Raw genomic sequence first — 449,411 nt, 5'->3', positions numbered from 1 at the left:
AGAAAGTAGCGGTGTCGCGGCCCTTGGCGGGTGCGCTGGCGCTTACTGGCTGGATTGCCTGTTCCCGCCGCGGGCGGATCAGCCGCTATTCGATCACCGCAGGCGGGCGCACAGCGCTGAACCGGATTATTGCTGATCAGGAAAACCGCGCCCGCGCCCGGCTGGAGGGCGGCTTTGCCGAAGCACAGGCGCCGTTTGAGGCAGCTGACGCGGGCGAGGCCGGGGGGATGGGCCGCAAATCCCGCTACAGCGGTGCCGAGACGCCGCTGGAGATGCTGGCCCGGCTGTCGGACAAGGACGGAAAATCCTTTCTGACCCAGCCGATGGTGCGGGCCGGCCGGCGGCTGCGCGAGGATTTTGAACTGGCCCAGATCAGCAGCCACCTGATGCAGGAAGAGCTGTACTTCGCACAAGGAAGCCACCCCATGCGCAGCACCAGCCATCAGGCGGCTGCGGCTGCGCAGCAGCGGATGACCGGCGCGCTTCAGAAACTGGGGGCCGGCCTCAGCGACATCGCCCTGCGCTGCTGCTGCCACCTGGAAGGGCTGGAAACCGCTGAGCGCAGCCTGGGCTGGCCGGCCAGATCCGGCAAGGTGGTGCTGCGCATCGCGCTGCAGCACCTCGCGGAATACTACGGCGAAGCCAGCCCGCAACAGGAAGAGATGATCGGCTGACGCGGGGCGTGCGGCAAAAGAAAACGGGCCCGCAAACTGCGGACCCGTTTCAAGGCCGGAACGGCAGCGCGCCTTAGGCGGGAACTTCTGCCTTGGCTTCTTTCAGGTGCTTCAGCACGGTCTCCGGGGAGGACACGCCATAGGGGTCTTCGCCGTGGTTGTCCGACAGGCCCGGCTCTTCAAACCATGCTTCCACCACGCCGTTGTTGACGATGGCGGCATAGCGCCAGGAACGGTTGCCGAAGCCCAGATTGTCCTTGGCGACCAGCATGCCCATCTTGCGGGTGAACTCGCCGGAGCCGTCCGGGATCACGTCCACATTTTCCAGCTCCTGCGCGCGCGCCCAGGCGTTCATCACAAAGCTGTCGTTCACCGACATGCAATAGATCGCATCGATGCCTTCGGCCTGGAAGTCGGCAAAGCCTTTTTCAAAGCCCGGCAGCTGGTAGGTCGAGCAGGTGGGGGTGAAGGCACCCGGCAGCGAGAACAGCACAACGCGCTTGCCTGCAAAGTAGTCAGCGGTGGTCTTGTCTTCCCAGCGGAACGGGTTCGGGCCTTCGATCGCTTCGTCGCGGACACGGGTGTGGAAGGTCACGTCGGGCAGCTTAACGCCAGCTTTCATCTCAGCTTGCTCCTGATTGAGGATGTTCATTCGGCGGGCAGGCTTAAAATGATTCTAAGCTGGCTTCAACACGTCCCCGTGAATTGCGCGCAGGTTTCCTGCGCCAGTCCGCGAACACGGCATGCCGGCGCCGGAAAACCTCGCAAATACGGCATCTTCGCCCCTTGCGGGACGTTACGCCGCAGCCTTCTTGATCGTGACAGTGGTGCCGCGGATCTTGCGTTCGGCAGCGGCGGTCAGGTCGTTGAACTTCTTGAGCGTCGCCAAAAGCTTCTTCTTGTCTTTGGAATCCTCAATGGCGCCGGGGAACTTCTTCTTGGCGGTCTGGTACTGGTCGTTGATCTTCTTCAGATCTTTGTACTTCGCCGCCGCCTCTTTCAGCTCCGGCGCGGCTGCCTTCAGATCCTCGCCCGCCTTATCGATGGCGGTCACGCAATGGGCGTTGATCGCCTTCACCAGCGCGCCGACCCTGTTGGTGTATTTCTTCAGGTTGCGGTCCACCAGCAGCTGCGGCAGCTCGGTTGCGTCCTTCTTCTTGTCGTGGCTGTCCGGCTTTTCCTTCAGGATCTTGTCCAGCGTCTTCTTGAAATTCGCCGCGTACAGTTTCTGCGCCGCGTTCAGCTTGCCCTCGTACTCAGAGGCTTTCTTGACCGCCGCGATCTCCTTTTCCAGTTCCCCCTGCAGCGCCTCGATATCCTTTTTCGACGCCGACGACTTGGCCCGTTTCTTCAGATCCTTTTGGATGTCCTTCAACAGCGCCTGCTGCTTGGCCGTATGCGCCTTGGCATCGGCGCAGAACCCCTTCATCGCGCCGACCTCCTCCTGGTGGATATCCACCGCCTTGTTCCAGGTGGTCAGCCCGTCCTTGAAGTTCTTGTCCTTCTGAAAATCTGCCAGCTTCTCAGACGTCACCCCGTTTTTGCGCGCCTTGGCCAGGCTCTCGCGGAAGTAATCCTCGCCCTCCCAGGCGTTGCCCAATGAAATCCCGATGCGCTTCTTCAGCTTGTCGCCCTCGGCGGTGGTGAATTTCTTGGTGCCGGCAGCCAGCTTCTTGTGCTCTGCCTTGAACTTCTCCAGTTCCTTGGCCATGGGTCCCTCCCTGAACGTAACAACGGCGCAATCCGGTACTTGGAGGGATTATGTGTTCCCCTGCGCCGCTTTGGCAAAGGAAAACGGCGCATTTCCGGAGTTTGAGCCATGACAAGGCTGCAGGGCAGGGTTGACGATATGCCCGTGCCAAGCCAGATCAGCTATGTTAAACCCGCTCAGAACGCCAAAGGCCGGAAGGGAAACCCACGTGAGAGACCTCAAGATCCCGGAGCAGCGCCACCCCGAAAAGGCGCATCGTCCCGACAACGCTCAGCCCAAAAAGCCAAGCTGGATCCGGGTCAAGGCCCCGGGTGGCAAAGGCTATGCCGAAACGCATAAAATCATGCGCGACAACAAGCTGACCACGGTCTGCGAGGAAGCGGGCTGCCCCAATGTCGGCGAATGCTGGAGCCAGGGCCACGCCACCATGATGATCATGGGCGAAATCTGCACCCGCGGCTGCACCTTCTGCAACATCGCCACCGGCCGCCCCGATGCGCTGGACGCGTTTGAACCGGGCCGGGTCGCCCATGCGGTGGAGAAACTGGGCCTCAACCACGTGGTGATCACCTCGGTGGACCGCGACGACCTGAAGGATGGCGGCGCCGAGCATTTCGCCCAGACCATCCGCGCCGTGCGCCATCGCAGCCCCAAGACCACCATCGAGATCCTGACCCCCGATTTCATCAAATGCGATGACAGTGCGCTGGAGGCGGTGGTCGAGGCCAAGCCGGACGTGTTCAACCACAACCTGGAAACCGTGCCGGGCCTCTATCCTGAGGTCCGCCCGGGCGCGCGGTATTTCCACTCCCTGCGCCTGTTGCAGCGGGTCAAGGAAATGGACCCTTCGATCTTCACCAAGTCCGGCATTATGGTCGGCCTGGGTGAAGACGGGCAGGCGGTGAAACAGGTGATGGATGACATGCGCGCCGCCGACATCGATTTCCTGACCATCGGCCAGTATCTGCAGCCGACGCCCAAGCACCACGCGGTGGACCGCTTTGTCACCCCGGAGGAGTTCAAGACCTACGAGAAAGCCGCCTATGGCAAGGGCTTCCTGATGGTCTCGGCAACACCGCTGACCCGCTCTTCCTATCACGCAGGCGACGACTTTGCCCGTCTGCGCGAGGCCCGCAACAAGAAGCTGGGCCTGGCATGACACCGCAGCGCGTGGCGCGGCTGACCCGGCTGCGCCACGCCCTGCATCAGATCCCCGAAGTTTCCGGCGCCGAGGAAAAGACCGCTGCCATGGTGGCGGATTACCTGCGGCTGCATGACCCCGATCAGCTGCTGACCGGTCTCGGCGGCCATGGCGTTGCCGCTGTGTATGAGGGCTGGGCAGACGGCCCCACGGTACTGATCCGCTGCGAACTCGACGGGCTGCCGATTGAGGAACTGACGGATCAGCCCTACCGCTCTACCCATGCAGGCCGCGGCCACCTCTGCGGCCACGACGGCCACATGGCGATGGTGGCGGCGCTGGCTGAGGACCTGGCCGGGCAACGTCCCGAAACAGGCCGCGCCGTGCTGCTGTTCCAGCCCGCCGAGGAAACCGGCAAGGGCGCTGCGGCAGTGATTGCCGACCCGGCTTTTGCTCAGATTGCCCCGGACTATGCCTTCTCGCTGCATAACCTGCCGGGGCTTCCGGTGGGGCAGGTTGCCTTATGCTCCGGCCCGGCCAATTGCGCCTCCCGTGGAATGCGCATCAAGCTGACCGGTAAGACCTCCCACGCCGCCGCGCCGCAGGACGGCGTGTCGCCTGCTGGTGCCATCGCTCAGCTGCTGCCGGGTCTTGTTGCCTTGGGCAGCGTTGGCGATCTGGGACCGGAGTTCGCGCTGGTGACGCTGACCCATGCCCGGCTGGGTGAGGCCGCATTCGGTATCGCGCCAGGCGAGGCTGAGGTTTGGGCAACTTTGCGCACCGTGACGGATGCCCGGATGGATCAGTTGATTGCAGATGCCACAGAACTTGTGGAACAGGTCAGCGCGTCGGAGGGGCTGGGGGTCTCAATCGAATTCGACGACATCTTCGACGCCTGCACCAATCACCCTCAGGCGGTGGAGGTGCTGCAGGCCGCCTGCACGCAGGCAGGCCATCCAGTGCAAATGCGGGACGATCCCCAGCGCTGGTCCGAGGATTTCGGCCAGTTCGGCAAACACGCCAAGGCGGCGATGTTCTGGCTGGGCTCAGGCGAGGCGCAGCCGCAGCTGCACAACCCGGATTTCGACTTCCCCGATGCAGCAATCCCGGCGGGGGCCGGGATCTTTCTGCTCGCTGTCAGAAACCTGCTGGGCTAACCGTCAGTTGGTCAGCGCATTAACAACGGCAACCGCGCCGATGATGGCCAGGGTGTCTTTGACGACCTCAAAAATCTTGTCACCCTGGCGCACATAGCGGTGCCCGTCGCGCGGCGGGTTCAGCCCCCAGCGGCGGTAGTCGTCCACATAGACCCAGTCGTCCCCGCGGATGCGGCCGTCGTAATGGTCGTGGTCATGGTTGTGGCTGTGTTTGCGGTGATGCCGTTTCTTGACCTGGCCCGGTGCATAATGGGCCGCGCTCTTGCTGTGCCCCGGCGCCCATTTCGGCGGCCCCGCGTGGCTGGCTGCGGGGGCAAGGGTAAGGGTCATGGCTGCCGCTGCTGCGGCGGCTGTCAGAAATTTCTGCATGGCGGATCTCCTGTGATCGCTGCGTTTGGAAATCACATGGGGCAGGCAGGCTGGAAAGGCAAACCTGCTGCGCCGGAAAGCGCCACCCGCTAGGCTGGAACCGGCGGAGGGCCGCCGGTTCCCGATTGAGCTGTGTTTATCGTGGTTTGTGGCAGTTTTGCACAAGCGCCGCCTCAGGCTGCACCAGGGGGTGCACGCATGTCACCCCCGGTCTTTGGCTGCTTCAGCCCTCGTCCGTGAACCGCACCTTGCCGATATGCGGCAGGTTCCGGTTGCGCTGCGCATAGTCGATGCCATAGCCGACAACAAATTCATCGGGGATCTCAAAGCCCACCCAGTCAGAGCGGAAATCCACCTCGCGCCGCGACGGCTTGTCCAAGAGCGCAATGGATTTCAGCCGCGCCGGATTGCGGCTTTGCAGCAGGTGGGTGACATGGTTCAGCGTATGGCCAGTGTCGACGATATCCTCCACGACCAGCACGTCTCGCCCTTCAATGGCGCCGCGCAAGTCTTTGAGAATACGCACTTCCCGGCTGCTCTCCATCGAGTCGCCGTATGAGGACGCCTCCAGGAAATCGACCTCGATCGGAAGGTCCAGCTCGCGCACCAGATCGGCGATGAACACGAAACTGCCGCGCAACAGGCCGACCACGACCAGCTTGTCGGTATCGCTGAATTCCTGCTGGATTTCCTCGCAAAGTTCCTCGATCCGTGCGGCGATTGCCTTGGCCGAGATCATCACATCAATGACATATGGACGCTGTGTCATGGCTGCCCCCTTGAATTTCCCGCGCGTACATAGGACATCACGCCCGGTAATTGTAGCAGAAAATCAGCGGACAGATGCCCACACACTCGGAAACCCGCCAGATGCCCTATTCGGCACAGCAGATGTACGATCTGGTCGCCGACGTCGCACAGTATCCCAAATTCCTGCCCTGGTGCGCCGCCGCCCGCATCCGCAGCCGTGCCCGAATGGGTGAGGCTGAGGTGATGGAGGCGGATCTGGTGATCTCCTTCAAGGTGTTCCGCGAACGCTTTGGCAGCCGGGTGACCCTTTTTCCCGGCGAAAGGAAGATCGACACCGAGTATCTGGATGGCCCATTCCGGTACATGAAATCCCACTGGAGCTTCGCCCCGCGCGAGGACAGCACATGCGATGTGTCCTTCTTTGTTGATTTCGAATTCAAGAATGCGGTTCTGCAGGGGATCATCGGCGTGGTTTTCAACGAGGCGATGCAGCGTATCGTGCGCGCGTTTGAGCGCCGCGCGGCGGAGCTGTATGGCTGAAGCCCTGCGGTGCACCAAGGGATTGACTTGAAGCGGGCTTGAAGTTGTATGGCCGTGGATCATGGCAATTTTTCTGATACAAGGAACCCCGCGATGGAGCAGGAATTCTGGCAGGCACGCTGGCGCGAGAACCGGATCGGGTTTCATGAGCAAGCGCCCAACGCGCTGTTGAAAAAGCATTTTCCCCGGCTTGGCGTGCAGTCCGGTCAATCCGTCTTCGTGCCGCTCTGCGGCAAGGCGCTGGACCTGGACTGGCTGCTGTCACAGGGGCTGCGAGTGACCGGCGTGGAATTCAACCAAGGCGCAGTGGAAGAGGTTTTTGCCCGCCACGGATTGACGCCGGAGATCACCTCTCTGAACGGTCTCACCCGCTTTGAGGCGGAAGAACTGACGCTCTTTTCAGGGGACTTCTTTGCCTTGGCGGCCGGTGATCTTGGGCCGGTTGATGCGGTGTACGACCGGGCGGCACTGGTTGCGGTGAAGCCGGAAGACCGGCAGGCCTATGCCGCGCATCTGAACCAGATCACGGGTACTGCGAAACAGCTGCTGATCGGGTTCGATTACGATCAGTCCCTGATGGACGGGCCGCCGTTTTCGGTGCCGGGATCAGCCGTGCAGGCGTTGTATCAGGAAAGCCATGAAATCATCCGGATCGAAGAACGGGCCGCAGATGGCCGGATCGGAGAACGCTGCAATGCGCTGGAACAGGCTTGGCTGCTAACCTCTTTGTCCTGAAGCAGAAAACGGGTCCCCGGAGGGACCCGCCCGGTGCGGAAATTGCACCGTCTGCCGTGAGTGGCGGCATCCGTCATAGCCGGGGGTTAGCTGTTCATGTCGTATGCGCGCTCACCGTGTATAGAGAGATCGAGGCCGTTGGTCTCACTTTCAAGATCCACGCGCAGGGATGTGATCAAAGCGGAGATCTTTACCAGCGCGATGGTCACAACTGCAGTGAAGATGCCGACAATAACCAGTGCGCCCAGCTGCGCGGCCCAAGCCCCGGCGCCAAAGACAGCGATCATGATGGTGCCGAAGATGCCGCCGACGCCGTGAACGGCAAAGACATCCAGCGTGTCGTCGATCTGCAACTTGTTGCGCACCAGGTTGACCATCTCCTGACACAGCACGCCTGCGATGGCACCGATGATCAGTGCTTCCACCGGGCCGACAAAGCCGGAGGCGGGGGTGATTGATGCAAGGCCCGCAATGGTGCCGGTCACCAGACCAACGAGGGAGGCCTTGCCGTATTTGATCTTTTCCCAAAACGCCCAGGAGAGGGAAGCCGTAGCGGCAGAAAGATGGGTCACGGTCAGGGCCATTGCAGCACCGCCGTCCGCGGCCAGCTGCGAGCCGCCGTTGAAGCCGAACCAGCCGACCCACAGCATTGCGGCACCGATCATCACATAGCCGGGGTTGTGCGGCGGGATGGTGCGGTTTTTGCGCGGGCCAAGGAAAAAGGCGATGATGAGTGCTGCCAGGCCTGCGGTCTCATGCACCACGATGCCGCCGGCAAAGTCCTTGACGCCCACTTCGCCGAAGATGCCGCCATCGGCCAGGAAACCGCCGCCCCAGATCCAATGCACCACTGGCGCATAGCACAACAGCATCCACAAGCCGGAGAACACCAGCACAAACCCGAAGCCCACCCGCTCCACATAGGCGCCGACGATCAGCGCGGGGGTGATGATGGCAAATGTCATCTGGAATGCAAAGAACAGAACCTCGGGCAGGGTGCCCGACAGGCTGTCAGCGGTCACACCATTCAGGAACATCTTGTCCAGCCCGCCCCAGATGCCGGAAGTGCCGCTGCCAAAGGCAATCGTGTAGCCGAAGGCCAGCCACAGAACGCTCATCAAACAGGCAATGGCGTAGCAATGCATGAAGACGCTGAGCACATTGCGGGCACGCACGAGGCCGCCGTAGAACAGGGCGAGCCCTGGCAGTGTCATGAAGAGGACCAGGGCCGTGGCCACAATGATCCATGCGGTATCCGCTCCGTTCATCCGATTGTTCCTTCCCCTCAAAACCAGTGGGATCAGGAGAAAGCGCAGACCGCCCGCAGAAAAAAGCGGCAGGGGTGCGGAGGGTGCACAAAAACGGGGCTTTTTTGCAAATGCTGAAAAATTGAGCGCCGTGCCGGGTCAGCTGCCCGTTTCGCGTTCGACTTGGGAAATGGCCTGCGCCAGCAGGTCCAGCGCATGGTCGCGGGTGGCGGTGCGGACATTGGCGCGGCCAATGGCGCCGAATTCCAGGGTTTCTGTCGTGGCGGGCCGGCCGGCGCGGGCCAGGCCAAAGCAGACGCGGCCCTCGGGCTTGAACTCTGATCCGCCGGGGCCTGCGATGCCGGTGACGGAGACGGCCAGTGTGACGCCCGCGTTCCGCACCGCGCCTGTCGCCATTTCCGCGGCGACCTCCTCGCTGACCGCACCGACGGCGTCCAGAGTGCCAGCCTTCACCCCCAGCATCTGCATCTTGGCGGCGTTGGAATAGGTGACAAAGCCCCGGTCCACCACAGCAGAGGAGCCGGGAATGTCCGTCAGCGCGGCGGCAATCATGCCGCCGGTGCAGCTTTCAGCCGTGGCGATGGTGATGCCTGCTTTCGTTGCGCGTCTGATCAGCTCGCCCGTGTCCATGCTCACATTCCCAACACACCATGCGACAGGAAGGCGAGTACGGCGACGCAGATGGCGGCCAGGATGCCCGCGATAATGTCATCCATCATCACACCGGTTGCACCCTTTTGGCGGTCGGCCCAGCCGACGGGACCGGGCTTCAGCACGTCGAACAGGCGGAACAGCACAAAGGCGGCGATCCAGCCCGGCCACAGCGCGGTGATCTCAATATCATGGGCCCAGGCCGGGTAGGACACGGCCCAAAGCGCGGTGAACTGGCCGGCGACTTCATCGAGGACAAATTCCGAGGGGTCCATGTTCTCGCGGTTGCGGGTCATCGCCTCTGCCGCCCAGACGCCGACGATCATGCAGATCACGGTTGCCAGCGCCAGCAGCAGAAAACCGCCCAGCTGGTGCAGCGCATAGGCCATAGGAAGCGCAGCGAGAGAGCCCCAGGTGCCGGGTGCCGGGCGCAGGTAGCCGATGCCGCCCACAGTGCCGATCAGGAAAGCCAGGCGCGATCTTTTCATGATTTCACCAGCGCTGCGGTGGCAATGGCGGCAATGCCCTCGCCGCGTCCGGTAAAGCCAAGACGTTCCGACGTGGTGGCTTTGATCGACACGCGGCCGGCATCAATGCCCAGGATTTCAGCCATCACCGCGCGCATCTTTGCCGCGTGGGGGCCAACCTTGGGGTATTCGCAGACCAGGGTGCAATCGACGTTCGACAGGGTGAACCCCATCTCGCGTGCCAGATTGGCGGCGTGGCGCAGGAAGATCTCGCTGGCGGCACCCTTCCATTGCGGGTCGGACGGGGGAAAGTGCTGGCCAATGTCGCCCTGCGCGAGCGCGCCATAGATGGCATCGGTGACGGCGTGCATGCCGACATCGGCGTCGGAATGGCCCTGCAGGGTTTTCTCGTGCGGGATTTCCACCCCACACAGGATCACGCTGTCGCCGGGGCCGAAGCGGTGCACGTCGTAGCCATTGCCAAGCCTGATATCCATGTCTGCTCCCAGAATGCGCTCCGCCCGGGTGAAATCCTCAGGGCGGGTGATTTTGATGTTGTCCGGCTCGCCCGGAACGATGCGGACGTCAAGTCCTGCAGTGCGGGCGACCTCCACATCATCGGCGGCCCCGCCCGGGTGGGCAAGATGCGCCGCCAGAATATCCCGGTAGCGGAAGCCCTGCGGCGTCTGTGCGGCATAGAGGCCGGTGCGGTCATGAGTGCCGGTGACAGAGGCATCCCCGCCGGTCCACAGCGCGTCGGTCACAGCAAGCGCAGGAGCGGCGGCAGATGTTTCGTCCAAGGCATTAAGAATGCTGCGGATCAGCGCCGGGCTGACACAGGGGCGGGCGGCGTCGTGGATCAGCACTTTGCTCACGCCATGCGGTTCCAGCGCCTTCAGCCCGTTCAGGACTGAACCTGCGCGTTCGGCACCGCCCTCGGCCAGGATCAGGCGGGGATTGTTGGAGAATTCCGCCCAGGCGGCGGTGTCACCTGCGGAAAGGACCAGCGCGATCTGGTCCACGCCTGTCTTTTCAAAGGCCTCGATGGTCCAGTCGATCACCCGGCGGCCCCGAAGCGGTCGCCATTGCTTGGGCATGCCGCCGCCTGCGCGGGTGCCGCGGCCGGCGGCGACGATCAGGGCGGCTGTGGTCATGCGGTCCTCGTCCGGTAGGTCCCGCATTGTTTATGAGGTGGCGCGCGAAGTGGCAATCACCCGGCGGAAAGTGATTAAAAAATAGGCAAATGAAGTGCGGGAGCCGCTTGCAGAGGCGCAATTCATTGCTGCATAGCAGAAGCTTCGGGTAAAAACCTCTCAGTTGCACAAGGATTAGGCAATTGTCCTTCACGCTTGGAACCACCTCCATGTCCCCGCCCATCGCATTGGCGCCGATGGCGGGAATCACCGACCGGCCGTTCCGGGATCTGGTCCGCTCCTTTGGTGTGGGTCTGATGGTGAGCGAGATGGTGGCGAGCCAGGAGATGGTGCAGGCCAAGCCCGGTGTGCGTGAGCGGGCTGAGCTGAGCGCAGATGTTGAGAACACCGCGGTGCAACTGGCGGGCCGCGACGAATACTGGATTGCCGAAGCCGCGAAACAGGTGGCCGGGCAGGGCGCCCGGATCATCGACATCAATATGGGCTGCCCCGCCAAGAAGGTGACCAATGGCTACTCCGGCTCTGCCCTGCTGAAGACTCCGGACCACGCGCTAAAGCTGATTGAGGCCGTGGTGGAGGCCGTCGACGTGCCAGTGACGCTGAAAACCCGGCTGGGCTGGGACGGCAACTGCCTGAATGCCCCGGATGTGGCGCGCCGCGCCAACGAGGCCGGGGTGCAGATGGTGACGATCCACGGCCGCACCCGCTGCCAGTTCTACAAAGGCTCTGCCGATTGGGCGGCAATCCGGGCCGTGAAAGACGCGGTGAAGGTGCCGCTGCTGGCAAATGGCGATATTGTGGACACAGAAACTGCGCGGCAGGCGCTGGAGCTTTCTGGCGCCGACGGCGTGATGATCGGGCGCGGCGCTGAGGGCAAGCCCTGGCTGCTGGCGGAGGTTGCCCATCACCTGTGGGGCACACCGGCGCCGGAGATTCCCGAAGGGGAAGCGTATATTGCAATGGTTTCAGATCATTACCGGGCAATGCTTGATTTCTACGGGGTGGATCTGGGCATTCGCGTCGCACGCAAGCATCTGGGCTGGTACATGGATGAGGCCGGAACCGGCCCTGCAATGCGCCGGGCGGTGCTGACCGAGAAGCACCCGGCCGAAGTGCTGGCCCTGCTGCCGGAAGCGTTGAGCGTCCAAGAGCCGGGGGCTGCCGCATGATGGACAGCACTGCTCTCTGGGCTTCTTTGCCGGTGCCGGCGTTCCTGATCGACGCCTGGGACAAGATTGCTGATGTGAACGCGGCCGGCGAAGGGTTCCTCAACACGTCACGCAAGGCACTGACGGGGCAGCCGGTCTGGGACACGCTGGCGATTGATGCGCCGATCGAGGAGGCTTTTGCCCGCGCCCGGGTGCAGGGCACGCCGCTGTTCGTGAATGACATCGACGTCGGCTCCGGCAGCCGGGCACCGCTGCAATGCGGCGTGCAGATTGCGCCGTTGCAAGGGCATCCTGGAGTGATGCTGCTGATGGTTGCCCCGCGGGAGCTGGCGGGGCGGATGACGCAAACCCATTCCGCCAAATCCGCGGCCGCCTCAGCCATTGGCATGGCGGAAATGCTGGCGCATGAGATCAAGAACCCGCTGGCCGGCATCACCGGTGCGGCGCAATTGCTGAGCATGGGGCTGGGACCCGAGGACCTGGAGTTGACCGACCTGATCGTCAGCGAAAGCCGCCGCATCGTGAAGCTGCTGGAACAGGTGGAGCAGTTCGGCAATCTGACCGAGCCGGATTTCAAGCCGGTGAACCTGCATGATGTGCTGGACCGGGCGCGGCGGTCGGCGCTGCTGGGTTTCGGTGCCCATATGACCATCACCGAGGAATACGACCCCTCCTTGCCGATGGCCTGGGGCGATGCGGACCAGTTGCTGCAGGTGGTGCTGAACCTGTTGAAAAACGCCTCGGAAGCGGCTGATAATAAGGGTGGAAATGTCCACATCCGCACCTATTACGAACATTCCTTCCGGCTGCGCCGCAGTGACGGAACCGGCAAGCTGCTGCCCCTTCAGATCGAGATTACCGACGATGGGCCGGGATTGCCGGAAAACATCAGGGATGACATCTTCGACCCGTTTGTCTCGGGCCGGGAGAACGGCACCGGGCTCGGCCTTGCTTTGGTGAGCAAGATTGTCTCGGAGCATAATGGCTGGATATCGGTAAGCTCGGTTCCCGGGCGCACGGTGTTCCGGCTGTCGCTGTCGCGCGTGCCGCGTGACGCAAAACCGCAGGAGAGCTGATCCATGGACGGCACCGTTCTGGTCGCTGACGACGACCGCACCATCCGCACTGTTCTGACCCAGGCGCTGACCCGCGCAGGCTGCAAGGTGCATGCAACGTCCTCGCTGACGACGCTGATGCGCTGGGTCGGCGAGGGCAAGGGCGATGTTGTGATTTCGGACGTGATGATGCCGGACGGGAACGGGCTGGAGATGCTGCCCAAGATCCAGGCGGACCGGCCCGGACTTCCGGTGATCGTGATCTCGGCGCAGAACACTATCATGACAGCAATCAAGGCAGAGGAAGCGGACGCCTATGATTACCTGCCCAAGCCCTTTGACCTGCCGGAGCTGATGAAACGCACCGCCAAGGCGCTGTCCGCCAAGCGGGTGGCGCCGGCCGCGGCCAAGGCGGAGTCCCGGGAGCGTCCGGAAGAGCTGCCGCTGGTCGGCCGCAGCGAGGTGATGCAGGCACTGTACCGGCTGATTGCACGGGTGATGAATACCGATCTTCCACTGTTGATTACAGGTGAAAGCGGCACCGGCAAATCACTGATTGCACAGGCAATTCACGATTTTTCCGACCGGCGGACCCTGCCGTTTGTGCATGCGGACGCCTCTGCGATGGCGGAACTGGAAGGCCCGGCGCGGCTGCTGGCCCAGGCCAGAGGCGGCACCTTGGTGATTGATGAGCTGGCCGACCTGCCAGAGGAGGCGCAGGCGCGGCTGGTGCGGATGATGGATGCGCCGGGGGATCATGCGCCGCGCTTCATTGCCTCCAGCCAGAAGGACCTGACCGCGGCGATGGAGGCCGGGGAGTTGCGCCAGGACCTGTACTACCGGATTTGCGGCACCGCATTGCATGTCCCGGCGTTGCGTGAGCGGGTGGAGGATATCCCGCTGCTGGCGGAGCATTTCCTGATCAAGTCAGAGAATGAAGGCGCGCCGCACCGGCAGCTGAGCGAGAGCGCGCGCGAGTTGCTGCGCCGGTTCGGCTGGCCCGGCAATGTGCGGCAGCTGGAAAACACCGTCTGGCGGCTGGCGCTGACAGCACGCAGCGAGGAAATCACCCGGGCCGATGCCGAAGCGGTGCTCGGGCCGCAGACGGCGGCGCAGCCTGCTGCGGCAGGTTTGGCGAACGAGAAGCTGTCGGAAGCGGTGGGCCGCCATCTGCAGAGGTATTTCGACCTGCACGGCGACCTGCTGCCGCCGCCGGGCCTGTACATGCGGCTGCTGCGCGAAGTGGAAACGCCGCTGATCGAAATCGCCCTGTCCGCCACTGGCGGCAACCAGGCTAAATGCGCGGATTTGCTGGGGATCAACCGGAATACGCTGCGCAAGAAGATCACTGATCTGGATATTGAGGTGACACGCCGCCGCAAACTGATGTAATATCGCCACAGAAATGTGGCCGTGCCGTGAATTTCCTAGGCAGAGCCACGAGATATGGCGGTGACTCGCAAAGAGTCGCACATCAGGATGAGGGCAGTCAGTGGCGCATAAGTCACATCTGAGGGCGGCGTACGGGCCGTTTGCCGCCTTGGACAGGTGGCGCAGAACCCGTCGGGCCCGCAATATCGGGACCATCGGGCTGGTGGTGCTGGGGCCGGTTCTGGCGCTGGCGACATTTTTGATCATCGGTCCGCTGGGGCAGGGCGCGTCGTCGCGGTCGCTGCGGCTCATCCTGCTGGCGGATCTGGTCTATATCCTGACCATCGCGGCACTGGTGATGGCCCAGATCGTCCGCCTGTTCGCCGCGCGGCGGTCGAAATCTGCGGGCTCGCGGCTGCATTTGCGGCTGATCGGGGCCTTCGGGTTTCTGGCACTGATCCCCACTGTCATCGTTGCGGTCTTTGCGGTGCTGACCGTGAACGTCGGGCTTGAAGGCTGGTTCTCGCAGCGGGTGCGTCAGGTGATCGGCAGCTCGCTGGCGGCAGCTGAGGCTTACCAGACACAGCAGAAGGACGACCTGAGAGAGGACGCCCGCGCGCTGGCGCGCTTCCTCGACAACAGCCGCGCGCGCAGCTTTTTCATTAACGACGCCGAACTGCGGCTGGTGTTGTCGCAGGGCCAGCTGCAGGTTCAGCGCGGGCTGCGCGAAGCCTATATCGTCGATGGCGCCGGGCAGATCCGGGCACGGGGGGAGCGGTCCTATGAGTTTGATTTCGAGGAGCCGAACGGCCGGCAGATTGGTGCCGCCCGCGAAGACGGCCTGCTGCTGATCAAGGATTGGGACAACAGCGAATTCCGTGCGCTGGTGCGGCTTGACGCCTTTGTTGACCGGTTCCTGTACATCAGCCGGGATGTGGATGGCGAGCTGCTTAACCTGCTGGATGACACTCAGGAAACGGCGCATCTTTACCAGCAGCTGGAGAGCGAACGCGGCCGGGTTCTGTTCGAATTTGCGCTGCTGTACATCGGCTTTGCAGTGATCCTGATCCTGGCGGCGATGTGGCTGGGCATGTGGTTTGCCGAGCGGCTGTCGCGGCCGGTTGGCCGGCTGACCGTTGCGGCGCAGCGGGTCGGGACCGGCAATCTGGACGTGCAGGTGCCGATCGACGATGGCGGTGACGAGATTTCCCAGCTGGGCGAGTATTTCAACCAGATGACCCGCGAGCTGAAGGCGCAGCACGGCCGCCTGCTGGATAACACCCGCCAGATCGAACAGCGCCGCCGCCTGTTCGACTCGGTGCTGTCGTCGGTGACCTCCGGTGTGGTCGGCCTGGACGCGGATGGCCGGGTGACCTTTGTGAACCGTTCTGCAGAACGCTTGCTGGACTGGCAGGAAGACCAGCAGTCGCTGGCGCTGGCCGTGGCGGTGCCTGAATTCGGGCCGCTGTTTGCCGAGCTGGCTGAGACCGGTGCCGAAGTGGTGCAGGAAGAGATCAAAGTGGCCCGTCAGGGGCGGCTGGAAAACCTGCTGGTCAGGATGTCGCAGCGCCGGTCCGGCGAGGGCGGCCTGGAAGGCTATGTGGTGGCCTTTGACGATGTGACCGACCTGGTCAGCGCCCAGCGGATGGCGGCCTGGGGCGATGTGGCGCGCCGCATCGCGCATGAGATCAAGAACCCGCTGACCCCGATCCAATTGAGCGCGGAGCGGATCAAGCGCAAGTTTGCGCCCAAGCTGGGCGAGGAGAACAGCGACCAGCTGCAAGCCATGACCGAAGTGATCGTGCGCCAGACCAACGACCTGCGCCGTATCGTCGACGAGTTTTCGAAATTCGCCCGCATGCCGGAACCGGAGCGGCGCGAAGAGGATCTGACCAAGCTGGTGCGGGACGCGGTGATCCTGCAGCAGCAGGGGCAGCCCGGTGTGCGGATCACTGCAACGCTGCCGGAGGCGGCAATGCCATCGGATCTGGACGCCACCATGATTGGCCAGGCCTTGACCAATCTGATCAAGAACGCAGGCGAGGCAATTGAAAGCCTGCAAAGCAAAGGCGCCCCCGAAGGTCTGGTCCCGGAAATCCGGGTATCGGCAGAGCAGGCGGGCAATGCCTATGAAATCCGGATTGCCGACAACGGCATCGGGCTGCCCGAAGACCGGGCGCGGCTGTTCGAACCTTATGTGACCACGCGCGACGCGGGCACCGGGCTGGGACTGCCGATCGTTAAAAAAATCATCGAGGAGCACGGGGGCACGCTGACGCTGGAAGACGCCCCGGTGTTTGAGGGACACGCGCATAACGGCGCAATGGCGGTGATCCGCCTGCCCGCCGCGGCCAAAGCGGCGGCGCCTAACAAGAGCACAGTGAAAGCAGGTCTGACATGAGTGACATTCTGATTGTAGATGATGAGCGCGACATCCGCGAGCTGATCTCGGACATTCTGGAGGACGAGGGCTATGCCACCCGCAAGGCAGGCAGTTCCGACGAATGCATGGCCCGGCTGGAAGAAGCCCAGCCGGCGCTGATGATCCTGGATATCTGGCTGAAGGACAGCCAGATGGACGGTATCGACATCCTGAAAACTGTCAAACGCGACACGCCGGATATTCCGGTGGTGATCATCTCCGGCCACGGCAATATCGAGATCGCGGTCGCGGCAATCAAGCAGGGTGCCTATGACTTCATCGAGAAGCCCTTCAACATCGATCAGCTGATGGTGGTAATCCGGCGCGCCATGGAAACTTCGCGCTTGCGCCGGGAAAATACAGATCTGAAGCGCAAAGATACCGGAGCGGCAGAGATGATCGGCACCTCCGCGGCCTTCCGCACCCTGGTCGGGCAGCTGGACAAGGTGACCAAGTCCAATGGCCGGGTGATGCTGACCGGCCCGGCCGGCAGCGGCAAGGAAATTGCGGCCCGCTACATCCACGCCAATTCGAACCGGGCGTCATCGCCGTTTATCACGGTGAATTGCGCCAGCATTGAACCCGACCGGATGGAGGAAGTGCTGTTCGGCCGCGAATCCGCGGAGCGCGGGGTGGAACCGGGGCTTTTGGAGCAGGCGCACGGCGGCGTGGTGTTCTTTGACGAGGTCGCCGACATGCCGCTGGGCACCCAGTCCAAGATCCTGCGGGTGCTGGTGGATCAGCAGTTTATGCGCGTCGGCGGCTCTGACAAGATCAAGGTCGACCTGCGGGTGGTCTCCTCCACTAACAAGGATCTGGACGCCGAGATCGAAGCAGGAACTTTCCGTCAGGAGCTGTATCACCGGCTGAATGTGGTGCCGGTGGCGGTGCCGTCGCTGGCGGACCGGCGCGAGGATATCCCGCTGCTGGCAGGCCATTTCATCGCCCAGTTTAACGAGGCCCAGGGCTTGCCGCTGCGCGAACTGACCGATGAGGCGGTGGCGCTGATGCAGACGATGCTGTGGCCGGGCAATGTGCGGCAGCTGAAGAACCTGGTGGAGCGGGTGCTGATTCTGGGCGACGGCAGCGGCCCGATTGAGGCCAAGGACCTGCCGCGTGAGGAAGAGAAGCCACAGGAGGAGGGCCGGGTGGTTCTGTCCGGCGCGCTGGCCACCCTGCCGCTGCGCGAAGCGCGGGAGGCATTCGAGCGCGAGTACCTGCTGACCCAGATCAACCGCTTTGGCGGCAATATCAGCCGGACCGCGTCTTTTGTCGGCATGGAGCGCTCGGCGCTGCACCGCAAGCTGAAGTCGCTGGGGGTGGTGACGTCAAACAAGGCGGGCGCCCGGGTGGCGCATGTCGAGAGCGAAGAAGAACAGGCCTGATCAGGCCGCCGCTGCGCCCGGCTGTACCCGGGCTCAGCAGCAATCAGAACAGGTCCTGGCGGATCGGGTTCAGCGCGAAGTGGACCTGGGCGGCCAGCTGCAGCTGGGAAATGGCGTCCTTGGGCGCAATGGCAGGCAGCCCTGCCTCGCGCGCCCAATTTTCCAGCTGCTTGCGCGATGCCGGGCCGAACTGGCCATCGACAGCGATATTGGATCCCAGCTGGCGCAGGATATACTGGGTGCCGGCCGCCACGTCCTTGTCAGCCATGCCGGACAGCAGATCCCGTGCCGCAGCGCGGGCGTCCGGATCATTCAGCGCCATCGCCTTGCCCGCCCGGGCCGCGGCAGCATGGGCCGGGACCCGGTCCGGCAGCCGGTTCAGTGCCACCCAGGCGCCATTGGCGCCGCCCCAGGCATCGCCGCGTGCAAGCCCCATGTCATACCATTCCAGCGCCTCGGCCGCATCGCTGCCGGGCAGGTCGCCGTTCATGATCATCCGGCCGATCTCGCCCGGGGCATGGGGGTGTCCCAGCTGCGCCGCTTCGGCAAACAGCGCCTTGGCTTTTGCCTTGTCCACCGGTTTGCTTGCGCCGCCGTCCCGGTAGACATAGCCGAGGTTGGCGGTGCCGTAGATGTCGCCGCGCCCGGCAGAGGCTTCCAGATAGGCCAGCCCGCGGTCCGGCTGCGCCAGCTCGTCGCCGCTCCACAGGAAGAACACGCCCAGCTCATTCAGCGCATATGTATGGCCCAGCTCCACCGCACGGCTGAGCAGGTCAAAGCCGCGCTGCTTTTGTTCTGGCGTGCTGCTTTTGCGCAGGAGCCGCTTGCCGCGCGCATGCATTGAGAAGGGATCGCCGGCCTCAATACCCTTGTCCCACAACGCAAGTGCCTTGTCCGGGTCATAGGGGATCGGTACGGTTTCGCGGTCCACATTCGGGGTGACATGCAGATAGGCCACCGCGTTGTAGGCGCGCACATGGCCAAGCTCCGCTGCCTTTTCAAAGGTTTCGTAGGCCTCCATCAGGCGGCCCTGGCCTTGCAGCGCGCGGCCGAGCTGATAATGCAGGCGGCCGATTTCCGGGGCGGCCTCCACCGCCTCGCGGCAAGCCGTTTCTGCTGCCTGGAGGTCGATTTCATTGGGGAAGCGGTAGAGGCCCACCCCTTGCAGATCCAGCAGGTCGCCGGCCTCCAGGTCGCATTGACGGGCAATCATTTCCAGATTGACCGTCACGTCGCGCACCGCATCCGCCTGCGCAAGCCGCAGCACCATCCGGTCCTTGCGGACTTGGCCGCCGTCTTTGCGGGCGGGCAGCTCAGTCAGTTTGGGTGCATAGCTGAGGCTGAGCGAGCGGCCGTCGCCTGATTGCAGCGAGGTGACGCCGGCAGACGGGGTTTCGACAATTGACACGGTGGTGCCCGGCTGGACATAGGGGCTGATCTCTGGTGCCAGTTCCAGCGCCCGGCCAAGCGGTATCTTCACCGACAGTTCAGCCGGAAGCTGGCCGAGGCTGGCAGGAACGGCTTCTGCGGCGGCGGTCTGCGATGCGGTGCCCGTATCTGCAGCGGCGATGTTCAGCGACCTTTCAGCGGGGCGCAGGTAGATTTTCTGCATCAGCGTCGAGCTTTCCCAAGGAACCTGGGTGTTGCCTGTGGCGCTGTAGACGTCACTGCGGATGGCGGACAGGACGGTCATCGCATCCTCGTCCGGGTGGTCCGGAAAATGCCGCACCACGGAGGCGGTATAGGGGCTGTTGCTGCCGGGCTCGCCGTCCAGTGCGGTGGCACCAGGGGAGGTGGAAAACGCCACCAATGTGTTCAGCGGAGGGCGGAACACATCGAAGCCCTCCCGCGCTTCGTAGAGCTGGGCGCCGACCTCGGCATTGAGCCTGGCATCCGGCACCGGATTATCGCGGCAGGAATCCAGCATCAGGATTTGGCTGCCTGCCTTGCCGCCGATGATGGCGGATACCCTGTCCAGTGTGACCGACTGGAAGGGCAGATCGTTGATGCCCGACAGCTTGGCGTCGCTGGTCAGCAGATAGTTGCGGCGCCCCAGCTGGATGCCGTGGCCCGCGTAGTAGAAGAACACCTGGCTGCCGTCGCGGATGTTGAGCGCCGCCTGGCGCAGCAGAGCCTCGAACCCGCGTTTGTCCAAGTCGTAGCCTTCATAGACGGTGTAGCCGAAGGACTTGAGCATCTCTGCCATCGCCTCGGCGTCCTTGCGGGTGTTGGTCAGGTCGGTGACATGGTCATAGTTCTGAATGCCGACCACAATCGCGGTTTCCGGGGCCGCGCCCTGTTCGCTGGTTTCATAGGCTGCCTGTGCTGCTGCGGGCGGCAGCAGCGGCCAGGCCAGGAGCAGGGTCGCAACAGCGGCACATTTGGGGGAATGGGGGGTCATGGTGTGATCCGGGGATTAGCCCCAGCCCCCGCCGCCGCCGCTTCCACCGCCGCCGCCGCCAGCACCACCACCGCCAGAACCTCCACCACCGCCGCCGGCACCAGCGCCGCCGCCGCCCGGCGGCCCGATGGTTTCAACCGCCGGAGCGGCTGGTGTGCGGGCTGGAGCAGCCGTGCTAGCCGGACGCGTGGCGGGTGCGCTGTAGGTCGAGGACGCTGAGGCCGGGGCCGGTGCTGCGGATGGTGGCGGAGCAATTGGCGCAGTGGGTTCGCAGGCCGTGGTGACGGCTGCCACCGGCAGCACGGCAAACAGGAAATGTATCCGCATCGGGTGCCTTTCTCTTTTGAGAATACTGGTCAATAACAATCGGTGCTCAGCTTACTTGAAACTAGGCCGCAAATCAAAATTGTCCCGCGCCCGGCCGGACCTCAACAGCCGCGGCGGGTCCGGGTCATCAGCCGCCGGGGCGGATGATGGTGCTGCCATCGCGGTTGCGCTGCGCGCAGGCGGATTCGGTCAGCGGCGCCAGACGCGGCCCGGGTGCCGCCGCTGCGCTGCGCTGGGTGCAGCGTTTCAGTGCGATTTGCTGATACCCCTTGGAAGCCATGCAGGATTTTTCCAGCCGCTGGCGCAGGGGTTTGTTCACGTCAACGGTGTATATGCTGCCCTGCGACCAGTATCCGGGGTAGTAGTAACAGCGGCCGCCGGAACAGACTTTGCGGCCGGGGTAATAGACCGGCGGATGCTGGCGGATCTCATTGGCGACAGGGGACTCCTTCAGCGCCTGTGCCGCGCAGGCCAGCTCATCCGATTGCAGGCGGGAAACTTCTGCCCCTTGCCTGTAATAAACCGGAAGGGGGCCGCAGGCGCTTGCAAAAAGCACCAGCGCCATGCCCGCCGTGATCCGTACGCTCCGTTGCATGGGGAAAGAATGGCCGCAAACTGAGGAAGTTACAAATAATTTGACCGTGATTGCGGCATCTGTCATTCACATCGGGCAAAACTCAGCCTGAAATTCCGCCTAGGAACACGCACATGAAGGTTATTATCTGCGGCGCGGGCCAAGTCGGCTGGCAGATCGCACGGCACCTGTCCGGTGAGCACAATGACGTCACCGTCGTAGACAGCAACGCGGAACTGGTGCGGCGGGCGACGGACACTCTGGACGTGCAAGGGATACACGGATTTGCGTCCTACCCGGACGTGCTGGACCGGGCCGGAGCGCGCGATGCCGACATGATTATCGCTGCCACCCACTCGGACGAGGTCAACATGGTGACCTGCCAGGTGGCGCATTCGGTGTTCAAGGTGCAGCGCAAGATTGCCCGGCTGCGGGCCAAAAGCTATCTCACCGCGATCTATTCCGATCTTTACCAGCGCGAGCATCTGCCGATCGACGTGGTGATCAGCCCTGAGCGGGAGGTGGCAGCGGCCGCCATGCAGCGGCTGGCGGCCCCGGCGGCGTTCGACACGGAAACCTTCATGGGCGGCAAGGCGCAGCTCTTGGGCATTCAGATTGACGAGGGCTGCCCGGTGGTGAACACGCCGCTGCGGCAGCTCACCGATCTCTTTTCGACGCTGCGGGCCATCGTGGTCGGTGTGCGCCGGGATGGAACCCTGTTCGCCCCGGAACCCGGGGACCAGCTGTTTGTCGGCGACAGCTGCTATGTCTTTTCCCACGTTGAGGACGTGCCGCGCACTATTGAGGTGTTCGGCAAGCAGGAGAAGCGCCAGGACCGCGTGGTTGTGGTGGGCGGCGGCAACGTTGGCCTGGAAGTGGCCAAGGCGCTGGAAAGCAGTGCCTACAGGATCCGCGCCAAGGTGATCGAACGGGACCGCAGGTGCGCCGAACGTGCGGCAGAGGAGCTGGAGCGCACCATCGTGCTGAACGGCGACGGCCTGGACCGGTCGCTGATGATCGAAGCGGGCATCGATAAGGCGGATGCAATGCTGGCGGTAACCGATGACGACAAGGTCAACTTGCTGGCTGCGGTGCGGGCCAAGGCCGAAGGCTGCCCGCTGGCGATTGCGCTGATCAACGACCCGACCCTTGTGCCGCTGCTGCCGCACCTTGGCATCGACGCTTACATCAATCCGCGCTCCACGACCGTCAGCTCGATCCTGCGGCACATCCGCTATGGCCGGGTGCGGCAGGTCTATTCCTTGGGCGATGCCGAAGCTGAGATGATTGAGGCGGAGGTGCTGTCGACCTCGCCGATTGCCGGGCAGATGATCCGCGATACTGACTTCCCCGAAGGGGTGCTGGTTGGCGGCATCCTGAAAGACGGCGAGATGCTTCGCCCCTCTGGCGGGACCCGGATTGAGGAGGGCGATGTGATCGCGCTGTTTGCGATGGCCGACGACGTGCCCGAGGTGGAGCGCCTCCTGCAGGTGTCGATCGACTACTTCTAAGATGCGCCGCGTTGTCCAAGCCCCCGTCGGCGTGCTGCGCCTGCCGTTGTTCCTACTGATCTGGGGCATCGCCTCGCTGGCGATGTGGCTGCCGGCCATCCACGCGCTGGTTCTGGATGACCATCACACATCGCAGAGCTTCTTTTATTCCGGCCTGGCGGGGCTGATCTTGATGGTGCTGATTGCCCTGTCAATGGGCAGCCGGGTGCCGCGCTACGGGATGCCGGGGCAGCTGTTGTCGCTGCTGGCTACGTTCACCGTGCTGCCGCTGTTTCTGGCGGTGCCGGTGCAGGATGCGCTGGTCAGCACCCGCTTTGTGAACGCCTATTTCGACATGGTGAGCGCGATCACCACCACCGGCGCCGATATCTGGGGCGATCCGGGGCGGCTGCCGCCCAGCGTGCATCTGTGGCGCGCAATGGTCGGCTGGCTGGGCGGGTTGCTGATGTGGGTCGCCGCCTCGGCGGTGCTGGCCCCGATGTCGCTGGGCGGGTTTGAGGTTACCGCCAAGGGGCAGCCGGGCGGCGGCGTCGCAGGCCCTGCGCAGATGGAAAGAGCCGACCCGCGCCGCCAGCTGGTGCTTGTCACCCGCACCCTGGCACCGGTCTATGCCGGGCTGACCATGGTGCTGTGGCTGCTGCTGATGATCACCGGCGAGCAGGCGCTGGCCGGGCTCAGCCACGCGATGTCGGTGATGGCGACCTCCGGTATATCCGCAACCGGCGGGGTGGAGAACGCCGCCAGCGGCATTGCCGGAGAGATGGTGATGTTCCTGTTCATGTTCTTTGCCCTGTCGCGGCTGACCTTCTCCAGCGATACGGTGACATCCGGGCAGGGGCGTCTGGATATGGATCCGGAGTTCCGGACCGGGCTGCTGATCGTCTTTGGCGTTCCGATGCTGCTGTTCCTGCGCCACTGGTTCGCCGCTTATGAGGTCGATGCGGGCGAGGATCTGCTGCAGGCGCTGCGGGCGCTGTGGGGGGCTGTGTTCACGGTGATGTCCTTCCTGTCGACAACGGGATTTGAAAGCGTGCATTGGCAGGCCGCCCGGACCTGGTCGGGGCTGGAAACACCGGGCATGATCCTCTTGGGGCTTGCGGTGTTCGGCGGCGGCGTCGCGACAACGGCCGGCGGCGTCAAGCTGCTGCGGGTCTATGCGCTGTACCTGAACGGGCTGCGAGAGATGGAGCGGCTGGTGCATCCCCATTCCGTCAGCGGCGAGGGCGACCGCACCAAGCGCCTGCAGAAAAACGGTGCCTTTGTGGCCTGGGTGTTCTTCATGCTGTTTGCGCTGTCGCTGGCGCTGGTCAGCACCGCGCTGGCCGCAGTCGGATCGAGCTTCGAGCAGTCGCTGGTGCTGGCAATTGCTGCGCTGTCGACCACCGGGCCGTTGACTGAAAGCGCTAGCAGCGCCCCGATTGTGCTGAATTTGCTGACCGAGCCGGCCAAGCTGATCCTGTGCATCGCGATGGTTCTGGGGCGGCTGGAAACCCTGGCTTTTATCGCGCTGCTGTCCCCGAACCTCTGGCGCAGCTGACTGCCCCCGCGGGTAAAAAGTGTTTTTCGGGTGGAAACTTATTTTTTCTTTCTCCATACTGATTTTTAACGTGCGTGCTGGTCCGCAGCGCGTAGCAAGAACAAAGGCGAGATAATAAAAAATGGCTTCGGACAGACAGAATCTTCAGGATGCCTTCCTGAATCACGTTCGCAAAACCAAGGTTCCGGTTACAATCTTTCTGATCAACGGGGTCAAACTGCAGGGTGTTATCACCTGGTTCGACAACTTCTGCGTGCTGCTGCGCCGCGACGGACAGTCGCAGCTGGTCTACAAACACGCGATTTCGACCATCATGCCGGCCCAGCCGATCAGTCTCTATGAGGGTGAAGACTCCAATTGATGGAGCATGAAAGGAAGCAGACCCGCGCCTGGGTGCTGCATCCGGAAATCAAATCTGACAGCGGACGCCGCGAGGCTGCTCCCGCGCTGGAGGAGGCCGTTGCGCTGGCAGCGGCCTTGCCTGATCTTGACGTGATCGGGTCAAACGTGGTGCGCCTGCCCAAGGCGCATCCGGGGATGCTGTTCGGCTCCGGCAAGATCGAAGAGCTGGCAGGCATCCTGAAGGCGAATGAGGTTGAACTGGTCCTGATCGACGGGCCGGTTTCCCCGGTTCAGCAGCGCAATCTGGAGAAGGCCTGGAAGGTCAAGATCCTCGACCGGACCGGGCTGATCCTGGAAATCTTCTCGGACCGTGCCGCGACCCGCGAGGGCGTGCTGCAGGTGGAGATGGCCGCGCTCAGCTATCAGCGGACGCGGCTGGTGCGGGCCTGGACCCACCTGGAGCGCCAGCGCGGCGGCCTGGGATTTGTCGGCGGACCTGGCGAAACCCAGATCGAAGCGGACCGGCGCGCCATCGACGACCAGCTGGTGCGGTTGCGCCGGCAGCTGGACAAGGTGGTGAAGACCCGGACACTGCACCGTGCCTCGCGCGCCAAGGTGCCGTATCCGATTGTCGCGCTGGTAGGCTATACCAATGCCGGCAAGTCGACGCTGTTCAACCGGCTGACGGGGGCAGAGGTGATGGCCAAGGACATGCTCTTTGCCACCCTGGACCCAACCATGCGGCGGGTGGAGCTGCCGGACGGGCCGGAGATCATCCTGTCCGATACCGTTGGCTTCATCTCGGACCTGCCGACAGAGCTGGTCGCCGCCTTCCGCGCCACGCTGGAAGAGGTGCTGGCTGCGGATGTGATCCTGCATGTGCGTGACATCAGCCATGATGAAAGCGAGCAGCAGGCAGAGGACGTGGAGGCGATCATGGTCTCGCTGGGCGTGGATGAAAACCGCGTCCGGATCGAGGTCTGGAACAAGCTGGACCAGCTGCCTGACGAAGAAGCCGAGGCCCGCCGCCAGCGTGCGGCGCGTGAGGAGGGGATCCATGCGATCTCGGCCCTGACCGGCGAGGGTCTGGACGGCCTCTTGGCAGACATCGCCGAAAAGCTGCAGGGGGTGCGGCATGAGGAGCTGCTGACTCTTACCTTCGGGCAGGGCAAGCAGCGCGCCTGGCTGTTCAAGGAGGACCTGGTGCAGCGCGAGGAGCAGACCGAAACCGGTTTCGACATCACTGTGCTGTGGACCGACCGGCAAAAGGCCAAGTTCGAGAGGCTGTGACCTGCCGATCCGAATAAAAAAAGAACGGGCGCTGATGCGCCCGTTTTTTATTGTCTCGGTGAAATCCGGGTTATGCCGACCGCAGCGGCGCGGGCGAGTTCCTCGTCCAAAGACATCGGGATGTATTCGCCGCGGCGCCACAGCTGGGCCATGTCGTCGTAGTAGCGCGACAGCGGGTGGCCGGACTGGCCGGTGGCGGTGATGAAGACGGAGCTGTCGGGGTCGGCAAAGTCATAGACCCCGCGGTAGCCGGCGGCGTGAATGTTCTGGAACGGGTCGGGATCCTTACCGGAGCTTTTGCCGCGCTGAAGGGTGTTGTCGCCGCCGCTGGTGGATTGGCGGATGTTCACAAAGTATCGCAGCAGCGGCACGTCGCCCAGAACGGCATGGTCCTGAACCGCCTGATGCGCGTCGCCCCAGCGCAGCGACTCCAGAGCGTCGCCATAGCGTTCTTCGATCCAGATCAACGCATCATCCAGCGCCAGCCGTGCCATGTCGGTGCAACTCTCTTCCGGCGCGCTCTGCCGCACATCGCACCAGGCGGAAGCCCCCTCGACATTGCGGAAGACACGCTCGATGAACAGCGGCTCCACATGGCGGAAAGACTTGGCGACCGGCCCCAATTCATCAGTGATCAGCCGCGTCTGCAGGGCGCGCAGCCAAGCAGCATAGATCAGCGGCTCCGGCAGGTGTTCGTTCATTTCGCCGTTCCACTCTGACAGAATGGTCAGCGCGATCTGGCGCTGGCGCTCGCGGGTGCCGGCAGGGGCGGCCTCGCCGGTGTACCACAGGTTGGCCCCGATCAGCGGCAGCAGGGTGCGCGCGGTATAGGACACAGTATCCAGCTGCGCCTCGATGAAGCTGTCGCGGGTATGAACCTCGCGGTTCTGCATCAGCTTTTCCCAGCGGTGAATGCGCTGGGTGTCACCCCAGTCAAAGGAGACATGCTTGGGGAACGGGCGGTCGAGGATCTTGTTGTTGGTGTTGCCCAGAATGCCGCCCGCGGGGCTGATGAATTCCGGGTTCTCCGCATAAGGCGCGCGGCCTTGCCAGCGGTTTTCCGGGTGCCAGCCCTGGCTGGGCATCCGGCCCTTGCTTTGATGGCCTGCGTCGCGCAGCGGGAAGGCGCCGACGGTCTTCATCGCGATCGTGTCTTTGTCCGCCAGTGTCAGGTTCTGCGCCGGGGCGACAAATTCCTCGCCTGCGATGATCGCTTCCTGCACAGAGGCGCTGCGCATCAGCCCGATGGCGGCGCTCATTGAGGTGTCCCTGGGGCTGAGTACAGTCCAGGCCAGCGAGACCACGTGGCCGGGCGGGGTGATTTCCGCCAGATTAAACATGGAACCGGGCAGCACCGGGCCGTTGTCGGTCCAGCGCAGGGTCAGGGTGACAGGCGCCTCGTCCTTGATCTTGATGATCGAGGGGCGGGTCACGAATTTCTTGTTGCCGTCGACGCTCAGGTATTCCTGCGGGTTTTCCGGATTGAGCCGCTCGATGAACAGGTCCTGGTCATCCATGAAGGAGGAGGTGACACCCCAGCCCAGGGCGTCGGAGCGTCCGGTGATCACCGCGGGGATGCCGGGGATGGTGCCGCCGATTACCCCGCCGGTGCCCAGCTCCAGCCGCGCCAGGTACCAGATGCCAGGGGCGCTGAGGCCCAGGTGAGGGTCATTTGCCAGCAGCGTGCCGCCTGCCGCCGAGCGGCTGGGCGCGGCGGCCCAGGCATTGGAGGCACCCGCCAGCCCGCGCGGGGCCACGGGGAACAGCAGGCTGTTCTCCTCTGCGGGCTCGGCACCGGCGTACTGCCGGGCACCCGGCACCAGCTCGGCGTATTCGGGCAGGGCGGTCACACCCTTGCCGGGGGCATCCGGCAGGATGTCCCTGATGCGGTCCGCATCATTCAGCGCCAGCGAGGTGCGGGCGCGCAGAATCTCTTCCTTCATGTGGCCGGAGAGCTGCAGCGCCATCAGCTTCATGATCGCAATACTGTCGGCGGGCTGCCAGGGCGCTACCGGCATGTTGAACAGAAACATTTCCGGCGCGCCGCGGCCCAATGCATCCTCGTTGATCTCCAGCAACCGGGCGTTCACACCGTCGGCATAGGCCTTGAGCGCAGTCATCGCTTCAGGTGATTGCACCTCTACCGACTGCCGTGCCAGATTGTAGAGGTCGAGGCGGCGCAGGTAAGTGTCGGTCTGCACGGTGCGGGTGCCAAAGATCTCCGACAGGCGGCCTTGCGCGGTGCGCCGCATCACCGCCATCTGCCACAGCCGGTCCTGGGCATGGGCATAGCCAAGGCCGAAATAGACATCCTCATCGCTGGCGCCGAAGCTGCCGAAAATATGCGGCACATTGGCGTTGTCACGCACGATTTCAATAGGCGAGGAGAGACCGGGCAGGGCCAGCTCCTTGTCGTATTCAGGCAGCGACTGCGAGGCGAGGTAATAGACCAGCGCGGCGGCCAGAATGCTCAGCAGAATCAGGCCCGCAGCAAGGCGCAGCAGCCAGCGGAAAAGATGTCCCATCAGCGGTTGTTTTCCCTTGGGTTTTTGTCATTTCCAGCCGCATGGCAGATTGCGCCCCGCGGCGGCGGTGTTAGGGTTGGCGCCAACATATGCGAAGACAGATCAGGGGAAAAGCAGATGGCAAAAATCGCGTTTCTTGGGCTTGGCGTCATGGGCTACCCGATGGCCGGGCACCTGCAGGCCGCGGGCCATGAGGTGACCGTCTACAACCGCACCGAAGCCAAGGCCAAGGCCTGGACCAAGGAGCATGGCGGCCATTTTGCCGCGACCCCGCGGGCAGCGGCCTCGGGCGCGGACTTTGTGATGGCCTGCGTCGGCAATGATGACGATCTGCGGTCTGTCTGCCTGGGGTCTGACGGGGCTTTTACGGGCATGGCCAAGGGCACGGTTTTCACCGATCACACCACGGTGTCGGCCAAAGTCACGCGCGAGCTGTACGGGGCGGCGGCGGAGCAGGGGATAGCCTTTGTCGATGCGCCGATCTCCGGCGGCCAGGCGGGGGCTGAGAATGGCGTGCTGTCGGTCATGTGCGGCGGCGATGAAGACGCCTATGGCCGTGTCGAGCCGGTGATTGATGCCTATGCCCGCATCTGCCGGCGCATCGGCGGCAGCGGTGCCGGCCAGATGACCAAGATGTGCAATCAAATCGCCATCGCGGGCTTGGTGCAAGGGTTGAGCGAAGCGCTGCATTTTGCCGAGAAGGCCGGGCTGGACGGGCGCGCGGTGGTTGAGGTGATCAGCCAGGGCGCTGCGGGCAGCTGGCAGATGGCAAACCGCTATGAAACCATGCTGGATGATCATTTCGAGCATGGCTTTGCGGTCGACTGGATGCGCAAGGACCTGGGGATTTGCCTGGATGCTGCGGATGAAACCGGTGCCAGCCTGCCGGTGACGGCGCTGGTCGATCAATTCTACAAGGATGTGCAGAAAATGGGCGGCGGGCGCTGGGACACTTCGTCGCTGTTCAAGCGGCTGCGCAAGCTGGACGGCTGACCAAAAAGGGAAATGGCCTTTCCAGATGGAAAGGCCATGCCTCCGGCGGGGATATTTCCAGCCAGAAGAAGAGGCGGATGCCGCCGCCGCTGCCGCGTTCTTTTAGGGAATGATGCGGGTGTATTTGGTGCCTTCGAGGGTGGCGCCAACACGCAGGCCAGCCTGGGCAAAGACCACGGCCAGCACCGGCGAAGTCAGAGTATTGGTATCGGCGCTGAGCGCGTTGCCTTCGTCCTTGATCACATATTCGACATCGGCGCCTGCCGCCCAGCCGGAGGAGCGGCGGAAGCCTGCCAGCGCATCCTGGGTCATGAAGAACAGCACGTGCGCGTACTGCTGTGCGCCGATCTGCAGTCCCGCGTTGCCTTTGTAGGTGGCATAGTAGTCGACGGTCACGCCGTTGATCCGCAGCGCGCCGCGGCCGTAGGCGCCGCCAAAGACAAAACCCGCCTCAGTCACCAGCGGCATCACCAGCATGCCGGTTGATTTCTCCGCCAGGGTGCGGGTGTTGGGGTATTGGCTGTACATCTGGTTCAGCGTGGCATCGACGCGGGCGTCGATGGTGGCGGCGTTGCTGTTGCCGACGCCATTGCCGCAGGCGGCGGTCGCGCCTGCACCGGCCAGCGCGGCCAGCGTGAAGCCGCGGCGGGTCATGCGGGTAGAGGAAATATCGCTCATTTTTCAGGTGCCTGTAATGAATTGCTCCGAGGCCGGTTTGGTCCGGCTCTGGGCAGGGTTATACGCGGAAAACCGCTGCCTGTCATCCGTTTGCAGGCCGGTATTGGCGGCTTCCCGCTGAAATGATCCGGCAGCGCAGGGCCTTGGAGGTCAGCCGTTCAGCAGGCGGGCAGCGGCGGGGGCGAAATAAGTGAGGATGCCGTTGCAGCCTGCGCGCTTGAAGGCCATCAGGCTTTCCATCATCACCTTTTCGCCATCCACCCAGCCGTTCTGGGCTGCGGCCTGGATCATCGCGTATTCGCCAGAGACCTGATAGGCATAGGTCGGCACGCCAAAGGCGGATTTCACCCGCTGGCAGATGTCCAGATAGGCGATGCCTGGCTTCACCATGACCATATCGGCGCCCTCCATCAGGTCGCGCTCGATCAGCCGCAACGCCTCGTCGCTGTTGGCCGGGTCCATCTGATAGGTTTTCTTGTCGCCCGTCAGCGCACCAGAGGCCCCGACCGCATCGCGGAACGGCCCGTAGTAGGCAGAGGCGTATTTGGCCGAGTAGGAAAGGATGGCCACATTGTGGTGGCCTGCCTGCTCCAATCCCGTCCGCATGGCGCCGATGCGGCCGTCCATCATATCGGACGGGCCGATGATGTCGGCACCGGCATCGGCCTGGGCCAGGGTCATTTTGACCAGCGCCTCGACCGTGGCGTCATTGACGATCTCGCCGTCCACCACATAGCCGTCATGGCCATTGATGTTGTAGGGGTCCAGTGCCACGTCGGTCATCACCGCAATATCCGGCGCCGCGTCCTTAATCGCGCGAATGGCGCGGTTGGTCAGGTTGTCCGGGTTCCATGCCTCGGCGCAGTCTTCGGTCTTGAGCGACGCATCCGTATAGGGAAACAGACAGATGGCTGGAATACCCAGCGCCTGCGCCTCAACTGCGGCTTCGGCAATCTTGTCCACCGAGCGGCGCACCACGCCGGGCATCGAGGCGACCGGCTCCTCCTGGCCTCCACCGTCGCGGACGAACGCCGGCCAGATGAAATCGGACGGCGTCAGGGTGTTTTCCTGCACCAGATTGCGGATCGCCTGGCTGGCACGGGTGCGGCGCAGGCGGGCGGCGGGAAAGGGCGCGACGGTGGGCTTCATAGCGGTCTCTCGTTTTGACTGGCCCATGGGTGGCATGGAGCAGTCCCGGGAACAAGAGGCACATTCGCCGCGCCGGAAAACTTGTGCGCCAAGCGGGCTTGCCTGCGCGCCTTTCCCGGTTGATATAGGGCCGGTTACATAAAACAGGCCTCAAGGGCCGGCAGCGGCAAGATGGGGGCTGGAGTGGATCTGCTTCACATTATCTATGAGATGATTGACCTGCGGTCGTTCTCCAACCTTTGGTACTGGATTGCGCTGGCTGTCATGTGGTCCTCTGCCAGCCACTGGATTCTGGGTGTTCCTTTCGACATGGTATACCGGGCGCGCCGGCGCGGCGGGCAGGCCGAACAGGATCTGGCGGACATCACCCGCGTCAACGTGAACCGGATGCTGTATATCGCCGATGTGTCCGGGCCCTGGCTGGTGGCGCTGGCGTGTTTTCTGCTCTCGGCACTGGCGACGCTTGGCTTTGTCTACCTGCTGGAAATCGCTCAGGCGGTGTTCCTGCTGGCCTTTCCGATGTCCGTCGTAGGTCTGATCAGCTATCTGACCGCGCGCCGGATCGCACAGGAGGGGGCAACGGGCGAAGCCCTGCGCAAGCGGCTGTCCTTCTGCCGGCTTTACATTCAGTTTGTCGGCACGGTCTCAATTCTGGTTACGGCGTTCTGGGGGATGTACCAGAACCTGACGATCGGGGCGTTGTGATCCAAAGCCAGGGTCAAACGGCGTCCCGGAAAGGATAACGCATGGCACAGCGTGCAATCACCATGGGCGGTGCGCCCGAAGGGTTCGATGCCCGCCTGATCCTGAAGGAAGTGCAGAAATCCGGCGCGCCGGTGCTGCATGTGGCGCGTGATGACAAGCGGATGGAGGCCATGCGGGCAGCACTTGCCTTCTTTGCGCCGGACATGCCGGTATTTGTGTTTCCGGGCTGGGACTGCCTGCCGTATGACCGGGTGTCGCCGAATGCCGATATTTCCGCGGCGCGGATGGCCGCGCTGGCAGCCCTGGTGCATCAGATGCCCAAGCAGTTTGTGCTGCTGACCACGCTCAATGCTGCCAGCCAAAGGGTGCCTGCGCGGGAGGTGCTGCGCGAGGCGGCCTTTACTGCCCGTGTCGATCAACGGCTTGATGAAAACGCGCTGCGCGACTTCCTGGTCCGCATGGGGTTTTCCCAAAGCCCGACGGTGATGGAACCAGGGGACTATGCCATCCGCGGCGGGATCATCGACATCTTCCCGCCGGGCGAAAGCGGCCCGGTGCGGCTGGATCTGTTCGGCGATGTGCTGGACGGCGCGCGCCGGTTTGACCCGGCCACCCAGCGCACCACCGAAAAGCTGGAGGTGGTGGAGCTGGCGCCGGTTTCCGAGGTGATCCTGGACGAGGCGGCCATCACCCGCTTCCGCCAGAACTACCGGATCGAGTTTGGCGCCGCTGGCACCGATGATCCGCTCTATGAGGCGGTCAGCGCCGGGCGCAAGCACCAGGGGATCGAGCACTGGCTGCCGTTCTTCCATGAGAAGCTGGAAACGCTGTTCGACTACCTGCCGCAGGCGACCGTCACGCTTGACGACCAGCTGACACCGGCCCGGCTGGCGCGTTGGGACAGCATTGAGGACCAGTACGGCACCCGCAAACACGCGCTGGAGCAGAAGGGGCGGATTGACACCGTCTATAAACCCACACCGCCGGAGCTGCTGTATCTGGACGATACCGCCTGGGAAGCGGCGGTTGCGGATATGCGCGTCGTGCAGTTCCATCCGCTGCCGCAGGCCTCCGGCCCCGGCGTGGCGGATGCAGGCGGGCGCATCGGGCGCAACTTCGCGCCGGAGCGCCAGCAGGAAAAAATCAGTCTTTTCGGTGCTTTGGCAGCGCATATTAAGGCGCGGATGCAGGCCGGGCCGGTCCTCATCGCCTCCTACTCTGAGGGCGCACGTGAACGTCTGACAGGGCTGATCGAGGATGAAGGGCTGGCCGAGGCCATCCCGGTGATGGACGGCACCCGCATCGGTAAATCCGGCCTGCATCTGGCGGTCTGGGCGCTGGAACACGGGTTCGAGGCGCCGGACATGACGGTGATCTCGGAGCAGGACGTGCTGGGCGACCGGCTGATCCGGGCGCCGAAGAAACGCCGCAAGGCAGAGAACTTCCTGACCGAGACCCAGTCGCTCAGCCCCGGCGATCTGGTGGTGCATGTGGACCACGGCATCGGCCGCTACAAGGGGCTGGAAGTGGTGACGGCGGCGGGTGCGGCGCATGAATGCATCCTGCTGGAATACGCCGAGCAGTCAAAGCTGTACCTGCCTGTTGAAAACATCGAACTTCTGTCCAAGTACGGCCACGAGGAGGGCCTCCTGGACCGGCTGGGCGGCGGCGCCTGGCAGGCCAAGAAGGCCAAGCTCAAGGAACGCATCCGCGAGATGGCGGACAAGCTGATCCGCATCGCCGCCGAACGTGCCCTGCGCAAGGCACCGGTGATGGACCCGCCGCCGCATGCATGGGAGGAATTCTCGGCCCGCTTCCCCTATCAGGAGACCGACGACCAGCTGCGTGCCATCGAGGATGTGATGGAGGATCTGCACTCCGGCCAGCCGATGGACCGGCTGATTTGCGGCGACGTCGGCTTTGGCAAAACCGAGGTGGCGATGCGCGCGGCCTTTGTCGCCGCCATGTCGGGGCTGCAGGTGGCGGTGGTGGCGCCCACCACTCTGCTGGCACGCCAGCATGCCGCGTCCTTTGCTGAGCGGTTCCGGGGCTTTCCTTTGCAGGTCAGACAGTTGTCGCGCTTTGTTAGCACCAAGGATGCCAGCCAGACCCGCGAAGGACTGGCCAAGGGCACCGTCGACATCGTGATCGGCACCCATGCCGTACTGGCCAAGAACATCAAGTTTCAGAACCTTGGCTTGCTGATCATTGACGAGGAACAGCATTTCGGCGTTGCCCACAAGGAACGGTTGAAGCAGCTGCGCAGCGACATCCATGTGCTGACTTTGACGGCTACGCCTATTCCGCGCACCTTGCAGCTCAGCCTGACCGGGGTGCGGGACCTGTCGATCATCGGCACGCCCCCAGTGGACCGCTTGGCGATCCGCACCTACGTCAGCGAGTTTGACAGCGTCACTATCCGCGAGGCGCTCTTGCGCGAGCATTACCGCGGCGGCCAAAGCTTCTATGTGGTGCCGCGGATCACCGATCTGCCGGACGTCGAGGCGTTCCTGAAGGCGCAACTGCCGGAGCTGTCCTATGTCGTGGCGCATGGCCAGATGGCGGCGGGCGAACTCGATGATCGGATGAACGCCTTTTATGACGGCAAATACGATGTGCTGCTGGCAACCACGATTGTGGAGAGCGGATTGGATATCCCGACCGCCAACACGATGGTGGTGCACCGTGCCGACATGTTCGGCCTGTCGCAGCTCTATCAGATCCGGGGGCGTGTGGGCCGCTCCAAGACCCGCGCCTATGCGTACCTCACCACCAAGCCGCGCCAGCGGCTGACTCCTGCGGCAGAGAAACGCCTGCGGGTGCTGGGGTCACTGGATACGCTCGGTGCGGGCTTTACCCTTGCCTCGCAAGACCTTGATATCCGGGGCGCCGGCAACCTGTTGGGTGAGGAACAGTCCGGCCAGATGCGCGATGTCGGCTATGAGCTCTACCAGTCGATGCTGGAGGAGGCGATTGCCAAGATCAAGGCGGGGGAAATGGAGGGACTCTCGGATGCCGACGAACAATGGGCACCGCAGATCAACCTGGGCGTTCCGGTGCTGATCCCGGAGGATTACGTGCCGGATCTGGACGTGCGCCTTGGCCTCTACCGCCGCCTGTCGTCGCTGTCGACCAAGGTGGAGCTGGAAGGTTTTGCCGCGGAGCTGATCGACCGCTTCGGCAAGCTGCCCAAGGAAGTGAACACGCTGATGCTGGTGGTGCGGATCAAGGCGATGTGCAAACGCGCAGGCATCGCCAAGATGGACGGCGGCCCCAAGGGCGCGACGATCCAGTTCCACAACGACAAATTCGCCTCTCCGCAGGGGCTGGTGGAGTTCATTCAGGGCCAGAACGGGCTTGCCAAGGTGAAGGACAACAAGATCGTCGTGCGCCGCGACTGGAAAAAGGACGCCGACAAGATCAAGGGTGCTTTTGCCATTGCCCGCGATCTGGCAGAGAAGGTGGTGGCCGAGAAGAAGAAGGCGAAAGCCGGATAAAAGACGCCAAGGAAATTCTAATTTCCTTGGCAAATTTCTTCGCAAGAAATTTGGTCAACCGCAGCATCCGTCTGGCGCCATCGCCGCCTGAGCACAAAAGCAGGACGCGCCAACGGCCCGGTCTGCACGTGCCAGGGCCCGGTCCAGTTGCTGCCTTATGTGTCTGATTTCAACGGTTTCGTGGCGGGCCTTCAGGCAGTCGTGCAGGCCCTTCAGGCTCCAGATATTGCCGGGATGCACAGAGGCGCGCGACAAAGTGTTGTCCAGTCCAAGGTCGGCGCGGTAAACGGCCTCTGCTTCCTCAACATGGCCTTGCTCAAACAGCAGCGCCCCTAGCGCGTGGCGGGTCGGCTGCATCCAGCCCCAAGGCTCATCATATGGCAGGTTGTCGTCCAGTTCTGCCGAGCGGCGCAGATGGGCAAAGGCCGCGTCAAAGTTTTCTTTGCGGTACTCAATCTCACCGCGCAGCATTTCCGTTGCGATTTCAAGCAGATCAACGACCTTGTTGTTGTGCAGCCGGCGGGTCTTCGGCACCCGCGCCTTGGCGGCCAGGAATTGCTGTTCCTCTGTCTCGGCTTCTGCCACGCGGCCCGTCGCGGCATAGGCGATGGCGCGGGCGTAATGGGTGTTGGCGGTCAGCGTGCAATAAAGGTCCTGATCCTCCGGCAGCTCCAGCGCCATCGCGTCCTCCCAGCGCCCGAACCGCACCAGGATATGCGGGTGCATTGCCATGTAGCTTTCAAAGAAGTCCGCTATGGGCGGGCTTTCGACCTGCAGCATCTCGGGCGGCGTAGTATCCAGGATGCCTTGGTTGGCCGCCAGCGCCGGTTCAATCTGGCCCAGGAACATCGCGCCGTAGATGACGAAGTGGTAGTTGTGCTGGCGGTAGCCGGTGTAGATGTTGAACGCGCCTTCGCGCTCGTAGAACTTCAGGTCCGCCTCGATCGCCTTTTGGTTCCAATAGACCACGCTGCGGTAATCACCGCACAAGACGTCGATATGGGTTGGCATGTGTACCAGGTGGCCCGCATCCGGGACCAGTGTTCGCAGGGCGTCCGCAGCTTTCAGCGCCTTTTCCGGCGTCGGTGACATCTCCATCAGATGCACATAAAGATGCAGCAGGCCCGGATGCTGCATGGCGCCCGGGTCATTCTCCATCGCCCATTCCAGCACCTCCTGCGCCTCCAGCGTGGCGGCGCCTTCGGCAGGCTGGCCCGTCTTCAGGTCCCACATTTTCCACGGAGTGAGGTTCAGAAGGCTTTCGGCGTAGACCGTGCGCAGGTCCAGATCATCCGGGCAGGCAGCAAAAGCCGCGCGCATGGCATCAGCAAAATCGTAGTCCCAGGCGTGCATGTCCTCATCCGGTTCGCGCTGGGGATAGCGGGTCTGGATGGCTCTGATCAGCAGCTTCTCAGCTTCGGTGCAGTCATCGATACTAGCCAGGGCGGTTTGCACAGCATCATAGGCCTCAGCCAGCGCCTCGGCGCGGCTTTTGGCATCGCGCAGGTCCCAGGGCAGGTTGTAGTTCGGCCCGGCGGCATAGGCCGCGCCCCAATGGGCCATGGCGCAGTCCGGGTCGTGCTCCAGCGCGCGGCGGAAGCAGGCGATGGCTTCTTCGTGGTTGTAGCCGTAGGTCCACACCAGGCCGCGGCCGAACCAGATCTGCGCATCTGGCGACAGCGTGGTCACCGGGCAGGAATAGCTGCCGAGATCGTAATCATAGCCCATGAAGAACCTCCCCCTTTGCAAGGGAAGGTTAGGGAGGGGGCGTTACCCGGGCAAGGCTGTTATTCGGCTGGCAGCCGCGCCTCCTCCTTGGCCATCTGCAGCATCAGAAGGAAAGCGATGCAGGCCATGATCAACAGCCCCGCTGCCAGCGGCATCAGCGAGCCGTCAAACAGCAAACCGACAGGGGCGGCAATGGCGGCGGCCAGCACTGTCGAGATTGCCCCGATGACTGAGGCCGCCATGCCGGCAATATGGCCCATCGGCTCCATCGCTATGGCATTGAGGTTGCCGACAGTGGTGCCCACCATGAAGAATACGCTGGCTTGCCAGGCGACAAAGAAGCCGAACATCCACGGGTCCGGCAGGCTCCAGCTGCTGATCAGCAGCATCGTGCCGGTGATCAGGATCTGCGCCGCCAGAGAAGCGGTAACAATCCGGCGCATGCCGATCCGGACCACGATGGCAGCGTTCAGCAGGCTGGCAGTGCCGGAAATCACGGCAACCAGTCCGAACCAGAATGGGAAGCTGTCCGCGCGGCCAAAGATGACGTCGTAAACCGGCTGTACCATGGTAAGCATGGTGAACAGCATGCCGAGGCAGAGCGTCTGAACCATGATCGACAACCGCACCGTTGGATGCGCCATCATCTCTTTGACCGCGGCCAACAGCAGGGGGGCACGAAAAGCGCGGCGGTCTTCTCTCGCCAGGGTCTCCGGCAGGCGGAATTGAACCCACAGAACAATGATCGCGGCAAACAGCGCAAACAGTAGGAAGATGGCGCGCCAGCTTGAAACCGCAATGATGCCGGCACCCATCAAGGGGGCAATGGCCGGTACAATCATGAAAATCATCATGGCAATTGACATCAGCCGGGCCATTTCACGGCCCGAGTAGAGATCCCGGACAATGGCAGCCCCCACGATGCGCGGGCCCGCGGCGCCGATCCCCATCAGTACCCGGGACGCCAGCAGCACCTCCAGCGACGGCGACAGCCATGCGGTCAAGGCGGCGAGAATATAAAGGGCGCACCCGGCAGCGGCGACCGGCTTGCGGCCGAAGGCATCCGACAGCGGGCCGGTGAAAAAGGTGCCAAGGCCCATGCCAAGAACAAAGGATGTCAGCACCAGCTGCGCCCGGTTGATGTTGTCCGGGCTGAGCGACTGGCCGATTTCCGGCAAAGCAGGCAGCATGGCGTCTATTGACAGCGCAATGGTGGCAAACATCATCGCAATCAGCGCGATGAACTCAGCCTTGGCCATGCCATGGGCGGGGGACTGTGACATCTGAAACCTCTTACAGCTCTTCAGATGCATCCGGGGAATAAGGCCGGTCTGGGAGCCGTCTGCGTCGGCTACCACAAACCTTTCAGCCCTGCCAGCGCCCGGCTGCACAGGGGGCTGTGCATAGTTGCGATGCTAAGTAATTTGCAGCGGCTTATCCGGCCTCGGCGGCCTTCAGCTGCTGCAGGATGTCTTCGATCACCTGCTTCCACAGCTCGGGCGGCTGGGCGCCGGGCACAGCATGCTGGTTGGCAACGATGAAGGTCGGTACCGAACTCACGCCCATCTTTCGGGAATGGGCGTCGCGGTCGCGGATCGTTTGCACATCGCTGTCGCCTTCCAGCAGACGCGCGGCAATATCCGCCTCCATGCCAGCTTCCTGTGCGATTTCCGCCAGCACCGCGTGGTCGCCAATATCCTTGGCTTCCACGAAATATGCCTTGAACAGGGCGTTCACGATCTTCGTTTGCTTGCCCTCAATCCCGGCCCAATGGATCAGCCGATGCGCATCCAGCGTATTGGGCGTGCGCTGCATCGCTTCGAAGTTGATGGTCAGCCCGGCCTTTTCCGCGTGTTCCACAACCGGCGCATAGGCTTTCACCGCGCCTTCCTTGCCGCCGAACTTGCGCTCCAGGTATTCGCGCCGGTCCATGCCCTCGCGCGGCATGTCCAGGTTCAGCTGGAACGGGTGCCACTCAATGACAAAGGGGTGGTCCGGCACTTCTGCCAGCGCCGTGTCCAGATGGGTCTTGCCGATATAGCACCAGGGGCAGATCGGGTCTGATAGGATGTCGAGCTTGACGGTGGCCATTTGGGTCATCCTTTGAACAGGGCAGGCAGGGCGCGGCGCAGCAGTTTTCCGTTGGCGCCGGCGGGCAGCGCGTCCAGATGGACGTATGCGCGGGGCTGCTTGTAACGGGCCAGGCGCCTGGATGCAAAGGCCTGCAGGTCTTCCGCCGTCAACTCTTCGGGACCGGTATAGAAGGCGGCGATGATAAAGGTGTCTTCCTTTACCTCCACCGCGGCGGCGCCGGCCTGGGTGATGCCGGGATGGGCGGCCAGAGCGGTCTCAACCTCAATCGGCGACACCCGGTAGCCGCCTGCGTTCATCATGTCGTCGTGGCGTCCCAGATATCGGATCTGGCCGTCTGCCGACATCGCCCCCTGATCGCCGGTCAGGAACCAGTCGCCCTGGTAGCGGGCCGCGGTTTCCTCTGGCGCGTTGAGGTAGCCCAGCATCAGGCCGGGGTCGGAGCGGTGGATGGCAATGGTGCCTTCCTCGCCCATTGGCACCGGCCCGTCTGTGCCGGCAATCGCGACCCTGCGGCCCGGCTGCGGACGGCCCAATGCGCCGTCCTGCGCCGGGTGCGCGGGCGAGGAGGAGATGAAGGTTGAGCATTCCGACATTCCGAAAGCCTCATAGAGCCCGCAGCCTGCGGCGGCCTTCCAGGCTTCGTGAAGGTGGCGTGAGAGCTTTTCACCTGCGCAAAGCCCGTGCCGCAGATCAGGCAGGTCCAAAACGCCATCACGCAGGAATTTCCGGTATACACCGGGGGCTGCAGCAAAGATCGTAGCGCGGTGGCGGCGCAGCAGTGCGGGCAGCTCTTCCGGCGGTGTGCCTGGGGCCGGGATCAGTGCGGTTGCGCCGGCCGCCCAAGGGTCCATCAGACCGGTTCCCAAGGTGTAGGTCCAATTGAAGGCACCGGCATGCAGCAGCCGGTCGTCCTCTGTCAGGCCGTACCATCCCTCCACCATCATCTGCCGCGCCCAGACCGCCCGGTGGGCGTGCGCCACGGCGCGCGGATTTCCGCTGGTGCCGGATGTATAGACCACATAGGCCAGCCCGTCAGGATCGCCAAAAGCGAAGTTGCAGGGCGGCAATTCGTGCATCGGCAGAAGATCTGCAGTGGTGATCTGCCGCGGGTGACTCGCGCAAGCCACCGCGGGGTCGCGCAGCACCGCAGCCGGCGCCAGATCCGCAATCGTCCGGGCGGTTTCCACTTCTGTCAGCTGGGCCGAGGTCGGGACCGGAACCAGCCCGGCGGCGATGGCGCCGAGATAGGCAACCGGAAACTCCACCGTGTTCCCCAGGCGCATCAGCACGATGTCTCCGGGCTTCAGCCCGGCCCGCAGCAGCCCGGTCCCGGTGCCGCGCACGGCGGCCTCCAGCCGGGCATAGCTCCAATCTTCGCGGCCACCGCCGTCAAGCACCGACAGCGCGGTCTTGTCCGCCAGCCGCGCCGCATGGCGCAGCACATGGGCTGCAAGATTGAATGGTGAAGGGCAGGGCGCAAACGGCCCCTGATCAAAAACCGACAGCATGGCAATTGGCTAGCCTGCACTGTCGTGCGTTGCAAGGCATGCAGGTGCGGCTTATAGAGTTCTTATGAAAAGCCGCGATCCGAAATCTCTGATCACCATCGCCCGCGCCAACGGCGGCGACGATCAAGCTGAACCCTTGGACCTGGGCGCTCGTGTGCGCGAGCTGCGCAAGGCGCGGGATTGGACGCTGGAACATGCGGCTAATCAGGCAGGACTGGCGCGTTCGACGCTTTCGAAGATCGAAAATGGCCAAATGTCACCGACTTATGAGGCATTGAAGAAGCTCGCGGAAGGCTTGCAGATATCCATCCCGCAGCTGTTTACCCAGCCGCAGCGGGATCAGGTGAATGGACGGATGACGGTGACCAAGTCCGGCGACGGCTCGGCGCATGCCACCGCGACATATGAGCACGAGTTGCTGGCGGACGGGCTGACGCGTAAGCAGATGCTGCCGTACCGCGCGCGGGTGCGGGCGCGGTCAATGGATGAATTCGATGGCTGGGTGCGCCATGACGGCGAGGAATTCCTCTATGTGCTGACCGGTGTGGTCAAGCTCTATACGGAATTCTACGAGCCGGTGGAGATGCGCCGCGGCGACAGCGCCTATTATGACGCGGCGATGGGCCACAATGTGATTTCCATCAGCCCCGAGGATGCAACCATCCTCTGGGTGACGTCGCTGGCCTGACGCAAGGGTTTAGTGCGGGCGGCTGTCCAGCTCGCGCAGCAGGCTTTCTATGTACAGGAAATCCTCCACCTCTTCCTTGGCTTCATTCAGGGTAAGATGGTGGGTTCGTGCCAGATAGGCGACGAATTTGTCCCGGTCGTCCAGTATCGACGGCGCATTGCTTGCTTTCAAATGCGGAAAGCGCTGTTTGATGCGGGGCATCCTGTCAATCCAGCTGGCAGCTGCTGCTTGTACAGGCATGGGGGGCACTCCCTGACAAACGGTTTATGTTGGTTGGACGCTCATCGTAACACTTTTCGTGACATTTTGTAACGGTGCCCCCCGGGGGCTTTCCCCGGGAAGCCTGGCTCAGCGGATTTCTGCCGCCGCTCAGTGGCGGGTGAACAGCCTCGGCAGCAGCAGATGGCCAAGGACGACGGCGATAAGCTGCATCAGGATGAACATCGGGATGTGGCCCGGGTAGATGCCGGCAAAGGTGTCGCTGAAGCCGCGTGCAATGGTTACTGCCGGGTTGGCAAAGCTGGTGGACGAGGTGAACCAGTAGGCGCCGGTGATGTAAAGGCCGACCAGAGCCGGGACCGCCTCGGGCCGTGAGCGCAAGCCGCCGAAGATCACGAACAGGAGGCCGAAAGTGGCCAGGATTTCGGAAAACCACTGGGCGGTTCCGGTGCGGTGCATGGTGGTTGAGCTTTGCAGAATTGCAAGGTCGAACATGACGTGACAGGCCCAGACCCCAAGAACGCCGCCGGCGATCTGAACCAGGACATAGGGGGGAACCGCGCGCCAGGAATGCTCGCCCCGCAGGGCAAAGGCCAGCGTCACCGCCGGGTTGAAATGGGCACCGGAAACCGGGCCAAGCGTGGTGATGATGGCATAGAGCATACAGCCGGTGGCCACCGCATTGGCCAGCAGCGCCAGGGCGGCGTTTCCATCCGCCAGCGTTTCCGCCATGATTCCTGACCCGACGACCCCGATCAGCAGCATGGCGCTGCCCAGCCCCTCAGCCAGCAGTTTCTGCGCGGTCATGCGATTTCTCCAATCCGCTTGAACTGCTGCGAGAGATCAGCTGGCGCCATGGTTTCAAACGGCAGCGACAGCAGCGCCTTGGCGCGCATTTCCAGCGTGGTGTAAGCGGTGCGGAAGGCCGCGTCCCAGTCCGGCTGACCCGCCGCTGCCGGATCCTCGACACCCCAGTGGGCGCGCACCGGCGCTCCGGGCCAGACCGGACAGGTTTCACCGGCGGCAGAGGCGCAGACGGTGATCACGATATCCATCTCCGGCGCATCGGTGCCGGCAAACTCATCCCAGCTCTTGGACCGCGCGCCGGACACGTCGTGGCCCAGTTCTTCCAGCAGCCGCAGCGACTGCGGATGCACCTTGCCGGTGGGATTGGAGCCTGCCGAATATGCCCGGACGCGGCCCGCGCCATGGGTGTTGAAAATTGACTCCAGCAGAATGGAGCGCGCGGAGTTGCCCGTGCATAGGACCAGAATGTTCATGTGATTTGTCCGTGCTTTCGTTTAGTCGGATGAATTCAAGCGGCTGATATTGTCGACCTGGTGCTGAAGCGTCATGCGGTCGAGGGTATCAAAGGGCAGCGCAGCAAAGGCTTTGATCCGGTTGTGCAAAAGCCCATAGGCCTGCTGGAAGGCAAGCCGGCGCTCCGCGTCGGTGCCGGTGGCCTTTGCCGGATCTGCCAGACCCCAGTGGGCGCTCATCGGCTGGCCAGGCCAGGCCGGGCATTCCTCGTTTGCGGCGTGGTCGCATACGGTGAAGATGAAATCCATCTGCGGCGCATCCGGGCCGGAAAAAGAGTCCAAGTCCTTGGAGTGCAGGCCGTCGGTATCCAGCCCTTTGGCTTGCAGCAGGGCCATCACCTCGGGCCGGGGGGCTTGCGAGGGCTGGGTTCCGGCGGAGAAGGCGCGGAACTTGCCGCCGCCTTCGTGATTCAGGATCGCCTCGGCCAGCAGCGACCGGGCAGAGTTGCCGGTACAGATGAACAGAACCTTCAAGGGACGGCCAGTCGAGGGCACGGGCATATCTGCGGTCGCCAGCGGGCTGCAGATATCAGGACGGTTCCGGCAGCATCCGGACAGCAACCCGTCAAACATACCCCGCAATCCCTGCAGGTCCGCGGCATACATCAGTGAGGTGCCGGTGCGGTGCTGGGTGATCAGGCCTGCCTTTTTCAGGGCGGACAGATACGCAGAGGCGGTGTTGGCTTTGAACGCCAGCGCCAGCGCGATTTCCCCGGCCGGCACGCCATCCGGATAACGCCGCATCAGCAGCCGGAACAGCGCCAGCCGGTTCGGGTGCGCCAGGGCGGCGAGTTTATCTGACAGCTTTATTTCCATAATTCGTGAAATATAGAAATAGGCCGCGGCTGTCAACGACACTCAGCGCGGCTGGAAGCGCAGCCTGGCCAGGTTAGTCGGCCTGATACCACCAGACGTCCGGCATGAACTCTGTCCGGTCGCCGTAGATCGGCAGTCTGTCAGGGAAACGCATTTCCTTGATATGGGCGATACGGCCGGTGTCGAAGCTCCAGAACGGAATGACATAGCGCCCGGCGGTCAGCACCCGGTCCAGCGCCCGCACCGCGGCGGTGAAATCCTCCGGCTCCGTTGCCGTCAGCATGGCATCGACCATCGCCTCAGCCGCCGGGCTGTCCATGCCCATCAGGTTGCGGCTGCCGGGCTGATTGACGCCGTCGCTGCCCCAGTAGTAGCGCTGCTCGTTGCCGGGGCTCAGCGACAGCTCCCGGCGGAAACGGATGAGGTCGAAGTCATAGGCGTTTTCCCGTTCGGTATATTGCGCATTGTCCACGGTCTCAGCCGTCAGGGTGATGCCCAGCCGTTCCAGGGCGCGGGCGTAGATCTCAGTGATAGTCTTCATCTCGCCATCGCCCTGGCGGATCAAAACGTTGAGGTCCAGCGCGGTGCCTTCTGCGTTACGCAGCACGCCGCCGGTGACTGTCCAACCAGCCTCATCCAGCAATTTCATAGCCGCGCGCAGGTTGCGGCGGTTGCGCTTGCTGCCGTCGCCCTCTGGCAGGGTGTAGCCCTCCAGCGTGCCGGGCATCAGGCTGTTTGCGAAAGGTTCCAGGAGGGCGCGGGTCTTGCCCTCTGCGGGGCCGGGCCGCATGCCCAGTACCGAGCCGGAGAAGTAAGAGGTGATGCGCTGCTGGGTGCCGCCGGTCACGGTGCCGTTGATGTACTCGAAGTTAAAGGCCAGCAGCAGCGCCTCGCGTACGCGCCAGTCATCCAGCGGCGCGCGGCGGGTGTTCATCACCAGCCCGGTCATGCCGGAGGGGCGCTGATGGGGGATCTCGCTTTTCACCACATCGCCGCGGGTGACAGCAGGGAAACTATAGGCGCTCTGCCACTTGTCGGCGTTGAATTCCCGCACCGCGCTGAGCTCGCCAGCCTTGAACGCTTCGAACAGGACGGTTGCATCGCCGAAAAAATCAATGCGCAGCTCGTCAAAGTTCCCGGTGCCGCGGCGCAGCGGCAGGTCTTTGCCCCAATAGTCAGGGTTGCGGGAAAGAGTGACAAACCGGCCTGGCTCATGAGCGCTGACCACGTAAGCGCCGGTGCCGATGGGCGCGCCCTGGATCTCATCCGCGCCGAATTCCTTGCCGTCCCACTGCGCCTTCTTGAGGATCGGACGCATGCCGGCAATCAGCGCCAGTTCGCGGTCCTCCACATTAAAGGTCAGGCGCAGGCTGCGCGGACCGGTCTGCTCAATTGTCTCAACCTTGGTCCAAAACCCGCGATAGCGCGGGTGGCCGCTGGTGCCCAATGTTTCGTATGACCAGATCACATCCTCGACCGTGACCGGGCTGCCATCAGAGAATCGGGCCTCTTCCCGCAGGGTGAATTCGACCCAGGAGCGGTCTTCAGGCACCTCAATCGATTCGGCCAGAAGACCGTATAGCGTGAACGGCTCGTCCCAGGACCGGCCCATCAGGCTCTCATATCCCCAGAACCTTAGCTGCCACGGAGCGGTCCCCTTAAGGATGAACGGGTTGAGGCTGTCAGAACCTCCGGTATTGCCGAACACAACCTTGCCGCCTTTGGGTGCGCCCGGGTTCGCATAGGGTAAAGACACAAAATCCGGTGGCAGTGCAGGGTCCCCGTACATAGCTATGCCATGGGCCGATTCTGCCTGCGCGAAATTCGCGGCAATTGCCAGGGTGATTCCAGCCAGCGCGGCGCCAAGTGTCCGGAAATTTTCTTTTTGCTGTTTCACAACAATCCCGCTCTGCCCTTATTTTCTTGCCTCCGCACGCTACGTGCGCTTTTTCGTCTTTTCAAACTTTTAGCTTGGACGAAAGCCGGAAATTGCTTATAAAGGGGTCACTGCTCGATAGGTTTCTTGCCTGTATGAAACCTGCCTCAATAACTAACGCCCGCCTTGTGCGGGCGTTTTTTTCTGCCCGTTTCTTTAACTTTTCCCGGCGCCGGAATGGCGGCAATCGCGGCCTCGGCATCCGTAGTCTTACGCGTTTCTTTTGCATCTGCAGCATGGCACAGTAGCGGCAGTTTAATCAGCCATGGGGCAGGAACCGATGACATTGCAAGGCAAGACCGCCGTTATCACCGGATCGAATTCAGGCATTGGCCTGGGAGTTGCGCGCGAGCTGGCGCGCGCTGGTGCCAATGTGGTGCTGAACTCCTTTACTGACCGGGAGGAGGATCACACGCTGGCAGCAGAACTCGCCCGTGAGTTCAGCGTTAAGGCCCGGTACGTCCAGGCCGATATGTCCAAGGGCACCGACTGCCGTGCGCTGATCGAAAAGGCCGGGGCCTGCGATATCCTGATCAACAATGCAGGCATCCAGCATGTGGCGCCGATTGACGCGTTTCCTCAGGAAAAATGGGATGCGATCATCGCAATCAACATGAACTCGAACTTTCACACGATGGCGGCGGCACTGCCCGGGATGCGCGCCGCGGGCTGGGGGCGGATCGTAAACATTGCGTCAGCGCACGGGCTGACTGCTTCACCGTATAAAGCCGCCTATGTGGCCGCCAAGCACGGGGTTGTGGGCATGACCAAGACCGTGGCGCTGGAAACCGCAGAGGAGCCGATCACCTGCAATGCGATCTGCCCGGGCTATGTGCTGACGCCGCTGGTCGAGGCGCAGATCCCCGACACCATGGAGAAATACGGTATGGGCCGGGAAGAGGTGATCAAGAAGGTCATGCTGGAGCGCCAGCCGAGCCGGGAGTTCGCCACGGTGGAGCAACTGGGCGGCACCGCGGTGTTCCTGTGCTCGGATGCAGCGGCGCAGATCACCGGCACCACCATCAGCGTCGACGGCGGCTGGACAGCGCTGTAAGCGAGTAAGGAGGTGGCGGGAGGGGGCCAGCCCCCTCTTGCCCCAGGGGGCAATTCACCCCCGGAGTATTTTAACAAAGGTGAAAGAGGCAGGTGGCGTTTGGTGACACGGATTAATCTGGCCCTGCAGGGCGGCGGCGCGCATGGCGCGTTTACCTGGGGGGTGCTTGACCGGCTGCTGGAAGAGGGCGGGATCGAGGTTGCGGGCATCACCGGAACCTCAGCCGGGGCCCTGAATGGGGCGGCGTTCAAGGCCGGGATGGTGCAGGGCGGGCGCATCGGCGCCAAGGCGGCGCTGGACGGGCTGTGGCAGCGGATGGGCGCGGTTGGCGACATGCGCTTTAACCATTGGCTGACGCGGTTTGACGCGGTTGCCTGGACTGGTGTGCTGGAGGCGGCAATGCCGTTTTCGCCGCTGGAGAGCTTGAGCCAGGTGATATCCCCGTACCATTACGGTCCGTTTTACAAGAATCCGCTGCGTGAAGTGGTGGAGCAATTCAACTTTGCCGAGGTATGTGCAGGCGACGGCCCGGAGCTGTTTATCTGCGCGACCTGCGTGCGCAGCGGTAAGATCCGCGTTTTCGAGGGAGAGGAAATCAGCACCGACGCAATCCTGGCATCCGCTTGCCTGCCGGACATGTTCCAAGCGGTGGAGATCGAGGACCCGGAAACCGGCCGCATGGAAGCCTACTGGGACGGCGGCTATACCGGTAATCCGGCGCTGTTTCCGCTGTACCGTGACGCGCTGCCCGGGGATGTGGTGATCGTCAACATTAACCCGCTTGAGCGCGATGAGATCCCGAAAACACCGCAGCAGATCCGCAACCGGGTGAATGAGATCAGCTTCAATTCGTCATTGCTGCGGGAGCTGCGCGCGATCAGCTTCGTGCAGCGGCTGCTGGCAGATGGCACCCTTCAGCAGGGCCGGATGAAACAGGTGCGGGTGCATATGATCGCTGATGATGATCTGATGACCCAGCTGTCGGTCACGACCAAACTGTTTCCGGTGCCGCAGATTTTGGCGCGGCTGAAACAGGCAGGACGGGATGCGGCGGAAGGCTTTCTGGCGCAAGACAGGGAAAACCTGGGCGTGCGCTCCTCTGCCGATTTGCCGGCGATGTTCGGTTAGGCGTCTTCTTTTTCAAGGACTTTCGGCTTCTTGCCGTTTTCCAGCGGTTTGCTGGGGTCCTTGGGGTTCGGGTAAACCAGGCCTGCGGAGATCACCAGTTTGGCGGAATCCTCTACCGACATATCCAGTTCGATCACATCTTCCTCTGGTACGAACAGCAGGAAGCCGGACGTGGGGTTTGGCGTAGTCGGAAGGAAGACGCTGACCAGCCCGCCGCTGGTTTCCGCACGCTGGGCGATCTCGCCCTTGGCATTGGTGGAAATAAAGCCGATCGCCCAGATGCCCTTGCGCGGGTATTGCACCAGACAGGCTTTTTCAAAGCTGCGCTCGGACTGGGCGAAAACGGTCTCCGAAATCTGCTTGATGCCGGAATAGACCGTGCGCACCACCGGCATCCGGTCTACCAGGCTTTCGGCGAAGGTGATCAGCGAGCGGCCGATCAGCCCTTTGGCGATCCAGCCGACGATGATGGTGAACAGCAGGAAGATGATCAGCCCGACGCCGCGCAGGTTGATGCCGATATACTGCTCGGGCCGGACGGTGTGCGGTACCAGCGGCAGCACAACGCTGTCGATCCAGCCCATCACCGACCACAACAGCCAGATGGTCAGCCCCACCGGGGCAATCACCACGATGCCGGTAAAGAATGAGGCGCGCAGGCTGGCAAACAAGCCGCGGCGGCGTTGGGGTTCTTCGTCGAATGGCGTTGTCATAGATCGGTTATCCAGGAATTCCGCTGGAACCTAGGCACTGTTTTGGGGCGGAGCAATGGTTTCCGCCCCAAAAATCAACTCATTGTGCGAGATTGTTGAGTTCCTGTGCGATCTTTGCCGCCAGCCGGGCATTGTTGCGCACCAAAGCGATATTCGCGGTAAGCGAACGGCCTTCGGTCAGCTCAAAGATACGGCTCAGCAGGAAGGGGGTCACGTCCTTGCCTGCAATACCCTGTGCATCGGCCTCGGACTGGGCTTGGGCAATCACCGGGGCCAGAACCTCTGCCGCGATCTGGGCGTCTGCCGGGATCGGGTTGGCAATCAGCTGGCCGCCCGGCAGGGCCATTGCCCGCCGGGTGGCATGGGCGCGGGCGATCTCGGCGGGTGTGTCCATGCGCAGCGGCGCTTTCAGCTCTGATTGGGCTGACCAGAAGGCGGGGAAGCTGTCCTGTCCGTAAGCGATTACCGGCACGCCATGGGTTTCCAGAACTTCCAGCGTCTTGGGCAGGTCGAGGATCGCCTTGGCGCCAGCGGCCACCACCGTCACCGGTGTCTGTGCCAGCTCCATCAGGTCGGCGGAAATGTCGAACGTGGTCTCAGCGCCTTTGTGGACACCGCCGATGCCGCCGGTGGCAAAGACGGAAATCCCTGCCAGTCGCGCCGCAATCATGGTGGCTGCCACGGTGGTCGCACCAGTGCCGCCGGTGGCGATGCAGGCGGGCATGTCGGCGCGGGAAATCTTGGCAACCCCCTTGGCCTGACCCAGCGCCTGCAGCTGATCGGGTTCCAGACCCACATGCAAAACACCCTCTATCACCGCCATGGTGGCGGGCACGGCACCGGCATCGCGGATGTCCTGCTCCACCTGCGCGGCGACCTCGACATTCTGCGGGTAGGGCATGCCGTGGGTGATGATGGTGCTTTCCAGCGCAACAATGGCGCGGCCCTCGGTCTTGGCGGCCTGGACTTCGGACGAATACTGAATGTCGATCAAAGCGGGGGTTCTCCTGAAACGTAGGTTGCCGCAGCCTTGAGGGCTGAGGCCAATGCGGTTTTGCGGTCTTCGCCCCGTGCCTCGGCAACGATATGGGCGGCCATGAAAGTATCGCCTGCGCCGGTCACCCGGGCGACAGTGACGCGTGGCGGCACAAGGGTGATGGTGCCTTCGGCATCGGCCACAGTGGCTGAGGAACCGCCATCGGTGACCAGCACCCGTGCGGCGCCGCGGTTCAGCATCGCCTGCGCCGCAGTTTCGCTGTCGGTGAATTCTGCCTGGCACAGGATGCCGGCCTCTTCCAGGTTTACATACAGCGTGCCGCGGGTGCGGGTCAGGAAGGGGCGCAGCCGTTCTGCCTTGCCCGGTGAGGCAGGGGCAACCCGCAGGTCGGCCTTGGCAAAGGCGGGGCTGGCGACGATGTCATCCAAAAGAGACAGAGTGAGATTTCCGTCCAGCGCCACCTGGCCCGTGTAAGGCGCGTCCACAGTGCCAAGGGAGCCGTCGGACAGCGGCCGCAGGATCTTGTCGCCCGCGGCCTCCAGCGAATGGGCGTCGGCAATGGCGGCAATCAGCCCGTTGGCGCCTTCCACGGCCATGTAGCGGTCGGTGGGCAAATCCTCGGAGCGGTAAATGTGGTCGGTGATCAGGCCGAAGTGGCCGCAGGCATGGATCAGCTCATCGCCTTCGGGGTCGCGGCCAACGGCGGTCAGCAGCGCGGGCTTCATGCCAAAACGCGACAGGGTCATGGCAATGTTCATGGCGACGCCACCGGGCAGGCGGGTGATGCGCCCGGGCATATCCGATCCGCGCTGCATTTCACTGGTGCAGCGGCCGATGATGTCCCACAGGACCGACCCGATGCACAGGATGGCGGGTGTCTGAGAGTTTGGGGCTTGTGTCATAGGGATCTATTGCCGCCTTTGCCGGGCCTCTGCAAGCGGCATCACCGGGCAGGCACTGCGAAAGTCAGGGCGGCCCAAAGGCTTTCCCAAACGTAATTCGTGCCATCCGGGGCAGGGCGCAGAACCACAGCGTCCAAAAGGTAGCTGTGCCCTGGGGCGACACTGACAACGGTCTCCCCCTTTTCATCCGTAGGCTGGGTGGTAATGGTGACGGTGCCATCCGGGGCTTTGGCAAAGACTTCAACCTGCGTCCTTGGCCGGGGATTGCCCTGATACAGCACCCGGACCGGAAGACCCGCTGTCAGGTCATCCGTGTAGGGATTGGCGAGAGAGACAATCTCTGTCTCCAGTCCGGTGGCCTTGTCCGCCCCTGTACCATCGCCAATCGCCACCAGTGCCTTGGCAAAACGTGTGTATTGCTCGGTAAAGCCAGCCTCTGGCAGTCCGCGCGCCAGGTGCCGGGTTCGGATATTTTGAAAAGCCTTGTGGTCAATAAAGGCCTGAAACGCATCCCAGCTGTCATAGGTGATTGTCTGGGGCCGGGTCTGGTGGACCAATACGGCCAGCCCGTCCTGCAACGCGCCGCCGCTAAAGGCAGGCATATCCCCCATCCGTCCAAGATAGGGAGAAGCCGTTTCCCCCTGTATCACCTCAAAGCGAGCGATACGGTGATCCAGATAGGGTTGCTCAGCCCCGTTGAATTCCTGCCCGTTACGCAGCTTTGCCACCACGGCACCTCCGGAAACCACTTGATATTCTTGCGGCTCAATCCAAAACTCGTGGGATAACAGCCGTGCGGCCCCAAAGGTCAGCCCGGCACAGAGAATTGAGCAGAACAGGCGGTATTGCATGAATTGGTTCCTGGGTTTCAGGCGTGGCGTCACTCGGCTGCAGATCCTATTTGCCCTGGTGGCGGGCCTGCTTGCAATAGCCGCCGCAGGCGCCCGCGCACATGAAGTAACCCCGGCCATCGCTGATTTCACCGTCACGGACCGGCAAATCACCGTCGAGCTGCGGATGAACATCGAGGCTTTTGTGGCCGGGATCAACCTTGATGGGCTGTCGGACACCAACCAGACCGCCCAGGCGGCGGATTATGATGAGCTGCGGGCGCTGGGCGCGGACGAACTGGAACCGATGGCCCGGCTTTTTGCGGAGGAATGGCTGGAGACGTTTGCCATCCGGGCTGCTGGCCCCGTTGAGCTGGATGTCACAGCGATCACCATTCCTGAGGTCGGCGATGCAAGCCTGCCGCGGGCGTCTTTTCTGAAACTCGCAGGTGAGATTCCGCCCGGAACCGGGAGCCTGCGCATTGCGTGGCCCGCAGGGTCCGGTGGCGTCGTGCTGCGGCAGAACGGGGTCAATGAGCCCTATACCGGCTACCTGCAGGGCGGGGAGATATCTCCCCCCATTCCGCTGGGGGGCGGTGCGGCCAAGGCGCCGGTTGAGGCTTTCATGGAATACATCCCTGTTGGCTTTACCCACATCCTGCCCAAGGGGCTGGACCATATCCTGTTTGTGCTGGGATTGTTCTTCCTCAGCCCGCGGGTAAAGCCGTTGCTCTTGCAAGTGAGCGTATTTACAGTGGCGCATACCATCACCCTGGCGCTTGGCGCGCTGGGCATGGTCACTGTGAACCCGGCCATTGTCGAGCCGCTGATTGCCCTGTCGATTGTCTTTGTCGCGGTGGAGAACATCTTTGCCCGCAAGCTGCACAGCTGGCGAACGTTTGTCATCTTCGGCTTTGGCCTGTTGCACGGGCTGGGCTTTGCCTCTGTGCTGGGAGAGTTCGGACTGCCCGCAAGCCAGTTTCTGCCTGCGCTGATCGGCTTCAACGTAGGGGTCGAGTTGGGCCAGCTGGCGGTGATTGCAGCCGCTTACCTCGGCGTGCGCCTGTGGTTCGGGCGGCATCCGAAGTACCGCGGCCGGGTGGCGATCCCGGCTTCTGTCACCATCGCGATGATCGGCGGCTACTGGTTTGTGGAACGGGTGTTTCTGTAAGCACCCGCCAAGGGCGTTGGCCGAGGCTGCGGGGCTGGTTAGCCCATCGCCCGCATCAGCACCTTGAGCGCTGCCAGCGGGTCCTCGGCGTGCCAGATTTCATCGCCGATGCCGAAGAAGTCGGTATGGGGCGCAATACCGCGCACCTGATCCTCGGTCAGGCCGCCCTCAGCCACAACCGGCACCTCGATCATCTTTGACCACCATTCGAACAAATCAGCCTCAGCCTGCGCGCCGTCGCCCAGGCCGGAAGTGCCCACGGGGCCAAAGCTCACATAATCCGCGCCCGCTTCGCCGGCCACCATGCCGTCATGCTGCGAGGCACCGCAGAAGCAGCCGACTATCGCATCCGGCCCCAGCGCCTTGCGCGCGGTGCGGATGGATTTGGATGCATCGGTCAGATGCACGCCGTCCAGACCCAGCCGTTCCGCCAGGACCTGATGATCGGAGATCACCAGCGCCACGTCGCGGGCCATGGTCACTTCGCGCAGCGCGTCCCCCGCACGGCTGAGGGTATCCTGATCGCGGCTGGCGAGGTCCAGGCGCACACAGGCCACGTCCACCTCATCCAGCACCCGCGCCAGCTGAGCGGGGAATTTGCCCAGCTCGAAACTCGGCGGGGAGATCAGGTAGATCTGCGGCTGCTCGGGTGCGTCAGCAGGGCTTCCCATGGCGGTGCTCCATTATTCAGGCGATTGGACGGTGTTTAGCCGATTTCCGGCAGGACGCAAGGATTTGCGGCGGTGAAGTCCCGGTAAATGCAGCCCAAACCCGTGCGGGACCTTGCCCCGCGCCCGCGCGGGCAGTACAGCAGGGCCGATTTTGCCGGAGAACACGATGCCCACCGATACGCCCCAGCCCGCCTTTGTCCTTGTCCGCCCGCAGATGGGCGAGAATATCGGTGCCGCGGCGCGGGCGATGTGGAACTTCGGCCTGGACCGGATGCGCATCGTCGCACCCCGCGACGGCTGGCCAAACCCCAAGGCGGTGGCGATGTCCTCGGGTGCCGGCCGCCTGCTGGATGAGGCGCAGCTGTGCGCCGACGTGCCGGAGGCGCTGGGCGATTGCACCTATGTGTTCGCCACCACCGCCCGCCAGCGCGGACTGACCAAACCGGTCTACAGCCCCGAGCGCGCCATGCAGATCGCGGCGGAGAAGATCGCGGCGGGGGAGAATGTCGCGGTAATGTTCGGCCCCGAGCGTGCGGGCCTGGAGAATGAGGATATCGCCAAGGCCAACGCCATCATTTCTGTGCCAGTGAACCCGCTTTACGCTTCCTTGAACCTGGGTCAATGCGTGCTGCTGACCGGCTATGAATGGATGCGCCAATCGGGCGAGGTGGTGCATGAAACCACCGATCTGGGCCGCAAGGGCGACTGGGCAAGCGGCGTTGAAGTCGAGAAGCTGGTGGAGCACTACGAGGAACGGCTGGACGAAGCCGGTTTCTTCTTCCCGCCGGAAAAGGCCGACAGCATGAAGACTAACCTGCGTAATCTGTGGAGCCGGATGCGGATGACCCGCTCCGACGTGCAGATGCTGCACGGCATCATGCGCCAGATGGTCCGCTGGAAAGAGCGCGGCGGCGAGTAAGCCGCTCTGGACCTTTGAATAACCCGCCCCTAGCTTGGCACCACAGACAAAGAGGCAAGCATGAGCAAGCGCAGCATTTTCGAAGAGGTTGAGGGCGAGAAGACGGACGCGCCCGCGGTGCAGCCGGGACTGATCGACCGCGGCCGCGGCGGCGCCCGCAAGGCGATCCGCGCCTGGCTGATGGTGCTGTTTGCCCTTGTCGTTGCAATGATCGTTGTGGGCGGGTTGACCCGCCTGACCGACAGCGGGTTGTCGATTACCGAATGGCGGCCCGTGACCGGTGCCATCCCGCCGATGTCGGAGGCCGAATGGCAGGCCGAGTTCGGCAAGTACAAGGAAATCGACCAGTGGCGCATCCAGAACCAATGGATGGAACTGGCTGATTTCAAATCGATTTACTGGTGGGAATGGGGCCACCGGCAGCTGGGCCGTTTCATCGGCGTGGTCTGGGCGCTCGGCTTTCTCGGTTTTCTGGCGGCGCGAAAGATCCCGGCGGGCTGGACCGGCCGGCTGCTGTTGCCCGGCATCCTCGGCGGCGTGCAGGGCGCCATCGGCTGGTGGATGGTGGCCTCTGGCGTGACCCAGGGCGAGGGGATGACTGCGGTTGCTTCCTACCGCCTTGCTTTGCATCTGGGGCTCGCGTTTGTGATCCTCGGCTTCATCGCCTGGTATGTGCTGATGCTGGGCCGCGAGGAGCGCGAGCTGATGCAGGCGCGCCGCGCCAAAGAGGCAAAGCTGTTCAGCCTGTCCACTGGCCTCATGCATTTCGCCTTCCTGCAGATCCTGCTGGGTGCGCTGGTGGCAGGGATTGACGCGGGCCGTTCCTATACCGACTGGCCGTTGATGGGCGGGCAGGTGATCCCGCCGAACCCATTGATGCTTGAGCCGGTCTGGAAGAACTTCTTTGAAAATCCCGGTCTGGTGCAATTCATCCACCGGGTGGCGGGCTATCTGCTGTTTGCCTTTGGCGTGGTGGCCTGGCTGCGCGGACGCGGTTCTGCCCATGCGCGCACCCGCTTTGCCTTCAACGCCGTTATTGCGGCGCTGTCCGTACAGGTGCTGCTGGGGATCATCACCGTGGTCTATGCCGCGCCGCTGCATGCGGCGATCACTCACCAGCTGGTGGCGATTGGCGTCTGGGTTCTGATCCTGCGCGCCCGCTTCCTGTCTGCCTATCCCATTGCAACCTCGATCAAGGATCATTGACCCATGAGCGCATTTGACGAACTGATGGCCTTCCAGCGCGAAACCCAGGCGCTGGGGCAGATTGCGGGCCGTCTGGGCTGGGATCAGGAAACCATGATGCCGCGCGGTGCGGCGCCGCAGCGGGGCGAGGAAATGGCCGCGATCGAGGCGGTGCTGCACGCCCGCCGCAGCGACCTGCGCGTGGCCGAGTGGCTGGAGCAGGCCGTTGCGCCGAATGAGGCTGGCGAAGCCCAGCTGCGCGAAATCCGCCGCAGCTATGAGCGCACCGTCAAGGTGCCCGCCGACCTGGCTAAGAAGATCGCGCAGGTGACTTCCGTGGCGCAGGGCCAGTGGGCCGCGGCGCGCGCGGATGAGGATGTGGCGGGTTTTGTGCCGGTGCTGGAGGAAGTCGTCGCGCTGAAGCGCGAGGAGGGCCTGGCGCTGGCGGCGGGCGGTGACGTTTATGACGCCATGGTCGAGGATTACGAGCACGGCATGACCGGGGCCGCGATTGCGGAGATCTTTGATGCCATGCGCCCCGGACTGGTGGAACTGCGCGCCAAGGTTCTGGAGAAACCCGCGCCGAAAGGGCTGACCGGCAGTTTTGACGAAGCCGCGCAGATGAAGCTGACCCGCAAGCTCGCCAAGCAGTTCGGTTATGACATGTCCCATGGCCGGGTTGACAAGGCGGTGCATCCGTTCTGCTCTGGTGCTGGCCTGGACGTGCGGATCACCACGCGGACCAGCGAAACCGATCCATTCAACTGCTTCTATTCCACCATTCATGAGGTCGGCCACGCCGCCTATGAGCAAAACATCAGCCGCGACTACCTGCTGACCCCGCTGGGAAGCGGCGTGTCGATGGGGGTGCATGAAAGCCAGAGCCGGATTTATGAAAACCAGATCGGCCGCAGCCGCGCCTTTACCGGCTGGCTGTTTGAGGAGATGAAAGCCGCCTTTGGCGATTTCGGTGTTGCGGATGCGGATGCCTTCTATGCGGCGGTGAACACCGTGCATAAGGGCTATATCCGGACAGAAGCGGATGAGCTGCAATACAACCTCCATATCATGATGCGGTTCGGCCTGGAGCGTGCGCTGATGAGCGGCGATCTGGCGGTGAAGGACCTGGAAGCGGCCTGGAATGACCGGTTCGAGGCGGATTTTGGCTATGCCGTCGACAAACCGTCCAACGGGTGTTTGCAGGACGTGCATTGGTCAGTGGGCCTGTTCGGCTATTTCCCGACCTACACGCTGGGCAATGTCTATGCCGGCTGCCTGTATCAGGCGCTGCGCCGGGATGTTCCGGGACTGGATGCAGAGCTGGCTGAGGGCAATACCGCAGGTGCAACCAGCTGGCTGAAAGAGAACCTGCAGCAGCACGGCGGTTTGCGCAGCCCGCGCGATACCATCGTGCATGCGTCCGGCATGGAGCCCGGCCACGCGCCGCTGCTGGCGTACCTTGAAGAGAAGTTCAGCCTGCTTTACGACCTCTGAGTCGCCGCCGCACAACGGCTAAGACCCTTTGGCGGCAGCGGAAATCCTGCTGCCCCGAAAATGCCGCAATTTAACAGTATTCTCTTAATCCTTGGGGGTGTGAGTAAGAGAGTAATCTGATGCATACAGCCGTCGCCTACCTTATCTTTGCCAGTTATGTGCTGGGGACCACCCTGGTCTGAGGCATATGCCCGTCAGATCAGCGCCATCCGTTCGGCCCGTTCCGGATCCGGGAAGGGCCGGTAGAGGCCGATGTCGGCCGTGGCAATCAGCGCACTGACATGGGAGTAGAGCTTCTCTACCTCCTCGTCATGTTCGCCCAGAACCCGGAAGGCCTGATCCAGCTGGGTCATGTCCCTGAATTCGATTTCCAAGAGGAAGTCGCGGCAGGTGTCGCTGGCCATGTCCAGCTTGCGCCGCAGCAGGCGCCAGCCCTGGACCACGCCGCGTTCCTGCAGATAGCCCATCCATTGATCGACCGCGCTGGCAAAACTCAGCGCCTTGGCCTCGTGATGCAGGTCGATGGAGCAGTGGTACAAGTTCATTGGGGTATTCCCTTCATGAGAAATCAGAACTTGTCCGTAACAATAGCTAAGATCCGTTAGGGGGCCGTTAACACTGCGAACGCCGCCCCGGCAACGGGACGGCGTTCAGTGTTTTCAAAGGAGTGGGGCTTGAGGGGTTATTCCTCGCCGCCGCCTTCCTCCTCGCCGTTTTCGGCGATCCAGGCGACAGAGACCACTTCCTCACCCTTGCCGGTGTTGAACACCCGCACACCGCCGGCAGAGCGCGAGCGGAAGGAGATGCCATCGACCGGCACCCGGATCGACTGGCCCTTGGAGGTTGCCAGCATGATCTGGTCGTCCAGCTCAACCGGGAAGGAGGCGACAATCTCGCCGCCGCGCATGGCCTTGTCCATCGCGGTCACACCCATGCCGCCGCGGCCGCGCACCGGGTAGTCGTGCGAGGACGACAGCTTGCCCGAGCCGCCGGTTGTAATGGTCAGGATCAGGTTCTCGGCTGCCGACATCTCTGCATAAAGCTCGGTTGAGAAGTTCGGATCTTCCGGTGCCTCCTCATCCGAAGTCTCGGCATCGTCCGTCAGGCCGGCCATAGCCCGGCGCATCTTGAGATAGGCCGTGCGCTGCTCTGGCGTGTATTTGGAGTGGCGGATCACAGACATCGAGACGACGCCGTCCCCGCCGGTCAGCTTGATACCGCGGACACCGGTGGATTCGCGCGAGTTGAACACCCGCACGTCGGTGGAGCGGAAGCGGATGGCGCGGCCGGAGTTGGTGAACAGCATCACGTCGTCGTCTTCCGAACAAATGCGCACATTCACCAGTTTGACAGATCCGTCCTCCGGCAGTTTCATCGCGATCTTGCCGTTGCGGCGGACGTTGGCGAAATCCGACAGCCGGTTGCGGCGCACGTCGCCGCCGGAGGTGGCAAAGACCACCTGCAGGTTTTCCCATTCCGCGTCCGGCACGTCGACCGGCATGATGGCGGCGATGGAAACACCGGTCGGGATCGGCAGGATATTGACGATCGCCTTGCCCTTGCCGGTGCGGCCGGACTGCGGCAGGCGCCAAGTCTTGAGCTTGTAGACCATACCGTCGGTGGTGAAGAACAACAGCTGGGTGTGGGTGTTGGCCACGAAGAGGGTGGTGATCACGTCCTCTTCCTTGGTTTGCATGCCCGATACACCTTTGCCGCCGCGCTTCTGAGCGCGGAAGTCGGCCAGCGGCGTGCGCTTGATGTAGCCGCCGGAGGTCACGGTCACCACCATGTCCTCGCGCTCGATCAGGTCCTCGTCCTCCATGTCGCCGGACCAGTCGACGATTTCGGTGCGGCGCGGCACGGCGAAGTTGTCGCGCACTTCGCGCAGCTCATCGCTGATGATGCCCATGATGCGTTCGCGCGAGGACAGGATTTCCAGGTATTCCTTGATCTTGCCTGCAAGTTCTTCCAGCTCGTCGGTGACTTCTTTCACGCCGATCTGGGTCAGGCGCTGCAGACGAAGTTCCAGAATCGCGCGGGCCTGGGTTTCCGACAGGTTGTAGGTGCCGTCGTCGTTGGCAGTATGGGTCGGATCGTCGATCAGCGCGATGTATTCGAGGATCGGCTGTGCCGGCCAGCGCCGGGTCATCAGCTTTTCCCGTGCTTCAGCCGCATCCGTGGACTGGCGGATGGTGGTGACGATTTCGTCGATATTGGTCACCGCCACGGCCAGGCCGCACAGGATATGGCTGCGTTCACGGGCTTTGCGCAGCAGATGCGCCGTGCGGCGCGCCACCACGTCTTCGCGGAAATCGATGAAAGAGGTGAGGAACCGGCGCAGGGTCAGCTGCTCCGGCCGGCCACCGTTCAGCGCCAGCATGTTGCAGCCGAAATAGGTCTGCATCGGGGTGAAGCGGAATAGCTGGTTCAGCACTACCTCAGGCGTGGCGTCGCGTTTCAGCTCGACCACCACCCGCACGCCGTTGCGGTCGGATTCGTCCTGCACATGAGCCACGCCCTCGATCCGCTTTTCGCGGACCTGCTCGGCGATCTTTTCGATCATCGCGGCCTTGTTCACCTGATAGGGAATCTCATCCACGACAATGGCATAGCGGTCCTTGCGGATCTCCTCGACGCGGGTCTTCGAGCGGATGATCACGCTGCCGCGGCCCTCAAGATAGGCTTTGCGGGCGCCGGAGCGGCCCAGCATCACGCCGCCGGTCGGGAAGTCGGGGCCGGGGATATAGTCGATCAGCTGTTCGCTGGTCAGGTCCGGGTCTTCGATCAGCGCCAGCGTTGCGTCGATGACTTCGCCAAGATTGTGCGGCGGGATGTTGGTGGCCATGCCGACCGCGATGCCGCCGGCGCCGTTGACCAGCATGTTCGGGAAGCGGGCCGGCAGCACGGTCGGCTCGCGGTCCTTGCCGTCGTAGTTGTCCTGGAAATCGACGGTCTCTTTCTCGATATCCGCCAGGATTGCCGCGGCGGGCTTGTCCATGCGGACCTCGGTATAGCGCATAGCCGCCGGGTTGTCGCCGTCCATCGAGCCGAAGTTGCCCTGGCCGTCGAGAAGCGGCAGCGACATCGAGAAGTCCTGCGCCATCCGCACCAGCGCGTCATAAATCGCGCTGTCGCCGTGGGGGTGGTATTTACCCATCACGTCGCCAACCGGGCGGGCCGACTTGCGGTAGGCCTTGTCATGCGTGTTGCCGGATTCGTGCATTGCATAGAGAATGCGGCGGTGAACCGGTTTCAGACCGTCCCGCAGGTCCGGAATTGCGCGGCTGACGATGACCGACATCGCATAGTCGAGATACGAGTTGCGCATCTCGGCTTCGATGGAAACGGTCGGCCCGTCATAGGCCGGGCGTTCCGGCAGGTTTTCGTCCATGTTTTCAGGAGTTTCCGGCGTATCGCTCACGTTGGCTGCCCGCTCTTTCTTCTGGGTCTATATATTGTGTTCGCACCCTATCAGAGACCGTATATGGGGCGCAAGCACGCAGCCCCCGAAAGCCGGAATCCAGCCGTTCACGCAATGGTAACGCACTGTTTTTGAGGAAATTAACCAATTGCAGCCTAGCATCAATCAGAGGGGGTAAGAATTGGAGGCTAGAGATGGAGACCAGCGAAACAGAGCTGATGCTTAAAGGATACGGGCTGACCACGGCGGAATTCACTTACCGCATGCCGGATCATATCCATGTTTTGAACACGTTCGTCTGGCAGCAGTACGACTTGGCGCCGGACCACCCGCGGCTGTTTGAGTTCATCGAGTTCTGGCATCGGGAAATCGAGGGGCCGCTGCATTCGGTGCGGTTCAATCACCGCAAGATGATCGGCCCCGGTGAGTGGCGCAATGTGGTCGGGGAGTTCCAGATCCACTGAGAGGAGGCAGCGCCAGGCACAGACCGCACGGCCGGTAGAGCCGGCGGTGAAACTGCACCCGTCCGCGGCTAGCCGGCCGCGCCAGGTGACTGTGATGCCGGGGCAATAGTCTGTTCCGCTGATCTGCATCCGTTCAAAAAGACCTCAGTGTTGGCATTCTGGCCCAGTGAAACGCTGAGCCGCCTGTGGTGTTTCTTGCCGCCTGCATGGGTGTAATGGACGTTCCCAGTGACCTTAACGGCCGGGGCGCATGTTGCCTTGTACTTTCAGGCGCCCGCCAGCGGCGCGGACGGGGCTGGTTCCGGCGCGGAGGCGGCGATGTTTGTGGGCAGCAGATAGTTCTCGCCGTCGATTTCCACCCCGTGACCGGCAAAGAAGACAAAGGCCGCATCGCCGGGTTCCAGCCCGGCGGTGAATTCGGAGATTTTATTGTTCAGCCCGCGGCGGTTTTGATCGAGCGCCGTTGTGACGACGAAGCCAAGTTCATTCAATTTCGTGCCGACTGCCTGCGCATCCGACCGGGCCTTGGCCAGCTCGGGAACGTCGGAATAGCTGTTGTTTCCGATGACCAGGGCCATCCGGTTTTCTGCGGAGGCTGCAATGGGAAGGAGGCAAAGCAGAAGAGCGATCAGCAAGCGCATGTCACAACACCCGGCAGGCAATATGGCCTATGGTACCATCCTGCGGATGTCAGTTGAAAGCTGCGCTTTTTCTCAGGCAGAGCAACTGGCACCGCCCAGAACGCAGAATTTGGCACAATGCGGGTGGTTCAGCTGCACCGGGCGCTCTGCCTCGGCCAGTGTTGCGCCCATCTCGAACTCCGGCGCGTAGGGCAGCAGGGTGCAGGTCAGCACAGCGGGGGAGTCTGCCCCCCTGCGCTTGACCACCATGCGGGAGGAGGCGCACATCACGCTGTCCGGCGATTTGTTCAGGATACCCCAGCACGCGGTGGTGATTTCAGGGACTTCCACGGTTTCGTCCATTTCGGGGAACAGAACGGTCTGGCCCGGGTCTTGCGCGTCGATGGCAAAGCCGTGGGTTTCGAACAATGCGGCATAGCCCGCGCGGGCCTCAGCCTCGCTCTCGCCCCAGACTGTGCGGCCTGCTATGGCCATGCGAAAGCCGTTGTCGCGCAGCCATTCCATGCCTTCGATGGTTTTTGCAAAGCTGCCTTCGCCGCGTTCCTCATCGTGCAATACGGCGCTGTGGTGATCGACTGAGATTCGCAGCGTCAGCTTGTCTCTGTACCTTTCCCGCAGGGCCAGCAAACCTGTCTTGACCGTTTTGCGCATCATCGGGCGCATGGCGTTGGTGAGGATCAGAACCTCGAACCCCCGTTCCAGCGCGGCGCGCGTCATAGGGATCATCTCCGGGTTCATGAAGGGCTCGCCGCCGGTGAAGCCGATTTCCCGGATGGGCCAGTTGCGGTCCGCGATCTGATCCAGATAGTCCTGCACTTCGGCGGCAGTCAGATAGACCAGCGCGTCATTCGTCGGGGAACTCAGAATGTAGCAATTGCTGCATTCGATGTTGCACAGGGTGCCGGTATTGAACCAAAGAGTTTCCGGATGGCTGAGCGGGACTGAAGCGCGCTGCTGACCGTCTGCCGTCACAAAGGCGTCTTGGAACTTGCCCAGGTTGGCGGCAGATTTTTGCAGGTCTTTCATGCGGATGTCCTTTGGGGCGGTTCCTTTCGCAGCAAGCTACCTTATACTGGGCAGGAAATGAAAGCAGCCGGGCAGGCACATGACAGGGATGTGAGCGGCGGTGTGCCGTGCCTGCACCGGCGGAGACAGGAAGAACAAGAATGGTTTCGCGTGTGATACCGGTCGACCCGTTTGACCTGGTGATTTTCGGCGGCACGGGCGATCTGGCGCAGCGCAAGATTCTGCCTGCGCTGTTCCGCCGCCATTGCGCGGGCCAACTGACCGGGGATGAGCGGATTATCGGGGCTGCACGTACAAGCCTGACCAGCGAAGAATACCGTACGGTTGTTGCCGAGGCAGTACGCGCCCATGCCGGGCCCAAGGCCTGCGGCGGCGGGGCGCTGGAGACGTTTTTGGAGCGGGTGAGCTATGTGGCGCTGGATGCTTTGGGCGAGGAGGGCTGGCAGGACCTGAGCCGCCAGCTGCGCCCGGAGGAGGATGTGCCGATCCGCATGTTCTATTTCTCGGTCGGCCCCGGGCTGTTCGGACCGCTGGCAGAGCGGCTGCACCGGCACGGGCTGGCCAATGCGGGCACGCGGATTGTGGTGGAGAAACCCTTTGGCCGCGACCTGGAAACAGCGCGGGAGCTGAACCGGACCCTGGCCAGCCATTTCGACGAAAGCCAGATTTACCGCATCGATCATTACCTGGGCAAGGAAACGGTTCAGAACCTGATGGCTGTCCGGTTCGGCAACATGCTGTTCGAGCCCCTGTGGAACAGCCAGTATGTTGACCACATCCAGATAACGGTTGCGGAAACCGTCGGTGTTGAGGGGCGCGAGGAGTATTACGAGCGCGCCGGGGCGATGCGTGACATGATGCAGAACCATCTGATGCAGCTCTTGTGCCTGATCGCGATGGAGCCGCCGGCCAAGTTCGACCCGGACGCTGTGCGCGACGAAAAGCTGAAGGTGATCCGCGCACTGGATCCGGTGGAGCCGCATCACATCGTGCGCGGCCAGTATCAGGCGTCGCTGGATCCGGAGGCGCCGCATCCGTCCTATCGCGGACTGGTTGGCAACCCGCGCAGCACAACCGAAAGCTATGTGGCGCTAAAGGCGCATATCAGCAATTGGCGGTGGGCCGGAACACCGTTTTATCTGCGCACCGGCAAGCGGCTGGTGAACCGCTCCTCGGTGATCAACGTGATGTTCAAGGACGCGCCGCATTCGATTTTCGGTGCCGAAGCCGGGCGTCACGCCAACCACCTGAAGATCCGCCTGCAGCCCAATGAGGGCATCACCCTCAGCGTGACCATCAAGGAGCCGGGGCAGGGCGGGATGCGCCTGATCGACGTGCCGCTGGACATGAGTTTTGCCGAGGCGCTGGGGCCGGAGGGCGGCGATCCGCCGGATGCTTATGAACGGCTGATCATGGATGTTGTGCGCGGCAACCAGACGTTGTTTATGCGGGGAGACGAGGTGGAGGCGGCCTGGGCCTGGACCGATCCTTTGATTGAGGGGTGGAAATCCCGCGGTGATGTGCCTAAACCCTATGTTAGCGGTACCGCCGGGCCGGAGGATGCCGATTTGCTGATGCGCCGCGACGGGCGGGAATGGAGAGGGATCAACCCATGAAGTTCAATGAGTACCCTGATCAGGACATGCTGGCGATCGAAGTCGCGAATGAAATTGCGGGTGATTTGAAAACCCACTTGCTGAACCACGATACCGTGTCCTTTGCGGTCGCGGGCGGGACCTCGCCCGGGCTGATTTTCGACGACTTATGCGCGGCTGACATCGAATGGGACCGGGTGCGCGTCATGGCGACGGATGAACGCTGGGTGCCTGCGGAACATGCCCGCTCCAACGCGTCGATGATCCGCGGCCGGCTGCTGCAGAATCGGGCGGCGGCGGCGCAATTCCTGCCGTTCCATGTGCCTGAGCGGGAGCCGGAGGAGGTGCTGGCTGAGCTGGAAACCCGGGTGGTGCCAGAGCTGCCTCTGTCGGTGCTGCTGCTGGGCATGGGGGAGGACATGCACACAGCCTCGCTGTTTCCCGGTGCTGCCGGGATCCAGGCGGCGCTGGCGCCGGACGCGCCGCCGCTGGCGGTGATGCGGCCCGACAGCCAGCCCGAAGCGCGGATCAGCCTGACGGCGCGCGTGCTCGACGCAGCGATTGCCAAGCATCTGGTGATCTTCGGGGACGCCAAGCGCAGGGCTTTGGAAAAGGCGATGTCGCTTCCGCCCGAAGACGCCCCGGTACAGGCTGTTTTGTCCGAAGTGTCTGTCCACTGGGCGCCTTGAATTCTGGAAAGGTAGAAATGTTCACTTCCTTGAAGACGCTGCATTCGGAAATTTGCAGTGAAGACATTGTTGATCTGTTTGAGAGAGATCCCAGCCGCGCTGAAAATTTCAGTGTGCGGTGCGAAACGCTTTTGTTCGACTATTCCAAGACCCGGATTACAGCCGGTGTGCGTGCGGCGCTGGTTGACCTGTGCGAAGCGCGGGATGTGGCCGGCAAGCGGGCGGCCATGTTCCAGGGCGAGCCGATAAATGAAACTGAGCAGCGCGCGGTGCTGCACACAGCCCTGCGCGATCCCGACGGGCAGGAGCTGCTGGTTGATGGCGATGACATCCGCGCACCGCTGCGCAAGACCCTGGAGCGGATGGAGAAATTGGCCGCGCGTGTCCGTTCTGGCGCGATGCAGGGGCCGGGCGGCGCCTTTACAGATGTAGTCAACATCGGCATTGGCGGTTCTGATCTGGGGCCGGTGATGGCGACGCTGGCGCTGGCGCCTTACCACGACGGGCCGCGCTGCCATTTTGTCTCCAATGTGGATGGTGCCCACATACATGATATCCTGCAGCGGATTGATCCCAAGACGACTTTGGTGATTGTGGCCTCCAAGACCTTCACCACGGTTGAGACCATGACCAATGCCCGGACCGCGCGGCGGTGGATTGAGGATGGCGGCGGTGATCCGGCAAGGCAGTTTCTGGCCCTGTCAACGTCTGAGGAAGAGACCGCAGCCTTTGGCATACCGCGCAAGCATGTGTTTGGCTTTGAGGACTGGGTTGGCGGACGCTATTCGGTCTGGGGGCCGATCGGGTTGAGCGTGATGCTGGCGGTGGGGCCGAAAAACTTCCGCGCCTTTCTGGCGGGCGGCAAGTCGATGGATGAGCATTTCCGCAGTGCCCCCTGGCCGCAGAACATGCCGGTGATGCTGGCGCTGACCGGCATTTGGCACAATCAGGTCTGCGGCTATCCGACCCGTGCCGTGCTGCCCTATGACCAGAGGCTGCGGAGGCTGCCGGCCTATCTGCAGCAGCTGGAAATGGAATCGAACGGCAAGTCGGTGGCGATGGATGGGTCTCCTTTGCCGTATCCGTCCGGCCCGGTGGTCTGGGGTGAGCCCGGCACCAATGGCCAGCATGCGTTCTATCAACTGCTGCATCAGGGCACATCGGTCATTCCGGCAGAGTTTCTGGTGGCGGCCAAGGGCCATGAGCCTGAGCTGGCGCAACATCACACGCTGCTGGTGGCAAATTGCCTGGCGCAGTCCGAGGCGCTGATGCGCGGCCGCAGCCTCGAGGAAGCCTGTACGCTGATGCGGGCCAAGGGCTATGAGGGGGCAGAACTGGAGCGGCAGGCGCGCCACCGGGTGTTTTCAGGCAACCGGCCGTCCACAACCCTGATCTATCCGAAGCTGACCCCTTATGTGCTGGGTCAAATCATCGCTCTTTATGAACACCGGGTGTTTGTCGAAGGCGTGATCCTGGGCATAAACTCGTTCGATCAGTGGGGCGTGGAGCTGGGCAAGGAGCTGGCGAACACGCTGGGGCCGCTGCTGACAGGTGAAAAAAGCGCTGAGGGCAAAGACGGCTCCACCCGCGCGCTGCTGGAGTTCGTGCGCGGCTCCTGGAGCTGACGGAGCTATCGAAAGCTGCGGGGCGTGACCGCCCCGCGGGTTTGATCAGGGCAGCGTTACGCTGCTGGTGATTGTGTTGACGAAGTTTCCGCTTGCCGGGTCGGTCAGGGAGGAGAATTTACCGCCGCCCTCTGCCTCGGCCCAGGGGCCTGTCCCGCCGCTCAGTTTCCAGCTGCCGGTCAGGGCGCCGGAGGCATCCATGCCCTCGGCGTGCCAATGCAGCACCACCTTGTCGCCGGCCTTGTCGGTAAAGGCGCAGATCCCGCCGCCAGTGACCCCGCCAGGCGCGGCTTCAACCGCGCCAAAACATGGCCCGGCGGCACCGTTCATCGGGTGCTCGGCGTCTTCCATCTCAACGTTTTCGTAGGAACTGCTGGTTTGCATCACCATATGGCCATCGGCGATCTCCGTGGGCGTATTGCTTGCGATGCCGGTTCCGGTGCCGCCCTGCTCCCAGGTTGTGCCTGCAGCTGCGGTTCCGGCGCCGAAGGCGCACAGGAGTGCGGCGGTGAAATAGTGACGTGTCATACTGGTACCCTCCCAAACTGGCGGCCCTTAACATGCGGGCCTGCCGGGCCAGTCTATCACAAACTGCGTGATTGCGCGCGGGCAGAGAGGTCAGGCAGCTTTAGCTAAAGCTGCGCGCTGGAAGGTCTTGAAAAATATGGAAGGTTGGAGCGGGTAGCGGGAATCGAACCCGCGCCTTAAGCTTGGGAAGCTCGCATGATACCATTTCACCATACCCGCTTGTGAGGGCAGGATTATGCCGCGGCGGCGCCAAGGTCAAGGGCGCCGCCGCGAAATTCTTGCCGGATCCTGCTTAGCCGCGCCGCCGGCGGCGGCGGCCGCCGCCAGCGCCTTCGCCGTCACCGCCGCCGGTGTTGAAATTCACCTGCGGCAGGGTCACCACGGTTTCCAGGATCGGGAAGGGCTCCGCCGAATTGGGGATCGCCGAGGCATTGACGAAATGCTCTTGGAAGCGGGGCTCAACGGCGGTTTCGATCTTCTCGATCCGGCGCACGGTCTCCTCGATCTCGCCGCGCGCCTCGGTGTTCAAGAGCGCAATACGGGCACCAGTGCCTGCGGCGTTGCCGGCCGAGGTCACCTTGTCCAGCACGCAGTCGGGGATCATGCCCAGCACCATCGCGTGCTTGGCAGAAATATGCGCGCCAAAGGCACCGGCCAGCACAACGCGGTCAACGTTCTGAACGCCGAATTTGTCCATCAGCAGACGCGCACCTGAGTACAGCGCGGCCTTGGCCATCTGGATGGCGCGGATGTCCGGGTTGGTGACAGTGATGGTCGGGCCGCCCTCGGCGGAGCCGTCCCACAGCATGTAAGCATTGGTGCGCCCATCCGCGATGCAGCGGGCAGTGCCGGTCTGTTCTGCCGAGCCGATCAGGCCAGAGGCGTCCAGCACGCCCGCCAGGCGCATTTCGGCAATCGCCTCGATGATGCCGGAGCCGCAGATGCCGGTGATGCCGGTTGTGGCGATGGATTCGGAGAAGCCGTCCTCATCCGACCAGGCGTCGGAGCCGATCACGCGGAAGCGGGGTTCCTTGGTTTCCGGATTGATCTCCACGCGTTCGATGGCGCCGGGGGCGGCGCGCTGGCCGCTGGAAATCTGCGCGCCCTCGAATGCGGGGCCAGTGGGGGAGGAGCAGGCCAGAACCTTTTCCTTGTTGCCCAGCAGGATTTCCGCATTGGTGCCGACGTCAACCACCAGCACCAGGTCTTCGGATTTGTCAGGCGCCTCGGACAGCGCCACCGCGGCGGCATCGGCACCGACGTGGCCGGCAATGCAGGGCAGCAGGTAGACGCGGGCGGCAGGGTGGATGTTCAGGTCGAGTTCCGCCGCTCGCAACGCCAGCGCGTTGGAGGTCGCCAGCGCAAAGGGGGCCTGGCCCAGCTCAAACGGGTCGATGCCAAGGAACAGGTGGTGCATCACCGGGTTGCAGACAAAGACCGCATCCACGATCAGCGCCTTGTCGATCTCCGCCTCAGCTGCGATCTGGGTGAACAGTGCGTTCATGCCCTCGCGCACCGCGCGGGTCATTTCCCGGTCGCCGCCCTTGTTCATCATCGAATAGGAGACACGGCTCATCAGGTCTTCGCCAAAACGGATCTGCGGGTTCATGATGCCGGAGGAGGCCACGACCTCGCCGGTTTTGAGATCGCAGAGGTGCGCGGCGATGGTGGTGGAGCCGAGGTCAACGGCAAGGCCGTAGATCGAGCCTTCATAGAAGCCGGGCCAGATGTGCATGATCTTGGGCGGGTGGTTTTCATCGCCCAGATGCACGGCGACGGTCACCTTCCAGCCGCCCTTGCGCAGCGCGGGTTGAAGCGCGCTCAGGATATGCAGGTCGGTTTTGACACCCTTCAGGTCCCACTGGGCATCCAGTGCCTCGATCAGCCGTTCCATATCGCCGGTGGGTTTGTGCATGTCGGGCTCTTCCACCTCGACATAGTACAGCCGGGTAGAGGGGTTCATGGTGATGTCCCGGGCTTCGGCGCGCTTGCGCACCACCTGGCGGTGGACCTGGCTTTCCGGCGGCACGTCGATCACGATGTCGCCCTGCACGGTGGCCTGGCAGCCCAGGCGGCGGCCGTCGATCAGGCCGCGCTTGTCCTTGTAGCGCTGCTCAACCTTGTTCCACTCGCTCAGCGCGCCCTCGGCCACGGTCACACCGTGTTTGGGAAACTCGCCGTAGGAGGGGGTGATCTGGCACTTGGAGCAGATCCCGCGGCCGCCGCAGACGGAGTCCAGATCGACACCCAGCTGCCGCGCGGCGGTCAGAATCGGTGTGCCCGCGGGGAAACGCCCGCGCTTGCCGGAGGGGGTAAACACAACGAGGGGTTCGTCAGTCATGCCTGTGGCCTTCTCATTCCGCAATTTAGGCGGAGCATATGGGCTTTTGCGGCAAGCGAAAGGCAATGGGCGGCATTTTCCTGTCTGCTGGCGGCATTTTCCGCGATTTGATGAATTTGGAATGCTGTTTTTTGGCAGGCTTGCGGTCAGCCGCCTGCCTTCGCCTCAACTTCTTCAAGCCACGCCAGAATCTCTGCGCGGTTGCCGTCGAGCCGCGGGGCGGGGCGGCGGGTGTCTGGGTCGGGCAGGCCGCTCATCTTGATCGGATTGCCAGCGGACAGATTTTCCGGACGTCCGTCCTCATCCAGCACATCGACCACCATATTACGGGCCAGGATCTGCGGATCGCGCAGCACCTGATCCACGGTCTGGATCGGACCGGTGGGGACACCGGCCCCGCTCAGCAAGGCGATCCAATGATCCGTGGGCTGACCCAGTGTCACCGCCTCGATCAAGCGTTTCAGAAGGCGGGCGTTTTCGCAGCGGGCCGGATTGGTGGCAAAGCGCCGGTCCGCAGCCAGCGGCAGCTGCAGGGCATCGCAAAGCCGGGCAAACAGCGCGTCATTGCCGGCTGCGATCACGAACAGCCCGTCGGAGGCGTGGAAGGTCTCAAACGGGGTGATCGACGGGTGCCGCGCGCCAGAAGGCTGCGGCGCTTCGCCGGTGACGGAGGTAATGGCGATGGCGTGTTCAAGCAGGGCCAGCTGACTGTCCAGCATAGCAACATCGATGAAGCGGCCCTGGCCCGTCTTCTGCACGTCCAGAAGGGCCGCGAGAATGCCATGGCCGAGGAACATGCCCGCCACGATGTCGCCAATGGAGGCGCCGACCCGTACTGGCTCGCGGTTCTTTTCGCCGGTGATCGACATCACCCCGCCGCGTGCCTGAACCACCATGTCATAGGCGGGTTTCTGGGCGTCGGGGCCGGTGTGGCCAAAGCCTGAGACCGCGCCGTAGATCAGACGCGGGAAGCGGGCGTGCAGGTCGTCCCAGCCGTAGCCAAGCCGCTGCATCACGCCGGGCCGGTAGTTTTCCAAGAGCACATCTGCCTGGCCCAGAAGGCGTTCAAAGATTTTGCGGTCCTCCGGCGCTTTCAGGTCCAGTGCAATGCTATGCTTGCCGTGGTTGATGGTGGCGAAATAGGCGCTGCTGCCATTATTAAAGGGAGGAAATGACCGGGTGTCGTCACCGGTCCCGGGCCGTTCCACTTTGATCACCCTCGCTCCGAGGTCAGACAGGATCATCGAGCAATAGGGGCCTGCCAGCACATGGGTCAGGTCCAGAATAATGATATCTTGCAAGGGGCCGGGCATGGTGAAATCCAGAGTCATTTCTGCAGATTTACAGAAATCCGGAGCGGGCCTGCGCGCCTTGACCCAGATCAGCCGCCCGCCAAAGAATTGCTGCGCTGCAGGAATTCTTGCCGCAGGCCTCTTTCCACCCGCAGGCTTCTGTGCCATAGGGTCACCGCCAAACGGGGTTATGCATGAGGACGACCAATGCAGATTCGTGAGGCTCTCACCTTTGATGATGTTCTACTGGTGCCAGGCGCGTCGAGCGTTCTGCCCAACACCGCGGATACGCGCACGCGGGTGACCCAGTCCATCGCCCTCAACATTCCGCTGTTGAGCTCGGCAATGGATACAGTGACCGAGTCGCGGATGGCGATTGCGATGGCGCAGGCCGGCGGCATGGGTGTGATCCACAAGAACCTGAATGCCGAGGAGCAGGCCAGAGAAGTGCGCCGGGTCAAGCGGTTTGTCTCCGGCATCGTTTACAACCCGATCACCCTGACCCCGGACCAGACCCTGGCAGATGCTCAGGCGCTGCAGGAACGTTACCGTGTCACAGGCTTCCCGGTGGTTGACGGCTCGGGCCGCGTCGTTGGCATCGTGACCAATCGCGACATGCGCTTTGCCACCGATGCCAGCACGCCTGTTTCCGTCATGATGACCTCTGACAACCTGGCGATGCTGCAGGAGCCGGCCGATCTGGAAGAGGCCAAGTCGCTGATGAAGGCGCGCCGGATTGAGAAGCTGCTGGTGTCTGACAAGGACGGCAAGCTGACCGGTCTTCTGACCCTCAAGGACACCGAACAGGCGGTTCTGAACCCCACCGCCTGCAAGGACGAGCTGGGCCGGCTGCGCGTTGCGGCTGCCAGTTCGGTTGGCGACAGCGGCTTTGAGCGCTCTGAGGCGCTGATCGATGCAGGCGTGGATATCGTGGTGGTGGACACCGCACATGGCCATTCCGCAGGTGTTATCGACGCGGTAAAACGCATCAAGGCGCAATACAGCAACGTGCAGGTGATTGCCGGCAACGTGGCAACAGCCGAAGCCACCCGCGCACTGATCGACGCAGGCGCGGACGCGGTTAAGGTCGGCATCGGCCCGGGCTCAATCTGCACCACCCGCATGGTGGCGGGCGTCGGCGTGCCGCAGCTGACCGCGATCATGGATTGTGCCGGCGCTGCTGGTGACGTGCCGGTGATTGCCGACGGTGGTATTAAGTTCTCCGGCGATTTCGCCAAGGCGATTGCGGCGGGCGCGTCCTGCGCCATGGTCGGCTCGATGATTGCCGGCACTGATGAAAGCCCGGGCGAGGTGATCTTGTACCAAGGCCGTTCCTTTAAATCCTACCGCGGCATGGGCTCCATGGGCGCGATGGCACGCGGCTCTGCCGACCGCTACTTCCAGAAAGATGCAGCCAGCGACAAGCTGGTGCCGGAAGGGATTGAGGGGCAGGTGCCTTATAAAGGCGGCGCGGGCGCGGTGATTCACCAGCTGGTGGGCGGTCTGCGCGCGGCGATGGGCTACACCGGCTGCGCGACTGTCGATGACATGCGCAAGAACTGCAACTTTGTCCGCATCACCGGCGCCGGGCTGAAGGAAAGCCACGTCCACGACGTGCAGATCACCCGCGAAGCACCGAACTACCGGGCGGGCTGAGACCATGATGGCTGCTTTTAAGAATGGGGCGGGGGCATGACCCCCGCCGCCCGCCTGCAGGCGGCCATCGAAATCCTGGACCAGGTGCTGGCGGGGGAGCCCGCGGAAAAGGCGCTGACCTCCTGGGGGCGGCGCAGCCGCTTTGCCGGTTCCAAAGACCGCGCGGCGGTGCGCGACCATGTGTTCGACGCGGTGCGCTGCCTGCGCTCTCATGCGGCGCTTGGCGGCAGCCGCAGCGGACGCGGCCTGATCCTGGGCGCTCTGAGGGAAGCGGGACTGAACCCGGATGAATTCTTCACCGGTCAAGGGCATGCGCCTGCGCCGCTGACGGATGCTGAACGTTCGCTGCTACCGGCACCCGCGGGGCCGGAAGCGCTGGATATCCCTGATTGGCTCTGGCCGGAGTTCAGTGCCAGCCTTGGCGCGGAGGCTGAAGCCGCGGCGCTGGCGCTGCGCAGCCGGGCGCCGGTGCATTTGCGGGTGAATACAGCGCGGGCAACCGTGGAACAGGCGCAGAATGTTTTGGCTGCCGAAGGCATTGCTGCCGAACTGCATTCAGCAGCGGAAACTGCGCTGGAGGTGAAAGAGGGGGCTCGCAAGCTGCGAAACGCCAAGGCGTACCAGGATGGTCTGGTAGAGCTTCAGGACGCGGCAAGCCAAGCCGTGACAGAGCGGCTGCCGCTGAAGGACGGCATGACGGTTCTGGACTATTGCGCCGGCGGCGGCGGCAAGACTCTAGCGATGGCGGCCCGGGCCAGAATCCAGAGTTTTGCACATGATGCCGACCCACGGCGGATGAAGGATCTTCCGGAGCGCGCCGCGCGTGCCGGGGCGGATGTAAAGCTGCTTGCGGCTGCAGATCTGGCCCGCTCCGGACCTTATGATCTGGTTCTATGCGATGTGCCCTGTTCCGGCTCCGGCTCCTGGCGGCGCGCGCCCGAAGGTAAATGGCGCCTTACATCCGAAGGGCTGGCTGAATTGCAGCGCATTCAGGGTGAAATCCTGCGCCAGGCCGCCGTGCTGACCGCAGCTGACGGCGTGCTGGCCTATGCGACATGCTCAATGCTTGACTGCGAAAATAGCGCGCAGGTTCAGAGGTTTATCAGCGAGAACCCGGAGTGGATGCTGGCCGGTCAGAAAGGCTGGCAGGTTCAGAACGGCACCGATGGGTTTTTTGTTGCTGTGTTGACGCGCGCGAATACCCGTTGTTAGGGTTCCGCTGAAAGTCCGTTGTTTCTTAACGTGGTTTTAACCTAAATCGCCGCGTTATGGCGGCAATCAGTACAGACCATGGAGCCGTAATGTCCGGTCGCCAAGACACTTCCGTTCCGGAACTGCGCGTTTATTCACCCGAGCAAACCAAGCTTGCGGCAACTCTGCTGCTGTCGCTGGCGCTGATGTCTGGCCCGTGGCTGCTGCCGTTGCCGGACTGGATGGGCCGCGGCTTCGTTCTGGTCGGGCTGACGCTGACTGCGGTTGCGGTGCTGATGGTGGTTCAGGCGCGGATGCGGCTGAACGCGCGTGCAATGGCCGCCGATCTGCTGACCGGCTTCATTGAAAAAGATGCGACGCCCAGTTTTGTCACCGATGATGACGGCATGATTCACGCCTGCAATGGGGCCGCGGTGAAGCGGTTTCAGGATGCCAGCCGTGACACCTTGGCAAGCACACTGCGGTCCATTCTGGCCAATCCGTCTGCGGTGCTTTACCGGCTGCAAAGCCGCGCCCGCGTCGATGGTGCGTCGCGCGAGGACATCGTTACCCGGCGCGGCCATGTTCGGCTGGCGGTACACCAGATGAACGGCGGCAGTTTCCTGTGGCGGGTGGAGGATATCCTCGACCGCGGCGGCAATGGCCGCGGCGCCGACACGCTGCCGGTTCCAATGATCACTGTGGGCCGCACCGGTGCCGTGCTGTTCATGAACGAAGCGGCCCGCAGCCTGATCGGGGAGCGGGTAAAGTCCACAGACCGGCTGTTCCCTGCGCTGCCGGTGGTGCCCGGGCAGATCAACACGCTCAGCACCAAAAAGGGGCCGGTTCAGGTCCTGGTCAGCGAAAAGAACCGCACCCAGGGCCGCAGTGAGCTGTTCCTGATGGAAGTGGATGAGGCAGGGTTTGCGTCGTCGCAGGCCGGGTTCGAGGCGCTGCCGGTCCCGTTCCTCAAGGTGGCCCCGACCGGGGAAATCCTGAGCAGCAACCGCATGGCTTTGCGTTTGCTTGGTGTCGAAAGCTGCGCCAGCCTCAAGCTTGGCCAGCTGATGGAGGGCCTTGGCCGTCCGATGTCGGACTGGCTGCGCGACACCGCGGACGGGCTGGCCCCCAACAAATCGGAATTCCTGCGGCTTTCTCGCGCCGACAAGGAGGTTTTTGTCCAGGTTACCCTTACGCGCGTTGTGGAAGAGGGCACGCCGGTTCTGATTGCGGTGCTGAACGATGCGACAGAGCTGAAAACCCTGGAGGCACAATTTGTGCAAAGCCAGAAAATGCAGGCGATCGGCCAGCTGGCGGGCGGCGTGGCACATGACTTCAACAATCTGCTGACGGCGATTTCAGGCCATTGCGACCTGCTGCTATTGCGTCATGATCAGGGCGATCAGGACTATGGTGATCTGATCCAGATCCATGAGAACGCCAATCGGGCGGCCTCATTGGTCAGTCAGCTGCTGGCATTTTCCCGCAAGCAGACTTTGCAGCCGGAAACCCTGGACGTGCGGGACACGCTGTCGGACCTGACCCACCTGCTGAACCGTTTGGTGGGCGAAAAGGTCACCCTGACCCTCAGCCACGATCCGGTGATGAAGTCGATCCGCGCTGACAAGAGGCAGCTGGAACAGGTGCTGATGAACTTGGTGGTGAACGCCCGCGATGCAATGCCGCAGGGCGGAGAGATCCGGGTCGAGACTGAGGTCATCTCGCTCGACAAACCGTTGGAGCGGAACCGTGCAACAGTGCCTTCAGGCGATTGGGTGACGGTCAAGGTTTCGGACGAGGGTGTCGGCATTGCGCCGGACAAGCTGCAAAAGGTGTTCGAACCTTTCTACACCACCAAGCGCACGGGCGAGGGCACCGGCCTGGGCCTGTCCACCGCCTATGGCATTATCAAGCAGACTGGCGGCTATATCTTTGTCGACTCGGTCAAGGGGCATGGCACGCAGTTCACCTTGTTCTTCCCGGTTCACAAACCGCAGGCGGATCAGCCCGCCGCGGAGAAACCCGCGGAGGCCGAGGAAAAGGCGGCAGCCGCGCAGCATGGCGAAGGCGTTGTTCTGCTGGTCGAGGACGAGGCGCCTGTACGCGCCTTTGCCTCCCGCGCGCTCAGGATGCGCGGTTACACGGTGCTGGAGGCAGAATCGGCTGAGGACGCCCTTCGCACACTGGAAGACCCGGGCCTAACAGTGGATGTGTTCGTGACGGATGTTGTGATGCCGGGCATGGATGGGCCCAGCTGGGTGCGCGAGGCGCTGAAGGAGCGCCCGGACACCCGTGTGGTCTTTGTCTCCGGCTATGCCGAAGGCGCCTTTGGCGAGGCCGATCCGGATGTGCCGAACTCGGTGTTCCTGCCGAAACCGTTCTCGCTCAACGAGCTGACCGAAACGGTGCATGCACAGCTGCACTAGCGTCAGCAATGCCCAAAAAATGAAAGCCGCCGGACCCGGCGGTTTTTGTGCATTCAGCGGGCAGGAACCGACTGGTAGAGTTCGAATTCCGCCGCGCGCTTGCGCCGGACATGAGCCTCCGCCCCGTGGCTCAGGGACAGGTCTGCTTGGGGGCTGACGTTCTTGTGCTCCAGCCGGATCTCTGTGTCCAGGCGCTGTTCCAGGAACTGCTTCAGCGCCTGCTGGTCCTCATAGCGGAACAGATGGCTGACCTTGCAGCCATTGGGTTGCGCTTCCAGGAACTTCGCCTGGCTGCCGACATTGGCAAAGGCAGGCGGCTTGCCCTTGCAATAGGCGTGCAGAAAGTCATCGAAGCTGACGTCCTTGGTTGAATTGGGTTTGCCGTCCAGCGCAGGCCGCCGGCGGTACCGGTACCAACTGCCCAGCCAGCTGATGGGTTCGCGCACGACGGCCGCGACCTCCAGCTCAGCATTGCAGACTTTCTCAAACATCGGCCGGATCCAGCGGTTGTAGCGGTAGAGCGGCGCGTGTTTCAGCTCCGGCGGGTCCGAAATCACCAGGTCGGCGCGCTCGCGCAGGGCCGCCTGAAACGCGGTGGTGCCTGTCTTGGGAACGGAAAGCAGCGCCAGCCGTTCCTTGAAAAATATCATCATCCCGTTAACTGCCCGGTAAATAATCTTGCTGCCGATTAACCATAAACCAATCTTTAACACCCTGGCCCTGAAGTGGGTACACCAGAAATCTGTTGCAATGTTCTCTTTTTGATCTCACAAGGAACAAGAGGTGAACAAAGCAGTGATTGCCGCGCGCCCCGGTGTGTGACACATAGAAAAGGACAAGGGACTATGGCGGATCTTTTGACCATGAAAAATAAAGTAAGCGGTGACAAGCAAAAGGCGCTCGATAGCGCGCTTGCCCAGATTGAGCGGCAGTTCGGCAAGGGTTCGATCATGAAGCTCGGCGATGGCAGTGCCATGCAGGAGATCGAGGCAAGCTCGACCGGCTCATTGGGTCTGGACATCGCGCTGGGGATCGGCGGCCTGCCCATGGGGCGGATCATTGAAATCTACGGCCCGGAAAGCTCGGGCAAGACCACGCTGACGCTGCATTGCATTGCGGAACAGCAGAAAAAGGGCGGCGTCTGCGCCTTTGTCGACGCGGAACATGCGCTGGACCCGCAGTATGCGGCCAAGCTGGGCGTTGATCTGGATGAGCTGCTGATCTCGCAGCCTGACACCGGCGAACAGGCGCTGGAAATCACCGACACGCTGGTGCGCTCCGGTGCGGTCAACATGGTGATTGTTGACTCCGTGGCGGCACTGACCCCGAAGTCGGAGCTTGAGGGCGATATGGGCGACAGCAATGTCGGTGTGCAGGCCCGTCTGATGAGCCAGGCAATGCGCAAGCTGACCGGATCCATCAGCCGTTCCAAGTGTATGGTGATCTTCATTAACCAGATCCGCATGAAGATCGGCGTGATGTTCGGCTCCCCCGAAACCACCACCGGCGGCAACGCGCTGAAATTCTACTCTTCCGTCCGTCTGGATATTCGCCGTATCGGCGCGATCAAGGACCGTGATGAGGTGGTCGGCAACGCAACCCGTGTCAAAGTGGTGAAAAACAAAGTGGCGCCGCCGTTCAAACAGGTGGAATTCGACATCATGTACGGTGAAGGCATCTCCAAGATGGGCGAACTGCTGGATCTGGGCGTGGCGGCGGGTGTCGTAAACAAGTCCGGTGCCTGGTTCTCCTACGGGGATGAGCGGATCGGGCAGGGGCGGGAAAACGCCAAGACCTTCCTGAAGGAAAACCCGGCAATCGCCTTTGACATTGAGGACAAGATCCGCGCCTCCCACGGGCTCGAGTTCGAGCGTCCGGAAACAGGCGATGCGGACGACATCCTTGAGGCCTAAGCGCCCGAAATCTGATCAAATCCTGGTAACACGGGGGCGCAGCGCTGGCTGCGCCCTTTTTCGTGAGGCGCCGCCGCTTCCTGCTGTGGACAGTGCGCAGGCTGACGGGTAAACCTGCCCGGAACGCTTATTTTAAGCCCGCAAGAGATCCCGCACATGCCGACGCTCAACGATATCCGCTCTACCTTTCTGAACTACTTTGCCAAACAGGGGCATGAAGTTGTCGATTCCAGCCCGCTGGTGCCGCGCAACGACCCGACCCTGATGTTCACCAACTCAGGCATGGTTCAGTTCAAGAATTGCTTTACCGGGGTGGAAACCCGCGATTACAGGCGCGCGACCACCTCGCAAAAATGCGTCCGCGCCGGCGGCAAGCACAACGACCTTGACAACGTCGGCTATACCGCGCGCCACCACACGTTTTTTGAGATGCTTGGCAACTTCTCCTTTGGCGATTACTTCAAGCATGAGGCGATCCCCTTTGCCTGGGAGCTGATCACCAGGGAATTCGACGTTCCGAAGGACCGGCTCTACACCACCGTCTATCACACCGATGACGAAGCCTTTGAGATTTGGAAGAAGCTGGGCGTCCCGGAAGACCGGATCATCCGCATCGCCACTTCTGACAATTTCTGGCAGATGGGCGACACCGGGCCTTGCGGCCCCTGTACCGAGATCTTCTATGACCACGGCGACCACATCTGGGGCGGGCCTCCGGGTTCGGCTGAGGAAGACGGCGACCGGTTCATCGAGATCTGGAACCTCGTCTTCATGCAGAACGAGAAGTTCGCGGATGGGTCGATGGTTGACCTGGACATGCAGTCCATCGACACCGGCATGGGGCTGGAGCGGATTGCAGCGCTGCTGCAGGGCACCCATGACAACTATGAAACTGATCTGTTCAAATCGCTGATCGAAGCCTCGGCAAACGTCACAAACTCCGATCCGTTCGGTGATCAGAACGTGCATCACCGGGTGATCGCCGATCACCTGCGCTCCTGCTCCTTCCTGATTGCCGAGGGCGTTCTGCCCTCGAACGAAGGCCGCGGCTACGTTCTGCGCCGGATCATGCGCCGCGCGATGCGCCATGCCTCGCTGCTGGGTGCCACCGATCCGGTCATGCACAAGCTGGTACCGTCGCTGGTTCAGAAAATGGGCGCGGCCTATCCGGAGCTTGGCCAGGGCCAGGCGCTGATCGAGGAGACCTTTGAACAGGAAGAAACCCGTTTCCTCAAGACATTGGACCGCGGCTTGAAACTGCTGGACGAAGCCTCTGCCGACATGGACAAGGGTGACGTGCTGCCGGGTGAAACTGCGTTCAAGCTCTATGACACCTATGGCTTCCCGCTCGACCTGACTCAGGACGCCCTGCGTGCCAAGGAGATTGAGGTCGACACCGATGGGTTCGATGCTGCGATGAAAGAGCAGAAAGAGAAATCCCGCGCGGGCGGCATCGGCCTGGGCGAAGCGGCGGATGTGAAGGTCTACTTCGACATTGTTGATGCTGCTGGCACCACCGACTTCCTCGGCTATGAAACTGAGAAGGCCGAAGGCCAGATCGTTGCCATCGTCAAGGATGGCGCGCAGATTCAAACTGCAGCCAAGGGAGACACGGTTCAGGTTATCTTGAACCAGACGCCGTTCTATGGCGAAAGCGGCGGTCAGGTTGGCGACACCGGTGTGTTGACAGTCGAAGGCGGGGCGGCCCGCATTACCGACACCAAGAAGGTGGAGGGGTTGTTCCTGCACATCGCCGAAGTGACCGAAGGTGAAATCGCCGTGGGCAAGGGCGCTGCCATGGAAGTGGATCACGCGCGCCGCAGCAAGATCCGCGCCAACCATTCTGCTACTCATTTGCTGCACGAAGCGCTTCGAAACGCGCTGGGGGAACATGTGGCGCAGAAGGGCTCGCTTAATGCTGAGGACCGCTTGCGTTTCGACTTCAGCCACAACAAGGCGATGGGGGCGGATGAACTGGCCAAGGTCGGCGCCGAGGTGAATGATTTCATTCGCCAGAACACGCCTGTGTCCACCCGGATCATGACTCCGGATGACGCGCGCGAGCTGGGCGCCCAGGCGTTGTTCGGCGAGAAATACGGCGAAGAGGTTCGCGTAGTCTCCATGGGCCGCGCGCCGACAGGCAAGGGCCACGATGGCGACACTTATTCGATCGAGCTGTGCGGCGGCACTCATGTGAAGCAGACCGGTGACATCGGCACTTTCGTCATTCTGGGCGACAGTGCGTCCTCTGCCGGCGTGCGGCGGATCGAGGCGCTGACTGGTGCGGCTGCGGTTGAGCATCTAGAGCGCGAAGCGGGCCGGATGGCTGCAGTCGCAGCGGCCCTGAAGGCGCAGCCCGCGGATGTCCTGGACCGCCTCAAGGCAATGATGGACGAGCGCAAGGTCCTGCAGAACGAGATTTCCAACCTCAAGCAGCAGGTTGCCATGGGCGGCGGTTCCGGGGGCGGGGCTGATGCCAAGGACGTGAATGGCAAGAAGTTCCTGGCCCAGGCGCTGCAGGGCGTGTCCGGCAAGGATCTGCGCGGGCTGATCGACAAGCACAAGCAGAACATCGGTTCCGGTGTGATCCTGCTGATCGCAGAGGACGACGGAAAGGTGGCTGTGGCTGCCGGTGTCACCGACGATCTGACGGGCGATATTTCGGCTGTGGACGTGCTGAAGGCCGCGGTTCCCGCTGTGGGTGGCAAGGGCGGCGGCGGCCGTCCGGACATGGCCCAGGGCGGCGGCAAGGACTTCTCTGGCGCCGATGAAGCCATTAAGGCGGCCGAGGAGCTGCTGGCTGGCTGACCATTTGGTCAAAAAACGCTTGGTCTTTCCGGCAATCTGCCTAAGCTGCCGGAAAGATCATCACTAGGGAGGCTCTGATGCCCGCACTTTGGATTGCACATGTGACCGTTACCGACGCTGACGCCTATGGCAAATATGCCGAATTGGCAGGTCCCGCCGTCGCCAAGCATGGCGGCGAATTCATCGCCCGCGGCGGCCGGTTTGTGCAGCTGGAAGGCAAGGAGCGCCCGCGCAACGTAGTTGCGAAATTCCCTAGCGTCGAGGCTGCGGTGGATTGCTATCACAGCCCGGAGTACCAGGAAGCGCTGAACCATGCCCGCGGCGCGTCCGAGCGCGAGTTGATGGTGGTGGAAACCTCCGAGTAATGGTCACCGCTTTTGCGGAAATGCTGAAACGCCACGCGGCCCCGGGCCGGGTGGCGTGGATAGGTGTGCGGCCTGGGCGGCGGGAAGAGGTTCAATCGCCCGAAAGTGCCGAATTGACCCTAGAAGGTCTTGGCGGCGATCACGCCAAAGCAGGCAAGCGTGCCGTGACCTTGATCCAGGCCGAGCATTTGCCTGTCATTGCCGGTCTGGCAGGACTGGGCGCGGTGCAGCCGGAGCAGTTGCGGCGCAATCTCGTTGTTGCAGGCATCAACCTAGCAGCCTTGCGGAAGGCGACGCTGCGGGTCGGCAGCGCGCTGGTGCGTATCACCGGCCCTTGTCCGCCCTGTTCGCGGATGGAAGAAGTGCTGGGCCGCGGTGGATACAATGCGATGCGCGGGCATGGCGGCTGGTACGCCGAGGTTCTGGAAATCGGCAGGGTAGCCTTGGGCGACAGCGTTACAGTTTCGCAAGACGCAGAATGAAAAACGGCGGCAGATTTCTCTGCCGCCGTTTTTAGTTCGTCAGGCGCTGGCCTTGGACATCCGCTTGCGCTCATGCGGGTCCAGATAGCGCTTGCGCAGACGCACGCTGTTCGGAGTTACCTCAACCAGTTCGTCGTCGTTGATATAGGCGATCGCCTCTTCCAGCGACAAAGTCATCGGGGTGGTCAAGCGGACCGCATCGTCCGTGCCGGAGGCCCGAACGTTGGTCAGCTTCTTGCCCTTCAGCGGGTTCACTTCCAGGTCGTTGTCGCGCGAATGCTCACCGATGATCATGCCGGTGTAGATGTCGGCCTGGGCGCCGATCATCATCTTGCCGCGCTCTTCCAGATTCCACAGCGCGTAAGCCACCGACTGGCCGTTCTCCATTGAAATCAGCACGCCCGCGCGGCGGCCCGGGATCGCGCCCTTGTGCGGCGCCCAGCCGTGGAACACGCGGTTCAGCACGCCGGTGCCGCGGGTGTCGGTCAGGAACTCGCCGTGATAGCCGATGAGGCCGCGCGAGGGCACATGGGCGATGATCCGGGTCTTACCTGCGCCTGCGGGCCTCATCTCAACCAGCTCACCTTTGCGGGCGCCGGTCAGTTTCTCGATCACTGCGCCGGAGTATTCGTCATCCACGTCGATGGTGGCTTCTTCGATCGGCTCCATGCGAACGCCGTCGACTTCCTTCATGATCACCTGCGGGCGGGAAATCGACAATTCGAATCCTTCGCGGCGCATGTTTTCGATCAGGACGCCCATCTGCAGTTCGCCGCGGCCGGAAACTTCAAACGCTTCGCCGCCGGGGGTGTCCTGGATCTTGATGGCGACGTTGCTTTCAGCCTCTTTCATCAGGCGGTCGCGGATGACGCGGGACTGCACCTTCTTGCCATCACGGCCGGCCAGCGGGCTGTCGTTGATGCCAAAGGTCACGGTGATTGTCGGCGGGTCAATCGGCTGGGCGTCCAGCGGCTCGTCCACGGCCAGTGCGCAGATGGTGTCGGCCACAGTCGCCTTGGACATGCCTGCGATAGAGACGATGTCGCCCGCCTGGGCTTCTTCGATGTCCTGCTGGGCAAGGCCGCGGAACGCTTGGATCCGGGTGACGCGGAACTGTTCGATTTTCTGGCCAATGCGGGAGATCGCCTGCACGGTGGCGCCGACCTTCAGCTTGCCGCTTTCGACGCGGCCGGTCAGCAGACGGCCCACAAACGGGTCGCTGCCCAAAGTGGTGGCCAGCATCCGGAAATCTTCGTCCTGGCGCTTGATCTGCTTCGGCTCCGGCACGTGGTTCACGATCAAGTTGAACAGCGCGTGCAGATCCTTGCGCGGGCCATCCAGTTCCGCATCGGCCCAGCCGGAGCGGCCTGAGGCATACATATGCGGGAAGTCCAGCTGATCCTCGGTGGCGTCCAGCGAGGCAAACAGGTCAAAACACTCGTCAAGGGCGCGGTCGGGTTCGGCGTCCGGCTTGTCGACCTTGTTCAGCACCACAATCGGGCGCAGGCCCAGGGCCAGCGCCTTGGAGGTCACGAACTTGGTCTGCGGCATCGGGCCTTCGGCGGCGTCCACCAGCAGCACCACACCGTCGACCATCGACAGGATCCGCTCAACCTCGCCGCCGAAATCGGCGTGGCCGGGGGTGTCGACAATGTTGATCCGGGTGCCGTTCCACTCGACCGAGGTCGGTTTGGCAAAAATGGTGATGCCGCGTTCGCGCTCCAGATCGTTGCTGTCCATGGCGCGTTCCGCCACAGCCTGATTTTCGCGGAAGACGCCGGATTGTTTCAGCAGCTCGTCAACCAGGGTGGTTTTGCCGTGGTCAACGTGAGCAATGATCGCAATGTTGCGCAGGTCCATGACGTTCGCCTTTGTAAGGAAGTTGGGCCGCGCATAGCCCGAACCCCGGACAAAGGCCAGAGAAAAACCGCCCAAACGCCCTGCAAATACGGATCAGTGGCCCGAAGACTTGGAGAACAGATGAATGATGACGATGCCTGACATGATCAGGATCATGCCAATCACCGCAGGCAAGTCCAGTTTCTGGCCAAAGACGATGAAGGCGATCACCGCGATCAGCAGGATGCCGAGGCCGGACCAGATGGCGTAAACAATGCCCACCGGCATGAATTTGAGCGTCAGCCCCATCATGTAGAAAGAGAAGGCATAGGCAACCAGCACGATCAGCGACGGCCCGAGCCGGGAAAACTGCTGGCTGGCCTGCAGCGCTGTGGTGCCGACGGTCTCTGCAGCCACCGCGATGATCAGGTAGACGTAGTGAACCGGCATCCCAGCCTCCCTCAAGCGCTTGCCGCGGGCAAACCCGCTGATCTGACATCCTGCCTATCCGATCTGTTCTTGCCGGGGAAGTCCTGAAGCGGCACGGGCTTGCCGGATTCCGCAAGCGTCGCGAAGTGAACAGGTTTCTGTGCGCAGGCACACTGTACTTCATGTTGGCTAATTATTAGGAGATTGTTCCAACAATGTGGGTCAGGCTGAAACGATAGTCTGATTCCTGGAATCGGAATGAGGATTGCCGCATGTGCCGCTGGGCTGCCTATACGGGTGCCGACGTCTTCCTGGAAGACATCATATCTATACCTGCGCATTCGCTGATTGCGCAAAGCCAAAAGGCGGTGGAATGCAAGACCGCCACCAATGGCGATGGCTTCGGCATCGCTTGGTACGGCCAGCGGCCTGAACCGGGGCGTTACCGCGATGTTTATCCGGCCTGGTCGGATTGCAACCTGCGGGCGCTGGTGCATCAGGTGCAGTCGCGGTTGTTCCTGGCGCATGTGCGGGCCTCCACCGGGTCCGCCACCAGCCGCAACAACTGCCATCCGTTCACCGCCGGCAGGTGGAGCTTTATGCACAACGGCCAGGTCGGCGGGTTCGAAAAGTTCCGCCGCCATGCGGATATGTGCATCCCGGATGAGCTGTATGAGCACCGCCGCGGCGCCACCGACAGCGAGGTGCTGTTTCTGCTGGCCCTGCGGGAAGATCTGGACGCGGATGCTAAGGGGGCGCTGGAACGCGCCGTGGCGCGGATGGAGGGCTTGTCCCGGGCGCGCGGGACCGCGCCGCACATGCGGCTGTCGGTGGCGATGTCGGACGGCCGGACGCTCTATGCGGCGCGGTATTCCTCGGACAGCATCGCACCATCCGTTTACTACCGCTGGAGTCAAAGCATGAAGGGCTGGGCTGTGGTGTCGGAGCCGTTGGAAGACACTGGGGAGGCCTGGAGCGAGCTGAAGCCGGGCGAATTTCTGAGTTTGACGCCGAACGGGGCGGAAACTCAGCCGTTTCAACCATTCCTGGACTGAAGTGCAGCCCCTCCGCGGGGCTGCTCAGCTGGCTAAAGGCGGCCTGCTTCGCGGAACCAGGGCGCGATTTGCGCCCGGACATAGGTCCAGACTTCTGGCGCGCCGCGGCTGACCTTGCCGCCGACACGGGCATCGAGCTGCGGCAAGCTCACGTCGTAATCGACCCAGCTGCCGCCGCCGTTCAGCAGATTCAGGAGCACCGGCTGCACCCGGTCGATGGACTTGGCGAATACCGCGTCCGGGGTTTCCGCAGCCTCGAATTCTTCCCAGATCGCCTGCATGGGTGTACCTTGGTCCGCAGGCAGCAGTCCGAACAGGCGGTCTGCCGCTGCCTGTTCCTCCGCGGCTAGGGCGGCAAGGGCTGCAGGATCCATCACCCCGTGGATCGGAGTGTCGCCAGCGTCGATCTCCACCAGGTCGTGCAGCAGCAGCATTTGCAGCACCCGGTCAACTTCGACCGTCCCGGCGCTGTGTTCAGACAGCACCCAGGCGTACAGCATGATATGCCAGCTGTGCTCAGCCGAGTTTTCATGCCGGGAGCCATCGCCCAGCTTGGAGGCGCGGGTCACCAGCTTCAGCTTGTCGGCCTCGTTCAGGAAGGGAAGACGGGCAGTCAGGCGGCTGCAGTCATACCTGGTGTCCTCTCCCAGCAGAGACAGCGCGTGGTGGTAAGCCTCTGGCAGGTGCTGTTCCAGAGCCGCCGCCCGGCCGCCAAACAGGTTCTGCCGCACCACATCGACATGCCAGTCCAGAGGTGCAGCACCATAAAGCGTCTGAAAGATCGGCTGGCAGTGGTCCACCCGCTTGGCAAACTGCGCGTCGGGGGTCTCAGCGGCCTCGAATTCATGCCACAGGGCCAGGAACTCGGCGCCTTGGTCTGCTGGCAGCAGCCCGAACAGCCGTTGGGCCGCCGCCATTTCCGCCTCTGCCACTGCGTCCCAGTCGACCTGATCGGTGATCGGATGGTCGCCTGCGTCGATTTCGACCAGATCGTGCAGCAGCAGCATCCGGATGGCGCGGAACACATCCACTTCCGGCGCGGCAAAAGGGGCCAGAACCAGTGCATAGAGCGCCAGGTGCCAGCTATGCTCGGCTGAGTTCTCGCGGCGGCTGCAATCCAGGATCAGGTTCTGGCGCTCAACCCCGCGCAGCTTGTCGGCTTCGAGAAGAAAGGCGAACTGCGCCTCAAGACGGGCGCTCACGCGTCACCCTTGACGCTGAGTTGTGCTTGCAGCGTGGCGACTTTCTGGTTGAGGAAGTCGCGGGCTTTGCGTTCGGCAAGGCGCACGCGGATTTCTGTCAAATAGGCTTCCTCGAGCGACTGGGAGGCGGCACCGAGAACCTGGCCCACCTCCACATACAGCCGGTCTTCGCCGCTGGCGTCCTGCACCTTGAGTGTATCGACCGCCAGTTTCTGGGCCAGCGCTTCGATGGTGCCGCTCATCAGCGGGTGTTCTCCGTCAGGCGGCGTTTGACATAGTCGGAAACAGTGCCGATCATCGAGTCCATATGCGGTTCCTGGAAGAAATGGTCAGCCCCTTCCACCTCAGTATGGGTGATGGTGATGCCCTTCTGCTCATGCAGCTTGCCGACCAGGCTGGCGGTATCTGCAGGCGGTGCCACGCGGTCGGCGGTGCCGTTGATAATCAGGCCCGAAGACGGGCAGGGCGCCAGGAATGAGAAATCATACATGTTGGCCGGCGGCGCAACGGAGATAAAGCCGGTGATTTCCGGGCGGCGCATCAAAAGCTGCATGCCGATCCAGGCACCGAAGGAGAAGCCCGCAACCCAGCAATGCTTGGAGTTGGAATTCATCGACTGCAGGTAATCCAGCGCCGAGGCGGCATCCGACAGCTCACCCACGCCCTGGTCGTATTCGCCCTGGCTGCGGCCGACGCCGCGGAAATTGAACCGCAGAACCGTAAAGCCCATGTTGTAGAACGCATAGTGGAGGTTATAGACCACCTTGTTGTTCATGGTGCCGCCGAACTGCGGATGCGGATGCAGCACGATGGCGATGGGGGCGTCTTTTTCTTTTTGCGGGTGATAGCGGCCTTCGAGGCGGCCTTCGGGTCCAGGAAAGATGACCTCGGGCATGGGCGGTTAAAATCCTACTCTCGTTTTCGGGTCTGCCGGCAGAATACTTGACGGGTTCCGTCAGGCATCTTAGAACAGTTCTAATCAAGGGCGCTGGCCTCGCCATACACCGTCAGGCTGAGATACGCACAGTCGGAGGGAAGGTCAATGTTTTCGCACTCGCGCCCTGGTTTCGAGGGGTAAATTATGAAGCTTTCCACCAAAGGGCGCTATGCGATGGTTGCGCTGGCCGATATTGCGCTGCAGCCGCAGGGCGATCTGGTGCCGCTGGGTGACATTTCCAAGCGTCAGGATATCTCGCTGCCGTATCTGGAGCAGCTGTTTGTCAAGCTGCGGCGTGCCGGGCTGGTCGAGTCGGTGCGCGGGCCTGGCGGCGGGTACCGGCTGGCGATGCTCCCGTCGGAGATCCGGGTAGTGGATGTGCTGTCGGCGGTGGATGAAACTGTCGACGCCATGCACAAGGGGGCAGGGGCATCCGGCGCCTTGTCCGGCAGCCGCGCGCAATCGCTGACCAACCGCCTGTGGGAAGGGCTGAGCGCGCATGTCTATGTGTTCCTGCACCAGACCCGCCTGTCGGATGTGATCAAGAACGATCTGGCCCCGTGCCCGGCAGTGCCGAGCTTGTTTGCAGTTGTGGATGACTAAGGTGGAGCGCAGGCAGGCTGCACCAATCCCTCCGGACAGGGCGTATTCCGCACAAAATTTGCTCCGAAGCTTTGCCAATTGCGGCAAGGCAGCTTATGACGCGGCAGCGGTCCGCAAAAAGATGTATCTATGAAGCGCGTTTACCTCGATCATAATGCCACTGCTCTGCTGCGCCCTGAGGCGAAGGCAGCGATGATTGCGGCGATGGAGGTCTGCGGCAACCCGTCTTCGGTGCATGCCGAGGGCCGGGCCGCCAAGGCGCTTGCCGAGAAGGCGCGTGCCCAAGTTGCCGCAGCATTTGGCGCCGACGGGGCGGACATCGTGTTTACTTCCGGTTCAACCGAAGGCGCGGCGCTGGCGTTGGCTGGCCGCGGCCTGCATGGTGCGCCGGTGGAGCATGATGCCGTGCGGGCCTGGATGGTTGAAGATCTGAGTGTGAATGCTGAAGGCGCGGTAAAGATTATCGATCCCGCACAGTCCACGCTCCAACTGGCCAATTCCGAGACCGGTATTGTTCAGGCGCTGCCGGAGGGGCTGGCGGTTACGGATGCCACCCAGGCCTTTGGCAAGCTGCCAGTGGCTTTCAACTGGCTGGGTGCCCGAATGGCGCTGATTTCGGCGCATAAGCTGGGCGGCCCCAAAGGCATCGGGGCGGTGGTGATGAAACGCGGCACTGATTTGCCGGCCCAAATCAAAGGCGGCGGCCAGGAAATGGGGCGCCGTTCCGGTACAGAAAATGTCATTGGAATCGCGGGTTTCGGCGCTGCAGCTGAAGCGGCGGCCAAAGATCTTTCAGATGGCGTCTGGGACAGGGTTGCAGAACTTAGAAATATTCTAGAAAAGGCGCTTGTGTCTGGCGTAAGCCATACTATTTTTGTCGGAAAGGATCAGAAGCGGCTGCCGAACACCCTGTGTTTCGCAACGCCGGGCTGGAAGGGCGAAACCCAGGTCATGCAGATGGACCTTGCGGGTTTTGCGATCAGCGCCGGCAGCGCCTGTTCCAGCGGCAAGGTGCGCGCCAGCGCGGTGCTGACCGCGATGGGATATGACGAGGCCGCAGCCCAGGGCGCAGTGCGCGTGTCGCTGGGGCCGGAGACAACGGAAGAAGACGTGCTGCGCTTTGCCGAGGCGTGGCTGCAAAAAGAAAAGAAACATCGCGCCCGCGCGGCGTGAGTGAGGAGATGACAATGGCCGCTTTGGACCAGACCCAAGTCAAGGAAGGTGTTGACCAGGAAACCGTGGATGCGGTGCGCGAGGTCGGCGGTGCTTATAAATACGGCTGGGAAACCGATATTGAGATGGAATACGCTCCCAAGGGGCTGACCACGGATATTGTCCGGCTGATTTCGGAAAAGAACGAAGAGCCGGAATGGATGCTGAACTGGCGGCTGGAAGCCTACGAGCGCTGGCTGCAAAAGGAAGAGCCCACATGGGCGATGGTCGAGTATCCTGAAATCGATTTCCAGGATCAGTACTACTATGCCCGTCCCAAGTCGATGGAAGTGAAGCCCAAGTCGCTGGATGAGGTCGACCCAAAGCTGCTGGCGACCTACGAAAAACTGGGTATCCCGCTGAAAGAACAGATGATTCTGGCGGGCGTTGAAGGCGCGGGCGAGACCCCGGAAGAAGGCCGGAAGGTCGCCGTGGACGCGGTGTTCGATTCCGTTTCGGTCGGCACAACCTTCCAGAAGGAGCTGAAGGAAGCGGGCGTCATTTTCTGCTCGATCTCCGAAGCCATCCGCGAGCATCCGGAGTTGGTGAAGAAATACCTTGGCTCCGTGGTTCCGGTCTCCGACAACTTCTATGCGACACTGAACTCTGCCGTGTTCTCGGACGGCTCCTTCGTTTACGTGCCGCCGGGCGTGCGATGCCCGATGGAGCTGTCGACCTATTTCCGCATCAATGCGGAAAACACCGGTCAGTTCGAACGTACCCTGATTATCGCCGATAAAGGCAGCTATGTCAGCTACTTGGAAGGCTGTACTGCACCGGCCCGCGACATTGCGCAGCTGCACGCAGCAGTGGTGGAAATCATCATCGAGGAAGACGCCGAGGTGAAATATTCCACCGTCCAGAACTGGTATCCGGGCGACGAGAACGGCAAGGGCGGCATCTACAACTTCGTGACCAAGCGCGCCGATTGCCGCGGCGACCGCGCCAAGGTGATGTGGACCCAGGTGGAAACCGGCTCTGCCGTGACTTGGAAATACCCCTCCTGCATCCTGCGCGGCAACGAAAGCCAGGGCGAGTTCTACTCGATCGCCATCGCCAACAACATGCAGCAGGCCGACACCGGCACCAAGATGGTGCATCTGGGCAAGAACACCAAGTCGCGCATCGTGTCCAAAGGCATCTCTGCCGGCAAGGCGCAGAACACCTACCGCGGCCTGGTGTCCATGCACCCCAAGGCGAAGGACAGCCGCAACTACACCCAGTGCGACAGCTTGCTGATCGGTGATAAATGCGGCGCCCACACGGTTCCTTATATCGAGGTCAAGAACAACTCCTCCCGCGTGGAGCATGAGGCGACCACCTCCAAGGTGGACGATGACCAGCTGTTCTACTGCCGCCAGCGCGGCATGGACGAGGAAGAGGCGGTGGCCCTGGTGGTCAACGGGTTCTGCAAGGACGTGCTACAGGCGCTGCCGATGGAGTTCGCCATGGAAGCCCAGCAGCTGGTTGCGATCTCGCTGGAAGGATCTGTGGGCTGAACCAACCAATGATGATTGACGGACGGACATATTCCTCAAGGGAGCGCCAGAAAATTGCTCGCACGGCGAGGCGCCGTGTGGGTAGTGAAGTTGCTCTTGTTGCAACCTTCGGGGGGGCTGTTTTGTTCGTCATGCTTTTCTGGTTTGGACCCTACGTGGTTTTTCCTATTGCCAGCGGTCTCGGAATGACCATTTCCGCGACTGGTCTCGTTCTCGCGTTCGGAACGAGTGCTAGTTGTGCTCTTTTGCACGGCTTGAGGCTGAAGAAAAAAGTGAAAAGCGCAAAAGAGCTAGATGCCGCTTTTCTTTATTTGTACGCACGCAAAAGAGCGGAAGACCTTGAAAGTAAAGGGTATCCCGAACAACAAGAGGCACTTTCATGATCGTCACAACCACTAACTCTGTCGAAGGCTACCAGATTGCCGAATACAAGGGCATCGTGGTGGGTGAGGCGATCATGGGCGCCAATGTGGTGCGTGATGTCTTCGCTTCGATCACCGACATCGTCGGCGGCCGCTCCGGCGCTTATGAAAGCAAGCTGCAGGATGCGCGCGAAACCGCGCTGGCTGAGCTGGAAGACCGCGCACGAGCCAAAGGTGCAAACGCCGTGGTCGGCGTCGATCTGGACTATGAGGTGGTCGGCCAGTCGATGCTGATGGTTTCGGCCAGCGGCACCGCAGTGGTGCTGGGTTAAGGGGCCGGGAGACGGACATGGCCAAAGACGAGCAGCTGATCGAGCGCCCGGCGCTCACCCTGCCGCCGGAAGAGGCGGATTGGGTGCGCAGCCATTACCAGGATGCAGGCGTCCTCCTGGAATATGGCAGCGGCGGCTCGACCGTGCTGGCGTCTGAGCTGAGCGGGAAAAAGGTCTTTTCCGTTGAGACCGACAAGATGTGGTACCGCATGATGAAGCGGTATTTTCGCCAGGCCGGCGCTGAATCGGAGGTGCATTTGCACCACGTGAATGTCGGCAAAACCGGAAAATGGGGGCGGCCGCTTAACAATGACATGTGGCGGCGGTTTCACCAGTATCCGAACTCCGTCTGGGATCTCGAAGCTTTTGAGGCGCCGGACCTTGTCCTGATTGACGGCCGCTTCCGGGCTGCCTGCTTTCTGACTGTTATGCTGCGCACGGAACAGCCCGTCACTGTGCTGTTTGACGACTACGCCGGACGGGCGCTGTATACGCAGGTCGAAAAATGGGCGAAGCCGGTTCAAATCCGCGGCCGCATGGCCCGGTTTGAGCTGCACCCCGATGAACTTCCGCGCCGGGATCTGACCCGGATCCTGGCGCTCTACACCAAAACCTTCTAGGCGCCTACGGCTGCCGGAACAGTACTATGCGAGAGGCAAAAATGCTCGAAATCAAAAACTTGCACGTCAAGCTTGAAGATGAGGATAAGCAGATCCTGAAAGGTGTCGACCTCAAGGTCGAGGCTGGCAAGGTGCACGCTATTATGGGGCCGAACGGTTCGGGCAAGTCCACACTGTCCTATGTTCTGTCTGGCCGCGACGGCTATGAGGTGACCGAAGGCTCTGCGGAGCTGGAGGGTGAGGACATTCTGGAGCTGGAGCCGGAAGAGCGTGCCGCAGCCGGCATGTTCCTGGCATTCCAGTACCCGGTCGAAATCCCCGGCGTCGGCAATATGACCTTCCTGCGCACCGCAGTGAACGCGCAGCGCAAGGCCCGCGGCGAGGAAGAGCTGTCGGCCTCCGACTTCCTCAAAATCATCCGGGCCAAGGCGAAAACCCTGAAGATTGATGCCGACATGCTGAAACGCCCGGTCAACGTCGGCTTCTCTGGCGGTGAGAAGAAGCGCAACGAGATCCTGCAGATGGCGATGCTGGAGCCGAAACTGTGCATCCTGGACGAGACAGACTCGGGCCTCGATGTGGATGCGATGAAACTGGTGGCCGAAGGTGTGAACGCCCTGCGCGACGAGGGCCGCGGCTTCCTGGTGATCACGCACTACCAGCGCCTTTTGGACCACATCAAACCGGACGTGGTGCATATTCTTGCGGGCGGCCGCATCGTCAAAACCGGCGGCCCTGAGCTGGCGCTGGAAGTCGAGAACAACGGTTACGCCGGCATCCTGGCAGAGGAGGCGTAAATGGCCCTGCCCGAAGTCAAGCAAAGCGCAACAGAGGCGCGGCTGGCGGCGCTGAGCCTGCCGGAAAGCGGCTGCCTCAAGACGGCGCGCCAGGCTGCGCTGTCGCGGGTGCAGACCATGGGTCTGCCGTCGCGCCGCGATGAGTACTGGAAATACACCAAGCCGGACACGCTGGTTCAGGCGGATGCGCCCAAGGCGGCTGTGTTTCACGCTGACGAGACACCGTTGTTCAATGCTTTTGAGCGCCTGAACATCGTGTTCGTCGATGGCGTTTTCGACGCCGAAGCCTCCGATGATCTGGCGCTGGAAGGTCTCAGCATCGACCGGATCGAGGATATCTGCTGCAAGGATATCCATTGGGCCAAGGACCTGTATGGTGTTCTTGAAGCCCGTGGCCAGACCCCGGTGGAACGCCCGCTGGCAGCGCTGAACACCGCGTTTGCCACCGATGGCGTGGCGATCCGGGTGACGGGCAAGGTCTCCAAACCGCTGAACTTTACCTATGTCCATTCGGATGAAAACTCCGACGCGATCCTGCATCACGTGATCCGTGTGGAAACCGGCGCTGAGGTGACGATCCTCGAAAACGGTCCCGCGGCTTCGCGTTTCAACAAATGCATGGAGATCGATGTTGCCGACAACGGCAAACTTCACCTCGTGCGTGCTCAGGGGCGCGACCATGAGCGCCGCGCTGCGACACATCTGTTCGCCCGTCTGGGCACGGAGTCTGTGTTCAAGTCCTTCACCCTGACCGTGAACGGCGTGCTGACGCGCAACGAAGCGGTGATCGAGCTGACAGGCGACGATGCAGTGGCCCATATTGCAGGCGCTTGCGTCGGCGATGGCGACTTCCACCACGACGACACCGTCTTTATCACTCATGACGCCGTGAACTGCGAAAGCCGCCAGGTGTTCAAGAAGGTGCTGCGTAATGGTGCCACTGGCGTGTTCCAGGGTAAGATTCTGGTGAAGGAAGGGGCGCAAAAGACTGACGGGTATCAGATTTCCCAGTCTCTTCTGCTGGACGGCGACAGCCAGTTCCTGGCCAAGCCTGAGCTGGAAATTTACGCCGACGACGTGGCTTGCTCGCATGGCTCCACTTCCGGGGCGATCGACGAGGAAGGCCTGTTCTATCTGCGCTCCCGCGGTGTGCCGCATGCCGAGGCGACCGACCTGATGACGCTGGCCTTTTTGGCTGAAGCGGTGGATGAAATTGAGGACCCGGAGATCGCCGCGGATATCGTTTCCCGCCTCGAAGGCTGGCTGGCCCGGCGCCGCTGATGTCCGTCACAACGGATATCCCGGCAACCTACAAAGGGCCGCGCAAGGTTTTTGCGCGGCTTCTGAGCATGGGCGCCCGCGAGGACCGGCTGCTGATTTTCCTGATTAGCGGCTGCGTGCTGACTTTTGTCGCGCAGATGCCGAAACTGGCGCGAGAGGCGCATCTGACCGGCCAGGAGCTGAATATTCTGCTGGGCAGTTCACTGCTGGCTCTGGTTTTTATTGCGCCCTTGCTGCTCTATACGCTTGCGCTGGTGGTGCATTGGATCGCCCGGGCGGCAGGCGGGCAGGGCGATGCCTACCGCGCCCGTCTGGCGTTGTTCTGGGCATTCCTGGCGGCTAGCCCGCTGATGCTGCTGAACGGTCTTGTGGCCGGTTTTATCGGCGCAGGCCCGGCCCTGAATCTCGTAGGGGTCTTATGGTGCGCCGCTTTCCTGTGGTTCTGGGTGTCTGGCATGATCCAGGGGTATTGGGCGAAACAATGAACGCACTGGCCGCCTTTGCTCTGCTGACGCTGAAATCGCCGCGGGATGCTGCGCAGCAGATACTTGCGCAGGACTGGCCGCGCGAGGCCCTGTGGACCGCATTCCTGCTGTCGGTCGTTCTGAACGCCTGCGTTTATACGCTGCAGCAGGTTCTGCTGCCGCTGCCGCCAGAGGTTCTGCTGCCGCGGTTTTCGCCAGGGGCCTATTTTGCGGTGGTTCTGATCCTGCAGATCAGCTTCATTTCAATGCTGGCCACTACCGGCCGCTGGCTGGGCGGGCAGGGCAATTTCACGTCTCTCTTGACCCTCGTCACGTGGCTGCAATTGCTGCAGGCCGGGTTGAACGCCGCCGTTGTGGCCGTGTTCCTGCTGCTGCCCTCCCTGGCCGCGCTTCTCAACATTGCGGCCAATGTCGTTGTGTTTTTCATCCTCCTGCATTTCGTCAACGCGGCACACGGGTTCGGCTCTGTTTGGCGGTCGCTGGGGGTGGTGATGATGGCCAGTGTGATCCTTGTGTTTGTTCTTCTCTTCATTCTGGGTCTGATCGGCCCCGCCAATCTGGGACTTCCCGAACATGTATGACGTGGAAAAAATCCGAGCCGACTTTCCGATCCTTGCGCGCGAGGTGAACGGCAAGACGCTGACCTATCTCGACAACGGCGCGTCCGCACAGAAACCGCAGGCGGTAATCGACGCCGTGACCAAGGCATATGCCGAAGAATATTCCAATGTTCACCGTGGCTTGCACTTTCTTTCTAACCTCGCAACCGAGAAGTACGAAGCCGTCCGCGGCATCATCGCGCGGTTCCTGAATGCGGGCGACGAAAACACTATCGTTCTGAACTCCGGCACCACTGAGGGTATCAATCTTGTTGCCTACGGCTGGGCCATGCCGCGGTTTGAGGCGGGGGACGAGATCGTCCTTTCGGTGATGGAGCACCACGCCAATATCGTGCCCTGGCACTTCCTGCGCGAGCGCCAGGGGGTAGTGCTGAAGTGGGTCGATGTGGCCGACGACGGCAGTCTGGATCCGCAAAAGGTGATCGACGCCATTGGCCCCAAGACCAAGCTGGTTGCTGTCACTCAATGCTCCAACGTGCTGGGCACCGTTGTGGACGTGAAGGCCATCACCCAAGGCGCCCACGCCAAGGGGGTGCCGGTGCTGGTGGATGGCTCGCAGGGCGCCGTGCACATGCCGGTCGACGTGCAGGACATCGGCTGCGATTTCTACGCGATCACCGGCCACAAGCTCTATGGCCCCTCCGGCTCTGGCGCGATTTATATCAAGCGCGAACGCATGGCGGAGATGCGCCCCTTCATCGGCGGCGGCGACATGATCAAGGAAGTCTCCAAGGAGCAGATCATCTACAACGATCCGCCGATGAAGTTCGAGGCCGGCACGCCGGGCATCGTGCAGACAATCGGCCTGGGGGTGGCGCTGGAGTACATGATGGGGCTTGGCATGGACAACATAGCCAGGCATGAAGGCGAATTGCGCGACTATGCGATGCAGCGGCTGACCGGGCTTAACTGGATCAACGTGCAGGGGCAAGCGATTGGGAAGGCTGCGATTTTCAGCTTCACCATGGAGGGCGCCGCGCACGCTCACGACATCTCTACCATCCTCGACAAGAAAGGCGTCGCTGTGCGCGCCGGTCACCACTGCGCCGGGCCGCTGATGGATCACCTGGGCGTTTCGGCTACTTGCCGCGCGTCCTTTGGCCTGTACAACACCAAGTCAGAAGTGGACACTCTGATCGATGCGTTGGAGCTGGCGCATGAGCTGTTCGCTTGACCGGCCCAACAATACCAAAAAAGAAAACGGCGCCCGGGAGGCGCCGTTTTTAATAATAGGGAGTAGGTTTAGCCCTGGATTTTGTCTGCACGCAGCGGACAGGACAGGTAGACGCCAAACTCCTTGCCCACATCGCAGCTGACCCGCGCATGCACTTTGCCCTGGCGGTCAAGGAAGCGCTGGCTGTCCTCCACCGGGAAGATTCCCTCGTGCCAGATATTCGGGTGGATATAGAGCCCCCTGGACCCGTCGCACCAAAAAGCCACGACTTTCTCCGGCTTCAGGTCATCCCCCGGCAGCGCTGCCGGAATGATGAAGGGTTTGTTGTCCAGCGGATAGAACAGCTGGCCGCCGTCAGGGTGATAGTTCATATGCCACAGCAGAACCTGATCCCGCGGCGCAGTTTTCCGCTCCGTCTGCGCCTGCTGCGGGTCTGTAGACCAGCCTAGAACATAGTGGCCATTGACCGCTTCGTTCTCACCAAAGAGCACATCGCCGCGCCAGTCGCCGCGGAAGGTGCCTTCGACCCAACCGGCCTCGTCCCCCGTGCCCTCATCGATCGGGCGCCAGCCCTGCGCGGGCCATTGCACGATCTCGATCTCGAAGTTTTCGGGATCATCGACAAGACAGCCATACTCCCTGACGCTTTCTTCGGTTGCCCGGATCAGCGGCACCTCGTGCCAGGGGAGAGAGGGTTTGGAACTGGCTTCAAAGATGTACTCTGGCGCACTCATCCTGCTGTTTCCCCGATACCCTTGTGCTTGTCGACCATCCGCTGCACCATCGGCGCAAAGTGCCAGTAGTCAGGGGTTTCCATATCCGCCCGCTTGCCTGCCTCATCCAAATAACGCACCGCGATGATCTGCTTAAGGTTCGGATTCTTCTCGAACTCCTCCACTTCCTCTGCACTCATCGGACCGCCTTGCAGGTTCAAAGAATGGATGGAAGCCTCTGATAACCGGCTGAAATATTCCGGTTTAGTAGCGCAGAGATACCGCTTGGCGGCGACATGATAGCGGACGCAGTCGGTGATCACTGAAGGCAGGAATTGTTCCAGCACTTCAGCCCCCGCTTCTTCGTGATAACGGTCCTCGGTATCGTCCATGGAAAACATTCCGAACTCGCTGGTAAAATGGCCGATATCGTGCAGCAGCGCCCCCACGATGATCTCTTCCGGCTGGCCGTTCTGTTCGGCGATGGTGGCGCCTTGCAGCATATGCTCGGCCATGGTGACCGGCTCGCCCAGGTATTCTTCATCGCCGCGGCGGTCAAAGATTCCGCCGATGAAGTCGACGATGTTGTCTCGGCTCAGCTGGCTGATATCCGGCTTGCTCATACCCTAGCCCTCGATTTGTGCGTTCAGGACATTCAGGGTCGACAGCAGCCCGTCTTTGTCGGCGTAGCACCCTTGCAGCCAGCGGGAGCCGGCTCCGGAATAGCCCAGGCGCGCATGCATCACGCGGGTGTTGTCGACGATGAAGCTTTCGCCCGGCTCCAGCTTGAACGAGACACCCATTTCGGGATCGTCAATGAACGCGCCAAGCTGGCGGTAAGCAGCGTAATAGGCTTCCATTTTTTCAAACGGGATATCGACGAATGGGGCCGAGGAACGGTTGTTGAAGCGCATTCCGATCATCTCGCCGTCAGGCGACAGTTCGATCATCGGGCGGCGCGAACGCAGATGCACACCGTCGGAGCCCTTGTACTCAAACCGCGCCGGGTATCCAGCCAAAAGGGCAAAGCCCTCTGGGTTTTCAGCCTTCAGGCGTTCCGCAGCGCGGAAACCATCCACGACGATGCTGTCGCCGCCCTCAGCCGAGTTTTCCAGACAGTAAAGGATCTGCAAGCTGGGCACCGGGTCGCGGTAGGGGTTGTCGGTGTGCGCTTGCAGGCCAAGGCCGGTATAGGCGAGGTTGGTCGGGTTCACCTCGGTGCGGACCTCAAAATACTTGCCGTAGTTGGTCTCGCGGATAAACCCAAACATCTCCGCGCAATCTATCAAGGCGCCTTCTTCAATCGGGCCGTTCACCAGTTTGGCAAATCCGAGGCGGGCAATTGCGTCCAGCCAGTCCCGCTTGACCTGCGGCGTGGACTGCACCTCGCTCCAGTCAAAAACCGGCGCCGGCTGACTGCCGTTCCAGGTTTCAACACCCGGTGCCAGGCGGCCAAATTCGGACGATTGTTCAACATCATAGGCGTTGGACTTCAACCATGATCCCGGGAAGGTGACGGTTTTTCCTTCGGGGGCGAAAGTGACGGTGAGGGCATCATCCTCAACCAGCGCGGTGCTGATTTTAGTATCTGCGGAAATATCGCCAATGGTAATCAGCCGCTGGCCATTGCCAGGCGCACGGGTTTCAGGGTCCAGCGCGTTGTCGCGCAGCCAGACGGCGTGAAAACGGCTTTGGCTGCCGTCTTCGAATGTCAGGGTCAGAAAACTGCCGGATGCGTCGGCGGTTACGGAACGGGGCATGAGAGTCTCTCCGGTTGGCCTGGTTCTTGCTTGCCTTGCTATCGCGGCTGAGCCATCAAGAGAACGACGGAAATCGGGGTTTGAGAGTTAGGTTTTCTAATGCCTAAAAAAGTCACGCGGAAGGGTCTGCCGCCGCTCGATTGGCTCAAGGTGTTTGAGGCCGCAGGCCGGCACGGCAGTTTCACAGCCGCGGCAGAAGAATTCGGTGCCACCCAGGCGGCAGTCAGTCAGCGGATTCGAAACCTGGAATCCTGGCTTGGACGGCAGCTTTTCCTCCGCTCGGCCCGCGGTGTATCTCTGACGGTGGACGGCGAAAGCTACCTGCCGCTGGTGCATGATTCCCTGCGCGCACTTGAGCAAGGAACCGAGAACCTGTTCGGCCACAGCGTCCGGGAGCTGCGGATTGCCGCCCAGCCTTCGCACCTGGAAATGCTTCTGCTGCCGCGGCTTGCGGCGTTTTCTAAAGACTACCCAGAACTGAGGCTGGTCATGGAAACCGTACCCAAACGGCTGGATTTCGAGGCCGCGGACGGGGCATTGCACATCCGTTACGGGCGCGGCAGCTGGCAAGGGCGCGAGGGTATTCTGTTGGCCAATGAGGTGCTGATGCCAATGGCTGCGCCGGAAAAGTCTGCTGATTGGCGCCGGTTGCCAGCGATCGAACTGCGCGGCGAACGTCCGGGATGGGCCGAATGGGCGCGGGTAACCGGGGAGGGGCAGCCGGAAACCGGGCCGGTGTCGGTGGATTCCATGGCTCATGCGCTGCGGGCAGCACGGTTGGGAATGGGCGTGGCGCTTGGTTCCCAGGCCTTGGCCGCCAATTTGCTGCAAACCGGCCAACTGGTCTGCTTGGCGGCCCCCGAACTTGCGACCATTGACGGCTACTGGCTGACCTGGCCGCCAAGCCTTGGCAAAACACCACGCCAGATGGCTTTGCTGAACGCGCTTGCGGATGCAATCGGAACGCGGATGCCTTAGAAAACAAGACGCTGCATTGAGAGGGATTTGGCGCACCTGAGAGGATTCGAACCTCTGGCCTCTGCCTTCGGAGGGCAGCGCTCTATCCAGCTGAGCTACAGGTGCGTCGTTAAGCCGGGGTATACCCGCGCTTGGTTGCCTCTGCAACGGGAAAAACTGCCTGTTTCCAAATTCCTGACCTGGCCCTGCATACGCGCGCCTGGAAAGTTGCCCTGAAAATAATAAAGCCTGCACCAGGTGTGCAGGCTTGCAGATTTGCAATGGTTGGCGGCGTCAGCCGCGCCAGGTGCGGACAACGCCGCAATCCATATGGACAAAATTCGAACGCTGGTACTTGCCGACACCGCCGGCATGGCAGGCTTCGGCGGCCCGGGCCATCTGCGACACCGACCGCGACGCCAGGCGCAGGTCGGCGGCCTGGCCGCGCATATGCAGAGAGTTCTTTGCCACCCCGCGCGACCGGCTGCGCAGCATTGCGTTGGTCTTGGGGCTGCGGTAGCCGGACAGCAGCATATAGGGTTCGTTCACATCCAAAAGGTTGTGCGAAGCTGCCATGATATCGATGGTGCGCAGATCGATTTGCTTGACCTCGTCGCTGCGCCAGTCCCGCATGAAGTGATTGATTTCCTTGACCGCATCTTTGATGTAGTCGCCGTCAATCCAATACACCATGTCAAGACGCTCGCCGGTGCGGCCGGAGTACATGCGGATGCGACGGATATCGCCGCCACCTCGCAAGAAGCCTGCTGCACTGGAGAAGGTCGGAGCTGCTGCCACTGCCGTTGCAGCAAACACACCCAAAAGAGAACGCCGGGAGATCCCCGTGCCCGTGGTTTTTGCCATTGTAACTGCGCCGTCCCGTACGCTTTAGTCCTGCCTAGTCGCCCGATGTTACGGGCTCGTTAACGTTACTTTGTTAACGTGCGGCATGTATGGCACACAGAGAATCCTGATCCAACATTTCTTTGCCGCGCTGTAACGCATAGCCCGATTTTCGGCAATTTCTTGCGCATATGGGGAGGGGCAGGGAACTTTTCCCCGCGACTGTTGCAACCGGGTTTCATAGACGCGGCTTCGGTGCATCAAAGTTAAGTTTTCGCGATTGTGAATGGACAACAGCGGCTGGCATTTACCAGAATTTCAGATAGGCACTGCCAGAATTGACAAAAACGGCGCAAGGACCGGAAATTATGACGCGTGCTTTTGCAGGAAACTTCTTGCCAGGTATCAAAGCCGGGCTGTTTGCCTTGGCATTGGGCGGGATGATCGGCGGGTCTGTTTCCGGTTCGGCACAGGCTGAGGTTTCGGCGGCTTTCCGCCAGGCTGTTGCTGAGGCGGCCTACGGTTATGACGCCGTTGCAAAATTCTACCGCGAAAACGGCTATCAGGCGATTTGGACCGGTCAGGATGAGGCATCGCGCCAGCGCCGGAATGCGCTGCTGGCCGCTTTGAATGAAACCAAGGCGCATGGCTTGCCGGACCGCTCTGCAGAGGTCAGCGTCTTGATGCAGCAGATGCGCGACATCAGCACCACCCGCGACATCGGCACCGCTGAAGCCGCGCTGAGCAAGGCGCTGGTGGATTACGCCACCGATTTGCAAACCGGGATTCTGGTGCCGTCGCGGATCGATGACGGCATGGTCCGCAAAAAACACACCGTGGACGGCAGCAGCTTTCTCAGCCGGCATCCGGGACGGCCAGCCCTATGCCTATCTGCGCAGCCTGGTGCCCGCGTCACAGCAGTACCGCAGCCTGATGCGGGAAAAACTGCGGCTGGAGGGGTTGATTGCAGCGGGCGGCTGGGGGCCTGCGGTGAACGCCAAGAAGCTGGAAAGAGGCGACCGGGGGACCGCCGTGGTTGCCCTGCGCAACCGTTTGATGGCCATGGGCTATCTCCAGCGCAGCGCGTCGGGCAGCTATGACGCGGCGATGGAGAGGGCGGTGCAAAGCTTCCAGTCCGATCACGGGCTGGAGACCGATGGCGTGGCAGGCCCCGGCACCATTGACGAAATCAACAAACCGGTAAGCACACGGCTTAAGTCCGTCATTATTGCGATGGAGCGCGAGCGCTGGCTGACCCCCGACCGTGGCGAGCGGCATGTCCTTGTCAATCAGACTGACTTCACCGCCAAGATCGTGGACAACGGCGATGTGACCTTTGAAACCCGCTCGGTGATCGGCAAGAACACGCACGACCGCCGCAGCCCGGAATTCTCTGACGAGATGGAGCATATGGTGATCAATCCGAGCTGGTATGTGCCGCGCTCGATCATCACCAAGGAATATCTGCCGAAGCTCAGAAACAACCCGAATGCCGTCGGCCATATCCAGATCACGGACCGCCGCGGCCGGGTGGTGAACCGCAGCACGGCAGATTTTTCGCAATACACCGCGCGCAACTTCCCCTACGCCATGAAGCAGCCGCCCAGCAGCCGAAACGCGCTGGGGCTGGTCAAGTTCATGTTCCCCAACAAATACAACATCTATCTGCACGACACGCCGCAAAAGAGCCTGTTTGCCCGCGAGGTGCGCGCCTTTTCCCACGGCTGCATCCGTCTCGCCCAGCCTTTTGAATTCGCCTATGCGCTGCTGGCGCGCCAGACTGAGAATCCCAAGGATTTCTTTCACCGTATCCTGAACAGCGGCCGCGAAACCAAGGTTGAGCTGGAGCAGAAGGTGCCGGTTCATATCATCTACCGGACTGCAGTTGTGTCCGGCAAAGGCCGCGCAGAGTACCGCCGCGATGTCTATGGGCGTGACGCCAAGGTCTGGGCTGCTCTGGAACGGGCAGGGGTGGCGCTGCCCAGCTTTCAGGGATAAATGTCGGGCCCAAACAGGATTATTCTGAAAGGGCCTGCCATGTTCACAATCCGCCAGATCGCTGAGTCCCTGGGCGCAGAGGCCCAGGGCGACCTGGACCTGCAAATCGCGGGCGCGGCAGAGCCTCAGGATGCGGCTGCGGAGCAGATCGCGATGGCGATGGCTCCGAAATACGCCGAAGGCCTGAAGGCCGGCAAGGCGCAAGCAGCCATATTGTGGGACGGCGCGGACTGGCAATCCTTCGGACTGAAGGCCGCCATTTTTGCGCCGCGCCCGCGGATGACCATGTCGGGTGTGACCGCAATGTTGGATCGCGGCCAGGGATATGCCGAGGGCATCCATCCGTCCGCTGTCATTGACCCCACAGCCGAACTGGGTGACGGCGTTTCAGTCGGGCCGCTCTCAATTGTCGGGCCCGGCGCAAAAATCGGCGCCCGTTCGGTTATTGGTCCGCATTGCTATGTCGGCGCGGATGCGGTGATCGGCGCGGATGCGCATCTGCGTGAAATGGTTTCGATCGGCGCCCGCGCCGCCATCGGCCACCGTTTCCGCGCCCAGCCGGGCGCGCGGGTCGGCGGCGATGGCTTTTCCTATGTCACTCCTGAAGTTTCCGGTGCTGAAAATGCGCGCAAGACCTTGGGCGACCAGGGCGCGGCCAAGGCGCAGTCCTGGGTACGGATCCACTCTCTGGGGGCCGTGACCATCGGGGATGATGTGGAACTGGGCTCCAATTGCACCGTCGACAACGGCACCATCCGCGATACCGTGATCGGCAGCGGCACCAAGCTCGACAACCTCGTGCACGTTGGCCACAACACCCGCGTCGGTAACGACTGCCTGCTGTGCGGCCAGACCGGCGTGTCCGGCTCCGTCGACATCGGCAACAACGTTGTTCTGGGCGGCCAGACCGGCGTGGTCGACAATATCTTTATTGGCGACGGGGTGATTGCGGGCGGCGGCACCAAGATCCTGTCCAACGTGCCCGCGGGCCGCGTGATCATGGGCTACCCGGGCGTCAAGATGGAAACCCATACCGAGATGTACAAGGCACAGCGCCGTCTGCCGCGTTTGATGCGTGACATCGAATTGTTAAAAAAGGCTGTTTTCAAGTAGCCGTCTAATACCTACATCAGCCTCAGGCAGAAAATCGGGGATCTTTATATGAGCACGCAGGACAAGGTCATTGCAATCATTGCCGAACAGGCGGTTCTGGAACCGTCGGATGTGACCCTCGGCAGCACATTGGAAGATCTTGGCATCGACAGCCTTGGGCTGGTGGAAAGCATCTTTGCGATTGAGGAAGAGTTCGACATCTCCATCCCGTTCAACGCCAATGCGCCTGAGCAAAGCGATTTCGATATTTCCAATGTCGCAGCAATCGTCGCTGGAATTGACAAGCTGGTTCTGGAAAAAGCGTAAAGCTCTATGAAACGAGTCGTTATCACCGGGGCAGGAACCATCAATGCCCTGGGCCATACCGTTCCGGAAACGCTGGAAGCGATGCGCGAGGGCCGTTGCGGGATAGGCGAACTGGAATTCCGCGATGTGGAGCGGCTGGCGATCAAAATCGGCGGCCAGGTCCGCGGTTTTGAGGCTGAGGGCCGGTTCAACCGCCAGCAGATGAGTCTTTACGACCGGTTCACCCAGTTCACGCTCACCGCCGCCAAGGAAGCCATCGGGCAGGCCGGGCTTGAGTTCCACGGCGAGCTTTCTGCCAAGGCCGGTGTCGTTCTTGGCAATTCCGGCGGCGGCATGCAGACGCTGGATGAAAACTACCGCAGCGTCTACGAGGACGGAAAGAACAGGGTGCACCCGTTCGTGGTGCCCAAGCTGATGAATAACGCCGCAGCCGGCCATGTGTCGATGCAGTTCAATCTCAAGGGGCCCAGCTTTACTGTTTCCACCGCTTGTGCCTCGTCCAACCACGCCATGGCGCAGGCCTTTCAGATGGTGCGGACCGGCATGAGCCCGGTGATGATCACCGGCGGTTCGGAATCCATGCTGTGTTTTGGCGGCGTCAAGGCCTGGGAGGGGCTGCGGGTGATGTCAAAGGACGCCTGCCGCCCGTTCAGTGCCAACCGCAATGGCATGGTGCAGGGGGAAGGTGCCGGGATTTTCGTGTTCGAAGAATATGAGCACGCCAAGGCCCGCGGCGCCGGAATTCTCTGCGAAGTCATCGGCTTTGCCATGTCTTCGGATGCGGCCGATATCGTCATGCCCAGCAAACAGGGGGCCGCGCGCGCCATTGCCGGGGCGCTGCAAGACGCCCGCGTCGATGCCTCAGAGGTGGGGTACATCAACGCCCACGGCACCGGCACGGCTGCAAATGACAAGACGGAATGCGCCGCCGTGGCCGATGTATTCGGGCCGCAGGCCGACAAGCTGATGATATCTTCCACCAAATCCATGCACGGCCACCTGATCGGTGGCACCGGCGCGGTGGAGCTTCTGGCCTGCATCATGGCGCTGCGCGACGGGGTGATTGCGCCGACCATCGGGTATCAGGAGCCCGATCCGGAATGCGCATTGAACGTGGTGCCGAATGAGGCGCGCGAGGCCCGGGTCGATGTGGCGCTGTCCAACGCCTTTGCCTTTGGCGGGCTGAATGCGGTGCTTGTCCTGCGCAGCATCTAAAAACAGCACAAAAAAACGCCGCGGCCCGTCAGGGGCGCGGCGTTCCGTCTGTTTTGCCGCGGGGCTTACTGCTTGACCACGTCAACCACGTCGAAACCTGCGGTAAAGCCGTTCAGCGACAGTTGCATCTGCACGACCTGATCCGGCGCCGGTGCGGGACGCAGCGACAGCACTGCTTCCTTGCCCTTTTTTAAGGCGTCGATGTCGTTTTGGGTCAGGCCGATTTGCGCCACGCAGCCCAGCGGGCTGCAGAAGGTATAGTTGTAACGCTTGGCAGGTGCCCCGTCGATGGAGATGGTCAGCGCAGCCGGCAGGAGGGTTTCCAGCGGCACAATCACCGTGGCGCCGGCAACTGCCTGGCCGCCCTGCTGCTCAATCCGGAACAGCGACACCTCGGCCATTGGTTTGCCTTGCGGGCCTTCCAGCACCTGCAGCAGCGAGCACGGGTCGGTTTCAGCTTCGGTCCGGATGCAGGCCAAATCCCAGTCGCCGTGCTTTTCCTTGGAATAGCGATCCCCCAATTGGGGGCCGTTGCTGACGGGTTCGCCGAGATCCAGCAACTGATCCGCGGTGGTTTCGGATTGTTCTGCTTGCGTGCCGGTTTCTTCAGTGACGCCAGATTCTTCCGCGGCAGTTTCCTGCGCCGCCAGCGGCGCGGTCATGGCAAGCACCGCGGCAAGCGTGATCGGGGTCAGGGACTTCAACATGAATGCCTCATTTTTTGAAAGACGCTGCCTTCGCGTGTAACACGCTGTCCAGGGAGTGTCAGGTCCATAACAAAGCATCGGCGGGGAAATCCGCGCAAGGCAGCTCAGCCGTGGAAGCCGTTGGAAAAATACAAAAAAGGGAACCCGATGGCCCCCTTTTCCGTGTTAGTCTCTCCCCGTCGGACTGGCCGACTTAGTTATTGCGTAGGACGTTACGAAAGGGCTGGCCATCGGTCAACATGCAAGTTCAAAAAAAACCGGGCCGGCCTTGTTTTCGCGGCAACGGCACCTGAATACGGTGGGCGCGGCCCGCCATTGCCCGAAAAACAGGCAGTTGCAGCTCAAAAAGAAGGCCGTGCACGAGGCACGGCCCAGTCTGACAGGGAGGAAATGTCCGCCACGGCAACCGCATTTGCAGGGGCGGGCAAGATTACTGTCGCATCAAAAAGTTAACTTAGTATTGTTGTCTACAGGGAAAACCACGCAGAGGCAGGCATGGCAGACAGTATATTTCTTGGCGGCGGCGGCGAAGCCTATGGGGAGCCGCAGGCGCTGGACCTGAAATACGCCAACCGCCACGGCCTGATTGCGGGCGCCACCGGTACCGGCAAAACCGTAACCCTGCAGATCCTGGCAGAGGGCTTCTCCAACGCCGGCGTGCCGGTGGTGATGGCCGATGTGAAGGGGGATCTGTCGGGGCTGGCACACGCCGGATCGGAGCAGCACAAACTGCATGACGCCTTCTGCTCGCGCGCGGAAACAATCGGTTTTGCTGATTACGCCTACCATGCCTGTCCCGTCACCTTCTGGGATTTATACGGTGAACAGGGCCACCCGGTGCGAACGACAGTTGCAGAGATGGGCCCGTTGCTGCTGGCGCGGCTGCTGGAGCTGAGCGAGCCGCAGGAGGGGATCTTGAACATCGCCTTCCGGCTCTCCGACGAAGAGGGCCTTCCGCTTCTGGATCTGAAGGACCTGCAGGCGCTGCTGGTCTGGATCGGGGAAAACCGCAGCCAGCTTTCGCTGCGGTACGGAAATGTCTCCACCGCATCGATCGGGGCGATCCAGCGCCGCCTGCTGGTGCTGGAAAATCAGGGCGGTGCAGGTCTGTTCGGGGAGCCCGCCTTGGCCCTTAGTGATCTGATGCGTTGCGACACGGCAGGCAAAGGGATGGTGAATATCCTGGCTGCGGACAAGCTGATGGCGGCGCCCGGGCTGTATTCAACCTTCCTGCTGTGGCTGCTCAGCGAACTGTTCGAGGAACTGCCGGAAGTGGGGGATCCTGACAAGCCGCGGCTGGTGTTCTTCTTCGACGAAGCCCATCTGCTGTTTGAGGATGCGCCCAAGGCGCTGATCGACAAGGTGGAGCAGGTTGCCCGGCTGATCCGCTCCAAGGGGGTCGGGATCTATTTCATCACCCAGAACCCGGCAGATGTGCCTGAGGACATACTGGGCCAGCTTGGCAACCGTATCCAGCACGCGCTGCGCGCCTTTACGGCAAGGGATCGCAAAAATCTGCGCCTGGCAGCTGAAACCTATCGGGAGAACCCGCGGTTTTCGACTGAGGACGCAATCCGCGAAGTCGGGGTTGGCGAGGCTGTGACCTCGATGCTGCAGAAAAAGGGGGTGCCGGGGGTGGTTGAGCGGACATTGATCCGCCCGCCCAGCACACAGCTGGGACCGATCAGCGCGGATGAGCGCCAAAAGGTTCTGAAGGCTTCTGACATGGCGGGGAAATACGACGCCCCGCTGGACCGGCGCTCTGCCTATGAAATCCTGGCCCAGCGGGCGCAGTCCGCGGCACAGGAAGCTGAAACAGCGGAGGAAACCGCCGAGGCCTCTCCGGAGCCGATGGCGCGCGAGTTCAATGCCGCGCGCCGCTATTCAGGATCCCGGGTCAGCCGGTCCACCTCACGCTCCTACAAGAAAAAGGACAGCTTTACCTCTGCCATGTCTGAGGCAGTGATCAAGGAGCTGAAGGGAACCACTGGCCGCCGGATTGTCCGCGGTATCCTTGGCAGCCTGTTCAAAGGCCGCTGACAAAAAGCGGGAACCTGCGTCGAGGGCTGTAGTCAGCCCTCTTTCATTTGCCTGTAACCTTCCCGTTTGCAGATCTCATCTGCTTCCTGGACAGTCATGGACGTCGGCCGGTCGATTGAACGGTCCCACAGCACCCGGTCTTTGGTGTAGAGCTGGCAAGTGACGATGCCCTTGCTGGCCTGGAGCTGCACTGGAGTGGTTTCAAACCGCTCAGGGGAAACGCAGCCCGTCAATGCTGCAAGTGCGCCAGAGACGGCAAGGAATTTCAAAACAGTATGCATGGCTTTCTGCCTCATTGGACTCAGCTGAGTTGTATCAGCCTCCAAGAAACAAAAAATTAAGGCGCTGCTTTCACGGTTCTAAGGCAAAGCTTGGGCGTTGACTGCTGTGGCAGAGTTGCAGCGGTCAGTTGGGCTGAGCGGCCGCAAGGAGAGACCGGGCCCTGACCGGAAATTGTCCGCTCAGGGCCCTTGCCGTCTTACTTTTCAGGGATCAGGCCGCGCGGGCTGAACCTGAGCACAAGAAGCAGGATGAGCCCCATGGTGAACAGCCGCATATGCGAGGCGCTTTCCATCAGATGCGCCTTCAGCGCGCTGCCCTCAGCCATGCCGGAGGTGACAAGCTCCATCAGCAGGATGCCCATCGGCTCCACCTTGATCCAGAAGAACCAGATCAGCATGCCGCCCAGCACCGCGCCAAAGTTGTTGCCGGAGCCGCCGACGATCACCATCACCCAGATCAGGAAGGTGAAGCGCAGCGGGTTGTAGGTGCCCGGCGTCATCTGGCTGTCCAGCGTGGTCATCATCGCGCCGGCAATGCCGCAGATCGCGGAGCCGAGCACGAAGATCTGCAAATGGCGGCGGGTCACGTCTTTGCCCATCGCCTCTGCCGCGGTCTCGTTGTCGCGGATCGCGCGCATCATCCGGCCCCAGGGGCTTTTGAGCGCCATCTGCGCCATCCACAAAAGCGCCAGCAGCACTACGGTGAACATCAGCGCATAGCCCGCCTTGACGTAGACGGTCGAGGCGGTGACCGGATCCATGCCCCAGCTTGCCGCACGCTCCACAAAGGACGGATCGCTTTGCAGGTCCACTTCATAGGGCAGCGGGCGGGGCAGGCCGACCACGTTCTTCACACCGCGCGACAGCCAGTCCTCGTTCTTCAGGACCGCGATGATGATCTCGGCAATACCCAGTGTTGCAATCGCCAGATAATCCGAGCGCAGACCCAGGGCGGTCTTGCCGATCAGCCAGGCGGCACCAGCCGCCAGCAGGCCGCCAGCGGGCCAGGCCAGCAGCACCGGCAGGCCCAAGCCGCCGATATTACCCTGCAGCGCCGGGTTGATCGCTTCAACACTGCCAACTGCCGGATCAAAGATCGCGCGGTAGACGAAGAAGCCGGCAACCAGAACAGCCAGCAGCACCAGTGTTCTGAATTTGCCCGCGGGCATATTCTTGGTGATCATCACCGCGGCCACGATCGTCAGTGCCCCCATGACCAAGGCCATCACGATGCTGACGCCGCCCGACGACCAGGCCGCCGGGATCACTGGAGTCGAGGTCAGCACCACAGCCAGACCGCCAAGCGCGGTAAAGCCCATGATGCCGACGTTGAACAGCCCGGCAAAGCCCCACTGGATGTTCACCCCGATGGCCATAATGGCTGAGATCAGCCCCATGTTCAGGATCACCAGCGCCGAGTTCCAGGAGCCGGAAAAGAACAGGAAGTCGGTCATGCCTTCTGCGAGGATCATCACGCCGACAAAGACGAAAAGAAGGGTATGTTTCATAGTGTCGGTCATACCGCTTTCCCTTTGAAAAGGCCGGTGGGCTTGAACAGGAGGACGACAATCAGGATCGCAAAGGAAACCGCGAACTTGTAGTCGGTGCTGAGGAGCTGAACCAGCCCGTCAGGTGCCAGGCTGTCCGGCAGGCCGTAGGTCAGGACCTTTTTCCAGGCATAGGTGATCGTCACCTCGGAAAACGCGATGATGAAACCGCCAGCAATGGCCCCAATCGGATTGCCGAGGCCGCCAACAATGGCGGAGGCAAAGATCGGCAGCAGCAGCTGGAAATAGGTGAACGGTTTGAACGACTTGTCGAGGCCGTAAAGCACGCCTGCAATGGTCGCCAGCGCCGCCACGATCATCCAAGTGTACATCACCACACGCTCCGGGTTGATGCCCGAGAGCAGCGCCAGATCCTCGTTATCAGAATAGGCCCGCATGGATTTGCCGGTGCGGGTCTTGTTCAGGAACCAGAACAGCACCGCCACCACGATGATCGCGGTGACTACGGTGATGCCTTGGGTGGTCTTGATTGCCAGGCCTTCGTTCAGACCGGTCATCTGCTTGAAGGTGCGCGCCTTGATGATGAAACGCTCGCCATCGGCAAACCGCTGGTCGCCGGGGCCAATGATGAAGCGCACGATGCCGTTCATCATGAACATCACACCCAGCGAGACCATGACAAAAATCACCGGTTTTGCCTTCTGCTGGCGGTAGAACCGGTAAACGGTCTTGTCGGTCAGCAGCGCCAGGCCGATGGTGCCCAGGATGCCAAAGGGCAGGGCCAGCAGTGCTGTCGGCAGCGGTCCTGCGCTGATCCCCATGGACTGGAAGGCCCAGGTGATCAGGATCGTGACCATCGCGCCGAACGCCATGGTATCGCCATGGGCAAAGTTCGAGAACCGCAGGATCCCGTAGATCAGCGTCACCCCCAGCGCGCCAAGCGCCAGCTGGCTGCCATAGGCGAGGCCGGGGACAAGTACAAAGTTAGTAAGCGCCACGAGGGCGTTGAGAAGATCCATGCTTAGCCCCCCAGGAAAGATTTGCGCACTTCGGGATCGGCCAGCAGCTCCTTGCCGGTGCCGGTATAGGCATTGCGCCCCTGCACCAGGACATAGCCTTTGTCCGCGATCTCAAGCGCTTGCTTGGCGTTCTGCTCCACCATCAGGATCGGCAGCCCGGTGCGGGCAACCTCGATGATCCGGTCGAACAGCTCATCCATCACGATGGGGGAAACGCCTGCCGTGGGTTCGTCCAGCATCAGCACCTTGGGTTTGGTCATCAACGCACGGCCCACCGCGACCTGCTGGCGCTGGCCGCCGGACAGCTCACCGGCCGGCTGGTTGCGCTTGTCGCGCAGGATCGGAAACAGATCATAAACCTGCTCCATCGTCTCCCGGAAGTCATCGGTCCGGATAAAGGCGCCCATCTCCAGGTTTTCCTCCACCGTCATCGAGGTGAAGATGTTGCTGGTCTGCGGCACAAAGCCCATGCCCTTGACCACCCGGTCCTGCGGGGTGAGCTGGGTGATGTCCTCGCCGTCCAGGCGCACCGCGCCGGAACGCACGTTCAGCATCCCGAACACCGCCTTCATCGCGGTGGACTTGCCGGCGCCGTTGGGGCCGACGATCACCGCAATCTCGCCCTTGTCGACGGCGATGGTGCAGTCGTGCAGGATATCCGGCCCCTTGCCGTAGCCGCCGGTCATCGTATCGCCGATCAGGAACGGGCCGCCCTCGACCTTATGCGTGGGTCCGCTTTTCAAGTGGGCGGGCTGCATCGTGCCGATGCCTTTCGTGTTGGTGATCGAGGCATCCTTGTTGCCGTGATCGTCCTGGTAGGGGTTGTCGCTCATGCGTCCGCCTCCAGTTTGTCTTTGTTTTTCAGGCCGGTACCCAGATAGGCCTCGATCACATGCTCGTTTGCCTTGATCTCGTCCAGGGTGCCCTCGGCCAGCTTCTTGCCTTCGGCCATGCAGATCACCGGGTCGCACAGGCGGCCGATGAACTCCATGTCGTGCTCGATGACGACAAAGGTGTATCCGCGCTCCTCATTGAGGCGCTTGATGGCATCGGCAATGGTGTAAAGCAGGGTTCGGTTCACACCGGCGCCGACCTCGTCGAGGAAAACGATCTTGGCGTCCACCATCATGGTGCGGCCCAGCTCCAGCAGCTTTTTCTGGCCGCCGGACACCTGACCCGCCTTCAGATCCGCGATATGGCTGATGGTCAGAAACTCCAGAACCTCATCGGCCTTGGCCCGCAGCGCGCGCTCCTCGTCCGCAATCCGCTTACGGCCGAACCACGTGTTCCACAGCGTCTCGCCCGACTGCGCGCCGGGCACCATCATCAGGTTTTCCCGGCAGGTCATCGAGGAGAACTCATGCGCGATCTGGAAGGTGCGCAGCAGTCCCTTGTGGAACAGCTCATGCGGCGGCAGGCCGGTGATATCCTCACCATCCATGGTGACCCGGCCTGAGGTCGGTTCAAGCACGCCTGCGATAACGTTGAAAAGTGTGGTCTTTCCGGCACCGTTCGGGCCGATCAAACCGGTTATGGACCCCTTGGCGATTTCCAGCGAGGCGCCGTCAACCGCGTGGAACCCGCCGAAGTGCTTGTGCAAGTCCTCGACGACGATCATGTCATTTCATCCCCTGCCGCGTTTTCGCGGCGTTTTTAATTTAGAACAGCCCGGGCGGAACCCGGGCTGACCTATCTTGGTTGCTTTTCAGATGCTTATCAGCGGAAGCGAAGGGTTTCGTTCTTGCCGTCCTTCACCTCGATCTCGCGGTAGGAGCCTGCGCTCTCACCCGGGCCGATCAGCTCAACGCCAGTCGCACCCTGATAGTCGATGTCACCGCCTTCGGCGAGGATTTCCAGCGCCTTGCCCAGTTCGCCCGGATTGATCGGCTCGCCCGGGGCGTTCGCCACGTCCAGGATCTTGCCTACATAATCCGCCGGGTTGGTGGAGTTGGCTGCCTGCATCGCCAGCAGGAACAGCGCCGCCGCGTCATAGGATTCAGACGCATAGGCGGAGGTGCCGTCAAAGCCGCGTTCCTTCGCCATCTCCGCAAAGATTTCCGCGCCCTTACTGTCGGAACCAGCGATCTGGCCGAACGAGCCGTCCAGGTCCGCACCAACGTTTGCAGGCAGGCTGTCGCCGATCATGCCGCCGGGCAGGCCGAAGGTGTCAAACGCACCCGAATCCAGCGAACCCTGAATGATGCCCAGGCCGCCCTGGTCCAGATAGCCGGCCACAACCAGCACATCGCCGCCAGCAGATGCCAGCGCGCCGACTTCTGCAGAGTAGTCGCCCTTGCCGTCCTCATGCGCGGTCACGATGGTGACTTCGCCGCCGACTTCCTCGAACGAGGACTGGATCGCGTCCGCCAGGCCCTTGCCATAGTCGTTGTTGGTGTAGGTCAGGGCGATTGCATTGATGCCGCGCTCTTTCAGAATCTCGGCCATCACCTGGCCTTCGCGTGCGTCCGACGGCGAGGTGCGGAAGAACAGCCCGTTGTCTTCCATGGACGACAGGCCCGGCGAGGTCGCGGACGGGGAAATCATCACCATGCCGTTCGGGATCGCCACGTTCTGCAGGATCGCGCCGGTCACGCCAGAGCAGTCGCCGCCGATGATGCCGTTCACGCCTTCGGCAACCAGCTTCTCGCCGTTTGCAACAGCCAGGCCGTTGTCGATACAGCCGGTGTCGGCGCGGACCGGGGTCACGGTGGCGCTGTCCAGCAGCTTACCGGATTTGGTGACTTCTTCCATGGCCAGCTCGGCGCCGTCGCCCATGGCCGGGGCCAGCGATTCAATCGGGCCGGTGAAGCCGAACAGCACGCCCAGTTTCACTTCCTTGGCGTGGCCGCCGGCATATGCGGTGCCAGCCGTCAGCGCAGCGGCCGCAGTGGCCATCAGCAGTTTCTTCATTTGAGAACTCCCATTGTTGGAACAGAAAATGTTCACATCGGACCCTAGGCAAGCCGTCTGAAAAAGAAAAGTCCTGTTGAGGCGTGCGATTGCAAAGAGTCCGTCCCGTTTTTCTCCGCTATTATCAGTTTATGTGCTGCGGAGCTGAGTTTAATTTAAGCTTAAAGTAACAAAAGGGGAAGCGTAAATGTTGTATCGGTTACTCACTTTGACGGCAGCCCTGCTGCTGTTGCCGTTTTCCACGACAGTTCAGGCAGATACGATCCAAAGCAGCCTCGGCCGCCTGACTGTAACCAGGATGGCCGCCGGGTTCGATGTGCCTTGGGCCTTTGCTCTTCTGCCGGACGGCGGTTTCCTGGTGACCGAGCGTGAGGGCGCGCTTTTCTACGTGCGGGACGGGAAAAAGAATCAGGTCAGCGGCACGCCTGCGGTGGCGGCAAACGGGCAGGGCGGGCTGTTGGATGTGATGGTGCCGCGGAACTTTCAAACCAGCCGCGAGATTTTCCTGACCTTCGCCAAACGGCAGAGGAACGGTGCAGGCACGGCCTTGGCCGCCGCGCGGCTCAGCCGGGACTATGCTTCCCTGACCGGTCTGCGTGTGCTGTTTGAGGCTGCGCCCGGAGCCAGAGGCGGGCGGCATTTCGGTGCGCGGGTGGTTGAGGCGCAGGACGGATCCCTGTTCGTGTCGCTTGGGGAGCGCGGCGACCGGCCAAGCGCCCAGGACCTGCGGCTGCATCAGGGATCGGTGGTGCGGATCAACAGGGACGGCAGCGTGCCCGCCAGCAACCCCTTTGCCGGCACCGCAGGCACCCAGCCAGAGATCTGGTCTTACGGCCACCGCAACCCGCAGGGCATGGCATTGGATCTGCAGGGGAACCTGTGGGTGGCGGAACATGGCGCCAAGGGCGGCGACGAGGTGAACCGGGTCCGCAAAGGGGCCAACTACGGCTGGCCGGTGATCTCCTACGGGCGCCATTACTCCGGCGCCAAAATCGGCGCAGGCACCGCGATGGCTGGCATGGAACAGCCCGAATGGTACTGGGACCCCTCCATGGCACCGTCCGGTATGATGATCTATTCCGGCCGGATGTGGCCGCAATGGCGCGGCAATATTTTCGTGGGCTCGCTCAAGTTTGGCTATATTTCCCGGCTGACCGGCTCCCCCCTGAAAGAGGTGGAGCAGCTGCGCAGCAGCGAAACCGGGCGCATCCGCGATGTGCAAGAGGCGCCCGACGGCAGTATCTGGTTCGCCTCCGAAGGCGAAGGGGCGGTTTTCAGGGTTTCCCGCTGACCAAGCCGCAAACCCCGGCAGTTAGATCTTGAACGCTGCTGCCTTGCTGCCGCGCTCGCGGTACGGGGTGGTGTCGTAATGGGCGCGGTAGCATTTGGAGAAATGCGACGGCGAGGCAAAGCCGCAGGCCAGCGCCACGTTGATCACGCTCATATCCGTCTGCATCAGCAGGTTGCGCGCCTTCTGCAGCCGCAGCTCCATGTAATAACGTTTTGGGGAGCGGTTCAGGTAGCGGCGGAACAGGCGTTCCAACTGGCGGGTCGACATGCCCACATCCTGCGCCAGGATCGACGGGCTGATCGGCTCCTCGATATTGGCTTCCATCATCTGGATCACCATCGACAGCTTGGGATGGCGCACCCCGATGCGGGTCGGGATCGACAGCCGCTGGGTGTCCTGGTCGGTCCGGATCGAGGAATAGATCAGCTGGTCCGCCACCGAATTGGCCAGATCCTCGCCCTGGTCATTTGCAATCAGCTTGAGCATCAGGTCGATAGAGGAGGTGCCGCCGGCGGTCGACAGCCGGTTGCCGTCGATCACAAACACCGATTTCGCCAGTTCCACCTCGTCGAATTCCTCGCTGAAACTGTCGGCGTTTTCCCAGTGAATGGTGGCCCGCTTGCCATCCAGCAGGCCAGCCTTGGCCAGCGTATAGGACGCGGTGCACAGACCGCCGACCATCAGCCCCTTGCGGGCCTCGCGCCGCAGCCAGGACAGCACCTTCTTGGTCGAGGCGTCCTGCACGTCGATGCCGCCGCACAGCATGATGGTGTCGTCGCGCTGCAGTTCATCCAAATCCGAATCGAGTTTGAAAACCGTGCCCGCGGAGCAGGTTACGGTATCGCCGCCTTCTCCGACCACGGTCCAGGCGTACAGTTCCTTGCCGGCCATCCGGTTTGCGATCCTGAGGGACTCCATCGCGGCCGAAAAGCAAAGCAGGGTGAATTTGTCGAGGAGTACAAAGACAAACCTCTTCGGCTGGCCGGCGGCTACTCCTGAGACAGCAGGCTTGCGTGGCGTCTGCATGGCGGGCGTCCTTCAAGAAACAAGTCGGGCCGCGGGAGCACGCTCCGCGGCAGGTCTCAAAACCGTGCTCACAGCTTGGACCCGGGGTCAAGTGGCCGCAATTCTAAACTGGTCTCTCCCGGGCGGATTTTGTATAGAGCACCCAACATATTCTAAAGACCTCTGATGCGGAGATAAAGTCATGAGCGACTGGCAAAAATCGGATTGGCGCAACAAGCCCCGGGTGCAGATGCCGGACTACACCGATGCCGCTGCGCTGAACGCTGTCGAGGCTCAGCTTTCCAAGTATCCGCCGCTGGTGTTTGCCGGTGAAGCGCGCCGTCTGAAACAGCACCTTGGGGCTGCCGGCCGCGGTGAGGCGTTCCTGCTGCAGGGCGGCGACTGTGCCGAAAGCTTTGACCAGTTCAGCGCCGATGCGATCCGCGATACGTTCAAGGTGATGCTGCAGATGGCAATGGTGCTGACCTATGGCGCCAAGGTGCCGGTTGTGAAGGTGGGCCGCATGGCCGGCCAGTTCGCCAAGCCGCGCAGCGCGCCGACCGAAACCATCGATGGCGTGGAGCTGCCCAGCTACCGCGGCGATATCATCAATGAGCTGGACTTCACCGCCGCATCCCGCATCCCGAACCCGCAGAAAATGCTGCAGGCCTACACCCAGGCCGCCGCAACGCTGAACCTGCTGCGCGCCTTCTCCACCGGCGGTTTCGCCGATATGAGCCGGGTGCACTCCTGGACTCTGGGTTTCACCGACGAACAGGAAGTCCAGAAATACAGCGAGATCGCAACCCGCATTCAGGACACCATCGACTTCATGGCAGCGGCTGGGATCAACGCCGATACCACCCATGAATTCTCCACCGTTGAGTTCTACACAAGCCATGAGGGCCTGCTGCTGGAATATGAAGAGGCGCTGACCCGTCTCGATTCCACCTCCGGCAAATGGCTGGCCGGTTCCGGCCACATGATCTGGATCGGCGACCGCACCCGGCAGCCGGACGGCGCCCACGTGGAATTCTGCAGCGGCGTGCTGAACCCGATCGGCCTGAAATGCGGTCCGACCACGACGGCTGATGACCTCAAGGTGCTGATGTCCCGCCTGAACCCGGAAAACGAAGAGGGCAAGCTGACCCTGATCGCCCGCTTCGGAGCCGGCAAGGCAGCGGAGCATCTGCCGCGGCTGGTCAAGGCGGTAAAGGAAGAGGGTGCCAAGGTCACCTGGGTTTGCGACCCGATGCACGGCAACACCATCAAATCCTCCACCGGCTACAAGACCCGCCCCTTCGACAGCGTGCTGCGCGAGGTGCGCGACTTCTTCGGCGTGCACAAGGCAGAGGGCACCATCCCGGGCGGCGTGCATTTTGAGATGACCGGCCAGGACGTGACCGAATGCACCGGCGGCGTGCGCGCAGTGACCGACGAAGACCTGAGCGACCGTTACCACACTGCCTGCGATCCGCGCCTGAATGCCAGCCAGTCGCTGGAACTGGCATTCCTGGTGGCGGAGGAGCTGTCCGCTCTGCGCGCAAGCCAGGCCGCGCGCCAGGCCGGCTGATCCCGGCCGGGCCGCGCACCGCCTGGTGCCGCGGCCTCAGCACCGCAAGAGTTGCTAAAAAAGAGCGCCCCGGGATTCTTCCGCGGGGCGCAGTCAATTCAAGTGCTATGACCTTGTACTTGAATGCAAAATCTTATGCGATGTCCCGCAAGGGTCAGTCGCGGCTGATCACCAGCCGCAGGTGCGGCGCGCCGGTACGCTTGGCGGGGGGCGGTGTGTCCTCCTGCGCCTTCCCGCTCGCCCGGCCGGCCCGGCTGCGGTCCAGCAGTGCCTTGGCTTCGTCCAGCAGCGACCGCTCCGGCTTGAAACGCGCCTGGGTTTCGGCAAATCCCGGGTTCGGCTGATTGACACCGGCCGGCGCCGGTTTTGGCTCCTCCAGCGGCTTTGCCGTATGCTCCGATGAGGCAGGGGCGCTTGCCACTGCGCGCATTTCAATCGACGTGATAGAGAACCGCTGCGACGTTGCCGCTGCACCCTCATCCGCCACCAGGATGCCCAGCACCCGGCTGATGTCTCCCAGGTCGCTGCGCAACGGCAGCAGCAGCATGCGGGCTGCGCGCGGCGCCTGATGGCGTGCGGCTTCGATCTGCAGCTCCAGCTCCACAATCGCCGGGGTTTCGAACATATGCTCCATCGCACTGCTCATCTGCTTGCGGGCATCGGCGGTGAAGAAAGCGGTCACCGGCATTCCCCGCACTTCCATGCCTGCCATCTCGTTGACCAGAGAACCGGCCAGGCGGAACCGGGCAATCCCGGGGGCGATGCGCTCAAGAATAAAAGTGTTGCTCAGGATGTTTTCCAGCCCGCGCGGATCGATCTGCGACCGGCTGGGAACATCGTCCCCCCGCCGCAGTGCAGTCCAATAGGCCTCAGCCTGGCGGAGCGGTGACATCGCCCCGCCTTTGCGGAAGCGGCTTATCGAAACGACGTTTTCCTGCCCGCCGGGCAGGCCTTGACCATCGCGGCTGCTAAAAATCATCTTACTTTCCCCTGCAAAGCCGGCCATCCCGAAGATCCTGTGCAGCTCCTGGCTGCCTTAAGACTTAGGGCCGGTTTGGTTACCCTGAAGTTAAGATGACACAATCTAATTCAAATTTGGACTAAATCTTAAAGCAATGGTTAACGCCTCCGCGCGGGCGTGTTTTTGCAAATGCGCTTGCGCCCTGTACTTTGCAGACAGTAGAGCAGACAAATCACCAGTGAAATGAGGGCCATCCGCATGACCATCCGCAGCATGACCGCCTTTGCCTCGGCGCAGGGCAGCTCCGATCGGCACAGCTGGAGCTGGGAACTCCGCTCGGTCAACGCCAAAGGGCTGGATCTGCGGATTCGGGTGCCGGACTGGCTGGAAGGTCTTGAAAACCTTACACGTTCTGCTCTGGCCAAGGCGCTGGCGCGGGGCAATGTAGCGCTGACCTTGCGGATCACCCGCACCGAAGACAGTGCCGGTCAGGTGCAGGTCAACACCGCTGTTCTGCAATCGGTGGTCAAGGCGCTGGGAGAGGCGCAGTCCATCGCCGCGCAGAACCGGGTGGAGGTGCGTGCAGCCTCCGCAGCGGAGCTGTTGTCTTTCAAAGGCGTGCTGGAACAGTCCGCGGGCGACGATGATCCGGCACCGCTGGTTGCCGCTCTCAGCAAGGAACTGGAAACCCTTGTGGCGGAATTCGTGCAGATGCGCGAGGCCGAGGGCGCCGCGCTTGCCGTAATCCTTAACGGCCAGCTGGAACAGGTGGCAGCCCTGACCGCCCAGGCGGCTGACCGCGCGGAAGAACGCAAGGTGAAGATGGCTGACACGCTGAAGGCCAATCTGGCCCGCGTCATGGACAACACCGACGGTGCTGACCCGGACCGGGTTGCGCAGGAACTGGCGCTGATTGCCGTCAAGGCGGATGTTACTGAGGAACTCGACCGGCTTGGCGCCCATGTGGCCGCGGCCCGCGACCTGCTGCTGAAAGGCGGCGCGGTGGGCCGCAAGCTCGACTTCCTGATGCAGGAATTCAACCGTGAGGCCAACACGCTCTGTTCAAAAGCCCAGAACAGCGGCTTGACGGCAGTGGGGCTTGAGCTGAAAACCGTGATCGACCAGATGCGCGAGCAGGTGCAGAACATAGAATAAGAAAAGGAGTGCCCAGATGGCGGACCGCCGCGGCCTTTTGATCATCCTCTCTTCGCCTTCGGGCGCAGGCAAATCCACCTTGGCCCGCCGCCTGATGGCCTGGGATCCAGGGCTGAAATTCTCGGTCTCCGCCACCACCCGCGCCCCGCGCCCGGGCGAGGAGCACGGCCGCGAATATTTCTTTATGTCCGAAGACGAGTTCCGCCAGAAGGTGGCCGAGGGCGGCATGCTGGAACACGCGCATGTGTTCGGCAACTTCTACGGCTCCCCGGCAGGCCCGGTAAAGGACACCATCGAGGCCGGCCAGGATGTGCTGTTCGACGTTGATTGGCAGGGTGAGATCCAGATCCGCAATTCCGATCTGGGCAAGCACGCGCTGTCGATCTTCATCCTGCCGCCTTCAATTCCGGAGCTGCGCCGCCGTCTGGAAACCCGCGCGCAGGACAGCGACGAGGTGATCGCCAAGCGGATGCAGAAAAGCTGGGATGAGATCAGCCACTGGGGCTATTATGATTACGTGCTGGTCAACGACGATCTGGATGAAACCGAGGCACGGCTGAAAACCATCGTCGAGGCAGAGCGCATGCGCCGGATCCAGCAGCCCCGCCTGCAGGACCACGTCCGCACCCTGCAAACCCAGTTTGAGGAACAGTCATGACCCTTTACGCTCTTGGCAAGCATCAGCCGCAGATCAATGAGGACACCTGGGTTGCCCCCGATGCCAACCTGATCGGCAAAGTGGTGATGGAAGCTGGCGCCTCTGTCTGGTTCGGCGTCACCATCCGCGCCGATCACGAGGAAATCCGCATCTGCGAAGGCACCAATGTGCAGGAAAACGTGGTGATGCACATCGATGCGGGCTATCCGCTGACCATCGGCAAGAATTGTACCATCGGCCACAAGGCGATGCTGCACGGCTGCACCATCGGTGAAAACACGCTGGTCGGCATGGGTGCCACCATCCTCAACGGCGCGAAGATCGGCAAAAACTGCCTGATCGGGGCAGGGGCATTGATCACCGAGGATAAGGAAATTCCCGACAACTCCCTGGTGATGGGAAGCCCCGGCAAAGTGGTGCGCGAGGTGGATGCGTCGCTGGCCGAAAAGCTCACCCAAAGCGCGCTGCTTTATCAGGACAACATGCGCCGTTTCCGGGCAGAGTTGAAACCGCTGTAACCGGCGCCGGCTGCCATATCAGCTTTACACAGCGGCGCTAGACAGGCTGGGATCATAACCGCGGGGACCAGATGACGACTGAGCTGATTGACGGATTTCTGGCAGCCATCCCTCTGCCCGCCGTGCTGGTAGACCAGACAGAGCGTTTCATCGCCGTGAACAGCGCAGCGGCAACGCTGTTGGGGAAGGGGGTGAAGGGCCGCCACTTTGCCACCATCCTGCGCCAGCCCAGCGTCGCCGCCGCCATAGAGGCCTGCCTGCGCGACCGCGAGTCCCGCACCGCGCGGCACCTTTCCAACGACGGCGCGCAGGACACAACATTCACCGTCACCCTGCGCTATGTGCCGGGCATCGGCGCGGTCAGCGGCGGCGCGGTTCTGGCCTGTTTCGACGACATCTCCGAACGTGAGCAAGCAGGCCAGATGCGCCGCGACTTCGTTGCCAATGTCAGCCACGAGCTGCGCACGCCGCTGACAGCGCTCATCGGTTTCATCGAAACGCTGCGCGGCCCGGCCAAGGATGACGACAAGGCCCGCGACCGTTTCCTGTCGATCATGGAGGGCGAGGCGAGCCGGATGAACCGCCTGGTCGGGGATCTCTTATCCCTCAACCGTGTCGAAAGCGAGGAGCGGGTGCGCCCGAAACAAAAGGTGGACCTGTCTGGCCACCTTGCCGCCACTCTCAAGACTCTGGCACCGGTAGCAGAGGCGCGCGGTGCGGCGATGACCCTGGAAGCGCCGGACGATCCCGTGTTTGTCACCGGCGATCCGGACCAGCTGCAGCAGGTCTTCACCAACCTGGTGGAGAACGCGGTGAAATACGGCGGCGACCAAGTGCGCGTTCTTCTCAGTTTCACGGCGCGCGATCCATCAGTGCGCGCGCCCGCAGCGCGCATCCAGGTGATCGACAACGGCCCGGGAATTGATCCCATCCACCTGCCGCGCCTGACAGAGCGTTTCTACCGTGCCGATAGCCACCGCTCGCGCGAGATGGGCGGCACCGGGCTGGGGCTGGCAATTGTAAAACACATCGTCAACCGCCACCGCGGGCGGCTTCGGGTCGAAAGCGATCTGGGCCAAGGATGCGTTTTTACAGTGATATTGCCTGAATAACTGTCTCCGGCGCCCGCAAGGTACCATGCCGCCGCCGGGACGCCCGGCGGCGGCATTGCGTTTCTGTGTCAGAAATTTTTCTTCGGATGCCGGGTTTGTCATACAGCCGTTACACACATGTCACAAAAGCCTCATCAGCAGCTTCTAGGAGAGGCGGCAAGATCATCACGGGGTGATCGACCTTAGAAACTCTTGGAGACACAAATGTCCTTTGTGAAACTGACCGCTTCCGCCCTGGCGATTTCCGCCGTTTCCGCCACCGCAGCCGCTGCGCGCGACCAGGTGCAGGTTGCCGGTTCGTCCACCGTTCTGCCCTACGCCTCCATCGTGGCAGAAGCCTTTGGCGAGAACTTTGATTTCCCGACCCCGGTTGTTGAATCCGGCGGCTCCTCTGCCGGCCTCAAGCGTTTCTGCGAAGGCGTGGGTGAAAACACCATCGACATCGCCAATGCCTCGCGCCAGATCAAAGACAAGGAAATCGCCGCTTGCGCCGAAAACGGCGTGACCGACATTATCGAAGTCCGCATCGGTTATGACGGCATCGTTTTTGCCTCCGACAGCAATGCCGACTCTTTCGAATTCACCCCGTCCGACTGGTTCCTGGCGCTGTCCGACAAGGTGCTGGTTGACGGCGCGCTGGCCGATAACCCGAACACCACCTGGGCCGACGTGAACCCGGACTTCCCGGCTGTGGACATTCAGGCCTTCATCCCAGGCACCAAGCACGGCACCCGCGAAGTGTTCGAAGACAAGGTGATCCTGGCGGGCTGCGAAGCCACCGGCGCATTTGAACACCTCCTTGCCCAAGCCGAAGGCGATACCGACAAGGCCAAGCACAAGGCAGCCGAGAAAGCCTGTATCGCTCTGCGCACGGATGGCAAATCGGTCGACATTGACGGCGACTACACTGAGACCCTGGCCCGCATCGAGAGCAACAAGGACGGCATCGGCGTCTTTGGCCTGGCCTTCTACGAAAACAACACCGACAAGCTGCAGGTTGCCACCATGTCCGGCGTTGCGCCCTCGACCGAGAGCATCGCAACCGGCGAATACCCGGTGTCCCGCCCGCTGTTCTTCTACGTCAAGAAGGCCCACATCGGTGTGATCCCCGGCCTCAAGGAATACGCTGAGTTCTTCGTCGCGGACGAAGTTGCCGGTGAAGACGGCCCGCTGGCCGAATACGGCTTGGTGGCTGACCCGGAACTAGCAGACACCCAGGAAACGGTTGCCGCTGAGGCCGTGATGGGCGGCAATTCCTGATCGCCCCGCGCGTGATCTGATCCTCGCCGGGGCGGAGCGATCCGCCCTGGCTCTTACTTTCCGCGGCAGGGCTGCCGCAGCCAAAACGCCACCGCCAAAACCGGAGCTTTTCATGCCCACTTTCTGGCTTGTTGCCCTCCTGCTTGCGCTGTCCGCCGCGGGCTATTTCGGCGGCCGCCGCCGCGCGATTGCCTCCGCCGCAGGCGACGTCAAAGACCTTCATTCCCTGCCATCCTATTACGGCTACCACGTGGCGATTGCGGCCTTTGTGCCGGCCATTGCGGCCCTGGCGGTCTGGCTGCTGGCCCAGCCGGTGTTCATTGAAACCCGCGTCTCTGGCATGATCCCGGCAGAGGCGGTTCCCGAAAACTCCACCATTGGCCTGGTGATGAGCGACGTGCGCCGGGTGGCGGAAGGGCTGGACCTGGCGGTGGAGCAGGGACTGCTGACCGCCCGCGAGGCCCGCAATGCCGTTGCGGGCGAGCAGGACCTGCGCGCCCTGATGGGCGAGCTGGGCGTGGCCCTCGGCTCCAAGGTGCGCCCAGAGGTGCTGAACGCCGCCCAGGCTTACCGCAACCTGTCCCACACCGGCCGGACTGCGATGACCGTGGTTGTGACGCTGCTGGCACTAGGCGGTTTTGCCTTCGCCTACGCGCGCACCCACAAGGACTTCCGCGCCCGCAACGTGGTGGAGCGCGCGGTGCTGGCGCTTTTGATCCTGGCTGCCTCACTGGCGATCCTGACCACCATCGGCATCGTTCTGTCGATGCTGTTTGAAACCAAGAACTTCTTTGGCCTGCATTCCTGGACGGACTTCTTCTTCGGCTCCACCTGGGCACCGAACTTCCGTGGCGGCAGCGAGCTGTCGATCCTGCCGCTCTTGTGGGGCACGCTCTACATCTCCTTCATTGCCTTGCTGGTTGCAGTGCCGGTGGGCCTGTTCGCTGCCATCTACCTGTCGGAATATGCCAGCGGCGCGGTGCGCGCCTTTGCCAAGCCGCTGCTGGAGATCCTCGCGGGCATTCCCACCATCGTTTACGGCCTGTTTGCACTGCTGACCGTTGGCCCGGCGCTGGCCGGCCTCTTTGCCAAGGGCGGCGTTCTGGGTGTTGAATGGATGGCCGGCGCAACCTCAGTGCTGACGGCCGGGCTGGTAATGGGTGTCATGCTGATCCCCTTCGTCTCCTCCCTGTCCGACGACATTATCAACGCGGTGCCGCAGGCGCTGCGCGACGGCTCGCTGGGCCTGGGCGCCACCAGGTCTGAGACCGTGCGCCAGGTGGTAATGCCTGCAGCACTTCCGGGCATTGTCGGCGCGGTGCTTCTGGCCGCCTCACGCGCCATTGGCGAGACCATGATCGTGGTCATGGGGGCAGGGGCGATTGCCAAGTTCTCCGCCAACCCGCTGGAGTCGATGACCACCATCACCACCCGCATCGTCAGCCAGCTGACCGGCGATACTGACTTTGCCAGCCCGGAAACGCTGGTTGCCTTTGCCCTGGGGCTGACACTGTTTGTCCTGACCCTCGGCCTGAACGTCCTGGCGCTCTACATCGTGCGCAAATACCGGGAGCAGTATGAATAATGACTGACCTCAGCCAAATCCCCGCCGGCGCTGCCCCCCGCAAACACGGCGGTTCGCTGCTGGAGAAATCCCCGCGCACCAAGAAGCGCAACGCGGCAGAAACCCGGTTCAAGGCCTATGGCATTGCCGCCATCACCGCGGGCCTGATCATGCTGCTGGTGCTGGTGACCACCATCGTCGGCAAGGGCACCGGTGCCTTCCAGCAGACCTTTGTCACGCTGAATGTGGAACTGCTGGAAGCCAAGCTCGACAAGAAGGGCAACCGCGATCTGGCCGACATCAAGAAGGTCACCACCTTCGGCTACGCCCCGATCATCAAGGGCGCGATGGAGGCCGTGATCGAGGAACTGGGCATTGAGACCAGCCTCAAATCCAAAGAACTGGCCGGCATCCTGTCCAAGGACGTCGCCGCCCAGCTGCGCGACTATGTGATCGCCAACCCGGACCAGATTGGCCAGACGGTGGAGTTCCGCTTCCTCGCCTCCAGCCGCGTGGACGGCTACCTGAAGGGACGGGTGACCCGCGACAGCATCGTCAACGACAAGAACATCTCAGCCGAACAGCTTGATCTTGTTGATGCTTTGGCCGCTGCCGGGGTGCTGGAGAAGACCTTCAACCTCGATTTCATCTTTGGCGCGGATGCCTCCGATGCCCGCCCTGAGGCCGCCGGCATCGGCGTCTCCATGCTGGGCTCGCTGTTCATGATGCTGGTGGTACTGGCGCTGGCGCTGCCGATCGGCGTCGCCGCCTCGATCTACCTTGAGGAGTTTGCACCGCAGAACTGGCTCACCGACATGATCGAGGTGAACATCTCCAACCTCGCGGCCGTGCCCTCCATCGTGTTCGGCATTCTCGGCCTCGCGGTCTTCATCAACTACATGCACCTGCCGACCTCGGCGCCGCTGGTGGGCGGTCTGGTGCTGACGCTGATGACGCTCCCGACCATCATCATCTCCACCCGCGCCTCGCTGAAATCGGTGCCGCCGTCGATCCGCGACGCAGCGCTGGGTGTCGGTGCATCGAAAATGCAGGCAGTGTTCCACCACGTCCTGCCGCTGGCCGCGCCGGGTATTCTGACCGGCACCATCATCGGACTGGCGCAGGCGCTGGGGGAAACTGCGCCGCTGCTGCTCATTGGTATGGTTGGCTTCATCGCCTCCAACGCGCCGGAAACCCTGGCGGACGGCCTGCTGGCGCCGAACTCTGCCATGCCCGCCCAAATCTACGAATGGGCGAAACGCGCCGACCCCGCATTCTACGAACGCGCCTGGGGCGGCATCATCATCCTTCTTCTCTTCCTGGTGACCATGAACACGCTTGCTGTGATCCTGCGCCGCCGCTTTGAACGCCGCTGGTAAAAGGGGCATAGTAATGAACGACATGACCGTGATGGATAAGACCGTGGAAACCCAGAACATCAAAATCGCCGCCAAAGACGTGAACGTCTATTACGGCGACAGCCACGCGATCAAAGACGTGAACGTCGAGATCGAGGACAACACCGTCACCGCCTTCATCGGCCCTTCCGGCTGTGGCAAGTCGACCTTCCTGCGCTGCCTGAACCGGATGAACGACACCATCGGCACCTGCAAGGTGAAGGGCGACATCCTGCTGGACGGCGAGGATATCTATGACAAGCGCGTCGATCCCGTGCAGCTGCGCGCCAAGGTCGGCATGGTGTTCCAGAAGCCGAACCCGTTCCCCAAGTCGATCTATGACAACGTGGCCTATGGTCCGCGCATTCATGGCCTGGCCAAGAACAAGGCGGAACTGGATGAAATCGTAGAGAAATCTCTGCGCCGCGGTGCCATCTGGGATGAGGTGAAGGACCGCCTTGATGCGCCCGGCACCGGGCTGTCCGGCGGCCAGCAGCAGCGCCTGTGCATCGCCCGTGCCGTTGCAACAGAGCCTGAGGTGCTGCTGATGGACGAACCCTGTTCGGCGCTCGACCCGATCGCCACTGCGCAGGTTGAGGAACTGATCGACGAACTGCGCAGCCAGTATTCCGTGGTGATCGTCACCCACTCGATGCAGCAGGCCGCGCGGGTCAGCCAGAAAACCGCCTTCTTCCACCTCGGAAACCTGGTGGAATTCGGCCCCACCGGCCAGATCTTCACCAACCCCGAAGATCCGCGCACCGAAAGCTATATCACCGGCCGGATCGGCTGATTTCTAGGAAAAATAAATGACTACACAGCATATTGCATCTGCATTCGACCGCGATCTGGAGGCGATTCAGGCCCGGATCATGAAAATGGGCGGTCTGGTCGAGGACGCCATCCGAGAAGCCGCGCAGGCACTGGAAACCCGCGACGAGGAACTGGCGCTGACCGTGCGCCAGGGCGACAAGGCCATTGACGGGCTGGAAGAGCTGATCAACGAGGAAACCGCCCGGTTGATCGCTTTGCGCGCGCCTGCGGCCTCTGACCTGAGGCTTGTTCTCTCGGTAATGAAGATTGCCGGCAACCTGGAACGCATTGGCGACTATGCAAAAAACATGGCCAAGCGCACCGGCGTCCTGGCACAGGGGCCGAACATCAGCGAAGGCACATCCGCCCTGCGCCGCATGGCGCGCGAGGTGGAGCGGATGCTGAAAGATGCGCTGGACTCCTACATCCAGCGCGATGTGGAACTGGCGCGCGACGTGATCGAACGCGACCGCGACGTCGACCAGATGTACAACGCCCTGTTCCGCGAATTCCTGACCCACATGATGGAAGATCCGCGCAACATTTCGGCCTGTATGCACTTGCATTTCATAGCAAAAAACACCGAACGCATGGGCGACCACGTGACCGCGATCGCCGAACAGGTGATCTATCTGGTCACCGGCGAAAAGCCGGAGGAAGACCGCAAGAAGGCTGACACCACCTCAACCACACCGCAGGAGATCTGACCAATGGCTGCCGATCAGCCCACTGTCCTGGTTGTAGAAGACGAAATGGCCCAGCGGGAAGTGCTGGCCTACAATCTCGAAGCCGACGGGTTCCGCGTGCTCCGTGCCGAACACGGCGAGGAAGCGCTGCTGGTGGTCGCGGAGGATATGCCGGATATAATCATCCTTGACTGGATGATGCCCAACCTCAGCGGTATCGAGGTCTGCCGCCGCCTCAAGACCCGTTCCGAGACCCGCAATATCCCGGTGATCATGCTGTCGGCCCGGTCAGAGGAAGTGGACAAGGTGCGCGGGCTGGAAACCGGCGCTGACGATTATGTGGTGAAACCCTATTCCGTGGTTGAACTGATGGCCCGCGTGCGCAGCCAGCTGCGGCGGGTCCGGCCCTCTACCGTTGGGGTGCGGCTGGAATACGGCGACATCGTTCTGGATGCCGAAACTCACAAGGTCAGCCGCGCCGACACTCCGCTGAAGCTGGGACCAACCGAATTCCGCCTGCTGTCCACCTTTATGGAAAAGCCGGGCCGGGTGTGGAGCCGGGAACAGCTGCTGGACCGGGTCTGGGGCCGCGACATCTATGTCGACACCCGCACCGTCGACGTCCACATCGGGCGTCTGCGCAAGGCACTGACCCAGTTTGGCGGCGACGATCCGGTTCGTACTGTTCGGGGCGCGGGCTACGCTCTGGGCTGAAACCCGTTCTGAACCGGCACCGGGGGGTGTACAGGGGGTGCACGCATGTCACCCCCTGAAATTCACCGCGGCAGCGGATCCTCCGGCTGCGCCTTTCCCGCCAGCCAGCTGCGGAATTTCATCAGTGCCGCCGCGCCTGCTTTCCGCTCCGGCCAGACCAGGAAATAGGCGCCTGCGGTCTCCACCGGCTCCGGATGCAGCGCCACCAGCCGACCGGTCGCCACATCCTGCTCCACCAGGTAATCGGGCATCAGCGCGACCCCCAAACCGTGCAGCGCAGCCTGGGTAATGGTTGCGAATTGATCATAGATTGTGCCGCCCAGTTCCGTGTCCGCCGCAATGCCGTGCTGTCCGAACCAATCCCGCCAGGCGGTGCTCCGGGTCTGAATATGCAGCAGCGGCAGCTTCAGAATGTCCTTGGGTCCGTTGATCCTGCGCCCGTCAATCAGCTGCGGGGCGCAAACAGGTAATAGCTGTTCATGCTTCAGTAGCAGCGACTGTGTTCCGGGCCAGCTTGCATCTCCGAAATGCAACGCTGCATCAAATGGTTCGGTGGCAAAGTTGAACGGCTCCAGCCGAGTGGCCATGTTGATGGTCACATCCGGGTGCAGCCGGGCAAATTCCGGCAGCCGCGGCATCAGCCAGCGCATGCCAAAGGCGGGCAGGATCGCCAGATTGAGCGTTCCAGCCAGTGGTGAGGCCTGCAATCGCAGGGTGGACTGCACGATCTGGTTCAAGGCCTGGCGGATTTCTGCGGCATAATCCTGCGCCTCTGTGGTCAGGGTTAGCCGTTTCTGATCCCGCTGCACCAGCTCCATGCCGAGCTGGCGTTCCAGCGTTTGCAACTGGCGGCTGACCGCCCCTTGTGTCAACGCCAGTTCGTCCGCAGCGGCTGAGGCGCTGCCAAGCCGGTCCAGCGCCTCCAGGGCGCGCAGCGAGGAAATCGAAGGCAAGAACTTGCGTGGTACTGACATGTATGAGTGTTTGTCATGCTTTCTTGCCAAAGTCTCGCTGTTTTTTCCATTCACCTCCCGTTAGGGTTTGGGCAGATCGTGAACGACTGAGGTACAAGATGACCGATAAACCCGCACTGCGCGCCAAAGATGCCCCGGATCTGGGCCGTTTCAATTGGGAAGACCCGCTGCGGCTGGAAGACCAACTGACCGAGGACGAGCGGATGATCTCTGCCTCAGCCCGCGCCTATGCGCAGGAAAAGCTTCAACCGCGCGTGCTAAGTGCTTATGAAAACGAGGAAACCGATCCTGAGATCTTCCGCGAGATGGGTGAAATGGGCCTTCTTGGAACCACCATCCCGGAAGAATACGGCGGGCTTGGCGGCGGCTATGTGTCCTATGGCTTGGTCGCCCGCGAGGTGGAGCGCGTCGACAGCGGCTACCGCTCTATGATGTCGGTGCAAAGTTCGCTGGTGATGTATCCCATCTACGCATACGGCAGCGAAGAGCAGCGCCAGAAATACCTGCCGAAACTGGCCTCCGGCGAGTGGATCGGCTGCTTCGGCCTGACTGAGCCGGATGCCGGGTCTGACCCCGCCGGCATGAAGACCCGTGCCGAAAAAATCGACGGTGGATATAGGCTTAAAGGGTCCAAGATGTGGATCTCCAACGCGCCGATCGCTGATGTGTTTGTGGTCTGGGCGAAGTCCGAAGTGCACGGCGGCAAGATCCGCGGCTTTGTGCTCGACAAGGGGTTGAAGGGCCTGAGCGCGCCGAAAATCGAAAACAAGGCTTCGCTGCGGGCGTCGATCACTGGTGAGATTGTGATGGATGGCGTCGAAGTCGGCGAGGACGCGCTGCTGCCGCATGTCGAAGGGTTGAAGGGGCCGTTCGGCTGCCTCAACCGCGCCCGCTACGGCATCAGCTGGGGCGCCATGGGTGCCGCGGAAGCCTGCTGGCATGCGGCACGGCAGTACGGGCTGGACCGCACGCAGTTCGGCCGGCCGCTGGCGAACACGCAGCTGTTTCAGCTGAAACTGGCGAACATGCAGACCGAAATCACCCTGGGTCTGCAGGCAAGCTTGCGCGTCGGCCGTTTGATGGATGAGGCCAACGCCGCCCCGGAGATGATCTCAATCATCAAGCGCAACAACTGCGGCAAGGCGCTGGAGATTGCGCGGATGGCGCGTGACATGCATGGCGGCAATGGCATCAGCCTGGAGTTCAACGTGATCCGCCACATGGTGAATCTGGAGACCGTGAACACCTATGAGGGCACCCACGACGTCCATGCGCTGATCCTGGGCCGTGCCCAGACCGGCTTGCAGGCGTTTTTCTGATCACCCGGCAGCAGCGCGGAGGATGCTCCGCGCTGCATTTTTGCAAGATTGCTTTGCATCCCTGCATTGGTGAGGCAAGAGACGGTTATTGCAAAGCAAATGGCGTTGCTGCTTTCGTCTGAAGGGGCTTGAATTGCCGGTTATTTGGTTAACGCATCGGCTGCCAACACAACGGATACCCAAAGCCGACTGAACTGTGGCGAAGACCAGACGTTAACGCGCGTTTTCATTTTGCAGTAGGCGCCCTTTGTGCGCGAATTCTCCGGCTTTTCCCCATTGATAGCGCAAAGCTCATCCAGAGGCTGAATTACGCCTTGCATCCTGCATTTTTGCAAATGCACCGGCTTTGCGGATTGCACAGATCCGTCATGCTTTGCAAAATCGCACTTTCATTTTGCGCGAATGCAATTGCACTAACGCAGCCTGGATTGGCTAAGTGGCCTCTTGATTTTGCGTTTTTAGCGCCTTTACAATAAGTTAACTGGCGAGCTTGAAAGCATCAAGGCGAAAATTAAGAGAATTTTCAGAAATGCGGCGAGCCGTGCCTGACTGCAGCAGGAGCCGTTCGTCTCAAAAGAAAGCGGGCCGGAAGATCCGGCCCGCTAACACGGTTACCCAGTTCCGCTTCAGGCGGGAAGGTGAATGTTGAACTGCTGCCGGATCGCCATGTCTGTTTCCGCATCAAAGCGGGCGGCAGCGCGCTCAGAGAGGATCTTCTCCTTTTTGGCAACGGCCTTGGCGATCAGGTCCGGCTTGTCACGCTCTGCCCATTCTTTGGGGGACGTGCGGTCGCCCAGATCGGGGTAGACGTAATCGACCTGCATGCGGCCGAGGGTTTGATCGGTGCCGAGGTAGTGACCAGGCCCGCCCAGGCAGGTGGCGCGCATCTGCTCCAGCGCAAGGGTTTCATCATTAACCTCAATCCCGCGGACACAGCGCTGTGCCTGGCCCAGCAGGTCGTTATCAAGGATCAGCGATTCCAGGCAAAATCCCAACAGCGATGCGTGCATGCCGGCCGCCTCATAAACCATGTTGAGCCCCGACAGGCCGGCCATGACGGCGGAGCACATCTGCTCCCAGCCAGCCTGCATATCCGGCAGTTTAGAGTCCGAGGCGCCGGCTGCGGCACCGCCAGGAAGATCGTAAAACTTGTGCATCTGGGCGCAGCCTGCGGTCAGCAGCGCCTGCTCGCCTGAGCCGACAGACATCGCACCGGTGCGCAGGTCCAGACCGAAAGGCCATGTGCCGAAAATTGCAGGGGCACCGGGCTTTACGGCATTTACATAAACCAGACCCGCGAGGCATTCGGCAACAGCCTGGGCGATCGCGCCAGCGATGGTGGACGGGGCTGTGGCACCAGCCATGCCCGCAGACAGCAGCAGCACCGGCATGCCGCCCTTAATGCACTCCTCCATCACTTCGCAGGACTCGGTTGCGAATTTCATTGGCGGAACGACAAAGCAGTTGGAGTTCGACACAAACGGGCGTTCGCGCCATTTATCCTCGCCGCCTGCAATCATGTGCAACAGTTCCAGGCCGGGTTTCACAAAGGCCGGCTCAGTGAAGGACACGCCGACATGCTTGGTGGTGCCGGCCGTCGTCGCATAGATTGAGTTCAAGTCCATTTCGAGGTTGTCGGGTATGTCGCGGCAGACCATCGGGCGCTGAACAAAGTGGATGTTGTCGAGCCGATCGCAGATGCGGGCGGCATCATGCAGGTCTTGGACGGTCGAGTCGCGGTACACCCGGCCTGCAACATCCACCATGCTGACAGCAGCGCCTGCGGTGCCGTAATGCACGCGGCCGCCGGACAGCTGCAGGTCGTTCTTGCCGTCGCGGCTGTGGAGCGTAACGGAGCGGTTGGCTTTGGCGATGGTGTCTTCGACCAACGCGCGGGGGAAGCGGATGCGGCCGTCGCCGCCCAGGATGCAGCCTGCCGCGGTCAGGTAGTCAATACCGCTTTGCGGCGCATCGGCAAGGCCGATTTCCTCGAGAGCGGTGAGGGCCGCTTCGTGTATTTTCTCCATATCCGCCTGGCTGAGCATTTTCAAAGCGGTGGATTCCATGCCGGGACGGACCGGGCGCAAATGGTCGGGCAGGGCTGCGGCGCGTGCTGCACGGCGCGCATTGCGGCCGCCGCTGCGGGTGGCGCGGGTGGAGGAGGCTTGGTCGTTCATGGGGGAGCCTTTTGGCAGGTGTTGTTGAAATGTCCGGTGATTTCAACTTAGTGCGGCCGGCCTCTGGCTGCGCGGCCCCGCGCTGCACCGATGGTGCGGCAGATGAGGCTGACTTGGCTGCGTTCTTCCTGCATGGGAGCTCCCGTTTCATTCGCGCCAGTGTGCCATGCGTTTGCGGCGTTTCTTGTCCGATAGCGACCAGGGTGAAAAAAACGACACATTTTTCACAAAGGTTGGTCTGAGCGTTCCTGATGAAGGGTATGGCCGCAATGGACGTTGTCAATCTCGGCTGCAGTCGGTGAAATTGCTGCCAACTGGAGGGTTTGATAAAATTTTAGGCGCTTTGGGGAACGGAATATTAATCATTAATTGCCATAGTGGCTGCCAGGGGCTGCGCGCTGAAAGGCGCTATCAAGAAGGCAAAACTCAATGCCGATGGTTAAAAAGACCGTGTTTTTCCGAATCTTGGCCGCGTCATGTGCCCTTGCCGCCGCAGACGGCCAGCCTGCTTTTGCTGACGAAGCTGCAAATAAACCGTTCCAAGCAGCAGAAAAGGCGGCTTCAGCGGGCGCTGCAGTTGACGCACGCAGTTTTCAGTTCTCTTTGGGCCAGGGCGCTGGCGGCCTGTTGTTCGGCGGAAGCCTTGCAACCGGGCAAACCGGCGTTTTGACGCGCGCAATCCAAGCAGATGAAACCCATCAGCTGCGACTGCAGGCCGGGTACGAGTTCGGCCAGACGACCGGTTTCGTGACCGTTGGCGGCGTACAGGCAGAAGCGTCCGGGGGCCGGCGGCTGGGCCCCTTATTCGGGCTGGGCATGCGGGTTTCCCTGAACCGGATGCTGCAAGTCACCGGAGAGCTGCTGCATCATGAGGCCGGGCCGCGGGACGGCGGTGCCGGGCGTTCTGGAGAAACACTGTCGGTCAGCGCTGCTTTCCGGTTTTGACGGTGCACTTGCGCTGCGCAGCAGCGAGGCGAGCTGCTAGGAAATAGAGAACGGGTTTTCAATGGGCTGGCGGAAAGCTGCTGGCCCGCATTGGCAAGAAAGCGCGCGCTTGTGTGTGCTTTCGGCTAGTCCCCGCCAATTCGGGGGGCTGCTTCTGATGCAGCACTGGAAGTTACGCTGCAGAGACCTTTTGTAGGCGTCAACGGCGCACATGAAGCGCCGGTACTGCAAAAGGAGAAGTCTGAATGACTCGTTTCGTAGCTATGACAGCCATCGCAACCGTAATGGGCAGTGCGGCGTTTGCCGGCAACCTGGTGGAGCCGGTGGTTGAACCCGCCCCGGCGCCTGCGCCGGTTGTGATCAATGAAGGCGGCGACTGGACCGGTTTCTATCTGGGTGGCCAGGTCGGCCAGCTGGACGCGGACGCCGACAACGGCGCCTCCGGTGATGACACCTCTTATGGTGTGCATGCTGGCTACAACCATGATTTCGGCCGTTTCGTTCTGGGCGGCGAACTGGATTATGACAAAACCGACCTGGATCTGAGCGGTGAAACCATCGATTCCGTCGCCCGCGCCAAGGTGAAAGCCGGTTATGACTTCGGTAAGGTGCTTGCCTATGTGACCGGCGGTGTGGCGGAAGCCGACTCTTCGATCGGCAGCGAAACCGGCGAATTCTATGGCGTCGGCTTGGCCTACCAGGTAACCGATCAGTGGCAGATCGGCGGCGAAGTGCTGGAGCATGACTTTGACGAGTTCGGCGACTCCGGCGTCGGCGGCGATGCGACCTCGGTGGCGCTGCGCGCATCGTTCAAATTCTAAGCTGACACAAACACCGGCGCAGCAGCCCTGGCCCGCTGCGCCGCTGGCCGCCCGGTCTGTTCCCAAGGCAGACGGGGCGGCCTTTGCTGTTTCAGGGTCAAGGGGCTTGGCGCAGCCTCAGCCCCGTGCTAAGCAGCCTGTATGAACCAGATGAGCACCGCCATTATCTGCTGCATTACCTGCTGACATTTCAGCGGGCTGGTTTCTGTCGTTTTCATTTCCTTGACAAGTTGCTAAGCCCGCGCTGCGCGCAATGGTAGTGCCTGCTGGCATCGGCAGGGCATGGAAAAGGAACCGGGCATGGGAACCAAGGACACAGTGATCAAGCTGCAAAACACGAAGACCCGCAAGAAAGAGGTCTTTGAGCCGATCGACGCCGAAAACGTGCGGATGTATGTCTGCGGCCCGACAGTGTATGACCGGGCGCATCTGGGCAATGCCCGTCCGGTGGTGGTTTTTGATGTTCTTTACCGCCTTCTGCGCGAAGTTTATGGCGCGGATAAAGTGACTTACGCCCGAAACTTCACCGACGTGGATGACAAGATCAATGCCCGCGCTGCCGAGAGCGGCCGGCCGATCGGCGACATCACTGCAGAGACGACGCAGTGGTTCCTGGATGACATGGGCGAGCTTGGCGCGCTGGAGCCGAACCACATGCCGCGTGCGACCCAGTATATCCCGCAGATGGTGGCGATGATCGAGGAGCTGATCGCCAAAGGCCACGCCTATGCCGCCGAAGGCCATGTGCTGTTCGCCGTCGACAGCTGGAAAGAGCTTTATGGCAAATTGTCTGGCCGTTCGGTGGATGACATGATTGCAGGCGCTCGGGTTGAGGTGGCACCCTACAAGAAAAACCCGATGGATTTTGTGCTGTGGAAGCCGTCCAGCGATGACCTGCCAGGCTGGGACAGCCCCTGGGGGCGCGGGCGGCCGGGCTGGCATATCGAATGCTCGGCCATGTCCTATGAGCTGCTGGGCGAGACCTTCGACATCCACGGTGGCGGCAACGACCTGATGTTCCCGCACCACGAGAATGAAATTGCGCAAAGCTGCTGCGCAAATGGCGATGACAGCTTTGCACGGTACTGGCTGCATAACGAGATGCTGCAGGTTGAAGGCAAGAAAATGTCCAAGTCCCTGGGCAACTTCTTCACCGTGCGCGACCTGCTGGACCAGGGGTATCCGGGCGAGGTGATCCGGCTGGTGTTCCTGCAGACCCATTACCGCAAGCCGATGGACTGGACCGACAGGAAGGCCAAGGAGGCCGAAGCGACGCTGCGCAAGTGGCGGGCGCTGACGGCGGGCATCGAACCCGCGTCCAGCGCTGCTGCCGCGGTCCTGGAGGCGCTGGCGGATGATCTCAATTCTGCAGGCGCGATTGCCGAACTGCATAAGCTGGCCGCGGCCGGCGACGCCGCCGGGCTGCTGGCATCGGCGCAGATGCTGGGGCTGCTGACGGAGGAGATGGGCGCCTGGGACGTGAAAGTTGTTTCTACAGGAGTCGAAATCCAAGTCGCAGCCCTGATCGAAGCCCGTAGAGCAGCAAAGGAAAGTAAGAATTTTGCAGTTGCAGACGAAATAAGAGATGGGTTGAAAGCGGCTGGTGTTTTGTTGAAAGACACATCCGAAGGCGTGGAATGGGAAGTCTCGCAGCTAGATACTATGAATTCAGTTGCAGCAAGAGCCAACAGAGCGACAGCCACGGAAAGTGATGATGAAGCTGTTTTCTGGTCTCAAGTTCTGAGTAAAATGCAATCCGGACAGCATCCTTGCAAAGAAAACCAGTCAACTATGATTGAAAAACTCTATCAAAAGTTTGTTTCATGAGCAGGGAACGCCTCTATCTTTACGACACAACCCTGCGGGACGGGCAGCAGACTCAGGGCGTGCAGTTCTCGACCGAGGAAAAGAAGCAAATCACGCAGGCGCTGGACCAGCTGGGCGTTGACTACATCGAGGGTGGATGGCCGGGCGCGAACCCAACAGACAGCGCGTTCTTTGGTGAGGTGCCGGAAACCCGCGCCACTATAACTGCCTTCGGCATGACCAAGCGGGCCGGACGGTCGGCGGAAAACGATGATGTGCTGGCGGCGGTCATGAATGCAGGCACCCCGGCGGTTTGCCTGGTTGGTAAAAGCCATGATTACCATGTGACCCATGCGCTGGGGATCACGCTGGAAGAGAACCTGGAAAACATCCGTGCCTCGGTCGCTCACATTGCGGCGCAGGGACGCGAGGCACTGTTTGACGCCGAGCATTTCTTTGATGGCTACAAGGACAACCCCGAATACGCCTTGGCGGCCTGCCGCGCAGCGCTGGAAGCCGGTGCACGCTGGGTGGTGCTGTGCGATACCAATGGCGGCGCGCTGCCTGCGGAAGTTCACCGGATCGTTAGCGACGTTGTTGCGGCCGGAGTTCCAGGTGAGAAACTGGGCATACATACCCATAATGACACGGAAAATGCCGTGGCTTGCTCTCTGGCTGCCGTCGACGCCGGGGCGCGGCAGATTCAGGGCACGCTAAACGGCTTAGGGGAGCGCTGCGGTAACGCCAACCTGACCGCACTAATCCCGACGCTGCTGCTGAAGGAACCCTATGCCGGTAAATTCGATACCGGTGTAAGCCTGGAAGCGCTGGCGGGGCTGACCCGGACCAGCCGGATGCTGGACGATATCCTGAACCGGGTTCCTGTGCGCCAGGCGGCCTATGTGGGGGCCTCGGCCTTTGCCCATAAGGCGGGGCTGCACGCCAGTGCGATCCTGAAAGACCCCTCCACTTATGAGCACATCGAGCCGGGCCAGGTAGGCAATGCCCGGGTTATCCCGATGTCGAACCAAGCCGGGCAGTCGAACCTTCGTAAGCGGCTGACTGATGCCGGTTTGAGTGTCGAGAACGGCAACCCGGCGCTGGCGCGGATCCTGGAGCGGATCAAGGAGCGTGAGGCTGAGGGCTATTCCTATGATACTGCGCAGGCCTCTTTCGAGCTGCTGGCACGCAATGAGCTGGGTCAGCTGCCGGACTTCTTTGAAGTCAAGCGTTACAAGGTCACCGTTGAGCGGCGCAAGAACAAGTACAACCGCATGGTCAGCTTGTCCGAGGCGGTGGTTGTGGTGAAGGTTGATGGTGAGAAACGCCTGTCAGTCAGTGAATCCTTGGACGAAACCGGCAGCGATCGCGGCCCCGTCAACGCGCTGGCACGGGCGCTGAGCAAGGACCTGGGGCGCTATTCCGCGCAACTGGAGGATATGCGGCTGGTGGATTTCAAGGTGCGGATCACCCAAGGCGGCACCGAGGCGGTTACCCGGGTCATCATCGACAGTGAAGACAGCCAAGGCCATCGCTGGTCCACCGTCGGGGTCAGCCCGAACATACTCGATGCCTCTTTCGAGGCGTTGCTGGATGCAATCCGCTGGAAGCTGATCCACGACGGGCAGGCGGATGCAGTTTGACGCCGACCTGACGGCCTGCGCAGAGCTGGTTCAGAAAAGCGATCCGGACAGGTTTCTAGCTACCATGGCAGCGCCGGTCCAGGCGCGGCCGCTGCTGTTTGCGCTGTATGCTTTCAACATTGAGCTGGCGCGGGCGCCCTGGGCCAGCCAGGAAAGCATGATTGCGGAAATGCGGGTGCAATGGTGGCGCGATGTGGGGGCGGAAATTGCGGAGGGCAAGCCGGTCCGCCGTCACTATGTGGCAACGCCCTTGGCGCGGCTGCTGAAGCCGGAGCTGGCTGTTTGTATCGACGGGATGGCCGCGGCGCGGCGCTGGGATATTTACAAGGATCCCTTTGAGAACCAGGCAGAATTTGACCGTTATGTCGACCGGACCAGCGGGTCACTGATGTGGATGGCCGCAGCGTCTTTGGGGCAGGCGGATGAGGCTGCCGTCAGGGACTTTGGCTATGGTGCGGGAGTCGCCAGCTGGCTGCGTGCGATCCCGGAACTGGAGGCGCAGAAGCGGATCCCGTTGCTGGACGGCACCTTGGAGGGTGTGCAAGCTTTGGCGCGCAAGGGTCTGGAAAAGCTAACTAAAGCGCGCGTCCAGCGTGCCGTAGTTTCGAAACCTTCTGGGGCTGCCTTGTTGGCGGGCTGGCAGGCCGAGGCCGTTCTGAAACAGGCAATCCGGGAGCCTGAGCGAGTGGCCCAGGGCGCCCTTGGCCAAAGCGAGTTCCGGCGCCGGTCGGGGCTGATGCGCCGGGCGGTCTTCGGGCGCTGGTAAAGAAGAACTGTTATGAAACAGGAAAGGCGCCCCTGTGGGCGCCTTTCCTGTTTTTCCTGACTTCCAAGCTGGACCGGTCAGGCCTCTTTGGGCCGCATCACCAGCCAAACCAGCGCGCCGCCGGCCAGCACCAGGAAGGGCGCCATGGCCATATTGACTGCGTTCCAGCCATCCACGGGATTGCCGCCGGAGCAGTTCATCAGTCCGCCGGAGGCCAGCGAAGCCATGGTGACACCGCCGAACACCAGTAGGTCGTTTAAGCCCTGCATCCGGCCGCGCTCATAGCTTTCATGTGCGCCGGCCAGCATGGTTGTTGCGCCGATGAAGCCAAAGTTCCAGCCCACGCCAAGCAGCACCAGAGCGATAAAGAAGTTCTCCAGATCGACTCCCTGCAGCGCCACCGCGCCGGCACCGGCGAGGATCACCAGACCTGCGGCAACGATCTTTTCCACGCCGAAGCGGGCAATCAGATGGCCGGTGAAGAAGGATGGCACATACATCGCCAGAACGTGGGAGGTGACCACATCCGCGGCGTTGCCCTCGGTGAAACCGCAGCCAACCACGGCCAGCGGGGTTGAGGTCATTACCAGATTCATCAGCGCGTAGGAAACCATGGCGCAGATCACGGCAACGGCGATGACTGGCGTTTTCAATAGCTCCACGCGGCTGCGGCCCTTGGGGCTGTCCTGACTGGGTGCGGGCGGTTTGGGGATGTCCAGAAACAGGAACAGCGCCGCGCCCAGAACGTTTACGGCTATCACCGCCAAATATGTGCCAAGGAACGGAATAACAAAGGCTTGACTGGTGGCCTTCACAATCTGCGGGCCAATAACCGCTGCGGCCAGCCCCCCCGCCATCACATAAGAAATCGCCTTGGGGCGGAATGCGTCGGAAGCGGTGTCTGCCGCAGCAAAGCGGTAGAAGCCGTGCGCGCTCATGTAGACGCCGGTCAGCAGGCTGCCGAGCAGGAAGATGGGGAAAGAGCCGAGATACAACCCGTAAGCACCAACCAAGCCGCCAACAGCACCAAAGGCGGCACCGGTATAGAAACCGGCGCGGCGTCCCCAGCGCTGCATGATTGCCGAGACCGGCGTGGCCGCCAGCATCGAGCCGCCCACGATCAGCGATATGGGCAGCGTCGCAAAGCAGGGGTTGGACGCCAGCGACTGGCCGGCCAGGCCGCCGACGATGAAGATCATCGGCATCTGAGCGCCGAGGATCGCCTGGGCCAGAACCAGGATGGCAACGTTTTTCTTGGCGACCGCGTCGCTGGGGGTGGTCATGGTCATGCTCATATGGGATGCGTAGCGGTGAACCGGAGGCGGGGCAAGGCGCTTGCCGCGCTAGTGGGCCGCCGTGCTGCCGCGGTCAAAGGGGGTGACGTGGCGTCAGATCAGCCAAGATTTCTGCCGGGTGCAGGCCGGATCATTCAATGCAATGACTGCGTTAGTGAGGGGGCGGACTGGCTGGCGGCGCAGGACCGCCGTTTTGCCGAAGCGCTGGCGCTGACCGGCCCGCTGCCCCTGCGGCGCAAGCCCGAAGGGTTTGCAGAGTTGTTGAGCGCAATTGTCAGCCAGCAGGTGAGCGTGGCTTCCGCCAGTGCGATCTGGAAGCGTATGAAAGCCGCGAAGTTAACCGGCCCGCGCAAAATTCTTTGGGCAACGAACGAGGACCTGCGCGCGGCCGGCCTAAGCCGCCAGAAAATCCGTTACGCCCGGGCGCTGGCCGAGGCGCGTATTGATTTCAAGGCGTTGCGAAATGCTCCTGATGCGGAAGTGATTGCCACACTGGTTCAGGTGCCGGGGATTGGCGTCTGGACCGCGGAGATTTATGCGATGTTCTCGCTGGGGCGGGCGGATGTATTTGCCCACGGGGATCTTGCCCTGCAGGAGGCCGCGCGGGTCTTGTTTGATCTGCCCGCACGCCCGAAGGAGCGGGAGATGCGGCAAATCGCAGAGGAGTGGTCGCCGTGGCGGTCGGTTGCGGCGCGCATCCTGTGGGCCTATTACCGGGTGGCGAAGGACAGGGAAGGAATCCGATGACTCGTGTACTGAATGCCGGCCGCAAGGAGCCGCTCTCCGGCGACACCCGCTCTGTTGTGGTGTTCCTGCATGGCTACGGCGCCAATGGCGCAGACCTGCTGGGGCTTGCCGATCCGCTGGGCGAACATCTGCCGGATACTCTGTTTGTTGCACCCGATGCGCCTGAGGCCTGTGCCGGTGCGCCGCTCGGCTTTCAGTGGTTCCCGATTCCCTGGATCGACGGGTCATCGGAGGAGGAAAGCATGCGCGGGATGCAGGCCGCAGTGGAGGATCTGAACGCCTTTCTGGATGCACTGATGGTGGACGAGGATGTGCTGCCAGAACAGGTTGTGCTGTTTGGTTTCAGCCAGGGCACCATGATGAGCCTGCATGTCGCGCCGCGGCGCGAGGATGCGGTGGCCGGGATTGTCGCGTTTTCCGGCCGTCTGCTGGCCCCGGAACTGCTGAAGGATGAGGCCCTGTCCAAAATGCCTGTGCTGCTGGTGCACGGCGATCAGGACGATGTGGTGCCGGTACAATCGCTGCCGGAAGCCGCTGAGGCGCTGCAGGAGGCCGGTTTCCAGGATGTCTTTGCCCATATCCAAAAGGGCACCGCCCATGGTATCGCTCCGGACGGTCTGAGTGTGGCGCTGGCCTTTATGCGGGATAAACTGAGCCTGTAAGCTCTCGGTTTGGCACTGGGCTGTTCTGTGGGTCGTTAGGCCCACAGATGCGGCTCAGCAATCTCCAAAGAATTCCCGGCCGGATCCCGGAAATAGACTGAGCGCGCGCCGCTGGGCCAATCAAACTCGGCCTCGATTTCCACCCCAGCCGCCAGCAGCCGCGCCCGCATCTTCAGCAGGTTTTCCCGGGTTTGCATGAAACACAAATGCCCCGGTCCATGTGCGCCATGCGGCGGCACCGGCAATCGCGGATTTCCGGGCGGCTTCACGGTTTCGGCGGCATTGAACAGAAGCACAACAGAATTGCCGCAGCGAAAAAATACATGCCGGTTGCCGAGCCGCTGGATGCGTTCCAGCCCCAGAAGCCTGCCGTAGAAGTCTTCAGCCGCGTCCAGGTCGCCGACGTACAGCGACGCTTCCAGAATGGCATCGGGGGCAGGGGCATGTGGCAGCATGCCGGCAGGGTATCAACGGCGGCGCGGCCTGTCACCTGCCGGGCCGCGGGGGCGGGCGGTCTTGGCTTTGCGCGGCGGTTTCTGCGAAGGTTTGGGCGGGCCCGGCACACGGGGCGGCTCCAGATCCTCCCAGTCGCCTTGCGCCAGCCCGTCCAGCGTCCAGGCGCCGATGCTATAGCGGATCAGCCGCAAGGTGGGATGCCCAACAGCCGCCGTCATCCGCCGCACCTGGCGGTTGCGCCCTTCACGGATGGTAAGCGCGACCCAGCTGTCGGGGACGGTTTTGCGAACCCGGACAGGCGGGGTGCGGGCCCATAGCCCGGGCGGTTCCGGTATTACCTGAACTTTGGCAGGCCGGGTTCTTCCGTCATTCAGATCAACGCCTTCCGCCAGAATCTTGAGCGCCTCGGCGCTTGGAAGGCCTTCCACCTGCACCCAGTAGGTCTTGTCCATCTTGTGCTTGGGATCTGTGATCCAGGACTGTAAGCGGCCGTTGTCCGTCAGCAGCATCAGCCCTTCGCTGTCGCGGTCAAGGCGGCCGGCGGCATAGACGCCAGGGCAGTCGATGTACCGGCTGAGCGTTGCGCGCGGGCTGTCCTGGCTGCCGCGGTCGGTGAATTGCGGCAGCACATCATAGGGTTTGTTGAAACGGATCAAACGGGTCATGGCAGGGCAATAGGCGGGCAGGGAAGGCAGGGCAAGAGGCCTGAGGCGCGGCTGCCTGTGGATAACTGTCACCGCAGTGTTACTTGACGGGGCTAGCATGCTCCCGACATGTTGTGGGTCATTGGGGCTTGTCAGGTGCCAACCACGATATATAGTCAAAGTCAGGCTGGGGCGGGTTCCCCGCTCTGGTTCCGGGAAACGGAAGATCAGGGCGAGGAAGACGTTCAAAAATGGATGGCGATTTCAGAGCAGAGTTTGTCAGATCTCCAGGGGCGCTGAAACAGCACCCCGCGCTGGTGCTGAATGCGGATTACCGGCCGCTTTCATACTACCCGCTTTCTTTGTGGTCCTGGCAGGATGCGGTCAAAGCAGCCTGGCTCGACAGGGTGGCCATTGTGGCCGAGTACGACGAGGTGGTGCACAGTCCGAGCACTGCGATCCGAATACCGTCTGTGGTGGTTCTGAAAGATTATGTGAAACCTCAAAAGCGCGTGGCCTTCACGCGCTTTAATTTGTTTTTACGGGATGAATTCTGCTGCCAGTACTGCGGCAGCAAGGGCGATCTGACGTTTGACCATGTGGTTCCGCGCGCCGCCGGCGGTGTGACCAGCTGGGAAAACGTGGTTGCAGCCTGCAGCCCCTGCAACCTTAGGAAAGGGTCCAAGTCGCTGCACCGGGCTGGGATGTCGCTGCGCAAACCGCCGCGGCGCCCAGGGGCGGAGGAGCTGCGCAACACGGGGCGCAAGTTCCCGCCCAACCATTTGCATGAAAGCTGGATGGACTTTTTATACTGGGATACTGAGCTGGACGCTTAGGCTGAGCCGTCAGGCACGGCGCTGAACCGGTTGCAGACCCGGGGCCGCTATCATGATCGGCAGTGGTGCTCAGCAGAGCGGTGCACTGGCGGGGGCGGTCGTGTTGTTACAAGATAAGTGTTTTGCGGGTGGCAAAAAGGCCATTTGGCCTTTTCTCCTTGTTCTGCGTTCCCAAAGCGGGCCTATTCGCCGGCCAGCTCCATCACCGCGTCCAGATGGCTCGTCGCAAACGGCCGCGTGAGCATTGGCAGGTCTTGCAGTTCGGGATCCCTGCTTTCGCCATTGACCAGAATAATGCGCCAGCCCTTGGCACGGGCCGTAAACAGCCAGTCGCGGGCTACCGGATCGCTAATGGAAAAGGCGAAGAACACCAGCCGCGGCGTCGGCGTTCGGTCATCAAGAAAGGTGGTGCAAAGCTCGATCTTCGTGGCGCTCAATACATTGTCCAGCCCGCGGCGTACAAGATAATCGGTGATGTCCACGGCCTCCAGCGCGTTCCCGCTCAGGATCAGGATGGGTGCTTCCGCACCGGTATTCTCAGTACCCATAAGGTCTCCTCAAGTTATGAAGGAGCCATGCCACCGGTGTCCGAAACGGTCATTAAACTGTGACATATCAAGCGGAAATAGCGTCCACTTAGAAATTGTCTAGTCATATATGGCTTTGTGCCGTGCAAGTGTTGCCGTGAACAAAGTGAAAACTTTGTAATGGATTGAAATAAAGTGGAAAAATTGACGGCAGTATCGATGGCCGCCGACGTGAACTAAAATTGACTGGCCGTCTTCTGCACCAGGATGCGGTTTAGGTAGGGTGTCATGGATTAAATGCCGCGGAAAGCTCAGCGGCGGGTTTCAGATCACCTTCGTCAAGGGGTCGTCAGCCGCGTCCTTTGCGGCACCGGGCTGCGGCTCCAGCAAAACCCCAAGCCACAACAGCAGCGGCAGCGCCACGAAGGCGCCCACCGGCCCCCACAGCCACAGGCCAGAGACAATCGACAGGAACACCAGCAGCGGGTTAATTGCCATGCGCTGGCCGACCACTAGCGGCGTGACGATATTGGCCTCCGCCATGTTGAGAGCGAGAAAGGTCAGCGGCGGCAGCACGGCATAGGCTCCGTGGAACTGGAGAATGCCGCCAAGCGCCAGCCCCGCGGCGACCAGCAGCGGACCGAGGTACAGAACGTAATTGAGCAATCCCGCAGCCAGCCCCCACAAAAGAGCATATTCTACCCCCAGTGCCATCATTGCCGCCGCAGTTGCGGTGCCCAGTCCCGTATTGACCAGCGTGATCGCCGCAAAATAACGCGCCACGACAGTGTCCGCGTGCCTCAGCCGGTCCTTAAGCGGTCCGGTCAGGCGGTAGAGATCGTTACGCGTCAGGGTGAAAAAGAACAGGGTGCCGACAAATATGAACACCTGCGAAACAAAGCTGGGTGCCAGCCACAGCGCATCTCCCACCGAGGGGATTGCGGTCTGGGGCTCCACCGCTTCGGCGCCGACGCTTTCCTCTATTCCCTGGCTGATCGTTTCGATCCCGCGCAGCAGATGCGCTGCCTCGCCGATCAGCCGTGCCATCACTGCCTTGATGCGGGGCAGTTCCTCGATCAGCACGTCGATCAGCGGTTCGATCAGCAGCAGGATCACCGCCACGAACAGTGTGGACAGCAAAAGCAGCGTAAGGGCAATCACCAGCCGCGGCACCCCGTAGCGCGCCAGCTTGTCCGCCACCGGTGACACCACAACGCCCAGAACCAAAGCAAAACTCATCGGCGCCAGGATCTGTTGCGCCAGCTGCAAGGCCGTTGCGACTGCGATGATCGTCAGCATCAGCAGCATGACCCGCACACCGCGGCTGCTGAGCGCTGTTGTCAGAACACCGGGCACGGGGTCAGCGTGCAGCGTTCTGCGGCGGGCTGCTTGCGGCTTCCAGCCGTGCGCTGGCCTTGCTGTGCAGGCGGTCCATTTCCTCGCGCAGGGCGGCTTCGGCCTTGGCGGCCAGCGCGTCGCGGTGCGCGCCCAGCAGCTCGTCCTCGCGGCGGGTGGCAGGCAGCAGCGCGCCGATCAGGGCGCCAAGGCCAAGCGCGATCGCACCGGCCGCCAGCGGGTTGTCGTCATAGAAGCTGCGGCCGCGCGCCGCCGCCCGGGCGGCCTGGGCCTCGACCTTTTCCTGCGCCTGCAGCGCGGCGGTGCGCGCCGCCAGCACCCGTTTGCGGGCCGCATCGGGCAGCGCCTCCAGGCCTGCGTTCAGGGTCTCGCGCATCTTGCTGGTGCGGAAGTTTTCGTCACTCATCCCGGTCATCTCCTTCTTGATGGCGGCGTCTGCCGCCGCAACGCGGGCGTCAAACCCGCCCATGGCGGCCGCGGGCGGCACCGCCGCGGGGGCGGGTGCTGCGCGGGGCGGGCGGCGGCCGGTGCCGGTGAACATCAGCGCCAGCCCGGCGCCGGCCAGGACCAGCCCGGCCGGGTTGCGCCGCGCGGCGGCCATCGCCTGGCGGCCCAGTTCGCCGCCATAGCCGTTGGCGGCGGCGGCAATCTGCTGCGCCGCGGCCTGCGGCGCCACCGCGCCGGTCAGCCCGGACAGCGACGCGGCAAGGCGGCGGCGGTCGGCTTCGACCTGCTGTTCGAGGGTGTCAGTGCTGGGCATCAGCGGCCTCCTTGATCGTGGCGGCATCTTGTTTGACGTTGCGCAGCGTGCGCCCGGGCAGCAGCGCGCCGCTGCTGAGCCGCGCCCGGCCCGCAAGCACCAGCGCCAGCGCCGCCGCCAGCAGCGCGCCGCCAACGATCAGCGCCGCCAGCCCGGGGGCAAGGCCCGCGGCGGCGATCCAGGCAACCAGCGCCGCCGCCAGCACATGCACCCCGGCCAGCGCCAGCAGCGCAGCCCCGGCAATCAGCGCCAGCCCGGTGCCGGCGCGGGCGGCGTTCTCTTTCAGCTCCGCCTTGGCCAGGGCGGCCTCGCTGCGCAGCAGCGCGGCGAAACGGCGAAGCGTCTCGGTGAACAGTTCGGGGGCCTGGCGCAGATCAGGATCCGGCATCGGGCGCCTCCGGATGGATCGGCGCGGCAGCGGCGGCGCCAGGCTGCGGCGAAACGGGCTGCGGCGAAACGGGCTGCGGTGCGGCAGGCTGCGGCGTTACGGGCTGCGGCGCGCTCGCCTTGAGAAAGCGGGTGGCGGCAAAGCCAGCCAGCGCGGCGGCGCTCAGGAACAGCAGCGGATTGCGGCGGGCAAAGGCGCTCACCTCCTGCACGGTTTCCTCCAGATCGAGGCTGCGCACCTGGCGGGCGGCGTCCTCCAGATGGCCGGCCACGGCCTGGGCCGCCTGCGCCTGCATGCTGCCGGGATCAAAGGCCTGCGCCGCGGCCTCAGCGGCCTCGGCGGTGGCTTGAACCTCCCCGGCGGCCTGCGCCTGCGCGGCCCCGGCGCCTGCGCGGAGTTTTTCCTCCACGGCACCTTTGGCCTGGCGCCCCAGACCGGCGGCCTGGCTGCGCGCCTGCTGTTCCAGATCGGACGTATCGGTCATGTCATCTGCCTTTCTGCTGTCGGGCTGTCACAGGGGGAACGTGCGGGCGCGAAAATGTGCCGGACCGGTTCACTTTGCGCCTTCAGGATCGGACAGGAACGGCAGCCGGTTCAATGGCTGATGTAAAACGCCAAATACCCAGAGCGGACGTCAGCAGGATCAGCTGCCCGGCAAGTTCGTAGACCATGATATCCCCCTTGGAAATGTCGGTTCCGCAAGTGTAACGCGGACGACGAGGAGATGGTTCCTTGAATTCTGGACCGGTCCGGCTTCCGGCAAAAAAAAGACAAGCCGCGCATTGGCGCGGCGTGTCCAAGGTGTGTCTGGTTTGCGGGTCAGTAGCGCCTGCGTATCGCGAGCCCCAGCAGAATTCCGGCCCCAAGTGCGCCCGCGACGGCAATGCCTGGGTTCTTCTTTACGAAGTCCTGGGTTTGATCCGCGAGGCGTTGCAATTCTCCCGAGCTGTACTTCATCCCGGCATCCAAGTGTTCTTGCGCCGTTTGCACCGCCTGGGCAGCCTGTTCCTTGGCGCGGTCTGCCATGCTGTCAGCGGAAGCGTCTTTGGCGGTGGAAGTGCCTTTGGCGGCGGACTTGGTGGCGGGACGCTGCGTAGTTTCGGTCGTGCTGGTCATATCAACTTCCTTTTGGGTTTGGCTGATTTCCGGTCTGAGAAGGCGGGCTGGATCACTTGCGGATCAGGCGCAAGGCAATTAAAAAGATAAAGAGACCCAGGAAGATCACAAACAGGATCTTCGCGACCCCTGCCGATGCGCCTGCAATGCCGCTGAAGCCGAAGACGGCAGCGGTCAGTGCCACGATCAAGAATGTAATTGCCCAGCCAAGCATGTCTCTTGTTCCTGTTTCAGTTGCGCGCTGTTTTCAGCGCCGTCTGACAGAACAACGGCTGGGCGGGCGAATGGTTCCGTGAAGGCTGCTGCAATTGCAGAATGCTGGAGCTGGAACGGAAAACGGCCCCCGCCGGGAGAAAAGCGGGGGCCGTGGAAGGCGCGGCCAGGCTTTGGTCCAAATGCAGGATCAGCTTCCCGGTTCTGCCTAAGACCTGCAGGTGCGGTTCAGGTTCCTGGCAGGAAATGCTTGTTTTCCGGCTGCAGGCAGGATGGGCCCGGCGCGCGGCGAAGTCAGCCTTTGGCCCGCTGGAGCATGCCGAACAGGTCACGCGGATCATCGGGATCGGCCAGCATGTCAAGGTCGATGAAGTAATCAGTGCCCTTAATGCGGTCGCGGATGTAACGCAGTGCCGAGAAGTCCTCGATCGCAAAGCCGACGCTGTCGAACAGGGTAATCTGACGGTCGCCGGTCCGGCCCTGTTTTTTGCCGGAGATCACTTCCCACAACTCGGTGACGGGGAAATCTTCCGGCATCTGCTGGATCTCGCCCTCTATCCGGGTTTGCGGCGGGTATTCGACAAATACGTCTGATCGGTTGAGAATGCCTGCAGCCAGTTCGGTCTTGCCGGGGCAGTCGCCGCCGATAGCGTTGATATGCACGCCGCTGCCGACCATGTTGTCCGTCAGGATGGTGGCATACTGTTTGTCGGCGGTGCAGGTGGTGAGAATATGCGCGCCTTCAATGGCTTCTTCCGGTGTTTTGCAGGTAACAACTTCGATCCCCAGCCCCTGCAGATTGCGGGCGCATTTCTCAGTGGCCGCCGCGTCCTTATCATAAAGGCGCACGGATTTCAGGCCGACGATCGCCTTCATCGCCAGGGTCTGGAACTCAGACTGGGCACCGTTGCCGATCATAGCCATGGTGGTTGCGCCCTTGGGCGCCAGGTACTTGGCGGCCATGGCTGATGTCGCCGCGGTGCGCAGGGCGGTCAGCATTGTCATCTCGGTCAGCAGTACCGGATAGCCGGTGTAAACATCCGCAAGCAGGCCGAAGGCGGTGACGGTCTGCAACCCTTCGGATGTGTTCTTGGGGTGGCCGTTCACGTATTTGAATCCGTATGCCTCACCATCAGAGGTTGGCATCAGCTCAATCACGCCAACGTCCGAGTGGCTGGCAACGCGCGGAGTCTTGTCGAACAATTCCCAGCGCTTGAAGTCTTCTTCGACATACTCCGCCAGGTCGCGCAGCATCTGTTCGATGCCGGCATGATGAATGAGGCGCATCATGTTGTCGACGCTGACAAAAGGCACCAGGGCCTTATCTGAAGGCTGGGTCATGCGGATGTCCTTTCACGGGGGCTGAGGTGGATGCCTGCCAGCATGCAGCGCACCGACCCGCCTGCGGTTTCGATGGTTGGAATGGTAAGGGGGAGCAGTTCGGTGCTCTGTTCTATGATGGCGACCTGATCCGGACGCAGCACCTGCAGAGCTGTTGCGGAGAGCGCCAGAAGGCGTTTGCGGCCTGTCAGCTCCAGCGCGTTGCCCGCGAAACCGGCGATCTGTTCCGGCGTCAGGTCAATAACCTGGCGGCCGGTTTCTTCAAGCCGCGCCGCAACCTCTGCGCGGCGGGCGGGATCAGTGATCATATCCAGGCAGATCAGTGCGTATTCGGTACCGATGCCCATCAGGACATTGGTATGGTAAACATCGCGGCCTGCATCATCTTTGGCTTCGAACACCATGGGTTCAAAGTTGAAATGGGTGCAGAAACGTTCCAGCAGCACCGGATCGGCGCGGTTGGATCTTACCGTGTAGGCGATGCGCCCGATATGGTCGAACACCATGGCGCCGGTGCCTTCCAGCGAGAGGCTGTCTTGTTCCAGGCCGGAATAGTCGATCACGTCCTGGACCCGGTAGTTCCGCTTCAGGAGTTCGATGACGTCCCAGCGGCGTTCCCTACGGCGGTTTTCGGCGTACATCGGGTAAACCGCAACGTGGCCGCCGGCATGAGTGGAAAACCAGTTGTTCGGGAACACGCTGTCGGGTGTTTCGGTGCTGGTGTCGTCAAAAACATGAACCGTGACACCGGCGCCGCGCAAGGTGTTCACTGCGCCGTCAAACTCCGTCAAGGCTTGTGCAGAGGTGATCTCCGCTGAGGTATCCGCAAGCGATTGAAAGGCGTTATCACCCTGTGTTTCCGGATTTGAGCGGAAGTGGTGCGGGCGCACCATCACCACTGCAGAGGGCGCTTGCAGGCTGCTCACTGGTAGCTCCGTGTCGGGCGGTCAAAGACGCGGCGGCCAAGCGCGGAGGCGCAGAGGTCGACCATCAGGTGTGCAGTACGGCCGCGTTCATCAAGGAACGGGTTTAGTTCGACCAGGTCCAGCGAAGTCATCAGGCCGGAATCATGCAGGATTTCGCAGACCAGATGCGCCTCGCGCACGGTGGCGCCGCCGGGCACGGTGGTGCCGACCGCCGGGGCGACGGAAGGGTCTAGAAAATCGACGTCCAGAGAGACATGCAGCATGCCATTGGCCTGGGCGACCTGGTCCAGAAAGCGGTTCAGCGGCCCGGCAATGCCATTCTCGTCGATGTGGCGCATGTCGTGGGTTCGGATGGCACTGTCCTCCAGCGCCAGCCGCTCCTGAGTGTCGACAGAGCGCAGGCCGATCATGCACACATTTTCCTGCGGCACCGGGTTTTTCACTGCCGGAAAGCCTTCGAAACCGTTGCGGCCAGTAAAGTACCCGACCGGTGTGCCGTGCAGGTTGCCGCTGTCGGTCGTCTGCGGCGTGTGAAAATCGGTGTGCGCGTCGAGCCATAGGACATACAGCGGCCGGCCTGCCTGGGCGGCATGATTGGCGGCACCGGCAACGGATCCCAGCGACAGCGAGTGATCGCCGCCGAGAAAGACCGGCATGCCGCGCTCCAGCGCGTTTTCAGCGGCCTGCGCCAGGCGCGAGGTCCAGCCGATCGTCTCGTTGCGGGCATAGACCAGCTCGTCATTTCTATCCTCGGCGTGGGTGTCCGGGACCAGGTTGCCGAGGTCTTCCACGGTGTGGCCCAGGCTTTGCAGGGCTTCAGTGATTCCGGCGGTGCGGTAGGCGTCGGGGCCCATCAGGCAGCCGGCCCTGCGTTTGCCGCTGTCTACCGGGGCGCCAATCAGGATGCAGTGTTGTGAGGTCACTGTTTTGATCTCCCAAAATCTCAGGTTTAATACTAGAGACTTCCGAAACGTGATGGAATCCAGCAATCATTTTGCTCATGATGGTGGGCAATTGATCAAAACGGGGTGAGGTATGGACAAAACGGATGAACGGCTGGTGTCAGCCCTGCGGCACAATGCAAGGGCGTCGCTTTCGGATCTGGCGCTGGAACTGAACTTGTCACGCACCACCGTGCGGGCCCGGATTGAGCGGCTGCAGGCGCGGGGGGATATCCTGGGGTTTACCGTGGTCCTGAAAGAGGATGTCCTGCGCGATCCGGTGCGCGGGCTGATGATGATCGGGATCGAAGGCCGCGGCACCAGCCGGATCACCCGGCAGCTGCAAGGGTTGCCCGAAGTGCGGGCGATTCATACCACCAACGGGCGGTGGGACCTGATTATCGAATTGGGCACCGAGACGCTGGAAACCCTGGACGCAGCCTTGGCCAAGATCCGGACGTTCGAAGGTGTTGTAAGCAGTGAAACCAATCTGTTGCTGGCGACCAAGAAAGACACCTGACGCCAAGCCGAATATTTCGATGCGGCCAATATCTTGGCGGCCGCATCGAAGCTTTCTGGCAAGTTAATGCTGTTTGCGGATGTGGTTGGCCGCAGAAATCCACAGCAGCGCGAGGCCCAAGGAAGCAATGGCGTTCCAGCTTGCCATGGAAAGCGACAGCATCTCCCACGGGACCTCGTCACAGCGCACAAGCGGCGCGGCCATGATCTGCTCCATCAGCTGGTCCGGCGACAGCCCGCCAACAGGGCCGGAGGTGCAGGTGGCGGGGCCTTCCCACCAGCCGCGCTCGACCCCCGTGTGATAGGTGCCAACCCCGGCGGTGGCCAGCGCCGCCAGCGCGCCCAGATACGGCAGCACAGCGCCGGGGATGACCAGCGCCAGAACACCGATCCCAGCCGCGGCGGCATGTGGGTAGCGCTGCCAGTAACAAAGTTTGCAGGGCGCCATGTCGCCAATATACTGGAACCCCAGCGCGCCAATCAGCAGCGCAGCAGAGCCGCCGGCGGCCAATACGATCAGAAGCCTGTGCATGATCAGATGAACCTCACCATCAGAAAGCCGCCGAACAGGATCGCAATGAAGGCAGTGAAAACCAGTCCCAGGCGGCGTTCAATGAAATCCCGGACTGGTGCGCCGAACTGCCACAGTAAGCCCGCGACGATGAAAAAACGCAATGCACGCGCTAGGATAGAGGTGGCAATGAATGTACCGACCGGCATCCCGCTCCAGCCCGACATGATGGTAATCACCTTGTACGGGAATGGCGTGATGCCTGCACCCAGCACTGCCCAGAAGCCAAAATCGTTGAAGCGGGTGTTAAATTCCGCCATGGCGTCGCCCTTGCCCATGGCTTCCAGCACTGGCTGGCCGATGCTGTCGTAGAAGAATGCGCCGATTGCGTATCCCAGAACGCCTCCCGCCACAGAGGCGATCAGCGCCACCAGGGCGATCAGCCAAGCGCGCGACGGGCGGGCCAGGATCATCGGGATCATCAGAACGTCCGGGGGAATCGGAAAGACCGAACTTTCAACAAAGGCGACAACGGCCAGACACCACAGCGCCTTGGGATGATAGGCCAGGGCCATCGTCCGGTCATATAGCGGTTTCAGCATTCTGGCCCTGCGTCCTCTTCGGCGTTTGCCAACGGAGGTGGCACGCGCACGCCGCTCCGTCAAGCTAGGCGGCGGCTGAATTTGCACTGGTGCTGATTTTCCTCCGCGCAGTTCCGTTTTGCCTCTGGACCTTGGCTGATTGCTTGGCTAGGAAAAGACCGCGGCCCAAGTGGCGGAATGGTAGACGCAGGGGATTCAAAATCCCCCGCTGGTGACAGCGTGCCGGTTCGAGTCCGGCCTTGGGTACCATTGCAGAGCATTGTCTTTGCGAGAGAAAGCCGCCGGTCGGAAGACCGGCGGCTTTTCGTTTGATGACATACTATTCCCCTGAGGCAGCGCCTGCTTAGTGGTCGACACGCCTCCTTGCTGGACTGGCGAACCGGATGAAACAGAAACTGCCGTCATTCCGTCAAGAGAGTACCTTTGCGGAGGGGGGGGCGCGTTTTACATGACGAAGGCCCGGCCGGGAGGTCGAGCGGATCGAGAAGACTGCCGCAAATGGTGCATGGCACGCTGGGTGCCATGGCGCGATAATCGGCCGGGGTGCCGGGGTGCCGGGGCGGCTCACTCGGCGGGCTGGTCTAATATCCCAGTTGCAGACCAATAAATAAAATCAACCGGCCCCGCCGGGGCTGTTTCAAGACCTGATAGAACGGGTGCCAGCCTGTCAATTTCGCTTGATCGGCAAATTCCGCGCAAGGGTCCTGATGTATAGTTCTCTTTTTCCAGATACCGCGGCAGATCCGGGTGTCTCAGGTACACAAATTTGCGCCCTTGCGAGGCGTAGACCGAGACAGCGCCCGGCGGGATATTCGGACCTCCGCCGAGAGCGCAGACAACAAGGGTCTCGTCGGCCTGCAATTGCTCGCCAAGCGGCTGCAAAAATTCTGAAAGTTGCAAGCCAAATTGAGTGCTTAAGCCGCCCATGCCTAGATCGGAAGTGCGTTTGAGTGGCCCCCCGGAAGCTAAGAGCAAGGCAAGGGTGGCACACCCGCCTATCCAGCGGAGACGGCTGATTGACATAAGCGCGCCAGCGGCGCCGACCATCAGCAAGGGTAAAATAAGAAGCGTATACCTAGGATAGACCTTGCCTGAGGCGCCCCACATCATAACCGCAAAGAGAAGAGCTATCCCCGTTGCCGCGAGCAATCTGGGCCGGCGGGTTGTGAAGGGAAGAACGCAAAGGCCGAGGAAGCCCGCGAGACGCAACCACGGCTCTCGTCCCAGGATAAGGTTGGAAAGGCCGTCCAGCCCGCGATCCGTCAGAGCTGGAGCAAACCTGTCCAGCATCTCCTTCTTTAAACTGCCATCAAGTGCCCCACCTGAACCATCCAGGGCAAAGCGAGCCTGTTGAAACAGGGGCCAAGCAAACGCCAGTATCAATGAGATCGCGATTGTCCAGCGAAACCTCCTGTTTTGCCAAATTTCGCCAAGTGGCACAGTTTGCCATATGCGGGTCAACGCCAGGGTCAATAGGGCCATGGCCAGGAAGGCCAGAGGGGTCGGGCTTTTCTGCAGTGAAGCTAGGAAAACCGTTGCTGCAAACCAAGGCCAGTATTTTGGTTTTTCAAAAGCAGCTAACATTGCAGCAACTCCCAGGGTTGCAAATAGAGCTGCACCTGCATCAAGCATGGCCGACGTTGCGTAACGCCAGAAGTCCAAGGAACTCCCGAGCAGCAAGACTGAGGGCAGCATCACCCAAGGCTCCTTGGGGAGCATCACCCTGGCCAGAAGAGCTGTTGCCGCCAAAACACCCAACGCAAAAAGTGCCGATGGCAGGCGAAGGGATAGTATATCTGGCAGGCCGATCTCCATCAGCAATCCGGAAATCCAGTATTGCAGCGGCGGTTTCTTCAGGCTCGGCTCATTGTTAGAGTACACCGCCAACCAGTCATCGTTACGGGCGAAACCGGTACTTCTGTCGTACGTGTAAAACTCATCGTAGTGGCTGAGTTCGCCGAAGCCGAGGTCGGCCAAGTGCCAAGTCCAAACCAGGAAAATTGCAATAGCGGTCGCAATGTAAGGCAGATAACCTAACAAGCTGAACCGATGCTGAGCCAGGGTTGCATTTTGCATGTATTCGCCGCTTTCTGTTGGGGCCTGTTTGCACCAGGCAGTGGCTTGGAGCTCGGTTCGTACTTGATTTCCTTCATGCAATCAATCACAACCCAGCGGGTTCGAATCAATGCAAGAAATGTGCAAGCTGATGCCTCCAGGCTGTGAGACTCCCAATTACAACCGCCCAATCGTTTCGATTGTAATCCCCATGCACAATGAGGAAGGGGCGGTTCAGTCGCTTCTTCAGGGGATACTGAACGCCGCGTCTGAGCTGTCTGACTTTGAGATCCTCGCGGTGGATGACGGCTCTACTGACAAGACATTTGAGCGGCTCTCCGCGTTTCAGAAAAGCTGCCCGCAGTTGCGTGTATTGAGGCATAAGACAGCGGGCGGTCAAAGTGCTGCAGTGCATTCAGGTGTCAGTGCTGCTGCTTCGAAAATCTGCTGTACTTTGGACGGTGACGGGCAAAATCCGCCCGAAGAACTTAAGAAGCTTTGGGCTCCGCTGCTCTCCGACGAAAGCGGGAAGATCGGCTTGGTGGCCGGACAACGCCGCGGACGCAAGGACACGGCTTCCAAGAAGCTCGCCTCGCATTTTGCGAATGCGTTGCGGCGCAAGGTTCTTAGGGATGGCACCCGGGATACCGGATGCGGTTTGAAGGGATTCAGGCGGGACGCGTTTCTTGCGCTTCCCTATTTCAATCATATGCACAGATACTTGCCAGCGTTGTTCCAGGCATACGGCTGGGACATCGCTTTGGTGGATGTTGCCCATCAGGAACGTTTGAGCGGCCATTCAAAGTACACAAACCTCGGGCGCGCGCTCGTGGGGGCGTGGGATTTGTTCGGCGTGGTTTGGCTTGTGCGTCGCGCGCGAACCGTGTCGCCTCAGGAAGTATCAGCACATTGATTGAAACAGTCCTTAATTTTCTTCAGGTTCGCAATCCAAGCGAGGCGCTGTGGGTCTGCATTGGCTTGTTCGGCCAGCTTATGTTTACTGCGCGTTTTTTGGTCCAATGGATATCGTCGGAGCGGGCAAAAAAATCGGTCGTGCCGATGGCATTCTGGTATCTTTCCATAGGGGGCGGAATTATCCTTCTGTCTTATGCGGTCTATCGCCGCGATCCGGTTTTTATCCTCGGCCAATCTATGGGTCTCACGATTTATTTGCGTAACATTTTTTTAATACGCGCAGAAAACCGGGAGACTATTTAAGCGGAGCAATGAACGAGGTCGGAAACTCGGACGGTGACGCAGGCTCCTCTTATTATCCCCGCAAGATCAACGGCTGTCCTTCAGCCCGTAGTTCGCGAAGGCAGTGACAACTTCCGCCATTTCGTCCGCATTCAGGATATGCGGCTTGCCGATGGTCAAGCTTGTCGCGTAACCCTTTGCAAGGGTTTCCAATTCCACCATGCGCCACAGCGCGCGGGGCAGGTTGTCCCCGGTTGCAACGGCGCCATGGTTGGCCATCAGGCAAGCGCTGCGATCCCGCAAGGCACGGGTGATGTTCTCCGACAACTGGCGGCTGCCGAACAGCGCGTAGTCCGCCACCGGCACGTCGCTGCCGCCAAAGGCCGCGACCATGTAGTGGCAGGCCGGGATCGCCTGACGGTTCATCGCCAGCGCGCTGCAATAGACGGGATGGGCATGGACCACGGCATTCACGCCGGGTTTGGCCTGAAGGATCGCCAGATGGAAGGGCCACTCGGTCGAGGGCTTCATCTGTCCCGGCCGCGCAGGGCTGCCGTCGAGTGGAATCAAGACAAGATCTTTTGGAGCCAGTTTTTCATAGGGCACGCCGGACGGCGTGATCAGCAGGTGAGACCCCGCGCGAACTGAGATATTGCCGGAGGTGCCCTGATTGATACCCGCGGCGTTCATTTCCAGGCAGGCGTCAATCACCGCTTGCCTGAGTTCGGTGCAGTCCTGATACGGCGGTTTCATCGGGCAGTCTCTGGCATCAGGCGGATTTTGCTGCGGCCATTTCCGGGAACAGGCCTGCCAGGCCTTGCTCGGAGGCGTCGCAGATGCCGCGTTCGGTAATCAGTCCGGTCACCAGCCGGTTGGGCGTGACGTCAAAGGCCGGGTTGCCGCCCGGAGTTCCGTCCGGCGTCACCTGCACGACGCCGATCGCGCCGCCTTCGGTCTTGCCCTGAACATGGGTGATCTCACGCGCGCTGCGTTCTTCGATCGGGATTTCGGCTACGCCGTCCGAGACCGTCCAGTCAATGGTCGGCGAGGGCAGGGCGACGTAGAAAGGCACCCCGTTATCGCGGGCCGCCAATGCCTTCAGATAGGTGCCGATCTTGTTGCAAACGTCGCCGCGGCGGGTGGTGCGGTCGGTACCGGTGATGACCAGATCGACCTGCCCATGCTGCATCAGATGGCCGCCCGCGTTATCGGAGATGTAGCTGTGGCTGATACCGTGGCTTCCCAGTTCCCAGGAGGTCAGCGCCCCCTGGTTGCGGGGACGGGTTTCATCGACCCAGACGTGGATAGGGACACCGGCCTCATGCGCCTGGTACATCGGGCTGGTGGCGGTGCCCCAGTCCACGGTCGCCAGCCAGCCGGCGTTGCAGTGGGTCAGCAGCCGGACCGGCTCACCCGCGGGTTTGCCCGCTGCAATTTGCCGGATCAGTTCCAGTCCATGCGCGCCGATGCTGCGGTTGATGCCGACGTCTTCATCCGCGATTTCATGCGCAAGAGACAGGGCGGCGGCAGCACGCTCCGCTTCGCTCAGCGGCTCCAGACGGGCACGGCAGCGGTCCAGCGCCCAGCGCAGGTTGATCGCGGTCGGGCGGGTTGCGTTGAGAAAGCCCCAAGCCTGGTTCATTGCCGCAATGGACGGATCAAGCCGCATCGCCAGTGCCATGCCATAAGCGGCAGTCGCCCCGATCAATGGGGCTCCGCGAACCCGCATTTCGGTGATGGCATCGGCAAAATCCTGGAGCGTGTCCACTTGCTGGATGCGGAATTCATGCGGCAGCCAGCGCTGGTCGATGATCTGAAGCGCCTCCCGCTCATGGTCCCACCACAAGGACCGATAGTGCGTTCCATCAACTTTCATCGGCTTTCTCCCATGCGTTGCGGCGGCACTGCGCAAGCGGCCGGACACGGCCTGTGATGCAAGTGCGTGCTCTGCTGTGTGTGCGGCTACACAAGCATCAGCCTCATGAGATTTCAATGGCCTGCACGCCTAAAGTGTCACAAGGATCCGGTAGAGAAGGTGTCGCAGGACTGGACGTCGCCGGTTTGGAAGCCGCGGGCAAACCACTCTTGCCTTTGCGCACTGGTGCCATGGGAAAACGTGTGCGGCTGCGGCACCCGGCCGGCGTTGCGCTGCAGCGTATCATCACCGATCTGTTTGGCGGCGTTCATGGCTTCTTCGACGTCGCCGGGTTCCAGCGTGCCCAGCGTGTCCTGGGCATAGCGGGCCCAGATCCCAGAGAAGCAATCGGCCTGCAGCTCTGTGCGGACAGAAATAGCATTGGACTCAACCTCGCTCACGCGGGCGCGCACACGCTGGGTTTCGCCCAGGATGCCAAGCTCGTTCTGGACATGATGGGCAACCTCATGGGCAACGACATAAGCGGCTGCGAAATCTCCCCGCGCGCCCAGCCGCTGGCTCAGCGTGGTGAAGAAGGAGGTGTCGAGATAAACTTTTTCATCCAGCGGGCAGTAAAACGGCCCGGTTGCCCCGGATGCCCCGCCGCAGGGCGATTGCGTCACCCCTTTGTAAAGGACAAGGACTGCCGGGCTGTAGCGGCGTCCGAGCTGCTGTTCAAAAATAGAGGCCCAGACAACTTCGGTATCCGCGAGTGCGACGCTGACAAACTCCGCGGCTTCCTGGTCGGCTGCCGTGATCGGGGCAGGGGTGCTGGTTTGCGGCGCGGATCCTTGCAGCAGCGGCGTCAGATCCACCCCGAAAAAGGCCCCCGCGACAACAACCAGCAAAAGACCGGCCCCGCCAATACCTGCGCTCCTTCCTGACATCCGGCGGCCGCGCCGGTCCTCGATATTCCGGCTTGCGCGCCGCCCTTTCCAACGCATGTCATTCTCCTTGCTTTCAAGCCAGGCGTCTTTGCAGAAACAAGGTAATTGCCTGGCAGCCGTTATCAAATTCCGCAGGTGAAGTTACCCGGCCCTGCATACCGGGAACGCCTGACTGCATGCTGCAGTTCCATCTGTTTCCTGCCTCTCGCAGCGACGGAAACTCCTGTGCAAAGCGTGTGCAGCTTGCGAATGTGCGTAGGGACGTTATTCAATAGGGTAACAAATTGGATACAGGGCGGCAGGCCGGGTTGAAGGCTGCGCAAAAAATTCTGTTTAATTGAAAGGCTCAAGAATGACGTGCTTCTGGAACATCGGCCTGACCGGCCTGACCGGCCGGACCGGCCTTGCAATGGTGGCCGCGGTAGGCCTGGCTGCAGCGGATGCGGCACTTGCGCAGCAGGGACAGGGGGCTGCACCCAAGGTGTCAGTTTCCGAGGCGGTGATCAAACCGATCAAGGACACAGCAACTTACATCGGTCGCGGCGAGGCGATTGACAAGGCCGATATCATGGCCCGGGTGAGCGGCTATCTGGAGGAAGTCCTGGTCCAGGACGGCGCAGAGGTCGAGAAGGGGGATACGCTGTTCCGTATCGAGCGCAGCGCCTATGATGCAGTGCTGGAGAGTCGGCGGGCGGAACTGGCGCAGGCTGAGGCCAATCTGGAGCTGGCGTCACTGGAGCTGGTCCGCAAGCAGGAGCTGTTCGAGCGCGGTTCGGTCCCGGAAGCGGACCGCGACACTGCCCGCGCCAATGAACAGGTAGCAGAGGCACAGGTGCGGGCTGCCCGGGCTGCTATCCAGCAGGCGGAGCTGGATCTGAGCTACACTGAGGTTCACGCGCCTTTCTCTGGCCGCGTCGGACGTGTTGAGGTCAGTATCGGCGACGTGGTCAGCCCCAGCGGCTCCCCGCTGGTCAACATCGTGCGCGAAGCACCGGTTTATGTGTCCTTCTCCGTGAATGAAAAGCAGTTCGTCGAGATCTTGCAGGAGCTGGAAGCCGAGGGAGTCGACCGCGGCGACATCGAAACCGCGCCGGAGGTGTTTGTCGTGCTGCCTAACGGAGCTGAGCTGGAGGAAAAGGGCCGGATTGCCTTTGCCGGAAACCGGGTGGATCCCACGACCGGCGCAGTCACTGTGCGCGCAAAGTTCGAAAACAAGGACCGGCTGATCCTGGACGGTGCTTTCCTCACCGTGGGGCTGCAATCCCAGCAAGCGGTCGACCGGATTGTCATCAGCCAGGCAGCAATTCAGCGCGATCAGCAAGGGCCGTTTGTACTGGTGGTGGATGAAAACAACCAAGCGCAGCAGCGTTATATCGCAACTGGCGATGTGCAGGGCACCGGGATCATCGTTTTGGATGGTCTGATCAACGGCGACACCGTGGTGGTTGAAGGGCTGCAAAAGATCCGGCCCGGTGTCGAGGTGGACCCCGTTATGGCCGGCCAGGCTGGAGAATAACTGATGTTTTCCTCCACTTTCATCTCAAGACCGAAATTCGCGATTGTCATCTCCCTGGTGCTGACGGTCATGGGCATCATTGGCTATTTCGCATTGCCGGTGGCGCAGTTCCCCGAAATCACGCCGCCAGTGGTGAACGTCACAGCCAACTATCCGGGCGCAAATGCAGAAACCGTCGAGAAGAGCGTCGCGGCGCCGATAGAAGCACAGGTCAACGGCGTCGACGGAATGCTGTACATGACCTCCACCTCTGCCGACAACGGAAGCTATTCTCTGGACGTGACATTCGAGGTTGGAACCGATCCGGATATTGCCTCTGTCAACGTGCAGAACCGCGTGGCACAGGCGGCTTCAGCGCTACCTGCCGAGGTCAACTCGAATGGCGTTGTGACCCAGAAAAGTTCGTCAAACATGCTGCTGGTGACGGCGCTCACTTCGCCCAACGGGTCACATGACAGCGTGTTTTTGTCAAACTATGCTGCGATCAACATCAAGGATACGCTGGCGCGTGTAGACGGTGTAGGCAAGGCGGAGATCCTGACCAACTTTGAATACGCTATGCGGGTCTGGCTGAACCCCAACACGATGGCGGGCCTGGGTATTTCGCCAGGCGACGTGATCAATGCGGTTCAGGAGCAGAACGTCGAAGTGTCAGCCGGCCAAGTGGGTGCGCCGCCCGTGCCAGGCGATCAGGTGTTCCAGTACACGATCAAATCCAAGGGGCGCCTGACCGAAGTCAGTGAGTTCGAAAATATTGTGATCCGCACAGGGGATGGCGGCAGCACCGTCCGCCTGAGAGACATTGCCAAAGTGGAACTTGGAGCCTCGAACTATAGCTCTTCCGGCTACTTCAATGGTGTTCCGGCAACCATTCTGGCGGTCTACCAGGCGCCGGGTGCCAATGCGCTTGCCGTGTCGGAAGGCGTTTTGGCGGAGATGGACCGCCTGTCTCAGGCATTTCCAGATGACGTCTCTTTTGCAGTGCCGTTCAATACCACGGATTTTGTCGAGCAATCACTCAACGATGTGGTCTCCACCCTGATGATGACCTTTGTGCTGGTGATCTCTGTCGTGTTCATCTTCCTGGGGTCTGTCCGCGCCACGATCATTCCGGCGGTGGCAATCCCGGTCTCGCTGATCGGCACTTTTGCGTTCCTGCTGGCCCTTGGCATGTCGCTCAATACCATCTCGCTGTTTGCGCTGGTGCTGGCAATTGGCATCGTGGTGGATGACGCCATTGTGGTGGTGGAGAATGTCGAACGCATCATTGCCGAAGAGGGACTTTCGCCCGCGGATGCAACGCGCAAGGCAATGGCCCAGATCACCGGCCCGGTGATCGCCACCACACTGGTGCTGCTGGCGGTATTTGTGCCGGTCACGTTCATGCCCGGGATTACCGGCAAGCTCTACTCGCAATTCGCAGTGACGATTTCGGTCGCGGTCGTTATTTCTTCGGTAAACGCGCTCACGCTGTCGCCTGCGCTCTGCGGTATCGTGCTCAAGGCCCGCTCTGGTCCGCCCAGAGGGCTGCTGGCGAAATTCGAAAGCATGATTGGCAGTGCGCGCAACGGGTACCTCGGGGTCGTGACAAGGCTGCTGCGAGTGCCGGTGATCGGGCTGGTAATCATCGCGGTGGTGGCCTTTGGCACCGGAGCGGTTTTCAACTCCGCCCCCAAGGGTTTCCTCCCTGCCGAAGACAATGGCTACTTGTTTGTTGATGTCCAGCTGCCCGATGCGGCAGCGCTGGGGCGGACAGAGACGGTGACGCGCCGGATAGACGAGCAGATCCGCCGGATCCCGGGAGTTCAGGGTACAGTGCTGGTGAACGGATTCAGCTTGCTGAACGGCGCCAGCGCCAATGGTGCGATGATTATCGCAACCCTGGCGCCCTGGGATGAGAGGCAAGACGCGGCGCTCCAGCCGAACGCGATCCTGGGTCAGATTTACGGCATTGCAAATGGCGAGGCTGCAGCCAGTATTGTTGCCTTCAATCCGCCGCCAATCTCAGGCCTGGGCATGTCGGCGGGTGTCGAAATGGCGGTGCAGCAGACCGCGGGCGGCACCCCGCAGGATCTGGCGCAATCGGTCGGCTCGCTGGTCTATTCCGCCAATCAGCGGTCTGAAATTGCCCAGTCCTATACAACCTTCCGGGCTAATGTCCCGCAGGTGTTTGTCGATCTGAACCGCGAAAAGGCCAAGACGCTGAATGTGCCGATTGCCGAGGTGTTCCAGACCATGCAGACCCACCTCGGGTCCTATTATGTTAACGACTTCAACCTGTTCGGCCGCGTCTACAAGGTGATGCTGCAGGCTGAGGGGTCATACCGCGACAAGATTGAGGATATCGGCGGTCTCTATGTGCGGGCGCAATCGGGTGAGATGGTGCCGCTGTCAACGCTGATCGACGTCGAAAACGTGCTGGGGCCGGTGCTGCTGAAGCGCCACAACATCTTCCGCTCCGCCACAGTAACTGCGGTTCCGGCGCCCGGCCTGTCCACAGGCGACGCGATCCGGGTGATGCAGGAGGAAGCCGCGACCGCGCTGCCACCGGGCTATTCCTTCGAATGGACCGGCACCGCGCAGCAGCAACTGGATTCGGCAGGGCTGGTCACCGTCATTCTGGCGATGGCAGTTCTGTTCGGCTACCTGTTCCTGGTCGGGCAGTACGAAAGCTGGACGATGCCAGTGGCAATTCTGCTGTCGGTCATAGTCGCGCTGTTCGGTGCCGTGGCCGCGGTGGCGATCGCTGGCAATGACATCAACCTCTACACTCAGATCGGGATGATCATGCTGATCGGTCTGGCGTCAAAGAACGCCATCCTGATCGTAGAGTTCGCGATGGAGCAGCGGGCAGCGGGCCTGTCCATCCGAGAAGCTGCACAGGAGGCTGCCAAACAGCGTTTCCGCGCGGTGATGATGACCGCCCTGTCATTCCTGCTGGGGGTCGTGCCGCTGATGATTGCATCTGGAGCAGGGGCCGCCAGTCAGAGCGCAATTGGTATCGCGGTGTTTGGCGGCATGCTGGCGGCCACCGTCGTTGGCGTGATTGTCGTTCCGGTGCTTTACGCCATGATGCAGGGGCTGCGGGAACGGTTTAAAGGCGAGCCTGCCGGAAGCCCGGCAGAGTAAAAGGGCTATCCCCGCCAGCCATCCGGCTGGCGGGGTATACCAGAAAATGGCTGGGAATGCGGCAGCGCGTGTGAGGTTAGCCCGCCCGGGCGCGCAGTCCGCGCTCATGGGCGGTTGCAAGGATCAAGTCCCACTTCCGCGGAGTGCCCCGAAACTCCGGTTCCACATCGCAGGTCAGCGGCGCACTGGCGCCTTTTGGCATCTTGCGGGCTTCGGCGGAAACGCACCGCTCCAACGCCCAGAAATCCGTCAGGGACGGGTTATCAAAAATCACTTGGCTGAGCAGCATCGCTGCAAGCTCCCTGTAGGTTCTGGTTACGGCTTCGTGCCAGAGTAGCCGGTGCCGCATATTTTTTGTGTGACGCTTGATAGCGTCGTTTTTTGCATCTGTCACCCTTCTGTTTCGTAAGCGTGCCATTTTGCCAAGGCGGTTTTGCTACGCTGGTCTGCGGCTGCCAAAGCAATGAAACGGCGGAAGCACATGCAGCCGGATTTTCCTTGCAAGAAAAATCTTTGCGCAAAGGCTGGTAAAGCTGCCGCCGGTTTTAGGGGGAAAAAACTCTAACTGTCGTCACCAAAACGAAAAAGGCGGCGAAAAGGGGTGCGGCAATAAATAGCACCCTTGACTTGGGAAGGTGGCAATGAAACCCTTCTGCGCGTGCGATATTTTTCAGCACGCACCCTGGTTGGCTAGCCAGTTTCCCTATCCGGGATGCGACCCGGACACCAGATGGACAGCTGTTCAAGCAGGGCTGCAAATCATAAGACAAGTGGGAGAGACTTGATCATGAAACACACCAAGCTGGCTATCGGCGCATTGGTGGCAGCGACCTTTGGGGCGCCCGCAGCATTTGCTCAGGAATACATCACCATCGGCACCGGCGGCGTGACCGGCGTTTATTACCCGACCGGCGGCGCCATCTGCCGTCTGGTGAACAAGGGCCGCAAGGAGCACGGCTTCAAATGCGCCGTCGAATCCACCGGCGGCTCGGTTTACAACGTCAACACAATTAAAGAGGGTGAACTCCAGTTTGGCGTGGCTCAATCCGACATTCAGTACAACGCATACAACGGCGTAGTACAATTCGAGGGCCAAGCTTTTGAAGGTCTTCGTGCGGTTTTCTCGGTGCATCCGGAACCCTTTACCGTCGTGGCTCGTGCTGACGCCGGGATTTCCTCTTTTGACGACCTCAAAGGCAAGCGCGTCAACATCGGCAACCCCGGTTCCGGCCAGCGCGCCACCATGGAAGTTCTCATGGACGCCAAAGGCTGGGGCATGGAAGAGTTCGCCCTGGCAACTGAGCTGAAAGCAGCGGAACAGTCCGCAGCGCTGTGCGACAACCAGATCGACGCGATGATCTACACCGTCGGCCACCCGTCCGGCTCCATCCAGGAAGCCACAACCGCCTGTGACTCGGTGCTGGTGACCGTAGACGGCGAAGCGGTTGAAAAACTGGTTGGAGAGAACTCTTTCTACCGCACCGCGACCATCCCGGGCGGCATGTACCGCGGATCCGACAACGATACCAGCACCTTCGGTGTGGGCGCGACCTTCGTGACCTCGGCTGACGTTTCGGACGATGCAGTATACGCTGTGGTCAGCTCCGTCTTCGAAAACTTCGAAGCCTTCCAGAAGCTGCACCCGGCGTTTGCCAACCTGAAGCCGGAAGAGATGATCGCGGACGGCCTGTCGGCCCCGCTGCATCCGGGCGCCGAGAAGTACTACAAAGAAAAAGGCTGGATCGAGTAATCCGCCAGATAACAGGAACGGGGCGCATCAAGCGCCCCGTTTTCGCCTGAGGCCCAAGGCCCGGGCTTGACCATACCGGCCCCGCGAAACGGCGGCCGCAGGGGAGATTATCCATGACATCCGATGCTCAGGGAAATCGGCCGCTTAGCGAAGAAGAACTTCAGGAACTGGTCGCGTCCTCCGACGCGGGCGCCCGCAACCCGGTGGGAAGCGTGGGGCTGTTCCTGGCGATCGTCGCCGTCATCTGGTCCGTGTTCCAAGTCATTCTGGCCTCACCGCTGGCCAACCAGCTGCTGCCTGGCAGCGTGATCAACAATTCCCGCCAAATCCATTTGGCTTTTGCTCTTTTCCTGGCCTATGCCGCCTATCCTGCCTTGAAATCGAGCCCGCGGGCTTACATCCCGATACAGGATTGGATCTTTGCCATCGCGGGCACCGGCATCGCGCTTTACGGTTATATTTTCTATCAGAAAATCGTTGATTCCGGCGGACTTGCCGACGACATGGACAAGTGGTTCGCGCTCGCCGGTCTGATCCTTCTTTTCGAAGCCGCGCGCCGCGCGCTTGGCCCGGCGATGGCGATCATTGCCACGATTTTCCTGGCCTACGTCTTCTTCGGCTCCTCCGAATGGGTGCCTGAAGTTATCCGCTGGAAAGGTGCCAGCCTGAAGAAGGCCATGAGTCACATGTGGATCACGTCCGAAGGCGTTTTCGGTATCGCACTGGGTGTTTCAACGAAATTCGTCTTCCTCTTTGTGCTGTTCGGCGCGCTGCTGGATAAGGCGGGTGCCGGCAACTACTTCATCAAGATGGCCTTTGGCGCGCTTGGCCACCTGCGCGGCGGCCCGGCCAAGGCGGCTGTTGTCGGCTCTGCCGCGACCGGTCTGATTTCCGGCTCTTCTATCGCCAACGTGGTCACCACCGGCACTTTCACGATCCCGCTGATGAAGCGTGTGGGCTTCACCTCTGAGCAGGCTGGCTCGGTCGAGGTGGCGTCCTCGGTGAACGGTCAGATCATGCCGCCGGTGATGGGGGCTGCGGCCTTTCTGATGGTGGAATATGTGGGCATCTCTTATGTCGAGGTGATCACCCATGCCTTCCTTCCGGCCGCGATCTCCTACATCGCGCTGGTCTATATCGTGCATCTGGAAGCGGTGAAGCGGAACATGCCGACGCTGGGCAATCGCGTGGTGTCGATGGGCCGTACGATCGGCGGCATGGCTCTGTTCTTTGCGGGCTTTGCGGCCCTTTGCTACGGCGTGCAGTACCCTGTGAAATGGGTGGTCACTGCTATGCCCGAGGCTTCAGGCCTGACGCTGTCGGCCTTGCTGCTTGCGGTCTATGTTGGCCTGCTGTGGCTGGCCTCCGGCGTTGATGATCTGGTGCCGGATGACCCCAACGCCAAAGAGGTCGAACTTCCAGTGGTGGCAGAGATCTACAAGGCGGGCCTGCATTACCTGCTGCCGATCATTGTGCTGGTTTACTTCCTGATGATCGAGCAGAAGTCGCCCGGACTGTCAGCCTTCTGGGCAACAGCTCTGCTGTTTGCGATCCTGCTGACGCAGAAACCGCTCAAGGCCATCTTCCGCGGGCAAAGCAATATGGCTAACGCCTTCGTGGAAGGTATCCATGACCTCTGGAACGGTCTGATCGACGGTGCCCGCAACATGATCGGCATCGCGTTGGCTACCGCCACCGCAGGCGTGATCGTCGGCACCGTGACGCTGACCGGCGTGGGGCAGGTGATGTCCGAGCTGGTCGAGTTCGTCTCGGGCGGCAACCTGATCCTTATGCTGGTGATGGTAGGCCTGCTGTCACTGGTACTGGGCATGGGCCTGCCGACAACCGCCAACTACATCGTTGTCAGTTCGTTGATGGCGGGCGTCGTGGTGGAACTGGGTGCCCAGTCTGGCCTGATCGTGCCGCTGATTGCTGTGCATCTGTTTGTATTCTACTTCGGGATCATGGCTGACGTGACACCGCCTGTGGGGCTTGCCAGTTTTGCAGCTGCGGCTGTGTCGGGCGGCGATGCCATACGTACAGGCTTCACAGCGTTCTTCTACAGCTTGCGGACCGTGGCGCTGCCGTTTGTATTCATCTTCAATACCGACCTTCTGCTGATTGATGTGAACTGGATACAGGGGATACTCGTGGCCATATCAGCCACCATTGCGATCCTCGTCTTTACCGCGGGCACCATGGGTTACTTCGTCAGCCGCAACCGGATCTATGAGAGCGTCCTTCTTATCTTTGCAGCCTTTGCACTGTTCCGCCCGGACTTCTTCATGGACCGGGTGATGCCGCCCTTTGCCCAGGTCCCGCCGGCCCAGCTGGCGCAGGCGCTGGAGGAGGCAGAGCCGGGGGCAGAACTTCGGATTACCGTAGAGGGCCCGGATTTCGACACGTCTGAGATCAAAAGCACCACGATGATCATGACCGCCGATGGCTCGGACGGGCAGTCTGCTGTCGATGCCTACGGCCTGCTTTTGATGGAGGAAGATGGAGCGGTGAAGCTGGAAGAGCCGATGTTCGGCACCGCGGCAGCCCCCAATCTGGAGAGCTTTGATTTCTACGCCGACGAACCGGTTCAGATCATCGCTGTCCAGGCCCCTGCCAGCCAATTGCCGAAGGAGCTGATGTTCCTGCCGGCGCTTCTGCTGGTTGCCCTGGTAGCCCTGATGCAGCGCGGCCGCGCGCGTGAAGAAGAAGGAGTAACAGCATGAGCAAACCCGTTCTTTGCGCCTTGGAGTTGAATGATCCGGCCTTGGACGAAATGGTTCTGGCTCAGGCCGCCCGGCTGGCTGATCTGGAGGATGCCCAGCTGGACGTCGTCAATGTCTTGCCGGACTTTGGCGAAAGCTGGGTCTCGGGCTTCTTTGAGGAACACCACCATAAAAAGGCGGTCAAGGACACCACTCAGCGATTGACTGATCTGTGCGAGAGAGTTCTTGGCAAGGACCGTAACGCCAAGGTCCGCCATTTGGTGGCCACTGGTACCGCCTATCAGGAGATCCTGAAGGTTGCCGGGACCGCAGGCAGCGGCCTGATCGTGATTGGGGCACATAAACCGGATCTGAAGGATTACCTGCTCGGGCCAAACGCGGCCCGGGTTATCCGCCACTCCAACTGTTCAGTCTTTGTAGTCCGCTGAAACAGACAAGGGCGCCTTCGGGCGCCCTTATTCATATCCAGTCATTTCGAGGTACCCCTTGCCGCTGTGGCTGCCCGTGACCGTGACCGGTCCCTCCCAGTAGGAAAACGAAGTGCCCATCCAGCTTTGCGGGTTAAGCGCCTGCACCTCAATGAAAACCTCCTTGGCAGGCAGGTTTGCTTGCCAGCGCGTTGGAACCTTGCGTCCAGCCACCTCGCTGTATTCCAGGGGTTCAGCCTGAAAGGCCCCCGGTTCCAGCGGTTCCGCCGTCCCGTCAGCGGCAATCCAGGTGCCGGATGTAAAGTCGCCGGTTTCGCTGCGCAGAACGAAGCCCATTAGCTTGCCGCCGCTGTCAAAGCTGAGCGAAAACCAGTCCCAGCCGTTTTGGTCTTCTGCTAGCGGCTGGCTGGACCATTCCCGGTCCAGCCAGCCATGGCCGGTGACTTCGACCGGCCCCTCCACCAGCTCAAGCGTACCGGAGACCTGATAGTGCGGCTGGGAATAGTAGTGGCTCGCCTGACCGCTTGCTGATTTCACTGAATAGCCGTTGTCACCATGTTGCACCAAGGGGCCATCGGCGCTGAGGGCCAGTGAGTACGAGAAACCATCACCAGAGGCGGAAAGGGATATGTTTTCAATAGACTGCCCGGCGGAGCGCATCTGCCAGTCATTAATCCAGGCGTCAAAGGGGTCCGCCTGAACGCCAGCCTGGCCAATCCCGCCTCGGGCGATACGCTCGGCGAACAGGTGCTGATCCCGGCTGGTCACGGCCGCATGGGCCATCCAAATCTGCGGGCTTCGCCACCCCTCCGCTTCACCAGGCGCCAGGGCAGAGCGAAACAACGTCCATTGGACGCCGTAATCCGCACCGTCAGAACCTCCAAGATTGGTAGTCAAGTACCACCATTCAATGCGAAAATCAGGATGCGGGCCATGGTCTTCTGGAAAGGACAGCTGGGTGCCGGACTTCGGAGAGGCAAAGCCGTCTGCGGTTGTTCCCAGCCCGGCATAGCCCTGCGGCTGAGCTGCGGTAGCCCAGATGGCGGCGGCGGTGCAGAGAAAAGTCTTAGCGTTCATTGGCAAACACCTTGAGCAATGCGGCCGGATCAATCCGGCTGAGCCGACGGGCTGGCAGCGCAGCAGCAATGATCGCAGCCACCAGTGCCAGCAGGAACAGCCGAAGCCAATCAAGCGGAAACAGGTACATCGGAAGCTTCCAGCCAAAGGCCTCCACATTGATCACCGACAGCAGTGCCCAGGCTAAGACCAGCCCCAGTGGCAGCGCCAGAGTTGCGGTTGCTGCTGTCAGCAGCACGCTGCGCAGGATTTCAACCCCGGCCAATTGGCGGCGGGTCAGGCCCATCGCCCAGACCGGCGCAAGCTGCGGTAAGCGCTGGTTCCACAAGGTGAGCAGGCTGGTCAGAAGGGCAAACCCCGCGACACCAAGCGTTAGCAGCTTCAATGCGCCGGTGATGACAAAGGTCCGATCAAACACCGCCAGCGACCGGGACTTGGCACTGGCTTGATCGGTTATGTTTTCTCTTGGAATACCAAGGTCCTGCCGAAGGTTTCTGATCAGGTTCTCGATTTGATCCGGTGCGACCCGGAGGCCGAAATGCCGGTTCGGCAGGTCGGGCGTGCGGGTCAGCAGCGCAGGTAGGGAAACCATGACCTGGCCGTTCGGGTTGCCGTAATCGGAGTAGATCCCGGCGATGGTCAGGCGCCATTCTGGCTCCAGCTCCAAGACGGAGCCCGGAGCCAGTCCGTGACGGCGGGCAAGTTGCTCGTTGATTAGAGCGGCCTGACCGCCCGCAATCTGGTCCCAGGCATCCGGAAGCGCGTCCAGCAGCGGCCAGTTCTGCCGGTAGGCCGGACTATCCGAAACCCCGTAGATGCGCAGGGGTGCGCCCTGGTGCCGGGTGTCGCTGTAGCGCCGCGGCAGAGCCGTGATGCGCTGGGTATGCAACCACTCGGCTAATTCTGCGCCTTGGGCGTCGCTGCTTGCTGTGACATAGACCTCAGCAAACAGGCGCTGATCCAGCCAGCCGGTAAAGGTCAGGCGAAAGCTGGAGACCATGGTGCCGACCCCAATGTTGGTGGCCAGCGCCAGCAACAAGGCCATCAAGGCAAGCGACAACCCGGGAAGCTGTGCGCGTGTATCGGCCCAGAGCCATTCTGTAAAAGCCCCCTTGGCCAGCCGCCCGCCAAGGCGCAGCCCGGCGGAAATCAGCATCGGTAACAGCAGAGCGGCCCCCAGCATCAATGCGCCCAGAAACGCAAAACCCGCGATAAGACCCTGAAAGGTATGAAGTACAATAAACGCTCCCGCGATGAGAGCCGCGCCCGAAAACGCTCCGGCACTATGCGACCGGCTGGCCTGCTGGCCCCGGGCGCGGGTGGCATGGGCAGCCAGCAGCGGCATCCGCCACAGCGCAAAAAGGGCCTGCGCCCCGCCCAGGAATGTGCCGCCCAGCGCCATTGAGAGACCGGAGATTGCCCAACCTGGTCGCAGGGAAAGGCTGCCGTCCACTGGTGCACCGTAGAGTCCGGCGAGGGTGGCGCTGACGTCTGGCAGCAGTGCTGCCGCCACAAAGTAACCGCCTGCCAGCCCGGCGGCGCCCGCCGCCAGCGCGATGACAGCCAGTTCCGCACCAAAGAGGCCGGTCAACAGCGGCATTGGCACGCCAAGGCTCCGCAGCGTGCGGATCATCCCGCGGCGTTGTTCAATGCTAAGCGTGATCGTGCCCTGGACGATGAACAGGCCTACGGCAAAGGCCAGTAGACCGAAGGCGGTCAGGTTCAGGTGGAAACTGTCGGTCAGCCGCGCCGCGTCGGAGGCGGAAGAACGGGCCTCCACAAGCTTCAGATTGGGCGCCAGTTCCTGGAGTGGTGCCAGCCCAGGGCGCTGCTCCGGCAGAACCAGCAGATAGCTGAGACTGTCCGGACGGCGCTGCAGCGCGCTGGCGAGGCTGATGTCAGCCACAGCAATCCCGCGCGGCAAAGCCGCCAACGCGGTCACCGGGTGCGCAGTCTGGTAGGCTCGCAGCAGCTCCGCCGTTTCAGGATGCGCAAAGAGCCGTCCGGGCGGCAGAAGCGCGTCCAGAGGCGGCACGCCGTCTTGCTCCAAGGCTTCGGATAGCGTGGCAGCCAGCGGGTGCTGCAGCAGGTCAACACCCATGATATCAAAGCTTTGCTGCTCAAACCTGACAGTACCTTCCAGCACTGGCGCCAGCTGCCATCCTGCCCGCCGCAATGCCGCGTACTGACCAAGCGGGATCATCCCCGACATTGGCACCAGCCGGTCCGCTCCTGCGGTGCCAAGCTGTTCAGCTGCCCGGGCATAGCTGGCACGGGCCTCTGCGTTGATCGCCTGCACAGCTGACCAAAGGCCGGTTGCCAGCGCCAGTCCCAGGATCAGGGTTGCAAGCTGCAGCGGGTGGCGCCGCCAATGCGAAAGGATGGCGTGCAGCGCAGCGCGGGTCATGCAGCCAAACCATTGCGCAGATGCAGGTGCTGATCCAGCATCTGAGCGATGGTGGATGAATGGGTCACCAGGAACAGCGCCGTGCCGCTTTCGCCCACCAGTTCCAGCATCAGTTCAAGCACCTTTGCGCTGGCAGCCTCGTCCAGGTTACCGGTCGGCTCGTCTGCCAGCAGCAGTTTGGGCCGCAGGGCCAGTGCGCGCGCGATTGCCACGCGCTGTTGTTGCCCGCCGGACAGCTGCTCCGGGTAGTAATTCAGCAGGCTGGCAAGGCCAAGATGGCTGGCCAGGTTCAGCCCCCAGTCCGCGTCCCACCTGCCGCCCAGCCGGGCGTGAAGTGCGATGTTCTGCCTTACATTAAGTGAAGGGATTAAATTAAATTGCTGGAAAACAAGAGAAACCTTTTCTCGCCGCAGCGCAGCCAGTTGGCGGTCCCCAAGGCCAGACAGGCGGGTGCCGTCAATCTCAATTTCTCCGCTGTCGAAGCGGTCAAGTGCTCCGGCCAAATGCAGAAGGGTGCTTTTGCCGGAGCCGCTTTCCCCGGTCAGTGCCAGGCTGCTGCCTGCTGCCAGTTCCATAGTTACCCCGCGCAGTACAGCTGTTTCTGCCGTCTGGCCTGGATAAGACTTGGTCACATTGCAGATTGTCAAAACCATTATCGGCAACTTTCCGGGCGATTGGAATGCACTTGCTGCATGGGCACTCAATACTCATGATCCCGGGATGTCCAGCCTTGCACAGGCCCGGCACCGGACCTGCGGCACAGGCAGGTTCCGCTTTTTTGAGTTGCGGGCCGCTGTGCCAAAGTGCAGCTATGGGTTGCCAAGGCACGGTCAAAACGGGAGGTCTGGCATGACGCTGTGGAACCAGCTGCTGTGGGGGTCAATCTATCTCAGCACTTGCCTGATCCTGGAAATTTCGATCCTGGTCTGGTGTTCTTCTGTGCTGAACAGATTGTCCGGGCGGTTTGACAAACCCTTCCGGCGCTGGCAGCTCGGCCTGATGCTGGTGGTGGCGATTTTCATCATCCTGGGCGGTCACACTGCGCAGGTCTGGATCTGGTCCGCGGCGTTTGTGCTGGTTGGCGCGATCGAAGACTGGAATACGTCGGTCTACTTTTCCTTGGCGACCTATACCACTCTCGGCTATGGCGATGTGGTTCTGGGACCTGCGCTGCGGATATTCGCTGCTTTCGCCGCGGTAACAGGTCTGTTCGGTTTCGGGATCAGCACCGCCTTCCTTGTCAGTGCAATGGGACGCCTGTTTTCCTTTAACAGTCAGCGATCTGCCGGTAGCGGTTAAAGTACAGGCGCCAGCAAACGGGCAGCCGGAGCCAGAAGGCGGATTGCCAGCGTCTGCTGCGGAAGCCCGATGGAAAGATCAGTTGCGCGCTGGAAATCCGCGTCTAGCATTTCCGCGACGGCTGTTGCGGGATCCTGGCCGAAGAACAGCGCCATGGTTTCAAAATTGAGCCGGAACGAGCGGTTGTCCAGGTTTGCGGTCCCAATTCCGGCGATTGTTTTGTCGATTACAAAGCACTTCTGATGCATGAAGCCGCCCCTATAGCGCAGAATGCGGACACCGGCTGCCTTCAGTTCGTCAAAGAACGCAAAACTGGCCAGCCAGGGCAGGTAGTGGTCCACTGTTTCCGGCAGAAGAATCCGCACATCAACGCCGCGCAGGCCGGCGTGTTTAAGGGCGGCAAACACGTCCTGATCGGGTACAAAGTAGGGAGAGGCGATCCAGATCCTGGATTGTGCCGCGGTGATTGCAGAGAAATAGAGCATGGACCCGTTGCCGATGGTGTCGCCGGGGCCGGTGGAGGCAATCAGGGCAGGGTAGTCCTGGGGCGACGGTTCAGGCTCCCAGTTCAGCAGGTCCAGGATCGGCTCCTGAGTGCGCCAATGCCAATCCTCTGCAAACGACAGCTGAAGCTGCTGGACGACAGGTCCGGTGAGTTTCACATGCGTGTCCCGCCACGGTCCGAACCTTGGGTCCAGGCCCATGTACGCGTCACCTGCGTTCAGGCCGCCAGTGAACCCGGTGCGGCCGTCCGTGATGACTGTTTTCCGGTGGTTTCGGAAATTGATGCGCAGACGGTGCCAGGGCCCTCTTTGAACCGCGGGGTCGATCATGTTGACACCTGCGGCCTCCAGCGCGCGCTTGTAATTACGCGGCAGTTTCCGGCTGCCGATACTGTCAGTCATGAACCAGACAGTGACACCGCGTTCTGCTGCTGCAATCAGCCGGGATTGCAGCTCCGTTCCCAGATCATCGGCGTGCAGGATGTAATACTGAACAAGCACATACTCCTGTGCGTTCTCAATGGCTTCGAAAATAGAGTTGAATGTTTCTGAACCGTTAAGAAGCAGCTCCATTCCGTTCCCGCGGCAAACCTGCAATCCTGCGATGGCTTCGAACGGGGCGGTATTGACGCTCAGCGGCGGCACATCTTCGGACCGGGCAGAGGTATAATGGCGCGTGGCGATTACCGCTTGTTCCGCTGCCCGGCGGGCCTTCCAGTATCCTTTGAACCGGTGGTGGCCGAATATTAAATAGGCAGGCAGTGCGAGGACGGGGGCGGCCAGCAGGAACACGACCCAGCCAATGGCGCCTTGCGGGGTGCGCGCAGTGCGGGCGGCGCTGAGCGCAGCAAGCCCCGCAGCCGTCCAGGTTGCGGCCAGGGCGGCGGTGCTGAGAATAATCCAGACCATCGGTGGCTCCAAAATCTGCCTTGGAGTCAACCTAGTGCCGAAAGCACCCGCCCGCTATACCCGGCACTGCAAATCGCGGGGCTGATTGGCCACGGCGGTGTATTGCCGCTGGTATTTTCCCTGCAGTTGTGGAACCTTGCCGCTATGCCGATCCTTCCGCCAATCCGCATGTGGCCTGCCGCGCTCCTGACTGCCGCCCGCCGTTTTAACCGAAAAAACGGCTGGGTGATGAGCAGCCATATTGCCATGTCGATGATGCTGGCGCTGTTTCCCTTTGTGCTGTTCACCGTTGCGCTAGCGGGCACAGTGGCGGGGCTGCTGTCGCAAGAAGTTGCGATGGAAACAATGACAGAACAGGTGTTCAGCGTCTGGCCGGATGCGGTGGCACGTCCGATCCTGCGCGAGCTGCAATCCGTATTGCAGAACTCGAACACCCAGCTCGTCACGCTGGGCGGCTTGTTTGCGCTTTACTTTGCGTCGAACGGGGTCGATGCCGTTCGGACGGCTATGGTGCAGGCTTATCATGACAGTGACACAAGGCCTTTCTGGCGGTCGAGGGCTTTGTGCATCGGGTTGGTTATTCTGGGCGGCGCCGGCATTCTGGCGGTCACCGTGTTCGAAGTGATCATGCCGCTGTACGTGCGCCACATTACCAAATTTCTGCCGATTGCCACTGTGCCGCAAGGCTGGGAACAGGGGCTAAGGGGGGTCTTGGCGCTGGCCTTGCCGGTTGGCGCGGTGCTGGCCTTTCACGTTCTGTTGCCGGGCCGTGTGCACCGGTTGCGCCGGATCCTGCCGGGGGCGGTTCTGACGCTCTTTCTGTGGCTGGCTTGCGGCAGTGGTTTTGCAATCTATGTGGGGTCATTTGCGCAGTATTCCACCACCTATGCCGGGCTTGCCGGCGCCATGGCCGCGATGATCTTTCTTTACCTGAATTCCGCCATCCTGATCCTCGGGGCAGAGTTCAACGGCGCACTGATCGACATGGCCAATGGCATGGGGCGGACATAGCGCTGCGGCTTACGCGCAACTGTTTCCAAATATGCAACAATAAGGCGGTCTTGCCACAATTGCGCCCAGAAGCGAACCCAATCACCCCCTAGTTCTTCTGGAAAGCTGAAGATCCAGAAGGGGCCGTCATGACAAAACTGCAAAGCAAGCTTCGCCACATGCGCCTGTTTGAGCTGATGCGGCAGCGCGGGTCAGCCAGCAATGCCAGCCGCAAGCTGCGGGTGTCCCGGCTGACCGAAGAGGAAGACGAGGCAGCTGTCATGCTGCGCACGCTGGCAGCGCGGTCGCTTACCTTTCCGCACAGCCGCCGGGTCTGATCCGGCTCAGCCGCGGAAGCCTGTCGCCACCACGAATTTTTCAGAGCTGTCCGACCGCGAGGAGGGCGGCTTGATATTCATCACCTTGGTGAACTTCTGTTTCAGCAGCTTCTGGAGCTCGCCCTCGGCGCCGCCGGCCAGAACCTTAGCGACAAAAGTGCCGCCTTCTTCGAGCACGTCAAAAGCGAAATAGGCGGCGGTTTCGCACAGCGAGATGATCCGCAAATGGTCGGTCTGCTTGTGGCCGGAGCTGGCCGCCGCCATGTCCGACATCACCACATCTGCCTTGCCGCCCAGCCATTCCTTGACCTGCTCATCGGCGCCGTCATCCATGAAGTCGAGCTGATGAAACTCGGCCCCTGCCAGCGGTTCGACTTCCTGAAGGTCGATACCGATGATGCGGCCGACGGCCTTGCCTTGTTTTTCACCCAGGGAATTGATCCGCTTCACCGCAACCTGCGCCCAGCCGCCCGGGGCGCAGCCCAGATCGACAACCCGGGCACCGTTCACCAGGAAGCGGTACTTGTCGTCCAGCTCCATGATCTTGTAGGCCGCGCGGCCGCGGTAGCCTTCGGCCTGGGCGCGTTTGACATAAGGGTCGTTCAGCTGCCGCTGCAGCCAGCGGGTAGAGCTGAGCTTGCGCCCGCGCGCCGTTTTCACATTGACCTTCAGATCCCGCAGCCCGCGGCCGGAAGTGTTTTTACCAGTGGGGGTCTTTGCCATGAGCCTATTCTCCGAAGGTGCCGGCTGCAGATAACCTCTTGCTCCTGCCGGATCAAGACGATGCTTTTTCGCAAGAAAGCGCAAGGTCAGGCCAGGGAGCGGATATGCCGAACATAAGATATCCTAGAAGGTTTGCGGCTTTGCCCCAAAGGCTCTTCTTCTCGCAGCCCGCTGGCAACCTGTCAGACCTTTCAGTATTATCGTCTTTGGCGTCGAGGACTTTCAAGTCGCCGTCGCGAATTGCGCAGAGGTATACTGAAGCCTCCGCGGCATCTTTGGAGGGAACATTGATTGGAATCCCGCCAAACGCCAGGCATTGATGCGGCAGCAGTGTAATGGTGTTGATCCCCGGGCAAAACACTTGGAAGCCTGCAGCCTCCAACGCAGAAACCGTTACAGAAACAGTGCTTAGCCGGTACGCTATGGCAACGGTCGAAAACATGCGAGGCACCTTGCGATTACAGTTGAGCTGCTAATAGGGACCGTCTTCCAGAACGCCATCTGCGCTCATCTGCGCATAAAGCAGGCCTTCGCGCAGGCCGCGGTCCGCAACCGACAGCCGGTCTGTGGGCCAGCAGCGCAACAGCGCCTGCAGGATTGCAGATCCAGACATGATCAGGGCTTGCCGGTCCTCACCTATGCGAGGGTCGTGGCGGCGGCCCTGAGGGCCAAGCTCCAGATATCCGCGGATTACTTTGTCAATCTGATCGCTGGTCATTCGCAAGCCATCAACCTTGGTGCGGTCATAGCGCTTCAGCCCCAGATGCGAGGCAGCAACGGTGGTGACGGTGCCGGAGGTGCCGACGATCTGGAAGCCTGCCCGCGCCTGCTCGTCTTTGTAGGGGGCGAAATCGGCGAGGTTCTCCTCAAAAAACCAGCTCATCAGGGCGAAGCGCGCGGCGTCGTCCTCCACATCGTTGAATTGATCGCGCAGCGTGGCGACCCCCAGCGGCACGGAAATCCAATCCACGACCTTGGCAGCGGGGAAGGGGCTTTCGGTCGGGTGAAACCCGTTGTGCAGCCGCATGATGGCGGAAGGACGGTCGCGGCGCGGCACAGAGGAGACGTCGATCCACACCAGTTCGGTGGAGCCACCGCCGATATCGACCACCAGCAGCTGTTCAGTCTTGGTGGAAACCAGCGGTGCACAGGAGATTACTGCCAGCCGCGCCTCTTCCTCCGGCTGGATGATTTCCAGCGTCAGTCCGGTTTCCCGCTTCACCTGACGGATGAAATCGCGCGCGTTTTTGGCGCGGCGGCAGGCCTCGGTTGCCACCAGCCGCATGCGCTTGACCTTGTTGCGCTTAAGTTTCTGCTGGCAGATCCGCAGCGCCTGAATAGTGCGCGCCATTGAGGACCGGGACAGCCGTCCGGTCCGCTCCAGCCCGGCGCCGAGCTGCACCGATTTAGAGAAACTGTCGACCACATGAATACCGCTGCCCTTGGGCTGGGCGATCAGCATGCGGCAGCTATTTGTACCCAGATCCAGCGCCGCATAGAGCGCATCAGGATCGGGACGGGCCGGTGCAGGGGTCTCAACCGCTTTGGGAAACGCGCCCGCACCTTTCGAGCGCCTGGGCGCCATGATTCACGCCCTCCGATTATCGTGTTAACTGCGACAATAGGTGTGCAGATGCGGCGGCGCAAGCGCCCCGGTGGAAGAAGTGAAGCAAATTCCGCCGCTTCCCGGAAAACTCATAATCCACATGAATATTTTGGCACTATGCCCCTGTGGCATTCGTAGGTGTACAAAGCTAGTGTCGCGGCAGCAAAACGTCGCTCAATCCCATCGTGTTGTCGAAAATCGACCAACCTGCGGCGCGCCACCGCACTAGAACGTGGTCTATCCAGGCTAGGAGGAAAGCAAGGCATGCCCGACGTTACGATCGTATACTGGCGCGACATCCCCGCGCAGGTCATCGTTGGCAAAGGCCGCCGCGGCACCAAGCGGCAGCTCGAAGAGCGGTTCGAGCAGGCCATCGACCGCGCGGCCATGAAGGTAAACGCCAAGGACGCAGACGCCTATCTTGCGGAGTGGCGCAAGGCCGCGCCTTTCGCTGCCGAGGGCGAGGCTGCCGAGATTGCCGAGGCCGAGGCAACCCGCCTGGAAACGGAATATGATCAGGACCGCCTGAAGGCGCTGATCGCAAACGACGGATGGGCGTGAGCCTGACACCACTTATGGGAGGCCGTGATGGCTTTGCTGAACTTTAAAAAACGTGACTCTGGCGCTGCCCAGCCGGTCAACCCGCAGGTCGAGGCCTTTCTGCAGGGCTATTCGATCGAGGTGATGCCGCGCACCGCCGAGAAGGTCGCCGATTTCCGCGACCTGCTGCCGGCCGGCACACGCGTTTACATCGCGCATATCGAAGGCACCCCGATCGAAGATATGGTTGCCACCGCCAAGCGCCTGAATGCCGAAGGTTTCCCGGTGATGCCGCACTTCCCGGCGCGCATCATTAAAGACGAGGCTACCCTGGCTGACTGGATTGCCCGTTACCAGGGCGAAGCCGACGTCAAGCAGGCGCTGATGCTTGCGGGCGGCGTGGCTAAGCCGCACGGCGATTTCCACAGCTCCATGCAGCTCTTGGAAACCGGCCTTTTCGACAAGGCGGGCTTTACCAACCTGCACGTTGCCGGCCACCCGGAAGGCAACAAGGACATCGACCCGGACGGCTCCAGTAAAAACGTCTCCGAAGCCGTGCAGTGGAAGCAGAAATTCTCCGAGCGCACCGACGCCAAGATGGCGCTGGCCACGCAGTTCGCCTTTGAAGCCAAGCCGATCATTGAATGGGCAAACGGACTGAAGGCCGCAGGCGTGGATCTGCCGATCCACATCGGCATCGCCGGCCCGGCGAAGCTGCAGACCTTGATCAAATTCGCCATCGCCTGCGGTGTCGGCCCGTCGCTGAAGGTTCTGCAAAAGCGCGCAATGGACGTGTCCAAGCTGCTGCTGCCCTACGAGCCGACCGATGTGGTTGCCGAACTGGCTGCCTACAAGGCGGAAAACCCGGACTTCAACATCACCAACGTGCACTTCTTCCCGCTGGGCGGCATCAAAACCAATGCCACCTGGGCCATCAACAACGGCGGCGCCTCGGCAAAGCCGGTCAACTCCTAAGACCCTAAGGATCAAAAATGACCCGTACAGTCGTAGAATCAAAAACCAAAACCGCGATCCTGGGCTTTGATCAGCCGTTCTGCGTGATCGGAGAACGGATCAATCCGACCGGCCGCAAGAAACTCGCAGCAGAACTGGAAGCCGGCGACTTCTCCACCGTTGAGAAGGACGCATTGGCCCAAGTGATGGCTGGCGCCAACATCCTGGATATCAATGCGGGCGTGGTCTACAACTCCAACCCGAACCCGAACGAGACCGAGCCGCCGCTGATGACCAAGATCGTCGAGCTGGTGCAAGGCCTCACCGATGTGCCGCTGTGCATCGACTCTTCGGTGCCCGGTGCGCTGGAAGCCGGCCTGCAGGCTGCCGAAGGCCGCCCGCTGCTGAACTCCGTCACCGGCGAGGAAGAGCGTCTGGAGCACGTGCTGCCGCTGGTCAAAAAGTACAATGTGCCGGTTGTAGCCATTTCCAACGACGACACCGGCATCTCGGAAGATCCCGACGTCCGTTTCGCCGTGGCCAAGAAAATCGTTGAGCGCGCAGCCGACTTCGGCATTCCGGCGCATGACATCGTGGTCGATCCGCTTGTGATGCCTATCGGCGCTATGGCGACCGCCGGTCAGCAGGTGTTTGCCCTGGTCCGCCGCCTGCGCGAAGAGCTGGGCGTGAACACCACCTGCGGCGCGTCCAACGTCTCCTTTGGCCTGCCAAACCGTCATGGCATCAATAACGCCTTCCTGCCGATGGCGATGGGTGCGGGCATGACCTCTGCGATCATGAACCCTGTGGCGCTGCCGGTGACCCAAAAGGCAATCGCCGAGAAGAAAGCCCTGGTCGAAGCGGCGGGCATCATCCTGCCGGAAGGCATGGATGACGAGGCGTTTGTGACCATGTTCGGCCTGGGCTCCACCAAGCCGCGCGCCGGCAAGGAGATGGAAGCCATCCGCGCCGCAAACCTCCTGACCAACAACGACCCGCACGGCGGCGACTGGATCAAGTTCAACAAGCCTCCGGCGGCGGAAGGCGAAGAAGGCCGCGGCCGTGGCGGCCGCGCCGGCGGACGCCGCCGCCGCGCCTGATATGCCAGAATGAAGCCAACACGAAGGCCGGGCAGAAATGTCCGGCCTTTTTTGTTTCTTTGAATTCGGGCGCTTGGGCGGATAGGCACATCTCTTGCCTGGCCAGCAAGAGGGATGGCGGGCGGGTTGACATGGTCCGCCGTGTGGCTGTGGCCATGCAGATTGAGAAGCGGTCTGTAAGGGGATAATGGCGGAGAGACAGGGATTCGAACCCTGGGTGGGCTTGCACCCACAACGGTTTTCGAGACCGCCCCGTTCGACCACTCCGGCACCTCTCCGCGGGGGTCTGGTGGGGCAGCGTTTAAGGTCGATTGCGGACAGGCGCAAGGGGCGATTTGCAGCTTTGGAAAAAAAAGCCGGATTTCCGTTGCCAGCCAAGGCTTTTTGCCTAAATTTGCTCTATGCAAATGATCCTTCCATTCCCCGCTTTCCTGATCCGCGTCCTCGCGGTTCTGTGCTTTGGCTTCTGGGCCATGGCTCTGCCGGCCCTTGCTGCAGACCGCGAAAGGGTTGAGGCGTTTCTGGAGGTTACCGGTTTCGACGTGGCGCTTGACAGTATCGCGCTGTCCGCCTCCAGCGCCCCGGATATGCTGGGCGTCGATGCCGGCGCCTTTGGCAGCCAGTGGACCGAAATGTCAGAGGAGGTCTTTGATACCAGGCAGATGCGCGGCCTGGCCCTGGACATACTGGAAAACACTCTTGATGACGAGGCTCTGGATCACGCCGCTGCTTTCTACGCCAGCGATCTCGGGAGGCGGCTGGTCCGGGCGGAAAACTCCTCGCATCTGGTGGAAGACGATGAAGTCAAACAGCTGGCGGGCAACCGTATCATATCTGATCTGGTCAAGGCCGGCAGCAAGCGGGTGGCGATGTATCAGCGGATGGGAAGTGCGATTGATGCCGCGGGCACCGGTGTGAAGGCCTTGCAGCAGATCCAGTTCCGGTTCCTCATGGCTGCTGCCGCAGCCGGTGTGATCGAACTGGAATTGGACGCGGATGAGCTGCGCGCCCTGATGAAGGAGCAAGAGGGCGAGCTGCGTCTCGGCCTGCAGGCATCCAGCCTTGCCGCCGCCGCTTATACGTATCAGGAGTTCAGCGATGACGAAGTCCAGGCCTATGTCGAGGCGCTGGAAGAGGCCCCGATGCAGCGTGTTTATGAGCTGTTGAACGCAGTTCAGTATGAAATCACCGCAGACCGGTTCGAGGAGCTGGCCCACCGGATGGCAGATCTGACGCCAGGCCAGGATATCTGAACTCCCGGGGCTGTTTGAAAAGCCGGTGGAAAGCGGTTGACACATCAGTAATTCCGAACCATAAGCCCGCATCCCGGCCCGGAATCCGTGCGCCGGGGTTTATTTGTCATACGCCCATCCAAGGGCGCGCTGTTCGAGGCGGCATCTGCCGAAACACCCGCAAGGGGGCCGTAGGACGCGGTTAGAAAAGGAAAGACGCACATGTTTGCGGTCCTCAAGACTGGCGGCAAGCAGTACAAGGTTCAGGCGGGCGACATGCTCCGCGTTGAGAAACTTGCTGCTGATGCCGGCGACACCATCCAATTCGACGAAGTTCTGATGCTGGGCGGCGACGCTCCGGTTGTTGGTGCTCCGCTGGTAGACGGCGCAGCCGTCAAGGCTGAAGTGGTCGAGCAGATCAAAGGCGAGAAGCTGATCCACTTCGTCAAGCGCCGCCGGAAGCACTCCTCCAAGCGCACCAAAGGCCACCGTCAGAAGCTGACCCTGGTCCGGATCACTGAGATCCTGGCATCGGGCGCAACCAAAGCCGCTCCGAAAGCTGCCGCCAAAGCTGCTCCGGCTGCTGAAGCTGCTGCAGGTTCGGACGACCTTACCCAGCTGACCGGCGTCGGCCCCGCAGCTGCCAAGAAACTGGCAGAAGCAGGCCTCACCAGCTTTGCTCAGATCGCAGCCTTGTCCGAAGACGACATTGCTGGTATCGAAGCAATCAAAGTGAAGCCCGAGTGGGTTGAGCAGGCCAAAGAGCTGGCTAAAGGCTAAGGAGAGAGAGAATGGCACATAAAAAAGCTGGCGGTTCCTCCCGTAACGGCCGCGACTCTGCTGGTCGCCGCCTTGGCGTGAAACTCTACGGTGGCCAGGCAGCCATCGCAGGCAACATCATCGTGCGTCAGCGCGGCACCAAGTTCTGGGCTGGCGAAGGCGTGGGCATGGGCAAGGATCACACCCTGTTTGCCACTGCCGACGGTGCTGTAAGCTTCCGTAAAGGCCTGAAAGGCCGCACCTTTGTATCGGTTCTCCCAGTGGCGGAGGCCGCTGAGTAAGCCGACCCGAAGGGTAAAGAAATCTTTAGGGGGACCGGCTATAAGGCCGGTCCCTTTTTCATTTTGTCAGCGAGTAGCCATGATCGCCAAGGTGCAGAATAAAAACCGGTTCTTCGCGTTCAGCCAGCCGAGTGATCACGCTTCGCAAACAGATAATTTTGCGCGATTTGAAGGTGGTGTGTATTGCCGTTGCGGCAATGCGAGCACATGTGAATTGAGCCGCCGCGCATTTGACGGCAGAGGAGGAGCTAATCCATGAATTTGGAACCTATAGTGTGCCAGCAGGTGATTGAAGCCGAACGTTTTGTCCTGCGGCCCTTGCGCAAATCCGACGCCGGCCTGATTGAGCATTATGTCAGCGATGCGCGCGTTGCCCGCATGACGCGCTCCGTTCCGCACCCGTTGCCGCCTGGCGCGGCTGAGGCTTTTGTGGCCCGTGCCATGGCAGAAGAGCGGGATGAAGACGTCTGGGTGATCGACGGCACCATTGAGGGCGATTCTGAGCTGAAGGGCGTCATTGGGCTCAAGCGGATGGACCGCAACCAGTCCGAAGTCTCTTATTGGACTGCGCCGCCGTTCTGGAACACCGGGCTTGCCTCCGCGGCGCTGAAGGCGCTTGTGGACGCCAACCCGCAGAAGAATGACGCGATGTTTGCCTCTGTCTTTCAGGACAACCCGGCCTCCGCCCGGGTGCTGATTCACTGCGGCTTTGATTATCTCGGCGATGCTGAGAGTTATTCGGTGGCGCGTGACGCCTCCGTCCCAACCTGGACTTACAGCCGAAAACTGTGATTGGCGCGGCGCGCGCTTTGCGGTAAGGCAATCGAAACAGTCCCGCCACAGCCCCGGGCCTTGGCGGGACACTTGTACTGCGCAGGCGGGAAGAAAGTCCTGCCACATTAAGGAGCTGTCATGAAATTCCTCGATCTGGCAAAGGTCTACATCCGTTCGGGCGCCGGCGGGAACGGCTGCGTCAGCTTCCGCCGTGAGAAATACATCGAATACGGCGGTCCGGACGGGGGCGACGGCGGCAAGGGTGGTTCTGTTTGGGCTGAGGTCACAGAGGGGCTGAACACCCTGATCGATTTCCGTTACCAGCAGCACTTCTTTGCCAAGAACGGCCAGTCCGGCATGGGTCGCCAGCGCACCGGCAAGGACGGCGACGACATCGTGCTGCGCGTGCCTGTCGGGACTGAAATCCTGGACGAGGATCAGGAAACCGTGCTGGCCGACCTCACCGTGCCCGGCGAGCGTGTGCTGCTGGCCAAGGGCGGCAATGGCGGCTTTGGCAACCTGCATTTCAAGTCCGCTACCAACCAGGCGCCGCGCCGCGCCAATCCAGGGCAAGAGGGGGTTGACCGTACCATCTGGCTGCGGCTCAAGCTGATCGCCGATGCGGGTCTTTTGGGGCTGCCGAATGCGGGTAAGTCGACCTTCCTGTCGGCCACCTCCAACGCCCGGCCCAAGATCGCGGATTACCCTTTTACCACGCTGCACCCGAACCTTGGCGTGGTCGGTATCGACAACACCGAATTTGTGGTCGCTGACATCCCGGGCCTGATCGAGGGCGCGCATGAGGGCAAAGGAATCGGCGACCGTTTCCTGGGCCATGTGGAACGTTGCGCGGTGCTGCTGCACCTCATCGACGGCACTTCAGACACCGTGGTCGAGGACTATGAGACCATCATCGGCGAGCTGGAGGCCTATGGCGGCGTTCTGGCCACCAAGACCCGGATCACCGCGCTCAACAAGGTCGATGCCATCGACCCCGAAGAGCTGGACGAGAAACGCAAAGCCCTGGAAGAGGCTGTTGGCGGTCCGGTGCATCTGATGTCCGGCGTTAGCCGTCAGGGCGTGAACGAAGTCCTGCGCGCCCTGCGCAACGAGATTGACGATGACCGTCTGCGGATGAAACCCGCCGAGGAGGAAGCGCCTTGGCAGCCCTGACCACGGCAAAGCGTATTGTCGTCAAGATCGGCTCGGCGCTGCTGGTCGATCGGGAAACCGGCGAGCTGCGCTCCGGATGGCTGCACTCTCTGGCCAATGACGTCGCCTGGCTGAAATCCCGCGGAACCGATGTGGTGCTGGTCTCCTCCGGCTCCATCGCCCTGGGGCGTGGTGTTCTCGGTCTGCCGCGTGCAGACCTGCCTCTGGAACAATCCCAGGCGGCCGCTGCGGTTGGCCAGATCCGCTTGGCCCGCGCCTATGAAGAGGCGCTTGCGCCGCACCGGATCACCACTGCGCAAGTGCTGGTGACGCTGGAAGACAGCGAGAACCGCCGCCGCTACCTGAATTCCCGTGCGACGCTGGAAACACTGCTGGGCATGGGGGCTGTGCCCATCGTCAATGAAAATGACACTATCGCCACCGATGAGATCCGTTATGGCGACAACGACCGCCTGGCGGCGCAGGTCGCGGTGACGGTGGGGGCTGATGCTCTGATCCTGCTGTCCGATGTGGATGGTTTTTATAGCGCCAACCCGGCGCTGGATCCGGACGCCAAACGCTATGACCGGATTGACGCGATCACACCGGAGATTGAGGCGATGGCCGGTGATGGCGTTTCTGGCCTGTCCAAGGGCGGTATGATAACCAAACTGCTTGCCGCCAAGATGGCAACAGCGGCAGGCTGCGCCATGGCGATCACTGAAGGTTCGCCTTTGAACCCTCTGAAAACGCTTCAGGAAGGTGCGCCGTGCACGTGGTTCTCCGGGCAGGGCGATCCGCAAGCGGCACGCAAGCGCTGGATTGCTGCGATGAAGACCCGCGGCGTTCTGACCATCGACGAGGGCGCTGCGCGCGCGCTGATGTCCGGTAAAAGCCTGCTGCCCGCAGGCATCCGTCATGTGGAGGGTGACTTTGGCCGCGGCGATCCGCTGGCCATCCTCGGCCCAGACGGGCGCAAACTGGGGCAGGGACTGTCGCGCTACACCGCGGATGAGGCCCGTGCCATCCAGGGGCGCCAATCGCAGGAGATAGAGGCGACGCTGGGTTATCCCGGCCGCGCCGCGCTGATCCACCGCGATGATATGGCGCTTTGACCGCACCACCTGATAGTTTATTCCAGCCGGTACGGCACCCAGTGCCAGACAGGGACCGGCAAGGGCACGAGACAAATGAAAGACAATGAGAATATCCCCGCAGTGATGGCGGAGCTTGGCAAACGTGCAAAGCAAGCGGCGCAAATTCTGGCGACAGCCAGCGCGGAACGCAAACATGCAGCCCTGATCGGCGCAGCGGAAGCTGTCTGGAGCCGCCGGGCGGAAATCATCGCGGCAAACGCCAAGGACTTGGAGTTTGGTCGCGGCAAGGGCCTGTCGGACGCAATGATGGACCGGCTGATGCTGAACGAGGCGCGTGTTCAAGGTGTCGTCGATGGCCTGCGCGCCGTGGCAGAACAGCGCGATCCGGTTGGCGCGGTGATAGAGGAGTGGGAACAGCCCACCGGCCTGAAGATCCAGCGCGTCCGCACCCCGCTGGGCGTGATCGGCGTGATCTATGAAAGCCGTCCCAATGTGACTGCCGATGCCGGCGCGCTATGCCTGAAATCAGGCAATGCGGTGATCCTGCGCGGCGGCTCAGAAAGCTTTCATTCTTCGCAGGCCATCCATGCTTGCCTGGCAGGGGGGCTGAAATCCGCCGGGCTTCCGGAAGATGCCATACAGCTGGTGCCGACCCGCGACCGTGCCGCGGTGCAGGAGCTGCTGACCATGACAGATTATGTGGACGTCATCGTCCCGCGCGGAGGTAAGGGACTGGTAGGTTTGGTCCAGCGTGAGGCAAGGGTGCCGGTTTTCGCCCATCTTGAAGGCATCGTGCACATTTACCTCGACAAGTCCGCCGATCCGCAAAAGGCATTGGAGGTGGTCCTGAACGCCAAGACCCGCCGCACTGGCATCTGCGGCGCCGCGGAGTGCCTGCTGATCCACCAAGACATTGCGTCGACGCTGGGCAAGGCTGTGCTGGAAGCCCTGGCTTCTGCAGGTGTTGAAATCCGTGCAGGCTCAGGGCTGCCCGGACCGGACGGCATGACGGCCGCCACGGCTGATGACTGGGGTAAGGAATATCTGGATTCCATCATTGCTGCCAAGCAGGTAGCGGGCATTGACGATGCAATCCAGCACATCCGCACCCACCATTCCCAGCACACCGATTGCATCATTACCGAGGATGAAGCGGCGGTTCAGAAGTTCTTTTCCGAACTCGATAGCGCCATCCTGATGCACAATGCCTCAACCCAGTTTGCCGATGGCGGCGAATTCGGGATGGGAGCAGAGATTGGCATCGCCACGGGCAAAATGCACGCCCGCGGTCCGGTCGGCGCAACCCAGCTTACCAGTTTCAAATATCTGGTGCGCGGCGACGGCACCACCCGCGCCTGACCCTTTGAATCGCAAAACGCCGGGCAGCTTGCCCGGCGTTTCTTTGTTCAGAATGCGGTTTTCAGAACTGCATAGTGATATTTTCCAGGTTAAGCTCCAGCCGCACGGTGCGGCCTGCTTCCTTGGCCGCTTCCGGCAGCAAAGCGAACTGAACCAGTGCCGGGGTGATTTCGGCGTTTGAACTGCCACCGCTGACCCGCGCCCACAGCTCATCATCCACCGTAACCTTGCGGCCTTCACCCACCACGGTCCATTTGCCATCGGCGCAGAAGATCTTGACCGTGCCGCCATAGGGCAGGGCGCTTTCCAGGCACAGCGCAGACAGCAGCGCCAGACGCGCCTCGCTGCGGGTGCAGCCCTCCAGCGGCGACCATTGGTATTGGATGCGCCCGCCCTTGCTGATGTCCTCCAGAACCGAGACGATTTCCGCTCGCGGCGTCTGTTGGTCGCCGGCTGCACCAAAGGCGATCCGGAAGAAGCGGATGCGGGCATTGGCGTTGGCCACGCTGTCGGAAATCAGTTCCAGCTCAGGCCCCGACATGCTGCCGGCCATGCCCAGAAGCTCCAGACCGTTGTTGATGGCACCGACCGGGCTGATCAGATCGTGGCAGATCCGGGACCCTACCAAAGCGGCCAGATTGGCGTTATCTACACCCATAACTATTACTTCCTCCGAACTGGGCCATCCCACTATGAATGACCTCAACGCTATATTAGCCCCCGGCATGTTTGTCCGGCATCCTGATCACCCAGAATGGGGCATCGGTCAGGTGCAGTCGAACGCGGGCGGCAAGATCACGGTGAACTTTCCCGATCAGGGCAAGCTTGTGATTGACGGAGCGCGTGTCTCCCTTATTCCCGTCTTTGATCCATAACGGTTTATGAAGGGTTAACGTAATCCCTCAAATTCTTCTCAATTCCTGCGCGCTCTTTGCCTTATTGGCGGCAAGCGCTCAAGCCTGAACTATGCAAGGTGACCGAATGCCAGACACCGCCCCGGAATTTTCCGTGAAAATCGCCGAAACGGAATACGAACTGCGGTCCGCACAGGCCCTGCGCTATGACGTGTTCGTGCGTGAACTGGGCGGCGGCGGCGAGATGGTCGATCACGAGGCCGGGCTGGAACGGGACCATTTCGACCCGTTTTTTGACCACATGCTGGTGACAGATCAGACCAACGGTATTGTGGCTGGCGTGTACCGCCTGCTGCGCGACGACCAGGCGGCAAGGGCCGGGCAGTTTTATTCCGAAGATGAATACGACCTGAGCGTGCTCAAGGCCTCGGGCCGCCGGCTGCTGGAGCTTGGACGCTCCTGCCTGCATCCCGATTACCGCGGTGGGATGGCGATGTTTCACCTCTGGTCCTGTCTGGCGGAGTATGTCGAGCGCCACGGGATTGAGGTCCTGTTCGGGGTCGCCAGCTTCCATGGCACCGATCCGCAGCAGCTGGCCAATCCGCTGGCCATGCTGCATCACAACCATCTGGCCCCCCCTGAATTGCGCGTGCGGTCAAAAGTGTTTCAACCCATGGACTTGGTGGCCATTGATGATTTGAACCGCAAACGCGCCATGGTGGACACACCTGCGCTGATCAAGGCCTACCTGCGGCTGGGCGGGTTTGTCGGCGAGGGCGCCTATGTGGACCATGCGTTCAACACCACTGACGTCTGCCTGATCCTGGACACCGCGCGGATGAACGAACGGCAGCGCAAGATCTATACCAGTGGAAAGGGGCGGGAGTGAGCATCAGCTGGCAAAGCGAAGACAGGCCTGATCCGGTCCGGATCCCGCCTTTGGGCTGGCTTTTGGTGATTGCGCGCGGCGTGCCGCTGGCGCTGCTGGTGTTTGGCGGGCTTCTGATCTTGCTGACCGTTCGGCTGGCTGAGCGGCCGCTGTTCGGGCACCGGCGGCCGGTCTCGCCGTTCATTACTCAGTTCGTGTGCCGCAATGCCTTCCGCATCATGGGGATCCGCTACCAGACCCGTGGCACGTTGATGCGGCAGCGCGGGCCGGTTGTTGCCAACCATTCCTCCTGGCTGGACATTTTTGCCCTGAACGCGCGAAAGCGGATATACTTTGTGTCCAAGGCAGAGGTTGCCGGATGGCCTGGGATCGGCTGGCTGGCGCGGGCCACCGGCACCGTGTTTATCGAGCGCAACCCAAAGAAGGCAAGGGAGCAGGCAGCGCTGTTTGAGCAGCGGCTGCTCGCCGGGCATAAGCTGCTGTTCTTCCCAGAGGGCACTTCGACCGACGGCTTGCGGGTTCTGCGCTTTAAAACAACGCTCTTTGCAGCATTTTTCACCGATCAGCTCCGCAATGGGCTGTACGTTCAGCCGGTTTCGGTCATGTACCATGCTCCCAATGGCGCGCCTGCGCGTTTCTACGGCTGGTGGGGGGACATGGACTTTGGGCCGCACCTTCTTAAGGTTCTGGCCGCCCCTCGTCAGGGCGCCGTGGAACTGATCTATCATCCGCCGTTGAGGGTGGCGGACTACCCGGACCGCAAGGCGCTGGCCGCCCGGGCGGAGGAATTGGTGCGCAGGGGCCATCAAGAGGCCTTGAAGACCTGAAATCCGTAGGAGGGCGCCGAATTCTGCGGGGCGGCTCTTGTCAGCTGGCAATTTCTGATCTATAGGCGCGCCTACGAACCCGCAGGCGGGGTTTGGCCTGATCAGGGGAGACATCCCTGACGGACCCCCGGTTGGAGCAAATGCTCTGAACCCCCGCCGAGGATAGAAACCGGAAAGGAAAGAATAGCATGGCTCTTCCCGAGTTCACCATGCGTCAGCTGCTGGAAGCTGGCGTTCACTTCGGCCACCAGACACAGCGCTGGAACCCGCGCATGTCGCCGTTCATCTACGGCTCGCGCAACGGCATCCACATCATGGACCTGACCCAGACTGTTCCGATGCTGGACCAGGCTCTGCAGGTTGTCCGCGACACCGTAGCCAAAGGCGGCCGCGTTCTGTTCGTTGGCACCAAGCGCCAGGCAGCCGGCCCGATCGCCGAAGCTGCTGAGAAGTCCGCTCAGTACTACATGAACCACCGCTGGCTGGGCGGCACCCTGACCAACTGGAAAACCGTTTCCCAGTCGATCAACCGCCTGAAGGAAATCGACGAGAAAATGGCAGGCGGCGCCGAAGGTCTGACCAAGAAAGAGCGTCTGGGCATGGAACGCGACCAGGAGAAGCTGGAAGCCTCCCTGGGCGGCATCCGCGAAATGGGCGGCGTGCCGGACCTGCTGTTCGTCATCGACGTGAAGAAAGAAGCACTGGCAATCGCCGAAGCCAAGAAACTGGGTATCCCGGTTGTGGCTGTTGTCGACACCAACTGCTCCCCCGATGGCGTGGACTTCATCATCCCGGGCAACGACGACGCCTCGCGCGCGATCTCGCTGTACTGCGACCTGGTTGCTCGCGCAGCTCTGGACGGCATGTCGGCTCAGCTGGGCGCAGCAGGCGTTGACCTGGGCGCGCTGGAAGAAGCACCGGCAGAAGAAGCCGTGGCTGAAGTAGCCGCCGAAGCCTGATCCGTCCTGTCACGGAACTGACATGCGGGGCAGGGTATCACCTGCCCCAAATCTGTTTTTGAATTGAGGAGAGCCAAAGATGGCAATCACTGCAGCAATGGTGAAAGAACTGCGCGAAACCAGCGGCGCAGGCATGATGGACGCGAAGAAAGCACTGGTCGAAAATGATGGCAACATGGAAGCCGCCATTGACTGGCTGCGCACCAAAGGCCTGGCCAAAGCGGCGAAGAAATCCGGCCGCACCGCCGCAGAAGGCCTGGTTGCTGTTGTTGTCGAAGGCGGCAAAGGTGTTGCTGTTGAAGTAAACTCCGAAACCGACTTCGTTGCCAAGAACGGCGATTTCCAGGAAATGGTTGGCGGCATCGCCAAAGCAGCCCTGGGTGCGGCAGACGTCGACGCACTGAACGCGGCCGATCTGGGTGGAAAAACCGTTGCCGAAACCCTGACCGACAAGATTGCCACCATTGGTGAAAACATGTCGCTGCGCCGCATGGCCAAGCTGGAAGGCGAGACCGTCGTTTCCTACGTCCACAACGCGGCCACTGCCGGCATGGGCAAAATCGGCGTTCTGGTTGCGATGAACGGCGGCGATGAAGCCATCGGTAAACAGGTTGCAATGCATATCGCAGCCGTGAACCCGGCCGCGCTGTCCGAAGCTGATCTGGACGCGTCCGTGGTTGAAAAGGAAAAGCAGGTCCAGATGGACATCGCCCGCGAGTCCGGCAAGCCGGAGCAGGTGATTGAAAAGATGATCGAAGGCCGCATGAAGAAATTTGTGGCTGAGTCGACCCTGCTGAACCAGCAGTTCGTGGTGAACCCGGATCTGACCGTGGAAGCCGCTGCGAAAGAAGCTGGCGCCACCATCACCGGCTTTGTGCGCGTGGAAGTGGGTGAAGGCATCGAAGTCGAGAAAGAAGACTTCGCAGCCGAAGTGGCCAAGGCAGCCCAAGGCTGATATCCACCTGGATGACCGGAAATGGAAGGCCGGCGGGGCAGATGTCCCGCCGGTTTTTTCTTGCGCAAATTGGCGGCCGGTCCCGCTCAGTGACTGTCAATTGCACGGATGGCTTGCGTCTGAGAGGAAAGGCGAGGGGCCCTGCCGATGGGGATGGGCAGGACCCCTCAAATATCGGGGCAGGCCGCGGATCTATACGCGCCTGCCCCCGATAAGGTATGAGAGCCCTGTAATCGCAAGGATCAATACCCAAGTTCCTTGGCCAAAGCCACCACTCACGGAACAAGTGCAAATTGCAACGTATTATCCTTTAGCGGTAGTACTGAATACCTTACTTTTTAACTCTAAATAGCGGCTTACCGTCCGCGGCTTTTGACAAAACCGGTTTTCCAGCCAGAGTGTGAAGACAAATGAAGAAGTTTCAGTTGCTTGCGGCGCAAACATAAGGCCGACGGCGCGGCCGGGTATCTGCCCTGTCAAGCGTCCATCGGGTACATCTGATTGTGCAATGCCGCCTTCAGAACGGCCTGCGCGGTGGTCTCCACAGACAGGGATTCCCGGGCAAGCCTCAGGTGTTTTTCGATGGTCGCGGGCGTCAGGCCCATCAGCAGGGCAATGTCCTGGGTGGTCTTTCCATCGCCGACCCACTGCAGCACTTCGCGTTGCCGCTTTGTCAGGCAGCGTTTCGGGCCGGTATAGGGCAGGGTGAGGATTTTCAGGTGGGCGACATTGTTCATCAGAGCGATGTCGTCGCCAGCGTCCAGCCACAGGGCGTCCACCTGATCCTGCGTCATGCCAGGCCGTGCGGCCAGCGAGATCGCCCCCTTGTAACGCGGCGATGCAGAAGAGAAGCTGACCGTGTATCCGGCTGTCAGGCCCAAGGCCTGGTTGAATTCATGCACCTTGCGGGCTTCCGCGCCAAGCTTGCCGTCCGCGGCTTGCTCCTGCACGATCCGCCAGCTGCCGGCGCCTTCGTTTTCCAGCGCCCAGCGGAGCATCGGCGCATGCGAATACAGCCCCTGGCGCAGGAAACCCTCCAAATAGGCGTTATCGTGGTTTGAGAGGATGACAAAGTCATCCGGATCCCCCAGCGACGTCTCGGTCTTATAGCGGGTATGGCCGTAGATCAGCCTATCAAACCCGTAAACCGCCATTTGCTGGACGTGGCCGTGCCATAGCTCCTCCAGGCTTTGCGCTGCACAGACAAAGCTCAGGTATGACTTCAGCTTCATGCTGTGTCGGCCTCTTTCAGCCGTGCGGCGAGTGCATCCAGCGCCAGCAAATACCCCTGGGCGCCAAAACCGCAGATCTGCCCTATGGCCGCCTTGGAGATATAGGAGGTGTGGCGGAACGGCTCCCGTGCGTGGATGTTTGAAAGATGCACTTCAACGGCCGGGATCTCAACGGAAATCAAGGCATCCATCAGCGCGATAGACGTGTGTGTATATGCGCCGGCATTCAGGATAATGCCCTGATGCTTCTCCTTAGCGTCATGAATGGCGTCAATCAGGGCGCCTTCATGGTTCGACTGACGGCAGGTCACCTCCAGCCCCAGATTCTTGGCGTGTCCGGCACAAGCCTCTTCTACCATCGCCAAAGTGACCGCGCCGTATACGTCCGGCTGGCGGGTTCCAAGCAGGTTCAAATTGGGGCCGTTCAATACCAGAACACTCGCCATCAGGTTTATTTCCTTGCCGTCTTTCCCTTTGAACTAATATGACAAATTTGTTTCGAAAGCGAATACACAAACGCATGTGAGAGAAAAAAACATAGCAGTGCCTGCTCTGGGTTGCAGAAACCGGAAGGCCGTCTGGCCCGCCTGGGTTTACGTGATGATTTAACTCGACGCGGCTGTCCCGGATCTGCATCATCCCGGAACCTCAAGATACAGGCAAGCTGAACACCCGCGGGAGGCAGCAATGATTTCAGCGCAGTGGAATAGGATCAGGTCCTGGCAGCAACGCTATGTGGACGAACGGAAATATCCCGGCAGCACCTTGCTGGTGCTGCGCGGCGGCGAGGAAATCTATTACCACGCCGCGGGCCTGCGCAATGTTGAAGAGAACCTGCCATTCACCCGGGACGCGCTGGTGCGCCTGTATTCGATGAGCAAACCGGTGACATCGGTGGCACTCCTGATGCTGCTGGAACGCGGCTTGCTTCATCTGGACGCCTCGTTAAACGATTTCCTTCCGGAATTCAGCAACATGCGGGCTCTGGTTCCGGGCGCCACTGCCATTGATCAGACCGAACCATGCCTGCCGCCAACACTGCATCAGTTGCTGACCCATACCAGCGGGTTGAGCTATCCATTCAACCTGGGTGTTTTGCCAGAGGCCATGGCGGCAGAAGATCTGCTGTTCAAACCGGACCATGGCCCGCTGTCCGCCATGGTCACGCGGCTGGCAGGGTTGCCGCTGGCTTTCAAACCCGGCACCCGGTGGGAGTATTCGGTGGCCACCGATGTACTTGGCCGGGTCGTCGAAGTCGTGTCCGGACGTCCGCTGGGGGAATTCCTTGCGTCTGAAATCTTCGAACCCTTGGGTATGTCAGAAACCGGGTTCCGGGTGCCGGACGGGGCAGGGAACCGCTTTGCCTCGCTCTACACGCCGCTAGCAGGCGACGCGATGGCGCTGAATTCTGCCGCGGCCGGTGGCGACAGCCTGCGTCTGACGGACCGCTGCGGCAGCTCACCTTTTGAAAAGGCCGCAATGCACTCCGGCGGCGGCGGTCTGGTTGGCACGATTGATGACTACATGAAGTTCGCCGAGATGCTCAGGTGCCGCGGCAGCCATGCCGACGGCTTTATAATCAGCCCGCAAATTGCTGATTTCATGATGCAAAATCACCTTTTCGGCGACATTGCCTCAATGGGACCAAGCAGCTTTGCCGAACAGCCGATGGAGGGTATGGGCTTCGGCTTAGGCGGTGCTGTCGTGCTGAACCCGGCGCGTGCGCGCTGTCCCGGTTCTGTTGGTGACTTCAGCTGGGGCGGTATTGCCTCAACCTTTTTCTGGGTAGACCGGGAGCTGGATCTGTCGGTGGTTTTCCTGACACAGCTAGCGCCCTCCAGCTCTTACCCGTCGCGGCCCGAACTCAAAGCACTGGTGCATGGAGCCATGACAACTTAACCTCCAGACACGGCGCATACAGCCGGGTAAAGCCGCCCGCTGAAGGCCGGTCAAAGGAAGACTACAAATGACAGACACCGCCAGGACCTTGCTTGATCTGCTGGATCTTGAGACGCTGGACACCAATCTGTACCGCGGCTCTGGCTCCGGTGGTGAAACCCCGACGCGGATCTATGGCGGCCAGGTGATCGCACAGGCGCTGACGGCTGCATACGCTACAGTTTCCGGTAGGTTATGCCATTCTCTTCATGCGTATTTCATCCGTCCGGGCGATCCGTCACGGCCGGTGATCTATGAGGTCGATCCGGCCCGGGACGGCCGCAGCTTCACCACGCGGCGGGTTGTTGCGATGCAAAACGGCAAACAAATCCTGAATCTTGCGGCGTCATTCCATTCTGAGGAAGACGGCTGGAACCACCAGCACGCCAAGCCGGATGTCCCGGCGCCCCGCGGTCTGGAACCGCGCCATGAGATCCTCAATCGCAACGCTAGCCGTTTCGCGCCGGAGAAACAGTCCGAGCTGCTGCGGCCGCGTCCATTTGAAATCCGGGAGGTCGAGCCACGTGATCCGTTGGTTCCGGAAAAAACCAGCGATGCCAATCAGATGTGGATCCGGATGGAAGCGGCACAAGGCGCAGGTCCGGAGCTGCAGCACATCCTGCTAGCATATGTGTCAGACTTCGGGCTGCTGGGATCCTCTATGCGTCCGCACGGGCTGACATTTCATAATCCAGAAGCGATGACGGCCAGTCTGGACCATGCAATGTGGTTCCACGCGCCGGTGCAACTGCAGAATTGGCATCTTTACTCCATGGACGCGCCATTCACTGGCAACGCGCGCGGTTTCAATCGCGGATCTATCTTCACAGAAGACGGGGAACTGGTCGCCAGTGTAGCCCAGGAAGGTTTGTTGAGGCCTTTAAAGCGCTGAAAATAAAGAGGTTTAACCTCAATCATAGTTTTGAACATCCAGTAAGTTAACATAATTCTGATTATACGCTTTACCCGATAAGCCTGAACCCGTCCTTTCTTCTTCTGCCGGTCGTTGTTCGTCTTTAATGACGGATAATTTATATACTTTCAACCCCTCCTCGATGTCTTCGATCGATCGCGCCTGGTTGCACTCGATCGGTACATAAAGAAAAACCGGGACGAAAGCCCCGGTTTCACTGCTTAAGCGGCCTTTCCGTCCTCACATAGCGCCGTTGCAGAATGCCTGGAACAGATCGGGCTGCGTGGTTGCGACGATACCGCCCACCATACCGGCTAGAACCGGCGCAACAACCCGCAGCGCCACGATAGTCTTTGCTTTCATCATGTTTTGTAACCTCCAAGAAATACATGATTTTCCAGATTAGTGACGCGCCGGGCCAGATCCTCTTGCCCTTTGGTAAGCGCGCCCAGTTTGAACCAAATGCCGCCGCCAATCAGGACGCCTGCAACCGATGCCAATAGCTGCAGCCCCTCGACCGGCGTCATTTCAGCACACCCCCGGCTTGCAAGGCGCGGTAGCTTACGTAAAGCCCGCCCGCAGCCGTTGCCCACTTGGTGAGTTTTGCCGCGCCTTCAGCGGCTTCCCCGGCTTCGTTCAAGGCTTTGCCGCCCAGGAACAGCCCGCCCAGGGCAACCCCGGCCCAGATAATCGGCGCAACCATCAGACATACCCCTGCGCGCGCTGGATGCGGCTGGACGTGTGCGGGATGCCGGGCCGCAGGAACGTGTCCTGAAACACCTTTGTTGCATCCTCTACGCTGTTGGTTTTCTTCACCCGGTCAACGGCCCGCTTTTCCCAGGTCTGGGACATTTCGTACTTCAGGAACCCATAGTTCGCTTCATAGCTCGACAGGTCAGAGTGGCCGTTTTGCTCAGCCCAGCTCTCAAACTGGCGGCGGCGCGGGCCGGTCCACTGTGCATAGCCGTAGCCGCCGCGCGACCCCTTCACCAAGGGGTTATATTCCTGCAGGCCCTTAAAGCCGTCGCTCTCATGGTCCAGGTTGCCGACAACGCCCGCCGCCTGCGCCCTGGTAAAGCCAAAATCGGCCATCAGGTCGCGCATCAGGCGGTTGCCGATCCCGCCGCCGCTCGGCGCGGAATTGGTGTTGCTCGCACCAGCTGGTAGCGTGTCGCGGACCCAGCCGCCCCAGCTGCCAGTTTCGGCCGGCACATCGGTTTTACCCTTGCCGCCGCCCAGCCAGCCATTGCGGCCAATCGCGTCAAACAGCGTGTCAACACCCCAGCCCACCAGGGCGGATCGCAGATCCCCGCCGCCACCCTGGCCACCGCCCTGGCTGCCGCCCTGCTGCAGCGCCGCCAGTTTGGCTTTTGACCCGCCGGTCACATACCCGGCGGGCATGATTACCGCCTGCTGCTCGGCGTCCTTGCGCTGCGTCTCCCGCCATGCGGCATAAATGCCCACCACGGTTGCCGCCCCCAGGATCGCCACTGCCCCTCTTTTGCCCATCGTCTGCCCCCTTAGAGAAATGTTACGCGGAATTCTTCGTGCGACCCCGCCCGGTTTTCGATTTTGAGAACTCCGGGCTGGACGGCGATTGTTACCGATCCGTCAGCGCCGGTTGTTCCGGTAACATCGGTTGTGACCACGTCCACCGATGACCCGACTGCCCCCGCAGATGAGACAAGCATGTCGTCCCGGATATCCAGCGATGACCCCACATCGAAATAGACCATTGTAGACCACTGCCGGTGCGGGAACTCTGCCGCGTTCATGGCGCTGGCAGTGATCAGTGCAAAGCCGCCCGGACGCGGCGGGACGACCTCACCCACGGCATCATCCAGGACTTGCAGCAAGGCCCCGCCGACAAGGTTGCCGTTCAAGTCAATCGCTTCAGCCGCCACCGTTGCATCAAAGGCCACGGTGTTGTTTTTCGGGTCAACGGTCTTCTTGAGGGTGTCGGTGCCGACGCCCCATTCATATTCGAAAGTGCCGTTAATCTTATGGTTGACCTCAACCAGGTCGTTTGCGTTCAGAAACAGGTTGTAGTTGCGGTGCACAGCGTTCACGACGCGGTTTTCCGGGGCCATGCCGCCATACAGCCCCGCAAGCCCCGTCAGGTCCCCGGCCCAGGTGTTCGCGCCATCGTCCAGGAAACCGACAGTCGCGTCACCGCTCAGGTTGGTGATTGAAAGTTTTCCCGCGTTTTTCTGCCCTGCGCTCTGCGGATAAATGCGGTGCAGCGGCGGCGTCGGCGAGGTAATTCCGCTCAGAACCCAATTGCAGTCACGCAAGTTGATAGTGGCCTCATAGTCGTCGATGACGCCGTTATCAAAATAGCTGTCATGGAACCACGTTTCGCGGTTGCCACGGTTCTCGACCAGGACGAAATCATCGTAGAGAGGAGCCACAATGTGCGCGCCGTAGAAATGCGTTGCAGCCGGGTTGTTGTCGGTGATCTTCACGCCGACTTTGCAGGAAAGCACATTGGCCTGATAGATGTTGCTGTCACCGTCATCGATCTCGATGCCGATAGCAGAGAAGTTGCTTGGATCAGCGTACTCCGCGTCCCCCTGCTCGTATTCGAAGCACTTCGGGTTGTAGAGCGCAGACGCGCCGGCCGCGCCGCGCACCCGGATGCCGCACCCCTTGAATCGGTAGCATTCAGGGTTGAACGTGCGCGACCCCGACGGACCGTGCAGGTCCAAGCCGGCGTAAGCTTTCCCGCCTTCGATGCGGCCCATGTAGTGCTCACCGCGCAGACGCATTTTCAGAATGTAGGTTGTGGTGGAAAGGTTGCCGCCTGATACGCCGACCAGCGTGCTTTTGCTGAAGTCAATATCAGCAGAGTTGATGCGGGTGCTGTCGTCGGGGTCCTGCAGGGCAATCTGGTTCTGGACCGTGCAGCGCGACGAATGCGTGAGCTTGATGGTCCATTCCTCGGGATCGTTCGCGCCCGCGATTGCAGTGCGCCACCGCACCAGCGCATCCCAGGCCGCCTGGATCTGCGCCGACGCTTCCACACCATCCACCGCGCCGAATTGTTCCGCTGCAATCAGGCCATAGTGCTGCAGTTCGGCCTGGCCGCTGGCGTCGCCGAAGTCGCTATATAGCCCGCCGTCAACAGTGCCGGTCGCGGTAGCTACCTTTACATAAGTGCCGCCACCGCCGTCACCGGGTGCCGCATAGCCGCGCGTCTGCATGGTTTCGCCCTGCTGGACGGCAGGCGATGCCAGCATGTCCGCGTAGGTGTCGAAGATGAATTTCACGGCATTCTTAACCGCGTTCACCGTCGCTGCATCGCTGGCGGCCGCGCTGGCGCTGGCGGCAGCCGCCGCGGCGCTTCCGGTTGCCGATGCGGCATCGCTGGCCGCTGTGGCGGCGCTGCCCGCTGCGGCTGTGGCGTTGGTGGCTGAGGCGGTTGCACTGCCTGCCGCGTTGGCCTCGCTGGCCGCTGCTGCGCTGGCGCTGGTGGCTGCCGCGTTTGCGCTGTCCTGCGCGTCCTCTGCGCTTACGCTGGCCGATGCCTGCGCGCCGTAAATTAGGCTGCTCACTGTCAGGCCCCTTTGGTTTCGAAGATTGCAATTTGAACGGAACCCGCCGCCGGGTTGTAGGCGTGAACCGCCGCCGTTGTGGTCAATACCGCGCCCTCATAGGGCGCCAGCGGCCAGCCAGATGAACCAGTTGCACCCTGGTCTTTAAGCCAGATGGTTGCGGTGCCGCTGAGGTTTTTCACCGCCAGCTCGCGGCGTTCCAGGTCAGAGCCGGCCAATTCCAGCACCGCCCCGGAATTGACGGTCACAGGGCCGGGCGTTTCGAACACCGCAGGCGATTGCGGCGCGGTCTTTACGGACCCCTCGACCACAAGGCGCGCGTCCCGCAGATCGCCCCGGCCAAAGCCCAGGCGAACCGATATGGACCCGGCGTTCGGGTTGTGGATGCGGACGTGCGTAAACCCCCCAGGTGCCTTAAACGACAGACCCGCCTCAAAGTTCGTCTGAGTGCCGTGGTCGAAGGTGATTTTGAACGGGCTGGACGCTTCCAGGCAAACCAGGAACTCCGCCGCCCGTGCGACTTCCAGGCTTGCGCCCGCTTCAATCGTCCAGGTGTCTGCCTGGTACTGTGGCCCCTTGTTCATTTCATCACCTTTGCCGCGACAAAGGCCAGCGCCGCCGTCGGAATGCCGATTTTGGCAATCAGTTCACCCATCTGGCTCCCCTCTGTCTTGTTCATCTGCTGAGTTGTTTTCAGGGCGGTCGACAGGGTGTCAGTCACCCGCTCCGTATGTTCGTCTTGGGCGTGCATGGCCCCCGCCACCAGTTCAGAGGCCTGCTTGAGTGCATCTGTCCCGTGCCAAAGCGCGCCCTCTAGCGCGTCCTCGCTGAAGGCCAGGGCGCTTTCCCCAAAATTCAAAGCGTCCTCGCTTAGCTCAAAGGCTTCATCGGCCACGACATTCACGCGGACGCTGCCGCCAGCGGATACCCCGATGCTGCCCGCATCCGTCGCAACCCGTCGATCATGGGTGACGTTCTGCGTTTTGTTACTGCTGCTGCTGCTGCTGCCGCCCACGGCTCAAATCCTTTTCCAGTTTCCAGCACAGGCCCGCTGCGCCGTGGTCCCAAATTTCCCGGGTTATGAACCCCTGCCGCTGCATGATCCGGCGCAGCCCAGGGCGGCGGGTGTCAAAGCGCAGCACCGGAACCCCGGTTGCCTCCGCCAGCCCCTCAAAGGCCCGCGCAATCACAGACGCCACAGACAGCCCCGGAACGGCCCCGCAGGAGGCCGAAACCACCGCCAGAGCGTTCCCGCCGCAAGAAAGCCTTTCGACCTCCCAGACAAGCGCTCCGCGCGCCTCTCCGGCAATTTCGATCTGCCAGAGGGAAAGCCGCCCGGTTTCAACACCGCTGCGCCAATCGTCCATATGCTGAGCCGCACCAGGAACGCGGCTCAGCAGGGTTTCAGCGCAGCGCGACCAGGGGGCCGCGCTGAAGGTTACTTCCTGCGGGACAAAGCGAGCCAAAGGACAACCCCCCCGATGATCCAGGGAACAGCCTGGCGCGCGGTTTCCTGCCACGTATCAGCGGCAGCGCTCTTGAAGTGGAAAGCCCCGGTTGTTGACTGCCCCCCCGACCCCCCGGCCTCGGATATCGCCGGGCCGGAAGTCAGGTTGAGCGGGGGCAATGGTACAGGCCCCGCCGCCATCAGTTCGACTGCGCCGCGTAGATCACCACGCCGACGGCCACCGCGCCTGCCGCCAGCAAGCGCCAGTCGAAGCCGCCACCGCCGCCGCCGGTGCGGTAGGCAACGGGCGTGGCCCGCACCTCACGCGCTTCAGGCTCACCCCGTGCGCCCATGTTGGACAGCACAGCGCCCGCCAGCCCCTTCAGCCAGTCCGCAGCCGGTGCGGCACCGTCAACGGAACCTGTCACGGCCCCGCCATCCGAACTCGGGAAAAAGGTGGTGCCCATGTCCAGGGAACCCACGGAAGGACGCCACAGATCAACGCTGCCGTAGCTCGCAAGCGACTTGGAATAATCGCCCTGCCCCGGCAAAACGGACGATCCGAATTGTGTCGAGAAATAATCGGCAATCGCCATTATTTACCCCCTTTCTGGCGGGATTTCCCCGCCGCCTGGTCAAGCGCCCTGGACGCTTTCCGCGTAGATCGAGTGGTTGCCGGTGCCGGTGAACGTCAGCTTCAGGCGGAAGTCCTGCAACAGCATCGGAAGCGCCTCGGCCAGCCGGTTTTCGGTGCAGAAATCGACGTGGGTGAAACCCGCTTGCGGCACCCGGCCCACAACGCCGTAATGCGCAGCCCGGATCTGCTTGTCGCTTTCGTGCACCTTGCGCTGGTCCGCATGAACCTCGCAGTTGGAGATTGCCGCCGTTGCGATGTGCAGGCCGAACATTGCATATTGGCCGCGCACAATGTCCGCGATTTCCGCCTCACCAGTGACGCCCTGGTTATGCACATAGCGCTGAATGCGCAGGTGCGGGCCGAACGGCCGGCCAGGCGACTGGACCGCGTAGACGTTCAGGCTGTTGATGGTGATCCCGGATTTCAGGTCCATTTCCAGCGTGAAAGACGCCATGCCGCCAGCGGTGCCGTATGCGGTCTGATCCTCGCCGCCGATGGTGCGCATCCAGGGCCGCGACAGGAACAGCGGCAGAGCGCCGTCCTTCAGGGTCTGGCCGTAATACTGGTTCATTTTCACCAGGTCCGCGGCGGTGATGGTGATTTTGGCTTCACCGTCCACCGTGAGGCGGATTTCGTCGATGTAGTCGCCCCAGTCAGCGGCAGGCACATCCCGCGCCGGGCCGCTGTCAACGTTCATGCGGATATAAAGCCGCTCATAGGTCAGGCCCAGCGGCAGATTCACCGATGCGGTTTGACCGGGGCCGATGCCAAGCGGCGTTGGCATTTTCTTGAGGGTGCGTGTCAACTGATCGCCCCCCGATTACATGTCGTAACCGGCGCGCATCTGCGCGACGATAGCAATGTTCCGCATATGGAACATGGCCAGGCCAGCCAGCATGACGCCAGCAGTGACCAGGCCCACGGATTTCACATCCGATTTCTTAAGCATAGACTTCCCCTTGTGCTTCGTCTGCGGCGCTCGGAATGATGCCGCTCAATGACACGGGGTCGCCTTCAAGCTGGCGGCGGATACCGTAGACCACCAGGCCACCGATAACCGACACCACCAAAGCGCTGAGAAGGTCGCTTGCCTTCATTGCTGAATACCCCGTTTTTGCTTCAGTGGGGCCAGCATTAGGCAGGCGAAATGTGCTAGTAAAATCTAGCTATATCAAAGGTATACGTAGCGAATTTGGGGTGCGGGCGGGGCCGTTATGGCCCCTGCCCTGGTCAAGCCCGTTTCTTGCTGGCGGCAGGCTTGCGGCTGCTGTTCGCTGCCTTCGGAAAGGTGATTTTTCCCTTGGTCAGCTGGCCGTGTTTTTCGGTGATGTATTCCAGGTTTTTCAGACCGGCCACCGCCGCCCGGTCGCCGCCGATCTCTGCCGCCGCCGCGTCCAGGTCGCGCGGCCCCTTCTGCCGCAGGACAACGGTTTCCGTGCAGTTGTTGCGGAACCTGGTCGCCACCTCGGCAATGCGCTGGCTGACGCCGATCACCTCAATGCCGTAGTGCCGCCCCCGGCTGCACACGTTGGCAAAGCCAGGGCATTTCTGCGCCCCGCCGGAGACCGGAAAGCTGAGGTTCATTTCCTCGACCACCAGGGTAAGCCCGGCCTTGCTCTTGCCGTCCTTAAACGGCTGTTGCGCGGCCATCAGCAGCTTGCACAGCGCCGACAGCGCGGCGGGTTCCTTGTCGGACGGCGGCACATAGGCCACCCGGAACCCCTGCCAATCGTCAACCATTGCCTGGCGTACCTGGTCGAGACTGTCCCGCGCCGAATGGGTCACGCTACGTATACGAAGCTCCGGCCCGTACTCTTCCAGCGGATCGAAGATCACCAGGCGCTTTCGCGCCTTTATAAGCTTCTTTACGTAGGAGGATTTGCCGGAACCGGATGCGCCCCAGACGCCTATACGGCCCGCGTTACTGGTTGCGCTCATACCCGTCCCCTTTCGGCAGTAAAGCCAGGAAAACACAAACGGCCACAACTACGCGCACAGCCACCGGATCAACGGGAACGAAGTCCCAGCAAACGAAACACGCTGCCAGCCAGAAACCCAGGCACACGCCAAGGTAAGAGACCAGCCTCAAGAAAAAGTCGCTCATGCCGCCTCACCATCTGCCCAGGCCATCGGGCTTTGCGCGCCTGGCGGCGGCGCGTAATCCTCGTTAGCCGGCGAACCGGCAGCGGGTGCCGCGTCCTGGTCGCCGCGCACACTGCGGAATTGCGCCTGGCGCTGCTTTATGGCTTCCAGCTTGGCCCGGCGGCGTTCCTCCAGGATCATCCGCACAATCATGATTTTTGCCAGGATGAACGGGGCCGCCCTGGTGATCCGCATGAAGTTCTCGGACTGCGGCATGAGCGCGGACGGGAAATAGATTTCCAGCAGCTCATAGATCGCATCTGAGGCGTCCCGCGCTATCTCGACCTCATCATCCTGGACCGCCAGCGGCTTCCACATCGGCATGAACATGCCCGGCAGGCCGAAACTGTGCCGGAAGGCGACGAAAAACGCCTCTTTCGTGATCTGCTCGACCTCCGGCACCTCGACCACCGGTTCCCCGGTTTCCTGGTCAACCGGCACCACATCATCAGCGCCGCCGCCCTCGGTTTCCAGTTCTGGCGCGCGGAAGCCGGTCATATGTCCCGGCCCGTCGTCGCCAGAATCGACAGGGACCACGATTTCCGGCCCGCTCAGCCCTTCAATCCCAAATTCGGAGTCGCTCATGCCAAAAACCCTCCCCAGCCGCCTGCGGCCCGTTTTTCGGGCGCTGCGTCGATGTTGTCAGCGGGCGGATTGTCCGCGTTCGCCGGTTTCGTGGCTGCTGCCGGAACCTCAGACCGCCCGATTTTCAGCGGCAGAGTGGCCTTTACCGGCGTTTCCCCGGCCTCCCGGTACGCCTTGCGCAGCGCCCAGCTGATCCGCTGCCCCCAGCGCTGCGAATGGCAGCACTGCGTCCCCTGGTCGTCAGCATGGCCGCAGTAGTAGTAGGCCCCGCCGTTCTTGTTCGCCTTGATCTGCACCGGCCCGCCGCAGCACTCGCAGGTTGCCCGCGCCAGCACGGTTCCCTGCGTGGTTTGAAATTGCCCGTTCAAGCTCATGCCGCGCCCTCGTCCTGGTACGGGGTCAGCGCGTCAACCCGCGCGGCCAGTTCGACCATAAAGGCCCCGGTTTCTTCCACCAGGGCCGGGCCTTGGGTCATCTGCGCCACGGCTCCGGCCTTGCGCAGCTTTTTCGCCCGGCTGTGCAGATCCTCGGCGCGCTCTTTCAGTGGTTGCATTCTCGTCTCCTATCCTAACGCCCTATAATACCCGTTATGGTATATCATAACGTATAAGGCAGATACCCCCTGCCCCGTCAACACATCGCAAACGCGGCATTTGTTCCCGCTACGTAGCCTCCCCGTTCCTCCCTCGTTCGAAATGAAGCGGCCCCAGGCGCTTTTACACGCCCAGGGCCGAAAATCTCGCCTTCCGCAATTCTATGCGGCCCGAAGGGCCTCAAAGCTCTGCCCTCGCCGCGCCTCTAAGGCGCGCCCTATTCAGCCGCCACGCCCACCACATCTGCCACCGGGTGCCACTGGCTGAATTGGGCTTTCCCCTCCGGTACTGATGTTCTCGCCCTCGCCTCCTGCCGCCGACTAGGCGGCTCCTCATATCGACTGATCGAAAGATCAGGCGTGGTGGTTCCTGTGGAACCAGTGGAGGGGGGGTATTTAATTGACCCCCTTTGTGGTCGTTTTTTGACCCCCTTTTAGTTCGATAATTGCCCCCCTTTATTTGATCCGGAGTTGAGTTATCCACAGGGGTTTTCTTCGCCTTCAGGGTCGCCCATCAGTTCCATAGCCTTCAACGGACCGAACTTGCCGCTTAGGAACCGCCAAGCGGCTTCGCGCTCGCGCTTTGCTTCCATGGCTTGCACCTGGTCGTCCGCCGGTGTTGTCTCGCATCCGGACACGCAAAGCCGCCACGTTGTCGGGATGTTCCGCCCCCCCTGCCAGTTCCTCATAGGCTTTATGCTGCCCTCTTCACGAAGCGCAGCAAGGGACTGCTTTGTGATCGTTAAGCCGCAGCCGCACTTTGCCATAAGCTGCTCTTTTGTAATCGTAACTTGCGGGCGGTCGAAGTCGGCCTCGTCCCACATCTTTTCTAGTATCCGGGCCGCGGTATATCGCGCCTTGGTCGCAGCCATTGCAGCGCGCCTGGTTTTCTTTGTTGCGGCACAGGCAGCACGATATTCCTCGTCGCTTTTGTAGCCCTGGCGCTGCCATTTGGGGGCGCGTTTTTTGGTCATGCCCGGTTCGCCTTGCCGATGGCCTCTGCAATCTCGTCAGCGACAAAGCACAGCGGCAGGTCTTTCAGGGTTCCGTCGGCTTCCATCGCCTTCAGGTGGTTGTAAACAACCATCTTGCCGCGCTTCAGGAAGCGGGCAATCTGAGGGGCCTTGTATCCCCTGGCCGCGCCGATCCGCATCACATCGCGCTCAAAATCGCTAATATACTTTGCTTTTGCCATCGCCTCTTTACGGGCGGCTACCGTGGGTATATATCAGTCAGTGCGGAGTTAGGCCGATATGGCTCGGTCTAATCCCCCCGGGGCTCTCACAGGACACTTAGGTGCCTCCTGTCATCCGCACCCTAAAACCCCTGCCCTGCGGGGGTTTTTCGCGTTTTGATAATTCTGATTATAGGATTACTGACTGTAGCCGAAAAGCAGAAGTTAGACAGCATCTTGCAATTGCACAATCAGGCAAGGCTGGCTCAATTCGTCCACTCAGCAAATGCCGCCTAGCGATCCCACTCCGCGGGCTTCCAAGCCGTGTTCCCGTCGCGCTATACTGTGACGTTTCTGCTTTGCAAACCCGGTGGCATTTCAGATTGGTGTTTACACTGGCTAGCAAAAGCCGGGGCTTTCCCGGAAAGAAAATGGCTTCCTCTGAACCAGAGGAAGCCAGTTGTCACCGGTCAGGCTCCTTCATTGACTGCCCGAAAGTTTTTCTTACCTGGGCCATCCCGGTGTTCAGAACGGGCGCACCCGTTCCTAATTTCGTCGAAAGCAGATCCGATGCTGCTTCCGGTTATTGGTTGCGGCGCTGTCGGGGGTTGATGACCGGCGCCGCAGGCGAAGGCCCTCAGCTGCAGCCAGAGGTTCCCCCGCAGGTGTTGCACTTCATGCAGGTTCCGTTGCGCACCAGCGTGTAGTTTCCGCATTCGCCGCAAGCTTCACCCTCGTAGCCTTGCATTTTTGCCTTGGTGCGCGCGTCCATGCCGCCCATGGTTTGCGCTGGCGCCTCAGTTGTTTCGGGCACCAGGGCTTGCAGCGCCGCCACTGGATCGGTGCCTGTGCCCAGTGCCCCGGCTTCGGTCTGGCCGCCCTGCAGCACCACCAAATCCTGCGGCAGGCGTTTGCGAAGGTAACCGGTCGAGGAGATCTGCTTCAGCACTTCCAGCGACCGGGTTGCCGCGCTTTCGCTCAGCTCCGAGAGGTTTGAGACGCCTTCTTCCTCACCGCGGCCAAGATCGTCAAAAGTCGCACCTTCCGGCTTCACATGCGCCAGATCGGTCCGGTCGAGATAGGAAACCGCCAGTTCGCGGAACACATAGTCCAGGATCGAGGTCGCGTTCTTGATCGAGTCGTTGCCCTGGACCATGCCCGCAGGCTCGAACTTGGTGAAGGTGAAGGCATCGACAAATTCCTCCAGCGGCACGCCGTACTGCAGGCCGACCGAAACCGCGATGGCGAAATTGTTCATCATCGCCCGGAAGCCTGCGCCTTCCTTGTGCATGTCGATGAAAATCTCGCCCAGATTGCCGTCTTCGTATTCACCTGTGCGCAGGTACACCTTGTGGCCGCCGACAACCGCCTTTTGGGTGTAGCCCTTTCGCCGCTGCGGCATCTTGGTGCGGTGCGACTTCAGCACTTCCTTGATGACCACTTTCTCGACGATCTTCTCGGCCAGCACCACCGCCTTCTCCTGCGGCGCGCCGCTCTCCAGAATTTCTGCCGCGTCGTCGTCGTCCTCGACCAGCGCGGCCGCTAGCGGCTGGCTCAGCTTGGAGCCGTCGCGGTACAGCGCGTTGGCCTTGATGCCCAGGCTCCAGCTCAGCTCATAGGCCTTCTGGCAGTCTTCAATGGTGGCCGAATTCGGCATATTGATGGTCTTGGAAATCGCTCCGGAGATGAAGCTCTGCGCCGCTGCCATCATGCGAATGTGGCTGTCAACGTTGAGGTAACGCTTGCCCTTCTTGCCGCAGGGGTTGGCGCAGTCAAAGATCGCGTAATGCTCTTTCTGCAGATGCGGTGCGCCTTCCAGGGTCATGGTGCCGCAGACGTGGTCGTTGGCGGCTTCAATGTCGGCCTTGGTAAAGCCAAGGTGGCGCAGAAGGTCAAAGGTCGGGTCGTTCAGCTTGGTCGCCGGGATGCCCAGCACGCCGGTGCAGAAATCTTCGCCCAGGGTCCACTGGTTGAACACGAAGCGGATGTCAAAAGCCGATTCCAGCGCCGCGTCCACCTTGGCCAGCTCATTCGGCCCGAAACCGTGGCCTGCCAACGAGGTGTGGTTGATGCCAGGCGCATTGCCGATGGAGCCATGGCCTACCGCATAGGACACGATTTCCTCGATCTGGGCAGAGCTGTAGCCCAAGCCCTCCAGCGCCGACGGCACAGAACGGTTAATGATTTTGAAGTAGCCGCCGCCGGCCAGCTTCTTGAACTTCACCAGGGCAAAGTCCGGCTCGATGCCGGTGGTGTCGCAGTCCATCACCAGGCCGATGGTGCCGGTTGGTGCAATCACCGTGGTCTGGGCGTTGCGATAACCGTGCTTTTGTCCCAGCTCCAGCGCTTCATCCCAGGCGCTGGCGGCCAGATCAGTCAGCAGCGCATCGGGGCAATTGGAAATGTCCAGCGGCACCGGTTTGACTGACAGCGCCTCATAGCCCTCAGCGCTGCCCTTTGCAGCGTTGCGGTGGTTGCGGATCACCCGCAGCATGTGGTCGGCGTTTTTCGCATAGCCTGGGAAAGCGCCCAGTTCGGAGGCAATCTCGGCAGAGGTGGCATAGGCCACACCGGTCATCAGTGCGGTCAGCGCGCCGCAAAGCGCCCTGCCCTCATCCGAGTCATAGCTGTAGCCCATGTTCATCAAAAGGCCGCCGATATTGGCATAGCCCAGGCCCAGGGTGCGGAAGTCATAGGAACGCTGCGCGATTTCCTTGGACGGGAACTGCGCCATCATCACCGAGATTTCAAGCGTCAGTGTCCACAGGCGGCAGGAGTGCATGTAATCATCCGCCTGGAACAGCCCGTTTTTCAAGAAGCTGAGCAGGTTTAGAGATGCCAGATTACAGGCGGTGTCGTCCAGGAACATGTATTCCGAACAAGGGTTTGAGCCGCGGATCTCACCGTCTTCCGGGCAGGTGTGCCATTCGTTGACGGTATCGTGGAATTGGATGCCCGGGTCGGCACAGGCCCAGGCCGCATGGCCCACCTTTTCCCACAGATCGCGGGCCTTGACCACCTTGGCAACCTGGCCGTCAGTGCGGTTGAACAGCTCCCAGTCCGCGTCCTTTTCGACCGCATGCAAGAAAGCATTGGTCACCCGGATCGAGTTGTTGGAGTTCTGCCCGGAAACAGAGCTGTAGGCCTCGGAATCCCAATCGGTGTCATAGGTTGGGAACTCAATCGACGTATGGCCCTGCTTGGCGTAGTCCAGCACCCGCTTGATGTAGGTTTCCGGGATCGCCACCTTCTTGGCTTCGCGGATCGCCTTTTTAAGGCCGTCGTTAACCGCCGGGTCATAGGCGGCGGTCTCAGCGCCGTCCCAGCTGCGGATCGCCTCGAAGATGCCGTTCAGCATCTTCTCGTGCATCTTGGAACCCGCGACGATCGACGCGACCTTCTGCTCTTCGAGCACCTTCCATTCGATGAATTGCTCAATATCGGGATGATCGGCATCGACGATCACCATTTTTGCTGCCCGACGGGTTGTGCCGCCTGATTTGATGGCGCCCGCCGCGCGGTCGCCGATTTTGAGGAAGCCCATCAAGCCGGAGGATTTGCCGCCGCCGGACAGCGGTTCGCCCTCGGCACGCAGATGGGAGAAATTGGTGCCGGTGCCAGAACCGTATTTGAACAGCCGCGCCTCACGCACCCACAGGTCCATGATACCGCCGTCCTTGACCAGATCGTCAGAGACAGACTGGATGAAGCAGGCGTGCGGCTGCGGGTGCTCATAGGCGCTGTCCGACTTGGTCAGCTTACCGGTTTTGTAATCGACATAGTGATGGCCCTGCGCCGGACCGTCGATGCCGTAGGCCCAATGCAGGCCGGTGTTGAACCACTGGGGCGAGTTCGGTGCCGAGCGCTGGGTCGCCAGCATGTAGCGCATCTCGTCGTAATATGCGCGCGCATCATCCTCAGAGGAGAAATAGCCGCCCTTCCAGCCCCAGTACGCCCAGGCGCCCGCCAGACGGTCGAACACCTGCTTGGAGGAGATCTCACCGCCCAGCTCGGCGCCCTCGTCAGGGACAGAGCGCCACAGGAACTCGGGCACGCCTTTCTCGCGGACCTTCTTCAGGCGGGACGGCACGCCGGCCTTGCGGAAATACTTCTGGGCAATGACGTCGCTGGCCACCTGGCTCCAGGACGCGGGAATTTCGATGTTGTCGAGACGGAAAACGATGGTCCCGTCCGGATTGCGGATTTCCGAGGTAGCCGAAACAAAGGCCAAATCGGCATAGGCATCCTGGCCGGGTTTGGTGTATTTCCGTTCGATCTTCATGCTCTGCCCCTTTTCAAGCACACATCGGTCAAGTGTCGCGGTGCCCCCGCACCAGTCATTTCCGGCCGCAGAACGCGCAAACAGCCCGTGTCCGCCGCATTTGGCGCACTTGCGGCCCTCGCCGGCCATTCTTCCAGGACTGAGTGCTGTGTTCAGCGTTGTTGCTGCGGCGCTGGAACCCACCAGATCTAGTGCCGATGCAACCGGTAAACACAATTTGGCGTATTCTGACACAAGGGGTCAACGCTAAATTTACCTCTTGGCAACGATCTTTGCTGTTGACGCTATCTGCGGATTGCCGGGTCCGGACTAGGGCTACGATTCATCCACAGCCTGGGGCCGCCGCCGTGGCTTCAGGGGGATCATGGGGTGATCCGGATTTATGCCGGCTGGCGAGTGACTTGCTGTTTTAACCATCAGCCGCCGGGACCGCCGGTTCAGCAGATGATGCAGGCTACTGGGTTACTGGAGGCGGAAAGATACCGGACTCTTCTTATTGTTGAGCTGTTGCAAGTTTGATGCTGCTTTCCCTCCACCAGCCGAGCACGGTCCGCAAATCTGATGCGGGTCAGCGGCACTTGGTTAAAGTTTGGTTAACAACCTGTTAACAGCGTAGTGTTACTTATGGTTGCGTCTCGAAAAAATCATCATCCTGCGCGCGAAACCGATTCTGCTAAGGGTTCTCTGTGAGCGGAGATTCGCTGCAATCATTTGGAGAGAAGTGGTCGGGGCGGCGAGATTCGAACTCACGACCCCCTGTACCCAAAACAGGTGCGCTACCAGACTGCGCCACGCCCCGGACCGTGCGCCTTCCTATCTCCGGCAGAATGATTTGGAAACCCCTAACAGGGCCAAACTGCGCCGCTTTCGGAAAAAATTTGGTGGCGCATCTCCGTGCCCGCGGCAATTCCGTACCGGCGGGCAAGCCCGCCATTGATTTCCAGAACCGCGAACACCCGATCGCCGCCCGGGATCGGCGTCAGGTCGCCCGGTTTCGCATTCTCATGAACAGAGGTCACACGGCCGCCGTCATCCACAAAGATGATGTCCAGCGGGATCAGGGTGTTCTTCATCCAGAACGCGGCTGGCTGCGGCCGGTCGTAGACAAACAGCATCCCTGCCCCGCGCGGCAGGCTCTCGCGGAACATCAGCCCCCGGGCGCGTTCCTGCTCGTCATCGGCGATTTCAATAGAAAACCCGGTCTGCCCCCAGCTGCCGCGCAGATCTACTCTGCCGGGATGGCACTCGCCGGCAAGAACCGGGGCGGTCATCAGGAATGCGGCAGCGGCGAAACTCCAGCAAAGAAGACGCCGCGGCACCGGCTCAGTCCTGGCTGTCGGCCGTCATCGCGGCTTCCCAGGCCAGCACCTCAACCGCCATGCGGCCGCGCTTGCCGTCGATCACCCGCATCGCCAGCGCCTCGCCGGGCTGCAGGTCCGCAAGGCCGGACTGGCGCAACACCTCGACGTGCAGAAACACGTCTTCGCCGCTGCCGAACACATTAGCAAAGCCAAAGCCCTTGCCCTTGTCGAACCATTTCACCCGGGCGGGTTCAAGCGGTTCGTTCTGCAGGCTGTCCATGTCCAGCTCGGCAAAGTCGCTCAGCACAGGGGTGTCTTCGCGTTCCGGCGGCTGAATCGAAATCACTTCGACAGCCTGAACGCCGCGGCCGGTCTGGTGGGTGACGATTTCAATCCGGGCGCCATCGGCAACCGAGCTTTGCCCGAAATTGCGTAACACGTTCACGTGCAGAAGGATGTCCGGGCCGCCAAGGTCAGACACGACAAAGCCGTATCCTTTGGCGGGGTCGAACCACTTCACCAGCCCCTGAATTTGCTGCAAGCTGCTGAGATCTTCTGCCACGTAAATATCCCTACCGCGTTTCTTGTTTTTTACTTGTGCTCTGATGCGCCAATCTGACCTTGGAATTCAAGCTAAAAAGTCTTGAAATTGTCAGTAAAGGCGCCTTGACCCTAGGTAAACTGACGATTCCTGTCAGGGATTGAGGCGGTTGATCTCCCATGCCGCATTTGCGGCATCGCGGCGCCAACGGAACCGGTCGTGCAACCGGAATGCGCCATCAGCCCAAAACTCGATCTCAACGGGCACCAGCCGGTAGCCGCCCCAGAACGGCGGGCGCTCGGGATTCGGGCCCTTGGTTGCCGTCACTTTTGCGACTTTCGCCATCAGCGTGCCGCGGCTGTCCAGCGGCTGCGACTGTTTCGATGCCCATGCGCCCAGCCGGCTCTTGAGCGACCGGGACTTGTAGTATTCATCCGCCTGCGGCCCGTCCTCCCGGGTGATCGTGCCGCGCACCCGGATCTGGCGGCGCAAGGATTTCCAGTGCATGACAAAGGCCGCCTTGCCCGCATGGTCCAGTTCCTGCGCCTTGGCGCTCTCATAGTTCGTGTAGAACACAAAGGCACCGTCCTCGACTTCCTTCAGCAGCACCATGCGGCTGTTCGGCAGCCCGGTGTCATCCACTGTTGCCAGCGCAATCGCGTTCGGATCATTGGGTTCGGTTGCTTCCGCTTCCTTCAGCCAGGACCTGGCAATAACAAAGGGATCGTCGCCTGCAAAAATACCTGTACGGTCGGACATGGGCACCTCAAACGGGAATTTGAACGCAACCTAGGGAGCTTCGTTTCCGCCTACAAGGGCAAGCACCCTTGAAGCGGCCCGCGCAGCATACTAAACACCGTCTAATTCAAAAGATCACAGGCGGAGAACCTGCATGTCTAGTCAACTGATGGCCGGTAAGCGCGGCCTCATCATGGGCCTGGCCAACGACAAATCCATTGCTTGGGGCATTGCCAAGGCTTGCGCCGACGCCGGCGCCGAACTTGCCTTTTCCTATCAGGGCGATGCGCTGAAGAAGCGGGTCGACCCGCTGGCCGAACAGCTGGGCAGCAATATCGTTCTGCCGTGCGATGTGTCGGACGAGGCGTCCATTGACGCCCTGTTCGCTGAGCTGGAAGGCAAGTGGGGCAAGCTGGATTTTGTCGTTCACGCCATCGGCTTTTCCGATAAAAACGAGCTGCGCGGCCGCTATGTCGACACCAGCCGCAGTAATTTCCAGATGACCATGGACATTTCGGTGTTTTCCTTCACCGCAGTGGCCAACCGCGCCGAAAAGATGATGAGGGACGGCGGCTCGCTGCTGACCCTCACCTATTACGGTGCCGAGCAGGTGATGCCGCATTATAATGTGATGGGCGTTGCCAAAGCGGCACTGGAGGCCTCGGTCAAGTATCTGGCTGAGGATCTGGGCAAGGATGGCATCCGCGTCAACGCGATCTCGGCCGGCCCGATCAAGACTCTGGCCGCATCGGGTATTGGCGATTTCCGCTACATCATGAAGTGGAACGAATACAACTCGCCGCTGCGCCGCAATGTGACCATCGACGACGTCGGGAATTCCGCATTGTACCTGCTGTCCGACCTCAGCTCGGGCGTCACCGGCGAGAATCTGCATGTGGACGCGGGCTATCACGTCGTCGGCATGAAGGCGGTGGATGCGCCGGACATCTCCAAGTAACTGAAAACAGGGCGCCTGGACTGCGGTCCGGGCGCCCGCAAGCTGACGCGACACCGCGGGGAGCACAAAAAATGACTGATCGTTTGCCGCACGAAAAAGGCTTTCACATCAGCTGGGACCAGATCCACCGCGACAGCCGTGCCCTGGCCTGGCGTCTGGACGGGCAAGGCCCCGATGGCGGCGCTTGGCGCGCAGTTGTGGCGATCACCCGCGGCGGCATGGCGCCCGCCATGATCGTCAGCCGGGAGCTGGACATCCGCACCGTGGACACCATCTCCGTGCGCTCCTACCACCACCAGGCGCAGGGTGAGGCCGAGGTGCTGAAAGCGCCGGATGCGGGCCTGATGGGCGATGGTGAGGGCGTGCTGATCATCGACGACTTGGTCGACAGCGGAAAAACCCTGGAACTGGTGCGCGAAATGTACCCCAAGGCGCATTTCGCCACTGTCTATGCCAAACCCAAGGGGCGTCCGATGGTTGACACCTTCATCACAGAGGTGAGCCAGGACACCTGGATCTTTTTCCCGTGGGACATGGCGCTCCAGTATGTGGAACCTTACCGCGGTAAAGACTGATCCAGTCCGGCCCGCAGGAATTCAGAGGCGCGCATCACAGCGCGCCTTTTTTGTTGTCATGCCTTCAGATACCCTTGCGGCTTGAGCTGTCCATGCCGCCGTGCCAGACATACGCAGGTGCGGTGACCAGCGCGCCGGAAGTTTCTGACGCAGCCCGGAGCCGCCCATGTCCTTGCCCCGCACCCAAGCCACTTTTGTGTCGCCCATCGTCGAATCGCGCCGCTGGGTGGCAGGGGCAGATTTCCCGCCGGACCGCCCGCTCCTGAATGTGAGCCAGGCTGCGCCGGCAGAAGCCCCGCCCGAAGGGTTGCGCCGGGCGCTGGCCGACGCTGCGCTGAATGACGTCTCTGCACATCTTTATGGCCCCGTTCTGGGCAATGACCCGCTGCGCCAGGCACTGGCGGGTCAGATGTCTTCCCATTACCGGGCCGGCCTGCAGCCGGCGCAGGTTGGCATCACTTCCGGCTGCAACCAGGCCTTTGCCGCCGCCATCGCGTCGCTCTGCGGTGAAGGCGATGAGGTCATCATCCCGGTCCCGTGGTACTTCAATCATAAAATGTGGCTGGACATGGCGGGCGTCACCTCCGTGCCGCTGCATGTTGGCGAAGGCATGCTGCCGGACCTGGCCGCCGCCGAGGCCCTGATCACGGAGCGCACCCGCGCCATCGTTCTGGTCACGCCCAACAACCCCTGCGGCGTGGAATACCCGGCAGGCCTGGTGCAGGCGTTCTTCAGCCTTGCCCGTACCCGCAGGCTGGCGTTGATCGTGGACGAAACCTACCGCGACTTCGACAGCCGCGAGGGTGCACCGCACGGGCTGTTCCGCATGCCGGACTGGGACCAGACCCTGATCCACCTCTATTCCTTCTCCAAGGCCTATCGCCTGACTGGCCACCGGGTCGGCGCCATCGCTGCCTCTTCAGACCGGTTGTTTGAGATGGAGAAATTTTTGGATACGGTCACGATCTGCCCCTCTCAGCTGGGTCAGGCCGGCGCGCTATGGGGCATTGAAAACCTGCAGGTATGGCTGGCGGGCGAACGCCAGGAAATCCTCGACCGCCGCCTCGTGATCGAGGAAGGCTTCCCGGTGCTGGCCGCGAAAGGCTGGAAGCTGCTCGGCTGCGGCGCCTATTTCGCCTATGTCGAACACCCATTCGATCAGCCGTCGGAGGACATCGCCCGCAAGCTGGTTGCAGAGGCCTCGATCCTTATGCTGCCGGGCTCCATGTTCATGCCCGCAGGCGACCCGGACGGCGCCCGCCAGTTCCGCATTGCCTTTGCCAATGTGGACCGGGCAGGCATCCGGACGCTGTTTGACCGGCTCGCCGCCTTTAATCCCTGATCATCCAGCAGTTTGATCCGCAATCATCTTGCCCCTCTGCGGGCAGCCGCGTATTCAGTCAGCGGCATTTCCCGCAGCCCGCACTTCGCGGCAGCAGAACAATAAAGAGGGCATCATGGCCGCAGGCATGAAACACCTATCCAAAACCTTTGTCTGGATCCTGATGGGGATGCTGATCGTCGGCCTTGCCGGATTTGGGGCGGTGAACTTCACCAGCTCGTCTTCCTCGGTCGCGACTGTCGGCGATGAAGAAGTCAGCATCGGCAACTATGTGCGCGAACTGCAGCGCGAACAGCGCGCGCTGCAGGCCCAGACCGGCCAGGCCATGTCTATGGCGCAGATGACCGCCTTCGGTCTTGACCGGGTGGTTCTCGGCCGCTTGATCTCGCTGGCAGCACTGGATCACGAGGCAAAGAGCCTGGGTTTGTCGCTGGGCGATGAAAACCTGATCGATGAGCTGGCTGCCATTGATGCCTTTCAGGGCGTGAACGGCCAGTTCGACCGCGAGGCTTACAGCTTTGCCCTGCGCAATGCGGGCCTGTCGGAAAAGGAATTCGAAGAGGATCTGCGCCGCGAGGCCGCCCGCACCATCGTGCAGAACGCGGTCCTGTCCGGCACCAAAATGCCCCAAACCCTGACCGAAACCCTGACCGGCTTCATCGGCGCCCGCCGCAGTTTCTCTTATGTGCAGATCAACGCCGCGGATATCGCTCTGACAGCTGAGGTGCCCTCCGACGCAGACCTCAAGGCGTTCTATGAGGCCAACCAGAACCAGTTCATGCTGCCGGAAACCAAGGTTATCACCTACGCCGCCCTGCGCCCTTCCATGCTGCTGGACGAAATCGAGGTGGACGAGGCCCAGCTGCAGCGCCTGTTCGAGGACCGTTCGGACCAGTATCAGGTACCGGAGCGCCGCCTGGTTGAACGGCTGGTGTTTGCAGATGAGGACGCCGCAGCCAGCGCCAAGGCGCAGCTGGAAACCGCTGGCGCCACCTTTGAAAGCCTGGTTGAGGCCCGCGGGCTGACCCTGCAGGATATCGACATGGGCGACGTGACCATGGGCGACCTTGGCGCAGCCGGCACCGATGTCTTCGCCGCTGAGGTTGGCACCGTGACCGGCCCCCTGCCCTCCGATCTTGGCCCGGCGCTTTACCGTGTGAACGGCCGCTTGGAGGCGCAGATCACCACCTTTGCGCAGGCTGAGCCTGAACTGCGCGAGGAGCTTGCCTCCGACCGCGCCCGCCGCCTGGTCGAGACCCAGGCCGAGGACATCGACGACATGCTGGCCGGCGGCGCCACGCTGGAGGAGCTGGCCACCGAAAACGGGCTGGAACTGGCCCAGATCAACTGGACCGAAGAAAGCAGCGACGAGATCGCGGCCTATGAGGGGTTCCGCACCGCCGCCGCCGCCGTCACCGCAGATGATTTTCCTGAGGTCGGCTTCCTGGAGGACGGCAGCCTGTTTGCCCTGCGTTTGGATGAGACCCTGCCGGAACGCCCGGAACCCTTTGCCGAAGCCAAGGACAAGGTGCTGGCTGCCTGGCAGGCTGACAGGCTTGCCAATGCCCTGAAGGCGCAAGGCGAGGAACTGCTGGCGAAGGCAGAAGCGGCAGACGGATTTGCAGAGAACGCCGAGGTGAAAACCGAAAGCGGCCTGACCCGCACCGCCTATATTGACACAGTGCCGGCTGATCTGGTCGCAGGCGTGTTCGAAATGGAAACCGGGACGTTCCGTTTGGTGCAGGATGCGGACTCCGCCGTGGTTGTCCGCCTTGACGCCATCCTGCCGCCGGAAGCGAGCGACGACATGACGTTGCTCACCCAGGCACTGCAGGCGCAGCTGGACCAGGCGCTGGCACAGGAACTGTTCCAGGCCTATGTGCAGGACGTCCAGACCCGCGCGGAACCCCGCGTTGACCAGCAGGCGCTGAATGCAGCGCAGGCAAATTTCCAGTAACCAAGGCATCCGATCCATGGCCCTGACCCCCGATTTCGACACCTTCGCCAAGGCCTATGAGGCTGGCGAAAACCAGGTCGTCTACACCCGCCTTGCCGCCGACCTTGATACGCCTGTGTCGCTGATGCTCAAGCTGACCGGCGCTCAGAAGGACGCCTTCATGCTGGAATCGGTGACCGGCGGCGAGGTGCGCGGGCGCTACTCGATCATCGGCATGAAACCGGATCTGGTCTGGCGCTGCCACGGGGAGCAGTCTTCCTTGAACCGCTCGGCGCGGTTTGATGCGGACGATTTCGCGCCGCAGGACGGCAATCCGATGGACAACCTGCGGGCGCTGATTGCTGAAAGCAAGATTGCGCTGCCCGACGACCTGCCGCAGGCCGCGGCAGGCCTCTTCGGCTACCTTGGCTATGACATGATCCGCCTGGTTGAACACCTGCCGGACGTGAATCCGGACCCGCTCGGCCTCCCCGATGCGCTGATGCTGCGCCCTTCGGTGATTGCAGTGCTGGATGGCGTCAAGGGTGAGGTCACCGTGGTGTCGCCGGCCTGGGCCAGCGACGGCCAGACCGCCAAGGCAGCCTATGCTCAGGCCGCCGAACGGGTGATGGACGCGGTGCGCGATCTGGAACGCGCCATGCCCGCTGACAGCCGTGATCTGGGGGACGCTGATGAAGTTGCCCCGCCACTGTCGAACTTCTCCAAAGAGGGCTACATGGCCGCGGTGGAGAAGGCCAAGGACTACATCCGCGCAGGCGATATCTTTCAGGTCGTTCCGGCGCAGCGCTGGACCCAGGAATTCCGCCAGCCGCCCTTCGCACTCTACCGCTCGCTGCGGCGCACCAACCCGTCGCCTTTCATGTTCTACTTTAACTTCGGCGGCTTCCAGGTGGTGGGCGCAAGCCCTGAAATCCTGGTGCGTGTCTTTGGGCAGGAAGTCACCATCCGGCCTATTGCGGGCACCCGTCCCCGCGGTGCAACGCCAGAAGAAGACAAAGCGCTGGAACTGGATCTGCTCGCCGACAAAAAAGAGCTGGCAGAGCACCTGATGCTCTTGGACCTTGGCCGCAACGACACTGGCCGGGTGGCCAAAATCGGCACCGTGCGCCCGACCGAGAAATTCATAATCGAACGCTACAGTCATGTGATGCACATTGTCTCCAACGTGGTTGGCGAGCTGGCAGAGGACAAGGACGCGCTGGATGCCTTTTTTGCCGGCATGCCCGCAGGCACCGTCTCCGGCGCGCCCAAGGTGCGGGCGATGGAAATCATCGATGAGCTGGAGCCGGAAAAGCGCGGCATCTATGGTGGCGGCGTCGGCTATTTCTCAGCCGGCGGCGACATGGACATGTGCATTGCGCTGCGAACCGCCATCGTCAAAGATCAGAACCTCTATATCCAGGCCGGCGGCGGCGTTGTCTATGACAGCGACCCGGAGGCGGAGTATATGGAGACGGTCCACAAATCCAACGCCATCCGCCGCGCCGCTGCCGACGCGGCCCGCTTCACCGGTAACGGCAACCGCTGACGTCAAGGCGGCAGAAACCCGCCGGTTCTTCTTTGTTAAACACTCCCCTCCCTCAGCCCTGCAGGCGGCTTCGCCGCCGGGCAGAGGAGGCAACGGCGTCCGCATTGGGCGCCGTTTTCATTTGCTCAAGATCATTTTCCCGGCAGCTGCGATACCAGGCTTGCTGACACTGGCGCCAGTGCCACCCGCGCGGCGCGGTCCTGCAGGCCCCACAGCAGCAGCGCCGAAATCGTATCCGGACGCAGCCGTCCCAGCATGATCACCGCGCCTTCCTGGCCGGCCCGGAACGCCGCCTGATCCAGGAACCGCCGGATCGCCCGCTGGTCCTGGCCTGCGCCGTCAAAATCGCGGAACACCACGCCGGCCGGCACGCCGTCGCGCAGCGCCAGCTTCTGCACGGTGTTCAGACCGCTGTCCTGCGTTACCAGGCCATAGCCGGCCGAAGCTGCATATGCAGCCACCTGATCCGCCAGCGGACGGTTGCCCTGCACGCCGGTTTCCACCCCTTCCAGGATCGCCACCGCTTCCGGCAACAGCGCACGCCAGACCTCAAATGCGGTTTCCGCGTCCTGCGGCGAGGCCTCGCGCGGCAGGTCGGCCAGCATCAGCACCTCGAACCCTGCGGCCCGGCGGGCCTCCATCTTCTCGGCAGCCTGCGGATCCTCGGGGTCGATGGCAAAAGTCAGGGGATAAGGGAAAGCTTCCAGCGCCTCAGCGCCGATTGAGCCAGCACCGTCGATCAGCACAATCGACATCAGCGGCCGGTCTTCCGTGTTAAAGAACGGCTGCGCATAGGCGGTAAAGGGGGGCACCTCCGGCATGCCGGAGGTGATGGCTTCCGCCTCGTCCCGTTCGGTAAGCGGCACCACCGGGGTGCCGATCCCAGGTGACTGCGGCGCAGCTCCCTCCGCTTGCGCGGACAGGTCCGGTTCTATGTCTTCGGCGGTTTCGATAAACTCTTCCCTGGCAGCTGTCTCAGGCACAGCGCCAATCACCGGCAGGGTTGTCGCTTGCGGCGCACTGCCGATTTCCGGGGCTTGCACAGCCGTTGCTGCGGGAACACCCGCGGCCTCGGACACCGCCGGCAATTCCAGCGGTTTTGCAGCAGCAACCGGCTCTTGGGTGCCCTCATGCGCCTCGCCTTCGCCGGTTTCCGGCTCTGGCTGGGGCGCGGGGTCTGTTACGGCAACAACCGCGCTTTCACTGCCGGGCGCCGCCGGCACCGCTGGCTGCACGGCCTGCGGCCGCTGTTCCTGTGACACCCCTAACGTATCCGGGATTGAGGCAGGCGTGAGGCTGCCCGAACTCGCGACTTCTGCTGCAAGCCCGACCTGAGGCCTGTCCGCCGGAGCGGTATCCGCGCCTGCCAGCGCGCTCAGATCATCGTCCGCATCAGCCGAAACGGGGATTTCCGGCTGCACTTCGGCGAGGTCGGCATCCGGTCCCTGTGCACTGTCAGGCGCTTCCGCCCCCTTGCTGCCGCCGTTCGGCATCAGCGGCGCTTCGCCCGGATCAACCGCTGCGGGTTCCGGCACCTTGGCGGCGCTGTCTTGCGCCGGCTCTGGCGCCATTTCCTGCTCCGGAGCGGTATCCGGAAGCGGCACCGACAACGACAGCATCGCCAGCCCGCCCGCGGCCAGCAATGCCCCGACACTCACGCCGCCAAGAAATCCCCGCATGCCTGTTTTGCCTCTCAATCTTTCTTCCGTGCTGCGCCGATCCAGCCTGCCTGCGCGCCCCTTGTGCCGGTTCGCCCTTGCATTCGCCTATCCTGCCCTTGACGCTGCCCCGTATCCCTGAACAAGTATGTTGCAACCACTATACTGCGGCGCGCACCCCGCCCGCCACCCTTAAAAGAGCCCGCAAGATGCTGCTGCTGATCGATAACTACGATTCCTTCACCTACAACCTCGTCCACTACCTCGGCGAGCTTGGCGCGGAAATGGAAGTGCGCCGCAACGACGCCATCAACGTGCAGGAAGCGATGGCGATGAAGCCCTCAGGCATCCTGCTGTCACCCGGCCCGTGCGATCCCGATCAGGCCGGCATCTGCCTTGCGCTGACCGAAGCCGCGGCTGAGACGAAAACGCCGCTGATGGGCGTCTGCCTCGGCCACCAGACCATCGGCCAGGCCTTTGGCGGCAATGTGGTGCGCTGCCACGAGATTGTGCACGGCAAAATGGGCATGATGCACCATAAGGACACAGGCGTTTTCAAGGGGTTGCCAACACCATTTGAGGCTACCCGCTATCACTCCCTGGTGGTGGAGCGTGAAAGTCTGCCAGACTGCCTGGAAATCACCGCCGAACTGGAAGACGGCACCATCATGGGCCTTCAGCACAAGGAGCTGCCGATCCACGGAGTCCAGTTCCACCCGGAATCAATTGCCTCCGAACACGGCCACGCGCTGTTGAAAAATTTCCTTGACGTGATGCAGGTGCCGGCATGAGCGACCAGCTGAAGCCGCTGATCGGTGCCGCCGCCGAACGTTCCCTGACCCGCGAAGAAGCCGAAACCGCCTTTACCCTGCTGTTCGAGGGCGAGGCCACGCCAAGCCAGATCGGCGGCCTTTTGATGGCCATGCGCACCCGCGGCGAAAGCGTCGATGAATACGCCGCCGCTGCAGCCGTGATGCGCGCCAAATGCAACCCGGTATCGGCACCCGCCGGCGCGATGGACATCGTCGGCACCGGCGGCGACGGCAAGAACACCCTCAACATCTCCACCGCCACCGCCTTTGTCGCGGCGGGCGCCGGCGTGGTGGTCGCCAAGCACGGCAATCGCAACCTCAGCTCAAAATCCGGCACTGCCGACATGCAATCGCAGATGGGCATCAACGTTATGGTTGGCACGCAAGTGGTTGAAAAGGCGATCAATGAGGCCGGGATCGGTTTCATGATGGCGCCGATGCACCACCCCGCGGTGGCGCATGTGATGCCGACACGTCAGGAGCTGGGCACCCGAACCATTTTCAACATCCTCGGCCCCCTCACCAATCCGGCCGGCGTCAAGCGCCAGCTGACCGGGGCTTTCAGCCGCGAGATGATCCGCCCGATGGCGGAAACGCTCAAGGCGCTCGGATCTGAACGCGCCTGGCTCGTGCATGGCTCCGACGGCACGGATGAGCTGACCATCACCGGTGTCAGCTGGGTTTCTGCGCTGGAGGAAGATGGCTCCATCCGCGACGTCGAATTGCACCCTGAGGAGGCAGGCCTTCCGGTGCATTCCTTTGACAAGATCGTCGGCGGCACGCCAGAGGAGAACGCCATGGCGTTCCGGGTTCTGCTGCAGGGCGCGCCCTCGGCCTACCGCGACGCTGTGCTGCTGAATGCCGCCGCTGCGCTGGTGGTGGCAGGCAAGGCTGCCGATCTTAAGGAAGGAGCCGCCTTGGCTGCAGAATCCATTGACAGCGGCGCGGCCAAGGCCAAGGTCGAGGCGTTGGCCCGGATCACTTCCGCCGCATGACCCAGCTGCCTGCAGGGCTGGGCGATTGGTCCAGCCTCCCCTTTTTCAGCACCCTTTGGCCCGGGATCTCCGCTGCCATCGCAGCGGACGGCCGGGACATTCTGCCGCCCGCGCACCAGCGGTTTGCAGCACTTGAGCTGACCCAGCCAAGGGACACCCGCGTGGTGATCCTCGGCCAGGACCCCTATCCGACACCCGGCCATGCCCACGGGCTGGCCTTTTCGGCAGAACCGCATGTGCATCCCCTGCCGCGTTCCTTGGCCAATATTTACAAGGAATTGAACGATGATCTTGGCGTAAGCCGTGCAAACGCCGACTTGCGGCCCTGGGCTAGCCAAGGCGTGCTTTTGCTGAATACCGCCCTGTCAGTTCCGGCAGGCGACGCCAACGGCCACAAGCACCTTGGCTGGCACCATCTGGTGCATCAGGTGCTGGAACTGACATCGGCGCGCCCGACCGCCTACATTCTGTGGGGAAATGCCGCGCAAAAGCTTGAAAAACATATCAAACCGGGCGATCACCTTATCCTGAAAACCGCCCATCCCTCGCCTCTGTCGGCGCGGCGCGGCTTCTTCGGGTCCCGGCCCTTTTCAAAAGTGAACAATTGGCTCGCCGCCCGCGGCGAAGCCGGCATAGACTGGAACGCAGGAACGGAGGCCCCGGCATGAAGGAAACTGGCATGACCGAAAACGTGCTCGACAAAATCAAGGCCTACAAGCTTGAGGAAGTGGCGGCAGACAAGGCCGCGAAACCGCTGGAGGCGGTCGAGTCCGAAGCGCGGAATGCCTCCCCTGTGCGCGGCTTTGCCAAAAGCCTGATGCAAGCCAACCGCACCGGCTATGGCCTGATTGCTGAAATCAAGAAGGCCAGCCCGTCCAAGGGGCTGATCCGGCCGGATTTCGAACCGGCGGAACTGGCTAAGGCCTATGAGGATGGCGGCGCCGCCTGCCTGTCGGTGCTGACCGACACCCCCAGCTTCCAGGGCGCCAAGGACTTCCTTACCCAAGCCCGCGAAGCCTGTTCCCTGCCCGCGCTGCGCAAGGACTTCATGTATGACACCTACCAGGTTGCGGAGGCCCGAGCGCTGGGGGCGGACTGCATCCTGATCATTCTCGCATCCGTTTCCGACGCCCAGGCGCAGGAGCTGGAGGAAAGCGCCTTTGAATGGGGCATGGACGTTCTCTTGGAAGTGCATGACGCCGAAGAACTGGAGCGCGCCTGCAACCTGAAATCGCCGCTGATGGGCATCAACAACCGCAACCTCAAAACCTTCGAGACAACGCTGGACACCACCCGCACCCTGTCTCGCATGGTGCCTGCCGACCGGACCATCGTCTGCGAAAGCGGCTTGTCCACGCCCGAGGACCTCAGCGACATGGCCCGCTACGGCGCGCGCACCTTCCTGATCGGCGAAAGCCTGATGCGGCAGGACGATGTCGCCGCGGCGACCCGCGCGTTGCTCGCCAACCCATTGACCCCTGGCATGATGTAAGGAGGCAGCCCATGAGCCTCACCCATTTCGACACCAAAGGCGACGCCCATATGGTCGATGTCTCGGACAAGGCAGTGACTTCGCGCATCGCCACTGCCGAGGGCCACATCACCATGGCGCAGGAAACCTTTGATATTATTGCCGAAGGCCGCGCCAAGAAGGGTGATGTTTTGTCCGTGGCGCGCCTGGCCGGCATCATGGGCGCCAAGAAAACGCCAGAGCTGATCCCGCTTTGCCACCCGTTGCCGGTGACTAAGGTCGCGGTAGAGTTGGCGCTCGATCCGGACCTTCCCGGCGTGCGGATCGAGGCCACCGTCAAGACCACCGGCCAGACCGGGGTTGAAATGGAAGCCCTCACCGCAGTCTCCACCGCCGCGCTTACCGTCTATGACATGGCCAAGGCCGTTGACAAGGCGATGCAGATCGGCGGCATTCGCGTCACATTAAAAGATGGCGGAAAATCAGGCAGGTACGAGGCGTAGATGATCCCCGTCAGCGAAGCCCGTGCGCATCTGTTGGCGCTTGTCAGCCAGTTGGAGACTGAGGAAGTTCCCTTGGCAGAGGCCTCAGGCCGGGTACTTGCGCGTGATGTGCAGGCCCGACGCGACCAGCCGCCATTCTCCGCCTCAGCCATGGACGGCTATGCGGTGAACGCCGCCGAGGTCGAGCTGCACGCCATGTTCAAGGTAATCGGCGAGGCCGCGGCCGGCCACGCTTTCCACGGCCGCGCCGGTGCCGGTCAGGCGGTGCGGATCTTCACCGGGGCCCCGGTGCCGGAAGGCGCAAGTTTCGTTGTTATTCAAGAGGATGTCAGCCGTTCTGGCGACCTCATCACCATCACCGGCGAGCCCGGCAGCAACCACAACATCCGTCCCCGTGGCGGTGATTTCACCGATGGCCAGACCGTCAGCGCACCCAGGCTGCTAACCCCTGCGGACATCGCCTTGCTGGCTGCGATGAACATCCCCTCGGTCCCGGTCATCCGCCGCCCGGAGGTCGCGCTGATCTCCACCGGTGATGAGCTGGTGATGCCCGGCGGCACGCCGGGGCCGGACCAGATCATCGCCTCCAACACCTTTGGCCTCAAGGCGATGCTCGAAGACTTCGGCGCCCGCGCCCGCATCCTGCCCATCGCCCGCGACACAGAAAGCTCCCTGCGCACCGCATTCAGGCTGGCAGAGGGCGCTGATCTGGTCGTCACCATCGGCGGCGCTTCCGTCGGCGATCACGATCTGGTCGGCAAGGTGGCGCAGGACCTCGGGATGGAGCGCAGCTTTTACAAGGTCGCCATGCGCCCCGGCAAACCGCTGATGGCGGGCCGCATGGGCGCTGCTGCGATGGTCGGACTGCCTGGCAATCCGGTTTCTGCCATGGTTTGCGGACATGTTTTCCTTGCACCCGTGATCCGCACCATGCTGGGCCTCCCCTCCGGTGCCGCGCAGCTGCGCACAGCCGCCCTGGCCGCCGCGCTGCCGGAAAACGGCCCGCGGGAGCATTACATGCGCGCTAGGGTCGAAAACGGCCGGCTGACCGCCTTTGAAAACCAGGACAGCTCGCTTCTTACCATCCTGGCAGAGGCCAACGCTCTGCTGGTCCGCGCGCCCGGAGATAACGCCCGCGCCGCAGGCGAAAACGTGCAATACCTCTCCATCTGACTTCGCTTCCTCTTTGCACAAATACCCAGACAGGAGACGCAAACCGCTGGTCCTGCCGCTGCCAATGTTCTGATACAGCCATGTTGACACAAAACGTGAACATGCGTAGAACAAAAGAAAACACGAGGCACGGAGGGAGCGGCGATGCTCACAAAGAAGCAACTTCAACTGCTGGAATTCATTCACAAACGCCTGCAGCGCGATGGCGTGCCCCCCAGTTTTGACGAAATGAAAACCGAACTCGACCTCAGGTCAAAGTCCGGCATCCACCGGCTGATCACGGCGCTGGAGGAACGCGGCTTCATCCGCCGCTTGCCGCACCGCGCCCGGGCCATCGAAATCATCCGCCTCCCCGAAAGCCTCGGCGGCACCGGGGAGCCGCAGGGGTTTGCCCCCAAGGTGATCAAGGGCGGCCAGGCAATGGCCGCACCGCCGGCCCCGGCGCCGGCAGACCCGTTGCGCCAGGCGGCGGTCGAACTGCCGGTAATGGGCCGCATCGCGGCCGGTGTCCCGATTGAGGCGATCAGCCAGGTTTCGCACCAGGTCGCCGTGCCGGGCGGCATGATCGCCCCCACCGGCCAGCACTACGCGCTGGAGGTCAAGGGCGACTCGATGATCGAGGCCGGCATCAACAACGGAGACATCGTGGTGATCCGCGAAACCTCTGCTGCGGACAACGGCGATATTGTGGTGGCGCTGGTCGAGGGCCAGGAAGCAACGCTAAAGCGTTTCTACCGCGAGGGTTCGATGATCGCGCTGGAAGCCGCCAACCCGGTCTATGAAACCCGCCGCTACCCGTCGGACCTGGTCGAGGTCCAGGGCCGACTGGTCGGGCTGATCCGCACTTACTGACTGTCCTTACCGCTCAGCAGCAGCCGCAGGCGGCGGATTTCCCGCCCCTCCGGCTGCCAACCGGTCCAGGGCCGCGCGCCCGCTGCGTCCCGCGCCGTCAGCAGTGTACCGCTGCGGGTCAGGGCGAGGCTGCCAGTCTGCCGCATCACGTCTGGCGTCAGCAGCAGGCAGCCGCTGGCACCCGGCACAGTGGAGATGATGATATCGCTGTCTTTGCAATGGCTTGCCACCGAAAGTTTACGCTTGCCCGGCGCATGAACAAGGCGGAACCCTGCGCCCTGCCACGCCGGCAAGCCCTCCGGGCCGCCCCCCCAGCGGCTGGCGGCAACAGGCTGAGAAGCCGGATCGCCGTCATTCTCCAGCCAGATTTTCGCAGTAAACCCCTGCCCCTTGGCACGCGACAGCGCGCGGCCTTCCGCCTCCATCACTCCGACCAGTCCGCCTGAATCGGAAATCAGGATGTCCGGGCGCACCGCCATGTTCCAAACCGCCAGCGCGGCCGCGGCGGGCAACAGCCCCGCCAGCCGCAATCGTCCCTGCCAAACCACTGCAAAGACCATGCCGCCGGCAAACAGCGGCAGCACCCCGGGCCCGGGCGCCGCCACATGGGAGACCGCGCCGTCAAAGCCAGAGACGCTCCGGGCCACCCATAAGATCCAGTCCATGCCCCATTTCATCAGCGTGAGCCCGATCCATTCCATCCCGACCGGCGCCAGGCACAGCGCCAGCACTGCAGCGGGGATCACAATCGTGCCCATCACCGGCACTGACAGCAGGTTTGCCAAAAGCCCGTAATGCGGAATGGTGTTGAAATGCGCCGCTGCAAACGGGGCGGTGGCCGCCCCGGCCACGGCGGAGGAAATCACCAGGGCAAGGGCGGGCCGCAGCCAGCGCGGCCCAAGCGGCACCTGCCCATCCCTGAGCGCGGCAAACACCGCCACCAATGCGGCAGTGGCGGCAAAGCTCATCTGGAAGCCGGGGCTCAGCAGGCTTTCGGGCCGCCGCAGCAGCACGATCACCGCCGCCACCGCCACCGCACGCAAGGTGATCGCCCGGCGGTTCAGCAGCACCGCGCCAAACATCACCGCCACCATGGCAAAGGCGCGCTCAGTCGCTACATTGCCGCCTGACAGCAGCAGATAGCCCGCCCCGGCGGCCAGCGCTGCCACGGCGGCCAGTTTCTTGACCGGCCAGCGCAGCGCAACCCAAGGCACCAGGCACATCAAGCTGCGCAGCGCCGCAAAGACAAACCCTGTCAGCAGCCCCATGTGCAAGCCGGAGATTGCCAGCAAATGCGCCAGGTTGCTTTGGCGCAGAGCGGTCAGTGTCTCCTCGCCCACACCGCTGCGGTCGCCGGCAGTGACGGCTGCAGCAAAGCCGCCGGTCTCCCCCGGCAGCCGCTGCTGCAGGTATTGCGCCAACGACCTGCGCAGCCGCTCAACCGGCTTGCCGCTGCCGGGCGCCTCGGCCAGCAGCACCGGCACCCGTGTGTAGCCCAGCCCGCCAAGCTGCTTGAACCAGGCATGGCGGCGGAAATCGAAACCGCCGGGTTCCACCGGCCCTTGCGGCGGCAACAGATGTGCGGTGGTCATCACCCGCGCGCCGGGCGGCGGTATGTCTTCCTGACCTTTCAGTGAAATCCTGACGCGCGCAGGCGTATCCGCTGGTGCAACCCTGTTCAGCCGCACCTGATCCAGGGTCAGCCGCAGTGCATCTGTGGGGGAACGGTCCACAGCCACCACCCGTCCCTCGACCGGACCGTAGTACCGGAAGTCCAGAACCGGGGACGCCACAATGTGCGTCCGGGCATATCCCAGGCACAGCCCCGCGGCCAGCAGCGCGGGACCCCAGCACAAAAACGCCAGCGGGTGCCGCATCTGTGCGCCTGCGCCAAGCAGGAACGAAACACAAGCCAGACCCGCGATCACCGCGGTGCCCGGTTCGATTTTCAGGCTGAAATAGGCCCCGATCCCGACACTCAGAAACACCGGCACCCAAGGAAACAGGTTGCCGCGCTGACCTTGCAGAACGTTGCTGAGCGCAGTCCCAAGCCGCATGCTTGCCCCCCGCCTTCTGGCCCGGTAGACAGGCGGAAACTCTACGCCCCACATGGTTTCCAAAAGGTAAATCCCGCCAATGACCCAACCGGTTGTCACCCGTTTCGCGCCGTCTCCCACCGGCTATCTGCACATCGGAGGCGCACGCACAGCGCTGTTCAACTGGCTTTATGCCCGCGGCTGCGGCGGCAAATTCCTGCTGCGGATCGAGGACACCGACCGTGAACGCTCCACGCCTGAGGCGACCGCTGCGATCCTGCAAGGCATGGAATGGCTGGGCCTGGACCACGATGGCGAGGTGATCAGCCAGTTCGAACGCGCGGACCGCCACGCCGAAGTTGCCAAACAGCTGCTGGCCGAAGGCAAGGCGTATAAGTGCTTTGCCACCCAGGAAGAGATTGCCGCCTTCCGCGAGCAAGCCAAGGCTGAGGGGAAGTCGACCCTCTACCGCTCGCCCTGGCGCGACGCCGATGCGGCCAGCCACCCGGACGCGCCCTATGTGATCCGCATCAAGGCGCCGCAGGACGGCGCCACCGTAATCCAGGACGAGGTGCAGGGCGATGTGACCATCCGCAACGACCAGCTCGATGACATGATCCTGCTGCGCTCTGATGGCACCCCGGTCTACATGCTGGCGGTGGTGGTCGATGACCACGACATGGGCGTGACCCATGTGATCCGCGGCGATGATCACCTGAACAATGCTGCCCGCCAGATGATGATCTATCAGGCGATGGGCTGGGATGTGCCGGTCTGGGCGCACATCCCGCTGATTCACGGCGCCGACGGCAAAAAGCTCTCCAAGCGCCATGGCGCGCTTGGCGCGCAGGAATATCAGGCGATGGGCTACCCGGCCGCAGGGATGCGCAATTACCTGGCCCGTCTCGGCTGGTCACACGGCGATGACGAGTTTTTTACGGACGCACAGGCCAAAGAGTGGTTTAATCTCGGAGGCATCGGCAAAAGCCCTGCACGGTTCGACACCAAGAAACTGGAGAATCTCTGCGGCCAGCATATCGCCGTTAGCGATGATGCCGCACTGCGGCAGGAAATCTGCGCCTATCTGGCAGCTGCCGGGGAGCCCGCCCTGACTGACGCACAGTCACAAGGGCTGGAGCGTGCGATGTATTGCCTCAAGGACCGGGCACGCACATTCCCGGAACTGCTTGAAAAAGCGCATTTTATCCTTGCCTCACGGCCTCTTGACCGGGACGCGAAGGCAGAAAAAGCCCTGTCTTCTGTATCCGATGGTATACTGGAGGAATTGACGCCGCAGCTGCAAAATGCTAGCTGGGCCCGTGACGATCTGGAGGCGCTTCTGAACGCATTTGCAGAAGCCCATGATACCAAGTTCGGCAAACTGGCAGGCCCTTTGCGGGCCGTGCTGGCCGGCCGGGCGGTAACGCCTTCGGTGTTCGACATGATGCTGATTCTGGGCCGCGAGGAAACCCTCGCCCGGCTCAAGGACGCTACAGGCTGACTGCGGGCTTGATGCCCGGGCAAGCCTGTTTCTGATAAACGACCCCTGCGCGGAGACGCGCAGGCGCTGCCCCGCATGAAGACGCCCGGATGAGGCAGCTTTCGTGCCCGCAACAGGAAGGGACATCTATGACCGAGACACAGAAATCTGCCAAGCTCAGCCTCAATGGCGAAACCTACGAGCTGCCCATTTTCTCGCCAACGGCCGGGCCAGATGTTCTCGACATCCGCAAGCTTTACGCGCACGCAGGCGTGTTCACCTATGACCCGGGGTTCACCTCGACTGCCAGCTGCGACAGCACCATCACTTTCATTGACGGCGACAAGGGCGAGCTGCTGCACCGCGGCTACCCGATCGACCAGCTGGCGGCAAAATCGCACTATCTGGAAGTCTGCTACCTGCTGCTTTACGGCGAACTGCCGACCGCGGCGCAGCTCGAGGATTTCGAGACCCGTGTGACCCGCCACACCATGGTGCATGAACAGATGCACAACTTCTTCCGCGGGTTCCGCCGCGACGCGCACCCGATGGCGACCCTGGTGGGTGTTGTCGGCGCGATGTCCGCGTTCTACCACGACTCGCTGGATGTGTCCGACCCCTGGCAGCGTGAGGTTGCCGCGGTGCGCCTGATCGCCAAGCTGCCGACCATTGCAGCAATGGCCTATAAGTATTCGATCGGCCAGCCGTTCGTCTATCCGCGCAACGATCTGGATTACGCTGCCAATTTCCTGCACATGTGCTTCTCCGTTCCGGCTGAGGAATACCATGTGAACCCGATCCTCAGCCGGGCGATGGATCGCATCCTGACCCTGCACGCGGATCACGAGCAGAACGCCTCGACCTCGACCGTGCGTCTGGCGTCCTCCTCCGGCGCGAACCCCTTTGCCTGCATCGCGGCCGGTATCGCCTGCCTCTGGGGTCCGGCCCACGGCGGCGCCAATCAGGCCTGCCTGGAGATGCTCAAGGAAATCGGCACCGTCGACCGCATTCCGGAATTCATCGAACGCGCCAAGGACAAGAACGATCCGTTCCGTCTGATGGGCTTTGGCCACCGCGTGTACAAGAACACCGACCCGCGCGCAAAGGTGCTGAAACAGTCCGCGGACGAGGTTCTGGAACTGCTGGGCGTCGACGACAACCCGCTGCTGCAGGTCGCCAAGGAGCTGGAGCAGACCGCCCTGAACGACCCCTACTTCATCGAGAAGAAGCTGTTCCCGAACGTCGACTTCTACTCTGGCATCATTCTGGAGGCGATGGGCTTCCCGACCTCAATGTTCACCCCGATCTTCGCGCTGTCGCGCACCGTCGGCTGGATTTCGCAGTGGAAAGAGATGATCGCCGATCCGCAGAACAAGATCGGCCGCCCGCGCCAGCTGTACCTCGGCGAGACGCTGCGCGACTATGTCGATATCGAAAACCGCTAAACGACTGCAGTAAAACAAAAACGCCCCGCGAGAAGCGGGGCGTTTTTTTGTGTCCAGCAGCTGCCCAGATTAGGGTTCGGACGGCACTGCAACGGGATCGCGGCGGCGTCGAAACCCGGCGCCACCGCTGCGGTGCCGCCAGGAAGCCGGACAAATCCGGCGGGTCCGCCAGAGGCTCTCAGCGCCCCTCGAATTTCGCCGGGCGCTTTTCCATAAAGGCCGTCACACCTTCCAGGAAATCACGGGTCTTGCCGCATTCCCCCTGCAGATGCGCCTCGACCGAGAGCTGCTCTGCCAGGGTGCGGCCATAGCTTTCGCGCAGGGCGGACTTGGTGGCGGCAAAGGCCTTGCTGGGGCCGCTGGCCAGATAGGCCGCACGCTGGCGCCAATGGGCCTCGAACTCAGCGTCCGGCACTGCCTCCCAGATCATGCCCCAGTCACTGGCCTGCTGCGCGCTGATACGGTCGGCAAACAGCGCCGCGCCCATAGATTTGGCCAGGCCGACCTGTCGCGGCAGGAACCAGGTGCCGCCGGCATCCGGGATCAGGCCGATTTTGGTGAAGGCCTGCATGAAGAACGCGCTTTCGCAGGCAATCACCACATCCGCCGCCAGTGCCAGGTTCGCGCCCGCGCCGGCTGCGGCGCCGTTGACCGCGGCCACCACCGGCATCGGGCAGTCATAAATCGCCTGCAGCATCGGCAGGTATTCGTCGCGCAGGGTGCGTTCCAGATCCAGCGGGCCGCCGCCGCTGCCCGCATCGCTCAGGTCCTGGCCAGAACAAAAGGCATCACCGGCGCCGGTCAGCACCACCGCCCGCGCCTCAACCGCGGCCAGCCCCATGGCATGGGTGATTTCCGAGCGCATCTGGCTGTTCAGCGCGTTCTTGCGCGCTTCCCGGTTCAGCGTGATGACTGCCAGCCCGTCTTCAATCGAAAACAGGATTTCTTTGTATTCCATCAGATTGCCCCAACTAAAGTCGATTTGGCCGGCAGGGCCTCTGGGACCCTGCAGCCGGTTGGCAGCCATGGTGGCGCAAACCAGGCTGGCCGGAAAGACAGACCCGGCGTCAATCCTCGAGGATTTTCCGAAGCCGCTCCTGCTCTTCCGCGCTCAGGCGCTGTTCAGCCGCCTTGGGCGCCCTGGCCCGGCCGCGGACATAGAAGACGCCGATGATCAGCGCCGCCAGCAGCATCAGCGGCCCTGCCGCCCACAGCAGCCAGTTGGCTCCGCTGGTGGTCGGGCGCAGCAGCACGTATTCGCCATAGCGATCGACGATGAAATCCATCGCCTCGCGGTCGCTGTCGCCGGCCACCAGCCGCTCGCGCAGCAGAACACGCAGGTCGCGGGCCAGCTCGGCGTTCGACTCGTCAATGCTCTCGTTGCGGCAGACAAGGCAGCGCAGGTCTTTGGACAGCTCGCGGGCGCGGCCCTCCAGCACCGGGTCGGCCAGCACCTCTTCAGGCTCAACCGCCAGCGCAGGCGTCGGCACCACCAGCGAGACAGCCAGTACGCCGGCCAGGGCCAGGATAATAAAACGCAGCAGTTTCATTCCGCAGGCACCCCCGCCGATGGTGTCTTGCGCGCCCCTGCCGCAACACGGAAGCGCCGGTCGCTCAAGCTCAGCAGGCCGCCCAGTGACATCAGGATGCATCCGGCCCAGATCCAGTTGGCAAAGGGCTTGATATAGGTCCGCATGGTCCAGCTGCCGTCCGCCTGTTCGTCCCCCAGCACCACATAAAGATCGCGGGTCACGCGGTAATCAATCGCCGCCTCAGTCGTGGGCATCTTGGCAACCGGATAGTCACGCTTCTCCGGGAACATCACCGCCTCGGGGCGGCCATTTCGGGTCACTTCAACGCGGCCCTTGGTGGTGAAATAGTTCGGCCCCTGCTCCCGGCTCACGTCTGTGAGCATCAGGGTGAAAGCGCCGACCTCAAACGGCTCGCCAATGCGGGCGACGCGGATGTCTTCCTGTTCCCAGGCCGTAAGGCCCGCGATGGCAAAGATGGTGATACCCAGCCCGCCGTGGGCCACGGCCTTGCCCCAATCCGCCCGCGGCAGCCGCAGCATACGGCCAAGACGGTTCTCGCGGCCGCTGCGCAGCCACAGGTCGGCCAGCGCGCCAAAGACCATCCAGGAACCAAGGAACAGCCCCACCGGCCCCAGCGCCGACTTGCCTGTCTGCAGTGCCCAGGCCAGCACGCCCAGCGATACCGCCAGCACGAACACATAGCGCAGCTGCCAGGCCACCTTTCCGATCCGCCCGCGTTTCCAGGGCAGCATGGCTCCGATCGGCATGATCAGTCCCAGCACCACCATGAACGGCGTGAAGGCAGAGTTGAAGAACGGCGGGCCGACGCTCAGCTTACGGGCAAAGACCATCTCCGCGACGATCGGCCAGACGGTGCCGAAGAATACGACAAAGCAGCTCACAGCCAGCAGGATGTTATTGGCCACCAGCGCGGTTTCGCGGCTGACGGTGCCAAACAGCCCCTTGGCCTCCATCGCCTGGGCGCGGGCGGCAAACAGCGTCAGCGCACCGCCGGTGAAAAACGCCAGGATGAACAGGATGAACACGCCGCGTTCCGGGTCGTTGGCAAAGGCGTGAACGCTGGTGATGATGCCGGAGCGCACGATGAAGGTGCCGATCAGCGAGAAGCCAAAGGCAAGGATTGCCAGGAGGATAGTCCAGCTTTTCAGCGCCTCGCGCTTCTCTACCACGATGGCAGAGTGCAGCAGAGCCGCGGCCAGCAGCCAGGGCATGAAGGAGGCGTTCTCCACCGGATCCCAGAACCAGAAACCGCCCCAGCCCAGCTCATAATAGGCCCACCAGGACCCCAGCGCGATGCCGATGGTCAGGAAGATCCAGGCGGCCAGCGTCCAGGGCCGCACCCAGCGGCCCCAGGCGGCGTCAATGCGGCCTTCGATCAGGGCAGCCACGGCAAAGGAGAAGGCCATCGAAAGCCCAACGTAACCGAGGTAGAGGAACGGCGGGTGGAACGCGAGCCCCGGGTCCTGCAGCAGCGGATTGAGGTCCTGGCCGTCGAACGGCGGCACCGTCAGCCGCAGGAACGGGTTGGAGGTGAACAGGATGAAGGCAAAGAACGCCACGCCGATTGCCGCCTGTACTGACAGCACCCGTGCCTTCAGCGTCGGCGGCAGCCCGCCGCCAAAGACCGAGGCCATCGCCCCGAACAGGCTGACGATCAGCACCCACAACAGCATCGAGCCCTCATGGTTCCCCCAAGTGCCGGAGATCTTATAGAGCATAGGCTTGGCCGAATGGCTGTTGAGCATCACCAGCTTCAGCGAGAAATCCGAGGTGATGAAGGCCCACATCAGCGCGCCGAACGCAAAGGCTGTGAACAGGAACTGCGCCTGTGCAGCCGGTTCCGCCACGGCCATCCAGCCAGGCCAGCGTTTATGGGCGCCGATCAGGGGGATAACGGCCTGCACGATGGCAATCATGAAGGCGAGAATTAGGGCAAAATGTCCGAGTTCTGTAATCATGTGCCGATGTGTCCATGTATGCTCTGTAAGGCTGGGTTTTCCTATACGCCTGTCTGCCGGCAGGTCCAATGGCAAACGCCGCGCCACGGCGCCGCAGAAGGCAAATTGTGATCAGCGGCGGCGGGTTTTCCAGGCCTCCAGCGCCGGGTTGGTCTCGGTTCCGGTGGCGTCCAGCCGGGCGGCGGCATCAGTGCCGGTGCCGGCTGCGGCAGGTGTGTCAGCCCGCAGGCGTTCGAGCGCCGCGATGTTCCGGGCCACCTGCGGCACCCGGGCCATGCTGGCAGCCAGCCCCTGCTGGAACTCCTGGCTTTTCACCTGGTGGCGCGCGCCGAAGTAGAACGAGACGATGACCCCCAAAAGCCACCACAGCGGTTCCGGCACCAGCGCCAGACCCTGCATCCGGGCGGCAAACCACACCGGATCGCTAAGGGCCGAGATCAGCAGCGCCAGGGTGCCGAGCGCCAGCAAGGGCCGCGGCAGCCGGTTCATACCGTCCATGAACCGGTCGAACCGGCTTTTGCCGCCATACTGGAACTCTGCTGCCAGCTGGTTCAGCGCGGCGTTTTGCATTTCATGCGCCCGCACCGCGCCGGCCTCGGTGTTTTCGCGGAACACCTCAAGGGTTTCCCGCAAGGCATTGCGCCGGTTTCCGAAAATCATGCCGAAGATATCCGCGATCAGCCCCATGCTGCTGTCCTCCGCTGAAACGCCTGGCGGCTCAGGTGGTACTGGGCGGAGATGAACTCTTCGGCCCGCCGGATCCAGCCGCCCTTGGTGCCATCACGGGCGCGGGCAAACTTGCGGCTGGCCACGCGGCGGTCTGCAAGGCGGAAGTAATAATTGCGCCGGGCAATGCCATAGGCATCACGCAGGGCGTCTGCGTCCACCAGGGCCGCCTGCGCTGCCGCCGATGCGGTCTGCGGGCCGATGGCGCCGTCCACGGCCACCTTGAACCCCATTTCGCACAGCAGCCGCTGCAGGATGCGCACCGCGTTGCTGCCCGCATTCACATACATGTCAAAGACTGTCGCCTGCAGACAGACCGGCAGGCTGCTGATATGGGGCGCCTCAAAGTAGTGGCGGATGAAAATCCCAACTGCCTGCGCCCGGCTGAGCAGTCTTACATCCTCGACCCCCACCTGCCCGTCGCCCGTCAGATCCAGCCCCAGCCGCTTCATAGTGCCGATGGTCACCCCGAATTTGGTCGCGCCGCCCGGATCATCCGGATCATTCACAAAGCCGCCTTCGCGCGCCACGATCTGTTCTGCGATTTCCTGAACTGTCTGCATGTCACCTCACCACTTCGGTTTGGGTCATACTGCCGCAAGGGGCCTAAGATCCCCTGACACCACCGTACGCCGGGTACGCAACACCCGCCCAGGCCGACGCCGCGCCGCGCGCATCGCGCGGCGCCCGGCCCAACGCAAAACGCCCCCCGTAAGGGAGGCGTCTTTGGGGCGGGAGCGCTCTGTCCGGACTGGCTGGATCAGGTCTCGGGCTCCTGGTACACCCCCTGCTCCTTCAGTGCGTCCATGACTTCCTTGGGCATGTAGGTTTCGTCATGTTTGGCGAGTATTTCAGTGGCTTCGAAGATACCGTTCACATAGCTGCCGGTGCCGACCATACCCTGGTTCTCCTCAAAGAGATCGGGCAGCACGCCGGTATAGGCAACCTGCACAGTGGCACCGCCGTCGGTCACGTCGAAATGCACCGTCATGCCCTGGCCGCGCTGCAGCGAACCTTCGGCCACCAGACCGCCGATGCGGAACACTTCGGACGGCTTCGGCGGCTCTTCCATCACCTGGCTGGGCGAGCGGAAATAGTTGATCCCGTCCTGCAAGGCATAGCCGATCAGGGCGGTGGCAACGATCAGGGCCACCGCGGCAACCGCGATGACCTGGATACGGCGCTGTTTCTTCAGGTTCTTCATGGTGTCCTCATATCAGGCCCAAGCCAGCGCCGCCCCCGGATCAGGGGAACAGCGGCGCCATCATCAGACCCTCGGTTTCATCCTCACCTAACATCAGGTTTGCGTTCTGCAAGGCCTGGCCGCTGCTCCCCTTTGTCAGGTTGTCGAGTGCCGCAATGACGATGGCGCGGCCTTCGATCCGGTCCTGCGCAACGCCGATGTGGCAGAAGTTGGAGCCGCGCACATGATGGGTGCTTGGCGCCTCGCCAAAGGGCAGCAGCTCAATGAAGGGTTCGTCAGCGTAAGCCCTGGCAAAGGTGTCATGGATCGCCTTCGCGTCGCCCTTCACATAGACGGTCGCCAGAATGCCGCGGTTGGCGGGCAGCAGGTGCGGGGTGAACTGCACCTTCACGGGGCGGCCTGCGATCTTGCTGAACTCTTGGTCGAATTCGCCCAGGTGCCGGTGGGTGCCGCCGATGGCGTAGGCGTTGCAGCCCTCGCTCAGCTCTGCATGCAGCAGATTTTCCTTGAGCGACCGGCCGGCGCCGGAGACGGCGCATTTCAGGTCCAGGATGATATCGTCCAGGTCGATGACGCCACCCTCGATCAGCGGCCGCAGGGCAAACTGGCCGGTTGCGGCGTTACAGCCTGTGCCGGCCACCAGACGGGCGGATTTGATCTCTTCCCGGTAGAACTCGGTCAGGCCGTAGACTGCTTCTTCCTGCTGCTCCAGCGCGGCATGGGGATTGCCGTACCATTTTTCGTATTCCGCCGGATCGCGCAGCCGGAAGTCCGCAGACAGATCGACGATCTTCAGGTCCTTGGGCAGGGCCGCGATTACCTCTTGGCTGGTCTTATGCGGCAGCGCGCAGAAGCAAAGGTCGATGCCGGAGAAGTCGATTTCGCCAATCTTACACAGCACCGGCAGCTCCATATGGCGCAGGTGCGGGAACACTTCGGCCATGGTCATGCCGGCCTTGCGGTCGGCGGACAGGGCCGCGATGCCGATGTTCGGGTGCTGGGCAATCAGCCGCACCAGTTCGGCGCCAGTGTAGCCGGAAGCGCCAAGGATAGCCACTTTATGGGTCATGTCAGACCTCGTCTTTCGATGTGATATGCCGGTTCCGCAGCCATCTGCGGAGAGAAATAGGGAAAACTGCGCCTCAGCACTTTGACCTGGAACAAGGTTCCGGGCAGTTGGTCTCAGGCCGCCTTAAAGGTGATTTCCCGTCGGAGAAACTGGGTCGCGCGGTCGCTGACACGGCCCGGATTGCCGGTGGTGAAAAATCCGCCTTCGCCATTGCCTTGCATGCCGGGATGACGCTGCAGGTAATCCGCAAGGCTGTCGGCCACCAGGCTGCCCTGGCTGAACACCTTGACCTCCGGCCCCAAGGCCTCCTGAAAGGTCTGTTCCATCAGCGGGTAATGGGTGCAGCCAAGGATCGCGGCCTGCGGATGCGGCATTTTGCGTTTCAGCGCATCGACGTGGGAACGCACCAGCGCCTCGGCCAGGATCATGTCGCCGTCCTCGATCGCGTCGACAACGCCGCCGCAGGCCTGCGCCTCGACGTCGACGCCGATGGCGCGGAAGGCCAGTTCCCGCTGGAAGGCACGGCTGGCGACCGTCGCAGGCGTGGCAAACAGTGCCACATGCTTCACCTCCACCTCGCGCGGGGGCGAGTTGTCGCCCCACTGCCGCTCGGTCAGCGCCTCAATGAGGGGCACAAACACGCCCAGCACCCGCTTGCCCTGAGGCAGACCGCCCTCCTGCATCCGGCGCAGGGCGGCGGCCGAGGCGGTGTTGCAGGCGAGGATCACCAGATCGCAGCCCTTGTCCCACATGTCCTGCACGGCGGACTTGGTCAGCTGATAGACGTCCTCGGCATCGCGCACGCCATAAGGCGCGCGCTCGTTGTCGCCGTAATAGAGGAAATCCACATCCGGCAGACGCTTTTGCGCCGCGTCCAGGACGGTCAGCCCGCCCAGGCCTGAATCAAAGATGCCTACAGCCATGTCGCCTTCTCACGCGCGGTGTTTCTCTTCGAACTCAAACCCATACCCGTAGGATTTGAGCGGTACTGGAGAAAGCTCATACGTCGCTTTGCGCAAGAAATCCATAAGTGCTTTTGTGTCTTTGGCCATTGGCGCCAGAACGTCGCGGGCAATCGGCTCGCCAATCACCACGCGGACCGGCGTGTCAACCCGTTTGCGGAACTCCTGAATCAAGAGCCCCATGCGCAGGTTGGTATGCAGGTGGCTGGCGATCTGGAACAGGCGCGAGGTGCGGCCGTCAAAGAACACCGGCACCACCACCGCGTCGGACTTGGCAACCATCCGGGCGGTGAAGCCGCGCCAGCCGGGGTCCATCGGGTGGCCCAGTGGATGCGTCGCGGTAGAGACCGTTCCGCCGGGAAAGATGCCGATGGCGCCGCCTTGCCCCAAGTAGCTGAGCGCTTCCCGGCGGGTGTTCAGGTTGGTGCGCACGGCCTCCTTGGATTCGTCAAAGGAGATCGGCAGGATCACCTTGTTCAGATCCCCGGCCTTGCGGAACACCTGGTGCGCAAGGATACGGAAGTCGCTGCGGGTTTGGGCCAGTATATGGCCCATCATCAGACCGTCGAGGATGCCGTAGGGGTGATTGGCAATCAGGATGACCGGCTTGTCCCGGGGGATATTGGCCAGCGACCCGCCGGCGATGTCCAGCGTCAGCCCGTAGCGCTCTGCCATCACAGACCAGAAGCTGCGGCCGGCGGCAACGTCATGTTCATAGCCCGCGGCCCGGCGGATCAGCTTCAGGCGCCCGGTGGAGTTCTCCATCAGCCGGATCATTGCGCGTCCGGTGCGGGTGGTGGCGGAATGGGCATAGGAAATATCACGGGCAATATGGCGCTGCGCGTGCATCTGCAGGGGGTCTCCGTCTGGTGTCACCGGCCAGATAAGGCCGGAGGCACAATATGCAACAGATCCGTAACAGCGGTGTGACGCTTTGCGAGTAACTGCCGTTCGGGACCGTTTCCTGTTCAGGCCGCAACTTCCCGGCTGCTGCCCATCAGCGGCAGACCCGTCAGCCCGGCCCCGCGCCACAGGACATAGGTCAGGATCGGCTGTGCTTCTGTATTCATCGCATGCGGTTGCCAGCCGCTGTGCAGACGTGTGCCGCCCGCCTGCAGCCACCCGTCGTTTTCGTCTGTCAGGAACTGCGCGCCGCCGCCCAGAACCACATACAGCTCTTCCGCCTCGTGGCTGTGCCAGCCGTAGTTCAGCCCGGCGCCCCAATAGGCGATATAGCCGCGCAGCTGGGTGGTGCGGAAATGACCGGTCGGGCCGAACAGCTCAAAATAGCCGTAGTTCTGCAGGAAATGCGCGCCCACCTCGGCCTCGGTGTAGGTCTGCGTCCAATGCGCCTGGCCCGCCGCGGTGCGCAACGCGTTGATCAGGGGCTGGGTTTCAGCCGTGCCTGGCTGTTCGAACCCCGCAACCTGGTCTTGTGCGGGCATTGCCGCGGGGGCCAGCCCGGCGGGCTCCATATCGCTGGGCCAGGGGGCGAACTCCCGCAAGGCGGGCAGTTTTGCGTGCAGGACGCGGGCAGCTTGCAAGGCCTGTGTGAGGGACATTGGACGGCTCCTTTCCGGTGCAGCAAGAACATGCAATCCGGGCAGAGCCTAAGAGCGGCGCGCCAAAAGGCGCGCTGCAATCGCTGGAAAATGGGCTGAAAGCGACCGCTGCAGCAGAAATCTGCAAGCGGCCGTGTCCAAAGAGGCCGTGTCCCAAGAGGCAGAACGGCCAACGCCGCGCGTCAGCGCGGCGCCGGGCCCAACTGTTTTGGGCCTTTCTTTGAAAGGGTCAAGGCAGGCGGGAGTGCCCCGCCCTGCCCTGTTGTTACTCTGCCGCCTGTTTGACCGGCACGCCGCCCTGGCGCAGCGCGGCCAGCAGCTCTTCGCGGCGTTTGGCAGCCTTCTGCTCGTTCGCCATCTTGACCGGGCCGAAGCCGCGGATTTGCAGCGGCAGCTCTGCCAGTGCCAGGAGCGGCTCCAGGATTTCCGGGCCGGCCTTGGGCAGCCATTCCTGCATGTCGGCCTCATACTGCTTGATCAGCGCGCGCTCCATCTTACGCTCTTCGGTGTAGCCGAAGACGTCGAGCGGCGTGCCGCGCAGGGACTTCAGCTTGGCCAGCAGGCGGAACCAGCGTTCCATGCCCGCTCCGAACTTGCGCTTCTTCGGGCGGCCGTCCGGGTCGGTGCCGGTCAGCATCGGCGGAGCCAGGTGGTAGGACAGTTTGAGGTCGCCCTCGAACTCCGCCTCCGCCTTGGCGCGGCTGTCGAGCAGCAGGCGGGCAACTTCGTATTCGTCCTTATAGGACAGCAGCTTGTGGTAGCCCTTCGCCACTGCTTCCTTGAGGGCAGGATCGCTGATGCCGTCCAGCAGCTTGGCATAGCGCTTGGCCAGGCCCTTGCCCTGGTAGGCCACCAGGTGATCGGTGCGGAAGGCGATCCTTTCCTCCAGCGTCTTCGGCGCTGACGCGGCCTTCGGCTGGATCAGCTTGGCGGCTTCCTCCGGGTGCAGCACAGCCCAGCGGCCGATATCGAAGGCGCGCTTGTTGCGCTCTACCGCGGCGCCGTTCATCTCGATCGCCTGTTCGATCGCCTCGTGGCTGACCGGGATCAGGCCCTTCTGCCAGGCACCGCCGAACACCATCATGTTCGAGAAGATTGAATCGCCCATGGTGGCGCGGGCCAGCTCGGAGGCATCGAATAGGTCCAGCCGGTCGCGCAGGCGGGCCTGCAAGGCCACCTCCAGACGGTCCACCGGCACCTTGAACTCAGTGTCCTTGGTGAATTCGCCGGTGATGATCTCGTGGCTGTTCACAACCGCGCCGGTCTGGCCGGTGGTGGTCAGGCCCAGGGTCTTGGAGCCGGCGCTGACCACAAGGTCGCCGCCGATCAGCGCATGCGCTTCGCCGGTGGCAACGCGGATTGCCGAAATGTCATCGGGATTGCTGGCGATCCGGCAGTGGATGTGCACCGCGCCGCCCTTTTGCGCGAGGCCGGCCATTTCCATCAGCCCGGCGCCTTTGCCATCGATCTGCGCCGCCTGCGCCAGCACCGCGCCGATGGTCACCACGCCGGTACCGCCGACGCCGGTGATCACCACGTTATGGGTGCCGTCGATTGCCGGCAGTGCGGGTTTCGGCAGATCCGGCAGGTCGATGTCGGCGGTCGCTTCCTTGCGGATCTTGGCGCCTTCCACCGTCACAAAGGACGGGCAGAAGCCGTTGACGCAGGAAAAGTCCTTGTTGCAGGAGGACTGGTCGATGGCGCGCTTACGTCCCAGTTCGGTGTCTTTGGGCACGATGGAAACGCAGTTCGACTGCACCCCGCAATCGCCGCAGCCTTCGCAGACGTCGGTGTTGATAAACACCCGCTGGTCCGGATCCGGGAACTGGCCCTTCTTGCGGCGGCGGCGTTTTTCGGCGGCGCAGGTCTGGATGTAGATGATGGCGGAAACGCCCTCGACCTGTTCAAACTCACGCTGGATCTTCATCATTTCGGCGCGTTCATGCATCCGCATGCCGGAGGGGAACAAGGAGGCGTCCACATCCTCCTTCTCGTCGTAGACCACGGCCATGGTCTTGACCCCCATCGCCTTCAGCTCATGCGCGATCTGCTGGGCCGTCAGCCCGCCCTCGGCCTGCTGGCCGCCGGTCATTGCCACCGCATCATTGTAGAGGATCTTGTAGGTGATGTTGGTGCCTTCGGCGAGCGCCGCCCGGATCGCCTGCACGCCGGAGTGGTTGTAAGTGCCGTCGCCCAGGTTCTGGAACACATGCTTGCGCTTGGAGAACGGCGCCTCGCCGACCCAGTTGACGCCCTCGCCGCCCATATGGGTGAAGCCGGTGGTCTCGCGGTCCATCCACTGCACCATGAAGTGGCAGCCGATACCGGCATAGGCGCGGGAGCCGTCCGGCAGGCGGGTCGAGCTGTTGTGCGGACAGCCGGAGCAGAAATACGGCAGGCGGGTGGCGATTTCCTCAGCGTTGTCGGCGCGGCGGGCTTCTCCCAGCGCCTCCATGCCGGCGCGGATCGCCTCGGTCTCGCGGCCCTCCTCGATCAGGATTCCGCCCAGTTTCTCGGCGATCATGATCGGGTCGAGCGCGTAACGGGTCGGGAACAGCTCCTCGCGGTGCATGCTGCCGGCGCCGCCCTTGTACCAGCCGTAGACGCGGCGGCCCTGGCGGTCGTCAAAGATGGCTTCCTTGATCTGAATCTCGATCAGCTTGCGCTTTTCCTCGACGACGACGATCAGGTCCAGGTCCTGGGCCCAGTCGTGGAAGCCCTTCATGTCCATCGGCCAGGTCTGGCCCACCTTGTAGGTGGTGATGCCAAGGCGCTCCGCCATGTTTTCGTCAATGTTCAAGAGCTTCAGCGCGTGCACCAGGTCGAGCCAGTTCTTACCCGCAGCAACAAAACCGATCTTGGCGCCGGGCTTGCCCCACATGCGCTTGTCCATCTTGTTGGCATGGCTGAAGGCCTCTGCCGCAAAGCGTTTATAGTCGATGATGCGGTTTTCCTGGCGGAAGCGGTCGTCATCCAGGCGAATGTTCAGACCATCGGCCGGCATGTCGAATTCCGGGGTGACCAGCTGCATGCGCTCGGGACGGGCATCGACGACCGAGGTCACCTCGATGGTGTCCTTCATGGTCTTGAGACCGGTCCAGAGGCCGGAGAAGCGGCTGAGCGCGTAACCGTAGATGCCGTAATCCAGGATTTCCTGTACGCCGGCCGGGCTGACGATGGGAAGGTAGCAGTCCAACAGCGACCATTCCGACTGGTGCAGCACCGTGGAGCTTTCACCGGTGTGGTCGTCGCCCATCGCCAAGAGCACGCCGCCGTGCTTGGAGGAACCGGCCATGTTTGCGTGACGGATCGCATCGCCGGAGCGGTCAACACCCGGCCCTTTGCCGTACCACAGGCCAAAGACGCCATCGTATTTGCCTTCGCCGCGCACCTCGGCCTGCTGCGCACCCCAGAGCGCGGTGACCGCCAGGTCCTCGTTCAGGCCGTACTGAAAGGTGACGTCAGCCTCTTTCAACTGCTTTTCAGCGCGGGCCATCTGCAGGTCCACTGCCCCCAGCGGCGAACCGCGGTAACCGGTGACAAGCCCGGCGGTGTTGAGACCTGCCGCCATGTCGCGGTGCTTCTGCATTAGCATCAGCCGCACCAGCGCCTGGGTGCCGTTCAGCAGCACAGGGGATTTGGTCAGGTCGTATTTGTCATTGAGTGTGATCTTGGGCGTGCTCATCGTGGCCTCCTCAACCGGGATTAGCTTGCACTTTCTGACACCAAGAATAGGTCATAATTGCTGACCTGAATAGCCGTATTTTTTTCGTTTTTGCTCGCTTGCGCTGGGAAAACTGATACATAACTAAGATTTCATACAGTCGGCCCCGAACGGACAGAAAGTAACGTATATGGATTGGGATAAGCTCAGAATATTTCACGCAGTGGCCGATGCGGGCAGTCTGACCCATGCTGGCGACAAGCTTAATCTGTCGCAATCCGCGGTTAGCCGCCAGATCCGGGCGCTGGAGGAGAGCCTGAATGCGACGCTTTTCCACCGCCATGCGCGCGGACTGATTCTAACTGAGCAGGGCGAGCTTCTTTTCGACGCCACCCAATCTATGTCCACGCGGCTTGAGGCCGCCTCAGCCCGCATCCGGGACAGCGAAGAGGAAGTGTTCGGCGAGCTGCGCGTGACCACTACCGTTGGCTTTGGCACCCTATGGCTGGCACCGCGGCTGACCAAGCTTTACGAGCAATACCCCAACCTCAAGATCGACCTGATGCTTGAGGAACGGGTGCTGGATTTGCCGATGCGCGAGGCCGATGTGGCCATTCGCATGAAGGAGCCGAGCCAGGCCGATCTGGTGCGCAAGCGGCTGATGACGGTTCGGATGGGGCTGTATGCGACGCCGGACTATCTGGAGAAGCACGGCAGTCTGGAAACATCCGCTGACATTTCCAATCACCGGCTGATCTGTCAGAACCAGCGGTCAGCCCAGGTCGGGTCTGCTGCAGTGCTGGGCAAGAAGCTGATGGCACAGGATCCAGGGTCGCTGCTGACGGTCAACAACTACTTTGGCGTGATGCAGGGGGTGCTGCACAATCTGGGCATCGGCATTCTGCCGGACTATGTGACCGAAGAGTTCCCCCAGCTGGTCGAGGTGCTGCCGGACGAGCATCAGAATGAGGTTCCGGTTTACCTCGCCTACCCCGAGGAGCTGCGCCATTCTCAGCGCGTGGGCGCCTTCCGCGACTTCGTGCAAGGCGAAATCATGGCCCACCGGAAACACATGAAGGAGCTTGGCAAGCTCTGAAGAAGCGGCGGCCTGAAGTTTAGCATGCCCCTTGCGGCGACTGCGCCGCGGGCTTGGAGTCCTGCAGGACGCTGGCGCACGGCGCGAGCCATGCAAAAACCGCATAGCAGCATTGATGGTCTTTTAGCGTTAGTCCTCTTGAAGGGTCAGGTCCAGAGCCCTAAATGATCCTCATGAAGGCGGCGGCTTCGCCCCCCCTTCATACCTCCCTGTTGGACTTCGGCCGAGCTTAGTGCTCGGCCTTTTTTTTGGCCCGGCAGCCGCCTGCGGGGCAGCGCCCACTGCTGTATCCTGCGCCGGAAACACGATTTTCTTTGACCTGAATACAACTCACCGGTTCAATTGCCCCAGGGTTTTCCCTATTTGCCCGGTTTTTTTGTGCGCGAGGTTAATATGAAGTCTTTCCTTCACCGGTTTGCCCGCATTTTCAGCGTCGTTCTGACGGTCCTTGTTTTCAGTGCTGCCTGGCAAACGCCAACCATGGCGCAGACCAGCGAGCCGCCTGCCCTGCCTGAACCGCTGACCGAGGCCGCCATACACGAGATGGTCGCCCGAATGTCCGATGACCAGGTCCGGACGCTGCTGCTGGAACGGCTCGATGCGGTGGCAGCCCGGCAGCAGGCGGCGGCACAGCCTGCAACGCTGACGGAACGGGCGGTTCTGCTGTGGACCGCATTCACGCTGCCTGTCACCGATGCGGTGCGCAAACTGCCGGTGCTGCCCGAGGGCCAAGCCCGCGCGGTTGGGAACTTTGTGCAGAAACACGGCGGATTGGGCGGTGTTCTGAAAATGCTGGGGCTGATTGGCCTGACCCTGGCCATCGGTCTGGCTGCTGAATATGCGGTGCGCAAGCTGATCGCCCGCTGGCGCAACCTTGAGACCATCAGCGGCGATGCGGACACGCTGGGTGGCGCGCTAAGCTTTCTGGGCCGCCGCTTCCTGCGCGAGATGATCGGCCTGGTGGTGTTCTACATCGTGATCCGCTCCGTGGGCCGGGCCGTACTGGACCCGCATATGCTGCTGTTTGCTGCGCCAATGGTCACCTATCTGATCTGGATGCCGCGTGTGGGTGCCGCGGTGTCCAGGTTCATCATGGCGCCGGAGCGGCCGGACCGGCGGCTGGTCAACGCCAGTGACCGCTGGGCGGACTTTCTGCATTTGCACACCATCGGCCTGATTTTCCTGGCCGGCCTGACCATCTTCTCGGTCCGTTTCAATGCTGCCAACGGGGTGCCGCCGGAATCGATCCGCCTGGCCTATTGGCTGGATACTCTGGTCTATGTTTACATCATCTGGATCGCCTGGACTGCGCGCGAAGGGCTGACCGACATGATGCGCGGCACCGACCCGGACCGCACCCGCTATGACGAGGCCGCGGCACATCATTATCCGTATTTTGCGATTGGAGTGGCCGCTCTGACTTGGGTGGTGGTCGGAACACTGATCGGTCTGGGCAAGGTGGCGCAGCTGGTTCATGGCGCACACTATGTAACAATGTTCTGGCTTCTGGCCGCTCCGGCGCTGGACACGGCCATCCGCGGGCTGGTCAAGCATCTGGTTCCGCCGATGTCCGGCGAGGGGCAGCTGGCGGCGGAAGCCTATAAGTCAACCAAGCGCAGCTACATCCGGATCGGCCGCGTGCTGGTGGCTGGCATCGTGCTGATGATCATCTCCAATGCCTGGGATTTGGATCTGATGGCAATCGCCACCGGTGCCGAAGGCATCGCAGGCAATGTTATCGGCTGCCTGATGACCATTGCGGTCGGCTATGTGGTTTATGAGGGTGTGTCGCTGTGGATCAACCGGCGGCTCGCCAGGGAACAGACCTCCGGCGAAGAGGCCGAGGCCGGCGGCGAAGGCGGCGGCGCGGGCGGCTCGCGGCTGGCAACGGTGCTGCCGCTTTTGCTGGTCACCGCGCAGATTGCCATCGTGGTGATCTTCGGGCTGCTGGCTGTCGGGGCGCTGGGCATCGACATCGCACCGCTTTTGGCTGGTGCCGGCATTCTGGGCCTGGCCATCGGTTTTGGCGCGCAGAAGCTGGTGACTGACGTGGTCTCCGGCATCTTCTTTTTGGTCGATGATGCCTTCCGTGTCGGCGAATATGTCGAGGTCGAAGGCACCCGCGGCACGGTCGAGAAGATCTCGATCCGGTCCATGCAGCTGCGCCACCACCGCGGACCGATCAACACCATCCCCTATGGCGAAATCCCCAAGCTCACCAACTACAGCCGCGATTGGGTGATCATGAAGCTGCGCTTTACCGTGCCGTTTGATACCGATCCCAACAAGGTCAAGAAGATCTTCAAGAAGATCGGTGCCGAAATGATGGCGGACGAGTTGTACAAAGACGACTTCCTGCAACCGTTCAAGAGTCAGGGCGTTTTCGACTTCGATGATGTCGGCATGATCATGCGCGGCAAATTCATGGCCAAGCCGGGCACCCAGTTCACCATCCGCAAAGAGATCTACAACCGGATCAAGGCAGCCTTTGCCGAAAACGGCATTGACTTTGCCCGCCGCGAGGTCCGGGTGGCGATACCGGGGCTGGAGGAGACTGATCAATTGAACGACACCGAAAAGGCAGCTGTGGCCGCCGCCGCCAGCAGCGCCGCGCAGCAGCAGGCGGCTGAGGGGGAAGCGGGTGCTGCCGGGCAAAAGAAGTAACACCTTGCGCCGGGTCATCCGGTCTGCAGCCCTGGCAGCCGGGCTTGCAGGCCTGGCAAGTGCCGGGCTGGCCGCGGGTCCTGAACAGACGGAACGCCACCTAGGCCATATCGAGACGGCGCAGAAGACGGAAGGTTACGGCTTCCGCAACGGCTCTGTCGTGGTGGCACCGGTGCCGTTTTCCAGCCCGATGATCGGCTCCGGGCTTGGATTGGGCGCCGGGTATCTGTTCAAGACCAGCCCGGATGCGAATACCTCTGTGATCGGGCTGGGCGGGCTCAGGTCCGACAACGGCAGCCAGGCGGCAGCGGTCATGTTCAACTTTGCCCTTCCCGGCAACCGCTGGCAGGTCAAGGCGCTCGCGGCACGGGCGGATGCGGTCTATGACCTTTATACCGGGCTTGGGGCGCTGCCGGTCAGCCAGGACGGGTCACTGGTGCGGATCAATGCCTCCTACGGGGTGACGCCAGACCTGTCTGCCGGCGTTGTGCTGCGTTATTTGGAGACCAGCATCTCCCCAAATGCGGGCCTGCTGCCCGCTGCGTTTCAGCCGGACGCCAGCTTGGAGATCGGCACCTTTGGCTTCAGCCTCGACTGGGACCGCCGCGACGACAGTGACTATCCCACAGAAGGCACGCGGCTGACAGCTTTTGCCACCCGCTCCCACACGCTTGGCGGGCTCAGCCGCCGCTATGACAAGGGGTATGCCATCCTCGACGGCTACCGCCCGCTGGGACGCAGCGGGGTGATTGCCCTGCGCGGCACCTTATGTGCGGCCTCCGGCAACACACCGTTCTTTGATCAATGCTCCATCGGGGCCACCGACAACATGCGCGGCTTCAACAGCACCCAGTTCATCGGGCCGCGCTCGGCCTCCCTCCAGGCCGAATACCGCAGGCGCTTTTCCAAACGCTGGGGCGGCGTGGTCTTTGCCGGCACCGGCTGGACCGGGCCGGAGTTCGGCGATTTGACGCAGGGCGGCAGCCATAGTGCTGCGGGTGCCGGCCTCCGCTACCGGGTGTCCAAGAAGTTCCCGGTGGATTTCTCCATTGATGTCAGCCGCAACAACGAGCAGGAAACCCAGTTGTATGTCTATGTCGGGCAGCGGTTCTGACGCTGCGGCCACGCAGCGTGCATCCGTTTGCGCAACCCCTCTTTCCCAATGGCAAAGCTTGCTCTAAAAGGCGCGCAATCGCAGCCATTGGGGACGTTTACGGATGCAGGAACCCGCCATCACGCCTGAACTGATCGCAAATCACGGGCTGAAGCCTGATGAGTACGATCTGATCCTCGAAATCATCGGGCGGGAGCCGACCTTCACCGAGCTGGGCATCTTCTCGGCGATGTGGAATGAGCACTGCTCCTACAAGTCCTCCAAGAAATGGCTGCGCACCCTGCCGACCGACGGCCCGCAGGTGATCTGCGGCCCCGGCGAGAACGCGGGCATCGTGGACATTGGCGACGGCGATGCCGTTGTTTTCAAAATGGAAAGCCACAACCACCCCTCCTACATCGAGCCCTACCAGGGCGCGGCAACCGGGGTCGGCGGCATTCTGCGTGACGTGTTCACCATGGGCGCGCGGCCCATCGCCTCGATGAATTCGCTGTCCTTTGGCGAGCCGTCCCACCACAAGACCCGCCAGCTGGTCAACGGCGTGGTTGAGGGCATCGGCGGTTACGGCAACTGCTTTGGCGTGCCTTGCGCGGGCGGCGAGGTCCGCTTCCACCCGGCCTACAACGGCAACTGCCTGGTGAACGCATTCGCCGCAGGTCTCGCACGCACCGACTCGATCTTCTACTCCGCCGCGTCCGGCGTTGGCATGCCGGTCGTGTACCTCGGCGCCAAAACAGGCCGTGACGGCGTTGGCGGTGCCACCATGGCATCCGCCGAATTTGACGACACCATCGAAGAAAAGCGCCCCACTGTTCAGGTCGGCGACCCCTTCACGGAAAAGCGCCTGATGGAAGCCACGCTGGAGCTGATGCAGACCGGCGCGGTGATCTCAATCCAGGACATGGGTGCCGCGGGCCTCACCTGCTCTGCCGTCGAAATGGGCGACAAGGGCAAGCTGGGCGTCAAGCTGAACCTCGAAGACGTGCCGCAGCGCGAAGAGAATATGACAGCCTATGAAATGATGCTGTCGGAATCTCAGGAACGCATGCTGATGGTACTGAAGCCCGAGCTGGAAGCCGACGCCCGGGCTGTCTTTGAAAAGTGGGACCTCGATTTTGCAATCGTTGGCGAAACCATTGCCGAGGATCGCTTCCTGATCCTGCACAACGGTGAAGTGAAAGCCGATCTGGTTCTGTCGAAACTGGCCTCTACCGCGCCGGAATACGACCGCCCCTGGGTGGAAACCCCGGCCGCCGAGCCGCTGACTGATGCGGACGTGCCGACCATCGACCCGATCGACGGGCTGAAGGCGCTGCTGTCCTCCCCCAACTACGCGGGCAAGCAGTGGGTTTATGAGCAGTACGACACCACCGTGATGGGCGATACCCAGCGCCGTCCGGGCGCAGGCTCTGGCATTGTCCGGGTGCACGGCACGGAAAAAAAGCTGGCCTTCACCTCCGACGTGACCCCGCGCTACGTCAAGGCGAACCCCATCGAAGGCGGCAAGCAGGCGGTGGCAGAGGCCTACCGCAACCTGACTGCAGTTGGCGCCAAACCGCTGGCCACCACCGACAACCTGAATTTCGGCAACCCCGAAAAGCCGGAGATCATGGGCCAGTTCGTCGGCGCCATCAAGGGCATCGGCGAGGCGGTGGCGGCGCTCGACATGCCGATCGTGTCCGGCAACGTGTCGCTGTACAACGAGACCGACGGCAAGGGCATCCTGCCGACCCCGACCATCGGCGCCGTGGGCCTGATCGCTGCCGGCGAAGAGCCGATCATCGGCGAGGCGCGCGACGGCCATGTGGCACTGCTGGTGGGTGAAACCACCGGCCACCTGGGCCAATCGGCGCTGCTGGCAGAGGTTTTCAACCGCGAAGACGGCGACGCCCCGGCTGTGAACCTGGATGCTGAAAAGCGCAACGGTGAGTTCATCCGCGCCAACCGCGAGCTGATCAAGGCCTGCACCGACCTTGGCGACGGCGGCCTGGCGCTGGCGGCGTTCGAGATGGCCGAAGAGGCCGGCGTTGGCGTGCAGATTGACGCGGGCGACACCCAGACCGTGTTCGGGGAGGACCAGGCGCGCTATCTGATCGCCTGCAACTTTGACCAGGCCGAGGCGCTGATGCTGGCCGCGGGCCAGGTGGGCGTCACCATCACCACCGTCGGCAAATTCGGCGGCGACATGGTGAAAATCGGCACCTCCGAGGCGCCGCTGGCCGAGCTGAAGGACATCTTCCGCTCCAGCTTTGCCGCTGCCGTGGCTTGATTTTCGGCGCCAAGCGCTGACACTAAACGGGCGGGATGGCGCAGCTGTCCCGCCCTTTCCTTTAACTGGAAACAGGCCGATGACCCTTCCTGAGCTGACAGAGGATTGCAGCCGCTGCGCGGGCCTTTGCTGCGTTGCCTATCCGTTTGAGGCGCACGAGGATTTCGGGCTGTTAAAGGCCGCAGACACGCCCTGCCCCAACCTTGCCCCGGATTTCCGCTGCTCCATCCACGATAAGCTGGCGGCCTGCGGCTTTGGCGGCTGTATCGCCTATTCCTGTGCAGGCGCCGGCCAGCGGGTGACGCAAGACTTGTTCGATGGTGAGACCTGGCGCGACGACCCGGACTTACTGCCCCATATGACCCATGCCCTGCGGGTGCTGCGGCCGATCCACGAGGCACTTCTGGTTCTGCAAGAGGCCGCCGCGTTGCCCTTGCCGCAGAAACTGCGGGACCGCTGCATGGTGCTGACCCGGGCGCTGTGTCCAGATGCCCCCTCCTCCATCTGGGATTTCGAGGAAGATGCCGTGCAGGAGGCCTTGGCAGCAGTGCCGGACTTTGTCGGGTCCATCGCGTCTTTTGCCCGGGTCCAAGGCTAATCCCGCTTGCACAGCCCCAGCCGCACACCTACATTTTTACCAAACGAGACAAAGGACTTCTCCGGATGCCTATGCAAGCCCATGAAATTGAAGAACTGCTGCGCGAAAGCTTCCCCGACGCCGAAATCCAGGTGGCCGGCACCGACGGCGTGCACATGTCGGCGATGGTTGTCGACGAAAGCTTCCGCGGCAAGAACCGCGTGCAGCAGCAGCGCGCCGTCTATGCCGCGTTGAAAGGCAAGATGGACGGCCCCGACGGTGAATTGCACGCACTCGCGCTGACCACCAAGGCGCCTGAGTAAATACGGTGTCCCTGTTCTCCTCCATCCTGGTAATCGGCATTGTGGTCATGACCGCCGTTGTTGCGGTTGTCTCCCAGCGCCGCCGCCCGCTGGAGGAGGATGACAACGACCCGGACTACCACACCCTGCGTTCCGACTATCAGTCGGGCATGGGGGGCGGTTCCGCCCGGACCTGGAAGGTGCCGAAAGACCCGCAGGAATATGCCCGCTTCTTTGTACCAAAGAGCAAATTGAAATAGCGCTGCACCGTTTCCATGCGTCCGACAGGGCGGATTGGCAAGGCCCGCGATAATCCCTATATGACGGCCAAAGGAAACGGCGCAGCAGCCGAAAGGAAATGAATACATGACCGACGTAAAAACCCGCATCGACGAAACCGTCAAAGCCAGCGACGTGGTGCTTTTCATGAAAGGCACCAAGGAAATGCCGCAGTGCGGATTCTCTTCGCGCGTGGCGGCGGTGCTGAACTATATCGGCGTGGATTACACCGACGTGAACGTGCTGGCGGATGAGGACATCCGTTCTGGCATCAAGGAATATTCCGACTGGCCGACCATCCCGCAGCTTTATGTGAAGGGCGAATTTGTCGGCGGCTGCGACATCATCACAGAGATGGCCCTGTCGTCGGAGCTGGACACCTTGTTTGACGACAACGGCATCACCTTCAACAAGGAAGCTGCCGACAAGATCCGCGAAGCCAACGCCTGAGCGCAGGCTGCAAGGACCGGAAACAAAAAAGGCCTGCCGCAGAATTTTGCGGCAGGCCTTTTTGATGACAGATGCCTGACGGGTTCAAGCCGCGTTGATCAACACCAGATCGTCGAGGGTGAAGGTGTCGCCGGCGCCCTGCAGACGGGCCACGACCTCGCCCCGCTCCAGGATCAGCGCATCACCGGTGTCAGCATCGTTTTCAACAGTGAAGTCGTCCGCGTCCACCGAACCTCCTTCATCGCCGAACAGCAGCTGAACCACGTCTTCGCCCGGTGTGAAATCGGTGATCGTGGTTACACCTTCGGCGTCCTGCATCGTGTAGAGCGCAAAGCTGTCCAAGCCGCTGCCGCCGGTGCCGGTATCGCCGGCCCCCAGCAGCAGGAAATCGTCGCCATCGCCGCCGTCCAAGGTATCCGTGCCATCTGCGGCGCCGGACAGGCCGAGCCCGCTGATTGGGGTGTCCTCATCCCGCAGACCGGCGATTTCCTCAGGTGTGAGCGTGCGAGAGAAGTTTACGCCGCTCAGCGCGTCGTTGCCGGCCCCGCCGTTCAGAACGTCGGCACCGTCACCGCCGATCAGGTCGTCGTTCCAGTCACCGCCGTCAAGCGTGTCGTCGCCGCCATCTCCAAACAATATGTCTTTGCCGCCGTCGCCGGACAGGGAGTCATTGCCTGCGCCGCCATAGAGGATATCGTGAAACTCGCCGCCCGAGAGCGTGTCATCCCCGCCGCCGCCATAAGCCGTATCCTTGCCCGCGCCGCCTGACAGCTGATCGTTGCCGGCACCGCCATCCAGATAGTCAAACCCCGTGCCGCCATCCAGCACATCATGCCAATCGCCGCCGCTCAGCGTATCGTTTCCGGCGGCACCAGTCAGCGTGTCCATGCCGCCCTCGCCGGCCAGCATGTCATTGCCCTCGCCGCCATCAAGAAGGTCATGATAGCTGCCGCCGGACAGGGTATCATCCCCTTCTTCGCCATAGACAACGTCCATACCGCCGTCCGACTGAACCTGATCGTCACCGGCGCCGGCATGAATGGTATCAGCCCCTGTGCCGCTTTCGATCACATCGTTGCCGCTGCCAAAAAGCAGATCGTCCGGTCCTGCCGTAGGCTGGCCTTCCAGCGGTTCCCCTGTCAGATCATCCGCCGCGGTTTCCGGACCGGCACCGGTGTCCTCGTCGTCGTCCAAACCAATTGCAATCCCGGCCACAGCCAGGGACCCGAACAGAATCGCCCCAATCATGAATTCCCCCAATGCACACAACTAAAATTGTCCGGACTTTTGATAACGGAGAGTGGCGGCCAAGTCCAGTTCGCGTCTGACGTGCATTATTTAACCCGCAAAAACGCGGCGTTTCTGTATGCGAAACACCGGGCCGACGAGCGAGGCTGCCCCGAGGCGCCCTGGGATCCAGACGCCGCAGGCTCATCTGCACTTTGCGGAAAGAGAAATTGGAATCAGCCGGCGGGCTGCGCCCGTTCCTCAACCTGCTGGGCCAGCGCCTCTGTGCGGGCGGCCAGTTCAGCCAGGCTTTCGGTCACATGCGGCGGCACCACAGGAATCTCAATGCGCTCGGGTTCCGGCGCTGGGGCGTTCTTCAACGCTTCCAGTTCCTGAACGCGCTCGGCCAGCTCGGCCTCCACTTCCTTGATCCGGTCTTCCACCGCAGCGGTTTTGTCCGCCAGCATAAGCCCGGCCATCAAGAGCATCCGCGCCTCGGGCATGCGGCCGATCTGATCCGACAGCACCTGCGCCTCGTCGTCCAGCATTTTTGCGGCGGAATGCAGGTAGCTTTCCTCCCCCTCCTGGCAGGAAACCTCAAATCCGCGGCCGCCGATATGAATGGTCACTTCGGGCATCAGACTTCCTCTCCTTCCGGCAGGTTGCGGGCATTCGCCAAGAGCGGTTCCAGCTTGGCCAGGACAGCGTTGACCTGGGCCTGATCGCTGGCCTGGGCCGCGCGCAGGCCATAAATTTCAGCTTCCATAGAGGCGTTGATCAGCCCCGCATCGCCCAGGCTTTCAGCGTTGGCTTCGCGAAGTGCGGTATTGGAGGCGCGAAGTTCCTCGTTGGCCAAGCGCAACTCCTGAAGCTCTGCATCCAGCTGCACCAGGGCATCGTTCTGGCGAGCGAGTTCCGCGGCCGTGTCCTGCATCCCCGGCATTCCGGCGCTGTCACCGCTGTCCGCGGCGGCCAGCTGCGCTGTCAAAGCCTCATTGGCGGATTGCGCTTCGGCAAGCTGATCCTCAAGCGTTTCCCGGGCGCTGGCTGCATTGTTCGCGGCCACTTCCAGCTCACCCTTAAGGCGGGCCACTTCAGCCCGCAGCGCCTGCTTCTCGGCAGGGTCGCCGGCCTCATTGCGCAGCAGCTCCAGTTCCGCCTGCATCGCGGCAACGTCTTCATCGTTTGCAGCGCCTGCGGGCGCCATGCTCTCAGCGTCCTTGAGCCGCCCGTGCAGCACCTTCACCCGCTCTTCCAGCTGGGCATTGGCGGTGCGCTCCTCGTCAAGCGCCTTTTCCAGTTCTGCGTTTGCAGCGCTTTCCGCGGCAGCCTCTGCCGCCCTGGCGGCCTCGGCTGCCGCCTCCTCTGCCCGGACCCTGTCCGCTGCGCGCGCGTCCTGCAACGCGGCGGTGCCGGCGCTGATCCGTTCCAGCGCGGCCTGGATGCGGCCTTGCAATTCTTCAATCTGGTTCATGCCTGTTCCTCACCCGCACCCTGCCGTTCTATGTCCGCCGCCCGCCCGAATCGTGCAGCCGCCGCCGGCATGGGCCAGTTCTTCCCTTTCAGGGATAAAACACCCCCCTTTGCGTTTCAACCACTTGCCACGCCTTGTTCGCGCTGTTTGACCCAGATCGGCGCAACCATGCTTGATCTTTGGCGCATCGCTGTTATTGAGCGCAGCAATTGCCTGTAACGCCAAAGGAACAATCCCAGTGGACCTGACAGCCCTGCGCACCGCCAACCCTGAGCATTGGAATAAGGCCGCCGCGATCCGCGCGCTGGCCCTCGACGCCGTTGCCGCCGCCAACTCCGGGCATACCGGCATGCCGATCGGCATGGCCGATGTGGCTACCGTGCTGTTCGAAAAACACCTTAAATTCGATGCATCCAACCCGCAGTGGCCGGACCGCGACCGGTTCGTCCTGTCGGCGGGCCATGGTTCGATGCTGATCTATTCCCTGCTGTACCTCACCGGCGACCAGCAGGTCACCCTGGATCAGATCAAGAATTTCCGCCAGACCGGCGCGATCACCGCGGGCCACCCGGAGAACTTCCTGATCGACGCGGTCGAGGTCACCACCGGCCCGCTGGGCCAAGGCATCTCCAACGCCGTCGGTTTTGCCATGGCAGAGGAAATGCAGCGCGCCCATTACGGCAAGAAGGTTGTCGATCACCACACCTATGTGATCGCAGGCGACGGCTGCCTGATGGAAGGCATCAGCCAGGAGGCCATCGGCCTTGCCGGCCGCCACCAGCTGGGCAAGCTGATTGTCTTCTGGGACAACAACAACATCACCATCGACGGCACCGTTGACCTCAGCGACCGCACCAACCAGGTGCAGCGTTTCAAGGCGTCCGGCTGGCAGGTGCTGGAAATCGACGGCCACGACCCCAAGGCCATCGACGAGGCCATCATCGCGGCAAAGAAATCCAAGAAGCCGTCGATGATCGCCTGCAAGACCCACATCGCCCTGGGCCACGCCGCGCAGGACACCTCCAAGGGCCACGGCGCGCTGACCGACAAGGACCAGCTGCAGGCGGCCAAGGACGCCTATGGCTGGACCGGCGGCCCGTTCGACGTGCCGGCCGAGATCAAATCCCAGTGGGAAGAGATCGGTTCGCGCGGCAAGTCCGAGCGCGAAGCCTGGGAAGCCCGCTTTGCCGAGCTGTCGCAGCAGAAGCAGGACCGGTTCAACCGCGCCTATGCGCTGGATGCGCCCAAGAAACTGTCGGCCACCATCAAGGCGCTGAAAAAGCAGGTTTCGGAAACTCAGCCCAAGGTCGCGACCCGCAAGTCGTCTGAAATGGCGCTGGAAGTGATCAACCCGATCATGCCGGAAACCGTGGGCGGCTCTGCTGACCTGACCGGCTCCAACAACACCAAGACCGGCGATCTGGGCATGTTCGACGTGGACAACCGCAAGGGCCGCTATGTCTACTGGGGCATCCGCGAGCACGGCATGGCCGCCGCAATGAACGGCATGGTGCTGCACGGCGGCGTGCGCGCTTACGGCGGCACCTTCTTCTGCTTCACCGACTATGCCCGCCCGGCCATGCGCCTGGCCGCGCTGTCCAAGATCCCGACAGTGTTCGTGATGACCCACGACTCGATCGGTGTTGGCGAAGACGGCCCGACCCACCAGCCGGTCGAACATCTGGCAATCTGCCGCGCGACCCCGAACACCTATGTGTTCCGCCCCGCCGACACCGTGGAAACCGCCGAGGCCTGGGAAATCGCCCTGACCGCCAAGGAAACCCCGTCGGTGATGACCCTGACCCGTCAGAACCTGCCGACCGTCCGGACTGAGCATAAGCTGACCAACATGGTCGAAAAAGGCGCCTATGTGCTGGCCGAGGCCGAGGGTAAGCGCCAGGTGATCCTGATCGCCACCGGCTCTGAGGTTTCCGTCGCGATGGACGCCAAGGTCAAGCTGGAAGCCGAAGGCATCGGCACCCGCGTCGTCTCCATGCCCTGCATGGAGCTGTTTGCAGCCCAGGACGAAGCCTACCGCCGCAAGGTCCTGCCCGCAGGTCCGGTCCGCGTCGGCATCGAGGCCGCCGTCCGCGACGGCGGCTGGGACCGCTGGCTGCTGGGCGAGCGCGGCCAGGAGAAGAAAGCCGGTTTCGTCGGCATGGACCGCTTCGGCGCCTCTGCCCCGGCAGGCGAGCTGTTCGAGCGCTTCGGCATCACCGCTGAGGGCACAGTGGCGAAGGTGAAAGAGCTGCTGGGGTGAGGTCCGTCAAACACTAGAAACAGAAAAGGGCTCCTGTCGGAGCCCTTTTTTTTCGGTTTGAACCATCTATTGCGCGTTGTCAGTTTCGGCCATTTCCTTCAACGCATCATAGGCTTTCTGTGCATAGTCCAAACGCAGCTCGTAGTTACCGCTGGCGACGATGAATTCTGGAGGTTCTATACCCGCAGCAAGGAAAGCTTGCGTCATTTGAGTGCCGGAAAGCGGGACATAGTCCGAAGACTCGCCGCTGAATTTGTTGAACAACCGGCCTCCGAACCAGCCACTGCGAGCTTGTGCCTGTTTTGCGGAATGCAGGCGAAAATGGAGGAAACCGTACAACTGTTTCACGTCCATGGGGGCGAGGTCCGCTGCCTTACTGATTGCCGAGAGCAAAGACGCAGTTCCGCCTGTTGCTATTTCACCCGCAGCAACTTGGTTTGGAGTTGGACCGGAAAGAATCTTGATAATCGGCTTATTCAAAAGCGCCCCCTTAAATCCTAGTAACTGAGTGACTAATTTCTTTCAGTGGCTGGCAGACTTCCCCGAAACCGACGCAATCAACGGCCCCACAACCTTGGTCGCCAGCGGGATCAGCAGCAGCCCCAGCGCGACGCCGAATACCCCGTCCATCGCCGCCTTGGCCGTCCACTCCGCAAGGCCCTCCCAAGCGGCAGGCACCGCATGGCCCGCGGCATAGGCCCAGTCGTGGATGTGGTGGCCCAGCCAGCCAAAGCCCAGCACCTCCAGCCCGTGGATGATGATGGAGCCGCCGACCCACAGCATCGCCGCGGTGCCGACCACCGACAGGATCTTCATCAGCACCGGCATGAACTTGACCAGCCCGCGCCCCAGCCCGCGGCCAAAGCCGGTATGGGCATTCTCAGCCATATACAGCCCCACATCGTCCATCTTCACAATCAGCGCGACAGAGCCGTAGACCGCCAGCGTGACGCCAATAGCCACCACCGCCAGCGTCGCAGCCTGCATCCAGACGTTCGGAGCCTCGATGGCGGCCAGCGCGATGGTCATGATTTCGGCGGACAGGATGAAGTCGGTCTTGATCGCGCCCTTGATCTTCTGTTCTTCCAGATGGCCGGGATCCTTGACGCTCATGTCTTCGTCAATGGCGTGGCTGACGTGCGGAAACAGCACGTGAAAGATCTTCTCAGCCCCCTCGAAACACAGATAACTCCCGCCCAGCATCAGCAAGGGCGTGATGGCCCAGGGCGCGAAATTCGCCAACAGCATCGCCACCGGCATCAACAGGATCAGCTTGTTGAACAAGGAGCCGCGGGTGATGCGCCAGATGATCGGCAGCTCACGCGCCGGCGCGAACCCCTGCAGGTACTTGGGCGTCACCGCCGCGTCGTCAATGATCACACCCGCGGTCTTGGCGCCGGCCTTGCCCGCCGCCGCAGCCACATCGTCAACCGAGGCCGCCGCCACCTTGGCGATCCCCGCCACGTCATCCAGAAGCGCCAGCAAACCGCTCATGCCAAATCCCTCAATCTCTGTCCGCGTTTGAAAGGCAATCTGCCCGGTTCCGCGCCGCAGCACAAGCGTTAGCGCCACCGCATCAAAGGCGCTGATTTCCGTTAACGCCACCGCCGCAAACCGTTACCGCCAACATCATGATTTTGCGCTAACAGTTTCATTTAATGACGCTTTTACCCCTTTAGACCACATCCGCCCCGGTCTATATGGCGGCCAAAGGTTTTGCTCGCTTGGAGACGTACACATGACCATCAAAGTCGGGATCAACGGTTTTGGCCGCATCGGCCGCTGCACCCTGTCGCACATCGCCGCCTCGGGCCGCGACGACATCGAAGTGATCAAGGTGAACGCCACCGGGCCGCTGGAAACCGCAGCACACCTGATCAAATACGACTCCGTGCATGGCCGTTTCCCCGGCGAGGTTTCCATCGGCGACGGCACCATGAACCTGGGCCGCGGCGACATGCAGATGTTCTCCACCTACGACATGGGCGAGCTGGACTGGTCGGGCTGCGACGTCGTTCTGGAATGCACCGGCAAGTTCAACGACGGCGAAAAGGCCAAGGCGCATCTGGAGCGCGGCGCGAAGAAGGTTCTGCTGTCCGCCCCCGGCAAGAACGTCGACAAGACCATCGTGTTCGGTGTCAACGACGACCAGTTGCAAGCCGGTGACAAGATGATCTCCAACGGCTCCTGCACCACCAACTGCCTGGCGCCGCTGGCCAAGGTGCTGGACGAGGCGTTCGGCATCGAGCACGGCATCATGACCACCATCCACGCCTACACCGGCGACCAGCCGACCCTGGACCGGCGTCACAAGGACCTGTACCGCGCCCGCGCCGCCGCCATGTCGATGATCCCGACCTCGACCGGCGCCGCCAAGGCCCTGGGCGAAGTGCTGCCGAACCTGAAAGGCCGCCTGGACGGCTCCGCCATCCGCGTGCCGACCCCGAATGTCTCTGCTGTGGACCTGACCTTCCGCGCCGGCCGCGACGTGACCGCTGAGCAGGTCAACGCCGCCGTAAAGGAAGCCGCCGAAGGCCCGATGAAGGGCGTTCTGGGTTATGAGCCGGCGCCGCTGGTCTCCGTCGACTTCAACCACTCCCCCGAGAGCTCGATCTTCGCGCCGGACCAGACCCGCGTGGTCGAAGACCGCATGGTGCGCGTGCTGGCCTGGTACGACAACGAATGGGGCTTCTCGGTGCGTATGGCAGATGTTGCCGTTGCCATGGGCAAACTGGGCTAACCGCAGCCTAACGCCTTGAGATTTCACGCCCGCTCAGGTTATCTGGGCGGGCGTTTTCTTTTGCGGCGGAGCTTTCATGACCAACCGGATTGCACTCTATTTGGGCCTGTTCCTGATCGCCGCCGCCGTCATCGATGTTGCCCTGGCCGGCGACCGCCACATGATCTTTCTCGGCAAGAAACTGTTTGCGCTGATCGATTGGCTGGCTTTCTGGCGCTGACCCCCCGCGGCTGCCGCTGCTTTGCCGGATTCCGGGCCGCATTCCCATTCCCCAACGGCGGCGCCAGCCGCCGCCTGCGCGCGCAGCGCGCCGCCGAAAGCACAAAGCCGGGCGTTAGCCCGGCTTTGCCTGCGTCGGGTAATAGGACCCCGGGGTCAGTCGTTTTTGCCGAGCCGCTTCATCAGATTGTCGTTCACCAGCGGCGTGACGAATTTCGACACGTCGCCGTCCAGCCGGGCGATCTCCTTGACCAACTTGGAGGCAATCGCCTGATGCCGTGCCTCGGCCATCAGGAACACTGTCTCGATTGAGCTGTCCAGCGCGCGGTTCATGCCAACCATCTGGAATTCGTATTCGAAATCCGCAACCGCCCGCAGGCCGCGCACGATGATCTGCGCGCCAACGTCGCGGGCGCAGTCGATCAGCAGGTTTTCGAACGGATGCGCCACGATCTCTGTGCCGGTCTCGTCGCTCAGTTTGGCGCATTCCGCCTCGATCATCGACACCCGGTCCTCCAGCGGGAACAGCGGCCCCTTGTCACGGTTGATCGCTACGCCGATGACCAGCTTATCCACCAGCGCGCTGGCGCGGCGGATAATGTCTATATGCCCGATGGTGATCGGGTCGAAGGTGCCGGGATACAGACCCACGCGCATGGGCGGCCTCCTGCCTTGTCAGAAATTTCTGCATACGCAAACATATTTGCGGCCGCCATTGCAAGAGGGCAGAAATACGGACACCCCGCCTGCGGCCTGGCGCCCCATCTCCCGCCTGCGGCTCAGTGCCCCATGATCATGTCCTGCAGCGCATCCTTTTCCATCGCGACCTGCGACAGCTGCGCCTTGACCACATCGCCCAGCGTCACGATGCCCACCAGCTTCTCGTCCTCGACAACCGGCATGTGGCGAAACCGCCCTTCGGTCATCTGCTGCAGCACATCCCCGACATTGGATTGAGAGGTGCAGGTGACCAGCTCCTTGGTCATATAGCTGCTGACCGGTTCGCTCAGGCAGCCGGCGCCCGTTTTGGCCAGTTCGCGCACGATATCACGCTCAGACAGGATGCCATCGGGCCTTTCTCCGTCCGCGGACACAACAACAGAGCCGAACTTGTTCTCCGACAGCAGCCGGGCGGCATCCGACACGCTGGCATCCGGTTTGATGGTGACCACACCACTGGTGGCCTTGGACTTCAAAATGACCTGAACGAGCACGTTGCAGACCTCCTAAAATTTGGCGCGTTATAAATAACTGTGCCGCAACGCAGCTTTAAGTCAAGGCTTCCAGGCGGGCCACCTCGTCGCGGATGCCTTTCGACAACGCCTGGGCAAAACGGTTCAGCCGCTCGCTGCGCTGGTCGCCCTGATGCCGCACCAGGTGGAAGCTGCGGGTCAAGCTAACCTTGTCGGTCAGTATCTTGCGCAGCATCCGGTGGGCCGGCAGGCTGAAATCATGGGCCACGCAAACTGCCGTGCCCTGTGCTGCCATCTTGATCTGAACCGAAACAGAGTTCGAGGCGAGCGCCACCCGCTCAACGCCGATATCGTTGAGATAATCCAGCTCCTTGTCAAAGATCATGTCAGGGATGTAGCCGATCATCTTGTGGCCCTTCAGGTCCTCCAGCTTTTTGATTTCCGGATGCGCCTTCAGGTAATGCCGCGAGGCGACCAGGTGCAGCTTATAGTCGCAGATCTTCTGCACCAGCAGTTTGCCCGCGGTTGGCGCGCTGACCGTGACTGCCATGTCGGCCTCGCGGCGGCTGAGGTTGATCACCCGCGGCAGCGCCACGATCTGGATGTCCAGATCCGGGTTCTCCTCAGCGATTTGGGCGCAGACCTGCGGCAGGATGTAATTGGCGCTGCCGTCCGGCGCACCAATGCGGATCTGGCCCGACATGGTGTCGCTGGGGCCGCTCAGCGCCTCGGTGCCGGCCCGCATCGCCTGTTCAGCGGCTTCTGCGTGGACCAGCAAGCGGTCGCCGGCAGCGCTGAGCGCATAGCCCTGCGGCGATTTCACAAACAGCGGGGTTTCCAGTGCCGCCTCAAACCGGGCAATGCGGCGGCCTACCGTAGCCGGATCCATTTTCAGGATGCGGCCGGCGCCGGACAGGCTCGCCTCCCGGGCCACCGCCAAAAACACTTTCATATCATCCCACTGCGGATCCATTGGCCCCGGGTCCTCCGTCCTGTTGCTAACCTGGCGTTAACCTTTTGCGTTCCTGCAAAGCCTCTTTGAAATGTTTCCTCTTTTCCGATGTTTTTTGCAAGCCTACGATGAGGGCAAGATGAACAGAGGAGGATCCGATGAAAGAACTCGGCCACTTTATCAACGGCAAACTGGTCTCCGGCACCTCGGGCCGCTTTGACGATGTTTTCAACCCCGCAACCGGCGAAGTGCAGTACCAGTGCCCGATGGCCAGCGTCGCGGAAACCACTGATGCGATCGAAAAGGCAGCCGCCGCGCAGCCCGCATGGGGCGCCACCAACCCGCAGAAGCGCGCCCGCGTGATGATGAAAATGGTCGCGCTGATGAACCGCGACATGGACAAGCTGGCAGAGGCGCTGAGCCGCGAGCACGGCAAAACCATCCCGGATGCCAAGGGCGACCTGCAGCGCGGCCTGGAAGTGGTCGAATACTGCATTGGCGCGCCGCAGATGCTGAAGGGTGAATTCACCGACAGCGCAGGCCCCGGCATCGACATGTACTCCATGCGTCAGCCGCTGGGTGTTGTCGGCTCGATCATGCCGTTCAACTTCCCCGCCATGATGCCGCTGTGGCACGTCGGCCCGGCGCTGGCCTGCGGCAACGCCGTGGTGCTGAAACCGTCCGAGCGGGACCCCTCCGTGCCGCTGATGCTGGCGGAGCTATTTGTTGAGGCCGGCCTGCCCGAAGGCGTGTTCCAGGTCGTGAACGGCGACAAGGAAGCCGTGGACACCATCCTGGACAGCGAAATCATCCAGGGCGTGTCCTTTGTTGGCTCCACCCCGATTGCGCAGTACATCTATTCCCGCGCCACCGCCAACGGCAAGCGCGCCCAGTGCTTCGGCGGCGCCAAGAACCACATGATCATCATGCCCGACGCCGATCTGGACCAGGCCGCTGACGCGCTGGTCGGTGCGGGCTTCGGCGCCGCCGGCGAACGCTGCATGGCGATTTCGGTTGCGGTGCCGGTCGGCGAGGAAACCGCCGACAAGCTGATCGAAAAGCTGATCCCGCGCATCGAGACCCTGAAGGTTGGCCCCTACACCGCCGGCGACGACGTGGACCTGGGCCCGGTGGTGACCGCAGCCGCCAAGGAGCGCATCCTGGGCCTGATCCAGACCGGCGTCGATCAGGGCGCCAAGCTGGTGGTCGACAACCGCGACTTCAAATTGCAGGGCTACGAGGACGGCTTCTTTGTCGGCGCCCACCTGTTCGACCATGTCACCCCCGACATGGATATCTATAAGCAGGAAATCTTCGGTCCGGTTCTTTCCACTGTGCGTGCAGGCACTTACGAGGAAGCCTTGAAGCTGGCGATGGACCACGAGTACGGCAACGGCACCGCGATCTTCACCCGTGACGGCGACACCGCGCGCGACTTTGCATCCCGCGTGAACATCGGCATGGTGGGCATCAACGTGCCGATCCCGGTGCCGCTGGCCTACCACACCTTCGGCGGCTGGAAGAAGTCGATGTTCGGTGACCTGAACCAGCACGGCCCGGACAGCTTCAAGTTTTACACCCGCACCAAGACCGTGACCTCCCGCTGGCCCTCGGGCATCAAGGAAGGCGGCGAGTTCAACTTCAAGGCAATGGACTAACTCTTTGCCCTAAAATCAAAAAAAGGCTCCGGATATTCCGGGGCCTTTTTCCTTGCAGCCTGCCCAGGGCAAATGCAACGGCCTGCCCGGTGGCGTTTTTGCCGGCACGGCGTCAGTTAAAATAAGGTTTGGAGCCAATTTTTGCTTGTTCCGCAGCGTAACTCGTCTATCCGGTCTGCAACAGACAGACAAACGGCAGGCGCATGAGCAAGACACAAGAACTGAATCAGCCGCAGGCGGCGGCACGCACGGCGCGCGATTGGGTCAAGATCCTGGCCCAGTACCGCGACCCCAATCCCCTGCGCAGCAGCTTTGAACTGGCGGTGACAGTTGTGCCGTTCCTGATGCTCTGGGTGCTGGCCTGGTGGTCGCTGTCCGTCAGCTACTGGCTGACGCTGGCGCTCTCCGTTCTGATCGCCGCCTTCCTCTTGCGCCTGTTCACCATTCAGCACGACTGCGGCCACGGCTCCTTCTTTGCCAACCGCCATGTCAGCGACTGGACCGGCCGGATTATCGGCGTGCTGACGCTGACCCCTTATGACGTCTGGCGCCGCACCCATTCGATCCACCACAGCACCCATGGCAACCTGGACAAGCGCGGCATGGGTGACATCCACACTATGACCGTGGCCGAATACCGCGCCGAAAGCCGCTGGGGCCGCCTGATGTACCGGCTGTACCGCCACCCTGTCACCCTGTTCGGGTTTGGTCCCGGTTACCTGTTCTTCCTGCAGAACCGCATTCCTTACGGCCTCATGGGGCAGATGCGCTATTGGATCAGCGCCATGGGCACAAACGCGGTGATCCTCACCGCGCTGGGACTTATCTGGTATTTTGGCGGGCTGATGCCCTTGCTGCTGATCTTCCTGCCGGCCACGCTGATTGCCGCCACAGCGGGCCTGTGGCTGTTCTATGTCCAGCACCAGTTCGAAACCACCCAGTGGCAGCAGGACAGCGACTGGCAACTGCATGACGCTGCCCTGCACGGCAGCTCGCATTACGTGCTGCCACCGGTGCTGCAATGGCTCAGCGCCAATATCGGCATCCACCATGTGCACCACCTTTACAGCCGCATCCCCTTTTACCGTCTGCCTGAGGTGTTGCGCGATCATGCCGAACTGGCGGAAGGCAACCGGATGACCATCCGCGAGAGCCTGGCCAATGCCCGGCTTCACCTGTGGGATGAGGACAGCAAGCGCCTTCTGTCCTTTGCCCAAGCCCGCAACCTGCCGGCCTGAAACGCGATGTGCCGGGGCGGCGATCTTCCGCCGCCCGGCGCAACACAAGCTTGTGAGGCGGTCAATTTCCGCTATGCCGCCCCTAGGAAAACCTGCAGGCATGCTTATCTTGCAGCGGAGTTTTTGAGCAGCACGGTAGAGGAAACATGACCAAACTCCACATCACCCGCCGCGCAACCCTGATGGGCCTTGGCGCCACGCTGGCCACCCCGGCCCTCCTGCGTGCGCAATCCACCGACGCCTTCCCGCAGAGCGAACCCGCCATCCGCGAGGAAGTGCCGGTTCAGCGCAATTTGTCCGCCTTTACCCAGCAGGATTGGCAGGACCACTTCGAGACCCTGGGCGTTGGCTGCCTGCTGGCCGACATCAGCTCCCGCGCGCTGCATTACTGGGGTCCGGACGGGGAAACCTACCGTCTTTTCCCCTCTTCTGTGCCGATGACCGAGGACCTGACCAAACGCGGCTACACCGAGGTGGTGCGCAAGAAGGAAAACCCCAGCTGGACGCCGACCGCCTCAATGCGCGAGCGCGATCCGTCGCTGCCGGTGACAATCGAGGGCGGCGTGCCGAACAATCCGCTGGGCACCCGGGCCATGTATCTGGACTGGCCTGCCTACCTGGTGCACGGCACCCATGACACCCGCAAGATCGGGCGGCAAAGTTCCTCCGGCTGTATCGGTCTGTATAATCAGCACGTCGAGGAACTGTATGAGCTGGTGCAGATCGGCACCCAGGTGCGGCTGCTGTAACGGCGGCCTGCCAGCCAGTTCAATCTGCCTGCAAATGACAAAGGGCGCGGCATCGGCCGCGCCCTTTTGCTGTTTCTGCAGGCGTCACGCCAGGCTTAAATGGTCCGGCTTCAGGCCTGCCTCATACCGTTCCAAAGCTTTTTCCATCAGCGCCTCGAAATTGCGGGTGAAGCTTTCGGTGTCGTAAAGCGGGCCGGACTCGATGCCGTCCTTCAGCCGGGCTTTCACTTCCGCCAGATAGGCCGGATCGCGGGCCAGTTTCAGGGCAAGCGCCTCATACTGTTTGGGCGTCGCAGCTGCCAGGTCATCCAGGCCGGCGGCATGCAGCAGGCTGGCAGCAACCCGGGCGGCAAATTGCTTGCCGGTTTTCGTCACCACCGGCACCCCTGCCCACAATGCGTCGCTGGCGGTGGTATGGGCGTTGACGTTGAACGTGTCGAGGAAGAGGTCGGCATGGCGCAGCCGCGCCAGATGCTCCGCCTGCGGAAGAGTACCGGCGAACACGATTCGTTCCGCCGCAATACCACGCTGCTCCGCTTCCTTGATGATTGCCGTCCGCACAGACTCCTGGTTGGCATAGAACCACAGCACGCTGCCCTCCACGTTTTGCAGCAGGTTCATCCAGATATCGAACTCTGCCGGCGACACCTTGTAAGGCCCGTTAAAGGAACAGAAAACAAAGCCGTCCTCCGGCAGGCCGAGTTCGCTGCGCGAGGGCACGCCATCAGCGGCCTGACGGGTGTCGTCATTCACCTGATAGCAGCCAGGCATATAGATGATCTTCTCAGTGTAGTGCCTTCTCAGATTGGCCGGAATGGTAACAGGATCGGCCACCATGTAGTCCATCGCCTGAATCCCGGTGGTGCCGGGATAGCCGAGATAAGCAACCTGCACCGGCGCCATGCGGGATTGGAACACGTTGACCTTGTTGCCCTTGGTATAGCCCTTCAGGTCAATCGCGATATCCAGCTCATCAGCGCGGGCGGTCTCCACGATTTGGGCATAGGTCTGATCCGCCACATCGCGGTAGACATCCGCGGCACGCTCCGCCCGCAGGCGGCCTGCCTCGTCGCTCGCCTTGCCGTAGTCGTACAGGATCACCTCAAAACGATCCCGGTCATGCAATTCGAACAGGCGGCCAATCAGGAACATGGTCGCGTGATCGTGGAAATCGCTGGAGAAGTAACCAAGCCTGATCTTGCTGGTCTGCCTGCTGGGCCGAGTGAACGGCTCCCCTTTCAATGAGGCTTTTACCGCTTTCGCAACTTTGACTGAGCAGTGTTTCTGAAACTCCGGGTCATCGGTAAGTGGCAGCATTGCAAACGGGTCCACATTCGCAGACGTTTTTTTGATGACGCCCAGCGTCTTGCTGAGATTTTTATAGGCAGACCAATCGGCATGGCGGAGTTTCAGAAAGATCGATCTGGCCAGCGCGATGGCATTTTTCGGATCCGTCTGGGCCGCCAGATCGAAATAGCCGATCGCTTCCTCTTCCCGGTTCAGCCGCATCAGATAGGTGCCGATATTGCATTGGTACTGGGAATTCGCCGGATCAATCTTCAGGGCTTCCAGATGGGACAGGATCGCCAGATCCGGCCGCATCATCAGTTCCAGCGTCTCGCCCAGCATGAAATGCAGTTCCGCGTTTTTCGGCTCCAGCTGGATGGCCCGTTTTAGCAGCGGCACAGCGGCCTGCAGTTCACGGCTGATAATCCGCTTGCGGGCCTCCGCAATCAGCCCTTCAACCTGCCCGGCACCGGAACCTTGGCGCTGGCCTGCCTGGCCCTGCTGCATCTCCAGCGCGACCCTGGCCTGCGGGCTTGCCGGTTTGGGAGCCTCGAAATTGATGGGGGGGATGCCTGCCGGGCTGTTGCCGCCCTGAGCCAAGAAATGTTGTGCACCTGTTCTGGACACGTGAACAGCTCCTTTGTGGAATGCTTCTGCCAGGCTTTGCCTGCGAAATGGGTCTTTGGACCCGACATTCGGCGAATTTTCTTAAGAATTCCCTCACCACGCCGCAACTGCGTCCGGCAGCAGGCGCAGCATTGCTGCACGGCGGCTTTGCATTTGCGCAGCTTGCCTCAGCGTCCGGCGGCCGCTATTAAATAAACAACTGTTCAATTCATTGAAGCGACGGGAGGAGCTGCGCATGGATTTCGCACTGACAGAGGAACAGCAGGCCATTTTCGACATGGCCCATGCATTCGGCCAGGACAACATCGCGCCGCATTCCCGCCGGTGGGAAAAAGACGGCACCATCCCCAAATCCCTTTGGCCGCAGCTTGCGGAGCTGGGTTTTGGCGGGCTTTACGTGTCTGAGGAATACGGCGGCTCCGGCCTTTCGCGCCTTGATGCCACCCTGGTGTTCGAAGCCCTGGCCATGGCCGACCCCGCAATCGGCTCCTTTCTGTCGATCCACAACATGTGCGGCGGCATGATTGACAAATTCGGCTCGGATGAGACCAAGCAGAAATGGCTGCCCAGCCTGTGCACGATGGAGAAGATCTTCTCCTATTGCCTGACAGAACCCGGTTCCGGCTCCGACGCCGCGGCCCTGAAAACCCGCGCTGAGCGCAGCAACGAGGGCTACATCCTGAACGGCACCAAGGCCTTCATCTCCGGCGGCTCCTACTCCGACGCCTATGTCGTGATGTGCCGCACCGGCGAGGACGGCCCCAAGGGCATCTCCACCGTGGTGGTCGAGGATGGCGCACAGGGCCTCTCCTTCGGCGCGCTGGAGGATAAGATGGGGTGGAAGGCGCAGCCCACCTCCCAGGTGCAGTTCGACGATTGCGCGATCCCCGCAGACAACCTGATCGGCGAGGAAGGCAAAGGCTTTTCCTACGCGATGGCGGGCCTTGATGGCGGCCGCCTGAACATCTCGGCCGGCGCGCTTGGCGGTGCCCAGACGGCGCTGGATCAGACCGTGCAGTATATGTCCGAGCGCAAGGCCTTCGGCAAATCCATCAACCAGTTCCAGGCGCTGCAGTTCCGGCTGGCGGAATATGAAACCCGCCTGCAGGCCGCCCGCACCTTCCTGCGTCAGGCCGCGTGGAAGCTGGACAGCGGCGCCCATGACGCCACCAAGTTCTGCGCCATGGCCAAGCTGATGGTCACCGACACCGCCTTTGACGTTGCCAACGGCTGCTTGCAGCTGCACGGGGGCTACGGCTACCTGGCCGACTACGGCGTCGAGAAGATCGTCCGCGATCTGCGGGTGCACCAGATCCTGGAAGGCACCAACGAGATCATGCGCCTGATTGTCGCGCGCCAGCTGATTGCGGAGTAATCTGCAATCGGCAGACTGCCCGCGGCGCAAATACTGATGGAGCACGCCCGATGAGTGACATCCACATCCGCAAGTCCGGCCAGGCCGGCCGCATCACTTTCACCCGCCCCAAGGCGCTGAACGCGATGAGCTATGACATGTGCATGGCAATCGACGCCGCTATGCGCGATTGGGCCGATGACGACACCGTTAAACTGGTGGTGATCGACGCCGAGGGCGACAAGGCCTTTTGCGCCGGCGGCGACATCGCCGAGCTTTACGACACCGGAACCAAGGGCGACTATTCCTATGGCCGCACCTTCTGGCGGGATGAATACCGGCTGAACGCGCGGATTTTCGAATACAAGAAGCCGGTGATCAGCTTCATGCAGGGCTTCACCATGGGCGGCGGCGTCGGCATCGGCTGCCACGGGACCCACCGGGTGGTCAATGAGACCAGCCAGATTGCCATGCCGGAGGTCGGCATCGGCCTAGTGCCGGATGTGGGCGGCTCCCTGATGCTGGCGCTGGCACCGGATCACCTAGGTGAATACCTCGGCATGACTGCCGCACGGATGGGCGCCGATGATGCGATCCTCGCAGGCTTCGCCGACTATTTCATCCCGCAGGACGGCTGGCCCGCGCTGATCGCCGCGCTGGAGGAAACCGGCAGCGCCAAGCTGGTGGAGGACGCCGCCCGGCCCGCACCGGACGGTAAGCTGCGCAGCCTCCGCAAGGACACCGCCAAACATTTCGGCAAGGACAGCCTGGAGGACATCCTGGAAAGCCTGCAGGCAGAGGACAGCGAATTTTCCGCCGCGGCGCTGAAATCGCTGAAGCGGAACTCGCCCTTGTCGATGGCCTGCACGCTGGAGATGCTGCACCGCTTACGCGCTGATGGCCCCGCCATCCGCCGGGCGCTGGACCTGGAATACCGCTATACCTTCCGCGCCATGGAAAAGAGCGACTTCCTGGAGGGCATCCGGGCCCAGATCATTGACAAGGACCGCAATCCGCAATGGCAATATGCGGGCCAGACCGTCCCGGCTATGGCAGTAGAGGACATGCTGGCGCCGCTCGGCGCTGATGCGCTGACATTTGAGGAGGATAACTCATGAAGATCGGATTTATCGGGCTGGGCAACATGGGCGGGCCGATGGCCGCCAACCTGGCCAAGGCAGGCCACGAGGTCACCGGTTTTGACATGGCCGACGTCAGCATCGAGGGTGTCACAATGGCGGCCTCCGGCCCCGAGGCTGCGGCAGGTGCCGATGCCGTCATCACCATGCTGCCCAACGGTGCCATCCTGCGTCTTGTCGCTGCAGAAGTGATCCCGGCAATGGCCAAGGGCGCGGCCCTGATTGATTGCTCCACTGTTGATGTGGACTCCGCCCGCGCAGTGGCGGAACAGTCCGCGGATTCGGGCCTGTTGTTCGTCGACGCACCGGTCTCCGGCGGCATCGGCGGTGCTGCCGGCGGCACGCTCACCTTCATGGCTGGCGGCTCGGCTGCAGCCTTTGCAGCAGCGGAACCGTTGTTTGAAATCATGGGCCAGAAGGCCGTGCATTGCGGCGAGGCCGGCGCCGGCCAGGCCGCCAAGATCTGCAACAACATGATCCTCGGCGTCACCATGATCGCAACCTGCGAGGCCTTTGCGCTGGCTGACAAGCTGGGTCTCGACCGGCAGAAGATGTTCGACGTGGTTTCGACCTCCTCTGGCTACAGCTGGACCATGAATGCCTATTGCCCGGCCCCCGGTGTTGGCCCGCAATCGCCCGCCGACAACAGCTACCAGCCGGGTTTTGCGGCGGAACTGATGCTCAAGGATCTGGGCCTCAGCCAGCAGGCCGCGATCAGTGCTGATGCCGATACGCCGATGGGCGAACTGGCAATGGCGCTCTACAAGAAGTTCGTCGAGGAGGAAGATGGCAAAGGCGTGGATTTCTCCGCCATGCTGCCCCGGTTCGAAAAACGCAGCCGCGAAGGCTGACACGCCGGGCCGCGCCCGCGTCGCGGCCTCCCAAACCGGCATTGCGCAAGGCCGGTCCCGCACGGGGCCGGCCCTGGTTTTGCGGGCTGTCGGAAAATATCCCTAAAATTCGACTAAACTCCCGGTTTTAGACGCCCTCCCGCCACATTTCGGACCCATTTCGGCTCCATTCCAGAAGCCGGACTTTAATCCTATTTCTGGACCGGGACCGCACGCATGGCGACTGCAACCGAGCTGAACATCAACACAAATGCCACTGCCACCCAGATGGCAGAGGAGATCTTTGGTGATGGCGTCACAGTTACCAATGCGACCTACAGCGGCGACAACCTGTCCTCAGGCATCTACACCGGCGCCGACACCACCACGCCCGGCGTGGCGCCTGCGGATTCCGGCGTCATCCTGTCGACCGGATACGCCCGTGATTTCACCAACAGCGACGGCTCCTCCAACACCAACGTCCGCGCAAACACCAGCACCAATACCAACGGTGTGAACCGTGACGCTGACTTCAACGCGCTGGCCGGCACCAACACATTCGATGCCTCGATCCTGGAGGTTGATTTCATTCCCGATGGCGACACGCTGACCATCGACTTTGTGCTGTCCTCTGAAGAATACCCAGAATTCGCAAATTCCCAGTACAACGATGTGGTTGGCGTCTGGGTGAACGGGGTTGAGGCCCAGGTGTCGATCGGCGACGGCACTGCCTCCATCGGGAACATCAACGACGGCACCGAGAACGTCTATGTCGACAACACCGGCGACCAGTTCAACACCGAGATGGACGGCTTCACCATCACCTTGACCTTCGTCGCCCCGGTGAACGCAGGCGTGGTCAACACCCTTAAGATCGGGGTCGCCGATACCGCCGACAGCAGTTATGACAGCAACCTGCTCATCGCAGGCGGCTCAGTGCAAACTGCCATCGTGGCTGCGGACGACGAAGCAGAGTACGCAATCAACAAGACCCGCATACTTGACGTGCTGGAGAACGACAGCACCACCAGCGGCACGCTGACCATCACTCATATCAACGATCAGGCGGTCTCGGCGGGCGACACCGTTACCCTTGCCACCGGCCAGCAGATCACCCTGAACGATGACGGCACCCTGACCGTTGTCACCGACGGCGACCTGGAAACGGTTTATTTCAACTACACCGCGGATAACGGCGAGGGGAATTCCGACACCGGGCTGGTGGAAATCACCCAGACCGTGCCCTGCTTTCTGCGCGGCACGATGATCCGGGTGCCCGGCGGCGAAATCCCGGTCGAGGATCTGCGCCCCGGCATGGAGGTTCTGACCTACGACAACGGCCCGCAGGTGCTGCAATGGACCGGCTCGCGCCGCACCCTCTGCACCCCGGACACCGCCCCGATCCGCTTTGCCGCCGGCAGCTGCGGCAACAGCCGTGACCTCTTCGTCTCGCCGCAACACCGGATGCTGATCTCCGGAGCCAAGGCGGAACTGCTGTTCGGCGAGGATGAGGTCCTGGTCAAGGCCAAAGACCTGATCAACGATCTGACCATCCGGCCGGCGCTGAACCTGGCAGAAGCCGAGTATTTTCACCTTCTGTTCGGCAGCCACCAGATTCTCTGGGCCGACGGCGCCCTCAGCGAAAGCTACCAGCCCGGCCCGGAAACAGCGGCCGGCTTTGACGCCGGCACACAGGCGGAAATCCGCGGGTTGTTCCCCGAAACCTGCGCTGAAACCGGCCGCCGCTGCGGCAATGCTGCCCGCCGCGCGCTGCGCAGCTTCGAAGCGCGGGTTCTTGCCGCCGTCTGAGCCGCAACTGGCGGCCCGCCGCCACCCCTTTCTCCGCTTTCTTGGAATTGGCGTACAGCCGGTTATGTAAGGAGCAGCGAAGAAAGGACCCGCTGTAAATGGTACGCCGTCACCTAGTTCCGTTCACCGTTCTTGCCGCGGCTTGCGCGCTGGCGATACCGCTGGCCGCAGGTAATGGCATCACTGAAGAAGCACGCATGCAATGCCCGCAGGGGCTGGCGGTGAAAGCTTCCCACTGCGTGCCGCCCGGGGTGACCAAGAAATTCTACCGCCGCGGCGACCACATTCTGGACGACTATACCTGGATCGGCCAGCCCGGGCAGTGGGCGCCTGACCCCTATGGCACCTATGTGCAGGCCGGCGGCTATGTCTATCAGGTGAACCGGGAAACCCAGAAGGTTCTGCGCCTGATCGGCGCGGCAGGCGACCTGCCGTACTGACACCGCTATTGCGGGCCGGCTAAACCCGGCCCAGTGCCTCCATCGCCTGCCGGGTATCCTCATCTGCCGGGAACAGCATCTCGATCCTCAGCTCCGACATCGCCAGATCGCCGGTACCGCCGAACTGGGTGACGGTGGAAAAGAAAGACAGCACCTGCCCGCCCAAGCGGTAGCGCGCCGGGATCACCGCTGGCAGCACCCCATCCTGCGGCACCTCGTGGACCGCTGCATGTTCCTGCAGCCGCGCCACCGCCCGCTCCAGAACCGGGTCAGCCCCGAAATGCGCCAGCTCGGTGCGCAGCCGCGCCAGGCTGTGCCGCTCGACCTCCTCCAGATTGGCCAGCGCTGCCCGCAGCGCAGTATTGTCCAGCAGCGCCGCGATCAGGCTGCTGCCCTTGCTGATCCCAGCGCTGGCCAGCATCATCTCCATCGGCAGGTTCAGATCCAGCAGGGTCCAATGCCGGTCAATCATCATCGCCGGAAAGGGCGCATGCGCCTCCATCATCTGCTTTGCTGCCAGCACCAGCGGCGCCAGATCCGCATCCGCCAGCGGCCGGCTGACATAGGCCGGCGCCAGCCCGGCGGCGGTCAGCAGCTGGTTTTGCACTCCGCCCGGCAACTGCAGCTCCTCGCTCAACCGCAGCACCATGCCCCGGCTGGGGCGCGACCGGCCGCTCTCAAGAAAAGACAAATGCCGGGCTGAGACCCCGGCCTCCAGCGCCAGGTCCATCTGGCTCATCCGCCGCAAACCGCGCCATTTCTTCAGGACCGCGCCAAATGTTTCTGCCATGTCCCGCCTCCATTTTCTGTAGCATAAGCGACCAAAGCCGGCGCTTCACCTACCTCCAAGGTAATTGTTTTGCCTTCGTGCGCCGCTGCACCCTGCCCTGAGATACCTACAGGAGCTTCCCATGACCCACACTGCCGCGATCCGCATGCTCAAGACCGTTTCAATCCTCGGTGCCGCCTTCGGCCTTGCCATGGTGCTGGCCCTCGTCACACCGCTTGGCGCGGCACTCGATCTGTTCCTCGACCTTGCTTTCCTGTCGGTGGACGGTGCCCAAGCGCTCAGCCCAGGCGCAGCCACCCTGATGACAGCCATCAGCGGCGGGCTGATGTGCGGATTCTGCGTGCTGATCTATCTGGTGACAGAGCATGTCTACAGAACCGACCCCGCCCTCGGCCGCCGCCTGCTGATCCCGGCACTGCTGGCCTGGTACGTACCCGACAGCCTCGGCTCCCTCGCCGCCGGCGCCTGGTTCAACGTGGTGATGAACACGGCTTTCCTGGCCCTGTTCCTCGTCCCGCTAAGGCTCGCACGCCCCGCCGCCGCGCAAACCGCATAAGAAAGGGGGCGCCAACGCCCCCTATTCACCTTTGCAAAAATACTCCGGGGTGAATTGGCCAAAGGCCAAGAGGGGCAGCGCCCCTCTGCTTCATTCCGCCGCAACCTTCCGCGCCGCCAGAATGTCCTTCAGATAGCGCCCTGTGTGGCTGCGCGGCTCCTCCGCCACCGTTTCCGGCGTGCCGGCCGCAACAATCTCGCCGCCGCCATCGCCGCCCTCCGGGCCGATGTCGATGATCCAGTCGGCGGTCTTGATCACATCCAGATTGTGCTCGATCACCACAACCGAATTGCCCTGCTCCACCAGTTCGTGCAGCACTTCCAGCAGCTTCTTCACATCCTCGAAATGCAGGCCGGTGGTCGGCTCGTCCAGAATATACAGCGTCCGCCCGGTGGAGCGTTTCGACAGCTCCTTCGACAGCTTCACCCGCTGCGCCTCGCCGCCCGACAACGTCGTCGCCTGTTGGCCCACTTTGATATAGCCAAGACCCACCCGCATCAGCGCATCCATCTTGTCGCGGATCGCCGGCACCGCCTGGAAGAACTCCTGCGCGTCCTCCACCGTCATATCCAGCACGTCGGCAATGCTCTTGCCCTTGAACTTGATCTCCAGCGTCTCGCGGTTATAGCGCGCGCCCTTGCAGGTTTCGCAAGTGACATAGACGTCGGGCAGGAAATGCATCTCGATCTTGATAACGCCGTCACCCTGGCAGGCCTCGCAGCGCCCGCCCTTGACGTTGAAGGAGAAGCGTCCCGGTTTATAGCCGCGCGTCTTGGCCTCCGGCAGGCCGGCAAACCAGTCGCGGATCGGGGTGAAGGCGCCGGTATAGGTCGCCGGATTCGACCGCGGCGTGCGCCCGATCGGACGTTGGTCGATGTCGATCACCTTGTCCAGATGCTCCAGCCCCTTGATACTCTCGCAAGGTGCCGGCGTCTGCCGCGCGCCATTGAGGCGCATCGAGGCGGTCTTGAACAGCGTCTCGATGGTCAGCGTCGACTTGCCGCCGCCAGAGACGCCGGTCACGCAGACAAACTTGCCCAGCGGGAACTCGGCGGTCACCTCTTTCAGGTTGTTGCCGGTGGCCTTGACCACCTTGATCTTCTTCTTGTTGCCCTTACGGCGCTTCGCGGGCACCGCGATTTCCCGTGTCCCGGCCAGATACTGACCGGTGATCGACCCGGCATCCGAGGCAATCATCTGCGGCGTGCCGTGGCTCACCACTTCGCCGCCATGCACACCTGCGCCGGGGCCGATGTCAAAGACGTAATCCGCCTGGCGGATCATGTCCTCGTCATGCTCCACCACGATCACCGTGTTGCCCTGGTCGCGCAGGTTCTTCAGCGTGCCGATCAGCCGGTCATTGTCGCGCTGGTGCAAGCCGATGGAGGGCTCGTCGAGCACATACAACACCCCGGTCAGGCCGGAGCCGATCTGCGACGCCAGCCGGATCCGCTGGCTCTCACCGCCCGACAACGTGCCGGAATTGCGGCTCAGGGTCAGATACTCCAGCCCGACGTTGTTCAGGAAGCCCAGCCGCTCACGGATCTCCTTGACGATGGCGCGGGCGATCTCCTGCTTCTGCTGGCTCAGATGGTTCGGCACATCCTCGATCCAGGCCAGCGCCTCGCGGATCGACAGCTGCACCACCTGCCCCACATGCACCCCGGCGATCTTCACCGCCAGCGCTTCATCCCGCAGCCGGTAGCCTTCGCAGTGATGGCAGTGGCGGTTGTTCTGGTAGCGCTCGAACTCCTCGCGGATCCAGTTCGAATCCGTCTCGCGGTAGCGCCGCTCCATGTTCGGGATCACGCCCTCAAAGGTGCGCTCCACCTGGTAGACCCGGCCGCCCTCGTCATAGCGAAACAGGATCTCCTCCTCGCCGGAGCCGTAGAGGAACACCTTCTGCACCTTCTCGGGCAGATCCTTCCAGACGGTGTTCTTGTCAAAGTCGTAATGCCGCGCGATGGCCTCGATGGTCTGCAGGAAATAGGGCGACTTGCCCTTGCGCCAGGGCGCCAGCGCGCCGTCGTAGACCTTCAAGGACTGATCCGGCACCACCAGCCGCTCGTCAAAGAACAGTTCAACCCCCAACCCGTCGCATTCCGGGCAGGCCCCGAACGGCGCGTTGAAGGAGAACAGCCGCGGCTCAATCTCTGGGATGGTGAAGCCGCTGACCGGGCAGGCGAAGTTTTCACTGAAGGTAATCCGCTCCGGATCGCCCTCCTTGGGCGCTGTCTCCAGAATGGCGATGCCATCGGCCAGATCCAGCGCGGTGCGCAAGCTGTCTGCCAGCCGCGTTTCCATGCCTTCGCGCACCACCAGCCGGTCAACCACCACGTCGATGTCATGGCGGAACTTCTTGTCCAGCGTGGGAGGCTCGTCCAGCTCGTAGAATTCGCCGTCCACCTTGACCCGCTGGAAGCCCTGCTTGCGCAGCTCTAGGAATTCCTTCTTGTACTCGCCCTTACGGTCGCGGACGATCGGCGCCAGCAGGTAGCCGCGGGTGCCTTCCTCCATCTCCATGATCCGGTCGACCATGTCCTGCACCTGCTGCGCCTCGATCGGCAGCCCGGTGGCCGGCGAATACGGTGTGCCCGCACGGGCAAACAGCAGACGCATGTAGTCATAGATTTCCGTCACCGTGCCCACGGTGGAGCGCGGGTTTTTCGACGTCGTCTTCTGCTCAATTGAGATTGCCGGGGACAAACCGCTGATGTGGTCCACGTCCGGCTTTTCCATCATGTCCAGGAACTGGCGCGCATAGGCGCTCAGGCTTTCGACATAGCGGCGCTGGCCCTCGGCATAGATAGTGTCAAACGCCAAAGAGGACTTGCCCGAGCCCGAAAGACCGGTAATCACCACCAGCTCATCGCGCGGAATATCCACGTCGATGCTTTTCAAATTGTGCTCGCGCGCGCCGCGCACTTCGATGGATTTCAGCTCAGCCATAATGCCCCCGTACCCGCGCCGCCGAACCCTTGGCGGACGCCCGCCCTACAGATAGGGAATGCAGTGGGAAACGCCAAGCCCCAAAAGAGAACATTGCGCGAACAGGATGAAACTTGCTGACAGCAGCTGGCAGCAGCCGGGAAACCTGCGTTGTCTGGTTCGGAATCCGGCGCGCCGCGCATCCGCGCGGCGCTTGGCCCAACGGGAGGCAGTCTGCCAAGCGGACCGGCGACGGGCGGGAGCTTCTGGTCAGGCCCAGGCGCGCCGGCGCGCCGCCAGCAGCTGATGCACCAGTATGCCCGCCAGAAACAGCACACAGACTACCAGTATCATGCCGCCATAACCCGCCATCCCCAGCGCCGCCAGCAGCAGCGGCGTGCCAATCACATTGCCCGCATTGCCCGCCTGCGACATGGCGCCGTTCGACTCGGCCTGGTCCGCTGCGGTGGCGTTCAGCTGCGGAACGCACGCAAAACTGCCGCTTTGCACCAGGCCAAAGGCGGCCGCGAGCGCAAAACAGGCCAGCCAGTCCCCCGGCATCGTCCACAGCCACAAACCCGCTGCAGCGCACAGCGCAAACCCCACCTGGATCAGCTGCACCGCAGGCATCACCCGCAGCAGCGCCACCCCCAGGATCATTGACGAGGCGATGGAGATCAGCGGAAACGCCCCCATCACAAAGGCCCGCTGCCCCGCCGGCACATGCGGCGGCAGTACCGTCAGCAGCGCCACAAAACAGGCGGTATAGAACAGCCAGCCCGCGGCCGGCGCCAGCTTGAACGGCGAACGGTAGATCTTCAGATGCAGCGCCGGCAGCTCTGCCAGCTGCGGCATCACTTGGCGCGGCGGCACCGGCAAGTCCCGCATGGACCAATGCAGCAGCACCGCCAGCGCGGCCATCAGCACCGCATGGGCGGCAAACAATGCCAGCAGCCCGTGGGACGCCACCAGCGGCAGCCCCAGCCAGTTCAGCAGCGCAAAAGCAACGCCAAAAAACGTGCTCCACACCGTCAGCGCCGCGCCCCGCTGCCGGTCATTTGCCAGCAGCGCCATCAGCGTCGGCCCGGCCACCACGATGCCCAGATGCGACAGGCCTTCGACTACACGAGTGGCCAGGAACAGCCCGTAGGGCAGATGCAGAACCTGCAGCGCCGACATCGCGGCACCGGTCCACAAAGCCCAAACCAGCGCGCGCCGGTAGCCGAAGGCAGAGACGAACAGCCCGGCCACCGCGCCCATCAGAATGCCCAGCACGCCGGTCATCGAAACACTGAGGCTCAAGCCTGCGCCGGCCTCTGGGTAAAGCGCGCCTAGCTGTTCAAAGACAACCGACACCTTGCCGTATTGAGCGGCAGCTCCAAGTCCCGCAGCCCAGACCGCCAGGATCGCGCCCCAGCGGGTTTTCCCGGATGTGATCATGACCGCTGCCTCTGATTGTTATTGCTCTGCCTCTGGTTACCGCGGAGCGGACCGGGTGGCCAGAGCGCAAAGAAAAACCAACGCAGCGCCAGAACTCCGGCGCGGGACAAGACCACACGGCTGCCACGCTTCGCCGTTGTTGCACGGCTTCACGAAAAAAGGCGGCCCTCAGCAGGCCGCCTCTTCAATCCTACACTGCCTCGGGCAGCTCACATGTGGATCACCCGGTCATAGGCATCCAGCACCGATTCATGCATCATCTCGCTCAATGTCGGGTGCGGGAAGACGGTGTTCATCAGGTCTTCCTCAGTGGTTTCCAGCTGGCGGCCCACCACATAGCCTTGGATCATTTCGGTCACCTCTGCGCCGACCATATGGGCACCCAGCAACTCGCCAGTCTTGGCGTCAAAGACGGTCTTGACCATGCCCTCTGCTTCCCCCAGTGCAATCGCCTTGCCGTTGCCGATAAAGGGGAAGCGGCCGACCTTGATGTCGTAGCCCAGTTCCTTGGCCTTGGCTTCGGTGTACCCGACAGAGGCGACCTGCGGCTGGCAGTAGGTGCAGCCGGCAATGCTCTCGGGCTTCACCGGATGCGCGTGTTTGCCTGCGATCAGCTCCGCCACCATGACGCCCTCGTGCGACGCCTTATGCGCCAGCCAGGGCGCGCCGGCGATATCGCCGATGGCGTAAAGGCCATCAACACCGGTGCGGCAGAACTCATCCGTCACCACGTGGGTGCGGTCGACCTTGACGCCCAGCTCTTCCAAACCCAGGCCCTCGACGTTGCCGACGATGCCCACGGCAGAGATCACAGTGTCGAACTCCTGCTTCTCCACCTTGCCGCCGACCTCGATATGGGCAGTCACTTTCCCTTTGCTGCGGTCCAGCTGCTTGACCATGGCTTTCTCCATGATCTTCATGCCCTGTTTGACAAAGGCCTTTTTGGCAAAGGCAGAAATCTCCGCGTCTTCGACCGGCAGCACCCGGTCCATCACTTCAACCACAGTGGTCTCAGCACCCAGCGTGTTGTAAAAGCTGGCGAATTCGATGCCGATGGCGCCGGAGCCGATGACCAGCAGCTTTTTCGGCATCCGTACCGGATCCAGCGCGTGCTTGTAGGTCCAGACCAGATCGCCGTCCGCTTCCAGCCCCGGCAGCTCGCGGGCGCGGGCGCCTGTGGCCAGCACGATGTTCTTGGCAGTCAGATCCTGCGTGCCCTTGTCGGTTTCCACCGACACCTTGCCCTTGGCCGGAATGGACGCCTCGCCCATCACCACGTCGATCTTGTTCTTCTTCATCAGGTGGCCAATGCCGGAGGACAGCTGTTTTGCCACCCCGCGCGAGCGTTTCACCACCGCATCGAGGTCATAGCCGACCTTCTCCGCCTTCAGGCCGAAATCCTTGGCGCGCTCCATCAGGTGGAACACTTCCGAGGAACGCAGCAGCGCCTTGGTCGGGATGCAGCCCCAGTTCAGGCAGATGCCGCCCAGATGCTCGCGCTCGACCACGCAGGTCTTCAGACCCAGCTGCGCGGCCCGGATGGCCGCAACATAGCCCCCCGGCCCTGCGCCGATTACGATCACGTCATAAGATTGTGCGGCCATGGTGCTCCCTCGCCCTCGAACAGGTTCCAAAAACTAGTTTACCGTTAAACTAAATTTTGCTGCGCTGCAATGATCCTCTGCTGCGGCATTGCGGCCATGCGTTATCCGGCAGGTTTCCGCTTGGCAGCTCCGGCGCTTACGGGGCAGCATAGGCCGGAAGCTTTTTGCAATCTACAGCCGAGGACAGAATGCATATGACAAAAACACTTTTCGACCTCACCGAGGCCGTCCTGAACGCACCTTGATCCTGCTGGCACTTTGCCTGTTCCTGGGGTTAAGGCTGATGGGGGCCGCAGAAGGCGTCACCGCCAGCGTCGCGGCCCGGCTGGCGCAGGTGGAAGAGCGGCTGGTTCAGATCCAGGACACCCTGACAGAGATGCACAGCCTGCCGCAGCAGCCCGCGGCGGCGGCATCCCGTGCTGGCACCGCGGAGCTTGCCAGCAGGATCATCCGCGCCGCACCGCTGCTGAGGGATAGCGGCGCCTGCCCTCAGTCAGGCAGCTGATCCAGGCTCAGCCCTTGACCGCATAGGCCGCCAGCAGCCCGCCGAACTCCTCCATTGAGGGGAAGTGTTCAAAGCTGTGCTCTGCCGCAATCTCCACAAACGGGTGTTTGGCCGCGGTCCAGGTCTCGATGAAGGGATGGAACCATCCGGTGTCTTCGAACATCGTGGGGCGCACGTTCACAAAGGCCTCCACGCCGCTGATCCGGGTGAACATCCAGGTCTGGCAGTCCGGACAGCAGTAATGCGCCAGTTCCTCCCCCTTGGCGCCGCCAATGACCGGATCGCCCTGCACCACCCTGACCGCCTCGGCCGGAAACATCGCGGTCAGGGAAAACGCGCTGGCGCTCATCTTCTGGCAACCGCGGCAGTGACAGGCAGCGGTCAGCACCGGCGGCGCGGACACTGCAATTTCAGTGGCAGCGCAGCGGCAGCTGCCAATCATGGGAAAAGAAGTCATGGTCATCGTCAGCCTCTTAAAGATTTACCTGAAATACGGGAGCACCTCCCTGCCGCGGCGCGGCTTCGCGCGCAAGAGGCCGGCAAAAGAAAACACCGCGTCCGGATCCGGGCACGGTGTTCAATTCTTCCGGCGGCGCGGATATCAGCCAGCCGATTGCATCTGCCGCACGGTCTCGCCGTAGCCGCCCGCTGTCACATAGGCGAGCTCAGGCCCGGTGCTGCTGCGGCGCAGCGCCTCATTGCGATAGGGGAAACGGCCGAACTGGCGGATCACTTCGCGGTGGGCGCGGGCATGGAGCAGGTTGCTGGTCCCGGTCTCCGGCATCCTTTCCATCATCAGCCGGATGCACCGTTCCTGGTCGCACAGGTTCTCCGAATGCATCAGCGGCAGGTAGAAGAACTGCCGCGCCGGCTCGTCGATTTTCATGTCCCAGTTCCTGTTGATCGCCACCTTGGCAGCCGACATGGCGGCCCGGTCAGAGGCAAATGCCTTGCCGTTGCCGCGGAACATGTTGCGCGGAAACTGGTCCATCAGGATGATGTAGGCCAGCGTGCCGCTCGGGTAGGTCAGCCAGAAGGAGAACTTGCCCTCGCAGGCCTCCTCCCAGGTCTTAGTGAACTTCTCGCGGATCTCTTGATCCAGCGCCTCATCCTGCAGATACCACCCCTTCTCGCCGACTTCGTCGAGCCAGAATGCAAGTATCTCTTTGGGACCAGCCATCGGTCGTAACTCCAAGTTTCTCCTGACCCTATCTTCAGGCCATTTTGCATTACCTTTACAAGTAACCTTGGGTCACAAATTACGACAGACAACCCCAGTGGGTGAAATATTCCTCACAATTCTGGCTAGTTAGCGCAATCAGCCCGCTTCTTGGGCAGTTTCCTGCTCCTCCAGTTCGGTTTCGATGGCGTATTCCTGGGCAAATTCCACCGCGACCGGCGACACCGCCGGCGACATCACCGCATAGCTGCCGGTTTCGCCCACCGGGGTCGAGGCCCGCTGCGTCGCACGGTAGGCGGCATAGGCAGCCATCGCGAACATCAGCGCACCGATAAAGGTGAAGAACCCGGCCGGTCCGAACACCGAGTCCTCCATCAGCCAGCCGGTGATCAGCGGTCCGGCAATCGCGCCCAGGCCATTGATGAACACCAGCCCGCCAGAGGCCGCCGCCATGTCGTCATGCTCCAGGTAGTCATTGGTATAGGCGATCAGCAGCGAATACAGCGGGTTCGACAGGCCGCCGATGAAGAAGGCCGCGACCAGCAGCATCTTGAATTCCACCCCGAACAGGAAGCCGAGCACCGCGCCGCCGCCGCCAACCAAGGCGACGAACAGGATCAGAACCCGGCGGTCCATGCGGTCCGACAGCCAGCCCAGCGGGTACTGCAATAGGGTTGCACCGACATAGAAGGTGGCGATGAAGACCGACAGCTGCGTCAGGGACAGTCCGGCTGCGGCGCCGTAGACTGCGCTCATCCCGAACTGGGCGGAAAACACACCGCCCAGCAGGAACATCCCCACACAGCCCAGCGGCGAGATCTTCATCAGCTCCTTCAGCGTCATCGGCTTGGTGGTGTCAAACGCCGGCGTCGGCGAAATCGACAGCAGAATAGGGGCAAAGGAAATCGAAACCAGGATCGACGCGATGACAAAGGCCTCATAACCGCCGGGATCGCCGACCTGAATCAGCCCCTGCGCCGCAATAATCCCCAGCATCTGCACGATCATGTACAGCGACAGCGCCTTGCCCCGGTTGGAGTTGTCCGCCGCATTGTTCAGCCAGCTTTCCGCGGTCACATACACGCCGGAGAAACAGAAGCCTATGACCACGCGGCCCAGGCCCCAGGCAATGGTGTTGGGCAGCACCGGATACAGGATCATCACCGCGGAGATGAAAGAAGCCAGCGCCGCAAAGACCCGCACATGCCCCACCCGCCGGATCATTTCCGGCGCCAGCCGTGACCCGCCCAGAAAGCCCGCGAAATAGGCCGCCATCACAATCGACATCTCGAAGGTGGCAAAACCCTCCAGCTCGCCGCGCACGCCCAGCATGGTGCCCTGCAGGCCGTTGCCCACCATCAGCAGCATCATCCCCAACAGCAGCGCCCATGCGCTCGACAGCACCTGCAGCATCTCGTGCCCCTTTCGAAAGCAAAGCAGCCCTCCACTACGGGACGGGCTGCCAACACATTTGATTGTTATGTCCGGGCGATCAAGCCCGCCGGGCCGGTATCGCCGATTCCGGTTTCAGTTTCATGACCCCGGTGCGCGCACTCGGGGCCTATGGTTGCGGCGCTTGTCTATGATTTACTGCCGCATTTCTAAGATGTATTCGCCTATGCCGGTATCAAAAGCGACGCATCGCCATATGAGAAGAACCGGTAGCCGTTCTCAACCGCGTGGGCATAGATCCTGCGGATCTCCTCCTGCCCCATCAGCGCTGAGACCAGCATCAGCAGAGTGGATTTCGGCAAGTGGAAATTTGTCATCAGCGCATCCGCCACCTGGAAGGCAAAGCCCGGGTAGATAAAGATATCGGTGTCGCCTTCCCAGGCATGGATCTGGCCGTCCTTGGCCGCGCTTTCGATCAGCCGCAGCGCCGTTGTGCCGACCGGGATCACCCGTCCGCCCGCCGCCTTGGTTGCCGCGATCTCCGACGCCGCGTCGCCGCTGACCTTGCCCCATTCCGCGTGCATCCGGTGGGTGGTCACGTCCTCCACCTTGACCGGCAGGAAGGTGCCCGCGCCCACATGCAGGGTGACATATGAAATTTCCACCCCGCGGGCCTTCAGCGCCGCCAGCAGCGGCGCATCGAAATGAAGGGATGCCGTTGGCGCCGCGACCGCACCGGAGTTTCTTGCCCAGACGGTCTGGTAATCGGTCTTGTCCTGCTCATCCGCGGCGCGCTTGGCAGCGATATAGGGCGGCAGCGGCATCGCCCCGGCCTCGGCCAGCGCGGCGTCGAAGCTGGTGCCGCTCAGATTGAAGCGCAGATGGCCTTGGCCGTCTTCAATGGTTTCCAGGGTGGCGCTCAGATCCTTGGAAAAGACGATCTCCTCGCCCTCGCGGATCTTCTTCAAGGGTTTCAGCAGCGCCGCCCAGCTGCCATCGGCGCGCGGCTCCAGCAGGGTTGCCTCGATCCTGGCCGACACCGGCCCTTGCGCGCTGTCGCGGTGGCGCTGCCCGCTCAGCCGCGCCGGGATCACTTTGGTGTCATTCAGCACCAGCCGGTCACCAGGCTGCAGCCAGTGGACCAGATCGGTGACGTGCCCGTCGTGCAGGGCGCCGCCCTCTGCCACCAGCAGCCGGGCCGAGCTGCGCGGGCTGGCTGGCCGGGTGGCGATCAGATCATCAGGCAGGTCAAAGTCAAAATCACTCAGTTTCATGGCTGGCGCTATAGGATGTGCGGCACGGGAAATCTATGGGGTTTTGCAACATTTACCAAGCCTACTTACCGGCGCTGAGCGGCTCTTGCACCTGCGGTGCCTGCTCCTGCGGCGACGGCGCAGGGGGCGAAACCGCACCGCTTGCGCTGTTCGCGGGCTGCTGGCCCGGGATCTGCGGCGCGGGCCCGCGGAAGATTTCCCGCAGGAAACCCGGCGCCAGCCCTGCCAGCGGATTAACAGAGACAGAGGGGTCGGCGGCGGTCCCGCGCAGGGTGAAGGTAAAGCCGAACAGCCCCTCGCCGTCGCGCGGCGACAGCACCCGGCCGATAGCGTTCAGCAAATAGACCGGTGAAATCACCCCGCGCATGTCCAGCCGGCTGGACCGCAGGTTGTAATTGCCGTCCAGTGACAGCCCCATCGACGGCCCCACTGCGCTGCTTTCGTGCAGGATCAGATGCGAGGCCCCCAGCCGGAACCGCCCGTCCATACTGGTGAACAGGATGCCCTGGCCGGTCATCTCGTCCAGCAAGCCAACCAGGCTGATTGCGTTCAGGATCGCCGCCATCGACGGCGCATTGCGGACCCGGATATTGCGCACAGCGACCTTGCCGTCATATTCGCCCGGCGTGCCGGCCGGGATCAGGGTCATGTCAAAGGAACCGCCGCGGCCATGCGCAAAGATCCCCGCCGAGCGGAACACCCCGCCGGCATCATTGGCCCGGATTCGCGCCGCCGTGCCGCCGTTCTGCGGCACCACCGTGCCAGCCACCGGGGTCTGTCCGTTCAGCCTGCCGGTGAACTCGCCGTTCATGCCGCCCTGGGTCGAGAACCGGCCCTGGAAGCTCCGTAACCCGATACTCTCCGTGACCTGCAGATTCTGCAGCCGCAGGCTGACCGGCACCGCCCCGCCGCCGCTGCTGCCGCCGCCCGGCGGCCCGTCCCCGGCAAACGGCGACCGGTACAGTGCCAGCCTGCCGCCCGTCACCTCGATCGCAGGCGGGGCATTGCCGCGGCCGCGGAAAGTCACCGCCCCCTGGAACCACCCGCCTGCCCTTGCCGATGTAAACACCGCCTGATCCAGCCCGCCGCCGGCCCGGGTTGTCACCCGCCCGCTGGCCGACAGCCCCGGCGCTTCCAGTTCCAAACGATCCACCGTGGCACGCTCTCCCAGCACCGCCGACAGCGACAGCCTGCCCCTTGCTGCCTCCGCCTTGCGCCAGCTGATCTCCGGGATCCGCAGCCCAAGGCCGGCCAGATCCGAGTCCAGCGCCAGCCGCGGCGGCGATCCCGGCGTCAGATCCACACTATAGCGCCCCTGCCCCGTGCCAAAGACAGACCCGCGCGGCAGGCCGAGGTTGAAGGCCTCCACCGCCTCAGCCGTCAGCGCGATACGGCCCTCCACCCGGCTGTCCTTGGGGGCATCCTTGCCGATCTGCTGCTGCCAGCTGGCGCTCAGCGGCACGCCGGACAGGCTGCCGTCGCCGCTGATGCGGACATGGCCCTGATCGCCCTCAACCGCCAGCACCGGCGCCTCGGCCACATGGCCCGGCACCAGCTTGTCTGACTCCACCGCCCGCACCGTGCCGCGATAGTGGTATTGTATCTCCTCTACCGGCACGTTTTTCTTCAGCGGCATCGCCAGCGTGCCTTCCGCCTCCACCAGGCCCGCAGCCAGGTCCACCGGCAGCCCGGCCTTGTCCATCACCTGCATCGGCTTCCGGTTCAGCAGCGACAGCGCCGCCGTGGCGGAACCGCGCGCCATGATCCGGGCAATCCCCGGCGTGCCTTCCTTGGCCGAGACATCGGGGATGATGAAGGAGGTGCCTGCCACATCCACCGCGCCGCCCTGCTCCGGGAGAACTGTCCCGGCCGATGCCGTTACCACAAACCGTTTGCCGTAAAGGCTCAGCTGCCCGGCGCCGCCGCGCACCGGCGGCATGAATTTCTGAAACAGCACCTCGGCGCGGTCAAACGCCAGATCAAGGCTGATAAACGGCTTGCCCGGACCCCGGCCGCGCATGTGGAAACCGACATCGCGGATCTGTCCCTGCCGCAAGTTTTCCCGCACCCACTGCCGCGGCTTGGGCGCCAGCACTGCAGGCCACAGCTCCTTGACCCGCGCCGCGCTGACCGTGTCGACACTGCCGTTCAGATCGTAATTCCAGCCGTCCCGCCCGGCCCCGACCGTGCCGTCGAGGTGGATGCGGCTGTCCCCGTCCCGCACCAGCATCTCACCCAGCCGCAACCGGAAAGGCCGCAAACGCAGGTCGAAATCCGCGTCCACCGCGGGAAACCTGACCGGAGTATCAAACAGCCGGCGCGGGTTCAGTTCCAGGCCGGAAAACCGCAGCTGCCCCGTCAGCCCGGTCAGCTGGCCGTTCTGGATGCCTGCCAGGCTGGCCTGCCCCTGCATCACCCCGGATCCCCAGCCGCTTTCGACGCTGAGTTCGGAAAAACTCAGCATCTGCCGTGCGGGATCATAGGTGAAATAACTGCGCGCGCCGCTGATCGGCACCGGACGGGTTTGCGCCTCCGGCTGGATCACGCCCTCGCCGATGCGCAGGCTGGCCTGCACCGGCAGCACCGCGCCATCGCCTGCAACACCGCCGCGCAGGGAGCCGGAAATCGGTGCCTGCAGCACGCCCAGCCAGCCAAGCGCCGGGCTTTGCACGGCAATATCCTCGCTGGCAATGTCAGAGACCATTACCCCGAATTCCGCCTCAGGGCTGCCGATCTCAGAGCTATAGCTGGCCTCCACCGTGCCGACCCCGCCACGCCCGCTCAGCACCGAGAACGCTCCGGACAGCGACACCGCGGCACCGTCCCGCTGCAGCCGGATGCGGCCGCCGTCCAGTGTCCAGCCGCGGCCCAGCCGGTCGTCGGTATAAGACAGCGTCAGCGCATTGGTCTCCACGCCAGTCAGCGACGCCAGCACCGGCTTTTCCAGCTGGCTGTCCCATTGCTCGATCAGCTGCACCAGGCTTTCCGCGCGCCGGGCCGGCAGCCCGCCGCTGGCGAAGCTCAGCGCCAAGGAACCGTCCTTGTTGCGCCGCAGCGCTGCAAACAGCCCGCTGAGAGTGATCTGCTTGGGCTGGATGCGGCCGCGCAGCAAGGGCCGCATCGCCAGGCTTGCCTGGGCATCGGCCAGCTGCGCAAACACCGCGCCGTCCGGATGCCGCAGCACCACATCCCGCAGGCTCACCCGCGGCCGCCAGCCCTTGTTGACCACCACATTGATGGCGCCGAATTCGATCTGCAGCCCGTTCAGGTGGCGTTCGATGCGTGTCTCCACCCGGCTTCGAACCCAGTCCGGCGCGTCCAGCCGCGTGCCGATCCCGAAATAGACCGCGCCCGCGCCCAGGAACGACAGGACCGCCAGCACCCAGGCCAGGCGGCGCAGCAGCCTCCAGCGCCGCCGCTGCCACCGCCCGGACGGCGAAACAGTGCCCGCCGCCTCTGCAGCAGGATCCGGCTCCGGCACCGGTCCGGCCACAGGCACCGCCTCAGCGGCGGCGCGGTTATTCTCGCCGGCGGGTTTGATCTCAGCTTTCCCTTCGCTGTTCATGGGTTATGGTCGCCGCGCAGTGATTTGCGCAAAAGACAGGAGACAGGCCAATGCTCGACGTTTCAGATCCCGCCCCTTCCTTTACCCTGCCCCGCGGCGGCGGCGGAGAGGTCACGTTGTCCAGCCTCAGGGGCGCGCCCGTGGTGCTGTTTTTCTACCCCCGCGATAATACCCCCGGCTGCACCAAAGAATCCATCGCCTTTTCAGAGGCTTTGCAGGCATTCGCCGATGCCGGCGCTCACGTTTTCGGGATTTCCAAGGACAGCCTGAAGAAGCATGAGAATTTCACCGCAAAACACGGGCTGACAACACCGCTCTTGTCGGATGCGGAGGGCACCGTCTGCGAGGACTACGGCGTCTGGAAGGAAAAGAGCATGTACGGCAAGACCCACTGGGGCATCGAGCGCTCCACGTTCCTGATCGACGCCGATGGCAACATCGCCCGGGTTTGGCGCAAGGTGAAGGTCGACGGCCACGCGGACGAGGTCCTGGACGCCGTCCGCGCCCTGTGACCCAAGCCCTCCCGCCAGCTCTGCCCGCGCCCTGCCGGGCACAGCCGCGGCTGTTGGGCCCGGCGCCGCCCAAAGGGGCGGCGCGCAGCGCGCGGAATGCGCGCTGCCCGACCCAAGGCTGCCAGGGCGGTCAGCCTGCTGATCGCCCGCAGTCGCGGGAGCGCCCCGTTTCCGCTCTGGACTCCGCCGCCCAAATCGGGTGAAGCCGGAGCCGCAACCCGCCGCAACAGGAGACCCGCATGTCCGATCAGCCCCTTACGCTCGCCGCACGCGCCGCCGAGGTGCTGACCACCGCGGACGGCCGCGCCAAGACCGCATTGTCGCGCCGCCATGCGGCTGAGTGGTTTGCCTCGCGCAAAGGAGACGCCCCGAAGATCCCGGTCGGCACCGCCAGCCCGCCGGTGCACCCGGCTCGGCCCGAAAAGCCCGAACTCCTGAATCCCCGCGACGTGCCCAAGCGCAAGCCCGGATCCGAGGCCGGCCGTATCGCCCTGCTGCACGCGGTCGCCCATATCGAGCTCAACGCCGTCGATCTGCATTGGGACATCATCGCCCGCTTCTCGCATGTGCCGATGCCGCTGGGGTTCTTCGACGACTGGGTCAAGGCGGCGGATGAGGAATCCAAGCATTTCAACCTGATGTGCGACTGCCTTGAATCTCTGGGCAGCCATTACGGCGCGCTGCCTGCGCATGCCGGCATGTGGCGCGCGGCTGAGGACACGTCGGAGGACCTGATGGGCCGTCTCGCCGTGGTGCCCATGGTGCTGGAGGCCCGCGGCCTCGATGTAACCCCCGGTATGATCGGCGTCTTCCGCAAGGCACAGCTGTCGCAGGCCGTTGAGGCGCTGGAGCTGATCTATGCCGAGGAGGTCAGCCACGTCGCCTATGGCTCCAAATGGTTCAACTTCCTCTGCGGCCGGGACAATCTGGACCCCAAGGAGGAATTCCACGCGCTGGTGCGCAAGTATTTCCGCGGCGCGCTGAAACCGCCCTTCAACGAGGAAAAACGCGCCGACGCCGGCCTGCCGCCCGATTTCTACTGGCCGCTGGCCGACCAGGTGAAACCGCTGCCGGGCTGGTAGCCCCGCCCGGCCGCACTGCCCGCAGCCTTTACCTGAAGCCCGCCGGAGCGTAGACTGGAAAGTCCCGGAAACCGCGGGTGCCCCATGTTCGAAGACGACTTTCCACTGCTGAGTACCGCGAGCCTTGTCGCCCTGATCATGCACAAGGCCGGCGCCGGTCCGGTCACGCTGGAGAGCTGCGAAACCGCCCTCGCCGCCCTGTTCCGGCAGGCCAACGAACACCCTGGCCTGCCGCCGGAGGATCTGCGCGCGCGGCTCACCGGCCATCTGGCAGACTTGCAGACCGCCCGCATACTGGAACCGGTGCCGGACGGCGGCTGGCAGCTGACCCGCCGCGGCCGCCGGGCGCTGGAGCAGCACCCTGAAGGGCTCGACCAGACCGACCTTGCCCGCTACCCGGAATTTGCCGCCCATCTGCGCGACACTGCCCACCAGCCCTGCGGCATGGACCCGCGCGGCGCGCATTTCGACGAAGGCTATCTTGCTTGCCTGAACGGTCTGCCGTTTACCGCCAACCCCTATGCTTTTGACAATGCCGACCACCAGGCCTGGGAAAACGGCTGGACCGAAGCGCAGGACGAACGGCAGGGCTGACCGGGCCTCTGCCGGCAGCCGCCGTCCGCAGCCGCTTCCCTGCCCCGCTCGGCAATTTCCCGCCGATCACACTCCGCTAACCGCCGTTGCCCGGCCCGATGGGTCAACAGGCTTGCCCAACCGGCCAGCCCTGTCTATTGACTTCGGCCAAGGTCCCGGAACCGCGCCGCGGCGGGCTGCGGGGCCGGACGACGAGACTGGACAAGGACCGGACATTGCGCACACGGCTCGCGATCAGAATTCACAGTTTTCTTGAACGCCGCTTCCCGGAGCGGCGGGTGTTCTTGAAATCCGACACCGACACCCGGTTCATCCGGTTGCGCTCTGAAACACAGCTTGTGGCAGTGGCCGGCATCACCCTGTTTACCGCCTGGGCCATCGTCGCCACTGCCATCGTGCTGATGGACAGCATCGGTTCCGGCAATTTCCGCGAGCTGGCCAAGCGCGATCAGCAGACCTACCGCGAGCGGCTGAACGCGATTTCCGATGAACGCGACGCCCGCGCCGAAGAGGCGCTGGCCGCCCAGGAGCGTTTCAACGCCGCACTGGCGCAGATCTCGGCGATGCAGTCGGAGCTGCTGGCGTCTGAGACCCGCCGCCGCGAGCTGGAAACCGGCATCGAAGTGATCCAGACCACCCTGCGCGACACCATGAGCCAGCGCGACGCCGCCCGCGGCGAGCTGGCGCAGCTCAAGGAAGAGACCGGCGGCGGCACCGGCGCCCATGCCGCGATGGCCAGCGCCGAGGCGCAGATGGACCTGCTGGCAGACGTGCTGGCCGACACCGCCACCGAGCGCGACCAGATCATGGCCGACGCCCGGGGCGCGCTGCAGCAGCGCGACGAGCTGGAACTGGAGCTGCAGCTGATGGATGAACGCAACAGCCAGATCTTCCGCCAGCTGGAAGAAGCGGTGGCGGTCTCTGTCACTCCGCTCGACAAGATGTTCCGCAATGCCGGCATGCCGCCCGACCGCATCCTGGAGCAGGTGCGCCGCGGCTATAACGGCCAGGGCGGTCCGCTGGAGCCGCTGGCGATGTCGACCCGCGGCGAGGAACCCAGCCGAGAAGCGCTGCGCGCCAACGCCATCCTGGCCAAGCTGGACCAGCTGAACCTCTACCGGCTGGCGGCTGAACAGGCGCCCTTTGCGACGCCTGTGAACCTCGGCCAGGTGCGCCAGTCCTCCGGCTACGGCTACCGCCGCGACCCGAAAACCGGCGGCCGCCGCCTGCACAAGGGGTCCGATTTCGCCGGCCGCACCGGCACCGATATCTTTGCCACCGCCGATGGCGTCGTCACCCATGCCGGCTGGCAGTCCGGCTACGGCAGGATGGTCACCATCCGCCATGCTTTCGGCATCGAAACCAGATACGCCCATAACTCGAAACTCCGCGTGACTAAGGGCCAAAGGGTCTCGCGCGGGGATCACATTGCTGATATGGGTAACACCGGACGGTCCACCGGGACCCACCTCCATTACGAGGTCAGGGTCAACGGGCAAGCTGTTAACCCCATGATCTACATCAAGGCTGCGAGAAATGTTTTCTAAGAGCAAAATCAACGAGCCCGGGCCGAAGCAGGCCGACGCAACCCCGGCACCCGCGGCGGCCCCGGCAGCTGCGCCTGCGGCCAGCGACTACACCTCCAGCATGCCCAAGGCCAAGCCCGCCGCATCGCTGCTGAGCTCAGACCTGCACATCACCGGCAACGTCAAGACCACCGGTGATATCCAGGTCGAAGGCACGGTTGAGGGCGACATCCGCGCGCATCTGCTGACCGTCGGTGAAACCGCCACCATCAAGGGCGAAATCACCGCCGATGACGTGGTCATCAACGGCCGCATCGTCGGCCGCGTGCGCGGCCTCAAGGTGCGCCTGACCTCCACCGCGCGGGTCGAGGGCGACATCATCCACAAGACCATCGCAATCGAAAGCGGTGCCCATTTCGAAGGCTCCGTGCAGCGTCAGGACGATCCGCTGAACCCGGGCGGCCGCAAGTCCGCCCCGGCTGCAGCGCCGGCCCCGGCGCCGTCTGCGGCGATTCAGGCCGCCACCAAGGCACATAAAGCAGAAGGCTGAGCCGCCAGCCGGCCAGCCATCTGCACCGCCGGGTCTGACAGGGACCACCGAAGCGCCGCAGGGACCCCCTGCGGCGTTTTCATTTTGCAACACCTCTTGCTCAATTTTAGCGCGACCTCAGAATTACTTAAGGGCAGCACTTTCATCGCCTTGCCTTGCTTAACGCTATTTGGCACCAGAACCCTAGGTTGTCGGGCAGCCATCCGAACAACGCAGAATTCCAAATTTCCAGGGTGTCTTAGATGGCGAGATTTACAGTAGACGATTCCAGTTACACTTGGGATGTGGGCGGATTGCAGGATTATTTCATCCGCAGCATCAGTGTTGCCGCCGTGGATCCGAACCAATTGGTCTACACCGGACTCAACATCAACTTTGAAATCTACACCACTACACTGAACGGTATTTTCTACGCTATTGGCGAAGAAGTTCATGGTTGGATTGGCAGCATTGACTTCGAAGTCGGCGGCACAACCGTCATGTCTGCGACGGATTTCCTTGTCGAATACACAGAGTATTCGACACTTGAGAATGCAGACTTCGTTCAGTCTGTGACCCTCGGCGATGACGTGTTTACGATCGACTCTACACGGAGCAGCACCTGGGAACTTGGATACGGCGACGACACTATTAATGCCGGCACCGGAGACGACAGCATCTACGGCGGTTCAGGGACCGACCTGCTGATCATTGACGATAGCATCGCCGGGACCGAGTTCCGGTCCGTTTCCACCTACACTTACCTGCGCTCCGCAGAAGGTAACGACCGGCTGAATTCAATGGAGCTTATCCAGTTCAACGATCTGACTGTCAGCCTGCAGACCGGAGGCTCCAGCGACAATCAGTTAACCGGCGACCGCCAATCAGCCAGCCAGCACGACGTAATCCTCGGCGGGGGGGGTGATGACACCTTGCGCGGCCTTTCCGGCAACGACCGCCTTTACGGTGAGACCGGTAACGACCGGATCGAAGGCGAAACCGGCCGCGATCGCTTGCTCGGCGGCTCCGGCAACGACCTGCTGGATGGCGGCCGCGGGGGCGACAAGCTCTTTGGCGGCTCCGGCCGCGACAAATTGAATGGCGGCAGCGGCCATGACCGCCTGTTCGGCGGAGCCAGCAATGACAAACTCTTCGGAGGAGCCGACAACGACGCTCTGAAAGGCGGCAACGGGCGCGATGTTCTGTTTGGCCAGAAAGGCAATGACCTGCTGACCGGCGGCGCCCATGCGGATATCTTTGTCTTTCGTCAGGGCCATGGCAACGACACCATCACCGATTTCACTGCGGGCACTGACCATATCCGGATCAGCCGGGGTGCAGAGGATATGGGCGGCCTCGCCTTCCAGGCCCAAGGCGATGATGTGCTGGTGTCCTTCAGCGATGTGACCATCCTGGTCGAGGACATCTCCGTGGCGGCGCTGCAGCAATCGGATAACTTCCTGTTCTGATCCAGGCGGCCAGAGCCGAACTCTAGCAGGCGCGCCCCTCGCGGCGCGCTTATTGCTATTTCAGCATCCATTTGCCGTCCGGCCAGAAGGCGTGGAAGGCAAAGGCGAACATCACGTCATGGGCCACGTCCCGCCCCTGCCCGTCCCGCACCCGGACGCTGCCGATGTCGCGCCCCTGCGCCAGCCTGCGCTTGTCCAGCGCCGAGGCCTGCCCCGGCCGCCAGCTCAGCACCAGCCCGGCCTCGCGGATCTCGGCTTCGTTGGCCAGCCGGGCCAGCGGCCAGGCACGGCTGCCGACGCGCACCACCCGCTGCATCGGCGCCAGCCCGTGCGGCGGCGGGCTGCCATCATAAAGGAACGGCCATTTCGCTGTGTCATAACCGCGGTACGGGTTGCGCCCGTAATCGCGGTTCCAGCCCGGTTCCGCCATCACCAGCCCCTCCGGGTTGCGGGCGGTGAACTCCTGCCAGCTCTCGACCCAGCTTGGCAGCGTCTTCAGCCGGGTACCGGTCATCCGCCCGACAATGCCGGTGCCGGTCGCCTGCTGCCACCAGCTCCGGCTTTCACGGTCATACATCACCATGTCCGAATACCGCAGCTTGCCGCTGACGCCGAAACTCAAGACCCCCGCCGCGGTGCGCCGGTCAAAGCTCATCGCCGAATTGCACAACGGGCAATAAGTCACCGCCACCGGCACCCCAGCCACCACGTCGTTCACGATCTCATGCCAGGTCAGGTAGCGCAGCGGATAGGCCCGCGGCGCGGCACCCGCCATCTCCAGCGTGATCACCGGCTCCCGCGGCTTCAGCCGCCGCGCCTTGGCGGCTTCCACGAACTTCGGCCTGTCCAGCGCCGGAATGCCATCCTTGGGCACCCCGCCAGAACGGATCTGGCCCCAGTCCTTCACGCTGGAGCGGCTGAAATCAGTCTGCGGCCACTCCCGCTGCCAGACCTGCGGATCCGCCTGCGCGCTCCACGGCAGCAGCAGACCCAAACACAACAGCATAGGTTTGAACATGACCAGCGCCTCCCACCCCAGTAAACGGCAGCGGACAGGCGCGGCACAGGGGGCTGCACGCGCTTGTGACCGGCTGTCAGCACGCCAGACACAAAAATGCCCGCCCCCGGGACACCGGGGGCGGGCTGTCTGATACCGGGAAACCGGACCGGGCTTACTCGGTCACCGTCACCTTGGTCATGGCGTCGGGCTGACCGGTCACCGAGCCGTTGTTGCCGGCGCCGCGCTTGATCGCATCAACCACATCCATGCCGTCGGTCACCTTGCCGACAACCGTGTACTGGCCGTTCAGGAAGTGGCCCGCATCGAACATGATGAAGAACTGCGAATTGGCGCTGTTCGGGCTTTGCGAGCGGGCCATGCCCACCACGCCGCGGTCAAACGGCAGGTCAGAGAACTCGGCCGGCAGGTCCGGACGGCCGGAGCCGCCGCGCCCGGCCATGCTCATATCGCCGCCGGCCTTGCCGAACTCGACGTCGCCGGTCTGTGCCATGAAGCCGTCGATCACCCGGTGGAATACCACACCGTCATACGCGCCTTCAGCCGCCAGCGCAGTGATCTGCTCCACATGCTTGGGCGCCACATCCTCAAAGAGGTCGATCTTGATGGTGCCGTTGGCTTCACCCTCGACCTGGACCTCCAGGCCGGTGGCAAAGGCAGGCCCTGCCGCCAGCAGGGCCAGGGCTGTCAGCGCCTTACGCATCCGCAGCCACCTTGACGCTGATCATCCGGTCCGGGTTCGCCGGCGGCTCGCCCTTGGTGATGGCGTCCACGTGCTCCATGCCTTCGATAACGCGGCCATAAACGGTGTACTGGCCGTTCAGGAAGTGGTTGTCCTTGAAGTTGATGAAGAACTGCGAGTTTGCCGAGTCCGGATTCGCAGACCGCGCCGCGCCCAGGGTGCCGCGGTCATGCGGCAGCTTGGAGAACTCGGCCGGCAGGTTCGGCAGGCTGGAGCCGCCGGTGCCTGCCATGCGGATGTTGAAACCGTCTTCCATGTCGCCGTTGGCCACGTCGCCGGTCTGCGCCATGAAACCGTCGATCACCCGGTGGAAGCAGACGTTGTCGTATTCACCTGCACGGGCCAGTTCCTTCATCCGCTCGGAATGCTTCGGTGCCACGTCGGGCAGCAGCTCGATTACAACATTGCCGTCTTTCAACTCGATGATGACGGTGTTTTCGGGATCTTTAATCTCGGCCATGTGGCCCTCCTGTCGTCGAAATTTGCAACGATAGTTAAGGCCAGCGCCCGGAAATGCCAAGGGAGCATTGACTGATGCGCAAAAACCCCCGAAACAGCCCGCGGATTTGACTGCATTTTCACCATAAGGGGTCACTTGAGATGGGCTGGAAAACACTCGACGACATGGATCTGAACGGCAAGCGCGTGCTGGTGCGCGTGGATATCAACGTGCCGATCGTCGACGGCGTGGTGACCGACTCCACCCGCATCCGCCGCATCGCCCCCACCGTGCGCGACATTCTGGCTGCCGGCGGCAAGCCGATCCTGCTGGCCCACTTCGGCCGCCCCGGCGGCGAACGCCGCGAGAACCTGTCGCTGAACCAGCTGGTGCCGACACTGGAGCGCGCCTTTGAAACCCGCGTGCTGTTTGCCGCCGATTGCGTCGGCGCCGGCGCCGAAGCCGCCGCGGACGCGCTGCAGCCGGGTGAAGTTCTCCTGCTCGAAAACACCCGCTTCCACGCCGCCGAGACCAAGAACGATCCCGACCTGGCCGCTGGCATGGCGCGCCTGGGCGAGGTTTACTGCAACGACGCCTTCTCCGCCGCCCACCGCGCGCATTCCTCGACCGAGGCGCTGGCCCGCCTGCTGCCTGCCTGCGCCGGCCGTCTGATGCAGGCCGAACTGCAGGCGCTGGAAAGCGCTCTGGGCCAGCCGCAGCGCCCGGTGACCGCCGTGGTCGGCGGCGCCAAGGTCTCCACCAAGCTGGAACTGCTGGGCAACCTGATTGAGAAAGTCGACCATCTGGTGATCGGCGGCGGCATGGCCAACACCTTCCTGGTCGCCAAGGGCCTGCCGGTCGGCATCTCCCTGGCCGAACGCATCATGAAGGACACCGCAGCCGAGATCCTGGCCAAGGCCGAGGCCGCGGGCTGCGAGATCATCCTGCCCTCCGACATCGTGGTCGCCAAGAAATTCGAGGCCCACGCCGAGCACCAGATCCTGCCCGCCGATCAATGCCCCGAAGACGGCATGATCCTGGACGCAGGCCCGGACAGCGTCGCCCGCATCATCGAAGTGTTTGCAAACAGCAAGACGCTGATCTGGAACGGCCCGCTCGGCGCGTTTGAGCTGGAACCGTTCGATGCAGCGACCAACGCCGCAGCCCTCAAGGCCGCAGCGATGACCCGCTCCGGCCAACTGATCTCGGTTGCCGGCGGCGGCGACACCGTGGCGGCCCTGAACGCCTCCGGCGCGGCCGGCGACTTCACCTATATCTCCACTGCCGGCGGCGCCTTCCTGGAATGGATGGAAGGCAAGGAGCTGCCCGGCGTCGCAGCGCTGGAAAACGCCTGAAACGGCACAGCTGCATCACTGGATGCCTGAACTGAACCGCCGCAGACTTCCTGCGGCGGTTTTTTAGGACCTCCAGCCGGCTCCTATTTCATGTCCAGAACGCGGCCCATCACCATTTGTGCCACATTCCGCTGCTAGCAGCCCCCTGCAGCGAAAGGACCTTTTTGATGAAATCTTCCAGATGGCAATGGGTGTTATCTTTTACCCTGATTGCAGCCGCAGTTTTTCATGGCGCAGGGTACCTGGAGTCCAAACCGTCTCAGGCTCACACCGGTCTTGCCGGGATCGCCCACCGCTATTGCGCACCGCAATGGCACGCCCTGACAACCTCAGAAAAAGCCTCTTGGCTGGAAGCAATACCTGCAAATTACGAAAACAGCCTGGTAGAAGTTCCGGCCGATGACCCGGACGCCCGCAGCTTTGAGGCCTGGAACAAGCACATTGCCTCCACTCTTGCGCTGCAAGAGCATATCCGCTCCTTCTTTACCCTGTATAACTCTTTGCCCGAGGACGATGCCGGCAAAGAGGAAAAATTAGCACACGCCTTTGCATCCTACCGGGCAAAATACGGCCTCTGGTCATGCCTCAGCCTCAACAGCACTGAACGCCAACTGCTGGAAGCCAAAACCCACTCAATAGATAAGACAATTGATGCCATGGACATTTATCTGGCCGAAGACCAGTACCATTGCCTGGGCCTCGAACGCATCAGAGAAGCAGCTTCCGAACTCGACCCGGCGGAACAGAACTTTCCAGAAAACTTCCGGGAAATCGTGCGTGAACATCTGAGGCTTTGCTAGCAACGTCCGTTGCCGCGACGGCCTTGCAGAGCATCTTCCGCAAATTTTCCCCGCTTTGGACAGATTTGGGATTCCCAAGCAGATTCGCTTGTGGCATTCTGAATTCAGACGCCGGCAAACGGTGCAAAACACATCAAGAGCAGTAACATACAGGCACCTCCAAAGTGACCCGAAGCACACGGCCGTCCCTCGGCGCCATCGCCTTTTTTGCCATCGCATTCGCGCTCAGCGCTTACTTCACCTTTGCGGCGGTACAGGGCGATTTCGGGCTGTTCCGGAGGGTCGAGATCCAGGCTGAGGCAGAAGAGCTGCAGCAGGATCTCGGCCGTCTCCAGTCCCGCATCGGCGAGATGGAGAACCTGACCCGCCGCCTGTCCGACGATTACCTCGACCTCGACCTCCTTGACGAACAGGCACGCACGGTTCTGGGTCTCGTCCGCGCGGACGAGATTGTGATCCGCTGATCCTCTCCACTAAGCGCGCCTCTGGCACATCGTTTTCCCGGGAGGAAAGCGGCTGGGAACTTGGCAGTTTTACCAGACCGAGTCTTGCCAGAACTCCTTGTCACCCCGCACCCATTTGAAATTCTCCGGTTCAGGTCTGCCTGCAGCTGTGCTTGCGGTCCCCCAGCGTTGCATTTTTGCGCGGTGACCGGCGGATCTTTACCCTGCGTCCGGACCGCGTCAGAATAGCACTATTCAGCCGGGCCAAAACCCGCTATGAATTTGTTTAACACTAAACTATCTAGCCTTCAGGGGGAGCTGACCACCATGGCCGCTAGAAAAAGCGCAAAGAAACCAAACGTTTCTGCCGAAGAACTGACGAAACACTACCGCGAGATGCTGCTGATCCGCCGATTCGAGGAAAAGTCGGGCCAGCTCTATGGCATGGGCCTGATCGGCGGCTTCTGCCACCTCTACATCGGCCAGGAAGCGGTTGTTGTGGGGCTTGAGGCGGCAGCCGAGGAAGGCGACAAGCGCGTCACCTCCTACCGCGACCACGGCCACATGCTGGCCTGCGGCATGGACCCCGACGGCGTCATGGCTGAGCTCACGGGCCGCGAAGGCGGCTACTCCAAGGGCAAGGGCGGCTCCATGCATATGTTCTCCAAGGAGAAGCATTTCTATGGCGGCCACGGCATCGTCGGCGCCCAGGTGCCGATCGGCGCAGGCCTCGCCTTTGCCGACAAGTACAAGGGTAACGGCCGCGTGACCTTCGCCTACTTCGGCGATGGCGCTGCCAACCAGGGCCAGGTCTACGAGACCTTCAACATGGCCGCCCTGTGGAAACTGCCGGTGGTCTTCGTGATCGAGAACAACCAGTACGCCATGGGCACCTCGCAGCAGCGCTCCACCTCCAGCGCCGAGATCTGGGAACGCGGCAAGGCCTTCGGGATCCCGGGCGAGGCTGTGGACGGCATGAATGTGCTGTCAGTGAAGGAAGCGGGCGAGCGCGCCGTGGACCACTGCCGCAGCGGCGACGGCCCCTACATCCTCGAAGTGAAAACCTACCGCTACCGCGGCCACTCGATGTCGGATCCGGCCAAGTACCGCACCCGCGAAGAGGTCCAGAAAATGCGCGAGGAGCGCGACCCGATCGAGCAGGTCCGCGAGATGCTGCTGACCGGCAAGCACGCGACCGAGGAAGACCTCAAGGCGATCGACAAAGAGATCAAGGAGATCGTCAACAAGTCCGCCGAATTCGCCAAGGAAAGCCCGGAACCGGCCCTGGACGAACTCTGGACCGACATCTACGCGGATGAAGTGCCGCAGGTAAACGCCTGAGAGGGAAGACAAAAACATGGCAACTGAAATTCTGATGCCCGCCCTGTCGCCGACCATGGAGGAAGGCACCCTGGCCAAATGGATGGTCAAGGAAGGCGATACCGTGAATTCCGGCGACATCCTCGCCGAGATCGAAACCGACAAGGCGACGATGGAGTTCGAAGCCGTCGATGAAGGCACCGTCGGCAAGATCCTGATTGGCGAAGGCACCGAAGGCGTCAAGGTCAACACCCCCATCGCGGTGCTGGTCGAAGACGGCGAAAGCGCCGATGACTACGAGGCCAGCAGCGCCAAGGAAGAGGCCCCCGCCGAGGAAGCGCCCTCCGACGAACCCGCCGCCGCCGCGCCGCAGAAGGAACCCGCCATGCCGGCCAAGGTTCTGGAACCGGATTACCCGGAAGGCACCGAGATGGTGCAGACCACCGTGCGCGAAGCCCTGCGCGACGCCATGGCAGAGGAAATGCGCCGCGACGAGGACGTGTTCCTGATGGGCGAGGAAGTCGCCGAGTACCAGGGGGCCTACAAAGTGTCCCAGGGCCTGCTCGATGAATTCGGCGCCAAGCGGGTGATCGACACCCCGATCACCGAGCACGGCTTTGCCGGTATCGCAACCGGCGCCGCCTTCGGGGGCCTGCGCCCGATTGTCGAGTTCATGACCTTCAATTTCGCCATGCAGGCGATTGACCACATCATCAACTCCGCGGCCAAGACGCTTTATATGTCCGGCGGCCAGATGGGCGCCCCGATGGTGTTCCGCGGCCCCAATGGCGCTGCCGCCCGCGTCGGTGCCCAGCACTCCCAGGACTATGCCGCCTGGTACATGCAGATCCCGGGCCTCAAGGTGGTGATGCCCTACTCCGCCGCCGACGCCAAAGGCCTGATGAAAACCGCAATCCGCGACCCCAACCCGGTGATCTTCCTGGAGAACGAAATCCTCTACGGCCGCGCCTTCGACGTGCCCAAGCTGGACGATTTCACCATCCCCTTCGGCAAGGCCCGCATCTGGCGCGAAGGCTCCGACGTCACCATCGTCTCCTTCGGCATCGGCATGCAGTACACGCTGGAAGCGGCGGAGAAGCTGGCCCAGGACGGCGTCAGCGCGGAGGTCATCGACCTGCGCACCCTGCGCCCCATGGACCTGCCCACGGTGATCGAGTCGGTCAAGAAGACCAACCGCCTGGTCACGGTCGAGGAAGGCTGGCCGCAGGGCTCCGTCGGCAGCTATATCGCCTCCGAGGTGATGCAGCAGGCGTTCGACTATCTCGACGCCCCGGTTGTGACCTGCACCGGCAAGGACGTGCCCATGCCCTATGCCGCCAACCTGGAACGCCACGCGCTGATCACCACGGATGAGGTGGTCGAGGCCGTGAAGCAAGTGACCTACCGCTAAGGGAGCGCGAAAAGCATGCCTACTGAAATCCTGATGCCCGCGCTTTCTCCCACCATGGAGGAAGGCACCCTTGCCAAATGGCTGGTCAAGGAGGGCGACACCGTCTCCTCCGGCGACCTGCTGGCCGAGATCGAAACCGACAAGGCCACCATGGAATTTGAAGCCGTGGACGAAGGCACCGTCGGCAAGATCCTGATCGCCGAAGGCTCCGAGGGCGTGAAGGTGAACACCCCCATCGCGGTGCTGCTGGAAGACGGCGAAAGCGCCGACGACATTGACACCTCCGGCGGCTCCAGCGCGGACGCAGCCCCGGCCAAGGAAGCCAAGGAAGAGGCCCCTGTCGAAGCCAAGTCCGAGGCGCCCAAGAAAGAGGCCAAAACCGCCCCTGCCGCGCCGCAGGGCGCCGACGGCAACCGCATCTTCGCGTCGCCGCTGGCACGCCGCATCGCTGCGGACAAGGGCCTGGACCTCTCCCAGATCAAGGGCTCCGGCCCTAAGGGCCGCATCGTCAAGGCCGACGTGATCGACGCCAAGCCGCAGGCCGCCGCGTCCAAGGCTGCAGGCGGCACCGAAACCGGTCCCGCCGCAGCGGCCCCTGCCGCAGCTGCGCCCGCCGGCCCCTCCGCCGATATGGTCGCCCGCATGTACGAGGGCCGCACCTACGAGGAGGTCAAGCTGGACGGCATGCGCAAGACCATTGCCGCCCGCCTGACCGAGGCCAAGCAGACCATCCCGCATTTCTACCTGCGCCGCGACATCCAGCTCGACGCGCTCTTGAAGTTCCGCGGCGAGCTGAACAAGCAGCTCGAAGGGCGCGGTGTGAAGCTCTCGGTCAACGACTTCATCATCAAGGCGGTGGCCCTGGCGCTGCAAGCGGTTCCGGACGCCAACGCAGTCTGGGCCGGCGACCGGGTTCTGAAGATGAAAGCCTCCGACGTGGCGGTTGCCGTCGCCATCGAAGGCGGGTTGTTCACCCCGGTGCTGCAGGACAGCGACACCAAATCCCTGTCGGCGCTGTCGGCAGAGATGAAGGACCTCGCCTCCCGCGCCCGCGAGCGCAAGCTGGCACCGCATGAATACCAGGGCGGCAGCTTCGCAATCTCCAACCTCGGCATGTTCGGCATCGACAACTTCGACGCCATCGTGAACCCGCCGCACGCGGGCATCCTGGCAGTCGGCTCCGGCGTCAAGAAGCCGGTTGTCGGCGCGGATGGCGAACTGAAGGTCGCCACTGTGATGAGGGTCACCATGTCAGTCGACCACCGCGTCATCGACGGCGCCCTCGGCGCGGACCTGCTGAAGGCGATCGTCGGCAACCTGGAAAACCCGATGGTGATGCTGGCCTGACGGGCCGCTGCCAGAAAAAACACAACAGCCCCGGCCTCAGCGCCGGGGCTTTCGTATTTGTAATGCGAATCCAGATCTCAAACCCCGCTTTGAGCCCTGAGCGGAAATGTCGCAATCTTGCTGCGCGCGCTCGCAGCACAAAAAATGCCGTAAGCGCTCAAGTGTCAACGCCGCAGCGCAGCGAGCACACCGGACCTTCATGCAACTCGCAGCACTACTCAAACAGCTAATTTACAAGTCGCCTAGCCTGCAATGCGCGTTGGCCTACGGCTTATGTGCCATGGACTGCTCTATGCAGACTGCTTTCAGGTTATGGCAAGTCGGTGGCAGTTCCTAACGGGGCGCCGGTCCGCAGCGGCCCAGACGCAAAGGGTGACAACCGCGAGAATGGCCCCAAAGAACGAAAGTGTTGCGCCATTCATTCAACTTATGGATAAATGACCCCACTCGGAAAGTTTTACGGGGCGGACAAAGGCGGGCAGTGTCTCTCGCTTGCTGCCTGTCTGCGGCCACCTCAAGTTTCAATGTTAACGAGTGAGGGAGTTACCGATTATGCCAGTTTCGCATTTGAACAGGGCCGTCGCGGCCGGGTTCCTGATATTAAGCATTGGAAGTGCGCCGGCACTTGCCCAGGAAAGCAGCGCAAGCGGCAAGCCGAACATTCTTGTTATTTGGGGCGACGACATCGGCCAGTCCAACATCTCCGCCTATACGATGGGGCTGATGGGTTATCAAACCCCGAATATCGACCGGGTTGCCAAAGAGGGTATGATTTTCACCGACTATTACGGTGAGCAATCCTGCACGGCTGGCCGGTCATCCTTTATCATGGGCCAGTCGGTCTTCCGCACTGGCCTGTCCAAGGTCGGTCTACCCGGCGCCGAAGAAGGCATGCAGGTCGAAGATCCGACCATTGCAGGCCTTCTCAAGGCCGAAGGCTATGCCACCGGGCAATTCGGCAAAAACCACCTGGGAGACCGGGATGAACATTTGCCGACAAATCACGGTTTTGATGTGTTCTTCGGCAATCTCTACCATCTGAATGCCGAGGAAGAGCCGGAGAACGAAGATTTCCCGCGGGACATGGTCCTGGCGGACGGCACAACGTTTCTCGAACGCTTCGGTCCGCGCGGTGTTCTGAACGTGACCGCAACCTACAGTGAAGGTGAAATCAACCAGAATATCGAGGATACCGGCGCGCTGACGCAGAAGCGGATGGAGGTCGTGGACGACGAGACATCGGATGCAGCGATCGCCTGGATGGAGGAGCAAACCGCCGCCGGGACTCCGTGGTTCCTGTGGTGGAGCGGAACGCGGATGCATTTCCGTACCCATGTCAGTGAAGAGAACCGCGCACTCGCCGATGAGCGGTACAATGGAGAACGGGCTGACGAATACACTGCCGGCATGATCGAACACGACATGGATATCGGCAAGTTCCTCGACAAGCTAGACGAGCTTGGCATAGCCGACAATACCATCGTGTTCTATTCCACTGACAATGGCGTCCACATGAACACCTGGCCGGACGCCGGGATGACGCCATTCTGGGGCGAGAAGAACACCCAGTGGGAAGGCGCATGGCGGGTGCCCGCCATGGTCCGCTGGCCCGGTAATATCGCGCCGGGAACGATCTCGAATGAGATCGTGCATCACATGGACTGGCTGCCGACATTCCTGGCCGCTGCAGGCAACGAAACCATTAAGGAAGATTTGCTGGAAGGCGTCACAGTTCCAGAGATGGCAGGCCGCGAATACCGCGTCCATCTCGACGGCTACAACCTCTTGCCTATGCTGAAGGGCGAGACGGACAAGAGCCCGCGCAAGGAGATCTTCTACTTCACCGATGACGGCGACCTCGCAGCGATCCGGCTCAACAACTGGAAGATCACCTTCCTGGAGCAAAAAGCCTGGGGAACCTTCCGGGCCTGGATGGAGCCGCTTACACCGCTGCGCGTGCCGCTGATCTTCAACCTGCGGCGTGATCCCTACGAGCGCGGCTACCGGACGTCGAACACCTACTACGACTGGCTGCTTGACCATGCCTTTATGCTGGTGCCGGCCCAAGCCTATGTCGCGCAGTTCCTGGAAACCTTCAAGGAATACCCGCCGCGGCAGGAGGCGGCTTCCTTCAGCCTCGACAAGGTGATGGAGAAGCTGTCGCAGCCGGGCGGCTCACAGTAGGCTAATCCCTGTTCGCCCCAGTGGAACTCTCCGCCGGGGCGCGTCTTTTGCCGGTTGCACCGGTGCCCTTTCCTTGCGCTTGCGGAGGTTTTCCCGATGCGTGCTCTGCTGACTTCAATACCAATTACTATCTTGTGTGCATCGGCATCCTTTGCCGACCCCTTGCCGTCCTGGACGGACACGGCCACCAAGGCCGGGATCATCGCTTTTGTCGAACGTGTGACGGACCCGGCCTCAGCGGATTATGTCACTCCCGCCGCGCGCATCGCGGCCTTCGACAATGACGGCACGCTCTGGGCAGAGCAGCCAGTCTACTTCCAACTTTTATTTGCCATCGACCGGCTGAAAGAAATGGCTGCCGATGATCCCGGGGTGCTCACGTCTGACGTGCTTCGAGCCGCAGTCGAAGGCGACATGGAGACAGTGGCCGCCTCTGGCACTGAGGGACTGTTGGAAATCGTCTCCACTACCCACTCCGGCCTGACGGTGGATGAGTTCCAGGCTGAAGTGCTCAGATGGCTGGATACGGCCAAACATTCCGGCACCGGCCTGTCCTATGACGAAATGGTCTATCAGCCAATGCTGGAGCTCTTGAGCTACCTGCGCGATGAAGGCTTCCGTACTTACATCGCCTCGGGCGGCGGCCTGCATTTCATCCGGGTGTTCTCGGAAAGCGCCTATAACATTCCGCCTGAGCAGGTCATCGGCTCTATCGGAAACGGCAGCTATTCCGCCCAGGACGGACCGCCGCGGGTGATGAAGGACCCAGGCATCTTCTTCATCGATGACAAGGCTGGCAAGCCGGTTGCCATCGAGGCCCGTATCGGGCGCCGCCCGGTGATTGCAGTTGGGAATTCCGATGGTGACTTCCAGATGCTCGAGTGGACGACCGCCGGGACAGGCGCACGGCTGGGCATTTTACTGCACCACACTGACGGTGAACGCGAATACGCCTACGACCGTGACAGCCACATCGGGCAGCTTGCGCGCGGGCTTGATGAAGCTGCCAGCCGCGGCTGGCTGGTAATCGACATGGCTGGTGATTGGGAGCATGTCTGGCCAGGTGGCGAATGAAGCCGCCGTGCAATCCAAGTGCGTGAACGACCCAGGAAACCTGAAAGCCCACCGAAAATGCAGATTGCAGTTCTGATCCTTCTCCTGCTGCTTGGGCTGCCTGCTATGGCCCAAAGCCTTGACAGCTATTTGGGGTCAGACCGCTGCACCAGCTGCCACAAAGACAGTGCCGCTAGCTGGGCAGGGTCGCATCACGCTCAGGCCTGGACAATGCCGTCGCGGGAGACAGTTGTGGGTGATTTCAGCGGGACGGCCTTCCACCATGACGGTATGACCGCCCAGTTTCAAACCGGAGCTGAGGGTGGCTACTACGTCGAGCTTACTGAAAACGATGGATCGCAGGCGGCATACAAGGTGCATTCGGTCGCGGGAATTGAACCGCTGCAGCAATACCTTCTGGAGACCGAACCGGGGCGGTTGCAAAGTTTCGACGTGGCCTGGGACACCGAAGAGGGTCAGTGGTTCCACCTTTACCCGGACCAGAATTTGCCGCCGTCGGACGGTCTGCATTGGACCGGCCCCTATAAGACCTGGAACGCGCGGTGCGCCGAATGCCACGCTACTGGTTTCCGCAAAAACTACGATCCACGCCGTTCAAGTTATGCGTCTACCCAAGTCGAAATGGGGGTCGGCTGCGAGGCCTGCCACGGACCGGGTGCAGACCATGTGGCTTGGGCCGAGGCATGGGAAACGACAAGGACCCCGCCGCCCGCAAACCACGGATTTCCTGTGGATTTCGCCGTTCCTCGGCAAGCGGTCGAACAGTGCGCGACGTGCCACTCCAGACGCGAAGCCAGCTTGGATGGCAACCCGGTGCCAGGCACGCGCTTCCATGATGCCTACACGCTCGCACTTTTGCGCCCAGGGCTTTTTCACGCAGACGGGCAGATCCAGGACGAGGTCTATGTCTACGGCGCCTTTCTGCAATCCAAGATGTATGCGCGAGGCGTGACCTGCCTGAATTGCCACAATGCACACAGCCTGGGGCTGAAGGCGGAAGGCAACAGTCTTTGCACCCAATGCCACAGCCCGGCGGGCAATCAGGATTTCCCAACACTCACAACAGCTGATTACAACAGCCCGGCGCATCACTTCCACACAGAAGGCAGCACCGGAGCGAAGTGCCGGTCCTGCCACATGCCGGAACGCGTCTATATGGGCAACGACTGGCGCGCCGATCACTCCTTCAGGATTCCCCGGCCGGATCTTTCGCCGGTGACGGGAGCGCCGGATGCCTGCACCGCCTGCCACGGTGGCCAGGACGCAGGCTGGGCTGCAGCACAGATTTCTGTTTGGTATCCGGACAGCCGGAACCGCGGTCGGCACTACGGGGAGGTGCTGGTGCGGGGGCGTGCCGATGCTGCGGCGGTGGCCGGGGATTTGACCGCGCTCGCGCAGGATACCAGCCAGCCAGGCATCGTGCGGGCAACGGCGCTCTGGCTGCTGGAGCAGTCCGACGACCCGCAGTCTGCCGCCGAGCTGACAGATCTGCTGCAGGACCCGGATCCGCTTGTCCGCGCTGCCACGGCCTCTCTGCTGCGTCTTGCACCGCTTCAGGAAAGGGGTAAGCGGCTGGCCGCCGCCTTTACCGATCCTGCCCGCAACGTGCGCATGGCAGCCGCCCGCGCGATGCTGGGCGGCACGGTGAACCGCCTCCAGAGCGGAACCGCCAGAGAGCTCCAAGCCGCCATGGTGGAATGGCAGAATTCCATGGCAAGCCGGCTCGATTTCCCGGAGACCCATCTCCAGCTTGGCGGTGTGGCGCTAACCATGCGCAATATGGGCATGGCCGCATCAGCGTTCCGCGAAGTGGCGCGGCTGGACCCGCAGCGGCTGGATGCATGGATGATGCTGGTCAGGATTACAGCAGCCACCCGGGGTCGCGATGCTGCCGCCGTGGTTGTGGCAGAGGCCCTGTCGGCCAATCCGGAGCATCCCGCACTTCTGGCCGCTCAGGCAGAGCTGCAAGGAAAACCTGCGCCGCAAGGAGACAGTGAATGATTGCCTGTTTCAGAAAACCCGTGCCTCAGAGCGGGCCGCTCCGCTGCCCCGGCACCTGCAGTTTCTGCCTGCGGCAATATTTGACACATCTGCCGGAAAGGAACCGCCTATGAAAAACACCTTGGCCGCAATTGCATCCTGGGCTGCCGGTATCCTCGCTTACGGACCTGCGACAGCTCAGAGCGGAAACTGGAACTACGAGGCGACGATCTACCTTTTCGCGCCCGAGTCCAAAACAGCAATCACCACTCCTGCCGGGCGGATCGAGGGCACACTCAGCTTCGGCGACGCTATTGAGAACCTTGATTTTGCCTTTATGGGAGCATTCGCCGCCAGTAACGGGAAATGGAGCTTTCTAACCGACTACATGTATACGGACATGTCCTTCGGCAACGACACACCCGGGACTTCGTACTCGGGGCTTAACACATCGATGACGACCCAGATCCTGAACGGGTATGCAGGATACCGGGTGCATGACAGCGGCAGAGCCGCAGTCGATCTGATGGCTGGTTTTCGTTGGTTCGACACGGACACGACCCTGACCTTGCAGCCTGGCACCGCACCCCAGAGAAGCGCCGCTGCCAATGCCAGCTGGGTCGATCCCGTGATTGGCTTCCGGGTGCGGGCGGCGTTTTCTGACCGCTGGCAAGGGACCGCCTTTTTCGACTATGGCGGCTTCAGCAGCGGAAATGAAACTTGGCAGGTTCTGTTGACTGCCGGTTACGCGCTTAATGAAAAATGGCTGCTGCGCGGCGGATATCGCTATATTTCTATGGAAAATGAAGTGAACGGAAATCCGTTTGAGTTCAGCCAGTCCGGCGCGATCTTCGGAGCGACATACCGGTTCTGATCCGCTTGAAGCAGCGAAACAAGCCCACAGCCGATGCTGACGTCTTTGGCCTGGTCGGCCATATTCGGGTTACTCCTCTCTGTTCCAGATATTAACTGCGGAAAACTCAAACCTATATCGGGGGCGATTTCATTGATCACATCATTCAACTCCCTTACTGCATTGGTTTATCTGCGGCCTCTGATCCCAAGCAAGCGAAGGGCGGTTAAGTCTGGCGTCTCGTTTTTCCGACCTGACTGCGGCGAAAAGGCGGTTTGAGCTCCGCCGATTTCCGCGGGCGAGAATGACCGCAAACTGGAAGTTCGCTGCACTACCGAAAGTTTCGCGCCGCGGGAGCGCGTTTTTTTGCGTCAGCAATAGCTGCAAGAGCAAAAGGCGGCTCTGTCCCGCAATGCGGTCGCAGGAATGATTGGAGCCACGGTACGCGCAAAATCTCCGGCGCAAACCCAAGTTAAAAGGGAGCGCCCCCGCCCCCTTTCATCTTTCCCAAAATACTCACCTGCAAAACAGCCGCCGCCAGCACCCGGCCAGCGGCGGCGCGCAGATCAGTACTGATACCCAGGGGTCGAGGCAGATAGCGCCTGCTCCGCCTCATCCATCTCCGCCGGGATGCCGTCAAACAGCGGCGTGGAAAGATACCGCTCGCCGGTATCCGGCAGCACCGCCAGCAGCACCGAACCCTCAGGCGCGGTTTCCGCCACCTTCATCGCCGCCGCCAGGCTGCCGCCGCTGGATATACCCGCCAAAATGCCCTCTTCCGCCGCCAGCCGCCGGGACCACTTAATGCTCTCCTCACCGCTCACCGGCTCCAATGCGTCGAAATAGCCCTTGTCCAGCGCCTCCTGCAGCACCAGCGGGATGAAATCCGGGGTCCAGCCCTGAATGGGGTGCGGATTGAAGGCGGGATGGGTCGCCGCAGGCTCGCCCTCGCCGTTGCGCGCCTGCGCCTCGCCAGACTGCACCAGCGCCGCATTGGCTGGCTCGCTCAGGGTGATCTTCAGGTCCGGCCGCGCGTCCTTCAGCACCCGGCCGAGGCCGGAAACCGTGCCGCCGGTGCCGTATCCCAGCACCACATGGTCCAGCCGTTCGCCCGCAAAATCGCCCAGGATCTCCCGCGCGGTGGTGCTTTCATGGATGTCGGCGTTGTCCTTGGTTTCGAACTGATGCGCCAGGAACCAGCCGTTCTGCTCCGCCAGCTCCTTGGCCTTCAGCACCATGCCAACTGCCTTCTCCTCCTTGCGGGTCAGCACCACCTTGGCGCCCAGCATCCGCATCAGCCGCCGCCGCTCGACCGAGAACCCGTCGTGCATGGTGATCACCAGCGGATAGCCCTTGGCGGCACAGACCATCGCCAGCCCGATGCCGGTGTTGCCGCTGGTCGCCTCGACCACGGTCTGGCCGGGCTTCAGCCGCCCCTCGCGCTCTGCCGCTTCAATGATATTCAGCGCCAGCCGGTCCTTGACCGACCCCGCCGGGTTGAACGCCTCGAATTTCACATACATGGTGACATGCGCCGGAGCGATATTGTTCAAGCGGACGGCAGGCGTATCGCCCACCGTTTCCAGGATCGAGCCAAACAGCCGGCCGCGGCCTTGGGTTGTGTAAATCATGATCTGTCCCCCAAATGGAAATTGCTGAAAACGCAGGTGTTAAACAGGTATATGCGCCCCGGCCCCGGCCGGTTCAAGCCAGCCCGCCGCTGCGTATTGCGATTAAGACCAGCCTCCGCCCGAAACGGGATTTTGCAGAACCGGCGGCCATGCGCCCTGCCCCCCGCAGATCAACTGCTGCCTGCAACCGCTTATTTAAAAACAGCATTCTCCACGGACCTGCCATTAAAAAAGGGGCGTTTCCCGCCCCTTCTTCTTTGCAAGAAATCGTCAGAATCCCCGAGCCCCGCGGCCCGCCCCCTCAGTCGGATCCGTTCGAAAACCGCTGGTCCATGCTGACCGAGGGCTGATCGCAGCCCGCCTCGCCGACGATGCGCGCGGGAATGCCCGCCACGGTCTTGCACGGCGGCACCTCCGCCAGCACCACCGACCCGGCCGCAATGCGGCTGCAGTGGCCGACCTTGATATTGCCCAGCACCTTGGCGCCGGCCCCGATCAGCACGCCGTCGCCGATCTTCGGGTGCCGGTCCTCTTCTTCCTTGCCGGTGCCGCCCAGGGTCACCGAATGCAGCATCGACACGTTATCGCCCACCACCGCGGTTTCGCCGATGACAATGGAATGGGCGTGGTCGATCATGATCCCCTTGCCGATGTCCGCCGCCGGATGAATATCGACGCCGAAGATCTCGGAAATCCGCATCTGGAAGAAATAGGCCAGATCCCAGTCGCCCTGCTGCCACAGCCAGTGGCCGATCCGGTAGGCCTGCACCGCCTGATACCCTTTGAAATACAGGATCGGCTGCAACAGCCGGTGGCAGGCCGGGTCGCGCTCAAACACGGCCATCAAATCGGCGCGCGAGGCTTCGACGATGCCGGGATCAGCTTCATACGCCGCATCGACGATCTCCCGCAGGATGGTCATCGACATCTCGTTGGAGCACAGTTTGGCGGAAATCCGGTAAGACAGCGCCTTTTCCAGCGATTTATGGTGCAGGATGCAGGCATGGATCAGCCCGCCCATCAGCGGCTGCGAGTCGACAGCCTCCTGGGCTTCCTTGGTAATCCGGTCCCAGACGGGATCCAGCGAGGCGACGGCTTGCTGCGTTTTGAACATGGCGATGCATCCTTTCTCCGCTCAAGATAGCCATCTAAGGGCTTTTTCAGCAAACGCAAACCCGTGATGGGCTATATTTCCGATATGAATGACCCGCACGCCGGGCGCCTGCAGGCGCAAATCGCCGCCCGCCTGGCTGAGCTGCGCCCGAAATGACCCGCGCCGCGCGCTTGCGGCGCGCGGCGCGGACGCATTGCATCCACTGGCACGCATAACCATCAGGCCGCAAGATACGCAGCGGCTGACAGTGCAGGGGTTTTGCTAAGAAGCGCTTGAGGGCGCATTCTGCTTCCTCAAGACGCCTGCCCCAGTGTAAAGCCAGTCTGACGGCCTCAAGGACAAGCCGCGCCAGGGCGCGGGGGCCTGCGGCCCTCCTTGACCCCATCAGCCTGCCAGGTCGAAGCCTCCCCACCCGCCTCCAGCGCTGCCGCCAGCTCCCGCAGCACCAGACGGGTGCAGCTGAGATAGGCCGCGTCATCCAGAAACGGCTCCTCTGCCAAGGCAAACTTGCGCGCCGAGGCACTCAGACTGCCGTCGCCCCAGCGCGGGTGCAGGGTGCCAAGCATTGCGCAATGCGCCGCCGCCTCCGCCGCGCCGCCAAAAATCCGCCGGCACAGGGGCAGCCGCTGATCCTGAGGCACCCGCAGCAAGACCCGTGCCACCGCAGACACATCGCCGGGCAGCACAGGATGCCTCATGCCAGCACCGCCCTGGCCGCAAGCCCCGCGCCGAACCGGGCAGACCTTTGCGCCACCTCAATCACATCCCCGGCCTGCGCCCCGTCTGCCGCCTGCCAGGCGGCCGGGTAGGTCCAGAAGCTGCTGCCGGAGACCGCCTCCCGCAGCAAAGCGGAGCCGCGCAGCACCCGGATGCGGTAGGATTCGATCTCTTCCCCCAGCGGCACCTCCTCCAGGTCCCAGCTGTCGCCCTCGATCCGCGTGCGGCGCACCCAGGACGCGCCGATATCCTGCCCCAGCCTGCCCGCCAGCCGCAGATGCACCGGCGCATAGGGCCTCAGGCCGATGCCCTCGAACGCCTCCTGCAAATGCAGGTAGGACGGGTCATCAAGCCCCCGCTGGGCCGGGCCGATCCGGTAATGCCGCAGCCTGCGGCGCTGCTCCGGCGGCAGATCCATCTGCACCGGCGTGCCATCGAGCAGTACAAAATACGCCCCGGCAGGCCAGACCTGCGGCATCAGCGCATCGCTGCCCAGCTGCCCGCGCAAGCGCCCGCGCAACAGGTAGGTCTGCGGCGCGATCAGCTCCGCCTCGCGGAACTGGAACAGCTCCCAATTGGCCGCGGTGCCGTCGCCGATCGCCGCGGCATTGGCACCGTTCAGCACCGCTTCGGCGCTGCGGCTTTCCAGCGTGCCGGAAATCAGCTTCACCTGCAGATCCGCGCCCAGGTCCCAGCGCCCGGCCCCGGCCGCAAACAGCGGCGTTTCCGTGACGCCAATGACCTGCCGGGCCGCAACCACCTGTTCCAGCGCGTAATTCTCATCCGCTTCCGATCCATAGACCGCCACGCTGCCCGGCCAGGCCGTGGCAGTCAGCGCCAGATGCGGCGCATGCGGCACCTCATCGCCGCGCATCAGCGGCAGATCCATGAACAAGGGCAGCACCGGCCCGGGCGCGGCAAAGGCATTGACGCCCGGCAGCTCTTCCGCCACCGCGGCCAGGTCATAGGTGCCGGGCTCGATCCGCACCGCCTCCACCATCTGCGCTTCGGCCTGCTCCACCCGGTCGATGCGATAGAACTGGTCCTTGCCCTCCACCGGCAGCGAGACCACATCCCCGGCCCCCAGATGCAGCATCGAGGGCGGCAGCGAAAACCGCGCCGCATCGCGGGAGATCCGTGCCTCAGCCAGCCAGCGGGCGACGGTCTGGCGCGCCTCGGCCCTGGTCAGCGCCAGCGGCAGCTCGTTCTGGCTGACACTGTGCGTCGCCTCATCCGGCAGCACCGCCTCCACCGAGCGCACAGCGTGGTCGCCGCCCCATTCGGTGAACCGCAGCCGCACCCTGCCCGCCAGCTCCGCCTCGCTGGCGCGGCTCAGCTCCAGGCTGCCGTCCATTTCCTCGTTCTCAGCCAGCTTCTCCAGCATCAGCGCTTCACCGCCGCTGCCCTTGCGGGTGCGGAACATCAAGACACCGCCGCGTTCCACCGCGTCGAACCCGTAGCGCAGCATCAGGGGTTGCAGCACCGCGCGCGCCTCTGCCACATCCGGCACCGCATAGCCATGCACCATGCCATAGAGCTGCGACACGTCGATATCCAGAAGCCCGGCCCGGCGGCAGACCTCCTCCACCACAGAGGCCAGCGTGCGCTGTCCGGCCCGCCCGTTGAGCCAATGGCCGCGCAGGTAGTTTTCGCCGTCGTTCCAGACCTTGCGGCGGCTGGGAAAGGCCGGAAACGGCCGCGCATCCCAGGCCCAGACATAGGCGTTGGACATGTCCAGCATCGGCCCGCCGTATTCCTCTGAAACCGGGTTGTTGGCCGCCTGCCCCCAATAGCCCAGAATGGCCTTCAAGTACTGGACCTGCATCAGGTCGTCACGCATCCCGTTGGAATGATGCGGCAATCTGGATTCTGAGCTTTTCGGGTCCAGGAACTTGTTGGGCTGGTTGGTGCCTTTGTCGATGGCGGCGCAGCCCAGTTCGGTGAACCACACCGGTTTCGACTGCGGCACCCAGGCAGTGGGCGTTTCCTGCCGCACGCCGCCGATCCGCTCGTGGTGGGTGTTGCCCCACCACGAGCGGATATCCTTATAGCGCCAGACCCAAGGCTCGCCATGCGCACCGTCGGTGATCGGGGTGCGGATCTGCGCCGCCCGCGCGCCGCCAGAGCGGTAGTACCAGTCGAACCCCTCGCCGCCCTCCACATTACTGCGCAGATAATCGAGGTCATAGACCGCCGGCGCACCTGCCTGCGCATCCAGATGCGCCTCCCCGTCGCGCCAATCGCTGAGCGGCATGTAGTTGTCGATGCCGATGAAATCGATGTTCTCATCCGCCCACAGGGGGTCCAGATGAAAGTACCGGTCGCCCTCCGGCGACTGATAGCCCCAGTATTCCGACCAGTCGGCGGCATAGCTGATCTTGGTTCCCGCCCCCAGCAGCTGCCGCACCTCAGCCGCCAGCGCCCGCAGCCGCGCCACCGCCGGAAAGCCGTTGGCGCCGCGGATCTGCGTCAGCCCCCGCATCTCGGAACTGATGCAAAAGGCCTCAACCCCGCCCGCCGCCTTGCACAGGGCTGCATTGTGCAGGATGAAGCGGGACAGGGTCCATTCCTGCGGGCCGCTGTAGCTGACGCTGCCGCCGCTGACGCTGAAATCACCGGCTTTGGCGCTGCCAAAGAACGCCGCCACCTGCGCATCCGCCGCCGCGGTGCCATCGGGCGATCCGGCCCGGCCCGGCGCTGCCGACAGGGTGATGCGCCCGCGCCAGGGCAGATGCGGCTGGCCATCGCCGCCGGTCCAGGGATCGGGCAAGCTGTTGCCTTCTGCCTGGTCCATCAGGATGAACGGGTAGAACATCACCCGCAGGCCCCGCTTGTGCATTTCCTGGATCGCCTGGATCACCGAGCCGTCGGCCGGCGTGCCGCCGTATTGCGGCGTGCCGTCTTTGGTCAGCACCCGCTCCGCCGCGCTGCGGCCCAGCCCGCTGACGGACCACACCATATCGCCCTCGGCGGCCTTGTGCTCCACCTTCGGTTTCAGCCTGCAGGACCCGCAGCGCAGGTCATTGCCGAACCACGACACGATCAGCGAGGCCGCGCCGCAGGCTGGCAATTCCTTGCGCAGCGCCCTGACAGAGGTCTTGAGGTCGGACATCCCGGAGGGCGAATGCTCGTTGGCGGCCTTGGTATCCCCCGGCCCGCCGGAATAGGTCACCCGTTTGGCAGCCAGCGCGTATTCGCCGGTGCCGGGCATCAGTGCCACGCCCTGAACCAGCTGGCCCAAATCCTCTGCATGGGTGCTGCTGGCGGGCTGTTCGGGGCGCAGCACGTCAAAGGAAAACTGCGGCACCCGGTTGCCGAACCGCGCCAGCTGCACGTCCTCCATCACCACATAGGCCGTGCCGCGGTAGGCCGGCACCTTGCCGGCACCCTCAACCGCCTCGATCACCGGATCGGGCAGCTGGTCGTCCGTGCCGCGGTAGACGCGCATGTTCAGATCCTTGGGCGAGACTTCCTCGCCATCAGCCCAAACGCGGGAGACATGGGCAACCTCCCCCTCGCAGAGCGCTATCGCCAGCGACACAGAGTAGCTGTAGGTGGTCACTTCGGGTTCCGGCGGGCGGGGCCGCCCCTTGCCGCCGCCCCCGCCGCCGGTGGTGGTGGAGGTCTCCAGAAACCGCGAGGACCAGATCACCTGGCCGCCCAGGCGCATCCGGCCATAGACCTGCGCCACCGGCTCGCCCTCGCCGGCCTGGGTCAGCCGGAAGCGGTCGACCTTGCCGGTCTCCACCGCTTCGGCACCGCTGCCCATCAGCCGCTGATCAATAAGCCGCCCCAGGGTGGCGCCCACCGCGCGGCCGATCACGGCTGAGGACAGGCCCATGACGCTGCCGCCGATTGCGCCGCCAATTGCCGCGCCGGCGGCGGAAAGAACTATGGTTGCCATCAGATCAGCTCCTTCGGGAATTGAAACCGCGCCACTATACGGCGCTGCCAGGGCGGGCTCAGCGGGCTTTCGACAACCCCGTGGCCGGCATAGGCGTGGATGAAGGCGGGGCCGCAATCAGGAAGGCCCCGCCCGGCGGACGCCGCCTTCGCGTTTGGATCCGCAACCCGGGACTGCACCCCCAGATGCTTGGCCACCGACCCTTCGCGCATCCGGAACAGGATCACATCGCCGGGGGCGGCCTGGCCCAAGGGTTTGGCAATCAGATGCCGTGCCGCCGCCTGCCACAGCGCCTCGGCGCCCTGCGGCTCCGACCAGTCCATCGTATAGGCGGGCGGCGCTTCCGGCTCAGCCCCGTACAGCTCCCGCCACAGGCCCCGGATCAGGCCCAGGCAGTCGCAGCCCGCGCCCCTGCAGGACGCCTGATGCACATAAGGCGTGCCGATCCAGCCCCGCGCTGCTGCCACCGCCCGGCTCATCGCCTGCTGCCCCCGGTGTTGCGGCCTGAACGGCGCGGCACCGCCATCACCCAGTCCTCGCCGGGGATGTCGGGGAAGCCCTGGAAATTCAGGATATTGTTGAACTTCAGCCTGCAGGTGTTCAGACGTTTGTCGCAGCCGGCCTCCAGCCGCACCAGATCCCCCGGCGCAACCCGCGCGCGGATCGGCTCCCACAGGGAAATCCGGCGTCCCGCGGCATCGGCCTGGTCCGCTTTCACCGCCGCCCACAGCCCCTCTGCCGCGCCGCTCAGCACCGTCAGGCGGCCATCGTCGAACCAGCCCGGTTCAAACCCCGGCAGCGCCTGCCAGCGGAAGTCCTGGTTGCGCTGCACCTCTTCGGCCTCCAGCTCCTCGGCATAGCCGGGCGTGTTCAGGTCGAAGCGGCAGGCGGCATCGCCCAGCACCGCGGTGCAGGGCTTCTGGTAAATCCGCCCCAGCGGCTGGTTCAACGCCTCGGTCAGCCCGCGCAGCTCTGCCTCAAAGGCGCCGCCAGCCCGGCGGATTTCACCGATCGAGCCGCGAAACTGCAGCCAGCGCATAGAGACGTCCTGCCAGTTGACCAGCCAGCAGCGCACCTCAGCCCCGTCAAACCGGCCCGCCTCTATGTCCTGCTCGCGCACCGCGGCGTCGCTCAGCACCCCCAGCGCCTCGGTGTTGTCAACGGCCAGGCCGGTGGCCTGGCTCACTGCGCGAGCGGTCAATCCGCTGCCGGGCTGGAACGCCATGCCGTCAAAGGACAGCTGGCGGTCATGATCGGTAAAGCCCAGAACCGTGCCGTCGCGCCGGGTCAGCGCCCAGGCGCGGCAGACGGTGGTGATGCCGGATTGAAGATGGATGCGCAAGTCATTGGGAACACAGGTCATACCCGCACCTCCACCACCGGCACTGCGGGTGCCTCGCCAGCCTGGAAGGAGGCCACGCTGGTCTGGATGCTGGCGGTGTCAAAGCGCACTGGCACGTCGAATTCGAACCCCGCGCTGATGCTCAGGCCCTTTTCCGGCGGATGCGCCAGGGTGATCAGGCCGGTGGCGGTGTCGAGTTCATAATCCACGCTTTCGCGCAGTTCATCCTGCTCAATGCCCACCCGGACGGTCCCGGCAACCGGCTTGGCAATCGGACGCTGATAGGTGAATTCGCCCGACCGGTAGGTCTTGGCCAGCTGGAACGTGACGGTGCTGCCGTCACCCGTCGCAATCACCTGATCATCAAAGACCACTTCGGCGCTGGGCCGGGCGGATTTGTAGTCGCTCCAGTCCTTCCAGCGGAACCCGTACAGCTGCCCCTGGCGGGCCTCGAAGAAGGCGATCAGCACCTCGATATCCTCCAGCGCGCGCAGGCCGAGGCCCGCGTCATAGCGGCGGCGGGAGTGCGCCCAGGGGGTGTTCCTTTCCTCAAACCCGTTGGCCAGCGTCACCACATCGGTGCGCCGCTCCGGGCCGCCGACGGAGCCGAAGCTGAGCGAGGCGGGAAAGCGGACTTCGTGGAAATTCATGACGTTACCCTCCATCCTTAACGGTTGCGGCCGCCGCGGGACAGCGCCCGGGACAGCTGCGCAGCGATCTGGCTGCGGCTGCGTTCAAAACCTTTGACGTCCGGGGTGGAGACATTCATCACCACGTTGACCGCGCCGCCGCCCTGACTGCGCACGCCGAGCGAGCCGTCGGCCCCGCGGGTCAGCGGCAGGATCGCCTCTGGTCCCGCTTCGCCCATCAGCCCGGTGGCGCCGCGCATCGGAAAGGCCACCGGGCCGGTGACAACCCCGCCCTTGGCAAAGGGCATCACTTGGCCCTGGCTGAAGGCGGCGCCTTTGGCAAAGGGCAGGATGCTGCCCACCAGATTGCCGATGCCGTCGGAGATCAGCCCGCCCACATGATTGGTCACCGGTTTCATTGCGGCGTTGTAGGTGGTGCGGATCATGCTGGTTCGCAGCGTGTCCATCGCCTCTGACAGGCTGCCGCCGTCAAACACCAGATCGTCAAAGGCACGGCGCAAGCCCTTGGAAAGACTGCGGTCCAGGATCTGCGCATCGCGTCCGGTCTCGGAGAACCCCTCCTTGACCCGCCCCAGCACTTCTGCAAAGGCGGCGGCCATTCCGGATGCACCGTCCAGGGCTTCGCCCAAAGCCTCGCCCTGCAATTCCAGTTCTGCCATCGAAGATGAGTCAGTCATCCGTTGTCTCCTTGTTCTTTGGGCCGGCGGCGTCTGGGAAGGCCGCCATCAGCGCTGCCAGACGGTCGCGCCCCAGCGGCAGCGGCGTGGCGGCGTCTCCCAGCATCAGCCGTAACTCAGCGGGGGTCAGCTGCCAGAAATCGCGCGGCAGCAGTTTCAGCCCCGCCATCCCGGCGCGCATCAGCGCGGGCCAGTCGAGCGCGGTCATGGGCTGTCAGGCACGGCAAAGCTGCGCACCAGCAGTTCCGCCGCCACCCGCGCCGCCTGCATCGGGCCGCCGGTTATGGTGGCGGAGGCCAGATCCTCACGGCTGAGATCGTGCCCGCCGCCCTGCAATCCTGCGGCCAGCAGCGCCAGTACATCGCGGGCGGAAAACCGGCCCTGTTCGAACCGCTGCACCAGATCCACCAGCGTGCCTTCCTCCAGCGCGGCCTCCAGCCCCGCCAGCGCGCCTAGGGTCAGCTTCAGCGCGTAAGAGGTTCCATTCACGATCAATTCCGCCTCGCCTGCGTGCGGGTTTACCATGGTCACACCGCCGCAAAGCTGAGCTGGCCGGCGCTGGCGAGCGAGAGTTCATAGGTCGCCTCGCCATTGTGGCTGCCTGCGTATTCCAGCGCGGTCACCTGGAACGGCCCCTGCACGATGCCGAAGTCGGGGATGATCACCTGGAACTCCGGCGTGAGCCCGTCAAAGAACAGCTGCCGGGCGCGTTCGTCCGTTGCCTCATCCCGGAAGATGCCGGAGCCGGAAATGCTGGCGGACCGCACACCGGCACCAGCCAGCAGTTCGCGCCAGCCGCCCTGGCTTTCGAGGCTGGTCACATCGACGCTTTCGGCGTTAAAGCTGATGCGCGTGGCGCGCAGGCCGGCGATGGTTTCGAACAGGCCTGCGCCGTTCATGTCCACTTTGACCAAGAGGTCCTTGCCGTTTTGAACTGTCATTGGATTTCTCCATGTATTTCAATTTGTTTCGCTAGATTTCTGAGGTTCAGACGTCATCCACACGGGCGCGGAACCGCAGGGTGATCTGCCTGCCGCCGGAGGTCAGCCGCTCTGCCTTGGCGCGGTCGAACCAAAGACCGGTCAGCCGGCCGCGCGGCAGCGGCACCGCGGCCCCCACCAGCGCGTCGCAGACCGCGGCGGCGGCGGATTTGGCCCCGGCAAAACCGGCCATGTCGGTGGTGACGGTGACAAAGAAGCGGTGTTCGGCCCCGCCCGCGGTCTTGTCGGAGCGGTCAAGCACCTCCTCTGATCCCAGGGCCACATAGGTCTGCGGCAAGGGGCCTGCGGGGATGGCGTCATAGATGGCGCTGCCGACCAGCGCGGTGAGGGCTGCGTCGCCGGTCAGATGGGTGTAGACGGCGGATTGCAGCCCGCCTGCGATGGCATAGGTCATCCGCTCACCACCTCAACCGCGAAACAGGTGAGGTAGCGGGCGTCCGGGTCATTTTCCGCAACTGCATCAATGCGGTAGAGGCGGTTTCCGTCCCGGAAGCGCTGATCTGGACGCGGGCGGGATGCAAAACCATCCGGGCTGGCGCGCAAGGTAATACGGTATTTCTGCAAAGACACGCTGTCACCAGCCATACGGCCCGTCAGGGATTTCACCGCTGCCCAGAGGGTGCCAAGCGCCACCCAGGTCTCGCTGTAGCCGCCGGCGCCGTCGGGGCTGCGCTGGGGGTCTTCCAGCACCAGTTTTCGGGTCAGGTTCGGGGGCTGTTTCATGCCAATCCTCCCAGCGTCAGCCGCAGGCTGCGGTAGCGTTCGATCAGGCTGGTGACACCAAAGGGCATGCAGCCGCCGTGGAGTCCGGTGTCGGCCCGGTATTCGTAGTAATGCGCTGCCAGGAGCATCACCGCCTGGCCAAGGTCGGCAGGAAGCGCGCCCCAGTCCGCGGCCATGCCGGCCTGCAGGGAGATCCGCACCAGGCCGCCGGTTGGGATGGCGGGCAGCAGGTTGCCCGACGGGCGCAGGCAGGGCCGCTGGCTGTCGCGTTCCAGGCTGTAAAGCGCCGGGCTCAGCACCGTTTCGGCCCCGCCGGCATCGCGGATCATCACCGCTGCAACCTGCTGCACCGGGGCGATCGGGAGCACCATCCGGGCGCGGTCGCGCCAGTGGCGGATTTCCAGCTCAAAATCGCGTGTTATCAGCGCCTTGCCAGTCCTTGCTTCGATTGCGGCCAGGGCGGCGCGCAGGAAGCCAAACAGCACCTCGTCCTGCAGGCTGTCCTCGCCAAAGCCGGTGCCCAGACGCAGGTGCGCCTTGAACTGGGCCAGCGGCAGGGCGGCCTCGGGCACGGGGGTCACTTCGCTCAGCATCATCATCTCACTCCTGCGGGCCTCCCCCTTGGCGGCCCTGATCTGCTGTCCATTGAAGGTTCGGCCGGCACGCACCGTTCCCTGCCGCTCGGACGGAGGGGGAGCAGCTAGACGGCAGGGAAATATGGGGTGCGTGCCAGCCGGCGGACCGGGCTGCCGGTCCGCCATCAGCGCTGAGCGGTTAGCTCAGGCCGAATTTCATCAGCTTGATCGCGGCAAAGTCGCTGACGTCGCCGCCGACGCGTTTGGTCGCGTAGAACAGCACATGCGGCTTGGCGCTGAAGGGGTCGCGCAGCACGCGCAGGTCCGGGCGTTCGGCGATGGTGTAGCCGGCGCGGAAGTCGCCGAAGGCGATGGAGAAGCTGTTGGCGGAGGGGTCCGGCATGTCCTCAGCAATCAGCACCGGGTAGCCCATCAGCCGTGCGGGTTCGCCCGCGGCGAGGCCGTCCGACCACAGGAAGCGGCCATCGGCGTCCTTCAGTTTCCTGAGCATTCCCGCGGTCTTGGAGTTCAGAATGAAGGTGGCATTGGCGCGGTATTCCGCCCCCAGCGCATAGACCAGATCGATGATTGCATCGCCGTCGCCGATCTCGCCTTCGACGCCGGTAGCCTTGTAGCCGATGTTGCCCCAGGTCCAGCTGTCGTTTTCCTCGACGTTGTAGTTGAGGAAGCCGGTGGGCTTGTCGATGCCGTCGCCATTGATGAAGGCGTCAGCCTCGGAGCGGGCGAATTTGTCGGCGATGCGGCCTGCCAGCCAGCCCTCGATATCAAAGGCGCTGTCATCCAGCAGACGCTGCGAGGCCTTGGGCAAAGCGCTGAGTTCGTGCAGCGGGATAGAGATGCGGTCGATATTGCCGGTGGAGGTTTCCGCTGCCGGACCGGTTTCATTGGCCCAGCCGGCGCCCATTTCGCTGTGGTCGATCAGCACGTCATAAGACGTCGCCTCTACATGCACCACAGAGGCCACGGCGCGGATCGAGGCGGAGGCGTTCAGCACCGCCTTGACGGTATCGGAGGTCTGCGGGTCGACCAGATAGCCGCCATCGCTGCCCACGGCGGTGGACATGGATTTGCCGTCCAGATCGAGGCCGCGCAGGCCGTCGTCGTCGCCGCTGCGCAGGTAGGCGTTGAACGCCTTTTGATGCGGGGCGCCCGGGTCCTGGCTGGCTGCCAGATGGGGGCGGTTCTGAGAGATTGTCTTACGGTCCAGCATGGTCACTCGCTCTTCTGCCTGTTTCAGCCTTGATTGCACGTCGTCCTGAAACCCCTTGAATTCATGAAGAAAGCCGGTGATGGCCTGTTTCACTTCATACGCCAGGGGCGCTGCGTCCCCGGTTTGGGCCGGGAGGTCTTGATTGCTCATGATGGGTGTCCTGTTTTGAGGTCGCGGGTGATCTGGCGCAGGCCATCGGCCAGGGCGCGAAGGGCGTGTGCCTCAGCCTCGAGGGCGGAGGATTTCCCCGCCACCCGCGCGGCGGGCAGCATCGGGAAGGTGACCAGCGACACCTCCCACAGCTCCACCTGGGTCAGGCGGCGGGTGCCGTCCTGGGCGCGGGTGGCCTTTTGGGTGCGGTAGCCGATGGAGAGGCCGTCGATAGCGCCCGCCGCGATCAGCGCGGCGGCCTCGGCGCCCTTGGGTGTGGCGGTGAGGATGCGGCCCTTGACGTACAGTCCGCGGGTGTCCTCGCGCACCTCGTCCCAGACGCCGATGGGCTGGTGCGGGTCGTGCTGCCACAGCATCTTGACCGTGCGGCCCTGATCCTTGAGTGCTTTCAAGGAGGCCGCATAGGCGCCGCGCTCGACCACATCGCCGCCCTGATCGGTCTGGCCGAACAGGCTGGCGTAGCCCTTGATTTCGGTTGCGTCCTTCAGCGAGAGGTCCTCGCCGAAGCGTGCGAATTTATGTTCAAGCTGGGGGGTTCCCTGCATGATGTCTGCCTCGCAAGTTGTTGGTGTTACGGCAATTGCACCGTCAGGAAGGATTGGAAGGCCTGCGCCAGGATCACCGCAGCGACACCGTAGACGGTGAGCCAGAGGCGTTTTTCCAGCCGTTCCATCATCTGTTCGATCCGGTCGAGGCGGCGGTTCACCGCCTCGTTCTGGATCTGGGCGACCCGCTCATGGGCGGACAGGCGCAATCCCGGTGAACAATCGAATGGGTGCATCGGGTGCTCAGTCATCCTGTCCGCCCTCCGTCTGCGGCGCGGCCGGGGCTTCTGTGGGCAACCCCAGCAGCTGCCGCTTTTCCTCATTGCTGAGGAAATCCGCGGAGGTGATGCGCCGCCACTGGGCCTCGCGCTCTGCCGCCAATGCGGGCAGCTGGTCGAGGTCGGGCTTGAGGCACAGCGCTTCGCCGGTCCAGCCCGTCAGCCAGCCGGACAACGCGGCGGCGGCCTTGGAGACCAAGGGCAGCACGGTCAGCCGGTAGAAGGCGCGGTTGGCCTCCTGATAGTTGGCATAGGTTGCATCGCCGGGGATGCCGATCAGCATCGGCGGCACCCCGAAGGCCAGCGCGATTTCGCGGGCGGCGGTGTCCTTTGTCTTTTGAAATTCCATGTCTGAGGGAGAGAAGCCCATCGGCTTCCAGTCCAGTCCGCCCTCCAGCACCATCGGGCGGCCGGCATTCTGCGCGCCCTGAAAGTTTGTTTGAATTTCTTCACTTAGATGGCGGAATTGATCATCGGACATCTGGCCCTGGCCGTCGGAGCCGGTCCAGACCAGCGCGCCGGAGGGTCGGGCCGCATTATCCAAGAGCGCCTTGGACCAGCGGGAGGCGGCGTTGTGGACGTCAATCGCCATTGCCGCCGATTGCAGCGCAGAGAGGCCATAGTGGTCGTCCTGCGGGTGGAAGCTTTTGATATGGCAGATCGGGGAATTGCCCGGCTCGTTTGCGAAGCGGTGCTTGCGCCCGCCCACCACATAGTCGAAGCCTGCGGGCCAGCCGTCCGGCCCCGGCACCACGTTCATCCGGTCGGAGCGCAGCACGTGCAGTTCTGCGGGCGTCGCGTCCTCTGCCGTGACCATCTCGACATAGGCGTTGCCGGAGAGCAGCAGGTGGCCGTAAAGCGCCTCCAGCAGTTCGGCCTGGGTCTGGGCCGGGTTGGGACGCGCCAGCAGCGCCAGCCAGGGGTGGGTGTCAAAGCGCTGGCGGCTGTCCTGCAGGACCAGCGGCACCGCGGCGGCGGCCTCGGCAATCAAGCGGATCACCCGGTGAGCGACCGGATTGCCGGCAAAGCCGCTGCGGGTCAGGGATACGGTGTCGCGCGGGCTCCAGGCGATGCGACCGGCGCCGTGCCAGGAGACCACGCGGGCGGTCTGGCTGGCCTTTTGTTCCAGGCCCGGATTTTTGGGGCCCGGTTTCTGGGGGCCTGATTTCTGGGGGTCTGGCGTTTTGCGCCGCAGCAGGTCAAAGACCATTATCCGCTCCTCAGGTTGTTCATCTTGGCGCTGGACCCCTTGGGGCTGGTGCGCCTTTGCTGAGGATCATTAGTGCCCAAAAGGCCTGAAGATTTGGCAAGCGGTGCGTACGGTGGGTACGCAACACCCTATGCCAACCATCTGAATAAAAACAGAAACCGCCCGTTGCGCAGCGGGCGGTTTGCGGAGTTCACGAAGGGCAGCGCCGGTCCGCGGGTGGGCGGGAAGCGCCCGCCCCATCGTGCTGGAAGCACGCCTCCGGCATGACGGAGGGCGGGACGGGCGCTGCCCGGCCTGCGGCCAGGCGGTAGATTACAACACCCTGACCTGCGGCCTGCGCAGGTTGGCAGCAGGCTGGATGATCAGCTCATGCAAGGCCCAGACCAGCGCATCCACCCGGTCCGGCGATCCGCTGCCGCGGTAGCCCTGCGGGGTCATCTGGCACATCTGGTCCTCCAGCTCTCCCAGCCCTGGCAGGTGGCGCACCCGGCCCTGCTCATAAAGCGCGGCCACCGGTTCGGCGCGGGCGGATTTGCCCTTTTTCGCGTGCAAAGCGCGGAACGGTACCAGCGGGTCGGCCTGGCGCAGCACGGTCTCCACCAGGGCGCCGCCCTGGTTGACCTCAGCCACCACCCGTTCGGCGCCAAAGCGGTCGCGGGCGGCCATCACCGCCTGCGCCCAGGCCAGGGGGCCAACCCCCTGCACCGTGCAATCCGCCAGCACATAGGCTTGCCAGTCCTGCGGCGGGCCGTGGGTGATCGCGCCCGCCACCACGATGCCGCAGGCGTCGGAATCCTTGCCCGCGCTGACCGCCGGGTCGACGGCGACCACCACCCGGTCGAGCGGCGGCGGCTCTGCCACCTGGGCCGCCACCAGTGCTGCCGTTGCCCAGAGCGCGCCCTGGATGTCCGACAGCATCACCCCGTCCAGTTCCTGCCGGCCCAGGCGGGTGCCTGCATAGCGCGCCCGTACCTCTGTCAGGAAAGACGGCGCGAGGTTGGCGCGGTTGGCCTCTGTCGGGGCATGGGTGGTGATGGTGCTGGGCGACGCCAGGAGCCGTTTCAGGACGGCTGCGTTGCGCGGGGTGGTGGTGACGCAGACGCGGGGGTCCTGCCCCAGCCGCAGCGCGAACTGCAGCATGTCCCAGCTGTCCTGGCCTTTGCGCCACTTGGCCAGCTCATCCGCCCAGGCGGCGTCGAACTGGGGGCCGCGCAAGGCCTCAGGGTCATGGGCTGAGAATGCCTGCGCCTCAGCCCCGTTGGGCCAGATCAGCTTGCGCTCCGACGCCTTCCACTTGGGGCGGCGGTCGGGGGGCGAACAAGCCAGGATGCCGCTGTCGCCGTGGATCATCACGTCGCGCACCTGGTCATAGGTTTCCGCCACCAGCGCGATGCGCCGGGCGGTGCCGGGGTCATAAGGGGTTGCCCCCTCGGCCAGCGTGCGGACCCATTCGGCCCCTGCCCGCGTCTTGCCCGCGCCGCGCCCGCCCAGGATCACCCAGGCGCGCCAGTCCCCATCCGGCGGGCGCTGGTGGTCCAGCGCCCAGATGTGGAAGAGATGCGGCAGCGCGCACAAGGATTTGCGGTCCAGCTCATCCAAGAACAAGCTCAGGATCGAGGGCGGCACGCAGGCGAGAAAGTCCGAGCTCGACAGCTGCGCGCGCTGCGCCGAGATCGAGTTCGTGTTCGGATTTGAGCATGCGGGCGAATTCGGTGCTTTGTTCTGCAAGGAGTCTCTCCACTTTCTGGCATTCACGGATCAGCTGTTCCAGACGGCTGATCTGCCCCTTGGCGCCGGTTGTTTCATCGGCCCCGTTGGTTTCGAGCTGCTCCCGTAGCTCCTCCGCCTCGTTGCGCAGGCGGTGTATGCTCTCCTGCAGGGATTGCAGGAGATCGGCGGTGTAATGCACCTGCCGCTGCAGGACGGCACCGCCGTCCTGGTCCGGTAATTGGCCCGGTTCTGAGTGGCCCGGTGCCGGGCCGCTGGTCTGATTTGTCATGGATTGGTCTGCCTCATGCGTTTCTTGTCCGCACGAGAGAAAGACGGGACGGCAACCGGCGAAGGGGTCCGGGGCCGTCCATGTTTCTTCCAGCTGCACCACAACCTATACGGGATTATGGTGAAAAAGTCAAGGGTTAGTGGGAGGGGTGCGTACGGTGGGTACGCAACGGGGCATCAATTTGAGAGTACAGAGCACAGACTGCTTTCCATCCCGATGCAGTGGTAACAGCGATCTTTTTCGTCAAATTCCAATTCAAAACGTGAATCAAATGGTGCGAAACTTTCGAGAAGCCCGCCTTTCGAATCCACAATCTGTAGTTGTACATTCTTCTCGCACCACGCTGTGCACCATTGTTTCCATTAATAGCGAGGATCACCAGATGGGTTGGAAAAATCACCAGATCGCCACTGCGCAAGAGTCGACGCCAGTTCATGGCGACAAAGGACAGGTCTTCTACGATGCCACGCTCCACTACGTGTCCATTCCGGAAGATGCGACCATCGTGTTGTCCAGCCACCCGAATGGCGAAGGAGATACGTCGGTCGATGATGTCGTAACTCTGACCCTGACCGACCAGGACGACAATACCAACACCGCCACCTACAAGCATGATTACAGCAACAATTGCTCAGGCGTGGTGACACCGATTCAGCCTCAGGATCTGACAAAACAATTCAGCGCGTTGACGGGTAAGACCGTGAAGGCGACGATTGAGTTTTGCGACCAATGCGGCGGCTACCAAAGCGGTTCGAATTTCTACCTCTGTATTTACACCTGACTGAGGCGCTTACCAGGGAGGGAACCCCTGGATGCAAAAAGGGCGCCATCCGGCGCCCTTTCCCGTTTCTTCTCAGCCCCTCGCAGCCTCAGTTGTTCTGCTGCTGCTGGGCTTCGATCTCGCGCCATTTGGCCACGTTGCGGTTGTGCTCCTCCAGCGTCTCGGCAAAGGCGTGGCCGCCGGTGCCGTCGGCAACGAAGAACACGTAATCCGTGGTCTCCGGGTTCACCGCGGCCTCCAGGCTCGCCATGCCGGGGTTGGCGATGGGCGTGGGCGGCAGGCCCTCGATCACGTAGGTGTTCCAGGGGGTGGCTTTGCGCAGCTCGCTCTGGCGCAGGCCGCGGCCCAGGACGCCCTCGCCCTTGGTGACGCCGTAGATCACCGTCGGGTCGGTCTGCAGGCGCATGCCGCGGTTGAGGCGGTTGGTAAACACAGAGGCGACCATGCCGCGTTCCTCGGCGACGCCGGTTTCCTTTTCGATGATCGAAGCGAGGATCAGCATTTCCTCAGGAGTGGTGACGGCGGCATCGGCAGCGCGGCCCTCCCAGGCGGCGTTGATGCGCAGCTGCTGACGCTCCTGCATCTCTGCCAGCACGGCGGCGCGGTCTGTGCCGGGGGTGACCTCATAGCTGTCGGGTGCCAGCAGGCCCTCCGCCGGGCGTTCGCCCGGATCGCCGTCCAGCACATCCATGGCTTTGAGCGCCTCAACCACCTGCCAGCTGGTCACGCCTTCGGCCAGCGCAATGCGGTAGCGGGTGTCGGCGTCCTGGCGGGTCTCGGTGTACTTGGCCGGGGCCTCATCCTCGCCGAGGACGAAATCGGCGATTTCCTCGAACTTGTTGGTGGCCGGATCCAGTTCCCGCACCAAGGTCTGAGTGCGGGTCACGCCGACGCGGTAGACGATCTCAGTGCCGCAGGTGGAGGCGCCGGAATGGGTGATCCCGTCCACGATGCGCTCCATCGAGGCGCCCGGCTCCACCAGGAAGCTGCCGGCCTTCAGCTGGCCGGTCTTCTCGCTGTATTTGGCGCCGAGACGGAAGATGGTGGCAGAGGAGACCGCGCCCTGTGTTTCCAGGTCGCGGCTGACGCGGGCCATGTTGGAGCCGCGCTCCACCCGCAGGCAGATGGCGGTGTCCAGCGGGCCTTCGGAGGTGTATTGCGACTGGCCCCAAAGGATGAGGCCGCCCAGCAGGAACAGGGCGGCGATCAGGACCGTCAGCATATTAGAGGCGAGGCTGCGCCACATTAGTCAGGCTTTCCGAAGAGAACCGACGCGTTGGTGCCGCCAAAGCCGAAGGAGTTCGACAGCGCCACCTCGATCTTGCGTTCGCGCTTGGCGTTGGGCGCCAGGTCGACCGGGGTCTCAACCGCGGGGTTGTCGAGGTTGATGGTCGGCGGCGCCACCTGGTCGCGGATCGCCAGGATCGAGAAGATCGCCTCAATCGCGCCGGCCGCGCCCAAGAGGTGGCCGGTGGCGGATTTGGTCGAGGACATGGTGACATTGCCTGCGTGATCGCCCAGCAGCCGTTCAACGGCACCCAGTTCGATGGTGTCGGCCATGGTCGAGGTGCCGTGGGCGTTGATATAGTCGATGGCGGAGGGTTCGAGGCCCGCATTCGCCAGCGCTGCCTTCATCGAGCGTTCGCCGCCTTCGCCGTCCTCGGACGGGGCGGTGATGTGGTAGGCGTCGCCGGAGAGGCCGTAGCCCAGCACCTCGGCATAGATCTTGGCGCCGCGGGCCTTGGCGTGCTCGTAGTCTTCCAGCACCACGATGCCGGCGCCCTCGCCCATCACAAAGCCGTCGCGGTCGGCGTCATAGGGGCGCGAGGCGGCCTTGGGGTCGTCGGCGCGTTTGGTGGACAGCGCCTTGCACGCATTGAAGCCGGCAATGCCGATCTCGCAGATCGCGGCCTCGGCGCCGCCCGCGATCATCACGTCGGCGTCGCCGGATTTGATCAGCCGGGCCGCGTCGCCGATGGCGTGGGCGCCGGTCGAGCAGGCGGTCACGACAGAGTGGTTCGGGCCCTTGAAGCCGAAGCGGATCGAGACCTGGCCGGAGATCAGGTTGATCAGCGCGCCGGGGATGAAGAACGGCGACACCCGGCGGGGGCCTTTTTCCTTGATCATCACCGCGGTGTCGGCGATCGAGCTGAGCCCGCCGATGCCGGAGCCGATCATCACGCCGGTGCGCAGGCGGCTTTCCTCATCCTCCGGCGTCCAGCCGGCGTCGCGCACGGCCATGTCGGCGGCAGCGATGCCATAGAGGATGAAGTCGTCGATCTTTTTCTGCTCTTTCTTGATGACCCAGTCATCCGGGTTGAACGTGCCATCCGCGCCGTCGCCGCGCGGGACCTCGCACGCGTAGGTGGTTGTAACGCCGCTTGCCTCGGCATCAAACAGGGTGATGGGGCCGGCGCCCGACTGTCCATCCAGCAACCGGGACCAGGTTTCTTCGACTCCGCTGGCCAGCGGGGTGACCAGGCCCAGTCCGGTGACTACTACTCGGCGCATTCCTTGCTCTCCTATGCCTCGGCAATCCGTCCGTTCAAATAGCTTGGAATGGCAACTGGGTGCAAGAGCGGGTGCGCAGACCGGGTGACGGCACGTCACATGCGCGTTTTCTGTTTGTTTTCCTTGCGTGCACGATTGGTTAACCGCTCCCCTTTGGATTGAATAAATCCGAACCAAGGAACTTGGCGGCTGTTTTCAGTTCCGCCGCGCGGGCTGGAGTTCTGGGCCAAATTGACTCCAGCCCGCTCCTTTTTTTTCGCCACGGCCTTGGCCGGGACAGTCGTCCGGCCCGACCGGGGAACAGCCGCTGTTGCGGCAGCAGGCGGGCAGCTGCGGGGCCACTGTGTGCCTGAAGCGGCCTGCCAAGGGTGCGGCGGCGCCAAGAGGCCATGACCAGCAGCGCGATCGGCGCGCAGCCTTGCTGCAAGCTTGTCCGGAGGCTTCAGTGCCCGCAGCTTTTTGCAGAAACCTTTAACGGCAAGCTTTCGCGTTAACCTCAGATTCGCTTCTGTACGGCAAGATGGCTTCCGGAAAGATGTAAGGAAGACCCCGCCATGCGCAAATGGCTGCCGACAGCTGCACTTCTGCTGACCATTTTCCTGTTGCCCGCGCGCGCGGACGCGACCTGTCCGGTGCATCAGGATCTTTCGGACCTGAACCGGGCTTCGTCAGGATTCCTGACGTATCTCAACAGCGGCCAGGGTGCCTATCGCATCCAGGAGCTGAACCACTGGCTCAGCGTAAATCCGCCTGCGCCGCTGCGCCAGCGGATGCGGGCGGTGGGCATCAATTCAGCCGAGGGCAGCACCCTCAAGCTGATGCAGCAGAACACGATGCTGCTCCAGATACTGGCCAGCCAGGGCCGCATGGCAGCGCTGGAAGGCGCCCGCCACATGGGCATATTCGACCTGCAAGCGGCCTTTGGCACGATGGTCGAGGCGCTGCCCTGCGACCAGTTCAAGGAAGACGGCTATGGCAGCAAGCTGGTGGCGATCAATGCCAATGATGCCCGCCAGCGCCAGCAGATCATCAATGCCGCGATTGCCTGGATATCGTTTCTGGTGCTGGGCGGCAGCGTGCTCTACTTCCTGGACCGGATCGGCATCCGCAAAATCCGCCGCACCAAACGTTACCCCTGCGCGGTTCCTTGCGTGCTGCAGGCCGGGGCGCGGACCGTGCAGGGGCATCTGGTTGACATGAGCCGGGCCGGCGCTAAGGTGCGCCCGGACATGCCCTGCGAAACCTCCGGGCGGGTGCGGCTGTCCTTTGGCGGCCATACCGTGGACGCGCAGGTGCGCTGGACAACAGCCGATTACATCGGCGTGCAGTTCGTTCAGGAGTTCAACTTCATGCAGTTGCACCGGCTGCTGGAGGCCTTCCCGATGGAAGAAGGCGGCCTGCGGGAGGAAGTGCGGCTGGGGCCGTAACGGCCGGTCTGTAACCCGGCTGCGGTACGCGGCGGCGCGTGCCTCCTGCGGCAATCCCCTGCCCTTGTTGGCGGGCTTGCTGCGCTGATGCTGACATCCAATTGAATACGTCCCGCGGCACTGGCCCCGCTTGCCTTTTTGTCCGCAGGCCAGGTGCGGTGCGGAGCGGCGGCGGCTGCCGGTTACCTCGGCGGCTCTTTTTGTGCCTTTTCCAATTCCACCGCATCTGGCTGGAAAAGCCGCCCGTCCGCCGGTCACGCTTTTGCGCCGTATTAACGCTTCTCTGAGGTAGCGTTAATACGCGCGCACTCAGCTTATGATAGATTGTAAGGAATTCAATCGACTGAGACAAATTTCTGAGTTCCTGAGCGAGTTCCTGAATGAAACACTGGCCTTTGATCGTAGCTGCGCTTGCGGCGCCAGCTGCCGTTTTATCCGGCGCGGAAATGGCCGAAGCCTCCAGGGCAACCTGCATGCTGCAATCGGACCTTGTGCTCCTGCAGCACGAGGCGCGCGGTTTCCTTGAGTTTCTGAGAACAGGCACCGGCCCGGCCCAGGCCCGGGAACTGCGGCACTGGCTGCAGGATCACCCGGCAGTGGACCTGCGCGTCAGACTGCGGCGCAGCGGGATGGAAGCGTTTGAGCCGATTACCATGAAGGTGATTACCCAACAGAAAAGCCTGCTGGAAATCTACCGCCTGCATGGCGTGTCCAAGGCGGATGCCAGCGCTGAACGGCTGGGCGCGGCCGCGCTGCTGAATGAGTTTTCCAGCCGCGTCATTCCGCTGCCCTGCGATTTTGCTCCGCCGGAAAATCAGAGAGGTGCCACCGCAACAGGTATAGGCCGCCTCAAGGGGATTTCGCGGGAAACTGCCATTGCCAGCTCCTTGCTGGTATTGCTGTTGGGTGCCGCCGGCGCGTTTCTGGCTGAGCGGCTGGCCCGCAGGCACCGCAGACGGCGGCGGCGGTATCATTGCGCACTGCCCTGCACCCTGCAATGCGGCGCCTACCGGCTGCCGGCCAAACTGGTCGATGTCAGCCGGCTGGGCGCAAAAGTGCGCATTTGGGACCGCAGCGGCACCCCGCTGACAGCGATGCGGAGCGAAGTGCGGGCCGTGCTGCCGCAGATTGGGGAGATTGCCGCGCAGGTGACCTGGCAGACCAGTAACTACATCGGCCTGAAATTCAGCAAACCGCTGACCAAGGACGAAATGCGCAGCCTTCTGAAATGGGCGCCCAAGACCGCGGTTCAGCCGGCAGCCGCGGCAGCGAAACCGGCCTGACTGCCGCACTGACCGCTGCCGCGGCAGAAGCCGCGTGACGGTCTGCCGCCTGAAACTATCCGTGCCCTGGGATCACCCGTGCAAGGGGCGCCTGCGGGGGCAATCCCCCGCAGGCGGTTTGTTACTGGAATTCCGCCACGGGTTCCGGTTCCGGGCGCGCCACTGCCAGAGCATCCTGCACCGACAGCGTTTTGCGGAACAAAGCACGCCCGACAAGAGCGCCGGAGATGTTGTGAATGTATTTCAGCCGAGAGATGTCATCACTGTTGCGCACCACGCCGCTGGCAATCACCGGCAGCTTCACCTGGGAGGCCAGATGCGAGATCAGCCCCATCTGCGCCTCAGTATCGGCGACGTCGGCGTCGATGTCGGTGATGATAATGCCGGCAAAGGGCGTGCCCTCGAATGCCTCCAGATAGGCCTCGGGCGTGAATGCGCCGGAATTGCGCCAGCCTTCGGTCATCACCTGGCCCTGCCAGATATCAACCGCCAGCACGATCTGGTCGGGGTGGCGTTTGGCCAGTTCGCGCACCAGGTCCGGATCGCGGGCCGCCAGGGTGCCGATGACAATGCGCCCTGCCCCCTTGTCGATCCAGTGCTCGACCTGCTCGCGTGAGCGCATGCCGCCGCCCAGCTGCACCGGGATACCGGCGCCGCGGATGATCTGGGTGATCAGCTCCTCGTTGCGATGGTCGCCTTCAAGCGCGTTAAAATCAGTAAGATGCATCCATTCTGCGCCCGCCGCGGCAAAGCCCTTGGCGGTGTCAACCGGATCCACATGCCAGATCTGCGGCTCTTCCAGGCGGCCTTTTTCGAGGGTTACGCAACGGCCGTTCAGAATTTCCATCGTGGGGTAGATGATCATGGTGCCAGACTCCTCTGTATCGCCTCTTGCGGTCAGGTTAGCACGGATTTTTCCGCGCGATACGCCGTTTCATGACCATTTATGGAACAATTGCGGCGCGTTTCGCAGACATCTTTGATAGCGCAAACGGAAAGACCTTTGCGATGCGGCCTGGCGCACAACGCGCGGGGAATCAGAGCCGCATCCGGCACGGCTTGCGGCAAAAGAAAACGGCGCCTTCCCCGTTGGGAAGACGCCGTTTGATCCGGTCATCCGGAAGCGTGGCTTAGGACGCTTCGGAGATAAACTTGACCGCGTCGCCGAAGGTCTGGATGGTTTCGGCTGCGTCGTCCGGGATCTCGATGCCGAACTCTTCTTCAAACGCCATCACCAGTTCCACGGTGTCCAGGCTGTCTGCGCCCAGATCGTCGATGAAGGAGGCGTTTTCGGTGACCTTGTCCTCTTCAACACCCAGGTGCTCAACAACGATCTTTTTAACGCGATCTGCGACGTCGCTCATGTCTCTTCCTCGTTTTTCAGGGCACTCTGCCCGGTTCTGCCCTAGCCCGATCGGGCGGCGTGGTTTTTGCCCGGAGCGGGCGGTGTCATCCCCGGCAGGCGGGGAAAGTGCGGCGTTTCCATTAGGAAATACCAGCGGATATGGGCCGCCTATAGCATAGACCGCAGCCAAGGCAAACGGTTTCGCGCGGTCATCAAGCGGCAGCGCGGCTTGCCTGTGGCGGCTATGAAGCGTGCAGATGGCCTTGTAATCAAGTGGTTGCAAGGCCTGCACCGCATCTTTTTTGCTTTTTCGCCCGTTTTCAACCGTTTGGCGGTGCAAGTTGGCATGGGCTACCGCCCCTTCACCAGAGTGCGCGGACCAAAAAGCCCCGCAGATTGGCTGCGGGGCTTTCCAAAATGCGGCGCTGCAGTGCGCTCAGATCATCGCCATGCCGCCATTCACATGCAGGGTGGTGCCGGTGACATAGCCCGCTTCCTGGCTGGCCAGATACAGCACGGCAGAGGCGATTTCCTTCGAATCCCCCATGCGGCCGGCCGGGATCTGGGTCAGGATCGCGTCTTTCTGGCTGTCGTTCAGCTTGTCGGTCATGGCGGTGGCGATGAAGCCCGGCGCCACGGCGTTGACGGTGATGCCGCGGTTGGCGACCTCATAGGCCAGCGATTTGGACATGCCGATCATGCCGGCCTTGGAGGCGGCGTAGTTGCCTTGGCCCGGGTTGCCGGTGGCGCCCACGACAGAAGAGATGTTGATGATGCGGCCCCAGCGCGCCTTCATCATGCCGCGCAGAACCCCGCGGCACAGGCGCATGGTGGAGGTGAGGTTGACGTTCAGAACGGAATCCCATTCCTCGTCCTTCATGCGCATGAACAGGTTGTCGCGGGTGATGCCTGCGTTGTTGATCAGGATATCGACGGAGCCCATCGCCTCTGCCGCCTGTTTCGGCAGCGCCTCAACCGCTTCGGCGTCCGAGAGGTTGCAGGGCAGCACATGGGCGCGCTCGCCCAGTTCCGCGGCCAGCGTCTTGAGCGGCTCCTCGCGGGTGCCGGACAGCGCCACGGTGGCGCCGGCGGCGTGCAGCGCCCGGGCGATATCGCCGCCGATGCCGCCAGAGGCGCCGGTGACCAGCGCATTCTTTCCAGTAAGATCAAACATGTTTCTTGCCCTCTTGGCTTCTTAGTCCCGCAGGACCGGTTTTGTCAGAAGACCGTAGCGATTTATCTCGGCCTCGGTCATTTGGTGCAGTCCGCTGGCCGGTGCGGCCTGGATCGTGAACCAGTAGAAATCGGCGCTGCCCAGCATCCGGGCAGTGTAGGCCACATAGGGCGCATGCACCGGGTGGCCGGGCGGGTAGGCCCCGGCCGGGTTCTCCCCTTCCCAGGCGTGCACCCCCAGAAAGGCGCCCGGCTCCATCGTGCGTTCGGTGCCGGCCAGGAAGATGTCGACCGCACCGGAGGAAATCTCGCTGGCGGCGGTGACATGGGTATCGAGGCCCAGATCGCGCACCATGTGCCCGAGACGGAGATTGATCTCGCTGTCGATGGAGCCCGGCATGTGCAGCAAAACCAGGCGCCGGGCCTCGGGGTGGCCGGCAATGAACGCGCGGAACTGGTCCAGCGACCGCGCGTTCAGGGTCCCGCTGACCAGAACATCCTGCCCCTGCATCTCGAAGCTGGTGGTCTCCACCAGGTTCGCGGCAAGCCCGCAGCCTGTCAGGACTGCGGCCAGAACGGGGCCGGACGCCAGAAACGAGAACCGTTTCCGCATGGGTTATTCCCCGGTCGCGGCCTTGGCGTCCTCGGGGGTGCCGATCTGGCGGCAGGCCAGCGAGCGGTCGATCTTGCGGATCATGCCCGACAGCGCCTTGCCTGCGCCGATCTCCCAGAACTCTGTGACGCCCTTGGCGGCCATGGCCTGCACGCTTTCGCGCCAGCGCACGGAGCCGGTCACCTGCTCGACCAGCAGCTGGCGGATTTCGTCCGGGCTGGTGACGGCATCGGCGCGCACGTTGGCAATCAGCGGCACTGCGGGCGATTTGATATCCACGCCTGCCAGCGCCTCGGCCATGGCGTCCGCCGCGGGCTGCATCAGGGCGCAGTGGAAGGGGGCGGAGACCGGCAGCATCACCGCGCGCTTGGCGCCCTTTTCCTTGGCGATCTCAGCGGCGCGTTCCACGGCCGCCTTGGCGCCGGAAACCACCACCTGGGTGGGGTCGTTGTCATTGGCGGCCTGACAGACGTCGCCCTGGGCGGCTTCTTCAGCCACCGCGCGCACGGTGTCGAGGTCAAGGCCAAGGATCGCAGCCATGGCGCCCTCACCCACCGGCACCGCGCTTTGCATTGCGAGGCCGCGGGTGCGCAGCAGGCGGGCGGTATCAGCAACTGAAATGGCGCCGGCGGCGGCCAGTGCAGAGTATTCACCCAGGCTGTGGCCTGCGACGAAGGAGGCCTTATCAATGGTGACGTCTTCGGCCTCCAGCGCGCGCATGGCGGCCATGGAGGTGGCCATCAGCGCGGGCTGGGCGTTCTGGGTCAGGGTCAGGGTTTCGATGTCGCCCTCCCAGATCAGCTGGCTCAGGCTTTCCCCAAGCGCATCATCCACCTCGTCAAAGATGGCCTTGGCGGCCGGATAGGCCTCAGCCAGTGCCTTGCCCATGCCGATGGTCTGGGCGCCTTGCCCGGGGAACACAAATGCGATCGTCATTGATGACCTCGTCCGTTTTAGCGTTTTGCCTGATGTACCCGCCCTTTCCCTAACGTACAAGCAAAGCTGCGATCTGCGCACGAAACCTGTGCATCTGCTGACAGCACTCGAGCGTTGCAACCGGAACAGGCGCGGTTAGGTTATGGGGAACCGGATTTTGACCAGGAACCGCACCCCATGTCCCGCTCAAACACTTTTTCATCCTATGGCAGCGTCGCAAAGGGCTTTCACTGGCTGACCGCGCTGCTGATCTTTTCCGCCTTTCCGCTGGGCTTTATTGCCAATGAACTGGCGCATGAGATCCAGAGCCCCGGGTTTGACGGCAGCCAAGCGGTGATAGAGCGGGCGACGCTGCTGTTCTCCTTGCACAAGACCATCGGGGTGGCGGTGTTCTTTACCGCGCTGTTGCGCATCCTGTGGGCGCTGAGCCAGCCGAAGCCCGGCCTGCTGCACCCGGACCGCAAGGCGGAGGCGCTGGCGGCGGAGATGGTGCATTGGCTCTTGTACGGCTCGCTGGTGGCGGTTCCGCTGTCGGGCTGGATTCATCATGCGGCAACCACCGGCTTTGCGCCGATCTGGTGGCCGTTCGGGCAGAGCCTGCCGTTTGTGCCGAAATCGGAGGCGGTGGCCGGGCTGTTTGGCGGCCTGCACTGGCTGCTGGTGTGGACGCTGGCGGCGGCGCTGGGGCTGCATATTGCCGGCGCGCTGAAACACCATATGATCGACCGCGACGCCACCCTGCGGCGGATGCTGCCGGGCCGCGGAGCCCTGCCCAAGCCGCCCGCCCAGGCGCACAGCCTGGTGCCGCTGCTGGCCGCCATGGCGGTCTGGGGCGGCGTGCTGGGCGGCGGTGCGGCGCTGGGCATCCTTGGCGGCCATGACCACAGCCACGATCACGCCGCAGAAGGCACCGTTGCCCCGGTTGTGGCCGCTGCCCCGGAGACTACGGGCGGCTGGGCGGTGCAGTCCGGCACACTGGGGATTTCCGTCACCCAGATGGGCAGCGTGATCAATGGCAGCTTTGGCGAGTGGACGGCGGTGATCAACTTTGAGGAGCCGGCGGCACCCGGCCCGGCCGGCGATGTGGAAGTGACCATTGCAATCCCCTCGCTGGAGCTGGGCTCAGTCGCGAGCCAGGCGATGGGCGCGGATTACTTTGACAGCGCCAACTTCCCCACCGCGCAGTTCAAGGCGGAGATTGAGAAGCTGGCCGAGGGCTATCAGGCAGCGGGCACGCTGACCATCAAGGGGGAGACGGTGCCAGCCACCCTGCCCTTTGACCTGGAGTTGGACGGGGAGACCGCGAAGATGACCGGCGGGCTGACGCTGAACCGGCTGGATTTCGGGGTTGGCAAAAGCCTGCCGGACGAAAGCTCGCTGGCGTTTGCCGTGGATGTTTCCGTGGAGCTGGAAGCAAAACGGGAGGAGTGATCCGGGGTGTTCACGCCCTCCCGCGCCTGAGGATGCACCGGCTGCGCCGGCGCCCCCTGGCAGCCTTGGGCCCGGCGCCGCGCTAACGCGCGGCGCTTTGCCGTTCCGCGGCACCGGCATCAGGCTATCCGAACATTTTCTCCAGGATCACAACGCCGATGTCCGGCAGCGAAGCATCCCGGCCGGAAAACACACTGCGGCCGGTTTCGGCAAATCCCCATTTTCCATAAAAGGGCACCGCATTGAGAGTTGCTTCGATGCGCACATGCCCTGAGCCCGCTGTCAGCGCGTCATCGAGTGCGCGCTGCATCAGCCCGGCCCCGGCGCCCAGGCCGGTGTATCCGGCGGCAACGAACAGGCGCTTGATTTCCCCCGGCACGCCATGGGCGAACCCCACCGGCGTCCGGGCGGCCTCAGCGATCCAAATTTCGCCGCTGGCGCAATCCGCAAAGTAATCTGCAGGAACCCGTCCCGCCATCCAGCTGTCCACCACCTCTTGCGGGTAGGGATCAGGTGCCAGACGGCTGACCGATGCGCCGACAAGATCAAAGACTGCCTGTGCGTCCCCGCGGCGCGACCGCCGGTAGCGGATACTGCCCTTCAGGGCCGTTTTCTGTGCCACTGCGTTCTCCTGCTTTTAGGGGCGGCCGGTGCCCCGCCAGGTTTCTTGCACAGTTTCCAACCTGCGTTCAACATGCCAGGCTTGTGTTTTCAAACCGCCCTCAACCAGAGCGGAAGACTAGTGGCTGTGCCGGTAGTATCCGCCGTGACGGGAGCGGTGGCGGTGGATGCCCCGGTAGTGATGCCGGTGCCGTTTGACATGATGACGCCCGCCGTAGGGCTTGTAATAGGTGCGCGGATAATAGTCGTGGCTATAGCCGCGGTGGCGGTGCTTTCTGTCGTCCAGGCTTTTGGCGATGATACCCAGGGCAATCAGCCCGGCAAGGGCGCCAGCGGCATTGCTGCCTCTGTCATGCGCGGCGGCTGGCGCGGTGAACGCCAGATTGGCTGCGAGGGCCAATGCCGCGCAGGCTGCTGTGAGAGAGCCGAAACGGAACATGGTGCCTCCTTTTCGAGGTGGCCTTTGGGGCCGTCTTCAGCCTGTGCCATCGGCAGCCAAAAGGCCAATGAACTCCTCTCACGGTTCGGGGAGGCCCAGTGCCCTGCAGACAAAAGAAAACCGCCGGCCCCTGAGGGAGCCGGCGGCTGGAAATCCGGTCGGACGCAGCTGAGGGATCAGCTGTCGGCCTTCATCGCCTCGACCGAGATCTTGATGTTGACCTCGTCGCTGACGAAAGGCGCGAACTGGCCCAGGTTGTAGTCGGTGCGCAGGATCTGGGTGGTGGCGTCAAAGCCGGCCCAGGGTTTCTTGGCCATCGGGTGCTCGCCCGCCTGGTTCAGTTTGGCGTCCAGCACCACGGATTTGGTCACGCCGTTCAGAGTCAGATCGCCGGTGATCTTGGCAGTGTTGTCGCCGGTCACCTCAATGCCGGTGGAGGTGAAGCTGATGGTTTCATCCTCGGTAGCGTCAAAGAAATCCTTGGTCATGAAGTGGTCGAACCGGGCCTGCCAGCCGGTGAACATGCTGCTGAGCGGCATCGACACCGACACGCTGGAGGCTGCCGGGTCTTCCTGGTCGAACATGATCTCGCCTTCGAAGCCGGCGAACAGCCCGTAGGTGGTCGAATAGCCCAGGTGATTGTAATCGAACAGAATCTGGCTGTGGCTTGCGTCCAGAACATATTTTTCCGGTGCGGCGGCGGCGCCGGTTGCAGCGGCAGCGGCCAAGGCGGCGGCAAGCAGGGTATTTTTCATTTCAAAGGCTCCGAATTGAAGAATTTACATGGCAACAGATGTGGCGATTTCTTTCCCGAAGGGAAGGCCGCAAAAACCAACATTATCTGTGAGTGCGCGAACACAAAACCCGGCTGCGGGCAGCCGGGTCCGGTCTCGCGGGAATGTGAACGCGTGTTACGTCAGGATCCGCACCGCGCCGCTGAGCTGGTCGCGCAGCTGGCTGCGCAGGGCGGCGGAGCCCAGCGGCAGTTCGATCAGCAGGCTGCCGTCGCCTTCGTACATCTGCACCGAAGAAGCAGTCAGCCGCACCCCGCCGAGGCTGCCGTAGCTGCGGCGCAGGACAGTGCGCGGGCGGCCCTGGGCGTCCCGCTTCAGCAGGCGCAGCTCGCGGCGCACCGGGTCGAAACAGGCTTCGGGGCTGCCCTCGGGGTGATGGGCGGTCAGCAGCACCAGCCCGGTCAGCAGAAAGGCGATCGACACGCCGATCCGGATCAGGTTCATTTCCGGATCCGCGCCCGCCCCCTGCACCAGCCACAGCCCGACCGAACCGAGGACCATCGCCGCGCCGAGCAAGCGCACCATGACAACCCGCACCCGCCAGTTGGCCTGCAGCCGCAGGCGCAACGGCATCTGCCCCGCCAGGCTGCCCAAGGCGTCCGCTGCAAAAGCTCTGCCGGCCTGCGGCGGAATTTGATCTGTCACTGCCATTGCTCTGCTCCCTTCCCAAGCTGCCCTTGCCGACTTTGCGGCCCGCGGCGACCGTCCGCGTTAAGGCTTCATTAATAAGTGAAGACCGGCATTGCGGCAGGATTGGGGCATGCATGCGGTTTTGCCGCGGCGGGGGTCCGGGGCCTGCTGCGATGCCCTTTTGCCTTGCTCTTTCGGCCGCAGCCTGTATAGGAGGCCCTGCTTCCGCGACTTCTTCGATCCGCGCAGCCTCTCGTGACCGGGCAGCGGAAGTGTGACATGCCCCGTCTATGAAATGCGCCTAGACACAAACAGGAGTTCGCATGCCACTCTATGAGCATGTCATGATTGCGCGTCAGGACCTGTCCAACTCGCAAGCTGAAGGCCTCATCGAACATTTCGGTGCTGTTCTGTCCGACAACGGCGGCAAGCTGGTCGAGCAGGAGTACTGGGGCGTCAAGACCATGGCCTACAAGATCAACAAGAACCGCAAGGGCCACTATGCCTTCCTGAAGACCGACGCACCGTCGGCCGCCGTTCAGGAAATGGAGCGCCTGATGCGTCTGCATGATGACGTGATGCGCGTCCTGACCATCAAGGTCGACGAGCACGCCGAGGGCCCTTCGGTCCAGATGCAGAAGCGCGACGAACGCGGCGACCGCCGTGAACGCCGCTGATCAACGCTTGAGAAAAGGACGCTAAATCATGGCAGCCAAACCGTTTTTCCGCCGCCGCAAGGTTTGCCCGTTCTCGGGTGATAATGCGCCGAAGATCGACTACAAAGACACCCGTCTGCTGCAGCGCTACATCTCTGAGCGCGGCAAGATCGTGCCTTCGCGCATCACCGCCGTTTCGGCAAAGAAGCAGCGTGAGCTGGCCCGTGCTATCAAGCGCGCCCGCTTCCTCGCCCTGCTGCCCTACGCCGTGAAGTAAGGAGATAAGCAGATGCAAGTTATCCTTCTTGAGCGCGTTGCAAAGCTGGGCCAGATGGGCGACGTCGTTGACGTGAAGCCCGGGTTTGCCCGCAACTTCCTGCTGCCGCAGGGCAAGGCAAAAACCGCCTCTGACGCCAACATCGCTTCCTTCGAAGCCCAGAAAGCGCAGCTGGAAGCGCGCAACCTGGAGACCAAGAAAGAAGCCGAGGCTCTGGCAGAGAAGCTGGACGGCCAGCAGTTCATCGTGATTCGCTCCGCTTCGGATGCGGGCGCGCTGTACGGCTCGGTCACTCCGCGCGACGCGGCTGACGCAGCCACCGAAGCCGGTTTCTCGGTCGACAAGAAACAGGTCGCCCTGATCGCTCCGATCAAGGACCTCGGCCTGCACTCGGTCTCCGTGAAACTGCACCCGGAAGTCGAAGCCAACATCGAACTGAACGTCGCACGTTCGGCAGAAGAAGCCGAGCTGCAGGCATCGGGCAAATCGATCCAAGAGCTGGCCGCCGAAGAGGAAGCCGCTGCTGAGTTCGAGATTTCCGAGCTGTTCGACGACATCGGCTCTGCCGCGTCTGACGACGACGACGCACCGGTTGCTGACGACGCTGGCGAAGAAACCAACTGACCCCGTTCGGGACAGTGAGACACGGAAAAGGCCGTCCTTTGGGGCGGCCTTTTTCATTCTGTCCGCCACTAGCGAAGAACCGAGGCAAATTGCACGCAAATCCCCCGCCCCGGAATAACCATCTGTTTGCCGCATTCGGCCAGAATACTCCGTGAGTGGAGTGAGAAAGGGGGATGCGCCATGCAGGACGCATTGGAAAGTGAAGAGCTGGCGCTGCGGCGGCGGCTGTTGTTCCGGCTGCTGCGCAGCGGCGGGCCGGCCGGCTGCGCCGCGCGTGCGGAGACCATTTCGGAGCTGGTTCCGAGGGGGCTGATTGCGCCGGGGGAAAGCCTGTTTCAGGCGGCATCAGCGGCAGACCGCAAACCGGTCTGAGCCCGCACCGGCCGCTGCGGCACGGGGAGCGGCACGGCGGACTGCAAGCCGGTTTTGCACCCTCGGCGCAACTTTGCGCGCGGAGGCCGCTGCCGGTGGTTATAGGGACCGCGAAATTTGGGAAACAGCCGCGGCCCCTTCTGCCCGACATGGTCAGCTGCCCCACAGGCGTGAGGGGCAAACTGCCCTGAGGGTTGTTCTGCCTCAATGCGCAACACCAATATGTAGTGGCCCGCCATATTTAACAAACCTCTAATCATTAAAGTTTGATGCACCTGGAGCGCGGCCTGCGGGCCACCGCGGAACCGGCAGAACCCGCCGCAGGGAATGGCGGTTCCCCGCCGCTTCGGAACGCTGCGGCACGGGTGCCGTTGCAGCCGCCGGCGATCCGGCTAATCTGCCGGTTGTGAGAAACCGCTTTCGGAGGCCGCATGACGCGCCGGACCACTCTGATCTTATTTATAGCTGCCGCAGCGCTGTCTGCCTGCGCCAGCACCGCCTCCCCGCCGGAGGTGACCCGGGCGGCCCCGCCGCTCTACCCGAATGAGACACCGGAACTGCGCCGGAAGATCAACTATTGGGCGGATCACTACGACGTCCCGCGCAGCCTGGTGCACCGGCTGGCAGTGCGCGAAAGCACCCACCGGCCCTGGGCGGTGAACCGCCCTTATTACGGGCTGCTGCAGATCCTTCCCGCAACAGCGCGGTCGATGGGGTTCAAAGGACAACCCCGGGATCTTCTGGATGCCAATACCAACCTGCAATTTTCCGTGAAATACCTGCGCGGTGCCTGGCTTCTGGCCGATGGCAGCCAGGATATGGCCGTCAAACACTACTCGCGCGGCTATTACCACGAGGCCAAGCGCCGCGGCATGCTGGTTGAAACCGGCCTGCGGCAGGCGCCGTCGGGCGGCTGAACCTCCCCGGCCGCAGCGCCCCGCAGGGGCGCTGCCCGGCCCAACGGGACGCAGGGACGTCCGCAGGACGGCACCAAGGACGGGCGGGAGCACCTGTTTTCTGACCTGGCACCGCGTTCCTGCAAGGCCAAACGCTTCGCCCCGCAGCGAACCGTTATTTCCCGCGTCCTTGCCTGCGCGGGCTATCCAGACAGAAAGCAACTGGAGAGCCCCATGATGCAGCCTCGCCTCGACAACGACAGGTTCATTCCCGAAGATGGCCTGCGGATCACCGTCCAAGTGCCGGAACCCCACGCAAAAAGGATCGCTGATGCGGTTCTGACTGTGGTCCCGCTGACTTACGGAGATTACGACCGTGTCAGCTTCCAGACAGCAACAGGTGTTCAAAGCTTCCGGTCCCTGGGGAGCGGACGGAACGCAGCGACCGGCACTGCTGTCGAGGTGCCCTGTGCGGAGCTGTCATTCTTTCTGTCCTGCGATGGCCAACAAACCGTGCAGGTTCTTAAGAGCATCTACGCGTCACACCCTTACGAGGAGCCGGTGATCTTTGTGACGCCTTGCACCCGGACGCTGCATATCCGGGGCATGGATGAAGACAATCCCAACAGGTTCTGGAACCGCGAGCCCGAAAACTGGGTGCCGGAAGAACACCGGCAGGACAGTCAGAGCTGACAGGAAACCTCCAACGAAAAAGGCCGCCCATCCGGGCGGCCTTTCCGTAGATCATAGAAGGAAGGGAGATTACTCCTCTTCCAGTTCCTCAACGGCTTTCTGCAGCTCGTCCTTGGAGATCTCTTTCTCGGTGACTTTGGCTTGTTCGACGATGTGGTCGACAACCTTGTCTTCGAAGATCGGCGCGCGCAGCTGCTGCTGCATCTGGGCGTTCTGCTGGATGAACTCGAAGAACTGGCGTTCCTGGCCCGGGTACTGGCGGGCTTGCGCCATGATCGCCTGGGTCATTTCGGCGTCGGTCACTTCGACCTCGGCTTTCTGGCCCAGCTCAGCCAGCAGCAGGCCCAGACGGACGCGGCGCTCAGCCAGTTTGGTGTGCTCTTCGGTGGTTTCGATCTCGCCGTGATCGTGGCCCTGAACCTCAGGGTTTTCCTCGTGCCACAGCTGGTGCGCGATCTGCTTGGCCTCAGCGTCGACCAGCGACGGCGGCAGGTCGAAGGAGACCAGGGTGTCCAGCTTGTCCAGCAGCGCACGCTTCATCACCGCGCGGGCAGCGCCGGCGTATTCGGCTTCCAGGCGCTCGGTGATCTGGGCCTTCAGCGCGTCCAGGTCGTCGGCGCCGAATTTCTTGGCCAGCTCGTCATCGATCTCAGCCGCTTTCGGGGCTTTGACTTCTTTGACGGTGCAGGAGAACACGGCCTCTTTGCCGGCCAGGTGCTCTGCGCCGTATTCTTCCGGGAAGGACACGGTCACGTCTTTTTCTTCACCGGCCTTGGTGCCGACCAGCTGCTCTTCGAAGCCGGGGATGAAGGAGTTGGAGCCCAGGGTCAGCGGGTAGTCGTCGCCTGCGCCGCCATCGAAAGCTTCGCCGTCGATCTTGCCGACAAAGTCGATCACGACCTGGTCGCCGTCTTCCGCTGCAGCGCCGTCTTCGCGGGCTTCGAATTCCTTGGCGGTTTCGGCCAGGTTGTTCAGCGCCTCGGTGACAGCTTCGTCTTCCGCCTTCACAACCAGCTTTTCCAGCTCAACGCCGGAAAAATCGACTTCGGGGATTTCCGGCAGTGCCTCATAGGACATCTCGACGTTGACGTCGTCGCCTTCTTTCCAGTCTTCGTTGGTCATCTTGACGTCGGGCTGCAGCGCCGGACGGTCGCCGCTGTCCTCGAAATGCTTGTTCATGGCGCCGTCGATGGATTCCTGCATCGCTTCGCCTATCAGGCGCTGGCCGAACTGCTTTTTCAGCAGTGCCATCGGCACCTTGCCCTTGCGGAAACCTTTCATTTCGACTTCCGGCTGGGCTTCGACCAGCTTTTCGTTGACCTTCTCGTCCAGCTCGGCGGCGGTGACGGTGATGGCGTAGCCGCGTTTCAGACCTTCGTTCAGCGTCTCGGTGACCTGCATCCTATTCCCCATAGAGATTCGGGGCCCCTGCGCAGAGGTGCCCCCAGACAATTTGCGGTCTTCTATTTCCCCCGGAGCCCCGGCGCAAGGGGCATTGCCGGTTTGCTGTGCAATCCTGCGGAATTCCCGGCCTGCAAACGCAAAAAAACACGCCCGCAAAGGGGCGTGTTTCCTGTTCTGTGTCCGAGGGGAGAGACGTCAGAACTTCCAGCGGGCGCCGGCCAGGATCACATTGGCGTCCTGGTAGGTGGTGGCGCTGCTGTCATCGTAGGAGTAGTCGCGGTAGGCCAGGTAGGTTTCGACGTTGTAGGCGTCGATCTTCTGGACTGCAGCGATGCCCCAGGATTCGGCACTGTCGCCATTGGTCACCATGTCAGAGCCGTCATAGTAGTCGACCGAGAAGGAGGTCGAGCCGGCAGAGATCAGATCCGCCGAGTAGCCCAGCTTGGCGTAGGCGTAGCTGCCTGCAATGTCGCGCTCGCCTGCGGCAACGTTCAGCGACAGGCCAGTGGCCTTGTGCAGCACCGCAAAGGAGCCGGAAATGTCGCGGGCGTCTTCCTCGCCGGTTTCTTCGGTCCAAGAGGCGCCGATACCAGTGTCGATGGCGAACCCGGCGGCATCGTCGTTGGCCCAACGCACGGCCACGTCATAGCTTTCGCGGTCGTTGGCGTCCTTCAGCACATCGGTGCCCCAGGAGGTCGACAGAGTGAAACCCGCAAGCTCTGGCGAATCGTAGCGGACGCGGCCCAGGCGGCTGCCGTCCAGATCGGTGAAGGCGTCGCCGATATCGACGCTGCTGAGCGTGCCCGCGCCGGTGCGGAAGGCATAGCCGCCCGCGGAATCGGCAACCGAGTTGGACGCGCCAAGGCCGGTGCCGGAGAAATCCGCGCCGGTGATGCCGTCAGTTGCCATCGAGCCCTGACCGGCCGAAAAACGGCCGTAACGCGCGGTGTCGAACTGGAAATCGACGTGGCGGATGTTGGTGCGGTCCCAGCTCAGGTTGTCGCCGGTGGACAGCTGGCTGACCCCGTCCGATCCGCGGAAGCCGAATGCGGTTTCAAAGCGGAACCGCAGAGTGTTTTCGCCATAGGCCTGCTCCAGCTCAAAGCCGATGCGCGAATTCGACGCCTCGTTGTCGACCAGCCGGTTGAAGTCTTCCTCGCCGTCGTCAAAGGACTGGTAAGCGGGGTTGAACTGGCCGTACCAGCGGAAGCTGCCGCCGGTGTCGTTGGTATAGGTGGGGCCTGCAAAAGCCGGGGCCGCGAGTGCGGCTGCGAGGGAGGCTGCGCCGGCGCGGGCTGCAAATTTGGTTTTCATGTCCTGTCTCCTGTTCCGCCGCTTGCGGACACTGCCCGGCACAGGCCGGCGCCGGAGCCGAGGGAGCCTCCGGGCGCGTGACGTGAATTCCGGGTCAGATGACCGTTGCGGCAATTTTGAAAATCTGCTCGTGGCAAAAAATCTCCTGCAACCTAGCGCTGCCGCGGATCGGGTGATGTGAAGACGATTACGTTTGCGCCCCGCCCGGCGCAAAGCAGATATGCAGGCGGCGCAACCCTGGCCGGACTTCAGCCCGGCTTACCGGTTCGGAGACTGGCACTGCCCGCCAGAAAAAACGCTCCGGCAGGCCGGAGCGTTCTGTCTTGCCATAGTTTTTCCGCGCGTCAGAATTTCCAGCGCGCGCCCAGCACCCATGTCGTCAGGTCCTGGTATGAGGCCGCTGCGTCCTCATATTCATATTCCTGGTATGTCAGGTAGATGTCGGTGTTGATGCGGTCGACCTTCTGGGCCAGACCGACGCCCCAGCCCTTGGTGCTGGAACCGGTGACGTTGAAATCCTCGCCGTCGTAGTAATGCACGCCGAAGCCGGTCTTGCCCCAGGGCAGCCATTCGTTCTCATACCCGATCTTGGCGTAGTAGTAGCTGGGGTCGCTGGCCCCTGCCGCGTCATTGTCGCGGGTGCCGCCGGCAACGGTGAAGCTGATGCCGCTGTCCAGCAGCACCGAGGCAGAGCCGATCACGTCGGACCGTTCATCGCCGCCGTCCTCGCGCACCTGATAGGCCAGGGAAGCGGCGAAATCGGCAGCGCCGAAGTCCTGCCCGTAAGACACGCCCAGGTCATAGTAATCGGCATCATCCGACGACGACAGCACGTTCTTGCCCCAAGCGATGCCGGCGGAAAAGCCATTGTAATCCGGTGTGTCGTAGCGGATCCGGCCGCGGCGGGAGCCGTCGAGGTTGTCAAAGGCGGCAACCAGCGCCGGCCCGCTGAGCACGCCTGCGGTGTCGCGGATCAGAAAGCCCGCATTCGAATCAACGGTATAAGAGTAAAGCGCGGTGCCGACGTAGGACAGGTCGGTCTCAGCCGCGCCGTCCGCCACCATGCTGCCCTGCCCTGCAGACAGTTTGCCCCAGCTGCCTTCCAGCCAGAAATCCACGTGGCGCAGGTCCGCCCGGGTCCAGCCGCTGTAGTCGGAGCCGAACTGGTTGACCTCGGTCGAGTTCGGAAAGCCCAGCCCGGTCTCGAACCGGAAGCCGAAGGTATTGGCGCCGATCGGCTGCATCAGCCGCAAACCGATCCGGGAGCGGGACAGGTCATTGTCGAGCAGGTTTGTTTCGGTTTGCTCGCCATCGTCGACTGAGATGATGGCGGGGTTGAGCTGGCCATAGATTTCAACATAGCCGCCGGAGTTGTTTTCGTATTTCAGCTCAGCCAGAGCCGGAAGCGCCAGGACGCACAGTGCAGTCCCCGCCGCCGTGGTTGTTTTCAGAAGACGTTTCACGGCCATCCCCCTCATTCACAATACACTGATAAACACTTGGGCCGGCCGTTGGCCGCGGATGGCCGCAGGCCGACGGCAGATTATAGCACAGGCATGGCCAAAGCGGAAAAACTATCAGATGCCAGGGTAAAGCCGGCCAAGCGCCGCCGGCAGCGCCGCGATCAGGCGGTGAAGCCACTGGATGAAAGCTGCTTGTGAGTGGTGCGGGTGAAGGGACTTGAACCCCCACGCCTTGCGGCGCCAGAACCTAAATCTGGTGCGTCTACCAATTCCGCCACACCCGCACGACACGACAGGCTTGCCCATCGTGTGACGCGCTCAATAGCAAAGCTTGGCGGGGGATGCGAGGGGAAATCGTGCACCGGAAGCCGCTGTGCAAAACGGCAACAATCCGTCCGGAATATCGCAACAATAAGCGGCTTTTCGCGCAAAAAGGCTGGGCCTGGAATCCCCTTGTGCCGTAGTTTGGCAAAAAAGTCTGAGGCAGACAAAGCGAGCAAAACTATGAAACCGTTTGGAAATGCGGCCCTGCGCGCGCAAATGGCTATGCGCGGCCAGGCACAGCCCCGGCGCCTGTTTCAAGGCAACCAGAACATCAGTCTATTGCGCGGCACCAGCGTGCTGACCCGCGAGGGCGAACGCGCGGCTGAGGAAATCAAATCCGGCGACAGCCTGATCACCCGCACCCAAGGGATGGCGCAAGTGGAGGCTGTTCGGACCCGCCGCGCAATGCTGCAGGCGGTGTGTTTTACCGCGGGTTCACTGGGTGATACGCGCGCGGACGGCGATCTGGTTGTGCCCTGGGATCAGCGCATCCTGGTGCGCGACTGGCGTGCCAAGGCCCTGTTCGGCCAGCCGCAGGCCGTGGTGCCGGCCTATGAGTTGGTGGATGGCGAGTTTATCCGCGACCTTGGGCTGCAGATGATGGACCTGACGGTGCTGGAGTTTTCCCGCCCGCATGTGATCTATGCAGGCGGTTTGGAACTGGCTGCAGCTGCCGCACCGCAGGAAGACCTGCGCCCGGCGGCCTGACCTTTAGAGGCCCAGCTTGCGGAATACCGCGGGGATCTGCTCCGGCAGATCCTCGGCAATCAGGCCGGGGCCGAATTCCAGCGCGCATTCCACATGGATATAGGCCGCGGTTTCCGCCGCCTGCATCGGGGCGAACCCGCGCGCCATCAGCCCGGTGATGAAGCCTGCCAGCACGTCGCCCGACCCCGCGGTTGCCAGCCAGGGCGCAGACCGCTTGTAATGGGCTGAGTTGACAGAGCAGCGCCCGTCCGGCGCGGCGATCACCGTATCCGGCCCCTTGAACAGCACCACGCAGCCCGCGCGCTTGGCGGCCTCGCGGGTGGCGTCCACCTTGGAATAGGCGGGGCCTGTGGCCGCGGGCGCGTTGAGTTTCTCCGCGAGGTCCGGGAACAGCCTGGCAAATTCACCGCCATGCGGGGTGATCACGCAATTTTCGTGCAAGGCCTCAAACAGCGCCTCGGGCTTCAGTTCAAACCGTGTCAGCGCATCGGCATCCAGAACGGTTGGCCGCTGTTCCTTCAGCGCCGCAAATACCATCGCCTGCGTGTCCGCGCCGCGGCCCATGCCGGGGCCGAGGCAGAGCGCGCTGAGACGGTCGTCTTCCAGCAGTTCCGCCAGCCCGTGCGCGCCGTCGATCTGGCGCAGCATGATAGCGGTCAGGTTGGCGGCGTTTTCAAACATTGCCGAACGGGGAGAGCCGACAGTGACCAGCCCCGCTCCGATCCGCAGCGCTCCGCGGGCGGCAAGACGCGCCGCGCCGGTCTTGCCGTGGCCGCCGGAGAGGATGAGGGCGTGGCCGTGGGAGTATTTGTGGCCTTGAGTTGGCCTGCCAAGCACCGCTGCAGGCTTAGTCAGCAACTTGGCAGCATCAATTCCAGTGTGAGAAAGTCCTATGCTCTTCACCACTGTCTTTCCGCATTTGAAAGGCCCCCATCCCAAATGATGCCCTTGCTTGAGTGCATGAAAACTAACTGTCAATGCAGCAAGCACAGTCTCGGCTCCTACGCACAGTTCACGGCCACTGTCCGCGCATAGTCCTGACGGGACATCAATCGAGACTGTTTTTTCCGCGGCACCAGCATCCGAAACACGGCTCGCAGCCCAATCAAGGGCCTCGCCAGTTAAGCCCCGTTTCAATCCTGTTCCAAACAAAGCATCAACATACAGATCGGCTTCATGCGAAAATTTCGGTGCGTCTGACAGTGGCTTTGTTTGTCCCAATTCCCGCCACCGCTCATAATTCGCCTTCGCATCCGGTGGCAGCTTGTCAGGATCGCCGTAAAGGAACACCCCCACCTCCCAGCCGCGCTCTTTCAACAACCGCGCCACCACAAAACCGTCACCGCCGTTGTTGCCCGGCCCGCACAGGACCACTGCACGGCGCGCCGTTTCATCTTTCCCCAAATACTCCGGGGAGCGCGAGGGGCTGGCCCCTCGCCCGCTCTCAACAGGCCCCGCCAGTTCCGGCCACTCCTCGAAGATGGCCTCGACCACCCCCTGCCCGGCCCGTTCCATCAGCTCCAACCCGGTCACTTCACCGGACTCGATGGCAGCCTGCTCAATCGCCCGCATCTGGGCTGCGGTCAGCAGTTCGGTCATGTTTTGCCCTTCCCCGATTCAATTCTGCGCAATTTGCAGGCGCAGCGCTTAATTTTTAGGCACACGTGTTCAAATCCTGCCCACTATTGCCGCAGCCGCAGCCTCCTGCATTGCTGGGTTCATTTAGAAGTGAAATGACACCCCCAACAAGCTTGCGAGGAGCCCAGGCATGAAAAAGATCGAAGCCATCATCAAGCCTTTTAAACTGGATGAGGTGAAGGAAGCGTTGCAGGACGTCGGTGTGCAGGGTCTTTCTGTCATCGAGGTCAAGGGCTTCGGCCGCCAGAAGGGCCACACCGAGCTTTACCGCGGCGCCGAATATGTGGTCGACTTCCTGCCCAAGGTGAAGGTCGAGGTTGTGCTGGACGACGATCAGGTCGACCAGGCGATCGAGGCCATCGTCGATGCCGCCAAGACCGACAAGATCGGCGATGGCAAGATCTTTGTCTCGCCCGTCGAGCAAGCGATCCGCATCCGTACCGGCGAGACCGGCCCGGACGCGCTGTAAGAATTCAACAAACATCCTGACATCTAAATCAGAAGGACCGAGGGAATGAGCGTAGACGCAGTTCTCAAGACACTCAAAGAAGAAGACGTCGCCTATGTCGACATCCGTTTCACCGACGTGCGCGGCAGGTTGCAGCACGTGACCGTGGACGTGGACCTCGTTGACGAGGACTTCCTGGAAGAAGGCTTCATGTTCGACGGCTCCTCGATCGCCGGCTGGAAGTCGATCGAAAACTCCGACATGAAACTGATGGCGGACACCACCTCTGCCTATATCGATCCGTTCTACGCGGAAAAAACCCTGTGCCTGCACTGCTCCATCGTTGAGCCCGACACCGGCGAAGCCTATGAGCGCGACCCGCGCGGCACCGCGCAGAAAGCAGAGGCTTACCTCAAGTCCTCCGGCATCGGCGACGTGGCCTATATGGGGCCGGAAGCGGAGTTCTTCCTGTTCGACGACGTGCGGTATTCCAACACCATCAACAAGGTGTCTTACGAGGTCGACGCGACCGACGGCTCCTGGAACACCGACGCCGAGTTCGAAATGGGCAACATGGGCCACCGCCCGGGCCTGAAGGGCGGCTACTTCCCGGTCAACCCGACCGACGAAGCCCAGGACCTGCGCTCCGAGATGCTGTCGACCATGAAGCGCCTGGGCATGAAGGTCGACAAGCACCACCACGAGGTTGCGTCCTGCCAGCACGAACTGGGCCTGATCTTCGATAGCCTGACCAAACAGGCGGACGAGCTGCAGAAGTACAAGTACATCATCCACAACGTGGCGCACGCCTATGGCAAGTCGGCAACCTTCATGCCGAAGCCGATCTATGGCGACAACGGCTCCGGCATGCACGTGAACATGTCGATCTGGAAAGACGGCAAGCCGCTGTTTGCAGGCGACAAATATGCTGATCTGTCGCAGGAAGCACTGTACTTCATCGGCGGCATCCTGAAGCATTCCAAGACTCTGAATACCTTCACCAACCCGTCCACCAACTCCTACAAGCGCCTGATCCCGGGCTTTGAGGCCCCGGTTCTGCGCGCCTACTCTGCCCGCAACCGTTCCGGCTGTGTGCGTATTCCGTGGACTGAAAGCCCGAAAGCCAAGCGCGTCGAGGCCCGTTTCCCCGATCCGGCGGCAAACCCCTACCTGTGCTTTGCCGCGCTGCTGATGGCCGGCCTGGACGGCATCAAGAACAAGATCGATCCGGGCGAAGCCATGGACAAGAACCTGTACGATCTGCCGGCCGAAGAGCTGGAAGGCATCCCGACCGTCTGCGGCTCTCTGCGTGAAGCCATGGACGCGCTGGCCGCCGACCACGACTTCCTGCTGCAGGGCGACGTGTTCACCAAGGACCAGATCGACGGCTACATCGAGCTGAAGATGGAAGAGGTTCACAAGTACGAGCACACCCCGCATCCGGTGGAATTCGGCATGTACTACAGCTGCTAAGCTGCTGGAACAGACATGGACAGGGCGCCCTTCGGGGCGCCCTTTTCATTTGCGGGCCTTGCTCTTGGGCCCGGCCTTCCGTATCCAGCGCGGCTCAGCCCGGCAGACAGGAGCCTTCCCATGACCGTCCCCAACACCCTTGGCATCGACTTTGGCACCTCCAACTCGGCCGCCGGGATCGCAGTAGCGGGCCGTCCCTGGCTGGTGGAAATGGAGCCGGGCGAGCAGACCCTGCCCACTGCGGTGTTCTTTGAAGACGGCAGCCGCAATATGAGGATCGGCCACAGTGCCACGCGAGCGCTGATTAATGGCGACGAGGGGCGGTTCATGCGGGCGCTGAAAAGCCTGCTGGGCACGCCGCTGCTGCAGGAGGAACGGCGGCTGGGCGGCGAGCGTTTGAGTTTCGCCACCCTGATTGCGCGGTTCCTGGCCGAGATGAAGGCCCGCGCCGAAGCGGCAACGCATATGGAGTTCACCCATGCGCTGTCCGGGCGTCCGGTGCGGTTCCATTCCAAGGATGAGGACCGCAATGCCCAAGCAGAGAAAGACCTGCGCGCCTGCTATCTGGAAGCCGGGTTTCAGGACGTGATGTTCATGTATGAGCCGGAGGCCGCGCTGCGCGCCGCCGCGCCTGCACCGGGTCTGGGGCTGATTGTCGATATCGGCGGCGGCACCTCCGACTTCACGGCCTTTGAACAGGGTCCCGATGGGGATGCCCGCATTCTGGCCTCCCATGGGGTCCGGCTGGGCGGTACCGATTTCGACCGGCAACTAAGCATCCGCCATGTCATGCCGCTCCTGGGCCGGGGCAGCCCGATCCGCAACAGCTTTGGCGGCGGCACCCTGCCGGCACCGAACCGGCTGTTCAACGATCTGGCCACTTGGCAGATGATCCCGTTTCTTTATGCCCCGGAAAGCCGCCGGGCGGCACAGGATCTGGCGGCCAATGCGGTGGAGCCGGAAAAGCTGGCGCGGCTGGTGGCGGTGCTGGAAGATGAGCTGGGCCATGAGCTGGCCTTTGCGGTGGAGCACGGCAAAATCCGCGCCAATGGCAGCGAAGGCGCGGCGCTGATCGACCTCAAGCTGCTGGAGCGCGGGCTGTCGCTGCCGCTGGATGCCCCTGCCATGAGCGAGACGCTGGCGGAGCAGACAACGGCAATCGGGGCCTGTGCCGCAGAGACCTTGGCACGGGCCGGGATTGCGCCTGACCGGGTTGCGCGGATCGTCCTGGTCGGCGGCTCTTCGCTTTTGGCGGCGGTGCAGGCAGAGATGCGCAGCCTGTGCCCAAATGCCCGGCTGGAAACGGGAAATGCGATGACAGCTGTTGCAGACGGCCTGGCACTGGCCGCGGGCAGCGCCTTTGCCTGAGGAAATGGGAACCAATGAAAGCTTTTCCCGTTAGACATGGGCAGCCAACGCGTTAGGCTGCGAACCATGAGTCACATTTCGAGAGTTTGCTTCATGCGCCGGCTGATTGTCCCTGCCCTGATTTCCGCCTTTCTTGCCTCCCCTGCCCTCGCCGCCAACTGCGGCAACACTTCTGCCGGGTTTGACGCCTGGAAACAGGACTTCCAGCGCGAGGCCAAGCGCGCAGGCGTGCGCAAGGCGGGACTGCAGGCACTGGCGAATGCACAATATGCCCGCCGCACCATTTCCGCCGACCGCAACCAGAAGAGCTTTAAATACTCGCTGGAGAAATTCATGCAGATCCGCGGCTCCGCCACCATCGTGGCGCAGGGCCGCAAGCGCAAGGCGCGCAACCCGGACTTCTATGCAGCGCTGGAGCGCAAGTACGGCGTGCCCGCGGGCGTGCTGATTGCGATCCACGGCATGGAAACTGCCTTTGGCAATTACATGGGCGACAGCCAGGTGGTCTCGGCCATCGTGACGCTGACATATGACTGCCGCCGTTCTGATTTTTTCCGGCCGCATGCGCTGGGAGCGCTGAAGCTGGTGGATCAGGGGGCAATTACGACGGCGACCCGGGGGGCCAAACACGGGGAGCTGGGGCACACCCAGTTCCTGCCGGGCAACGCGCTGGCTTACGGTCAGGACTGGGACGGCAACGGGCGGGTGGATTTCTACAATATGGGGGATGCACTGGCGTCCACTGCAAATTACCTGCGCCAGAAAGGCTGGAAGCCTGGCAAGGGTTATCAGCCGGGCGAACCGAACTACCGCGTGCTGAAGGAATGGAATGCCGCCAGTGTCTATCAGCAGTCGCTGGCCATTATGGGCCGCCAGATCGACGGCTGATCCGCTGCCGCACTGCCGTTGCCGAAGCGATTGCGCCCGCCGCTAAGGCGGGTGTTTTACGTTGAGGCCGCGTGTAAGCGACAATCAGCGCGAGTCACGCGGGATTGCAGGCCTTTGGGCATCAATGTGTTCGAACGCCGCCACAGTTGAGCCGCAATCAAGGCCGCCCGCCCACGCCCGGCCCCGGCATTTTTATTAAAATTCAGTATCTTGACGGCCGCCACATTTGAGCTGAAACACCTGCGGCACCGGCGTTGCAACCTGTCACGCCTGCCCAACTTTCAACTACTTCAAATTTTACAGTTTCTGTGTCGGCACCCTGAATGGAGGAACCAGGCAATGGCAGAGAATGTGCAATATACTGGCAGGCTGGGACTGGAAAGCCGCGAGGCCGGGACCCTTTCCGCGGCGGTGAATGCGGTTGCGGACACGCTTGACGATTTCGGCCATCCGGCGGAGAAAATCGAGGCGCGGGCGGAGAATACCGTCAAGCTGCAATGCGATCACTACCTGGTGACCCTGCGCCTGCGCCGGGTGCCCTTGCGGCGCAACAGCAAGCTGCCCAGCAGCGTCATGCAGCCGGCAGCCCTGCTGGATCTTGTGCTGTCGCCGGTCTTTCCAGGCTACTGCGATCAGGAAATCTCAGAACTGCTGCTGGCGGAAACCCTGCGGCGCCTGCTATCGGCGGTAGAGGCAACCTCGGTCGAGTGGCTCGACAGCGAGGTCGCGCTCACCTGTGAGCAGTTCCTAAGCGCGTTTGCCTCCGAGGGCCGCATCGCGGAACAGCCTGCGGCGGCGGCCTCTGCCACCGTTGCCCGCCAGTTGGAACGCCCCGCAGCCCCCAAGCCGCGCGGCCGGGAGTGCTTCACACCGGTCGATCAGACCGCTATCGCGCTTGACGCTCACTGCGACCGCGCCCTTCAGGCCGCGCAGGCAAGCAAGGCTGCCAGCGTCTCTGTTTCTGAAGCGGCCCGCGCGTTTACCAGCAGCCGGATGATCACTAGTACGCCCCAGCGCCGCTGGGGCGGGCAGCTGCGGGCCTCAGCCGCAGCTGCGCTTAGCCTCACCGGCCCGCGGCGCCTGCGGCTCATCAGCCATCTGCTGCTGCTGACGGCTCTGGTTCTGTATCTGGAAAGCGCCGGCATGGTACAGGCCGCCCGGCCGCTGATCCCCTAGGACGGGGTTCCCTCTGAAATTCCAGCCGGTGCCCCGTCCGGGGCACCCCATTGGCGCAGCACATCTGCGCGCGCAACGACCCGGGTGTGAATGGCAAACACCACCGCGCGGGTTTCCGGCAGCCGCAGAATCATCTGCTTTTCCGTGCGCAAATAACCGGCGCGGCTGCCGTGCGACTTGTCCCGCGGCGCATTTTGGCTGCGCGGCTGGAACAGCGCGGGATCCTGATACCACAAGGCGTTGAACCGCCACAGCGGCCGGCCCGCCTGCACCCCGTCGAACAGCCTCTGCACACGGGACGCAATGCTGCTGCCGTAGCTGTCCACCGGCTGGTGTATCCCAGTCAGCGGGCGCATGAATTTCTCTGCCAGTGTCCAGCTTGCCGGAAAGCATAGGACCGCACCGGTCAGAACATGCTCCGCCGCGCCTTCCGGTTTCTGCAACAGGCAGAAATCCTGCTGGGTGAGGCGCCCAAGGGTGCCCAGCGGGTCCTGCCGGCCGATCGCAACACGCAGCCCGTCAGCCCGCACCGCAAAGGCGCCGGCGCTGGGATCAATGTCCTTCAAAACCAGCTCCAGAAGTTCCTGCGCTGCCGCCGTCGCGCCGGGGGCCAGTTGCAGGACCGCGTCCCGACGGGTGGCCAGGAGGCGCTCCCGCTCGGCCATCTGGCCGGCAAAAGCCTCATCCGCTGCCAGCCAGTCCTCAGGCGGAAGCGGCTGGATGCCGGGCAGTTTCCTTTGCTCAAGCGGGTTGTAGGGGATGGTTTTCTGCAGAAGCGCGGTCATGCCCAAGCGGTAGCATACCGCGGCAAAAAATCCAGCAGCAACACCGCAACACGGGTCAGAAACGACCGCCGAATACGTCGTTTTCGGCAGCGATTACCGGCGCCAGCAGCGCCACATTGGACAGGACTGTGCAGCAAGGACATCCCAGCATGAACGAGCATTACCGCGACATCCGCAAGATCGACCCGACCCGCGGCGCCAAACTGGGCGACAACACACCCAACGACAATGACCGCGTCGAGATCGGCCCGACCCAGCTGGCTTTTGCTGAATGGGCAGAGGCCGGACTGCAGCTGCCCGACCTGCAGGCATTGCGCAAGTTCCGCTGGGAACGGCTGGTCCGGTTCATCAACGACCGCGGCTATGGCGGCCTCTTGGTGTTTGATCCGCTGAACATCCGCTATGCGACCGATTCCACCAACATGCAGCTGTGGAACACCCACAACCCGTTCCGCGCGCTCTTGATCTGCGCCGACGGCTACATGGTGCTGTGGGATTACAAGCAGTCGCCGTTCCTCAGCGAATTCAACCCGCTGGTGCGCGAGCAGCGCGCCGGGGCCGACCTGTTCTATTTCGACCGCGGCGACAAGATCGACGTGGCCGCCGACAAGTTCTCCAACGAGGTGCGTATCCTGCTGGAGGAACACAGCGGCAGCAACAGGCGGCTGGCGGTGGACAAGGTGATGCTGCACGGGCTGCGCGCGCTGGAGGCGCAGGGGCTGGAGATTTTCCCTGGCGAGGAGCTGACCGAGAAATGCCGGGCAGTGAAGGGCCCGGACGAAATCCTGGCGATGCGCTGCGCCCATCACGCCTGCGAAACCGCGGTGGCGGCAATGGAAAAATTCGCCCGCGAGCAGATCCCGGGCGGCAATATCTCCGAGGACGACGTCTGGGCGGTACTGCACGCGGAAAACATCCGCCGCGGCGGCGAATGGATCGAAACCCGGCTTCTGGCCTCAGGCCCGCGCACCAACCCTTGGTTCCAGGAATGCGGCCCCCGGATCATCCAGAACAACGAGATGATCAGTTTCGACACCGATCTGGTCGGCTCTTACGGCATTTGCATCGACATCTCCCGCAGCTGGTGGATCGGCGATCAGAAGCCGCGGGCCGATATGGTCTATGCCATGCTGCACGGGGTCGAACACATCCGCCACAATATGGAAATGCTGAAGCCCGGTGTGAACATCCAGGAGCTGTCACGCAGCTGCCATGTGCTGGATGACCAGTTCCAGAAGCAGAAATACGGCTGCATGATGCACGGCGTCGGCCTGTGTGATGAATGGCCGCTGGTGGCCTATCCGGACCAGATGGTCGAGGGCGCCTTCGACTATGAGCTGGAGCCGGGCATGGTTCTGTGTGTCGAGGCGCTGGTGTCGCCGGAGGGCGGTGATTTCTCCATCAAGCTGGAGGATCAGGTGCTGATCACTGAGGACGGCCATGAAAACCTGACCAGCTACCCCTTTGATAAGGCGCTGCTGGGCGAAGCCTGATCCGTTACAGCCGGTCCCTCCTGCCAGGAGGGGCCGGGGCAGCCTGCGGCGCCGTGAGGCGCCTCCGCTTAACAATGGCTGCTGAGGAAAGGCGCAAGCTTATCACGCAGCACCAGCACGCCGGGTGAGTCCGTCACCTCTTCCAGCTGCTTCAACGGCACCCAGGCCAGGGCGTGGGATTCATCGCTGGGTGCGATCTCCCCCGCCTCTGCCTGAAACAGGTAGCGCACGTCGTAGTGCCAATGCGCGCAGTCGCGTGCATTGGCCGGGATTTCGTGGATGTCGACGTCGAATACCTGATCCGACAGCGGCCTGATCCGCCCCAGCCCACTTTCCTCGTAGGCTTCCTTCAGCGCCACAAAGGGCACGTCGGCAATGCCGTCGCAGTGGCCGCCCAGCTGGAACCAGCGGTTTAGCTTTTTGTGATGGGTCAGAAGCACGCTTTTCATGTCCTTTGACAGCACAAAGGCGGAGCCGGTGACATGGCCGGTTTCCGGGTCCCGGCCGAAGGCCTGAGGCTCGCTGTTGCAGAAATCCATCAAACGCTGCCACATCCCGCGGTCCCGAGTATTCCGCGGACTGTAACATCCGATGCCCGTAAGGGTGCTGCTGCTCATCTGCCTTCACCTTCCCGTTACGTTCCGTCCCATTGCCTTGTTCAGGACCGATTGAGCGCTCAATCTATGCCGGACACCCAACAAAGGCCACGCCCATGTCCACGGAACGGATCACCTTCACCGGCCACGCCGGAAACACCCTTGCTGCCCGCCTCGACCTGCCCGATGGGCCGGTGCTGGCCACCGCGCTGTTTGCCCATTGCTTCACCTGTTCCAAGGACATCCCGGCAGCGCGGCGGATTGCCGGGCGGCTGGCGGCGATGGGGATTGCGGTTTTGCGGTTCGACTTCACCGGGCTGGGGCATTCGGAGGGCGAGTTTGAAAACACCACATTCAGTTCCAACGTGGCGGATCTGATCAAGGCGGCGCAGTATCTGGCGGGGCGCAGCATGGCACCGGCGCTGCTGATCGGCCATTCGCTGGGCGGTGCTGCTGTGCTGCGGGCGCGCGCAGGTATTCCTTCAGTCAAGGGGGTGGTGACGCTCGGGGCGCCGTTTGATCCGGGCCATGTTTCTCATCATTTCGACGCCGCCCTGCCGGAGATCGAAGCCAAGGGCCGCGCAGAGGTCTGCCTGGGCGGGCGGCCGTTTGTGATCGGCAAGGAGTTTGTCGACGATATTCATGCCGAGGCGCTGGCGCCTGCAATTGCGGAGCTGAAGGCGGCGCTGCTGGTGCTGCATGCGCCGCGTGATGAGACTGTGAGCGTCGACAATGCCGCGTCGATCTTCACCGCTGCGAAACACCCCAAGAGCTTTGTCACCCTGGATGACGCCGACCACCTGATTTCCCGCGCGGCAGATGCCGAATACGCGGCAGAAGTGATCGCCGCCTGGGCGGGGCGCTATGTGAAAATGGCACCGCCTGCGCCGCCGCCCGGCGCGCCAGAGGGCATCCTGCGGGTGACGGAGGCAGACCCGGAGGGCTTCCTGCAGGACGTGCAGTCCGGCCCCTACCACCATGCGTTTGCCGATGAGCCGCTGGCCTATGGCGGCACCAACCGCGGCATGTCTCCCTATGGCTTTGTCGCCGCCGGCCTGGGCGCCTGCACTTCGATGACGCTGCGGATGTATGCCCGGCGCAAGGGCTGGCCGCTGGAGGGGATCAGCGTCGATGTGAGCCATGACAAGGTGCACGCTCAGGACGCGCTGCCGTCAGGGCCTGCTAAGATCGACCAGTTCACCCGGGTGGTGCGCCTCTGCGGTCCCCTAAGCGATGATCAACGCGCGCGCCTGCTGGAAATCGCCGACAAATGCCCGGTGCACCGCACCCTGGAAAGCAGCGCCAAAGTGGTGACCCGCCTGGAGTCCACGGAGCAGGCAGAGGCCTGACGCCCGAATTCTCCGGCAGTGCTCCCGCGCCCGTCTGGTGCAGGCAACCTGCACCAGCAGCGGCCTTGGGCCCGGCGCCGCGCAAGGCGCGGCGCCGGGCCCAACTGCGCAAGGTCTTCGTCAGAAGGCCGCAGCGCAGGCGGGAGAACCTGACGGTTGAGAACTTTGCGCCACATCAATGTGCCGGGGCAAATTTCCCCGCATTCTGTCTCTGCATCCGGAAACGAAGGGACTTGGGAGGAGACACATGGGACTTTTTGCAAAGCTCGGGCGCAGCAGCGATCTGGTGCAGGGCATGGCCAGCCGGCTGGGCGTCGACTATGGCGCGATCGTCGCCGCAGATCCGCAGGCGCAGGGCCAGAAATACATGCGCGCAATCCTGCGCTGCAGCACCTGCCGCAATCAGGACGGCTGCAGCGACCTGCAGCGGGAGACAACAGAATTGGCGGAGGCGCCGTCCTACTGCCGCAACGCCCAGCTGCTGGCGCATTTGCGGGGCGGCTGACAGCCCGCGGCCTGTCGTATCACGCTCTCTGGACGTTCACAGCCTCCCACGGCACACGGCTCCGCGTGCCCGGTTACTCCTTTGGGTCGGCGTAGCGCCCCATGGTGATGTCCCCGCCCACCCCGACAAACCTGAACGCCTCGCCGTCGCTTTCCAGCACATAACAGGCCCACAGGTCCGAGGGCGGCCAGGTGGAGCAGTATTTGCCGTCCCGCACGCCCCAGTAGCCCCAGCTGTCATGGCCCGCATTGTAGAGCGTCCGGCCCGAGGCGCGGAACTCCTGCCAGGCGCCGCTGCCGTAGACCAGCCGCTGCCCTTCCAGCACCGTCTGCACCTCCTCACCGTCCAGCCCCCCGCCATTCGCCGCCCCAAACCGGTGAAACTGCACATGATACCGCAATCATCAGGGCAATCTGCCTCATCCCCGCCTCCCAGCCTTGCTGTCCTGCCTCTGCTGATCTAAGAGGCCGGGCATCTGCTGCGCAATCACATAAAGGTGCCTTCGCCAATGATCCCCCGCTATTCCCGCCCCGAGATGGTCGCAATCTGGTCGCCCGAGACCAAATTCAAGATCTGGTACGAGATCGAGGCCCACGCCTGTGAAGCCATGGCCAACCTGGGGGTGATCCCGCGCGAGAACGCCGACGCGGTGTGGAAAGCCAAGGATGTGGACTTCGACGTTGCCCGCATCGACGAGATCGAGGCGGTGACCAAGCATGACGTGATCGCCTTCCTTACCCACCTGGCGGAGCATGTTGGCTCCGAAGAAGCCCGGTTCGTGCATCAGGGCATGACCTCCTCCGACGTGCTGGACACCTGCCTGAACGTGCAGCTGGTGCGTGCCGCCGACATCCTGCTGGATGGCATGGATAAGGTGCTGGCGGCGCTGAAGAAACGCGCGCTGGAGCACAAGAACACTGTGCGCGTCGGCCGCAGCCACGGCATCCACGCCGAGCCCACCACCATGGGCCTGACCTTCGCCCGCTTCTATGCGGAAATGGACCGCAACAAGAACCGCCTGGAAAAAGCCCGCTGGGAAGTCGCCACCGGCGCGATCTCCGGCGCGGTCGGCACCTTCGCCAACATCGACCCGGCGGTTGAAGAGCACGTCTGCGAGCAGCTGGGCCTGCGCCCCGAGCCGATCTCCACCCAGGTGATCCCGCGCGACCGCCACGCGATGTTCTTTGCCACACTGGGCGTCATTGCGTCGTCGATCGAGAACGTTGCCGTGGAAATCCGCCACATGCAGCGCACTGAAGTGCTGGAAGGCGCGGAATTCTTCTCGATGGGCCAGAAAGGCTCCTCTGCGATGCCGCACAAGAAGAACCCGGTGCTGACCGAGAACCTCACCGGCCTTGCGCGTCTGGTGCGTATGGCGGTGATCCCGGCGATGGAGAACGTGGCACTGTGGCATGAGCGCGACATCTCGCATTCCTCCGTCGAGCGCGGCATTGGACCGGATGCGACCATCACCCTGGACTTTGCCCTGCACCGCCTGGCCGGTGTTGTCGACAAGATGCTGGTGTTCCCGGAGAACATGCTGGACAACATGAACAAATTCCCCGGCCTGGTGATGTCGCAGCGGGTGCTGCTGGCGCTGACCCAGGCAGGCGTCAGCCGCGAGGACGCCTATTCCATGGTACAGCGCAACGCCCTGAAGGTTTGGGAAGAACGCGTCGATTTCCGTGAGCTGCTGCTGGCGGACGCCGATGTGGTTGCGGCCCTTGGCGAAGAAGCGATCAACGAGAAATTCGACATGGGCTACCACACCAAACATGTCGACACGATCTTCCGCCGGGTATTCGGCGAGTAAGCCGCACGCAGTATTGAATTTTCGCGCCCCGTCAGCCTGACGGGGCGTTTTTCATTCGGCTTTCACCCTTTGGCTGATAAGAGTTTGCGGAGTACGCCACCTCAAAGACCCTCACACTAATTCTCACATGCTCCTTTTTGCCGATTTTGACGAAAGCCTCATTCAGGACCATGTCCGGGAATTTCAGGCCGCGGCCGGCGTGCCGGGAACCTTCGCTGTGAATTGCATTCACAAAGCAAGCGATCCCGGCCGAGAACAGATGGTTTTCACACTTCTGCACGAAACCGGCACCACTTTGATTTTGAAAAAGGACTTCCAGGCCGGAAACAGCTGGATCGAACGAGAATACCGCCTGTTTCAGAAGGTTCAGCCGCATTTTGCGGCCTCCGAAAAGTGCCGCATCATTGCGCCGGTCTATCTTGCCGCGGACAGGAGCTTTCACATTACGGAGTTCGAAAAGGGCCGGACGGCAACGGAAGCCCTGCGCAACCCGCAATCCCCGGCCCAGGCCAACCAGGTCTTCCGCAGGGCCGGCGCATGGCTGAACCACCTGCATCAGTTCTCGCCGGAAGAGCCGGAAAACATCTGGATGAATTGGATTTTTGATCAGCTTGAAAATGCCGCGGCAGACGGCAGCGGCATGATCTCGCAGGATTACTATGCCAGTTTTGCAGCGCAGTTGCTGGACCAATCCCGGAACTTGCAGGGCAGCCCCTGCCCGCGCGTGTTTTCGCACGGCGACTTTCACAGCGGTAACCTGATCCTCGGCAGCGGCACCGCCTGCGGCCTGGATTTGGCCTATGCCAAACATAAGCCCGCCATTTACGACGTAGTGGATTTTCTGACCAGTGATTTGACCACCCCGGCCCACCCCGGTGACATCGGGCCCGGCGGTGTCCGGCGGGCCAGTACTGAGTTCTTTTTTAAGACGTACAGGCGCTCGTTCAGCGCCCCCTTGCTGAACTTTCACTTGCGGGCCAAGCTGTTATTGAAGCTGGCACGAAATCAGGCAGCCGAAGTGGAAAAGAGCCCGAGAGCCCGAAAGAGGTTTGATACCCTGCTTGCCCGGCTGGACTGTGCGTTTTCCCAGCCCCTTGGCGGCTGACCCCGTCACCTCCCGTATATTTGATGAGAATGAAGTCGCCCGCACGCGGGTTGTGCGGTTACATTACGGAAGACATTGCTTTTGGAGCTTCAAACATGCGCATTTTCGCCTTGGCCGCCGCCCTGACTCTGCCTGTTGCTGCCCTTGCCGCCAGCGGCAACGATTGGAACCCGCCGAAACCCTCGGAGACCACCAAGACCTGCAAGGGCAAACGGGTCTGGGATGATGACAAAAAGCGCTGCGTGCGGCCGCGCAAATCCTCGCTGAACCAGGACGGGCTACTGAATGCAGCGCGTGAGCTGGCCTATGCCGGGCGCCAGGAAGACGCGCAGGCAGTGCTGAGCGCGATGGCGGATCAGCAGGACACCATGGTTCTGACCTATTGGGGGTTCACCCACCGCAAACTGGGCAATCAGGAACTGGCACAGACCTATTACGATCAGGCACTGGCGCAAGACCCTGACAATATCCTGGCACGCTCCTACATGGGCCAAGGTTTTGTAACACAAGGTAAATACGGCGCTGCCAAAGCGCAGTTGCAGGAAATCAAGGCGCGCGGCGGCGATGGCAGCTGGGCCGCGGCCTCTCTGCGCGACGCCTTGGAAACAGGTGCCTCTTACGACTACTAGGCTTCAGGCTTTCTTTACGGCTTTCCGCGTAACCTGACCTCGATGATTGAGAAGAATCTTTTCTAGGGTGCGAGAATGCCTCAAGACAACATGCTGGCGCTTCCAATGGATTTGGGCGGGGGCGACATGGGCGGAATGGACATGGGCGACTTCGCCGCTCCCGCACCGATGGGCGGTCTGGATGCAGGCGGCCTGAGCGGTGCGATGGGCGGCGGCTCCATGGCCGGCGAGGCAGATGTTTCCGGCCTCAGCGGCAAGGCCAAAGCGGCCATCATTGTGCGGCTGCTGCTGAATGAAGGCGCCGAAATTCCGCTTGAAGAGCTGCCCGACGACCTGCAGCTGGAGCTGACCCAGCAGATGGGCCGGATGAGAATTGTGGACCGCGCCACGCTGAATGCTGTGGCGGGTGAATTTGCCGATATGCTGGACAATGTAGGCCTGCACTTTCCCAATGGCCTGGCCGGAGCGCTGAACGCGATGGAGGGCAAAATCAGCCGCTACACCCACAACCGCCTGCGCAAGGAAGCCGGCGTTCGCCAGTTCGGCGACCCCTGGGAACGCCTGAAGCAGCTGCCGCCGGAGGACCTGGCGCAGCTGGCGGAGGCCGAAAGCACCGAAGTGGCCGCAGTTCTGCTGTCCAAGCTGGACACTGCCAAGGCTGCACAGATGCTGATCCATCTTCCTGGCCCGGTTGCCCGCCGGATTACCTATGCCGTCAGCCAGACTGCCAATGTGACACCCGACACGGTGGACCGCATCGGCCTGTCGCTGGCCGCCCAGGTGGAGGCGCGTCCCGACCTGGCCTTCGATCAGACACCGGGCCAGCGGCTTGGCGGTATTCTGACCGAGGCCGCCGCCGCCAAACGCGACGAGGTGCTGGTTGCGCTGGATGAAGAGGACGAGGAATTCGCAATCAAGGTACGCAAGGCCATCTTCACCTATGCGCTGATTGGCGAACGGATGAAGCCATTGGATGTGCCCAAGCTGATGAAGGTGCTGTCGCAGGCCGATCTGGTTACGGCCATAGCCTTTGCCACCGACGAGGAGGACGTCGCAACCAGCGAGTTCCTGCTGAAGAATATGTCCAGCCGTATGGCCGACAACATCCGCGACGAGGTGGCCGAGCGCGGCAGGGTCAAGCGCAGCGACGGCGAAACCGCCTTTGGCCTGATCATTTCCGCCATGCGCGACCTGGTGGCGACCGGCGAGATTGAGCTGAGATCCGATGAAGAGGAAGAAGAGAGCTAATCCCTGCTCTCCCGCTCCTTCGGCAGGCAGGCGCAGACGCCGTCTCAGAGCTGCTTGTGCCTGCTGCCGCCCCTGCGTATGATGCAGACTTCCTGGCGCAGTTGCGCGCCGCAGCCATCCAGACGCCATGCCCGCAGATCCTTCCGAGCTCTCCGCCCTGAGCCATGCCAGTTACTTTGGCAGCAACCTGTTTCTTCGTGGTCTGCTGCTGGCGGCCCGGCTGGTTCCCTACCACCTGCGCGTTCCGATGATGGGCCGGCTGGTCACCGCAATGGGCCGGCTCGCCGGGTTCGACAAGCGGGTGCGCGACAACCTGACGCTGGTCAGCCCGGAACTGTCGGATCTGAACCCGGGCGCGCTGTACCGGGACGTCAGCGACAACGCCGGACGGATGATTGCGGAAATCTACGCCGGCAAGCCGTTTCATGACCGCGCCAAGGCGGCACCGATCACCGGCCCTGGCCTGCAGGCATTGGAAGACGCCCGCGCGGCGGGCCGCCCGGTTTTGCTGGCCACCGCCCACTTCGGCAATTACGACGCTGCCCGTTCTGCTCTGTTCGCCCGCGGCTATGAGATGGGTGCCTTGTACCGCCGCATGGCCAATCCCTATTTCAACGAGCATTATGTCGAGGCCATCAAAAAGAACGGCGAGCCAATGTTCGAACAGGGCAAGCGCGGGATGGTGGAGCTTGTCCGGCATCTGAAAAAGGGCGGTATTGCCGCCATCGTCACCGATCTGCACGCCCAGGGCGGCAAACCGATCGACTTTTTTGGCAAACCTGCGGTGACCTCAACTGTGCCGGCAGAGCTGGCGCTGAAATTCGGTGCAGCGCTGATCCCGGTCTATGCGGTCCGGCAGGACAATGGCCTGGATTTTGAGATCGTCATGAACGCCGAGATCCCGCCCACTGATCCGCTGGAGATGACCAAGGCCCTGAGTGCAGACCTGGAAACAATCGTGCGCAAGCACGCCGGTCAATGGTTCTGGATTCACCGCCGCTGGAAGTTCCGTAAACGTAAGGCGAAGTCCGGCCAGCCGGCCAAACGGGCCTCCGATACGGCCTGATGGTCAGTCGACGCGCGCGGCCGCAAGTATGCGGCCATAAGGGGCAGTCTGAACCAGCACCGCTGCAGGCAGGCTGCCGGGCGACGGAACCGAAATCTCCAGTTCCTGCGTACCGTCCCACTCGGCAGCAATTTCCCAATTCTCAACCACATTGGCATAGGACAGCGTCCGGCCTGCCAGCTCACCGCGGGTGATGCTGACGGAGCGTTCCGGGGTGTAGTGCACCAGTTGAACCAGCATCTTGCCTTCTGGCAGCGGCACGCGCGGCAGAAGCCGGATCTGCAGCTCTTCCCCTTGGCGGCTGACCGCCAGCGCAACCGGGCGCGGCTGTTTGCTGTGCTTGCCGATGGCCTCTTCGACCTGGATTGCATCGGCGCCCACCACATCCTCCTGCCCCATGATGATCATCTGCGGCGTATAGATCATCCGCCGTCCTCCGGCCTGGGCGTAACCTTTCTGCCGTTTGGTATGGGCGGGTTTTGCAAACTGATCTTTCCAGCCGATGTAATCCCAGTAGTCCACATGCAGCGCCAGCGGCAGGACATCCTGCCGCGCCGCAAGCTCATGCAGCAGCGCATCTGCAGGCGGGCACGAGGAACACCCCTGCGACGTGTACAGCTCAACCACCACAGGCTCAGCGGCGGATTGGCCGTAAACCGGCAAGGCAAGCCCTAGTACAGCCACGATCGGCGCCAGAAATCTCATGAGTCGCTTTCTTTATTCTTGAGGCTTCTGGTCTAAAGATGTGTCTGCAAATAGGCCAATCAATCATTTTTGAGGGCCATGCGAGGGCGCGTACTGCAAAAAATGTGTACTATTGCATACAAAAGTGCCCCCTGCGGCGTTTGGGCTATTGAATGCTTCATCTTCCTCATGCATTTAGCAGGCAGCGAATTCCCCGGTTACAAATTCTTGAGGGAGGCCAACCATGCCTATTACCGTCGGACAGGACAATGCCAAGGCGCGCAAAACGCTCAGCGTCAACGGCAAGTCGATCTCCTACTACTCCATCCCCGCAGCCACAGAAGCTGGCTTTGGCGACTTTTCCAAGCTGCCCGCCGCCCTGAAGGTGGTGCTGGAAAACATGCTGCGGTTCGAGGACGGCGGCTTTTCCGTCTCCACCGACGACATCAAGGCGTTTGCCGAATGGGCTGAAAAAGGCGGTAAGAACCCGCGTGAGATCGCCTACCGCCCTGCCCGCGTGCTGATGCAGGACTTCACCGGCGTTCCCGCCGTTGTCGACCTGGCCGCCATGCGCGACGGCATCGTCGGCCTGAAGGGCTCCGCCGCCAAGATCAACCCGCTTGTGCCCGTTGACCTGGTCATCGACCACTCGGTGATGATCGACGAATTCGGCAACCCGCGCGCGTTCCAGATGAACGTCGACCGCGAGTATGAGCGCAACATGGAGCGCTATCAGTTCCTGAAATGGGGTCAGAACGCGTTCAACAACTTCCGCGTTGTGCCGCCGGGCACCGGCATCTGCCACCAGGTGAACCTGGAATATCTGGCCCAGACTGTCTGGACCGATACAGACCAGAACGGTGACGAAGTCGCCTATCCGGACACGCTGGTCGGCACCGACTCCCACACCACCATGGTCAACGGCGCCGCCGTGCTGGGCTGGGGCGTTGGCGGCATCGAGGCCGAGGCAGCAATGCTGGGCCAGCCGATCTCCATGCTGATCCCCGAGGTCATCGGGTTTGAGCTGACCGGCGAGATGGTCGAAGGCACCACCGGCACGGACCTGGTTCTGAAGGTCGTGGAAATGCTGCGCGCCAAGGGCGTGGTCGGCAAGTTCGTCGAATTCTACGGGACCGGCCTGGACCGTCTGCCGCTGGCAGACCGTGCGACCATCGCCAACATGGCGCCTGAATACGGCGCCACTTGCGGTTTCTTCCCGATCGACGGCGAAACCCTGCGCTACCTGCGCAACACCGGCCGTGACGAGGACCGCATCGCGCTGGTTGAGGCTTACGCCAAGGAAAACGGTTTCTGGCGCGGCGCGGACTATGCACCGGTTTACACCGACACCCTGTCGCTGGACATGGGCAGCGTCGTTCCAGCCATCTCCGGCCCGAAACGGCCGCAGGACTACATCGCGCTGGATGCCGCTGCCACCACATTCCACGACTATGTCGAAGGCCAGCGCAGCGCCAAGGACGCCAGCGCGCGCGCCGAAGGCCGCTGGGAAGCTGAAGGCGGTCAGCCAGAACCTCAGGATATCCCTGGCGACAAGGGCCACCACAAGTCCGGCTTTGTCGCGACCGACGACAGCAACTACCAGCTGCACGACGGCTCCATCGTGATCGCCTCGATCACCTCCTGCACCAACACCTCCAACCCATATGTGATGATCGGCGCGGGCCTGGTTGCGCGCAAGGCAGCAGCCCTTGGCCTCAACCGCAAGCCCTGGGTCAAGACCTCGCTGGCGCCCGGTTCGCAGGTCGTGTCCGCCTATCTGGAGGCCGCCGGCCTGCAGGAGGATCTGGACAAGGTCGGCTTTAACCTGGTGGGCTACGGCTGCACCACCTGCATCGGCAACTCCGGCCCGCTGGCTGAGGAAATCTCCAAGTGCATCAATGACAACGATCTGATCGGTGTTTCGGTGCTGTCGGGCAACCGCAACTTCGAAGGCCGTATCTCACCGGACGTGCGCGCCAACTACCTGGCCTCGCCGCCGCTGGTGGTTGCTTATGCGCTGGTTGGCGACATGAATGTCGACATCACCACCGCACCGCTGGGCCAGGACAAGGATGGCAACGACGTCTTCCTGAAGGACATCTGGCCGACCCAGAAGGAAATCGCCGATCTGGTCGAAGCCACCGTCACCCGCGAGGCGTTTCAGTCGAAATACGCCGACGTCTTCAAAGGCGACGAAAAGTGGCAGGCGGTCGAGACCACCGATGCGGAAACCTATGACTGGCCCGCAACCTCGACCTACATCCAGAACCCGCCTTACTTCCAGGGCATGGGCACTGAGCCGGGCACCATCTCGAACATCGAGAACGCCAAGGTTCTGGCCGTTCTGGGCGACATGGTCACCACCGACCACATTTCCCCCGCCGGTTCCTTTGCCACCACTACGCCTGCAGGCCAGTATCTGCTGGAACGCCAGGTGCAGCCGCGTGAGTTCAACTCCTACGGCTCGCGCCGCGGCAACCACGAGATCATGATGCGCGGCACCTTTGCCAACATCCGCATCAAGAACGAGATGCTGGACGGCGTCGAAGGCGGCTACACCAAAGGTCCCGATGGCGAGCAGACCTCGATCTTTGACGCCTCAATGGCGCATCAGGCCAACGGCACGCCGCTGGTGGTGTTCGGCGGCGAGCAGTACGGTGCGGGATCCTCGCGCGACTGGGCGGCCAAGGGTACTGCGCTTTTGGGCGTCAAGGCGGTGATCGCAGAGAGCTTCGAGCGCATCCACCGTTCCAACCTGGTTGGCATGGGTGTGATCCCGTTCGAGTTCAGCGCAGGCGACACCCGCAAGTCTCTGGGCCTCACTGGCGAAGAAACCGTGTCGATCAGCGGCCTGGACACCATCCAGCCGCTGCAGGAAGTGCCCTGCTCGATCACCTTTGCCGATGGCTCGGTGAAAGAGATCACCCTGAAGTGCCGGATCGATACCGCGCCGGAGATCGAATACATCGAACACGGCGGCGTTCTGCACTATGTGCTGCGTAACCTGGCCAAGTCATAAGCTCTTCCAATCCTGAGCCTTTGAACATGCACCCCGCGGGGTGCATGTTTTTTTGCGCCCGTGAGTTTTTGCGGCAGTGGAAAGTTGAAATCATCCGTTGTTTCAACAGGCTTTGTCCGGCCCTGTATCCAATATACACTTTTTACGTGCAACCGTCAGAAGCTTTACCGGCTGTACGGACCAGTCCGCTTGTGCAAATGTTGTTTCTGGATACACCTTTGAAAACACTGCGCAAACCATTGAAAGGCTTGATGCCAAAACATGAAAGAGGCCGTTTTAGCAGTCGTGTACCCTGATATAGAAACATTCGACGCACATGCCGAAGCTGTCCTGGCGATGGTGCCGGACACACGGGCCTTTCCAGGCTGTATCGAGGTCTATGCGGGCATCAACCGGGACCATTTCGAAATCGCAATCTTTCACCTTTGGGAATCGCCTGAACACCTCAACAGGTACCTCGACTGGCGGGCAGAACGCGGAGATCTGGATGCCCGCAGTGCCACTATGCGCCGGGAACAGGACTTCCGAACCTATTCAGTGCCTTGACCCGGCCGCACAGGGCCTGTTCGCAGTGACTGTATTGAAGACATGGCAGCACCGGGAGACACTGGCGGCATGAAACACACAGACACAATCACCGGATACCACGCCCACATCTACTTCGACGCCGCAACGATGGCGCAGGCCCGAGACCTCTGCCGTCAGGCAGCGGAGCAGTTTTCTGTAGAGATGGGCCGGTTCCATGAAAAGACCGTCGGACCGCATCCCATGTGGTCTTGCCAGCTGGCAGCCACACCTGACCAGTTCGCGCAGCTGCTTCCCTGGCTGTCGCTGAACCGGAACGGGCTGATTGTCTTTGCCCACCCGGAAACCGGCGACGCGCTGGCCGATCACCGCGATCACGGGATCTGGCTGGGAACGGGGCTGGAGCTGGATCTCAGCATTTTCAGCTGAACCGTTGCGCAAATTTACCAGAAATTTCCGGGTTGCTTATAAGCTTGTTGCACCTTTACCTGCCTGGAGCCTGCCGTGACCGAAATTGTGATTTTTCAGGTACAGGCCATTCCGGGCAGGTTTGCTGAACTTTCCGTGCTCATCAAGAAAATGGTGGCGGAAGCCCGGGACAGGCCAGGCTGCCTGCAGGCTGAGGTACTGCTTGCCCCGGACCGGAACGAAATCGCCGTGCTGCAACGCTGGAAAGACCCGGAAGCCTGCAGCGACTACCTGATTTGGCGTTCAAGACGGGAAGAGATTGAACACCTGTTTTCCCTGATAGTTGCGGAACCCGACTTCAGAAGCTTTACGGACTGCTCGCAGGACGAACAGGCCTGACTCTTCCTACTGCTCTGCTGCCTTCTCCATCGCCGGGCGCAGGGTTTTCTCAATCACCCGTTGGGTGATGGGGCCGGCAAAACGAAGGATGATTTTGCCATTGCCATCTACAACATAGGTTTCCGGCACGCCATAGAGACCCCAGTCAATTGCCATCCGGCCTTTCTCATCCCGGCCGATCGCAGTGTAGGGATCGCCCAGCTCATTCAGGAACGATTCAGCATTGGCCAGCTGGTCCTTGTAGTTGACGCCGTAGACCGGGATGCCCTCTTTGGACAGCGCCTCTAGGTTCGGATGCTCCGCGCGGCAAGGTGCGCACCAGCTGGCCCAGTAGTTCACCAGCTTCACATTTCCGTCGCGCAAGGTCTCATCGGTGAACATTTCCTTGCCCGGAAATTCGTCCAGCACCACCGGCGGCGCGGGCTGGCCTTCGCGGGCGGATGGCAGGCTGTTCGGGTCCTCGCGGAACATGCCGACCAGCGCCAGGCCGACAAAACCTGCAAACACAACGCCGGGAACCGCCATCAGCGGAGAAATCTTAGCCATTGCGCTTCATCCGGGTTTCCAGGGTTTCCATCTCCCGGCGCACCTTGCGGCCGCGCAGGATCGTCAGCACCACCAGTCCCGCCAGCAGAACCAGCGAGGCGCCATAGGCCGACAGCACCGTATCGGCGTATTTTCCAAGATCGGGCATCACGCCTCCAGCCGTTCGCGCGCCATCAAAGCCTTGATGCGGCGGGCGCGGATTTCAGTTCCGGTGCGGTAGAGCACCAAGGCAAGGAACAAGAGCACAAACCCTGCCATGCAGACGTAGAGCGGCGAGGAGAAAGCATCGTGCACGTTCTCCTTTTCATCGAGCGACAGCGACGCACCTTGATGCAGCCCCTGGTTCCAGAAATTCACCGCATAGCGGCTGAGCACGGCAAAGACCGAGCCCACCAGGCAGAGGATCGAGGTCAGGTCAGCAGCGGTATCCGGGTTGTCGATTGCCTCCCACAGGGCGATGTAGCCGAGGTAGAACAGGAACAGCACCAGGAAGGACGTCAGACGCGGGTCCCAGGCCCACCAGGTGCCCCACATCGGCTGCCCCCAGATCGCGCCGGTGATCAGCGCAATCACGGTCATCACCACTCCCACCGGCGCGGCGGCGCGGGCGGCCAGCGCGCTGACGTGGTGGCGGCGGATCACCCAGACCAGCGAGGTGACCAGCATCATGAACCACGCGTTGATCGCCATCAGCGCCGACGGCACATGCAGAAAGATGATCTTGACGGTGGAGCCCTGCCGGTAATCGTCCGGCGTGAAGAAGAAGCCCCAGACAAGACCAACGGTGATCAGCACCGCAGAGCTGACCCACAAGGCCGGCATCACCTTTTCGGTGGTGGCCAGAAACTTCTTCGGGTTGGCGTATTCCCAGATCGACATGTTGGCTATTTAGCTCTTGTTCTCGGGTTTCTCAATTCACGGGTCCGGCAAATGTCCTAGCGCAAATTGACGCGCAGGACAGCGGCGCTGGCAAAAGGCAGCAAGGCGATGGAGGCGGCAGAGATCCCTGCCAGCAGCAGCAGCGGCGTCTGCACGGCCATGTCCTCAGCACCGCGGCGGGCGACTTCGGAGCCGAAGATCAGCGTCGGGACGTACAGCGGCATCACCAGCAGCGACATCAAAAGGCCGCCGCGTTTCAGCCCCACGGTCAGCGCAGCACCAAAGGTGCCGATGACAGAGAGCGCAGGTGTGCCCAGCAGCAGAGAGACCACCAGCCACTGAAAGCCCGGCACCGGCAGGCTCAGCAGTACGCCCAGCACCGGCGCTGCCAGCACCAGCGGCAGGCCGGTGGTGATCCAATGCGCCAGAGCCTTGATCGTGACGGTGCTTTCCAGCGGCAGCGGCGCGGTGGCAAGAAGGTCGAGCGAGCCGTCCTCCCAATCCAGCGCCAGCAGCCGGTCGAGCGACAACAGGCACGCCAGCAACGCCCCCAGCCACAGCACGCCCGGAGCGATGCGGGCCAGCAGCTCGGACTGCGGGCCGACGGAGAATGGCACCATCACGGTCACGATCAGAAAGAACGCAAGGCCGAGGCCAAATCCGCCGCCAGCCCGAAAAGCGAGCTTCAGATCCCGCAGGAGAAGCGCAATCACAGGAAGCCTCCGTCAAAATCGTCGATCTCGGGCGGCTTGGCCTTGTAGGGGCCGACATCCAGCACCTCTGCCTCCAGCCCCAGGTCGATATGGGTGGCAATCAGCGCGGACCCGCCCTGCCCCAGATGCGCCCGCACGGCATCCGCGAACATGGCGACGGAGGTGATATCGAGGCTCACCGTCGGTTCATCCATGATCCAGATCGGGCGGCCGGTCACCAGCATCCGGCTGAGGCCCAGGCGGCGTTTCTGTCCCGCCGACAGCGCGCCTGCCTGCCGGTCGCGCAAGCTTTGCAGATCAAACCCGTCCAGCGCCTGTTCAATGCCATTGCGCCCGAAAACGCTGGCCCAGAATGTCAGGTTCTCCGCCACGGTCAGCGTTGGCTTCAGACCGTCGGAATGGGCGGCATAGGCAATCTGGTCCTCAGCACCCTTAACCCGTCCCTTCAGCGGCGGCTGCAGGCCTGCGACGGTGCGCAACAGCGTGGTCTTGCCGATGCCATTGGGGCCGCGCAGGATCAGCGCCTTGCCGGGCTGCAGCGCAAAGCTCAGCCCCTCCAGCACCGGGATGCCGCCGCGGGCCACGCCCAGATCCGTCACAGTCAATGTCATGAAGGTCGCTTATCCCAATGTGTCGGCGCATGAAAAGACTATTGAGCGCCGGCCCGCTTTGCGGCAGGTCAAATGAATCTTCAGAAAATCAGACCGGCAGCGCCGCCAGGGCGATGCGGCGGCCCTCAGACAAGAGCACATTATAGGTGCGGCAAGCTGCGGGGGAGTTCATTGCCTCGACGCCCAACCCGGCCTCCTCCAGCGCCTTGCGAAGATCCGCCGGAATATGGGCGATCTCAGCCCCGGTGCCGATGAACAGCACGTCGATCTGCCCGGTCAGTGCCAGCAGCGGGGCGGCGTCATCCAGCCCGGCCCAGGCCGCCGTGCCGGCAGCTGAAGTCAGCACTGCGCCCTGGTGCACCTGCCCGCCGATGCGGAAGAACCCCTCGCCGTAGCCGTCCACTGGCTGCGCGTCGGAAAAGCTCACTTCATTCAGCCGCATGGGTGGTCCTTTCAGTCAAATACCGGGAGGCTGGATAGCACGGCCAGCGCGATCACGGAATAGGAGGCAAAGCGGTAGATCTTCTCCAGCTTGGGGTCAAACAGCGCCTTACCGGTGAGCGTGGTGATCACATAGGGGATGCCCAGAAGGCAGGCCAGGATCACGGCCTTGAGACTGGCCATACCGCCAAAGATCAGGTTGGCAGCGATCACCACGTCCAGCGCCGCCAGGAACACGATAGTGTTGGCCCGGACCCGTGCCACGTCGCGCACATTGGCCAGGTAGAAGACGATGATCACCGGCCCGGTAAGGCCGGTCATGCCGCCAACCACACCAGCTGCACCGCCGATGGCGAATCGCCCCGGCCAGCCCAGCCGCCCCTGCCAGCGCCAGCCGGAAACCACCGCGGCCAATGTCACGCCGATCACCCCGGCCGCGACCCAACGCAGGGTCAGCGGATCCATCTGCGCCATCAGCCACAGCCCGGCCGGAACCGTAACCGCGGCGGCCATGGACAACGCCCCGACCTCTGCCCTGTCCGCCTTGCTCCAGGCCTGCGGGAACAGGGTAATGGTGGAAAACACCCCCATCAGCACCATCAGGAACACCACATCCGCCGACGGCAGGAACTGCGCGCCGACGGGCACAAAGATCATCGCGGTGCCAAAACCAGTGAAGCCGCGGACAAGACCCGCGGCTCCAATGGTCAGGAGAAGCCAGAACAGCCCTGGCGTTTGCAGGGCTGCCTGAAACGCCTCAAGCATCAATGTTCGAGAACTGATTGCCGGTGGTGTTTGCCTGCTTCGACCAGTCGCGCTTTACTCCCAGTTTCAGCAGGATGGTAGAGGCGACAAACACAGACGAATACGTACCGACCACAACACCCCAAATCATCGCAAACACGAACCCGCGGATTACGTCGCCGCCCAGCACATAAAGCGAGATCAGCGCCAGCAGCGTAGTAACAGAGGTCATCACGGTCCGGCTCAGCGTCTCGTTGATTGAGATGTTCAGGACTTCCGCCAGATCCTTCTGCTTGTAGCGGCGCAGGTTCTCGCGCACCCGGTCAAAGACCACCACCGTGTCGTTCAGCGAGTAGCCGACGATGGTCAGCAGGGCCGCAATGATCGCCAGGTCGAACTTGATCTGCAGTTCCGAGAACACGCCAATGGTCAGCACCACGTCATGCACCAGCGCCGCCACCGCGCCGAGGGCGAACTGCCATTCGAACCGCAGCCAGATGTAGACCAGCACCGCCGCGATGGCGAGCACAACGGCAATCACCGCGGTCTGGATCAGCTCGCCCGAGACCTTGGGGCCAACGGATTCGACCGAGACGAATTTGATGCCCGGTGCCACCGCGTCCAACGAGGCCTTCAGCATCTCGATCATCTCGCCGGAGATCGCCTCCCCGTCCTCTTGCGCCTGGATGCGGATCATGGCGACATGCTGGTCTTCATCGAAGGCCGGATCGAACACCTCAGTGATCGACACATCGCCCAGCCCGTGCACTGCCAGCGCGTCGCGGTAGGCGCCCACATCCACAGTCTGGGTGGCCTCGGTGCGGATGGTGGTGCCGCCGCGGAAGTCGATGCCGAAGTTCAGCCCCTGTAACAGGAAGGAGGCAAAGCCCACCACCATCATCAGGGCGGAAATACCCAGCCACAGCTTGGCGCGTTTGAAGAAATCGAATGAGGTTTCCTGGGGAACAAGTCTCAGCCGCATATCACACCTCAATCGTTTTCGGACGACGCCGTTCAAACCACATGACAATCATCAGGCGGGTGACAAAGATCGCGGTGAATACCGAGGTCATGATGCCCAGCCCCAGGGTGATCGCAAAGCCGCGCACCGGGCCGGAGCCCATGGCGAACAGGATCACCGCAGTGATGAAGGTGGTGATGTTGGCGTCGAGAATGGCGCTCAGCGCCTTGGAGTAACCTTCGTCAATGGCTTTGGCCGGACCGCGGCCCGCCTTCAGCTCTTCGCGGATGCGTTCGAAGATCAGCACGTTGGCGTCCACCGCCATACCGACCGTCAGCACGATGCCGGCGACGCCCGGCAGGGTCAGCGTCCCGCCAATGAGGCTGAGCATGCCGAAGATCAGCGCGATGTTCAGGATCAGCGCTACGTTGGCAAAGAGACCAAACAGGCCATAGCTGAGCCCCATGAACACCAGCACAGCGACAAAGGCCACGATGGTCGCGATCTTACCCGCGTCGATGCTGTCCTGCCCCAGTTCGGGGCCGATGGTGCGCTCCTCCAGGAACTCCAGCCCCGCAGGCAGCGCGCCTGCGCGCAGCAGCACGGCGAGGTTGGTGCTTTCCTCAATGGAGAAGTTACCGGTGATGATGCCGGATCCGCCCGGGATATGCGATTGGATGACCGGAGCGGAAACCACCTCATCATCCAGCACAATCGCGAAGGGGGAGCCGATGTTCTCGGCGGTGTAATCGCCGAACCGGCGCGCGCCTGAGGTGTTGAAGCGGAACGTCACCGCAGGCCGGCCGTTCTGATCAAACGACGGCTGCGCATCCACCAGGTCCTCGCCGGTCACAACCGCGGCGGCTTCGATGGTATAGAAGGTGCCCTCTTCGTCCAATGACGGGACAACCTTGTTGCCCATGCCCGGCGCTGCATCTGCATCGCTGCCGCGGCCCACAACCGGATTGAAGGTCAGCTGCGCAGTGGTGCCGATGATCGCCTTCAGCTCCGAGGCGGAACCGATGCCCGGCACCTGGATCAGAATGCGGTCAGCACCCTGGCGCTGGATGGTTGGCTCGCGGGTGCCGACCTCGTCGATGCGGCGGCGCACGATTTCCAGCGACTGGCGCACGGTGCGGTCGTCGGAGGCAAGCTTCTCCGCCTCGCTCAGCTGCACCACCAGGATGTCGCCTTCGGCGGAGACCTCGATGTCGGTGGCGCCGGCGCCGGTCAGGCTGGTCACCGGATTTGCCAGGCCGCGCACCACTTCCAGCGCGCGGGACATGCCGTCCGGTTTGGAAATTTTCAGGCGAATCTGGTCCACGGGGCCCGGCTGGCGGCGGAAGGTGCCGACAGCGGAGCGCTCCGGCCGCAGCGCATCGCGCACTTCCGGCCACAGCGCGTCCATCCGCGCCTCATAGACGTCGTCAACCTGCACCTCAGCCAAGAGATGCGCGCCGCCGCGCAGGTCCAGGCCCAGGTTCACCAGGCCCGACGGCAGATAGGATGGCCACTGGCCAGACGTTTCCAGCCGTTCCGGCGTCTCGCCTTTGGCGGCGATAGCCGCCGCCGCGTCGTTGGACTGTTCGACGCGGGTGTAAAATCCGTTTGGCAGGGCAAGCATAAGGCCGGCCGCACAGACCAGCCAGATCAGCACCCTCTTCCAGAGATCGATTTGCAGCATTGCCCTGCCTTTTCAGATAGTTGCGGAGGGTGCTTAGGCTGCCGGCTCGGTCTTGTTCAGAACCTGGGCAATGGTCGCCTTGACCACGCGCACCTTGACGCCGTCAGCGATCTCGACCTCGACCTCGCCGTCTTCCTTGACCTTGGCCACCTTGCCGATCACGCCGCCCTGGGTCACCACCTGGTCACCGCGGCGCAGGCCGTCCACCATCGCCTGATGCTGTTTCATCTTCTTCTGCTGCGGGCGGATCAGCAAAAAGTACATGATCGCGAAGATCAGGATAAGCGGGAGAAATTGGCCGATTGCGCCAGCGTCCATGGGATATTCCTTCTGTCAAAGCGGCGCAGACGTTAGCGCCGGAAATTTGCAGCGGAACCTATGCGCTGGCAGGATGGGTTGCAAGGCTCACAAGATGCAAAAGCGCCTGTCTGAAAGGCCGTTGCAGGTTTGCCCGCGCCAGCCAGCGGCACGGGGCATTCCTGCCCCGCGCGCCACACAGTGGCGCAGGCCCCTCTTCCCCTTTCTTCACCCTTGCGTCATAGGATGGGCCTACTGATTCAAATATCATTCAACGCTAGGAGAGACTCTCATGCATGACATCCGCGCTATCCGCGAAAACCCTGCCGCATTCGACGCCGCTGTGGCGCGGCGCGGGGATGCGGGCGTGTCATCCGAGATCCTGGCGCTGGACGAAGCGCGCCGTGCCAAGATCCTGGCGGCAGAGACCGCGCAAGCCGAGCAGAACAAGGCCTCCAAGGAGGTTGGCGCAGCCAAGGGCCGCGGTGACGAGGCCGAGTTTGAACGCCTGCGCGCGCTGGTGGCCGAGAAGAAAGCCGAAGTCGCCGCCATGAACACCGAGGCAAAGGCGCTGGACCAGCAGCTCAATGACAGGCTGATGGGCATTCCGAACCTGCCGTTCGACGATGTGCCGGACGGGGCGGACGAGGACGATAACGTCGAAATCCGCCGCTGGGGTGAGCCGAAGGCGCTGGAGTTCGAGGCCAAGGAGCACTTTGAGATCGAAGGCGTGAAGTCGGGCATGGATTTCGAGGTTGCGGCCAAGCTCTCGGGCAGCCGTTTTGTGGTGCTGTCCGGCGCGGTGGCCCGCATCCACCGGGCGCTGGCCCAGTTCATGATCAACACCCATGTGGACGAAAACGCCCTGACCGAGACCTGGACTCCGGTACTGGTGCGCGAAGAGATGATGTACGGCACCGGCCAGCTGCCCAAGTTCGGCGAGGACAGCTACAAGACCACCAACGGCTGGTGGCTGGTCCCGACCGCCGAAGTGACGCTGACCAACATCGTCAACGGCCTGACGGTCGAGGAAGGCTACCTGCCGCGCCGTTACGTCGCCCACACCCAATGCTTCCGCTCTGAGGCCGGTTCGGCCGGCAAGGACACCTCCGGCATGCTGCGCCAGCACCAGTTCGAGAAAGTCGAGATGGTCTCGGTCACCCATCCGGACAAGAGCGTTGAGGAGCATGAGCGCATGACCCGCTGCGCCGAGGACATCCTTGAGCGGCTGGGCTTGCCCTACCGCACCATTGTCCTGTGCACCGGCGACATGGGCTTTGGCGCCCGCAAGACCCACGATATCGAAGTCTGGGTGCCGGGCCAGAACACCTACCGCGAGATCTCCTCGGTCTCGGTCTGCGGTGATTTCCAGGCCCGCCGGATGAACGCGCGCTTCAAGCCTGAGGGTGGCGGCAAGCCGCAGTTCGTGCATACGCTGAACGGATCCGGCCTGGCCGTCGGGCGCTGCCTGATCGCGGTGCTGGAAAACGGCCAGCAGGCGGATGGCTCGGTCAAGCTGCCGGAGGCGCTGGCACCCTACCTGGGCGGCAAGCTGACCCTCACGGCAGAAGGCAAGCTTGTCTGACCCGGACCGCACTCTGAAAACAGAAACCGGCGCCTGCAAGGACGCCGGTTTTCTTTTAACAGCAGCAGCTTAAAACTACTTCTTCGCTTTCTTCTTTTTCTTGTCAGCGCCATTGCCTTCCAAGATCGCCTTGGCCTTGGCCTTTTCTTTCTCGATGGCCTTCTTCGCCTTGGCCTTGACCTTCTTGGCCTTCTTCTTGGCCTTCACCTTGGCTTCGGCAAATTCTTCCATCAGCTGCGCAGCCTGACGCTTGGCCTTCTTCGCCTTGGCCTGCGCCTTGGCGGCCTTCTCTTCAGCGGCCTGAAGAGCGGCTTCCGCAATTGCCAGACGGGCACTCAGATCATCGCCATCCGTCTCTGCGCTGCCATTATGAGCCCGGGCGGCCTCCAGCAGCAGACTAGCCCGGCTGGAGCCTATCCCCGGAATGCTCCGCAGTTGCTGCTCCTCCATTCCGGCCAGCGCCTCGACGGATTTAATTCCATTTCCCTGAAGAATCCGGGCCAATGCAGGCCCCACACCTTTCAACTCCGAAATTGACGTCATTCCGAGATCAGCCTCCCCGCCAGTTTTTTTCTAGCCTCTTGTCAGGCAATCATTGCAGGAAACGCTTATGCGGGAAAGGGCACCAGGCATTTCTTCTCCTCATCCCAAAGCTTTAGCGTCAGTGCTCTGACCGCCTCAGGGAATTTGATCCGCCGCAGCCCCAGTTCCGGCGGCAGGCTGTAGTGGCACTGCCGCAGCCGGTAGGATGGAATGCGCGCGTTGTAATGATGGATGTCATGCAGGGTGATGTTGGCCACCGCCATGTCAAAGAACCAGCCGAAGTCCAGACAGGACGAGCCCTGCAGCGCCGCCGCCTGCGGGCTCAGATCCGGGCGGCGGTCCCAGTAGGTGTCCTCGAAATTATGCTGCAAATAGACCAGAAACACGCCGAGCATGCCGCCCAGGAAGGAGAACACCAGCCAGATCCAAATGCCGGTCATCCCCGCCGCCCAATAGAGCAGTCCCAGCATGACCACGATCACCAGGTTGTGCAGGACCACGCCGGTCATGCCGAACCGCACCGTGTTCTTGGGCCAGCGGTAGCGGATGAAATAGGTGAAGGCTGATCCCAGCGGCACCAGCACAAACGGGTTGCGGTAGAGCCGGTAGCCCAGCCGCTCCCAGAACCCGGCCGCATTCCACTCCCGCACTGTCATGGTGTGGATCTCACCGGTCTCGCGGTGTTCCAGGTTGCCGATATTGGAGTGATGCAGGTTGTGGTTCTGCTTCATCACTTCAAAGGGCGCAAAGGTGAAGGGCGACAGAACGTGGCCCGCGATCTCATTCTGCAGGCGGGTCTCAAACAGCGAGTGATGCCCTGTGTCATGCTGCAGCACATAGAGACGCACCGCGGCAAAGGCGAACACCACCCCTGCCGGCAGCATCACAAACCAGCGGTCCGCGTGGGCGATGGCCAGATAGAGCGACAGAAAGTAAACCATGAACGTCCCAAAATAGCTGAGCGATGCCAGCCGGTTGTCCTTTTGGGTGAACTTGCGCGTGTGTGCCCTCAGATCCATAAGCTCTTCCATAAATGCGCGACGTGACAAGCATGCAAAGAAGGTGCAGCCCGCGCAACTTCTACCTCAGATAATTCCGGGCTGGCCAATGGCAAGACGGCGGCGGCCAGGCACCTCAACCCTAGGGGTATCATCCCGCCTTTCTTGATGGAATAGGCCGGTTGCGGGCAGCGCCGCGCGGCAAAAGCCCGCCGAAAGCACGCAGCGGGGCTGGGCGCGACAGTAAAGCGCCGCCCCTTGGGGCGGCGCCGGGCCCAACGGGCCAAGGTATTCTGTGAATGCCGCGAGGCCGGGCGGGAGCAACCGCCCTTTGCCGCTCAGCCGCCGCGTTTCTTCAGGTGTTTTTCCAGCGCGCCTGCGTTCTTGGCCCGTTTGCCCTTGTAGGGGTTCTTGTCGCCCTGCCCGCGCATATAGAGGCGGATCGGGGTGCCCGGCATGTCGAAATCCTCACGCAGGCCGTTGACCAGATAGCGGGTATAGCTTTCCGGCAGCTTGTCGGGATGCGAACACATCACCACAAACCCCGGCGGGCGGCTCTTGGCCTGGGTCATGTAGCGCAGCTTAATGCGCTTGCCCTGCGGTGCCGGCGGCGGGTGCTGCTCCAGCATGCCAACCAGCCAGCGGTTCAGCGCCGCGGTGGGAACACGCCGGTTCCAGGTGCCGTAGGCGCGCATGATCGCCTCATGCAGCCGGTCCAGCCCCTTGCCGGTCTTGGCCGACACGGTGACCAGCGGTGCACCGCGCAGCTGCGGCAACAGGCGGCCGAAGGCTTCCTTAAGGTCGCGCAGTTTTTCCTGCTTGTTCTCTTCGGCGTCCCATTTATTGACCGCCACCACAACCGCGCGCCCTTCACGCTCGGCCAGGTCGGCAATCCGCAGGTCCTGCTGCTCAAACGGGATGCTAGCGTCCAGCAGAACCACCACGACCTCGGCGAATTTCACTGCGCGCAACCCGTCAGAGACAGAAAGCTTCTCCAGCTTCTCCTGCACCTTGGCCTTCTTGCGCATGCCGGCGGTATCAAATACCCGCATCGGCACGTCGTTCCAGTTGATCTTGAGCGAGATCGCATCGCGGGTGATCCCGGCCTCCGGGCCGGTCAGCAGCCGGTCCTCGCCCAGGATCTTGTTGATCAGAGTGGACTTGCCCGCATTCGGGCGGCCCACCACAGCAACCTGCAGCGGCTTGGCGTCGGTCGGCTCGGGGATGTGCTCTTCTTCATCCTCGCCTATTTCCTCGTCCAGCACCACATCGGTCTCCGGCGCGTGGCTTTCGGCCTCTGCCTCGAACTTCTCCGCCAGCGGCTGCAGGATGCCATAGAGGTCAGGCATCCCCTCGCCATGCTCACCGGACAGGCGCAGCGGCTCGCCCAGCCCCAGGCCGTAGGCCTCCAGCACGCCGGCCTCAGCGGCGTTTCCCTCAGCCTTGTTGGCGGCCAGGATCACATGCGCGGACTTGCGGCGCAGGATGTCGGCAAAGATCTCATCCGTCGGGGTGACGCCGGTCCGGGCGTCGATCATGAACAGGCAGATGTCGGCCATATCCACCGCCCGCTCTGTCAGGCGGCGCATGCGGCCTTCCAGCGAGTTGTCGGTGGCATCTTCCAGGCCCGCGGTGTCAATCACTGTAAAGCGCAGATCGCCCAGCCGCGCCGCGCCCTCGCGCAGGTCGCGTGTCACGCCCGGCTGGTCGTCGACCAGGGCCAGCTTCTTGCCCACAAGGCGGTTGAACAGGGTGGACTTGCCCACATTGGGACGGCCCACGATGGCGAGGGTAAAGGACATCAGACCAGCTTTCTGCGATTCAGACGCGGCTCATAGCGCATCCGGGCGGCTTCCGCCACCCGGAAACACTGTTAGCGGTATGCCAGCAAATCGCCCTTGGTGGAAACCACGTACAGCGTGCGGCCTGCAATAACCGGTGCCGTGGTGGCGCCGCCGGGCACCTCCACCGTGCGGGCCAGGCTGCCGTCCTGCGGGTTGAAGAAGCGCAAGAGCCCGTCGCTGGAAGCGACAACCACCTGCCCGCCAGCCAGCACCGGGCCGTGGTGCACGTGGATCTGGCCGCGCTTCCTGGGCTTATTCTTGAGGAAGCCGGGCAGCTCCACCGCCCAGATCACCTCACCGCTGGCTGCATCCAGGCGCAGGAGCTGGTTCAGGTCGCTGACCTGGAACAGGCTGCCGCCCGCGGGCCAGGCCGTGCCCGCCGCGCCCTCGCGCGCAGTCCACAGCCGGTCGCCGGTGTCCAGGTCGATGGCCACTGTGCGGCCGGAGTTGTTGCCCGCATAAAGGCGCCCCCCCGACACCACCGGCGCGCCTGTCACATCACCGATCCGCGACAGGGTCCGGCCGGTGCGCTTACCCGCGACCGAGGCGCTCCAGCGGCGCAGGCCGCCGCGGCGGAAAGTGGCGATCAGATCGCCGGAGCCGAAGGCAAAGACTGCCAGGTCGTTTGTCACAACCGGCGCAGGCGCGCCCAGAACGTTGGCCGGAGACGGGGACGCTTCGATCTGCCAGGCAATGCGGCCGTCCTTGGCATTTACCGCCCAGCCGGTGTCGTCGCCCGCCACCAGATAGACCAGCCCGCCGCTGACCCGCGGCTGGCCGGAGCCGGTTGCGCCCAGCTCCTGCCGCCAGATCTGGCTGCCGTCGGCTGCATTCAGCGCCGTCAGCACACCAAAGCCGGAGGAGATGTAAAGGACCCCGTCATCAAAGGCCAATCCGCCACCCGTGGCCTGGCCCTCGTCGTCAACGGCCGGGGTCAGCTCGCTTTGCCACAGAACCTGGCCCTGCGGCGAAACCGCGGAGACCCGCGCCGCGCTGTCCAGGGTGTAGATGCGCCCGCCGCCGACAACCGGGGTTGCAGTGATCCGCTGGCGGCGGCTGTCGCCGGCGCCGATCGGCGCGGACCAGATGCGCTGCGGTGCGGAAGACAGCGCCGGATGCGCGGTGCGGCCGGCTTCGGCACCATGGCCCTGTGCCCAACTCGCATTTGCCGCTTGCTGCGGCAGGGATATCGGGCGCGACTGGTTCACAATTTCGACTTCGGCATCAGGCCGGATGTCCTCGCGCTCGCCCCGCAGGATGACCTCTGGCTCTGCACAGGCCGCCAGCACGGCCGCGGCTGCAGTTGTGCAAAGAAGAACCCGTGCCCGGGAGAAAGTTTTGTTTATTGTCATTGCCCTGCCCTGTCTGCCGTTATCGTTCCGCAAGTTCCCATCCGCGGAGCGCCTTACCCCTCAGGCGCGGCATCCCCGTCCAGGGATCCGCCGAGCGCCACAATCACCTGTGATGCGCGGTCTTTCAAGTCTGTACTGACAGTTGCATCCGCAACAATGTCCTGCAGCCGGGTAATTGCCGCCTCGCTGTTGCCCTCTTCGGCGTCCAGCAGCGCCAGCTGCTCAGATGCCAGCAACGCCAGCGGCGCCCCGGGCCGGGCCAGCGCTTCGTACTGCAGACGGCGGTCTGCCGCGCTGAGCGTCTCAGCCTGCAGCGCCAGCGCCTTGAAGCTGGCGATATGGCGGTAGATCAGAGGCAGCTCCCCATCGACAGCTACGGCTTCCAGCTTCGACACGGCATCAGCAGTCTTGCCGGCCTCCGACAACGCGCCCGCTTCCAGCATCGCCACAATGGCCGCCCCGCCGGCGCTATCGGCCGCCACAGCCGTCAGCGCTGCAGCCTGGTTTTCGCTGCCTTCGGTTTCCAGCGCCGCGGTGATCGCGTCGCCCAATTCCTCAGCAGCGGCCTGCTCCTGGGCCTTGGTGTATTCCCGGAACGCCGCGCCGCCGACAATCAACGCCACCGCGACGCCGCCGATCCAGCCATAGCGCTTCAGCGTCAGGAAAAGCCGGTCGCGGCGGACCTCTTCGGTCACTTCATCGATAAAGCTGTCGGTATCGCTCATAAAAAGCCCCAGATATGCGCGGCGCGGGCTGGTGCCCGTACCGGTAATGAATGCGTCGCGCCCCTCTTAACCCGGCACAAAGGCCAAGCCAAGTGGCCCGTTTGCACCAGAAACACATGCCATGAGGGCAGAAAAGCAAGAAATGTGAACTAAACCACTTAGTTTAGAATGGACATCTCCTATATCAGGCTTATCACATACGCGCGAGTCCCGCAGTGAACAGGCCCCTGCCGAACGACGGCAAGGGTTTGTGCATGTGGAAAGACACAGACATCAGGAAAGGCCCGAAATGCGCATTGTACCGATACTGACCGCAGTGGCGGTGACAGCCAGCCTTTACATGGTGGTTATCAAGCGCGAAAATCTGATGGCATTTGCCCGCGGCGCGGATGCGGCGGAAGCAGCTGAGACCGACGCCTCCGCCGCAGGAACGGAACTTGCCCAGGCTGAGGAAGCCCGGATTGGCGTGGTGGCCGTTCAAAGCAAAGCGCGCACCATTGGCAACGCGGTGATCCTGCGCGGTCAGACCCAAGCCATCCGCCAAGTGGAGGTACGGGCCGAAACCACCGCGACGGTGATCTCCGAACCGCTGCGCAAGGGTGCCCATGTCAAAAAGGGCGATCTGCTGTGCGAACTGGACCCAGGCACCCGCAATGCATCGCTGCTGCAGGCGCAGGCGCAGCTGAAAGAAGCCCGGATCAACCTCACCGCCGCTGCCAAGCTGTCAGAAGGCGGATATGCATCTGAAACACGGCTGGCCTCCGCTGAGGCCGCGGAGCGGTCGGCGCAGGCGGCCGTGGCCGCGGCAGAGCGGGAAATCGGCAACTTGGCTATCACCGCGCCGTTTGACGGGCTTTTGGAAAGCGACACTGCGGAACTGGGCAGTCTTCTGCAGTCCGGCAGCCTGTGCGGCACTGTGATCCAGCTCGATACCATCAAGCTGGTGGGCTATGTGCCGGAGGCAGAGGTCAACAAGATCGCCTTGGGCGCCATTGCGCAGGCGGAACTGTCAACCGGCCAGCAGGTCCAGGGCGACGTTACTTTTCTCAGCCGTTCCGCCGACCCCACGACCCGCACCTTTGAGGTCGAGATCACCGTTCCCAACCCGGACCTGAGCATCCGTGATGGTCAAACTGCAGACATCGCGATTTCCTCGGCCGGTTCCCTAGCGCACAAACTGCCGCAATCGGCGCTGACGCTGAACAACGAGGGGCAGCTGGGTGTCCGCGTTGTCGGATCCGGCAGCACCGTGGTATTCTACCCCGTGCAGCTGCTGCGGGATGAGGTGGATGGCGTCTGGCTGGGCGGCCTGCCCGAAACCGCGGATGTCATCGTGGTGGGACAGGATTTTGTAACCGAAGGCGTCGCCGTGGCGGCCACCTACCGGGAGACTGAACAGTGATTGGCATAGTCGACTGGGCCGCCGGCCGCGCGCGGATGGTCCTCGCCTTCATCGCAATATCCCTGCTGGTCGGCGGCTTCGCCTATTCGATGCTGCCCAAGGAAGGCGAGCCGGACATCGAAATTCCGGCCCTGTTCATCTCTGTTCCCTTCCCTGGCATCTCCGCCGAGGACGCTGAGTCCCTGATAGTCAAGGTGATGGAGACCGAGCTTGCCGACCTCGACGGGCTCGACAAGATGACCTCCACCGCTGCCGAGGGTTATGCCGGCGTGGCGCTGGAGTTCGATTTCGGCTGGGACAAAACTGCCATCATGGCCGATGTGCGCGACGCCATGGACAAGGCGGAGGCGGAGTTCCCGGAAGGCGCCGAGAAATACTCGATCACCGAAATCAACTTCTCCGAATTCCCGATTGTCATCGTGAACCTGACCGGCGCCGTGCCGGAACGCACGATGGCGCGTGCCGCCAAGGACCTGCAGGATGATCTTGAGGCATTGGATGCGGTGCTGGAGGCCGGTATCGCCGGCAATCGCGACGAGATGGTCGAAGTCCTGATCGACCCGCTGCGGCTCGAGGCCTACAACGTCACAGCACTTGAACTGATCAATGTTGTGCAGAACAACAATCAGCTGATTGCGGCGGGTGAGATCGAGACCAGCCAGGGTGCGTTTTCGGTCAAGATCCCCTCCTCCTTTGACGATGTGAAGGACATTTACCAGCTGCCAATTAAGACCAACGGCGACCGGGTGGTCAAGCTGGGCGAGCTGGCACAGATCAACTTCACCTTCGAAGACCGCGAAGGCACCGCCCGCTTTAACGGCGAGGACACGGTTGCCCTGCAAGTGGTGAAGCGCAAGGGCTATAACCTGATCGACACCGTAAACATGGTGAAGGAAACCATTGAGGTCTCCAAAACCAAATGGCCGCCGGAACTGCAGGCCGCGGTTGAGGTCGGCACCTCCAATGACCAGAGCCGTGTTGTGGGGTCCATGGTGAGCCAGCTTGAAGGCTCCGTCCTCACCGCCGTGGCGCTGGTGATGATTGTCGTTCTTTCGGCGCTTGGCAGCCGCGCTGCCCTGCTGGTTGGCTTTGCCATCCCGACCTCGTTCCTTCTGTGTTTTGCGTTTCTGGCGGTTATGGGGGTTACCATTTCCAACATGGTGATGTTCGGCCTGATCCTCGCCGTGGGGATGCTGGTGGACGGCGCCATCGTGATCGTGGAATACGCCGACAAGCGCATCAAGGAAGGCACCGGCCCGATGCACGCCTATGTCGAGGCGGCGCAACGGATGTTCTGGCCGGTGGTATCCTCCACCGCCACCACGCTCTGCGCCTTCCTGCCCTTGCTGTTCTGGCCCGGTGTTCCCGGCGAATTCATGGGGATGCTGCCGGTCACCATGATCTTCGTGCTGTCAGCCTCGCTGGTGGTGGCGCTGATCTACCTGCCCGTCATGGGCGGCGTCACCGGCCGCATCAGCCGCACGTTTGAGGGCGCCTCGCGGGCGCTGCGGATGATCGCGCCCTGGTGGCTGCGCGCCGTGCTCGTGCCGGTCGCTATGTGGTTCATGTTCGCGGGCGCCATGCAGATGCTGAACCCCTCATACCTGCTGGGCGAGGGCACAGGCCCGATCACGGGTGTGCTGTTCGGCGGCCTGGTCTTCACGCTGGCCTCCTTCGCGGCTTCGATCACCCTCAGCTCGGTCAAGACCGTGCGCGAGGAGCAGGAGGTTTCCCCCGGCTATCACCACACCCCGTTTGGCCATGTGATCAAGTTCATCGCAGGCAACCCGGTGATGCCGGTGGTGACCATTGCCGCCGTGGGCTTTGCTATCGTGGCCGTCTTCTCGATGTTCAGCGAGAACAACTACGGTGTTGAATTCTTCGTCGACTCGGAGCCGGAACAGGCCACCGCCTATGTCCGCGCCCGCGGCAACATCTCGCTGCACGAAAAAGACGAGATGGTGCGCGCCGCCGAGGACGTCATTCTGAAGCACCACGCAGTGATCAATGTCTTCTCTTTTGCTGGCGACGGCGGCCTCAACACCGACAGTTCCGGCGCGCAGCTGCCGCCGGACACCATCGGCCAGGTCCAGTTCGAGATCATCCCATGGGAGGAGCGCCCCACCGAGAGCGAGCCGCTGGACGGCTGGTTTGGCGGGCTCATGAGCCAATACCTAGGCTTTGAGAAGAAGGTGATCGCCGAGGAATACGACGGCAACACCGTGATCGATGAGCTGAATGCAGTGCTCGGCAAGCTGCCCGGTTTCGAGGTCGAGGTGCGCGCGCTGGCGCAGGGCCCCGCCTCCGGCAAGCCGGTGCACCTGCGCCTGCGCGGCGAAGGCTGGGAGGATCTGACCGCCGCCACCCTGGCCGCACGGGAGACGTTCGAAAACACCCCCGGCCTGATCCTGATCGAGGACAGCATGCCCCTGCCCGGCATCGACTGGCAGATCAATGTCGATGTCGAAAAGGCCGGCCGCTACGGCGCGGATGTGGCCACCGTAGGTGCGATGGTGCAGCTGGTAACCCGCGGCATCCTTCTGGACACCATGCGGGTCGACAGCTCCGACGAGGAGATCGATATCCGCGTCCGCCTGCCGGAGCAGGACCGCGTGCTGTCGACGCTCGACAACCTCAAAGTCCGCACCACAGACGGCCTGGTGCCGCTGTCGAACTTCGTGACCCGTCAGCCGGTACCGAAACTGGCGCAGATCAACCGCATCAGCCAGCAGCGGTTCTACGACGTCAAGGCGGACGTGGAACCAGGCCTGAGCAAGGTTGTGATCGAAGATGCGGACAGCGGGGAGCCGACCCGCCTCGCCCTGCTGAAAGAAGTGCCGGAAGGCACCGAAGCGACTGGCGCGACCCTCACCGCGCCGAACGGCCGGGTCATGCAGCTGGCCGCGCTTACCGGGGCTGATAGCTTTGACGCTGTGCAGGCTGCGGTGGACAATGGCGCCAAGATCATCCCGGTGAACCCGAACGAGCGGATTGCCGTCCTGACCGAGTGGCTGGAAAGCGATCCGTTGCCGCGCGGTATCGGCTGGGAATGGACCGGCGACCAGGAGGAGCAGGAGGAATCCGGCGCCTTCCTGTCCAAGGCGTTTGCCGGCGCGCTGGCGCTGATGTTCGTGATCCTGCTGGCCCAGTTCAACAGCTTCTACAACGCGGCGCTGGTGCTGCTGGCGGTGGTTCTGTCCACCACCGGCGTGCTGATCGGCATGATGGTGATGCAGCAGCCGTTCTCGATCATCATGACCGGCACCGGCATCGTGGCGCTGGCGGGCATTGTGGTGAACAACAACATCGTGCTGATCGACACCTATCAGGAGTTCAGCCAGCAGATGCCGCGGATCGAGGCGATCATTCGCACCGCTGAGGCGCGTATCCGCCCGGTGCTGCTGACCACCATCACCACAATGGCGGGCCTGACGCCGATGATGTTCGGGGTCAGCCTGGACTTCATCAACGGCGGCTACTCCATCGACAGCCCCACCGCCCTGTGGTGGAAACAGCTGGCAACCGCCGTGGTCTTTGGCCTGGGCATTGCCACGGTGCTGACCCTGGTTGTCACTCCGTCCCTGTTGTCGATCCGCGTGTGGTTCTCCACCTACATGCGTGCTCTGGGCCGGCTTCTGTCGCGGATCACCCGCGGCCGCTCGAGCCGCATCGCGCAGGATTCCAAGCTGTTCAAAAAAGCCCGGCAGCTGCCAACCACCGAAATCCAATGGGTCGAAGCTGAGACGCCCGAAAGCGGCGATACCGGGGCCGAAGAAGACGAACCGCACCCGCCTGCCCCGCGCGGCAGGCTGCGCGCCGCGGAATAACCGGCCCACAAAAAAGCCCCGCTCCGGCGGGGCTTCTCTATTAGGGCCGGTTAGGTCAAGCGGAATGATCTCCTATGCCTGCTTCGCGGGACAAACCGACCTTGGATTTTCTGCCTTCGCTGGCGCAGAGATCCCTCGCAGGCGCGGCATGAGATTTTCGGCGCCGCAGAAAAGTTCCCGATTGCGGTCATACACAGGTGCAAAATTCGCCGGACCCGAACCGCTGTTTCGCCGCGACCAGAACCGACAAGCAGGGAGCGGGGCTAGGCTTTCTTCACGCGGATAGGATGTTTGGCTCCGCTAGGTTCCTGATGCTCAAACGTTTTATGAGCTGTCTTACTGATGATAAAGGAACCCAGTTTGGACTTGGCCGCGTCAGCTTCTATTAAGATTTCCGGACAGGGTTACCGTTGGCAATAATCTGATGAATCAGAAAAGCAGCAGCGTGGTGCCCTTCGGCATCAGTTCCCGTTCCATCCGCGTTCTCATGAAAAGCCGCGGCATCACGAAGAACACCAATGACTTCATGCTCAGGCAGCACCTGAAGATCTTTCATAGCCAGCAGCAATGCCTCGCAGATTGATAGCGCGGCCATTCCTGCACATTCGGTCCGCTCGGACATTTTGGGCCTTCCTTTCTTGCATTGCGTGACATGATAAGCTGACAGAGAGGTTATCTTCAGCACCTTCGCAGGAAACGAAGCAGGCCGAACTGATCCAAAGCAGTCCAGGGGACCGGCGGTGTTCAATACCACCGCGCCAGCTCGGGAGGGGTTATGAACTCCATCGAACACAGCCCGCTCGCAAGGAAGCTGTCGGCATTTGCCACTCTTTCAAAAGATGAGCTGGCCGTACTAACTCAGTTGCATCAGCGCCGGAAAATCTTTGCGGCAGGTTGTGACCTTGTGCATCAGGGACAGCCTAGACAAGCCGCGTACATTCTGGCTTCGGGCTGGGCCTGCTCTTACAAAATCCAGCCGGAGGGATCGCGCCAAATCGTCGACTTTCAGATACCGGGTGATTTCCTGGGATTGCGCAGCGTTCTGCTGCGGACCTCGGACCATAGCATCGAGCCTGTTGTGGAGATCGAAGCAGCCGAGGTTCTTGCAAGTGACCTGCTGGGAGCATTGGCCGACACCCCAAGGCTGGCGGCAGCCATACTTTGGGCGGCGTCCCGCGATGAAGCCATGGTTGTCGAACATCTTGTCGGGCTAGGACGCCGCGATGCAGATGTGCGAATGGCACATTTTCTGCTGGAACTTGGTGCCAGGCTGGCGTTCGTCGGACTGGGAAGCAAGGAGGGCTATGCCTGCCCTTTGACCCAGTACCATCTTGCAGACGCCTTAGGATTGACCGCTGTCCATGTAAATCGAGTTCTGCGGCAGCTTCGGGAACGGGAACTGGTCACTTTCCGGGGGGGCTACGTGAAGTTCGGAGATATTGACCGGCTCATGGAACTGGCAGATTTCGATCCGGCGTACCTGGATCAGACTGGACCGCTTCTGAAATGAAACGGCTACCCTTCGGAAAGCCCATGCCGCCGGGTGGCGGGTTCAGAACGGTCAGGCTACGCGAGAACTTGTTTTGCCGCCTCAAGCTCCCTGTACATTTCGGTATGATTTTCATCGCTGTGCGCCTTCTCCGCAAGCCTGTAGTGCTTCCAAGCCGCTTCTTTCTTCGGTCCGGCTGGGGCTCTTTCGCAGGCAGCTCTTATGGACGCCAATTTCACGGAAAGCCTTCTTGTTTCGGGGGTCATTTCTTTGTCCTTTCAGAGGTCTTCAAGAATAAGAAGCGCGAACTATGTGCCGAACCGATTTGGACGAGCACATACCCCGCGCTTCTTTGGCACTCGAAAACAATCACACACCAGCAAAATATGGCGCCGGTTTAGTCCTTTTATCCGGGACTGGGTCTCCACGTACTGACACAGGTTAGCTAGCGGTTTCCCGGTTCGGGCGCTCTGCAACGACCAGTTGCACTCGTCTGAGAAAAAGGTTGTCGACAAAGGCTATACCTGCCCACGTGCGCGTCAGCGACTGCATTAACCTGCCGCAGCTTCTGAACTATTTCCTCTGGCTTGTGCCGCTTGTTCGCCATTCTCTGTCCTCCGTTTCCTAAACATAACGGTGGACCAGTTCAGATGGGGCACTCCAGAAGATGTCCGCAACCTCAAGCGCGTGCCGTGGCACGCCAATCGCTCCGTCAGGTCACGTCTCGCATGTGTTCAAATGGGCTGGCGACATTGCGCAGCGTCTTGGTGGCGACATGGGTGTATCGCGCCGTCGTCGTCAGCTTGGCATGGCCGAGCAGCACCTGGATCACGCGGACATCCGTGTCGGCCTCCAGAAGATGCGTGGCAAAGCTGTGCCGGAGCGAGTGCAGCGTCGCGGGCTTCTTGATCCCGGCCATCGCTTTGGCTGAGTTGAAGGCGCGGTTCAGTGAGCGCGGTGACAGGGGCTCAACCCTGCTCTGCCCCGGAAACAGCCAGCCCTGCGGCCGCGCCTCGCGCCAATAGGCCCGCAGCAGCTCCAGCAGCGACGGTGACAACATCACGTCCCTGTCCTTGCCGCCTTTGCCGCGCTCCACATGGATCAGCATCCGGTCGCTGTCGATATCCCGGACCTTCAGATTGGTGACCTCGGATGCCCGCAACCCCGCGCCATAGCCGATGCCCAATGCCGCCCGGTACTTGAGGCCGGGTCCCGGCGCCGCGGCCAAAATCGCCGAGACCTCTTCAAAGCTCAGCACAATCGGCAGTTTGCGCGGTTCGGTCCGGAACTGGATATACTTCTTCATGTCCTCCCGATCACAGGTCATGCCGAAGAAGAACCGCAGCCCGGCGACCCGGGCGTTGTAGACCGAAGGCGTGCCCCCGGTATCCGTCATGTAAAGCTGATAGGCGCGAAGCTCTTCCGGCGTCGCCGTATCGGGCGACCGACCCAGAAACGCGGTGAAATCTTTGAGCGCCCGGATATGGGTTTTCTGAGTCGTCTCCGCCAACCCGCGAATACGCATATCCTCGATCATCCGCGCACGTAGCGGGCTCATCTTCTCCTGTGTCATTTGAACCTCCTGTCCGATTGAGAAACCTCAATCGTCAGGCAGGTCCGCCACATCACAAAATCGGCGCGCCGCAAGAATGCTTCGCCATGCCAGCCACAAGCGCCAGTGCCGCGAGAGCGGCTTAGTCCCGGAGCCCATTTTCCCAAATTCTGCATGCGTCATGAATGTCAGCTTTTTGCACTTACACCACTTTGAATGCCGCTGATGTCTACTGCGCCCCGGCCAAATTCACACCACTGTCGGAAGGAGCCCTTCCAGTTCGCTGGCCTATTGCAAACTTGCCGGAAACTACGTTAACACCTCACGCATTGGTTGTTTGGTGAATTTATGAACACGCATTTTTCTCAGCAGGACCGGCAAGGCCGCCTGTCGACGGTGCTTGGCGCGGATGGTTTGGTGCTTTTGCGCATGGATGGCAGCGAGGAGCTGTCAGGGGATTTTGAGTGGCGCGTTGAGGCGCTGTCGGCGCAGGACGGGCTGGATCTGACCTCGCTTCTGGGCACCCATGCCACGGTGGAGATCGATCACGGACAAGGCTCACGCGCCTTTGACGGGATTGTCTGCGAGGCCCGCCAGCGCGGTGCGTTTGAGAGCGGCTTCCGCTATGATCTGGTGCTGCGGCCCTGGCTGCATGTGGCGGACCTTAGGCGCAACATGCGGATCTTCCACGACAAAACCGTGATCGAGATCGTTCAGGAGGTGCTCAGCGCCTACGCTGGACTGGGTAACCCGCATCTGGAGGTGCAGGTCTCCGAGGATTATGCGGTGCTGGAATACACCGTGCAATACGGCGAAAGTGATGCAGATTTTGTGCGCCGCCAGTTGGAACGCCACGGCATCACCTGGTCCTGGCGCCATGAGGCGGGGTCGCACACGATGCTGCTGAGTGATGCTGCCTTCAGCCTGCCGCAGGTGCCGGGCGGTTCACGTCCCTATTATGGTGTCGCGGGCTATCACCGCCACGAAGACGAGCATTTCCGCAGCTGGTCCCCGGCGCAGCGCATCACAACCGGAGCGGTGCGGCTGACGGAATACAACTTCAAGATCCCCAATGCCGCACAGGAGGCCGAGCAACTCAGCGAGATCGCCCACCCCAGCAGCGATATCGAGAGCTATGACTGGCCCGGTGACTACCTGACCCAGGGCGAGGGGCGCGGTGTGGCGGACCGCCGCCTGCAGGAAGAGCGCGGCCATGCCCTGCGCCACCACGCCGAGGGGGATGCCGTGTCCCTCGGCGCGGGCTGGCGGGTGACCCTGGCAGGCGATGCCGTGCCCGGCGCGACGGGTGAGACATTCGTCTGCCTCAAGGCGAGCCACCGTTTCCGCGCACAGGCCTATGGCTCAGGCGATGCAGGCGGCGATGAGGCGCCATACGAAGGCTCATACGTTCTGACGCCGGAAACCGCCCCTTTCCGCCCCGAGCGCCGCACCAAAGGCCCGCGGGTGCAGGGGCCGGAAACGGCTGTGGTGGTGGGCGACGGCGAGATCGACTGCGACGAACACGGCCGCATTCTGGTGCGCTTTCACTGGGACTGGGAAAAGGCGTATACCATGCGGGTTCGCGTGAGCCAGAATTGGGCCTCCCAGGGCTGGGGCGGCATGGTGATCCCCCGCATCGGCATGGAGGTCATCGTCGAACACCTGCGCGGAGATCCCGACAAGCCTATTGTCACCGGCTGCGTCTACAACGGCAAAAACAAACCGCCGTATAAACTGCCAAAGCATAAGACACGGTCAACTTTCAAGACGGATACCCACACAGGGCGGGGCTTCAACGAGCTGAGGTTTGAGGACGAAAAGGGCCTGGAAGAAATTAGGGTTCACGCCGAAAAGACCTCAACACGATTGTTGGGCAGGACGAGGCCAAGCTTGTTATGCGCAACTATAGCGAAATGGTGCGAGACAATAGATTAGAAGAAACAGTTGGAGACGCATATCATTCCGTTGCAGGTACACTCACGTTTTCCGTGGGAAACAACGGTTTCGTGGCTACCAATGCGATGGGTTTGGGGATGCAGACGAACAAGGTTTCTGCGGCAGGTTCTAGATTGGGAAAGCTGGAAAACCTCGGGCAGCGAGATGGCAGTTTCGTGCTGAGTTGTGATGGAGATAAATCCGAAACCGTTCAAGGTAACAGCGTCGAGATCGTCAGTCGCCAAAAGATATCAACTGTGGACGGGCTGCAAAGGCAAGAAATCACTGGCAATCTAGACATGACGGTTGGAGCGTCATTCCACACATTGGTGCGTGGCCGTAAAAACGACATCGTAGATAAGAAATACACGTTAACCTGTGGGCAGTCCTCAATCACTTTGGAGCCGAATGGAAAGATTCTTATCCGTGGGATCGATGTCCAAATTGAAGGCAGCAGTTCCGTGAAGATCACGGGCGGTCGCATTGACCTGAATTAGGGAAAACAAAAGTATGGCCGAGGAAGCTGTTCAAGAAGAGTTGGAAGATTACTGCGCTTTGTGGGGCATTAACATTGCGACGACGGAGGACAACCCAGCGGCGGCATTGCGCATACTCCAAGCAATGTATGGCGTGCCTATCGTCGAGCGTCAGGCTGAGCGCCGACAGATGCTTTTGCGTATCGGCGAAGCAGCCCAGCAGGCTTTTCCGGGGGACAATCATCCCTTCCATTTCGCAATCGGCACCAAATTCGGGAATTTGCAAGAGAATCCGCAACTGTTCGCCTTCATTGCGAATGCTCGAAATATGCCGGCGGCGGAGTTGATTGCACTTTATGGAGATATCCAGAAAGGAATTACCCGACTAAAGTATGCTGCGGGGATCACGGGCGGTGCGGCAGCGGCAGGGGTTTTGAACGTCGAGGGCGGTTTGACCAAGGCAGGGCGTGCTGGCGCGGCGGAGGTGGTCCGCTCTGGCGATGTTCGTGAAGGTATTCGCCGGGCTATCGAAACCTCTCGTAAACCAGATGAATTGACTGATGCGATGCGTGGGCGGGTCGGCAATCGAGTCCCCGTAAATGTATATACAGCTCTGTTGACGGGCGTGTTGTTGCTGGCTGTAGCCGAAGGTGAGGAAAAACTAACGGACTTGCGGATCGTTGCGGAGATTAAGTTAGGCAATGGAGAGATGACCGAAATCGAGTACCGTTATCTGTTGGATCTTAAACCGACTGATGAGGTGCCGCCTCGGTACTGGGAATGATGGAAGCCGTATTGATTCGACAAAGATCTCTGCCACGCGGATTGCGGCGGGCAAGCTTGCTACCGGCGCTATTGGTGGCGGTGCTGACACCTGAGTTATGGCTTGCTCTTTTTATCGGCAATGTCGTTCTGGTTGCGGTCTATGGCATAATTTATGGTATTCATCGCCGTGGTGATCCGTTTTCATCTATTCGAACAGGCAGTAGGTTATTTTTGAAAGCTAAAGAGAATCTTGAGCAGGTTAGCGATCCTGCGGTGAGTTGGTTCCTGGTGCAATCAGAACTACGTCACATCGCACGTGATGTTTGCCTGTTGCCAACTCTAGTAACCGCCATCTCCATTTCTGCTCATGGCACAGTTTCGCAAGTAGTTTTACCTGTTCTAGTACTTCTTATTCTGGCCGTTTTGGTGCTTCGGGCCTTAGAGTTTGGGATTTCAAGAATGGAAGCCTCTCAATTACCAAGCGATATTGAGGCCCTGCGTAAAGTGCTCGAAAAAGATTTCCCGAATTGGATATAACCGGAAGCGGCAGACCCGTCTGTATTGGCGGCTAAAGAGGCGGAACTTGATGTATAGGAGATGGCGTAATGCCAGCAGCTGGACGAAAGGGTGATACCGGGTCTGAACACGATGGGTTCCCTCCAACACCAGCCACAGAAGGCAGCTGTGATGTCGGTATCAATGGGAAACCGGCGTTGCGCAAGGGGGATGCTTTTTCGCCGCATTCAAAGCCCAAGCACCCTCCGCACGGGCGGGCGCTGGAGGTTGGATCTGGCAGCGTGTTCATCAACGGAAAGCCCGCAGGGCGCGTCGGCGATGCCATTGACTGCGGCGGGGCCGTCGAAAGCGGCTCCAACGATGTTTTTATTGGTGGGTGATTCTGCAACGCAGTTCCTCCTATTGGATCGCCTGCAAAATAGTTACCCATCTTCAGCTATTGCACGGTCTCGACGGACGAAAGCCGCCTTTGGAGCACTTGCAGCGAAAGCCAGTTTTGTCCGGCGACTTGTAAATTCCCACCTCAAAAAATGCTGCGCGATGCGCGAATGGCCGAGATCGCCGCCGCGTGGCGGCGCGGACTTTTTCGCCTGCGCAGAAAATTCGGTACACTATGCACACGCAGCGTAAATTCGAGAGGTCCGCTCAGGACTCAAAGCGGCCAATAGCCCAGGGGCTGCTTATCAGGCATAAACGCCTGGCATGATGATCTATCCCGGCAAGGGACTTGCTTCTCTTCGAAGTCGGCACGGGGCCGCTCCATGATGGGGTCGGAAGGAAAGGCATCCCAATCTTTTCTACGGACTGCGGCTGAAGCCTCGTTCAACCCCGCCCCGGGATTGCCTGCCCACCCGTCCCTGCACGGGACATCAATCCGCGCGTTCAGCGCGAATTCTGGCGGTTTGTGCCTGCCAGCGAAATTCGGTTTTGTCAGTCCACATCCGGTGTAGAATAATGGCCAGGCGCCGGGCAACGGCAACAAGAGCCCTGAGCTGCCCTCTGCGCTTTGCAATCGACCGCCCCTAAGCTTCAGCGGGGAGCTTCTGATGTTCCGCCGCATGATCGCGCCAGCAGCCTCCACCAGTGCCCACCGGACATTGGCATCACCACACTTTGAAATGCCGCGCCCGTGATCAATTTCGCCGGATTGATAGCGTGCTGGCGTTAAGCCAAAGTGAGCGGGAACGGCCCGGGAGCGCCGGAAACGGGCCGCCTCGTCTACGCCAGTGCGGAATGTAAGGGCAACCAGCGGGCCGACGCCGGGAGCGGTCATGAGCAGCCGGCACACGGGATCATCAGTGGCCATCCGCTGCATCGCTTTGTGCAAATGCTGGAATTGCGCGCGTAACACACGCCGGACTTCCAGGAGTGGCGTGACGGCCAAGGCAAGGTGCGGGCGTTCTTCAAGCAGATCCTTGACCCTGCTTTCGAACTGTGCGCGAGTGACGGCCCCGACCTTCATGCCGAAATTCCGCAACAGGCCGCGCAGGTTGTTCTCTGCATCAACGATCCTTGACTGCAGGAACTTCCGCGCCGTGAGCAGCATCCGGATCTCCTGGCTGTGTTCGGTCTTTACGTGCACGGGGCGAAAGAGGCCGACACGCATCATTTGGGCAATGCCTCGGGCGTCGTTCTTGTCTGTTTTGTTAATCCGGGCCGAAAGCGCGGCCCGCATGTGCCGTGCCTCGACGCATATCACAGGATAGCCTGCCGCAGCCAAGCCGCCGTAAAGCCATTGGGACAGCGGGCCAGCGTCGAGGCCAACACGCCGGTATCGGCCAGCAACTTTCTCAAGCAGTGCTGTGATTGAAGCAGGTTCACTTTCCACCTTCGCTTCTTTGACCAGTTCCCCTGCGCTATCCAGGATGCAAACGCTGATCGAGCGAAGCGATACGTCAAGGCCAACAAACAGATCCATAACTATACCTCCTTGATGTGGTCATCAGGAGCCTGCCCGCATTTCTGCCGACCTGTCACCCTCCTCAGCGCAGCGGAGCAGCCCTAATCATCCCATCTTTTCTTTGCGTCTGGCCAGACTTGCCGGCAGCGCGCAGATCAATCGGTAAAGCCGTATTCCCCCAGCTCACACAGGTCGAGCCCATAGTCTTCGGCCTCGGACCCGTCGGCAAAGCCGCCGCGGATGTCATACACGCAGGTGGTCGCCCCGTCCGCAATCAGTACGCCGATCTCATAATCCGGTGCCAGAACTCCGCCCTCCAGCAAGTTCTCTTCCCAATTGCCGGAAGAAGCCGGGGATACGTTGAATTCGACCAGGTCGGCGCTGCTGTCATTGACCAGCAGAAATTCGAGATCCTCGGCATATGCAGGCGCCTGAAGAGCCAGCAGAGCTGCGGCGGCGGTGGTGGTGGCGGTGAAAATGGTTTTCATGTTGTCGTCCTTTTGCGCGGGCCAGCCGGCGCCCCTGCCGCGATGTCCCCGAGTGCGCGTACATCAGGCATTCTTTGTTGCTGCTCAATGGGAATGCAGCTGGCCTCTTCCCCGCTGCGTTTCCTTTGCCACAAGTTTTCCTGCCTTTCTTGCAGACGGCGTCATGCCAAAATTCCTGGGGTCAGCCGCGACGATCATGTAGCCCATGGTTAACGGCAGAATTTGCGGTGTTTAATCGCGCAAGTTTTATGTTCTCCCCGTGAACGCGCCTTCGCGCGGTTGATACACAGAGATGGCCCTCAAGATGCTGTTTTTGTTATATTTCACAAATCTCTCTGAAATAAAAAATTTTGAAAAGCCGCAAGTCCCGCTCATCTATTTTGCCAAATGCGGCAAAGCGCAAATGGAACTGACGCATCCGGAGCAGCGTCTGTTCCAGCCCGGTCGCCTGCGCCTTTCCCACGGATTTCAGCGTTCACACTATGTTATTTATTGCATGCAAACGAAGGCAGGAACGGATTAATTCCCGTTATACGTGTTTTCTTGCAGGAAAGTATGCAATGTCACTCAGATCGCAAATCCTCACGCTGATCGCGGTCCCCTTTGTTGCCTTGTCGGGCATTGGCGGCCTCAAGGCCCTGGACGACTGGAGCCGGTATCAGGATGCAAAGGTAACGCAGGCAAAAACGGAAGCCTCCGTTGCCCTGACAAAAGTCGTCCACAACTTGCAGGTCGAACGCGGGCTTTCAGCCGTATTCCTGTCATCCGGCGGGACCTCCGGGTCGGCGGATCTCGACGCTGCGCGGGTCAAGGCAGACGAGGCAATCGCTAAGCTGCCTCCGGACGAGGCTGGCGCTCTTGCGCATCTGGACCAGCTGGCCGCAACGCGCAAACGGGTCAGCAGCCTTGAATTGACCCCCGGTCAGATGGGCGCACGGTATTCCGGGTCAATTGCCGGTATACTGGAGGACGTCAGCACCGGGCTTTTGCATCAGAACAACCCGGAACTTGCCCAGCTTAGCTCCGGCCTGATCAGCCTCACCTACGCCAAGGAAGCCGCGGGCCAGCAACGCGCTGCGGGTGCCGCCGGGTTTGCCCGGGGCAGCTTCGATCAGGCCATGTTCCGCTGGTTCGCACGTACCGGGGCTGTCGAAGATCAACTGCTGGACCTTGCCGCGCTCTCCTTCGGCCAGATTCTGCCCGGATTGGAACTGCGTGGTGGACTGGCCCCGGCAGGCCTGCCGGACATCCGCAAGCAGGTTCTGGAAACCCGCCCCGGCGATCCCGCACCCGGTTATCAGGCGTCAGACTGGTTCGACAGGGCAACCCAATGGATCGACGCGCTGCGCAGCGCAGAGATCACCGTGACAGACGCCATGACCGGCCTGGCCGCCAAAGAGCAGGCCGGAGCACGTCAGGCACTGATCGTTACCTTGGCGGTGGTCGTCCTGTCCCTGGCCGTCAGCGCATTGATCGGCCTGCGCCTGATCACCGCCTTCACCCGCCAGTTCGGCGCACTGCAGGCGGATCTGGAAAAACTGGCCCGCAAGGAATTCAGCTTTCAACCGGCCAATCAGGAGTCCAAAGCGGAGATCGGGCATCTCAGCCGGGCAATGGAAAAAACCCGTTCCGCCCTGGAAGAAGCCGAGGAGAAGCTCGCCGCGGTCGAAGCCAACCGGATCGCAGACCGCGGCGCCGTGGTGGGTAAACTGGACGCGCATTTGTCCCGCCTGTCCCAGCGTGATCTGGACTGCGCCATCGAAGAGGCATTCCCCGAAGAATACGAGGAACTGCGGCAGAGCTTCAACGCCACTGTCCAAACGCTGAAGGACACCATTGCGCAGGTGTTCTCTGCCGCCAGCAGCATCCACAACGGTGCCACCGAGATCAGCCAGGCCTCTGATGATCTGTCCAACCGCACAGAAAGCCAGGCCGCGACGCTGGAAGAAACCGCAGCTGCGCTGGAACAGCTGACCGCTTCGGTGAAATCCGCAGCCGACGGCGCGCACAGCGTCGAGCAGACCATGGAGGAAGCCCGCCAGGAAGCGGAAACCAGCGGCGAAGTGGTGCGCAAGGCCGTGGAGGCCATGACCGGGATCGAGCAGTCATCCAAAAAGATTTCGCAGATCATCAGCGTGATTGACGACATCGCCTTCCAGACCAACCTGCTGGCGCTGAATGCCGGGGTGGAGGCTGCCCGCGCGGGCGAGGCCGGCAAGGGCTTTGCCGTGGTCGCCAGCGAGGTGCGCGCCTTGGCACAGCGCTCTGCCGATGCAGCGACTGAAATCAAGGCACTGATCAGCGACAGCTCCAATCAGGTGAGCGAGGGCGTCGACCTTGTCGGTGAAACCGGTGAGGCGCTGGCGAGCATCGTCGGCCGCGTCAATCACATCTCCAAGCTGGTGTCAGATATCGCCAGCGGCGCCGCAGAGCAATCCACAGGCCTGAGCGAGATCAATACCGGTGTCACTCAGCTGGATCAGGTCACCCAGCAGAACGCCGCCATGGTGGAGCAGGCAACTGCAGCGGGGCACCTGCTGCATTCCGACGCGGGCAAACTGGCGGAACTGATGGGGGAATTCAAAATCTCAGGCATCCAGGCCGCAACGCCGCGTCCGGCCGCCGCGCCGCCGCAGTCCCCCAGCGCCCATGGGCCGGACATTGACGCCGCGATTGCAGTGCCGCTGCGGGCCAAGGCCGCCAACGGCGGCGCCTGGCAGGATTTCTAAACCCGGTCCTGATGCAATAGCACCGAAGGCCGGCCCGCTGTGGCCGGCCTCTGCATCCGCGCAGATCACGCCGCGTCCTGATCCGCCTGCTGGCGCTGCCACAACCGGGCATAGCGGCCGTCCTGGGCCAGCAATTCTTCATGGGTTCCGGTCTCGGCAATTTCGCCCTTTTCCAGCACCACGATCCGGTCGGCCTCGGCAATGGTGGACAGGCGGTGGGCAATGGTGATCACCGTGCGTCCCTGCCCGGCCCGCGCCAAGGCTTCCTTGATTTCCTGTTCGGTATCGGTGTCCAGCGCCGAGGTTGCCTCGTCCAGCAGCAGCACCGGCGGGTTCTTCAACAGCGTCCGGGCAATCCCCACCCGCTGCTTTTCACCGCCTGACAGCTTCAGCCCGCGCTCCCCAACCTGGGTCTCATACCCTTCCGGCAGCGCCATGATGAAATCATGGATCTGCGCATCCCGTGCCGCCTGCTCCACCTCTTCTTGCGTGGCGCCGTCCCGGCCATAGGCGATGTTGTAGCGGATAGTGTCGTTGAACAGCACCGTGTCCTGCGGCACCACCCCGATGGCGTGATGCAGGCTTTGCTGGGTCACCCCGCGCACATCCTGGCCGTCGATCTTCAGCGCGCCGCCAGTGACGTCATAAAACCGGAACAGCAGCCGCCCGATGGTCGATTTTCCCGACCCGGTGGAGCCGACAATAGCCACGGTCTGGCCCGGCTCTGCCTCCAGCGAGATGCCCTTCAGGATCTCGCGCCCGGCATCATAGGAGAACCGCACATCCTCCAGCGTTATGCGCCCGCCATTGACTTGCAGCTCCCCGGCGTCCGGTTGGTCGCTTACATCGGCGGGCTGTTCCAGCAGGTCGAACATCTCTCCCATATCCACCAAGCTTTGACGGATTTCGCGGTAGACGGTTCCGAGGAAGTTCAGCGGCACAGTGATCTGGATCATGTAGGCGTTGACCATGACAAAATCGCCGACGGTCAGATTGCCCTGCTCCACCCCGATGGCCGCCATCACCATCACGCCGACCAGACCCGCGGTGATGATCACGCTCTGGCCGAAATTCAGCGCCGCCAGAGAATAGGCGGTCTTGAGCGCCGCCTGCGCGTAGCCCCGCATGGCACCGTCATAACGTTCCGCCTCGCGCTCCTCGGCGACGAAGTATTTGACCGTCTCGAAGTTCAGCAGGCTGTCGATGGCCTTCTGGTTGGCATCGGTGTCCTGCTTGTTCATCTCCCGGCGCAGCTTCACCCGCCATTCGGTGACCGCAAAGGTGAACCAGACATAAAGCCCGACGGTGACCGCCACGACCACCAGATACCAGGCGTCAAACAGCACCGTCAGAATTACGGCCACCAGCGTCAGCTCCAGGATCAGCGGCCCGATAGAGAACAGCATGAAACGCAGCAGGAATTCGACACCCTTCACCCCGCGTTCGATGATCCGGCTCAAACCGCCGGTCTTGCGGGTGATGTGATAGCGCATGGACAGGCGGTGGATATGGGTAAAAGTCTCCAGCGCCAGCCGCCGCAGCGCGCGCTGCCCCACAGGGGCAAAGACCGCATCGCGCAGTTGCTGGAAACCGGTGGTCAGGACACGCGCCATGCCATAGGCCACCGTCAGACCCACGGCGCCAAGCGCCAGGGGCGGCACGCCCTCGCCCGCCAGACCGTCGACCGCGCCCTTGTAAAGCATGGGCGTATAGACCGCGATCAGCTTGGCCAGCACCAGCACCGCCAGCGCCAGAACAACCCGGACCTTTACCCCGCGGTTGCCTTCGGGCCACAGATACGGCCCCACCTTGCGCAATGTGCGCAAACCGGAACGGCGTTCGTCCAGAGCGATGTCTGCATGGTTTGGCGCGGCGGCCTGATCGGTCTGTGTCATGGCTGTTCCTGGCTAGACACTTTCAAATACGCACCTGTTCACGGTTTTGCGAGGGGGACGAAGAAAAAACGCGCCGCAAGGGCGCGTTTTCCTGCACTCACTCGGGGATCGCAAAGACCTGTCCGGGGTAGATCAGGTCCGGGTTGCGGATGGCGCCCTGGTTAGCCTCGAACAGCCGCACATACAGGAAACCGCTGCCGTATTTCTGTTGCGAAATCGCCCAGAGCGTATCGCCTTTCTGCACCGTCACCGCCCGCACCAGCGGCGCGGGCTGATCCGGGTCCGCATCACGCTCCGGCTTTGGCAGCAGCTCCGGCGCTTCGCGCTTGAACGGGGTTTCCAGACGGCTCACCACTCTGCCGGAGCCCGGCTCGATTTCGTCCAGCCGCAGGGTATAAACCCCCGGCGCCACATCCGCCAGGCGCCCGGTCCAGCGGCCATCCTCGGCGGCGTCCAGCTCGGCCACCGGCTGGTTGTCGACATAGATCCGCACCCGCGATTGCGGGCGCGCCCGGCCCGACAGATCCACCCCGCCAGTGCTGTTGTAGCTGATTGAATCCAGCGCCACCTCTTTGCTCAGCTCCAGATCGGCAGGCACAGCGGGCTGCACCACCTCAATCCCGTCCTGATCAGCGCGCAGCACCGCAACGGCCTGGCCTTGCGGCTGCGGCGCGACCGGCTCCGCGGCTGGCACAGGGCCTTCAGCAGTGGGTTCAGCAGCAGCATTTTCGGCCTCGCCCTGCACCGCTGGCTTGGCACCGGCTTCCGGTTCAGCCGCCGCAGCAGCCTGTTGCGTTTCCGCTGGGTCCTGTTGCACTCCGTCTGCCGCCTCTGGCGCAAGCGCGGCAACCTGTTCGCCTGCGGTGTCCTCAGACGTTTCCGCAATCTGCTGCCCCAGAGCGGCGGCAGCCGGGCTGACCGGCGCCAGGATGAAGGACGCGCCGGATGCGCTTTGTTCACCGTCATGTTCCGCCAGCAGCGTCACCACCCTGGCATCGTCACTGGGCGCGATAGAAGTCAGTGAGACGAACTCGCCGCCTGCAGGCACCTCCAGCTGCTCCACAACCTCGCCGTCGAGCAGCACCGATACCTGCACGCCCGCTTGCGCCCGGCCGGCAATCACCGCTGCTCCATCGTTGTCCACCCGCACCAGATCCAGCTCTGGCGCCTGCAGAACAAAAACGTCCTCCTTTGGCGTGCCGGTTTCCGGATCCGCCTGGGGGGCCGCTGCCGCATCCGCAGGCTCCTCCAGGGCCGTCAGCTCAGTGCTTTCCTCTGCGTCCTGCTCTGCCGCGGCCGTATCGTCAGCGGCTGTGTCACCAGTCCCCATTTCCGTTGTGTCTGCAGCAGTTACAACCTGATTTTGATCTTCAGCTGCTGCTTCGTCAGCGGCCGCCGCTTCCGGAGTCTCTGCCTCGGCCTGTTCGCTGGTGCCCGCCGTTGAAGCCTGCTCATCTTCAACGTCCAGCACAGTCCGGTTTTGCAGCGGCTGGCCGGACTCCTCGCCGTCGCCGGAAAACGCGCCGTTGCTGTTTGCCGCCTGCCCGGCCGTCTCTCCGCCCGCCACCGTGCCTTCAGGTGCCACCGTGCCAAACACGCCCAACTGGTACAGCACCACGCCGCCCACGACTACGGCTACCCCGGCAATACCGCCAAGTGTGAGGGCCCCCAGACCCCCGCTTCCAGATGCTTCCGCCATTTCATTCCCTTCGGCATATGCGGAATGTGACCTTCCGCTTAGTTGAGGGAATCTAACAACCCCGCTATCACGGGTCAAAACACCAATTGGTTTTCACCTTGATATTCCACGGAAAGGCTGGCCGATGCGCATCAAATCCGTCTGTGTCTACTGCGGCTCCCGTGCCGGGGTTCTGCCCGCCTACGCCGAAGCGGCCCGCGCATTCGGCGCTGCACTGGCTCAAAACGGGATGCGGCTGGTTTACGGCGCCGGTGATGTCGGGCTGATGGGCGAAGTCGCCCGCGCCGCGCAAAAGGCGGGCGGAGAGACCTTCGGGGTGATCCCCAGCCACTTGGAGCGGCGCGAGGTGGGAAAATCCGACCTCACCGCCTATGTGGTGACGGAGACCATGCACGAGCGCAAGAAGGTGATGCTGTGGAACGCCGACGCTGTGGTCGTGCTGCCCGGCGGCGCCGGCTCGCTGGATGAGCTGTTCGAGGCGCTGACCTGGCGCCAGCTGGGCCTGCATTCCAAGCCGATCGTGATCCTGAACACCGAAGGCTACTGGGACAAACTGCGCAGCCTTTTGGAGCACGTCGCAGGCCAGGGCTTTGCTGGCCGGGAAACCCTGGACTACCTGATCTGGGCCGAGACGCCCGTGGCCGCCATCGCTGCCCTGCGCGATGCCCGCTCCTGACTTAGGGCTGAGAAGGAAAACACCGCGACCGCGCTCCAGATTAGCGCAAAGGCGGTGCCGTGCCAAGGGGTGAAAGGCTCGGCAAAGATCAGCACCGCCACCAGAAACTGCAGCGTCGGGTTCAGGTACTGCAGCACGCCCACGGTGCCCAGCCGTACCCGGCGGGCAGCATAAGCAAACAGGATCAGCGGCAGGCCGGTCAAAATGCCGGAAAACATAAGCATCACCGCATCCCGGGCACCGCCCAGAAAACCGGCGCCGCCGGTCATCCCGATGATACCCAGCGCGACCGGCAACAGCAGCGTAACCTCGGCAGTCACAGACACCACCGGCCCCAGTGGTAATTGTTTTTTAACAACTCCGTACAGGGCAAAGCTAAAGCTCAGCGCCAGCGGTATCCAGGGGGCCGCCCCCAGCCCGAAGGACAGCACCGCCACGGCAAGGCCTGCGAGGCATACCGCCACGCCCTGCGACAGCGTCAGCCGCTCGCCGAAGGCCAGACGTCCCAGCAGCACGCTCAGCAGCGGAAAAACGTAATAACCAAGGCTCGCCTCTGTCGCATAGCCCAGCTGCACAGCCGAGATGAAGATAAACCAGTTGAGCGAAATCATCGCCGAGGCAAACGCCAGCAGCAGCGCGCTGCGGCGGGTGGAAAGCGCCGCCCCCAGCTCAGCGATGCGGCCCTGGCACAGCAGCACGATGGCAAAAAACACAAAGGACCACAGCGCCCGGTGGGACAGCACCTGCTCCGGCGGCACATGCGACAGCGCCTTGTAATAGATGCCGGAAAGCCCCCAGACAGTGCAGGAGGCAAGGAGTGCCAGAACGCCTTTTTGTGCTTCGCCCATCAACTGCTCCTGCCCGGCTTCCAGTTCACAGACACCGGGCAGGAGCGCAGGTCAACCCTGGTCAGCTGTCTTGCAGCGCTTCCTTGACCAGTTCTTCAATCTTGCTGAGTTCGTGGCCGGTCAGGTTTTTGCTGATCTCGCCGACCACGCAGTCAGAGACTTCCTTGTGGAGGTTCTTGCGCAGTTCCCCCAAGACCTCCGGAGCGGCCACCAGAACCAGCTTCTCGAAGTCGCCGCGGTGGGCCATCTCATAAAGCTTGTCGGACAGGTCCTTAGCAAACCGCTCCTTCGCCAGTTCGTGCCAATCCGTGTCGCCAACCGCTGAGCGGTGCACGCTGGGACCGTCGTTGAAGCGCCCTGGCCGGTTTGCCGACTGCTCCCGGTCGGGCGGGTTGTCCTGCTCGTCCTTGCGGCGCACCTGCAGATACGGGTCGTCCCCGTCCACGGTGTTTTCCAGAAACAGCGCCTTTTCGCTGTCAGCCACCAGAACAAAAGTGCCATGGGAAAGCCGGGTCATCATTTCTCCTCCTGCTCGTTTGACTTTTGCACCCGGGTGGCGCCCGCCGGGCGTTCCTTGGCGCGTTTTTCCTCGTCTTCACTGCCGATTTCCCGCGCCAGCCTGCCACCGGTGCGCCCGCCGTGGGCAACACTGCCCTCCTCGCCCAGTATGTCCTTGGTTTCGCGGTGTCCGTCCTTGGACCTTTTGCGTTCAGCCATGGTCGTCCTCCTTTCGTACAAAAGACCAACGCCCGAAGCCCGCCCGGCGTTCCGTGCGAAACACAGCAGAACGGCATTCATGCCGCATGAAAAAACCCGCCGGAAAATTCCGGCGGGCCTGTATAAGCCAGTTTGCGGCCTTTGCCTTACATGCGCGAGGCGACGTTTTCCCAGTTCACCAGGTTGTCGAGGAAGTTCGACAGGTAGGCCGGGCGCTTGTTGCGGAAATCGATGTAATAGGAATGTTCCCACACGTCGCAGCCCAGCAGCGCAGTCTGGCCGAAGCACAGCGGGTTCACGCCGTTCTCGGTTTTGGTGACTTTCAGGCCGCCGTCGGTGTCCTTGACCAGCCAGGCCCAGCCGGAGCCGAACTGGCCTGCGCCCGCGGCGGAGAACTCTTCCTTGAACTTCTCGACGGAACCGAAGCTGTCCGTCAGCGCCTTTTCCAGCTCGCCCGGCATCTTGCTTTCGCCCGGGCCCATCATTTCCCAGAACTGGTTGTGGTTCCACAACTGCGAGATGTTGTTGAAGATGCCGTTCTGGGCCACTGCACCGGCGTCGTAGGTGCCTTTGATGATTTCTTCCAGCGACTTGCCGTCCCATTCGGTGCCGGCGATCAGCTTGTTGCCGTTGTCGACATAGGCCTTGTGGTGCAGGTCGTGGTGGTATTCCAGGGTCTCGGCCGACATGCCTTTGCCGGCCAGCGCGTCATGTGCATAAGGAAGATCGGGAAGTTCAAAAGCCATTTGGGCCCCCTGTGAAATAAGTTTGCGTTCCTGTGCAGATACATGCTGTGTGCGCGCTATCAGGTCAAGGGGCGAAGGTGTGGATTTCGCGCAGGGCACATGTGCACTTCCGACAAAAAGATCTGTGCCGCCAAACTGCAGCCTTCCCACTTATCACTTGCGCCGTCTTCGCATCAGACTAGTCGATGGCCTGTCTTGTAACGCTAGCTACAAACAGCGTCACCATTCAGCCCTCGGCTGCAGACCAACCTCATGCCGTGCCAGCAGCGACAGGCTGTTTTCGGTTCTGCAAGTTCCCTTGCCGCGCGGCAGTTTGGTGTGGGGACTCTTTTTACCCGCCTGCAGACTCAACTTCAGGTTCGCCGTATTTAGAACCGCGCGGAACCGCCGGCGGGGTTTTCCGGGTTCGGAATAGACAGCCAAATCGGGCAACGACCAGTTCAGCGCATAGGAGGTCTGGCTCTGCTGCACCACTTTGGCCTGCACAGGCACACCAAAGGCCAGGTCGGTCACCTGCGCAGAGCGGTAGTCATCGGATATATGGAATGTGACCTGGCTGGGTATCCAATCCGATCCGGAAATCGGTGTCAGGCTGCAGTGAAAGGTTGTCCCTGCCATGGCCGCCGCCCCGGCGGCCGTAAAAGCCAGAGCCAAAGCTCCGCGTAGTGGCATACTCATAAGCCGCTCCCTGAAACAACTGCACAGGACTACCTCCCCCCACAGGAAACAGCCTTAATTCAACCGCTTGCACTTTGCGCAATTGGTGAACCCAGAAACGGGGCGCCGAACAGAAAGGTGCCCCGGAGGGTCTCCAAGGCACCGTAAATGACGCGCAAAGGCGTCACAAGCAGAAAGCGAGTGAAAATTTTAATAAACACCCACTTTACTTTGCGGATGTGCTGCTGCGCTCATCAGTTTGAACACATATTCACCGACCGAACGGAAGCACACGATGTAGAAGTTGCCGTCCTCGTTCAACCAGAAGGCACCCGCCACCTGTGCCAGCCGCGAACGGCGGAACTGGCCCGGCTTGAAGGCCGCAGCGTCAAAATCCACCGGGCTCACTTTGCCCATCACTTCGCGCGCGCCCTCGCCCGACAGGCGGAAGAAGGCACGGGCGTCGGAGACGTTCACCGCCAGCGCATGCTCGCCCTTCAGCGCCTCGGACACCTCGGCGGTCTTGGCAACCGCGTCCTCATAAGGGACCAGCAGCAGCAGCTCGTCCGGGGACATCCAGGCAGCAGCGCCGTTTTCGGCGGCCGAGATGGAGCCTTGTGCCGGAACCTCGGCACCGGTGGCGGCTTTGACAGCCGCCTTCAGCGCCGATGAGCCCAGATCGCCGCGCAGGGTGATCATACCCTGCAGTCCGGCATCCTCGACGGTCGCCAGCCCCGAAAAACGGGCGCCGTTCAGTACGGAAACAGCCTTAGACATTCTGCTTCTCTCCATCCTTGTCGTAGAAGACCGCATCGACGATCTTGGCTTTATAGGTCTTGCCGTCAGTGCCCGGGAACTCGATCACTTCGCCCATCCGCTTGGGGCCGTGCTTGATCAGGCCCATGGCGATGCCGCGGCCCAGGGTCGCGGAATGATAGGTCGAGGTCACCCGGCCGATCACATTGCGCTGGCCGTTGGCATTGATGCCTTCACCCACCGCATAGGCGCCGTCGGGCAGCACAGAGCCATCGACCGATTCCAGGCCAACCAGCTGCCAGCGGTCCGGATCGACCATGTGCGAACGCTGCTGTGCGCGCTTGCCCAAGTAGTCTTCCTTCTTCTTGGACAGCGCCCAGTGCAGACCCAGATCCTGCGGGATCACGGTGCCATCGGTCTCGTCGCCGATCATGATGAAGCCCTTCTCGGCCCGCAGGATGTGCAAGGTCTCGGTGCCATAAGGCATGACGCCGAATTCCTTGCCTGCCTCCATCAGCGCATCCCAGAATGCCTGGCCCTCAGAGGCCGCAACCGCGATCTCATAGGACAGCTCGCCCGAGAAGGAGATCCGGTAAGCACGGGCATCAAACCCGCCGATCTTGCCGTCACGCCATTCCATGAACGGCAGCGCCTCTTTCGAGACATCCATGCCGCCGCCTGCGCCTGCGTTCAGCTTTTCCAGCACCTTGCGGGCGTTGGGGCCGACCACTGCGATCTGGGCATACTGCTCGGTCACGTTGGCGACATAGACCTTCATGTCCCACCATTCGGTCTGCAGCCATTCTTCCATCCAGCCGTGAATACTTTCTGCACCGCCGGTGGTGGTGTGGCACAGGAAGGTGTCCTCGTCGATGCGGGCAACCACACCGTCGTCCATCAGGAAGCCGTTCTCGTTGCACATCAGGCCATAGCGGCATTTGCCGACCTTCAGCGTGGACATCATGTTGGTGTACAGCATGTCCAGGAACTTGCCTGCGTCGGGGCCCTTGACCACCAGCTTACCCAGGGTCGAGGCGTCCAGCAGGCCCAGGTTCTCGCGGGTGTTCTTCACCTCGCGGTTCACCGCGGCATGACGGTCCTCACCGGGCTTGGTGATGGCGAACGGGCGGCGCCACTGGCCAACCGGTTCCCAATCCGCGCCGTTCTTGTCCATCCAGTCGTAGATCGGCGTCTTGCGCACCGGCTGGAAGATCTCGGCACGCGCCTCGCCGGCGATCGCCCCGATGGAAATCGGATGGTACGGCGGACGGAAGGTGGTGGTGCCCACCTGCGGGATTTCCGAATTCAGGCTGTCCGCCAGAATGGCCAGGCCGTTGATGTTGGACAGCTTGCCCTGGTCGGTGGCCATGCCCAGCGTGGTGTAACGCTTGGTATGCTCGACGCTTTCGTAGCCTTCGCGCGCAGCCAGCTGCACGTCCGACACTTTCACGTCGTTCTGATAGTCCAGCCAGGACTTCATGCGCAGCTTGATATCCGCCTTGGCGGGCATCAGCCAGACCGCTTGCATCTGCGCTTCGGCTTCAGACTCGCCCTTGGCAGCCGCCACGGATTTCGCTGGGAAGCCAGCCGCTTCAGCCGCTTTCGCACCAGCAGCCGCTGCGTCTTCCAGCAGCGCGCCCAGGCCGAACTCGCCGTTCGCGGCACCAGCCGGAACCACAAAGCCCTGACCGTTGTCGCCCAGCGGCGGACGCGAGGCATCGGGGCGGAAGTTGGCGTTTTTCTCGTCCCAGATCAGCTTGCCGCCGCAGTGGGACCACAGGTGCACCACCGGCGACCAGCCGCCGGACATTGCAACCGCGTCTGCTTCAACCTCTTCACGGGCTCCGCCTTCGCCGTTCTGGGCGCAGATGGCGACCTGGGTCACGCATTTGCCGTCCTTCACCTTGGCGATGGCACGGCCCAGCTCAACCCGGATGCCCTTCTCGCGGACCGCTTCCATCAGCGCGCCGCCGCCGGTTTCGCGGGTGTCGACCACGCGCACCACTTCGACGCCTGCATCATGCAGCACCAGCGCAGTGCGGTAGGCATCGTCGTTGTTGGTGGCAACCACAACTTTCTGCCCCGGGTTCACGCCCCAGTTCACCACATAGTCGCGCATCGAGGCCGCCAGCATCACGCCGGGCACATCGTTGCCGGCAAAGGACAGCGGGCGTTCAATGGCACCGGTTGCGGTGACGATCTGGGAGGCACGGATCCGCCACAGACGGTGGCGCGGGCCGCCCTGGCCCGGGGCGTGGTCGGTCAGGCGTTCATAGCCCAGGGCATAGCCGTGGTCATAAACGCCGGAGCCCATGCAGCGGTCGCGCAGGGTGACGTTGTCCATGGCCTTCAGCTCTTCCAGGGTCTTCTCAATCCAGACCTCGGGCGCTTCACCGTCGATGGTGCCGCCGTCGACCGGCGCGCGGCCGCCCCAGTGGCTGTTCTGCTCCAGCACCAGAACCTTGGCGCCGGTGGCCGCAGCCGCCTTGGCCGCCTGCAGGCCGGCGACGCCGCCGCCGATGACCAGCACGTCTGCAAAGAAGTAGAAATGCTCGTAAGTGTCGGCGTCCTTCAGCTCCTTGTCAGGCGCTGCGCCCAGACCTGCGGACTTGCGGATGATCGGCTCATAGACGTGCTTCCACAGCGGACGCGGGTGGATGAACATCTTGTAGTAGAAGCCGGCGGTCAGGAAACGCGACAGCTTGTTGTTCACCGCCAGCACGTCGAACTCCAGGCTCGGCCAGTGGTTCTGCGACTGCGCGGTCAAACCCGAGAACAGCTCGGTGGTGGTGGCGCGCTGGTTCGGCTCGTAGCGGTCGCCCACGCCCAGCTGCATCAGCGCATTGGGCTCTTCCGAACCGGATGCGACAACACCGCGCGGACGGTGGTACTTGAACGAGCGGCCCATCATCACCTGGCCGTTGGCCAGCAGTGCGGATGCGAGCGTATCGCCGGCAAAACCCTTCATGGACTTGCCGTTGAAAGTGAAGGCGATCTGTTTGGAGCGGTCGATCAGCCGGCCGTGCTTGGCAAGACGCGTGCTCATGTGCGCAGACCTTTCAAAAGAAAAGCGGATGTTTCAGTCAGGCGGCGGATCATTTCTGACCGTCCGAAAATTCGCGCCAGGTCCAGCCCGGGCGTTTGGCAGCGATCTTGTCCAGGATCTCCTGCGTCGGCACGCTGGTCTGTGCGGTGTAGGTGCCAAAGACCTCCAGCGTCATGGTGCAGCGGGCAGCGTGGAACCACTTGCCGCAGCCGTTGGCATGGCGCCAGCGTTCAAAGTGAACGCCTTTGGGGTTTTCGCGCATGAACAGGTAGTCATGGAACTCATCATCCGAGGAGCCGGGGCCATAGCGCTTCAGATGCGCTTCGCCGCCCGCGGCCAGTTCGGTTTCTTCGGCTTTGACGCCGCAGTATGGGCATTCAAGGATCAGCATTATTTCATCCTTTTGTAAGAGCCATGTACATCAGAATTGAAAGCAGAACGAAAAGTGATGGAATCCTTGTCCACATCTTAACGCCTGCAATGACACGCTCTTTTTCAACAATCATCGGCTCAAGTTTGATTTCTAACTCTGTTTGTATCTCCGCAAGAGAGAGAGCCAGAACACAGGCAAACGAGAGGCCAACAAGCCAAGGGTCAGATATGAAATCTGTCACTCGGGCCAATTGAGTAACAACGACCAAAACCCCAAACATCCCCAGCGAGTAGTAGGTTCTCGGGCGATGATCTGCGATAAGCCAAGAAGCCTTCGCAGCATCGCTCATCAGTCTGATTGGGGCGTTCGCAGGAATCTTCATCAGTGTGCCACGCCTGCAGCAACGCTCTCGTCGATGAACTTGCCTTCTTTGAAGCGGTTGATCGAGAACTCCTCGGTCAGCGGCGAGTGGCCGGTGGCCATCAGTTCTGCCATCGCCCAGCCCGAACCAGGGATGGATTTAAAGCCGCCGGTGCCCCAGCCGCAGTTGATGAAGCAGTTCTGAACCGGGGTCTTGGAGATAATCGGCGAGCGGTCGCCGGTCACATCCACGATGCCGCCCCACTGGCGCAGCATCTTCAGGCGGCTGACCATCGGGAAGGTTTCGACCAGGGCGCGCACGGTTTCCTCGATATGGTGGAACGAACCGCGCTGGGTGTAGTTGTTGAACCCGTCGGTGCCGCCGCCAATAACCATCTCGCCCTTGTCCGACTGGGACATGTAGCCGTGCACGGTGTTGGCCATCACAACCACATCCATGCAGGGTTTGATCGGCTCGGACACCATCGCCTGCAGGGCTACGGATTCCATCGGCAGACGGAAACCCGCCATTTCCGACAGAACAGACGCGTTGCCTGCAACAATCATGCCGATCTTGTCGCAGTCGATCGGGCCCTTGGTGGTGTCGACACCCACAGTGCGGCCGTTCTCGGTGCGAACGCCGGTGACTTCGCATTTCTGGATGATGTCCATGCCCATGTCGGAGCACGCACGCGCATAGCCCCAGGCCACGGCATCGTGGCGGGCGGTGCCGCCGCGTTCCTGCCACAGGCCGCCCAGCACGGGATAACGGGGGCCGTGCAGGTTGATGATCGGCACCAGTTCCTTGACGCGCTCAGGCGAAATCCACTCGGTCGGCACACCCTGATGCTGGTTGGCATGCGCGGTCCGCTTGTAGCCGCGGATCTCATGCTCGGTCTGCGCCAGCATGATCACGCCGCGCGGGCTGAACATCACGTTGTAGTTCAGATCCTGCGACATGGTTTCATACAGGCTGCGCGCCTTTTCATAGATCGCAGCCGAAGGATCCTGCAGGTAGTTCGAGCGGATGATTGTGGTGTTCCGGCCCGTGTTGCCGCCACCCAGCCAGCCTTTCTCGATGATTGCGACATTGGTAATGCCGAAGTTCTTACCCAGGTAGTAGGCAGTGGCAAGGCCATGCCCGCCCGCGCCCACGATGACGACATCGTAGTGGCGTTTGGGTTCCGGCGAGCGCCAGGCGCGCTCCCATCCGGTGTGATAGCGCAGGGCTTCCCGCGCAACAGCAAAGACTGAATAGCGTTTCATGAGCGAATCCGATGGTTCGTGTCTGATAGCGGGTATGCCCGAAACGCATGGCCGGCCAGTGCCGTTTATCGCCCTGTTTCTGCTATATTGCGACATATCCAAATGACGCATTGCAGCAGCCCGCGGCAGTTTGGCTCTTTTGTTCACCCGCCCTCGCATATAGATGAAGACCAAACTTCGGAGACGGCATGGTTTTCTGGACAGTCACCGCCCTAATCGCCTTTGCGGCAGCACTGCTGCTGGCAATGATCATCATCCGCGCGCGGGAGCAAGGCGAGCCTGCCGCGGCCTACGACCTGCGGGTCTACCGCCAGCAATTGCGCGAAGTCGACAAGGATCTGGCCCGCGGCGTGATCGTTGAGGCGGACGCCGATCGCATCCGCACCGAAATCTCCCGCCGCATCCTGGCCGCCGACGCGCTGCTGCAAAAACGCAAGTCCGGCCACTCCCAGCCCCGCGCCCTGTCGCTGGGCTTTGCCATTGCGACCGCGCTGCTGATCACGGGCGGCACCCTGGGTCTGTACTGGCAGCTCGGCGCGCCGGGCTATGGCGACCTGGGCCTGCAAGACCGCATCCGCCTGGCAGGCGAGCGCGCCGAAAGCCGTCCCTCCCAGGCAGAAGCTGAGGGCGAAGTGCCAGCGATTGCAAACCCGCAGGTGGACGAGGGCTACCTCCAGCTGGTCGAACAACTGCGCAAAACCGCAGGCGAGCGTGAAAACGATGCCCGCGGCCAGGCCCTGCTGGCCCAGCACGAGGCGAACCTTGGCAACTTCAAGGCCGCCTATGAGGCCAAGACCAGCTACATCCGTCTGGCCCAAGGCAAAGTGAACGCCCGCGACTTCACCGAACTGGCCGAGCTTAAGATCATGGCGGCCGGCGGTTATGTCTCGCCCGAGGCGCAGACCGACCTGCAAAAAGCCCGCGCCATCGACCCCACGCACGGGCCAGCCCGCTATTACTGGGGCCTGATGCTGGGCCAGATCGGCCGCCCGGACCTCGCCTACCGCGAATGGGCCGCAACCCTGCGGGACGGCCCGGCGGACGCGCCTTGGGTCAAGGGCATCCAGGGCCAGATCGAAGAAATGGCCTTCCGCGCCGGTGTCGAATACCGGCCCATCACGCCTGGCGGCGGCACCGCCCCCGCCCTGCCCGGCCCCAGTGCTGAAGACATGGCCGGCGCCGGCGAGCTTTCCGCTGAAGAGCAGCAGGAGATGATCCGCGGCATGGTCACCCGCCTGTCGGACCGGCTGGCGACCGAAGGCGGCAGCGCCGAGGAATGGGCCCGCCTGATCGGCGCCCTGTCGGTGCTTGGCGAAACTGAACGCGCCCGCACCGTCTATGACGAGGCCCGCAGCGCCTTTGTAGCCGACGCAGACGCGCTGGCGCTTTTGGAAACCATCGCCGCCCAGGCAGGGATTGCAGAATGATTCACGACGCCTTTGAAGACTTCGCCGCCGCCCTGCCGCCAATGAGCGCGCTGATGGGGCTGGACCTGGGCACCAAGACCATCGGCGTCGCCGTCTCCGACCGCATCGGCGCGGTGGCGACACCGCTGGAAACTGTGAAGCGCAAGAAATTCTCCCTGGACGCCGCGCGCCTCCTGGAGATCATTCAGGCACGCGACATCAGCGGCATCCTTCTGGGCCTGCCCCGCAACATGGACGGAAGCGAAGGCCCCCGCTGCCAGTCCACCCGCGCCTTTGCCCGCAACCTGGGCCAGCTCACCGATCTGCCGATCAGCTTCTGGGACGAGCGCCTCAGCACCGTGGCGGCAGAAAAAGCGCTTCTTGAAGCAGATACGACACGCAAACGCCGCGCAGAGGTTATCGACCACGTCGCGGCCTCCTATATTCTTCAAGGCGCATTGGACCGGATGCGGCATTTGAAGAACGGGTGAATGATGACTGACGACGTTTGGAAACGGGACGAAATCCAGTCCCCCTGCATCAAGATCTGCGTCGTCCACCCCGAGGCCCGCATCTGCACCGGCTGCTACCGCTCTATCGACGAAATCCGCGACTGGTCCAAGATGACCAATGACGAGCGCGCCACCATCATGAACGACCTGCCCGCCCGCGCCAGCAAACTGGTCAAGCGCCGCGGCGGCCGCGGCGCAAGGTTAAAGCGCAGCTAAGCATGTCGCTCAAAAGTGGGAACCGGTATTGAGATTCCCGGACATGCGTTATCAAAAAGGCAACGCGGCGCGCGGTGAGGTAACTGCTTGTCAATCATGCGGAATAACTACTGACCCAATGTTTCGCGCGCGAAACATTTAGGCAAGATTGCTGACCTATTTCCAAGCACAAGCACCAACTTACCACTCGCACGCATCCATCCGTACCGGAAGCAATGCTCAGGAATTTGAGATCAATAGGTGTTTCGTTGGGTCGCGTTTGACAAACTCATCTTCTATCCAGCGCAAAACCCGTCTTTGACCACCAAAGGCAACCATTTCAACAGCCCTGTCAAAACTCACCCACTGAAAATCACTGTGCTCACTGTTGAGTGAAACCGTCGCCTCACCGTCAATAAATGCCACAAATACAGGGGCTACCGCTATTTCATCCCTTGCAGCCACATAGAACTGTTCAAAGGTATCCGCTGAATAAAGCAAAGTTGGTTTCAAGCCAGTTTCTTCATCCAACTCGCGTAGAGCCGCCTGCCAAGCTGTTTCGCCGTTCTCAATCGACCCGGACACCTGGCACCACTCACCAATTAACGTCTCGTTCCTTTTGAGAAGGAGAACTTCAGTTCGCGTACCAACCTTGCGGATTGCAACAAGAGATACGAGGAAAGCTCGGACTTGAATTTCGGGCAAGGTAATTTCCTATCTCTTTCACTATTGAAGTGAAACGGGGGCTCAATCACATCCAACTTGCATATTCTTAAGGCGCGACCAGTTCTGTCGGCTAAAGGAAATCCCTTTGCCGCCTATTGGAAAATCAAGTCTCAGCACCTACCCCTCCGCCAGCCACCCTTTGGTCCAATCCGCCAGCTCAGGCCGGAAATAGGCGATCATGCGCCCCTCTTCCGGTGCGCTGGCTCCCTCACCCCAGGGTGCAACCCCGTGCAGGCAGAGCCGGTGCATCAGGTAGCTTTCGCCGGGTTTGGCATGCACCGTGATCCGCGGGCAGGTCTCGAACACCTCGGCGCGGGCAGCGGTATAGGCATCGGTCACATCCACATCCGCCCAGTCCTGCGGCGGCACGCCCTCGAACGCGGCGGCAAAGGCGCGGCGCATGATCCTGTGGCTGCCTTCCCAGATCACCAGCGGCGCGGCATCGGGGCTGCTTTCATTCAGTGGGATGCCCAGCACCCAGGCATGCGGCTCCTCCACCTTGCGGCGGCGGTGCTCGCCGAACATTTTCACCCCGTCCACATGCGCCGCATCGCGTTTGATGCGGTAGCGGAAGGCGGCCTCGCCCTCGCCCGGACGCGGCCGCGGATAGCCGGGAAAGACCGAAGACACCTGCGCCCGGTGCAGGTCCGGGATCGCGCCAAGGTTCTGCGTGATAAATTCCACCGGCGTCCCGGCCAGCGGCGGTCCATCAGGCAAACGCCCCCGCGCATCATTCGGCAGGGCATCAACCCCGATGAACCAGGTGCGCTCGCACTGGAACCACTCGGCACAGGCCGGATCATCCAGCGACCGGATGCCGTGGCGCAGCGCATCCGCGGCCCAGGCGGCGACCTGCGGGTCAGGGGCAAAGCGCACCCAGCCCTTGTCTTGAAACTGCGAGAACAGCTTTTCCATGTTCACGTCCTCAATACCCAAAAGCCTTGCGCAGCATGTTCAGCGCCACCAGCACCAGGAAGGCTCCGAACACCCGCTTCAGCGGCTTCGGGTCCATCGCATGGGCCAGCTTCACCCCCCAGGGCGCGGTAATCAGCGTCATTGCAATCACGATGAAAAACGCCACCAGATTAACTGCGCCGATGGTGAAAGGCGGCCGCGTGGCCGGGTCCACATCCAGCAGCAGGAAACCGGCGACCGACGGCACCGCGATGATCACGCCGAACCCGGCGGCGGTCGCCACCGCCCGGTGCACCGCTACACCGTGCAGCGTCATCAGCGGCACCCCGAAGCTGCCGCCGCCAATCCCCATCAGCACCGACAGGAAGCCAACCGCAGGCGACAGCGCCATGCGCCTGGCGCCCTTGGGCATCGCTTCGGCCAGCCGCCACTCAGACCGGCCCAGTCCCAGGTAACAGCCGATGATCAGCGCCAGCCCGCCAAACACGCCCTGCAGAACGGTGGAGCGCAGGGCAGAGGCCGCCAGCACGCCGACAATCGCCCCCAGAGCAATGCCAATCCCCCAGCCCCGCAGGATCTCCCAATCCACTGCACCTTTTTTGTTGTGGCTCAGGACAGAGCACAGCGAGGTCACGATAATCGTCGCCAGCGAGGTCGCCAGGCAAATCTGCATCAGCTGTGCACCGCCATAGCCAAGGGTCTGGAAGGCATAGAAAAAGGCCGGCACCAGCACAATGCCGCCGCCAACGCCCAAAAGCCCCGCCAGCACACCGGCAAAACCGCCGATCACCACCAGCAGCGCTGCCATCTGCATCAGCAGCGCAGGTTCCGGCCACAGAGCGGCTGTCACGGCAGGATCGGTCATGCGGGGCACCTCGGGCTTTTGCGTCTGCGGCAAAGGGTTAGCCGCCGCTTCCGGCATGCACAAGGCAATAGCGTATGAGGCACCGCGTCACGCCGCCGCGCGGCGCTCCACCTGTGCCAGGGCCTCCAGCACCAGCTCCGGTCCGGCTCCGGCCCGGCAGGCGCCCTCGGACAGCATCCGCCGCCACTGCCGCGCCCCGGGCTTGCCCGCGAACAGCCCCAGCATGTGCCGGGTGATCTGGTTCAGCTTGGCGCCTTCGGTCAGGCGGGCCTCGATATAAGGCAGCATCTGCCGCACTGCCGCGCCCGGATCGCTCACAGCACCCGTGCCGTAAATCTCCGGGTCGGCTGCACACAGCACATCGGCCGGCTGGTGATAGGCCGCGCGCCCCACCATTACCCCGTCCAGACCGCGGTCCAGGTGCGCCTTGGCCTCTGCCAGCGTGGCAATGCCGCCGTTGATCGAGACATGCAAGTCGGGGAACGCTGCCTTCATCCGGTGCACCAGGTCATAATCCAGCGGCGGAATGTCCCGGTTCTCCTTCGGCGAAAGCCCCTGCAGCCAGGCCTTGCGGGCGTGGATCGTCACCCGGGTGCAGCCGGCCGCGCGGATCTTGTCCAGGAAATCCGGCAGCACCTGTTCCGGCTCCTGCTCATCAACCCCGATGCGGCATTTCACAGTGACTTCCACATCCACTGTTTCCCGCATCGCAGCAACGCAATCTGCCACCAGCTCCGGCGTCTGCATCAGCACCGCGCCAAAGGCACCGGATTGCACCCGGTCGCTGGGGCAACCGCAGTTGAGGTTGATCTCGTCATAACCCGCATCCGCCCCCAGCCGTGCGGCTTCCGCCAGCTCAGCCGGATCGGAGCCGCCCAGCTGCAGCGCCACTGGGTGCTCTTGCGGATTGAACTCCAAAAGATGCAGCGCCCCGCCCCGCACCAGCGCCGGCGCCGTCACCATCTCGGTATAAAGCAGCGTCTGACGGCTCAGCAGCCGGTGCAGATAGCGGCAGTCGGACGTTGTCCAGTCCATCATAGGCGCCACGCTCAAACGCGCGGCCTGGTGCAGGGGGGCAAAATCTCTCATGCCGCGCCATATAGGCCCTGCGCCGCCGTCTGCCAAGCTGATCTGCTTTGGTAAGCCCTGAGCGCCCTTCCCTTGCGCTCGCAGTCTAGCCCGCCAACGACGGCAGGTAGAGCACAATCCCCGGGAAGGCGACCAGCAGCGCAATTGTCACGCCATCGGCAATGAAGAACGGCGTCACCCCCCGGAACACGTCCTGCACGCTCAGGTCATCGCGTACACCTGCCACCACAAAGCAGTTGAGGCCGATGGGCGGGGTGATCAGGCAGAACTCGGCCATTTTCACCACCAGAATGCCGAACCAGATCGCGCACATCGTGCCGCTCATGCCAAAGGCGCTGTCCGCGGCGGCCACGCTTTCGCCGCCATTCAGCGCCATCACCGCCGGGTAGACGACCGGCAGGGTCAGCAATAGCATCCCGATGGCGTCCATGAACATCCCCAGCACCGCATAGGCCAAGAGAATGCAGATCAGGATCAGCATCGGCGACATCTCAAGCGCGGTGATCCAGTCGGAGAACGCCCCCGGCAGGTCCGCAAAGCCGAGGAAGCGCACATAGATCAGCACGCCCCAGATGATGGTGAAAATCATCACGGTGAGCTTGGCGGTCTCCAACAGGGCAGACTTCAGTTCCGCCCATTTCATCCCTTCCTTCAGCGCATAGAGAAAAACGATGAAGGCCCCGATGGCGCCGCCTTCGGTCGGGGTGCCCCAGGCATCGCCGCCGAAGGGGTTGTAGACAAAGCAGATGATGATCACGACCACCAGCACGATGGGCAGCGCGCCGGGCAGCGCCGCGAACCTCTGACCCCAGGTGAACCCCTTGACCGGGGGGCCGACGCTTTTGAAGATCACCGCGATGCCGACGATCAGCAGCCCGTAGACCACGGCCGAAAAGGCGCCGGGGATAAAGCCCGCCAGCAACAGCTTGCCCACATCCTGTTCGACGATGATGGCATAGATCACCAGAATGGCAGAGGGCGGGATCAGCGACGCCAGCGTGCCGCCTGCCGCCACAACCCCGGCGGCAAAGCGTTTGTCATAGCCGATTGCCAGCATCTCCGGGATGGCGATGCGGGCAAAGACAGCGGAAGTTGCGACCGAGGCGCCCGACACCGCGGCAAAGCCTGCGGTGGCAAAGACGGTGGAGACCGCAAGCCCGCCCGGCAGCCAGGCGATCCAGCGCTTGGCGGCAACGAACAGCGCGCGGGTCAGGCCTGCGTAATAGGCGAGATAGCCGATCAGGATGAAGGTCGGAATAAGGCTCAGCGCCTGGCTGGAGACCTTGGAATGCGGCACCTGGCCCGCGGTCTTGACCGCAATGGTCAGGGCCTTGCCGAACCGGCCCGGGTCGTAGCCGAACTTGGCCCAGAAGATCCAGATAAGGCCCGCAAGCCCCGCCAGACCGGCCGCAAAGGCCACCCGCATCCCCAAGACCACCATGGCCAGCAGGCCGCCCGTGACCCACAGGCCGATTTCAATCGGTTCCATCTGCCTTACCCCTGCCCGCTGCCATTTGTGTCATGGCCATGCATCTGATCCGCCTCAGCCGCCGCCTGCTCTGCCGCGCTCTGGATCAGCGGCACCGCCACCGGCGCGTCCAGCCCCAGCAGCAGCGCCCGCCCGTAGCCCCAGACCTGCAGCACCAGCCGCAAGGCCAGCACCGCAAAGGCCACCGGCGCCAGCAGCTTGGCAGGCCAGATCGGCAGGCCGATGTCGATGGAACTGTCGCGGCTCCACATCGGCGCGGCAAAATCGAAGGAGCGCAGGAAATGCGACCAGCTGCCCCAGACCAGCGCCAGGATTAGCAGAAGGATCAGCAGCACCGAGACCAGCTCGAACAGCCACAGCGCCCGGCCGCGCAAAGCACCGATGAAAATGTCCATGCGGATATGGCCGCCCTGGCGCTGCACATAGGCGATACCCATAAAGGCAATCAGCGGCATGATCTGTTCGATCCAGTCAACATAGCCGGGCAAGGGCGCGTTGATGGCGTTGCGCCCGCCGACTGAGACCACCGCTAGGATCATCAAGGAAAACACCGCTATGCCGCTCAGCAGCGCCAGCAGCTGCTCTGCCTTGAGCAATCCCCTGTCCAGCCTGCTGATCAGGCTGCCATCCTCCAGCACCGCCGCGCTGCCTGCCATGCCCTGCCCCCGTCATTTCCATATCGTCAAAGACAGAAAGGGCCGGTGCAGTCCTGCCCGGCCCCTTCATGATGTGTCAGGCTCAACTGCCAGAGCGGTGATCGCTCAGCGTCTTCTGCACCAGGTCATACAGCTCCTGCGCCGGCAATCCTTGCGCGCTCATGTCCTCGATCCACTTGGCGCGGATCGGATCGGCGGCCACCTTGCGGAACTCGGCCAGCTGGTCGTCGGAGATCATCACCTTTTCGACGCCCTTTTCTTCCAGCACGCCGTCCCACTTGGTCAGCAGCGCGCCGTAGTTGTCCAGGTAATGGGCAATCGCCTCCTCGACAGAACTGTCCAGCGCTTCGCGCTCGGCGTCGCTCAGGGCGTCATAGGCATCCGTGTTGACCACCACCGGGCAGTTCACGGTGCCGGGGTTCAGGTTGGCGGTCCACCAGTCGGCCTTGTTGATGGTGCCAAAGCTGAGATGCGCGTGCTGGGCAAAGGCGACGGTGTCCACCACGCCGGATTCCATCGCGTTATAGGCCTCGGTCGCGGTCACCGAAGTCGGCACTGCGCCAACAGCAGAGAACGCCTGGCCGATGCCGCCGGTGGCGCGCACGCGCATGTCCTTGAACTCTGCCAGCTCATCGCGCGGCGCGCCGGTGCCGACGATATTGTACTGCGGCATCGGCGAGGTCATCAGCAGCTTGGCGTTCCAGCGCGCCAGATCCGCCTGAACTGCCGGGTGGCCGTAAACCGCGTGGCTCACCGCAACTTCCTCCTCCAGCGTGTTCACACCCAGGAACGGCAGTTCCAGCACGGTGATCGAGGGGTTCTTGTCGCGGTGGTAGCCGGCGCAGAACTGCGCCATCTCAAATGCGCCGATGGAAATACCGTCGAGGTTTTCCTTGTTCTTCGACAGGCCGCCATAACTGATGTTCAGGGTGAACTCGCCGCCGGTCTTCTCGCTGACCAGCTCTGCCAGCTTTTCCACATGTTCGGTAAAGGCGCGACGCTTGCCCCAAAGGGACACGTTCCATTCGGTGGCCGCAGCCTCTCCTGCGATTGCAAAGCCAGCGGCAGCCGCCACGGCGGCAGTCAGAATTTTATTCATGATGTAACTCTCCCGAATTGCGCCCTTTTTACCCCGGCAATGGCCCGGAGAGGTGCGCTTGGCGGTCAGGCTAGCCGCTTGCCCGCGCCCTGCCAACCCCTGCGGCGGAAGTGTTACGCAGCGACTCGCGCCGGGCGCGCAACCGGGGATGGAATCCTGCCGCCGCGCCCGGGATGGCACAATATGCCGCAGCACTGCCGCAGCATGTTTCCGCCAACAGCGCCGCAGCACCGCGTTTCCACAGGAACAGCCGCCGCAAAATCCGCCCAAAACCGTTTACAGGCAAGTCCTTGTTTTTGCGCATTCTGAAAACTGGACACGCCAGGATCTTTACAATTTTTACAGGTCTGCGGAAATTCGTTCACAAGCAAATGCTTAAAAACCGGTCAGTTATTCACAAATTTTCAGCCTGCAGTATTATCAGTGCTCAGGAGGAAACGGTTTGACAGCCACGGCACAGCGTTGTCGTTTGTCTTGCCAATGAATTTCTGGGAGGAAACTGAATGAACGCGCTGCACGCAGACGCTGTCTATCCGCCGTCGGACGAAACCGTTGCCCGCGCGCATGTGAATGCCGCCAAATACCAAGAGATGTATGAGGCCTCGCTGTCCGATCCCGAAGGCTTCTGGGGCGAAGAGGGCAAGCGCATCGACTGGATCAAGCCCTTCACCCAAGTGAAGGACGTGAACTACAACTTCGGCAATGTCTCGATCAACTGGTATCCCGACGGCACCCTGAACGTCAGCGCCAACTGCATCGACCGCCACCTGGAAACCCGCGGCGACCAGACCGCGATCATCTGGGAACCGGACAGCCCGGAAGAAGACGCGCAGCACATCACCTACAAGGAGCTGCACCGCCGCACCTGCCGGATGGCCAACATCCTGGAATCGATGGGTGTGCGCAAGGGCGACCGGGTGGTGATCTACCTGCCAATGATCCCCGAAGCGGCCTATGCCATGCTGGCCTGCGCCCGCATCGGCGCCATTCATTCGATTGTCTTCGCCGGCTTCTCCCCCGACGCGCTGGCGGCCCGCATCAACGGCTGCGACGCCAAGGTGATCATCACCGCGGATGAGGCCCCCCGCGGCGGCCGCAAGACCCCGCTGAAGTCGAACGCAGACGCAGCCCTCTTGCACACCAAGGACAGCGTGAAATGCCTGGTGGTCAAACGCACCGGCGGCCAGACCACTTGGGTTGACGGCCGCGACTACGACTACAACGAGATGGCGCTGGAAGCGGATGATTATTGCGCACCCGCCGAAATAAACGCCGAGGATCCGCTGTTCATCCTCTACACCTCCGGCTCCACCGGCCAGCCCAAGGGCGTTGTGCACACCTCCGGCGGCTACCTGACCTATGCCGCGATGACCCATGAGATCACCTTTGATTACCACGACGGCGACATCTACTGGTGCACCGCGGACGTGGGCTGGGTCACCGGCCACAGCTATATCGTCTACGGCCCGCTGGCCAATGGCGCCACCACGCTAATGTTTGAGGGCGTGCCGACCTACCCCGATGCCTCCCGCTTCTGGCAAGTCTGCGAAAAGCACAAGGTCAACCAGTTCTACACCGCCCCTACCGCCCTGCGCGCACTGATGGGCCAGGGCAACGAATGGGTCGAGAAATGCGACCTGTCCTCCCTGCGCACCCTGGGCACCGTGGGCGAGCCGATCAACCCGGAGGCCTGGAACTGGTACAACGAGGTTGTCGGCGGCGGCAAATGCCCGATCGTCGACACCTGGTGGCAGACCGAAACCGGCGGCCACCTGATGACCCCGCTGCCGGGCGCCCATGCGATGAAGCCGGGGGCTGCGATGAAACCCTTCTTCGGCATCCAGCCGGTGGTTCTGGACCCGCAGTCGGGTGTCGAGATCAGCGGCAACGGCGTCGAGGGCGTCCTGTGCATCAAAGACAGCTGGCCGGGCCAGATGCGTACCGTCTGGGGCGACCATGAGCGGTTCGAGAAGACTTATTTCTCCGACTACAAGGGCTACTACTTCACCGGCGACGGCTGCCGCCGCGACGAGGACGGCGATTACTGGATCACCGGCCGCGTCGATGACGTGATCAACGTCTCCGGCCACCGCATGGGCACCGCTGAGGTCGAAAGCGCACTGGTGGCCCACGCCGCCGTGGCCGAGGCCGCCGTGGTCGGCTACCCGCATGAGATCAAGGGCCAGGGCATCTACTGCTATGTGACCCTGATGAACGACCGCGAGCCGTCTGATGAACTGCTGAAGGAACTGCGCGCCTGGGTCCGCACCGAAATCGGCCCGATTGCCTCGCCAGACGTCATTCAATGGGCACCCGGCCTGCCGAAAACCCGCTCCGGCAAGATCATGCGCCGCATCCTGCGCAAGATTGCCGAGAACGATTTCGGCTCGCTTGGCGACACATCGACCCTTGCCGATCCGTCGGTGGTCGAAGATCTGATCGAAAACCGCGCGAACAAGGGGTGATAGACACATGAATATGGCAGTCATGACCCGCCCCGCCGTTCTGATCCTGCTGGGGCCTCCGGGCGCCGGCAAGGGCACCCAGGCGCGGATGCTTGAGGAAAAATTCGGCTATGTGCAGCTGTCGACCGGCGACCTCCTGCGCGAGGCAGTTGCCGCCGGCACCCCGGCCGGCCTTGCCGCCAAAGCGGTGATGGAAGCAGGCCAGCTGGTCAGCGATGAAATCGTGATCAACATCCTGCGCGACCGTCTGGCAGAGCCGGACTGCGCCAAGGGCGTGATCCTCGACGGCTTCCCCCGCACCACCGTGCAGGCTAAGGCACTGGACGGCCTGCTGGCGGAAACGAACCAGAAGATCAACGCCGCGATCAGCCTGGAGGTGGACGACGCCGCGATGGTCGACCGTATCTCCGGCCGTTACACCTGCGGCGGCTGCGGCGAGGGCTATCACGACAGCTTCAAGCAGCCTGCGGAGGCCGGCAAATGCGACAAATGCGGCGGCACCGAAATGAAGCGCCGCGCCGATGACAATGCAGAAACCGTTGCCAGCCGGCTGGAGGCCTATCACGCGCAGACCGCGCCGCTGATCGCCTACTACGGCGGCAAGGGCGTGCTGCAAACAACAGATGCCATGGGCGGTATCGACGACATCGCCCAGGACATGGCGGCCATTGTGACAAGGGCCACCAGCTAACGACCAAGAAACGGGGCCTGCCCTGACCCGGCAGGACCCCGTCCCCGGACATTGGAATACCCGTCGGACCTGCCTTGGCAGACCGGAGGAGTCATGCCTGCGCGCCCTTAACCCCGGCAGCAGGCAAACGGAGGAGGTCTGCCCTGCACCCCGCAAGGCAGACATGGAGGAAAAAGGAGGAGCCGCGATGGCGGACCAATCCACAAACGCCGCAAAGGCCGCAGAAGCCGATAAGGGCTACTGGGCGGCCAATGTGCGCATCATTCTCGTGAGCCTGGTAATCTGGGCTGTTGTTTCATTCGGCTTCGGCATCCTGCTGCGCCCGATGCTTGCGGGCATCAAGGTCGGCGGCAGCGATCTGGGCTTCTGGTTCGCCCAGCAAGGCTCAATCCTGGTGTTCCTGGGGCTGATCTTTTTCTACGCGTTCCGGATGAACAAGCTGGACCGCGAATACGGCGTGGAGGAAGAATAAGATGGACCAGTTTACCATCAACCTGCTGTTTGTGGGCGCATCTTTCGCGCTCTACATCGGCATCGCGATCTGGGCCCGCGCGGGCTCCACATCGGAATTCTATGCCGCCGGCCGGGGCGTCCACCCGGTCACCAACGGCATGGCCACCGCAGCCGACTGGATGTCGGCGGCGTCTTTCATCTCGATGGCGGGCCTCATTGCCTTCACCGGCTATGACAACTCCACCTTCCTGATGGGCTGGACCGGCGGCTACGTGCTGCTGGCGCTGCTGCTTGCGCCCTACCTGCGCAAGTTCGGCAAGTTCACCGTCTCCGAATTCATCGGCGACCGGTTCTATTCGCCCACCGCGCGCGTGGTGGCTGTGATCTGCCTGATCGTTGCCTCGACCACCTATGTGATCGGCCAGATGACCGGCGTCGGCGTGGCCTTTGGCCGCTTCCTGGAGGTCTCCAACACCACCGGTTTGCTGATCGGCGCCTGTGTGGTGTTCGCCTACGCCGTGTTCGGCGGTATGAAGGGCGTGACCTATACCCAGGTGGCCCAGTACTGCGTTCTGATCATGGCCTACACCATCCCGGCCATCTTCATCTCGCTGCAGTTGACCGGCAACCCGGTCCCGGCCCTGGGCCTGTTCGGCGACCACGCTGCAAGCGGCGAGCCGCTGCTGACCAAGCTGGACGCCATCGTGACCGAGCTTGGCTTCAACGAGTACACTGCGCATCACTCCGACACCTTCAACATGGTGCTGTTTACGCTCTCGCTGATGATCGGCACCGCGGGCCTGCCCCACGTGATCATGCGTTTCTTCACCGTGCCCCGCGTGGCTGATGCCCGCTGGTCGGCCGGCTGGGCGCTGGTGTTCATCGCGCTTCTGTACCTGACCGCCCCGGCAGTTGGCGCCATGGCCCGCCTCAACATCACCGAAATGATGTGGCCCAATGGCGGCATTGAAGGCGGCGCCGTGACCGTGCAGCAGATCGAGAACGATCCGCAGTACGACTGGATGGCGACCTGGCAGCAGACCGGCCTTCTGGGCTGGGAAGACAAGAACGGCGACGGTGCGATCCAGTACTACAACGACCAGAACGCCGATCTGCAGGCCACCGCCGAAGCCAACGGCTGGGCCGGCAATGAGCTGACCAACTTCAACCGCGACATCCTGGTTCTGGCCAATCCTGAGATTGCCAACCTGCCCAGCTGGGTGATCGGCCTGGTGGCCGCAGGCGGTTTGGCGGCGGCGCTGTCCACCGCTGCGGGCCTGTTGCTGGCGATCTCCTCGGCTGTCAGCCACGACCTGATCAAGGGCTCGATCAATCCGAACATCTCGGAAAAGGGCGAGCTGCTGTCAGCCCGTATCGCCATGGCCGTGGCCATCGCGGTGGCAACCTACCTGGGTCTGAACCCGCCGGGCTTTGCCGCGCAGACCGTGGCGCTGGCGTTCGGCCTGGCCGCTGCCTCGATCTTCCCGGCGCTGATGATGGGCATCTTCACCAAGGTGAACAACAAGGGCGCCGTGGCCGGCATGCTGGCAGGTCTTATCGTGACCCTGGTCTACATCTTCCTGCACAAGGGCTGGCTGTTCATCCCTGACACCAACTCCTTCACCGATGCGGACCCGCTTCTGGGCACCATCAAATCCACCTCCTTCGGTGCGGTTGGTGCGATGGTTAACTTTGCGGTGGCCTTCCTGGTGTCGAAATCGACCGAGGCAATCCCCGCCGAGATCGAAGAGCTGGTCGAAAGCGTCCGCATCCCGCGCGGCGCCGGCGCCGCACAGGACCACTAACCTCCCCTGGGCGGGCTGCCACCCGGCGGCCCGCCTCTTTCCTCATGGTCCCGTCTGGTGTTTCACTGGCGGGGCCATTTTTTCCTGACTGCCCGGCAATCCGGGCTGCTGCGCACGCCGGGAACCAATCTCCACCGCTTAGGAGGCCGCAATGCCCCTTACCGACGCCGCCCTGCTCCGCTTCCTGTCCTCGGTGCACCCCTACGACAGCCTGGAACCCGCAGTGCTGCAGGATCTCGCGCCCAGGTTCCGCCAGATCGACGCAGCCGCAGGCGATGCTGTCTATGCCCTGAACGAGGAACTGCAGGGGCTTTACCTGGTCCACACCGGCGAGGTGGAGGTGACAGACGAAAACGGCATACCCGTTTCCATCCTTGGCCCCCGCAACTCCTTTGGCGAGCGCGGCCTGACCCGCGGCGGCCGCGCAGTCACATCGGCCCGGACCACCAAGGACACAATCCTGCTGCTGCTGCCCAAGGCAGAGTTCTATGCCCTGATGGCCAGCCAGCCGCAGGTGGTCAAATTCTTCGACCGCCGCCGCCCCGGCAGCCGGGACAGCAGCAGCCTCGCCACCACCCGGGTAGAGACCATCATGGCACGTGATCCCGTCACATGCTCAAGCGGCCTCACCTGCCAAGGCGCGGCGCAGCTGATGCGGGACCGCCGCATTTCCTCTATCTGCGTCACAGACGGGGAGACGCTGCAGGGCATTCTCACCACCCGCGACCTGACCGGAAAAATCCTCGCCGCCGGCAAACCCGTCTCCACCCCGGTCAGCACGGTGATGACCCCGGACCCGCTGACGCTCGCCCCATCCGCCATCGGCTCCGACGTGCTGCATATGATGATGGAGCACGGCATCGGCCACATCCCGGTTGTTGAGGCCGGGAAGCTGGCGGGCATCGTCACCCAAACCGACCTCACCCGCTTTCAGGCTGTCAGCTCAGGCGAAATGGTATCGGGCATCGCCCGCGCCGGGTCCGCTGAAGAAATGGCCAAGGCCGCTGCCGGAATCCCCCGCCTGCTGGTGCAGCTGGTGGCGGCCGGCAACCGCCACGAGGTGGTCACGCGGCTGATCACCGACATCGCCGACACCGCCACCCGCCGCCTGCTGGCACTGGCAGAGGAAACACTGGGGCCGCCCCCTGTCCCGTACCTGTGGCTGGCCTGCGGCTCACAAGGGCGGCGCGAGCAGACCGGCGTGTCCGATCAGGACAACTGCCTGATCCTGTCCGACGATCTGGCGCCCGGTGATGAAACCTATTTCGAACAGCTCGCCCGGATTGTCTGTGACGGGCTCAACACCTGCGGCTATGTCTATTGCCCCGGCGACATGATGGCCTCCAACCCGCGCTGGCGGCAGCCGCTGCGCGTCTGGCGCGACTATTTCCGCGGCTGGATTGCCAAGCCGAACCCGGAGGCGCAGATGCTGGCCTCGGTGATGTTCGACCTGCGCCCCATCGGCGGCGATACGGCGCTGTTTGCGGACCTGCAGCCGGAAACCCTGAAGGCCGCCAGCGCCAATTCGATCTTCACCGCGCATATGATTGCCAATTCGCTCAAGCACACGCCGCCTTTGGGCCTGTTGCGCGGGCTGGCCACCATCCGCTCGGGCGAGCACCGCAACACGCTGGACATGAAACACAACGGCGTGGTGCCGGTGGTCGACCTGGGCCGGATATATGCGCTGCAGGGGGAACTAGCGGAGGTGAACACCCGCGCCCGCCTGGAAGCGGCAGAGGCCGCGGGCGTGCTGAGCCGCACCGGTGCAAGCGACCTGCTGGACGCCTACGACCTGATTGCCCAGACGAGGCTGGACCATCAGGCGGCGCAGATCCGCAGTGCCCAGGCGCCGGACAATTACCTGGCGCCTTCGGACCTGTCGGATTTTGAGCGAAGTCATCTGCGTGACGCCTTTGTTGTGGTAAAGACCATGCAATCGGCGGCAGGCCACGGCAAAGCCATGCTAAGCTGACGTTTGCGCCTGCGGAGAGCGCGGGAGCCTCCGGCGGGAGTATTTTTGAGAAAGATGAGAGGGCCGAAGGCCTGCGGGGAGAGCGTATGTTTCTGGAACTGATTGCAGTGATTTTTGCAGGCATTGCCGCGGCCGGCGTGGTGATGCTGCTGAACCGGACGCTCAAGGGCCGGCTGCCGCGCTGGTTCGCGCCGGTGGCGGCCGGGCTGGCGATGATCGGTGTCACCATCGCGTCCGAGTACGGCTGGTACAGCCGCACCAAGGCCGCCCTCCCCGAAGGGCTGGTGGTTGCTGAAACCGTCAGGAACCGCAGCTTCTACCGTCCCTGGACGCAGGTTGTTCCCTATGTGGACCGCTTTGCTGCGGTCGACACCGCAACGATGAAAAGTCACGCGGCGCATCCGCAGGTTTATCTGGCCGAAGTCTACTTCTTTGGCCGCTGGGCGCCGGTCAGCAAGCAGCCTGCGGTGCTGGATTGCGGCAAATGGCGCCGGGCCCTGGCGGCCGGCACAGTTGCGTTTTCCGGCACCGGCCTGCCGCAGGGATTGGACTGGGTCGCCGGCGCGGCGGACGACGCGCTTCTGACCACCGCCTGCGAGGCGTAGCCATGCACACACGCTTGCCGCTGCGGCTCCGCATCTTTCTGTTCTTCTGCCTGCTGGCGCTCGGTGGCATAGCTGTCACCACCGGTGCGCTCTGGCTCGGCTACAGCCGCGCAGGCCAGCCGGCGCTGACGGATGCCTTCCTGTTTTCCGGCCTGCTCAGCGGGTTTGCCCTGCTCGGCCTCTGCGCCGGGGTCTGGCTGCTGTTTGACGAAAACGTCGCCAAGCCGATCGAACGTCTGGCAGCGGGCATGCGCGCCCGCGCCCACGCCGGTGTGAGCAAGGAGCTGGACACCCACGGCGCCCGCTACCTGGGCGATCTTGCCGCCGCAGCCCAGGGGCTGGCCGGGCAGCTGGGCGCCTCGGCGCTGTCCGCGGCAGAGGCCATCGCCCGCGAAACCGAGCATCTGGAGGCCGAGAAAACGCGGTTGGCGGCACTGCTGACCGACATTCCCATTGCAACCGTCATGGCCAGCCCCGCCCACCAGATCGTGCTCTATGACGGCCAGGCCGCCGCCGTGCTGGCCGAGGAGGCACCGCCGCGCCTGAACGCCCCGCTGTCCGACTACCTGGACCTGACCGGGCTGGAGGCTGCCTATGGCCGCCTGATCCGCACCGGGATGGAGGTGCAGGCCGAAGTCAAGAGCGCCAGCGGCGCCCGAGTGTTCGACCTGCGGCTGAAACCGCTGGGCGGCGCCCCCGGCTATATCATCCTGTTCGAGGGCAGCCACGCGGGCTTGGCGCCGGAAGACCCCCGCCCGCTGGTCTATGACTTTGCGTTGCTCGACGTCGAACAGGCGGAACAGGAGAGCCGCAGGCTCAGCGCTCTTAGCTATGTGGTGTTCGACACCGAGACCACCGGCCTCTTGCCGCACAAGGACGAGATCGTGCAGATCGGCGCCCTGCGGGTGGTGCGCGGCCGGATCATAGAAAGCGAGACTTTCGAAACCCTGGTCGACCCGGGATGCCCCATCCCCGCAGCCTCAACCAGGGTGCATGGGGTCAATGATGCCATGGTGCAGGGTGCGCCGCAGATTGCAGAGGCAGCGCGCAGTTTTCACCGCTTTGCCTCTGATGCGGTGATCGTGGCCCATAACGCGCCTTTCGACATGGCCTTTCTGCACCGCCACGCCAAGCGCACCGGCATCACCTGGGACCAGCCGGTGCTGGACACCGTGCTGCTGAGCGCGGTGCTGTTCGGCGCCTCGCAGAACCACACGCTGGACGCGTTATGCGAACGGCTGGACGTCACCATCCCGCCCGCGCTGCGCCATACCGCCATGGGCGACGCCCGCGCCACCGCCGAGGTGTTCTGCAAGATGCTGCCGGTGCTAGAGGCGCGCGGGATCACCAACTTTGGCGCAGTGCTGCAGGAGACCCGCAAACACAGCCGCCTCATTGCGGACATGAACCAGGATCAGAACCGAGGCTAGACAATCGCGGCCACGCGTGGCAGGTCACTGCCCGAAACGAACAAAAGGCGCGCGAAATGGCCGACACCAGCTTTGTTCCCGGGCCGGACACCGCCCGGGCCTACCGCGATGCGCTCGGCTGCTTTGGCACCGGGGTGACGGTTGTCACCATGCAGGCCCCCCGCGGGCCGCTGGCCATCACCGTCAACAGCTTTACCTCGGTGTCGCTGGAGCCGCCCTTGATGCTGTGGTGCCCGGCCAAGGGCTCGCTGCGCCATGATGCCTTTGTTGCCGCGGACAACTTTGCGATTCATGTGATGGCAGAGGACCAGCTGGCCCTGGCCAAGCATTTCGCCGCCTTCGGGGAGGATTTCAGCGCTGCGGCCTGGCAGCCCAATGCGCTGGGCGCACCGGCGCTGGAAGGGGTGATTGCCCGTTTTGACTGCCGCCGCTATGCTGCCCATCCGGCCGGCGACCACACCATTGTCATCGGCGAAGTGGCCCGCGTGACCACCCGTCCGGGCAAGGGGCTGATCTTCAAGCGCGGCCAGTATGGCGGGTTTCTGGAACAGGGCTGACCACTGTCTCCGCAAAGGGCAGGCCCGCCTCTGCGCTGTGAAACGGGTCAGCTGGCAGGCTGCCCTTGGAACTCCCGCCCGCCGCCGGTTCAGGCCCGCCTGCGGCCTGCCCGTCCTGGCCTGACAGCAGATGCGGCAGCACTGCATAGGCGGTCAGATCCATTCCCGGCGTCATGCTGAGCGCCCGCTGCGGGCAAATTGAAACGCACAGGCCGCACTGAAAACACAAGGATTCCACAAAGCTGAGCGCACCGCCATTCTCGGTTAGGCTCAGCGCATCCGACGGGCAGATCCAGACACAGCTGCTGCAGCTGTTGCACCGGCTTTCGTCCAGGCTGACAGTGCCATACGGCGCCTGTTCCGGCAGCGGCACCTGGCCGGTGGCGGACGGCAGCAGCGCTGCGGCGCTTGCCCGTGCTGTCTCCCTGCGGCTGTCCATCGCCAGCACCTCCGGCGCCACCGAGGGAAACGGCAGCAGCCGAGCAGCCAGCCGCCGGCCGAGACCCGCCGCACCGTCGAACAGCAGGACCCGGCCCAGCCCGCCCAGGGCGCGTACCAGCCCCGCCTCCAGACGCTGCTGATCGCGTGCCTGGTGCCGGGAACAGGCCTGCAGGTAGATGATATCGAAACCGCAGGCCAGCGCATGCAGCAGGTCCGCATGGGTGATCCTCTCCAGGCAGCAGACCGAAACCGGGACAACATCGCTCGGCGGGGGCGGCGTCCCGGCCAGCCCGGCAGGCTCAACCTCGAACAGCGCCAGGATTTGCGCCCGTCCGGTTTCAAGCTTGCGCTCATGGGCGGCCTGGCACAGGGCCATCAGCGGCAGCGCCCGGCTTCTGCTGGCCACATCCAGCAAGGCATGCCGGCCCTTGACCGCGTAGCGCGACCGGCACTCCTCTGCTTCCTGCTGGGGACACAGGCACAGGTGCTGCGGCTGGCTGGCTGCCCGCTGTTGCCGTTTGAGGAAATGTCCGCATGCCTCGCCCATAAGGGAAGGTTAACACAATTTTAAACAACTCAAGCGGGTATTTGCCGAAACCTGCCCTTTTGTTGCAATTTTAACCAAACCACTCCTTCCCCACGCAAAAGCCCGCCGGGGCACTTCCCGGCGGGCTCTCAGGGCCGCCTCACTTACAATGGGGCGTTTTAGTTCAGCGCAGCATCCGTAATGGCATGGGTCCAAGCGCCTTCCGGCTCCTTGGTGATCACCGGATCAGAGCCGCCGCCCATCAGGGTCGACACCGTGCGCTGGTAATCCGCCGGATCCAGCGCGCCGTTGCTGCCCGCGGTCAGCTTGGCAATCTCGCCCATCATCCGCTTCTGGTGCTCTTCGGTCTGGGCACCGGAGGCATCGTTGTCCAGCACGATCTCCGCGGCCTCATCCGGATTTTCCTCCGCGTATTTCCAGCCCTTCATCGAGGCGCGCACGAAGCGCTGCATCTTGTCCGCAAAAGCCTCGTCGCCCAGATTCTCCTCCAGAACGTACAGGCCGTCCTCCAGCGTCGCGACGCCTTGGTCCTCATACTTGAAGGTGACCAGCTCATCCGGGCTGACGCCGGCGTCGATGACCTGCCAGTATTCGTTGTAGGTCATGGTCGAGATGCAATCCGCCTGGCGCTGCAGCAGCGGATCGACGTTGAACCCCTGCTTCAGCACTTCGACGCCGTTCTCACTCTTGCCGCCGGTATCGATGCCCAGCTGGCTCATCCAGCTCATAAAGGGGAATTCATTGCCGAAGAACCAGACCCCCAAGGTGCGGTTCTTCAGGTCCTCCGGGCTTTCGATGCCGGCATCCTTCCAGCAGGTCAGCATCATGCCGGAGGATTTGAACGGCTGGGCGATATTGACCAGCGGCAGACCCTTTTCCCGTGCCGCCAGCGCCGCAGGCATCCATTCCACCGTCACATCTGCGCCGCCGCCCGCAATCACCTGGGTCGGCGCAATGTCGGGACCGCCCGGCAGGATGGTTACATTCAGGTCCTCTTCCTCATAAAACCCCTTGTCCAGCGCCACATAATATCCGGCGAACTGCGCCTGGGTCACCCACTTCAGCTGCAGCGTCACGTCATCCGCCGCCTGCGCCGCCCCTGCGGCCCCCAGCGCCAGCGCTGCCGCCGTCATCAGATGTTTCATGTCTCATTCTCCCTGTTGATTATGATGTGAAGCTTGCCCGGCTTTGACCATTCGTTCAAAGTTTTTTCTTTATGAGGCCTGCCTTTGACAGCACCCCGCGCAAGATTTCCGCAAAACCGCCCCGCCTGGCGGGACGGCACAGACCTCAGCCCCGCTGCGACGGGTGCCAGAAGGTGAAGCTTTTCTCGATGAGCGCCACCAGCCCGTAAAAGGCCGACCCGGCCAGCGCCGCCACCACGATCTCCGCCCAGACCATGTCCAGCGCCAGCTGGCCGACGCTGGTGGAAATGCGGAACCCCATGCCGACGGTGGGCGAGCCGAAAAACTCCGCGACAATCGCACCAATAAGCGCCAGGGTGGTAGAGATCTTAAGGCCGTTGAACACAAACGGCAGCGCCGCCGGCAGCCTCAGTTTGAAAAACGCCTGCCAGTAGGTCGCCGCATAGGTCTGCATCAGATCGCGCTGCATGGCAGAGGTCTCGCGCAGGCCCGCCACCGTATTCACCAGCATCGGAAAGAACACCATGACAACAACAACCGCAGCCTTGGACTGCCAGTCAAAGCCGAACCACATCACCAGGATCGGCGCAGTCCCGACAATCGGCAACGCTGCGACAAAGTTCCCGACCGGCAAAAGACCGCGGCGCAGGAAATCGCTGCGGTCGACCAGGATCGCAGTCAGAAAGGCCGCGCCGCAGCCGATCACGTAGCCGCCAAGCGCGCCTTTCAGGATGGTTTGGGCAAAATCCTCCCACAGAACCGGCAGGCTGGACGCAAACCGCGCCGCGATCACCGTGGGCGCCGGCAGGATCACCAGCGAAACCTCCAGCCCGCGCACCAGCAGTTCCCAGACCACCAGCACGGTGATGCCGAAAATGGCGGGCACCAAAAGCTGCACCGCGCGGGTCCCTGAGGCCGGGCTGTTTGCCAGCCGGCTGTTCAGCCACCAGCCGCCGCACCAAACAAGGATTGCAAGGATTACCAGTATCATGCCCGCACCCCCATCCGGTTCAGAACCAGCTTTTCGATCAGCCCCAACAGCGCCACCAGCGCCGCCGCCAGGATCGCAGCGGCAAACAGCGCCGACCAGATCTGCACGGTTTGCCCATAATAGCTGCCCGCCAAGAGCCGCGCGCCAAGGCCCGCAACCGCGCCGGTCGGCAGCTCACCCACGATGGCGCCGACCAGCGACGCGGCAATACCGATCTTCAGCGATGCAAACAGATAGGGCATCGAAGACGGCAGCCGCAGCTTCCAAAACCCCTGGGCGGTATTGGCATTGTAGGTTTTCAGCAAATCCAATTGCATCGCATCCGGCGCGCGCAGCCCCTTCACCATTCCGACAACCACCGGGAAAAAGCTGAGATATGCCGAGATCACCGCCTTCGGGATGATCCCCTGCACCCCGATGGAATACAGCACCACGATGATCATCGGCGCCAGCGCGATGATCGGAATAGTCTGGCTGACAATCGCCCAGGGCATCACCGACATATCCATCACCCGGGAATGCACGATCCCGACCGCCAGCAGGATACCAAGGCCGGTGCCGATGGCAAAGCCCAGCAAAGTGGCGCTCAGCGTTACCTGCGCGTGATAGATCAGGCTGCGTTTGGAGGTGATCTTCTTTTCCACCGTGGTCTCCCACAGCTCCACCGCCACCTGATGCGGCGCGGGCAGCCGCGGGCGCTCCTGCACCCAGGTGTCGCCAATGGCAAATGTGTTGTTCACCACCAGCCCGATCTCACCCCTGTCCCGGCGTTCCTTGGCGGTGGCGGGGGTGACTTCGGCCCCTGCCCGCTCTGCCTGATCCAGAACCCCCTTGATGTTCATCGGCACGCAGGCCGCGTACCAAAGCGCGATGATGGCGGCGAGCACAGTGAGGACGGCAACGAGGCTTTTCATACCCGCACCCTCCCTGACCGGCAGCCGCCCGGTGCACAGGGGGTGTACAGGGGGTGCACGCATGGCACCCTCTTGTTCCGGCGGGTCCGGCTGGCAAAATCAGTCATCGCCATGCCCCGCCCGCAGGCCCTCACGCACCCGGTGGGCGATCTCGATAAACTCCGGGCTGTCGCGGATATCCAGCGGCCGTTCCTTGGGCAAGGTGCTGTCGATCACGTCGTGGATGCGGCCGGGCCGCGGCGACATCACCACGATCTTGGTGGAGAGATACACCGCCTCGGGGATCGAGTGGGTGACAAAGCCGATGGTCTTGTTTGTCCGCGCCCACAGCTTCAGAAGCTGTTCATTCAGATGGTCGCGCACGATCTCATCCAGCGCCCCGAAGGGTTCGTCCATCAACAGGATGTCAGCATCGAACGCCAGCGCCCGCGCGATGCTGGCCCGCTGCTGCATGCCGCCCGAAAGCTGCCAGGGAAACTTGCCGCCAAACCCTGATAATTCAACAAGTTCCAGGACTTGATTAACGCGTTTCTCCTGCTCCGCCCTGGAGTACCCCATGATCTCCAGCGGCAGTTTGATGTTCTTTGCAATGGTGCGCCACGGGTACAGCCCCGCTGCCTGGAACACATAGCCATAGGCGCGGTTGCGACGTGCCTCATCCGGGGTCATGCCATTGACAGACAGGCTGCCGCCGGTGGGTGTTTCCAGCGCCGCGACACAGCGCAGAAAGGTGGTCTTGCCGCAGCCCGACGGGCCGATGAAGGAGACAAAGTCGCCCTTGCTAATCTCCAGGCTCACATCTTTCAGCGCCTGCACCGGTCCGTCATTTGTCTGGAATGTCAGATCCAGGTTCCGGGCCTCGATCACGGGCTCGGAGGGAGCGGAAGCGGAAGCGGCGGCCTTGGGATGGATTGCCTGGGTGGTCGGTTCCATATTCATATCTTCGCCTTGATTTCACACAGGAAAACGGGCCGCCGATACCGGCAGCCCGCTCCTGATTTATACGCCTGTTGCCGGGATCCCGGTGCGCTCCACCGGCCGCGGCGCCGTCAGTTCCTTCCAGGTCGACAGCGCCTTGTTCACCGTTGTATTGGCCTCCCGTGAGACGAACTTGCCGTGGCCCTCCTGGCACTTGATCTCCCCATCGTGCACCGCCACATGGCCGCGGGTCAGGGTAAAGCGCGGCAGCCCCTTCACCTCATGCCCCTCAAACACGTTGTAATCGATCGAGGACTGCTGGCTGGCAGCGGAAATCGTCTTGGTCTTCTTCGGATCCCAGACCACCAGATCGGCATCGGCACCGACCAGAACCGCGCCTTTTTTCGGGTAGCAATTCAAGATCTTGGCGATGTTGGTTGAAGTGACGGCCACAAATTCGTTCGGGGTCAGGCGGCCGGTTTCAACACCATGGGTCCACAGCATCGGCATCCGGTCCTCCAGGCCGCCGGTGCCGTTCGGGATCTTGGTGAAATCGCCTACGCCTGTGCGCTTCTGCTCGGTGGTAAAGGCGCAATGGTCCGTCGCCACCACCGACAATGAACCCGATTGCAGACCAGCCCACAAGCTGTCCTGATGCTGCTTGTTGCGGAATGGCGGCGACATCACCCGGCGGGCGGCGTGGTCCCAGTCCTTGTTGAAATACTCGCTCTCATCCAGCGTCAGATGCTGGATCAGCGGCTCGCCCCAGACCCGCTTGCCCTGCATCCGGGCGCGGCGGATGGCCTCGTGGCTGTCCTCGCAGGAGGTATGAACGACGTACAGCGGCACACCCGCCATATCAGCGATCATAATAGCGCGGTTGGTGGCCTCGCCCTCCACCTGCGGTGGCCGGGAATAGGCATGCGCCTCGGGGCCGGTGTTGCCTTGCGCCAAGAGCTTGGCCGACAGCTCCGCCACCACATCGCCGTTTTCGGCATGCACCATGGCGATGCCGCCCAGCTCCGCCAGCCGCTGGAAAGAGGCATAGAGCTCATCATCATTCACCATCAGCGCGCCTTTATAGGCCATGAAGTGCTTAAAGGTGTTGATGCCGCGCTGCTCGATCACGGCCTTAATGTCGTCAAAGACCTGCTCGCCCCACCATGTCACCGCCATATGGAAGGAATAGTCGCAGTTGGCGCGGGTCGATTTGTTGTCCCAGCGCTTCAGCGCGTCCAGCAGGCTCTCGCCCGGATTGGGCAGAGCAAAATCCACAACCATGGTGGTGCCGCCCGCCAGCCCGGCGCGGGTGCCGCTTTCAAAATCGTCCGAGCTGTAGGTGCCCATGAAGGGCATCTCCAGATGGGTATGCGGATCGATCCCGCCCGGCATCACATAGCAGCCGGTGGCGTCCAGCTCCTCATCACCTTTCAGGTCGGGCCCGATCTGTGTGATCACCCCGTTTTCAATCAGCACATCCGCCTTATAGGTCAGGTCGGCGGTCACGATAGTGCCGTTTCTGATGACTTTACTCATAGCTGCAACTCCCTGAATCGGGGCGTATTTTCACGCCTCCACTTATTCTCAAAGGATAAGGTCCCTTGTTCTTCTGGCCGGAAGTATCCCGGGGGAGCGGCCCAAAAGGCCGCGGGGGCAGCGCCCCCAGGACTCCGCCCGTTCGCGGGCGAAACGCTCCGCAGGAGCGTTTCCGGGAAGCCCACTCACTCCACAATCTCCGCCGTTTCGACCACCGCGTGGAACAGCACATTGGCACCGGCCTCGGCCCAGTCCTTGCTGATCTCCTCGGCCTCGTTATGGCTAAGACCGTCCACGCAGGGGCACATCACCATTGCGGTCGGCGCCACCCGGTTGATCCAGCAGGCGTCATGGCCTGCGCCAGAAATGATATCGAGATGCGAATACCCCAGCCGCTCCGCCGCTTTGCGCACCGCGTTGACGCAGCCCTCGTCAAAGGCCACGGGATCAAAACCGCCCACTTTCTCGAATTCTATCTTCACGCCCATCTTCTCGGCAATCCGGGTGCCTTGCTCTCGAAGGCGGTTTTCCATGTCGGTGATCACGTCGAGTTCCGGGCTGCGGAAATCGACGGTAAAGACAACCTTGCCCGGGATCACGTTGCGCGAATTTGGGTAGACATCAATGTGGCCGGCCGCACCCACGGCATGCGGGGCGTGGCTCCAGGCGATCTCGTCCACCGCTTCCAGAATCCGCGCCATCGCCAAGCCCGCATTGCGGCGCATCGGCATCGGGGTGGAACCTGTGTGCGCGTCCTTGCCGGTGACCGTCACCTGCGTCCAGCTGAGGCCCTGGCCGTGGGTCACCACGCCAATGTCCTTGCCCTCGGCCTCCAGGATCGGCCCCTGCTCGATATGCAGCTCGAAAAAGGCGTGCATCTTGCGGGCGCCGGTTTCTTCCTCGCCCCGCCAGCCGATGCGCTTCAGCTCATCGCCGAATGTCTTGCCCTCGGCGTCTTCCCGGCCGTAAGCCCAGTCCTGGGTATGCACACCGGCAAACACGCCCGACGACAGCATGGCCGGTGCATAGCGGGTGCCCTCCTCATTGGTGAAATTGGTGGCCACGATCGGGTGCTTGGTCTTGATATTCATGTCGTTGAGCGAGCGTATCAGCTCCAGCCCCGCCAGCACCCCCAGAACCCCGTCGTATTTGCCGCCGGTGGGCTGCGTATCGAGGTGAGAGCCGACATAGACAGGCAGCGCGTCCGGGTCGGTGCCCTCACGCCGCGCAAACATGTTGCCCATTTGATCGAGCCCCATGGTGCAGCCGGCCTCCTCGCACCATTTTTGAAACAACGCGCGGCCTTCGCCGTCTTCGTCCGTCAGCGTCTGGCGGTTGTTGCCGCCTGCCACGCCGGGGCCGATCTTGGCCATTTCCATCAGGCTATCCCACAGCCTGTCACCGTCAATTTTCAGATTCTGTCCAAGCGACGTCATCAAGAGCTTCCTTCCCTGTGCGCCCGTCTTTGCAGGCTTCCCGGCTTGGCGCCGTGTTAGGTGGCTTTGAGTGCCGGTCTCATCAAAGCTGTGGTTTTGCGCGCCCGCCTTTGATTTGACCAACTGGTCAAACTCACGCTATCACGGGTTCACCACCAGTCAAGAAATTGCCGCGTGGCCCTTGAAAAAAACGGTGCTTTTACCGGAAACAGGTGAAATTCCGCGCTTTCGCTGATGCGGGGCCGCAGAAACAGACAGGACGGACATGCCCGCAGACCGCGCGCCCACTCGCATCCAAAGAAAGAATCGCGCCGCCATTCTGGAGGCCGCGCTGGATGTGTTTTCCAGCCATGGTTTCCGCGGCTCCACCGTGGACCAGATTGCCAAGGCAGCCGGTCTCAGCAAGCCGAACCTGCTGTACTATTTCCCGTCCAAAGAGGCAATTTTCAATGAGCTGATGGGCGGGCTGCTGGACACCTGGCTGGACCCGCTGCGGGCCTTGGATCCGGATGGTGAGCCGCTTGAGGAGATCCTCGCCTATGTGCAGCGCAAGCTGCAGATGAGCCGCGACTTCCCGCGCGAAAGCCGGCTGTATGCCAATGAGATCGTCCAGGGCGCACCGCGGCTGCATGACGTAATCGCCAGTGATCTGAATGTGCTGGTCGAGGAAAAGGCGCAGCTGCTGCAGGGCTGGATGGATGCCGGACGGATCAACCGCGCGCATCCCAAGCATCTGCTGTTTTCAATCTGGTCGCTGACCCAGCATTACGCCGATTTCGACGTCCAGGTGCGCACGCTGATGGGCGAAGAAGACCCGTTTGACGCCGCGCCGATATATCTGGAAACCCTGTACCGGCGGATGCTTACGCCGAAAAGCTGAGGCGGGCTGCCGCTGCACTCGCACTGCCGAGCGCGCCCTGTCCCAGAACTTATTCGCTAAAAAAGCCCCGGCCAGAAAGCCGGGGCGTAAAGTCGACGGGGAGACAGCGCGCCCTCCTGGGCGCGTTTCGGTTATTCCGCAGCGGTTGCCGACGGATTGTTCGGATGCGTGGTCCAGTTGGCGTAGTCGCCCGAGACCACCTCGCCGGTGCGTTCATCGATCTGGCCTGCCGGCACCTCTTCCATGGTGATGCAGCCCTCCACCGGGCAGACGTTCACACAGAGGTTGCAGGCGACGCATTCGTCGTCCTTCACCGTGAACACCCGGTCCTCGCTCATCGCGATCGCCTGGTGCGAGGTGTCCTCGCATGCCGCATAGCAGCGGCCGCATTTGATGCAGTCGTCCTGGCTGATTTTCGCCTTGGTGACAAAGTTCAGGTCCAGATACTGCCAGTCGGTCACATTCGGGACCGCCATGCCGATGAAGTCCTGGGTAGAGGTGTATCCCTTCTCGTCCATCCAGGTAGACAGGCCCGAGATCATCTCCTTCACCACGTTGAAGCCATAGGTCATCGCCGCGGTGCAAACCTGCACGTTGCCTGCCCCCAGCGCCATGAACTCCGCCGCGTCGCGCCAGGTGGTGACACCGCCGATGGCAGAGATCGGCAGGCCGCGGGTCTGCGGATCGCGGGCGATTTCCGCCACCATATTGAGCGCAATCGGCTTCACCGCCGGGCCGCAATAGCCGCCGTGGGTGCCCTTGCCGCCGATGGTCGGCTCCGGCGCCATGCTGTCGAGATCCACAGAGGTGATCGAGTTGATGGTGTTGATCAGGCTGACCGCATCGGCGTTACCGGCATTCGCCGCCCGCGCCGGGTTGCGGATGTCAGTGATGTTCGGAGTCAGCTTCACGATTACCGGCTTGGAGTAGTATTTCTTGCACCATTCGGTAACCATCTGGATGTATTCCGGCACCTGCCCCACAGCGGAGCCCATGCCGCGCTCCGCCATGCCGTGCGGGCAGCCGAAGTTCAGCTCAATCCCGTCGGCGCCGGTGGCCTCGACCTGCGGCAGGATGTCTTTCCAGGCCTGCTCTTCGCACGGGACCATAATCGACACGATGACGGCGCGGTCCGGGTAATCCTTCTTAACCCGGGTGATTTCCTCCAGGTTGGTCTGCAGCGGCCGGTCAGTGATCAGTTCGATGTTGTTGAGCCCCAACAGGCGGCGGTCAGCGCCCCAGATTGCGCCGTAACGCGGGCCGTTCACATTGACCACCGGCGGGCCTTCCGAGCCCAGGGTTTTCCAGACCACGCCGCCCCAGCCGGCCTCAAAGGCGCGGCGGACGTTGTATTCCTTGTCGGTCGGTGGCGCAGAAGCCAGCCAGAACGGGTTGGGGGATTTGATACCCAGAAATTCTGTTGTCAGATCAGCCATTTGATCTCTCCTCTTAAGGCTCGCAGAGTGCAGTAACCTGCACTGAGCTGGCTCAGCCCATCAGGCTGGAGTGAATGTCCATTGCAGCGTCGCGGCCCTCGGCCACGGCGGTCACTGTGAGGTCCTCGCCGCCAGAAGCGCAGTCGCCCCCGGCCCAGACCCCGGCAACCGAGGTGCGGCCTGTCCCGCTGACCTTGATCTTGCGGCCTTCAAGCTCCAGCGCGTCCGGCTGGCCCTCCAGCGTCTGGCCAATGGCCTTGAACACCTGATCAGCCGCCAGCCGCACGGTCTCGCCGGTGCCGGAAACCTTGCCGTCCGCAACCGCAGTATACTCCAGTTCGATCTCGGCCGCTGCGCCGTTGCCATGCACCGCCTTGGGCATGACGTTGAACATCAGCTTCACCCCCTTGGAGGCCGCCAAGTCCTGCTCAAACCGGCTGGCACCCATTTCCTCCCGGCTGCGGCGGTAGGCGATGGTGACGTTTTCGGCGCCCAGAAGCTTGGATTGCACGGCGGCATCGACCGCGGTCATGCCGCCGCCGATCACAACCACGTTGCGGCCCACGGGCAAAGCGGTCAAGTCTTCCGCCTGGCGCAGTTCGGCAATGAATTCCACCGCGTCGCGCACACCTTCCATATCCTCGCCCGGTGCGCGCAAGGCGTTCACCCCGGCCAGGCCGATCGACAGGAACACCGCATCATAGCTGTCCTTCAGAGCATCCAGCGACAGCTCTTCGCCCAGCTTTTTACCGTAATCCATTGTAATGCCGCCGATTTGCAGCAGCCAGTCAACTTCGCGCGCGGCGAAGTCATTGATGGTCTTATAGGCCGCGATGCCGAATTCGTTGAGACCGCCCGCCTTGGACTTGGCGTCATAGACCACCACACCGTGGCCCAGCATCGCCAGCCGGTGTGCGGCAGCCAGGCCCGCGGGGCCGGCGCCAACCACAGCAATTTCCTTGCCGGTGGCTTCCGCGCGGGTGAACGGATGCGCCCCCTTTTCCATCAGCGTGTCAGTGGCATAGCGCTGCAGCCGGCCGATCTCGACCGGCTTTCCCTCGGCGGTTTCACGCACGCAAGCTTCCTCGCACAGGGTTTCTGTCGGGCAGACCCGGGCGCACATGCCGCCCAGGATGTTCTGCTCCAGAATGGTTTTGGCCGCGCTTTCGGGGTGGCCCGCCTGTATCTCCCGGATGAACTGGGGGATGTCGATGCTGGTCGGACAGGCGGTCATGCAGGGCGCGTCATAGCAGAAATAGCAGCGGTCCGCCGCCACGGCTGCCTCATGCGCGTCATAGGCTGGGTGCAGGTCCGAGAAATTCTCAGCAATGCCGGCAGCGTCAAGACGCGCTGCCTGAATGCCGGATGCCTGATGGCTGGTCGCCATTGGGTGTCTCCCTGATTGTCTGTTATTCTTGATACCAGAGTGCCACAGTCTGATTTTTTATCAACTGGTAAAATTTTGGCTTGACCAAAAAAATTGCCGCTCCTGGAAGAGCGGCCTGCAATGAATTGAAATCGCGTGATTATGCCGGACCTCTATCCGGCCAGTTTTGGCCTGATCAACTGAAAGCTCAGGCAAAACCAGCAGCCAAAGACAGCAGACGGCGCGTGAAACAGCCCGTACCGCAAGCTAAATCTGCACAGGTTTCCCAGCAGGCCGCGAATTCCCTGCGGTGTCAGGACGGCAAAACTGCGGTGGCTTCGATTTCCACTTTGGCCTCGTCTTCGACCAGGGCAGACACCACCACCATGGTCATCGCGGGAAAATGATAGCCCATCACTGCGCGGTAGGCCTTGCCGACCTCTGCCTGATGAGCCAGGTATTCTGCCTTGTCCGTCACAAACCAGGTGAGCCTTGTGATGTCCTGCGCGGTTCCGCCCGCGGCCTCGACCACCTCCAGAATGTTGCGCAGGGCCTGGCCCATTTGGCCGATGAAGTCCTGCGCCTCAAACACCTGATCCGCAGTCCAGCCGATCTGGCCGCCGACAAACAGCTGCCTGCCTTCCGCCACCATGCCGTTGGCGTAGCCTTTGGCGGGCTTCCACCCTTCGGGGTGCACGCTGATGGCCGGCATGGCGGAACTCCTTTGCTGATACTGCCTGAGGCTGACCTTAGCGCCGCCGCAGCATTTATTTCAAGCTTAAAATTTCTTGCCGCCAAAACCCCAAAACAAAACCGCGCAGGTCCGGGACCTGCGCGGCTGCATAGTTCAGCGCGGATGCACGGCTTACATGCCGAGCGCTTCCTTGATACATGTTCTGTTTTGTCGCTTAGACGTACCTATACGGACTTTTGTGACTACTAAACGCTTTCCAAACCGACTAGACGTGCCAACCTGCGAAGCGAAGCGCCGGCTTGAGAAGCCATGACCGAAGATGGAGCTGCGTCACAGCTCCATTGAGTTCGGGCCCGTCCTGCCCATCCCCTCAAGATCCTTACATTCTGTTCTTTGTGTATAGGTCACACCCGTCTGCTCAGTTTCTTCGTCTGGAGAACAGACTGACTTAGAAATGCGAACCGCGAGCTCTTCACGGATTCCGGCTAAATTGCCTTCCCCACTTCAAAGAGAGCACTATCTGAAATCCGCACCAATGCTGATGGTAGTTTGGAACGGAAAACGTCAGCGACAGAGTTCACGCATCCCCAGCGGCCATGATGCGTTGCCCAGGCTCCGGTGACGACGACTTCATCTGTGTTTAAGTTCTCTGAAATGCTCTCAGCAGCTTCTTCCTGTCCCTCAAATATCAGTTGTTGAGTACTACCACCAAAACTACCCCACTCCCGAAACGGACTTTCTCCTGCATCACATCCCCAAACGCGCAAAGCACTAAGTGATGCAAGTTGACCGGATTTAATCGCACCAGCCTCCGAATTCGACATCCCTGCATTTATTGCATCATTGAAATCATCGTGAATTTCATCAGATAAAAACCCGTCTATTACCACGAAATTACCTTGATGATTTAGAATCTCGCTCCTTATTCGGAGCCGATGTTCATTCGCTCGGAGCTTTCCAACGTTGAACTCGGCGCTTCCAAAAAGGCTGCCCGGATGTACTACGACGAGTGTCTTCATTTATTAAAATCCTCAACTAGACACCTAACCTTACTCAAATGAGTTTTAACTGAGATTAAAATACCGACCACACTCAAGCGAATCCCAATGATCCTTCGCAGACTTGGAGCAGACGTGGTCGCAAACCTGGCTGGGCCCATGAGGCCTTGGAAGCCGGTAAGTTTCTGGAGGATATCGAAATCTGAAGCATGGGAG

General features: G+C 62.4%; 438 protein-coding genes, 6 tRNA genes and 3 pseudogenes (1 of these 447 cut by a window edge). 211 read left to right on the top strand and 236 right to left on the bottom strand.

Features of this window, described 5'->3' with window-relative positions:
* Positions 1-674: the 3' portion of a DUF6456 domain-containing protein gene (locus AC5STB_RS18030; protein ID WP_495444165.1), read on the top strand. 391 nt of this gene lie to the left of the window's left edge; 674 of the gene's 1,065 nt are visible here — the last part of the coding sequence; the start codon falls outside the window, past its left edge; it ends in the stop codon at positions 672-674.
* A 73-nt stretch (positions 675-747) separates the two neighbouring features.
* On the opposite strand, the gene AC5STB_RS18025 is transcribed toward AC5STB_RS18030, so the two are convergent.
* Together AC5STB_RS18025 and AC5STB_RS18020 are read right to left on the bottom strand one after the other, a co-directional pair.
* Positions 748-1,296, bottom strand: a complete 549-nt coding sequence (locus AC5STB_RS18025) for a peroxiredoxin (protein WP_495444164.1) — start codon at positions 1,294-1,296, stop codon at positions 748-750.
* Positions 1,297-1,470: 174 nt separating this feature from the next.
* Complete coding sequence (locus AC5STB_RS18020; protein ID WP_495444163.1) at positions 1,471-2,385, bottom strand: hypothetical protein; 915 nt, start codon at positions 2,383-2,385, stop codon at positions 1,471-1,473.
* Positions 2,386-2,593: 208 nt separating this feature from the next.
* Between AC5STB_RS18020 and lipA the strand changes: the two genes are divergently transcribed.
* Both lipA and AC5STB_RS18010 read left to right on the top strand, forming a co-directional pair.
* Positions 2,594-3,544 carry a lipoyl synthase gene (gene lipA / locus AC5STB_RS18015; protein WP_495444162.1) on the top strand — a complete coding sequence of 317 codons (951 nt, stop codon included), beginning with the start codon at positions 2,594-2,596 and terminating at the stop codon, positions 3,542-3,544.
* Positions 3,541-4,683, top strand: a complete 1,143-nt coding sequence (locus AC5STB_RS18010; protein ID WP_495444161.1) for an amidohydrolase — start codon at positions 3,541-3,543, stop codon at positions 4,681-4,683. The genes lipA and AC5STB_RS18010 overlap by 4 nt, the downstream gene beginning before the upstream one ends.
* Before the next feature lie 3 nt (positions 4,684-4,686).
* Here the strand turns inward: AC5STB_RS18010 and AC5STB_RS18005 are convergent, their stop codons facing one another.
* The gene (locus AC5STB_RS18005; protein WP_495444160.1) at positions 4,687-5,052 is read right to left on the bottom strand and encodes a hypothetical protein; all 366 of its coding nucleotides are present in this window, start codon (positions 5,050-5,052) and stop codon (positions 4,687-4,689) included.
* Positions 5,053-5,275: 223 nt separating this feature from the next.
* Positions 5,276-5,821 (bottom strand): hypoxanthine phosphoribosyltransferase, encoded by a 546-nt coding sequence (gene hpt, locus AC5STB_RS18000; RefSeq protein ID WP_495444159.1) that lies wholly within the window; start codon positions 5,819-5,821, stop codon positions 5,276-5,278.
* A 74-nt stretch (positions 5,822-5,895) separates the two neighbouring features.
* On the opposite strand from hpt, the gene AC5STB_RS17995 reads away from it, so the two are divergent.
* Both AC5STB_RS17995 and tmpT read left to right on the top strand, forming a co-directional pair.
* The gene (locus AC5STB_RS17995) at positions 5,896-6,342 is read left to right on the top strand and encodes a type II toxin-antitoxin system RatA family toxin (protein ID WP_495444158.1); all 447 of its coding nucleotides are present in this window, start codon (positions 5,896-5,898) and stop codon (positions 6,340-6,342) included.
* 93 nt (positions 6,343-6,435) lie between these two features.
* Positions 6,436-7,077: a thiopurine S-methyltransferase gene (tmpT, locus tag AC5STB_RS17990; protein WP_495444157.1), complete on the top strand. Its 642-nt coding sequence runs from the start codon at positions 6,436-6,438 to the stop codon at positions 7,075-7,077.
* Between the two features lie 86 nt (positions 7,078-7,163).
* On the opposite strand, the gene AC5STB_RS17985 is transcribed toward tmpT, so the two are convergent.
* From AC5STB_RS17985 to AC5STB_RS17970, 4 genes are all read right to left on the bottom strand, one after another.
* A complete protein-coding gene (locus tag AC5STB_RS17985) occupies positions 7,164-8,345 on the bottom strand; it encodes an ammonium transporter (protein ID WP_495444156.1) in 1,182 nt (393 codons plus the stop codon).
* A gap of 138 nt (positions 8,346-8,483) precedes the next feature.
* Positions 8,484-8,975, bottom strand: coding sequence for a CinA family protein (locus AC5STB_RS17980; protein WP_495444155.1), 492 nt, complete (start codon positions 8,973-8,975; stop codon positions 8,484-8,486).
* Between the two features lie 2 nt (positions 8,976-8,977).
* Positions 8,978-9,484, bottom strand: coding sequence for a phosphatidylglycerophosphatase A family protein (locus AC5STB_RS17975; RefSeq protein WP_495444154.1), 507 nt, complete (start codon positions 9,482-9,484; stop codon positions 8,978-8,980).
* The gene (locus tag AC5STB_RS17970) at positions 9,481-10,617 is read right to left on the bottom strand and encodes a bifunctional 2-C-methyl-D-erythritol 4-phosphate cytidylyltransferase/2-C-methyl-D-erythritol 2,4-cyclodiphosphate synthase (RefSeq protein ID WP_495444622.1); all 1,137 of its coding nucleotides are present in this window, start codon (positions 10,615-10,617) and stop codon (positions 9,481-9,483) included. The genes AC5STB_RS17975 and AC5STB_RS17970 overlap by 4 nt, the downstream gene beginning before the upstream one ends.
* Positions 10,618-10,799: 182 nt before the next feature.
* Here AC5STB_RS17970 and dusB point away from each other — a divergent pair, with 182 nt between their 5' ends.
* The 5 genes from dusB to ntrX all read left to right on the top strand — a co-directional run bounded on the left by dusB (position 10,800) and on the right by ntrX (position 18,019).
* On the top strand, positions 10,800-11,786 hold the full coding sequence (gene dusB, locus AC5STB_RS17965; protein WP_495444153.1) for a tRNA dihydrouridine synthase DusB: 987 nt from the start codon (positions 10,800-10,802) through the stop codon (positions 11,784-11,786).
* A complete protein-coding gene (locus tag AC5STB_RS17960; RefSeq protein ID WP_495444152.1) occupies positions 11,783-12,862 on the top strand; it encodes a two-component system sensor histidine kinase NtrB in 1,080 nt (359 codons plus the stop codon). The genes dusB and AC5STB_RS17960 overlap by 4 nt, the downstream gene beginning before the upstream one ends.
* A 3-nt stretch (positions 12,863-12,865) precedes the next feature.
* Positions 12,866-14,233, top strand: a complete 1,368-nt coding sequence (locus AC5STB_RS17955; protein WP_495444151.1) for a response regulator — start codon at positions 12,866-12,868, stop codon at positions 14,231-14,233.
* A gap of 100 nt (positions 14,234-14,333) precedes the next feature.
* A complete protein-coding gene (locus AC5STB_RS17950; RefSeq protein WP_495444150.1) occupies positions 14,334-16,613 on the top strand; it encodes a sensor histidine kinase NtrY-like in 2,280 nt (759 codons plus the stop codon).
* Positions 16,610-18,019, top strand: coding sequence for a nitrogen assimilation response regulator NtrX (ntrX, locus tag AC5STB_RS17945; RefSeq protein WP_495444149.1), 1,410 nt, complete (start codon positions 16,610-16,612; stop codon positions 18,017-18,019). Before AC5STB_RS17950 ends, ntrX begins: the two co-directional genes overlap by 4 nt.
* A 43-nt stretch (positions 18,020-18,062) precedes the next feature.
* Here ntrX and AC5STB_RS17940 read toward each other — a convergent pair whose 3' ends face one another.
* The 3 genes from AC5STB_RS17940 to AC5STB_RS17930 form a co-directional block, all read right to left on the bottom strand.
* Complete coding sequence (locus AC5STB_RS17940) at positions 18,063-20,420, bottom strand: caspase family protein (RefSeq protein ID WP_495444148.1); 2,358 nt, start codon at positions 20,418-20,420, stop codon at positions 18,063-18,065.
* Positions 20,417-20,557 (bottom strand): hypothetical protein, encoded by a 141-nt coding sequence (locus AC5STB_RS17935; protein ID WP_495444147.1) that lies wholly within the window; start codon positions 20,555-20,557, stop codon positions 20,417-20,419. Before AC5STB_RS17935 ends, AC5STB_RS17940 begins: the two co-directional genes overlap by 4 nt.
* A gap of 317 nt (positions 20,558-20,874) precedes the next feature.
* Positions 20,875-21,342 carry a hypothetical protein gene (locus AC5STB_RS17930; protein WP_495444146.1) on the bottom strand — a complete coding sequence of 156 codons (468 nt, stop codon included), beginning with the start codon at positions 21,340-21,342 and terminating at the stop codon, positions 20,875-20,877.
* 113 nt (positions 21,343-21,455) lie between these two features.
* Between AC5STB_RS17930 and trkA the strand changes: the two genes are divergently transcribed.
* From trkA to hflX, 4 genes are all read left to right on the top strand, one after another.
* Positions 21,456-22,832 (top strand): Trk system potassium transporter TrkA, encoded by a 1,377-nt coding sequence (trkA, locus tag AC5STB_RS17925; RefSeq protein ID WP_495444145.1) that lies wholly within the window; start codon positions 21,456-21,458, stop codon positions 22,830-22,832.
* 1 nt (position 22,833) lies between these two features.
* Positions 22,834-24,369, top strand: a complete 1,536-nt coding sequence (locus AC5STB_RS17920; RefSeq protein WP_495444144.1) for a TrkH family potassium uptake protein — start codon at positions 22,834-22,836, stop codon at positions 24,367-24,369.
* Between the two features lie 121 nt (positions 24,370-24,490).
* On the top strand, positions 24,491-24,730 hold the full coding sequence (gene hfq, locus AC5STB_RS17915) for an RNA chaperone Hfq (RefSeq protein ID WP_005611588.1): 240 nt from the start codon (positions 24,491-24,493) through the stop codon (positions 24,728-24,730).
* Complete coding sequence (gene hflX / locus AC5STB_RS17910; RefSeq protein WP_495444143.1) at positions 24,730-26,001, top strand: GTPase HflX; 1,272 nt, start codon at positions 24,730-24,732, stop codon at positions 25,999-26,001. The genes hfq and hflX overlap by 1 nt, the downstream gene beginning before the upstream one ends.
* 47 nt (positions 26,002-26,048) lie before the next feature.
* On the opposite strand, the gene AC5STB_RS17905 is transcribed toward hflX, so the two are convergent.
* The gene (locus tag AC5STB_RS17905) at positions 26,049-28,526 is read right to left on the bottom strand and encodes a penicillin acylase family protein (protein WP_495444142.1); all 2,478 of its coding nucleotides are present in this window, start codon (positions 28,524-28,526) and stop codon (positions 26,049-26,051) included.
* Here AC5STB_RS17905 and AC5STB_RS17900 point away from each other — a divergent pair.
* Positions 28,518-29,519: an NAD(P)-dependent oxidoreductase gene (locus AC5STB_RS17900; RefSeq protein WP_495444141.1), complete on the top strand. Its 1,002-nt coding sequence runs from the start codon at positions 28,518-28,520 to the stop codon at positions 29,517-29,519. The genes AC5STB_RS17905 and AC5STB_RS17900 overlap by 9 nt on opposite strands.
* 102 nt (positions 29,520-29,621) lie before the next feature.
* On the opposite strand, the gene AC5STB_RS17895 is transcribed toward AC5STB_RS17900, so the two are convergent.
* Complete coding sequence (locus AC5STB_RS17895) at positions 29,622-30,197, bottom strand: lipid-binding SYLF domain-containing protein (RefSeq protein WP_495444140.1); 576 nt, start codon at positions 30,195-30,197, stop codon at positions 29,622-29,624.
* 150 nt (positions 30,198-30,347) lie between these two features.
* The gene (gene hemB / locus AC5STB_RS17890) at positions 30,348-31,346 is read right to left on the bottom strand and encodes a porphobilinogen synthase (RefSeq protein ID WP_495444139.1); all 999 of its coding nucleotides are present in this window, start codon (positions 31,344-31,346) and stop codon (positions 30,348-30,350) included.
* Between the two features lie 183 nt (positions 31,347-31,529).
* Between hemB and AC5STB_RS17885 the strand changes: the two genes are divergently transcribed.
* Together AC5STB_RS17885 and mfd are read left to right on the top strand one after the other, a co-directional pair.
* Positions 31,530-32,051 (top strand): component of SufBCD complex, encoded by a 522-nt coding sequence (locus tag AC5STB_RS17885; protein WP_495444138.1) that lies wholly within the window; start codon positions 31,530-31,532, stop codon positions 32,049-32,051.
* Between the two features lie 41 nt (positions 32,052-32,092).
* Positions 32,093-35,548, top strand: coding sequence for a transcription-repair coupling factor (mfd, locus tag AC5STB_RS17880; protein WP_495444137.1), 3,456 nt, complete (start codon positions 32,093-32,095; stop codon positions 35,546-35,548).
* A gap of 54 nt (positions 35,549-35,602) precedes the next feature.
* Here mfd and AC5STB_RS17875 read toward each other — a convergent pair whose 3' ends face one another.
* The 4 genes from AC5STB_RS17875 to AC5STB_RS17860 form a co-directional block, all read right to left on the bottom strand.
* The gene (locus AC5STB_RS17875) at positions 35,603-37,276 is read right to left on the bottom strand and encodes a tetratricopeptide repeat protein (protein WP_495444136.1); all 1,674 of its coding nucleotides are present in this window, start codon (positions 37,274-37,276) and stop codon (positions 35,603-35,605) included.
* Positions 37,277-37,335: 59 nt separating this feature from the next.
* Positions 37,336-38,559: a multidrug effflux MFS transporter gene (locus AC5STB_RS17870; RefSeq protein ID WP_495444135.1), complete on the bottom strand. Its 1,224-nt coding sequence runs from the start codon at positions 38,557-38,559 to the stop codon at positions 37,336-37,338.
* Between the two features lie 151 nt (positions 38,560-38,710).
* A complete protein-coding gene (locus AC5STB_RS17865) occupies positions 38,711-39,376 on the bottom strand; it encodes a DsbA family oxidoreductase (RefSeq protein WP_495444134.1) in 666 nt (221 codons plus the stop codon).
* The gene (locus AC5STB_RS17860) at positions 39,373-40,878 is read right to left on the bottom strand and encodes a class I adenylate-forming enzyme family protein (RefSeq protein WP_495444133.1); all 1,506 of its coding nucleotides are present in this window, start codon (positions 40,876-40,878) and stop codon (positions 39,373-39,375) included. Before AC5STB_RS17860 ends, AC5STB_RS17865 begins: the two co-directional genes overlap by 4 nt.
* A gap of 64 nt (positions 40,879-40,942) precedes the next feature.
* Here AC5STB_RS17860 and AC5STB_RS17855 point away from each other — a divergent pair, with 64 nt between their 5' ends.
* Positions 40,943-41,566: a helix-turn-helix domain-containing protein gene (locus tag AC5STB_RS17855; RefSeq protein ID WP_495444132.1), complete on the top strand. Its 624-nt coding sequence runs from the start codon at positions 40,943-40,945 to the stop codon at positions 41,564-41,566.
* A 9-nt stretch (positions 41,567-41,575) separates the two neighbouring features.
* Here AC5STB_RS17855 and AC5STB_RS17850 read toward each other — a convergent pair whose 3' ends face one another.
* From AC5STB_RS17850 to AC5STB_RS17830, 5 genes are all read right to left on the bottom strand, one after another.
* Positions 41,576-41,806 carry a hypothetical protein gene (locus AC5STB_RS17850; RefSeq protein WP_222475602.1) on the bottom strand — a complete coding sequence of 77 codons (231 nt, stop codon included), beginning with the start codon at positions 41,804-41,806 and terminating at the stop codon, positions 41,576-41,578.
* A 129-nt stretch (positions 41,807-41,935) separates the two neighbouring features.
* Positions 41,936-42,592, bottom strand: a complete 657-nt coding sequence (locus tag AC5STB_RS17845) for an aquaporin (protein ID WP_495444131.1) — start codon at positions 42,590-42,592, stop codon at positions 41,936-41,938.
* Positions 42,589-43,065: an arsenate reductase ArsC gene (locus AC5STB_RS17840; protein ID WP_495444130.1), complete on the bottom strand. Its 477-nt coding sequence runs from the start codon at positions 43,063-43,065 to the stop codon at positions 42,589-42,591. Before AC5STB_RS17840 ends, AC5STB_RS17845 begins: the two co-directional genes overlap by 4 nt.
* Before the next feature lie 21 nt (positions 43,066-43,086).
* The gene (locus AC5STB_RS17835; RefSeq protein WP_495444129.1) at positions 43,087-43,920 is read right to left on the bottom strand and encodes an arsenate reductase/protein-tyrosine-phosphatase family protein; all 834 of its coding nucleotides are present in this window, start codon (positions 43,918-43,920) and stop codon (positions 43,087-43,089) included.
* 73 nt (positions 43,921-43,993) lie between these two features.
* On the bottom strand, positions 43,994-45,709 hold the full coding sequence (locus tag AC5STB_RS17830) for an extracellular solute-binding protein (protein ID WP_495444621.1): 1,716 nt from the start codon (positions 45,707-45,709) through the stop codon (positions 43,994-43,996).
* Positions 45,710-46,136: 427 nt separating this feature from the next.
* Here AC5STB_RS17830 and AC5STB_RS17825 point away from each other — a divergent pair, with 427 nt between their 5' ends.
* A complete protein-coding gene (locus tag AC5STB_RS17825; protein WP_495444620.1) occupies positions 46,137-46,910 on the top strand; it encodes a 3-hydroxybutyrate dehydrogenase in 774 nt (257 codons plus the stop codon).
* A 99-nt stretch (positions 46,911-47,009) separates the two neighbouring features.
* A complete protein-coding gene (locus tag AC5STB_RS17820) occupies positions 47,010-48,038 on the top strand; it encodes a patatin-like phospholipase family protein (RefSeq protein WP_495444128.1) in 1,029 nt (342 codons plus the stop codon).
* Here the strand turns inward: AC5STB_RS17820 and AC5STB_RS17815 are convergent.
* From AC5STB_RS17815 to AC5STB_RS17800, 4 genes are all read right to left on the bottom strand, one after another.
* Complete coding sequence (locus tag AC5STB_RS17815; protein WP_495444127.1) at positions 48,035-48,751, bottom strand: DUF502 domain-containing protein; 717 nt, start codon at positions 48,749-48,751, stop codon at positions 48,035-48,037. The genes AC5STB_RS17820 and AC5STB_RS17815 overlap by 4 nt on opposite strands.
* Positions 48,752-48,830: 79 nt before the next feature.
* Positions 48,831-49,745, bottom strand: a complete 915-nt coding sequence (locus AC5STB_RS17810; RefSeq protein ID WP_495444126.1) for a pseudouridine-5'-phosphate glycosidase — start codon at positions 49,743-49,745, stop codon at positions 48,831-48,833.
* The gene (locus AC5STB_RS17805; protein WP_495444125.1) at positions 49,742-50,650 is read right to left on the bottom strand and encodes a PfkB family carbohydrate kinase; all 909 of its coding nucleotides are present in this window, start codon (positions 50,648-50,650) and stop codon (positions 49,742-49,744) included. Before AC5STB_RS17805 ends, AC5STB_RS17810 begins: the two co-directional genes overlap by 4 nt.
* Before the next feature lie 41 nt (positions 50,651-50,691).
* A complete protein-coding gene (locus tag AC5STB_RS17800; protein ID WP_495444124.1) occupies positions 50,692-51,501 on the bottom strand; it encodes a DUF4198 domain-containing protein in 810 nt (269 codons plus the stop codon).
* On the opposite strand from AC5STB_RS17800, the gene AC5STB_RS17795 reads away from it, so the two are divergent.
* Positions 51,500-52,651, top strand: a complete 1,152-nt coding sequence (locus AC5STB_RS17795) for a HupE/UreJ family protein (protein ID WP_495444123.1) — start codon at positions 51,500-51,502, stop codon at positions 52,649-52,651. The two genes, AC5STB_RS17800 and AC5STB_RS17795, sit on opposite strands and share 2 nt — an antisense overlap.
* Positions 52,652-52,689: 38 nt before the next feature.
* Here the strand turns inward: AC5STB_RS17795 and AC5STB_RS17790 are convergent, their stop codons facing one another.
* Positions 52,690-53,322 (bottom strand): thiamine phosphate synthase, encoded by a 633-nt coding sequence (locus AC5STB_RS17790; protein ID WP_495444122.1) that lies wholly within the window; start codon positions 53,320-53,322, stop codon positions 52,690-52,692.
* Positions 53,323-53,488: 166 nt separating this feature from the next.
* On the opposite strand from AC5STB_RS17790, the gene AC5STB_RS17785 reads away from it, so the two are divergent.
* The 3 genes from AC5STB_RS17785 to AC5STB_RS17775 are packed head-to-tail and all read left to right on the top strand — an operon-like array spanning position 53,489 to position 56,920.
* Positions 53,489-54,241 (top strand): RNA methyltransferase, encoded by a 753-nt coding sequence (locus AC5STB_RS17785; RefSeq protein WP_495444121.1) that lies wholly within the window; start codon positions 53,489-53,491, stop codon positions 54,239-54,241.
* Positions 54,242-54,301: 60 nt separating this feature from the next.
* Positions 54,302-55,447, top strand: coding sequence for a heme A synthase (ctaA, locus tag AC5STB_RS17780; protein ID WP_495444120.1), 1,146 nt, complete (start codon positions 54,302-54,304; stop codon positions 55,445-55,447).
* 3 nt (positions 55,448-55,450) lie between these two features.
* A complete protein-coding gene (locus AC5STB_RS17775) occupies positions 55,451-56,920 on the top strand; it encodes a carboxypeptidase M32 (protein WP_495444119.1) in 1,470 nt (489 codons plus the stop codon).
* A 194-nt stretch (positions 56,921-57,114) separates the two neighbouring features.
* Here the strand turns inward: AC5STB_RS17775 and AC5STB_RS17770 are convergent, their stop codons facing one another.
* Positions 57,115-57,465, bottom strand: a complete 351-nt coding sequence (locus AC5STB_RS17770; protein WP_495444118.1) for a DUF6614 family protein — start codon at positions 57,463-57,465, stop codon at positions 57,115-57,117.
* A 137-nt stretch (positions 57,466-57,602) separates the two neighbouring features.
* The gene (gyrA, locus tag AC5STB_RS17765; RefSeq protein WP_495444117.1) at positions 57,603-60,341 is read right to left on the bottom strand and encodes a DNA gyrase subunit A; all 2,739 of its coding nucleotides are present in this window, start codon (positions 60,339-60,341) and stop codon (positions 57,603-57,605) included.
* A gap of 194 nt (positions 60,342-60,535) precedes the next feature.
* Between gyrA and AC5STB_RS17760 the strand changes: the two genes are divergently transcribed.
* Positions 60,536-60,805, top strand: coding sequence for an usg protein (locus AC5STB_RS17760; protein ID WP_495444116.1), 270 nt, complete (start codon positions 60,536-60,538; stop codon positions 60,803-60,805).
* 266 nt (positions 60,806-61,071) lie between these two features.
* Here AC5STB_RS17760 and AC5STB_RS17755 read toward each other — a convergent pair whose 3' ends face one another.
* Together AC5STB_RS17755 and AC5STB_RS17750 are read right to left on the bottom strand one after the other, a co-directional pair.
* Positions 61,072-61,446 carry a caspase family protein gene (locus AC5STB_RS17755; RefSeq protein ID WP_495444115.1) on the bottom strand — a complete coding sequence of 125 codons (375 nt, stop codon included), beginning with the start codon at positions 61,444-61,446 and terminating at the stop codon, positions 61,072-61,074.
* Between the two features lie 72 nt (positions 61,447-61,518).
* Entirely contained in the window at positions 61,519-62,472 is a 954-nt protein-coding gene (locus tag AC5STB_RS17750; RefSeq protein ID WP_495444114.1) for a radical SAM protein, read from the bottom strand.
* Positions 62,473-62,612: 140 nt separating this feature from the next.
* On the opposite strand from AC5STB_RS17750, the gene zwf reads away from it, so the two are divergent.
* The 3 genes from zwf to pgi are packed head-to-tail and all read left to right on the top strand — an operon-like array spanning position 62,613 to position 66,381.
* Complete coding sequence (gene zwf, locus AC5STB_RS17745; protein ID WP_495444113.1) at positions 62,613-64,088, top strand: glucose-6-phosphate dehydrogenase; 1,476 nt, start codon at positions 62,613-62,615, stop codon at positions 64,086-64,088.
* Positions 64,085-64,756, top strand: a complete 672-nt coding sequence (gene pgl / locus AC5STB_RS17740; protein ID WP_495444112.1) for a 6-phosphogluconolactonase — start codon at positions 64,085-64,087, stop codon at positions 64,754-64,756. The genes zwf and pgl overlap by 4 nt, the downstream gene beginning before the upstream one ends.
* Before the next feature lie 17 nt (positions 64,757-64,773).
* Positions 64,774-66,381 carry a glucose-6-phosphate isomerase gene (gene pgi, locus AC5STB_RS17735; protein WP_495444111.1) on the top strand — a complete coding sequence of 536 codons (1,608 nt, stop codon included), beginning with the start codon at positions 64,774-64,776 and terminating at the stop codon, positions 66,379-66,381.
* A gap of 45 nt (positions 66,382-66,426) precedes the next feature.
* On the opposite strand, the gene AC5STB_RS17730 is transcribed toward pgi, so the two are convergent.
* From AC5STB_RS17730 to AC5STB_RS17715, 4 genes are all read right to left on the bottom strand, one after another.
* Positions 66,427-66,909 (bottom strand): hypothetical protein, encoded by a 483-nt coding sequence (locus AC5STB_RS17730; protein ID WP_495444110.1) that lies wholly within the window; start codon positions 66,907-66,909, stop codon positions 66,427-66,429.
* Between the two features lie 145 nt (positions 66,910-67,054).
* A tRNA-Gly gene (locus tag AC5STB_RS17725) sits at positions 67,055-67,128 on the bottom strand.
* A 73-nt stretch (positions 67,129-67,201) separates the two neighbouring features.
* Complete coding sequence (locus AC5STB_RS17720; protein ID WP_495444109.1) at positions 67,202-69,250, bottom strand: ASKHA domain-containing protein; 2,049 nt, start codon at positions 69,248-69,250, stop codon at positions 67,202-67,204.
* A gap of 146 nt (positions 69,251-69,396) precedes the next feature.
* Positions 69,397-70,581, bottom strand: a complete 1,185-nt coding sequence (locus tag AC5STB_RS17715; RefSeq protein ID WP_495444108.1) for a CaiB/BaiF CoA transferase family protein — start codon at positions 70,579-70,581, stop codon at positions 69,397-69,399.
* 168 nt (positions 70,582-70,749) lie between these two features.
* Here AC5STB_RS17715 and guaB point away from each other — a divergent pair, with 168 nt between their 5' ends.
* From guaB to AC5STB_RS17700, 3 genes are all read left to right on the top strand, one after another.
* Positions 70,750-72,198, top strand: coding sequence for an IMP dehydrogenase (gene guaB / locus AC5STB_RS17710; protein WP_495444107.1), 1,449 nt, complete (start codon positions 70,750-70,752; stop codon positions 72,196-72,198).
* A 36-nt stretch (positions 72,199-72,234) separates the two neighbouring features.
* Complete coding sequence (locus AC5STB_RS17705) at positions 72,235-73,410, top strand: RsmB/NOP family class I SAM-dependent RNA methyltransferase (RefSeq protein WP_495444106.1); 1,176 nt, start codon at positions 72,235-72,237, stop codon at positions 73,408-73,410.
* Between the two features lie 89 nt (positions 73,411-73,499).
* Entirely contained in the window at positions 73,500-75,815 is a 2,316-nt protein-coding gene (locus AC5STB_RS17700) for an ATP-binding response regulator (protein ID WP_495444105.1), read from the top strand.
* A gap of 53 nt (positions 75,816-75,868) precedes the next feature.
* On the opposite strand, the gene AC5STB_RS17695 is transcribed toward AC5STB_RS17700, so the two are convergent.
* A complete protein-coding gene (locus AC5STB_RS17695; RefSeq protein WP_495444104.1) occupies positions 75,869-76,468 on the bottom strand; it encodes a sulfotransferase family protein in 600 nt (199 codons plus the stop codon).
* A gap of 192 nt (positions 76,469-76,660) precedes the next feature.
* On the opposite strand from AC5STB_RS17695, the gene recA reads away from it, so the two are divergent.
* From recA to AC5STB_RS17675, 4 genes are all read left to right on the top strand, one after another.
* On the top strand, positions 76,661-77,728 hold the full coding sequence (gene recA / locus AC5STB_RS17690) for a recombinase RecA (RefSeq protein ID WP_495444103.1): 1,068 nt from the start codon (positions 76,661-76,663) through the stop codon (positions 77,726-77,728).
* A 156-nt stretch (positions 77,729-77,884) separates the two neighbouring features.
* Entirely contained in the window at positions 77,885-80,536 is a 2,652-nt protein-coding gene (gene alaS, locus AC5STB_RS17685) for an alanine--tRNA ligase (protein WP_495444102.1), read from the top strand.
* Between the two features lie 77 nt (positions 80,537-80,613).
* Complete coding sequence (locus AC5STB_RS17680; RefSeq protein ID WP_260018269.1) at positions 80,614-80,901, top strand: DUF1330 domain-containing protein; 288 nt, start codon at positions 80,614-80,616, stop codon at positions 80,899-80,901.
* The gene (locus AC5STB_RS17675; RefSeq protein ID WP_495444101.1) at positions 80,901-81,383 is read left to right on the top strand and encodes an MOSC domain-containing protein; all 483 of its coding nucleotides are present in this window, start codon (positions 80,901-80,903) and stop codon (positions 81,381-81,383) included. The genes AC5STB_RS17680 and AC5STB_RS17675 overlap by 1 nt, the downstream gene beginning before the upstream one ends.
* 39 nt (positions 81,384-81,422) lie before the next feature.
* Here the strand turns inward: AC5STB_RS17675 and typA are convergent, their stop codons facing one another.
* Together typA and AC5STB_RS17665 are read right to left on the bottom strand one after the other, a co-directional pair.
* A complete protein-coding gene (typA, locus tag AC5STB_RS17670) occupies positions 81,423-83,243 on the bottom strand; it encodes a translational GTPase TypA (RefSeq protein WP_495444100.1) in 1,821 nt (606 codons plus the stop codon).
* A gap of 93 nt (positions 83,244-83,336) precedes the next feature.
* The gene (locus AC5STB_RS17665) at positions 83,337-83,672 is read right to left on the bottom strand and encodes a DMT family transporter (RefSeq protein ID WP_495444099.1); all 336 of its coding nucleotides are present in this window, start codon (positions 83,670-83,672) and stop codon (positions 83,337-83,339) included.
* A gap of 251 nt (positions 83,673-83,923) precedes the next feature.
* On the opposite strand from AC5STB_RS17665, the gene AC5STB_RS17660 reads away from it, so the two are divergent.
* A complete protein-coding gene (locus AC5STB_RS17660; RefSeq protein WP_495444098.1) occupies positions 83,924-84,706 on the top strand; it encodes a class II glutamine amidotransferase in 783 nt (260 codons plus the stop codon).
* 32 nt (positions 84,707-84,738) lie between these two features.
* Here the strand turns inward: AC5STB_RS17660 and AC5STB_RS17655 are convergent, their stop codons facing one another.
* Genes AC5STB_RS17655 through AC5STB_RS17645 form a run of 3 tightly spaced genes read right to left on the bottom strand, consistent with a single transcriptional unit; the run spans position 84,739 to position 86,803 of the window.
* On the bottom strand, positions 84,739-85,908 hold the full coding sequence (locus AC5STB_RS17655) for an HD domain-containing protein (protein ID WP_495444097.1): 1,170 nt from the start codon (positions 85,906-85,908) through the stop codon (positions 84,739-84,741).
* Positions 85,905-86,150 (bottom strand): hypothetical protein, encoded by a 246-nt coding sequence (locus tag AC5STB_RS17650; RefSeq protein ID WP_495444096.1) that lies wholly within the window; start codon positions 86,148-86,150, stop codon positions 85,905-85,907. Before AC5STB_RS17650 ends, AC5STB_RS17655 begins: the two co-directional genes overlap by 4 nt.
* Positions 86,150-86,803, bottom strand: coding sequence for an alpha/beta hydrolase (locus tag AC5STB_RS17645; RefSeq protein ID WP_495444095.1), 654 nt, complete (start codon positions 86,801-86,803; stop codon positions 86,150-86,152). The genes AC5STB_RS17650 and AC5STB_RS17645 overlap by 1 nt, the downstream gene beginning before the upstream one ends.
* Before the next feature lie 186 nt (positions 86,804-86,989).
* Between AC5STB_RS17645 and iscR the strand changes: the two genes are divergently transcribed.
* From iscR to AC5STB_RS17590, 11 genes are all read left to right on the top strand, one after another.
* Complete coding sequence (gene iscR, locus AC5STB_RS17640) at positions 86,990-87,448, top strand: Fe-S cluster assembly transcriptional regulator IscR (protein WP_495444094.1); 459 nt, start codon at positions 86,990-86,992, stop codon at positions 87,446-87,448.
* A gap of 129 nt (positions 87,449-87,577) precedes the next feature.
* Positions 87,578-88,621 (top strand): cysteine desulfurase family protein, encoded by a 1,044-nt coding sequence (locus AC5STB_RS17635; RefSeq protein ID WP_495444093.1) that lies wholly within the window; start codon positions 87,578-87,580, stop codon positions 88,619-88,621.
* Positions 88,622-88,635: 14 nt separating this feature from the next.
* Positions 88,636-90,159 carry a Fe-S cluster assembly protein SufB gene (sufB, locus tag AC5STB_RS17630; protein ID WP_495444092.1) on the top strand — a complete coding sequence of 508 codons (1,524 nt, stop codon included), beginning with the start codon at positions 88,636-88,638 and terminating at the stop codon, positions 90,157-90,159.
* Positions 90,160-90,167: 8 nt separating this feature from the next.
* Complete coding sequence (locus tag AC5STB_RS17625) at positions 90,168-90,542, top strand: hypothetical protein (RefSeq protein ID WP_495444091.1); 375 nt, start codon at positions 90,168-90,170, stop codon at positions 90,540-90,542.
* Entirely contained in the window at positions 90,539-90,853 is a 315-nt protein-coding gene (locus AC5STB_RS17620) for a YbjQ family protein (protein WP_039123659.1), read from the top strand. The genes AC5STB_RS17625 and AC5STB_RS17620 overlap by 4 nt, the downstream gene beginning before the upstream one ends.
* Positions 90,854-90,870: 17 nt before the next feature.
* Complete coding sequence (locus AC5STB_RS17615) at positions 90,871-91,473, top strand: hypothetical protein (protein WP_495444090.1); 603 nt, start codon at positions 90,871-90,873, stop codon at positions 91,471-91,473.
* 41 nt (positions 91,474-91,514) lie between these two features.
* The gene (gene sufC, locus AC5STB_RS17610) at positions 91,515-92,270 is read left to right on the top strand and encodes a Fe-S cluster assembly ATPase SufC (protein ID WP_495444089.1); all 756 of its coding nucleotides are present in this window, start codon (positions 91,515-91,517) and stop codon (positions 92,268-92,270) included.
* Positions 92,271-93,551 carry a Fe-S cluster assembly protein SufD gene (gene sufD, locus AC5STB_RS17605; protein ID WP_495444088.1) on the top strand — a complete coding sequence of 427 codons (1,281 nt, stop codon included), beginning with the start codon at positions 92,271-92,273 and terminating at the stop codon, positions 93,549-93,551.
* Positions 93,551-94,036 carry a YIP1 family protein gene (locus tag AC5STB_RS17600; protein WP_495444087.1) on the top strand — a complete coding sequence of 162 codons (486 nt, stop codon included), beginning with the start codon at positions 93,551-93,553 and terminating at the stop codon, positions 94,034-94,036. Before sufD ends, AC5STB_RS17600 begins: the two co-directional genes overlap by 1 nt.
* Complete coding sequence (locus tag AC5STB_RS17595; RefSeq protein WP_495444086.1) at positions 94,033-94,617, top strand: YIP1 family protein; 585 nt, start codon at positions 94,033-94,035, stop codon at positions 94,615-94,617. The genes AC5STB_RS17600 and AC5STB_RS17595 overlap by 4 nt, the downstream gene beginning before the upstream one ends.
* Positions 94,610-95,830: a cysteine desulfurase gene (locus AC5STB_RS17590; RefSeq protein ID WP_495444085.1), complete on the top strand. Its 1,221-nt coding sequence runs from the start codon at positions 94,610-94,612 to the stop codon at positions 95,828-95,830. Before AC5STB_RS17595 ends, AC5STB_RS17590 begins: the two co-directional genes overlap by 8 nt.
* Before the next feature lie 68 nt (positions 95,831-95,898).
* Here AC5STB_RS17590 and AC5STB_RS17585 read toward each other — a convergent pair whose 3' ends face one another.
* Genes AC5STB_RS17585 through tmpA form a run of 3 tightly spaced genes read right to left on the bottom strand, consistent with a single transcriptional unit; the run spans position 95,899 to position 98,303 of the window.
* Positions 95,899-96,564 (bottom strand): ureidoglycolate lyase, encoded by a 666-nt coding sequence (locus AC5STB_RS17585; protein ID WP_495444084.1) that lies wholly within the window; start codon positions 96,562-96,564, stop codon positions 95,899-95,901.
* The gene (tmpB, locus tag AC5STB_RS17580; RefSeq protein ID WP_495444083.1) at positions 96,561-97,166 is read right to left on the bottom strand and encodes a (R)-1-hydroxy-2-trimethylaminoethylphosphonate oxygenase; all 606 of its coding nucleotides are present in this window, start codon (positions 97,164-97,166) and stop codon (positions 96,561-96,563) included. The genes AC5STB_RS17585 and tmpB overlap by 4 nt, the downstream gene beginning before the upstream one ends.
* A 3-nt stretch (positions 97,167-97,169) precedes the next feature.
* On the bottom strand, positions 97,170-98,303 hold the full coding sequence (gene tmpA / locus AC5STB_RS17575) for a 2-trimethylaminoethylphosphonate dioxygenase (RefSeq protein ID WP_495444082.1): 1,134 nt from the start codon (positions 98,301-98,303) through the stop codon (positions 97,170-97,172).
* 99 nt (positions 98,304-98,402) lie between these two features.
* Between tmpA and AC5STB_RS17570 the strand changes: the two genes are divergently transcribed.
* The gene (locus AC5STB_RS17570; protein ID WP_495444081.1) at positions 98,403-99,281 is read left to right on the top strand and encodes a LysR family transcriptional regulator; all 879 of its coding nucleotides are present in this window, start codon (positions 98,403-98,405) and stop codon (positions 99,279-99,281) included.
* A gap of 28 nt (positions 99,282-99,309) precedes the next feature.
* On the opposite strand, the gene AC5STB_RS17565 is transcribed toward AC5STB_RS17570, so the two are convergent.
* Positions 99,310-99,386 (bottom strand) — tRNA-Arg (locus AC5STB_RS17565).
* A gap of 168 nt (positions 99,387-99,554) precedes the next feature.
* Positions 99,555-100,124: a peptidoglycan L,D-endopeptidase MepK gene (gene mepK / locus AC5STB_RS17560; protein WP_495444080.1), complete on the bottom strand. Its 570-nt coding sequence runs from the start codon at positions 100,122-100,124 to the stop codon at positions 99,555-99,557.
* Positions 100,125-100,471: 347 nt separating this feature from the next.
* Between mepK and AC5STB_RS17555 the strand changes: the two are divergent.
* The 4 genes and pseudogenes from AC5STB_RS17555 (at position 100,472) to AC5STB_RS17540 (ending at position 104,735) form a co-directional block, all read left to right on the top strand.
* A pseudogene (locus AC5STB_RS17555) lies at positions 100,472-102,101 on the top strand (L,D-transpeptidase family protein).
* A gap of 39 nt (positions 102,102-102,140) precedes the next feature.
* Entirely contained in the window at positions 102,141-103,214 is a 1,074-nt protein-coding gene (locus AC5STB_RS17550) for a UDP-3-O-(3-hydroxymyristoyl)glucosamine N-acyltransferase (RefSeq protein WP_495444079.1), read from the top strand.
* A gap of 48 nt (positions 103,215-103,262) precedes the next feature.
* Positions 103,263-103,520, top strand: a complete 258-nt coding sequence (locus AC5STB_RS17545; RefSeq protein WP_495444078.1) for an acyl carrier protein — start codon at positions 103,263-103,265, stop codon at positions 103,518-103,520.
* A 6-nt stretch (positions 103,521-103,526) separates the two neighbouring features.
* Positions 103,527-104,735, top strand: coding sequence for a beta-ketoacyl-[acyl-carrier-protein] synthase family protein (locus AC5STB_RS17540; protein ID WP_495444077.1), 1,209 nt, complete (start codon positions 103,527-103,529; stop codon positions 104,733-104,735).
* A gap of 65 nt (positions 104,736-104,800) precedes the next feature.
* Here the strand turns inward: AC5STB_RS17540 and AC5STB_RS17535 are convergent, their stop codons facing one another.
* Entirely contained in the window at positions 104,801-105,442 is a 642-nt protein-coding gene (locus AC5STB_RS17535) for an invasion associated locus B family protein (RefSeq protein WP_495444076.1), read from the bottom strand.
* Positions 105,443-105,937: 495 nt separating this feature from the next.
* Here AC5STB_RS17535 and AC5STB_RS17530 point away from each other — a divergent pair, with 495 nt between their 5' ends.
* Positions 105,938-107,482 carry a helicase HerA-like domain-containing protein gene (locus AC5STB_RS17530; RefSeq protein ID WP_495444075.1) on the top strand — a complete coding sequence of 515 codons (1,545 nt, stop codon included), beginning with the start codon at positions 105,938-105,940 and terminating at the stop codon, positions 107,480-107,482.
* A gap of 32 nt (positions 107,483-107,514) precedes the next feature.
* On the opposite strand, the gene AC5STB_RS17525 is transcribed toward AC5STB_RS17530, so the two are convergent.
* The 6 genes from AC5STB_RS17525 to AC5STB_RS17500 form a co-directional block, all read right to left on the bottom strand.
* Positions 107,515-107,778, bottom strand: a complete 264-nt coding sequence (locus AC5STB_RS17525) for a hypothetical protein (protein ID WP_495444074.1) — start codon at positions 107,776-107,778, stop codon at positions 107,515-107,517.
* Between the two features lie 182 nt (positions 107,779-107,960).
* The gene (locus tag AC5STB_RS17520; protein ID WP_495444073.1) at positions 107,961-109,283 is read right to left on the bottom strand and encodes a branched-chain amino acid ABC transporter permease; all 1,323 of its coding nucleotides are present in this window, start codon (positions 109,281-109,283) and stop codon (positions 107,961-107,963) included.
* Positions 109,280-110,290 carry a branched-chain amino acid ABC transporter permease gene (locus AC5STB_RS17515; RefSeq protein WP_495444072.1) on the bottom strand — a complete coding sequence of 337 codons (1,011 nt, stop codon included), beginning with the start codon at positions 110,288-110,290 and terminating at the stop codon, positions 109,280-109,282. Before AC5STB_RS17515 ends, AC5STB_RS17520 begins: the two co-directional genes overlap by 4 nt.
* A 2-nt stretch (positions 110,291-110,292) precedes the next feature.
* Positions 110,293-111,123, bottom strand: a complete 831-nt coding sequence (locus tag AC5STB_RS17510; RefSeq protein ID WP_495444071.1) for an ABC transporter ATP-binding protein — start codon at positions 111,121-111,123, stop codon at positions 110,293-110,295.
* On the bottom strand, positions 111,120-111,908 hold the full coding sequence (locus AC5STB_RS17505; protein ID WP_027237606.1) for an ABC transporter ATP-binding protein: 789 nt from the start codon (positions 111,906-111,908) through the stop codon (positions 111,120-111,122). Before AC5STB_RS17505 ends, AC5STB_RS17510 begins: the two co-directional genes overlap by 4 nt.
* Before the next feature lie 98 nt (positions 111,909-112,006).
* Positions 112,007-113,200: an ABC transporter substrate-binding protein gene (locus AC5STB_RS17500; RefSeq protein WP_495444070.1), complete on the bottom strand. Its 1,194-nt coding sequence runs from the start codon at positions 113,198-113,200 to the stop codon at positions 112,007-112,009.
* Between the two features lie 187 nt (positions 113,201-113,387).
* Here AC5STB_RS17500 and AC5STB_RS17495 point away from each other — a divergent pair, with 187 nt between their 5' ends.
* Complete coding sequence (locus tag AC5STB_RS17495) at positions 113,388-114,491, top strand: PQQ-dependent sugar dehydrogenase (protein WP_495444069.1); 1,104 nt, start codon at positions 113,388-113,390, stop codon at positions 114,489-114,491.
* Between the two features lie 21 nt (positions 114,492-114,512).
* On the opposite strand, the gene AC5STB_RS17490 is transcribed toward AC5STB_RS17495, so the two are convergent.
* Positions 114,513-115,517 (bottom strand): GlxA family transcriptional regulator, encoded by a 1,005-nt coding sequence (locus tag AC5STB_RS17490; protein WP_495444068.1) that lies wholly within the window; start codon positions 115,515-115,517, stop codon positions 114,513-114,515.
* A gap of 181 nt (positions 115,518-115,698) precedes the next feature.
* Between AC5STB_RS17490 and AC5STB_RS17485 the strand changes: the two genes are divergently transcribed.
* On the top strand, positions 115,699-117,069 hold the full coding sequence (locus tag AC5STB_RS17485) for a class II 3-deoxy-7-phosphoheptulonate synthase (RefSeq protein ID WP_495444067.1): 1,371 nt from the start codon (positions 115,699-115,701) through the stop codon (positions 117,067-117,069).
* A gap of 154 nt (positions 117,070-117,223) precedes the next feature.
* Here AC5STB_RS17485 and AC5STB_RS17480 read toward each other — a convergent pair whose 3' ends face one another.
* Positions 117,224-118,048 (bottom strand): PAS domain-containing protein, encoded by an 825-nt coding sequence (locus AC5STB_RS17480; RefSeq protein WP_495444066.1) that lies wholly within the window; start codon positions 118,046-118,048, stop codon positions 117,224-117,226.
* 240 nt (positions 118,049-118,288) lie between these two features.
* On the opposite strand from AC5STB_RS17480, the gene AC5STB_RS17475 reads away from it, so the two are divergent.
* From AC5STB_RS17475 to phoB, 10 genes are all read left to right on the top strand, one after another.
* A complete protein-coding gene (locus AC5STB_RS17475; protein WP_495444619.1) occupies positions 118,289-119,185 on the top strand; it encodes a YicC/YloC family endoribonuclease in 897 nt (298 codons plus the stop codon).
* Positions 119,186-119,201: 16 nt separating this feature from the next.
* Positions 119,202-119,843, top strand: coding sequence for a guanylate kinase (gmk, locus tag AC5STB_RS17470; protein WP_495444065.1), 642 nt, complete (start codon positions 119,202-119,204; stop codon positions 119,841-119,843).
* Positions 119,840-120,361, top strand: coding sequence for a gamma carbonic anhydrase family protein (locus AC5STB_RS17465; protein WP_495444064.1), 522 nt, complete (start codon positions 119,840-119,842; stop codon positions 120,359-120,361). Before gmk ends, AC5STB_RS17465 begins: the two co-directional genes overlap by 4 nt.
* 71 nt (positions 120,362-120,432) lie before the next feature.
* Positions 120,433-121,473, top strand: coding sequence for a sensor histidine kinase (locus AC5STB_RS17460; RefSeq protein ID WP_495444063.1), 1,041 nt, complete (start codon positions 120,433-120,435; stop codon positions 121,471-121,473).
* Between the two features lie 204 nt (positions 121,474-121,677).
* Entirely contained in the window at positions 121,678-122,733 is a 1,056-nt protein-coding gene (locus AC5STB_RS17455) for a substrate-binding domain-containing protein (RefSeq protein ID WP_495444062.1), read from the top strand.
* Between the two features lie 112 nt (positions 122,734-122,845).
* Positions 122,846-124,318, top strand: a complete 1,473-nt coding sequence (gene pstC, locus AC5STB_RS17450; RefSeq protein ID WP_495444061.1) for a phosphate ABC transporter permease subunit PstC — start codon at positions 122,846-122,848, stop codon at positions 124,316-124,318.
* Positions 124,318-125,676 carry a phosphate ABC transporter permease PstA gene (gene pstA, locus AC5STB_RS17445; RefSeq protein ID WP_495444060.1) on the top strand — a complete coding sequence of 453 codons (1,359 nt, stop codon included), beginning with the start codon at positions 124,318-124,320 and terminating at the stop codon, positions 125,674-125,676. Before pstC ends, pstA begins: the two co-directional genes overlap by 1 nt.
* 13 nt (positions 125,677-125,689) lie before the next feature.
* Positions 125,690-126,487: a phosphate ABC transporter ATP-binding protein PstB gene (gene pstB / locus AC5STB_RS17440; protein WP_495444059.1), complete on the top strand. Its 798-nt coding sequence runs from the start codon at positions 125,690-125,692 to the stop codon at positions 126,485-126,487.
* A 16-nt stretch (positions 126,488-126,503) separates the two neighbouring features.
* Positions 126,504-127,214, top strand: coding sequence for a phosphate signaling complex protein PhoU (gene phoU, locus AC5STB_RS17435; RefSeq protein ID WP_495444058.1), 711 nt, complete (start codon positions 126,504-126,506; stop codon positions 127,212-127,214).
* Between the two features lie 3 nt (positions 127,215-127,217).
* A complete protein-coding gene (gene phoB, locus AC5STB_RS17430) occupies positions 127,218-127,907 on the top strand; it encodes a phosphate regulon transcriptional regulator PhoB (RefSeq protein ID WP_495444057.1) in 690 nt (229 codons plus the stop codon).
* Positions 127,908-127,969: 62 nt separating this feature from the next.
* On the opposite strand, the gene AC5STB_RS17425 is transcribed toward phoB, so the two are convergent.
* Positions 127,970-128,881, bottom strand: coding sequence for a LysR family transcriptional regulator (locus AC5STB_RS17425; protein ID WP_495444056.1), 912 nt, complete (start codon positions 128,879-128,881; stop codon positions 127,970-127,972).
* Between the two features lie 98 nt (positions 128,882-128,979).
* Here AC5STB_RS17425 and AC5STB_RS17420 point away from each other — a divergent pair, with 98 nt between their 5' ends.
* Positions 128,980-130,200, top strand: a complete 1,221-nt coding sequence (locus AC5STB_RS17420; RefSeq protein WP_495444055.1) for an acyl-CoA dehydrogenase — start codon at positions 128,980-128,982, stop codon at positions 130,198-130,200.
* Positions 130,201-130,826: 626 nt separating this feature from the next.
* Here the strand turns inward: AC5STB_RS17420 and AC5STB_RS17415 are convergent.
* A complete protein-coding gene (locus AC5STB_RS17415) occupies positions 130,827-132,377 on the bottom strand; it encodes a trimethylamine methyltransferase family protein (RefSeq protein WP_495444054.1) in 1,551 nt (516 codons plus the stop codon).
* Positions 132,378-132,561: 184 nt separating this feature from the next.
* On the opposite strand from AC5STB_RS17415, the gene AC5STB_RS17410 reads away from it, so the two are divergent.
* The 6 genes from AC5STB_RS17410 to AC5STB_RS17385 all read left to right on the top strand — a co-directional run bounded on the left by AC5STB_RS17410 (position 132,562) and on the right by AC5STB_RS17385 (position 138,358).
* On the top strand, positions 132,562-133,047 hold the full coding sequence (locus tag AC5STB_RS17410) for a hypothetical protein (RefSeq protein ID WP_495444053.1): 486 nt from the start codon (positions 132,562-132,564) through the stop codon (positions 133,045-133,047).
* On the top strand, positions 133,044-133,322 hold the full coding sequence (locus AC5STB_RS17405) for a hypothetical protein (RefSeq protein ID WP_495444052.1): 279 nt from the start codon (positions 133,044-133,046) through the stop codon (positions 133,320-133,322). The genes AC5STB_RS17410 and AC5STB_RS17405 overlap by 4 nt, the downstream gene beginning before the upstream one ends.
* Positions 133,323-133,567: 245 nt before the next feature.
* A complete protein-coding gene (locus AC5STB_RS17400; protein ID WP_495444051.1) occupies positions 133,568-134,143 on the top strand; it encodes an outer membrane protein in 576 nt (191 codons plus the stop codon).
* 300 nt (positions 134,144-134,443) lie between these two features.
* Entirely contained in the window at positions 134,444-135,970 is a 1,527-nt protein-coding gene (gene cysS, locus AC5STB_RS17395; protein ID WP_495444618.1) for a cysteine--tRNA ligase, read from the top strand.
* The gene (cimA, locus tag AC5STB_RS17390) at positions 135,967-137,592 is read left to right on the top strand and encodes a citramalate synthase (protein WP_495444050.1); all 1,626 of its coding nucleotides are present in this window, start codon (positions 135,967-135,969) and stop codon (positions 137,590-137,592) included. Before cysS ends, cimA begins: the two co-directional genes overlap by 4 nt.
* A complete protein-coding gene (locus tag AC5STB_RS17385; protein ID WP_495444049.1) occupies positions 137,582-138,358 on the top strand; it encodes a squalene/phytoene synthase family protein in 777 nt (258 codons plus the stop codon). The genes cimA and AC5STB_RS17385 overlap by 11 nt, the downstream gene beginning before the upstream one ends.
* A gap of 77 nt (positions 138,359-138,435) precedes the next feature.
* Here the strand turns inward: AC5STB_RS17385 and AC5STB_RS17380 are convergent, their stop codons facing one another.
* Entirely contained in the window at positions 138,436-139,653 is a 1,218-nt protein-coding gene (locus AC5STB_RS17380; protein ID WP_495444048.1) for an MFS transporter, read from the bottom strand.
* On the opposite strand from AC5STB_RS17380, the gene AC5STB_RS17375 reads away from it, so the two are divergent.
* Both AC5STB_RS17375 and AC5STB_RS17370 read left to right on the top strand, forming a co-directional pair.
* Positions 139,654-140,400 (top strand): DNA-3-methyladenine glycosylase family protein, encoded by a 747-nt coding sequence (locus tag AC5STB_RS17375; protein WP_495444047.1) that lies wholly within the window; start codon positions 139,654-139,656, stop codon positions 140,398-140,400.
* Positions 140,397-141,062 (top strand): alpha/beta hydrolase, encoded by a 666-nt coding sequence (locus AC5STB_RS17370; protein ID WP_495444046.1) that lies wholly within the window; start codon positions 140,397-140,399, stop codon positions 141,060-141,062. The genes AC5STB_RS17375 and AC5STB_RS17370 overlap by 4 nt, the downstream gene beginning before the upstream one ends.
* Before the next feature lie 35 nt (positions 141,063-141,097).
* On the opposite strand, the gene AC5STB_RS17365 is transcribed toward AC5STB_RS17370, so the two are convergent.
* Positions 141,098-141,517, bottom strand: coding sequence for a VOC family protein (locus AC5STB_RS17365; RefSeq protein WP_495444045.1), 420 nt, complete (start codon positions 141,515-141,517; stop codon positions 141,098-141,100).
* Between the two features lie 12 nt (positions 141,518-141,529).
* Positions 141,530-142,183, bottom strand: a complete 654-nt coding sequence (locus tag AC5STB_RS17360; RefSeq protein WP_495444044.1) for a pseudouridine synthase — start codon at positions 142,181-142,183, stop codon at positions 141,530-141,532.
* A gap of 230 nt (positions 142,184-142,413) precedes the next feature.
* On the opposite strand from AC5STB_RS17360, the gene AC5STB_RS17355 reads away from it, so the two are divergent.
* The gene (locus AC5STB_RS17355) at positions 142,414-142,998 is read left to right on the top strand and encodes an HNH endonuclease (protein WP_495444043.1); all 585 of its coding nucleotides are present in this window, start codon (positions 142,414-142,416) and stop codon (positions 142,996-142,998) included.
* 182 nt (positions 142,999-143,180) lie between these two features.
* Here AC5STB_RS17355 and AC5STB_RS17350 read toward each other — a convergent pair whose 3' ends face one another.
* The 10 genes from AC5STB_RS17350 to rocF form a co-directional block, all read right to left on the bottom strand.
* Positions 143,181-143,546: a hypothetical protein gene (locus AC5STB_RS17350; RefSeq protein ID WP_495444042.1), complete on the bottom strand. Its 366-nt coding sequence runs from the start codon at positions 143,544-143,546 to the stop codon at positions 143,181-143,183.
* A gap of 303 nt (positions 143,547-143,849) precedes the next feature.
* Positions 143,850-144,833: an AI-2E family transporter gene (locus tag AC5STB_RS17345; protein ID WP_495444041.1), complete on the bottom strand. Its 984-nt coding sequence runs from the start codon at positions 144,831-144,833 to the stop codon at positions 143,850-143,852.
* 52 nt (positions 144,834-144,885) lie between these two features.
* Positions 144,886-145,641, bottom strand: a complete 756-nt coding sequence (locus tag AC5STB_RS17340) for a hypothetical protein (protein ID WP_495444040.1) — start codon at positions 145,639-145,641, stop codon at positions 144,886-144,888.
* Complete coding sequence (locus AC5STB_RS17335) at positions 145,628-146,029, bottom strand: phage holin family protein (RefSeq protein WP_495444039.1); 402 nt, start codon at positions 146,027-146,029, stop codon at positions 145,628-145,630. Before AC5STB_RS17335 ends, AC5STB_RS17340 begins: the two co-directional genes overlap by 14 nt.
* Positions 146,016-146,513, bottom strand: a complete 498-nt coding sequence (locus AC5STB_RS17330; protein WP_495444038.1) for a hypothetical protein — start codon at positions 146,511-146,513, stop codon at positions 146,016-146,018. The genes AC5STB_RS17335 and AC5STB_RS17330 overlap by 14 nt, the downstream gene beginning before the upstream one ends.
* 335 nt (positions 146,514-146,848) lie before the next feature.
* On the bottom strand, positions 146,849-147,145 hold the full coding sequence (locus tag AC5STB_RS17325) for a hypothetical protein (RefSeq protein ID WP_495444037.1): 297 nt from the start codon (positions 147,143-147,145) through the stop codon (positions 146,849-146,851).
* Between the two features lie 52 nt (positions 147,146-147,197).
* Positions 147,198-147,359, bottom strand: coding sequence for a DUF1328 domain-containing protein (locus AC5STB_RS17320; protein ID WP_495444036.1), 162 nt, complete (start codon positions 147,357-147,359; stop codon positions 147,198-147,200).
* Between the two features lie 293 nt (positions 147,360-147,652).
* Positions 147,653-148,699 (bottom strand): ornithine cyclodeaminase, encoded by a 1,047-nt coding sequence (ocd, locus tag AC5STB_RS17315; RefSeq protein ID WP_495444035.1) that lies wholly within the window; start codon positions 148,697-148,699, stop codon positions 147,653-147,655.
* Positions 148,696-149,625 carry a citrulline utilization hydrolase CtlX gene (gene ctlX, locus AC5STB_RS17310; RefSeq protein ID WP_495444034.1) on the bottom strand — a complete coding sequence of 310 codons (930 nt, stop codon included), beginning with the start codon at positions 149,623-149,625 and terminating at the stop codon, positions 148,696-148,698. Before ctlX ends, ocd begins: the two co-directional genes overlap by 4 nt.
* On the bottom strand, positions 149,622-150,548 hold the full coding sequence (gene rocF, locus AC5STB_RS17305) for an arginase (RefSeq protein ID WP_495444033.1): 927 nt from the start codon (positions 150,546-150,548) through the stop codon (positions 149,622-149,624). The genes ctlX and rocF overlap by 4 nt, the downstream gene beginning before the upstream one ends.
* Positions 150,549-150,660: 112 nt before the next feature.
* Between rocF and AC5STB_RS17300 the strand changes: the two genes are divergently transcribed.
* Positions 150,661-151,086, top strand: a complete 426-nt coding sequence (locus tag AC5STB_RS17300) for an Lrp/AsnC family transcriptional regulator (protein WP_019297834.1) — start codon at positions 150,661-150,663, stop codon at positions 151,084-151,086.
* Between the two features lie 63 nt (positions 151,087-151,149).
* Here AC5STB_RS17300 and AC5STB_RS17295 read toward each other — a convergent pair whose 3' ends face one another.
* Together AC5STB_RS17295 and AC5STB_RS17290 are read right to left on the bottom strand one after the other, a co-directional pair.
* Positions 151,150-151,617 carry a disulfide bond formation protein B gene (locus AC5STB_RS17295; RefSeq protein ID WP_495444032.1) on the bottom strand — a complete coding sequence of 156 codons (468 nt, stop codon included), beginning with the start codon at positions 151,615-151,617 and terminating at the stop codon, positions 151,150-151,152.
* 2 nt (positions 151,618-151,619) lie between these two features.
* Positions 151,620-152,198: a YqaA family protein gene (locus tag AC5STB_RS17290; protein WP_495444031.1), complete on the bottom strand. Its 579-nt coding sequence runs from the start codon at positions 152,196-152,198 to the stop codon at positions 151,620-151,622.
* Between the two features lie 163 nt (positions 152,199-152,361).
* On the opposite strand from AC5STB_RS17290, the gene AC5STB_RS17285 reads away from it, so the two are divergent.
* A tRNA-Leu gene (locus tag AC5STB_RS17285) sits at positions 152,362-152,447 on the top strand.
* A 315-nt stretch (positions 152,448-152,762) separates the two neighbouring features.
* Here AC5STB_RS17285 and AC5STB_RS17280 read toward each other — a convergent pair.
* On the bottom strand, positions 152,763-154,274 hold the full coding sequence (locus tag AC5STB_RS17280) for an ArnT family glycosyltransferase (protein ID WP_495444030.1): 1,512 nt from the start codon (positions 154,272-154,274) through the stop codon (positions 152,763-152,765).
* Between the two features lie 109 nt (positions 154,275-154,383).
* On the opposite strand from AC5STB_RS17280, the gene AC5STB_RS17275 reads away from it, so the two are divergent.
* Both AC5STB_RS17275 and AC5STB_RS17270 read left to right on the top strand, forming a co-directional pair.
* Positions 154,384-155,166, top strand: coding sequence for a glycosyltransferase family 2 protein (locus tag AC5STB_RS17275; protein WP_495444029.1), 783 nt, complete (start codon positions 154,384-154,386; stop codon positions 155,164-155,166).
* On the top strand, positions 155,163-155,471 hold the full coding sequence (locus AC5STB_RS17270) for a lipid-A-disaccharide synthase N-terminal domain-containing protein (RefSeq protein WP_495444028.1): 309 nt from the start codon (positions 155,163-155,165) through the stop codon (positions 155,469-155,471). Before AC5STB_RS17275 ends, AC5STB_RS17270 begins: the two co-directional genes overlap by 4 nt.
* Positions 155,472-155,537: 66 nt before the next feature.
* On the opposite strand, the gene AC5STB_RS17265 is transcribed toward AC5STB_RS17270, so the two are convergent.
* From AC5STB_RS17265 to ypfJ, 3 genes are all read right to left on the bottom strand, one after another.
* Positions 155,538-156,203, bottom strand: a complete 666-nt coding sequence (locus tag AC5STB_RS17265; protein WP_495444027.1) for a class II aldolase/adducin family protein — start codon at positions 156,201-156,203, stop codon at positions 155,538-155,540.
* 16 nt (positions 156,204-156,219) lie between these two features.
* Positions 156,220-157,326, bottom strand: coding sequence for an S-methyl-5-thioribose-1-phosphate isomerase (gene mtnA, locus AC5STB_RS17260; protein ID WP_495444026.1), 1,107 nt, complete (start codon positions 157,324-157,326; stop codon positions 156,220-156,222).
* Positions 157,327-157,463: 137 nt separating this feature from the next.
* Positions 157,464-158,309, bottom strand: a complete 846-nt coding sequence (gene ypfJ, locus AC5STB_RS17255) for a KPN_02809 family neutral zinc metallopeptidase (protein ID WP_495444025.1) — start codon at positions 158,307-158,309, stop codon at positions 157,464-157,466.
* Positions 158,310-158,604: 295 nt separating this feature from the next.
* On the opposite strand from ypfJ, the gene AC5STB_RS17250 reads away from it, so the two are divergent.
* Both AC5STB_RS17250 and AC5STB_RS17245 read left to right on the top strand, forming a co-directional pair.
* Positions 158,605-159,768 (top strand): efflux RND transporter periplasmic adaptor subunit, encoded by a 1,164-nt coding sequence (locus AC5STB_RS17250; protein WP_495444024.1) that lies wholly within the window; start codon positions 158,605-158,607, stop codon positions 159,766-159,768.
* A 3-nt stretch (positions 159,769-159,771) separates the two neighbouring features.
* Positions 159,772-162,897: an efflux RND transporter permease subunit gene (locus AC5STB_RS17245; RefSeq protein ID WP_495444023.1), complete on the top strand. Its 3,126-nt coding sequence runs from the start codon at positions 159,772-159,774 to the stop codon at positions 162,895-162,897.
* Positions 162,898-162,973: 76 nt separating this feature from the next.
* On the opposite strand, the gene AC5STB_RS17240 is transcribed toward AC5STB_RS17245, so the two are convergent.
* Positions 162,974-163,291, bottom strand: coding sequence for a hypothetical protein (locus tag AC5STB_RS17240; RefSeq protein ID WP_495444022.1), 318 nt, complete (start codon positions 163,289-163,291; stop codon positions 162,974-162,976).
* Positions 163,292-163,684: 393 nt separating this feature from the next.
* On the opposite strand from AC5STB_RS17240, the gene AC5STB_RS17235 reads away from it, so the two are divergent.
* The 3 genes from AC5STB_RS17235 (at position 163,685) to AC5STB_RS17225 (ending at position 167,798) form a co-directional block, all read left to right on the top strand.
* A complete protein-coding gene (locus tag AC5STB_RS17235) occupies positions 163,685-164,647 on the top strand; it encodes a TAXI family TRAP transporter solute-binding subunit (RefSeq protein WP_495444021.1) in 963 nt (320 codons plus the stop codon).
* 113 nt (positions 164,648-164,760) lie between these two features.
* Positions 164,761-167,370, top strand: a complete 2,610-nt coding sequence (locus AC5STB_RS17230) for a TRAP transporter permease (RefSeq protein ID WP_495444020.1) — start codon at positions 164,761-164,763, stop codon at positions 167,368-167,370.
* Positions 167,367-167,798 (top strand): universal stress protein, encoded by a 432-nt coding sequence (locus AC5STB_RS17225; RefSeq protein ID WP_495444019.1) that lies wholly within the window; start codon positions 167,367-167,369, stop codon positions 167,796-167,798. Before AC5STB_RS17230 ends, AC5STB_RS17225 begins: the two co-directional genes overlap by 4 nt.
* A 27-nt stretch (positions 167,799-167,825) precedes the next feature.
* Here the strand turns inward: AC5STB_RS17225 and AC5STB_RS17220 are convergent, their stop codons facing one another.
* Genes AC5STB_RS17220 through AC5STB_RS17210 form a run of 3 tightly spaced genes read right to left on the bottom strand, consistent with a single transcriptional unit; the run spans position 167,826 to position 171,935 of the window.
* Positions 167,826-168,875, bottom strand: coding sequence for a lipocalin-like domain-containing protein (locus AC5STB_RS17220; protein WP_495444018.1), 1,050 nt, complete (start codon positions 168,873-168,875; stop codon positions 167,826-167,828).
* Positions 168,865-171,282 carry an ABC transporter permease gene (locus AC5STB_RS17215; protein ID WP_495444017.1) on the bottom strand — a complete coding sequence of 806 codons (2,418 nt, stop codon included), beginning with the start codon at positions 171,280-171,282 and terminating at the stop codon, positions 168,865-168,867. Before AC5STB_RS17215 ends, AC5STB_RS17220 begins: the two co-directional genes overlap by 11 nt.
* Positions 171,279-171,935 (bottom strand): ABC transporter ATP-binding protein, encoded by a 657-nt coding sequence (locus AC5STB_RS17210; RefSeq protein WP_495444016.1) that lies wholly within the window; start codon positions 171,933-171,935, stop codon positions 171,279-171,281. Before AC5STB_RS17210 ends, AC5STB_RS17215 begins: the two co-directional genes overlap by 4 nt.
* Before the next feature lie 196 nt (positions 171,936-172,131).
* Between AC5STB_RS17210 and AC5STB_RS17205 the strand changes: the two genes are divergently transcribed.
* Positions 172,132-172,581, top strand: coding sequence for an ion channel (locus AC5STB_RS17205; protein WP_495444015.1), 450 nt, complete (start codon positions 172,132-172,134; stop codon positions 172,579-172,581).
* Here AC5STB_RS17205 and cls read toward each other — a convergent pair.
* On the bottom strand, positions 172,578-173,993 hold the full coding sequence (gene cls, locus AC5STB_RS17200) for a cardiolipin synthase (protein WP_495444014.1): 1,416 nt from the start codon (positions 173,991-173,993) through the stop codon (positions 172,578-172,580). The genes AC5STB_RS17205 and cls overlap by 4 nt on opposite strands.
* A 144-nt stretch (positions 173,994-174,137) precedes the next feature.
* Between cls and AC5STB_RS17195 the strand changes: the two genes are divergently transcribed.
* Both AC5STB_RS17195 and AC5STB_RS17190 read left to right on the top strand, forming a co-directional pair.
* Positions 174,138-175,004, top strand: coding sequence for a YihY/virulence factor BrkB family protein (locus tag AC5STB_RS17195; RefSeq protein WP_495444013.1), 867 nt, complete (start codon positions 174,138-174,140; stop codon positions 175,002-175,004).
* Positions 175,005-175,132: 128 nt separating this feature from the next.
* Entirely contained in the window at positions 175,133-175,321 is a 189-nt protein-coding gene (locus AC5STB_RS17190; protein WP_495444012.1) for a hypothetical protein, read from the top strand.
* A 6-nt stretch (positions 175,322-175,327) separates the two neighbouring features.
* Here AC5STB_RS17190 and AC5STB_RS17185 read toward each other — a convergent pair whose 3' ends face one another.
* The 3 genes from AC5STB_RS17185 to AC5STB_RS17175 are packed head-to-tail and all read right to left on the bottom strand — an operon-like array spanning position 175,328 to position 177,629.
* Complete coding sequence (locus AC5STB_RS17185; RefSeq protein ID WP_495444011.1) at positions 175,328-176,044, bottom strand: RlmE family RNA methyltransferase; 717 nt, start codon at positions 176,042-176,044, stop codon at positions 175,328-175,330.
* A gap of 52 nt (positions 176,045-176,096) precedes the next feature.
* Positions 176,097-176,486, bottom strand: coding sequence for a hypothetical protein (locus tag AC5STB_RS17180; RefSeq protein ID WP_495444010.1), 390 nt, complete (start codon positions 176,484-176,486; stop codon positions 176,097-176,099).
* Between the two features lie 30 nt (positions 176,487-176,516).
* Complete coding sequence (locus AC5STB_RS17175) at positions 176,517-177,629, bottom strand: Ppx/GppA phosphatase family protein (RefSeq protein ID WP_495444009.1); 1,113 nt, start codon at positions 177,627-177,629, stop codon at positions 176,517-176,519.
* A 285-nt stretch (positions 177,630-177,914) separates the two neighbouring features.
* Here AC5STB_RS17175 and AC5STB_RS17170 point away from each other — a divergent pair, with 285 nt between their 5' ends.
* From AC5STB_RS17170 to AC5STB_RS17160, 3 genes are read left to right on the top strand one after another with little or no spacing between them, the layout of a single operon-like run.
* Positions 177,915-178,211 (top strand): virulence factor, encoded by a 297-nt coding sequence (locus AC5STB_RS17170; RefSeq protein WP_495444008.1) that lies wholly within the window; start codon positions 177,915-177,917, stop codon positions 178,209-178,211.
* Between the two features lie 27 nt (positions 178,212-178,238).
* A complete protein-coding gene (locus AC5STB_RS17165; protein ID WP_495444007.1) occupies positions 178,239-179,165 on the top strand; it encodes a methylenetetrahydrofolate reductase in 927 nt (308 codons plus the stop codon).
* A 17-nt stretch (positions 179,166-179,182) separates the two neighbouring features.
* Complete coding sequence (locus AC5STB_RS17160) at positions 179,183-180,244, top strand: methyltetrahydrofolate cobalamin methyltransferase (protein WP_495444006.1); 1,062 nt, start codon at positions 179,183-179,185, stop codon at positions 180,242-180,244.
* Between the two features lie 188 nt (positions 180,245-180,432).
* Here AC5STB_RS17160 and AC5STB_RS17155 read toward each other — a convergent pair.
* Positions 180,433-180,522 (bottom strand) — tRNA-Ser (locus tag AC5STB_RS17155).
* Positions 180,523-180,645: 123 nt separating this feature from the next.
* Between AC5STB_RS17155 and AC5STB_RS17150 the strand changes: the two genes are divergently transcribed.
* The 7 genes from AC5STB_RS17150 to AC5STB_RS17120 all read left to right on the top strand — a co-directional run bounded on the left by AC5STB_RS17150 (position 180,646) and on the right by AC5STB_RS17120 (position 186,919).
* Positions 180,646-181,497, top strand: coding sequence for a DUF2059 domain-containing protein (locus AC5STB_RS17150; protein ID WP_495444005.1), 852 nt, complete (start codon positions 180,646-180,648; stop codon positions 181,495-181,497).
* A gap of 201 nt (positions 181,498-181,698) precedes the next feature.
* On the top strand, positions 181,699-182,256 hold the full coding sequence (gene rplU, locus AC5STB_RS17145) for a 50S ribosomal protein L21 (protein WP_495444004.1): 558 nt from the start codon (positions 181,699-181,701) through the stop codon (positions 182,254-182,256).
* An 11-nt stretch (positions 182,257-182,267) separates the two neighbouring features.
* A complete protein-coding gene (gene rpmA, locus AC5STB_RS17140; RefSeq protein ID WP_019297807.1) occupies positions 182,268-182,537 on the top strand; it encodes a 50S ribosomal protein L27 in 270 nt (89 codons plus the stop codon).
* 255 nt (positions 182,538-182,792) lie between these two features.
* On the top strand, positions 182,793-183,329 hold the full coding sequence (locus AC5STB_RS17135; protein ID WP_495444003.1) for a GNAT family N-acetyltransferase: 537 nt from the start codon (positions 182,793-182,795) through the stop codon (positions 183,327-183,329).
* Between the two features lie 120 nt (positions 183,330-183,449).
* Positions 183,450-184,484, top strand: coding sequence for a GTPase ObgE (gene obgE / locus AC5STB_RS17130; RefSeq protein WP_495444002.1), 1,035 nt, complete (start codon positions 183,450-183,452; stop codon positions 184,482-184,484).
* Positions 184,472-185,578, top strand: coding sequence for a glutamate 5-kinase (gene proB / locus AC5STB_RS17125; protein ID WP_495444001.1), 1,107 nt, complete (start codon positions 184,472-184,474; stop codon positions 185,576-185,578). Before obgE ends, proB begins: the two co-directional genes overlap by 13 nt.
* A 75-nt stretch (positions 185,579-185,653) precedes the next feature.
* Positions 185,654-186,919, top strand: coding sequence for a glutamate-5-semialdehyde dehydrogenase (locus AC5STB_RS17120; protein ID WP_495444000.1), 1,266 nt, complete (start codon positions 185,654-185,656; stop codon positions 186,917-186,919).
* A gap of 61 nt (positions 186,920-186,980) precedes the next feature.
* On the opposite strand, the gene AC5STB_RS17115 is transcribed toward AC5STB_RS17120, so the two are convergent.
* The gene (locus tag AC5STB_RS17115; protein WP_495443999.1) at positions 186,981-187,577 is read right to left on the bottom strand and encodes a histidine phosphotransferase family protein; all 597 of its coding nucleotides are present in this window, start codon (positions 187,575-187,577) and stop codon (positions 186,981-186,983) included.
* Positions 187,578-187,611: 34 nt separating this feature from the next.
* On the opposite strand from AC5STB_RS17115, the gene AC5STB_RS17110 reads away from it, so the two are divergent.
* The 5 genes from AC5STB_RS17110 to tsf all read left to right on the top strand — a co-directional run bounded on the left by AC5STB_RS17110 (position 187,612) and on the right by tsf (position 191,403).
* Positions 187,612-187,794: a DUF3553 domain-containing protein gene (locus tag AC5STB_RS17110; RefSeq protein ID WP_259992127.1), complete on the top strand. Its 183-nt coding sequence runs from the start codon at positions 187,612-187,614 to the stop codon at positions 187,792-187,794.
* Positions 187,795-187,900: 106 nt separating this feature from the next.
* Positions 187,901-188,662, top strand: a complete 762-nt coding sequence (olsB, locus tag AC5STB_RS17105) for an L-ornithine N(alpha)-acyltransferase (RefSeq protein WP_495443998.1) — start codon at positions 187,901-187,903, stop codon at positions 188,660-188,662.
* Complete coding sequence (gene olsA / locus AC5STB_RS17100) at positions 188,659-189,489, top strand: lyso-ornithine lipid O-acyltransferase (RefSeq protein ID WP_495443997.1); 831 nt, start codon at positions 188,659-188,661, stop codon at positions 189,487-189,489. The genes olsB and olsA overlap by 4 nt, the downstream gene beginning before the upstream one ends.
* A gap of 188 nt (positions 189,490-189,677) precedes the next feature.
* Positions 189,678-190,448, top strand: coding sequence for a 30S ribosomal protein S2 (rpsB, locus tag AC5STB_RS17095; RefSeq protein ID WP_495443996.1), 771 nt, complete (start codon positions 189,678-189,680; stop codon positions 190,446-190,448).
* Between the two features lie 79 nt (positions 190,449-190,527).
* The gene (tsf, locus tag AC5STB_RS17090; protein WP_495443995.1) at positions 190,528-191,403 is read left to right on the top strand and encodes a translation elongation factor Ts; all 876 of its coding nucleotides are present in this window, start codon (positions 190,528-190,530) and stop codon (positions 191,401-191,403) included.
* A gap of 476 nt (positions 191,404-191,879) precedes the next feature.
* On the opposite strand, the gene AC5STB_RS17085 is transcribed toward tsf, so the two are convergent.
* Entirely contained in the window at positions 191,880-192,635 is a 756-nt protein-coding gene (locus tag AC5STB_RS17085) for a LuxR family transcriptional regulator (RefSeq protein ID WP_495443994.1), read from the bottom strand.
* Positions 192,632-193,081, bottom strand: coding sequence for a type II 3-dehydroquinate dehydratase (gene aroQ, locus AC5STB_RS17080; protein WP_495443993.1), 450 nt, complete (start codon positions 193,079-193,081; stop codon positions 192,632-192,634). Before aroQ ends, AC5STB_RS17085 begins: the two co-directional genes overlap by 4 nt.
* Positions 193,082-193,322: 241 nt before the next feature.
* Here aroQ and AC5STB_RS17075 point away from each other — a divergent pair, with 241 nt between their 5' ends.
* Both AC5STB_RS17075 and AC5STB_RS17070 read left to right on the top strand, forming a co-directional pair.
* Positions 193,323-194,534 (top strand): serine hydrolase domain-containing protein, encoded by a 1,212-nt coding sequence (locus AC5STB_RS17075; protein WP_495443992.1) that lies wholly within the window; start codon positions 193,323-193,325, stop codon positions 194,532-194,534.
* Positions 194,535-194,601: 67 nt separating this feature from the next.
* Positions 194,602-195,465, top strand: a complete 864-nt coding sequence (locus AC5STB_RS17070) for an acyl-CoA thioesterase (RefSeq protein ID WP_495443991.1) — start codon at positions 194,602-194,604, stop codon at positions 195,463-195,465.
* A 261-nt stretch (positions 195,466-195,726) separates the two neighbouring features.
* Here AC5STB_RS17070 and AC5STB_RS17065 read toward each other — a convergent pair whose 3' ends face one another.
* From AC5STB_RS17065 to AC5STB_RS17045, 5 genes are read right to left on the bottom strand one after another with little or no spacing between them, the layout of a single operon-like run.
* Positions 195,727-195,852, bottom strand: a complete 126-nt coding sequence (locus tag AC5STB_RS17065) for a hypothetical protein (protein WP_495443990.1) — start codon at positions 195,850-195,852, stop codon at positions 195,727-195,729.
* Entirely contained in the window at positions 195,849-196,013 is a 165-nt protein-coding gene (locus tag AC5STB_RS17060) for a hypothetical protein (RefSeq protein WP_495443989.1), read from the bottom strand. The genes AC5STB_RS17065 and AC5STB_RS17060 overlap by 4 nt, the downstream gene beginning before the upstream one ends.
* The gene (locus AC5STB_RS17055; protein ID WP_495443988.1) at positions 196,010-196,189 is read right to left on the bottom strand and encodes a hypothetical protein; all 180 of its coding nucleotides are present in this window, start codon (positions 196,187-196,189) and stop codon (positions 196,010-196,012) included. The genes AC5STB_RS17060 and AC5STB_RS17055 overlap by 4 nt, the downstream gene beginning before the upstream one ends.
* Complete coding sequence (locus tag AC5STB_RS17050; RefSeq protein WP_495443987.1) at positions 196,189-196,995, bottom strand: phage tail tip lysozyme; 807 nt, start codon at positions 196,993-196,995, stop codon at positions 196,189-196,191. Before AC5STB_RS17050 ends, AC5STB_RS17055 begins: the two co-directional genes overlap by 1 nt.
* An 11-nt stretch (positions 196,996-197,006) precedes the next feature.
* Complete coding sequence (locus AC5STB_RS17045; RefSeq protein ID WP_495443986.1) at positions 197,007-198,755, bottom strand: hypothetical protein; 1,749 nt, start codon at positions 198,753-198,755, stop codon at positions 197,007-197,009.
* On the opposite strand from AC5STB_RS17045, the gene AC5STB_RS17040 reads away from it, so the two are divergent.
* Positions 198,745-199,026 carry a hypothetical protein gene (locus AC5STB_RS17040; protein ID WP_495443985.1) on the top strand — a complete coding sequence of 94 codons (282 nt, stop codon included), beginning with the start codon at positions 198,745-198,747 and terminating at the stop codon, positions 199,024-199,026. The two genes, AC5STB_RS17045 and AC5STB_RS17040, sit on opposite strands and share 11 nt — an antisense overlap.
* 16 nt (positions 199,027-199,042) lie before the next feature.
* Here the strand turns inward: AC5STB_RS17040 and AC5STB_RS17035 are convergent, their stop codons facing one another.
* The 18 genes from AC5STB_RS17035 to pdxH all read right to left on the bottom strand — a co-directional run bounded on the left by AC5STB_RS17035 (position 199,043) and on the right by pdxH (position 212,500).
* Positions 199,043-199,624, bottom strand: coding sequence for a hypothetical protein (locus AC5STB_RS17035; RefSeq protein ID WP_495443984.1), 582 nt, complete (start codon positions 199,622-199,624; stop codon positions 199,043-199,045).
* Positions 199,621-200,055 (bottom strand): hypothetical protein, encoded by a 435-nt coding sequence (locus AC5STB_RS17030; RefSeq protein ID WP_495443983.1) that lies wholly within the window; start codon positions 200,053-200,055, stop codon positions 199,621-199,623. The genes AC5STB_RS17035 and AC5STB_RS17030 overlap by 4 nt, the downstream gene beginning before the upstream one ends.
* Positions 200,027-200,506 carry a hypothetical protein gene (locus AC5STB_RS17025; protein WP_495443982.1) on the bottom strand — a complete coding sequence of 160 codons (480 nt, stop codon included), beginning with the start codon at positions 200,504-200,506 and terminating at the stop codon, positions 200,027-200,029. Before AC5STB_RS17025 ends, AC5STB_RS17030 begins: the two co-directional genes overlap by 29 nt.
* A gap of 181 nt (positions 200,507-200,687) precedes the next feature.
* The gene (locus tag AC5STB_RS17020) at positions 200,688-201,083 is read right to left on the bottom strand and encodes a hypothetical protein (RefSeq protein ID WP_495443981.1); all 396 of its coding nucleotides are present in this window, start codon (positions 201,081-201,083) and stop codon (positions 200,688-200,690) included.
* 39 nt (positions 201,084-201,122) lie between these two features.
* On the bottom strand, positions 201,123-201,908 hold the full coding sequence (locus AC5STB_RS17015; RefSeq protein WP_495443980.1) for a major capsid protein P2: 786 nt from the start codon (positions 201,906-201,908) through the stop codon (positions 201,123-201,125).
* Between the two features lie 36 nt (positions 201,909-201,944).
* A complete protein-coding gene (locus AC5STB_RS17010; RefSeq protein ID WP_495443979.1) occupies positions 201,945-202,073 on the bottom strand; it encodes a hypothetical protein in 129 nt (42 codons plus the stop codon).
* Positions 202,066-202,221, bottom strand: a complete 156-nt coding sequence (locus tag AC5STB_RS17005; protein ID WP_495443978.1) for a hypothetical protein — start codon at positions 202,219-202,221, stop codon at positions 202,066-202,068. The genes AC5STB_RS17010 and AC5STB_RS17005 overlap by 8 nt, the downstream gene beginning before the upstream one ends.
* Before the next feature lie 133 nt (positions 202,222-202,354).
* Positions 202,355-203,062: a hypothetical protein gene (locus tag AC5STB_RS17000; RefSeq protein ID WP_495443977.1), complete on the bottom strand. Its 708-nt coding sequence runs from the start codon at positions 203,060-203,062 to the stop codon at positions 202,355-202,357.
* Positions 203,063-203,224: 162 nt separating this feature from the next.
* The gene (locus AC5STB_RS16995; RefSeq protein WP_495443976.1) at positions 203,225-203,851 is read right to left on the bottom strand and encodes a hypothetical protein; all 627 of its coding nucleotides are present in this window, start codon (positions 203,849-203,851) and stop codon (positions 203,225-203,227) included.
* Positions 203,848-204,225, bottom strand: a complete 378-nt coding sequence (locus AC5STB_RS16990; protein ID WP_495443975.1) for a recombinase zinc ribbon domain-containing protein — start codon at positions 204,223-204,225, stop codon at positions 203,848-203,850. The genes AC5STB_RS16995 and AC5STB_RS16990 overlap by 4 nt, the downstream gene beginning before the upstream one ends.
* On the bottom strand, positions 204,222-204,404 hold the full coding sequence (locus AC5STB_RS16985; RefSeq protein ID WP_495443974.1) for a hypothetical protein: 183 nt from the start codon (positions 204,402-204,404) through the stop codon (positions 204,222-204,224). Before AC5STB_RS16985 ends, AC5STB_RS16990 begins: the two co-directional genes overlap by 4 nt.
* Before the next feature lie 515 nt (positions 204,405-204,919).
* Entirely contained in the window at positions 204,920-205,417 is a 498-nt protein-coding gene (locus AC5STB_RS16980) for a hypothetical protein (protein ID WP_495443973.1), read from the bottom strand.
* On the bottom strand, positions 205,414-205,638 hold the full coding sequence (locus AC5STB_RS16975) for a helix-turn-helix domain-containing protein (RefSeq protein WP_495443972.1): 225 nt from the start codon (positions 205,636-205,638) through the stop codon (positions 205,414-205,416). The genes AC5STB_RS16980 and AC5STB_RS16975 overlap by 4 nt, the downstream gene beginning before the upstream one ends.
* 616 nt (positions 205,639-206,254) lie before the next feature.
* Positions 206,255-209,899, bottom strand: coding sequence for a vitamin B12-dependent ribonucleotide reductase (locus tag AC5STB_RS16970; protein ID WP_495443971.1), 3,645 nt, complete (start codon positions 209,897-209,899; stop codon positions 206,255-206,257).
* Between the two features lie 722 nt (positions 209,900-210,621).
* Positions 210,622-210,698, bottom strand: a tRNA-Pro gene (locus AC5STB_RS16965).
* Between the two features lie 43 nt (positions 210,699-210,741).
* Positions 210,742-211,170, bottom strand: a complete 429-nt coding sequence (locus AC5STB_RS16960; RefSeq protein ID WP_495443970.1) for a DUF192 domain-containing protein — start codon at positions 211,168-211,170, stop codon at positions 210,742-210,744.
* 52 nt (positions 211,171-211,222) lie between these two features.
* A complete protein-coding gene (locus AC5STB_RS16955) occupies positions 211,223-211,762 on the bottom strand; it encodes a cold-shock protein (protein WP_495443969.1) in 540 nt (179 codons plus the stop codon).
* 132 nt (positions 211,763-211,894) lie between these two features.
* Complete coding sequence (pdxH, locus tag AC5STB_RS16950) at positions 211,895-212,500, bottom strand: pyridoxamine 5'-phosphate oxidase (RefSeq protein ID WP_495443968.1); 606 nt, start codon at positions 212,498-212,500, stop codon at positions 211,895-211,897.
* Positions 212,501-212,633: 133 nt separating this feature from the next.
* On the opposite strand from pdxH, the gene fabI reads away from it, so the two are divergent.
* The 5 genes from fabI (at position 212,634) to trpE (ending at position 218,839) form a co-directional block, all read left to right on the top strand.
* On the top strand, positions 212,634-213,437 hold the full coding sequence (gene fabI, locus AC5STB_RS16945) for an enoyl-ACP reductase FabI (RefSeq protein WP_495443967.1): 804 nt from the start codon (positions 212,634-212,636) through the stop codon (positions 213,435-213,437).
* A 71-nt stretch (positions 213,438-213,508) separates the two neighbouring features.
* Positions 213,509-214,012, top strand: a complete 504-nt coding sequence (gpt, locus tag AC5STB_RS16940) for a xanthine phosphoribosyltransferase (RefSeq protein WP_495443966.1) — start codon at positions 213,509-213,511, stop codon at positions 214,010-214,012.
* A 166-nt stretch (positions 214,013-214,178) separates the two neighbouring features.
* Entirely contained in the window at positions 214,179-215,354 is a 1,176-nt protein-coding gene (locus tag AC5STB_RS16935; protein WP_495443965.1) for an aminotransferase, read from the top strand.
* Between the two features lie 115 nt (positions 215,355-215,469).
* Positions 215,470-217,311, top strand: a complete 1,842-nt coding sequence (locus AC5STB_RS16930) for a peptidyl-prolyl cis-trans isomerase (protein WP_495443964.1) — start codon at positions 215,470-215,472, stop codon at positions 217,309-217,311.
* A 16-nt stretch (positions 217,312-217,327) separates the two neighbouring features.
* Positions 217,328-218,839, top strand: coding sequence for an anthranilate synthase component I (gene trpE, locus AC5STB_RS16925; RefSeq protein ID WP_495443963.1), 1,512 nt, complete (start codon positions 217,328-217,330; stop codon positions 218,837-218,839).
* Between the two features lie 131 nt (positions 218,840-218,970).
* Here the strand turns inward: trpE and AC5STB_RS16920 are convergent, their stop codons facing one another.
* On the bottom strand, positions 218,971-220,518 hold the full coding sequence (locus AC5STB_RS16920) for a divergent polysaccharide deacetylase family protein (protein WP_495443962.1): 1,548 nt from the start codon (positions 220,516-220,518) through the stop codon (positions 218,971-218,973).
* Positions 220,519-220,706: 188 nt separating this feature from the next.
* Here AC5STB_RS16920 and AC5STB_RS16915 point away from each other — a divergent pair, with 188 nt between their 5' ends.
* From AC5STB_RS16915 to lexA, 7 genes are all read left to right on the top strand, one after another.
* Complete coding sequence (locus AC5STB_RS16915) at positions 220,707-221,288, top strand: anthranilate synthase component II (RefSeq protein ID WP_495443961.1); 582 nt, start codon at positions 220,707-220,709, stop codon at positions 221,286-221,288.
* Positions 221,285-222,304, top strand: coding sequence for an anthranilate phosphoribosyltransferase (trpD, locus tag AC5STB_RS16910; RefSeq protein ID WP_495443960.1), 1,020 nt, complete (start codon positions 221,285-221,287; stop codon positions 222,302-222,304). The genes AC5STB_RS16915 and trpD overlap by 4 nt, the downstream gene beginning before the upstream one ends.
* Positions 222,301-222,972, top strand: a complete 672-nt coding sequence (locus tag AC5STB_RS16905) for a uracil-DNA glycosylase (RefSeq protein WP_495443959.1) — start codon at positions 222,301-222,303, stop codon at positions 222,970-222,972. The genes trpD and AC5STB_RS16905 overlap by 4 nt, the downstream gene beginning before the upstream one ends.
* An 11-nt stretch (positions 222,973-222,983) precedes the next feature.
* A complete protein-coding gene (trpC, locus tag AC5STB_RS16900) occupies positions 222,984-223,796 on the top strand; it encodes an indole-3-glycerol phosphate synthase TrpC (RefSeq protein WP_495443958.1) in 813 nt (270 codons plus the stop codon).
* An 11-nt stretch (positions 223,797-223,807) separates the two neighbouring features.
* Positions 223,808-224,278: a cyclic pyranopterin monophosphate synthase MoaC gene (gene moaC, locus AC5STB_RS16895; protein WP_495443957.1), complete on the top strand. Its 471-nt coding sequence runs from the start codon at positions 223,808-223,810 to the stop codon at positions 224,276-224,278.
* Positions 224,279-225,451: a molybdopterin molybdotransferase MoeA gene (locus AC5STB_RS16890; RefSeq protein WP_495443956.1), complete on the top strand. Its 1,173-nt coding sequence runs from the start codon at positions 224,279-224,281 to the stop codon at positions 225,449-225,451.
* Positions 225,452-225,595: 144 nt separating this feature from the next.
* Positions 225,596-226,303: a transcriptional repressor LexA gene (gene lexA, locus AC5STB_RS16885; RefSeq protein WP_495443955.1), complete on the top strand. Its 708-nt coding sequence runs from the start codon at positions 225,596-225,598 to the stop codon at positions 226,301-226,303.
* On the opposite strand, the gene AC5STB_RS16880 is transcribed toward lexA, so the two are convergent.
* Complete coding sequence (locus tag AC5STB_RS16880; RefSeq protein WP_495443954.1) at positions 226,297-228,360, bottom strand: ComEC/Rec2 family competence protein; 2,064 nt, start codon at positions 228,358-228,360, stop codon at positions 226,297-226,299. The genes lexA and AC5STB_RS16880 overlap by 7 nt on opposite strands.
* 79 nt (positions 228,361-228,439) lie before the next feature.
* Here AC5STB_RS16880 and gltX point away from each other — a divergent pair, with 79 nt between their 5' ends.
* Together gltX and AC5STB_RS16870 are read left to right on the top strand one after the other, a co-directional pair.
* On the top strand, positions 228,440-229,840 hold the full coding sequence (gene gltX, locus AC5STB_RS16875; RefSeq protein ID WP_495443953.1) for a glutamate--tRNA ligase: 1,401 nt from the start codon (positions 228,440-228,442) through the stop codon (positions 229,838-229,840).
* 128 nt (positions 229,841-229,968) lie between these two features.
* Entirely contained in the window at positions 229,969-231,264 is a 1,296-nt protein-coding gene (locus tag AC5STB_RS16870; RefSeq protein ID WP_495443952.1) for a citrate synthase, read from the top strand.
* A gap of 178 nt (positions 231,265-231,442) precedes the next feature.
* On the opposite strand, the gene AC5STB_RS16865 is transcribed toward AC5STB_RS16870, so the two are convergent.
* The 11 genes from AC5STB_RS16865 to AC5STB_RS16815 all read right to left on the bottom strand — a co-directional run bounded on the left by AC5STB_RS16865 (position 231,443) and on the right by AC5STB_RS16815 (position 243,983).
* A complete protein-coding gene (locus tag AC5STB_RS16865) occupies positions 231,443-232,222 on the bottom strand; it encodes an enoyl-CoA hydratase-related protein (RefSeq protein WP_495443951.1) in 780 nt (259 codons plus the stop codon).
* Between the two features lie 109 nt (positions 232,223-232,331).
* Positions 232,332-232,814 carry a cytochrome c-type biogenesis protein gene (locus tag AC5STB_RS16860; RefSeq protein ID WP_495443950.1) on the bottom strand — a complete coding sequence of 161 codons (483 nt, stop codon included), beginning with the start codon at positions 232,812-232,814 and terminating at the stop codon, positions 232,332-232,334.
* Positions 232,811-234,775, bottom strand: coding sequence for a heme lyase CcmF/NrfE family subunit (locus AC5STB_RS16855; protein ID WP_495443949.1), 1,965 nt, complete (start codon positions 234,773-234,775; stop codon positions 232,811-232,813). The genes AC5STB_RS16860 and AC5STB_RS16855 overlap by 4 nt, the downstream gene beginning before the upstream one ends.
* Before the next feature lie 111 nt (positions 234,776-234,886).
* Positions 234,887-235,462, bottom strand: a complete 576-nt coding sequence (locus tag AC5STB_RS16850) for a holin family protein (protein WP_495443948.1) — start codon at positions 235,460-235,462, stop codon at positions 234,887-234,889.
* Positions 235,453-236,064 carry a holin-associated N-acetylmuramidase gene (locus tag AC5STB_RS16845; protein ID WP_495443947.1) on the bottom strand — a complete coding sequence of 204 codons (612 nt, stop codon included), beginning with the start codon at positions 236,062-236,064 and terminating at the stop codon, positions 235,453-235,455. The genes AC5STB_RS16850 and AC5STB_RS16845 overlap by 10 nt, the downstream gene beginning before the upstream one ends.
* Before the next feature lie 197 nt (positions 236,065-236,261).
* Positions 236,262-236,705: a cytochrome c maturation protein CcmE gene (ccmE, locus tag AC5STB_RS16840; protein WP_495443946.1), complete on the bottom strand. Its 444-nt coding sequence runs from the start codon at positions 236,703-236,705 to the stop codon at positions 236,262-236,264.
* A 40-nt stretch (positions 236,706-236,745) separates the two neighbouring features.
* A complete protein-coding gene (argC, locus tag AC5STB_RS16835; protein WP_495443945.1) occupies positions 236,746-237,774 on the bottom strand; it encodes an N-acetyl-gamma-glutamyl-phosphate reductase in 1,029 nt (342 codons plus the stop codon).
* Positions 237,775-237,887: 113 nt separating this feature from the next.
* Positions 237,888-238,697: a glutamate racemase gene (gene murI, locus AC5STB_RS16830; RefSeq protein ID WP_495443944.1), complete on the bottom strand. Its 810-nt coding sequence runs from the start codon at positions 238,695-238,697 to the stop codon at positions 237,888-237,890.
* Between the two features lie 9 nt (positions 238,698-238,706).
* Positions 238,707-239,585, bottom strand: a complete 879-nt coding sequence (locus tag AC5STB_RS16825; RefSeq protein WP_495444617.1) for a lysophospholipid acyltransferase family protein — start codon at positions 239,583-239,585, stop codon at positions 238,707-238,709.
* A 119-nt stretch (positions 239,586-239,704) separates the two neighbouring features.
* Positions 239,705-240,298 carry a dimethylsulfonioproprionate lyase family protein gene (locus AC5STB_RS16820; RefSeq protein WP_495443943.1) on the bottom strand — a complete coding sequence of 198 codons (594 nt, stop codon included), beginning with the start codon at positions 240,296-240,298 and terminating at the stop codon, positions 239,705-239,707.
* A 265-nt stretch (positions 240,299-240,563) separates the two neighbouring features.
* Positions 240,564-243,983, bottom strand: coding sequence for an indolepyruvate ferredoxin oxidoreductase family protein (locus AC5STB_RS16815; RefSeq protein ID WP_495443942.1), 3,420 nt, complete (start codon positions 243,981-243,983; stop codon positions 240,564-240,566).
* A gap of 169 nt (positions 243,984-244,152) precedes the next feature.
* Here AC5STB_RS16815 and AC5STB_RS16810 point away from each other — a divergent pair, with 169 nt between their 5' ends.
* The 8 genes from AC5STB_RS16810 to grxD all read left to right on the top strand — a co-directional run bounded on the left by AC5STB_RS16810 (position 244,153) and on the right by grxD (position 252,713).
* Positions 244,153-245,058, top strand: coding sequence for a LysR family transcriptional regulator (locus AC5STB_RS16810; protein ID WP_495443941.1), 906 nt, complete (start codon positions 244,153-244,155; stop codon positions 245,056-245,058).
* A 480-nt stretch (positions 245,059-245,538) separates the two neighbouring features.
* Complete coding sequence (locus AC5STB_RS16805) at positions 245,539-247,722, top strand: mechanosensitive ion channel family protein (RefSeq protein ID WP_495443940.1); 2,184 nt, start codon at positions 245,539-245,541, stop codon at positions 247,720-247,722.
* A 4-nt stretch (positions 247,723-247,726) separates the two neighbouring features.
* Positions 247,727-248,836, top strand: a complete 1,110-nt coding sequence (locus AC5STB_RS16800; protein ID WP_495443939.1) for a BamA/TamA family outer membrane protein — start codon at positions 247,727-247,729, stop codon at positions 248,834-248,836.
* 103 nt (positions 248,837-248,939) lie between these two features.
* The gene (purL, locus tag AC5STB_RS16795; protein WP_495443938.1) at positions 248,940-251,105 is read left to right on the top strand and encodes a phosphoribosylformylglycinamidine synthase subunit PurL; all 2,166 of its coding nucleotides are present in this window, start codon (positions 248,940-248,942) and stop codon (positions 251,103-251,105) included.
* Between the two features lie 79 nt (positions 251,106-251,184).
* Positions 251,185-251,703: a hypothetical protein gene (locus AC5STB_RS16790; protein WP_495443937.1), complete on the top strand. Its 519-nt coding sequence runs from the start codon at positions 251,185-251,187 to the stop codon at positions 251,701-251,703.
* A 65-nt stretch (positions 251,704-251,768) separates the two neighbouring features.
* Positions 251,769-252,005, top strand: coding sequence for a BolA/IbaG family iron-sulfur metabolism protein (locus AC5STB_RS16785; protein ID WP_019297755.1), 237 nt, complete (start codon positions 251,769-251,771; stop codon positions 252,003-252,005).
* A gap of 5 nt (positions 252,006-252,010) precedes the next feature.
* Entirely contained in the window at positions 252,011-252,244 is a 234-nt protein-coding gene (locus AC5STB_RS16780; protein WP_495443936.1) for a hypothetical protein, read from the top strand.
* Positions 252,245-252,350: 106 nt separating this feature from the next.
* Positions 252,351-252,713 (top strand): Grx4 family monothiol glutaredoxin, encoded by a 363-nt coding sequence (gene grxD / locus AC5STB_RS16775; protein ID WP_495443935.1) that lies wholly within the window; start codon positions 252,351-252,353, stop codon positions 252,711-252,713.
* Between the two features lie 84 nt (positions 252,714-252,797).
* On the opposite strand, the gene AC5STB_RS16770 is transcribed toward grxD, so the two are convergent.
* The 3 genes from AC5STB_RS16770 to AC5STB_RS16760 all read right to left on the bottom strand — a co-directional run bounded on the left by AC5STB_RS16770 (position 252,798) and on the right by AC5STB_RS16760 (position 255,414).
* Positions 252,798-253,961, bottom strand: coding sequence for a calcium-binding protein (locus tag AC5STB_RS16770; protein ID WP_495443934.1), 1,164 nt, complete (start codon positions 253,959-253,961; stop codon positions 252,798-252,800).
* Between the two features lie 215 nt (positions 253,962-254,176).
* Positions 254,177-254,578 (bottom strand): cell division protein ZapA, encoded by a 402-nt coding sequence (locus tag AC5STB_RS16765; RefSeq protein WP_495443933.1) that lies wholly within the window; start codon positions 254,576-254,578, stop codon positions 254,177-254,179.
* On the bottom strand, positions 254,578-255,414 hold the full coding sequence (locus AC5STB_RS16760) for a coiled-coil domain-containing protein (protein WP_495443932.1): 837 nt from the start codon (positions 255,412-255,414) through the stop codon (positions 254,578-254,580). The genes AC5STB_RS16765 and AC5STB_RS16760 overlap by 1 nt, the downstream gene beginning before the upstream one ends.
* 30 nt (positions 255,415-255,444) lie before the next feature.
* Between AC5STB_RS16760 and AC5STB_RS16755 the strand changes: the two genes are divergently transcribed.
* Positions 255,445-255,633 carry a hypothetical protein gene (locus AC5STB_RS16755; RefSeq protein WP_495443931.1) on the top strand — a complete coding sequence of 63 codons (189 nt, stop codon included), beginning with the start codon at positions 255,445-255,447 and terminating at the stop codon, positions 255,631-255,633.
* A 19-nt stretch (positions 255,634-255,652) separates the two neighbouring features.
* Complete coding sequence (gene tkt / locus AC5STB_RS16750; RefSeq protein ID WP_495443930.1) at positions 255,653-257,674, top strand: transketolase; 2,022 nt, start codon at positions 255,653-255,655, stop codon at positions 257,672-257,674.
* A gap of 66 nt (positions 257,675-257,740) precedes the next feature.
* Here the strand turns inward: tkt and AC5STB_RS16745 are convergent, their stop codons facing one another.
* Positions 257,741-258,154 (bottom strand): hypothetical protein, encoded by a 414-nt coding sequence (locus AC5STB_RS16745; protein WP_495443929.1) that lies wholly within the window; start codon positions 258,152-258,154, stop codon positions 257,741-257,743.
* A gap of 42 nt (positions 258,155-258,196) precedes the next feature.
* Positions 258,197-259,168 carry a DUF808 domain-containing protein gene (locus AC5STB_RS16740; protein WP_495443928.1) on the bottom strand — a complete coding sequence of 324 codons (972 nt, stop codon included), beginning with the start codon at positions 259,166-259,168 and terminating at the stop codon, positions 258,197-258,199.
* Between the two features lie 244 nt (positions 259,169-259,412).
* On the opposite strand from AC5STB_RS16740, the gene gap reads away from it, so the two are divergent.
* Together gap and AC5STB_RS16730 are read left to right on the top strand one after the other, a co-directional pair.
* Entirely contained in the window at positions 259,413-260,414 is a 1,002-nt protein-coding gene (gene gap, locus AC5STB_RS16735; RefSeq protein WP_495443927.1) for a type I glyceraldehyde-3-phosphate dehydrogenase, read from the top strand.
* A gap of 76 nt (positions 260,415-260,490) precedes the next feature.
* Positions 260,491-260,634: a hypothetical protein gene (locus AC5STB_RS16730; RefSeq protein WP_495443926.1), complete on the top strand. Its 144-nt coding sequence runs from the start codon at positions 260,491-260,493 to the stop codon at positions 260,632-260,634.
* A gap of 155 nt (positions 260,635-260,789) precedes the next feature.
* Here AC5STB_RS16730 and coaD read toward each other — a convergent pair whose 3' ends face one another.
* The 3 genes from coaD to AC5STB_RS16715 all read right to left on the bottom strand — a co-directional run bounded on the left by coaD (position 260,790) and on the right by AC5STB_RS16715 (position 262,799).
* The gene (coaD, locus tag AC5STB_RS16725) at positions 260,790-261,290 is read right to left on the bottom strand and encodes a pantetheine-phosphate adenylyltransferase (protein WP_495443925.1); all 501 of its coding nucleotides are present in this window, start codon (positions 261,288-261,290) and stop codon (positions 260,790-260,792) included.
* A 122-nt stretch (positions 261,291-261,412) separates the two neighbouring features.
* Complete coding sequence (locus AC5STB_RS16720; RefSeq protein WP_495443924.1) at positions 261,413-261,847, bottom strand: CBS domain-containing protein; 435 nt, start codon at positions 261,845-261,847, stop codon at positions 261,413-261,415.
* 55 nt (positions 261,848-261,902) lie between these two features.
* The gene (locus AC5STB_RS16715; protein ID WP_495443923.1) at positions 261,903-262,799 is read right to left on the bottom strand and encodes a LysR family transcriptional regulator; all 897 of its coding nucleotides are present in this window, start codon (positions 262,797-262,799) and stop codon (positions 261,903-261,905) included.
* 137 nt (positions 262,800-262,936) lie between these two features.
* Between AC5STB_RS16715 and AC5STB_RS16710 the strand changes: the two genes are divergently transcribed.
* From AC5STB_RS16710 to AC5STB_RS16700, 3 genes are all read left to right on the top strand, one after another.
* Complete coding sequence (locus tag AC5STB_RS16710; RefSeq protein WP_495443922.1) at positions 262,937-264,436, top strand: CoA-acylating methylmalonate-semialdehyde dehydrogenase; 1,500 nt, start codon at positions 262,937-262,939, stop codon at positions 264,434-264,436.
* A 203-nt stretch (positions 264,437-264,639) separates the two neighbouring features.
* Entirely contained in the window at positions 264,640-265,674 is a 1,035-nt protein-coding gene (locus AC5STB_RS16705) for a fatty acid desaturase (RefSeq protein ID WP_495443921.1), read from the top strand.
* Positions 265,675-265,820: 146 nt separating this feature from the next.
* Positions 265,821-266,423: a L,D-transpeptidase gene (locus AC5STB_RS16700; protein ID WP_495443920.1), complete on the top strand. Its 603-nt coding sequence runs from the start codon at positions 265,821-265,823 to the stop codon at positions 266,421-266,423.
* 84 nt (positions 266,424-266,507) lie between these two features.
* Here AC5STB_RS16700 and AC5STB_RS16695 read toward each other — a convergent pair whose 3' ends face one another.
* Complete coding sequence (locus tag AC5STB_RS16695; protein WP_495443919.1) at positions 266,508-268,337, bottom strand: O-linked N-acetylglucosamine transferase, SPINDLY family protein; 1,830 nt, start codon at positions 268,335-268,337, stop codon at positions 266,508-266,510.
* 235 nt (positions 268,338-268,572) lie between these two features.
* Between AC5STB_RS16695 and AC5STB_RS16690 the strand changes: the two genes are divergently transcribed.
* From AC5STB_RS16690 to AC5STB_RS16670, 5 genes are all read left to right on the top strand, one after another.
* On the top strand, positions 268,573-269,712 hold the full coding sequence (locus tag AC5STB_RS16690) for an acyl-CoA dehydrogenase family protein (protein ID WP_495443918.1): 1,140 nt from the start codon (positions 268,573-268,575) through the stop codon (positions 269,710-269,712).
* Positions 269,713-269,762: 50 nt separating this feature from the next.
* On the top strand, positions 269,763-270,809 hold the full coding sequence (locus AC5STB_RS16685) for an enoyl-CoA hydratase/isomerase family protein (RefSeq protein ID WP_495443917.1): 1,047 nt from the start codon (positions 269,763-269,765) through the stop codon (positions 270,807-270,809).
* On the top strand, positions 270,806-271,681 hold the full coding sequence (gene mmsB, locus AC5STB_RS16680; RefSeq protein ID WP_495443916.1) for a 3-hydroxyisobutyrate dehydrogenase: 876 nt from the start codon (positions 270,806-270,808) through the stop codon (positions 271,679-271,681). Before AC5STB_RS16685 ends, mmsB begins: the two co-directional genes overlap by 4 nt.
* A gap of 216 nt (positions 271,682-271,897) precedes the next feature.
* On the top strand, positions 271,898-273,469 hold the full coding sequence (locus AC5STB_RS16675) for a choice-of-anchor L domain-containing protein (RefSeq protein ID WP_495443915.1): 1,572 nt from the start codon (positions 271,898-271,900) through the stop codon (positions 273,467-273,469).
* Positions 273,470-273,567: 98 nt separating this feature from the next.
* Complete coding sequence (locus AC5STB_RS16670; protein ID WP_495443914.1) at positions 273,568-273,909, top strand: hypothetical protein; 342 nt, start codon at positions 273,568-273,570, stop codon at positions 273,907-273,909.
* A 19-nt stretch (positions 273,910-273,928) separates the two neighbouring features.
* Here the strand turns inward: AC5STB_RS16670 and AC5STB_RS16665 are convergent, their stop codons facing one another.
* On the bottom strand, positions 273,929-274,699 hold the full coding sequence (locus tag AC5STB_RS16665) for a helix-turn-helix domain-containing protein (RefSeq protein ID WP_495443913.1): 771 nt from the start codon (positions 274,697-274,699) through the stop codon (positions 273,929-273,931).
* Positions 274,700-274,820: 121 nt separating this feature from the next.
* On the opposite strand from AC5STB_RS16665, the gene AC5STB_RS16660 reads away from it, so the two are divergent.
* Complete coding sequence (locus AC5STB_RS16660) at positions 274,821-275,255, top strand: excinuclease ABC subunit A (protein ID WP_495443912.1); 435 nt, start codon at positions 274,821-274,823, stop codon at positions 275,253-275,255.
* Between the two features lie 90 nt (positions 275,256-275,345).
* On the opposite strand, the gene uvrA is transcribed toward AC5STB_RS16660, so the two are convergent.
* The 3 genes from uvrA to lpdA form a co-directional block, all read right to left on the bottom strand.
* Positions 275,346-278,204: an excinuclease ABC subunit UvrA gene (gene uvrA / locus AC5STB_RS16655; protein ID WP_495443911.1), complete on the bottom strand. Its 2,859-nt coding sequence runs from the start codon at positions 278,202-278,204 to the stop codon at positions 275,346-275,348.
* Between the two features lie 249 nt (positions 278,205-278,453).
* Positions 278,454-279,623 carry an MFS transporter gene (locus AC5STB_RS16650; RefSeq protein ID WP_495443910.1) on the bottom strand — a complete coding sequence of 390 codons (1,170 nt, stop codon included), beginning with the start codon at positions 279,621-279,623 and terminating at the stop codon, positions 278,454-278,456.
* Positions 279,624-279,832: 209 nt separating this feature from the next.
* Complete coding sequence (gene lpdA, locus AC5STB_RS16645) at positions 279,833-281,227, bottom strand: dihydrolipoyl dehydrogenase (RefSeq protein ID WP_495443909.1); 1,395 nt, start codon at positions 281,225-281,227, stop codon at positions 279,833-279,835.
* A 283-nt stretch (positions 281,228-281,510) separates the two neighbouring features.
* Here lpdA and AC5STB_RS16640 point away from each other — a divergent pair, with 283 nt between their 5' ends.
* Positions 281,511-281,732 carry a hypothetical protein gene (locus tag AC5STB_RS16640; RefSeq protein WP_495443908.1) on the top strand — a complete coding sequence of 74 codons (222 nt, stop codon included), beginning with the start codon at positions 281,511-281,513 and terminating at the stop codon, positions 281,730-281,732.
* Between the two features lie 7 nt (positions 281,733-281,739).
* Here AC5STB_RS16640 and AC5STB_RS16635 read toward each other — a convergent pair whose 3' ends face one another.
* The 5 genes from AC5STB_RS16635 to AC5STB_RS16615 form a co-directional block, all read right to left on the bottom strand.
* Positions 281,740-282,195 carry a GFA family protein gene (locus tag AC5STB_RS16635; RefSeq protein WP_495443907.1) on the bottom strand — a complete coding sequence of 152 codons (456 nt, stop codon included), beginning with the start codon at positions 282,193-282,195 and terminating at the stop codon, positions 281,740-281,742.
* 138 nt (positions 282,196-282,333) lie between these two features.
* On the bottom strand, positions 282,334-282,912 hold the full coding sequence (locus tag AC5STB_RS16630) for a DUF924 family protein (RefSeq protein ID WP_495443906.1): 579 nt from the start codon (positions 282,910-282,912) through the stop codon (positions 282,334-282,336).
* A gap of 138 nt (positions 282,913-283,050) precedes the next feature.
* Positions 283,051-284,325: an MFS transporter gene (locus tag AC5STB_RS16625; RefSeq protein ID WP_495443905.1), complete on the bottom strand. Its 1,275-nt coding sequence runs from the start codon at positions 284,323-284,325 to the stop codon at positions 283,051-283,053.
* 203 nt (positions 284,326-284,528) lie between these two features.
* Positions 284,529-285,578 carry a tRNA preQ1(34) S-adenosylmethionine ribosyltransferase-isomerase QueA gene (queA, locus tag AC5STB_RS16620; protein ID WP_495443904.1) on the bottom strand — a complete coding sequence of 350 codons (1,050 nt, stop codon included), beginning with the start codon at positions 285,576-285,578 and terminating at the stop codon, positions 284,529-284,531.
* A 61-nt stretch (positions 285,579-285,639) separates the two neighbouring features.
* The gene (locus tag AC5STB_RS16615) at positions 285,640-289,143 is read right to left on the bottom strand and encodes a YhdP family protein (protein ID WP_495443903.1); all 3,504 of its coding nucleotides are present in this window, start codon (positions 289,141-289,143) and stop codon (positions 285,640-285,642) included.
* Between the two features lie 50 nt (positions 289,144-289,193).
* On the opposite strand from AC5STB_RS16615, the gene AC5STB_RS16610 reads away from it, so the two are divergent.
* The 6 genes from AC5STB_RS16610 to AC5STB_RS16585 all read left to right on the top strand — a co-directional run bounded on the left by AC5STB_RS16610 (position 289,194) and on the right by AC5STB_RS16585 (position 294,855).
* On the top strand, positions 289,194-289,655 hold the full coding sequence (locus AC5STB_RS16610) for a peroxiredoxin (RefSeq protein WP_495443902.1): 462 nt from the start codon (positions 289,194-289,196) through the stop codon (positions 289,653-289,655).
* 239 nt (positions 289,656-289,894) lie between these two features.
* The gene (locus AC5STB_RS16605; RefSeq protein WP_495443901.1) at positions 289,895-290,737 is read left to right on the top strand and encodes a ferritin-like domain-containing protein; all 843 of its coding nucleotides are present in this window, start codon (positions 289,895-289,897) and stop codon (positions 290,735-290,737) included.
* A gap of 84 nt (positions 290,738-290,821) precedes the next feature.
* Positions 290,822-291,331 carry a ribosome modulation factor gene (locus AC5STB_RS16600; protein WP_495443900.1) on the top strand — a complete coding sequence of 170 codons (510 nt, stop codon included), beginning with the start codon at positions 290,822-290,824 and terminating at the stop codon, positions 291,329-291,331.
* A 215-nt stretch (positions 291,332-291,546) separates the two neighbouring features.
* The gene (locus tag AC5STB_RS16595) at positions 291,547-292,878 is read left to right on the top strand and encodes a DUF5930 domain-containing protein (RefSeq protein WP_495443899.1); all 1,332 of its coding nucleotides are present in this window, start codon (positions 291,547-291,549) and stop codon (positions 292,876-292,878) included.
* Positions 292,868-293,407, top strand: a complete 540-nt coding sequence (locus AC5STB_RS16590; RefSeq protein WP_495443898.1) for a bactofilin family protein — start codon at positions 292,868-292,870, stop codon at positions 293,405-293,407. Before AC5STB_RS16595 ends, AC5STB_RS16590 begins: the two co-directional genes overlap by 11 nt.
* A gap of 242 nt (positions 293,408-293,649) precedes the next feature.
* Positions 293,650-294,855, top strand: coding sequence for a calcium-binding protein (locus AC5STB_RS16585; protein ID WP_495443897.1), 1,206 nt, complete (start codon positions 293,650-293,652; stop codon positions 294,853-294,855).
* 55 nt (positions 294,856-294,910) lie between these two features.
* Here the strand turns inward: AC5STB_RS16585 and AC5STB_RS16580 are convergent, their stop codons facing one another.
* The 3 genes from AC5STB_RS16580 to AC5STB_RS16570 all read right to left on the bottom strand — a co-directional run bounded on the left by AC5STB_RS16580 (position 294,911) and on the right by AC5STB_RS16570 (position 297,075).
* Positions 294,911-295,873: a DUF3179 domain-containing protein gene (locus tag AC5STB_RS16580; protein WP_495443896.1), complete on the bottom strand. Its 963-nt coding sequence runs from the start codon at positions 295,871-295,873 to the stop codon at positions 294,911-294,913.
* Positions 295,874-296,027: 154 nt separating this feature from the next.
* Positions 296,028-296,576 carry a peptidylprolyl isomerase gene (locus AC5STB_RS16575; protein ID WP_495443895.1) on the bottom strand — a complete coding sequence of 183 codons (549 nt, stop codon included), beginning with the start codon at positions 296,574-296,576 and terminating at the stop codon, positions 296,028-296,030.
* On the bottom strand, positions 296,569-297,075 hold the full coding sequence (locus AC5STB_RS16570) for a peptidylprolyl isomerase (protein ID WP_260018440.1): 507 nt from the start codon (positions 297,073-297,075) through the stop codon (positions 296,569-296,571). Before AC5STB_RS16570 ends, AC5STB_RS16575 begins: the two co-directional genes overlap by 8 nt.
* Positions 297,076-297,215: 140 nt before the next feature.
* Here AC5STB_RS16570 and AC5STB_RS16565 point away from each other — a divergent pair, with 140 nt between their 5' ends.
* The 10 genes from AC5STB_RS16565 to AC5STB_RS16520 all read left to right on the top strand — a co-directional run bounded on the left by AC5STB_RS16565 (position 297,216) and on the right by AC5STB_RS16520 (position 309,842).
* On the top strand, positions 297,216-298,409 hold the full coding sequence (locus tag AC5STB_RS16565; RefSeq protein WP_495443894.1) for a phosphoglycerate kinase: 1,194 nt from the start codon (positions 297,216-297,218) through the stop codon (positions 298,407-298,409).
* A gap of 167 nt (positions 298,410-298,576) precedes the next feature.
* Complete coding sequence (locus AC5STB_RS16560; RefSeq protein ID WP_495443893.1) at positions 298,577-299,209, top strand: hypothetical protein; 633 nt, start codon at positions 298,577-298,579, stop codon at positions 299,207-299,209.
* 164 nt (positions 299,210-299,373) lie between these two features.
* Positions 299,374-299,673 carry an FtsB family cell division protein gene (locus tag AC5STB_RS16555; protein ID WP_271905141.1) on the top strand — a complete coding sequence of 100 codons (300 nt, stop codon included), beginning with the start codon at positions 299,374-299,376 and terminating at the stop codon, positions 299,671-299,673.
* Between the two features lie 306 nt (positions 299,674-299,979).
* Positions 299,980-300,993 carry a pyruvate dehydrogenase (acetyl-transferring) E1 component subunit alpha gene (gene pdhA / locus AC5STB_RS16550; protein WP_495443892.1) on the top strand — a complete coding sequence of 338 codons (1,014 nt, stop codon included), beginning with the start codon at positions 299,980-299,982 and terminating at the stop codon, positions 300,991-300,993.
* A 16-nt stretch (positions 300,994-301,009) separates the two neighbouring features.
* The gene (locus tag AC5STB_RS16545; RefSeq protein WP_495443891.1) at positions 301,010-302,383 is read left to right on the top strand and encodes a pyruvate dehydrogenase complex E1 component subunit beta; all 1,374 of its coding nucleotides are present in this window, start codon (positions 301,010-301,012) and stop codon (positions 302,381-302,383) included.
* A gap of 15 nt (positions 302,384-302,398) precedes the next feature.
* The gene (locus tag AC5STB_RS16540; protein WP_495443890.1) at positions 302,399-303,730 is read left to right on the top strand and encodes a pyruvate dehydrogenase complex dihydrolipoamide acetyltransferase; all 1,332 of its coding nucleotides are present in this window, start codon (positions 302,399-302,401) and stop codon (positions 303,728-303,730) included.
* A gap of 552 nt (positions 303,731-304,282) precedes the next feature.
* A complete protein-coding gene (locus tag AC5STB_RS16535; protein ID WP_495443889.1) occupies positions 304,283-305,914 on the top strand; it encodes an arylsulfatase in 1,632 nt (543 codons plus the stop codon).
* Positions 305,915-306,010: 96 nt separating this feature from the next.
* Positions 306,011-306,988 carry an HAD family hydrolase gene (locus tag AC5STB_RS16530; protein WP_495443888.1) on the top strand — a complete coding sequence of 326 codons (978 nt, stop codon included), beginning with the start codon at positions 306,011-306,013 and terminating at the stop codon, positions 306,986-306,988.
* 57 nt (positions 306,989-307,045) lie between these two features.
* Positions 307,046-308,989, top strand: coding sequence for a multiheme c-type cytochrome (locus tag AC5STB_RS16525; protein WP_495443887.1), 1,944 nt, complete (start codon positions 307,046-307,048; stop codon positions 308,987-308,989).
* Between the two features lie 109 nt (positions 308,990-309,098).
* Complete coding sequence (locus AC5STB_RS16520; RefSeq protein WP_495443886.1) at positions 309,099-309,842, top strand: porin family protein; 744 nt, start codon at positions 309,099-309,101, stop codon at positions 309,840-309,842.
* Between the two features lie 545 nt (positions 309,843-310,387).
* On the opposite strand, the gene cysK is transcribed toward AC5STB_RS16520, so the two are convergent.
* From cysK to AC5STB_RS16420, 20 genes are all read right to left on the bottom strand, one after another.
* Positions 310,388-311,452 carry a cysteine synthase A gene (cysK, locus tag AC5STB_RS16515; RefSeq protein ID WP_495443885.1) on the bottom strand — a complete coding sequence of 355 codons (1,065 nt, stop codon included), beginning with the start codon at positions 311,450-311,452 and terminating at the stop codon, positions 310,388-310,390.
* Positions 311,453-311,753: 301 nt separating this feature from the next.
* Positions 311,754-312,566, bottom strand: a complete 813-nt coding sequence (gene cysE, locus AC5STB_RS16510; protein ID WP_495443884.1) for a serine O-acetyltransferase — start codon at positions 312,564-312,566, stop codon at positions 311,754-311,756.
* Between the two features lie 332 nt (positions 312,567-312,898).
* Positions 312,899-313,264 (bottom strand): DUF7742 family protein, encoded by a 366-nt coding sequence (locus tag AC5STB_RS16505; RefSeq protein WP_495443883.1) that lies wholly within the window; start codon positions 313,262-313,264, stop codon positions 312,899-312,901.
* Complete coding sequence (locus tag AC5STB_RS16500) at positions 313,261-317,187, bottom strand: baseplate multidomain protein megatron (RefSeq protein ID WP_495443882.1); 3,927 nt, start codon at positions 317,185-317,187, stop codon at positions 313,261-313,263. The genes AC5STB_RS16505 and AC5STB_RS16500 overlap by 4 nt, the downstream gene beginning before the upstream one ends.
* Complete coding sequence (locus AC5STB_RS16495) at positions 317,187-317,666, bottom strand: NlpC/P60 family protein (protein WP_495443881.1); 480 nt, start codon at positions 317,664-317,666, stop codon at positions 317,187-317,189. Before AC5STB_RS16495 ends, AC5STB_RS16500 begins: the two co-directional genes overlap by 1 nt.
* Positions 317,663-318,550, bottom strand: a complete 888-nt coding sequence (locus AC5STB_RS16490; RefSeq protein ID WP_495443880.1) for a phage/gene transfer agent baseplate hub protein — start codon at positions 318,548-318,550, stop codon at positions 317,663-317,665. Before AC5STB_RS16490 ends, AC5STB_RS16495 begins: the two co-directional genes overlap by 4 nt.
* Positions 318,547-319,179 (bottom strand): phage distal tail protein, Rcc01695 family, encoded by a 633-nt coding sequence (locus tag AC5STB_RS16485; protein WP_495443879.1) that lies wholly within the window; start codon positions 319,177-319,179, stop codon positions 318,547-318,549. The genes AC5STB_RS16490 and AC5STB_RS16485 overlap by 4 nt, the downstream gene beginning before the upstream one ends.
* Before the next feature lie 17 nt (positions 319,180-319,196).
* Entirely contained in the window at positions 319,197-319,856 is a 660-nt protein-coding gene (locus AC5STB_RS16480; RefSeq protein ID WP_495443878.1) for an RcGTA-type gene transfer agent tail tape measure protein, read from the bottom strand.
* The gene (locus tag AC5STB_RS16475) at positions 319,849-320,064 is read right to left on the bottom strand and encodes a rcc01693 family protein (RefSeq protein WP_495443877.1); all 216 of its coding nucleotides are present in this window, start codon (positions 320,062-320,064) and stop codon (positions 319,849-319,851) included. The genes AC5STB_RS16480 and AC5STB_RS16475 overlap by 8 nt, the downstream gene beginning before the upstream one ends.
* The gene (locus AC5STB_RS16470; RefSeq protein WP_495444616.1) at positions 320,061-320,381 is read right to left on the bottom strand and encodes a gene transfer agent family protein; all 321 of its coding nucleotides are present in this window, start codon (positions 320,379-320,381) and stop codon (positions 320,061-320,063) included. The genes AC5STB_RS16475 and AC5STB_RS16470 overlap by 4 nt, the downstream gene beginning before the upstream one ends.
* A 2-nt stretch (positions 320,382-320,383) precedes the next feature.
* Complete coding sequence (locus tag AC5STB_RS16465) at positions 320,384-320,797, bottom strand: phage major tail protein, TP901-1 family (protein WP_039170035.1); 414 nt, start codon at positions 320,795-320,797, stop codon at positions 320,384-320,386.
* A gap of 46 nt (positions 320,798-320,843) precedes the next feature.
* On the bottom strand, positions 320,844-321,251 hold the full coding sequence (locus tag AC5STB_RS16460) for a DUF3168 domain-containing protein (RefSeq protein WP_495443876.1): 408 nt from the start codon (positions 321,249-321,251) through the stop codon (positions 320,844-320,846).
* Entirely contained in the window at positions 321,248-321,580 is a 333-nt protein-coding gene (locus AC5STB_RS16455; protein WP_495443875.1) for a head-tail adaptor protein, read from the bottom strand. The genes AC5STB_RS16460 and AC5STB_RS16455 overlap by 4 nt, the downstream gene beginning before the upstream one ends.
* A complete protein-coding gene (locus AC5STB_RS16450; protein ID WP_495443874.1) occupies positions 321,577-322,176 on the bottom strand; it encodes a head-tail connector protein in 600 nt (199 codons plus the stop codon). The genes AC5STB_RS16455 and AC5STB_RS16450 overlap by 4 nt, the downstream gene beginning before the upstream one ends.
* A gap of 178 nt (positions 322,177-322,354) precedes the next feature.
* A complete protein-coding gene (locus AC5STB_RS16445; RefSeq protein WP_495443873.1) occupies positions 322,355-323,536 on the bottom strand; it encodes a phage major capsid protein in 1,182 nt (393 codons plus the stop codon).
* Positions 323,533-324,102: an HK97 family phage prohead protease gene (locus tag AC5STB_RS16440; protein WP_495443872.1), complete on the bottom strand. Its 570-nt coding sequence runs from the start codon at positions 324,100-324,102 to the stop codon at positions 323,533-323,535. The genes AC5STB_RS16445 and AC5STB_RS16440 overlap by 4 nt, the downstream gene beginning before the upstream one ends.
* Positions 324,103-324,128: 26 nt before the next feature.
* Positions 324,129-324,353: a GTA head formation protein, RCAP_rcc01685 family gene (locus AC5STB_RS16435; protein ID WP_495443871.1), complete on the bottom strand. Its 225-nt coding sequence runs from the start codon at positions 324,351-324,353 to the stop codon at positions 324,129-324,131.
* Entirely contained in the window at positions 324,346-325,590 is a 1,245-nt protein-coding gene (locus tag AC5STB_RS16430) for a phage portal protein (RefSeq protein WP_495443870.1), read from the bottom strand. The genes AC5STB_RS16435 and AC5STB_RS16430 overlap by 8 nt, the downstream gene beginning before the upstream one ends.
* Before the next feature lie 312 nt (positions 325,591-325,902).
* Positions 325,903-327,189 (bottom strand): DNA-packaging protein, encoded by a 1,287-nt coding sequence (locus AC5STB_RS16425; RefSeq protein ID WP_495443869.1) that lies wholly within the window; start codon positions 327,187-327,189, stop codon positions 325,903-325,905.
* Positions 327,182-327,589 (bottom strand): recombinase, encoded by a 408-nt coding sequence (locus tag AC5STB_RS16420; protein WP_495443868.1) that lies wholly within the window; start codon positions 327,587-327,589, stop codon positions 327,182-327,184. The genes AC5STB_RS16425 and AC5STB_RS16420 overlap by 8 nt, the downstream gene beginning before the upstream one ends.
* Positions 327,590-327,971: 382 nt before the next feature.
* On the opposite strand from AC5STB_RS16420, the gene AC5STB_RS16415 reads away from it, so the two are divergent.
* Entirely contained in the window at positions 327,972-328,370 is a 399-nt protein-coding gene (locus AC5STB_RS16415; protein WP_495443867.1) for a hypothetical protein, read from the top strand.
* Positions 328,371-328,458: 88 nt separating this feature from the next.
* Here the strand turns inward: AC5STB_RS16415 and mltG are convergent, their stop codons facing one another.
* The 3 genes from mltG to AC5STB_RS16400 form a co-directional block, all read right to left on the bottom strand.
* Complete coding sequence (gene mltG, locus AC5STB_RS16410; RefSeq protein ID WP_495443866.1) at positions 328,459-329,616, bottom strand: endolytic transglycosylase MltG; 1,158 nt, start codon at positions 329,614-329,616, stop codon at positions 328,459-328,461.
* Complete coding sequence (gene fabF / locus AC5STB_RS16405) at positions 329,616-330,881, bottom strand: beta-ketoacyl-ACP synthase II (RefSeq protein WP_495443865.1); 1,266 nt, start codon at positions 330,879-330,881, stop codon at positions 329,616-329,618. Before fabF ends, mltG begins: the two co-directional genes overlap by 1 nt.
* A 95-nt stretch (positions 330,882-330,976) precedes the next feature.
* Entirely contained in the window at positions 330,977-331,144 is a 168-nt protein-coding gene (locus AC5STB_RS16400) for a hypothetical protein (protein ID WP_495443864.1), read from the bottom strand.
* Positions 331,145-331,435: 291 nt separating this feature from the next.
* Between AC5STB_RS16400 and AC5STB_RS16395 the strand changes: the two genes are divergently transcribed.
* Both AC5STB_RS16395 and AC5STB_RS16390 read left to right on the top strand, forming a co-directional pair.
* Positions 331,436-332,308: a PilZ domain-containing protein gene (locus AC5STB_RS16395; protein ID WP_495443863.1), complete on the top strand. Its 873-nt coding sequence runs from the start codon at positions 331,436-331,438 to the stop codon at positions 332,306-332,308.
* A gap of 473 nt (positions 332,309-332,781) precedes the next feature.
* Positions 332,782-333,591 (top strand): PilZ domain-containing protein, encoded by an 810-nt coding sequence (locus AC5STB_RS16390; protein ID WP_495443862.1) that lies wholly within the window; start codon positions 332,782-332,784, stop codon positions 333,589-333,591.
* 121 nt (positions 333,592-333,712) lie between these two features.
* Here the strand turns inward: AC5STB_RS16390 and AC5STB_RS16385 are convergent, their stop codons facing one another.
* The 5 genes from AC5STB_RS16385 to fabD form a co-directional block, all read right to left on the bottom strand.
* A complete protein-coding gene (locus AC5STB_RS16385; protein WP_495443861.1) occupies positions 333,713-334,456 on the bottom strand; it encodes a 1-(5-phosphoribosyl)-5-[(5-phosphoribosylamino)methylideneamino]imidazole-4-carboxamide isomerase in 744 nt (247 codons plus the stop codon).
* 265 nt (positions 334,457-334,721) lie between these two features.
* Positions 334,722-334,955, bottom strand: coding sequence for an acyl carrier protein (locus AC5STB_RS16380; RefSeq protein WP_005982462.1), 234 nt, complete (start codon positions 334,953-334,955; stop codon positions 334,722-334,724).
* A 417-nt stretch (positions 334,956-335,372) separates the two neighbouring features.
* Positions 335,373-336,110, bottom strand: coding sequence for a 3-oxoacyl-ACP reductase FabG (gene fabG / locus AC5STB_RS16375; RefSeq protein WP_495443860.1), 738 nt, complete (start codon positions 336,108-336,110; stop codon positions 335,373-335,375).
* A 21-nt stretch (positions 336,111-336,131) separates the two neighbouring features.
* Positions 336,132-336,722: a COG3904 family protein gene (locus AC5STB_RS16370; protein WP_495443859.1), complete on the bottom strand. Its 591-nt coding sequence runs from the start codon at positions 336,720-336,722 to the stop codon at positions 336,132-336,134.
* Between the two features lie 3 nt (positions 336,723-336,725).
* Complete coding sequence (fabD, locus tag AC5STB_RS16365) at positions 336,726-337,658, bottom strand: ACP S-malonyltransferase (RefSeq protein WP_495443858.1); 933 nt, start codon at positions 337,656-337,658, stop codon at positions 336,726-336,728.
* Positions 337,659-337,835: 177 nt separating this feature from the next.
* On the opposite strand from fabD, the gene AC5STB_RS16360 reads away from it, so the two are divergent.
* Positions 337,836-339,089, top strand: coding sequence for a cytochrome b/b6 domain-containing protein (locus tag AC5STB_RS16360; RefSeq protein ID WP_495443857.1), 1,254 nt, complete (start codon positions 337,836-337,838; stop codon positions 339,087-339,089).
* 124 nt (positions 339,090-339,213) lie between these two features.
* Here the strand turns inward: AC5STB_RS16360 and AC5STB_RS16355 are convergent, their stop codons facing one another.
* From AC5STB_RS16355 to AC5STB_RS16340, 4 genes are all read right to left on the bottom strand, one after another.
* Positions 339,214-339,711, bottom strand: coding sequence for a GNAT family N-acetyltransferase (locus AC5STB_RS16355; RefSeq protein ID WP_495443856.1), 498 nt, complete (start codon positions 339,709-339,711; stop codon positions 339,214-339,216).
* A gap of 117 nt (positions 339,712-339,828) precedes the next feature.
* Positions 339,829-340,149, bottom strand: a complete 321-nt coding sequence (locus tag AC5STB_RS16350) for a hypothetical protein (RefSeq protein WP_495443855.1) — start codon at positions 340,147-340,149, stop codon at positions 339,829-339,831.
* A gap of 176 nt (positions 340,150-340,325) precedes the next feature.
* Positions 340,326-340,904, bottom strand: a complete 579-nt coding sequence (locus tag AC5STB_RS16345; protein WP_495443854.1) for a YceI family protein — start codon at positions 340,902-340,904, stop codon at positions 340,326-340,328.
* A gap of 156 nt (positions 340,905-341,060) precedes the next feature.
* Positions 341,061-341,594: a hypothetical protein gene (locus AC5STB_RS16340; RefSeq protein WP_495443853.1), complete on the bottom strand. Its 534-nt coding sequence runs from the start codon at positions 341,592-341,594 to the stop codon at positions 341,061-341,063.
* 302 nt (positions 341,595-341,896) lie between these two features.
* Between AC5STB_RS16340 and rpsF the strand changes: the two genes are divergently transcribed.
* From rpsF to AC5STB_RS16310, 6 genes are all read left to right on the top strand, one after another.
* Complete coding sequence (gene rpsF / locus AC5STB_RS16335) at positions 341,897-342,250, top strand: 30S ribosomal protein S6 (RefSeq protein WP_019295532.1); 354 nt, start codon at positions 341,897-341,899, stop codon at positions 342,248-342,250.
* 28 nt (positions 342,251-342,278) lie between these two features.
* The gene (gene rpsR / locus AC5STB_RS16330) at positions 342,279-342,506 is read left to right on the top strand and encodes a 30S ribosomal protein S18 (protein ID WP_005982441.1); all 228 of its coding nucleotides are present in this window, start codon (positions 342,279-342,281) and stop codon (positions 342,504-342,506) included.
* Positions 342,507-342,518: 12 nt separating this feature from the next.
* Positions 342,519-343,130, top strand: a complete 612-nt coding sequence (gene rplI, locus AC5STB_RS16325) for a 50S ribosomal protein L9 (protein ID WP_495443852.1) — start codon at positions 342,519-342,521, stop codon at positions 343,128-343,130.
* Between the two features lie 180 nt (positions 343,131-343,310).
* Positions 343,311-343,502, top strand: coding sequence for a hypothetical protein (locus tag AC5STB_RS16320; RefSeq protein ID WP_495443851.1), 192 nt, complete (start codon positions 343,311-343,313; stop codon positions 343,500-343,502).
* Positions 343,503-343,933: 431 nt separating this feature from the next.
* Positions 343,934-344,419, top strand: a complete 486-nt coding sequence (locus tag AC5STB_RS16315) for a transglycosylase SLT domain-containing protein (RefSeq protein ID WP_495443850.1) — start codon at positions 343,934-343,936, stop codon at positions 344,417-344,419.
* A gap of 213 nt (positions 344,420-344,632) precedes the next feature.
* Positions 344,633-345,091 (top strand): YqfO family protein, encoded by a 459-nt coding sequence (locus AC5STB_RS16310; protein ID WP_495443849.1) that lies wholly within the window; start codon positions 344,633-344,635, stop codon positions 345,089-345,091.
* 69 nt (positions 345,092-345,160) lie between these two features.
* Here AC5STB_RS16310 and tig read toward each other — a convergent pair whose 3' ends face one another.
* The 4 genes from tig to AC5STB_RS16290 form a co-directional block, all read right to left on the bottom strand.
* Positions 345,161-346,492, bottom strand: coding sequence for a trigger factor (gene tig, locus AC5STB_RS16305; protein ID WP_495443848.1), 1,332 nt, complete (start codon positions 346,490-346,492; stop codon positions 345,161-345,163).
* 198 nt (positions 346,493-346,690) lie between these two features.
* On the bottom strand, positions 346,691-347,809 hold the full coding sequence (locus tag AC5STB_RS16300; RefSeq protein WP_495443847.1) for a porin: 1,119 nt from the start codon (positions 347,807-347,809) through the stop codon (positions 346,691-346,693).
* 344 nt (positions 347,810-348,153) lie between these two features.
* A complete protein-coding gene (locus AC5STB_RS16295) occupies positions 348,154-349,278 on the bottom strand; it encodes a porin (RefSeq protein WP_495443846.1) in 1,125 nt (374 codons plus the stop codon).
* A gap of 193 nt (positions 349,279-349,471) precedes the next feature.
* A tRNA-Leu gene (locus AC5STB_RS16290) sits at positions 349,472-349,556 on the bottom strand.
* Between the two features lie 220 nt (positions 349,557-349,776).
* Between AC5STB_RS16290 and AC5STB_RS16285 the strand changes: the two genes are divergently transcribed.
* Entirely contained in the window at positions 349,777-350,304 is a 528-nt protein-coding gene (locus AC5STB_RS16285) for a Hint domain-containing protein (protein WP_495443845.1), read from the top strand.
* Positions 350,305-350,307: 3 nt separating this feature from the next.
* Here the strand turns inward: AC5STB_RS16285 and AC5STB_RS16280 are convergent, their stop codons facing one another.
* Complete coding sequence (locus tag AC5STB_RS16280) at positions 350,308-351,903, bottom strand: NAD(P)H-hydrate dehydratase (RefSeq protein ID WP_495443844.1); 1,596 nt, start codon at positions 351,901-351,903, stop codon at positions 350,308-350,310.
* A 169-nt stretch (positions 351,904-352,072) separates the two neighbouring features.
* Between AC5STB_RS16280 and AC5STB_RS16275 the strand changes: the two genes are divergently transcribed.
* The 5 genes from AC5STB_RS16275 to AC5STB_RS16255 all read left to right on the top strand — a co-directional run bounded on the left by AC5STB_RS16275 (position 352,073) and on the right by AC5STB_RS16255 (position 357,295).
* Positions 352,073-352,411: a P-II family nitrogen regulator gene (locus AC5STB_RS16275; protein ID WP_008554830.1), complete on the top strand. Its 339-nt coding sequence runs from the start codon at positions 352,073-352,075 to the stop codon at positions 352,409-352,411.
* A gap of 45 nt (positions 352,412-352,456) precedes the next feature.
* On the top strand, positions 352,457-353,863 hold the full coding sequence (glnA, locus tag AC5STB_RS16270) for a type I glutamate--ammonia ligase (RefSeq protein WP_495443843.1): 1,407 nt from the start codon (positions 352,457-352,459) through the stop codon (positions 353,861-353,863).
* 120 nt (positions 353,864-353,983) lie between these two features.
* Positions 353,984-355,231 (top strand): Hsp70 family protein, encoded by a 1,248-nt coding sequence (locus AC5STB_RS16265; RefSeq protein ID WP_495443842.1) that lies wholly within the window; start codon positions 353,984-353,986, stop codon positions 355,229-355,231.
* A gap of 93 nt (positions 355,232-355,324) precedes the next feature.
* On the top strand, positions 355,325-356,119 hold the full coding sequence (locus tag AC5STB_RS16260; protein WP_495443841.1) for a lytic murein transglycosylase: 795 nt from the start codon (positions 355,325-355,327) through the stop codon (positions 356,117-356,119).
* A 339-nt stretch (positions 356,120-356,458) separates the two neighbouring features.
* Positions 356,459-357,295, top strand: coding sequence for a hypothetical protein (locus AC5STB_RS16255; RefSeq protein ID WP_495443840.1), 837 nt, complete (start codon positions 356,459-356,461; stop codon positions 357,293-357,295).
* Here the strand turns inward: AC5STB_RS16255 and AC5STB_RS16250 are convergent.
* Positions 357,292-358,080, bottom strand: a complete 789-nt coding sequence (locus AC5STB_RS16250; RefSeq protein WP_495443839.1) for a heme-dependent oxidative N-demethylase family protein — start codon at positions 358,078-358,080, stop codon at positions 357,292-357,294. The two genes, AC5STB_RS16255 and AC5STB_RS16250, sit on opposite strands and share 4 nt — an antisense overlap.
* Before the next feature lie 149 nt (positions 358,081-358,229).
* Here AC5STB_RS16250 and dddP point away from each other — a divergent pair, with 149 nt between their 5' ends.
* Positions 358,230-359,573 (top strand): dimethylsulfonioproprionate lyase DddP, encoded by a 1,344-nt coding sequence (gene dddP / locus AC5STB_RS16245; RefSeq protein ID WP_495443838.1) that lies wholly within the window; start codon positions 358,230-358,232, stop codon positions 359,571-359,573.
* 68 nt (positions 359,574-359,641) lie between these two features.
* Here the strand turns inward: dddP and AC5STB_RS16240 are convergent, their stop codons facing one another.
* Positions 359,642-360,190 carry an NUDIX hydrolase gene (locus AC5STB_RS16240; RefSeq protein WP_495443837.1) on the bottom strand — a complete coding sequence of 183 codons (549 nt, stop codon included), beginning with the start codon at positions 360,188-360,190 and terminating at the stop codon, positions 359,642-359,644.
* A gap of 95 nt (positions 360,191-360,285) precedes the next feature.
* On the opposite strand from AC5STB_RS16240, the gene AC5STB_RS16235 reads away from it, so the two are divergent.
* Both AC5STB_RS16235 and AC5STB_RS16230 read left to right on the top strand, forming a co-directional pair.
* The gene (locus tag AC5STB_RS16235) at positions 360,286-361,518 is read left to right on the top strand and encodes a bifunctional alpha/beta hydrolase/OsmC family protein (RefSeq protein ID WP_495443836.1); all 1,233 of its coding nucleotides are present in this window, start codon (positions 360,286-360,288) and stop codon (positions 361,516-361,518) included.
* Between the two features lie 247 nt (positions 361,519-361,765).
* A complete protein-coding gene (locus AC5STB_RS16230; RefSeq protein WP_495443835.1) occupies positions 361,766-362,023 on the top strand; it encodes a DUF6455 family protein in 258 nt (85 codons plus the stop codon).
* A gap of 73 nt (positions 362,024-362,096) precedes the next feature.
* On the opposite strand, the gene AC5STB_RS16225 is transcribed toward AC5STB_RS16230, so the two are convergent.
* Positions 362,097-362,411: a hypothetical protein gene (locus AC5STB_RS16225; protein ID WP_495443834.1), complete on the bottom strand. Its 315-nt coding sequence runs from the start codon at positions 362,409-362,411 to the stop codon at positions 362,097-362,099.
* A 120-nt stretch (positions 362,412-362,531) separates the two neighbouring features.
* Between AC5STB_RS16225 and purB the strand changes: the two genes are divergently transcribed.
* The 5 genes from purB (at position 362,532) to AC5STB_RS16200 (ending at position 367,884) form a co-directional block, all read left to right on the top strand.
* Positions 362,532-363,836 (top strand): adenylosuccinate lyase, encoded by a 1,305-nt coding sequence (gene purB / locus AC5STB_RS16220; RefSeq protein ID WP_495443833.1) that lies wholly within the window; start codon positions 362,532-362,534, stop codon positions 363,834-363,836.
* 127 nt (positions 363,837-363,963) lie between these two features.
* Positions 363,964-364,941 (top strand): aminoglycoside phosphotransferase family protein, encoded by a 978-nt coding sequence (locus tag AC5STB_RS16215; protein ID WP_495443832.1) that lies wholly within the window; start codon positions 363,964-363,966, stop codon positions 364,939-364,941.
* Positions 364,942-365,036: 95 nt separating this feature from the next.
* Entirely contained in the window at positions 365,037-365,570 is a 534-nt protein-coding gene (locus AC5STB_RS16210; protein WP_495443831.1) for a tetratricopeptide repeat protein, read from the top strand.
* Positions 365,571-365,645: 75 nt separating this feature from the next.
* On the top strand, positions 365,646-366,818 hold the full coding sequence (locus tag AC5STB_RS16205) for a flagellar motor switch protein FliG (RefSeq protein ID WP_495443830.1): 1,173 nt from the start codon (positions 365,646-365,648) through the stop codon (positions 366,816-366,818).
* Positions 366,819-366,945: 127 nt separating this feature from the next.
* Entirely contained in the window at positions 366,946-367,884 is a 939-nt protein-coding gene (locus AC5STB_RS16200; RefSeq protein ID WP_495443829.1) for a lysophospholipid acyltransferase family protein, read from the top strand.
* Positions 367,885-367,887: 3 nt separating this feature from the next.
* Here AC5STB_RS16200 and AC5STB_RS16195 read toward each other — a convergent pair whose 3' ends face one another.
* Complete coding sequence (locus AC5STB_RS16195) at positions 367,888-368,589, bottom strand: DUF1223 domain-containing protein (protein ID WP_495443828.1); 702 nt, start codon at positions 368,587-368,589, stop codon at positions 367,888-367,890.
* Between the two features lie 223 nt (positions 368,590-368,812).
* Here AC5STB_RS16195 and acnA point away from each other — a divergent pair, with 223 nt between their 5' ends.
* The 4 genes from acnA (at position 368,813) to AC5STB_RS16175 (ending at position 372,919) form a co-directional block, all read left to right on the top strand.
* A complete protein-coding gene (gene acnA / locus AC5STB_RS16190; RefSeq protein ID WP_495443827.1) occupies positions 368,813-371,587 on the top strand; it encodes an aconitate hydratase AcnA in 2,775 nt (924 codons plus the stop codon).
* A 285-nt stretch (positions 371,588-371,872) separates the two neighbouring features.
* Positions 371,873-372,133, top strand: a complete 261-nt coding sequence (locus AC5STB_RS16185; protein WP_495443826.1) for an NIPSNAP family protein — start codon at positions 371,873-371,875, stop codon at positions 372,131-372,133.
* Between the two features lie 69 nt (positions 372,134-372,202).
* The gene (locus tag AC5STB_RS16180) at positions 372,203-372,541 is read left to right on the top strand and encodes a DOPA 4,5-dioxygenase family protein (protein WP_495443825.1); all 339 of its coding nucleotides are present in this window, start codon (positions 372,203-372,205) and stop codon (positions 372,539-372,541) included.
* A gap of 75 nt (positions 372,542-372,616) precedes the next feature.
* A complete protein-coding gene (locus AC5STB_RS16175; protein ID WP_495443824.1) occupies positions 372,617-372,919 on the top strand; it encodes a putative quinol monooxygenase in 303 nt (100 codons plus the stop codon).
* Between the two features lie 6 nt (positions 372,920-372,925).
* On the opposite strand, the gene AC5STB_RS16170 is transcribed toward AC5STB_RS16175, so the two are convergent.
* The 10 genes from AC5STB_RS16170 to yajC all read right to left on the bottom strand — a co-directional run bounded on the left by AC5STB_RS16170 (position 372,926) and on the right by yajC (position 379,816).
* Entirely contained in the window at positions 372,926-373,465 is a 540-nt protein-coding gene (locus AC5STB_RS16170; RefSeq protein WP_495443823.1) for a DsbE family thiol:disulfide interchange protein, read from the bottom strand.
* The gene (gene ccmD, locus AC5STB_RS16165) at positions 373,458-373,613 is read right to left on the bottom strand and encodes a heme exporter protein CcmD (RefSeq protein ID WP_495443822.1); all 156 of its coding nucleotides are present in this window, start codon (positions 373,611-373,613) and stop codon (positions 373,458-373,460) included. The genes AC5STB_RS16170 and ccmD overlap by 8 nt, the downstream gene beginning before the upstream one ends.
* Positions 373,613-374,344 (bottom strand): heme ABC transporter permease, encoded by a 732-nt coding sequence (locus AC5STB_RS16160; RefSeq protein WP_495443821.1) that lies wholly within the window; start codon positions 374,342-374,344, stop codon positions 373,613-373,615. The genes ccmD and AC5STB_RS16160 overlap by 1 nt, the downstream gene beginning before the upstream one ends.
* Before the next feature lie 56 nt (positions 374,345-374,400).
* Positions 374,401-375,057, bottom strand: coding sequence for a heme exporter protein CcmB (ccmB, locus tag AC5STB_RS16155; RefSeq protein WP_495443820.1), 657 nt, complete (start codon positions 375,055-375,057; stop codon positions 374,401-374,403).
* Positions 375,054-375,668 carry a heme ABC exporter ATP-binding protein CcmA gene (gene ccmA / locus AC5STB_RS16150; RefSeq protein ID WP_495443819.1) on the bottom strand — a complete coding sequence of 205 codons (615 nt, stop codon included), beginning with the start codon at positions 375,666-375,668 and terminating at the stop codon, positions 375,054-375,056. The genes ccmB and ccmA overlap by 4 nt, the downstream gene beginning before the upstream one ends.
* An 88-nt stretch (positions 375,669-375,756) precedes the next feature.
* Positions 375,757-376,110, bottom strand: coding sequence for an Mth938-like domain-containing protein (locus AC5STB_RS16145; protein WP_495443818.1), 354 nt, complete (start codon positions 376,108-376,110; stop codon positions 375,757-375,759).
* A gap of 11 nt (positions 376,111-376,121) precedes the next feature.
* On the bottom strand, positions 376,122-376,874 hold the full coding sequence (locus AC5STB_RS16140; protein WP_495443817.1) for a TSUP family transporter: 753 nt from the start codon (positions 376,872-376,874) through the stop codon (positions 376,122-376,124).
* The gene (secF, locus tag AC5STB_RS16135) at positions 376,867-377,835 is read right to left on the bottom strand and encodes a protein translocase subunit SecF (RefSeq protein WP_495443816.1); all 969 of its coding nucleotides are present in this window, start codon (positions 377,833-377,835) and stop codon (positions 376,867-376,869) included. The genes AC5STB_RS16140 and secF overlap by 8 nt, the downstream gene beginning before the upstream one ends.
* 1 nt (position 377,836) lies before the next feature.
* Positions 377,837-379,498: a protein translocase subunit SecD gene (gene secD, locus AC5STB_RS16130; RefSeq protein WP_495443815.1), complete on the bottom strand. Its 1,662-nt coding sequence runs from the start codon at positions 379,496-379,498 to the stop codon at positions 377,837-377,839.
* Positions 379,499-379,531: 33 nt separating this feature from the next.
* A complete protein-coding gene (yajC, locus tag AC5STB_RS16125; protein WP_495443814.1) occupies positions 379,532-379,816 on the bottom strand; it encodes a preprotein translocase subunit YajC in 285 nt (94 codons plus the stop codon).
* 271 nt (positions 379,817-380,087) lie between these two features.
* Between yajC and serS the strand changes: the two genes are divergently transcribed.
* Positions 380,088-381,380, top strand: a complete 1,293-nt coding sequence (gene serS / locus AC5STB_RS16120) for a serine--tRNA ligase (protein ID WP_495443813.1) — start codon at positions 380,088-380,090, stop codon at positions 381,378-381,380.
* A 75-nt stretch (positions 381,381-381,455) separates the two neighbouring features.
* Here serS and AC5STB_RS16115 read toward each other — a convergent pair whose 3' ends face one another.
* The 5 genes from AC5STB_RS16115 to AC5STB_RS16095 all read right to left on the bottom strand — a co-directional run bounded on the left by AC5STB_RS16115 (position 381,456) and on the right by AC5STB_RS16095 (position 386,842).
* On the bottom strand, positions 381,456-381,923 hold the full coding sequence (locus AC5STB_RS16115; protein ID WP_495443812.1) for a helix-hairpin-helix domain-containing protein: 468 nt from the start codon (positions 381,921-381,923) through the stop codon (positions 381,456-381,458).
* A 65-nt stretch (positions 381,924-381,988) separates the two neighbouring features.
* On the bottom strand, positions 381,989-382,942 hold the full coding sequence (locus tag AC5STB_RS16110) for a fatty acid desaturase (RefSeq protein WP_495443811.1): 954 nt from the start codon (positions 382,940-382,942) through the stop codon (positions 381,989-381,991).
* A 317-nt stretch (positions 382,943-383,259) separates the two neighbouring features.
* Positions 383,260-384,723, bottom strand: coding sequence for a ribosome biogenesis GTPase Der (gene der / locus AC5STB_RS16105; protein WP_495443810.1), 1,464 nt, complete (start codon positions 384,721-384,723; stop codon positions 383,260-383,262).
* A gap of 71 nt (positions 384,724-384,794) precedes the next feature.
* Complete coding sequence (locus tag AC5STB_RS16100; protein WP_495443809.1) at positions 384,795-386,117, bottom strand: PQQ-like beta-propeller repeat protein; 1,323 nt, start codon at positions 386,115-386,117, stop codon at positions 384,795-384,797.
* A 53-nt stretch (positions 386,118-386,170) separates the two neighbouring features.
* The gene (locus AC5STB_RS16095) at positions 386,171-386,842 is read right to left on the bottom strand and encodes a hypothetical protein (RefSeq protein ID WP_495443808.1); all 672 of its coding nucleotides are present in this window, start codon (positions 386,840-386,842) and stop codon (positions 386,171-386,173) included.
* Positions 386,843-387,131: 289 nt separating this feature from the next.
* On the opposite strand from AC5STB_RS16095, the gene AC5STB_RS16090 reads away from it, so the two are divergent.
* Both AC5STB_RS16090 and AC5STB_RS16085 read left to right on the top strand, forming a co-directional pair.
* Positions 387,132-388,244, top strand: a complete 1,113-nt coding sequence (locus AC5STB_RS16090; RefSeq protein ID WP_495443807.1) for an efflux RND transporter periplasmic adaptor subunit — start codon at positions 387,132-387,134, stop codon at positions 388,242-388,244.
* Positions 388,241-392,071, top strand: coding sequence for an efflux RND transporter permease subunit (locus tag AC5STB_RS16085; protein WP_495443806.1), 3,831 nt, complete (start codon positions 388,241-388,243; stop codon positions 392,069-392,071). The genes AC5STB_RS16090 and AC5STB_RS16085 overlap by 4 nt, the downstream gene beginning before the upstream one ends.
* Positions 392,072-392,456: 385 nt before the next feature.
* Here the strand turns inward: AC5STB_RS16085 and AC5STB_RS16080 are convergent, their stop codons facing one another.
* Positions 392,457-392,693 (bottom strand): hypothetical protein, encoded by a 237-nt coding sequence (locus AC5STB_RS16080; protein ID WP_495443805.1) that lies wholly within the window; start codon positions 392,691-392,693, stop codon positions 392,457-392,459.
* Between the two features lie 153 nt (positions 392,694-392,846).
* On the opposite strand from AC5STB_RS16080, the gene AC5STB_RS16075 reads away from it, so the two are divergent.
* Positions 392,847-393,581 carry a Crp/Fnr family transcriptional regulator gene (locus AC5STB_RS16075; protein ID WP_495443804.1) on the top strand — a complete coding sequence of 245 codons (735 nt, stop codon included), beginning with the start codon at positions 392,847-392,849 and terminating at the stop codon, positions 393,579-393,581.
* Positions 393,582-394,272: 691 nt separating this feature from the next.
* Here AC5STB_RS16075 and AC5STB_RS16070 read toward each other — a convergent pair.
* Positions 394,273-395,133, bottom strand: a complete 861-nt coding sequence (locus tag AC5STB_RS16070; protein WP_495443803.1) for a tyrosine-type recombinase/integrase — start codon at positions 395,131-395,133, stop codon at positions 394,273-394,275.
* Positions 395,134-395,460: 327 nt separating this feature from the next.
* Between AC5STB_RS16070 and AC5STB_RS16065 the strand changes: the two genes are divergently transcribed.
* From AC5STB_RS16065 to AC5STB_RS16045, 5 genes are all read left to right on the top strand, one after another.
* Positions 395,461-397,047: a type VI secretion system Vgr family protein gene (locus AC5STB_RS16065; protein ID WP_495443802.1), complete on the top strand. Its 1,587-nt coding sequence runs from the start codon at positions 395,461-395,463 to the stop codon at positions 397,045-397,047.
* Positions 397,008-397,544 (top strand): hypothetical protein, encoded by a 537-nt coding sequence (locus tag AC5STB_RS16060; protein ID WP_495444642.1) that lies wholly within the window; start codon positions 397,008-397,010, stop codon positions 397,542-397,544. The genes AC5STB_RS16065 and AC5STB_RS16060 overlap by 40 nt, the downstream gene beginning before the upstream one ends.
* 13 nt (positions 397,545-397,557) lie before the next feature.
* Positions 397,558-398,307 carry a hypothetical protein gene (locus AC5STB_RS16055; RefSeq protein ID WP_495443801.1) on the top strand — a complete coding sequence of 250 codons (750 nt, stop codon included), beginning with the start codon at positions 397,558-397,560 and terminating at the stop codon, positions 398,305-398,307.
* Positions 398,304-398,825 (top strand): hypothetical protein, encoded by a 522-nt coding sequence (locus AC5STB_RS16050; RefSeq protein ID WP_495443800.1) that lies wholly within the window; start codon positions 398,304-398,306, stop codon positions 398,823-398,825. Before AC5STB_RS16055 ends, AC5STB_RS16050 begins: the two co-directional genes overlap by 4 nt.
* Before the next feature lie 68 nt (positions 398,826-398,893).
* Positions 398,894-399,184, top strand: coding sequence for a PAAR domain-containing protein (locus tag AC5STB_RS16045; protein WP_495443799.1), 291 nt, complete (start codon positions 398,894-398,896; stop codon positions 399,182-399,184).
* Between the two features lie 489 nt (positions 399,185-399,673).
* Here AC5STB_RS16045 and AC5STB_RS16040 read toward each other — a convergent pair.
* Positions 399,674-400,722: pseudogene (locus tag AC5STB_RS16040) on the bottom strand (IS110 family RNA-guided transposase).
* 137 nt (positions 400,723-400,859) lie between these two features.
* Positions 400,860-401,192, bottom strand: coding sequence for a hypothetical protein (locus AC5STB_RS16035; protein ID WP_495443798.1), 333 nt, complete (start codon positions 401,190-401,192; stop codon positions 400,860-400,862).
* A 292-nt stretch (positions 401,193-401,484) separates the two neighbouring features.
* On the opposite strand from AC5STB_RS16035, the gene AC5STB_RS16030 reads away from it, so the two are divergent.
* Together AC5STB_RS16030 and AC5STB_RS16025 are read left to right on the top strand one after the other, a co-directional pair.
* Positions 401,485-401,715, top strand: a complete 231-nt coding sequence (locus AC5STB_RS16030; RefSeq protein WP_495443797.1) for a hypothetical protein — start codon at positions 401,485-401,487, stop codon at positions 401,713-401,715.
* 37 nt (positions 401,716-401,752) lie between these two features.
* Entirely contained in the window at positions 401,753-403,921 is a 2,169-nt protein-coding gene (locus tag AC5STB_RS16025) for a methyl-accepting chemotaxis protein (RefSeq protein WP_495443796.1), read from the top strand.
* Between the two features lie 65 nt (positions 403,922-403,986).
* Here the strand turns inward: AC5STB_RS16025 and AC5STB_RS16020 are convergent, their stop codons facing one another.
* The gene (locus AC5STB_RS16020) at positions 403,987-405,816 is read right to left on the bottom strand and encodes an ABCB family ABC transporter ATP-binding protein/permease (RefSeq protein WP_495443795.1); all 1,830 of its coding nucleotides are present in this window, start codon (positions 405,814-405,816) and stop codon (positions 403,987-403,989) included.
* Between the two features lie 97 nt (positions 405,817-405,913).
* Positions 405,914-407,515 (bottom strand): LysM peptidoglycan-binding domain-containing protein, encoded by a 1,602-nt coding sequence (locus AC5STB_RS16015; protein ID WP_495443794.1) that lies wholly within the window; start codon positions 407,513-407,515, stop codon positions 405,914-405,916.
* Between the two features lie 124 nt (positions 407,516-407,639).
* Between AC5STB_RS16015 and AC5STB_RS16010 the strand changes: the two genes are divergently transcribed.
* Complete coding sequence (locus tag AC5STB_RS16010) at positions 407,640-408,191, top strand: LOG family protein (RefSeq protein WP_495443793.1); 552 nt, start codon at positions 407,640-407,642, stop codon at positions 408,189-408,191.
* Here the strand turns inward: AC5STB_RS16010 and rarD are convergent.
* From rarD to AC5STB_RS15960, 10 genes are all read right to left on the bottom strand, one after another.
* Complete coding sequence (gene rarD / locus AC5STB_RS16005; protein WP_495443792.1) at positions 408,128-409,039, bottom strand: EamA family transporter RarD; 912 nt, start codon at positions 409,037-409,039, stop codon at positions 408,128-408,130. The two genes, AC5STB_RS16010 and rarD, sit on opposite strands and share 64 nt — an antisense overlap.
* Before the next feature lie 61 nt (positions 409,040-409,100).
* The gene (locus AC5STB_RS16000) at positions 409,101-409,556 is read right to left on the bottom strand and encodes a host attachment family protein (RefSeq protein ID WP_495443791.1); all 456 of its coding nucleotides are present in this window, start codon (positions 409,554-409,556) and stop codon (positions 409,101-409,103) included.
* Positions 409,556-409,756, bottom strand: a complete 201-nt coding sequence (locus AC5STB_RS15995) for a hypothetical protein (RefSeq protein WP_495443790.1) — start codon at positions 409,754-409,756, stop codon at positions 409,556-409,558. Before AC5STB_RS15995 ends, AC5STB_RS16000 begins: the two co-directional genes overlap by 1 nt.
* A gap of 146 nt (positions 409,757-409,902) precedes the next feature.
* Positions 409,903-410,502: a superoxide dismutase gene (locus AC5STB_RS15990; protein WP_495443789.1), complete on the bottom strand. Its 600-nt coding sequence runs from the start codon at positions 410,500-410,502 to the stop codon at positions 409,903-409,905.
* A 219-nt stretch (positions 410,503-410,721) separates the two neighbouring features.
* Complete coding sequence (locus AC5STB_RS15985) at positions 410,722-411,015, bottom strand: hypothetical protein (protein WP_495443788.1); 294 nt, start codon at positions 411,013-411,015, stop codon at positions 410,722-410,724.
* A 354-nt stretch (positions 411,016-411,369) separates the two neighbouring features.
* The gene (locus tag AC5STB_RS15980) at positions 411,370-411,936 is read right to left on the bottom strand and encodes a sarcosine oxidase subunit gamma (RefSeq protein WP_495443787.1); all 567 of its coding nucleotides are present in this window, start codon (positions 411,934-411,936) and stop codon (positions 411,370-411,372) included.
* On the bottom strand, positions 411,929-414,961 hold the full coding sequence (locus AC5STB_RS15975) for a sarcosine oxidase subunit alpha family protein (RefSeq protein WP_495443786.1): 3,033 nt from the start codon (positions 414,959-414,961) through the stop codon (positions 411,929-411,931). Before AC5STB_RS15975 ends, AC5STB_RS15980 begins: the two co-directional genes overlap by 8 nt.
* Positions 414,962-415,010: 49 nt before the next feature.
* Entirely contained in the window at positions 415,011-415,352 is a 342-nt protein-coding gene (locus AC5STB_RS15970) for a sarcosine oxidase subunit delta (protein WP_222476064.1), read from the bottom strand.
* 4 nt (positions 415,353-415,356) lie between these two features.
* Entirely contained in the window at positions 415,357-415,683 is a 327-nt protein-coding gene (locus tag AC5STB_RS15965) for a hypothetical protein (RefSeq protein ID WP_495443785.1), read from the bottom strand.
* 32 nt (positions 415,684-415,715) lie between these two features.
* The gene (locus tag AC5STB_RS15960; RefSeq protein WP_495443784.1) at positions 415,716-416,960 is read right to left on the bottom strand and encodes a sarcosine oxidase subunit beta family protein; all 1,245 of its coding nucleotides are present in this window, start codon (positions 416,958-416,960) and stop codon (positions 415,716-415,718) included.
* Between the two features lie 188 nt (positions 416,961-417,148).
* Between AC5STB_RS15960 and ccmI the strand changes: the two genes are divergently transcribed.
* Genes ccmI through AC5STB_RS15945 form a run of 3 tightly spaced genes read left to right on the top strand, consistent with a single transcriptional unit; the run spans position 417,149 to position 419,094 of the window.
* Positions 417,149-418,387, top strand: a complete 1,239-nt coding sequence (gene ccmI / locus AC5STB_RS15955; protein ID WP_495443783.1) for a c-type cytochrome biogenesis protein CcmI — start codon at positions 417,149-417,151, stop codon at positions 418,385-418,387.
* The gene (gene ruvX / locus AC5STB_RS15950) at positions 418,384-418,857 is read left to right on the top strand and encodes a Holliday junction resolvase RuvX (protein WP_495443782.1); all 474 of its coding nucleotides are present in this window, start codon (positions 418,384-418,386) and stop codon (positions 418,855-418,857) included. The genes ccmI and ruvX overlap by 4 nt, the downstream gene beginning before the upstream one ends.
* A 3-nt stretch (positions 418,858-418,860) precedes the next feature.
* Positions 418,861-419,094, top strand: coding sequence for a DUF1289 domain-containing protein (locus AC5STB_RS15945; protein WP_495443781.1), 234 nt, complete (start codon positions 418,861-418,863; stop codon positions 419,092-419,094).
* 219 nt (positions 419,095-419,313) lie between these two features.
* On the opposite strand, the gene AC5STB_RS15940 is transcribed toward AC5STB_RS15945, so the two are convergent.
* From AC5STB_RS15940 to AC5STB_RS15910, 7 genes are all read right to left on the bottom strand, one after another.
* Positions 419,314-419,778: an NUDIX hydrolase gene (locus tag AC5STB_RS15940; protein WP_495443780.1), complete on the bottom strand. Its 465-nt coding sequence runs from the start codon at positions 419,776-419,778 to the stop codon at positions 419,314-419,316.
* 138 nt (positions 419,779-419,916) lie between these two features.
* Positions 419,917-420,714, bottom strand: a complete 798-nt coding sequence (locus AC5STB_RS15935; protein WP_495443779.1) for a hypothetical protein — start codon at positions 420,712-420,714, stop codon at positions 419,917-419,919.
* Positions 420,715-420,724: 10 nt separating this feature from the next.
* Entirely contained in the window at positions 420,725-421,579 is an 855-nt protein-coding gene (locus AC5STB_RS15930) for a sulfite exporter TauE/SafE family protein (RefSeq protein ID WP_495443778.1), read from the bottom strand.
* Between the two features lie 87 nt (positions 421,580-421,666).
* Complete coding sequence (gene dusA / locus AC5STB_RS15925) at positions 421,667-422,668, bottom strand: tRNA dihydrouridine(20/20a) synthase DusA (protein ID WP_495443777.1); 1,002 nt, start codon at positions 422,666-422,668, stop codon at positions 421,667-421,669.
* 85 nt (positions 422,669-422,753) lie between these two features.
* Positions 422,754-424,157, bottom strand: a complete 1,404-nt coding sequence (locus AC5STB_RS15920; RefSeq protein WP_495443776.1) for a TRAP transporter large permease — start codon at positions 424,155-424,157, stop codon at positions 422,754-422,756.
* A 5-nt stretch (positions 424,158-424,162) separates the two neighbouring features.
* The gene (locus AC5STB_RS15915) at positions 424,163-424,813 is read right to left on the bottom strand and encodes a TRAP transporter small permease subunit (protein ID WP_495443775.1); all 651 of its coding nucleotides are present in this window, start codon (positions 424,811-424,813) and stop codon (positions 424,163-424,165) included.
* Between the two features lie 82 nt (positions 424,814-424,895).
* The gene (locus AC5STB_RS15910) at positions 424,896-425,912 is read right to left on the bottom strand and encodes a C4-dicarboxylate TRAP transporter substrate-binding protein (RefSeq protein WP_495443774.1); all 1,017 of its coding nucleotides are present in this window, start codon (positions 425,910-425,912) and stop codon (positions 424,896-424,898) included.
* Positions 425,913-426,085: 173 nt separating this feature from the next.
* Here AC5STB_RS15910 and AC5STB_RS15905 point away from each other — a divergent pair, with 173 nt between their 5' ends.
* From AC5STB_RS15905 to AC5STB_RS15865, 9 genes are all read left to right on the top strand, one after another.
* Positions 426,086-426,358, top strand: coding sequence for a hypothetical protein (locus AC5STB_RS15905; RefSeq protein ID WP_495443773.1), 273 nt, complete (start codon positions 426,086-426,088; stop codon positions 426,356-426,358).
* Between the two features lie 57 nt (positions 426,359-426,415).
* Entirely contained in the window at positions 426,416-428,377 is a 1,962-nt protein-coding gene (gene acs, locus AC5STB_RS15900; RefSeq protein WP_495443772.1) for an acetate--CoA ligase, read from the top strand.
* Positions 428,378-428,384: 7 nt separating this feature from the next.
* Positions 428,385-429,068, top strand: a complete 684-nt coding sequence (locus AC5STB_RS15895) for an adenylate kinase (RefSeq protein ID WP_495443771.1) — start codon at positions 428,385-428,387, stop codon at positions 429,066-429,068.
* Between the two features lie 187 nt (positions 429,069-429,255).
* Positions 429,256-429,540 carry a DUF4212 domain-containing protein gene (locus AC5STB_RS15890; protein WP_495443770.1) on the top strand — a complete coding sequence of 95 codons (285 nt, stop codon included), beginning with the start codon at positions 429,256-429,258 and terminating at the stop codon, positions 429,538-429,540.
* 1 nt (position 429,541) lies between these two features.
* Positions 429,542-431,326, top strand: a complete 1,785-nt coding sequence (locus AC5STB_RS15885) for a sodium:solute symporter family protein (protein ID WP_495443769.1) — start codon at positions 429,542-429,544, stop codon at positions 431,324-431,326.
* A gap of 151 nt (positions 431,327-431,477) precedes the next feature.
* Entirely contained in the window at positions 431,478-433,301 is a 1,824-nt protein-coding gene (locus AC5STB_RS15880) for a DUF294 nucleotidyltransferase-like domain-containing protein (protein ID WP_495443768.1), read from the top strand.
* Positions 433,302-433,387: 86 nt separating this feature from the next.
* Positions 433,388-433,906 (top strand): hypothetical protein, encoded by a 519-nt coding sequence (locus AC5STB_RS15875; protein WP_495443767.1) that lies wholly within the window; start codon positions 433,388-433,390, stop codon positions 433,904-433,906.
* A gap of 2 nt (positions 433,907-433,908) precedes the next feature.
* Positions 433,909-435,336: a 3'-5' exonuclease gene (locus AC5STB_RS15870; protein ID WP_495443766.1), complete on the top strand. Its 1,428-nt coding sequence runs from the start codon at positions 433,909-433,911 to the stop codon at positions 435,334-435,336.
* A gap of 56 nt (positions 435,337-435,392) precedes the next feature.
* Positions 435,393-435,893, top strand: a complete 501-nt coding sequence (locus AC5STB_RS15865) for a flavin reductase family protein (RefSeq protein WP_495443765.1) — start codon at positions 435,393-435,395, stop codon at positions 435,891-435,893.
* Here the strand turns inward: AC5STB_RS15865 and AC5STB_RS15860 are convergent.
* From AC5STB_RS15860 to AC5STB_RS15830, 7 genes are all read right to left on the bottom strand, one after another.
* Positions 435,853-436,881 (bottom strand): ATP-binding protein, encoded by a 1,029-nt coding sequence (locus tag AC5STB_RS15860; RefSeq protein WP_495443764.1) that lies wholly within the window; start codon positions 436,879-436,881, stop codon positions 435,853-435,855. The two genes, AC5STB_RS15865 and AC5STB_RS15860, sit on opposite strands and share 41 nt — an antisense overlap.
* A gap of 158 nt (positions 436,882-437,039) precedes the next feature.
* Positions 437,040-438,026 carry an ABC transporter substrate-binding protein gene (locus AC5STB_RS15855; RefSeq protein ID WP_495443763.1) on the bottom strand — a complete coding sequence of 329 codons (987 nt, stop codon included), beginning with the start codon at positions 438,024-438,026 and terminating at the stop codon, positions 437,040-437,042.
* A gap of 145 nt (positions 438,027-438,171) precedes the next feature.
* The gene (locus AC5STB_RS15850; RefSeq protein ID WP_495443762.1) at positions 438,172-439,017 is read right to left on the bottom strand and encodes an ABC transporter permease; all 846 of its coding nucleotides are present in this window, start codon (positions 439,015-439,017) and stop codon (positions 438,172-438,174) included.
* On the bottom strand, positions 439,014-439,931 hold the full coding sequence (locus tag AC5STB_RS15845) for an ABC transporter permease (RefSeq protein ID WP_495443761.1): 918 nt from the start codon (positions 439,929-439,931) through the stop codon (positions 439,014-439,016). The genes AC5STB_RS15850 and AC5STB_RS15845 overlap by 4 nt, the downstream gene beginning before the upstream one ends.
* A gap of 99 nt (positions 439,932-440,030) precedes the next feature.
* Positions 440,031-440,870 (bottom strand): ABC transporter ATP-binding protein, encoded by an 840-nt coding sequence (locus AC5STB_RS15840; protein ID WP_495443760.1) that lies wholly within the window; start codon positions 440,868-440,870, stop codon positions 440,031-440,033.
* 60 nt (positions 440,871-440,930) lie between these two features.
* On the bottom strand, positions 440,931-442,385 hold the full coding sequence (gene hydA / locus AC5STB_RS15835; RefSeq protein WP_495443759.1) for a dihydropyrimidinase: 1,455 nt from the start codon (positions 442,383-442,385) through the stop codon (positions 440,931-440,933).
* Positions 442,386-442,570: 185 nt separating this feature from the next.
* Entirely contained in the window at positions 442,571-443,821 is a 1,251-nt protein-coding gene (locus AC5STB_RS15830; RefSeq protein WP_495443758.1) for a Zn-dependent hydrolase, read from the bottom strand.
* A 265-nt stretch (positions 443,822-444,086) separates the two neighbouring features.
* Here AC5STB_RS15830 and AC5STB_RS15825 point away from each other — a divergent pair, with 265 nt between their 5' ends.
* Entirely contained in the window at positions 444,087-444,701 is a 615-nt protein-coding gene (locus tag AC5STB_RS15825; RefSeq protein ID WP_495443757.1) for a TetR family transcriptional regulator C-terminal domain-containing protein, read from the top strand.
* 131 nt (positions 444,702-444,832) lie between these two features.
* Here the strand turns inward: AC5STB_RS15825 and preA are convergent, their stop codons facing one another.
* The 4 genes from preA to AC5STB_RS15805 all read right to left on the bottom strand — a co-directional run bounded on the left by preA (position 444,833) and on the right by AC5STB_RS15805 (position 449,216).
* The gene (gene preA / locus AC5STB_RS15820; RefSeq protein WP_495443756.1) at positions 444,833-446,137 is read right to left on the bottom strand and encodes an NAD-dependent dihydropyrimidine dehydrogenase subunit PreA; all 1,305 of its coding nucleotides are present in this window, start codon (positions 446,135-446,137) and stop codon (positions 444,833-444,835) included.
* Between the two features lie 52 nt (positions 446,138-446,189).
* Positions 446,190-447,524 carry an NAD(P)-dependent oxidoreductase gene (locus tag AC5STB_RS15815; protein WP_495443755.1) on the bottom strand — a complete coding sequence of 445 codons (1,335 nt, stop codon included), beginning with the start codon at positions 447,522-447,524 and terminating at the stop codon, positions 446,190-446,192.
* A gap of 292 nt (positions 447,525-447,816) precedes the next feature.
* Entirely contained in the window at positions 447,817-448,215 is a 399-nt protein-coding gene (locus AC5STB_RS15810) for a RidA family protein (RefSeq protein ID WP_495443754.1), read from the bottom strand.
* Between the two features lie 467 nt (positions 448,216-448,682).
* Positions 448,683-449,216 (bottom strand): hypothetical protein, encoded by a 534-nt coding sequence (locus AC5STB_RS15805; RefSeq protein WP_495443753.1) that lies wholly within the window; start codon positions 449,214-449,216, stop codon positions 448,683-448,685.
* A 92-nt stretch (positions 449,217-449,308) separates the two neighbouring features.
* Between AC5STB_RS15805 and AC5STB_RS15800 the strand changes: the two are divergent.
* Positions 449,309-449,401, top strand: a pseudogene (locus AC5STB_RS15800) (H-NS family nucleoid-associated regulatory protein); the annotation flags it as partial.
* Between the last annotated feature and the right edge of the window lie 10 nt (positions 449,402-449,411).

It is taken from the genome of Leisingera sp. CC-HEC093 (genome assembly GCF_059429195.1).
The sequence above is the reverse complement of the archived record's forward strand: the minus strand, read 5'-3'. Positions and strand labels throughout refer to the sequence as shown.

Bases quoted from the DNA above. Each gene is read 5' to 3' on its own strand.
- AC5STB_RS17465 (WP_495444064.1), top strand. From the start codon at position 119,840: ATGACCCTTTACGCTCTTGGCAAGCATCAGCCGCAGATCAATGAGGAC.
- AC5STB_RS16090 (WP_495443807.1), top strand. From the start codon at position 387,132: ATGCGCATTGTACCGATACTGACCGCAGTGGCGGTGACAGCCAGCCTT.
- yajC (WP_495443814.1), bottom strand. From the start codon at position 379,816: ATGGACGCTGGCGCAATCGGCCAATTTCTCCCGCTTATCCTGATCTTC.
- grxD (WP_495443935.1), top strand. From the start codon at position 252,351: ATGACCGACGTAAAAACCCGCATCGACGAAACCGTCAAAGCCAGCGAC.
- AC5STB_RS15990 (WP_495443789.1), bottom strand. From the start codon at position 410,502: ATGGCTTTTGAACTTCCCGATCTTCCTTATGCACATGACGCGCTGGCC.
- AC5STB_RS17785 (WP_495444121.1), top strand. From the start codon at position 53,489: ATGCCCACCGATACGCCCCAGCCCGCCTTTGTCCTTGTCCGCCCGCAG.
- AC5STB_RS16020 (WP_495443795.1), bottom strand. From the start codon at position 405,816: ATGACACAGACCGATCAGGCCGCCGCGCCAAACCATGCAGACATCGCT.
- AC5STB_RS15810 (WP_495443754.1), bottom strand. From the start codon at position 448,215: ATGCCGGCCATCAGCGTGCACCCCGAAGGGTGGAAGCCCGCCAAAGGC.
- AC5STB_RS17385 (WP_495444049.1), top strand. From the start codon at position 137,582: ATGCAGTTTGACGCCGACCTGACGGCCTGCGCAGAGCTGGTTCAGAAA.
- pstA (WP_495444060.1), top strand. From the start codon at position 124,318: ATGACTGACCTCAGCCAAATCCCCGCCGGCGCTGCCCCCCGCAAACAC.
- AC5STB_RS16660 (WP_495443912.1), top strand. From the start codon at position 274,821: ATGACCCACACTGCCGCGATCCGCATGCTCAAGACCGTTTCAATCCTC.
- AC5STB_RS15890 (WP_495443770.1), top strand. From the start codon at position 429,256: ATGGCGGACCAATCCACAAACGCCGCAAAGGCCGCAGAAGCCGATAAG.
- AC5STB_RS17760 (WP_495444116.1), top strand. From the start codon at position 60,536: ATGGAGACCAGCGAAACAGAGCTGATGCTTAAAGGATACGGGCTGACC.
- AC5STB_RS18005 (WP_495444160.1), bottom strand. From the start codon at position 5,052: ATGCAGAAATTTCTGACAGCCGCCGCAGCAGCGGCAGCCATGACCCTT.
- AC5STB_RS15920 (WP_495443776.1), bottom strand. From the start codon at position 424,157: ATGGAACCGATTGAAATCGGCCTGTGGGTCACGGGCGGCCTGCTGGCC.
- AC5STB_RS16920 (WP_495443962.1), bottom strand. From the start codon at position 220,518: ATGCGGGGATTTCTTGGCGGCGTGAGTGTCGGGGCATTGCTGGCCGCG.
- AC5STB_RS17515 (WP_495444072.1), bottom strand. From the start codon at position 110,290: ATGGATCTTCTCAACGCCCTCGTGGCGCTTACTAACTTTGTACTTGTC.
- purL (WP_495443938.1), top strand. From the start codon at position 248,940: ATGCAGGAACCCGCCATCACGCCTGAACTGATCGCAAATCACGGGCTG.
- lpdA (WP_495443909.1), bottom strand. From the start codon at position 281,227: ATGGCCGCACAATCTTATGACGTGATCGTAATCGGCGCAGGGCCGGGG.
- AC5STB_RS16420 (WP_495443868.1), bottom strand. From the start codon at position 327,589: ATGACAAATCAGACCAGCGGCCCGGCACCGGGCCACTCAGAACCGGGC.
- AC5STB_RS16610 (WP_495443902.1), top strand. From the start codon at position 289,194: ATGCTCGACGTTTCAGATCCCGCCCCTTCCTTTACCCTGCCCCGCGGC.
- AC5STB_RS16570 (WP_260018440.1), bottom strand. From the start codon at position 297,075: ATGGCCGAGATTAAAGATCCCGAAAACACCGTCATCATCGAGTTGAAA.
- AC5STB_RS17320 (WP_495444036.1), bottom strand. From the start codon at position 147,359: ATGCTTGGCTGGGCAATTACATTCTTGATCGTGGCACTGACCGCTGCC.
- AC5STB_RS17020 (WP_495443981.1), bottom strand. From the start codon at position 201,083: ATGGCGATTGCCGATTATTTCTCGACACAATTCGGATCGTCCGTTTTG.
- pstC (WP_495444061.1), top strand. From the start codon at position 122,846: ATGCCCACTTTCTGGCTTGTTGCCCTCCTGCTTGCGCTGTCCGCCGCG.
- AC5STB_RS15840 (WP_495443760.1), bottom strand. From the start codon at position 440,870: ATGAATATGGAACCGACCACCCAGGCAATCCATCCCAAGGCCGCCGCT.
- acs (WP_495443772.1), top strand. From the start codon at position 426,416: ATGAACGCGCTGCACGCAGACGCTGTCTATCCGCCGTCGGACGAAACC.
- AC5STB_RS17570 (WP_495444081.1), top strand. From the start codon at position 98,403: ATGCCTAAAAAAGTCACGCGGAAGGGTCTGCCGCCGCTCGATTGGCTC.
- AC5STB_RS17490 (WP_495444068.1), bottom strand. From the start codon at position 115,517: ATGCAGACGCCACGCAAGCCTGCTGTCTCAGGAGTAGCCGCCGGCCAG.
- AC5STB_RS17980 (WP_495444155.1), bottom strand. From the start codon at position 8,975: ATGGACACGGGCGAGCTGATCAGACGCGCAACGAAAGCAGGCATCACC.
- AC5STB_RS16650 (WP_495443910.1), bottom strand. From the start codon at position 279,623: ATGATCACATCCGGGAAAACCCGCTGGGGCGCGATCCTGGCGGTCTGG.
- mltG (WP_495443866.1), bottom strand. From the start codon at position 329,616: ATGTGGCGCAGCCTCGCCTCTAATATGCTGACGGTCCTGATCGCCGCC.
- AC5STB_RS16045 (WP_495443799.1), top strand. From the start codon at position 398,894: ATGCCAGCAGCTGGACGAAAGGGTGATACCGGGTCTGAACACGATGGG.
- pstB (WP_495444059.1), top strand. From the start codon at position 125,690: ATGAACGACATGACCGTGATGGATAAGACCGTGGAAACCCAGAACATC.
- AC5STB_RS17275 (WP_495444029.1), top strand. From the start codon at position 154,384: ATGCAAGAAATGTGCAAGCTGATGCCTCCAGGCTGTGAGACTCCCAAT.
- AC5STB_RS17850 (WP_222475602.1), bottom strand. From the start codon at position 41,806: ATGCCTGTACAAGCAGCAGCTGCCAGCTGGATTGACAGGATGCCCCGC.
- AC5STB_RS17975 (WP_495444154.1), bottom strand. From the start codon at position 9,484: ATGAAAAGATCGCGCCTGGCTTTCCTGATCGGCACTGTGGGCGGCATC.
- trpD (WP_495443960.1), top strand. From the start codon at position 221,285: ATGAGCGACCAGCTGAAGCCGCTGATCGGTGCCGCCGCCGAACGTTCC.
- AC5STB_RS17300 (WP_019297834.1), top strand. From the start codon at position 150,661: ATGGACAAAACGGATGAACGGCTGGTGTCAGCCCTGCGGCACAATGCA.
- AC5STB_RS17520 (WP_495444073.1), bottom strand. From the start codon at position 109,283: ATGACCGACACTATGAAACATACCCTTCTTTTCGTCTTTGTCGGCGTG.
- sufD (WP_495444088.1), top strand. From the start codon at position 92,271: ATGGCCCTGCCCGAAGTCAAGCAAAGCGCAACAGAGGCGCGGCTGGCG.
- AC5STB_RS16350 (WP_495443855.1), bottom strand. From the start codon at position 340,149: ATGTTCCGTTTCGGCTCTCTCACAGCAGCCTGCGCGGCATTGGCCCTC.
- ruvX (WP_495443782.1), top strand. From the start codon at position 418,384: ATGATTCACGACGCCTTTGAAGACTTCGCCGCCGCCCTGCCGCCAATG.
- AC5STB_RS18025 (WP_495444164.1), bottom strand. From the start codon at position 1,296: ATGAAAGCTGGCGTTAAGCTGCCCGACGTGACCTTCCACACCCGTGTC.
- tsf (WP_495443995.1), top strand. From the start codon at position 190,528: ATGGCAATCACTGCAGCAATGGTGAAAGAACTGCGCGAAACCAGCGGC.
- phoU (WP_495444058.1), top strand. From the start codon at position 126,504: ATGACTACACAGCATATTGCATCTGCATTCGACCGCGATCTGGAGGCG.
- AC5STB_RS17160 (WP_495444006.1), top strand. From the start codon at position 179,183: ATGACCCGTACAGTCGTAGAATCAAAAACCAAAACCGCGATCCTGGGC.
- AC5STB_RS16445 (WP_495443873.1), bottom strand. From the start codon at position 323,536: ATGAGCAATCAAGACCTCCCGGCCCAAACCGGGGACGCAGCGCCCCTG.
- lexA (WP_495443955.1), top strand. From the start codon at position 225,596: ATGCTCACAAAGAAGCAACTTCAACTGCTGGAATTCATTCACAAACGC.
- AC5STB_RS16480 (WP_495443878.1), bottom strand. From the start codon at position 319,856: ATGACTGACTCATCTTCGATGGCAGAACTGGAATTGCAGGGCGAGGCT.
- AC5STB_RS17195 (WP_495444013.1), top strand. From the start codon at position 174,138: ATGCCGATCCTTCCGCCAATCCGCATGTGGCCTGCCGCGCTCCTGACT.
- AC5STB_RS15910 (WP_495443774.1), bottom strand. From the start codon at position 425,912: ATGAATAAAATTCTGACTGCCGCCGTGGCGGCTGCCGCTGGCTTTGCA.
- AC5STB_RS16740 (WP_495443928.1), bottom strand. From the start codon at position 259,168: ATGAGCGGTTTGCTGGCGCTTCTGGATGACGTGGCGGGGATCGCCAAG.
- AC5STB_RS17245 (WP_495444023.1), top strand. From the start codon at position 159,772: ATGTTTTCCTCCACTTTCATCTCAAGACCGAAATTCGCGATTGTCATC.
- AC5STB_RS17645 (WP_495444095.1), bottom strand. From the start codon at position 86,803: ATGCCCGAGGTCATCTTTCCTGGACCCGAAGGCCGCCTCGAAGGCCGC.
- AC5STB_RS17510 (WP_495444071.1), bottom strand. From the start codon at position 111,123: ATGAGCGACAACCCCTACCAGGACGATCACGGCAACAAGGATGCCTCG.
- AC5STB_RS16870 (WP_495443952.1), top strand. From the start codon at position 229,969: ATGACCGAGACACAGAAATCTGCCAAGCTCAGCCTCAATGGCGAAACC.
- AC5STB_RS16280 (WP_495443844.1), bottom strand. From the start codon at position 351,903: ATGACCGAACTGCTGACCGCAGCCCAGATGCGGGCGATTGAGCAGGCT.
- AC5STB_RS15845 (WP_495443761.1), bottom strand. From the start codon at position 439,931: ATGAAAAGCCTCGTTGCCGTCCTCACTGTGCTCGCCGCCATCATCGCG.
- AC5STB_RS16430 (WP_495443870.1), bottom strand. From the start codon at position 325,590: ATGGTCTTTGACCTGCTGCGGCGCAAAACGCCAGACCCCCAGAAATCA.
- AC5STB_RS17865 (WP_495444134.1), bottom strand. From the start codon at position 39,376: ATGACCCAAATGGCCACCGTCAAGCTCGACATCCTATCAGACCCGATC.
- AC5STB_RS16935 (WP_495443965.1), top strand. From the start codon at position 214,179: ATGTCCTTGCCCCGCACCCAAGCCACTTTTGTGTCGCCCATCGTCGAA.
- AC5STB_RS17660 (WP_495444098.1), top strand. From the start codon at position 83,924: ATGTGCCGCTGGGCTGCCTATACGGGTGCCGACGTCTTCCTGGAAGAC.
- AC5STB_RS17135 (WP_495444003.1), top strand. From the start codon at position 182,793: ATGAATTTGGAACCTATAGTGTGCCAGCAGGTGATTGAAGCCGAACGT.
- trpC (WP_495443958.1), top strand. From the start codon at position 222,984: ATGACCGAAAACGTGCTCGACAAAATCAAGGCCTACAAGCTTGAGGAA.
- AC5STB_RS17550 (WP_495444079.1), top strand. From the start codon at position 102,141: ATGTTCACAATCCGCCAGATCGCTGAGTCCCTGGGCGCAGAGGCCCAG.
- AC5STB_RS16145 (WP_495443818.1), bottom strand. From the start codon at position 376,110: ATGCGGCTGAATGAAGTGAGCTTTTCCGACGCGCAGCCAGTGGACGGC.
- mepK (WP_495444080.1), bottom strand. From the start codon at position 100,124: ATGGCAAAAACCACGGGCACGGGGATCTCCCGGCGTTCTCTTTTGGGT.
- AC5STB_RS17995 (WP_495444158.1), top strand. From the start codon at position 5,896: ATGCCCACACACTCGGAAACCCGCCAGATGCCCTATTCGGCACAGCAG.
- AC5STB_RS16315 (WP_495443850.1), top strand. From the start codon at position 343,934: ATGACGCGCCGGACCACTCTGATCTTATTTATAGCTGCCGCAGCGCTG.
- AC5STB_RS17375 (WP_495444047.1), top strand. From the start codon at position 139,654: ATGGGATGCGTAGCGGTGAACCGGAGGCGGGGCAAGGCGCTTGCCGCG.
- AC5STB_RS16115 (WP_495443812.1), bottom strand. From the start codon at position 381,923: ATGACGTCAATTTCGGAGTTGAAAGGTGTGGGGCCTGCATTGGCCCGG.
- AC5STB_RS15930 (WP_495443778.1), bottom strand. From the start codon at position 421,579: ATGACCGATCCTGCCGTGACAGCCGCTCTGTGGCCGGAACCTGCGCTG.
- ccmE (WP_495443946.1), bottom strand. From the start codon at position 236,705: ATGAAGAACCTGAAGAAACAGCGCCGTATCCAGGTCATCGCGGTTGCC.
- glnA (WP_495443843.1), top strand. From the start codon at position 352,457: ATGAGCGTAGACGCAGTTCTCAAGACACTCAAAGAAGAAGACGTCGCC.
- AC5STB_RS16390 (WP_495443862.1), top strand. From the start codon at position 332,782: ATGCTGCAATCGGACCTTGTGCTCCTGCAGCACGAGGCGCGCGGTTTC.
- AC5STB_RS17115 (WP_495443999.1), bottom strand. From the start codon at position 187,577: ATGGGTGTAGATAACGCCAATCTGGCCGCTTTGGTAGGGTCCCGGATC.
- AC5STB_RS16180 (WP_495443825.1), top strand. From the start codon at position 372,203: ATGAAACACACAGACACAATCACCGGATACCACGCCCACATCTACTTC.
- sufB (WP_495444092.1), top strand. From the start codon at position 88,636: ATGGCCGCTTTGGACCAGACCCAAGTCAAGGAAGGTGTTGACCAGGAA.
- AC5STB_RS17600 (WP_495444087.1), top strand. From the start codon at position 93,551: ATGTCCGTCACAACGGATATCCCGGCAACCTACAAAGGGCCGCGCAAG.
- AC5STB_RS16825 (WP_495444617.1), bottom strand. From the start codon at position 239,585: ATGCACGCGCAGCGCCATATTGCCCGTGATATTTCCTATGCCCATTCC.
- AC5STB_RS17325 (WP_495444037.1), bottom strand. From the start codon at position 147,145: ATGACCAGCACGACCGAAACTACGCAGCGTCCCGCCACCAAGTCCGCC.
- AC5STB_RS16770 (WP_495443934.1), bottom strand. From the start codon at position 253,961: ATGATTGGGGCGATTCTGTTCGGGTCCCTGGCTGTGGCCGGGATTGCA.
- AC5STB_RS17970 (WP_495444622.1), bottom strand. From the start codon at position 10,617: ATGACCACAGCCGCCCTGATCGTCGCCGCCGGCCGCGGCACCCGCGCA.
- AC5STB_RS16310 (WP_495443849.1), top strand. From the start codon at position 344,633: ATGATGCAGCCTCGCCTCGACAACGACAGGTTCATTCCCGAAGATGGC.
- AC5STB_RS17700 (WP_495444105.1), top strand. From the start codon at position 73,500: ATGTCCGGTCGCCAAGACACTTCCGTTCCGGAACTGCGCGTTTATTCA.
- AC5STB_RS17960 (WP_495444152.1), top strand. From the start codon at position 11,783: ATGATGGACAGCACTGCTCTCTGGGCTTCTTTGCCGGTGCCGGCGTTC.
- tmpB (WP_495444083.1), bottom strand. From the start codon at position 97,166: ATGAGCAAGCCGGATATCAGCCAGCTGAGCCGAGACAACATCGTCGAC.
- cysE (WP_495443884.1), bottom strand. From the start codon at position 312,566: ATGTTCAAAACGCAGCAAGCCGTCGCCTCGCTGGATCCCGTCTGGGAC.
- AC5STB_RS17830 (WP_495444621.1), bottom strand. From the start codon at position 45,709: ATGTACGGGGACCCTGCACTGCCACCGGATTTTGTGTCTTTACCCTAT.
- AC5STB_RS17110 (WP_259992127.1), top strand. From the start codon at position 187,612: ATGAATGACCTCAACGCTATATTAGCCCCCGGCATGTTTGTCCGGCAT.
- AC5STB_RS16580 (WP_495443896.1), bottom strand. From the start codon at position 295,873: ATGTTCAAACCTATGCTGTTGTGTTTGGGTCTGCTGCTGCCGTGGAGC.
- AC5STB_RS16915 (WP_495443961.1), top strand. From the start codon at position 220,707: ATGCTGCTGCTGATCGATAACTACGATTCCTTCACCTACAACCTCGTC.
- AC5STB_RS17050 (WP_495443987.1), bottom strand. From the start codon at position 196,995: ATGGGCAAAAGAGGGGCAGTGGCGATCCTGGGGGCGGCAACCGTGGTG.
- AC5STB_RS17895 (WP_495444140.1), bottom strand. From the start codon at position 30,197: ATGAGCGATATTTCCTCTACCCGCATGACCCGCCGCGGCTTCACGCTG.
- AC5STB_RS16760 (WP_495443932.1), bottom strand. From the start codon at position 255,414: ATGAACCAGATTGAAGAATTGCAAGGCCGCATCCAGGCCGCGCTGGAA.
- phoB (WP_495444057.1), top strand. From the start codon at position 127,218: ATGGCTGCCGATCAGCCCACTGTCCTGGTTGTAGAAGACGAAATGGCC.
- gap (WP_495443927.1), top strand. From the start codon at position 259,413: ATGACCATCAAAGTCGGGATCAACGGTTTTGGCCGCATCGGCCGCTGC.
- AC5STB_RS17295 (WP_495444032.1), bottom strand. From the start codon at position 151,617: ATGCACAGGCTTCTGATCGTATTGGCCGCCGGCGGCTCTGCTGCGCTG.
- AC5STB_RS17585 (WP_495444084.1), bottom strand. From the start codon at position 96,564: ATGAGTGCGCCAGAGTACATCTTTGAAGCCAGTTCCAAACCCTCTCTC.
- AC5STB_RS16850 (WP_495443948.1), bottom strand. From the start codon at position 235,462: ATGGGGCTGATCGCGGATATCTTCGGCATGATTTTCGGAAACCGGCGC.
- gmk (WP_495444065.1), top strand. From the start codon at position 119,202: ATGGCGGACCGCCGCGGCCTTTTGATCATCCTCTCTTCGCCTTCGGGC.
- AC5STB_RS16865 (WP_495443951.1), bottom strand. From the start codon at position 232,222: ATGGAATACAAAGAAATCCTGTTTTCGATTGAAGACGGGCTGGCAGTC.
- AC5STB_RS16360 (WP_495443857.1), top strand. From the start codon at position 337,836: ATGTCCCGCTCAAACACTTTTTCATCCTATGGCAGCGTCGCAAAGGGC.
- AC5STB_RS17955 (WP_495444151.1), top strand. From the start codon at position 12,866: ATGGACGGCACCGTTCTGGTCGCTGACGACGACCGCACCATCCGCACT.
- AC5STB_RS17930 (WP_495444146.1), bottom strand. From the start codon at position 21,342: ATGCAACGGAGCGTACGGATCACGGCGGGCATGGCGCTGGTGCTTTTT.
- uvrA (WP_495443911.1), bottom strand. From the start codon at position 278,204: ATGGCTGAGCTGAAATCCATCGAAGTGCGCGGCGCGCGCGAGCACAAT.
- ccmD (WP_495443822.1), bottom strand. From the start codon at position 373,613: ATGCCCGATCTTGGAAAATACGCCGATACGGTGCTGTCGGCCTATGGC.
- sufC (WP_495444089.1), top strand. From the start codon at position 91,515: ATGCTCGAAATCAAAAACTTGCACGTCAAGCTTGAAGATGAGGATAAG.
- AC5STB_RS17615 (WP_495444090.1), top strand. From the start codon at position 90,871: ATGGCCAAAGACGAGCAGCTGATCGAGCGCCCGGCGCTCACCCTGCCG.
- cysK (WP_495443885.1), bottom strand. From the start codon at position 311,452: ATGATTTACACAACCCAAGGCCGCGGCCGGCTGTTTGGCTCGATCCTG.
- dusA (WP_495443777.1), bottom strand. From the start codon at position 422,668: ATGAGAGATTTTGCCCCCCTGCACCAGGCCGCGCGTTTGAGCGTGGCG.
- AC5STB_RS17840 (WP_495444130.1), bottom strand. From the start codon at position 43,065: ATGAACATTCTGGTCCTATGCACGGGCAACTCCGCGCGCTCCATTCTG.
- AC5STB_RS17185 (WP_495444011.1), bottom strand. From the start codon at position 176,044: ATGGCAAAGACCCCCACTGGTAAAAACACTTCCGGCCGCGGGCTGCGG.
- AC5STB_RS15850 (WP_495443762.1), bottom strand. From the start codon at position 439,017: ATGATACTGGTAATCCTTGCAATCCTTGTTTGGTGCGGCGGCTGGTGG.
- AC5STB_RS17015 (WP_495443980.1), bottom strand. From the start codon at position 201,908: ATGCCAACGCCGCTTGGCATCGGCCCCGGTCAAACCGCATCGGTGAAT.
- AC5STB_RS15935 (WP_495443779.1), bottom strand. From the start codon at position 420,714: ATGGAAAAGCTGTTCTCGCAGTTTCAAGACAAGGGCTGGGTGCGCTTT.
- AC5STB_RS17495 (WP_495444069.1), top strand. From the start codon at position 113,388: ATGTTGTATCGGTTACTCACTTTGACGGCAGCCCTGCTGCTGTTGCCG.
- AC5STB_RS16525 (WP_495443887.1), top strand. From the start codon at position 307,046: ATGCAGATTGCAGTTCTGATCCTTCTCCTGCTGCTTGGGCTGCCTGCT.
- hfq (WP_005611588.1), top strand. From the start codon at position 24,491: ATGGCTTCGGACAGACAGAATCTTCAGGATGCCTTCCTGAATCACGTT.
- AC5STB_RS16860 (WP_495443950.1), bottom strand. From the start codon at position 232,814: ATGAAACTGCTGCGTTTTATTATCCTGGCCCTGGCCGGCGTACTGGCT.
- AC5STB_RS15880 (WP_495443768.1), top strand. From the start codon at position 431,478: ATGCCCCTTACCGACGCCGCCCTGCTCCGCTTCCTGTCCTCGGTGCAC.
- AC5STB_RS17085 (WP_495443994.1), bottom strand. From the start codon at position 192,635: ATGAAGCTGAAGTCATACCTGAGCTTTGTCTGTGCAGCGCAAAGCCTG.
- cysS (WP_495444618.1), top strand. From the start codon at position 134,444: ATGGGAACCAAGGACACAGTGATCAAGCTGCAAAACACGAAGACCCGC.
- AC5STB_RS16905 (WP_495443959.1), top strand. From the start codon at position 222,301: ATGACCCAGCTGCCTGCAGGGCTGGGCGATTGGTCCAGCCTCCCCTTT.
- murI (WP_495443944.1), bottom strand. From the start codon at position 238,697: ATGGCTGTAGGCATCTTTGATTCAGGCCTGGGCGGGCTGACCGTCCTG.
- olsB (WP_495443998.1), top strand. From the start codon at position 187,901: ATGCCAGACACCGCCCCGGAATTTTCCGTGAAAATCGCCGAAACGGAA.
- AC5STB_RS16730 (WP_495443926.1), top strand. From the start codon at position 260,491: ATGACCAACCGGATTGCACTCTATTTGGGCCTGTTCCTGATCGCCGCC.
- AC5STB_RS16810 (WP_495443941.1), top strand. From the start codon at position 244,153: ATGGATTGGGATAAGCTCAGAATATTTCACGCAGTGGCCGATGCGGGC.
- AC5STB_RS16930 (WP_495443964.1), top strand. From the start codon at position 215,470: ATGGCCGCAGGCATGAAACACCTATCCAAAACCTTTGTCTGGATCCTG.
- iscR (WP_495444094.1), top strand. From the start codon at position 86,990: ATGAAGCTTTCCACCAAAGGGCGCTATGCGATGGTTGCGCTGGCCGAT.
- AC5STB_RS17650 (WP_495444096.1), bottom strand. From the start codon at position 86,150: ATGAGCGGCACCATCGAAGCGCTGGCCCAGAAACTGGCGGTCGATACA.
- acnA (WP_495443827.1), top strand. From the start codon at position 368,813: ATGCCTATTACCGTCGGACAGGACAATGCCAAGGCGCGCAAAACGCTC.
- zwf (WP_495444113.1), top strand. From the start codon at position 62,613: ATGGTTTCGCGTGTGATACCGGTCGACCCGTTTGACCTGGTGATTTTC.
- aroQ (WP_495443993.1), bottom strand. From the start codon at position 193,081: ATGGCGAGTGTTCTGGTATTGAACGGCCCCAATTTGAACCTGCTTGGA.
- AC5STB_RS17680 (WP_260018269.1), top strand. From the start codon at position 80,614: ATGCCCGCACTTTGGATTGCACATGTGACCGTTACCGACGCTGACGCC.
- AC5STB_RS16035 (WP_495443798.1), bottom strand. From the start codon at position 401,192: ATGAAAACCATTTTCACCGCCACCACCACCGCCGCCGCAGCTCTGCTG.
- AC5STB_RS17280 (WP_495444030.1), bottom strand. From the start codon at position 154,274: ATGCAAAATGCAACCCTGGCTCAGCATCGGTTCAGCTTGTTAGGTTAT.
- AC5STB_RS17590 (WP_495444085.1), top strand. From the start codon at position 94,610: ATGTATGACGTGGAAAAAATCCGAGCCGACTTTCCGATCCTTGCGCGC.
- AC5STB_RS17070 (WP_495443991.1), top strand. From the start codon at position 194,602: ATGACAGACACCGCCAGGACCTTGCTTGATCTGCTGGATCTTGAGACG.
- ypfJ (WP_495444025.1), bottom strand. From the start codon at position 158,309: ATGCGTTGGAAAGGGCGGCGCGCAAGCCGGAATATCGAGGACCGGCGC.
- AC5STB_RS16385 (WP_495443861.1), bottom strand. From the start codon at position 334,456: ATGATCATCTACCCCACGATGGAAATTCTGAACGGCCGTTGCGTAACC.
- pdhA (WP_495443892.1), top strand. From the start codon at position 299,980: ATGGCCGCTAGAAAAAGCGCAAAGAAACCAAACGTTTCTGCCGAAGAA.
- AC5STB_RS16470 (WP_495444616.1), bottom strand. From the start codon at position 320,381: ATGGTAAACCCGCACGCAGGCGAGGCGGAATTGATCGTGAATGGAACC.
- AC5STB_RS17475 (WP_495444619.1), top strand. From the start codon at position 118,289: ATGACCATCCGCAGCATGACCGCCTTTGCCTCGGCGCAGGGCAGCTCC.
- pgi (WP_495444111.1), top strand. From the start codon at position 64,774: ATGTTCACTTCCTTGAAGACGCTGCATTCGGAAATTTGCAGTGAAGAC.
- AC5STB_RS16545 (WP_495443891.1), top strand. From the start codon at position 301,010: ATGGCAACTGAAATTCTGATGCCCGCCCTGTCGCCGACCATGGAGGAA.
- AC5STB_RS17460 (WP_495444063.1), top strand. From the start codon at position 120,433: ATGACGACTGAGCTGATTGACGGATTTCTGGCAGCCATCCCTCTGCCC.
- AC5STB_RS16030 (WP_495443797.1), top strand. From the start codon at position 401,485: ATGGCCCTCAAGATGCTGTTTTTGTTATATTTCACAAATCTCTCTGAA.
- AC5STB_RS17215 (WP_495444017.1), bottom strand. From the start codon at position 171,282: ATGACCCGCGCTGCGCTGCACGCCATCCTTTCGCATTGGCGGCGCCAC.
- AC5STB_RS17345 (WP_495444041.1), bottom strand. From the start codon at position 144,833: ATGCTGCTGATGCTGACGATCATCGCAGTCGCAACGGCCTTGCAGCTG.
- AC5STB_RS17805 (WP_495444125.1), bottom strand. From the start codon at position 50,650: ATGACACAAGCCCCAAACTCTCAGACACCCGCCATCCTGTGCATCGGG.
- fabD (WP_495443858.1), bottom strand. From the start codon at position 337,658: ATGACGATCGCATTTGTGTTCCCCGGGCAAGGCGCCCAGACCATCGGC.
- AC5STB_RS16590 (WP_495443898.1), top strand. From the start codon at position 292,868: ATGTTTTCTAAGAGCAAAATCAACGAGCCCGGGCCGAAGCAGGCCGAC.
- AC5STB_RS17420 (WP_495444055.1), top strand. From the start codon at position 128,980: ATGACCGATAAACCCGCACTGCGCGCCAAAGATGCCCCGGATCTGGGC.
- AC5STB_RS16260 (WP_495443841.1), top strand. From the start codon at position 355,325: ATGCGCCGGCTGATTGTCCCTGCCCTGATTTCCGCCTTTCTTGCCTCC.
- AC5STB_RS17340 (WP_495444040.1), bottom strand. From the start codon at position 145,641: ATGCCCAGCACTGACACCCTCGAACAGCAGGTCGAAGCCGACCGCCGC.
- rpsB (WP_495443996.1), top strand. From the start codon at position 189,678: ATGGCTCTTCCCGAGTTCACCATGCGTCAGCTGCTGGAAGCTGGCGTT.
- AC5STB_RS15855 (WP_495443763.1), bottom strand. From the start codon at position 438,026: ATGAAACATCTGATGACGGCGGCAGCGCTGGCGCTGGGGGCCGCAGGG.
- dddP (WP_495443838.1), top strand. From the start codon at position 358,230: ATGAACGAGCATTACCGCGACATCCGCAAGATCGACCCGACCCGCGGC.
- rplI (WP_495443852.1), top strand. From the start codon at position 342,519: ATGCAAGTTATCCTTCTTGAGCGCGTTGCAAAGCTGGGCCAGATGGGC.
- hydA (WP_495443759.1), bottom strand. From the start codon at position 442,385: ATGAGTAAAGTCATCAGAAACGGCACTATCGTGACCGCCGACCTGACC.
- cimA (WP_495444050.1), top strand. From the start codon at position 135,967: ATGAGCAGGGAACGCCTCTATCTTTACGACACAACCCTGCGGGACGGG.
- AC5STB_RS17415 (WP_495444054.1), bottom strand. From the start codon at position 132,377: ATGAACGACCAAGCCTCCTCCACCCGCGCCACCCGCAGCGGCGGCCGC.
- AC5STB_RS16845 (WP_495443947.1), bottom strand. From the start codon at position 236,064: ATGCAGACAGTTCAGGAAATCGCAGAACAGATCGTGGCGCGCGAAGGC.
- cls (WP_495444014.1), bottom strand. From the start codon at position 173,993: ATGGTCTGGATTATTCTCAGCACCGCCGCCCTGGCCGCAACCTGGACG.
- AC5STB_RS16160 (WP_495443821.1), bottom strand. From the start codon at position 374,344: ATGTCGATCTGGGAATACGCCAACCCGAAGAAGTTTCTGGCCACCACC.
- AC5STB_RS16455 (WP_495443875.1), bottom strand. From the start codon at position 321,580: ATGAAACAGCCCCCGAACCTGACCCGAAAACTGGTGCTGGAAGACCCC.
- AC5STB_RS17370 (WP_495444046.1), top strand. From the start codon at position 140,397: ATGACTCGTGTACTGAATGCCGGCCGCAAGGAGCCGCTCTCCGGCGAC.
- AC5STB_RS17190 (WP_495444012.1), top strand. From the start codon at position 175,133: ATGACAAAACTGCAAAGCAAGCTTCGCCACATGCGCCTGTTTGAGCTG.
- AC5STB_RS15975 (WP_495443786.1), bottom strand. From the start codon at position 414,961: ATGAGCACGCGTCTTGCCAAGCACGGCCGGCTGATCGACCGCTCCAAA.
- secD (WP_495443815.1), bottom strand. From the start codon at position 379,498: ATGCTGCAAATCGATCTCTGGAAGAGGGTGCTGATCTGGCTGGTCTGT.
- AC5STB_RS16540 (WP_495443890.1), top strand. From the start codon at position 302,399: ATGCCTACTGAAATCCTGATGCCCGCGCTTTCTCCCACCATGGAGGAA.
- AC5STB_RS17855 (WP_495444132.1), top strand. From the start codon at position 40,943: ATGAAAAGCCGCGATCCGAAATCTCTGATCACCATCGCCCGCGCCAAC.
- AC5STB_RS16575 (WP_495443895.1), bottom strand. From the start codon at position 296,576: ATGCGTAAGGCGCTGACAGCCCTGGCCCTGCTGGCGGCAGGGCCTGCC.
- AC5STB_RS17620 (WP_039123659.1), top strand. From the start codon at position 90,539: ATGATCGTCACAACCACTAACTCTGTCGAAGGCTACCAGATTGCCGAA.
- ocd (WP_495444035.1), bottom strand. From the start codon at position 148,699: ATGACCCAGCCTTCAGATAAGGCCCTGGTGCCTTTTGTCAGCGTCGAC.
- AC5STB_RS16465 (WP_039170035.1), bottom strand. From the start codon at position 320,797: ATGACAGTTCAAAACGGCAAGGACCTCTTGGTCAAAGTGGACATGAAC.
- AC5STB_RS16170 (WP_495443823.1), bottom strand. From the start codon at position 373,465: ATGGCTAAGATTTCTCCGCTGATGGCGGTTCCCGGCGTTGTGTTTGCA.
- AC5STB_RS16140 (WP_495443817.1), bottom strand. From the start codon at position 376,874: ATGCTTGAGGCGTTTCAGGCAGCCCTGCAAACGCCAGGGCTGTTCTGG.
- AC5STB_RS17770 (WP_495444118.1), bottom strand. From the start codon at position 57,465: ATGAACTTGTACCACTGCTCCATCGACCTGCATCACGAGGCCAAGGCG.
- AC5STB_RS17545 (WP_495444078.1), top strand. From the start codon at position 103,263: ATGAGCACGCAGGACAAGGTCATTGCAATCATTGCCGAACAGGCGGTT.
- AC5STB_RS16015 (WP_495443794.1), bottom strand. From the start codon at position 407,515: ATGGCGGAAGCATCTGGAAGCGGGGGTCTGGGGGCCCTCACACTTGGC.
- trkA (WP_495444145.1), top strand. From the start codon at position 21,456: ATGAAGGTTATTATCTGCGGCGCGGGCCAAGTCGGCTGGCAGATCGCA.
- AC5STB_RS15895 (WP_495443771.1), top strand. From the start codon at position 428,385: ATGAATATGGCAGTCATGACCCGCCCCGCCGTTCTGATCCTGCTGGGG.
- AC5STB_RS17360 (WP_495444044.1), bottom strand. From the start codon at position 142,183: ATGACCCGTTTGATCCGTTTCAACAAACCCTATGATGTGCTGCCGCAA.
- AC5STB_RS17825 (WP_495444620.1), top strand. From the start codon at position 46,137: ATGACATTGCAAGGCAAGACCGCCGTTATCACCGGATCGAATTCAGGC.
- AC5STB_RS16095 (WP_495443808.1), bottom strand. From the start codon at position 386,842: ATGAGCGATACCGACAGCTTTATCGATGAAGTGACCGAAGAGGTCCGC.
- AC5STB_RS16880 (WP_495443954.1), bottom strand. From the start codon at position 228,360: ATGCGGCTTGGGACTGCGCTCAGCAACGTTCTGCAAGGTCAGCGCGGC.
- AC5STB_RS17150 (WP_495444005.1), top strand. From the start codon at position 180,646: ATGCAAATGATCCTTCCATTCCCCGCTTTCCTGATCCGCGTCCTCGCG.
- AC5STB_RS18010 (WP_495444161.1), top strand. From the start codon at position 3,541: ATGACACCGCAGCGCGTGGCGCGGCTGACCCGGCTGCGCCACGCCCTG.
- rpsF (WP_019295532.1), top strand. From the start codon at position 341,897: ATGCCACTCTATGAGCATGTCATGATTGCGCGTCAGGACCTGTCCAAC.
- AC5STB_RS16475 (WP_495443877.1), bottom strand. From the start codon at position 320,064: ATGACCGCGCTCGACTGGCCCGCGCTGATGCGCGCCGGGATGGCGGGG.
- AC5STB_RS15825 (WP_495443757.1), top strand. From the start codon at position 444,087: ATGCCCGCAGACCGCGCGCCCACTCGCATCCAAAGAAAGAATCGCGCC.
- hemB (WP_495444139.1), bottom strand. From the start codon at position 31,346: ATGAAGCCCACCGTCGCGCCCTTTCCCGCCGCCCGCCTGCGCCGCACC.
- AC5STB_RS16675 (WP_495443915.1), top strand. From the start codon at position 271,898: ATGGCGACTGCAACCGAGCTGAACATCAACACAAATGCCACTGCCACC.
- AC5STB_RS16370 (WP_495443859.1), bottom strand. From the start codon at position 336,722: ATGCGGAAACGGTTCTCGTTTCTGGCGTCCGGCCCCGTTCTGGCCGCA.
- AC5STB_RS15885 (WP_495443769.1), top strand. From the start codon at position 429,542: ATGGACCAGTTTACCATCAACCTGCTGTTTGTGGGCGCATCTTTCGCG.
- pdxH (WP_495443968.1), bottom strand. From the start codon at position 212,500: ATGTCCGACCGTACAGGTATTTTTGCAGGCGACGATCCCTTTGTTATT.
- AC5STB_RS16980 (WP_495443973.1), bottom strand. From the start codon at position 205,417: ATGACCAAAAAACGCGCCCCCAAATGGCAGCGCCAGGGCTACAAAAGC.
- AC5STB_RS17120 (WP_495444000.1), top strand. From the start codon at position 185,654: ATGAAAGACAATGAGAATATCCCCGCAGTGATGGCGGAGCTTGGCAAA.
- coaD (WP_495443925.1), bottom strand. From the start codon at position 261,290: ATGCGCGTGGGTCTGTATCCCGGCACCTTCGACCCGATCACCATCGGG.
- ccmA (WP_495443819.1), bottom strand. From the start codon at position 375,668: ATGACATTGACTGTGACGGATCTGGGCGTGGCCCGCGGCGGCATCCCG.
- AC5STB_RS16600 (WP_495443900.1), top strand. From the start codon at position 290,822: ATGTTCGAAGACGACTTTCCACTGCTGAGTACCGCGAGCCTTGTCGCC.
- recA (WP_495444103.1), top strand. From the start codon at position 76,661: ATGGCGGATCTTTTGACCATGAAAAATAAAGTAAGCGGTGACAAGCAA.
- AC5STB_RS17985 (WP_495444156.1), bottom strand. From the start codon at position 8,345: ATGAACGGAGCGGATACCGCATGGATCATTGTGGCCACGGCCCTGGTC.
- AC5STB_RS16805 (WP_495443940.1), top strand. From the start codon at position 245,539: ATGGCGCAGACCAGCGAGCCGCCTGCCCTGCCTGAACCGCTGACCGAG.
- AC5STB_RS16505 (WP_495443883.1), bottom strand. From the start codon at position 313,264: ATGAGGCATCCTGTGCTGCCCGGCGATGTGTCTGCGGTGGCACGGGTC.
- AC5STB_RS16975 (WP_495443972.1), bottom strand. From the start codon at position 205,638: ATGGCAAAAGCAAAGTATATTAGCGATTTTGAGCGCGATGTGATGCGG.
- AC5STB_RS16630 (WP_495443906.1), bottom strand. From the start codon at position 282,912: ATGGCTGGTCCCAAAGAGATACTTGCATTCTGGCTCGACGAAGTCGGC.
- mmsB (WP_495443916.1), top strand. From the start codon at position 270,806: ATGAAGATCGGATTTATCGGGCTGGGCAACATGGGCGGGCCGATGGCC.
- AC5STB_RS17870 (WP_495444135.1), bottom strand. From the start codon at position 38,559: ATGTCACAGTCCCCCGCCCATGGCATGGCCAAGGCTGAGTTCATCGCG.
- AC5STB_RS16670 (WP_495443914.1), top strand. From the start codon at position 273,568: ATGGTACGCCGTCACCTAGTTCCGTTCACCGTTCTTGCCGCGGCTTGC.
- AC5STB_RS17040 (WP_495443985.1), top strand. From the start codon at position 198,745: ATGAATTTCACGGCATTCTTAACCGCGTTCACCGTCGCTGCATCGCTG.
- AC5STB_RS16210 (WP_495443831.1), top strand. From the start codon at position 365,037: ATGCGCATTTTCGCCTTGGCCGCCGCCCTGACTCTGCCTGTTGCTGCC.
- AC5STB_RS15965 (WP_495443785.1), bottom strand. From the start codon at position 415,683: ATGAGCGATGCTGCGAAGGCTTCTTGGCTTATCGCAGATCATCGCCCG.
- AC5STB_RS16625 (WP_495443905.1), bottom strand. From the start codon at position 284,325: ATGCTGCAGGTGCTGTCGAGCGCATGGGCGCTGCTGTTGGGGATGATG.
- AC5STB_RS16065 (WP_495443802.1), top strand. From the start codon at position 395,461: ATGAACACGCATTTTTCTCAGCAGGACCGGCAAGGCCGCCTGTCGACG.
- AC5STB_RS17635 (WP_495444093.1), top strand. From the start codon at position 87,578: ATGAAGCGCGTTTACCTCGATCATAATGCCACTGCTCTGCTGCGCCCT.
- AC5STB_RS16240 (WP_495443837.1), bottom strand. From the start codon at position 360,190: ATGAGCAGCAGCACCCTTACGGGCATCGGATGTTACAGTCCGCGGAAT.
- AC5STB_RS17540 (WP_495444077.1), top strand. From the start codon at position 103,527: ATGAAACGAGTCGTTATCACCGGGGCAGGAACCATCAATGCCCTGGGC.
- AC5STB_RS16440 (WP_495443872.1), bottom strand. From the start codon at position 324,102: ATGCAGGGAACCCCCCAGCTTGAACATAAATTCGCACGCTTCGGCGAG.
- alaS (WP_495444102.1), top strand. From the start codon at position 77,885: ATGCCGACGCTCAACGATATCCGCTCTACCTTTCTGAACTACTTTGCC.
- AC5STB_RS16710 (WP_495443922.1), top strand. From the start codon at position 262,937: ATGAAAGAACTCGGCCACTTTATCAACGGCAAACTGGTCTCCGGCACC.
- AC5STB_RS17230 (WP_495444020.1), top strand. From the start codon at position 164,761: ATGACATCCGATGCTCAGGGAAATCGGCCGCTTAGCGAAGAAGAACTT.
- AC5STB_RS16340 (WP_495443853.1), bottom strand. From the start codon at position 341,594: ATGGCAGTGACAGATCAAATTCCGCCGCAGGCCGGCAGAGCTTTTGCA.
- AC5STB_RS15875 (WP_495443767.1), top strand. From the start codon at position 433,388: ATGTTTCTGGAACTGATTGCAGTGATTTTTGCAGGCATTGCCGCGGCC.
- AC5STB_RS16080 (WP_495443805.1), bottom strand. From the start codon at position 392,693: ATGTCCGAGCGGACCGAATGTGCAGGAATGGCCGCGCTATCAATCTGC.
- ccmI (WP_495443783.1), top strand. From the start codon at position 417,149: ATGGTTTTCTGGACAGTCACCGCCCTAATCGCCTTTGCGGCAGCACTG.
- argC (WP_495443945.1), bottom strand. From the start codon at position 237,774: ATGACCCATAAAGTGGCTATCCTTGGCGCTTCCGGCTACACTGGCGCC.
- AC5STB_RS17905 (WP_495444142.1), bottom strand. From the start codon at position 28,526: ATGGGACATCTTTTCCGCTGGCTGCTGCGCCTTGCTGCGGGCCTGATT.
- AC5STB_RS17695 (WP_495444104.1), bottom strand. From the start codon at position 76,468: ATGATGATATTTTTCAAGGAACGGCTGGCGCTGCTTTCCGTTCCCAAG.
- AC5STB_RS16450 (WP_495443874.1), bottom strand. From the start codon at position 322,176: ATGATGCTGAGCGAAGTGACCCCCGTGCCCGAGGCCGCCCTGCCGCTG.
- AC5STB_RS17750 (WP_495444114.1), bottom strand. From the start codon at position 62,472: ATGAAAGACCTGCAAAAATCTGCCGCCAACCTGGGCAAGTTCCAAGAC.
- AC5STB_RS17505 (WP_027237606.1), bottom strand. From the start codon at position 111,908: ATGATCGTCGTCGAGGACTTGCACAAGCACTTCGGCGGGTTCCACGCG.
- AC5STB_RS17940 (WP_495444148.1), bottom strand. From the start codon at position 20,420: ATGACCCCCCATTCCCCCAAATGTGCCGCTGTTGCGACCCTGCTCCTG.
- AC5STB_RS15970 (WP_222476064.1), bottom strand. From the start codon at position 415,352: ATGCTGATCCTTGAATGCCCATACTGCGGCGTCAAAGCCGAAGAAACC.
- AC5STB_RS16615 (WP_495443903.1), bottom strand. From the start codon at position 289,143: ATGAACAGCGAAGGGAAAGCTGAGATCAAACCCGCCGGCGAGAATAAC.
- mfd (WP_495444137.1), top strand. From the start codon at position 32,093: ATGGCACAGCGTGCAATCACCATGGGCGGTGCGCCCGAAGGGTTCGAT.
- AC5STB_RS17220 (WP_495444018.1), bottom strand. From the start codon at position 168,875: ATGAACGCTAAGACTTTTCTCTGCACCGCCGCCGCCATCTGGGCTACC.
- AC5STB_RS16520 (WP_495443886.1), top strand. From the start codon at position 309,099: ATGAAAAACACCTTGGCCGCAATTGCATCCTGGGCTGCCGGTATCCTC.
- AC5STB_RS17225 (WP_495444019.1), top strand. From the start codon at position 167,367: ATGAGCAAACCCGTTCTTTGCGCCTTGGAGTTGAATGATCCGGCCTTG.
- AC5STB_RS16050 (WP_495443800.1), top strand. From the start codon at position 398,304: ATGATGGAAGCCGTATTGATTCGACAAAGATCTCTGCCACGCGGATTG.
- AC5STB_RS17330 (WP_495444038.1), bottom strand. From the start codon at position 146,513: ATGACCGATACGTCCGATCTGGAACAGCAGGCGCGCAGCCAGGCCGCC.
- AC5STB_RS16765 (WP_495443933.1), bottom strand. From the start codon at position 254,578: ATGCCCGAAGTGACCATTCATATCGGCGGCCGCGGATTTGAGGTTTCC.
- pgl (WP_495444112.1), top strand. From the start codon at position 64,085: ATGAAGTTCAATGAGTACCCTGATCAGGACATGCTGGCGATCGAAGTC.
- AC5STB_RS16585 (WP_495443897.1), top strand. From the start codon at position 293,650: ATGGCGAGATTTACAGTAGACGATTCCAGTTACACTTGGGATGTGGGC.
- AC5STB_RS17835 (WP_495444129.1), bottom strand. From the start codon at position 43,920: ATGGAAATAAAGCTGTCAGATAAACTCGCCGCCCTGGCGCACCCGAAC.
- AC5STB_RS16700 (WP_495443920.1), top strand. From the start codon at position 265,821: ATGACCAAACTCCACATCACCCGCCGCGCAACCCTGATGGGCCTTGGC.
- AC5STB_RS16195 (WP_495443828.1), bottom strand. From the start codon at position 368,589: ATGAGATTTCTGGCGCCGATCGTGGCTGTACTAGGGCTTGCCTTGCCG.
- tig (WP_495443848.1), bottom strand. From the start codon at position 346,492: ATGCAGGTCACCGAGACGCTGAACGAAGGTCTGAAACGCGGCTACGCC.
- AC5STB_RS16960 (WP_495443970.1), bottom strand. From the start codon at position 211,170: ATGACCGCCCCGGTTCTTGCCGGCGAGTGCCATCCCGGCAGAGTAGAT.
- der (WP_495443810.1), bottom strand. From the start codon at position 384,723: ATGTCCTTTACCCTCGCCATCGTGGGCCGTCCCAATGTGGGCAAGTCC.
- AC5STB_RS17790 (WP_495444122.1), bottom strand. From the start codon at position 53,322: ATGGGAAGCCCTGCTGACGCACCCGAGCAGCCGCAGATCTACCTGATC.
- AC5STB_RS16690 (WP_495443918.1), top strand. From the start codon at position 268,573: ATGGATTTCGCACTGACAGAGGAACAGCAGGCCATTTTCGACATGGCC.
- AC5STB_RS16985 (WP_495443974.1), bottom strand. From the start codon at position 204,404: ATGCAACCACTGAAAGAGCGCGCCGAGGATCTGCACAGCCGGGCGAAA.
- AC5STB_RS16485 (WP_495443879.1), bottom strand. From the start codon at position 319,179: ATGAATTTCCACGAAGTCCGCTTTCCCGCCTCGCTCAGCTTCGGCTCC.
- AC5STB_RS16995 (WP_495443976.1), bottom strand. From the start codon at position 203,851: ATGAGCGACTCCGAATTTGGGATTGAAGGGCTGAGCGGGCCGGAAATC.
- AC5STB_RS17920 (WP_495444144.1), top strand. From the start codon at position 22,834: ATGCGCCGCGTTGTCCAAGCCCCCGTCGGCGTGCTGCGCCTGCCGTTG.
- AC5STB_RS17165 (WP_495444007.1), top strand. From the start codon at position 178,239: ATGGCTTTGCTGAACTTTAAAAAACGTGACTCTGGCGCTGCCCAGCCG.
- tmpA (WP_495444082.1), bottom strand. From the start codon at position 98,303: ATGCCCCGTTCCGTAACCGCCGACGCATCCGGCAGTTTTCTGACCCTG.
- queA (WP_495443904.1), bottom strand. From the start codon at position 285,578: ATGAAACTGAGTGATTTTGACTTTGACCTGCCTGATGATCTGATCGCC.
- AC5STB_RS16890 (WP_495443956.1), top strand. From the start codon at position 224,279: ATGATCCCCGTCAGCGAAGCCCGTGCGCATCTGTTGGCGCTTGTCAGC.
- AC5STB_RS16705 (WP_495443921.1), top strand. From the start codon at position 264,640: ATGAGCAAGACACAAGAACTGAATCAGCCGCAGGCGGCGGCACGCACG.
- AC5STB_RS16640 (WP_495443908.1), top strand. From the start codon at position 281,511: ATGGGGGCCGCAGAAGGCGTCACCGCCAGCGTCGCGGCCCGGCTGGCG.
- AC5STB_RS15830 (WP_495443758.1), bottom strand. From the start codon at position 443,821: ATGACGTCGCTTGGACAGAATCTGAAAATTGACGGTGACAGGCTGTGG.
- AC5STB_RS17535 (WP_495444076.1), bottom strand. From the start codon at position 105,442: ATGTTGAAGTCCCTGACCCCGATCACGCTTGCCGCGGTGCTTGCCATG.
- AC5STB_RS16560 (WP_495443893.1), top strand. From the start codon at position 298,577: ATGAAATCTTCCAGATGGCAATGGGTGTTATCTTTTACCCTGATTGCA.
- AC5STB_RS15915 (WP_495443775.1), bottom strand. From the start codon at position 424,813: ATGGCAGGCAGCGCGGCGGTGCTGGAGGATGGCAGCCTGATCAGCAGG.
- AC5STB_RS17065 (WP_495443990.1), bottom strand. From the start codon at position 195,852: ATGATGAAAGCAAAGACTATCGTGGCGCTGCGGGTTGTTGCGCCGGTT.
- preA (WP_495443756.1), bottom strand. From the start codon at position 446,137: ATGGCTGATCTGACAACAGAATTTCTGGGTATCAAATCCCCCAACCCG.
- AC5STB_RS17675 (WP_495444101.1), top strand. From the start codon at position 80,901: ATGGTCACCGCTTTTGCGGAAATGCTGAAACGCCACGCGGCCCCGGGC.
- AC5STB_RS16970 (WP_495443971.1), bottom strand. From the start codon at position 209,899: ATGAAGATCGAACGGAAATACACCAAACCCGGCCAGGATGCCTATGCC.
- AC5STB_RS17500 (WP_495444070.1), bottom strand. From the start codon at position 113,200: ATGAAGAAACTGCTGATGGCCACTGCGGCCGCTGCGCTGACGGCTGGC.
- AC5STB_RS16820 (WP_495443943.1), bottom strand. From the start codon at position 240,298: ATGTCCCTCACACAGGCCTTGCAAGCTGCCCGCGTCCTGCACGCAAAA.
- AC5STB_RS17380 (WP_495444048.1), bottom strand. From the start codon at position 139,653: ATGAGCATGACCATGACCACCCCCAGCGACGCGGTCGCCAAGAAAAAC.
- AC5STB_RS16495 (WP_495443881.1), bottom strand. From the start codon at position 317,666: ATGAGCCGGGCGGTGGCAGCAGCGCGGGGCTGGATCGGCACGCCTTAT.
- AC5STB_RS17775 (WP_495444119.1), top strand. From the start codon at position 55,451: ATGAGCGCATTTGACGAACTGATGGCCTTCCAGCGCGAAACCCAGGCG.
- gltX (WP_495443953.1), top strand. From the start codon at position 228,440: ATGACCCAACCGGTTGTCACCCGTTTCGCGCCGTCTCCCACCGGCTAT.
- AC5STB_RS16000 (WP_495443791.1), bottom strand. From the start codon at position 409,556: ATGACCCGGCTTTCCCATGGCACTTTTGTTCTGGTGGCTGACAGCGAA.
- AC5STB_RS15960 (WP_495443784.1), bottom strand. From the start codon at position 416,960: ATGAAACGCTATTCAGTCTTTGCTGTTGCGCGGGAAGCCCTGCGCTAT.
- AC5STB_RS17455 (WP_495444062.1), top strand. From the start codon at position 121,678: ATGTCCTTTGTGAAACTGACCGCTTCCGCCCTGGCGATTTCCGCCGTT.
- AC5STB_RS16215 (WP_495443832.1), top strand. From the start codon at position 363,964: ATGCTCCTTTTTGCCGATTTTGACGAAAGCCTCATTCAGGACCATGTC.
- AC5STB_RS16635 (WP_495443907.1), bottom strand. From the start codon at position 282,195: ATGACCATGACTTCTTTTCCCATGATTGGCAGCTGCCGCTGCGCTGCC.
- AC5STB_RS18020 (WP_495444163.1), bottom strand. From the start codon at position 2,385: ATGGCCAAGGAACTGGAGAAGTTCAAGGCAGAGCACAAGAAGCTGGCT.
- AC5STB_RS17900 (WP_495444141.1), top strand. From the start codon at position 28,518: ATGTCCCATCAGCGGTTGTTTTCCCTTGGGTTTTTGTCATTTCCAGCC.
- hflX (WP_495444143.1), top strand. From the start codon at position 24,730: ATGGAGCATGAAAGGAAGCAGACCCGCGCCTGGGTGCTGCATCCGGAA.
- AC5STB_RS15945 (WP_495443781.1), top strand. From the start codon at position 418,861: ATGACTGACGACGTTTGGAAACGGGACGAAATCCAGTCCCCCTGCATC.
- AC5STB_RS17035 (WP_495443984.1), bottom strand. From the start codon at position 199,624: ATGAACAAGGGGCCACAGTACCAGGCAGACACCTGGACGATTGAAGCG.
- AC5STB_RS16295 (WP_495443846.1), bottom strand. From the start codon at position 349,278: ATGGCCGTGAAACGTCTTCTGAAAACAACCACGGCGGCGGGGACTGCA.
- AC5STB_RS16530 (WP_495443888.1), top strand. From the start codon at position 306,011: ATGCGTGCTCTGCTGACTTCAATACCAATTACTATCTTGTGTGCATCG.
- fabI (WP_495443967.1), top strand. From the start codon at position 212,634: ATGTCTAGTCAACTGATGGCCGGTAAGCGCGGCCTCATCATGGGCCTG.
- AC5STB_RS15980 (WP_495443787.1), bottom strand. From the start codon at position 411,936: ATGTCTAAGGCTGTTTCCGTACTGAACGGCGCCCGTTTTTCGGGGCTG.
- AC5STB_RS16235 (WP_495443836.1), top strand. From the start codon at position 360,286: ATGTCCACGGAACGGATCACCTTCACCGGCCACGCCGGAAACACCCTT.
- AC5STB_RS17355 (WP_495444043.1), top strand. From the start codon at position 142,414: ATGGATGGCGATTTCAGAGCAGAGTTTGTCAGATCTCCAGGGGCGCTG.
- AC5STB_RS16685 (WP_495443917.1), top strand. From the start codon at position 269,763: ATGAGTGACATCCACATCCGCAAGTCCGGCCAGGCCGGCCGCATCACT.
- AC5STB_RS17665 (WP_495444099.1), bottom strand. From the start codon at position 83,672: ATGCCGGTTCACTACGTCTACCTGATCATCGCGGTGGCTGCAGAGACC.
- AC5STB_RS17335 (WP_495444039.1), bottom strand. From the start codon at position 146,029: ATGCCGGATCCTGATCTGCGCCAGGCCCCCGAACTGTTCACCGAGACG.
- AC5STB_RS17525 (WP_495444074.1), bottom strand. From the start codon at position 107,778: ATGAGGCAGAAAGCCATGCATACTGTTTTGAAATTCCTTGCCGTCTCT.
- AC5STB_RS16255 (WP_495443840.1), top strand. From the start codon at position 356,459: ATGGCAGAGAATGTGCAATATACTGGCAGGCTGGGACTGGAAAGCCGC.
- AC5STB_RS16380 (WP_005982462.1), bottom strand. From the start codon at position 334,955: ATGAGCGACGTCGCAGATCGCGTTAAAAAGATCGTTGTTGAGCACCTG.
- ctaA (WP_495444120.1), top strand. From the start codon at position 54,302: ATGAGCAAGCGCAGCATTTTCGAAGAGGTTGAGGGCGAGAAGACGGAC.
- AC5STB_RS16275 (WP_008554830.1), top strand. From the start codon at position 352,073: ATGAAAAAGATCGAAGCCATCATCAAGCCTTTTAAACTGGATGAGGTG.
- AC5STB_RS15865 (WP_495443765.1), top strand. From the start codon at position 435,393: ATGGCCGACACCAGCTTTGTTCCCGGGCCGGACACCGCCCGGGCCTAC.
- AC5STB_RS17860 (WP_495444133.1), bottom strand. From the start codon at position 40,878: ATGCTGTCGGTTTTTGATCAGGGGCCGTTTGCGCCCTGCCCTTCACCA.
- AC5STB_RS17060 (WP_495443989.1), bottom strand. From the start codon at position 196,013: ATGACGCCGGTCGAGGGGCTGCAGCTATTGGCATCGGTTGCAGGCGTC.
- AC5STB_RS16785 (WP_019297755.1), top strand. From the start codon at position 251,769: ATGCCTATGCAAGCCCATGAAATTGAAGAACTGCTGCGCGAAAGCTTC.
- AC5STB_RS16790 (WP_495443937.1), top strand. From the start codon at position 251,185: ATGACCCTTCCTGAGCTGACAGAGGATTGCAGCCGCTGCGCGGGCCTT.
- AC5STB_RS17000 (WP_495443977.1), bottom strand. From the start codon at position 203,062: ATGAGCGCAACCAGTAACGCGGGCCGTATAGGCGTCTGGGGCGCATCC.
- AC5STB_RS16815 (WP_495443942.1), bottom strand. From the start codon at position 243,983: ATGAGCACGCCCAAGATCACACTCAATGACAAATACGACCTGACCAAA.
- AC5STB_RS17425 (WP_495444056.1), bottom strand. From the start codon at position 128,881: ATGTCAGTACCACGCAAGTTCTTGCCTTCGATTTCCTCGCTGCGCGCC.
- AC5STB_RS16010 (WP_495443793.1), top strand. From the start codon at position 407,640: ATGCGCATCAAATCCGTCTGTGTCTACTGCGGCTCCCGTGCCGGGGTT.
- AC5STB_RS16055 (WP_495443801.1), top strand. From the start codon at position 397,558: ATGGCCGAGGAAGCTGTTCAAGAAGAGTTGGAAGATTACTGCGCTTTG.
- AC5STB_RS16060 (WP_495444642.1), top strand. From the start codon at position 397,008: ATGCGCAACTATAGCGAAATGGTGCGAGACAATAGATTAGAAGAAACA.
- tmpT (WP_495444157.1), top strand. From the start codon at position 6,436: ATGGAGCAGGAATTCTGGCAGGCACGCTGGCGCGAGAACCGGATCGGG.
- AC5STB_RS15995 (WP_495443790.1), bottom strand. From the start codon at position 409,756: ATGGCTGAACGCAAAAGGTCCAAGGACGGACACCGCGAAACCAAGGAC.
- rpmA (WP_019297807.1), top strand. From the start codon at position 182,268: ATGGCACATAAAAAAGCTGGCGGTTCCTCCCGTAACGGCCGCGACTCT.
- AC5STB_RS16320 (WP_495443851.1), top strand. From the start codon at position 343,311: ATGCAGGACGCATTGGAAAGTGAAGAGCTGGCGCTGCGGCGGCGGCTG.
- AC5STB_RS17530 (WP_495444075.1), top strand. From the start codon at position 105,938: ATGGCAGACAGTATATTTCTTGGCGGCGGCGGCGAAGCCTATGGGGAG.
- AC5STB_RS17715 (WP_495444108.1), bottom strand. From the start codon at position 70,581: ATGACTCTGGATTTCACCATGCCCGGCCCCTTGCAAGATATCATTATT.
- AC5STB_RS16395 (WP_495443863.1), top strand. From the start codon at position 331,436: ATGCGCAAATGGCTGCCGACAGCTGCACTTCTGCTGACCATTTTCCTG.
- moaC (WP_495443957.1), top strand. From the start codon at position 223,808: ATGAGCCTCACCCATTTCGACACCAAAGGCGACGCCCATATGGTCGAT.
- AC5STB_RS17365 (WP_495444045.1), bottom strand. From the start codon at position 141,517: ATGCTGCCACATGCCCCTGCCCCCGATGCCATTCTGGAAGCGTCGCTG.
- AC5STB_RS16500 (WP_495443882.1), bottom strand. From the start codon at position 317,187: ATGGCAACCATAGTTCTTTCCGCCGCCGGCGCGGCAATTGGCGGCGCA.
- AC5STB_RS17730 (WP_495444110.1), bottom strand. From the start codon at position 66,909: ATGACACGTCACTATTTCACCGCCGCACTCCTGTGCGCCTTCGGCGCC.
- rplU (WP_495444004.1), top strand. From the start codon at position 181,699: ATGTTTGCGGTCCTCAAGACTGGCGGCAAGCAGTACAAGGTTCAGGCG.
- AC5STB_RS16230 (WP_495443835.1), top strand. From the start codon at position 361,766: ATGGGACTTTTTGCAAAGCTCGGGCGCAGCAGCGATCTGGTGCAGGGC.
- serS (WP_495443813.1), top strand. From the start codon at position 380,088: ATGCATGACATCCGCGCTATCCGCGAAAACCCTGCCGCATTCGACGCC.
- AC5STB_RS15870 (WP_495443766.1), top strand. From the start codon at position 433,909: ATGCACACACGCTTGCCGCTGCGGCTCCGCATCTTTCTGTTCTTCTGC.
- AC5STB_RS17720 (WP_495444109.1), bottom strand. From the start codon at position 69,250: ATGACTGACGAACCCCTCGTTGTGTTTACCCCCTCCGGCAAGCGCGGG.
- AC5STB_RS17250 (WP_495444024.1), top strand. From the start codon at position 158,605: ATGACGTGCTTCTGGAACATCGGCCTGACCGGCCTGACCGGCCGGACC.
- fabF (WP_495443865.1), bottom strand. From the start codon at position 330,881: ATGCGCCGAGTAGTAGTCACCGGACTGGGCCTGGTCACCCCGCTGGCC.
- AC5STB_RS16205 (WP_495443830.1), top strand. From the start codon at position 365,646: ATGCCTCAAGACAACATGCTGGCGCTTCCAATGGATTTGGGCGGGGGC.
- AC5STB_RS16755 (WP_495443931.1), top strand. From the start codon at position 255,445: ATGTCCGCCGCCCGCCCGAATCGTGCAGCCGCCGCCGGCATGGGCCAG.
- AC5STB_RS17705 (WP_495444106.1), top strand. From the start codon at position 72,235: ATGACCCCCGCCGCCCGCCTGCAGGCGGCCATCGAAATCCTGGACCAG.
- AC5STB_RS17055 (WP_495443988.1), bottom strand. From the start codon at position 196,189: ATGGTTGCGCCGATTATCTGGGCCGGGGTTGCCCTGGGCGGGCTGTTC.
- AC5STB_RS16855 (WP_495443949.1), bottom strand. From the start codon at position 234,775: ATGATTACAGAACTCGGACATTTTGCCCTAATTCTCGCCTTCATGATT.
- AC5STB_RS16250 (WP_495443839.1), bottom strand. From the start codon at position 358,080: ATGACCGCGCTTCTGCAGAAAACCATCCCCTACAACCCGCTTGAGCAA.
- AC5STB_RS17010 (WP_495443979.1), bottom strand. From the start codon at position 202,073: ATGCTTAAGAAATCGGATGTGAAATCCGTGGGCCTGGTCACTGCTGGC.
- typA (WP_495444100.1), bottom strand. From the start codon at position 83,243: ATGGACCTGCGCAACATTGCGATCATTGCTCACGTTGACCACGGCAAA.
- mtnA (WP_495444026.1), bottom strand. From the start codon at position 157,326: ATGAAAGTTGATGGAACGCACTATCGGTCCTTGTGGTGGGACCATGAG.
- AC5STB_RS16605 (WP_495443901.1), top strand. From the start codon at position 289,895: ATGTCCGATCAGCCCCTTACGCTCGCCGCACGCGCCGCCGAGGTGCTG.
- AC5STB_RS17290 (WP_495444031.1), bottom strand. From the start codon at position 152,198: ATGCTGAAACCGCTATATGACCGGACGATGGCCCTGGCCTATCATCCC.
- AC5STB_RS17875 (WP_495444136.1), bottom strand. From the start codon at position 37,276: ATGGGCTATGATTACGATCTCGGCAGCTATTCCTGCCCGGTGACCACG.
- AC5STB_RS16285 (WP_495443845.1), top strand. From the start codon at position 349,777: ATGAAACCGTTTGGAAATGCGGCCCTGCGCGCGCAAATGGCTATGCGC.
- AC5STB_RS16460 (WP_495443876.1), bottom strand. From the start codon at position 321,251: ATGACCTATGCCATCGCAGGCGGGCTGCAATCCGCCGTCTACACCCAT.
- AC5STB_RS16075 (WP_495443804.1), top strand. From the start codon at position 392,847: ATGAACTCCATCGAACACAGCCCGCTCGCAAGGAAGCTGTCGGCATTT.
- AC5STB_RS17005 (WP_495443978.1), bottom strand. From the start codon at position 202,221: ATGAAGGCAAGCGACCTTCTCAGCGCTTTGGTGGTGTCGGTTATCGGT.
- AC5STB_RS16070 (WP_495443803.1), bottom strand. From the start codon at position 395,133: ATGACACAGGAGAAGATGAGCCCGCTACGTGCGCGGATGATCGAGGAT.
- AC5STB_RS17210 (WP_495444016.1), bottom strand. From the start codon at position 171,935: ATGGTTTTGACAATCTGCAATGTGACCAAGTCTTATCCAGGCCAGACG.
- AC5STB_RS17795 (WP_495444123.1), top strand. From the start codon at position 51,500: ATGAATTGGTTCCTGGGTTTCAGGCGTGGCGTCACTCGGCTGCAGATC.
- AC5STB_RS17845 (WP_495444131.1), bottom strand. From the start codon at position 42,592: ATGACCGCGCAGAAACTGCTGGCTGAGGGGCTGGGCAGCGCCATGCTG.
- AC5STB_RS17755 (WP_495444115.1), bottom strand. From the start codon at position 61,446: ATGCGCTTGCTGATCGCTCTTCTGCTTTGCCTCCTTCCCATTGCAGCC.
- AC5STB_RS17595 (WP_495444086.1), top strand. From the start codon at position 94,033: ATGAACGCACTGGCCGCCTTTGCTCTGCTGACGCTGAAATCGCCGCGG.
- rpsR (WP_005982441.1), top strand. From the start codon at position 342,279: ATGGCAGCCAAACCGTTTTTCCGCCGCCGCAAGGTTTGCCCGTTCTCG.
- AC5STB_RS16200 (WP_495443829.1), top strand. From the start codon at position 366,946: ATGCCCGCAGATCCTTCCGAGCTCTCCGCCCTGAGCCATGCCAGTTAC.
- AC5STB_RS16665 (WP_495443913.1), bottom strand. From the start codon at position 274,699: ATGGCAGAAACATTTGGCGCGGTCCTGAAGAAATGGCGCGGTTTGCGG.
- AC5STB_RS17815 (WP_495444127.1), bottom strand. From the start codon at position 48,751: ATGACAACGCCATTCGACGAAGAACCCCAACGCCGCCGCGGCTTGTTT.
- AC5STB_RS16715 (WP_495443923.1), bottom strand. From the start codon at position 262,799: ATGGATCCGCAGTGGGATGATATGAAAGTGTTTTTGGCGGTGGCCCGG.
- AC5STB_RS17170 (WP_495444008.1), top strand. From the start codon at position 177,915: ATGCCCGACGTTACGATCGTATACTGGCGCGACATCCCCGCGCAGGTC.
- AC5STB_RS17480 (WP_495444066.1), bottom strand. From the start codon at position 118,048: ATGATTTTTAGCAGCCGCGATGGTCAAGGCCTGCCCGGCGGGCAGGAA.
- AC5STB_RS15905 (WP_495443773.1), top strand. From the start codon at position 426,086: ATGGCACAATATGCCGCAGCACTGCCGCAGCATGTTTCCGCCAACAGC.
- secF (WP_495443816.1), bottom strand. From the start codon at position 377,835: ATGCGGCTGAGACTTGTTCCCCAGGAAACCTCATTCGATTTCTTCAAA.
- AC5STB_RS17075 (WP_495443992.1), top strand. From the start codon at position 193,323: ATGATTTCAGCGCAGTGGAATAGGATCAGGTCCTGGCAGCAACGCTAT.
- AC5STB_RS15815 (WP_495443755.1), bottom strand. From the start codon at position 447,524: ATGGCGACCAGCCATCAGGCATCCGGCATTCAGGCAGCGCGTCTTGAC.
- AC5STB_RS17485 (WP_495444067.1), top strand. From the start codon at position 115,699: ATGAGCGACTGGCAAAAATCGGATTGGCGCAACAAGCCCCGGGTGCAG.
- AC5STB_RS16565 (WP_495443894.1), top strand. From the start codon at position 297,216: ATGGGCTGGAAAACACTCGACGACATGGATCTGAACGGCAAGCGCGTG.
- AC5STB_RS17175 (WP_495444009.1), bottom strand. From the start codon at position 177,629: ATGGCGCCCAGGCGCTCGAAAGGTGCGGGCGCGTTTCCCAAAGCGGTT.
- AC5STB_RS16535 (WP_495443889.1), top strand. From the start codon at position 304,283: ATGCCAGTTTCGCATTTGAACAGGGCCGTCGCGGCCGGGTTCCTGATA.
- AC5STB_RS16415 (WP_495443867.1), top strand. From the start codon at position 327,972: ATGGGTTGGAAAAATCACCAGATCGCCACTGCGCAAGAGTCGACGCCA.
- rarD (WP_495443792.1), bottom strand. From the start codon at position 409,039: ATGGGCGAAGCACAAAAAGGCGTTCTGGCACTCCTTGCCTCCTGCACT.
- ntrX (WP_495444149.1), top strand. From the start codon at position 16,610: ATGAGTGACATTCTGATTGTAGATGATGAGCGCGACATCCGCGAGCTG.
- guaB (WP_495444107.1), top strand. From the start codon at position 70,750: ATGCAGATTCGTGAGGCTCTCACCTTTGATGATGTTCTACTGGTGCCA.
- AC5STB_RS16990 (WP_495443975.1), bottom strand. From the start codon at position 204,225: ATGAGCTTGAACGGGCAATTTCAAACCACGCAGGGAACCGTGCTGGCG.
- trpE (WP_495443963.1), top strand. From the start codon at position 217,328: ATGGCCCTGACCCCCGATTTCGACACCTTCGCCAAGGCCTATGAGGCT.
- AC5STB_RS16100 (WP_495443809.1), bottom strand. From the start codon at position 386,117: ATGACAATAAACAAAACTTTCTCCCGGGCACGGGTTCTTCTTTGCACA.
- AC5STB_RS16300 (WP_495443847.1), bottom strand. From the start codon at position 347,809: ATGAAAACCAAATTTGCAGCCCGCGCCGGCGCAGCCTCCCTCGCAGCC.
- AC5STB_RS17350 (WP_495444042.1), bottom strand. From the start codon at position 143,546: ATGGGTACTGAGAATACCGGTGCGGAAGCACCCATCCTGATCCTGAGC.
- AC5STB_RS16490 (WP_495443880.1), bottom strand. From the start codon at position 318,550: ATGACCTGTGTTCCCAATGACTTGCGCATCCATCTTCAATCCGGCATC.
- fabG (WP_495443860.1), bottom strand. From the start codon at position 336,110: ATGTTTGATCTTACTGGAAAGAATGCGCTGGTCACCGGCGCCTCTGGC.
- purB (WP_495443833.1), top strand. From the start codon at position 362,532: ATGATCCCCCGCTATTCCCGCCCCGAGATGGTCGCAATCTGGTCGCCC.
- AC5STB_RS17235 (WP_495444021.1), top strand. From the start codon at position 163,685: ATGAAACACACCAAGCTGGCTATCGGCGCATTGGTGGCAGCGACCTTT.
- AC5STB_RS17400 (WP_495444051.1), top strand. From the start codon at position 133,568: ATGACTCGTTTCGTAGCTATGACAGCCATCGCAACCGTAATGGGCAGT.
- obgE (WP_495444002.1), top strand. From the start codon at position 183,450: ATGAAATTCCTCGATCTGGCAAAGGTCTACATCCGTTCGGGCGCCGGC.
- AC5STB_RS15805 (WP_495443753.1), bottom strand. From the start codon at position 449,216: ATGAAGACACTCGTCGTAGTACATCCGGGCAGCCTTTTTGGAAGCGCC.
- AC5STB_RS16345 (WP_495443854.1), bottom strand. From the start codon at position 340,904: ATGAAAAATACCCTGCTTGCCGCCGCCTTGGCCGCTGCCGCTGCAACC.
- gpt (WP_495443966.1), top strand. From the start codon at position 213,509: ATGACTGATCGTTTGCCGCACGAAAAAGGCTTTCACATCAGCTGGGAC.
- AC5STB_RS16025 (WP_495443796.1), top strand. From the start codon at position 401,753: ATGTCACTCAGATCGCAAATCCTCACGCTGATCGCGGTCCCCTTTGTT.
- AC5STB_RS17265 (WP_495444027.1), bottom strand. From the start codon at position 156,203: ATGAAACCGCCGTATCAGGACTGCACCGAACTCAGGCAAGCGGTGATT.
- AC5STB_RS17205 (WP_495444015.1), top strand. From the start codon at position 172,132: ATGACGCTGTGGAACCAGCTGCTGTGGGGGTCAATCTATCTCAGCACT.
- AC5STB_RS17800 (WP_495444124.1), bottom strand. From the start codon at position 51,501: ATGCAATACCGCCTGTTCTGCTCAATTCTCTGTGCCGGGCTGACCTTT.
- AC5STB_RS17625 (WP_495444091.1), top strand. From the start codon at position 90,168: ATGATGATTGACGGACGGACATATTCCTCAAGGGAGCGCCAGAAAATT.
- AC5STB_RS17180 (WP_495444010.1), bottom strand. From the start codon at position 176,486: ATGTTTTCGACCGTTGCCATAGCGTACCGGCTAAGCACTGTTTCTGTA.
- AC5STB_RS16265 (WP_495443842.1), top strand. From the start codon at position 353,984: ATGACCGTCCCCAACACCCTTGGCATCGACTTTGGCACCTCCAACTCG.
- AC5STB_RS15860 (WP_495443764.1), bottom strand. From the start codon at position 436,881: ATGGGCGAGGCATGCGGACATTTCCTCAAACGGCAACAGCGGGCAGCC.
- hpt (WP_495444159.1), bottom strand. From the start codon at position 5,821: ATGACACAGCGTCCATATGTCATTGATGTGATGATCTCGGCCAAGGCA.
- AC5STB_RS16110 (WP_495443811.1), bottom strand. From the start codon at position 382,942: ATGGATCTGAGGGCACACACGCGCAAGTTCACCCAAAAGGACAACCGG.
- AC5STB_RS16435 (WP_495443871.1), bottom strand. From the start codon at position 324,353: ATGACTGAGCACCCGATGCACCCATTCGATTGTTCACCGGGATTGCGC.